Source organism: Streptomyces sp. TN58 (assembly GCF_001941845.1).
Classification (GTDB): domain Bacteria; phylum Actinomycetota; class Actinomycetes; order Streptomycetales; family Streptomycetaceae; genus Streptomyces.
On record NZ_CP018870.1, the window covers coordinates 5,945,352 to 6,406,724 of the forward strand.

The window sequence follows — 461,373 nt, forward strand, 5'->3', positions numbered from 1 at the left end:
CGCCTCGCGGTCCGTCTCGCCGCCCTGCCCGCCACCGCGTCCCGGATCGCCGCGAAGAAGGCCGCCCGCGAGCTCCACGAGGCGCGCCGCCCGCTCGCCGCCTACCGGGCGGCCGAGCTGGCGCGGATGCGGCGGACCTTCTTCGACCCGGACGCCTCCTACCACGCCCTGCGCCGCGCCTTCGTACGCAAGGAGCGCCCCGCGGCCACCCCGGCCCACCTCACCCGCGCCGCCGCGGACCGGCGCGGGGTCACTGGACCGGCCGTACCAGACGCGGCGTCCGGCCCCGGGAGCTGTTAGCAAGAAACGTGGGGCCGAGGCAGACCGCCTCCCCGTCCCTCCACACCCTGATCCCCTCCCCGAGGAGGCAGCGCATGGCCGCAGTGACGAAGGACCCGGTCGAAGACCCCGTCATCCACATCCTCTGGATCAACGCGGGTCTGAGCTGCGACGGCGACTCCGTGTCCCTGACGGCGGCGATGCAGCCGAGCATCGAGGAGATCGTCACCGGCACCCTGCCGGGTCTCCCCAAGATCGCCGTGCACTGGCCCCTGATCGACTTCGAATGCGGCCCGGTCGACGGCGCGGACACGTTCATCGAGTGGTTCTTCAAGGGCGAGCGCGGCGAGATCGACCCCTTCGTCCTGGTCATCGAGGGCTCGATCCCCAACGAGTCCATCAAGCCCGAGGGCTACTGGTGCGGGTTCGGCGACGACCCGGCCACCGGCCAGCCCATCACCACCAGCGAGTGGATCGACCGGCTGGCCCCCAAGGCGCTCGCCGTCGTCGCCATCGGCACCTGCGCCACGTACGGCGGCATCCACGCGATGGAGGGCAACCCGACGGGCGCCATGGGCGTGCCCGACTACCTGGGCTGGGACTGGAAGTCGCACGCCGGCATCCCCATCGTGTGCGTGCCCGGCTGCCCCATCCAGCCGGACAACTTCTCCGAGACGCTGACCTACCTGCTCTACCAGGCGGCCGGATCGGCCCCGATGATCCCCCTGGACGACAAGCTGCGCCCCACCTGGCTCTTCGGCGCGACCGTCCACGAGGGCTGCGACCGCGCCGGCTACTACGAGCAGGGCCAGTTCGCCAACACCTACGACTCCCCGAAATGCCTGGTCAAGCTGGGCTGCTGGGGCCCGGTCGTGAAGTGCAACGTCCCCAAGCGCGGCTGGATGAACGGCATCGGCGGCTGTCCCAACGTGGGCGGCATCTGCATCGCCTGCACCATGCCCGGCTTCCCCGACAAGTTCATGCCCTTCATGGACGAGCCGCCCGGCGCGAAGGTCTCCACCACCGCGAGCGGCGCGTACGGGGCCCTGGTCCGCAAGCTCCGGTCGGTCACCGCCCACACCGTGGACGAGGAGCCGAAGTGGCGGCGTACCGGCCGCAGCCTCACCACGGGCTACCGCCCGCCCTGGTGACGGCCCCCGCTCCTCCCGCCCCACTCCCGCAGACACGCCCCGAACGCACCGAAGAAGGGTCACGGCAGACACGATGGCACCGAACACGAAGGCGGCCGGCGACGGCAGCGGCCTGGTGGAGATGGCCTGGGATCCGATCACCAGGATCGTCGGCAGTCTCGGCATCCACACGAAGATCGACTTCAAGCAGAAGCGCGTCGCGGAGTGCTACAGCACCTCGTCGGTCTTCCGCGGCTACAGCGTCTTCATGCGCGGCAAGGACCCCCGCGACGCGCACTTCATCACCAGCCGCATCTGCGGGATCTGCGGCGACAACCACGCCACCTGCTCCGTCTACGCGCAGAACATGGCTTACGGGGTGAAGCCGCCGCATCTCGGCGAGTGGATCATCAACCTGGGCGAGTCCGCGGAGTACATGTTCGACCACAACATCTTCCAGGAGAACCTGGTCGGGGTCGACTACTGCGAGAAGATGGTCCGCGAGACCAACCCCGGCGTCCTGGAACTGGCCGAGCGCACCGAGGCCCCCCACGCCGGCGACCACGGCTACCGCACCATCGCCGACATCATGCGCTCCCTCAACCCCATCGAGGGCGAGTTCTACCGGGAGGCCCTCCAGGTCAGCCGGTACACGCGCGAGATGTTCTGCCTGATGGAGGGGCGCCACGTGCACCCCTCCACCCTCTACCCGGGCGGCGTCGGCACCGTCGCCTCCGTCCAGCTCTTCACGGACTACATGAGCCGCCTCATGCGGTACGTCGAGTTCATGAAGCGCGTCGTCCCGCTCCACGACGACCTCTTCGACTTCTTCTACGAGGCGCTGCCCGGCTACGAGGAGGTCGGCCGCCGCCGGGTCCTGCTCGGCTGCTGGGGCGCCCTCAACGACCCCGAGCACTGCGACTTCACCTACGCCAACATGACCGACTGGGGACGGAAGATGTTCGTCACCCCGGGCGTCGTCGTGGACGGCAAGCTCGTCACCAACGACCTCACGCAGATCAACCTCGGCATCCGCATCCTGCTCGGCAGCTCGTACTACGACGACTGGGAGGGCAAGGAGCAGTTCGTCACGCACGACCCGCTCGGCAACCCCGTCGACCCCCGCCACCCCTGGAACCAGCACACCATCCCGGCGCCGCAGAAGCGCGACTTCGGCGACAAGTACAGCTGGGTGATGTCCCCGCGCTGGTTCGACGGCAAGGACCACCTCGCCCTCGACACCGGCGGCGGACCCATCGCCCGCCTGTGGTCCACGGCCCTGTCCGGCCTCGTCGACGTCGGCTACGTCCAGGCCACCGGGCACAGCGTCGTCATCAACCTGCCCCGCACGATGACCAAGCCCGAGACCCGCTTCGAGTGGAAGATCCCGAAGTGGAGCAACGCGCTGGAGCGCAACCGCGCCCGCACGTACTTCCAGGCGTACGCCGCCGCCATCGCCCTGCACTGCGCCGAGAAGGGCCTCGCCGAGGTCCGCGCGGGCCGCACCCAGACCTGGGAGAAGTTCGAGGTGCCGGACGAGTCCATCGGGGTCGGCTTCACCGAGGCCGTACGGGGCGTCCTGTCGCACCACATGGTCATCCGCGACGGCAAGATCGCCAACTACCACCCCTACCCGCCGACCCCGTGGAACGCCAGCACCCGCGACACCTTCGGCACGCCCGGACCGTACGAGGACGCCGTGCAGAACACCCCCATCTTCGAGGAGAACACCCCGGAGAACTTCAAGGGCATCGACATCATGCGCGCCGTGCGCAGCTTCGACCCGTGTCTGCCCTGCGGCGTCCACATGTACGTCGGCGGCGGCAAGACCGTGAAGACGATGCACGTCCCCACCGGCCTGAGCGGACTGGGCGGATGAGCGCCGCCGTCGACGCCCGGGAGGCGGGCCGCCGCGTCGAGGAGGTCCTCGACCGGCTGGCCGCCACCGGCGACCGCCAGACGTGCGAAGCAGCCGAGGAACTGGTGCGTGTGCTCATGGAGTTCTACGGCGCCGGCCTCGCCCGGATCGCCGCGAAACTCGGCGACGGCCCCCTGGCCGCCGCCGCGGACGACGAACTCGTGGCGAGCCTGCTCTCCCTGCACGGCCTGCACCCCGAGGACGTGCACACCCGCATCGCCCGCGCCCTGGCCGACGCTCCCGACCCGGTGGAACTCCTCGGCTTCGACGAGACCACCGGCGTCCTGCGGCTGCGCCCCGCGGCCGCACCCACCGGCTGCGGCTGCGGCCCGGGCGGAGCGGAAACCGCCCGGCGCACCCTGGAGGACACCCTCACCTGCTTCGCCCCCGAGGTGACGAGCGTGCAGATGGAGCCCGCCCCGGACCCGCAGCCCGCCCTGCTGCAGATCGGCACCCGGCCGCACAGCCCGGCGCGGGTGTCGTGAGCGGGCCCGCCACCCGTACGCAGGGCCCGCGCGGGCTGCGCCGGTTCGCCGGCCCGCGCCCGCCCCGGCCCGAGACCTGCGAGCTGTGCGGGGTGGCGGTGCCGGCCGGGCACCGCCACCTCGTGGAGACCGAGAAGCGCACCCTGGTCTGCGCCTGCACCGCCTGCTCCCTGCTCTTCGACCGCCCCGGCACCCGGACCGGCCGCTACCGGGCGGTCCCCGACCGCTACCTGGCCGACCCGGAGCACCGGCTCGACGACGGGGTGTGGGAACGGCTCCAGATTCCCGTCGGCGTCGCCTTCTTCTTCCGCAACGCCGCCCTCGACCGGCTCGTCGCGCTCTACCCCAGCCCCGCCGGGGCCACCGAGAGTGAACTCGACCCGCAGACCTGGCAGCAGGTCCTCGACGGCGGGCCGCTGGCCGCCCAGCTCGAACCCGACACCGAAGCACTGCTCGTACACCGCTGGGAAGGCCGCTCCGGCTGCTACCTGGTGCCGATCGACGCCTGCTACGAACTGGTGGGCCGGATGCGGACGCTGTGGCAGGGCTTCGACGGCGGGGCCGAGGCACGGGCCGCTCTCGGCGCCTTCTTCGACGACGTCGAGCGGCGGGCCAAGCCCGTGACGCCCGCGGGGGACCGGTCATGACGGGCTTCGCCTTCACCTGCACCGGCGTACGGGCCGACCCCTACGCCGCCGGCCCCACCCTCGTCTTCCGGCTGCGCATCACCGCCGACCCGGACACCCGCGTGCACGCCATGGCCCTGCGCTGCCAGATCCGCATCGAACCGGCCCGCCGCGGCTACGGCCCCGCCGAGGCGGAGGGCCTGGCCGACCTGTTCGGCGAACGCTCCCGGTGGGGCAGCACGCTCCAGCCCGTGCAGTTCGCCCACGCGTCGGTCATGGTGCCCGGCTTCACCGGGGAGACCGAGACGGACCTGGTCGTGCCCTGCACCTACGACATGGACATCGGCGCCACCCGCTACTTCGAGGCCCTCCAGGAGGGCGAGGTACCGCTGCTGATGCTGTTCTCCGGCACCGCCTTCACCGGCGAGGCCGGCTTCCGGGTCGAGCCGGTCCCCTGGGACCGCGAAGCCCCGTACCGGATGCCCGTGACGGTCTGGCGCGAGATGGTCGAGCAGCACTTCCCCGGCTGCGGCTGGCTGCGGCTGCCCCGCGACACCATGGCCGAACTCCTCGCCTACCGCTCCCGCCACGCCCTCGCCTCCTGGGAGGCGACCGTACGCGCCCTGCTGGACGCGTCCGACCCGGCGCAGCCGCCCCCGCCCGGCGCCTTCCGGCTGCACGCGCTGCGTCCCCGCCCCACCGAGAGGACGGCCCCGTGACCACGGCCGCCACCGCGGACCCCCGCTTCGCCGCCGCCCGGCAGGTGGCCGACGCCGTCCTCCTGGAGGGGTACGTCCTCTACCCCTACCGGGCCTCCGCCGCGAAGAACCGGCTGCGCTGGCAGTTCGGGGTCCTCGTGCCACCCGCCTGGGGGCCAGCCCACGGCGAGCACGCCTTCCAGCGGACCGAGGTCCTGATGGAGCCCAAGGGCGACGCGGCGCTCGCCCTTCAGCTGCGTTTCCTGCACCCCCGGCGGCGCACCGTCCAGCAGGCCCTGGACGACGGCGGATTCGCCGCCGTCGACGAGCTGCACCTGCCCGACCGGGTCCTCGTCCCCTGGGACGAGGGAGCCGAAGAACACGTCGAACTCTCCTTCAAAGTCTGCGAGTTGACCGGAGAAGGCGTCACCGTCCCCTTCGTCCGCCCCGCCCGCGTCGACACCGAGGACGTCCTCGGCGCCGACGGGAGGACGGCGGGCCGCCTGGTCCGCCGCACCGAGCAGGTCGAGGGCGCCGTACGGCTGCGCGCAGTGGAACTCGAAGGCGCCTACCGGGTGTTCCGGCTCACGGCCGTCGTGGAGAACACCAGCCCGTGGACCCCGTCCGCCGAGGCCGGCGCCGACCGGGAGGCGGCCCTGCCCCGCTCGCTCGTCGCCGCCCACCTCCTGCTGGGCCTCGACTCCGGCTCGTTCCTGTCCATGACCGACCCGCCCGAATGGGCCCGGGAGGCCGTCGCCGCCTGCGAGAACCTCCACACCTGGCCGGTGCTCGCGGGCGAGGCGGGCCGCGCCGACGTGGTCCTGTCCTCCCCGATCATCCTGGAGGACCACCCGGCCATCGCCCCCGAGAGCGCGGGCGCCATGTACGACGCCACCGAGATCGACGAGATCCTCGCCCTGCGCACGGCAGCCCTGACCGACCACGAGAAGCGCGAGGCGCGCGGCACCGACGCCAGGGCGGCCGCCGTCGTCGACCTCGCCGACACCCTGCCCCCCGAGGTGCTGGAGCGCCTGCACGGGGCCGTACGCTCCCTGCGCGAGGCCACCGGCCCGGACGGGCCGGAGCAGATCACCGAAATCCCCGACGGGGAAGCGCTGTTCAGGCCGGACACCCCCTGGTGGGACCCCGCCGGCTCCGGGACCGCCGACCCGGCCCGCGACCGGATCACCGTCGAAGGCGCCCCCGTCGGCCCGGGCAGCCGTGTCGTGCTCCGCCCGGGACCGCGCCGTACCGACGCCCAGGACCTCTTCCTGCACGGCCGCACGGCCGTGGTCGAAGCCGTGCTCCACGACGTCGACGGGGGAGTGCACCTCGCCGTCACGGTCGAGGACGACCCCGGCGCGGACATCCGGCGCGAGCAGGGCCGCTTCCTCTACTTCCAGCCCGACGAGGTCACCCTGCCGGAGGACGCGTGAACCCCAGGGTCCTGGTCGCCGGGATCGGCAACGTCTTCCTCGGCGACGACGGCTTCGGCGTCGAGACCGTACGTGCCCTGTCCGCGCACCCGCTGCCCGACGGGGTGGAGGTGGTGGACTTCGGCGTCCGCGGCGTCCACCTCGCCTACCAGCTCCTCGACGGCTACGACACGCTCGTGCTGGTCGACGCCACCGCCCGCGGCGGTGCCCCGGGCACCCTCTACCTCATCGAGGTCGAGGCGGACGCGCCTGCGGGCGCGGGCGGTACGGCCTCGGGCGCGGCCGCCGGCCCGCAGGCCGCCGGCCCACCGACCGCCGGACCCGGGGAAGGGCCCGTCCTCGACGGCCACCACATGTCGCCCGACACCGTCCTGGCGCTCCTGGGCGCCCTGTGCGCCGGCACCGGGGCCACCCCGCCACGGCGCACGCTGGTCCTCGGCTGCGAACCGGCCTGCGTCGAGGAGGGCATCGGACTGAGCGCCCCCGTCGCCGCCGCCGTACCCGAAGCCGTCCGCATGGCGCTGGACCTGCTCGACGGTCCGGTCCCCGACGAAGCCGGCGCACCCCGCCGCGAACTGAGGAGAACCCCATGAAGAAGGCCGTCATCAGCGGGGCCGCCGTAGCCGCCCTCGCCGCCGTCGTGCTGCAGGTCTTCCCCGACATCAGGCGCTACCTGCGCATGCGCCGGATGTGACCCCCGGCGCCGCACCCCCCGCCGAACGGCGTACGGGGGGTGCGGCGCACCGGCGTGCCCGACCGCCGGACCCTCGCCCCACCGGTGTAATGAGCCCCGGCAGGACGGAGTCCGATGCACGAGATGTCGATCGCCATGGCCGTCGTCGGCCAGGTGGAAGAAGCCGCCAGGGCGGCCGGCGCGCACGCCGTCACGTCCGTACGGCTCCGCGTGGGCGAGCTTGCGGGCGTGGTCCCCGACGCGCTGGCCTTCTGCTTCGAACTGGCCTGCGCCGGCACCGTTCTCGACGGCGCGGAACTCGTCACCGAGCCCGTGGCGGCCCGCGCCCGCTGCGCGGCCTGCCCCGGCACCTGGGCCGTCGGGATGCCCCCCGAGCTGTGCTGCCCCCGCTGCGGCCGGGCCGCGGACGTGGAGCTGCTGTCGGGACGCGAACTGGAGATCCTCAGCGTCCGCTGGGAGGACGGCCCCGCCGGCGCCCGTACCCGCGCACCGATTCCCGAGGAGGCCTGAACCATGTGCCGAGTGGTCGATCTGCGGCAGGCGGTACTAGCCAAGAACGAGGGCGCCGCACAGGCCCTGCGCGACGAGCTCACCGCCCGTGGCACGACGGTGGTCAACCTGCTCTCCAGCCCCGGCAGCGGGAAGACCGCGCTGCTGGAACGCGAACTGCTCCTCGCACGGGAGCGGGGGGTGGCGGTCGCCGCGCTCACGGCCGACCTGGCCACCGAGAACGACGCACTGCGGCTGGCCCGCTCGGGCGTGCCCGTCAAGCAGGTCCTCACGGACGGGCTGTGCCACCTGGAGGCCGCCATGCTCGGCCGGCACCTGGACGGCTGGCTGCCCGAGGACACCCGGCTGCTCTTCGTGGAGAACGTCGGAAACCTGGTCTGCCCGGCGAGCTACGACCTGGGGGAGTCGCTGCGGGTGGTGCTCGCCTCGGTGACCGAGGGCGAGGACAAGCCGCTGAAGTACCCGACCGCCTTCGGGCTGGCGCAGCTGGTGGTCGTCACCAAGACCGACATCGCGCGGGCCGTGGAATTCGACGAGGCCGCCTTCCGCGCCAACGTGGAACGGGTCAATCCCGGCGTGGAGATCCTCATGACCTCGGCCCGCAGGGGTGAGGGCCTGGGCCTCCTGCTGGACCGGGCGCTGGCGGCGGGAACGGGCACCGGGACGGCGCACACGCCGGTGATGGCCCGCCAACAGCGGCAGACCGGCCACAGCCCCGACCCCGACCCCGGCCACGGCCACGGCCACGGCCACGGCCACGGCCACGGCCACGGCCACGGCCACGGCCACGGCCACGGCCACGGCGATGACCACGCGCACGACCACGGCCACGACCACGGGCACGGCCCCGACCACCGCCACCTGCACGACCACGACCACGGCCACGATCACGGCCGCGACCGCCGGCCCCCGCACTCCCAGCCCGCCGCGCAGACCCGCTGATGGAGCCGCCGCAGCGCCGCAGGGTCACCGTCCGCGGCGTGGTGCAGGGCGTCGGCTTCCGCCCCTACGTCTACACCCGCGCGACCGGACTCGGCCTCACCGGGCACGTCACCAACACCCCCGAGGGCGTCGTCGCCGAGGTCGAGGGCGCCCCGGCCGCCGTCTCGCGCTTCTGCGAGCACCTCGCGGCGGACGCGCCGCCGCTGGCCGTCGTGGACGCCGTCGACCACCACGAGGTCCCCGTCGCGGGCGGCGCCGGATTCACGATCATCGCCTCGCGGAGCGGCGGCCCCACCCGGACGCTCGTCTCCCCGGACGTGGCCACCTGCGCCGACTGCCTCGCCGAACTCGCCGACCCCGCCGACCGGCGCCACCGGCACCCCTTCATCACCTGCACCCACTGCGGGCCGCGGTTCACCATCGTCACCGGGCTGCCCTACGACCGGGCGCACACCACCATGGCCCACTTCCCCATGTGCCCCGACTGCGCCCGCGAGTACGCCGATCCCACCGACCGCCGCTTCCACGCCCAGCCGGTCGCCTGCCCCGCCTGCGGCCCCCGGCTGACCCTGCTCACCGGCCGCCCACCCCACGAAACCCCGGCCGCCGGCGCCGACCCGATCGCCGCGGCCCGCCGCCTCCTCGCGGCCGGGGCGGTCCTCGCCGTCAAGGGCCTCGGCGGCTACCACCTGGCCTGCGACGCCACCCACCCCGGCGCCGTGGCCCAGCTGCGCCGCCGCAAGGCCCGCGGCGACAAGCCCTTCGCCCTGATGGCCCGCGGTATCGCCGACGCCGAGCGGATCGCGCACATCGGCCCCGAGGAGCGCGTCCTGCTGCAAGGCGGCGTACGCCCCATCGTGCTGTTGCGCCGCCGCGGCCCCGCGGATCCCGGGGGAGCACCCGGCGCCGTACCCGCCGACGGCGTGGCCCCGCGCTGTCCCGACCTCGGCGTGATGCTCCCGTACACCCCGGTCCACCACCTGCTCCTCGGCCTGCCCGGTGACCCCCCGGGTCCCCGGCTGCTCGTCATGACCAGCGGGAACCTCGCGGGAGAGCCCATCGTCACCGACGACGACGAGGCCCTGGAACGGCTCGCCGGCCTCGCCGACGCCTGGCTCACCCACGACCGCCCCATCCACGTGCCGTGCGACGACTCCGTCGTACGGGTCTGCGACGGCGAGACGCTGACCGTACGCCGGGCCCGCGGCTACGCCCCGCTGCCGACGGACCTGCCGGTGCCGGTCCCCGCGATCCTCGCCGCGGGCGGCGACCTGAAGAACACCTTCTGCCTCGGCGAGGGCCGACGGGCCTGGCTGTCCGCCCACATCGGCGACATGGACGACCTGGCCACCCAGTACGCCCTCGAACGCGCCGAGCGCCAGCTGGAGTCCATCACCGGTGTCAGCCCCGGCCTGCTCGCGGCGGACCGGCACCCGGGCTACCGCTCCGCCCAGTGGGCGCGGCGCGCCGCCGGGACCCGGCCGCTCGTCCGCGTGCAGCACCACCACGCGCACATCGCCTCGGCCATGGCCGAACACGGCCTGGACGGCGCACAGCCGGTGATCGGTGTCGCCTTCGACGGCACCGGCTACGGCGACGACGGCGCGGTGTGGGGCGGCGAAGTCCTCCTCGCCGACTACGCCGGCTACACGCGGTTCGCCCACCTCGGCTACGTGCCGCTGCCCGGCGGTGACGCCGCCGTGCACCGCCCCTACCGGATGGCCCTGGCCCATCTGCGGGCGGCCGGCCTGGCCCGGACCCCCGACCTGCCCTGCACAGCCGCCTGCCCGGCCGACGAACTGCGCGTGTTGGAACGCCAGTTGGAGCGTGACCTGAACTGCGTCCCGACCTCCAGCATGGGGCGGCTCTTCGACGCCGTGTCCTCACTGGCGGGCGTCTGCCACCACGCCGGCTACGAGGCCCAGGCCGCGATCGAACTGGAGGCGGCGGCCCTCGGCGCGCACGGCACCGCCCCCGGCTACGCCTTCGGGCTGCGCGTCCCGCCCTGCCCCGATACCGGCGGCCCGGTCGTCGCCGACCCGGCGCCGCTGCTCACGGCCGTCGTGGCCGACGTACGCGCGGGCACCGACCCGGGACTGATCGCCGCCGGCTTCCACGCCGGCGTCGCCGCCCTCGTCGCCGACCTCTGCGCCCTCGCGCGTGAGCGGCACGGCCTGGACACCGTCGCCCTGACCGGCGGCGTCTTCGCCAACACCCTGCTGTCCTCGGCATGTGCCCGCCTCCTGCGGGCATCCGGCTTCACCGTCCTGCGGCACGGCCGGATCCCCCCGAACGACGGCGGACTGTCCCTCGGCCAGCTCCTGGTGGCGGCGGCCGCCGCCCCGGAGCACCACCCACAGCAAGGAGAAGCGCATGTGCCTGGCGGTACCCGGCAGAGTGCTTGACATCGGGGAGAAGGACGGCACCCGCATGGCTACCGTCGACTTCGGCGGCGTGCAGAAGGAGGTGTGCCTGGAGTACCTGCCGGACCTCCGGGTCGGCGAGTACGCCATCGTCCACGTCGGCTTCGCCCTCCAGCGCCTCGACGAGGAGTCGGCCCGGCAGACCCTCGCGCTCTTCGAGGAACTCGGCATGCTCCAGGAGGAGTTCGGCGACCCCTGGGAGCAGGCGGCCCTCCAGGCGGGTGCCGACTCGCCCTGGCCCTTCGCCGACGGGCCGTACGCCGGCGAGGCCGCCGCGCGCCAGGCCGCCACACCCGAGGAAGCCCAGGAAGGCCGGCAGTGAAGTACATCGAAGAGTTCCAGGACCCCGCCCTCGCACGCCGACTGCTCGACGACATCCACGCCACCGTCACCCGCCCGTGGGCCCTGATGGAGGTGTGCGGCGGCCAGACCCACAGCATCATCCGGCACGGCATCGACCAACTCCTTCCCGAACAGGTCGAGTTGATCCACGGGCCGGGCTGCCCCGTGTGCGTGACCCCGCTGGAGGTCATCGACAAGGCACTGGAGATCGCCTCCCGCCCCGACGTGGTCTTCTGCTCCTTCGGGGACATGCTCCGGGTGCCCGGCACCGGCCGGGACCTGTTCCAGGTGCGCAGCGAGGGCGGCGACGTACGCGTCGTCTACTCCCCGCTCGACGCCCTGCGCATCGCCCAGGAGAACCCGGGGCGCCAGGTGGTGTTCTTCGGCATCGGCTTCGAGACCACCGCCCCGCCCAACGCCATGACGGTCCACCAGGCGAAGAAGCTCGGCATCCGCAACTTCAGCCTGCTGGTCTCCCACGTCCGGGTCCCCCCGGCCATCGAGGCGATCATGCGGTCGCCGAGCTGCCGCGTCCAGGGCTTCCTGGCCGCCGGGCACGTGTGCAGCGTGATGGGCGTCGGCGAGTACCCCGAACTGGCCGCCCGGCACCGCGTCCCCATCGTCGTCACGGGATTCGAGCCGCTGGACATCCTGGAGGGCGTACGCCGGGCCGTGCGGCAGCTGGAACGCGGCGAGCACACCGTCGACAACGCCTACGCGCGCGCCGTCCGCCCCGAGGGCAACCCGGCGGCCCTCGCCATGCTGGAGGACGTCTTCGAGGTCACCGACCGGGCGTGGCGCGGCATCGGCGTCATCCCCGACAGCGGATGGCGGCTGTCCGCCCGCTACCGCGACTTCGACGCCGAACACCGCTTCTCGGTCAGCGGCATCAACACCCAGGAGCCCGCGGAGTGCCGTAGCGGAGAAGTGCTCCAGGGACTGCTGAAACCCCACCAGTGCGAGGCCTTCGGCACCCTGTGCACCCCGCGCAGCCCACTCGGCGCCACCATGGTCTCCAGCGAGGGGGCCTGCGCCGCGTACTACCTCTACCGGCGGCTGGAGCTGAAGACCGTGCCGGCCGCCGCGACCACCCCGCCCCAGGAGGCGAGCACCGTTGTCTGACGCCGGCACCACACTCGACATCACGGGCTGGACCTGCCCGGCGCCGCTGCGCGACCGCCCGCGCGTGGTGATGGGACACGGCGGCGGGGGCGCCCTCTCCGCCGAACTGGTCCAGCACCTGTTCGCGCCCGCCTTCGGCGGCGAGGTACTGGCCGGGCTGGGGGACTCGGCGGCCGTCACCCTCGGGGGCGTCCGGCTGGCCTTCTCCACCGACACGTACGTGGTGCGCCCGCTGTTCTTCCCGGGCGGCGGCATCGGCGACCTCGCGGTCAACGGCACCGTCAACGACCTGGCCATGAGCGGAGCGCGCGCCGCCTACCTCTCCTGCGGCTTCATCCTGGAGGAGGGCGTGGAGATGTCCGTGGTGGCGCGGGTCGCCGAGACCATGGGCGCCGCCGCGCGGGCGGCGGGTGTGGAGATCGCGACCGGCGACACCAAGGTCGTCGAGTCGGGCCACGGCGACGGCGTCTACGTCAACACCGCCGGCATCGGGATCATCCCCGACGGCGTGGACCTGCGGCCCCAGCGGGTCGTACCGGGCGACGTCGTGATCGTCAGCGGCGAGATCGGGCTCCACGGGGTGGCGATCATGAGCGTCCGCGAGGGCCTGGAGTTCGGCGTGGACGTCGAGAGCGACTGCGCGGCCCTCGGCGGTCTCGTACAGAGCATGCTCGCCGTCACCCCGGACCTGCACGTCCTGCGCGACCCCACCCGGGGCGGCCTCGCCGCCTCGCTGAACGAGATCGCGGCCGCCTCCGGTACCGGCGTCGTGCTCGACGAGCGCGCCGTGCCGGTCCCCGAGGCCGTCGCCAACGCCTGCGCGATCCTCGGCCTCGACCCGATGTACGTCGCGAACGAGGGCAAGCTGGTCGCGTTCGTGCCGCGCGAGCACGCCGACGCCGTACTGGACGCCATGCGCGCCCACCCGCTGGGCCGGGGCGCGGCGGTGATCGGCGAGGCGGTCGAGGACCACCCGGGCATGGTGGTGGCCCGTACGGCCCTCGGCGGCACCCGGGTGGTCGACCTGCCGCTGGGCGAGCAGCTGCCGCGCATCTGCTGACGGCCGGCCCGGGGCGCGGGCGGGACGGTCAGCGGTCGTCCCGCATGTCGTCCAGGTCCTGCTCGTCCAGGTCCCGCATCACGTCCCGCATGGTCGCGTCCTCCCGGCCCCGCTCGTGCGCGACCTCGTCGGGCGTGCGCGGGCGGCCGCCCGTCCTCATCCGCTCCGGGTCCGGCGACCGGCCGCGGATCCGGTCGTCGCGCTCGCGCTCCCTGCCCGGCGTACGGCCGCCGTCCCGCTCGCCGTCGCCCCTGGTCCCGTCCCCCCTGGTGCTGCCGCCGTTCATGACCGCTCACACTCCTTCCGTGCGTGCCGGTCCATGCCCTGCGGCTACCCTCCGAGCGCTCCCCAAACGCGGCCGCCGCGGCCGCGCCGGCGGAGGCGTCCGTTTTCCGCGCCGCCGTACGGGCAGACGCCGGGTGCTGCGGGGGACCCGGCGTGCCGAGGCGGTGATCAGCATGGCCAGACCGGTCTGGACCGGCGTACTGAGCTTCGGGCTGGTGAGCGTCCCCATCGGCATCTACACCGCGACCGACAGCCACACCATCCACTTCCACCAGCTGCAGCGCGGCACCTCCGACCGGATCAGGAACCGGCGGGTGAACGAGCGCACCGGCGAGGAGGTGGACCTCGACGACATCGTCAAGGGCTACGACACCGGCGAGGAGTACGTCCTCGTGGAACCGGCCGAGCTGGACGACATAGCGCCGGGCCGCTCCAAGACCCTGGAGATCAGCGGCTTCGTCGACCTGGCCGAGATCGACCCGATCTTCTTCGACCGCACCTACTACGTCGGCCCCAAGGGCAAGGAGTACTCCAAGGTGTACGCCCTCCTGGAGAAGGCCCTCGCGAAGGCGGAGCGGGCCGGCGTGGCCACCTTCGTCATGCGCGGCCGCGAGTACCTCGTCGCCCTCAAGGCCGAGGACGGCATCCTGACGCTGCACACCCTGCACTGGGCCGACGAGATCCGCGACCCCCGGGAGGAGGTCCCCGACCTGCCCGCCGCGTCCGGCAGGGGTACCGGGTCGTCGCGGGAGATGAAGATGGCCGAGCAGCTGATCACGGCCCTCGGCATGCGCTGGGACCCCGAGGAGTTCCGCGACACCTACCAGGACAAGGTGTCCGCCCTGATCAAGGCCAAGGGGGCGGGGGAGACCGTGGAGAAGGCCGAGGCCGCGGCGGAGGCGACGAACGTCGTCGACCTCACGGAAGCCCTGCGTGCGAGCGTCGAACGGGCCCGCGGCGGCGGCCGGCGGGCCGGCGGAGGCGGCCGGCGCAAGTCGGCGGCGTCCGGGAAACCCCTGGACTCGCTGACGAAGGCCGAGCTGTACGAGCGGGCCACGGCCGCGGGTATCCCCGGCCGGTCCACGATGACCCGGGCCGAGCTGGCCGAAGCGCTGACCTCCTCCGACTCCGAGGCGGCGTGAGCCCTGTCCCGGAGTCCTAAGCCCGGCCGGGGCCGTCCGGGCGGCGGTGCAGGACGTGCTCACGCCGGACCCGGCCCGCGTTGGCGCGCAGTGCCCGTTCGCCGTCGAGCGGCGGCTGCCCCGCCCCGCTGCCGGTCCGCGAGGTGGCCCCCGGCGGTCTGCCGTGGTCGTCGGCCGTACCGCCCTCGTGCTGGAGCGGCGGCCGGTGCTGCGGCGGATCCGCCGGAGCGTCCCGCGCAGGGGCCTGCGCCTCGGAAGCCCCGCCCCCGGGCATGGCGTCGCGCACCCTACGCTCGGCCTGCTCCGGATCGGGGACGGACACCGCCACCCGGCGGTAGGGCGCACCGGCGTCCAGTTCCAGGCAGAGCACGGTGCTGTCGGCCTTCACCGCGACGAAGTCCTCTCCGTCGGGCCTGCTGCGTACCCCCGAGCACCGGCCCGGGGACCAGTTGCCGTGGCCCGCCCGCCCGCGCAGCACGCGCCACCAGCTCTTCTCGACGCGTACCTCCCGCAGCGCCGACACCGGTACGCGTACCTTCCGGCGCCGCGCCGCCAGCCCCTCGCGCAGCCCCAGCCGCACGACGACCTCGGCCCCCTCCACGCTCACCTGTGCCATGGCCGTTCACCGCCTTCCTACGGTGCGGCTCCCCCGGAAATCCGCCCGCATGCCTGCCCGCCGGGAGCCCGCAGGTTTCGGAGCGGCGGCAGCGGTTAGGCGCCGGGACATGGTGCGCATCGGATACACGATGATGACCGAGCAGGCCGGCCCCCGGGACCTGGTGGACCACGTGGTCGGGGCCGAGCGGGCGGGGTTCGACTTCTCGGTCGTCTCGGACCACTACTTCCCATGGCTGGACTCCCAGGGCCATGCCCCCTACGCGTGGAGCGTTCTGGGCGCCGCCGCACAGGCCACGACCCGGATCCCGCTGATGACGTACGTGACGTGCCCGACGTTCCGCTACCACCCCGCGGTGGTCGCGCAGAAGGCCGCCACGATGCAGCTCCTGTCGCAGGGACGCTTCCGGCTCGGGCTCGGCTCCGGCGAGAACCTGAACGAGCACGTCGTCGGCCCCGGCTGGCCGGCGGCCCCCGTACGCCTGGAACGGCTCGAAGAGGCGGTGGGCATCATCCGCTCCCTCCTCGACGGCGACCGCGTCAACCACCACGGCACCCACTTCGACGTCGAGGACGCCAAGCTCTGGGACCTCCCCGACACCCCGCCGCCGATCGGCATCGCGGCCTCGGGCCCAGCCTCCTGCGCCCTGGCCGGGCGCCTCGGCGACGCCCTCGTCGCCGTCGCGCCGGAACGCGACCTGGTGACCGCGTTCGCCGAGCACGGCGGCTCCGGCAAGCCCTGCGTCGGCCAACTGCCCATCAGCTACGACCCCGACCGCGAAGCCGCCGTACGCAGGGCCCACGAGCAGTTCCGCTGGGCTCTGGGCGGCTGGCACGTCAACGCCGAACTCCCCAACACGGCCGCCTTCGCCGAGGCGACGAGGCTCGTCCACCCCGAGGACGTGGCCGAGCAGGTTCCGTGCGGTGACGACGTGGAAGCGGTCACCGAGGCGGTCCGCAGCTACGCGGACGCCGGCTTCACCGAGGTGGCCCTGATCCAGATCGGCGGCGACCAGCAGGAACCCTTCCTCACCTGGGCCCAGTCCACGCTGCTCCCCGCACTGCGCGCACTGTGAGGCGGAGGCGGTTCGACGTTCAGGCGCCCGTACCGGGAAATACAGGAGGAGGAGTACGGGTACGGAAGGTGCGGCGGTAGGTGTCCGGCGGGACGCCGACCGTACGGGCGAAGTGACGGCGCAGGGTGGTGGCGGTGCCCATGCCGGTGGCCGCCGCGATGGCGTCGACCGTGTCGCCGGTGGTCTCCAGCAGCTCCTGGGCGCGCCGGATGCGCTGGGTGAGCAACCACTGCAGCGGGGTGGTGCCGGTCACCGACCTGAAGTGGCGCCCCAGGTGACGGGAGCTCATCCCGGCCTGCCGGGCCAGGTCCTCCACCGTGAGCGGCTGGTCCAGGCGCCGCAGCGCCCACGGGAACAGGCGGGCCAGCGGATGGCTGCCGGGGGCGGGCACGGGAGTCGTCACGAACTGGGCCTGACCGCCGTCCCGGTGCGGAGGGACGACCAGGCGCCGGGCGACCGTGTTGGCGACGGCCGAGCCGTGGTCGAGCCGCACCAGGTGCAGGCACAGGTCCATGGCGGCGGCCTTGCCCGCGGAGGTGAGCACGCTGCCGTTGTCGACGTACAGCACGTCCGGATCCACCGTGATCCGAGGATGACGCCTGGTCAGCTCCTCGGTGTGCGCCCAGTGCGTGGTCGCGCGCCTGCCGTCGAGGAGGCCGGCGGCGGCGAGCACGAAGGCGCCCGTGCACAGCGAGGCCACCCGGGCCCCCGCCGCGTGGGCTGCCCGTACGGCGTCGACCAGCTCGGCGGGCGGGTCCCTGTCGACATCGGCCCAGCCGGGAACGATCACGGTGTCGGCCCGCCGGAGCCCGTCGAGCCCCTGGTCGGGGACGAGGCGGAAACGGTCCACCTGGACGGTGCCCGGACCGCAGAGCGCGAAGTCGTACCAGGGATCGACGAGATGGGTCAGATCGGAGCCGAAGACCTCGACCGCCAGGGACAGCTCGAAATGCAGCATGCCGTCGGTGATGGCCAGCGCAACAGTGGTCACGTCCGGAAGTGTACGGGTCATGTCGTTCCGGACACTCGTGCGCCGGGTCCCCCCACGACAGGATCTTCCTGACGGAACGCGGCGGACCACACGGCCCGCGGCGCACGACTCGGGGCGTGAAGGAGCGGGTTCATGGGATCGGGACAGCTGGTGGCGGTGTTCGGTGCGTACGGGCACACCGGTCGGTTCGTGGTGCGGGAGCTGCTGGCGCGCGGGTTCGTCCCCGTGCCGGCCGGCCGCGACAGCACCAGGCTGAAGGAGCTGGCGGACCAGGCCGGTCCGGAGGTCGCCGCCCGCCCTGCGACGGTGGACGACCCGGACTCGCTCGACCGCGCGCTGGCCGGCACGGCCGCCGTCGTGAACTGCGCCGGACCCTTCGCCTCGACGACCGCCCCGGTGATCGAAGCCGCCCTGCGCGCGGGGATCCCGTACCTGGACGTGGCGGCCGAACTGGAGGCCAACATCGACACCTTCGCCCACTTCGCCGACCGGGCACGGGCCGCGGATGCGGTCGTCGTCCCCGCGATGGCCTTCTTCGGCGGCCTCGGCGACCTGCTGGCCACCGCCGCCATGGGCGACTGGGACGAGGCCGACGAGGTGCACATCGCCTACGGCCTGAGCAGCTGGCACCCCACCGCGGGGACGCGGCTCTCCGGTGCGGTCTCCCGGGAGCGGCGCGGCGAGCGGCGGCTGCGCTACACCAGGGGCGCGTGGGAGTACCGCACCGACGCCCCGCCCGCCCTCGACTGGCGGTTCCCGCAGCCGACGGGCCCCCGGCCCGTGATCGGCGAATTCACGATGGCCGACGTCGTGACCGTGCCCACGCACCTCTCCGTCCTGGAGGTCACGACGTACATGACGGCCAACGCCGTCCAGGACATCGCCGCCCCCGCGACGCCCGCTCCGGCCGCCGCCGACGGCAGCGGCCGGTCCGGCCAGACCTTCGTGGTCGACGCGGTCGTCCGGCGCGCCGGCGCCGAACGCAGGGCGGTGGCACGCGGGCAGGACATCTACGCCGTCACGGCACCCCTCGTCGTCGAAGCCCTGGAACGCGTCCTCACGGGCCGCACCCGCACCATCGGCGTGGCCGCCGCAGGCGCGATGTTCGACGCCCCCGACTTCCTACGGGCGCTGACCCCGCACGTGACCGTCGACCGCCTCAGCTGACGGCGCCCCCACTCCCGGGCGATCTGCGCCACTGACTGTCACGGGCGCGCCCCATGCGGTGGCCCACACGTAGACGGAGAGCGCCGGGTCCGCCGCTCCCCTCTCGGCGGACCGCCGAGAGGGGAGTCCGGGCCTACGAAGTGTGAAGCTCGGCGAAGTCGACGTCGTGGCAGCCTTCGTCGGACAGGGCACGAGGTGTCCGTGCGGGGGATAGTTTGCCGGTATGGCTTCCAGGACGACGTATCCCATGCTCGACACCCGCGCGCTGAACCGTGCCACGCTCGCCCGGCAACTGCTGCTGAGACGGGCCGAGATGACCGCGCGGGATGCCGTCGGCCACCTCCTCGGACTGCAGGCGCAGAACGTCAGGCCGCCGTACTTCCAGCTGCACGCCCGGCTGGCCGGTTTCGAGCCCGGCGAGCTGGCCGGGCTCATGGAGTCCCGCGAGGTCGTACGCATGGTCACCATGCGGTCGACGATCCACACGCACACCGCGCACGACGCCCTCACCCTGCGGCCCCTCGTGCAGCCGGCCCGCGACCGGGAGGTGGGCTACTTTCGCAAGGGCCTCGACGGCGTGGACCTGGACCGGCTGGCGCAGCGGGCTCGCGCCTTCGTCGAGGGTGAGCCGCGCACCATGGCCGAGATCCGCGAGGACCTGCTCCGCGAGTGGCCCGACGCCGACCCGCAGTCCCTGTCCGTCGCCGCGCGCTGCCTGCTGCCGCTGGTCCAGGTCACGCCCCGCGGGGTGTGGGGGCGGTCCGGGCAGGTACGGCTCACCACCGTCGAGACGTGGCTCGGCGAGCCCGCCGGGACGGCGCAGCCCGTGGACGACGTCGTGCTGCGCTACCTCGCCGCGTTCGGGCCCGCGTCCGTCAAGGACATGCAGACCTGGGCCGGGGTGACCCGGCTGCGCGACGCCTTCGAACGGCTGCGGCCGGGGCTGGCCGTCTTCCGCGACGAGAATGGCGTGGAGCTCTTCGACCTGCCCGACGCCCCCCGCCCCGACGCCGACACCCCGGCGCCGCCCCGCTTCCTCCCCGAGTTCGACAACCTCCTGCTCTCGCACGCCGACCGCACCCGTGTGGTCCCGCCCGAGGTGAAGGGCCGCAGCTGGACGGGGAACCAGGCCCACTGCACCCTGCTCGTCGACGGATTCCTGGCCGGGCTGTGGAGACTGGAGGACGGGGTGCTCACCGTGGAGCTGTTCGACCGGGCGCCGGCGGCGGCGCGGGAGGAGATCGCCGCCGAGGGGGAGAAGCTGATCGCCGAGATGGGCGGGCTGCCCGACGGGGCCGCCACGCCCGCCGTACGGTTCGCGCCGATCCGCCGCTGAGCCTGAGGCTCCGTACTTCTCGGCCGCGCTCCGACGCCGAGTCCGGCAAGCCGTCAACTCCCGGCTGACGCAAGGCTGGTGGTCCGTACACCGAACGCGGCACGATACCTGCCATGACGACCGACAGTGACCGGAACAGCGCCACCACCCAGTTCCTCGCCGCCCGGGACTTCCTGCTGGAGCGGCGCGGCGACTACGAAGCCGCCCGCACCGGATTCACCTGGCCCCGCCCCCGCCACTTCAACTGGGCCCTCGACTGGTTCGACCACATCGCCGCCGGCAACCACGCCGACGCCCTGCGCATCGTCGAGGAGGACGGCACCAGCGAAGCCCTCTCCTTCGCGCAGCTCGCCGTACGGTCCGACGCGACCGCCTCCTGGCTGCGCGGCCAGGGCGTCGCGCCAGGCGACCGGATCCTCGTCATGCTCGGCAATCAGCGCGAGCTGTGGGAGGTGATGCTCGGCGCGATGAAACTGCGCGCCGTCGTCATCCCCGCCACCCCCCTCCTCGGCCCGGCCGATCTGCGCGACCGGGTCGAGCGCGGGCACGTGCGCCACGTCATCGCGCGGACCGAGGACACCGCCAAGTTCGACGAGGTGCCGGGCGACTACACCCGGATCGCCGCCGGGGACCAGGTCGACCCGGTCCCCGCCGGCTGGCTGCGGCTCGCCGACGCCCCCGACACCGTCGGCGGCTTCACCCCCGACGGGGAGACCCTCGCCACCGACCCCCTCATGCTCTACTTCACCTCCGGCACCACCGACCGCCCCAAGCTCGTCGAGCACACCCACGCGTCGTACCCCATCGGGCACCTCTCCACCATGTACTGGCTCGGGCTGCGCCCCGGTGACGTGCACCTCAACATCGCCTCGCCCGGCTGGGCCAAGCACGCCTGGTCCAACCTCTTCGCCCCCTGGAACGCCGGAGCGACCGTCTTCGTGCACAACTACGCCCGCTTCGACGCCGAGCGCCTCATGGCCGAGATGGACCGGCACGGCGTGACCACCTTCTGCGCCCCGCCCACCGTGTGGCGGATGCTGATCCAGTCCGACCTCACCCGGCTGGCCAAACCCCCGCGCGAGGCCGTCGCCGCCGGCGAGCCGCTCAACCCCGAGGTCATCGAGAAGGTCCGCGACGCGTGGGGCGTCACCATCCGCGACGGCTTCGGCCAGACCGAGACCACCCTCCAGGTCGGCAACTTCCCGGGCGCCCCCGTCAAGCCCGGATCCATGGGCCGGCCGGCGCCCGGCTACGAGATCGTCCTGCTGGACCCGGTCACCGGGAAGGAGTCCGCCGACGAGGGCGAGCTGTGCGTGGACCTGCGGGTGGGGCCGGCCGGGGTGATGACAGGCTACCGGGACGACCCGGAGCGCACCGCCGAGGCCATGGCGGACGGGCTCTACCGCACCGGCGACATCGCCGCCCGGGACGCCGACGGGTACCTCACGTACGTCGGGCGCTCCGACGACGTCTTCAAGGCCTCCGACTACAAGATCAGCCCGTTCGAGCTGGAGAGCGCCCTGCTGGAGCACGAGGCCGTCGCGGAGGCCGCCGTCGTCCCCGCCCCGGACGAGCTGCGGCTGGCCGTACCGAAGGCGTACGTCACCCTCGCGGCAGGGTGGGAGCCCGGCCCGGAGACCGCCCGGGTGCTGTTCGAACACTCCCGCGCCGTGCTGTCCCCGTACAAGAGGATCCGGTGCATCGAGTTCGCCGCACTGCCGAAGACGGTGTCCGGCAAGATCCGGCGGGTGGAGCTGCGGGAGCTCACGGCGGCCGGCTCCCCCGAGGAGTACCGGGAGGCCGACCTGGCCTGAGGCCGGAGGGGCCCGGCGGGGGCGGGCCGGCCGGGGCGGGCAGCCGGCGGGACGCCGCCCACCGCCCGCGACCCGTCCGCCCGCCCGTTCCGTACGCGCCTTACGCGGGCAGGTGCGCCTCGATCGCGGCGGTGACCTCGGGCGCCTCCGGCTCGGTGCGCGGACGGAAGCGCGCCACGACCTCACCGGCGGGGGAGATCAGGAACTTCTCGAAGTTCCACTGGATGTCCCCCGCCTCGCCCTCGGCGTCGGGGGTCTTCACCAGCTCCTGGTACAGGGGGTGCCGGTTCTCGCCGTTGACCTCGGTCTTCTCCAGCATCGGGAAGGTGACGCCGAAGCCCGCCGCGCAGAAGGTCTGGATGTCGTCGGCGTTGCCCGGCTCCTGCCCGCCGAACTGGTTGCAGGGCACGCCGATGACCGTGAAGCCCTTCTCCTCGTACTTGAACTGCAGGCGGGCCAGTCCCGAGTACTGCGGGGTGAGACCGCACTGCGACGCGGTGTTCACCACGAGGACGGCCTTGCCCTTGTACGCCGCCAGGCTGGTGGGCTCGTCGGACAGGGTGGTCAGCGGGATGTCGTACAGGCTCACGGGGCTCTCCTCGGCAGGCAGCGGGTGGTGCCACGAGCCTAAGGGGTCGTCCGGGGGCGCCCGCCCGGTCAGGCTCCCGTCCCGACCGGCCCGCCCGGTCAGGCTCCCGAGCCGACCAGTTCGTCCGCCGGGTCGTTGACCGGCTGCGGCATGCCGGTGAGGTCCATGACGAACAGCGGTATCCCCAGTTCGTCCGCGCGGCAGCGGGCGTCCTGCGTGTAGCCGGCGAGGGAGAAGTAGACGCTGGTCGCGGAAGCGGTGAGTCCGTTGAGCCAGACGCACTCCACCGCTCGCAGCCCGGCCGGCGCGGTGGTCGGGTCCACCTGCGCCACCAGCCCCGGGGCCCGCAGGTCCACCGCCGCCGAGGGGATCGGACGCCCGTCGGGCTGCCGTACGTCCTGGAAGCCCAGCCAGCGCAGGTACAGCGCGGCGGTGGCCACCGCGTCCCGGGCCGTACGGATGGTCACCGGCCGGAACGCGGGCCGGGGCACCGCCGCGGCCGACGGCAGCGGTGCGGGGGTGGCCTGCTGCGCGCCGTGCGGTGCTGCCGCCGGGCCGCCGCCGTCTGGGCCGTCCCCCGTACGTCCGGTACCCGGCGCGGCGCCCGCGGCCTCCGCGGCGCCGACCGGGGGACCGCCGCGAAAGTCCGCCGGGTCCGCGGGGCCCGCCGCCGCGGCTCCGGTGCCCGCCCCGGAGCCCGCCCCCGCTTCGGACGGCTGCGGCAGCGGCGGATGCACCGGCAGCCGCACCACCGTGCCGCAGGACCCGCACCCCAGCTCCGGGTGCGGCCACTCGCTCTCTCGCCCGCACGTCGTGCACCGCACCGCCACCCAGCTGTCCGACCACGTGCGGTGGGTCAGCGGCACCGGTGGCGCCGACAGGTCCAGCGGGGGATTGACCGGGTTCCCGCAGGCGCAGGGGAACACCGGCGCGGTGTAGCCGTTCTCGCGCAGGCACGCCGGGCAGCGCACCGGTACCGCTTCCGCCATGACCCCGTACCCCTTACCCCTCCGTGGACCCGCGTCGCTCTGCGTAGATCCATGCTCCCCCACAGGCGAGCGCGGCGGCGGGGGTGCGCGCCATTTCGGCCCCGTTCCCGCGGCCGGATCGGAGATTTGTACAAGCCGGCGACTGAGATGCGGCTTTTGGTGGATTCCGGGGCCCGCGAGCGCCTTGACGCCAACGGAAGACGCCGCTTAGCTTGTTCCGTATAGCAGAACAAAACTTCCGGATGACGGAAAAGCCTGACCGCCAGACCCGCAGGAGAACCTGATGCCTCGTATGACAGCCGCCGCTGCTGCAGTTGAGATCCTCAAGCTTGAGGGTGTCGAACAAGCGTTCGGTGTTCCCGGTGCTGCGATCAACCCCTTCTACCGCGAGCTCAAGAACGTGGGCGGCATCAACCACACGCTCGCGCGCCACGTCGAGGGCGCCTCGCACATGGCCGAGGGGTACACCCGCGCCAAGGCGGGCAACATCGGCGTCTGCATCGGTACCTCGGGCCCGGCCGGCACCGACATGATCACCGGCCTGTACTCCGCCATCGCGGACTCCATCCCGATCCTGTGCATCACCGGTCAGGCTCCGGTCTCCAAGCTCCACAAGGAGGACTTCCAGGCGGTCGACATCGCCGCGATCGCCAAGCCGGTCACCAAGGCCGCCACGACGGTCCTGGAGGCGGCCCAGGTCCCCGGCGTCTTCCAGCAGGCCTTCCACCTCATGCGCTCCGGCCGTCCCGGCCCGGTCCTCATCGACCTGCCCATCGACGTCCAGCTGACCGAGATCGAGTTCGACCCGGCGACCTACCAGCCGCTGCCGGTCTACAAGCCGCAGGCCAGCCGCGCCCAGGCCGAGAAGGCCCTGAGCTTCCTGCTGGAGTCCGAGCGCCCGCTGATCGTCGCCGGCGGCGGCATCATCAACGCCGACGCCTCCGACCTGCTCGTCGAGTTCGCCGAGCTGACCAACATCCCGGTCATCTCCACCCTCATGGGCTGGGGCGTCATCCCGGACGACCACGAGCTGGCGGCCGGCATGGTCGGCGTCCAGACCTCGCACCGCTACGGCAACGCGACGTTCCTGGAGTCCGACGTCGTCCTCGGCATCGGCAACCGCTGGGCCAACCGCCACACCGGCTACAACCTGGACGCGTACCTGGGCGACCGCAAGTTCGTCCACGTCGACATCGAGCCCACCCAGATCGGCAAGATCTTCGCCCCGGACTTCGGCATCGCCTCCGACGCCAAGGCCGCGCTGGAGCTCTTCATCGAGGTCGCCAAGGAGCTCAAGGCCGAGGGCAGGCTGCCGGACTTCTCCGCCTGGGCCGCCTCCGCCCAGGAGCGCAAGGCCACCCTGCAGCGCCGCACGCACTTCGACAACATCCCCATGAAGCCGCAGCGCGTCTACGAGGAGATGAACAGGGCGTTCGGCCCCGAGACCCGGTACGTCACCACCATCGGCCTCTCCCAGATCGCCGGCGCGCAGATGCTGCACGTCTACAAGCCGCGCCACTGGATCAACTGCGGCCAGGCCGGCCCGCTGGGCTGGACCATCCCGGCCGCGATCGGTGCCGCCACCGCCGACCCGGAGACCCCGATCGTCGCGCTCTCGGGCGACTACGACTTCCAGTTCATGATCGAGGAGCTGGCGGTCGCCGCCCAGCACAAGGTCCCCTACGTCCACGTCCTCGTGAACAACGCCTACCTCGGCCTGATCCGCCAGGCGCAGGGCGGTCTCGGCATCAACTTCGAGGTCAACCTCGAATTCGAGAACATCAACACCCCGGAGATCGGTGTCTACGGCGTCGACCACGTCAAGGTCGCCGAGGGCCTGGGCGTCAAGGCCATCCGCGTCACCGACCCGGACGAGCTGGGCGCCGCGTTCGAGCAGGCCAAGAAGCTGGCCCAGGAGTTCCAGGTCCCGGTCGTCGTCGAGGCCATCCTGGAGCGCGTCACCAACATCTCGATGAGCAAGACCGTCGACATGAGCGACGTCACCGAGTTCGAGGAGATCGCGACCGAGCCCGGCCACGCTCCGACCGCGATCAAGGCCCTCAAGGTCTGACCCCGCCACGCGGCAGTACCCGGCGGCCCCCGCTCCTCCTCCGGGAGGGGCGGGGGCCGCTTCACGTCGTACGGGGGCCGACCGTACGGGGCGGGGGCCATCAAGCCGCCGCCCCGCGGGGGAGGCCGTCGGGGGTCAGGTCAGGAAGCGCTCCACGGCCTCGCGGGCGCGGGCGTTCGAGGCGGCGGCACGCGCCAGGGACCGGGCGAGGGCGTCGATCCACTCGTCCAGGCCCACGGGGCGCCGCGAGAGCACGATGCCCCGAACCTCGTGGCAGATCTCCCCGGCCACCTGCCCCCGGTCCACCCGCAGCGACAGCCGCTGCTCCCCGAGGACTACGTCCAGTTCGGCGACCGGGCCCTCCCGCCCGGCCAGGCGCTGCGCGACGGATCGACGGCGTACGACCCGTACGGTGCCGGGCGGCAGGGACTGCGCCAGTTTCGCCGACAGCACCCGGGTGTAGAGGTCCAGGTCCGCGCTGTCCCGGCGCAGGGCCGCGGCCAGCAGCTCCACTTCCATGTCGGTCACCTCCCGGTTCAGGCGTCGAGGCTCAGCACCATGGCCGGCCGCTCGATGACGTGGTCGTCACGGAGCGGGCGCACCGCGGTTCCGATGGCGAAGAACTCGGTGGTGTGGCTTCCCCAGGCATGCGAGTGCTGCCGCAGCTGCACCGCGACGATCCCCTCGGCCTCCAGCGCCCGTCCCTCGGCCTGCATGCGGCTCATCGCCAGCTCACGCGCGTCGTAGAGGGCCTGGGTGAGGTGTTCGAGCTCCACGTTGCGGCCCGCGGTGCCGAGGGCCTGGGAGAGGCGCTGGTGGGCCACGTGGTAGACGCACGAACCCATGACCAGGTCCAGCGGCGCGTACCCGGCCCGGATCAGCGTCCAGAAGTCCTGACCGGACAGGTCCGAGGTGAACGGCCTGCCCTTGTTGTTGAGCCAGGTCCGGCCCGGTCCGGGGTCCGCCCCGGCCGCCTTCACGGCCGTGCCCACCGCGATGAATTCGGCGATGTCCGAGCCGAACTCCTTGAACTCGATGTCCAGCCGGACGCCCACGATCCCGTCCGCGCCCAGCGCGTCGGCCTCCGTCTCCATCCGGCTCATCGCCAGCTCTCGGGCGTGGTACATCGCCTGCGACAGCTTGGTCAGCTCCTGGTTCTTCGACCACCGGCCCAGCTGGATGCCGACGTGGTAGACGGAGGAGCCGAGGACCAGGCCGAGGGGCCGGAAGCCGACCTCCCGCACCAGGAGGAACTCGTTCACCGTCAGGTCCGAGGTGAACATCGGACCCTTCTCTTCCGGTTCGAGCTGCGCCAGGCGCCGCATCGCGTCCTCGGGGAGGCCTGCGCCGCCCGGTTCCCGCCCCATCGGCTCGGTCATGTCAGTGCTCGCGCTCCAGTCTCATGATGGTCAGTGGCTTCGGGCCCGCGGGCCGCTCGGAGCGGCCGAACCGGGCGATGGAGGTACCGATGAGGACCGCCTCGGCGCTGAGGTCGCGTGCGCCCTCGGAGGCGGGGCACTCGCTCTCGTCCACCTTCAGCTCCATCTCGTCCAGCACCACCCCGTCACCGCCGTACCGGGCCGCGTCGAGGGCGAGTTGCCGGCGGGCGTCGCGGCGGACCCGGCTGATCAGCCATGTGTAGCCGTCGACTTCCCGGTTCCCGGCGACCCGGGGGAACAGGCGCGTGCCGCGCCAGTCGTCGTGCCGGATGGCGAGGGAGATGCCGAAGGCGAGTCCGGTGGGGACCCACCCCGAGTGGATGAGCTTGGCGAAGTCCTGGCCGCCCAGGTGCGAGGTGAAGGGCCGGCGCGGCCGGACGCGCGAGCGGGCCCGCACCGCGGTGGCCCGTACGGTGAACTCCACTCCGCCCGCCGGGAACTCGCCGATGCGCAGGTCCACCCCGACGATCCCGTCACCGCCGAGTGCCGCGCATTCGGACTCCGCGCGGGCCAGCGCCCGCCTGCGGGCCGTGTGCATCGTCTGCTGCAGCTGCGACAGGGACGGCGCCCACGCGGAGGAGGACCGCCCCTCGGGGGTGCCGGTGTCCGACCAGGCGCCCGGACAGCCCCAGGCGCCGGTGTACCCGATGTTGAAGACGGCGGCGCCCAGCACCTGCCCGACCGGATCGAAGCCGACACCCCTGACCGCCGCGAACTCCTCCGGCGGCAGGGCGGAGTTCCAGGGACCGGTGCTTCCCGGCAGAGCGGCGTCGTGTCGGCGTGTCATCGTCAGGCAGCTTATGTGACTGCGAAGGGTCTGGTGTGGATCTTGGCGCAGCGTCTTCGCGGGCTCCCCACGGGCTCGGCAACGACAAAGCGCCGAGTCACGGGACCGTCCGTGACTCGGCGCTCTGGTTGTTACCGCCCGACGGTGCGAGGCTGGCGCGACAGGACGTTCGCACCGCCGGGCGGAGTGTGTGGGGAGGAGTCGCCCCTTCCCACAGGGCGCTCTGTGCGCAGCCCCTGTGAGGAGAGGAGCGGCCGGGACCGTGGCGGGCGGGCGACGAGAACTCCGGCGTCGTCTCCCTCAGGTCAAGAGACGGGCCTCGGAACCCATTACCACCGCACTGGCTCGCACGCCCGCCACGGTCCTCACGCGGCGCCGGCCATACGGCCGGCGCAGTCTGCCCTCGCCGCGTACCACCCCTCATCCGGGTCCACGGGTCGGGCTCAGCACCCGGGACCTGACCTCCCGTCAGGCCCCCGGTACATCCATGTCGGCTCAGGCGTCGCGCAGGGCGCGGACGGCCTCCTCGACGCGACGGCCGTAGTCGGCGTCGGCGGCGTGGAAGTGAGCCAGGTTCTTCTCGATGACGTCCTCAAGGGTGACCTGCGACAGGCCGCCGGCGATGTTCGCCACGAGACGCTGCTTCTCGGCCTCCGACATCAGGCGGTAGAGCTCACCGGCCTGGAAGAAGTCGTCGTCCTTGGTGTGGGCCGGGGCCTCGTGGGTGCCCGTGTAGCCGGAGACGGCCTTCGGGGCGCCCAGCGCCAGACCCGTCTCGGCGGGGCCCTGGTACGAGTTGGGCTCGTAGTTCTTGTCGTGGCGCGAGCCGTTGCGCAGCGCCATGACGCCGTCGCGGCCGTAGTTGTCGGCCTTCGTCGCCTTGGGGGCGTTCACCGGCAGCTGGGTGTGGTTCACGCCGAGGCGGTAGCGCTGGGCGTCCGCGTAGGCGAAGAGGCGGCCCTGGAGCATCTTGTCCGGCGAGGCGGTGATGCCCGGGACGAAGTTGTTCGGGGAGAAGGCGGACTGCTCGACCTCGGCGAAGACGTTGTCCGGGTTGCGGTCGAGGACCAGGCGGCCCACGCGCTGCAGCGGGTAGTCGGCGTGCGGCCACACCTTGGTGAGGTCGAACGGGTTGAAGCGGTAGTCCGCGGCCTCGGCGGCCGGCATGATCTGGACGTAGAGGGTCCAGCTCGGGTTCACGCCGCGCTCGATCGCCTGGAGCAGGTCGGTCTGGTGCGAGTTGGCGTCCTTGCCGACGAGTTCGGCGGCCTGCTCGCCGGAGAGGCAGCGGATGCCCTGGTTGGTCTTGAAGTGGTACTTGACGAAGAAGGCCTCGCCCTTCTCGTTCGTCCACTGGTAGGTGTGGGAGCCGTAGCCGTTCATGTGGCGGTACGACGCGGGGATGCCGCGGTCACCCATCAGCCAGGTGATCTGGTGCGTGGCCTCGGGGGCGTGCGCCCAGAAGTCCCAGACGTTGTCCGGCTCCTGCTTGCCCGTGAAGGGGTCGCGCTTCTGGGAGTGGATGAAGTCGGGGAACTTGATGGGGTCCTTGATGAAGAACACCGGGGTGTTGTTGCCGACGAGGTCGTAGTTGCCCTCTTCGGTGTAGAACTTCAGGGCGAAGCCGCGGGGGTCGCGCACCGCGTCCGCGCCGCCGAGGGAGTCGGCGACGGTGGAGAACCGCAGGAAGGTCTCGGTCTTCTTGCCGACCGTGTTCAGGAAGGCGGCGCTGGTGTACGCGGTGACGTCGTCGGTCACCTCGAAGTAGCCGTACGCGGCCGAGCCGCGGGCGTGCACCACGCGCTCCGGGATGCGCTCGCGGTTGAAGCGGGCCAGCTTCTCCAGGAGCTGCTGGTCCTGGATCAGGAGCGGGCCACCGACGCCGGCGGTGGCGGAGTTCTGGTTGTCGGCGACCGGGGCGCCGGACTCGGTCGTCAGCGTGCGCTTCGACATGGTGACCTTCCGTACGGGTAACTGCTGACGGAAAGCGTCTTCCGTCATGCGGAACAGCAGCCTAATTTCGGCAAGAACTAAACGTCAACAGTTTGTTGAACGAAGTTGTGGGGTGAGATGACCCGGACGGCGCCGGCGCTTGGGCGCGACAGGACAGGTGTCAGCGCCGGCGCCGTCCGGAGACTCGGTGCCCCCTCCTGCGAGGGGACGGCGCCGGGCCCGAGGGGCCCGGCGGAGGGACCTCAGACCTGGGCGCCGGAGAGGCGCTCGACGGCGCGCAGCAGGGCCGAGTGGTCCAGGCCGCCGTCACCCTGGGCGCGCAGCGAGGCGACCAGCTGGGCGACGACCGCGCCGACCGGGAGAGCCGCACCGACGTTGCGGGCGGCGTCGGTGACGATGCCCATGTCCTTGTGGTGCAGGTCGATCCGGAAGCCGGGCTTGAAGTCGCGGTTGAGGAAGTTGTCCTTCTTGCGGGTCAGGACCGTGGAGCCGGCCAGACCGCCGTTGAGGACGTCCAGTGCGGCCTGGAGGTCCACGCCGGACTTCTCCAGGAAGACGACGGCCTCGGCGCACGCCTGGATGTTCACCGCGACGATGAGCTGGTTGGCGGCCTTCACCGTCTGGCCGGAGCCGTGCGGGCCGCACAGGACGATGGTCTTGCCGAGGGCTTCGAGGATCGGCAGGGCCGCGTCGAAGTCGGCCTGCTCGCCACCCACCATGATCGACAGGACGGCCTCGATGGCGCCGGCCTCGCCGCCGGACACCGGGGCGTCGATGACGCGGATGCCCTTCTCGGCGGCGTTCTTCGCGAGGTCGATCGAGGTCTGCGGGGTGATCGACGACATGTCGATGATCAGCGCGCCGGACCTGGCGTTCTCCAGGATGCCCTCGGGGCCGTAGTTGATGGCCTCGACCTGCGGGGAGGCGGGCACCATCGTGATGATCACGTCGGCGTCCTTGACGGCCTCGGCGATCGAGCCGGCCGCGGTGCCGCCGGCGGCGGCCAGGCGGTCCAGCTTGTCCTGCTCCAGGGTGAAGCCGGTGACCGAGTAGCCGGCCTTCAGCAGGTTCTCGGCCATGGGGGAGCCCATGATGCCGAGACCGATCCAGGCGATCGACGGGAGCGCAGCGGTGTTGCTCATGATGAGGGTCCTTCTCTTGATGCTTCGTACGAAAAGTGCGTGAGGGGCCTGGCCGATCGCCCGGACTTCGTCCTCCTACCGGGCGGCGCGGGCCTCGGCCGGCAGCCAGGCGAAGGAGGCGGCGGCGTCGGCGGCCTTGTACTCCAGGCCTACGTAGCCCTCGTATCCGGCCTTCCTCAGCTGGTCGAGCAGCTCCTCCAGGGGCAGCTCGCCGGTGCCCGGGGCACCTCGTCCCGGCTTGTCCGCGATCTGGACGTGTCCGGTCTTGGCGGCGTACTTTTCGATGACCTCGAAGAGGTCCTCATCGTTCATCGCCAGGTGGTACAGGTCGAGCAGGAACTTGGCGTTCCCGAGGCCGGTGGCCTCGTTCACCTTGTCCACCACCTCGATGCCGGCCGGGGCGCTCACCAGCGGGTAGAGCGGCGACTCGGGCTTGTTGAGGGTTTCGATCAGGAGGATCGCACCCACACGGTCGGCGGCCTGGGCCGCGACGACCAGGTTCTTCAGAGCCAGCTCGTCCTGGACGGCCGGGTCCACGCCCTCGACGCGGTTGCCGTAGAGGGCGTTCAGCGCCTTGCAGCCCACCGAGGCGGCGAAGTCCGCGGCCACGTTGATGTTGGCGTTGAAGCGGTCGGACTCCTCGCCCGGTACCGAGACCGCGCCGCGGTCCGGCCCCGGCAGCCGGCCGGCGTAGAAGTTCAGGCCCACCAGCTGGGTGCCCGCGTCCTCAAGAGCCTTCTTGAGGGCGTCGAGCTCCTCCTGGGCGGGGGTGGGGGTCTCGATCCAGGGCCACCACAGCTCGACCGCCGTGAAGCCCGCCGCGGCGGCGGCCGCGGGGCGCTCCAGGAGCGGGAGTTCCGTGAAGAGGATCGACAGGTTCACATCGAAGCGCTGGTCCGTGTATCCCATGAGGGGTGTGCGCTCCTTCCGTATTGCGGAAGTTATTTTCTGTCTGATGGAAGATTGCATGGGGCTCCGCGCGGATGTCAAGTGCGGACTGCCGAAAAAACGAGACCGCGCGGTAGCTTGACGGCGTGCGATTGAGAGTGGAGTTCACGACCGAGCCCTTCGACCTCGAAGAGGCCCCCGACCATGCCGTGGCGGCCCGCGAGGTCATCCAGAAGGCCCAGCTGGAGGCGGTGGACGTCGGCCCCTTCGGCAACACCGCGGAGGGCGATTCCGACCGGGTGCTGGCCGCCGTGGCGGCGCTGCTGCGCGACTCCCTGGAGGCCGGGGCGACGCGCGTCACCCTCCAGGTCAACGTGATCGGCGGGGAGGCGTCATGACCGAGCCCCGCGACCACCCGTTCGTCGCCGCGGTCAAGCCGCTCGTGGACGCCATGGGCGGCGTGCTGATGGACCCCTCCCAGGCCACGCCCGACGACGTCGTGCTCAGCTGGGAGGGCGAGGACCTGCTCGCGGTGCGCCTGCCCCAGCTCTCGGACTCGCTGGACCACATCCTCGCCGCGCTGGAGCGCCGGCACGGCGTGCCGCTGTCGCAGCTGGACCGGAAGTCCAAGCAGGACGTGGTGCGGATACTGGAGGCGCGGGGCGCCTTCTCCGTCCGGCACGGTGTGGAAACGGTCGCGGGGGCCCTGGGGGTCAGCCGCTTCACCGTTTACAACTACTTGAACAGGGAAAACCCCGGCAAAAACAGCCAAGCGTGAACGGCCTCTGACTCACAGCGACGAGCCGCCGCCCGATTCACCCGGGCGGCGGCTTTTGTGTACGGGAAGTTTCAACAAAGTGTTGACGCGGTGTTGTGGAGGGCGTTAGCTATGCGCAGCCCGTCAAAGCAACAACAGGCCACGGAGGCCTACCGTGACTTCGAGTCCGAACCCGGGTCTCACCCGGATCAACACCTTGGACGACAGTGCGGCCGCGGCCGAGCTGCACGAGGTGTGCGCCAGCTCGGCGTGGGGGAGCAAGATGCTCGCCCAGCGCCCCTTCGCCACCGCCGACTCCCTGTTCGCCGCGAACGAGGCCGCCATGGCGGAGCTCACCGCGGAGGACCTGGCCGAAGCGATGGCAGGCCACGCGCCGATCGGCCGGCCGAAGCCGGGAGACCCGACCTCCGCCCGCGAGCAGCGCGGCATGGCCGGCGCCTCCGAGGAGCTCCGGAACGAACTCCTCGAACTGAACCTGGCCTACCAGGAGAAGTTCGGCCACGTCTTCCTCATCTGCGCCACCGGTGCGACCGGTGAGTTCATGCGGGACGCGGTCAAGGTCCGGATCGGCAACTCGCCGGAGCAGGAGCGGGAGACCGCCCGCGGCGAGCTCGTCAAGATCAACCGGATCCGCCTGACCCGCCTCGTAGAAGGAGAGTGAGACCGACCATGAGCACCGAGACCACCGCGTCGGTGTCCACGCACATCCTGGACACCAGCATCGGCAGGCCCGCCGAGGGCGTCGCCATCTCGCTGTCGGCCCGTACCGGCCTGGACGGCGAGTGGGCGTCCCTGGGCGGCTCCGCCACCGATGCGGACGGGCGCTGCAAGGACCTGCCGGCGCTGCCGGAGGGCACCACCCACGTACGTCTGGACTTCGAGACCGAGACGTACTTTTCGAAGAAGCAAGCCGAGGCGCAGCAGGACGCCCCCCGCGTAAGGGACAGCGCTACGTTCTTCCCCGAGGTCGCCATCACGTTCGCGGTGAACCCGGGCGAGCACTACCACGTACCGCTGCTGCTCAACCCGTTCGGCTACTCCGTTTACCGAGGGAGCTAGCATGGCCACGATTCTGGGCCAGAACCAGTACGGCAAGGCAGAGAACCGCGTCGTCAAGATCACGCGGGACGGCGACACCCACCACATCAAGGACCTGAACGTCTCGGTCGCCCTCTCCGGCGACATGGACGACGTCCACTACTCCGGCTCGAACGCCAACGTCCTGCCGACGGACACCACGAAGAACACGGTGTACGCCTTCGCCAAGGAGTACGGCATCGAGTCCGCCGAGCAGTTCGGCATCCACCTGGCGCGCTGGTTCGTGAACAGCCAGGAGCCGATCCAGCGTGCGCGCATCCGGATCGAGGAGTACGCCTGGGACCGGATCGCCACCTCCGACGCCAACTCCAAGTTCATCGGCGCCGACGAGGTCAAGCACTCCTTCGTCCGCCAGGGCCAGGAGACCCGCGTCACCCAGATCACCTACGACGGCCGGAACTGGGAGGTCATCTCCGGCCTCAAGGACCTGGTCGTCATGAACTCCACGAACTCCGAGTTCTGGGGTTACGTGAAGGACAAGTACACGACCCTGCAGGAGGCGTACGACCGCATCCTGGCCACCCAGGTGTCGAGCCGCTGGCGCTTCAACTGGTCGGACGACGAGCAGCGGATGCCCAACTGGGAGAAGTCCTACGCCGAGACCCGCAAGCACATGCTGCAGGCCTTCGCGGAGACCTACTCCCTGTCGCTCCAGCAGACCCTGTACCAGATGGGTTCGCGCATCATCAACCACCGTTCGGAGATCGACGAGGTCCGCTTCTCGCTCCCGAACAAGCACCACTTCCTCGTCGACCTGGAGCCCTTCGGCCTCAAGAACGACAACGAGGTGTACTTCGCCGCGGACCGTCCGTACGGTCTCATCGAGGCCACGATCCTGCGGGACGGCGCCGACGCGCGCATCCCGGTGGACATGACCAACCTCTGAGAGAGCGGCACGCGCGTCCCGGGGCTCTCCGCAGTGGCCCCGGGACCGCGCGACACGACCCAACTTCCTGAATCGGCACCCGGACGCACCCCATGGGCCGGCAGTACTGTCAGCTGCCAAGGCCCCGGCTCCGGCACTCAAATCCCCTGGGTCCTGCCGTGCCCGCACCGCCACTGAAAGCACGAGGAAGTCCCATGGCAGCATCGGCAGCCCATGACAGCGCAGTCGAGCGCATCGTCATCGAGAACTGTGCGATCGCGACCGTCGACGCCAATGACACCGAGTACGCCTCAGGCCACATCGTCGTCGCGGGCAACAGGATCGAGTCCATCGGTGCGGGCAGGGCCCCCGAGAACCTCGACAACGTGGTCCGCCGGATCGACGGCACCGGGCACCTCGTGACCCCCGGCCTGGTCAACACGCACCACCACTTCTACCAGTGGATCACGCGCGGCCTGGCCACCGACCACAACCTCTTCAACTGGCTCGTCGCGCTGTACCCGACGTGGGCGCGCATCGACGAGCAGATGACGTACACGGCCGCGCAGGGCTCCCTCGCCGCGATGGCCAGGGGCGGTGTGACCACCGCCATGGACCACCACTACGTCTTCCCCAAGGGCTCCGGCGACCTGTCCGGCTCGATCATCCGCGCCGCCTCCGAGATGGGCGTCCGCTTCACCCTCGCCCGCGGCTCCATGGACCGCAGCGAGAAGGACGGCGGCCTGCCGCCGGACCACGCCGTCGAGACCCTTGAAGGCGCCCTGGCCGACACCGAGGCGACCGTCAAGAAGTTCCACGACGCCTCCTTCGACTCGATGACCCAGGTCGCCGTCGCCCCCTGCTCCCCCTTCTCGGTCTCCACCGAGCTGCTCAAGCAGGGCGCGGAGCTGGCCCGCCGCCTCGGGGTGCGCATGCACACGCACGGCAGCGAGACGGTCGAGGAGGAGAAGTTCTGCCACGAGCTCTTCGGCATGGGCCCCACCGACTACTTCGAGTCGACCGGCTGGCTCGGCGAGGACGTGTGGATGGCGCACAGCGTCCACATGAACGACTCCGACATCGCCGCCTTCGCCCGTACGAAGACCGGTGTCGCGCACTGCCCGTCCTCCAACGCCCGTCTGGCCGCCGGCATCGCCCGCGTCCCGGACATGCTGGCCGCCGGCGTACCGGTCGGCCTCGGCGTGGACGGCACCGCCTCCAACGAGTCCGGTGAGCTCCACACCGAGCTGCGCAACGCGCTGCTGATCAACCGCCTGAACCCGGTCCACCGCGAGCGAGCGCTGGGCGCCCGCCAGGCCCTGCGCCTGGGCACCTACGGCGGCGCCCAGGTCCTGGGACGAGCCGACAGCATCGGTTCGCTGGAGGTCGGCAAGTGCGCCGACCTGGTCCTGTGGAACATCAGCACCTTCCTGCACTCCTCGATCGCCGACCCGGTGACCGCCCTGGTCTTCGGCGCGGCCGCCCCGGTGACGGCCTCGTTCGTCAACGGCAAGCAGATCGTCGAGAACAACCGGCTGCTCTTCGCCGACGAGGACGCCATCGCGGTGTCCACGCGGGAAGAGGCCCAGCGCCTCGCGCGGATCGCGCAGGCCTGATCCCCCGGAGTCCGGTCGGGGGGGACGGCCCCCGGCCGGCCGCCGCGGACCCGAGCGGGGTCCGTGGGCAGCCGTTCCCGGGTGGCGCCCGAGGCAATCCGAAGGCGTCCCCGGGAGCGGTGACTCGTGCCACCCGCGCCACGGCGCATCGCGGAAGCGGCGATTGGGCGAATCGTTTCTGCACCCCTTGGGACAAGTAGTCGCTCCACCCACAACTTCATACAGCGCTCGACTCGCACCGCTTTCGCACCACCTCCATGACACCCACGTCCCTGCCGACGTGTTACCCGACCGGAGGAAGCCGTGGCCAACCCGCCCAGGTTTCGCAAAGACGCAGTCGCAGTTCCGGAGGAGAAGCACCCGGTCGACGAGACCCTGCCTCCTCTGAAGATGTTCACCAGCGGCCTCCAGCACGTGGCCGCCATGTACGCGGGTGTCGTGGCCCCGCCCATGATCGTCGGTCCGGCGGTCGGCCTCTCCGCCACCGAGACCGCCTTCCTGATGGGCGCCTCGCTCTTCACCGCCGGCCTCGCCACCCTCCTGCAGACCCTCGGTTTCTGGAAGGTCGGCGCCAAACTCCCCTTCGTCAACGGCGTCTCCTTCGCCGGTGTGACCCCGATGATCGCGATAGCGAAGGGGCAGGGCGCGGACGCCCTCCCCGTCATCTTCGGAGCGATCATCGTCGCCGGGGCCGTCGGCTTCCTGGCCGCCCCGTACTTCGGCAAGCTCGTCCGCTTCTTCCCGCCCGTCGTCACGGGTACGGTCATCACCCTGATCGGCGTCTCGCTCCTGCCCGTCGCCTTCACCTGGTCGCAGGGCGGCAACCGGACCGCCGGCGATTACGGCTCGATGCGGAACATCGGCCTGGCCGCCGCCACGCTGGTGATCGTCCTGCTCCTGCGCAAGTTCCTGCGCGGCTTCCTCCAGCAGATCTCCATCCTGCTCGGCCTGGCCGCGGGCACCCTGATCGCCCTGCCCCTGGGGATGACCAGCTTCGACGCCGTCAGAGACGCCCCCCTCGCGGGCTTTCCGACCCCGTTCCACTTCGGCGCCCCGCAGTTCCAGGTCGCCGCGATCGTCTCCATGTGCATCGTGATGCTCGTCTGCATGACCGAGTCCACCGCCGACATCCTGGCGCTCGGCAGGATCGTCGGACGGCCCGCGGACGAGAAGGCCATCGCCGGAGGCCTGCGCGCCGACACCCTCGGCAGCGCGATCAGCCCGCTCTTCAACGGGTTCATGTGCAGCGCCTTCGCCCAGAACATCGGCCTGGTCGCCATGACCAAGGTGCGCAGCCGCTTCGTCGTCGCCGTGGGCGGCGGCATCCTGATCCTGTTGGGCCTGTGCCCGATGGCGGCCTCCGTCATCGGAGTGGTCCCGCTGCCCGTCCTCGGCGGTGCCGGCATCGTCCTGTTCGGCTCGGTGGCCGCCAGCGGCATCCAGACCCTGGCCGGCGCGGCCATGGAGAAGGGCGAGAACGCCCTGATCGTCGCCGCCTCCGTGGGCATCGGCCTGATCCCGATCGCCGCGCCCGACTTCTACCACGCCTTCCCGAAGGACCTGCTGGTCGTCCTCGACTCCGGCATCAGCACCGGCTGCGTCGTGGCCATCGTGCTGAACCTGGCCTTCAACCACCTCGGAGCCGGGAAGCGCGGGGCCTCGGCGGCCGCACCAGAACCGGTACCGGTCCACTGACCAGCCGGGGAAGAACGAAGAACGACGGCGGTGCGCTTGCCACCCACTGCGGGTGTGGCGAGCGCACCGCCGCGTCCGGTACGGGCGAACCGCCGTGCGCCCGTACGGCCGGCGACGGCGCGTCGGGTCAGGGCCGCCAGAGCATCAGGTTGCTCATCAGCTCGGCCTGCTCGATGGCGTCGTCGAGTGCGTGGTGCGTGTGGCGCCGCCGGGACAGCAGTTCACGGGGCGTCCGCCCCTTGACCGCGGCCCGCAGCGGCACCCGCGCCTTCGTCGCGTAGAGGGTCTTCATGTCCAGGCACCCGGAGTGGCCGAAGGGGCTGTCCCCGCCGAACCGCATCAGGTACCAGTACAGGAACGTCCAGTCGAAGGACGCCGGGTAGCCGCACATCACCGGCTGGGCGCCCTCGGAGACCTTCCGCACCCAGGTGCGGAACGCGGCCATCGCGGCCGCCGGATCGGTGCCCTCCCGGACCAGCCGGTCGCGGTCGAGCCCGCTGACGGCCAGCGCCTCGGGCACCCAGGTGTCGCTGATCGGCCGCAACTCCCGGTAGAACGTCCGCTGCTCCGGATCGGCGGCCGTATACGACCCCCCGTCCTGCCGGCCCGCGACCGCGGCCCCGAAGCTGATCATCGAATACGGTCCTGGAATGGGTCCGTCGGCCTCGATGTCGACGGAGATGTAGAGACTGGGACGTGCGGTGCGGACTGCCATGCGCGAGAGCATGCCAGTCCGGACCGCTGTCGATCATCCGGATTTCACCGCTACGGCGCCGGGGTCAGGAACATCCCCGTGTGGTCGCCGCCCGCGGTGTTCTTGCAGGCGGCGGCGGAGGCCGCGGGCTGCGCCACGGCCAGGGCCAGACAGCGGCCGGCGGCGAGCTGGCCGTAGTAGTTGGGGTGCATGGACTCCTGGATGAGCCCCTGCGACTCGTTGTTGTCGATCCAGCGCGCCCACTCGCTCGTCTTCGCCGAGGCGGGGACGGTGGAGCTCACCAGCTTGCTCGACTTCGCACACACCTCGCGCCCCTGGAGCATGTCCCGCAGGTCCAGGAACTGCACGCCCTTCGCGGCGGCGACGCCCTTGATGCGGTTCGCGATCTGCGGCACGAGCGAGTCGCGCGCCCAGTCCGAGTCCCGGTTCCAGAAGGGGCAGCCACCGGTGTTGAGGCGGCTCCAGTCGCTCTGGGGGTAGCGGTTCTCGGCGCCGCGCGGGATCGGCGACGGGTAGGACTGGAGGACGATCCGGTAGGAGGAGTCGGCGTACCCGGCCGCGCGCATCACGGCCCGGATCTCGTCGACCGACTTGCCGACGTCGGCCATGACGGCGTCGATCTTCTGGTCGACGCCGTATTGCTGGTCGTCGTAGCAGTACGAGTTCCAGATGACGAAGTCGAGGGCGCAGTCCGAGATGATGTCGGCGAAGCCCAGGTCGTTGCCGCCGATGGACAGGGCGATGACCTTGACGTCGTGGCTCGCGGCCACCGCGGCGAGCTGGTCGGCCTGCGGGGCCTCGCCCTTGTAGGCGACGCCGCCGTTGGAGGAGCGGAACACGTTCTTCGAGACGGCCCCGGAACAGGCGAGGTTCACGGCGACGTCGGCGATCGCCCCGGCGCTGCGCACCTCGGCGGAGTCGGACCGGTGGCAGCCGCCGGCCGTGCTCCCGTACACCTTGGCCGGGTCGTAGGTGCTGCCGGTGACCCAGCCCCGGTCGGTGCCGTTGCGGCTGCCGGTGTTGGTCAGGCTGTTGCCCTTCCAACGCCCGGCCTCGCCGGATATGTAGCTGTCGCCCATGGAGACCACGGCGGTGGGCCCGGTCCCTGGGGCGGCCACGGCGGTCCCGGGACCGCCGGCCAGCAGCGCGCCGGCGGCGAGCGGCACGGCCGCGGCGGCACAGGCCAGCCGTCGCACCCGGCTGGCGTCCCGGTCCTTGCCGGCGTTGCGGAATCCGATCACTGCGGAACTCCTGCGCTCGGCCACGGCGAAGCCGGCGACGGGCGCATCGGCGCGTCGCCGTTCGTGTGGCTGGGGAAGTGGGGGTACCGCCGGCCGGTGGCATCGCAAAAGGTGACACGGCCCCGCTTGTTACCGCTAGGTACATGCAAGTTACGAACCGGTAACGACCGATCGGTCGTTCGGTTCGGACCCCCTCTGGTGCACCCCGACTCCCCTTCTGCACAGATCGGCTGACGGACAGTCCGCAATTCGTGCACCCTGTGCAGCAAAGACCACCTTCCGGGCGAGTGCAGGCACCGGGGAGGACGAGGGGGACGGCACGCATGAAGTACAGGGTTGTGGCTGCCATCGACTTCGGGACACACGGCTCCGGGTTCGCCTGGGCGGTGCTCCCGGCCGGCGCACAAGGGCCCGACCAGCGCCAGATCGACTACCCCGACCAGTGGGACGACGCGCCGCTCACCTATCCGAAGAACCTCTCCGCACTCTTCCTGGACCCCGACGGCAACGACCGCGATTGGGGGTACGCCGCCCGGCGCGCCGGCGCCACGGGCGAGCCGGGCCGGCTGGAGCACGGCTTCAAGATGTGGCTGAGCCCCGAGGGCCCCGACGGCCGCGAGGGGGCCCAGGGCCCCGGCGCCGGGCTCGTCGGCACGCCGGAACGGGCCGTCCCGCTGATCGCGGCCTATCTGCGCCGCCTGCGCGGCGCCGCCCTCGACCGCGTCGTCGGCGGCGGATTCATGGAGTCCGACATCCGCTGGTGCCTGACCGTCCCGGCCATCTGGGAGCCCGAGCAGCGCAACCTGATGCGCGACGCCGCCCGCCTGGCCGGATTCCCCGCCGACGACCGCGACCGGCTGATCCTCGTGACCGAACCGGAGGCCGCGACCGTCTACTGCGCCCAGGACAGCGCCGCCGGAATCGGCGGCCTCGGCTCCACGGCCACGCTCGTCGTCGACTGCGGGGGCGGCACCGTGGACATCGCCGCCTACCGGTGCACGGCCGACGGATCCCTCGAACAGCTGCGCCGCCCCTCCGGCGGAAAACTCGGCTCGAACTACATCAACCGCCGCTTCCAGGTCCAGGTGCTGGCCCCCCGCCTCGGGCAGGCGGCGTTCAAGGCCCTGGAGGCGGCCCCCGCCCAGCTCCTGGAGCTGATGGACGACTTCGAACGCATGAAGACCCACTTCCGCGGGGACAGCGACAGCCCGGTCAGCATCCCCATCTCGCTCAAGGCCAGCCGGATCATCGACCCCCACGGCGGCACGGCCCGCCTCGCGGCCGAACAGCAGGGCGTCGACGACCACATCGTCATCGAACCCGACGTGATGCGAGGCCTCTTCCACGGAACCACCGAACCCCTGGTGAAGCTGGTGGACACCCAGATCCGCGAACTGCTCGCCGACCCCGCCGTCGCCGCCGACGGCCTGCGCGTGATCCTCGTCGGAGGATTCGCCCAGTCCCACTACGTGCAGACCCGGCTGGGCCTGCACCTCGACCGGGAGTTCCCGGCCGGGGTCCAGCTGATGATCCCGCCCAACCCCTCCCGCGCCGTGCTCGGCGGCGCCGTGCACTACGCCTGCCGCCCCGAGGTCGTGCACTCCCGGCGCGCCTCCAACACGTACGCGGTGGAGATCTCGGAACGGCGCAAATTCGGCGCCGTCTTCCGGGAGTCGGAAGCCGTACGCGCGCTCACCATCACCAAGGTCAAGGGTCAGGGCGCCTACCGCGACGGCGTCCTCGACCCGCTCGTCTTCATGGGGGAGCGGGTCGAGGTCGGCAGCGAACGGACCTACACCCTCGTCCCCCTCACCACCGACCAGCCGGAGGTGGAGGTCGCGCTGTACGCCGTACCCCAGGTGAAGGACCTCACGGTCAACACGCCCGGCGCGCGGCGCCTCGGCACGGTCCTGGTCGACATCTCCGAGTCGGTCGGCGAGGAGAAGGTCGACGACCGCAGCGTGGACCTGTACTTCACCTTCGGCGGAACCGAGATCGGCGTCACCGCCGTCAACCCGCGCACCGGGGAACGCCGCGAGACGGTCGTCGAGTTCGCCGGAATCCCCGAGTAGAGCAGGCAGCAGGAGCAGGAGAAGAGGTAGGCGAGATGGAGAGCTCAGGACCGGACCGAGGACTGCCCGCGTCTCCGGGACCGTGGCCCGGCGGCACACCTCCCGTGCCGCCCGCCGCGCCCGCACCCCCCGCCCCCGCCCCGGACGGCGCACGCATGCCGTGGCGGGTGTTCCAGGAGGTGAAGGACCTGCGGGCGGAGGTCAGGTCCCTGCGCGCCGAACGGGAGGAGGCCAAGGGCCGGCTCGACAAGCTGTACGAGGTGGTGCACGGCCTGCGCGCCGACCGGACCACGGAACTGGAGAGCGCCCACCACGAGACCTCGCAGGCCTTCGGCGCCCTGCGGGACCGGATCATCGGCCACTGCCGCGCCGCCGCGGAGACCGCCGCGGAGCTGCCCCACCACCGCGCCGAGACCCATGTACGGCTGTGCGCGGCCCTGTTCCGCACCGTACTCGGCGAGCATCCGGCCGCCGAGGAGGACTGGCACCGGACAGCGGCCGGCGTACTGGGCCCGCAGGTGCCCCTGGGCCCGGTGACGGACCTGCACCTGCACACCGCCGAACTGCGCGCGCGCATCGCGGAACTGGGCGGCGTGCACCGCTGGAACTTCGAGCTGCGCCTGGGCCGCGTACCCGACCCGCGCCTGCACGAGGTGTGGCCCCGGTCCGACGAGCACGAGCCCCTCAGCCTGTGCGTCGCCCCCGCCTACCAGGTGGTCGGCCGGCCCCCGCACGTCCGGCCGCTCGTCCACACCGTGATCGGCCGGGTGTGACCGTGCCCGGCGCTCCGCGGGAGGGGACACTGCTCGACGGCCGCTACCGGCTGGACCGGCTGATCGGGCGCGGCGGCATGGGCGAGGTCTGGCAGGCCACCGACACGAGACACGGCACCGGCCTCGCCGTGAAGACGATCCTCGCGCAGTCCCTGGACTCACCCGAGGCACGGGCCCGCTTCCGGCACGAGGCGCGGGCCCTCGAACGCGTCGTGAGCCCCTACACCGTGCGCCTGCTCGGGTCCGGCTCCGACGGCGACGTCGACTACCTGGCGATGGAGTACGTCTCGGGCCACGGCCTGGACCGGGAGCTCGCGGTCCGTTTCGTCGCCGACCGCACCTGGCGCTGGGCGGCGCCCGTGCTGCGCGGCATTGTCCAGGGCATCGCCGACGTGCACGGCGCCGAGACGGTGCACCGGGACATCAAGCCGTCCAACGTCATGCTCACCTCGGACGGTTCCGTCAAGGTGTGCGACTTCGGCATCGCCAAGCTCCTGGGACCCGAGCCCTTCACCCAGCTCACGGCCCCCGGCCAGGCCGTCGGCAGCGCCCCCTACATGCCTCCGGAGCAGTGGAACGGGGGACCGGTCACCTACCTGGGAGACCTCTACTCCTTCGGCTGCCTCGCGTACGAACTGCTCACCGGAGTACGCCCCTTCGGCCCCTGCATCGACCGGGAGGCCTACCGCAGGGCCCACCTGGAGCAGCGGCCCGAGCGGCTTTCCACCCTGCGCCCCGACCTGCCGTCGGCGCTGGACCTCCTGGTGTCCGCGCTGCTGGAGAAGCGCCCGGGGGACCGGCCGGCCTCCGCCGAGCTCGCGGCCGTCGTCCTCGACGTGTTCCCGCTGGAGGCCCGCGGGACGCGGTGGGCCAGGCAGCGGCTCGCCGCCCACGACGCCGAGACCGACCGGATGCTGCGGGACGCCGAGAGCAACTGGCTGTCGAACCGGCCGGAGGCGGGGCTCGCCTCCAGCCGGGAGGTCGTACGCCGCCGGGTACTGGTCAACGGCCCGAACGCCGAGGCGACCCTGAGGGCCCGCCGGGTCGAGGCGGACTGCCTGTGGGCGCTGGGGGACGTGGCCGAGGCGCTGCAGCTGAGCGAGGAGCTCGCCGAGCAGCGGGTCGCGGTGCTCGGCCCCTACAACGACGAGGCGATCATGTCGCTGCGGGCGTGGGCCAGCCGGCTGTGGCACCTGGGGCGCCTGGCCGAGGCCCTGGTGCCGCTGCGGCGGATAGCGGAGGCGCGCGCGGACACCCACGGGGACTACTCCCCGGAGTACCACCGGGCCAGTTACGACCTCGCGCTCTGCCTCTTCTCCTGCGGCAGGGGCGAGGAGGCGGCCCCGCTGCTGCGCGCCGTGGTGGCCGGACGTACGGACCTGCTCGGCGCGCAGGCCCCGGAGACGCTGGAGGCGTGCCTGCTGCTGGGAGCCGTACTGCTGGAGCACGAGGGGGCGGTGGATGCCCTCGCGCAACTGGAACCGCTCGAAGCCGCTCTCGACCGGGGCTGGATCCCCAACCAGCGGCCCCCGGACCATGCCCGCGCGCTCATCGAGAGCGCAAGGCTGCGTGTGAAGCGCAGGCGCTGAAGGCGGTGGGGTGCGGACACGGCTCCGCCCCCGCTGCCGTGGGCTGCGGGGGCGGAGCCGGCGGGGCCCGGCCGCTGTGCGTGTCGGCCGGCTCCGGGCTGTCAGCCGACGAGCTGGTCGTACGCGGGGAGCGTGAGGAAGTCCGCGTAGTCGGAGTCCAGGGAGACCTTGAGGAAGAGGTCGTGTGCCTGCTGCCACCTGCCGGCCGCGAAGGCCTCCTCGCCGACCTCCGCGCGCAGGGCGGCCAGTTCCTCGGCCGCCATCTGGCGGGTCAGCTCGGCCGTGGCGGCCTCGCCGTTCTCGAAGACGACTCCGGCGTTGATCCACTGCCAGACCTGCGAGCGGGAGATCTCGGCGGTGGCCGCGTCCTCCATGAGGCCGAAGATGCCGACGGCGCCGAGGCCGCGCAGCCAGGCCTCGATGTAGCGGATGCCGACCTGGACGGCGTTGCGCAGGCCCTCGTACGTCGGCTTCGCGTCGAGGGAGTCGATCGCGATGAGCTCGCCGGGGGCCACCGAGACGTCCTCGCGCAGCCGGTCCTTCTGGTTGGGCTTGTCGCCGAGTACGGCGTCGAAGGAGGCCATGGCGATCGGGACCAGGTCGGGGTGGGCGACCCAGGAGCCGTCGAAGCCGTCGCCCGCCTCGCGGTCCTTGTCGGCCTTGACCTTGGCGAAGGCGATCTTGTTGGCCTCGGCGTCCTTGCGGGACGGGATGAAGGCCGCCATGCCGCCGATGGCGTGGGCGCCGCGCTTGTGGCAGGTGCGGACCAGCAGTTCGGTGTACGCCCGCATGAAGGGGGCGGTCATCGTCACCGCGTTGCGGTCCGGCAGAACGAACTTCTCGCCGCCGTCGCGGAAGTTCTTGACGATGGAGAAGAGGTAGTCCCAGCGGCCCGCGTTCAGGCCCGCCGCGTGGTCGCGCAGCTCGTAGAGGATCTCGTCCATCTCGTACGCGGCGGTGATCGTCTCGATCAGGACGGTCGCGCGGACGGTGCCCTGGGGGATGCCGACGTAGTCCTGGGAGAAGACGAAGACGTCGTTCCAGAGGCGCGCCTCCAGGTGCGACTCCGTCTTCGGCAGGTAGAAGTACGGGCCCTTGCCGAGGTCGATCAGGCGCTTGGCGTTGTGAAAGAAGTACAGGCCGAAGTCGACGAGCGAGCCGGAGGCCGGGCCGCCCTCGAACTGCAGGTGGCGCTCCTCCAGGTGCCAGCCGCGCGGGCGCATGACGACGGTCGCGAGCTCCTCGGCGGGCCGCAGGGCGTACGACTTGCCGGTGCGGGGGTCGGTGAAGTCGATGCGGCGCTCGTAGGCGTCGATCAGGTTGAGCTGGCCGAGGACGACGTTCTCCCAGGTGGGGGCCGAGGCGTCCTCGAAGTCGGCGAGCCAGACCTTGGCGCCCGAGTTCAGGGCGTTGACGGTCATCTTGCGGTCCGTGGGACCGGTGATCTCCACACGCCGGTCGTTCAGCGCGGCCGGCGCCGGCGCCACCTTCCAGTCGCCCTCGCGGACCTGTGCGGTGTCCGGGAGGAAGTCGAGGGTGGAGGTGCGGGCGATCTCGGCACGGCGCTCGGCGCGGCGGGCGAGCAGCTCGGCGCGGCGGGGGGCGAACCGCCGGTGGAGCTCGGCCACGAAGGCGAGGGCCGCTTCGGTGAGGACTTCGTCCTGCCGCGGCAGGGGCTCGGCGTCGACGATGGCCAGCGGGGACGGCGCTGGTGCGGACATAACTGTCACTCCTTCAGCGGCGGTGCCTGGCGGCCGCGGGGAAGGCTCGCGCGGGACGGCACGCAGTGCCGTCGGGTGTGGAGAGCTCCGAAATACGGTCGCGGGCGCCGTCTGTGGGTTCAGGGCGCTTCTGACCAGTGGATAGTAATTTCCTCATGGTGGAAGTTCAATGGTTTGTTGATGTCGAGATTCTCTGAGTCGACAGATTCCACTTTCCGGTGGCCCTCAGTGCCACTACCGTCACACGGTGCTCAGAGCAGTCGGGCCAGGTCGGGCGGCGTGTCGATGTCATAGGCCTCCGCGACGTCCGAGCACTCCACCAGCACGAGCTCTCCGGCGTGGCGCTCCAGGTGCACCCGGGCGCCCTTGTCACCCGTCGCCGTCGCCGCGATGTCCGCCCAGCGCTCCGCCCCGAACAGCACCGGATGCCCGCGCTCCCCGCCGTACGCCGCCGCCACCAGGCTGGCGGGGGAGCGGTAGGCCTTCCGGACCCGGGCCGCCGCCGCCGGGCCGATGCCCGGCTGGTCGACGAGGGAGACCAGGGCCCCGCCGACGCCCGTACCGGCCAGGGAGGCGAGGCCGGCGCGCAGCGAGGAGCCCATCCCCTCCGCCCAGTCCGGGTTGTCCACGACCACGCAGCCGCTCAGGTCGGCACGCTCGCGGACCTCGGCCGCCGCAGCCCCCAGGACCACGTGCACCGGGCCGCAGCCCGCCTCCCGCAGCACCCGCACGGCGTTCTCCACCAGGGGCCGGCCGCGGTAGGGAAGCAGCGCCTTGGGGCGGCCGCCGAGCCGTCGGCCGCCGCCGGCGGCCAGGAGGAGCCCCGCGATCACGGGCGAATCGGAGTGGGTGTTGGCTGACATGCCACCGATTCTCGCCCCTGCCCGCGCTCCGGGGGCCGCCGCGCCAGGACCCGCCGTACGAAGGCCGTCGCGGCCCCGATCCGCAGCGGCCGCGCGATCCCGTTCTCGGCGGCGGCCAGCAGGGCACGTTCGTCACGGTCGGTCAGCATCTCGGCGTCTCCTTGCCGATCGGGGGCCAATACCGCGAGTCTGGTCCCCGATTGGCCTGGCCGTCAGAGCCAATCAGGGGAGGTTGGCATGGCAAACGGGCGAGTGGTCCGGACAGTGGACAGAACCATCGGCAGCCGCCAACTCGCGGCGCTGCTCCCCGCCGGCGTACGGGCCCGCCCCGGCTACCGGGCGCTCGCCGACGCCGTCCGCACGCTGATCCTCGACGGCCGCATCGCCCTGCACGTCCGCCTGCCCGCCGAACGCGAACTCGCCGAAGCCGTCGGCGCCAGCCGGGCCACCGTCACCGGCGCGTACGACCTGCTGCGCGAGAGCGGCTACGCCCGCAGCCGGCGCGGCTCCGGCACCTGGACCGAGCTCCCCGAAGGCCACCGCCCCGTCGGCGCCCACGCCCTCCTCGGCGCCGGCGGCCACCACGCCGGCGGCGAGCCCGGCATCGACCTGGCCATCGCCGCCATGAGCGCCCCCGACGGCGCCCTCGCCGACGCCCTCACCTGGGCCGCGCCACGGCTGCCCGAAGCCGCCCGCACGCCCGGCTACCACCCCTTCGGCCTGCCCGACCTGCGCACCGCCGTCGCCGACCGCTTCACCCGGCGCGGCCTGCCCACCCGCCCCGAGCAGATCCTCGTCACCTCCGGCGCCCAGCAGGCCTTCACCCTGGTCGTCAGCCTGCTCTGCCGCCCGGGGGACCGGGTCGTCACCGAGAACCCCACCTACGCCAGCGCCCTGGACGCCCTGCGCCACGCCGGCCTGCGCACCGGGTCGATCGCCGTCTCCGACACCGGCTGGGACATGGAGATCGCCGAGTCCACGCTGCGCCAGACCGTGCCCAGGCTGGCGTACGTCATCCCCGACTTCCACAACCCGACGGGCGCCCTCATGCCCGAGGAGGAGCGGCTGCGGCTGCTCGCCGCGACCCGCCGCACCGGCACCTGGCTGGTCGTCGACGAGACCATCGCCGACATGGCCCTGGACGTCCCCGCCGCCGCGCCCCTGGCGTCCCTGGCCCCGCGCGGCGGCGCGGACCACGTGGTGACCATCGGCTCGCTCAGCAAGACCCACTGGGGCGGCCTGCGCGTCGGCTGGGTCCGGGCCACCGCCAAGATGATCACGGAGCTGACGGCCGTACGGGTCAGCGCCGACATGACCGGCTCCGTCCTCGACCAGCTCGTCGCGCTCCCGCTGCTCGCCGCCATGGACCGCACCCTGCCCGCACGGCTCGCCGAACTCCGCGACCGCCGCGCGGCCCTGGTGGACTCCCTCCGGCGGCACACCCCTGAATGGTCCTGGCGGATGCCCCCGGGCGGCCTCTCGCTCTGGGTGGACCTCGGCGAACCGGTCAGCTCCGCCCTGGCCGAACGAGCCGCGGCCGCCGGAGTGCACCTCGGCCGCGGCGCCCGCTTCGGCGTGGACCCGGGCACCTTCGAACACCGCCTCCGCATCCCGTACACCCTCCCCGCCGACCTCCTGGAGGAGGGCGTACGCCGCCTCGCGGCCGCCCTCCACGACGGCGCCCCCCTGCCCCCGTCGGTGGACCGGCCGTACTGGGTGGCTTAGGGCCTGCATCGAGTTGCCCCGCGGCGTCGCGACGCCCGGCACGCACCGTCGGCTCGTGCGCCGAGGGCACGCACCGAACGCCGCTCCTTGCTCCACGGGGCAACTCGATACAGACCCTAGGCCGGGCAACACGCCCCGGCGGGTGTCCCCCGCGCCCCCGGACACCGCCCCCGTCAGCCGACGCCCAGGGCGACCAGGCAGGTGTCGTCGTCGTGCTCGTCCGACGCGTACGCGTCCAGGATGCGGTCGAGGGTGTCCTGCGGGCCGAGTCCGTCGCACCGCGCCAGCACCTTGCCCAGGGTCTCGACACCGTCGGCGATGTCCTCGCCCCGCCGCTCCACCATGCCGTCGGTGTAGAGCAGCAGGAGGTCACCCGGCCGCAGGGCCGTGGTCGCGGTCTCGTAGGCGTGCCCCGGCAGCAGCCCGAACAGCGGACCGCGGTGCTCCGTGCCCAGCACCGAAGCCGCGCCGTCCCGCAGCAGCAGGGGCGCCGGGTGGCCCGCGCACGCCCAGCGGAACCGGCGCCGTGCGTCGATGTGCCCGATGATCCCGGTCGCTGTCTCGGCGGACGGATCGGCGCACAACAGCTCGTTGAGCCAGGTGGTCAGCTGGCCCGCGTGAGTCCCCGGGGCGTGCGCGAGACCCGCGAGCGCGTGCCGCTGCTGCGCCATCCGGGCCACCGCGCCCAGGCCGTGGCCGCAGGCGTCGCCGATGGCCAGCAGGACCCGGCCGTCCGGCAGCAGGCGGCACTTGTACCAGTCCCCGCCCACGGCGGCGGCCTCCTCCGCCGGGACGTAGGCGGCCGCGACCGACAGACCCGCCTCGGCCAGTTCGGCGGAGACCGTCGGCAGCAGCGCCTCCCGCAGGGAGGATGCGACCCGTCGTTCAGCGGCCGCCTCCTCCCGCAGCCGGTCGGACTGCCGGCGCGTTGCGGCGAGCCGCTGGCGGCTGCGGACCTGCGACGTCAGATCACGGGCGATGACGTGCACCGACCAGGGCAGCCCGTCGGTCGCGATCACCGGATGCCCCACGAGGTGCAGGGTGCGGACCTCGCCGAGCACGCTGAAGCGGATCTCGGTCCCCGACGGCTCCTCCCCGTCCACCAGCGCCACCAGGAACTTCGCGAAGCGCGGTACATCTTCCGGCAGGACCGTGTCGCACAGCTCCGCGAGCGCCAGGGGACGCGCCGGATCCGTGCGGAAGATCGACGACAGCCCCTCCGACCAGACCACCTCCCCGGACAGCAGGTCCCACGTGCCCCAGCCCATGGACGCGATGTACTGGGCGTCGAGCGAAAGCAGCTCCCCGCGGCTGTGCGCCGCCCTCCACGTCGCCAGCACCTCGCCGCCGCAGGAGGAGGCGTCGTAGAGCAGCTTCGTGCGGTGCAGGCCGTCGCTGCGCTGCTCCGTGTAGTCGAGGGCGTACGCCTTCAGGGCGCGTCCGGTGTCCAGGACGGAATCCAGGGCCCCGACGAGCCCGCCGACCGCCGCGCCGGGCTGCACCTCGCGCAGCCGTCGGCCGACCTGGCCGTTCGGGGCCTCCAGCCACTCCGCCGCGCGCACGTGGTTGCCCGCCTTGACCGTGAAGTCGACCGTCACGCCGGCCTCGTCGCGCACCGGAGTGAACAGCGCGGCCGACAGTGGAATGGCGGGCAGGGCCGCGCAGACGCACGCCCACGGGTCGTGCTCCCCGCCCGCGTCGCGGCAGCCGTGCCCCGGTCCTGCGGAACCGCAGGAGCAGGGCTCCGCGCCCGCGTCCCGCGCGAGCACGCCGGCAGCGGGTACGGGCCCCTCGTCGAGCCGCACCCCGGCGCCGTGCCGGGCGGCTTCCCGCAGGGCCCGCACCTCGCGGGCAAGGTGCTGTTTCAGCGTCTCGGGGTCCCGGGGGACCAGCGGGCTCATGCGCCTCTCCCTCCGTCCGGCGGTGCGTGCTGCGTGGGGCGCCTGCCCACCTGCCCACCGTCCACGCCCGCCCGGGCGCCCCGGCGACCGCCGCGCCCTACGGCGTGCGGATCAGGCGGCGGGTGGCGGCCGCCGCCACCGCCGCCGTGCGGGACTCGACGCCCAGCTTCGCGTAGACGTGCACCAGATGGGACTTCACCGTCGCCTGGCTGAGGAAGAGGCGCTTGGAGATCTGCTGGTTCGACAGGCCGTCCGCCACCAGCTGCAGCACCTCCAGCTCCCGCTTCGTCAGCGCCTCCGCCGGCGTCCGCATCCGGTCCATCAGCCGCAGCGCCACCGCCGGGGCCAGCGCCGACCGGCCCGCCGCGGCCGTCCGTACGGCGGCCGCCAGCTCCTCCGGCGGGGCGTCCTTCAGCAGGTAGCCCGACGCGCCCGCCTCCACCGCGGCAAGGATGTCCGCGTCCGTGTCGTAGGTGGTCAGCACCAGCACCCGCGGGGCGCCGGAGCGGGCCGTGATCAGTGCCGTGGCCTCCGAGCCGTGCATGCCGGGCCCGAATTGCAGGTCCATCAGCACCACGTCCACCTGTTCGCGGGCGGCCAGCTCCACCGCCCGCTCGGCGGTCGCCGCCTCGGCCACCACCGTGAAGTCCGCCTCGGTGTCCAGCACCGCGCGCAGGCCCGCCCGGACCACGGGGTGGTCGTCGGCGAGCAGGAGACGGACGGTCACAGGGCCTCCACGGTGTGCGTGTGCTCCAGGCGTTCCAGCGGCAGCGGAAGGGTCACGGCCACGGCGGTGCCCTGGCCCGGGTCGGACTCCACGGTGAACAGCCCGCCCAGCGTCTCCGCGCGCGAGCGCATCGCGGGCAGCCCGAAGCCCCCGTCGGCGGACCCCCGCCCGGAACCGGCGCCCGGGTCCCGGCCGGGGCCCGGCACCGCCGACGACGGGTCGAAGCCGTCGCCGTCGTCGACGACGTCCAGCGTCACCGAGGCGTCCATGAAGGTCAGCGTGATCTCGGCGCGCCCGGCCCGGGCGTGCCGCACCACGTTGGCCAGCGCCGACTGGGCGATCCGCAGCAGCGCCACCTCGTACGGGGTGGGCAGCTCCCGCGGCCGGCCGCTCAGCGAGAACCGCACCCGCGGCCCCGGCACCCCCGCACACAGCCGCTCCAGCGCCGCCGCGAGCGAACCGTGCTCCAGGTCCGGCGGCGTGAGGGCCCGTACGAACCGGCGCGCCTCGGCGAGGTTGTCCTGCGCGGCCTGCCGGGCCCGCGCGATGTGCGGCAGCGCCGGGGCTCCCTCCGGCAGCGCCCGCTCGGCTGCCCGCAGCAGCAGCTGGATGGAGGACAGCCCCTGCGCGAGCGTGTCGTGGATCTCCCGGGCCAGACGCTCCCGCTCGGCCAGGATCCCGGCGCCGCGTTCGGCGGCGGCCAGCTCGGCCCGCGTCGTGATCAGCTCCTCGATCAGCTGTCGGCGGCGTTCGCTCTCCCGGTACAGCGCCTGGTAGCCCAGGACGGTCGCCACCGCCACGGCTCCGCCGAGCAGCGGCCCCAGGAACGCCCCCGGGGTGGCCGCGGCGCTGTGCGCGAGGAAGCCGCCGATGGCGGCGCACGCGGTCACCGCGACGGCCGCCACGCCCCAGCGCAGCCGCAGCAGGTGCAGTTCCAGGAAGTACAGCGGGAAGGCGATCCACAGCCCGTCGGGGGAGACCGCCAGCAGTCCCGCCCAGGCGGCGCCGAGCCCGGTCAGCCACACCGCGCCCGCCCGCTGGGAGCGGTGCACGGCCGGGGCCCGTACACCGGCCGCGTACACGGCGGCGAGCAGCGCGCAGGCGGCGACCACCGAGGCGGCCCGGGGCGCGGCGTCGGCGACGGCCCGGCCGGCGGCCAGTGCGAGCAGCCCGAGCAGCAGGGCGTGCAGGCACAGCCTCAGCACCCTCGACACGGGCGTCAGGGACCGGGCGGCGGCGGGCGCGGCCGGGGGCGCGCAGGCGAGGGGCGGGCCAGGGGCGGCGGGGGGAGCGGGGGGAGCGGCGGCAGTCATGTCCCGACCAGCGTAGAGCGGTCCGGGCGGGCCCCGGTCAACCGAAAGTTCGATGTCCGGGTACGCCCTTCGATCCGCAGGCCGCTACCGGAGCGCGATGCCGTGCCCCCGCCGTGCGGACCAGGGTGGGGCCATGTTCGTCGCATGGAGAGATCTACGGTCCGCCAAGGGCCGCTTCGCCCTGACGGGGTCGGTCGTGCTGCTGGTCACGCTGATGGTCGGGCTGCTGTCCGGCCTCACCGCGGGCCTGGCCCGGGAGAACATCTCGGCCCTCACCGGCCTGCCCGTCTCGCATCTGGCCTTCGCCGCGCCCGCCGGGGACCGGAAGGTGTCCTTCACCGCCTCGCAGGTGCCCGAGTCCGCCTGGCTGGCCTGGCGGGCCCGGCCCGGGGTGCGGTCGGCGGAGCCCCTGGGGATCCGCACCGTCGACGCCGTTTCGGGTGAGCGCACCGCCCCCGTCTCGGCCTTCGGTGTCGACCCGGCCGGCGGCCTGGCGCCGCGGGGCGCGGGCCTCGCGCCGGGGCGGGTGGTGCTCACGCAGAAGGCGGCCAGGGAGCTGGGCGGGCTCACCGCCGGCGCCACGCTCAGGATCGGCCCGCTGGAACTGACCGTGTCCGCCGTCGCCGGGACCGCCGCCCACAGCCACACCCCGGTGGTCTGGATGGCCCTGGACGACTGGCAGCGCGTCGGCGGCCCGGGCACGTCCGCCTCCACCGGCCCGTCCGCCTCCGCCGCCGGCGGTACCGTGGCCACGGTCGTCGCCGTGTCCGGCAGCGGCATGGACCTCGCCGCCGCCGACCGGGCCGCGTCCACCAGGGCGCTGACCGTAGACGAGTCCCTGGGCGCCGTCGGCTCCTACCAGGCCGAGAACGGCTCGCTGCAGCTCATGCGCGGCTTCCTCTTCGCCATCTCCGCCCTGGTCACAGGGGCCTTCTTCACGGTGTGGACCATCCAGCGCAGCGGCGACATCGCCGTCCTGAAGGCTCTGGGCGCCTCCACCCCGTACCTCCTGCGGGACGCCCTCGGCCAGGCCGTGGTACTGCTCGCCGCCGGCACCGGGCTGGGCACGGCACTCGCCGCCGGCTTCGGCGCGCTGATCAGCGGCGGGGACGTGCCCTTCGTCCTCGACGCCGCCACGGTGCTCGTCCCCGCCGCGATCATGATCGCGCTCGGTGTGCTGGGCGCGGCCCTGTCCATCCGGCGGATCACCGCCGTCGACCCGCTGACCGCCCTCGGGAGCGCCCGATGACCCTCCTCGTCCACGAAGCCACCCTCACCTACCCCGACGGCGACGCGCGGCTCACCGCCCTCGACGCGGTCTGTCTGGAGGCGCCCGCCGGGACCCTGACGGCGGTCGTCGGACCGTCCGGCTCCGGCAAGTCCTCCCTGCTCGCGGTCGCCGCCACCCTCGTCACCCCGGACCGCGGCCGGGTCGTCGTCGCGGGCGAGGACACCACGCGGATGGGCCCCGCCGAGAAGTCGGCCCTGCGCCGGGAGAAGATCGGCATCGTCTTCCAGCAGCCGAACCTGCCGGCCTCGCTGACCGCCGCCGAGCAGCTCCAGGTCATGGGGCACCTCGCGGGCCGGCCGGCGAGGGCCCTGCGCCGGCGGGCACTGGAGCTGCTGGACGCGGTGGGCCTGGCCGACAAGGCCGACAGGCGCCCCCACCAGCTCTCCGGCGGTCAGCGCCAACGGGTCAACATCGCGCGGGCGCTGATGAACGAGCCCGCCGTACTGCTGGTCGACGAGCCCACCAGCGCCCTCGACCACGAGCGCGGCGCGGCCGTGCTGGACCTGCTGGTGACCCTCACGCGCGAGCGCTCCACCGCCACCGTGCTCGTCACCCACGACCACGCCCACCTGGAGCGGATGGACCACACGGCCGCGATGGCCGACGGCCGGCTCACCGGGGCCGGGTCGGCCGCCCCGGCGGGTGCGGCGGTCCTCGCCCGGGGCGGCGCGGGCGGGGCTCAGGGCGCCGGCGGGGGTGCCGCGTGGGCGGAGGGTGCCAGGTAGGCGCGGTAGCCGGCCAGACCCGGGAGCGCGGGCAGGTCGTGCGGCCGCCACCCGGCGGCCCACGGTGGGGGAGGGGCGCCGCCCGCGACGAGCACCGCGGCCGGGGTCGTACGGGCGAGGCGGACGAGTCCCCCGGCGCTGACGCTGCCGTCGTGGCCGCCGACCTGGCGTGAGGCGCATCCCGTACGGAAGCCGGTCCGGACGGCCTCCTCGCCGCTGACCACGCACGGCGGCCGCAGCCCCTGGGCGCGCAGTTCGGCGGCCACGGCGGTGAAGGCGGCCGTGGTGACCCGGCTGCGGGCGGCCAGGGTCGCGGAGATCGCCGCCTGCAGCGCGAAGTGCGCGGCCAGCGCCAGGCAGAGCGCGGTCAGGGCGAGCGGGCGGCCGCGGGCCGCGCTGAACAGCCGCGCCAGGCAGCACGCCACCGGCAGGGACAGCAGGGCGTAGGCGGGCAACAGGAAGCGGGGGGCCGCGTAGCCGACGAACAGCAGGTACGGCAGCGCGAGCGACAGGGCGGCGGCTGTGGGGACGAGGAGCGTGCGCCACGGGCCGGGGCCGCCCCGGTACGCGACGGCGAGGCCGCCCGCGACGAGCACCGGCAGGGCCAGCCACCACAGGCCCGTCACCGGCTGGCTCCAGGGCACGTCGCAGGGGCGGCACAGGGTACGGCCGCCGAGGGCGCGCAGGTGGTCCCAGAGGGCCGGGTGCCAGCCCAGGCCCCCCTGGATCTCACCGGCGCGGTGCAGGCGGGCGAGGAGGCCGCCGTGGTGCAGCTCGGCCTCGACCACCCAGGACGCTCCGCCGAGGACGACGCCGCCCGCGACGGCCGCGGCGGGGGCGGGCCGCCGCCACCGGGGCACGAGGGCGGCGGCGCACAGGAGGGGCAGCGCGAGCCAGAGCGCGTCGCTGGGGCGCATGATCGCCGCCAGTGCGGTCGCGGCGCAGAGCCCGGCGAGCGCGCGCCGGTCACCGGGCGCGCCGGCGGCCCGCAGGAAGCAGCCCACGGCCATCAGCGACCCGAAGGCGACCCACAGGTTGGGCATGGCCTGCGGTCCGTACGACAGGGCCGTCCACAGTCCGGCGAACAGGGCTCCGGCGAGGGCGAGCACGGGGGTGGGGAGCAGCCGCCGCCACAGCCAGAGCGAGAGCAGCAGGGCTGCGGAGGACAGCAGGGCGAGATGGATCCGCAGGGCCGTGACGGACGACGTGAAGGCGGCGACCGGCGCGGCGAGGTAGCTGATGCCGCGGGCGCGCGGGGCGCTGAAGAAGGCGGCCGGCGCGTGGCCGGAGACCTGGCTGACGTAGACGGTCTCGTCCCAGCCCAGCCCGGTACCCGGCACGGCCAGGATCAGCTGCGCGGTGGCGTACGCGGCGGCGACCGGCCCGAGCAGCCACAGATCGCTGCGGCGGCTGCGGGCGACGGCGGGCCGCGTGCGCACGGCCGGCTCCGTCAGGGGGTCGGAAGCCATGGGCGGCCCTCCGGGGACGGGACGGGAGGCGGGCGGGGCTGCCCACGCTGCCCGGCCCGGCGGCGCCCCGCCAGCGGAGAGCCGCCACCGGCCGTACACGGCGTGAGCCCCGCCGGCGGATCCGGCGGGGCTCGGTGTCGTGTACGGCGGGTCGCGCCGGGGCTCTCCGGCCAGACCGACCCTTCCGGATCCCGGCGGGTCGGACGGGGACCGGTCTAGGACGGGGTCTGGTTGGACAGGGCCACCGACAGCTCGTCGGCGACGTTCTTGAGGATCGGGACGAAGGACTCCGTCACGGCCTCGGTGACGCGGCCTGCCGGACCGGAGATGGAGATCGCGGCGGCGGTCGGGGAGTTCGGCACCGACACGGCGAGGCAGCGGACCCCTATCTCCTGCTCGTTGTCGTCGACCGCGTAGCCCACCCGGCGGACATGCTCCAGCGCGTCCAGGAAGCCCTCCGGCGTGGTGATGGTCTTCTCGGTCGCCGCCGGCATGCCGGTGCGCGCGAGGAGGGCCCGTACCTCGTCGGCCGGGGTGTAGGCGAGGAGCGCCTTGCCCACACCGGTGGAGTGCGGCAGCACCCGGCGGCCGACCTCGGTGAACATGCGCATGGAGTGCTTGGAGGGCACCTGGGCGACGTAGACGATCTCGTCCCCGTCGAGGAGGGCCATGTTCGCCGTCTCGCCGGTCTCCTCGACGAGTCGGGCGAGGTAGGGGCGGGCCCACGTCCCCAGGAGGCGCGACGCGGACTCGCCGAGGCGGATCAGGCGCGGGCCGAGGGAGTACCGTCGGTTGGGCTGCTGGCGTACGTACCCGCACGCCACCAGCGTGCGCATCAGGCGGTGGATGGTGGGCAGGGGCAGGCCGCTGGCGGCGGACAGCTCGCTGAGGCCGACCTCGCCCCCGGCGTCCGCCATACGTTCGAGGAGATCGAAGGCGCGCTCAAGGGACTGGACGCCACCGCTGGCGGCAGGGGTCTTCGAGGAAGCGTCGGTGGTGCTGGCGCTGGACGTCGGCACGGCGCGGTCCTTTCGGTGCTGGCAGGCAAGGGAGCAGCCTACCCGGCGGTCGGCGTCGGCCCCAGTGCCGGGGTCGGGGCCGTCGCCGCCGGTCAAGGGTGGTTTGTCCTGGTGGCGGACGTCCTCGTGAAGTCAGCCGCGGGACTCCCGGTGGCGGTAGCTACATTCTGTATGGCGAAATCATAATTCCATCTTGTGGAAACCTCCAATTGCGGTTGCGGCGGGTCAGCGGTCCGTCCGGGCGCTCTTGACTGCTCCCGGATCGCCGGGAAGACTCCGTCAACAGAACGTTGAATTTCGCTCTGTGGAAGTAGATGGGGAGGTTCCGGTGGCCGACGTGGCTGTGGAACTGGTACTGCGCTCGACGCGCGTCATCACCCCCGAGGGGACGCGCGCCGCCTCGGTCGCCGTCGCCGGCGGGAAGATCACGGCCGTGCTCGCCCACGACGCCGAGGTACCGGCCGGAGCCCGGCTGGCGGACTTCGGCGACGACGTCCTGCTCCCCGGCCTGGTCGACACCCACGTCCACGTGAACGACCCGGGCCGCACCGAGTGGGAGGGCTTCTGGACCGCCACCCGCGCCGCCGCGGCCGGCGGCATCACCACCATCCTCGACATGCCGCTCAACTCCCTCCCGCCGACCACCACGGTCGACAACCTGCGCGTCAAGCAGGAGGTCGCCCGCGCCAAGGCGCACGTGGACGTCGGCTTCTGGGGCGGCGCCCTCCCGGACAACGTCAAGGACCTGGCCCCGCTGCACGACGCCGGCGTCTACGGCTTCAAGTGCTTCCTGTCGCCCTCGGGTGTGGACGAGTTCCCCGAGCTCGACCAGGAGCAGCTGGCCACCTCGCTCGCCGAGATCACCGGCTTCGGCGGCCTGCTGATCGTGCACGCCGAAGACCCCCACCACCTCGACGCCGCCCCGGTCGTCCCCGGCCCCAGGTACGCCGACTTCCTGGCTTCCCGGCCGCGCGACGCCGAGAACACCGCCATCGGCAACCTGATCGCCCAGGCCAAGCGGCTGAACGCCCGCGTCCACGTCCTGCACCTGTCCTCCTCCGACGCGCTGCCGCTGATCGCCGCCGCCAAGGCCGAGGGCGTGCGCATCACCGTGGAGTCCTGCCCGCACTACCTCACCCTCACCGCGGAGGAAGTCCCCGACGGGGCGAGTGAGTTCAAGTGCTGCCCGCCCATCCGCGAGGCCGCCAACCAGGACCTGCTGTGGGACGCGCTCGCCGACGGCACCATCGACTGCGTCGTCTCCGACCACTCGCCCTCCACCGCGGACCTGAAGACCAGCGACTTCTCCACCGCGTGGGGCGGCATCTCCTCCCTCCAGCTCGGCCTGCCCGCCATCTGGACCGAGGCGCGCCGCCGCGGCCGGACCCTGGAGGACGTCGTCCGCTGGATGTCCGCCGCCCCGGCCGCCCTCGCCGGGCTGGCCCAGAAGGGCGCCATCGAAGCCGGCCGCGACGCCGACTTCGCCGTGCTCGCCCCCGAAGAAACGTTCACCGTGGACCCGGCCGCACTCCACCACCGCAACCAGGTCACGGCGTACGCGGGCAGGACCCTGTACGGCGTCGTGAAGTCCACCTGGCTGCGCGGCACGCAGATCGCCGACCGCGGCACCCCGTCCGAGCCCACGGGCCTCCTCCTCGAAAGGCAGAACTGACCAGTGGCGACTGAATCCTTCACCGGCAACGCGAACCCGTACGGAGGCGGCGACCCGTACGCGGACTACCGCACCGCGGACTTCCCCTTCACCCAGTACGCGAACCTCGCCGCCCGTGAGCTGGGCGCCGGTGTCATCGCCGCCAACGACGAGTTCTTCGCCCAGCGCGAGAACCTGCTGATCTCCGAGGCCGCGCACTTCGACCCCGAGGACTTCGGCCACAAGGGCAAGGTCATGGACGGCTGGGAGACCCGCCGCCGCCGCGGAATCTCCGCCGACCAGCCCTGGCCCACCCCCGAGGACCACGACTGGGCACTGGTACGCCTCGGCGCCCCCGGCGTCATCCGCGGCATCGTCGTCGACACCGCCCACTTCCGCGGCAACATGCCGCAGGCCGTCTCCATCGAGGCCACCAACTGGGAAGGCGCCCTCGCGCCGACCCCGGAGGAGCTGCTGGGCGACGACGTGAAGTGGACGACCATCGTGCCCCGCACGCCGGTCGGCGGCCACGCCGCCAACGGCTTCGAGGTCGACACCGAGCAGCGCTTCACGCACCTGCGCGTCAACCAGCACCCCGACGGCGGCATCGCCCGCCTGCGCGTCCACGGCGAGGTCCTGCCCGACCCGAAGTGGCTCGCGGCGCTCGGCTCCTTCGACGTGGTGGCCCTGGAGAACGGCGGCTCCGTCCAGGACGCCTCCAACCGCTTCTACTCCCCGCCGACCAACACCATCAACCCGGGCCGCTCCCGCAAGATGGACGACGGCTGGGAGACCGCCCGCCGCCGCGACAACGGCAACGACTGGATCCGCTACCAGCTGGTCGCCGAGTCCGAGATCCGCGCCGTGGAGATCGACACCGCCTACCTCAAGGGCAACTCGGCCGGCTGGGCCTCGCTGTCGGTGAAGACGGGCGAGGAGGGCGAGTGGACGGAGTTCCTGCCCCGCACCCGCCTGCAGCCCGACACCAACCACCGCTTCGTCCTGGACACCCCGGCGGTCGGCACCCACGTGCGCATCGACATCTACCCGGACGGCGGCTTCTCCCGCCTGCGCCTCTTCGGCTCGCTGACGGAGGCCGGCGCGGCCGCGCTGACCGCCCGCCACCAGGAACTGGGCGGCTGACCCCGCACCCGCGACCGCCCCGGGGGCCGACACCCGCGCGGCCCGCAGCACACGCCCCAGGGCCGTACCGGGATTCCGGTGCGGCCCTGGGGCGCGAGTGCACGGCGGTGTCGCAGGAGCCGGCGCGGGGCGCCGGGCAGCTCACGGCACGGCGGCGCCCCGCTCAGACCGGTCAGCCGGAGACCGGGGCGACGGCCAGGGCGGCCACGACCTCGTCGTCCTCGAAGTCGCCGGTGGGCGTGAAGCCGAGCTCGGCGTAGAGGCGCGCGGCGGGGGCGTTCTCCGGGTGGTACGAGAGCCGGATCTCCCGGCAGGACGGCAGCGCCGCGAGCCGCCCGATCAGCGCGCGCACCGCGGCCCGGCCCACCCCCCGGCCCTGCTCGGCCGCGTCGACGATCATGCCGCCGATCCAGTGCGCGCCGCCCTCGTCGTCGTACGCCCACATCACATGCCCGACCACCGCGTCACCGGCCCGGATCGCGAGCGAGTTCCACACGCCGCCGCGCATGGACAGCAGCAGGTAGCGGGCGCCGAGCGCGGCGACGAACCGCCGCTGGTCGTCCGCCGGCGCCACGTCGGCCACGGCCCGCCAGTTCTCGTCGGTGATCTCGTCGAGCACCACGGCCCGACCCTGGCGATCGTCGAAGTCCACGCTTCCCCCACCTGTTTCGTATGTCGATCAAGGTGAGCCTAAGCGCTGGTCGGGGCTTTCCGTACGCGCGCCCGCGGCCGCCGGACGGGGCGTGAGGCGGGCGGGCGGCGGGTGTCAGGCGGGGGAGCCGACCGCGTCAGATGGTGACGGGGCCCTTGGCGGTGGCGAACTCGACCGAGACCAGGCCCGGTTCCTCGTCCTCGACCCAGGTGACGTCGATCTGGTCGAGGGGGTGGTCGGCCGGTTCGCCGAGGAACTCGGCGATGGAGGCGGCGTCACCGGCGATGGAGACCCCGTGAATGGTGGTGGGGGTGCGCGGGTCGGCGCTCGGGCGCTCCCCGGTGGGGACCAGCCACTGCAGGAAGTAGGGCAGTTGCGGATCCTCCATCAGCTCCAGCAGGCCGATCTGCTTCCACCTCAGGTCGAACCCGTCGGGGCGGACCCGGTGGCCCTCGGCCGACGTACGGCCGAGGCGGGCCTCGACCGGGGCGATGTCGTCGACGGAGACCACCCAGCCGAGCCAGCCGCCGCCCTCGGCGGCACGGCGCGCGACCGCCTGGCCGAAGGGCGCGCGGTCGGCGGCGGGGTGGTCGAGCGTGGTGACGACCTCGACGTAGGTGCCGCCGCTCAGCGGAAGGATGAAATTACGGGTGCCGAACCGCGGGTGCACACCCCCGTCGACGAACCCGGCTCCGAGGGCCGATCCGATCCACTGGACGGTCGAGACGAAGCTGTCGCGGGCCACCGCATAGGACACGTGATCAAGTCGCACGACGCCATCATCACCCGACAACCCAGACAAATCCCGCCGCCACGCCCACCGCCCCGGTATACGGCACCACCACGAAGAGACGGGCCCTCAGGGCTGCCCGAGCCCGCGCAAGCGCTGGCAAGGCCCGCCGCCGGCAGCGGGCCAGGCGGCCCGAGCCCCCGCCCGACGCCCGGGACCGGAACCGTCCAGGACTCGCCCGGGCGAGGCCCGCCGCCGGTAGCCGGCCGGCGGCCCTGCCCCCGCGCCCGGGCGACCGGTGACCGGGGACCGGCCTTGGCTCCCGTGCCCGGGGACCGGACCCGTCCAGGACTCGCCCGGGCGAAGCCCGCCGACGGCAGCCGGTAGCCCGGCCCCGCGCCCCGGCCCCGGGGGCTCACCCGGCAAGGGAGTCAGGGGAGCCGGGGGAACGGGGGGCGTACCCGGGCTCGTACCCCGGATCCGCCCGCACGCCCGGCGAGGGCTACGCGGCGTGGCCGCCGTCCACCGCGAACTCCGCGCCCGTCACGTATCCGGCGCCGGGCCCGGCCAGGAACGCCACCACCTCCGCGACCTCCTCCGGCATCCCGAACCGGCCGAGTGCCGTCATGGCCGCCTGCGGGCCCGCGTACGGTCCGTCGGCCGGGTTCATGTCGGTGTCCACGGGGCCCGGATGCACCAGGTTCGCGGTGATCCCGCGCCCGCCGAGCTCCCGTGCCAGGGCCTTCGTCAGCCCGACCGTCGCCGCCTTGCTCATCGCGTACAGCACCCCGCCCGGCCCCGGCACCCGCTGCGCCATGCAGCTGCCGATCGTGATGATCCGTCCGCCCTCCCGCATACGCCCCGCGGCCGCCTGGGCCGCGAGGAACGCGCCGCGCACGTTGACGCCGAGCACCCGGTCGACCTCGGTCAACCCGGCCTCCTCCAGGGGCCCGACCGCCCCCACCCCGGCGTTGTTGACCAGCACGTCGAGCCGCCCGAACCGCCGGACGGTCTCCCCGACCGCGTTCGCGACCTCCGCCGCGTCCCCCGCATCCGCCCGCAGCGCGACGGCCCGCCGGCCGAGCGCCTCCACCGCCTTGACCACTCCGGCCGCGGCCTCGGCGTCGCTGACGTACGTGATCGCGACGTCCACCCCGTCCTCGGCGAGCCGCAGCGCGACCGCCGCCCCGATCCCCCGACTTCCCCCGGTCACCAGCGCCACCGCGTTCCTGTCCATGCCGTTCCTCCCGCATCGTTTGGTTGCGGGTTCAAGCAAACAGCGCCCAACCCCCTCGCCGCTGGCAGGAATCCGACCCCGCGTTCCCCCGGCCCGCGAACGACGGAGGCCCCACCGGGAGTGATCTCCCGGCGGGGCTCCGTGTGACGCTGGACCGTGCTATCCGATGGTCAGGTACTTGTCCCAGGCGTCCTCGTCGACGCCGCTCGCGCCACCGACCGCCGTCCTCCCGCCCATGTAGAGCCACTGCTTGCCGCCGGCGTCGACGGCCCAGATGTCGGGGATGCCGTCACCGTGGACGTCAGGGGTGCCGAGGATCTTCGGAACGGCGCTCCGGCCCCAGCCCGTGGTGGCGTAGCCGTAGTCCTGCCCGCCCAGGGCGCTCGCTCCGTCCTTCAGGGAGACGAGGTCGACGCCGCCGTTCGCGCCCGGCTTGCCCTTGCGCAGGACGAGGCCGCGGTTGGGGTTGGCGTTGTCGCGGAAGAGCAGGTCGGGGACCTTGTCGCCGGAGATGTCCCGGACACCGACGATGTCGCGTGAGTCCCAGACCGTGTTGGCCACCTGCTTGTAGGAGGCGAAGCTGGCTCCCGAGTATCCCGAGAACATCCACAGCACGTCGCCGGCGATGGCGAACAGGTCGGGTGTGCCGTCGCCGTCCACGTCTTCGCTGACGACGATCTGGCGGAAGGTCGCCGGGTCAGGCGCGTTGGCGGGCAGCAGGATCTCCATGCGCCGGCCGACGTCGAACTGGCCGGTACCGATGCCCGGGTAGAGGTACATCTTGCCGTCGGGCATCCGTGCGATGACGTCGGTCAGCCCGTCGCCGGGGAGCCAGTCGGTGGAGTGACCGATGAGTGCCGACTTGCCGGAGGTCGCGTCCTTCCAGTGGCCGCTGACGGGCGTTCCGTTGTCGAGGGTGGCGAGGACGCGGGCGTCGGTGTCGCCTTGGGAGTCACCGGCGTAGGTGAGCAGGTCTCCCTTCTCGTCGACGGCCAGGAGGTCGGGGTGGCCGTCGCCGGTGACGTCGCCGGGCTTGTCCAGCCCGGGCCTGGCCTTGACGAGGAACTCGTAGGCGGTGTGGCCGGACACGTTGCCGGACTTGCTTACCGTCCGGACGTAGAGGACGTTGGGACCGGTGGTGTCGACCTGCATCTTGATGGTCGCCTTGTCACTGGCATCCGGTGCGGCCTTCTTGTCGAAGAGCGGACGGTTCAGGCTCCACTGGTACTCCTGGACGTCACCGGCCTTGGCGCCGTTACCGGAGAGGTACAACGCCTGGTCCGGGGTGCCGGCATGGTTGAGGCTCCAGTTGGTGCCGTTACCGCTGGGCGGGAAGTCCGTCGAGTCGACAGCCGGGTTGGGCGGCACGCTGTGGCTGACGGTGAAGGTGCACCAGCCCCCGCCACCCGAATCGGCCGGTCCGCTGCCGGGCGACCACCAGCCGTCCTTGTCCCTGGCGCGGGCAAGCCACCAGTACTGCTTGCCGTCCTCGAACTCGTCGAACGGCACTTCGGCGGTGACGAAGCCCTCGCTGTTGACACGCAGCCATTGGCTGTAGACCTTGGCGTTGTCGCCTCCCCACACCTCGATTCCGATTTCGTGCAGGTTCTGCTGGTCGGTCCTGTCGTCGCGGTCGGTGCCCTGGACCTGGAAGGTGACGTTCGTCTTGCCGATGGCGGTGCCGGCACCGCTGGTCAGGCATGGGCCGCCGGGGTAGGTCTTCATGTTCGCCGCGACAGGGATGTTCGGGGGAGTGTTGTAGACGATCTCGATGTAGGGAGCAGTCTCGCCGTTGGCGATGAACTTCTTCCAGTAGTACGAGTTCGACTCGTTCGGGGCGGCGAACCCCAGCGACATGGCTCCCCAGCCGTTGCTCGCTGCATGGCTCACGAGGCCCTTGACGTCGGGCGCGATCCAGTTGTCGGGGCACGAGCTGTTGTACCCGTACCCGGAGTTCTCGCTGGTGACCTTCCAGTTCCAGAAACCGGTCGTGTTGTTCCACGTACTCGACGAAGTGATGAAGGGGGTCGAGTAGATGTCCATCGGCTTCTGGTCACAGGACCACGAGTACGTCTGCAAGGCGCGCACGTTGGCCGCCAGGATGGCGGCGCCGTGCAGCTCGCTGCCGAATTCGAAGTTGAAGATGGAACGGGACGTGCCACCAGTGGTGGACTCGTACCCGACGCGTGCTTCGTTCGTGCCGCTCGCGTTGTAGTTCTGCCCGTTGTAGAAGCTCGAATTGCCTTCCGTCTTGTAGAGCAGCGTCCAGGAGTGCTTGTGCCTCTTGAACGAGGGGTCGATGAACACCGGGTAGACGGTCTGCGGGTCGGTCAGCAGCGAGCTGTCGGGCGTCAGGGAGAGCGTGCCCTCGGTGAGGTTCGCCTTGACCGGCCGCAGGCGGGCTCCTTCGGCGCCGGCCAGGCCGGGCAGCCCGAGCGTAGGGTGCTGCTTCGCCGCATCCGACGGCTTCCACGCCGCAACGGCATCGGTGGTGGCGACCTTGCCACTGGAGTCCCACGACATCGGGCTGGGGGAACCGGCGATCTCTTCACCCTTGGCGTCACGGGCACTGATCGCACCCGACTCGGCGTCCAGCTGGAACTTCATGTCGGGCGAGGTGAGGCGGTACTTCAACTCACCGAGCAGCGGGTCGGCCGCGGCCCGCTTGTCCTTGACGACCAGCAGGTGTGAGTATCCGCCGTCCTGAGCGGTCATCACCAGGTCGATGCCGGGACGGACGTTCTCATAGAGCGCCCGAGGACCGTCGATGACCGGCGCGGGCAGGGTGCCGGGCCAGCTCACGACCATGTCGTGACCGTCGGTTTTCAGGCGGACCAGTTCGGTCCACGCCTGCCCCGGTGCGTCCTGTCGCAGTGCCACTCGACTCACACTGCGTGAGGCCCGGTCCCCGCCGGCCCCCTGCTGGCCGGTACCCCCGCTGAAGAACACACGGCCGTTGACGGCCTTGGCCGCGTAGCCGCCGTCGACTCTCGCCAAGTCGGTGTCGATGGGCTTCCACTTGCCGTCCACCTCGGCACGAAAGGCCGAACCGTGGACCTCCTTGCGGAACGAGCCGTCCGGACGGGCCCAGGTCGTGGTGTTCGCACTACGCGCGGCCGTGGCCTCCACCTCCTCACCGGACTCCGCGGCAAGGCGACGCGCCTGGTGCTCGGCGATCGGCGTGTCCTGACCGGACCGGTCCCGAGCATCCCCGCCGATGACGTGCACCCCGACGGGCACCGCGATGGCGACGGCAAGAAGGGCGGCGATACCTCCCAAGGCCCGGCGACGCCGGTACCAACGAGGTGTTGCCACAGCAACGACTTCTCTTTCAGCCGCCTTCGGCGGGCTTTCGTCAACGGGCTCACTGACAGACACAGGCGTACTTCTCCCCCCTCGGGCAGCGCGGTTCCGCAGCCCTCGGTACTCACAAATGATTCCGGCCATCGGCCCGAAACGCGAAGGGCTCACTCCCCGTTCGCCGTCCGCGCACAAGATGCGCGAGCCGAGCATGAACCATCACGCCGACAACCGCACCCGTGGTGCCGAGCGTCCGGCGTGCCGTTAACTGCCGATTCGCACCCAATAGCCCAGGGTGTGCAGTAGTTAAGGTGACAAAGCCCACACCGGATATCGGAACCGTGACTTTTCCATCCCCCTACCCGCACAATCAGCTGGCTATTTGTCAGTTTCCTGTCGTCCATGTGCCCATGCCGTGGCGGCAGCTCGTGGGGGGGTCCACATGTCGCCGCTCTCGGCGAACAATTTCCGCCTGCCCGGAAACAGAAGGGCCCGCGCGAGACGCGCGCGCCTTGCCGGGCGCACCGGCATCACACTGTCCGTGGTCCTGGCCGCAACTCTTCTGCCCGCCCCTGCCTGGGCGGCACCACCGGGCGACCGCACCGGTGTCCAACTGCCTGGCCTCCAGCAGGACATCAAGGCCAAGATCGACCAGGTCGCGGCCGCGAAACTGCAGGGCTGGGACGGTGGCGCCGCGGCGCCACCCCCGGGGTACGAGCCCTCCAGGGTGACTCCCCCGGCGGCTGGTGCCGAACCCGTGGCGCTGAATCCGGAGAACGGGAATCAACTGGTCCAGGCGGGCGGTCTGCCTATCAGCATCGGCAAGGCCTCGCCGACCGAGAGCAATCCGACGCCGCCGGCCCCGGCCGGGACCTGGTTGGTAGCAGTCGAAGCACGGACCGTCACCGAGTCGGCCGGCATCGACGGCGCGATCATCAAGGTCACCCCCCCGGCCGGCAGCTCGACCCCGGTCGACGTGCAACTCGACTACAAGAAGTTCGAGGACCTCTACGGCACCGAATGGGCCACCCGCCTGGAGCTCAAGCAGCTTCCCGAGTGCTTCCTGACCACGCCTGAGCTTCCCCAGTGCTCCGCCGCCGTGGACGTTCCGAGCACCAACGACCCCCACGCCGGGACCGTCCGGGCAACCGTCGACCCGGTCGCCGTGCCCGCCCAGGGCCTGCGCACCATGACCGGTGGCGGCGGCGCGATGGTCCTGGCTGCTTCCGACGGAGGTTCGGGCGCGGGCGGCACCTACAAGGCCACCTCGCTGTCTCCTTCGGGCAGTTGGTCGGCGGGAGGAAGCGGCGGCGGGTTCTCCTGGACGTATCCGCTGACCGTGCCTCCGAACCCCGCCGGACCCGAGCCGAAGATTGCCTTCTCCTACTCCTCGCAGGCTGTGGACGGCAAGACGTCCGTGGCCAACGGGCAGGGTTCGTGGATCGGTGACGGCTGGAGCTATGAGCCCGGTTACATCGAACGCCGCTACCGGGCCTGCTCGGAGGACCGCGATGCGTCAGGGGGTGCGCCGAACAACGACAACAGCACGGACAAGAAGAAGGGTGACCTGTGCTGGGCCGGTGACAACCTCGTGATGTCGCTCGGCGGCACGACCACCGAGCTGGTCCGCGACGCCGCATCGGGGCAGCTGGTTCCGGCGGCTGATGACGGTTCGAAGATCGAGCGGATGTCGGGCAGCGCCAATGGCGCGAAGGACGGCGAGTACTGGGTCGTCACCACCCGCGACGGCACGCGGTACCACTTCGGACGCCACAACGTCGGCACCCACGGCGACGGAGCTTCGCCGCTGACCGTCACCGACTCGGTCTTCACCGTTCCTGTCTTCGGCAACCATCTCGGTGAACCCTGCCACCAGGCGGCGTACGCCAACTCGTCCTGCCGCCAGGCCTGGCGCTGGAACCTCGACTACGTCGAGGACGTCCACGGCAACGCCATGGTCATCGACTGGCAGCCGGAGCAGAACCGCTACGCCAAAAACGCGAAGTTCAAGGAGAAGAACGCAGCCGAAGTCGGCTACACCCGAGGCGGCAACCCCACCCGGATCCTCTACGGGCTGCGCGCGGACAACCTCGCTGGAAATCCGGCAGGCCGCGTCGAGTTCACGCTCGCGGAGCGGTGCATCGAGGAGGGCGGCGTCAAGTGCGGCAATGATCAGTTCGATTCGAAGAACTACGGTGACAAACAGCCGTGGTGGGACACCCCGTCCACCCTTCACTGCAAGATGGACGCAGAGAGCTGCTACGTCTCCGCGCCGACGTTCTGGTCGCGCAAGCGCCTGACCGGTGTCACCACCTACGGCCAGCGAACCGAAGGCTCCACGGCTCTCTCCAAGGTCGACCACTGGTCGCTGACCCAGTCGTTCCCGAAGCAGCGCACCGACACGCACCCCCCGCTGTGGCTCGAATCCATTACCCGTACCGGCTACGGCACCGCGAGGGACAGCAGTGACAACCTGATCGGGATCCCGTTGCCGCCGGTGTCCTTCCTGGCCAATGCCCAGGACATGCCGAACCGCGTCGCGAAGAGCGCCAGCGACGCGACCCCCGACTACGACCGCCTCCGCGTGGAGACCATCCGCAACGAGACCGGGGGCGAGACGTACGTCGACTACTCGGCTCCCTGTGCGGTGGGTGCGTCCCACCCCAAGCCGGAGGCCAACACCACCCGCTGCTTCCCCGTCCACTGGTCCCCGGACGGCGACCTGGAGAAGCCGCCGCTGGAGTGGTTCAACAAGTACGTCGTCGAGAAGGTCGTCGAGAAGGACCGCGTCGCCCGCCAGCCTGACGTCACCACCAGTTACACGTACGAAGGTGACGCGGCCTGGGGCAAGGACACCGACGAGTTCACGAAGCCGGAACTGCGCACCTACAGCCAGTGGCGGGGATACGCATCGGTCGTGGTGACCAAGGGCGTCACCGCCAACGCGGGCAAGCCCGACGCCACGGAGCAGTCCCAGACGCGCACGCGCTACTTCCGCGGCATGTCCGGAGACGGTGGTCGCGCAAAGGTCAGGGTCAAGGACTCCACCAACGCCGAGGACCTGGGAGAGGACCTTCTCCAACTGCAGGGACAAGCAGCGGAAACGATCACCTACACGAAGGCGGGCGGCAGCGTCTCCTCGCGCGTGATCAACTGGCCCTGGAGCCAGCGGACAGCCACTCGTCCGCGACGTGGCACCACGGACCTGGAGGCCTTCCGTACCGGCACGGCCCGTTCCGACGCGTTCCAGTCGATCGAGGGCGGGACCCGCATGGTCCGTACCCAGAACACGTTCGACGAGGAGGCCTACGGTCTGCCCAAGACGGCGCAGGCTGAGGTGCTGACATCGAACGGCACGGGATGGACGTCCTCGGAGCAGAACTGCACCACCACCACCTACGTGCACAATACGGCGAAGCACATCATCGGACTCGCCCAGAGGACACGCAGCACGGTCGGTGACTGCGGCAAGGCGGACACCGGGCAAGTCCTCACGGACACCCGCACCTCCTATGACGCCCTGAACGCATTCGGTACCGCCCCGGTGAAGGGGCTGCCGGTCCAGGTCGACACCCTCGACGGCGCCGGCACCGGATGGATCACCACGGCCCGCACCGAGTACGACGCCCTGGGGCGCCCGACCAAGGTCTACGACGCGGCCGGCAATCCGACGTCCACGACCGTCAGCCCGCCCACGGGCCCGGTCTTCTCCACCATGATCACCAACGCCCTTGGCCACACCGTGACGGCGAAGTCCGATCCCGGCCGTGGCAGCGTGCTGGAATCCACCGACGCCAACGGCCGCAAGGTAAGCACGGCCTACGACGCACTGGGCCGCACGACCGGAGTGTGGACTCCCTCCCGGAAGCCGGGCACGGACAAGGCAGCCTTCGTCTTCTCGTACGACATATCCGTTCACATGCCGCCGACCGTGATCAGTGGCGCCCTGCGGGACAACGGCACCTACGAGAACACGGTCACCGTCTACGACGGGCTTCTGCGCCCGCGCCAGACCCAGAAGGAAGCGCTGGGCGGCGGCCGTCTGATCACCGACACGCTCCACAACGCGAGCGGTGCCGTGCGGCAGACCAACAACGCCTACTACGCGGAAGGGGAACCGGACAAGAAGATCTTCGTCCCGGAGACCGTCTTCCACATCCCCAACGCCACCGCGACCGCCTACGACGGCCTCGGCCGCGCGGTGCGCTCCACCACTCTTCACGAGGGCACTCCGCACCACTCGGCCGTCATGACGTACGGCGGGAACTGGACCATTCAGCGCAGCGGGATGTCGGCCGACGGAACGACCCCGCTGCCGGGCAGCGAGGCGACCAGGACCTGGACCGACGCGCTGAACCGCACGACGCTGATCCAGAAGTTCGCGGCGGTCGACCTGACCACTTCAACCGACACCAAGTACGCGTACGACGTGCGGGGCAAGCTGGCCAAGGTGACCGACGCGGTCGGCAACGACTGGACGTACTCCTACGACGCCCGCGGTCGCCTGATCGGTGCGAGCGACCCCGACCTGGGAATCTCCTCCTTCGGCTACAACAACCTCGACCAGCAGGTCTGGGCCGAGAACGCGGCAGGGCAGAAGACCTTCACCAACTACGACAAGCTGAACCGCAAGACCGCCGAGGTGGAGGACGCCCCGAACGGCACTCCGGTCGCCACCTGGTCCTACGACACGCTGCCGGGGGCCAAGGGCCAGCCGGTCGCGTCGACCCGGCGCACCGGTGACGTCACGGTGACCAGCAAGGTCACCGGCTACGACTCCGAGTACCGGCCGACCGGCACCACCCTCACCATCCCGGACGGCGCAGCCACCAAGGGCCTGGCCGGCACGTACGCCTACACCACCACCTACACCCCCACCGGCAAGGTCCAGTCCACCACGGTCCCGGCCACCCCGGGCGGCCTCGCCGCCGAGAAGCTCATCACCCGCTACAACGAGGAGGGTGCGCCGATCACGATGTCGGGTCTCTCCTGGTACACCGCGGAGACGGTCTTCAGCCCGTTCGGCGAGGTACTACGCACGGCATCCGGCAAGGCGCCGCATCGGGTGTGGACCACCAACCTCCACGATTCGGCCACCGGCCGTGTCACCGACACCATCGCGGACCGCGAGACGGCCGGACCCAACCGGATCAACGCCCGCTCCTACAAGTACGACGTTGCAGGCAAGATCACGTCGGTGACGGACAGCCAGGCCGGTGGCCGCGTCGACCGCCAGTGCTACACGTACAACACGCTGGGGCAGCTCACCAAGGCGTGGACCGGCAAGACGGAGAACTGCGCCGGCCCCAGTCTGAATGACGTCACCCCCGGCCCCGACGGCGACGGCTACTGGCAGGAGTACGAGTTCGACGCCATCGGTAACCGGACCAAGCTCGTCAACCGCGACCTCACCAATGCGGCACTGGACGACACCACGACCTACTCGTACGGCGTCCAGGTGGCGGGCAACGGCACGCTGCCGCCGGTCAAGGCCCATCCGCACGCACTCACCGAGGTCAAGCAGACCACCAAGTCCCAGAACTCGACGGTCACGTCGCTCTCCATGTACGGATACGACAGCGCCGGCAACACGACCCGGCGGACCATCGACGGCGACACCCAGGTCCTCAACTGGGACCGGCGCAACAAGCTCGCCTCCGCCACCAGCCCTGGCATCGGCGCGGTCAGCGTGACCAGTCTGGCCGGCAAGTGCCTCGACGTCGACGGCGGCAACTCCGCGGACGGCACGCCCGTCCAGGTGATGTCGTGCAACGAGTCCAAGGCGCAGAAGTGGACCCTCAGCGGCGACACCGTCAAGGCTCTGGGCAAGTGCCTCACCGCCAAGGACGGCAAGGCTCGCCTCTATACCTGCGACGGCGGCAAGGAACAGAAGTTCACCTCACGCCCCGACAAGACGCTTTACAACCAGGCCACTGAACAGTGCGTCACCGTCCCCAACGACAACGCCGCCGACGGCAACGACCTCCACATCTACACGTGTGCGGCCGGGGCCGCCGCGCAGCAGTGGGTCTTCAGCGGCAGCAGCACCTCGTACATCTATGATGCCTCCGGCAACCGGATCATCCAGGAGACCGGCAGCAGTCGCACGCTGTACCTCGGTGAGGCCGAGGTCACGGTCAACCTGGCCGGCCAGGCCGTCGATGCCGTCCGCTATTACACCGGCGTCGGAGCCCATACCACGGTCCGCCAGACCAAGGGCAAGACCACGGGCCACGCCCTGACCGTCCTGTTGAACGACCGCCAGGGGACCGCCACCACCATGGTGGAACAGGCCGCGGACCAGAAGGTCACCCACCGCAAGGCCGACCCCTACGGCAATCCCCGGGGCCCCCAGGTCGGAAACTGGGCGGGCCGGCGCGACTTCCTCGGGACGGGCACGGACGACAGCGCGACCCGTCTCACCCACATCGGTGCCCGTGAGTACGAACCCGCGAACGGCCGGTTCATCAGCGTCGACCCGATCATCGACATCACCAACCCGATGCAGATGAACGGGTACGTGTACGCGAACGGCGACCCGGTCAACCAGATGGACCCCACCGGGCTCGAAAGCTGCTACCCGAACTACTGCGCCGGCACCAACGGCACCTACGGGGACTACAAGGAGGAGAACGACCCGGAGGTCGAGCGGAAGAGGAATTCGGGGGGCGGCCCCAAGGGTGGCCCCAAGGGCGGTTCGAGCGGCGGCACCAAGAGCACCGTCAAGCTGGTCCTGGCAGGAAAGACCCTTCCCACTCAGGAGCAACTGCTCGCGCAGGGCTATTGGCCCACCCGGACCTACCAGGAGAACCTGGGGCGCTGGGCGAACGGATACTGCTCATCCAGCGGTGCTGCGGAGAGGCAGGAGTTCTGCGACACGGCGAGCAGAATCGGCCTTACCAGTCCCAGTGGCGACTGGATGGAGGCGCTGGGAATTCGAAACCTCTGGGAATGCGCCAAGGACGTCGGGTGGAACAAGAACTGCGGAATGGCCGCCGTGGACGTGACGATCACGATCGGAACGGGTCTCGTCGGCAGGGCCGCGAAAGCAGCAAACGCAGGCAGGGCGGCGACCGGAGCGGCGGTCAATGACGCCGTCGACGTAGCCATCGCCTGCCTCAGCCGCAACAGCTTCACCGAAGACACGCCCGTCCTGATGGCTGACGGCACCACCAAGGAGATCGAGGACGTCGAAGTCGGAGACAAGGTCCTGGCCACGGACCCGGTGACGGGAGAGACCGTACCGAAGACGGTCACCGCCGAGATCCTGACGAGAGACGACAAGCAATACGTCGACCTGACGATCGGGGCCGGGGAAGTCGACCCCGTCATCACGACGACGGCGCACCACCCGTTCTGGTCGATGTCTGCAGGTGCCTGGGTCGATGCGGGTGACCTCAAGGCCGGCATGACCCTGCGCACGGACGACGGGCGCGCGGTCTCCATCGCTCGGACCCGTTCCTACCGTGCGGACCAGACGACGTACAACCTGACTGTTTCCGACCTCCACACGTATTATGTACTCGCCGGGAACATGCCAGTACTGGTTCATAATGACGGTGGCAGTGATCTGGTAACCGTGGGGCGCTGGATGTCGACGGAGGAGCATCAGAAGATGCTGCATACGGGAATGGTTCAGGCGGGGGCGGGGGACAGGACCTTCGTGGTATATCCGGCCAGTCCCGATGCATACATTTCTGCGCGACCTGGTTCCGTCTATGTAGAGTTCGATGTGCCGCACTCTCTTCTGTCTCCGGGTGGAAGACCAGGTGACTACAAGCTCTCCGGTCCGGCATCTCTTGACGCTCGACTTGCAGCCAAGAAGGGCCTGCCGGCGCCGCAGTTGCCGGCAGCCGAAAATATTCGACTCGGAGGTGGATCGGGATGCCCCTAGGGGTTTCTCTGCTGGCAAGTGCGCAAGAATGGATCCATGCGTGCAGTGACGAGGTGCGCCAAAGCGGTGTAGCGATGGAGATCAATAATTCTCCTGTCGATCGAGATCTGCGATCCATTCAGTGGATTCTAGAAAGCTCGGACAAATTTGGAGAGATTATTCTCTGGGAGAGCGGGGAAGCTGAGGTCAGCTTCGCCGTAATCGAGACGAGCGAGGTCCGCGCCGAGCATCGCGCTATCACGAGCCGGGCAGAGCTCGAAGATGTCTTGACGGAAGTCCTGCAATGGGTGATCGGTTCGTGTGATTGAGTACTGATCATTCGTTCCGAAAGACCCGGAAGCCCCGCCGGAGTGGAATCTCCGGCGGGGCTTCCGGGCGTCTTGCCGGCAGTAGTTGACGGCAACGTCAGCGGACGAGCGCTGCACAAAGCGGTGGCTCGTCGCCGTCGTCGGGGACGGTGGCTGCCTCGGAGGACTGTCCGAGGGTGCGTCCGAGGAGGTCGATGGCGTCGCGTTGGAGGCGGAGCCGGACGTGTGCGTGGACGGTGGCGGTGACGCCGATGTGGGCGTGGCCGAGGAGTTCCTTGATCACGACAAGGTCGAGCCCTGTTCCAGGAGCAGGGTGGCGGTCGAGTGCCGGAGGTCTTGGAAGCGGATGCGTCGGAGTGCGGCCAGGTCGAGGAAGCTGCGGGAGCGGCGGGTGAGGTTGACCGGGTCGAGAGGTTGGCCGGTAGGGGTGGCGAAGACGAGGCCGCTCTCCCGCCAGGCTGACCCCGCTGTCCCGCGCCTTGTCCTGCTGGTATTTGTGCTCCTTGAGGGAGCGCAGCCATTCGGTCGGGAGCGCGATACGGCACTCAGACGCCCGGGTTTGGTGGGCAGACGCGTGAGGCCGCCGGTGCGGGTCCGCTGGAGCGAGCGCCGGACGCTGGCCGTTCCAAATGTGAGGTCGAGGTCTTCCCAGAGGAGGCCCAGGAGTTTGCCCTTGCGGAGTCCGGTGCGCAGGGCGAGTTCGTACAGCGCGTGGAGCCCGTCCGAGCGGGCGGCGTCGAGGAACTGACGAGCCTCCGTCGCAGGGAAGCGCCTGGGCTGGTGCTTGAGCCGCTGAGCGAGGGCTGAAGGACTTTCTCGGCGGGGAACCGCCAGGCGTGTCGAGATCACCCTCACCGCCGATGGCGGGGCCGCGTCGCCGGCGACGGTACGGGGCCCGCAGTCGGGCACGCCGGCCATGGCGATGGCCCTCCGTTGGTGACTCGGCCAACCGAGCATGGAGGCATTGCCGAGTGCCTAGCTGGCCTGTCGGTCGGCGTGGACTTTGCGGCTCGCCGGAGAAACGGGTGGAGACCATGCGTGGCGGCGCGACGTGTTCTGGCGGGGGCGGGGAGTCTGGTCCCGCAGGGACGAGGACCACCGAGCGAGGAGCGCAGAGGTATGGCCGAGCTGACACTGACCACCTTCGTCACGCTGGACGGCGTGATGCAGGCGCCGGGCGGGCCCGACGAGGACCGCAGCGACGGGTTCGAGTACGGCGGGTGGGCAGCGCCGTACATCGACGAGGGGATGGGGGAGTTCGTCACCGAGGTGTTCGGCCGGGCCGGGGCGTTCCTGCTCGGGCGGAAGACGTACGAGATCTTCGCCGGCTACTGGCCGGAGCACGACGAGCCGGGCGACCCGGTGGCGGGCGGGCTGAACCGGCTGCCGAAGTACGTGGCCTCGACCACCCTCAAGGAGCCGGCCTGGGGGCCGGCGACCGTGCTCGACGGGGAGCACCTGCAGAGCGAGATCGTCCGGGTCAAGGACGCGCTGGAGGGGGACCGGGAGCTCCAGGTGCACGGCAGCGGGCAGCTCGCGCAGTGGCTGCTCGCCCGGGACCTGGTCGACGAGATCAATCTGCTGGTCTTCCCCGTGGCGGTGGGGGCCGGGCGCCGCCTCTTCCCCACAGGCGGCCTGCCGACCGCCTACGAGCTGACGGGCTCCCGTACGACGTCGGCCGGTCTGGCCATCCACACGTACCGGCCCACGGGCCGGGCCTCCTTCGGCACCGTCGGCAACTGAGAGGGCTCACCCGGTCGGATGCCACCGGAACCAGTGGTCGAGTCCGTCGGCGTGGTAGCGGCCGCCCCCGTCGAATCCCAGCTCGCCGATCAGGCGACGCGCTTCGGCGGACGGCCGTCGGTGCGGGCCGAGGAGATGCGTCAGCTCGTCGTGGCGGGCGCCGATGCCACCGAGGCCCGGATGGCTTTCGGGGTCGGCCGCACCGGCTCGTAGCGCTGGTTCCAGGTGGCGAAGACCGCCCACTGTTCGCACTCCAGCGCCGCGGCGCAGCGCCCCCGTCGTACAGGTCGAGCGCGCCGTACACGCGCCGGAAGCCCCGCGCGATCAGCTGCTGCTCGTCCCGGGCCCCGGCCACGCGGCCTACCGCCGGTCCAGGGCCAGTTGGACCACGCGGCCCTCGCGGAGGACCAGGAGGTCGGGGGCCTCGTGCTCGTAGTGGCGGATGCGGCCGACCGGGCCCGGCGGGCGGATGTGCGGGGCCAGGAGCAGCAGGAGGTCCTCCAGCTCCGGCAGCTGCTCCTCGTGGATCTCCTGGCGGGCCGTCAGGGCCCAGCCGCCGCGTTGCGCCGGGCCGAACTCGCCCACGAGCATGCCGCCGACGCGCCACGCCGGGCCGTGGTGGGAGAGCAGCCCGTCCCCCGTCAGCTGGCGGCGCACCTCCGCGAGTACGGGCTCGGGCGTGCCGTCCAGCAGGTCGAACGCCAGATCCACGGCGTAGAGATCAGCCATGGGCCCGATGCTACGGGTCGGACGTGAACGGCCCGGAAACAGGTCGCCCCGCATGATCGGCTCCGGTACGGTGTGCCCCGCAACCGTGCGAGCCGTCGACGTCTCCACCTCCCGAGTGTCGTTGGAGACCACCGTGGCCGTCGCCTCACCGCCCGTTCTGCAAGCCGCGCCCCGCCGGGCCTGGGCCGCCGATCTGCCCGTGCTGGCCGTCGCCGTCGTGTGGGGCGGCAGCTACCTCGCCGCCAAGGGCATCACCACCGCGCACACCGTGATCGCCGTACTGGTGCTGCGGTTCGCGCTCGTGCTGCCCGTGCTCGTCCTCGCCGGGTGGGCGCGGCTGCGTGCGCTGACCCCCGCCCAGCTGCGCGGCGCCGGGCTGCTGGGGCTCGTACTCGGCGGGATCTTCCTGCTGGAGACCTACGGGGTCGTCCACACCTCCGCCACCAACGCCGGGCTGATCATCAGCCTGACCATGATCTTCACCCCGCTCGCCGAGGCCGCCATCAGGAAGCAGGCACCGTCCGCCGGGTTCCTCGGGGCCGCTGGTGCGTCCGTCCTCGGCGTCGTGCTCCTCACGCAGGGCGCGGGGGCCGGCTTCAGCGCGCCCGGCCCCGGTGACCTGCTCATCCTCGGAGCCGCGCTCGCCCGCACCCTGCACGTCCTGCTGATGGCCCGGGTCGAGGACGTCCAGGGCGCCGACCCCCTCTCCCTGACCACCGTGCAGCTCGGCGGCGCCGTGCTCGTCTTCGCCCTGCTGGCCGCCCTGCCCGGGACGGGCGCCACCCCGTGGGCCGCCGCAGCCGACTTCGGGCCCGCGCAGTGGGCGGGACTGGCGTTCCTCTCCGTCTTCTGCACGCTCTTCGCCTTCTTCGTGCAGATGTGGGCCGTACGGCGTACCTCGCCCTCCCGGGTCAGCCTGCTGCTCGGCACCGAGCCCCTGTGGGCCGCCGCCGCCGGCATCGCCGTCGGCGGGGAGCACCTGGGCCCCCTCGGCTACGCCGGAGCCGCGCTGGTCCTCGTCGGCACCGCCTGGGGGCGCCGGGCGGTCACCCGGGCGCCGGTCACCCCGGCGCCCGCCGCCTGAGCGTGGCCGGAAAGGGCCGCAGCCGACCGGGGACCACCGCCATAGGGTGGCCGGATGCCCTGCTCACCGATCCGGTCACCGCTCCGCCGGCAGGTCCGGGAGCTCCTCCAGCCGGACCCGGCGCCGCTCCCGCCGCGACAGCTCGCAGGCCTCCGCGACGCGCAGCGCGGCCAGGGCCTCCCGCCCGTCGCAGGGGTTGTCCGTCTCGCCCCGCACCTGCCGTACGAAGGCGTCCAGCTCGGCCTCGTACGCCGGGCCGAAGCGCTCCAGGAAGCCGGTCCACGGCTTGCTCGCCGCCGGCGGCCCGTTCGGTTCGGTCGAGGCGATCGGCGTCCGGTCGTCCAGTCCCGCGGAGACCTGGTCGCGCTCCCCGGAGAGCTCCATCCGCACGTCGTAGCCGGCGCCGTTGCACCGGGTGCCCGTGGACGTGACCAGGGTGCCGTCGTCCAGGACGAGGACCGCCGCCGCCGTGTCGACGTCCCCCGTCTGCCGGAACTGCGGCGGACCGGCGTCCGACCCGGCCGCGTACACCTCCACCACCTCGTGCCCGGTCACCCACCGCACCATGTCGAAGTCGTGCACCATGCAGTCCCGGTACAGCCCGCCCGAGGTCGCCAGGTAGTCGGCGGCCGGCGGCGCCGGATCCGACGTCGTCGTCCGTACGGTGTGCAGCCGGCCCAGGGCGCCCGAGCGAACCAGTTCCCGGGCCGTGCGGTAGCCGGCGTCGAAGCGGCGCATGAAGCCCACCTGCAGCAGCCCGCCCAGGGCCGCCACCTCGCGCAGTACCGACAGGGTGCGGTTCAGGTCCGGGGCGACCGGCTTCTCGCAGAACACCGGGAGCCCGCCGCGTACCGCCCGTACCACCAGCTCCGCGTGCCCGTCGGTGGAGGAGGCCACGACCACCGCGTCCACGCCCCAGGTGAAGACCTGCTCCACGGAGGGCGCGGCGGTGGCCCCGAGCCGGTCGGCGAGGCGTGCCGCCCGCGCGGGATCGGAGTCGGCGAGCAGGAGCGAGCCCGCCTCCGGATGGCGGGCGAGCGTCGCCGCGTGGAACGACCCGATCCGGCCAGTTCCGATGAGCCCGATGCGCATGAACTCAACCTGGCCCCACCAGGGGAACCTGTCAATCCGCTCGCAACGGATCTGCGATCTTCGCGTGCCGATCCGCCATCCCGCCGTGTCGGTCTGCGCGTGCATGCCCCGATGGCCCTTCATGGTCCACTGTGGCGGATACTGGGCGGCTGAAACCGGAATGACCGAATGATGACGGACGGCATGACAGCCGGGACGACGACGAGACGGACGAGGGAAGGGCGCGGCGACGTGGCTAGGGTTCGGACAGGGGTACGCGTCGTGGGCGCGGTGCTCGCGGCGGTACTGGGGGCCTCGCTCGCGGGTTGCAGCAGTACCGGCGGCAAGCGCGCCGAGGAGCGGGCGAAGGCCGCCGAGGCGGGTCGGCCCGCCGTGTCCACCCCGCGCTGGACCTTCGCGATGGTGACCCACGCGGGCGACGGCGACACCTTCTGGGACATCGTCCAGAAGGGCGCCAAGGAGGCCGCGGCGAAGGACAACATCAACTTCGTCTACTCCCACGACGACCAGGCCCAGCAGCAGGCGCAGTTCGTGCAGAACGCCATCGACCAGAAGGTCGACGGGATCATCGTCAGCCTGGCCAAGCCCGAAGCCCTCAAGGACGTCGTCGCCAAGGCCGTCAAGGCGGGCATCCCGGTGATCACGGTCAACTCCGGATCCGCCCAGTCCGCCGCGTACGGGGCCCTCACCCACATCGGCCAGGACGAGACGATCGCGGGCGAGGCGGTCGGCGCCGAGCTGAACAAGCGCGGCCGCAAGAAGACCGTCTGCGTCCTGCACGAACAGGGCAACGTCGGCCACGAGCAGCGCTGCGCCGGAGCGAAGAAGACCTTCTCGGGAACGATGGAGAACCTGTACGTCGAAGGCACCAACATGCCCTCCGTACAGGCGGCCGTCCAGGCCAAGCTCCAGGCGGACCCGTCCGTCGACGCGATCCTCACCCTCGGCGCGCCCTTCGCGGCGACCGCCGTCAAGGCCAAGGAGGCCGCCGGCAGCAAGGCCGAGGTCGACACCTTCGACCTCAACGACTCCGTCGCCCGCGATCTGACGTCCGGCGCCCTCGGCTTCGCCGTGGACCAGCAGCCCTACCTGCAGGGGTACGAGGCCGTCGACCTCCTCTGGCTGTACCGCCACAACGCGAACGTGCTCGGCGGCGGCCGACCGGTCCTCACCGGACCGCAGATCGTCACGGCCGCGGAGGCCGCCGAGCTGGAGGAGTACATCAAGCGGGGCAGCCGATGAGCGCCGCCACCGCCGTCGACGAGCGGCTCGCGCCGTCCTCCCTCGTACACAGGCTGCTCGGGCGCCCCGAGCTGGGCGCGGTCGTCGGCGCCGTCGCCGTCTTCGTCTTCTTCTCCGTCGCCGCCCCCACCTTCCTCCAGGCCTCCAGCATCAGCACGATCCTGTACTCGGCCTCCACCATCGGGATCATGGCGGTACCCGTGGCGATGCTGATGATCGGCGGCGAGTTCGACCTCTCCGCCGGTGTCATGGTCACGACCTCCGCCCTGGTGAGCTCGATGTTCAGCTACCAGATGACCGCGAACGTCTGGGTCGGCGTCGCAGTGTCGCTGCTGGTCACGCTGGCCGTCGGCTTCTTCAACGGCTTCATGCTGACCCGCACCAGGCTGCCCAGCTTCATCATCACGCTCGGCACCTTCCTGATGCTGACCGGCCTGAACCTCGGCTTCACCAAACTGATCAGCGGCACGGTCTCCACCAAATCCATCGCCGACATGGAGGGCTTCCCCTCCGCCCGCGCCCTCTTCGCCTCGAAGTGGGAGATCGGCTCGGTCACCCTCCAGATCACCGTCCTGTGGTGGCTGGCCCTGGTCGCCCTGGCCACCTGGATCCTGCTGCGCACCCGCGCCGGCAACTGGATCTTCGCCGTCGGCGGCGGCGCCGACGCGGCCCGCGCGGTCGGCGTGCCCGTCGTGAAGACCCGTATCGGGCTCTACATGGGCGTCGCCCTGTGCGCCTGGATCTCCGGCCAGCACATCCTCTTCTCGTTCGACGTGGTCCAGTCCGGCGAGGGCGTCGGCAACGAGTTCCTGTACATCATCGCGGCGGTCATCGGCGGCTGTCTGATGACCGGCGGCTACGGCTCCGCCATCGGCTCGGCCGTCGGCGCCTTCATCTTCGGCATGACCAGCAACGGCATCGTGTACGCCCAGTGGAACCCGGACTGGTTCAAGTTCTTCCTCGGCGCGATGCTCCTGCTGGCAACGCTCCTCAACGCATGGGTCCGCAAGCGGGCGGAGGCGAGCAAGTGACCACCGACAGCACCGCCACCACCGGGACGCCGGCGGCGAAGACCGCGCTGGTGAAGCTGACGGGCGTGGCCAAGTACTACGGCAACATCCGCGCCCTCCAGGACGTCTCCCTGGAGGTCTCCGCCGGCGAGATCACCTGCGTCCTCGGCGACAACGGCGCCGGCAAGTCCACCCTCATCAAGATCATCGCCGGGCTGCACCGGCACGACGCCGGCACCTTCGAGATCGAGGGGGAGGAGACCGTCCTCGCCAACCCGCGCGCGGCCCTCGACCACGGCATCGCCACCGTCTACCAGGACCTCGCCGTCGTCCCCCTCATGCCCGTCTGGCGCAACTTCTTCCTCGGCTCCGAGCCCACGAAGGGCCGCGGCCCCCTGCGCCGCCTCGACGTCGACCTCATGCGCCGCACCACCCGCGCCGAACTGCTGCGCATGGGCATCGACCTGCGCGACGTCGACCAGCCCATCGGCACCCTGTCCGGCGGCGAGCGGCAGTGCGTGGCCATCGCCCGCGCCGTCCACTTCGGGGCGAAGGTCCTCGTACTCGACGAGCCGACCGCCGCCCTCGGCGTCAAGCAGTCCGGCGTCGTCCTCAAGTACGTCGCCGCGGCCCGCGACGCCGGCCTCGGTGTGGTCCTGATCACCCACAACCCGCACCACGCCCACCTGGTCGGCGACCGCTTCGTCCTGCTCAAACGCGGCACCATGGCAGGCAGTCACACCCGCGACTCCATCACCCTCGACGAGCTCACCCGCCAGATGGCGGGCGGCTCCGAGCTCGACGAGCTGAGCCACGAACTGGAGCGGGTGGCAGAATCGGGGACGGGCGTCGCGGACGCCACCGCCCGCGGAGCCGGCCTCACCGGCCCGGCGGACGCAGCCGACGACGCCTCCCGCACCACCGCACCCACGAGGGACGACACCACTCGATGAGCACGTACCGGGACTTCACGCTCACCCACCGGGGGTCGGCGCGAGGCACCGTCCTGCGCACCATCGGAACCCGTGAGCGGCGGTCGCACCTGACCGCCCCGCGCGTCCCGACCGTCGGCATCGACATCGGCGGCACCAAGGTGATGGCCGGCGTCGTCGACGCCGACGGGATCATCCTGGAGAAGATCCGCACCGAGACCCCGGACAAGTCCAAGAGCCCCAAGGTCGTCGAGGACACCATCGTCGAGCTGGTCCTGGACCTCTCCGACCGGCACGACGTGCACGCCGTCGGCATCGGCGCGGCCGGCTGGGTCGACGCCGACCGCTCCCGGGTCCTCTTCGCACCCCACCTGGCCTGGCGCGACGAGCCCCTGCGCGACGCCCTGCAGTCCCGGCTCGCCGTCCCCGTCATGGTCGACAACGACGCCAACACCGCCGCCTGGGCGGAATGGCGCTTCGGCGCCGGACGCGGCGAGGACCACCTCGTCATGATCACGCTCGGTACCGGCATCGGCGGCGCCATCCTCGAAGGCGGCCAGGTCAAGCGCGGCCGGTACGGGGTCGCCGGCGAGTTCGGCCACATGCAGGTCGTCCCCGGCGGCCACCGGTGCCCCTGCGGCAACCGCGGCTGCTGGGAGCAGTACAGCTCCGGCAACGCCCTCGTACGCGAGGCCCGCGAGCTGGCCGCCGCCGACTCCCCGGTCGCCTACAACATCATCGCCAAGGTCGGCGGGAACGTCGCCGAGATCACCGGGCCGCTCATCACCGAGCTGGCCCGCGAGGGCGACGCCATGTGCGTCGAACTGCTCCAGGACATCGGCCAGTGGCTCGGCGTCGGCATCGCCAACCTCGCCGCCGCCCTCGACCCGTCCTGCTTCGTCATCGGCGGCGGCGTCAGCGCCGCCGACGACCTGCTGATCGGCCCCGCCCGGGACGCCTTCCGCCGCCATCTCACCGGCCGCGGCTACCGCCCCGAGGCCCGCATCGCCAAGGCCCAGCTCGGCCCCGAGGCGGGCATGGTCGGCGCCGCCGACCTCGCCCGGCTCGTCGCCCGGCGCTTCCGCCGCGCCACCCGCCGGCGGGTCGAGCGCTACGAGCGCTACGCGCAGCTGGGCCAGCTCGGCCGCAGGCGCGAGACCGCCGCACCCACGGACTCCAAGGACGACCCCCAGTCGTGAACCCGCCCACCCTGCCCCACCAGGCCTCCGCCCCCGACGAGGGCGGCATGCCGCAGCCCGCCGCCGAGGACCGCAGGCACGTCGTCAGGCGCCGCTGGATCACCGCGGTCATCATCGTGCTGCTGATCGGCGTACCCGCGGGCTACCTGGCGATCTCCACCCAGCAGAGCCGCGAGAGCGGCCGCGACAAGGCCGCCAAGGTCGGCGCGTCCAAGGTGCGCCCCGGCTGGCCGTCCAAGGTGCAGCGCAGCATCTACGAGGTGCCGATCCCGCCGAAGGCGTGGAAGGTCGGCTTCCTGGAGACCAACAACTGGCGCACCAGCCGGCTCTTCACCCAGTTCGCGGTGACCCCGGCCGACCTGGACGCCTTCCTCGCCTCCGTCGGCACCAGCCGCGACGCGCTGGTCGCCGGGGACGTCACGATCTCCCCGCACGACGCCGAGGTCGCCGGCTGGAGCTGGAGCCCGCGCGCCCTCTGGTACGGAACCACCCTGGAGCAGGCCGACCCGCGCCCCAGCCGCGACATCACCGTCGACCTCACCGACCCTGAGAAGCCCAAGGTGTACGTCGTCTCCACGACGACCCCCTGATCGCCGGACGCCCCCTTAGCCTGGGATCATGAAGCTCACCAAGCGGCTGCACTCCTGCGTCCAGTTGGAGAAGGACGGGCGCACGCTCGTCATCGACCCGGGCGCCTTCAGCGAACCGGACGCGGGCCTGGGGGCGGACGCCCTCCTGGTCACGCACGAACACCCCGACCACTTCGACGAGGGCCGGCTGCGGGCCGCCCTCGACGCGAACCCGGCGGCAGCCCTGTGGACCCTGCGCAGCGTCGCCGAGCGGATCGCACCCGCCTACCCCGGCCGGGTGCACACGGTCGGCCACGGCGACACCTTCACCGCGGCCGGATTCGAGGTGCAGGCGCACGGCGAGCTGCACGCCGTGATCCACCCCGACATCCCGCGGGTCACCAACGTCGGCTACCTCGTCGACGGCTCCCTCTTCCACCCCGGCGACGCGCTGACCGTGCCCGGGGTCCCGGTGGAGACCCTGATGGTGCCGGTACACGCACCCTGGAACAAGGTCTCCGAGGTGATCGACTACCTCCGGGAGGTGAAGCCCCGCCGGGCCCTCGACATCCACGACGCCTACCTCGCCGACATCGCCCGGCCGATCTACGACTTCGCCCTGGACAAGCTCGGCGGCACCGACCACGGGCGGCTCCCCGCCGGGGACAGCGCCGAGCTGTAACGGTCACTGTCGGTGCCGGGCGGTAGGTTGGCAGGTATGCGTATCGCCACCTACAACGTCAACTCCATCACCGCCCGGCTGCCGCGCCTGCTGGCCTGGCTGGAGAGCTCCGGCACCGATGTCGTGTGCATCCAGGAGACCAAGTGCTCGGCGGAGCAGTTCCCGCACGAGCAGCTGCGCGAGCTGGGCTACGAGGCCGCGGTCAACGCCACCGGCCGCTGGAACGGCGTGGCCCTGCTCTCCAGGGTCGGCCTGGAGGACGTGGTCGTGGGACTCCCCGGCGGCCCCGACTACGAGGGCGTCCAGGAGCCCCGCGCGATCTCCGCCACCTGCGACGGGGTCCGCGTCTGGTCGGTGTACGTGCCCAACGGCCGGGAGGTCGAGCACGACCACTACGGCTACAAGCTGGACTGGTTCCGCGCCCTGGCCGCCGCCGTAGCCGAGGACGCGGCCGGCCCGCGCCCCTTCGCGGTGCTCGGCGACTTCAACGTGGCACCGACCGACGAGGACGTCTACGACCCGGCGGTCTTCGCGGGCCTCACCCACGTCACCCCGGCCGAGCGGGCCGCCCTGGAGGCGCTGCGGACGGCCGGCCTCTCGGACGTCTTCCCGCGCGCGCTGAAGTACGACCGCCCGTACACCTTCTGGGACTACCGCATGCTCGCCTTCCCCAAGAACAAGGGCATGCGCATCGACCTCGTCTACGGCAACGAGCCCTTCACCAAGGCCGTCACCGACGCGTACGTCGACCGCGAGGAGCGCAAGGGCAAGGGCGCCTCCGACCACGCACCGGTCGTCGTCGACCTGGACCTGGCCCGGTAGACCCCGACGGCCCGCCGAAACGGACCAGGCGCGCCCTGTGGCCAGCGGCGGGTCCTGGTGCGACGCTGGGCGGTATGAACATCCCTTTCCTGGACAACTGGCTGAACCGGCGTGAAACGGAACAGGGTGCGGGGCTCGCGGCCGCCCTCGTGGACGACCCCGAGGGCGTCGCGGAGTTGTTCTCGGAGTGCGAGATGCTGCGGGTCCACGCGCGGGCGGCCGGGCTCGAACTCGACGAAAGCCCGGTCTCGTTGGAGGCCCTCGACCAGCTGATGCCCCGCTGGCGGCGCGACCCCGAGGTGGTGCCCTGGCTCGGCAACGACGCGGGCTTCTACCTCGGAACCGTGATCGTCCGGACCGTCCCGGGGGCGGCCTGGAAGGTGTGGCCCAACGGCCAGCCGGTGATCCGGCTGGCCTCGGGCCGCGAGCTGAACGTGATCGAGTCGGGCGTCTCATGGGCGATGACCGGCTCCCCCGAGCTCAGCCAGGCGTACGCGGAGGCGTCCGAGGGCTGACCGGCCCGCACCCGGCGGCTACGGCGCCCCCGCAGTCGGCGACCCGGCGGCCGCGGCCGGGGAGGCAGGCGGCGTGTCGCGGCGAAGTGCCCTGCCGCAGCTGGATAGTTTGCGCTGACCGGCATCCGACACCGAGTGGGCAGGGCAGCGCATGGCCGTCGATCCCCTGATCGAGCTGCGGGACGTCAACAAGCACTTCGGACCGCTGCACGTCCTGAAGGACATCAGCCTCACCGTCGGCCGCGGGGAGGTGGTGGTGGTCATCGGCCCCTCCGGCTCGGGAAAGTCCACCCTGTGCCGGGCGGTCAACCGGCTGGAGACCGTCGAGTCGGGCACGATCCTGATCGACGGGGAGCCGCTGCCCGCCGAGGGCAGGGACCTGGCACGGCTGCGCGCCGAGGTGGGGATGGTCTTCCAGTCCTTCAACCTCTTCGCGCACAGGACCGTCCTCGCCAACGTCTCCCTCGCGCAGGTCAAGGTCCGCGGACGGGGCAAGCGCGAGGCGGACCGGCGCTCACGGGAACTACTGGAGCGGGTCGGCCTCGCCGACCAGGCCGACAAGTTCCCCGCCCAGCTCTCCGGCGGCCAGCAGCAGCGCGTGGCCATCGCCCGAGCCCTCGCGATGGACCCCAAGGCGCTGCTCTTCGACGAGCCCACCTCCGCGCTGGACCCGGAGATGATCAACGAGGTGCTGGAGGTCATGCGGCAGCTCGCCCGGGAGGGCATGACCATGGTCGTGGTCACCCACGAGATGGGCTTCGCCCGCTCCGCGGCCAACCGCGTGCTCTTCATGGCCGACGGCCGGATCGTCGAGGACCGCACCCCCGAGGAGTTCTTCACCGCGCCGGAGACCGACCGGGCCAAGGACTTCCTCTCCAAGATCCTCAAGCACTGAGGACCCGGGAAGGGCCGCCAAGGCCCGGCCGCCGCCGTGGATCACCGCGGACCGTGGATCACCGCTCGCGCAGCGGCACGGAGACATAGCTGGGGTCGCCCTGCGGCGAGGAGAAGGTCAGCTGCGCGCCGGCGGGGTTGTGCTCGATGTAGAGCGGGTCGACGGTGTCGACGACGAGGGCGAGCCGGTGGCCCGCCGGCACGTCGTAGGCGGTCGAGAAGAGCTCCAGGTCCACGCCGAAGGCCTGGCCGGGAGTTTTGCCGTGGAAGGTGTACGGGGCGTTGGTGACCAGCTTGCCGATGCCGAGAGGGCCGACGTCGTAGAGGTAGGCGACGAAGGTGCCGTCGCCCTTGGTGGGCGTGACGGTGGTGTGCAGCCGGACGGTGCCGCGGATCCGGCGGGCCTCGCCGTAGCGGCCCGACTGCCAGACGGCGGCGAAGGCCCGCGGCAGCAGCGGGATCGAGGCGATCGGCGGGGCCTTGAAGAACTGGTCGAGGACGCTGGAGAGGATGACCACGCCGCCGTCGGCGCCGGAGTCCACGTTCGCGAAAAGGTGCTCGCTGTCGGAGAGGGCCAGCCTCTCGGTGCCGCCGGAGCCTACCGACGCCCAGTCGGCGTACCCCTCGTAGCCGCTGTCGCTACGGGACTTGATCTGCACGGGGGCCTCGGTGTCGACACCGTTGCGCTCGCCCTTGAGGTGGCGGTCGAACCAGCGGTGGGCGTTGGTCCAGGTGTCGTTGGGCAGGCCGAGCAGGCCGGTGCCCTCCGCCGTGGCGTGGTCCCCGGGGCGGAACTCCAGCCGCTTGGGGCCGGTGAGCCGCTCGTAGAACTTCGCGTACTGGTTCGGCGGGAAGATCGTGTCGCCCCAGGCGTTGCCGAGCATGACGGCGGTGCCGTTGGCGTTGATCCGGTCCACCTGCTCGGCGGCCGAGCGCTTCCTGCCCCAGTCGATCATCTGCTGCTCGCGCTCCAGCCGGGAGCCGAGGAAGTCGCCCAGGATCGACTGGAGTTCGGGCCCCGGACGGCCGGTGAGGTTGCCGACGGCGCCGAGCAGGCCCGCGGCCTGGCGGTGCTGGGTGCGCCCCGAGTAGATGGACTCGATGAGGTCGGCCCAGCCGCTCATCGCGACCACGGCCTTGACGCGCGGGTCGTGCGCGGAGGCCAGCAGGCTGATGCCGGCGCCGTACGAGACCCCGCCCAGGCCGATGCGGTCCGCGTCGGCGGGGGTGTGGGCGAGAGCCCAGTCGATGACGGCGGAGACGTCGGCGATGTCCGGCGGCCCGGCCACCTCGATCTGCCCGCCGGAGAGCCAGAAGCCGCGGGGGGCGTAACTGACCACTACGTAGCCGGAGTCGGCGAGCTTCCTGGCCTGGGCGATGTATTCGATCTGCGGCGTGCCCCAGCTCGTGGGCAGCACGATCAGCGGATACTTCCGGCCGCTCTGGGCTCCGGCCGGCGTGAAGACGTTGCCCTTGAGGGTGATGCCGCCGGAGCCGGGGATGTCGTGGAACCGCAGGTCCGCCGGGGCGGTCTGTGCGGTGGCGGCAGTGTTGGCGGTGGCGGCCGGGGCGGGCGCGGTGGCCGCCTGGGCCTGGTGGGGGGCCAGGCCCAGGGCGGTCGCCGCCAGGAGTGCCGCCACGGCTGCGGCGGTGGTGGTGCGTTCCATCGGTCGCTCCTCGCGTGCACCGGAGTCCTGAAAGTGACCCGACGGTAACTGGAGCGACTTACCGGAGGTAACCCGTGGGTAAGTTACGTGGTGGTAACAATTGAATGAGAGTCAGTCGGGACAGCCCCGCAGGTCAGCCGTTCTGCGGGGCGGTGGACAGGGCGCTCTTGGCCTTCCACTGGTCCCAGGACAGGTTCCACTCGCCGTAGCCGTTGCCGATGTCGGCGTTGCCCTTGGAGCCCTCGCCGACCACCTCGAAGGGGTCGCCGATCTGCGACTGCGCGAAGAACTCCTTGGCGTTGGCGTCGCTCATGCCCACGCAGCCGGAACTGCTGTTGACCCGGCCGAAACTGGCCTCGTTCCACGGGGCGGCGTGCGCGTACATGCCCGACCAGGTCAGGCGCATCGAGTAATCGACCATCTTGTCGTAGGCGTTGTCCAGGCCCACCGTCTGGGAGTCCATCCGGATGGTGCCCTCCTTCGACATGATCACCATCTTCCCCGACCAGGACGCCTTCTTGCCGCCCGGAGTGCCCGCCGAGATCGGGATCGTCTTCTGCGCCTGGCCGTTCTCCGTCACCGACAGCTTCTTGGTGTCGAGGCTGACCTGCACCCGGCGATCCTTGCCGATCTTGAACTCGGTGGTGTAGTCACGGGCGAACATCCCGCCGCCCTTGCCGGAGTCCACGCCGTTCAGGTTCATCTGGACCTTCACGTCGGTGCCGGACTTCCAGTACTCCTTGGGCCGCCAGTCGACCCGGTCGTTGCCCGAGTGGTCCTTGATCCAGCCCCAGGAGCCCTCGGCGTTGTCCGAGGTGGTGACCTTGAGCTGCTTCTCCACCTCGGCCTTGTTCGCCACCGGGTTGTCGAACACCAGCGACACGGGCATCGCCACGCCCACCGTGCTGCCCTTGGGTATGTTGATCGAGACCTTGTTCACCTTGTCGGCGGCACTGGTCCTGAACTGCGTCGTGGCGCTCTGGCTGTCGGTGTTCTGCGCCTCCACCTTGTACTCCGCACCGGCCGGGGCGTTGCGCTCCGACGTCCAGGTCTTCCCGTCGTCGGCTATCTTCCCCGGCAGCTCCGCACCCTTGGCGTCGGTCACCTTCACCTGCGCCAGCTTGCCCTCGGCGACGGTCACCGTCACCGGCTGGCCCGCCTTGACCTGATCGCCCGTGAGGTTCACCGAGACCGCCATGGGCGCCTTCGGCTTCGACTCCTTGCCCTTGTCGTCGCTGCCGCCGCCGCTCCCGCCCGAGCAGGCGGTCAGCGCGGCGGCCAGGAGTGCGGTGCCCGCAATGGCGGTGCGGCGTGTGCGGCTCAACGAAGTGCCCCTTCGGGTGGCGGTGGTGGCGAGCGTTCGCAAAAGAGGATGAGAACAAGGCGACTTTAGGTTGCGTAAACCGCGTAAAAGATCGGCCTTTTCGCTTGTGACCTGGACCGCAGCGAAACGGTCATCGTCCGGTCACATTCGCCGCGCACCGCGGTCACGGGTGGCTGTGAGAGTCCTGTGAGACCCCTCGGCGCAACAGGAAGGCCGTCACCCGTGTGCGCACTGCTCGTCACCCCCGCCCGGCAGGACCAGGACCATGAGCTCCAGGTGCGCGCCCTGTCCGTCTCCGAATACCGGTCCTTCCTCTCCAGGACACCGGCCGCGAGCTTTTTGCAGTACCCGTCCTGGGCTCGCGTGAAGGACCTCTGGCGCTCGGAAATGGTCGGATGGCACTGCCCGGGCGGAGAGATCGAAGGCGCCGGTCTCGTTCTCTACCGGCAATTGCCCGGTACCCGCAAATACTTCGCCTACCTGCCCGAAGGCCCCGTCGCCGACTGGTCGGACCCGCGTGTCGACCGCTGGCTGGGCCCCCTCATGCGCCACCTGCGCGAGGCCGGAGCCTTCGCCGTCCGCATCGGCCCCAGCCCCGCCTACCGCCGCTGGGACGCCGCCACCGCCAAGGCCGGCGCCGGAGCGGGCCGTCAGATATCCGACGTCCTCGCCACCGAGGTCGACCCCGTCGGCGCCGCCCTCGCCGACCGGCTGCGCACCCGCGGGTGGAAGCGCTGCGGCGGCGAGGACGACGGCGACGCCCAGCCCCGCCACGTCTTCCGCGTGCCGCTCGCCGGCCGCAGCCTCGACGACCTGTGGTCCGGCCTCAACCAGGAATGGCGCCGCAACGTCCGCAAGGCGGACAAGGCCGGGGTCGAGACGGTCCTCGGCACCGCAGAGGACCTGCCCGAGTTCTACCGGCTGCTGCGGATCACCGAGGAGCGCGACGGCTTCCGGCTCGGCCGCTCCCTCGCGTACTACGAGCAGCAGTACCGCGCCCTGAACGAGGAACAGCCCGGCCGCATGCGGCTCTACCTCGCCATCCACCGCGGCGAGATCCTGGCCGCCCACACCATGATCAGCACCGGCAGCAGGGTCTGGTACCAGACCGGAGCCTCCGCCGACCACCGGCGCGAAGTACGGCCCAGCAACGCCCTGCAGTGGCGCATGATGCGCGACGCCCACGCCCTCGGAGCCGATGAGTACGACATGCGCGGGGTACCCTCCACTCTCGACCCCGACGAACGTTCTTTCGGGCTGCTGCGCTGGAAGCTCGGCACCGGCGGACACGTCGTCGAAACGCTCGGCGAATGGGAGATCCCGATGGACGGAGTCGCCAACACGGCTCTCTACAAGGCGTTCCAGGCCTACCTGGCCCGCCGGTGACGGCCACCGACACCAGACCGGCCGGCCCGGCACCCGACAGCGCGGCACCGAAGAAGACCTCGGTGCTGCGCAGCGGCGCGCTCATGGCCGCCGGCTCCGTCGTCTCCCGCGCCACCGGCTTCATACGCTCCGCCGTCGTCGTCGCCGCCCTGGGCACCGGACTCCTCGGCGACGGCTACGCCGTCGCGAACACCGTCCCGAACATCATCTACATCCTCCTCGTCGGCGGAGCGCTCAATGCCGTCTTCGTGCCCGAGCTGGTCCGGGCGGCCAAGGAACACCCCGACGGCGGCGCCGCCTACACCGACCGCCTGCTCACCGCCTGCACGGCGGCGCTCGTGGCACTCACCGCCGCCGCGGTCCTCGCCGCCCCGCTGATCGTCTCCGCGTACACCGGCTACAGCGGCGCCCAGGCGAGCACCACCGTGGCCCTCGCCCGGTACTGCCTGCCCCAGATCCTCTTCTACGGGCTCTTCACCCTGCTCGGCCAAGTGCTGAACTCCCGCGGCCGGTTCGGCGCGATGATGTGGACCCCGATCCTCAACAACTTCGTGATCATCGCCGTCTTCGGGCTGTTCCTCTACGTCTCCCACGACGGCGCGGGCGGCCTCACCGCCGCCGAGACCCGCCTCCTGGGCCTCGGCACCACCGCCGGAATCGTCGTCCAGGCCCTCGCCCTGATCCCCTCGCTGCGCGCGGCCCGCTTCCGCTGGCGCCCCCGCTTCGACTGGCGCGGCAGCGGCCTCGGCCGCCCCCTGCGCAACGCCGGCTGGACCGTCCTGCTCGTCCTCACCAACCAGATCGCCTACTGGGTCGTCACCCGGCTCTCCACCACCACCGGGCAGCACGCCGTCGACGCCGGCCTCGCGGGCGGCGCCGGCTACACCGCCTACAGCAACGCATACCAGCTGTGGATCGTCCCGCAGGGCATCATCACCGTCTCCCTCGTGACCGCGCTGATGCCCAGGATGAGCTCGGCCGCCGCCGACGGAGACCTCGCGGCCGTCCGCCGCGACGTCTCCTACGCCCTGCGCTCCAGCGCCGCCGTCGTCGTCCCCGCCGCCGCCCTCATGGCCGTCCTCGCCCCCTGGGTGATGGGCGCCGTCTTCGGCTACGGACGCACCGGCGCCGCCGACATCGAGGTGATGGCGGGCATGCTCACGGCCTTCGCCCCCGGCCTGGTCGCCTTCTCCGCGCAGTACGTGCTCGCGCGCGGCTTCTACGCCCTCTCCGACACCCGGACCCCCTTCCTCCTCAACCTCGTCATCGTCGCCCTGAACGCCGGACTGTCGGCCGCCGCCTACCTCGTACTGTCCCCCCGCTGGGCGGTCACCGGCATGGCCGCCGCCTCCTCCGTCGCCTTCCTCGCGGGCGCCGCCGCCACCGGCTACGCCCTCTCCCGCAGGCTCGGCCCGCGCACGGGCACCCGTACCGCACGGCGCACCAGCGCCGTACGCACCCACCTGAGGCTGCTGGCGGCCTGCGTCCCCGCCGCCGGCGCGGCCTACGCGGCGGCCCTCGCCGCCGGGAGCCTCGGCGACTTCGCCGCGGTCGGCGCGGGAACCGTGTCCCTCGCCCTGGTCGTCGTCCTCCTTGCCCGGCCGCTGCGCCTGGCCGAGATCACCGACCTGCTCGACTCCCTGCGCCGCAAGACCGGCCGGTAGCGGGAGGAGGAGCCGAAGACCGCCTTGGGATACTGACCGGATGCCACGCGTACTGCTGATCGAGGACGACCCTTCCATCCGCGAAGGGGTCGGCCTCGGCCTGCGCCGCCGCGGCCACGAGGTGCGGGCCGCCGAGACGGGGGAGGAAGGACTCGCCGTGATGGCGGACTTCCGCCCCGAACTCGTCCTGCTCGACCTGATGCTGCCCGGCGTCAACGGCGTGCAGGTCTGCCACCGCATCCGCCAGACCAGCGAAGTCCCCATCATCATGCTCACCGCACGCGGCGACGACTTCGACATCGTCATCGGCCTGGAGGCGGGCGCCGACGACTACATCGTCAAACCCGCCCGCACCGAGGTCATCGAAGCCCGCATCAAGGCCGTGCTGCGCCGCCTCAGCGACCCGGTCGGAGCCCGCCCCGGCATCGAGGCGCACGGCGAACTGACCATCGACCGCGCCGGGCTGACCGTCGCCAAGAACGGCGAACGCGTCGCCCTCGCACCCAGCGAGATCAAGCTCCTGCTGCACCTGTCGGCCTCGCCCGAGCAGGTCTTCTCCCGCCAGCAGCTCCTTGAGTACGTCTGGGACCACAGCTACCACGCCGACGCCCGGCTCGTGGACGCCTGCGTCCGCCGCCTGCGCCACAAGATCGAGGACCCCGCCCGCAGCCCCCGCTACATACAGACCGTGCGCGGCTTCGGCTACCGCTTCGGCCCCCTGTAGGCCGCGGTGCGACGCATAGCGCCCCTCGGGCTGCGCACCCGGCTGATAGCGGCCTTCCTCCTGGTCGCCGCGATCAGCGCCGGCACCACCGCCGCCCTGACCTACCAGCAGGCCCGCAACGCCATCCTCAAGCAGACCCAGGACACCGCCGTCAGCACCCTGCGCGACCAGATCGAGCAGCAGGAGTTCCGCCTCCCCCTGGAACAACAGGAGCTGCAGCGCATCGTCATCGAGCTCGGCAAGCGCGGCAAACCCCACCCGTGGATCATCTTCGGCGAGTACGCCGGCATGCGCGTCTCCACCAACCCCGACACGCCCACCTCCACCGTGATCACCGACAGTCTGCGCGACCAGGTCCGCGACAACCGGTACGCCGCCTTCCAACGCGTCGAGGACCAGCGCGGCAACCCCTGGCTGACCATCGGCGTCCCCGCCGTCTTCGAGCACAACGGATACACCGAGCCCACCGGGGTCGTCTTCTACGCCAGCGTCCCGCTCTCCGCCGAGAAGCAGACCGTCGAAGCCATGGTCGAGGCCGCCCAGCAGGGCGCCGTCCCAGGCCTCGCCATCGCCATCGTCCCCGCGCTGCTGGCCGCCCGCAGCGTCCTGCGGCCGGTCCGCGACATGCGCCGCGCCGCCCAGAAGCTGGGCAAGGGCCGCCTCGACACCCGCATCGAGGTCCGGGGCGCCGACGAACTCGCCGGACTCGCCCGCACCTTCAACGAGACCGCCCGCGCCCTGGAGCAGTCCGTGCGCGAACTCCAGGAAGCGGAGGTCCGCGCCCGCCGCTTCGCCTCCGACGTCTCCCACGAACTGCGCACCCCGCTCGCCGGAATGCTCGCCGTCACCGAAGTCCTCGACGAGGACGCCGCACGCCTCGACGCCGACACCGCCAAGGCACTGCGCCTGGTCAGCGCCGAGACCGGCAAACTCGCCGTCCTCGTGGAGGACCTGATGGAGATCTCCCGCTTCGACGCCCGGGCCGCCGAGCTCAACCTCGACGACGTGGACATCGCCGAAGCCGTCCGCAAGACCCTCGAACGACGCCACTGGGACGACCACCGCGTCGTCACCGAACTGCCCGACGCGGTACGCGCCCGGCTCGACCCGCGCCGCTTCGACGTGGTCCTCGCCAACCTCGTCGGCAACGCCCTGCGGCACGGCGGCGCCCCCGTACGCGTCACCGTCCGCACCGCGCCCGGCGAGGCCGGCGAACGGCTCCTCATCGACGTCGCCGACAGCGGACCCGGCATCGCCCCCGAGGTGCTGCCGCACATCTTCGACCGCTTCTTCAAGGCCGACGCGGCCCGCACCCGCTCCGCCGGCAGCGGCCTCGGACTCGCCATCACCCTGGAGAACGTACGCCTGCACGGCGGCACCCTCCGCGCCGGCAACGGGCCCGGCGGGGGAGCCCTCTTCACCCTCGACATGCCGCTGGAGGCCCGCGTATGACAGCGCAGAGGGCCGCGGCCCGCGCCGCGGCGGCCACGGCGGTACTGACCGGCTGCGCCCTGCTGCTCGCCGGCTGCGGCATCAAACGCACCGGGGTGGTCGAGAGCGGCCACGCCGCCGGCGTCAAGGTCCCCGGCGGCAAGACCGCCGCCGTCCTCTACTTCGTTTCCAAGGACGGCGACCGGCTCGTCCCGGTCCCCTTCTCGATCGGCACCGACTACACCCTCGCGCCCACCCCGCTCGTGCGGCTGCTGCTCAACGGCCCCAGCGGTCCGGCCGCGGCGGCCGGGCTCACCACGGCGCTCCCGCAGGTGCCCGACGCGAAAACCGACGCCGTGACGGTGAGCAAGTACTCACAGGAGAACGGGCTGACCGTGACCGTGCCGTTCGCGGTCGCCGGACTGTCGCAGACGGCCCGCAACCAGCTGGTGTGCACCGTCGGCGCCTCCGCAGTACCGGACACCCTCAGCCCGGTCACCATCCGGGGCACCGACACCACCCTCCCCTCCGCCGACTGCCGGACGCCGCGCTGACGCAGGCCGCGCCCTTGCGGGCCGGCCCTCGCACCCGTCACGGTGGCCCCATGGACCACGCCGTGGACGTACCCGACGTCTTCGACCCCCGCATCTACGCCGCCGGCGTCCCGCACGAGCGCTACCGGCTCCTGCGCGACCTGCACCCCGTGGCCTGGCAGCCGGAGCCCGAGATCGGCGCCTGGCCCGCCGGACCCGGGTTCTGGGCCGTCACACGGCACGCCGACGTCGTCCGCGTGCTGCGCGACCACCGGACGTACTCCTCCTGGCTGGGCGCCACCCAGATCCGCGACCCCGACCCGGCCGACCTGCCCTTCCTGCGCCGCACGATGCTCAACCAGGACCCGCCCGACCACGGCCGGCTGCGCCGGCTCGTCGCCCGCGCCTTCACCCCCGCCCGCGTCGACGCCTTCGCCGGGCGCGTACGCGAACGGGCCCGCACGCTGCTGGCCGCGGCTCGGGACCACCCGGACGACGACGGCGCCGCCGACATCGTCCGCACCGTCACCGACGAGTACGCTCTGCTGAACCTCACCGACCTGCTGGGCGTCCCGGCCGCCGACCGCGCCCTGCTGCTCGACTGGACCGTACGGGTCATCGGCTACCAGGACCCCGACGACGCCCCCGCACCGCGGCTCGGCCCCGACGGCAGGCCCCTCAACCCGCGCTCCCCGGCCCTGCTCGGCGAAATGTTCGCCTACGCCCGCGAACTCGCCGCCCACAAACGACGGCACCCCGGCGACGACGTCATGACCGCTCTCGCCACGGCCGGACTCGACCCCGCCGAACTGGAGATGTTCTTCTTCCTGCTCACCGTCGCCGGAAACGACACCGTACGCAGCGCCGCCCCCGGCGGCCTGCTCGCCCTCGCCCACGCCCCCGACGCCTACCGCCGGCTCGCCGCCGGCCGGTACCCGGTGGCGGGCGCGGTCGAGGAGCTCCTGCGCGTCCACCCCCCGGTCCTCAGCTTCCGCCGCACCGCCGCCGCCGACCACGAACTGGCCGGCCGGCCGGTCCGGGCCGGCGACAAGGTCGTCGTCTTCCACGCCTCCGCCAACCACGACGAACGCGTCTTCACCGACCCGGACCGGCTGGACCTCGGCCGCACACCCAACCCGCACGTGTCCTTCGGAGACGGCCCCCACGTCTGCCTCGGCGCGCACTTCGCCCGCCTCCAGCTGCGCACCCTCTACGAGGAGTGGTGCGCGGCCATGCCCGTACCGGAACTCGCGGGCCCGCCGCGGCGTCTGGTGTCCAACTTCATCAACGGGATCACACGGCTGCCGCTGCGGGTGTCCGGGCCGGCCGGGTGACGTCCGCGACCAGCTCGGTCACGTCCGGCCCGTAGGCGTCGGAGTTGACCACCTTCAGCACCAGGCAGAACGACTCCGCCCCGTACTTGCGCGCCAGCCGCGTGTGGTGCCGGCTCAGGTACCGGGCGGCCGCCTGGTTGCTGACCGCGGTCTGCCCCGACAGCAGGAACACCGGGCGGCCGCCCTCCCCGCCCACCAGCCGGGCCAGCACCACGTACTCCTCAAGCCCGTTGCGCCACCGGTAGCTCTCGCCGCCCACCTGGATCGCGCCGCGGTCCTCGCGCTGCTCGGCGTCGCCGATGACGGTGATGCCCGGCAGCATGGACGCCAGGTGCGCCGTGGTACGGGCGTTGGACACCGGCCCGCCGACGCAGAACTCCGCGCGGTCCCCGAAACCCTGACGGGCGGTGTCGTGCGTGACGATCTGGACGTTCGCCCCGCAGTCCTTGATCAGGGCGGAGATCTCCAGCAGGGCGAAGGCGTCGTTGCGGTGCAGCGACGAATCCTTCCCGCCCATCTGCCGGTTGACCACGAACAGACAGTCGGCGCCGGCCGGCAGTCCGAAGAACGCCTGCTTGCGGCGGAGGGCGCGCCTCCAGAGATAGGTCCGGGAGAACCAGCCGAACCCGCCGCTGACAGCGGTGGCTATCAACCCCAGCACGATGTTGCGCACGTCGTCGTTCATGCGCCGGATGCTAGCGCCGCGGCCGGAGCGGGTCACCGGGTCACGGCGCCCGGTACGGCACCTCGCCGCGTTGTCGGACCACGCACGTACGTCCGGTACGAGCCGTGGCCCTCCGCCTTGCGATGCACCGCACCGGACACCGCGCCCCGGCAGACCTTCCCGGCCACAGCACCGGCGCCGCAGCCGGAGCGGGTCACCGGCGCGGTCCGCCCCGGCCGGCGGCGCGCCCGGGCGGACGCCCTGACGGGGCGGCACCCCCGGCGCTAGGCTCGCCCCCACGCTGCCACTGGAGGTCCGGATGCACCGTCCCGCCGTCGCCCGCACGTTACCGCTGCTGACCGTCGTCGCCGCACTCGTCTCGACCGGAGCCGCGCCGCCCTCCGCCGCCGGGACCCAGACCCCGCCGGCGAAGGTACCGGTCGCCGCCGGCTACGGCGGGGCCGTCGCCAGCGTCGACGCCGACGCCTCGGCCGCCGGGATCGCCGTCCTGCGCTCCGGCGGCAACGCCGTCGACGCCGCCGTCGCCACCGCCGCCGCGCTCGGCGTGACTGAGCCCTACTCGGCGGGCATCGGCGGGGGCGGCTACTTCGTCTACTACGACGCCCGCTCACACCGGGTGCACACCATCGACGGCCGGGAGACCGCCCCGGCCTCGGCCACCGAGACCCTGTTCCAGGAGAACGGGCAGCCGATCCCCTTCGCCGAGGGCCAGACCAGCGGCCTCGGCGTGGGCGTCCCCGGCACCCCCGCCACCTGGAAGACCGCCCTCGACGCCTGGGGCAGCCGTCCGCTGGGCCACCTGCTGAAGCCCGCCGAGAGGCTGGCCCGCGACGGTTTCACGGTGGACGGCACCTTCCGCGCCCAGACCGAACTCAACCAGGACCGCTTCGAGGACTTCCCCGACACCGCCAAGCTCTTCCTGCCGGGCGGCGCCCTGCCGGTCGTCGGCTCCACCTTCAAGAACCCCGACCTGGCCGCCACCTACGCCGAACTCGCCCGCAAAGGCACCGGAGCCCTCTACCGGGGACCCCTCGCCGAGGACATCGTCCGGGCCGTCCGCACGCCCCCGGTGGACCCCGCCGCCACCCGCACCGTCCGGCCCGGCGACCTCACCACAGCGGACCTGCGCGCCTACACGACCAAACGGCAGGCACCGACCCGTGTCGGCTACCGCGGCCTGGACGTCTACAGCATGGCGCCCTCGTCCTCGGGAGGCACCACCGTCGGCGAGGCCCTGAACATCCTGGAACGGACCGACCTCTCGAAACTGTCCGAGACGCAGTACCTGCACCGCTTCATCGAGGCCTCCCGGATCTCCTTCGCCGACCGCGGCCGCTGGGTCGGCGACCCGGCCGCCGTGGACGTGCCGACGCGGGAACTGCTCTCGCAGCGGTTCGCCGACTCCCGCGCCTGCCTGATCAGGCCGGACCGGGCGCTGACCAGTCCGCTGGCCCCCGGCGACCCCCGCCACCCGGTGCCCTGCGCCACCACCGGACAGGCCGCGCCGACCACGTACGAGGGCGAGAACACCACGCACCTGACGGTCGCCGACCGCTGGGGCAACGTCGTCTCCTACACCCTGACCATCGAGTCCACCGGCGGCAGCGCCATCACCGTCCCCGGCCGCGGCTTCCTCCTCAACAACGAACTCACCGACTTCTCCTTCGCCCCGGCGGCGCCGGGAGTCCCCGACCCGAACCTGCCCGGCCCCGGCAAGCGGCCGCGCTCGTCGATGTCCCCGACGATCGTCCTGGACGACGGCCGGCCGGTGCTGGCGGTCGGTTCACCCGGGGGAGCCACCATCATCACCACCGTCATCCAGACCCTGACCGGCCACCTGGACCGGGGCCTGCCGCTGGTCGACGCGATCGCCGCGCCGAGGGCAAGCCAGCGCAACCAGACCACCACCGAGCTGGAGCCGGGCCTGTGGAACAGCCCGCTGCGCGCCGAACTGGAGGCCCTGGGCCAGGCGTTCCGGCAGAACCCGGAGATCGGTGCGGCGACCGGGGTGCAGCGGCTGCCGGACGGGCGCTGGCTGGCGGCGGCGGAGACCAGCCGCCGGGGCGGCGGCTCGGCCATGGTGGTCCACCCGCGCGGAAAGCCGTAGCCGGGCTCGCGGGGGCACGGGGGTCGCGGGGGCACGGGCGTCATGGGGTCACGGGGGTCACGGGGCGGTCAGGATCCGCGGGCCGCGGCCGGTGATGGCGACCGTGTGCTCCGAGTGGGCGGCACGGGTCCCGTCGACGGTGCGCAGTGTCCAGCCGTCGCCGTCGCACCGGTAGTCGTCCGTACCGCCCGCGATCAGCATCGGCTCGATGGCGAGGACCATGCCGGGGCGCAGCTTCATACCGCGCCCCGGCGGGCCCTCGTTGGGCACACCGGGGTCCTCGTGCATGCGGCGGCCGATGCCGTGCCCGCCGAACCCGTCGGGGACTCCGTATCCGGCGGCGCGGCAGACCGTGCCGACGGCGTGGGCGATGTCCCCGATCCGGTTGCCGGGCACGGCGGCGGCGACACCGGCCGCGAGGGCCGCCTCGGACGTCTCGATCAGCCGCCGGTCCTCGGGACGGGCGCGGCCGACGGTGAAGCTGACCGCCGCGTCCCCGACCCAGCCGGCGAGTTCGGCGCCGCAGTCGATGCTGACCAGGTCGCCGTCGCGCAGCCGGTAGCCGTCGGGGATGCCGTGGACGATCGCGTCGTTGACGGAGGCGCACACCACCGCAGGGAAGGGCACCGGCGCGAACCGCGGCCGGTAGCCGAGGAAGGGCGAGGTCGCGCCGGCTCCGCGGAGCACGTCGCGGGCCACCCCGTCCAGCTCCGCCAGGGTCACTCCGACGTGCGCGGCCCTGCGTACGGCGGCCAGCGTGCGGGCGACGATCCGCCCCGCGGCGCGCATCTTCTCGATCTCGGGTGCTGTCTTCAGTTCCACCATGCCAATAACTATACCGGTATAACTGTAACGGGATAACTTTACCGGGATAACTATTGGTGCTCCGGGTAGGATGGCCCCATGGTCCGTACCCCCCTCACCCCTGAAGAGCGCGAGCGCGGCGAGCGCCTGGGCGCCCTGCTGCGCGAGGCCCGCGGCGCCCGCAGCATGGTCGAGGTTGCGGCCGGAGCCGGGCTCTCCGCGGAAACCCTGCGCAAGATCGAGACCGGCCGGGCGCCCACCCCCGCCTTCTTCACGGTCGCCGCCCTCGCCGAGGCACTCGGCCTCTCACTGGACGATCTCCTCCGGCGCTGCGCGGCCGTACCGGCGTAGGTCCGCCGAAGGCCGCCGAAGGGCCGGCCTCCCCGTGCCGTTCGGGCGGGAGCCGGGGCCGGACGGCCCAATCGGCGGTGGGACGTGCCGCGGGCGGGGCAAGCGTGAAGGCGTGTCAGCCACGAACGCAGCCGAACGACTCGGGTTCGCAGCCGTCGGCGCCCTCCTCGCCGGAGGGCTGCTGCTGGCCGCGTGCACCCTCCCGGACGACCGGCCGGACCCGTACGCGAAGCGGACGGGCGTGCCCGGCAGGGAACGCCGGCCCCCCGCGCCCCGGCGGCCCGCCGGCCGGCCCCGCACGCCGGCGGCGTACTCGGCCGCCGCGGCGCCGGCCAGGGCCGGACGCCCCGCCTGCTCCAGGGGGTGCCGGGCCACGGGCGACAGCACTTAGGGTCCGGGTATGGATCTCCAGGAGCTCGGCAGCGCGCGTTACGTCAGCCTCACCACCTTCCGCAAGGACGGCACACCCGTGGCGACCCCCGTGTGGGCGGTCGCCGACGGCGGCGAGCTGTACGTGTGGACGCGCAGCGACTCGTGGAAGGTCAAGCGCATCCGCAACAACGGGAGGGTCACGCTCGCCGCGTGCGACGTGCGGGGGCGCGTCGAGGAGGGCGCGCCCGTCGTCGAGGGGCGGGCCCGGCTGCTCGACGAGGAGGGCCTGCGCCGGGTGCGCAAGCTGATGTCGCGCAAGTACACCTGGCAGTTCTGGGCGGTGGACGTGCCCGCCGCCCTGGTGCGCCGGGGGAAGCGGCCGCACACCGCCGTCGCCGTCAGGCTTTGAGGCTCCCGTAGCCCGTCCGTAACACGCGTGCGGTCCAATGCGGGCATGGAGACCGCGACTTCACTGGCGATCAGTCAACTCTCCCGCTATCTCACGGGACTGACGCAGCGGCTGGATCCCGGGGCAGGCTGGTACGGGGAGTTCCTGCGCCGGGATCCGCAGGGCGTGCGGGCCTGCCTGACCGGGGCGGCGATACCCCCGTGGGACGTGGTGGAATCTCTGCTGGGCGACCTGGCGGGGGTGGGCGGCGCGGAACTCGCGGCGCGGGAGGCCGTATACGCGGCGCGGCTGCGGGCGGCGGCCGTCGCCGTCCGGGACCGGCTCCCGGGAGGCGAGGACGAGCTGCGGAGCCTCCTCGCGGCGCAGGCCACCAGGCGGGCGGAGACGGAGGCCGCCCTGCGGAGCCTGACCGCCCGGCTGCGCGCGCCCGCCCACCGGGCCGAGGCCGAGGCCCTGGCCCGGGAACTGTCCTGGGTCCGGGACGACGCCGCCCGCGCCGCGGCCCGCCACAAGGACCTGGCGGCCCGCCTGGCCGCCCTGCGCAGCGACCCCTTACCGCCCCGAACCGAAGCCCCCGCCCACTCCGGGCCCCACCCCCGAACCCGGAGCGCACCACCGGATCCCGCGCCCCGGCCGTCCGACGCCCCCACGGAGCCCGCGGCCCCGCCAGAGCCCTGGCCGCCGTCACAGTCCCAGGCGGTCCCGCCCGCCGGGAGCCGGCCCCAGGCCGAGGCGCAGCACCCGGCGGCCGCCCCGGCGGAGCCCGCTGCTGAGGCCCGGGTCCTGCCGCCCGTCGGAGAGGCCGAGCGGCGGTGGTCGCGCAGGGCGCGGCGGAGCGGGGGTGCCCGGTACGCCGGGGCGGCGGCTCCCGAAGCCCCCGCCTTCACCCCGCCCCCGGGGCATGCGGACGCCGCGGCCCAGCCGGCCCCGCGCGGCGCCCGGTTCGGCCGGCGGCCGCCCGAGCCGCAACCCGAGCCCGAGCCGCAACCCGAGCCCGAGCCGCAAGCCGAGCCCGAGCAGCGAGCCGAGCCCGAGCCGGCGCCGGAACCGCAGGCCCCGCCCACGCCGGCGCAGCCGACCGGCACGCCCCGGTCCGTCAGCGCCGAACTGCTCGCCCTGCGCGCGCAGGGCCGCAGCGGGGAGGCGTACGCCCTGCTCTGCCAGGCCGCGGCCGGGCCCGCCCGGCAGCTGCCCCAGCTGGCCGCCGAGCTGACCCGCGCGGGGCTGGCGGCCGACTGGAACACCCTGCTCTGGGAGGCTTCCTCACTGCCGCCCTCACAGCTCGCGGCTGCCGCCGCCGCCCTCGGCGACGCCGGCCGGGAGGACGACTGCGACACCCTGCTCCGCCAGGGCGTCTCCCGCCCCGCCTCCCAGGTCGCGGACGCGGCTCTCGCCCTCGGCGCGGCCGGCCGGTCCCGGGAGGCCGGCGCCCTGCTCGGAGCCTTCGTACGCGTGCGCACCGCCGAGGAGGCCGCCGCCCTGGCCCGGCACGACCCAGGGTGGTTCACCCCGAAGCTGCTCCACGCGGCCGGCCTGCTGCCCGGTGCCCGCCACCGCGACCTCGTCCACGCCCTGCGCGTCGCCGGCATCGTCCCCCCTGCCTGAGGGCTGTCCGCCGCGGTCCGCGCGGGCCCCCGCACGCGCGGCCCTTGCGGACTCCCCGCCTTCATGTCCTCAAAGTCCCGTCCGCTGACCGCAAACGACCGGGGCGCGACGTAACGTGACCGACTACTCCAACTGTGCAAGGCGGTCTTGCCCCACGCTGTGACGAGGCCTACGTTCTACTCCCTACGCACACCGTCTACGTGCGTAGAACTCGGCGTTCCCGTCACAAGGAGCAGCTCATGGCCCAAGTCGTCCGCGCCGCGCTGGTCCAGGCCACCTGGACCGGAGACACCGAATCGATGATCGCCAAGCACGAGGAGTACGCCCGCCGGGCCGCCGCCGAAGGCGCGAAGATCATCGGTTTTCAGGAAGTGTTCAACGCCCCCTACTTCTGCCAGGTCCAGGAGCCCGAGCACTACCGCTGGGCCGAGGCCGTCCCCGACGGCCCGACCGTCCGCCGCATGCAGGACCTCGCCCGCGAGACCGGGATGGTCGTCGTCGTCCCCGTCTTCGAGCTGGAGAGCGAGGGGTTCTACTACAACACCGCCGCCGTCATCGACGCCGACGGCACCTACCTGGGCAAGTACCGCAAGCACCACATCCCGCAGGTCAAGGGCTTCTGGGAGAAGTACTACTTCCGCCCCGGCAACCTCGGCTGGCCGGTCTTCGACACCGCCGTCGGCCGGATCGGCGTCTACATCTGCTACGACCGCCACTTCCCCGAGGGATGGCGCCAACTGGGCCTGGCCGGCGCCCAACTGGTCTACAACCCCTCCGCCACCCACCGCGGCCTCTCCGCCTACCTCTGGCAGCTGGAACAGCCCGCCGCGGCCGTCGCCAACGAGTACTTCGTCGCCGCGATCAACCGCATCGGCCAGGAGGAGTACGGCGACAACGACTTCTACGGCACCAGCTACTTCGTCGACCCGCGCGGCCGCTTCGTCGGGGACGTCGCCAGCGACAAGGAGGAGGAACTCCTCGTCCGCGACCTCGACTTCGACCTGATCAAGGAGGTCCGCGACCAGTGGGCCTTCTACCGCGACCGCCGCCCCGACGCCTACGGAGGGCTCGTACAACCGTGACCGACCCCACTCCGCTCCACAGCCGCCACCGCACCGTCCTGCCCGACTGGCTCGCGCTCTACTACGCCGACCCCATCGAGCTCACGCACGGCGAGGGCCGCCACGTCTGGGACGCCGACGGCAACCGCTACCTCGACTTCTTCGGCGGCATCCTCACCACCATGACCGCCCACGCGCTGCCCGAGGTCACCAAGGCCGTCTCCGAGCAGGCCGGACGGATCATCCACTCCTCCACCCTGTACCTCAACCGGCCGATGGTCGAACTCGCCGAGCGGGTGGCCGCACTGTCCGGCATCCCCGACGCCCGCGTCTTCTTCACGACCTCCGGCACCGAGGCCAACGACACCGCCCTGCTGCTCGCGACGACGTACCGCCGCTCCAACCAGATCCTGGCGATGCGCAACAGCTACCACGGCCGGTCCTTCTCCACCGTCTCCATCACCGGCAACCGCGGCTGGTCCCCGACCAGCCTGTCCCCGTTGCAGACGTACTACGTCCACGGTGCCGTCCGCACCCGCGGCCCCCTCGCCCACCTCGACGACACCGCCTTCACCGCCGCGGCCGTCGCCGACCTCGAAGACGTACTCGGCCAGGCCCGCGGGGGAGTGGCCGCCCTCATCGCGGAGCCGATCCAGGGCGTCGGCGGCTTCACCTCCCCGCCCGACGGCCTGTACGGCGCCTTCCGCGAGGTCCTCGACCGCCACGGCATCCTGTGGATCAGCGACGAGGTGCAGACCGGCTGGGGCCGTACCGGCGAGCACTTCTGGGGCTGGCAGGCGCACGCCCAGAACGGCCCGCCGGACATCCTCACCTTCGCCAAGGGCATCGGCAACGGCATGTCCATCGGCGGCGTCGTCGCCCGCGCCGAGGTGATGAACTGCATCGACTCCAACTCCATCTCCACCTTCGGCGGCTCCCCCGTCACCATGGCGGCCGGCGTCGCCAACCTCGGCTACCTGCTGGAACACGACCTCCAGGGCAACGCACGACGCGTCGGCGGCCTGCTCCTGGAATGCCTGCGCCAGATCGCCGCCACCGTCCCCGCCGTCCGCGAGGTCCGCGGCCGGGGCCTGATGGCCGGCATCGAACTCACCAGGCCCGGCACCGACCAGGCCGACCCCGACGCCGCCTCCGCCGTCCTGGAGGCCGCCCGCGAAGGCGGCCTGCTCCTCGGCAAGGGCGGCGGCCACAACACCAGCGTGCTGCGCATCGCGCCGCCGCTCTCCCTCACCGTCGCCGAGGCGGAAGAGGGCGCCGAGATCCTCGAACAGGCCTTGCGCAGCATCCAGTAGGGGGGATCAGATGAGCAGCAACCGCACCCTGATCAGCGGCGGCCTGGTCGTCACCGCCGCCGACGAACTCCACGCCGACGTCCTGATCGAGGACGGCCGCGTGGCCGCGCTGGCCGCCCACGGCTCCGCGGCCGCCGAAGCCTGGACGGCCGAGCGCACGATCGACGCGACCGGGAAGTACGTCATCCCGGGCGGAGTCGACGCGCACACCCACATGGAGCTCCCCTTCGGCGGCACGTCCGCCTCGGACACCTTCGAGACCGGCACCAGAGCCGCCGCCTGGGGCGGCACCACCACCATCGTCGACTTCGCCGTGCAGAGCGTGGGCCACTCCCTGCGCGAGGGGCTCGACACCTGGTACGCCAAGGCCGACGGCAACTGCGCCGTCGACTACTCCTTCCACATGATCCTCTCCGACGTCAACGAGGGCACCCTGAAGGAGATGGACCTCCTCGTCGGCGAGGGCGTCACCTCCTTCAAGAGTTTCATTGGCTCGCGTGACCAGGAAACTTCACGGGGACTCGGCGACCTAGTCGGTTCGGGAGCCGTGCAGTGAGCGCTGCGCGGCATCGCACCGCGGTACGCCAGCACGGTGCTGGCTGCTGCGGCCGGCGGGGATACTGCATTCCGTGCGGTATCCCCGTCGGTGGCCCTCCGACTCCGGCATTCTGACGGGAAGGGATTCTTCGGATATGACCAGAACCCTCATTACCGGCGGCCTCGTGATCACCGCTGCCGAAGAGGTACACGCGGATGTTCTGATCGAGGGCGGCCGCGTTGTGGCAATGGCGACCGCGGGCAGTCAGGCCTGGACTGCCGACCGGGTGATCGATGCCTCCCAGAAATATGTGGTCCCGGGCGGGGTCGACGCGCACACGCACATGGAGCTGCCGTTCGGCGGCACTTTCGCATCGGACACGTTCGAGACCGGGACGCGAGCCGCGGCCTGGGGCGGTACGACGACGATCGTCGATTTCGCGGTCCAGTCGCAGGGGCAGTCCCTGCGGGCCGGCCTTGACGCCTGGTACGGCAAGGCCGACGGGAACTGCGCGATCGACTACGCATTTCACATGATCGTCTCGGACGTCAACGAGCACACGCTCAAGGAAATGGACGGACTCGTCGAAGAGGGCGTAAGTTCGTTCAAATTGTTTATGGCATATCCGGGAGTGTTTTACTCGGACGACGGCCAGATCCTGCGCGCGATGCAGCGGGCCTCTTCCAATGGCGGCCTGATTATGATGCACGCTGAGAACGGCATCGCGATCGACGTGCTCATCGAGCAGGCCCTGGCCCGCGGCGAGACCGATCCCCGGTATCACGGCGAGGTGCGCAAGGCCCTTCTGGAGGCCGAAGCCACACACCGCGCGATCCAACTGGCCCGGGTGGCGGGCTCCCCGCTGTACGTGGTCCACGTATCGGCGGAGGAGGCGGTGGCGGAGCTGGCGGCGGCCCGGGACATGGGGCTGCCGGTCTTCGGGGAGACCTGCCCGCAGTACCTCTTCCTGTCGACCGACAACCTGGCCGAGCCGGAGTTCGAGGGCGCCAAGTACGTCTGCTCCACGCCGCTGCGCCCCCGCGAGCACCAGGCGGCCCTGTGGCGGGGGCTGCGGACGAACGACCTCCAGGTGGTCTCCACCGACCACTGCCCGTTCTGCTTCCGCGGGCAGAAGGAGCTGGGCCGCGGGGACTTCTCGAAGATCCCGAACGGTCTCCCCGGGGTGGAGAACCGTATGGACCTGCTCCACCAGGCCGTCGTGGATGGGCACATCAGCCGCCGCCGCTGGATCGAGATCGCCTGCGCGAGCCCGGCCCGGATGTTCGGCATGTACCCGCAGAAGGGCACCATCGCGCCCGGCTCCGATGCCGACATCGTCATCTACGACCCGCACGCCGAGCAGGTCATCTCCGCCGAGACCCACCACATGAACGTGGACTACTCGGCGTACGAGGGCAAGCAGATCACCGGACGCGTCGACACGGTCCTCTCCCGCGGCGACCTCGTCATCGACCAGAACGAGTACGTAGGCCGGGCCGGCCACGGGGCCTTCATCCACCGTTCCACCTGCCAGTACCTCTAGGGGGCGGCCGGGGCCCGTATACCCCGGCGCCCGCACTCCCAGCAAGGAGCAGCCCGATCATGGACTTCGGCCTCGTCCTGCAGACCGACCCGCCCGCCTCCCAGGTCGTCAGCCTGATGAAGCGCGCCGAGAGGAACGGCTTCCGCTACGGCTGGACCTTCGACTCGGCCGTGCTCTGGCAGGAACCCTTCGTCATCTACAGCCAGATCCTGGCCAACACGCAGAAGCTGCACGTCGGCCCGATGGTCACCAACCCCGGCACCCGCACCTGGGAGGTGACCGCCTCAACCTTCGCCACCCTCAACGACATGTACGGCAACCGCACCGTCTGCGGTATCGGCCGCGGCGACTCCGCCATGCGCGTCGCCGGCCGCGCCCCCAACACCCTCGCCCGGCTCGGCGAGGCCATCGACGTCATCCGCGACCTCGCCGAGGGCCGCGAGGCCGAGGTCGACGGCAAGGCGCTGCGGATCCCGTGGATCAAGGACGGGAAACTCCCCGTCTGGATGGCGGCGTACGGCCCCAAGGCACTCGCCCTGACCGGCCAGAAGGCGGACGGGTTCATCCTCCAGCTGGCCGACCCCTTCCTCACGGAGTGGATGGTCAAGGCCGTACGGCAGGCCGCGACCGACGCCGGCCGCGACCCGGCGTCGGTGACCATCTGCGTGGCCGCCCCCGCGTACGTCACGGCCGACGACTCCCCGCAGGCCCTGGCCCACGCCCGCGACCAGTGCCGCTGGTTCGGCGGGATGGTCGGCAATCACGTCGCGGACCTCGTCTCCCGCTACGGCGAGCACTCCGCGATGGTCCCCGAGGAGCTCACCGCGTACATCAAGGACCGGCACGGCTACGACTACAGCCACCACGGCCGCGCCGGGAACCCCTCCACGGACTTCGTTCCCGACGAGATCGTCGACCGCTTCTGCCTCCTGGGCCCGGCCGAGGCCCACATCGCCAAACTCCGCCACCTGCGCGACCTGGGCGTCGACCAGTTCGCCGTCTACGACATGCACGACAACCGCGAGGCCACCATCGACGCGTACGGCACCTTCGTCATCCCCGCGTTCCGTTGACGATGTCGGTCGGTCCAGCGTTTCAGCACATTCCGGCACCGTGGACCGGGCTCGCGTGCGAGGTCAAGCCCGGTCTTAGCGGAACCTGTAGGGTCCCCGGGGTGTTGCTGCGAACCCTTCCGCCGGAACCTGAAGGGCTACCGTAGGGTCGTCAGTCACGTCAGGCGCGTGCACGCAGACGTTCCCCTCGGAAGGCAAGCCACACCGTGAGGCATACGGTAACTCCCACGCCGGCGACCACGGTCGTGGCCGCCCATGCGGGGCTCCCCGCCCGCAGCGCGTAAACCCCCAAGGCGACCATCAACATGAAGAACTCCAGCATCAGTGTGAACGCGACCGCCTCTCGCGCGGTCCATGCCTTGTCTGCGGCCGGCGTGCCCGTCACGCTTCCTCCAGTGGTACTCCCCCGAGGGCAAGTTGAGCGTCGGCCGGGGGCGAGGCCGTTTCGCCCCCTTAGGCTGCCGCTCACCCCTAGCCTGGCGCCATGGATGTCTCTCTGAGAACGCAGCCCAACTATCTGGAGGGGCTCTGGGCTGGGCTTTACGTCACGCCCACGTTTCATGACGAGACGGAGGAGGCGTGGTGCAGCCGCCCCCTCGTACCCGTTGCCGGGTCCTTCTTTCCCCCCGTCTTCCGCCTCAACCTGGCCGCGTGGGAAGGCTCTGACATCGACGCGTGCACGGTCCTGAAGGTCGAGAACGGCACCTTCGTGTCGCCTAACGGCATGCCGCTGCTTGGTGTCCAGAACGTCGCCGACCACGGGCGGGTTCTGACGGACTTGATGCCTCGTCTCACCCAGGCGCTCACCATGGTTCCGAACCTGATCACGGTCACAGCCGATGGAAGCTGGCGCTGGAAGCCGCTGGGCTGGGCACCTGGATCGGGACCCCAAGACCAGGCCGCCTATGAGGAGTGGAAGCGGAAGATCAAGGCTCAGAAACTGATCTTCCCCTGGATCAACGAGCAATTTCTGCTCGAAGAGCGGCTGCCGCAGCGGATGAGCAACCGATGGCACAGCTACTACCTGCCCCGCATCGAGGTTGTCGCCAGGTGCGTTCAAGAGGCCAAGGACGAGAACGACACAGTGACGTCGGGGATCCTGAACGCCTGCGACATCCTCCAAGCCGGCGAAAGTACTGCCCGCTGGCTTCTCGCCCAGGCTCGCGAGATCGGCCTCGCACCGTACGGCGAGGCTCAGGCGCCTGATGTCCCTTGGTGGATGTACGAAGAAAACAGCGAAGAGGTGATCAAACAAGCAGAATCGGGCGACCTCTCCTCGCGTGCCACTCCGAGCCTGAAACCCATCACGTAAAATCGGACATATGGGTGATTCCTGGAATCGTCCCAACCGTCGGCCTGCGCCGCTTCGATGACGTGCGCAACGTCGAGGGCGTGCGGGGCCGCGGCGCTGAACATGTAAAAGGTCGGAGGTGTCCTGGTCCCGTCGTCCGGAGGTCGGACGGCGGAACCGGATCTCGGTGCCGTCGATGATCCCATCCCGTTCGTCGGCGCTGAGGTGGTCGACGACCTCGGCCAGGGTCCGCAGCCGGACGCCGGGGCTGATCGTGCACCCGCGCTCGGCGAGCGGGGTGCACATCGCCGATGGCCCGGGTGATGGTGGAGCAGTCCACGCCGAACAAGCAGGCCAGCACGTCATGGGTGATCCCGTGACGGGGATGGACGAGCCTGGCCAGGAGCCGGTCGACGAACACCAGCTGGTTCTTCCAGCCTGCTCCCACACCCGCTGCCGCGGCCGGGAAGCCGGCTTGGCCTGGTGGCTCATGCCGTAACGGACCCAGGTTCGCGACGAGTTCAGATCAAGTCGGCCGACAGGCCCGTGATCCGGCGGCCGCTGACGATCGCTGCACGAGTCAGGGTCCTCACCACCCCAACATGATCGGCTGTCCGCGGCTCGGCGTCTCATCGCATACCGTGCACAAGCTCGTTAGGTTGGCGAGACCGATTGCCGAGTCGGGTGTTGCTTGGAAATAGTCTCGAGACCCCGTGTGTTGGATGTGTCCACGAAGGGGGAGGTGCCGGACCTGAAATTGTTCATCACGAAGAGCGGCGTGACCGAGGTCGCGCCGCGTTTGGCTGAGGCCGAGGCAGATGTGCAGGACCTCATCGAGGCGCACATGCAGGCCATGCTCGGGGTGACGTTCCTGGCGAGCGAGTACAGCACCGGACCGGTGCACAGCGGGCGGATCGATTCGCTGGGCATCGACGAGAACGGTGCGCCGGTGATCGTGGAGTACAAGCGCGGCACGGACGCGGGCGTGATCAACCAGGGCCTCTTCTACATGGCCTGGTTGCTCGACCACCGGGATACCTTTCGGCACCTGGTCCGCGACCGGCTCGGGGCCCACGCTGCGGCCCAGGTGCTGTGGAGCGCACCGAGGCTGATTTGCGTGGCCGGCGACTTTACCCGCTACGACATCCACGCCGTCCGCGAGCACCGGCACGCCATCGATCTGGTCCGCTACCGGTACTTCGGCAGCGAGCACGTTGGTCTTGAGACGGTGGCCTCCTTCGCCGGCCGTGCCGCGGCGCGGAAGTCTGGCAGCCGGACCCGGGGCACGGCGAAGGTGCAGCGGACCGCGATGAAGGCCGAGGCCATGGTCAAGCTGGCCGCGGCGGTCGACGAGGTGCTGCTCGGGCTCGGTGATGACCTCACGAAGGTCTCGAACCAGACCTACACCGCGTACCGGCGTATGCAGAACTACGCGTGCCTGGTCCCGCCGAAGAAGGCCAAGCTGCTGGTCTACCTGAAGGCCGACCCGGCGACGGTCGACCTCGTGCCCGGCTTCGCGCGTGACGTGACGGGGCTCGGCCACCACGGCACCGGTGACCTGGAGCTGACGCTCCAGACCGAGCGGGACCTGGAGCGCGCAGCCGACTACTTCCGGCAGAGCTACGCCCTGGCGTGATGGCCCGGTGTCCGTGGCCAGACCACAGGCATCGGAGGAGCGCGAAGCGGGCTGGTGACCTGGGTTCGTGATGGTGCCTCTCGACGGCTCGGGCATGGTGGCAGTGGATGTCCAATGATTCCGACGATTCCCCGGTTTGGCTGACCGGGGATCTGCTGCTATGTTCCGCCGCGCCCAGTGGCCGGTGCACTCGGGGAGTGTGCCTGGACACGATTCGGGCGCGCAATCTGCGGGACAGGGGCCCCGCTTCATTCCCCGTACGCGGGGCCTCTTATACGGCCGTTGATTTGCAGCGTGGTGGTGTAGCGGCAGGATGCTGCGGGCGGTCATCGTTCGTGGTGGGGGAGGTCGTCTTCGCGGATGGCGAGGTAGGTCTCGGCTGTCGCAGCTTCGAGGAGGCCGGGGTCTTCGTCGAGGTCGAGCCGCGGGTCGTTCTGGGTGTGGAGCAGTTCTCGCCAGGGGCGGTCTCTGCCGTCCTCGAAGGCCGCACGGACACGGGGCTCGATCCGGGCGCGCTCTTCCTCCTGCTGTTCCCGGAAGACCCTGCGCTGGGTGTGGCGCCGGCGCTCCTCGGCTTCCTCGCTGGCGGGCTCGTCGGCACGAACGTCTTCGGCCCGCATGCCCGGGGTCCGCTCGGCGATGAGCTGGTCCTCTCGGTGGAGTTGGGCGCAGGCGGCGAAGAGCTGCCGGGACATGCCCAGGGCAGTTCGGTGCCGGGTACACGGTAGGTCAGGAAGTCGTCGAGGCCGAGGGCCCGGGCGTACTCCCGACGGCCGGGCTGGGCGTCGTCGGCGAACTCGGCACGGACATCGCTGCGCATGGCGTAGGCGTCCGTGTCACGCTCCAGGGGTGTGGTGACGCCGCGGGCGCTTCTCCGGCGGTTCGTGCGGTCGGCGGGCAGGGCCACGGTCTTGAGCCGGGAGGGCTGGGCGCCGCTGAGCGCGAGGTACACCAGCATCTGGGCGCGTGCCGTGCCCATGAGGGCGTCGTCGCTGTCGCCGAGATGGTCCTCGGGGGACCCCGGTGGCTGGGGACCAGTGGTGCTGACGGTGGGAGGGAGCGGCGGTTTGCCGGGGTGGTGGTCGTGGTCGATGGTGAGGAACAGGTCGCCCTGGGGCTGGACGCTGGCTCCCACGAGGATCCGCCGGTGGGCGTATTCGTGGAGGACCTTGCTGCCGCCCTGGAGCTGCTTCCAGCCTTCCCAGAGGCGGGGGCCGCGGACGTTCCCGCCTTTGGCCTCGATCATCCAGTACAGGTTCTCCTGCTCGTGCAGGCCCCACAGGTCCGGCAGTTTCGCGGAGGTGCTGACGAACTTGTCGCGGAGGGCGGGAATGGGGCCGCCGTCCTCGATGTGCAGGGTCTGGCCCAGCCCCATCAGGGAGCGGGTCGCCCACTCGGCCATGGTCATGCCCAGGCGGTAGCCGAGGGCGTTCTTCGCGGAGCGTTCGGTGCCGTACTCGTAGACCGGGTTGACGGTCAGGCGGCGGCCCTTGCTGCCGGCCAGGGTGTGCTTGGTGTCGACGGCGTGGGTGCCCAGGTAGGCGTAGAGAGGGGCGACGCGGGCGACGAGTTCGCTGCTGGCCAGCTGGGGCAGTCGCAGGAGGTTCGGGGTGATGTCCCGGCCCACCTCGGTGGCGGCCTTGAGGATCTCCCGCCAGGTGGTGGTGGGCAGGTACCAGCCGTTCTTCGCGGGAAAACCGGCGGTCGCCGGCCATGGTGCCGGCTTCGCGGTCCTCCACTGCTTGAACGGTCGTGCCGCCGGACTGTCGCGGAACACCACGGGTATGTCCACGCTGTCGGTGTACAGGAGGGGCGGGACGTCGGCGAAGGGGGAAGGGATCACCGGCCCACTGTGCCACTCGCCAGGGACACTCCCGCATCCTGGGTCTTCCGGGCTCTGCCGTATCCCCAGCTCGGGCGGTCGCCTGGCAGGGAGTTCAGCGCTTGGGCGCGGCCCGGGGAGCCGATGCTGAGGGGCGGGCCACCACGGGCTTCATCGGCAGGCTGGGCGCGGTTGCGGCGGTGGGCCTGGGCTGCCGCCGCCCCCGGTCGTGCGCGAGTTCGACGGCGACGTCTTGGACGAGCGCTGCGCGAGCGTAGGCGGACTTGACGGCACACTTCCGTACGTGACCACCCTGACCGACGTGCTCGGAGCCGACGACGATCTCCTCGTCGTCTTCCCGCTGCAACGCCCGGGTGTCCCGCACCGCTCCGTTTCTGGAGCGGACAGGCGACGGAGCGTATTGGGGTCGAGGCGGCCGGCGCGGCCCGTTTCTGCGAAGTCCGGGCGCCCGCCCCGTGCAGCGTCCGGAACTGGGCGTACGTCAGCCGGGTCGCGGGGAACGAGGGCGGTGGCAGGAAGGGGGCCACCAGCGGACGTGTTGTTCGGACCCGGCTCCGCGGCCGACGGATACCCGACAGGATGGTTCTCATGCCTGATACCCCGATGGTGAATCTCGCTGACCACAGCGCATACGGCCTCGAACTGGAGATGAGCCTGCTGCTCCCCTCCGCCGCGCCGGCCCCCTGGGGGGCCGCGGTGCACGAGGCGGCCCGCATCCTTGTCGACCAGCCATGGGAACAGGGCAGCCGGGCACCCGTAGACCTGTGCACGCTGTCCCTGCTCCTGTTCGCCCGGACTCATGGCTCCGACCGCGTGCCCCCGGACGTGCCGGTCACCGAGCTGTGTGAGGCCCTCTCCGGGCCGGCGGATCGGGAGCCGCGGATCGTCGACGAGATCGGCCGAGCGCTGACGGAGACCGGGCAAGGCTACGACCCCGCTGCCCGGCAGGGCCGACCCCTGTGGAGCATCTTCAACGTGGTGCGCGACCAGTACGGCGGCCGTATCGGCGCCAGCCTCCTCGCCGACGATATCGAGCCGCCCGCCCCCGGGCCTTCCCCGATGCGGGCCGCAGCTGGACGGCTCGCCCAGTTCCTCACCGCGTACCCGGAGCAGGCCCGCGAGCAGGCCACTGCACCGGCGGTCGCGCCCGGTCCTCTCATCATCGAGTCCGATCGGATCCAGATCGTGACCGCCAACAGCGTCAGGCCCCTCCGCTGCTCGCAGGGCGACCCGGTGCGCATGGTGCGCGTCGACGGGCCCGAGGCGACCCTCGAGTGCGAGCTAGGGCATACCTCAGGGCACTGGGAGCTTGAGGCTGCGCGGGTGAGGATGGCTGCCGCCCGGGCAACGGGGGCCCATCGCCTCCTCCGTCGTGGACGAGGCCGGGTTCACCTGGGACCTGGGCGGCCACGTGGTCTTCTCCCACTTCGGTGAGTTCGACCGGCTCCTGGCCGAGCTGTTCACCCACGGGGAGCTGCTGCACCACGACCGCTCCTCCTACATCCGGCACGCCGGCGGATGGACGCCCTACCCGTTCCAGCAGCACCTCCACCACCTCCCGCCGAAGGACGCCGTGGCCTGCCTGCGCGACCTCCTCACCGCACGCCCCGACCCCCGCAAAGGCCGTGCGCCGGCGGACTTCGCGACCTGGCTGGTCACGGTGTACGGCCAGGCCTTGGTGGACCGTTTCTTCGCCCCGTACAACACCAAGGTGTGGGCGACGCCGCTGGAAGACATGGCCTCGGCGTGGGTAGCCGAGCGGGTGGCCCCGATTGATGTCGAGCAGGCCCTCGCCGCGTTCGTCGGCACCGCGGCACCCGGGCGCCGGTGGGGCCCCAATGCCACCTTCGCGTTCCCCGCGTCCGGCGGCACCGGCGAGATCTGGCGCCGTCTCGCGGCCCGCATCCCCGCCGGCCGCCTGCGCACCCAGGCCCGCGCGACCGCCGTCGACCCCGCAGCCCGTACCGTCACCCTCGCCGACGGCACGAGGATCGGCTACGGCAGCCTGGTGGCCACCGGCCCCCTCGACCAGCTCGCCGCCATGACCGCTGCCTGCCCGGCCCTGCTCCGGACGGCCGCCCAGAACCTGCGCCACACCACCGTGGCCATGGTCGGCCTCGGCTACCGGACACCGACCACCGACGCCCGGTCCTGGCTGTACTTCCCGCAGTCCGACGTGCCCTTCTACCGGGCCACGAACTTCAGCAAGTACGCGCCAGCCAACGTCCCCCGTGCCGACGTGGACGCCTACAGCGCCTGGATGACCGAAACCTCCCTCACCCCCGGTCGGGCCATCGACCCCGAGGCGCTGGTCCACTCCTGCGACCAGGCCCTCCGCCGCCACGGCCTCGTGCCGGCGCAGGCGCCGCGCGCCAGTGCCCACATCGAGGTCATCCCGTACGCGTACCCGGTGCCCACCCTCGGCCGCGACCAGGTCCTGGCACAGGTGATGCCGTGGATGGAAGAGCGCGCCATCTACCCGCGGGGCCGCTTCGGGATCTGGCGCTACGAGATCGGCAACATGGACCACGCGGTCAAGATGGGCATCGACATCGCCCGCCGACTGGTGCACGGAACGCGCGAGGAACTCCTTGCCTCCGCACCCCTGGCGCCCACAACGTCCGCGGCCCGGGTGGAGTGCCGGTGACGGCCGGCACGCGGACGGCCACAGCGCTGTTCGCCGGACACTGCTTCCGCGTCGTTACCGACACAGCCTTCGACGCCGTCCAAGCACGTTACCTCCAGGCCTTCGTCCCCGAATTTCAGCCCGCACCGCCGTGCGGGGAGGAGAGCGCTGTCCGGGTCCGCCACGACGCAGCCCTCTTCCAGGCCAGTACGGCCCGCGTTGCGGACGCCGCCTCTCTGACCGTGGCGCCGTTCCGCGGCGAGCCGTACCACCGCTGCGAGCTGGACGACACCACCTGGTGGCGGCCCGCTCCCGACACGCACTTACCCCTCGACCACCTCTATGCCCGGGACGCGGCGGGCAGTCAGACGGTGCTGCTGAAACCTGGTGCCGAGCGCGGCGAGCGGTACCTGATGCGTGTCGTCCGCGAGGTCGTCCTGCGATGCTCCGAACACCGCGGGTGGACTTCCTTCCACGCTGCGGCCGCTGCCCTTGACGACCGCGGTGTGCTCATCGCCGCACCCTCCGCGGCGGGCAAGACAACCGTGCTCACCGCACTGGCCGCCCACTGCGGGGCGGACCTGATCGCATCCGACCGGGCCCTGGTGACCGCCGACGCGGGAACGGTGGCCGGGGTGCCGATCTCGGTCCGGATCGGCGGGGGCACCCTGTCCGCACTGGCCCCGCGTGAAGGTCTGCCGAACCCGCACGCCCTGCCCGGAGACTTCGGCAGCGCCCGCAAAGCAGCACTGACCCCGCGCAGGTTTGCCGACGCCTTCCGCACCGGCGTGCGGGAGACAGCGCCCCTGCGGCTAGTCGTCGTACCCCGCCTCTGCGACGACGACCGGACCTTGACCAGCCGCATCCTCAGCAGAGCGGGGGCCCGCACCGCCCTCACAGCCGTGTGCTGCACCCCGTACGACGAGGACTGGCTCGAGCCCTGGTTCGCCGACCGGACCCGGACCCCAGCCGACCTGGCAGGCCAGGCCGCCGACCTCATCGACAGACTTGTTGCCACCGCTCCCGTCCTCCAGGTCACGGCCGGCGTGCACAGCCCCGGCTTGTTGGAGAAGATCACCGGCGCGGTGACGGGGAGGCTGCCGTGTCAGTGAGCCGCATCGCCCTGGTGGGACCGGTCGCCGCCGGGAAGTCGACGCTGTCTGCGGCGATATCCGCCCATACCGGCCTGCTCCGCATCGACCTCGACGAGCTGTTCTGGGGGCCGAACTGGACCCCCCTGGACACCCCCGTCTTCCACAAGGCCGCACGTGACCGCCTCGCAGCACCAGCATGGATCGCGGACGGCAACTACGGCGGCGAAATCGCCGAGATGCTCCTGGACCGCGCCGAGCTGGTCCTCTGGCTCGACCTGCCGCTCCACGTGTGCCTGCCCCGTCTTCTCAGCCGCTCGCTGCGCCGGGCAAGCACCGGCGAAGAGCTCTTCGCCGGGAACCGGGAGACCTACCGCCACCTGCTGGCCGCGGACTCCATCCTCCGCTGGGGCCCCATGCACCACCACCGCCACCAACGCCGCTGGTCCGCCCGACTTCACCCCGACCACACGCCCGGCATCAAGGTAGTGCGACTGGACCGCCCCGCCACCATCACCCCGCAGCTGCGCAGGCTCGGCCTGCTGCCCGCAACAGGAAGGGGACGCCCGTGATCGCCGCCGTCGTCCGCGTGCCCTGGCACACCGCCCACGGCGGCTACGACCGCCTCCTGGACCACCTGCCCGAAGTCCGCCGCATCACCCCGCCCCGCCACCGGGTAGCGATCCGGGCCTTCACGGCGGCCCACCGCGTTGTCGGCCCCCACTGCCCGCTGCCGTTCTATCCGGCCGAGCACTTCGCCACCGATCTGCGCGTCCTCGCCTCCCGCCAACCGGCGCACGTCCTCTACGGGGACGAGCAATTCTGGCTCTCCCGCCTCCGCACCGGTCCGACCGCAGTCACCTACCACCAGCCGCCCGACTACCTTGCCAAGCTGCTGCCGATCAAAGCGTGGCAGCGCCTGGCCCCGCGGGTGGACCAGATCATCGTCCTCGATCCCGAGCAGCAGGCCTTCTTCGGCGACTTGGTTCCTCCAGATCGTGTGCACCTCGTGCCGCACGGCATCGACACCACCGCCTTCACCCCCGCGGACACACCACAGCATCAGGGCCGTCCTCTGGTGCTGACCGTGGGCTGGTGGCTGCGCGACTTTGACACCCTCTACGCCGTCCATGACCTCCTGCACCGCCGCCACGGCCAGGACATCGAGCTGGCCGTCGTCACCCGGCAGGCCGCTTCACGTCCGTGGCACCCGGCCGCGCGCATCCTGGAAGGGATCAGTGAGCAGGAGCTGGTAGCCCTCTACCGGCGGGCGGCGTTCCTGCTGCTGCCCCTGACCGGGGCCAGCGCCAACAACGCACTGCTGGAAGCTCTCGCCTGCGGCACCCCGGCCGTTGTCACGGACATCGGCGGCATTCGGCACTACACCGGGGGCGGCCCGGCCGCTGTCCTGGTTCCACCTGGCGACGCGTCGGCTGCGGCCGACGCCTCCGACAGGCTGCTTGCCGAGCTGGGCACCGCCGACCGCATCGCACGGCGTGCTGCCGCCCGCGCGCGGGCCGAATCCTTCGCCTGGCCACGCATCGCCGCCGACGTACGCTCCGTCTACCGGATGCTGGAGGCAGCATGACCGCCGCCGAGATGTGGTTGGACGTGGTCGTGCCGACCCTCGTCACGGGACTGCTGGCCCGTGCCCTCTGGGCCGCCATCGCGGTCGAGGCGAGCGCGCGGTGGCTCCTGAACACCCCCGCGAACCGCCCCGGCGACGTGGACAGTCAGGCACCCTGGCTGCTGGTGCTGCTGCCGATGCTCCGTGAACAGGCCGTCGCGGCCGAGTCGATCGCCGCGTTCACCGGCCTCGACTACCCCGCAGGCCGCGCCGCCGTCGCGGCCATCACCACCGAACGGGAGCACACAGCCCGAGCCCAGCACCGCACACGCCTGCCGGAGCTCGCCGCCCTGCCCACCCTGGCGGCAGCCCAGCTGCGGGGCATGTTCCCCGCAGCGCGCTGCCAGGCCGTCGCCGAGACCGTGAGCGCCGCCTCGCGCGACGAGCGCTTAGTGGTGCTGACCAGCTGTTCGATGCCGAGCCGAGCACCGCCGACGTCGTGTCCGCCCTGACCGCCGACCGGACAGAGGGGCTGCCGCTGGTGCATCTGCACCAGCCTGACGTAGGCGGCCGAAAGCCGGGACAGCTCAACTTCGCCCTCGACCACATGCCCGACGTCCTCGGCAAGCTCGGCTGGCGCGAGGAAACCCACGCCGACAACACCTTCGTCCTGGTCTACGATGCCGACGCCGTCCCCGACCGGACCACCCTCACCGCCTTCGCCGGCGCCGCCGCCGAACACCGGGCGTCTACCGGCCGTACTCCGGCACTGATCCAGCAGCAGAGGCTCCCGCTGCTGGGCCGCCGCGCCTTCCCCCGAGGCAGTAGAGGCCTGCTGCTGACCGGGGAGTGGATCTACCAACTCCGGCGCTCCCTCGGCATCGAACTCGCCCGCGTACGCCTCCACCAGTGGCTCAGCCGTACCAGGCTCCCCGAGCCGGTCCGGACGTGGTTGAGGCCGATGGTCTACGCCGTCGGCTGCGGTATGGCAGTCCACCTCCCCGCCCTGCGTCGACTCGGCGGCTTCCCGGAACCGATGGAAGACCTCGGCACGGGACACCGCCTCTCACTTCTCGGCGCCCACCTCGCACCGTCCGACGCCGCGGTCCTCGACGAGCCCTACACCGACACCACCGGACTGACCAACCTCCACGCGCTCGCCTTCACGGCCTCTGCCCGACCCGACCACCACGCCCGAGCCGTCGCCCATTTGCCCAGCGGCCTCTCCCGCCCGGCCAAGGCCGCCCTGATGCTGCGAGAGTGGGCGGACCAAGCCGCCTGGCTCCTCGGCGCCCCGCTGCTGGCCGCAGCCGTGGCCAGCAGCCCATGGGCCGGCCCGTGGTGGGCCGGACTCGCCGCCGCCGGCGTCCTGCTGCACGGCCCCGTCACCACCGCCCAGCTGCTCGCGCTGGCACCGGCTCTGCACCGCCGCGTCACCCCACCCGCGCCCCTCGGACCGCCACCGTGCTGCACCGCGGCCCGCCCGATGATGCTCATCGCGGCCAGCCCCCTTCAGCCCTTCGTCCGGCTGGCCGGGCCCTGGCGACTGATCTGGGCGAAGACCACCGGACGCCGCCTCGGCTTCGGTAAGACTGAACGCTGAACACCCAACACCCGATCACACGTGGGAGCTCCCGTGGCTGAACCAGGTACCGCGACGGTCCGCAACGCGGCCAAGGCCGTCATCCTCTACGACGGCTGCGTCCTGCTCCAGCGCGCCCACTGGGAGGGGCAGGACTGCCTGTTCCTGCCCGGCGGGGGCCAGGAACCCGGCGAGGCCCTCGACGCCACAGTCCGCCGAGAAGTCCACGAGGAGACCGGCCTGGAGGTCGTACCCGAGCGCCTGCTGTGGCTGCGCGAGTACATCGGGGCCAACCACGGAGGCGCCCCGGAAGACCACCGGGTCGAAGCGATCTTCCTGTGCCGCCCCGAGGGCGACCCGGACCAGCTCGGCGGCCACGCCGAGGACGACCTGCAGACCGGCCTGGAATGGGTGGAGCTGGAGAAAGTGACCGGCCTCAACCTGCTGCCCCAGGGCCTGCGCCCCCTGATCGCCGACCTCGCACACGGTGAACTCCCCGCCCGCTACCTCGGCGACCTCGCCTGACCGCATGGCGATGACCGACGGCCGCGTCCCCGAAGGCGCCACCGACATCAGCACCGGCCAGGCCAACCGTGTCTGGTACATCGGCGGACGCGAGCCGTACGTCCTCAAGCACTACGGTGACCCGGCCCGCGCCGCCAACGAAGCAGCCGCCCTCGCACTCCTCACCTACCACGGCGCCCCCGGCCCCCGCCTCCTCGACGCCGACCTGGAAGCGCGGCCGGCCTGGACCGCGCAGAGCGCCGTCCAGGCCCAACCCGTACCCGCCGAAAGGTTCCAAGCCGAGCTCGCCAGCCCGCTCAAGCAGGTCCACGCCATCGGCGGGACCCACTTCGGACGCCTCGCCGGAGCCCCCCGCCACCCCACCTGGCGCCACTACCTCCACGACCGCCTCAACCTCTACACGACCACAGCACCCGATCTCGCTACCGCCGCCGCAGCCCTCCGCCGAGACCTCGACCGAGTGACCCTCGATATCGAGCCACGGCTTCTCCACCACGACCTCCAACCCGGACACCTCGTCTGCAGCCCCGACGGACACCGACTCCTGCTGGACTGGGAACTCGCCGCCCTCGGAGACCCGCTCTCCGACCACGCCCGCCTCGCCGTCCGCTTACGCCTGGCCTCGCCCCAGACCGTGCTCCCCAGGGCCGCTCCCTCCGCCCGTCAGCGCCTGGACCTGTACTGGCGCCTCCACCTCATCGCGGATGCAGCCCTGGCCACCGACCTCGCAGTCCGCGGACACGCCCTATCCCTTATCAGGGGCAGGGAGTGACGCTGATTCACGCTGGGGCTGCTCTGTTCTGTTGCTCGAGGCGTTCTCCTCGGGGCAGGAGGGGTGATCAGAACATCCAAGTCGACGCCCGCCCTCTCCCGGAGATCCCCTCGCTGAGGGAACTCGCGATGGCGCGCCTGATCAAGATCGACGTCGACGGGGCCGAGGAGTCCCTCATGGACCTGGCGCGGGCTCTTGGCGCCTGCCCCCGGTCGATGCGGTCGCGGTGGGTACGGACAACGCCAACCACCTGCGGGAGCTCGCCGGAGCCCTGGCCTACGAGGTCGACGACCAGGTGGTCCGGGAGTACCGGCAGCTCCTTCAGGCCCGCCTTCAGCCCGCCTGAAGCTCCTTCACCACTCGCTCCGCCATCTCCCGGGCGGCCCCCAGCCGGGGATCGTCCGGGTCGGCGTAGGGGCCGAGGATCTTCGCGGCAACGAACAGCGTCATCAGCTTCCCGTCCCGGCTCTCCAGATCGTCACGCCGCTCTCGGTGGACACGGCCGGCCAAAGCGGGGACGGCGAGGGAGGCGCCTCACAGATTCGCCGCGTCCAGGCCGCGTGGGGCCATGCCCCAGTCCTCCCAGTCGAACATGTTGAACACTGGCGCCGTCATATTCGCCCAGTTGAGATCCGCATGGGCCGGGCGCCATTCGGCCACGGTCGTATCGACCCCGGGGAAGATGCTGTGGATCGTCCCCGCAACCAAATCATGTGTGACGGTCTCGGTATCCGGTGTCGCGATCCGGTTGGTGTGTTGCGCAGCGAGGGTGTCCAGGGAGGTGTTCAGCGCGACCCACCATTCCTCGGCCAACCCCGGGTCCTCTGCCACCACCGCGTTACCCACCGGCGCCCCGGGCAGCAGCTCCGTCTCGTCCGCCCGCCACATCACAGGCTCCGTCTCGTCCCGCCAGGCGACGCCGGCGAACCAGGCCGGTTTCGCGATTCCGTGCAGGGCCTCGGCGGACGCGGTGCCGTCCCCGCCCTGGACCCCGATCCGGTCGAGCCCCCGCCGCTCGATGCGCACCCACGTACCGCGGTCCGTACGTGCCCCCACAGACCGGCGCTTACGTACCACAGTCCCGTGATCGAGGCGCACCGCCATCGACTGCTCCACGCGGTTCAGCACGGCTTCCGCGGGCTCTTTGCGTAGATCCACGGGGCGCAGCGTCATGCACCCGAACGTACCAAGTCCGCAACGCATTGTGTGGAGTTCGACACCGCCCCACATTCACGCGGCGGCCGGCAGCCTGATTGATGCTGCTGGCTAACGGAAGTCCGGAAGGCTGGGGATCGTTCTGTGCGGTTGCATGGTGGCCACCGTCCGACAAGAAGCGGCCAGGAAGTCGGTCGCCAGGGCGGCGGCGACCGGTGGACTACGACGACACGTGGCTGTGAGGGCGGGCTACGTGTCCTCAGACGAGACGGGGAACGCGGTTCTGCCCGCCCTCAAACCTCCTGGACCACCTTGATCAGCACGACGGTCGTATCGACGTCCACGACCAGGACCTACCCTTCAGGCCCGTCTCGCTGACGCGCACACCCAGCTGGTGGGCCGAGGAAGCTACCTCGATCATGGAGGCCTGGAGATCTGGAGGCCGCTGGCCAGCAGTCACAGCCAGTCAGGGCTGACGATCTCCTCGCCCTCGCCCTGAGGCGCCTCGAAACGGGCGAAGAAGTCGTCCAGGGCCTCCGTCGAAACGAACAAGGAGTTCGCGTCCGCATGCTGGTTGCGCTCGTCGAGTCGTCTGAGCAGCTCCGTCCGTTCGACAGGGAAGTACAGCAGGCGCCACCGCGCACCTGCCTGTTCCACCAGCTGCTTCATCTCCTCCCGGTGCTTGCGCGGCCACAGCCCGTGGTCCCACACCACGTCCAGGCCCTCCGCTACCAATCGCACAAGCTGCTCCTGAAGCTCCGCGACGACCGGGGCTTCCTTCTCGAAGTACGTGTTCTCTGGGTAGTCGACCCCGTACCGGCCATGCCGCTCGTGCACCAGCTCGTCCACCGATAGCCGCACCGCACCCGCCGGCTCCAGCCGCTCTCGGGAGTAGGTCGTCTTTCCCGAACCGGTCAGCCCGACGAGCATGAACACCACCGGCCCACCTTCGCGCCCCACCGTCACACCCTCCACCGCCAACCTCTGCTCGGCCCCAGCCTGCCACCGACCGCCCGCGCCGCGGGCCACAACCAAGGCGCGGATGCAGCCCTGGCGACCAGCCCTGCGGTCCGCGCCATGCTCCTTCGCTCGCCACTGGGACGCAGTGATGCTGACGCGGACGGTCGGGACCCAGGACGGGCGAGTACGCGAAGCCCAAAGAGAGCTGCCTCCAATCAGCCGGTTCAAAGAGTTAGTTCGCGTAGTCCTCTACGCGGGAAGACGAGGTCGCGGCGGATGAAGTGCTCGGTGCCGAGGATGGCCTCCCGCTCCCGTGCCGGGAGTCCGCTCAGCAGCGCTGGAAGCGAGCGGCTTCGCGCCGTCTCGGAACGGTGGGCTCGGATTGCGCTCCACTTCTGGTCCAGCCAGGAACGGACGTCCACCGTCGCCGTGACCGTGGCGTCCGGGACCGTGTGGAGGCGCTTGCCGACGCCGGAGACCAGGCCGGCGAGGCCGGAGCTGGCGGACTCCGGGTGCGCCGAGAGGTAGAGGGCGGTGGGCTGCCACGGGAGCCCGGCCTTGGGAAAGGTGCCGGGAATACCAGCCGTGTGCGCGGCGAGCAGCGTGACGCGGTGGGTGTGGACGTGGTCAGGGTGCCCGGAGGACCCATGGGCGTCGTGGGTGACGATCAAGGCAGGTCGGAAATCGCGCACGTGGGCGACCAGTCGCTCTACGGTCTCGTCCAACGGCGTGTCGCGGAACGGGGGCTGCCCGGGGGCGGAGTCGGGTACGCGGAAGTCGGCGTATCCGAGCATCCGTGGCGCTCCAGCGCCGAGATGCGTCAGGGCATCGGCTAGTTCGGTCGCGCGGTGGCTGTCAGGGGCCCAGCTTGCTGTGACGACGGCGGTCCGGGCGCCAGCCGCCGCATACTTGGCGAGGACGCCGCCGGCGACGAGGGATTCGTCGTCGGGGTGCGCGTAGACCGCGAGGATGCTGGGAGCAGGCACGGGGGCTCCAATCTGTGCGTACGGGTCGGTCGGCGCGGTGGTACTACGGGCCTCGGTTCCGCGCTCAGGCTATGGCACTGTGCCTGCCCGCGCCCGCGCCACGTGCCAATCTGCGACTCAGCGTGTCCCGTCCACAGAATCCGCCTCGTCACGGCCGGGCCAGCTGACCACGATGCGGCGGTCGGTCTTCTTGACGACGTCACCGGCGGGGAGCCCGGGGTCCGGCGTGCCCGCGGGCACTACCGTCAGCCGGGGAACCGCTCGGCCCCGCAGCTCCTGGTCCCAGACCCGGACCGCGGCGGCCAGCGCGTCGGCGGCGGCCTTGCCGTCCGGCCCGAAGCCCTGGACCCCGAACTCCCACCGCTTCGCCCCCTGCGCCTCGTCGTCCTCACGCCGCTCCGTCATCAGGCAGGCCAGCGAGCGCCCCCAGACGACGGCCTCGGCGCCCGACCGCTTCGGCAGCCGCACCGGGCCCGGCCGGTCTGGATCCCCCTCCATCCGGCAGAACCCGCGCAAGGACGTGGCCAGCCACAGCTGCAGGTCTTCGAGCGTCTCCCCGGCGCGCACCGTCACCCCGGTCCACAGCTCCACCCCTCCAGCGGCCAGGGCGCGGTCGAGGCCGTCGAGCGGGGCGGGCGAGGTGTCCTCCCAGCGGATGCCGTAGCCGGTGTCCCCGATCCAGGCCGGGGTCTCGTCCCACCGGCCGGCGCCCTGCATGGGCACGAACCCGCACGGACTGATCGCCGTGGACACCAGCACCGGGCCCTGCTTGCGCAGGCCCACGGCCCGCGTGAACCCGCCGATCCGCAGCGGCACCACCAGGAGCCCGTCCTCTGCGAGCTGACCCGTCCACTGCCAGGGCACGTCGTTCGAGGCGACCGTCACGATGATGGCGTCGAAGCCGTCCGCCGGGACCAGGTGCCCAGGCGCGCCGTGGGTGCCGTCGCCCAGGACTGCCTGCACCCGCTCCGCGTACCCGGTCTCGGCCAGGAAGCGGACGCTGCGCCCGTGCACGTACGGGTCGATCTCGACGCACACCACCGACCCGGACTCGCCGACAAGCTCCGCGATCAACGATGCGTTGTAGCCACCTCCGCCGATCTCCAGGACACTCGCGCCAGGCTGGAGGCCAGCCCGGCTCAGCATGACCGCCTGCATCTCGGGCTGGGACACCGAACTCATAGGCCGCCCAGTATCCTCATCGACCACTGTGGCCACCGCCTCGTTCGCGTACGCGCGGCCGAGCGGCTGCTCGGGCAGGAAGGCATGGCGCGGTACGGCGGTGAACGCCGCCCGGAGTTCCGGGGTGTCGGTCCATCCGGCAGCGGTGAGGTCGCGGACCAGCTGCTTGCGCAGCCGTACGGCCGTGGCTGGCTCGCCGAACGTCAGCGCCGCGCCTCCGGCGGGCCGGGGGGTGTGGTGTGCGGGCGGGACGTGGGGCAGGAGCCCGGGCCACACGGTGTTCAGTGCCTGGGCGGACGCCGTGAACAGCGGCTGGGGCAGGTGTCGCAGGGCGGAAGGGGTGTGCCACTCCCACCGGCTGATCAGCTCCGGCTCGCGGGCGGCCGGCTCGCCGGTGTAGTCGGCGAGGCGGGCGATCTCGGTGACCCGGGTGAATCCGTGCGTCGAGTCGCACAGCGTGCCCAGCAGCAGAACGGCCTCTAGTCGGGCGTGCAGGCCTGCCTCCTCGGCGAGTTCACGGACGGCGGTCGCCTCGAACGCCTCGCCCGGCTCCACCTTGCCAGCCGGCAGGTCCCACATGCCGCGGGAAGAGTTCCAGCCGAGTAGGACCTGCCCGCACTCGTTGGTGACCACGACCGCGACGCCGGCCATCGCGGCCGGCTTGGGCGTCCGCTTCTCGCTGTACGTGACGGGGGCGGTCCTGGGGCTGCGCAGCACGAGGATGGTGGAGCCTTCGGCCTCGAAGCGCTCGTTGTGCTGCCAGCCGTCGCAGAGCTGGTCGATCTCGGCGTCGTCCAGGCAGATCCCGCGCAGCTCTTCCGGGTGCCGACCGGCGTGCGGGGTGATCACGCACAAGACGCCGTCCTCGTCGAGGAGGGCGGCGAGTTCGGCGACGGTGCGGGTGCGGTCGGGCAGGTGGGCCAGGGCCCGGCGCATGGTGATCAGCCGATAGCCACCGGAGCCGGCCGGGGCGAGGGCGGAGAGGTCCCCGCTGGTCAGGTCGAGATGGTGGCAGCGGACCCCGGCCGAGGACGCGCTGGTCTTGTCGACGGCGGACTGGGCCCAGTCCACGGCGTCGACCTGGTACCCGGCGGCGGCGAGGAAGCGGGCGAGCTCACCGGTCCCGCAGGCCACATCCAGGGCCCGGGCCTCCTCGGCGCCTTCCGGCAGGGCCAGGTGCTCGGTGAGGATGGTCTTCTCGGTGGCGCTCAGGGGGCGGAAGTCTCGGCCAGCCTCGTAGTGGGCGTGCCAGTCCTGTGCGGTGTGCGTGGTGCTCATGTGCTGCGGCGCTCCCTGTTCGTCGGGTGGCTCAAGAGAGGTCGGAGTGCTGGGAGGTGGGCCCGTAGAGGGCTTCCGGCTTGCTGGTCATAAGGGCCCAGTAGCGGTCGCCGACGGTGCAGCCGGGCTTGGTGGGAGAGGCCGTCGGCGAGGGTGTAGCAGTGGCCCCTGCTCTCCTCCGGGCTGGCGTTCACGCGGGTGCCCATGTCGAGCTCGGTGCCGTCCGCGTCGACGAGGGTCAGGTCGACGGCCGCGCCGGCGCTGTGCGGGGCGATCTCGGGCGGTGACACGTACCGGCTCGCCTGCGCCCGCAGTTCCTCCGCCGGCCAGTCGCCGTGGGCCGCGCGCAGCTCGGCCGCGTATTCCTCGAAGTACCGCTGCTGCAGGGCCGGCGGCCGAAACCCTTCGACGATGAGCAGGCGCAGCCCTTCGGGTAGCAGCAGCTGCGCCTGCAGGAGCCGGTCGAGGACTCCGGAGCGTAGGTGCGCGAAGGCGTACGCGGGATCGGAGCGGCGGTCATCGAGGAGGAGCTCTCCGCCTGCGCGGACATCGGCCAGGGGCTCGCCGTTGTCCGCGACCGGGATGGCGGCGACCCGCGGGTCGGACATCAGGACGATGCTCATCTAGACCTCCCAGTCCCAGGTGTCGAAGTACGCCGGGATCCCGGTGCGGAGGGCGGCCATCACGGCCTCGAGCCGGGCGTAGTCGCGACCCGGCATCAGGCCCTGCCACTCAGGGACGGCCAGGGCACGGACCTCGTCGTGCTCGTCCGGGTCCAGCACGATCCCCGCAGGCTGCCCGGGGGTGAGCCGGCCGCCGTCGAAAACCCATCCCGCGGTGGCCAGCGGCCAGTCCTTGCCCGGCAGCCCGAACACCGTGGCCAGGAGCTTCGGCGGTCCCTCCACGCGGAGGCCGGTCTCCTCCCGGCACTCCCGCACGGCGGTCTCCCAGGGGCGCTCGCCCGGTTCGGCCACGCCTCCAGGCCACTGCCACGGGTGGGTACTGGAGTAGGTGGCCCGCAGCTGGACGGGCCGGTCGTCCTCGTCGGTGAAGAACACGGCCCCGAACATGCTGGCCTTCGGCAGCGTCGCCGCGAACTCCTCCGGAGGCAGCCACTTCCGCTCGCTCACGACGCGTTCCCTCCGCCGGCGGGGAAGCGCGTCATCCGCATGAGGGCCGGGTCGGCCGCGAAACCGAGCGCCTCGTACAGCGGGGCGGAACCGTCGCTGGCGTACAGCTCGTACAGGGTGACCCCGTCGTCCTCCAAGTGGTCGAGGAGCGCTGCGAGCGCGGCCTTGGCGTAGCCGCGGCGCCGGTGGTTGGGGTCGGTGGCGACGGCGTGGATCCGTACGGCCAGGCCCTTGGGGTACTTGGGGGCGGGCAGGACGGCGTGGACCAGGCCGAGGGCGCAGGTGGCGAGTCCGCCGGCGGGGGAGTCGATTACGTACGCGCGGGCGTCACCGCCGTCTTGGAGGCGTAAGGCGAGCTGGTCGGCGCACGTGGTGAGCCAGGCGTCGTCGAGGGGTTCGCTCAGGATGTGCTCTGACCGCAGGCGGGCGATCTCGGCGGCATCGGCAGGGGTGGCGAGGCGGGGTTCGGGCACGGGGGTCCTTCCTCGAACGGGTTGTAGTCGCAGACGGGTTATGGATGTTGGGCTCGGAGTCGGCGCAGGGTGCGGTGGCCGCGCTCGGTCACCTCGGGGTCGTCGCGGCTGGTGCCGTAGGCGATGCCGGAAACGGCGTCGAAGGCGGCCTCGCAGTCCAGCCGCAGCTCCTCGGCAGGGGTGAGCGATCTGCCGTACCCGTCGAGGAACGCGGCGCGCAGGTCCGGCCGGCCGGTCCAGGTGTCGCTCAGCCGCACCAAGTCCCGGGTCGCGCTGTTGTACTCGGACCATGTTGACCGGACTACTGCAGGTCAAGCCGGTGTGTCGGGAGACGCGTTGGGGCAGTGACCGGTACGAGACATACAGCCAATTGGAGGAGAGGTTGTATGTCTTTGTCTAGAGACGCCCATCGTGATCTTCGGGTGATTCGGCTTCCGCAGTGGGGCCGGGTAGTGCCGACCGGCGACGTGATCCCGTACATGGTCCTGGACCAGCAGGGCCAGCCCGTGGAGCCGATCCGTCGCTTCCTGCGAGACTTCCTGGGCCGCGGCCATTCTGCGGGAAGTGTCCGCAGCTATGCCTTTGACCTGCATCGATGGTGACGCTTCCTTCAGGCCATCGACATGCCCTGGGACAAGGTGACCTCCGACGAAGTGCGCGACTACGTGCTCTGGATGGGGCAAGCCGAGAAGCAGCGGCGCTCACCGAGGACGAAGTCCGCTGCCACAGCGGGTCAGGTCAACGCGGTGACGCGGAAGCAGTACCAGGGAGACCGGTACAGCGCGCGGACGATCAGGCACAGCAACGCGGTGCTGCGGTCCTTCTACGAGTTCGTCATCGATGAGGGCGACGGCCCGCTGGTCAACCCGGTCAGACGTGACCGGAGTCGGGGCCGGCGAGCGAATGCGCATCACAACCCGCTGGAGCCGTTTCGGGCGGAGGGGCGCCTGCGCTACAACCCGAAGCTGCCCCGGCAGCGGCCTCGGGCAATGCCGGACGAACGGTGGCTCGAGCTGTTCGCGGCGATGCGCTCGAACCGGGACCGCGCGATCCTCGCCCTCGCGGTCAGCACGGCCGCTCGGGCGAGTGAACTCCTGGGCCTGCGGGGCACAGATCTGGACTGGGGCGATCAGCTTGCCCAGGTCCGCCGGAAGGGCAGCGGAGAGTCGCAGTGGCTGCCGGCCAGCGCCGAGTCGTTCGTCTGGCTGCGGCTCTACCTTGAAGAACTCGGCCCGCTGGGTCCTAACGAGCCGGTCTGGTGGACGCTGCGGCGCCGGGAACGGTCAGGGGATGTGCTGGAGCGCCGACCGCTCACCTACGACGCGCTGCGGGCAGTGCTGCGGCGCGCGAACGACACGCTGGGCACGAACTGGACGATGCATGACCTGCGGCACACCAGCGCCCTGCGCATGGTCCGCTCCCAGCGGCTGTCCCTGCGTGACGTCCAAGTGATCCTCGGTCACGCACACTTGACCACCACCCAGATCTACCTCGTCGAAGATGACCACGAGATCCTGCGCCAGGTCCATCGGTACCTCGCCGACCAGGCAGAACCGGCAGCGGAGACAGCAACCGACCAGACTGCCGTCGGCTACGACGCGGACGACCTGGCGGTGCTGCTGGGAGGTGCTCCGCGATGACGGACACAACCGTCGTGTCGCTTCCCGCATCCCGCCCCGAGGACGCCGACACTGCCCTGGCGCCAGAGGCTCCGCGCAGGGGTCCCCTTGACGATCTTGCATCCTCGGAGCTGTTGCTGCAGCTGACCGCGCACGGCAAACGCATCGGCTACTCCGAGGGCCGGCTGCGCGACCTGAAAGTCGGAGCCCAGGGCATCCTCGATTGGCTGAGCAAGCAGCCGGGGGACGGTTGGCAGCAGCGGTGGATTGCCGCCGGAGCCGACCGCGGACTCGACTGGCTCAACATGCTGCCCGAAGGCTTTCACTCTGGTGTCGAGCGGCGGCGGGCCCTGTCCCGGATCGGAACGATCAGCCTCCTGCTGAACCGGGTCGTGCTGCCCGACTATGACTTCCTGACCTCGTTCGTTTCCCGCTCTCTGTTCCAGGAAGTGCAGCGCACTGTCCAGCCGGACCTGGCCGCCGAGATGCTCAAGCGGTCAGCTGCAGCCGGCATGCCCACGCGGCGTGTCGGAAACGGCATGAATGTGCTGGCCAAGATGGTCTTGCATACGGGAAAGAACTTCGACGAACTGTCCGGCGAGGATTTCGAGCACTTTCGAGCCTGGGGCCTGAACCGGGAGAATCGTGTCCCACCTGGCATTTTCCCGGCCTGGGATCTGCTGCGCAGTGTCGGCGTCCTGCCGGCGAACGTCAGCTTCAAGGAGTTCTGTCACCAGGGCCAGCGGTCGACCGCGGACCTCGTCGACCGCTATCGACTGCGCTGCCGAGAAGTGCGTGACGTGCTGATCCGCTACCTCGACGAGCGTCGCCCCAGCCTGGACTACCCCTCCTTCGTCTGTCTGGTCGGCCACCTCGTGGGTTCCTTCTGGTCGGACATCGAGGAACATCATCCCGACGTCAGCGGCCTGCACCTGTCCGAAGAGGTCGCGGCGGCCTGGAAGGACCGGATCAAGTACGTCACCAAGCGCCGCTCTACACCCCGGCTGCGCAAGTCCTACCTGCTCATCTTGGTCCAGGTCCGCAGCTTCTATTTGGATCTTCAGGAGTGGGCCCTGGACGACCCCTCCTGGGCTCCGCACGCAGTGCCCAGCCCGGTTCGTCGCGGCGAGACCGACGGCCTGCGCAAGCACCGCCGCAGCACGATCGCGAAGATGCACCAGCGGATCCGCGAGAGGCTGCCGCAACTACCGGTGCTGGTCGAGACAGCCGAGCGCCACCGCCGTGACCAGGAAGCCTTCCTGGCCGCGGCGAAGGCCACGGCAGTCGGAGAGACGTTCGAGCACGCCGGGGGCGCCTATCGCCGCGTGGTCTGCAAGACGCACTTGCGATCCGAACGGCGGGCCCGCACCGAAGCGGTCCTTGTCGAGGACCTTGTCACCGGCGAGACCATCGACCTGGCCCAGCGCGAGGACGAGGCATTCTGGTGCTGGGCCGTCATCGAAACCCTTCGCCACACCGGAATCCGGCGGGAAGAACTCCTCGAGATCACCCACCTCGCCCTCGTCTCCTACCGCATGGCCGACAGCGGCGAACTGGTCCCGCTCCTTCAGATCGTGCCGTCGAAGAACAACCAGGAAAGGCTGCTGCTGGTCAGCCCGGAACTGGCCAGCGTCCTGGCCACGATTATCACGCGACTACGCAACAACAACCGCGGCACGATCCCACTGACCAGCCGATACGACAATCACGAGAAGACTTTCGGCCCAATGCTGCCCCACCTCTTCCAACGACGCCCGCGCGGTCACCGCAACGAAGTGATCTCCACAGGCACAGTCCAGGACCTCCTGGACGCCGCACTCGCCCGCACCGGACTACGTGATGCCGCTGGAGAACCGCTGAAGTTCACCGCCCACGACTTCCGCAGATGTTCGCGACCGAGGCCGTCACTGGAGGCCTGCCCGTCCATATCGCCGCCCGCCTCCTGGGACACGAGGACCTCGCGACCACGCAGGCATACCTCGCCGTGTTCCAGGACGACCTCATCCGCTCCTACCGGTCCTTCCTGGCGAAGCGGCGCAGCCTTCGGCCCGAGGCCGAGTACCGGGACCCCACGGACGAGGAGTGGCGCGAGTTCCAGCAGCACTTCGCGCTTCGCAAGGTCGAGCTGGGGACCTGCGGTCGGCCCTACGGGACTCCCTGCAAGCACGAACACGCCTGCGTTCGCTGCCCGATGCTGCGAATCGACCCGAGCCAGCGGCAGCGACTGGCCGAGATCATCCAGAGCCTTACCGAGCGCATCAAAGAGGCCAAGTCGAACGGATGGCTCGGCGAGGCGGAGGGACTTCAGGGCAGTCTCCAGGCCGCGGCCAAGAAGCTGGTCACGTTGGACCAGTCACGCACCCGCAGCAAGCACACCGTCACTGAACTGGGGTTTCCTCAAATCCGGCATCCCTGACACATGCGAGGTGCGGCCCACCACCAACACGCCGCACCTCGCCTCCCGGACTGCCAGGCTGACCGCCTTCCACCACCGAAGCACTCACCGGCCCCGCCCCAGGCGGGGCCTCTCACTACCGTGGTCACCAAGCCAAGGCAGCTACTGTTCAGGTCCACCGCCCTGGGCCGGGCACTGCCAGTCAGCCGCATCGATCGCATCGCCCGCCATGTCACTGAGGTGGAAGCAGTTGCCGTTGGCCCATACCGTGACCGAATCCCGCCGATGGTCAACCTGGAATGGTTCATCCCCACGCAGCGTTCCGGACCAAGAACCGTCTTCCGCTGGCGAGTGAGTGACAACGACGAAGGTCTGCCCGGGCGGGAGCTGATAGGCATCTGCCCAGGGCTCCACTGTCAGCTCCAACGGTGCTTCACCTTCGTTCCTGACCAGCAGCCGTGCGGTTCCCCGAGCGAACATCTCAAGCACCTCTCGTTGCCCTGCAGACGATTGCCATGTGCCCCCCGAGGACGGACCAAGTCCCTGCCTCGACTGCTGCTCTGGGCCACTCATGACCGCAGAGTTTCTCCTTGCGGGTCAAAGCAGATCAGCCCGTACTCGCGCGCCAGCGAAGCGGCGTACTCGGAGACTTCTTCGGCCCTGCTGTAGGAAATGAGTAGGTACACGATCGGTCCCGAGGCTTCATCGATGACCGGAGGAGATGCCCATGGACTGTCATGGCCATCCTCCGGATAGCGCTCGATCAAGGCGTTCACATAGGCCTCGATGCGCGGAGAGGGCGGCCCAGCCGCATCCTCCGATTCGAGGTAGCGCTCGTACAACTCATCGAAGGCCGAGCCCGCCGCATCGTCATCGAGCGGGCGCTTACCGTCCCACACAGCAAGGTCGTAACTCACGACCAAATGATCGCAGGGGTGGTGACGGTCGAGTCGACACCCCGGGTGCCGGGGTGACCACCGCCCACGTGCGGCGGCTTCAAGGCCCTGGCCCACGCGCTCATCCTTGATCGTTTCTTAGTCCGGGAAAACCGCTCGAAGTCGAACAGCAGCGGTTCCCCGTCGCCGTCCAGCAGGACGTTGCGGTACTGCAGGTCCCCGTGCGTGGGCACGAGCGTAGGCTTCGGAAGGCCCGCGTAAGCGCCGACGAGGGAGAGCACCAGATCCTCGTCACCGGCGGCCAAGTACGGGCGGGCCCCGTCCAGATGGCGTTTGATCTTGTCCGCGGCCGTGGAGGCTGCGGCAGGCCGCTCGGGTGCGCTGCGATGAAGGACGCCCACGAGACGGCCCAAGGCCTGCTGGACGCGCGCCTCGTCGGCGGCACCGAGGACCAAGCCGTGCAGCGGGTGCCCGGGCAGCGCGGTGACCACGACGGCCCGCACCGCAGTGTCGGCGGCGACGAGACGGGGAGCACGCGCCCCGAGCGCCGGCACCCATGACCGGTACGCGGTGACCTCCCGGTCATGGAACCGCACCCCGCGGTGCCGCTTGAGGTACCAGGTGCCGCCCCCGGGCCCCGACAGCCGCCACACCCGGCTGCCGGTGCGCACCCACGACACCTCCGTCGCCTCTACGATCCGGCCGACGGCCTGCTCGGCGAACATCCGCAGCCCGTGCGGCACCTCCACTCCACAAGCGGGCGGTCCGCTCAGCAGGCGGGTGCTGTCGGGGCCGTCCGGCCGGTGCTCGATGGCGTCGTCCGGCTGTTGGAAGTGCACGGCGGCGGGCAGACCGGCGCGGTAGGCGTCCAGACCGGCCCGGCAGTACGCCACCATCGGGTCGGGCAGGGCGTCCAGCGGGTACCAGTCCATGCCGTCGCACCGGTCCGACTCCATGACCCGAGGCCGGCCCGACCAGCGGCGGACCTCGAAGAAGACGCCGATACGGGACCGGGATCCCACCGGTGGGCGGTGGTGGACGGTGACCGCCGCGGTCACATCCTCCGCCTGGATGCGCACGCCTGTTTCCTCCCGGGCTTCCCGGATGACGGCCTCGACCATGTCCTCGTCGGGGTCCAGGTGGCCGGACGGCAGATGCCGCAGGCCCGACGCATACACCGGTCCGGCCCGGCGGGACAGCAGCACCTCCGGTCCGCTCTCGCCGTCACGGCGCAGGATGAGGTGGACGTCGACCGGCACCGTCTGCCGGGCCCCGCCGCTCACCGCGCTGCCCCGGGGCGGCGGGCGAGCAGCACGGTGAACACGCCGTCCTCGTGCAGGACGCCGTCCCGCGCGTGCTGGAGCAGGAGCTCCTGAGCCTGGTCCTCGAATCCGGCGTGGTCGGCGAACAGGTCGGGCCGGGCGAAGCTGGTGGACCGCAGGTAACCCAGGACCCCGCCGGGCGTCCACGAGCGGGTGAAGGGGATGCGGTGCTCGGCAATCTCGCTGAACGCGGAGTCGGCGAGGTCGTCTTCGTAGCGACGACCCGGCTCGCGGTAGGTGCCGATGGTGCCAGCGCGGCGGCCTTCTCCCAGGTGGGACTGGATCAGGACTCTGAGGGCGGTCGTCCACTCGGCCTGGTGCGTCCAGAGACTCCCGTCACCCATGACCGCGAAGACGGCCTGGGGCGCGGCCATTCGGTCGGCCATGGCCAAAACCGCGGGGCGGTCCATCCAATGGAAGGCCCGGCAGCAGGTGATCAGATCGGCCCGGTACCCAGGTCGGGCGGGAACGAACTTCTCGGCCGGGCCCGTGTGCACCGTGGCGGTGCGCTCTCCCAGGTGCGGCCGGAGCTCGTCGAGCGCGGTGTGGAGCATGCCCGGGTCCAAGTCCACAAGGTCCAGGTGGGCTGTGGGAGGCAGGACGGGGAGCATGGAGAGGGCGACCTGTCCGGTGCCGGCGCCGAGGTCCAGCAGCGTGGGAGCCTTCGTCCCGTCCAGTTCCCCGGCCAGGAGCTGGACGACCTCCTCGGGCAGCCTTGGCCGGTAGCGGGCGTAGTGGTAGTCCACCGAGTCGAACAGGGACACGGGTCTCCGATCTCGTGGTGCGGGCGGGGGCTCAGTTGTGGAGGTGGTCGCGGCTGTCGGGGACCGGGGCCAGCCAGGGCACGGCGTGCTCGCGGTAGCTCTGGTTGATCGGAACCAAGTCGGGCGGGCTACCCAGAGCGGAGAGGGTGATCGCGATGCTGGTCGACCCATCGTCGAGGGCGCAGACCTGGCTGCCGCAGCTCGGGCAGAACCCTCGCCTGGAGTCCGGCCACGTGTAGTGCCAGGCGGGCTCGCCCCCGGCGCCGGTCCACCTCAGTCCAGCCAGGGGAAAGGAGACCCAGGACATCAGCGGGCCACCGGACAAGGTCTGGCAGTGCCCGCAGCTGCAGGTGTGCGGGTAGTCGGGCTCTCCGGTGACCGTGAACTGGACCTTCCTGCACAGGCAGCCGCCGGACCGGGCAGCGCAAGTGCGGGTGGGTGCGGTCATGGGGTGGACTCCTTCGGCGATACGGTGGGTTCGGGGGCTGGCGACGGAACGGTCGCTGCCGGCTGGAGGGCGGCGGGCAGCTGCCAGGACAACTCGGCCGGCCCGCTACCGGCGCTGACCCACTGGGTTCCGTCCGGTTCGAGGTGCAGTCGGTAGGAGGACGGGGATCCGGCCGCCTGCCATCGGGTGGCGGTGTCCTGGATCTCCGCCCAGACGTCGCGGGGCCCGCAGACCGTGACCGTCCACGTCCCGGAGCCGTCCGGCCGGGCAGTGACCCAGGACCCGCAGTCGGGGGCCCCGATGACGAGATGGTCGGCGGCCCAGTTCCGTACGAGTCCGGGGTGCAGGTGGTCCAGGGCCAGCCACAGACCGTGGGCATCATCCGGCGGCGGGCCTGTGTGCGTGGTGCGGGTGCTGCCCCCGTCCGCGGCCTCGATCCGGCTCCGCAGACCGGGCTTCAGGTACAGCTGGCTCCAGCCGTGGCCCGCCCGGTGCCCGAGCCGTATCGCTTCCAGACGGGCCCGGACGCGTCCGCTGCCGGTCCTGGTGAGGACCGCCAGGCCCGGCCAGGAAGGCGAGGACGTCGACAAGGTCGCCAGCGCCAGCCCGCTGGCGGCCAGCTGCTGCGGCCAGGCCTCCGGTACCCGGGTGACCGCATACGAGACGAAGATCCGGTCGTAGTCGGCGCTGGCGGGCCAGCCGTTGTGCCCGTTCCCCGTCACGGCCGTCGGCCGGTGGCCGAGCAACGCCAGCCGTTCGTGGGCGGCGGCGGTGACGTGCTCGTCCCGGTCCACGGTGACCACCCCGCCATCACCTGCGATCAGGCATGCGACGGCCGCGGTCACTCCCGCACCGGTCCCGACGTCCAGGATCCGCTGACCCGGCTGCAGGCCGAGACGCTGCAGGAGCGCGACGGTCATCCCGGCTGTGCTGGACATCGCCGTCATCGACCCGCCCGACCGCGGGGCCGGCACCCGGCCCAGGATCGGCTCGCCGTCGTGCTGGACCAGCACGCTCTCCCCGCCGTACAGCAGTCCGAGCAGTTCCTCCCGGTCCGCGGGCACGGCCCAGTCGAGCAGGTCCCAGCGCGGCGGGGTCTCGTCCGGCCCGCTGCGCCGCACGTAGGCCTGCGGCATCAGGACCTCGCGCGGCACCGCGAGGAAGGCGTCCCGGACCGGGCCCGCCTGGAGGTGGCCGGCGGCCTCCAGCCCGGCGACCATCTCCGCCCGCGCGGCTGCCACCTTCTCCTTAAGGGCGACTCCGGCATGGGCGGGCGGTACGAGAGGATCGAGCACGTACGACTCCTTCGGCAGGGGGCGGGGACTGCGGGCGGGACGCGCGGGGTGGTCAGGTCCACCCGAGCTCGGTGTAGGGACGACCGGCTCGGATGCCTTCGATCGCGGCCCGGGTGTAGGGGACGATCGGCTGCGGAAGGGCGTCGGCGGGCCACCAGCTCCAGGAGACGCAACGGTCCGGCTCCCGGACCTCGGGTGTCCCCGTCCACTGTCGGGCACGGAAGACGAACCCGATGCGGGGCTGGTCCCCGGGCTTGTCGACCATGTGCACCACGTGGGCGAGCTCGACGTCGCCTGGGTCGATGAGCAGTCCGGCCTCTTCCTGGGCCTCGCGGACCAGGCAGGCCACGGCGGACTCCTGCTCGCAGTGCCCGGCGAGGAAGTGGTGGGTGCCGCCGGCGTACGCGGAGCCGGGGTGGCGCAGGCCGAGCAGCACCTGGCCGTCGCGTTCCAGGTAGAGGTGGACGCCGACGATGTGCGGGACGCTGGTGCTGCCCGCCTTCGGCCTGTCCGGCCCGCTGCCTCCGCCCTGGGGCGCCGTCGTGCTGCGGGCGGCGTGCTGGGCGTGCCTGCGTACGAGGTCCAGGGTGGAGGGGCTCAGCCGCAGGCGCGCCATGGTGTCGGGGTGGAACCAGGCTAGCATCACGCCCTCGGTGAGTGGCAGGCCGGTGGGGTCGCCGTTCCACTGGGCGGTGAACACCTGCACGGGCACGGTCAGCCCGTCAGTGCCGGTGGCGAGTTCGACGGCGAACGGCTCCACGACCCCGGGCTCGAGTCCGGCTTCCTCCCGCAGTTCACGGCGGACGGTGTCTTCGAGCGAGGTGTCGCCCGGCTCGCGGCCTCCGCCGAGCAGGGCCCAGGCCCCGGGTTCCCAGATGCCGGGGAGGTCATCGCGCAGGTGTAGCAGGTAGCGGCCGTGCCCGTCGTGGATCAACGCCGAGGCGTTGACCGGCTCGATGCGGCCGTCGAGCCCGGAGGCGCAGAGCTTCGCCCGCAGCTGCGGGGCCGTGACCTGGTCGAAGGCGACCCACTCCGGGGCGGAGACCTCCTCCGGCTGCACCGTGACCTCGACGTCCCTGTCCACGAGCTGGAAGACGAAGCGGAAGTCCCAGTGCTGGTGCGGGCCTTCGTTCTTGGCCGGGTTGGCGTCGATGTCGAAGACGTCGATGTCGATGGGCAGGGAACCGTACGAGGCGGTGGCGCACAGGGCGCCGGGCGGGATGCCGGCTTCCTCGTGGACTTCGCGGAGCGCCGTCTCCAAGAGCGAGCGATCCGCTGTCTCGACGTGGCCTCCTGGTGCGAGCATCAGCCGGAAGAGGTTGTGGTGGATGAGAAGGACACGGCGGTCGTGGTCGACGACGACCGCGCTGCACGTGATGTGCCCCGGCATGGTCGAGCGGCTCGTGGGCTCGGCGTCTTCGCCCAACAGCCGCAACAGAGGCGCCAGCAGCGGAATTTCAGCCGGGTGCCGTTCCAGGTAGGCGGTGACGAGATCGCGGATGTGGGAGCGGGAGGGCGGCACGAGAGGCCTCACAGGTTGGTGGGACGGCGGTGGAGGAGTCGGCGGCGCTCACGGGTGAGGGCGCGCTCCTGGGGCATCAGCGGGCGGACGTGCACCTCGGGCCGGGGCGGAGTCGCCAGGGGGAGGTGCGGGGACGGGCATCGCGGTCAGGCGGCTGACCGGGGAGCGCCAGAGCACGATCACCGGCAGCACCAGCACCAGCGTCCCGACTGCCAGAGCGGTACGTGCCCCGAACGCAGTGGCCACGGCGCCGCCGGCCAGGGCCGCGAACGGCTTGCTCCCGGAGACCAGCCAGGTCGACGTCTGCTGCGCCCGCGCCTGCAGGTGGGGCGGGCAGATCTGCTGGCGCACCGACCTCTGGGTGGTCCCAGCCACCGCCGCGGCGGCGAGCTGGAGCCCGCCCGCCGCGGCGAGGGCAGCCAGCCATACGGGCCCGGGCCGGGCGAACAGCAGGGGCAGGCCCGCCACTGGGCAGGCCGCGAACCCGGCGAGCAGGGTGGGGCCGGGGCCGAACCGGGCCACGATCCGCGGCGCTGCCAGGGCGCCGGCGAGCGCGCCCGCGCCGGAGACGCCCATCACGATCCCCAGCCCGGTAGGTCCCGCCTCCAGCGCGGTCAGCAGGTAGTACGCGAACAGCGCGCCCGTCACACCGACGCCCACACCGGTCAGGGTCAGCGCGAACACGAGGTCCCGTACCAGTGGAGTCCGCGCGGTGTAGGCCAGGCCCTCCCAGATCTCCCCGGCCAACCTGCGCCTGGGCCTCCCCTCGCCCGCTGCCGGCTGGCCGGGCTCCGGAATCCGGGATGCGCAGCAGGCGGACACCAGGTACGACAGGGCGTCCAGCCAGAAGGCCTTGGCCGCGCCCACGGCAGCGACGACCGCGGTGCCGACGTAGGTCCCGGCCGTGTCCGCGGCCCCGAACGCGGCCCCCACCCGGGCGTTGGCCCGGTGCAGCAGGGCGGGTTCGACGAGCTGCGGGACGATCGCGATGGCCGCCGCCTGGTGCAGCACGGTCACCGCACCCAGGACCAGCGCGACCGCGTACAGCACGGACATCGACAACGCCCCGGCCAGCGCCGCCATCGGAACCACCGTGACGACGACGGCCCCCGCCAGATCCGTCCCCACCAACAAAACCCGCTTCGCGTACCGGTCGACGATGCCGCCGGCGGGGAGGGCCAGGAGGAAGGTGGGCAGGTGGGCCAGGGAGGCGAGCAGCGCGGCTTGCCCGGCCGTCGCGTCCAGTTCGAGCACGGCCAGGGTGGGCAAGGCCACCAGGTGCACCGACGTCCCGACCAGGCCGGCGGACTCCCCGCCGAGGTACAACCGGAACCCCGGCCCAAGTAGCGGTGCCGTCTTGCGGACGGAAGGCCGGGGGCGGGGTAGCGTCACCACGGGACGGCCTCCGTCAGCAGCCGGCCTGCGGGCAGGGCATCGGGAACGGGGACAGGCGGACGGCACTCGGTCTGCGAGCTGGTCTGCGGTCGGGCCTTGTCCCGTCCCGACGCCGGGCGGACGTTCACCCCGCTGGCCTGTTCTTGGGGCGCGGCGGCGGTCATGCGTTGTCCTGGGCGCGCAGAGTGTCGTGCTCGCCGGCGGACTGGGTGGGGATGACGGCATCGAAGGCAGCGGCTTGGACGAGGTAGGCGTCGCGGAAGTCCCCCGTGCCCGTAGCCGGGTCCATCAGTTCCTCCCAGGTGCCCGACTCGGCGACCCGGCCGTCCTTCAGGACGTGGATGAGGTCCGCATGGCGTACGGAGTGCAGGCGGTGGGTGATGAGCACGATCGTCTGGCCGGTGGTCGCGGCCAGGGCCCTGATCTGGTCGAAGACCCGCTGCTCCGCTACTGCGTCCAGGGCGCTGGTGGGCTCGTCCACGATCAGGATCTCGGCCTGCCGGTATTTGGCCCGCGCGATGCCGATGCGCTGCCACTGACCGCCGGAGATCTGGTGCCCGCCGCGGTAGCCGCGGGCCAGCAGCGTGCCGAGCCCGCGAGGCAGGTCGGCGAGGACCTCGTCGGCGCTGGAGAAGCCGGAGGCCTCCTCGACCGCGCGATCGTCGATGGCCTGACCGGGCTGGCCGATACCGACGTTCACCCGGAACGTGAAGGGCCAGTGGTAGAAGTCCTGTGACATCAGCGCGACGCGGCCGAAGACCTGGTCGCGGTCGGCGGTACGGGCATCGACGTCGTCCCACCAGATCGTGCCGCTGCCCTCGTCCGGCAGGTAGAGGCCGGCGAGGAGCCTGACCAGGGTGGACTTGCCGGAGCCGTTTTCGCCCACCAGCGCAATGATCTTCCCCGTCGGGAACGCCAGGGACACCTCGCGCAGCGTGGGCTCGGGCAGGGTCTGGCCGCTGCCGGGGTACGTGAAGGTGACCTTCTCGAACCGGACCTCCCGCAGCCGCTCTGGCAGCGGGTCCCCGCCCGTGGGGATGGCCCGGGTCTTCGCCTCTCGGCACAGCCGCTCGAAGTCGGCGACGAACAGGGACTCCTGGTGGAGTTCGGTGACCTGGAGCACCAGGCTGTCGAGGCTGGCGGCGCCGGTGCGGATGGCCAGTACCGCCGTGCCGGCGACGGCGAGTTCCATCGCTCCGGCCCAGAGGAGGGCACCCAGGGCGCCGTACGTGAGGAGGGTGGCGAGACCACCAGCGCCGTCGGCGGCGAGCCCGATCCGGGCAGCGCGGCGGGCCAGCCGGGTCTGCTCGCGTTCGCTGGTCTCGGCCATCGTGCGGAAGTGCCCGAGCAGGAACGGGCCGACGCCGTGGACGCGGACCTCGGCCGCCGCTTCCTTCTGGGTCAGCAGCTGGCCGAGCAGGTGCCCGGCGCGGGCGTGCTGGACGAAGGCGTGGAAGGAGATGTACCGCTGGCGGGAGATCATCAGCGAACTCCACGCACTCGGCAGCGTCATCAGGACCAGGAGCGGCAACAGCACCGGGTGCAGGACGGTGAGGACGCCAGCCGCTGCGATCAGCGACACCGCGGAGTTCAGGGTATTGGTGCAGTACCGGATCATCCGCCGGGCCGAGTCGGCGCCGTACCGGGCCGCGTCCAGCAGCCGGTGGAACTCGTCGTCCTCGATCGCCGACAGCTCCGTGCGGTACACCAACCCGAGGTACTGCTCGGTGGCGACTCGCTGCACCTTCGGCTCCAGCGCCCCTGTGGCAGCCGTCGAGGCCGAACGCAGGAGTGACCCGAGGAACGCCGTGACGGCCACGACCGTGAGCGCGGGCAGCGCCTGAACCAGACGCTCGTTGGTGCTGCCCGCCGCGAGGACGTGGCCGAGCACGCTGTTCACCGCGACCAGGCCGACCGCCTGCGCGACGCCCCGCCCGGCCTCGGAGACCAGGACCACCCGCAGGGCCCGCGCGTCGGCGAGGTGGGCGAGCCGCAGGCCGGTCCCCGCCAGACGGGGGAGTTGACGAGCCATCGTCCAGAGCCCGAGCTTGAGCCAGGCGCCCTCGTGCTGGTCCCACCCGATGTCGTAGGCCAGCTCGCCGCCGAAGAGGAGCCGCTCGGAGTCCGACACCCCCGCGGCGCCGGAGCCGCTTGCCGAGTCCTTGCTCACGCAGCCCTCCAGGAATTGAATCGTGATCCGCAGCAGCAGGACGATGAGGCGTCAACACGACCCCCACCCGTGGAGGACAGGCACGGGGCAGGCGCGTGATGTTCGATTAATGGGAGGGTGTCGAGGTGCTTCGGCTGGAGATTCACGGGATCCTCCGGATGGGCGCACGACTGGTACTGGTGCTCTAAGAACGGCTCCGATCCGGGTGCGTCACGGCCGGATCGGAGGCAAAACGGGAACGAATGTTCTCGTGCCGCTGAGTGGGCTTGGCGCGTCTGGGTCTGTGGCGTTGAAACTCGCTCGAACAGGGCCGTGTCACCCGGGCGGAGGATTGCCGCCCGAGTGCGTACGCCGGACCGGTCGGACACCTGGGCGACTCAGGGGACCGACAGGCTGTCCCTGATCACGCGGTCGCTTCGATGCAATGCCTTGTCCAATGCACTACGCAGGCGCGCGGGCAAGGCGCCGGAGCCCAGAGCACAGGCTGCGACGAGGTCGAGGCAGTCCTGGAGCTGTCTCGGGGCGGCGAGCCCGGTGAACAGCGAGTCGTCCAGGACCTCGCGGGCGGCGAAGCCGTCACGTGTACCGACGATGCCCCGGTGCAACTCGTTCGTGATGCGGTACGCGGCCCGGCTCGCCGGGGTGGCGATGGTGTCCAGGGCTGTGAGGCGCAGGCGGGTTGCGAAGACCGTCATGCCCTGTTCGGCGGGGACGGCGCGGAGCGCGGCTTCGAGTTTGTTCTCCTGGCTGTGGTTCAAGTCCGTGCTGGCGCGGAGGCATAGCGCGTGGAGGCAGGCGGTGACGGCGTGCTCCCACGGTTCGCCGGCGGCGGTGTCGGCGATGACTTCAGCGGCGTGCTCGGTGTCGCCGCTGGTGAGTGCCGCGACGACTGCGATCTGTCGGCCGTCGAACATCCGCTTGCCGATGCCTTGGTGTTCGCGGGTGTGCGCGAGGGCTTCGGCCCACCGGCCACTTCCGGTGAGGGTGCGGGAGCCGTCGGCGAGGAGGACCCGCCATAGCCAGGCGCGTACTTCGCGCCGGTCGTCTTCGGACTGGACCAGGTCGGCGGGGATGTGTGCGTCGTCGAATCGGTCGGCGGTGCCGTTCGTGACGGCGTCGAAGAGGCGCAGAAGACGGTTGCGACCGTCGTCGGGGTGGCCGGCGCGGATCTGCAGGCGGGCCAGGTTGACGACGGGCTCGAGGGCCCGGATCGCGGCCGTGGCGGGGAGTGGGGTGGCGTGCAGGTAGGCGGCGGCGTGCTGGTGGCACAGCTGGCGGGCGAGGTCGGGCAGTCCGACGTCGCTGGCGATCAGGGCTGCCTGGTTGTAGACGGCCGAGGCGAGCCCCTGGTCCGTGCGGGAGGCGGCGGTCTCGGAGAGCGTCGCGAGGGCCTGGACGCGGTCGGGGAGGGGAAGGCAGGCGGGCCGGAACCGTGAGACGAGGGGGAAGCGTCGGGCTAACTGGCCATGCGGGTCCATGAAGTTCTCCGGGGGGTCAGCCCGACGTGTGGTGCCCGCTGCCGGAGATGGGGGCGGCGGGCACCGCACGGTCAGGGGAGTACGGTCAGTTGAAGTCGATGACGATCCGGTTCAGGGGCGTGTCGACGGTGAACTGGCCGGGACGTTCCTCGGGAACCGGCGCCTGGAGGGACTGGAGCTCGAAGCCGGCCTCGCGGCTGCGGTACGTGTGGTCCCAGGTACGGATCGCCTCAGCGACCTTGGCGGCGAGTTCGTCGCTGCCGGGGCCGTGGCCGATGACGCCGAACTCCCAGAGCTTGCCGCCCTCGGGGGTGGTCTGGTCGGAGAGGCGTCGGGCGAGGTAGGTCAGGGCGCCCTTGTCGGTGACCGCGGTCGAGGAGGGGTAGGGGTCCTCGGTGAGGGTGGTGCCCTTCGCGGCGGCCGGGAACAGCATCCGGATCAGGCCGGAGTCGAAGGAGCAGCTGATGAAGAGCTCCATCCACTCGGGCGATTCCATGGCACGGACCGTCATCCCGGTCCACTCTTCGACCCGCGGTTCTTCGAGTACGCGGGCCAGCGCCTCGGCGTCGAGGGCTGTTCCGGCCGGCGCCTGCAGTCGTACGGTCCCGTCCGTGACGAGGGGGATGATCCGCCGGTCGTCGTCTGCGATGCCGCGGCGCAGGGGCATGAAGGTGTTCATCTCGCTGCCGAGGGAGACCCAGCGGCCGTCTCGGCGTTCGTAGACGATGGAGCGGGAGACGCTGCCCTTGATGCGCTGGGGAACGACGAGCCGCCCGCCGGGGGCGAGCTGGTCGAGCCAGGCGTGCGGGATGCCGTGGGCGCCGACGGTTGCGATGATCCGGTGGTACGGCGCCCCGTCGGCGTAGCCGACGGCTCCGTCGCGGGTCAGGGCTTCGACGTTCGTGTATCCGGCGGCGGCCAGGTGGGCGCGGGCGCGCTCGACGAGGTCGTCGTCGACGTCGATGGTGGTGACGTGACCGGTGTCGCCGACGAGGTGGGCGAGGAGGGCGGCGTTGTAGCCGGTGCCGGCGCCGAGTTCGAGGATGTGCTCGCCGGGCTGGGCGTCGAGCTGGTCGAGCATGAGGGCGACCACGGCGGGCTGGGAGGCGCAGGAGATGGACGTGCCGTCGGTGTCGTACTTCACGTGGACCGGCTGGTTGGCGTAGGCCGCCTGGAGCGAGGCGTCGGGTACGAACAGGTGCCGGGGGACGGTGCGCAGTGCGGCCTCGGCGGCCGGGTTGGTGGCGTGTCCTTCCTGGCGGATCTGGTCGACGAGGGCATTGCGGAGCTGTTCCGCGGTCGGGTCGGGGGTGGTGAGCGTGTCGGTGCTCACCGATCGGGTGCCGTCGGGGGTGGTTGCGGGGGTGTCACTCGTTCCCATGATGGCCTTTCGGGCGAGGTTGGACAGGGCGCTTTGGTCCTCCGGGGGGAGGCCGGCCCGGTTGAAGTGGAAGATCACGTGGTGGGCGAGGACGGCCCTCAGTCCCCGGCGCAGGCGGCCTTGGTGGTGGAGGACGGCGAGGGCGGTCCCGGCCCGTGCGAAGGCGCGGACCCAGTCGGCGTGGCCGTGGAGCGGGCCGTCCTCCCGGCACAGGGTGCGGGCGTCGACGGTCAGCAGGGAGTGCATGGCCGCCTCCAGCTCGGAGGCGAGGATCGGCGGGGACGGGCGTTCGGCGGCGACCTTGTCCCAGACATCGCCCTGCTCGTACCAGTCGAGTCCGGCGGCGCGCATCATCGCGCTGACGAGGAGTACGGCAGTCTCGCGGCGGCCGAGGTGCCCGGTCTGGACGGGGTAGGTCAGCAGGTGGCGGCTGTCAGCGTGGAACAGCTCGTGAGCCGCCTCCACAGCCTCGGCCCCGCCGAAGGCCAAGGTCTCCGGCTCGTAGATGGCGGGAATCCACTGCCCCACCTGGTCGTCCCGGACAAGCCCGCTGAGCGCGTCCCACAAGGTGGGGGTCTCGTCGCCGACGGTACGCACGCGCAGCTTCCACGGCTGCTTGTTCATGAACCACCAGGCGGAGATCTCTCCCCTCTCCTCGGCCGCGAACAGGGCGGGGCCGAGCGTCCGGGAGATCACCTGCTGCGCGGTAGCGCGGTCCGGAAAGGTGACGTTGATCTGGTGCCAGGTGCCCTGCATCGGTGAGGTTCCTTCAAGTGGATAGGCAGCGTTGGTGGGTCGTGTGCGCGTGCTGGTTCAGGCGACGAGCAGGCAGGTGTCCCAAGCTGTCTGTGTCGGTGCGCCGCTGGGGTTCAGGAGGGCCAGGGCGATTCCCGCCGCGCCGTCGAGGAGCCCCGGGCCGGGTTCCTGCGGGTGCAGAAGGCTGGCGGCGACGGTGGCGGGGTCGCTGCCAGGGGGGCACACGGCGGACAGGAGCGCGGGGAGGACTGCCCGGAGCTGACCGGCGGTGGCTGGCAGGGCGTCCGAGGCGGCCCGGGCGGCGATGTGCGCGAGACCGGCGAATCCGTGGCACAAGCCGTTGTCGGTGGTCTTGCGGAGCTGCACGGGGTCGGTCAGTGCGGCCAGCAGGCTCTGCTCGGCGGCCAGTTGTCGTCTCCGGTCTCCAAGGGCGATGGCGGCGAGCTGCTGGGCGCGGGCGAGGCCGGCGGTGCCGTAGCACCAGGACGGCCGCTGCGGCCCCACGGGCATGTGGCCCGCTCGCAGGGCTGGAAGGGATACCCAGTACGGCCAGGCCGGTCCCCGGTTGGTGTCGGTCTCCCAGCGGTCCAGCCAGCGAAGGATGCTGCTGATGGCTTCCCGATGGCCGCTGGCCATGGTCCCGCGGTGCGCGGCGAGCGCGAGTAGGGCAAGGACGCCTCCGATGCCGTGGGCGAGGCCGGTGTTGGCGTGCCCGTCGGGGTAGCGGTCGTCGGGCCGGCCGGAGGGTCCGGAGGCGGTCCACCATCCGGGCACGGTCTCGCCCCGGTGGGTGAGCGGCTCAGTCAGCTGGATCAGGTAGTCGAGGACGGCGCGGACGGTGTCGCTGTCGGGGCGCCGGCGAAGGAGGTAGGCGCCGTATCCGGTGAGACCGCGGATCGCGTCGAACTCAGCGAGCGCCGGGAGTTCTCCGGCCTCGATGCGCTGCTCGGCCACGGCCAGGCGGCGGCGCGCGTCACTGGTCACCTGCCGGTCCAGGGCATCCAGTGCGGAGCCGTACGCTCCCGGGAGGCGTTCGGCCGCGCAGGCGAGGGTGTGGACGAATGCCGGGGCACCGTAGAAGGCGTGGCTGTCGGCCCCGCTGGTCAGCGGCTCGGCTGCCGCGGCGGAGAGCCAGGCGTGCGCGCGGTCCCACGGTGCGAGGCCGGCGGCGGCGAGCTCGATGTGCAGCAGCGCGATACCGGGAACGCCGTGCCCGAGGGACTGCCGGCGCCAGTCAGAGGCGGCCTGCGAGCCGAGAACGGCCACCGGGTCGGCGAGCCGGTCGGCGATCTCCCGGGCGAAGCCGAGGGCAGGGTGGGGCATCAGCGGGACCTCCTGGCGGTCCAGGCGAGGGCGGCGGCCCGCGCGAGGTAGAGGCAGACGGCTTCCTCGGGGAAGTCCACGGCGACGGCGCGGACGAAGTGGACGTGGAGCAGGGAGGTCAGCACGTCGTCTGCGTCGATGCCCCGGGTGTCCGGTCCGGGGAAGTGGTCCCGGTAGCGGGCCAGGGCCTCGCCGCGGTCGCTCCAGGCATGGAGGATCGTCTCGCCGCCAGCGACGGACCGCAGGGCTGCCCAGTCGCCGTCGGGGTTGGCGAGAGCGACGGCCTCAGCGAACTCCGGGCGGACCACCCGTGCCGGAGGCGCCGCGGGGATGTGGTGGATCAGCCACGCCATCGCCTTCGCCGTACTGCCCAGGTAGGCGGCGGCGATGGCCACGCTGTGCGCGGCGACCAGTGCCCGCCGGGACGGCCGGCCTGTGCAGGTGAGCTGTGCGAGGACGGCGCGGGAGTCGGCTCGGAAGACTTCCTCGGCCCCAGACCACGCCAACCCTTCTCCCCACCGGCCCATCTCCGGATAGGAGGTGCCGTAACGCAGGTCCGACACCAGTCCAACGCGCCGGAGTTCGTCCGCCCACGTGCTCACGGTGCTCGCCGTGGCGGCGAAGGCTTCCGGGGTGGGCAGGGCGAACCGGAGCCGCAGGTGCTGGTGGGGGTCGCGGAACCGAACGAACCACCAGGGAGGCCCGCCGAGCCGGTCCAGGAGGTCCGGCAGGTGCTCCGCGAGCAGGACGTCCTGGCGGCGGATGTCCCCGTACACGCTGGCCAGGAGCACCGGCGAGACGGCGGGAGAGGAAACCAGGTCCCTCCGAATGGTGCGAGCAGACGTGGGCTGAGGCAGGCGAGGCCAGGCCGGAGGGCGGCTGGCCTTGAGCGGCACAACGACCTCGTGGGCCCGCCCGCCGCACCATCCCAGATCGGCCGGGCCCGGAGCCTCGGCGACCGTGATCGCACCGGCGCGGTCCAGTTCTTCACGTAGCAGTGCTCTGTGGGCGGGGACGGTGAGGTCGAGGGGAAGGAGGCGGTCGCCTTCGCCGACGTTCACCGTCAGGGGTAGCTTGCGGGCCTCGCGCCAGGTGCCGAACGCACCGTCCCATTCCTCCCACGGCCGGTCGGCCACAGGCAGCTCTCCGGCTTCCAGCCGCCAGCGGGCCGGCGCCAGGATGATGCGGCCGGTGCGCAGGCGGGGAAGGTAGGGAAGGCGGGCGGCGGCCCCCCAGTCGAACGTGGTGACCTGCGCGCACTGGGCGCGGCCCAGCTCGGTGAGGAACCTGGCCAGCGGCGGGGTGTGGGTGTCCAGGTTCAGGGCGTGCATCCCCACCGCCTCCACACGCTCGCCGAAGGCGGGGGCAGCGAGGTACATCCGGCGCCCGTCGCAGCCCACGGCCAAATCATCGACGGTCAGCACGTCCCCACCAGGAGGCCGGTGCTCGGCAAGGCTGATCACGGTAGGCAGCACGCGCGGTGTCCGGGTGACGTGCGCGCTTTCCGGCAGCAGCGGCGGGAACGACAGCTGCATGGCGACCGTATCCGGATCGGAAGCCGGAAGGACCGCAAGCTCCTTGACCAGGGCCTGCCGCTGCCCGGAGTCGAGAACGGAGAGGAACCGGCCCGTGCCGACCCCCACGCCCCGGGACACGGTGACCACTTCGAGGCGGAAGCGGCCTTGGTCCAGTGCTGCGGTGTCGGATGCGCGGAGCCGGAATCCGAGCTCAAGGTGGGGCGGGAGGCGTAGCGGTTCGCTGCCCATGGTCAGGGCGTCGATCGTGGCCTCGTCGAGGACGACCTCGCGGCGGCCGTCCAGGGCAGCTTGCTGTGCCAGCCGCAGCAGCACCTGGTCGCGGCCCGTCAGCTGCGGCTTGTGGTCCGCAGGTCCCGCGCCCGCGTATCCGTCGGGGTAGCCGATGCCGCTGTCCGCGACCACGTCGAGCACCGGAACCATGGAGCCGATCCCGAACCGCTCGTAGAACCGCATGTGGTACGCCTTCCAGGCTGCGGTCCCGAACGGTGCCGAGCACACGCGGGCCAGCAACAGGGCGGCACGCTCGGCCTCCTGTGCGACCGCCTCCGGCAGTACCAGGGTCCCGTCCAGGCGCAGGTCGACGGCCACCGGGTCCCGGCGCAGCCGGGGAGCCACGGAGCGCATCAGGGCACGGGCGCCCTCGTGCCCGCTGGTGTGCTGGAGTGCAGCGTAAGCGGCCTGCAGAGCGGCGAGAGTCTCCGATACCCCAACGACCTCGTCGGCACCGATGGCGTCGAGCTGGGCCAGCAGGTAGCCGAGCGCATCGGTCTCCGTGCTCGGAGCGTGCAAGGCGCTGATCAAGACGCCCACCCGCACCAGCTCCTGCACGAACCCGGTGACCGCGCTCTGCCCTGTCGACGGGAACTCGGCCAAGACCTTCGCCACGAGATCGGCGACCGGGACGGGCGCCTGTGCGGCGGCGAGGACGGCAGACACAGCGCCGGTCATCCGGACGGAGGCCTCGACCGCGCGCTGGCGGGCGGCACCGGTGCCCGTCCGGTACGGGACGACGAGACGATCGCCGCGCTCGGTGAGCGTTGTATTCACGACCACCGGAATCCGCTGCAGCAGCTCGGCGTCGGCCTCCAGCCGGGCGATCATCTCCGCCATCCATTCCGCGGACGCACAGGCCACCGGCACGTGCTCGCGCCCCCAGTCGGCACGGGCCGAGCCCCCAAAGCCGACATTAGTGACGCCGGCGAAGTACCCGAAGGGAGTGGGGCGACCGTGTGCTCGCAGCACGTACCGGGCCACCGAGACTGCAGCCCTACGCACATCACGGTGTGGGGGGCTTTCGGCTGCCAAAAGGTCGTCGACTTCCCTGCCGAGCGCCGGGCTGGCGTGCCACAACGCCCTTCCGGTGTCCGTGGCGCGGATTGCGCGCAGCCAGGGAAGCTGCCCGGTCAAGTCCCCGGGGGTCCGGTCGGCCAGGTCGGGCCAGGGCAGCAGCGGAGGAGTGGGGGACGCCACCGCGCGCACGAGCGCCGTGCGGCCGGACCGAAACGCGGGTTTTGTCACCTGAACCTCCATGAAGGATGAATGGAACGGACGGGCCCGTGCCGCCCCGCCAATTGGGCGGGGCGGCACCGGCAGGGTGGAGCGAGTGGGGTCAGTGGACGCCGGTGGTGCACGCGCCGCAGGTCGAGCCGCAGTTGTCGTCAGTCAGGGTCTTCAGCGCGCCCGCGTCGCCGACCTCCAGCAGCTCCACGTCCAGGTGGAACGGTTCCTTGACGGTGGCCTTGGGCTGGGCCTGGGTCATGCCCGCGTTGGGATTGGTGGCCATTGCAACTCCTCTTATCGATGCGGTGTGTTCGGTGTGTTGCCGGCCAGGGACACGTGCCTGATGGCGTGCTTCCTGGCCTCCCTCCTCGGAAGGTCCGGAGAGGGAAGTCGTGGGCCGCGAGGGCAGTGGCAGGTGTCAGTCCCTGTTCCTGGGAGGCGCCGAGCCGTGCGGGGTACGCCCGGAACCGGTGCGGTCTTCGCGTAGCCGGGCGCGGGAGAGCATTTGCCGGACGGCGTAGCGGAGGTACGCCTTTGCTAGCCGGTCTGCGACGGGCCCCACCAGCGGCACGGCGGTCAGCCGGTGCAGCAGCAGGAGCCTGCGGCGCTGCACCGCCCTCACCGCAGCACTCCCATGTTCGGCGGCGGTGTCGTCCCCGTTACGCCGGCACGTGCTTCGGCCCGGGCGGACGACCCACAGCCGCTGCCGTGCTCGCCCTGGCGGTGCCCGGGCGGCAGCAGTGACAGCGCGGCCTTCACGCGACCGCCTCCATGGATTCCACAGGCACGTAGTGGCCCGGACCGTAGGCGCCGTTTTCGTCGAAGCGCAGGGTCTTCTCCGCCACGAGGAACCGCAACGCACGCTGGACGTGGTGGGGGCGCAGTCTGAACTCCTCGCCCAGCAGCCCTGTCGGCAGAGCCTGGCCGGGCAGGTAGTAGCCGGCGCGTATCCGGTCCCGGACGGCGCCATGGAGCGCGCGGTCGCGGGGGTGCGGTTCGTGCGGGCGGAGGCGGACCGGAAAGCTCCCGGTGTGCAGCGAGATCTCCCCCAGGGTGTCCAGCCGCTGTAGTGCCCGGTGTACGTGCGTCTTCGGGAGTCTGAGTACCCGGGCCAGCTGCTCGGTGCTGGGAACGGATGTCCCTGGCGGGTGCGCGATGCTGATCTGCCGGCGTACGAGGAAAAGGGCGCGATCCAGGGGATTCCAGTTGCTCATGCGGAAGCCGCCCAATTCGCGGGCATGGGGGAGTGGGTGGTCGGACGCGTTGCCGCCGGCATCGAAGCAAGCGCCGATGACGCCTGCTGCAGGAGCTCGTCCACGACCTCCTGCGTCATCCAGGCCAGTCGGCGAAGGAGCCCGATGTCCAAGGTGTCAAGGCGCAGCCGCTCGCTGACCTCGCGAAGGAGGACGCGGGCCCGTAACCGTGCCGACTCGGTCGGCGCGGACTGCGCGTGGCGGGAGGCCCGGTCCGTCAGCGCCCCGAGGTTCACAGCCAAGGTAGCGGTCAGCGGACGGACGTCACACCCGCCCACGGCGTCGTCGAGGACGCGGTTCAGCGCCTCCCCCAGACCGCTGTCCTCGCCGGTGATGTCCTCGTGCCGCGAGATGACAAGGGCGCGCAGCAGACGCCAGGCACCCTCTTGCGCCTCGGGCAGCCCGCAGGGCATATCGGTCGCGCGACCTTCCTCCGGCCGTGACGGCAGTGAAGGTAAGCACGCTGGCCGCTTGGGGAGCGGAAGCGACGGGCCCACGGGAAACTCCTCGAAGCGGGGGAACGGGTATCGGACAGCGGCTTTCGGCGGGACCCGCCGGTTACCGCAGGCGGGAGACGGCGTAAGGGCGCACGACCTCGTGCCGGGCGTTGACCAGCTGCGGGGCATGGCCGCGCAGGATCACCCGCTTCCCGGAGCAGTCGAAGCCCCGGGAGAACATGTTGGTGATCTCGTACGCGTTGCCGCCGAGGACCAGCCAGTCGCCGACCCGCAGCTCGTGAGGGGAGGCCGCCCAGACATCACCAGGGGGCGGCCCGGTGCGCACCGTTCGGGCGAACAACGGATCACCTGAAGGGGCGCGCTCGTAGTCCGGGAGACCGGTCCAGAAGGCGTCCTCGTCCTCGGTCAGCTTCATCTGTGATCGGTCTCAGCCAGTGACGGGAAACCAGCTCCAGCAGGCTCCGGGGCGGAGCCCGGGGCCCGGGCACGACCTGTCCAACAACGGGTTCGGTACGCGGGCGATGACGGCGTAGGAGCCGTACAAGGGCTTCCGGCCTCCAACGCCGCGGAGTCCGCCCACGGGCTTTCGGCTGCCAACGACGCGCAGTCGGTCGAGCGGCACCGCGGTGATGCCAGGCACGTCCACGTCCCAGCTCTGGAACAAGGCGAGCAACTGCTCCAGGCTCCGAGGCCGGTAGGCGATGCCGGCGCTGCGATAGACGGCGACGAGGCCCGCCGCCGCCTGCGGGTCGCTGTCGGTGGCAGCGTGGATGACGGACAGAACGCTGCCCGTCGGCAACCAGGCCTGCAAGGCAGCCAGCAGGCGTCGCGCCTGCTCGTCATCGAGCCACGGCAGGACCTCGTGCAGGAGCACCGCGACAGGTCTGCTCCGGTCGAGGTGGGCGAGGGCGGGATGGGCCAGGAGACCTTCGGGCTGGGTGAAGTCGGCCTGGCACTCGAGTTCCTGGCTCGTCTCGAGCATCGAACGGTAGTGGGCGCACACGGAAGAATCGCGATCCACATACACGACCGTGGATTCCCCGGCTGCGGCCTTGGCGGCATCGTGGGTGTTCTGGCCATGCCGCTGCGGGAGGCCGCACCCGAGGTCCAGAAACTGGACGATCCCACTGCGGGCGAGGACGCTCACCGACTTCTGCCCGTGGTCTCGAGCGGCGGCAACTGCCTGCCTGAGCCAGGGAGCAGCCTCCAGGAGTTCCTTGCCGAGGATGCGGTCGGCATCGAAATTCCAGACGTCTCCGCCGAGCCAGTTGTGCACCCGCGGCACCGACGGCCGGGAGAATTCGTGTGACGGGAGCATGCCCCCTCCGGTTTCCTGTTGATCAGGCCGATGTGCCGGCCCGGCGCTCGAAGAAGTCGGTGGAGCAGCTGCCTCCGGCAGGCTCAGTCCGTAGGCCCCAGGCGGGTCGGTGCTGACCTGGGCGGCTCGGAAGTAGGCGCTGACGACCTTCCCCTGGCCGTCGCTTCGAGGCGAGGCGCTCCAGTAGTCGGCCACCTGGGTGACCAGGAACAGCCCGCGTCCGCCCGTGGCCAGGGCCGACTGCCGTGCTTTGACCACCGGGAGACCCGGGTTGGCGTCCGCCACCTGCACCACCAGGGCCACGCCCGGCTCGAAGGTCACCGAGACCAGGAAGTCCTGTGCCTCCGCTCCGGGGCTGCGGTGCTTAATGGCGTTGGTCGCGAGCTCGCTGGAGACCAGCGCGGTGGAGGGCTCCGCTGCCGCGCACCCCCATGCCTCAAGCTGGTGCGCCACGAAGCGACGAGCCGTGCGAACGGATTCAGCTCTGCTGGGCAATGCCAGGCACGCCGTGACGGCCTTGGGCGACTGCAGAGTCCGCAGCAGGTCTCCCCGCGTGATCCGGTGAGACATCGTCACCTCATCCCTTTCAGAGCGTGCGCGTGAAGCCGACACCAGACGCCGGAAGCCTGGAACGGATGGCTGAACTTCAGCCGGAGAACGCTTCCTTGTGGCGTTACTCTCAGCGAACCGTGCATCGCCCGGCGTGGACATCCCAGGCAAGGCGCGGCCCCGCGTAAAGCACGTAAAGATCGTTTCGTGGACGGGAGTATCCGGTGCCGCGTGAGCGCAACACCCTGCTGGAGGGCGTACTCCGCCAACTGGGCTGGTCGCAGGCCACAACTGCCCGGCAACTGCAGCTCGTAGCAGCGGAATCCGGTGCGGACGACCTGAAGGCGGTGTCCGCCTCGCACATCAACCAGTGGGTCCGCGGATCGCACCCCTCGCCGCCGGCGACCCGTATCTTGTGCGAGACGCTGTCGCGAGGACTGAACAGCCGGGGGATCCATCGGATCATCACGGCCGCCGACATCGGGCTCACAGATCCCGACGAACCGGCAGGTCCGGCTCCCCGGGACAGCGACCCCATCGCACGTATCGTCGACCTCGGGGGGACCGACTTGGACCTGGAGCGCCGCCACACCCTGAAGGGCGCCGCCTTCTCCCTTGCAGGGATGTTCCTGCCGTCCGACCGCTGGTGGCAGGACACCGCCTCCGCGGCCCATCAGCGCACGCCCGCGACCAAGCGGCACGTCGGCCCGGACGACGTGGCCGCCGTACGCGAAATGACGCAGCTGCTCTCCCGCCGCGAACAGCGCCGAGGCGGTGCGGACGGACGATCCGCCCTCGTCGCCTACCTCCGCACCGACGTCACCGCCTACCTCAGCGGCCACTTCCCCGACACCGGCACGCGGCAGGCCATGTTCACCGCCGCCGGCGAACTCGCCTACCTGGCCGGCTGGACCAGCTTTGACGCCTCCGAGCACACCCTCGCCCAGCAGTGGCTCGCCGTGGCCCTGCGCCTGTCCGCCGAAGCCGACGACGCCCCCCTGGCCGGACACATCCTCCGCGCCCAGGCCCACCAGACCCTCGACCTCGGCCACCCCGCCCAAGCTCTCCGACTCGCCGAGGCCTCCGTCAGCCACCGCCGCTACACCGACGCCAGCCCACGGGAACGCTCCCTCCTCGGAGTCGTCCACGCCCGCAGCCTCGCAGCCGCCGGCCACAAGCAGCAGGCCCTCGCCACTCTCCTCCAGGCCGAGAACGACCTGTGCAACGCAGGCGAGGGGGACGACGAGCCGGCCCGGGTCTTCTTCTTCTTCTCCGAGGCCTCCCTCGCCCACGAGACAGCCCGAACCCTGCACGCCATCGGAGACCTCCGCGGAGCCGAGCACGAATTCCAGCGCAGCGTCCGCACCCGCAAGGCACAGCCCTTCGCCCGCACCCACGCCGTCACCCTCGGCCTCCTGGGCGCCGTACAGATACAACGCGGAGCCGTCGACGTCGCCTGCACCACCTGGACCCAAGCACTCCACGCGATGCAGGGAGTTCAGTCCGGCCGCGCCCTGGACACCGTCGTCCAGATGCGCCGCGCCCTCTCCCCCTACCGCGGACGCGGAGGAACGACCCTGGCCGCCCTGGACGACCGGGCCCGCACCATGATCAGCCGGGTACTCTGACCGCGCCAGCACACCACCGGTCCAAGCCGGAGCAGCGCCCCGGCCAGTCCGGTAGTCCCAGAGGAGGAACGCGTGCACGACCCGATCACGATCGAGGCCATCGCCCACGTCGTCGGCGGCCACCAGACACCGGCCGACGACTACCAGGGCGGAGTCGAATCGATCATCCGCCTGCGCCCGGACCTCCCGCTGGACACCCTGCGCGGCCTCGACGAGTTCTCCCACCTGATCGTGACCTGGCACTTCCACCTCGGCTCCGACACCGACCTCCACCTCGGAGCCCGCAGCCCCCGCAACGACCCGACCTGGGAGCCCACCGGCACCTTCGTCCACCGAAACCACCGGCGCCCCAACCGCATGGCAACCTCCTTCCCCCGCCTGCTCAAAGTGGACGGCAGGGACATCTACGTCACCGACCTCGACGCCGTTGCCGGAACTCCTATCTACGACCTCGCCCCGTACTTCGACGAGATGGGTCCCCGCGGCCCTGTCACTGCTCCGGCCTGGCCGGCGGCGATGCTGGCGAACTACTGGGACCCCGCAGCGAACCGGCCCGAGTAGAACCTCGCGTACAGGCGGATGAGTTGCGTCCACGTTGTCAGCCGGACATCCGTAGGTACCGCTCGGAAGCGTGCGCAATCTCAGCCTCGGGATGTCGACGGTCAGGATGCCTCCGGGCAGTGCCCTGATGCCGATGGCATCACAGAGCGTCGGCACGCAGGTCCATTGCCCTCAGAGGGCGGGCGAAGTTGGAGTTTCCCGCCCCGGCGCTGCCTGAGCGAGGGCCTAACCGGAGCCAAACGCGGTCTTCTCACGCCTAACCTGTGTCAGTTCGCCTCGGGAGCACTGTTTCTGTTGGAGAGATCCACTTCTTGGGGCCGCTGCGGTCTAGCGTGGTGGCCGAACTGACGCCGAGGAGAGGAGCGGTCATGAGCCCGTTAGGACCAACGCTCTTCCAGACCCTCATCAACCAGCGGGGCTGGCAGGACTACACCGTCTTCAAGAAGCGGTACGAGCAGGCGGCCAAACAGCTGGCCGATGCCGAAGGCGACCCCTCGATTGCGACTGCCACCGTCGAGAAGCGGCAGTTCCACCGATGGCTGAGAGGGGACGTCCGAACCCCCCAAACCGTCTCCCGCCGGGTCCTGGAGTTCATGTTCCCGGGATTCCAGGCCTCGCGTCTCCTGGAAGCTGTGTCCTCCGACCTAGGTCCTGTCTGGAGTTCGGATCAGGAGTTCAGTAGATCGCCTGCGCGCGGAGGCTCGGTCTTGATAGACCGTCAGTCATGGCGCGAGGCGATCTCACCGACGAGCAGTGGGCCCTGATCGAGCCCCATCTGCCGATTGCCGCGGTTGGGCCCATCCCTGACCTGCGGAAACACTTCAACGCGGTGATGTGGCGGTTCCGGACCGGTAGCCCCTGGCGTGACCTTCCGGGCGAGTTCGGGCCCTGGCAGAGCGCGTACGACCGCTTCCAGATCTGGGCGACGCAGGGCGTCTTCCAGCACCTCATGCAGGCAGTGATCGCCGAGGCCGCCACCCGCGGCCAGGCCGACTTGGGCCTGGTCAGCGTGGACTCGGCGACCGCCCGGGCCCACCATCACGCCGCCGGAATGGCCTTGGACCCCGAGCAGTTGGCGGCCTTGGAGATGGTCGTCGAGGTCGAAAAGGGGGCGAGGCGACTGGGCAAAGGCCGCAGGACGGACAGGTCGAGGATGAGGCGCGCATCGAGCGGCGACGGGCCCGTCGGCGACACAGGGCCCGCTTGAAAGCCGCCGAGCTGGGGCGTTCCCGAGGCGGGCTGACCAGCAAGATCCATGTGGCAGCCGACCGGCGCTGCCGCCCGCTTGCGTTCGTCCTCACGCCCGGGCAGGCCGGCGACAGCCCGCAGTTCGCCCCGGTCCTGGAGCGGGTCAAGGTACGCGGCCCGATCGGGCGTCCGCGGACCCGGCCGGACGCGGTGGCCGCGGACAAGGCGTACTCGTCCCGGCGCAACCGCCGCTACCTGCGACGACGCGGTATCCGAGCGGTGATCCCGGAGAAGGTCGACCAGGCCGCGAACCGCAAGAAGCGTGGCAGCGTCGGCGGTCGGCCGGTCTCGCACGACACGGCGCTCTACAAGGAGCGCAACACCGTGGAACGGTGCATCAACCGACTGCGGAACTGGCGCGGTATCGCTACCCGGTACGACAAGACCCCGAAGAGCTACGAGGCCGGACTGCACCTGTGCGGTGCGATGCTCTGGCTCCGCAGCATCGCACCACACTCATGATCCGGACTCCAGACAGGACCTAGTCTCGTCACCCGTCCCCAGAGCAGAGCAGGGCAGGGCTGAGGATGCATTCGAGAACCACGAAGACGTCGTGACCGCCGCTGCCGGCGAGTCAGCACGGTTCGCGGCTCGTGCAGAAGGCAGCAACGTGGGACCACACACGATGGAGCAGCTGGAAGCCGACATCCGCCGGATAGTCGACACGTATCCCAACCGACCCGTTGGCCCTCTGTTTCGAGAAGTCCGCTCCCTACGCGACCAAGCGTTCGTACTTCTGGAGGGCCGGCAGCCACCGCGCTACACCCGTGACCTCTACGTCTGCGCCGGCATCCTGTGTGGAGTCCTCGCAAACGCCAGCTTCGACCTTGGACGCTACGACGCGGCCGACACCCAGGCGCGCACCGCCTTTCTCCTGGGCGAGCTGGCGGGCCACAACGGCCTGCGTGTATGGGTCCGCGGGCTCCAGGCCCTGATCTCCTACTGGGACGGGCGACCGGCGGATGCTGTCCGGCTGGCGGAGCTGGGGGCTGCGTACGCGACGGACTCCGGCACTGCGAACACTCGGCTGGAGAGCATCAAGGCGCGTGCATACGGCCAGCTGGGCCGGACCGGGGAGGCGCTGGCTGCACTGGCCGGCGCGGAGCGTCTTCGCGAAGGCCTTGCAGCCGACGGCGGCGATCTGCCTGGCGGCATGATGGCATTCCCCGTAGAAAAGCAGCTCTTCTACGCCAGCAGCACCCACCTCTGGCTGTCTGGACGTCGCAATCTGGCGGACGCGGAGGCTTGTGCCGCCCAGGCCGTGGAGATCTTCCAGGCGGCCCCGCCTGCGCGGCAGCGGCTCGGTGAGATGTCGCTTGCGCGGATGGATCTCGCCATGGCCCGTCTCGGACGGGGAGATATCGAAGGCGCTGCCCAAGAGGTGCACACCGTCCTTGAGACCAACGCCCGCCGGCGAACGGAGAGCGTGGACCGGCGGATCGGACATTTCAGCCGACAGCTCGCTGCACACCCTGGCGCCGGAGTGCCTGTTGCAATCGGCTTGCGGGAGTCGATCATGGCTCACAGGGAACGTCCCATTGCCGAACTTCCACCGGGAGGCAGCCCGTGACCACCGTGACCGTCTTGCACCCCGGTTCCATGGGCGCTGCCGTTGCCGCCCAGGTAGTGGCAGCGGGGCACGAGGTGCTTTGGGTTCCCGACGGGCGAAGCGAAGCCACACGTGAACGGGCCGTACAGGCCGGGGCAGTAGCCGTGGACAGCCTGACTACGGCGCTTCACCGCAGCTCCGTGGTCCTCTCCATCTGCCCGCCCCAGGCCGCCGAAGACGTGGCCACCCTGGTCGCCGACCACGACTTCGCCGGGGTGTACGTGGACGCCAATGCCATCAACCCGAAGCGCATGGGGCACATCGCGGGCGAGATCTGCCCCGGTACGCTCGTACTCGACGGAGCGATCTTCGGGCCACCGCCAGGCGACCAGCGGACGGCGCGCCTCTACCTCGCTGGCGACCAGCAGGCCGTAGCCATTGTTGAAGAACTCTTCAAGAGCACCCACCTCGAGCCCCGGCGGACGAGCGGGGACATCGGCTCCGCCTCCGCCCTGAAGATGGCATTCGCCAGCTACCAGAAGGCCGCTCGCACCCTCGCCGGCGTCGCCCACGCCCTTGCCGCCACACACGGCGTGGGGGCCGAGCTGACCGCCGAGGCAGAAATCATGGCCTCGAACATCCTCTCGGATCCCGACTACCTTCCGAGCGTCGCCGCGCGGGCCTGGCGCTGGGCACCGGAGATGGTGGATATCGCTGAGACTCTCCGAGCGGCTGACCTGCCGACGGAGATTGCGGACGCCACTGTCGCCGTGCTGGCCCGCTGGGAGCAGGACAAAGACCGCTACGACCTGCCGGTCGCAGTTGCCCTGGCGCACCTGCACGGTAGAGGTGCCGGTTCCCCCTGACGAATTCGTGCCTGTGGGTGACGGCGCCCCACCTCGAGTTCTTGTCGGAGCCGCCACCGCAGGACCCTGCCTTTGTGCTGGAGGCGTCTTGCCACGGTTCGCCTCGGCGGCTGCACGGCGGAACTCTCGAGAACGTCCTGCCTTCTGTCAGCTGTGTGCGAGACGATGCCGGCGTTCGGGCTCTTCCGAACGTCGGAGGCCGAAGGGGCAGGGTGGCGCAAGGACTCTTCTTTGAGACCGTCCACGATGGGAGCTACTCGTACAGGCGGTTGAATCGTCGCGGCCATTAACGATCTCCGCAGCGCCCCTGCTGCTGGCAGCGACGAAGAGGCCGAGCACGCCCTCAGCGACCTGTTGATCGACGACCTGCCTCAGGACCCTCAGCACGATGGAGAACGCCCTCAGCACCGACCTGACCCGTGTCTCCGCCCCGGGGCGCGCGGCGCTGGAACGCCGCGAGCAAGCCAGCCGCACGGAGGCCTGCGGGGACTGCGCGGCGAGCTGCGCAACCTCATCTTCGCCGCCACGCAGAAGCCGGAGATCGTCTAGCTAAGGGCTTGCCGGGAAGCAACACCTTGATTCCCGGCAAGCCCTTAGCACGGCCCGGTACTGGCCGATGGGTATGGCCGCCGGGCTCGAACATCTACATCCGAGCCCGGCGGCTCACGTACTTAAAATCAGCCCTACCTCCGCTGTCACGCTCTACTGGAGGTGACGATTGCGGGAACCTGTCCGCACCGCTCTAAAAATCGTCTTCCTCGATGACGACCCGCGCTCCGATTTCTTGTGCCTTTGCGACGACCCGGCCCTCGTCCCCTTCGGCGGTGGTCAGCGTCACCTTCAGGTCAATGAGCTGATGGTCTCGCTCGTGGAAAAAAGCCGGGTCCAGAGCCTTCGCCAATTCTCGGAAGAGTTGCCAAATCTCCTCACGCTTCTCATGCGTGGTGATACTCCGATTGGCAAGGTCGAGTTGGTATCGCTTATACACCTTGGGGCCCGTGGGTTCCGAATCACGGGGGTCAAGTTCGCCATTCCCAGAATCACTGCTATCTCGCCCTCGCCCCGAGATTTCCGGCCGTGCCGGATCCCCATTATCTCGCGGGGAATCATCCTCGGTATCTGGTGATTGGGGCTCTCTCTTCGCCCGGGGCTGGAGCGTGACAGCAATCGAGTTGATCTGAATCTGCCCCTGTGACTGAACCGACAGAGCTGCGCCACCACTGTCAATCAGCTCCCAGTCGTGGTCGATAAGATCGAAGATCACCCACCGGATCTCATCAACAGAAGTGACGAGCGGGAAAGCCGGATTCTTGTAAAAGGCTTGGACTACTTCCCGCGGGGTGAGTGCCCGATCGAATGTCTGCAGCAGGGCAGCAAGGTAATCGTGGGCGAGCCCCCCACGACGGGTCGCCCGACCATTATCAACGAGCTGGTCCCAGACCGCCTGGCCATGAAGTGCTGACTTACCGTCGTCCTCGAACCGCTTAAACTCGACGACGAGCTCCTCCCCAACGCGGAGAAGATACGCGTAATGCCTGTATGCCTTGAGAACCGCATCCTTGAGCTTTGACTCGGCTGCACTGAGTTTACTGCGTGCCTGGACGAGATCGTCGTCCGCGTCATCGCCGATCTGCTGGAGAACGTGCCGCCAGGCAAGAACTTCCCAGGCCCGCTTGCGTGCATGGTCGCGCTGCTGTGTATTCACACAGACCACGATGCAGCTAGCCGAGTTATCGACAGTGAGAGCCTGGTCCCCAAGGCCGAAGAGGGCTGAAATCTCGACTCGGCTGCTGTTGTCTTTTCCATTCAGCAATGTCCAACGTCGTGGATCCAAGACAACGAGACGGGTAGAATTTGAATCAATGTCGGCGAAGATATCACTCAATTTGACGTCTTCGCTACGCGGTCGATCGACGGTGATGACCTGTTCGAACGGGCCTTTAGAGTTTTGCGCGATCTGCTGCGCAACGTTCCAAACCAAGGCTTCTTGTTCTCCGCGTTGCACGAGAGCCTTGGCTGCTGTGAAATACATGCGGAGGTTCTGCTTGATCGACAGCGAGAAGCGGGCAGGAGCATTTGTCGGCGTATCTGTTGAGAGGGCGCCCAGCCCCTCTTCCGCTGTGAGCGCGTTGAAGACCTCCTCGGCCGCGTTAAACTCCGCGGTCCCAAAGAAGGACGGCTCGAAGATGCTCGCAAGCAGCTCGGCCTTTGTGGCGCCCCGCCGACCTTGCGCACGCCCCACGAGCGAGTAGCACATCAGCGCCGTTGCCATCCGCACCGCCGGCGCAGGCTGTCGAGACTCGACTCCTGAGTTGCGCAGCTCTTCGTCGATTGCGACTGCACGACCATGGCTCTTGTCGGAGCCCGTAATATCCGTGCCGGCCACGGCTCGCCAGCCTTGGACCGCCCGATCATTACCCATCAAGAGTCCGGACGAGAGGAGCTGCTCCAGGGCGACCGTGAGGGGGATGTCTCCCACACCAACCAGGCTGGGCGACCAGCGTCCCGCCTTGTGTTCGTCTACCCAGTGCATGGCGGTACGAGCGAAGATCGCCACCGTAGAGCGGACTTCCTGGAAGCCCTGTACGAGGGACCACTCCTCTTGCACAACCCGCATGAGTTCCGGGTGGAATGGGTAGCTCTTTTCCGCCCGGCCTGGAAATCCTGCTACACCTCGATTGGCCCCAAGCTTGTCGAAGACCTTGGTCGTAAATGGTCCGGTGGCGGCCTTTATGTAGGAGCGGGCAAGATCTGCTGCAGGGAGATCTTCGCTCCTCGCTTGAAAGAGTCGCCGCCTGATGATCGAGGAAAAGTCCTGCGGCTCATTGACGGGGATGGTTAGGCCATTACGCACCACGCGGTCAGCGATGAACTGCCGGAAGTCCTGCGCGGCCATGTTGTACCCGCGCTCGTCCCGCTCCGACCTGATCATGACCAAGACGAACGACACGCGCGGGATATCGTCGCAGGCGTCCATCAGCGCACTGAGGAACGCCTGCTCGTCGGGCATGGTCTCGACATAAGCCGGCGCCGAAAGCGGCAGCACGTAATCCATGAGCTCGTCCAACAGCACGAGTACCGGACGGCCAGCGTCCGAGAGCGCCGTGCGGACGGTGTCCTTATTTGGTCCCATCCCGACGTAGTGCTTGTACCGGTCCATGTCGCCGTCGACGATTGACCAGACGAAGCGTTCGAAGAGGGTGATCGCTGGCCCAAAGACCTCAGTAGGGCGCCCCGGCGAGAAGTTGTCCGCCGTAAGCGTCACCACCTTGGGTGACATGAGATCGAGATTTACTCCACCCTGCTCAGCCTCCTCCCAGACCGCCCGCCCAAGCTCGGTGGCGAAGAATTCCGCCGGGGAGTTCGCCATGTGGTAGAGGCCAACCAGGGCGTGGGACTTACCGCCTCCCATCCCCTGGTCGAGGTGGAATAGAGCGGTACCCATGTCATCAGTGCCGAGGCGCCGCGCCACGCGTGCGAAGAATCCCACCAGATTCGGCGTAGGTTCGGTGATCTCGCCGTAGTACTTGACTTTGCGGTAGGGGACGTCTCTCGTTTGGTACACGGCCTTGTGCAACGACATCTGAAGTTCACCTACGGAGCCGTCAGATGCGCGCACCTCCGGCCGCAGGGCCAACACATCTGCCCAATGGCGTACGGTTTGTTGCGCGGTCATCAGGAACTCTCCTCAAGTAGGTGGGCGAAGGTCAGTTGCGTGGCGTCGGGCATCGATGTCTCTGATACCCGCTGAGCGAGGCTACTAATGGCCTGCGCATTTCTTTGGATCGCGGTGAGAGCCTTGGCTACTCTGTCGTTAGCCGGAAGTTGGGACACCATGTCTCCCACCACGGCCCACAGGTGGGGGTCGTTGGCTGCAAATTCTGCAGCGATGACGCCGGCGACCGCTTCAGTCCCGCCTTCATCCCACGCGCCGGCCATTGCCCTGGCGACCTCGAACGTAGACGAATCCGCCGAGACACTTTCTGGGGGGTCGAGGCGGAGTTTGAACCCGCGATTGCCTTCCGTCAGAAGCCTTGTGCGGACTTCATCGAAGTTGAGGCTGTCCGCCTGAGCAAGAAACCTTGCCTCACCCTTCGGGACGGTAGTGAGACCGTTGAGCCGCTGCCAAAACACCGCGAATCTGGTCCGTTTGTCGAAGGTCTCTAGTGAAATTTCGTCCAGCTTCAACGCCATTGCGTCACGCACCGCGACTCGGGAGAGGGTGAGATAGCGATCGAGCTCGGCTTCCGTACCGTCCGGCTTCAGGATCTTGCTGTACCGGCCGTAGACCTCCATCCCGCGCCCGATAGAGGCCATCAATTGGTCGGTAAAGGCGAGACCGTCTTTCTCCCACTCGCGTACAGCTGACTTAACGACTTCGGTGACTTCACGGTCGACTTGGGCTGCAGTGGCTACCGGCCGGTTCTGTGGAGCGACCCTGCACCCACTGGTTACCGTGACCTTGATGCTAGCCACGCCCGTCTTGGTGCTCTCCGAGCGGGACGGCCATGAACTAGTCACCACAAATCCGGCGGCATGCAATGCGGCCAAGAGTCGCTTCCAGGCTTCGGGATCCGAGTGGCCGAAGACGACAACGAGGTGCCCGTCTGGACGCAGCACACGGCGGGCTTCACCGAAGGCGCGCGCCAGGGACAGCTCGTAGAAGTCTCGATCGTGTTTGACTCCACCGTTGTACACACGGCGGACGATAATCTCATCGTCCTTATTCTGGAGCCGCGGCGCAACTACGGTTCCGATATTTTCCGAAAAGAGATCGGGCTGAATGGTCAGCAGGGCTCGCCGGAGCCATACGTAGTAGAAGTCTGACGCGTCGGCGTACTCGATCATGTCGTAGTAAGGCGGATCGCACACGACCGCATCGACGGAACCGTCTCGATACGGAAGCGCCATTGCGTTAGCACGGCGGATTTTGGCCGGCTTGCCGGACAGGCCGCGTAGATGAGCCGCCAGCGGAGCCAGCCCTGTGTCGGTCAGCCCTGCCCACGTCCCTGGGCCATTTCCGATTCCAGCTTCGAAGTAGTCGAATTCAAATGCCAGTTTCGACTCGTTGCGGAAAATATGGTCAATCTGCACACGGTTCTGCTTAGACCCGTCGGGTTTACCATGCGCCCTTAGGATTGCTCCTCTAGTCGCATAGCGAAGCGCACGCACCATGGTTCCGGAAGCAAGGGCAGATAGGACGGTGGCGTATTCGCTAGAAACACCAGATTTCGTCATCAGTTCGAAGCATGACCGGATCTCGTGGGCTAGCGTGCCAAACAGCAACGCCTGCCTATCGTTCATTAGCTGACCGTAGCCGGTGTAGCCGTACCCACTGGCCTGAACGGTGTGCGTGTTTCCTGCTGGGATCTCTTCATCGGGAATGGCGGAGAGCCTGTTAATTGAGGGAAGGCTCCGCGCGTCGGCCTTGAGCGCAGCCTTGATCTCATCGTTCCTCAGGATCCGGAAGACCTTCTTGGTGTCCGTTCGTGTGACTCCGAGCCCTTCAAAGTCAGCGGCGACCAATGGCTCATCCTGGTATTGCCCTGCAAATCCCTTTGCCTTCACGTGTCCAAGCTGTGGATATGGCCACAGAAGAGACACCGGGCGCTCTTCTTCTGGGAGATGGGAAATGAGAGTGGAGCTGACCAGGGGGTTCTCGCTGCGTGTGAGCTCAGATCGCCATCACGCCGCCGCTGTTGTCGTGGACGATGGCCTGCCACTCCAGCACCGGGCAGGCAGCGACCAACAACGTGTCCAGCCCGTCCACCGCTCGCGGCGACGCGGCCCATGGCCTCGTCGTGGACGGGGAAGTTGCCCTGCAGCGTGTCGCAGTGACCGCAGCCGTTGGACAACTGCCGCTCGCGCATGGTCCTGCTGTAGCGGCTCTTGACGGTCGCGGCCAGAGCAGCGTGGCCGTGCTGCTGGAGCAGTCGCCGCACCAGCGCCATCGTCTTGGCGTTGTCCGTGGTGAACAAGCCGACGTAGCCGCGAGCGGGACGCTGCGGGTACAGGCCGATGAGACACACCGTGTCCTTTCCGCAGGCCCAGCACGGCCGACTCAGAGTGAGGACGCGCAGGGCCACGGTGGTTGCGCTGCCGGGCGGCGGCACCGTCGGCAGCTCGATGTTCTCCGGGGCGAAGTCGTCGGCCGCAGCGCGTTCATCCACGTACTGGCGTTCGCGGCTGTGCTCCGGCCACCCTGCTCTGTGCCGCGGGCCTCAGATCGCAACCCCCAGTTACCAAGAGGCCCTGCCGTCATACCCCGACCGCCCTCGGATCATTCGACCACGAACCCTGTTCGACTGCCCCAGCCCGTTGAAGGGATAGCGGAAGCCTTCTAGGCAGGCTTGCCCATTCTGGAGGCGAGACTGGCGGGGCGAAGGTCTGTCCAGTGCGTCTCGACGTAGTCGAGGCAGCTCTGTCGTGACCCCTCGTGCCTTACGGTCCATCCCTTCGGCACGTCAGCTGTGGCGGGCCAGAGCGAGTGCTGGTTCTCGGTGTTGGTAAGCACGACGTAGGCGGTGGCGTCGTCTTCGAAGGGGTTGGTCATGGCGTCTCCTCGGAGTCAATGGTGCGGATCGGTTGAGGGTTGGCGGGGGTCGAGACAGGCGCCGCAGCAGGGGGTAGGCCCCAGAGGTCTTCCCGGCCGACCTCCGCCACTGTGTACTTGCCGAGTGCACTGAGCAGGAGCCGCATCTCGAAGGCGCAGCAGTCGAGCAGATTGAGCAGTCCCCGCTCGGGGTCCTCGTCGGCAGCGAGGAAGGCGGCACGACCAAGGCCCACGGCCCGCGCGCCCAGGGCGAGCGCCTTGACGGCGCGGGTTCCCTCCCACATGCGTCCGGACGCGATGCAGCACGCGTCGCCAGGCGCGATGCGCATCAGGCACTCTGCCAAGGGCAGGCCGACGTGGTCCATGAAGGACAGCGGTGCCCAGCCGGTGCCGGCCTCGGCGCCGTCGATGGTGACGGCATCGGCCCCGGCTGCCCAGGCGATGCCCGCGGCCGTGGCGATGTCACGGCCGGGCGGGAGCTTGACCCAGATGCGCGCCCGGGGGAAGTTGTTGCGCATCAGGATGATCTGTCGGTGCAGGATCTCCTGGGTGAAGGTTCCGGGTGTCGCTGAGCGGAGCATCCGCGAGGTCCCGGTACCGAAGACCGGGTCCACGGTGAACTGGCCCTCCGTAGCGGCGCCGTCGGGCGCGTCCACGACTGACATCCCGCCTAGCCCCGGCTTGGCGCCCTGTCCGAGCTTGAGTTCGAAGGCGAGCCGCCCCGATTCCAGCAGGGGCAGGGTGGTGGGATCGCTGTAGACGAGGTTCCAGACCTCGGCATCTGCGTCCTCGGTGCTCTGCTGGACCGCGACGCCGCCCAGTCCGTCGGGCAGTTCGGCGCAGTACGCGCTGATCCGGGTTCGCAGCGACCGATGATCGGCATCGCCGAGGCGTCCGTAGCCTGAGGAGGGTACGACGTTCTCCCCGATGACCATGGGAACGCCGCGCCGACCCGCCTGCCGGGCGACGGCGTTGCCGATGTGACCGCCCGCCAGGTTCGTGGAACCCAGCGCGGAGATAACGAGGGGCAGCGGGGAGTTGAACCCGCCGACTCCGGTGTCCAGGGCCACGTCTGTGTACAGGGGCTCCCGGCCGAGGTCGATCAGCTTCTCCAGCCGCCGGGGCATGAGAATGGGCGGCACCAGCCGCAGCGTGTCCATCATGTCGTGTGCCGTCTCGCGGCTGAGGGTGTCCGACCCTCCGAACATGGCGAGGGCGTAGTCCTCCAGGGCCGGCAGCGCTGCTGCCGGGCCGCTCCGGGCGCGTGCGCGCACCAGGCCCTCCGGGAAGCCCGCCGCCGTCAGCTTTCCGGTCACGGTGACGGCACTCCCGGAACCTTGGGGTAGGCGCTGGCCTGCCAGACGCTGTCGAGTCCGGCGATGTATCGGGTGAGGCGCTCCAGGCCGATGCCGAATCCGGCGCTCGCGGGAATTCCTTCCCTGGCGGCCTTGAGGTACCACTCGTACTTGGCGGGGTTCTCACCCGTCTCCCGGATGCGGGTGACGATCTTCCGGTAGTCGTTCTCACGTTCGCTGCCGCTGCACAGTTCGCCGTAGCCCTCGGGGGCGATCAGGTCGAAGTTGCGCAGGAAACCGGGCAGCTGCTCGCTCTCCCGGTCATAGAAGCCGCGCGAGCCCTTTGGATAGTCCGTGATCAGGAACGGCTGCTCCGCCTCGGCCGCGAGCAGCACCTCACCCTGCCAGTCGATCTCAGCGTCCGAGCTCTGGTCGTGGCCCCGCTGGCGCAGGCGATCGACCGCTTCGCCGTGGGTGCGCCGCCCGAAGGGGGAGAGCAGCGCCTTGCCGAGCGCGGCAGTGTCCCGGCCGAGTTCGCCCAGCGCGGCGGCTTCCGCATGCAGGGTCTGCTCGATGACCCGGCTGATCAGGCTTTCGAGGAGCTCGAGGATGTCACTGCGGGACGCGCCGGCCACCTCGACGTCGATCTGATGGAACTCGGCCAGATGGCGGCCGGTGCGCGCGGTCTCGAGCGGCTCCAGCCGGATGTTGGGTGCGATGAAGAAGATCTTATCGAAGGCGAACAGGGCGGCCTGCTTGTACAGGATCGCGCTGGTCATGAGTTTGTAGCGGTGCCCGTAGTAGTCGACGTCGACCTGCTTAGCGCCGCGCGCGCCGGGATCGGTGACCGGTCCGATGATGGGCGGCAGCAGTTCGGTGAACCCGAGGCCGGTGAGATGGGCGCGGACGGTGTCGAGGATCCGGTGCTGGATGCGGAGCACCGCACGCGTCGTGCCGGAAGCCAGGTGGGTACGGGGATCTGGAGGGAGTGTCATGTTCGGTGTTCCGTCTTCGTCGGATGGTCAGCCGTGTCGGCCTGGCGGAGCCAGTCGAACTTGTCGGCCACGTAGGACAGGGCGCTCAGCAGTCCGGCCGAGGTGAGGCGGGCCGTAGTCCCGGACTGCGCCACGCCGGTGACGGGCATCGAGCCCGTCGTCGACCACTGGAGACGGCCGTCGGTGTCGATGAAGCTCCTGGTGCGGCCGGCGTTGTCCGGGTGCAGGCAATAGGGAACGTCCAGGTACCCGCGCTCGAAGGCGAGGGCGAGCGCGCATCCCACGTCCTCGTCCAGATCGAGCACGGCGTTGACGAGCTCCGTCGCCTCCGCGTGGATCTGCTGTCCCGCACCCTGGCTGGGGCTGCGACGACGTTCCTGCCGGGCGGCCCGTGCTGCGGTCTCCAGTGCGGTCACGTTCTCCTGGACCGTTGGTATGCGGTGCGCCTCGGCGGCTGTTTTCACGATCAGGCGGGCCGCACCGGCGCGCACGGCGAGCCTGGCCGCCTCGTCGAGAAGGAGCTGGGCGCCCCGGGGGGTGCGCGGATAAACGCCCATGTAGGCGTAGAGCACGATGTGCCAGTCCACGTCCGGTAGATGGGCAGCGGCGATGTCCCGTAGGGCGGTGATCGCCTCCTCGTCCTGTGCCGTGTTGGTCTGCTGGGCGTAACTCAGGGAGATGCTCCGCAGCCCGTGCTGACGGAAGAAGAGCGCCTCCAGCACGCTGATGGCGACGAGCAGGCTTGGTGGGCACAGCTGACCCAGCATGCAGCCGCCGAAGGTCTCCATGTGCGGCTGAAGTCCGGTCGTCTGCAGCTGCGCGAAGCTCCGGCTGGCTTCTGTCCAGTTGCGGATCGACTCGCGCAGCGGCATCCGGCTGTAGGGCAGGCAGTACGAGACGGGGCCGCCCTCGGTCGCGTCGATCGGCACGGCCGCCAGTGTGGTGAAGATCGAACGTGGGTCGGCGGACCCGTGGCGTACCTGTACGGGGAAGGTATCGTCCCGCACCCCGGAGAGCATCCACCGCGTGGTGTCGGCGCCGTGTGCCACGACGGGGTATCCGTTGAGTGAGCTGTCGTTGCCCAGTGCTCGGCAGGCGGCGGCGTGGTCGCCCACCCGCGTGTAACTGTCCAGCGTGACTGTGCCGACGGTGACGGCCGCGGCCCGTTTCGTTGCGAGGAGCCCCGCCCGCATGTCGGCCGGAACCGGCATGCCCATGCGTGGTTGCACGACGAGTTGGCCACGGGAGTGTGCCGTGGACACCACGTGTCCGAATCCCGGCGTCATGCAGGGACCGTGCTGGGGAGCGTACCGATCAGAGCCAGGAGGTCTTCGGGATCGTTCCGCCCTCCTTCGAACACCGCTTGGAAGCCAGCGGCACGTAGGGCGTGGTTGCGTCGGGGGTCAGGGCCGCCGATCCCGAGCTTGCCGCCGATGACCACAGGTGTGCGGGCCAGCCCAGGAGTCGTACGAAGGCGCCTGACGATGCGGAAGCCGTCGTGGTGACCGTGTCCGTTCACGCTGCTGACGACGATGAGGTCGGGTCGCCGATCGAGTGCTTCCCGTATGAGCATCTCGTCCGGGACGCAGGGCCCCAGGTTCACGACCTCGTGCCCCGCCTCTTCGAGGAGGAGCTGAAGGAATACCAGATTCCAGATGTGTGAGTCCGAGGAGGTGCTTGTGACGATGATCCGTCGACTGACTGGATGCTCCGGTCTTGATATGAGACTCAGTTCCATGCGGCGGTCCAGAACTCCATATCCAAACGTCCGGGAGTTCGCAGTCCTTCGAGGGCGAACTCGTCCTGGATCACAGGCATGTTCCGAGGTTGCCCGAATCGACTTTCACGTGGCCGACGTCCAGCACCCCGTTTCCTGATGATCCTTCATGTGGCTTTGAAGGTTGTCAAGGCGGGACAATGTGACGCACTCCACAAGCTTGCAGGTCATGGGTGAGGTAGCGTCAGAAACTGCCTTGACGGCTCGGTTGAGCTCCTGACATGGTTCGATTCCGTTGCCGCGAACTGAGGTTGGCTCAAAGTCGATGCCATGGATGCCCTTCAGCCGTACAGGCTCGTGACCGATAGCCGAGACGCGGGGGCAGTTTTCCGAATGGTTGGGGGGAACTCCCCGAAGCCAGTGGAGTTTATGGTCGCCGATGAGAACCATCGGAAGGCCGGATTGGTGAACATGCAGGCGGACGCCCTGGCGGAACTGGATTTCTACCTTCCGTCGATGACCCTCAACGACTATCTGCGCGGCGTGGTGCCGATCCACCCCCTCCTGGCGTCGGCGTTGGACTTCAGCCGCCCCGGCGCCGACAAGGCACTGCGCGTGCTGACGGCCACCACGACGGAATTCGACTCGGACGACACCGGGCGCGGGGACTCCTACCGCAAGGCGCAGCGCGACTCTTCGGTCCGCTGGACCGGCATACGGCAGCTCCTCGAGCTCGCCTCCGCGTCGGCCGTCGAACCCGGACCGCCCGCTCGGCCATGTACCGTCCTGGACGTGCTCGGCGGCGACGGGACCCTCGCCCGCGCCGTCCGGGAACAGGCGACCGACCTGTCGGACCGGGTCGTCATCCTGACCGGGGACCTCTCCGGCGAGATGATCGAGCGGGCCCTGGCGCAGGGCCTGCCTGCCGTCCGGCAAGCGGCTGACCACCTCTTCCTGGGCGACGGCGTAATGGACGCGGTGCTGCTCGCCTACGGCACGCACCACATCGCACCGCAGGGCCGGCTCGGGGCGGTCACTGAGGCCCTGCGGGTCATCCGCCCGGGAGGACGCGTGGTCCTGCACGACTTCGACACGACAAGCCCCATGGCGAGATTCTTCACGGACGTGGTCCACCCCCACACCGAGGCAGGACACGACTATCCGCATTTCTCCCGCGACGTGCTCACCGAACTCTTCGACGAGGCGGGAACGCCGGCACATGTCATCGATCTGTATGACCCATTGATCGTCCGTGCGGCGTCGGAGGAGGACGCCCGGCGGCGCATGTGCGACTACGTGGCCGATATGTATGGGGTCAGGGCGTACTTCGACTCGCTCGGCGGCACAGATTCCTGCTGGCGTCTGCTGGAGAACTGTTTCGCTCATGAGGAGTACCTGGCAACCCTGCCCCAGATGGTCGATTTCACGCCACGCCCGGTGGTATATCCAGCCAATGGCGCCTTCGTGGCCGAAATTCCCCGCTCTGCGATTGTCGCAGTTGCCCAGAAAGTGGTCTGAGTATCATGAGTTCGTTCTTTGTGCCGGACCTGCTACCCCGCCCTGAGCACGGAACGGCCGAAGTGCCGGCGATCGTCAGTGCGGACGGTGAGCTGAGCTACGCCGACATGTGGGGTCGAATTCACGCCATCGTCGGTCTGCTGCGCGATACCGGTGTTGCCCCCGGCGACCACGTGGGCCTGTTCTTCCTGCGCTCGGCCGAATACGTGACCTCGCTCGTGGCCACCTGGCTGGTGGGAGCGGTGGCCGTGCCCATCGACCCCGAGTTCCCGGTCGAGCGCACCGACGCGATCATCCATGCCGCCGATCCGCGCCTCGTCCTCCACGCGGGGACGGCCGCCCACCGCGACCAGGAGGTCATGCCGAACCGGTGGCACGACGTCAGCGACCTTGCCCAGGCTGACCTGTCCCCGGACGACCTCCCTTCGCACAAATCGCTGCAGCCGACTGGCTGGTCGCGCGAGGGAGCGGCCGGACACCCGGCTCTGATTCTCTTCACCTCCGGGTCAACCGGTACGCCCAAGGGCGTCGCCCTGCACCATGGGGGCTTGCACAACCGCCTGGAATGGGGCCACACCCAGTACGGCTTCGAGGACTCCGACCGCGTCCTACACAAGGCGTCGATCGCCTTCGACGCCTCGGTCCACGAGATCTTCTCGCCCCTCATCGCGGGTGGAACGCTCGTGATCGCCCCGCCCGGCCTGCAGTTCGACAGCCTGGGCCTGGTGCGGCTGATACAGGACGCGGGCGTCACCACGGCCCACTTCGTCCCCTCCATGCTCCGCTACGTTCTCGAAGAGCCCGAGCTGGCCTACTGCACTGATCTGCGGCGCGTCTTCTGCGGCGGCGAAGCCCTCGACATGGACCGCGTCAGGACCTTCCGGGCGGCGCTCCCTGACTGCGCCCTCTTTAACCAGTACGGACCGACTGAGACGTCAGTGAACGCGACGTTCTGGGACTGCAGCGAGCCCTACGACGGCCACATCGCTCCCATCGGGCGGCCCATCGCCGGCGTCCGCTGCCACGTGCTGGACGAAGACCTCGCGCCGGTGGGGGAAGGCCAGACCGGGGAGCTGTGGATCGGCGGCGCGGGCGTCGGCGTCGGCTACCTCGCAGACGAGCGCCAGACCGAGGAACGCTTCCGGCCCGACCCGTTCTCCGCGGCCGGCGGGCGGATGTACCGCACGGGCGACCTGGTGCGCCTCGCCGCACCCGGCTACCTGGAGTTCCGCGGTCGGCTCGACGACCAGGTCAAGGTGCGCGGCGTTCGGGTCGAACCCGAGGAAGTCGCCGCCGTTCTGCGCCGCCACCCGATGGTGCACGACGCCGCCGTGGTCGCCGTACCCGACAAGGACAGCGGTGCGAGCCTGATCGGGTACGTCGCGGCCAAGCGCCGCCACGCCCCGGTCGTCGATGGCCTGCGGCGTGTGCAACTGCCGCACGGTCTCGGCGTGGCAACGCCGTCCCCCGACGAGGCCCTCTTCCTCTACAGGCAGATCTTCGAGCAGGACGAGTACGCGCGGTACGGCGTGCGTCTCGACGACGACGCCGTGGTCGTCGACATCGGGGCGAACATCGGCCTGTTCTCCCTGTGGGCCCACCAGCAGGCCGACAACGTCAGGCTGCTCTCCGTCGAGCCGAACCCGGACACGCTGCCCTACCTCCGGGCCAACCTGGAGCTGCACGGGGTGCGGTCCGAAGTGGTGCCGGTCGCCGTGACCGACCGGGCCGGCACGGCCGAACTCACCTCGTTCCCGGAGCTCTCGTACCTCTCCGGCCTCGGGTCGCAGCGGCATCAGGAAGCGGCTGAACTGGTCCAGTCGCACTACGAGAGCACCGGGGCGGCAGACGAGAACATGACCGAGCAGGAGAAGGCCTCGCTCCTCCTCGCCGCAGAGAATCGACTTCAGGCAACGGCCCACACGGTGCCTACCGTGACCCTCTCCGGCTTGTTCGACCGGCTCGGCCTGGAGCGGGTCGACCTGTTGAAGATCAACGCTGAGGGTGCGGAGCTCAGCATCCTGCGCGGCCTGGATGCCCGCCATTGGCGTGCCGTTCAGCAGGTATGCCTTGAGGTGGAGCGCGCCAGCGTGGTCGGCGCGGAGATCAAGGAGATCCTCGACGGTGCGGGTTTCTCCGTTCACGAGGTCAACGACTGGAGCGTGGGCGCGGACGCCGATGTCACCTACGTGTACGCGACCCGGGCACCTTCCCCGGACTCCGTGCCTACGGCCCACGGCGCTGCGTCCGGCGGCTCCGACCAGGACGTCGAGACGCTGCTCACCGTTCGCGCACTGCGCGCCTACATGACGGGCCAGCTGCCCCCGGCCATGCGCCCCGACCGGTTCGTGTTCCTGGAGGAGCTGCCGAGGCTCCCCAACGGCAAGGTCTCGCGCCACGACCTCCCCGAGGCCCCGGGGCCGGCACCGGACGCCGCCGGGCCGGCGCACAGCTCGGAGCTCGGCCAGGAGGAGCTGCTCCGGGAGATCTGGCGTCAGGCCCTGCAGGTCGACGCCGTCCACGACGACGACGACTTCATCCGCCTCGGCGGCCACTCCCTGCTGGCACTTCGCGTGAGTGCCCGGGTACGCGAGGTGACTGGGGTGGAAGTCGCCCCGCACGGCTGCCTGCGGGCACAGACCTTCGCCGAGTGGCGTGCGGACGTAGCGCGACAGCGCCGCCGGTAGGAGAGGCACTTCACACATGGAACCCCGTCCGCTGTCCGACATGCAGCAGTCGATGCTGGTGCACGAGGCTCTGGCGAACCATCCGCTCTACAACATGCCGTTGGGCTTCCGGATCTCGGGGCGCTTGAAGGTGCCTGCGCTGGAGGGGGCCCTGCGCCATGTGATCCGGCGCCACCCGGTACTGCACTCCACGTACGACGTGACGGGCGCCGTCCCGCTGGCACCCGGGGTCCCCCTTCCTGGGCTGGTCCTCGGAACCTGGGAGGGGGGTGACGAACAGGCGCCCGTTGTCGCCGAGTTCTGGCAGCGGCCTTTCGACCTGCGCCGCGAGGTACCGGTACGCGCGCTGCTGATGTCCTCCTCGCCCGAGGACCACCTCCTGGTGTTGTCCGTCCACCACGTGGCCGGTGACAGCTGGACCCTGGCGCTGCTCACCCGGGAACTGGGCGATGCCTACGCCCGCATCGTGCGGGGCGCCGCCGGTCCGGAGGAGACCCCGGCGCCCGACTTCTTCGCCTACGCCGCCGAGGAATGGGCTGCCGCCGAGGACACGGCATGGTGGGCGGACTCGCTGCGGGACCACCAGCCCCAGTCCGTACCGCGAAAGGACCCTCCGGCCGAGGACGATCGCGGCCGCTTCCTGCCGATCGGTCTCCATCTCGACGCGGCACACACTCAAGGCGTCAAGCGCCTCGCCCGGGAGGCGCGCGTGTCGCCCGCCGCGGTGCTCTTCACGGCCGTGAGCACGGCCGTCGCGGCCGCGCCCGGAGCAGGATCTGACCGGCCGTGCCGGTCGGTTGTCGGGCTACCCGCCGTGCTGCGTGACACACGGGACCTCCAGGAGACCGTGGGGCCGCTGCTGAACACGCTGCCGGTCTCGACCACCTGGCGACCGTGCCGGCCGGCGCAGGAGATCGTGCAGACCCACGCAGCCGCTATGGAGTCCGCACTGGCGCACAAGCACCTCCCCTACACCCGCATCCTGAAGGCTGCCCGGATGCGCAGGACCCCGGGTGCGGCCCCCCTGCTGCACCTGGTGAACGTGGACACGGAGGTTCCCCGACTGCGTCTGTCCGGGGCCAGGGCCACCGCGCTTCCCATACCGGCCCGCTGGGCGACCTTCCCGGCCCTCTGGGAATTCAGCTGGGGAACGGTCGGGAACATGAGCGGAGTGCTCCGCACCGACGCGGACTCCTTCACCGCCGACCAGGCGAACGACATGGCCGGAGCGTTCCGGTCCAGCTTGGCGCGCCTCATCAAGTGAGAGGCGTCGCCTTTTCTTCCGTACGGCAGGGCCAGAAGGGGTTCCTCGTGTTTGCGTCTCACATGTTGTCTGCTCAGGAGCGGCACCGTCTGCTGGTTGAGTACAACGATACGGCTGCGGAGTATCCGGCGGACGCGTGTGTCCATGAGCTCTTTGAGGAGCAGGTCCGGCGGGTGCCGGACGCGGTGGCCGTGGCCTCGGACGAGGGGAGCCTGACGTACGCCGAGCTCAACGCGCGGGCCAACCGGCTGGCGCACCACTTGATCGGGCTTGGCGTCCGCCCCGGCCAGGTCCTGGCCGTCCACGTCGAGCGCAGCCCTGACCTGATCGTTGGGCTGATGGCTGCGCTCAAGGCGGGCTGCGCCTACACACTGCTCGACCCGGACTTTCCGCACGAGCGCCTGACGGCGGTCCTCGAGGACACCGGCGCGCCTGTCGTGATCACGCACGAAGCGACGGCCGGACGGCTGAGCACCCCGTACCTCACCGAGGTTCGCCTGGACGCGGCCGGCCCGTCGGCGGCCTCCGCCAATGACCTGGGCATCGAGGTCCGCCCCGATGCCATAGCCTGCGTCATGTTCACCTCCGGCTCCACCGGCCGGCCCAAGGGCGTGGCGTCACCCCACCGAGCCCTCGTCAGCACCTACACAGGGCAGGCCTACCTGGCCTTCGACGCCGACCAGGTCTTCCTCCAGTGCTCGCCCGTGTCCTGGGACGCCTTCGCGCTGGAAGTGTTCGGACCGCTGATCCACGGCGGTACGACGGTCATCCAGCCGGGGCAGCGGCCCGAGCCGGCCGATTTCGCCCGCCTGGTACGCACGTACGGGGTGACCGCGCTCCAGCTCTCCGCAGGGCTCTTCAACCTCGTCCTCGACGAGTACCCGGAAGCCTTCGAAAACGTCCGCGAGGTCATGACCGCCGGAGAGGCCGCCTCCGTCGCCCACGTGGAGCGGGCCCGGAAGATGTTCCCCCAGATGAAACTGCTCAACGGCTACGGGCCTGTCGAGAACCTGGGCTTCTCCACCACGTACGACATCCGTCCCGATGTGCCGATCGGTTCGTCGGTGCCGATCGGTGTGCCGTTGGCGAATACGCGGGTGTATGTGCTGGACGAGGGTTTGGGTTTGGTGCCTGCGGGTGTGGTGGGTGAGTTGTATATCGCGGGGTCGGGTCTGGCGCGTGGATATGTGGGGCGTGCGGGGTTGACGGCTGAGCGGTTTGTGGCTGATCCGTTTGGTGGTGCGGGTGAGCGGATGTACCGGACGGGTGATCTGGTGCGGTGGAACTCCGGTGGTGAGTTGGAGTTCGTGGGGCGTGTGGATCACCAGGTGAAGGTGCGTGGGTTCCGGGTGGAGCCTGGTGAGGTGGAGGCGGTGGTGGGCCGGGAGGAGTCGGTCCGTCAGGCGGTTGTGGTGGTGCGTGAGGACCGGCCGGGTGAGAAGCGGTTGGTGGCGTATGTGGTGGCTGCTGATGCCGGTGTGGGTGTGGATGTGGAGGTGTTGCGGCGCCGGGTGGGTGAGGTGCTGCCGGAGTACATGGTGCCGTCGTTCTTCGTGGTGCTGGATGCGTTGCCGTTGACGGTGAACGGGAAGCTGGACCGTGCTGCGTTGCCGGTTCCGGATGTGTCGTCGTTGGTGGTGGGCGGGCAGGCGCGGACGCCGCGGGAGGAGATCCTGTGCGGTCTGTTCGCTGAGGTGCTGGGTCTGGAGCGGGTGGGTGTCGAGGACAACTTCTTCGACCTCGGCGGCGACTCACTCGACGCGATGCGCCTGATAGGCCGAGTACGTGCCACCCTCGGCGCCGAGTTGAACATCCGAGTCCTGTTCGGGAGCCCGACTCCCGCCGGCATCGGTGCACTGCTGCCCGCCGAAGAGACCTCTGAGGAGCCCCGGTCCCGGGCGGTGCTGTCTGCGGGGGTGCGGCCGGAGCGCGTGCCGCTGTCTTTCGCGCAGCAGCGGCTGTGGTTCCTGGCGCAGTTGGAAGGGCCGAGCCCGACCTACAACATCCCGGTTCCGATGCGGTTGTCCGGTGTCGTCGACACGGCGGCGCTGGAGGCGGCTATCGCCGACGTGGTGGGCCGCCACGAGGCCCTGCGGACGGTGTTCCCGCAGATCGAGGGCGAGCCGTTCCAGCAGGTCCTGTCCGCCGAGGAGGCGCGCCCGCGGCTGACCGTGGTGGAGTGCTCGCCGGCCGAGCGGGAGGGGCTGGTGACGGAGGCCGCTCAGAGCGTGTTCGACGTGACATGCGAAGTGCCCCTGCGAGCCTGGCTGTTCACCTCTGCCGGCGAGGAGTCGGTGCTGCTGATCCTGGTGCACCACATCGCCGGCGACGGCTGGTCCAGGCGGCCGCTTCTGCGGGACCTGGCACAGGCCTACCGGGCGCGGTGCGCTGGCGAGGAGCCGGACTGGGCGCCGCTGCCGGTGCAGTACGCCGACTACACCCTGTGGCATCGCGAGCTCCTCGGTGACGAACAAGACCCCGACAGCACCCTCGCCACCCACACCGAATTCTGGCGCACGTACCTGAAGGGCCTGCCGGAGGAGACGGCATTGCCCGTGGACCGGCCCAGGTCCACCACAGCCAGCCACGCCGGTGCAGGCGTGGTGATCACCGTGGAGCACGAGCTCTACGAGGACCTCGTACGCCTCGCCCAGGACCGCCAGCTCACGGTCTTCATGGTGATCCAGGCCGCATTCGCCGCACTGCTGAGTCGGTCCGGAGCGGGTGGCGACATCCCCCTCGGCACCCCGGTGGCCGGGCGGTCCGACGCCTCCCTGGACGAGCTGGTCGGCTTCTTCGCAAACATGATCGTGCTGCGCACCGACACCTCCGGCGATCCGACCTTCACCGAACTGCTGGACCGCGTACGGACTTCCGACGTGGAGGCGTACGCGCACCAGGACATGCCCTTCGACCGGGTCGTGGAAGCCCTCAACCCTCAGCGATCCCCGGCCCGCCACCCCCTGTTTCAGGTCGCGCTGGCCTTTGGCGCAGGCGCCTCCAGTGCGGTCGAACTCTCGGGACTGAGCGGATCGGCGGGCATGGTGCCCACGGCCGTAGCCAAGTTCGATCTGGGCCTCTACCTGGACGAGGTGCGGACCCGCGAGGGAGTGGCGCAGAGCATCTCCGGAGTCCTGGAGTACGCGACCGACCTCTTCGACCAGTCCACGGCCGAGGCCCTCGCGACCCGCCTGGTCATCGTCCTGCGGCAGGCCGTACGGAACCCCGAGCGCCGCCTCAGCACGCTCGAACTACTCACGCCCGAGGAGCGGCACCGTCTGCTGGTTGAGTACAACGATACGGCTGCGGAGTATCCGGCGGACGCGTGTGTCCATGAGCTCTTTGAGGAGCAGGTCCGGCGGGTGCCGGACGCGGTGGCCGTGGCCTCGGACGAGGGGAGCCTGACGTACGCCGAGCTCAACGCGCGGGCCAACCGGCTGGCGCACCACTTGATCGGCCTCGGCGTCCGGCCGGGTGGCACGGTGGCGGTGGCCGTGGAGCGTTCGCCGCTGCTGATTGTCGGCCTGCTGGCCGTACTCAAAGCAGGGGCCGCCTACGTGCCCTTGGCAGCCGGCCAGCCCGCGGCGCGCATCCGCCTGATGTTGGAGGAGACCGGAGCCGTCGCCGTCCTCACCGACAAGGCGACCGCCTCCGCCGCGGACCTCCTCGTGACCACGACCGACGGGCCGTTTGCCGTCGGCGTCGAAGACGCGGACACCTTCGGGGACGCCCCCACCGACAACCCGGTGGCCGACTGCGGTGGTGCCGCGGCGCTCGCCTACGTCATGTTCACCTCCGGCTCGACGGGTCGGCCCAAGGGTGTCGCGACCACGCACCGCAACATTGTCGAACTCGCCCGGGATCGCTCGTGGGAGGGCGGCGAGCACGCCCGTGTTCTGCTGCACTCGAACTTCGCCTTCGACGCGTCGACCTTCGAGCTCTGGGTCCCCCTGCTGTCCGGCAACACCGTCGTCGTGGCCCCGCCCGGACTCGCCGACGTCGCGCAGCTGAGCCGGGTGATCACCGAACACGGGGTCACCGCGGCCTGGCTCACCTCCTCCCTGTTCGCGCTGTTTGCCGATGAGGAGCCTGAGGTCCTCGCCTCGCTCCGCGAGATCTCCTGCGGCGGCGAAGCCGTCTCGGCAGCTGCCGTCCGCCGGGTGACCGCCCTCGGCACCGGAACGGTGGTCGCGAACTCGTACGGCCCCACCGAGGCGACGACCTTCGCCCTGCGCCGGCGCATGACGCAGCCGCCGATCGGTTCGTCGGTGCCGATCGGTGTGCCGTTGGCGAATACGCGGGTGTATGTGCTGGACGAGGGTTTGGGTTTGGTGCCTGCGGGTGTGGTGGGTGAGTTGTATATCGCGGGGTCGGGTCTGGCGCGTGGTTATGTGGGGCGTGCGGGGTTGACGGCTGAGCGGTTTGTGGCTGATCCGTTTGGTGGTGCGGGTGAGCGGATGTACCGGACGGGTGATCTGGTGCGGTGGAACTCCGGTGGTGAGTTGGAGTTCGTGGGGCGTGTGGATCACCAGGTGAAGGTGCGTGGGTTCCGGGTGGAGCCTGGTGAGGTGGAGGCGGTGGTGGGCCGGGAGGAGTCGGTCCGTCAGGCGGTTGTGGTGGTGCGTGAGGACCGGCCGGGTGAGAAGCGGTTGGTGGCGTATGTGGTGGCTGCTGATGCCGGTGTGGGTGTGGATGTGGAGGTGTTGCGGCGCCGGGTGGGTGAGGTGCTGCCGGAGTACATGGTGCCGTCGTTCTTCGTGGTGCTGGATGCGTTGCCGTTGACGGTGAACGGGAAGCTGGACCGTGCTGCGTTGCCGGTTCCGGATGTGTCGTCGTTGGTGGTGGGCGGGCAGGCGCGGACGCCGCGGGAGGAGATCCTGTGCGGTCTGTTCGCTGAGGTGCTGGGTCTGGAGCGGGTGGGTGTCGAGGACAACTTCTTCGACCTCGGCGGGCACTCGATGCTCGCGATGCGGCTGATCGGCCGCGTACGTGCCGCCCTCGGCCTGGAACTCGGCATCCGCGACCTCTTCCAGACGCCCACGGTGTCCGCCGTCGCCACACTCCTCGGCCGGGAGGAACACTCCAGCGGTTCCCGGTCCCGGGCGGTGCTGTCTGCGGGGGTGCGGCCGGAGCGCGTGCCGCTGTCCTTCGCGCAGCAGCGGCTGTGGTTCCTGGCGCAGTTGGAAGGGCCGAGCCCGACCTACAACATCCCGGTTCCGATGCGGTTGTCCGGTGTCGTCGACACGGCGGCGCTGGAGGCGGCTATCGCCGACGTGGTGGGCCGCCACGAGGCCCTGCGGACGGTGTTCCCGCACATCGAGGGCGAGCCGTTCCAGCAGGTCCTGTCCGCCGAGGAGGCGCGCCCGCGGCTGACCGTGGTGGAGTGCTCGCCGGCCGAGCGGGAGGGGCTGGTGACGGAGGCCGCGCAGAGCGTGTTCGACGTGACATGCGAAGTGCCCCTGCGAGCCTGGCTGTTCACCTCTGCCGGCGAGGAGTCGGTGCTGCTGATCCTGGTGCACCACATCGCCGGCGACGGCTGGTCCATGCGGCCGCTTCTGCGGGACCTGGCACAGGCCTACCGGGCGCGGTGCGCTGGCGAGGAGCCGGACTGGGCGCCGCTGCCGGTGCAGTACGCCGACTACACCCTGTGGCATCGCGAGCTCCTCGGTGACGAACAAGACCCCGACAGCACCCTCGCCACCCACACCGAATTCTGGAGGAATGCCCTCGCCGGCCTCCCCGAGCAGCTGGAACTCCCCTTCGACCGCCCACGTCCGGGTGTCGCCAGCTACGAAGGCGCCACCGTCGAGATCACCATGGAGCCGGCGCTCCACGCCCGCGCCCAGGAACTCGCCCAGGCCCGTCAATGCACGGTCTTCATGGTGCTCCAGGCCGCCGTCGCGGTGATCCTCAGCCGGTCGGGAGCCGGCCACGACGTGCCCGTGGGCACACTCGTCGCCGGGCGGTCCGACGCCTCTCTGGACGAGCTGGTCGGCTTCTTCGTCAACACACTCGTGCTGCGCACCGACACCTCCGGCGACCCGACCTTCGCCGAACTGCTGGAACGAGTGCGCAGGGCCGACCTGGAGGCGTACGCCCACCAGGACGTGCCCTTCGACCGGGTCGTCGAGGCCCTCAATCCCGAGCGGTCCCTCGCCTGGCACCCGCTGTTCCAGGTCCTGGTCGCCCTCAACGATGGCTTCGGAGTAGACGAGGTACAACTGCCGGGGCTGCGGGCCGAGGTTCTGGCCCAGACCACGCCCACCTCGAAGTTCGACCTCTCCGTGGACTTCGAGAGTCGGCGCGACAGCGACGGCCGCCCGGCCGGTCTGCGGACCTCCTGGGAGTACGCCACCGACCTCTTCGACCGTTCCACTGTGCGGGCGATGGCCGAACGCCTCGTATGCCTGCTGGAAGCCGTGACGTCCGACCCGGACCTGCGTATCGGCGACGTAGAACTGCTGTCCGCGCAGGAGCGGCATCAGCAGCTGGTGCAGTGGCAGGGCCCCCAGGTCCCCGAGCGCCCGATGGACCTGGCGGCACACGTACGTCGGCTCGCGGCAGAGCGCCCCGACGCCCCGGCTGTCTCCGATGACCACAGCAGCTTCACCTACCGCGATCTCGCCGCGGGCGCGGACGCTGTCTCCCGTGTCCTGGCCGACGCCGGCGTGGGACCGGACTCGATCACAGCGGTGCTGTCGGAGCGCAGCCCCTGGTACGTCTCCGTCGTCTTGGGCGTCCTGGGTACCGGAGGCGGCTACATGCCGCTGGACAGCGGCATCCCCGTGGAACGGGCCGCGCGGATGCTCGACGATGCGGGCGTCGCCTACTTGGTGGCCGCCCCTGAGCTGCGGGAACGGGCATCCGCCGTGATCACCGCCACCTCGGGCTCCATACGGCTGCTGCTCACGAGCCCCCCGGAGACGACCGACGCGTGGCACGGTCCCGACATGGCTGAGCTCCAGGACTGCATCGCCTACTCCGTCTTCACCTCCGGTTCCACGGGCCACCCCAAGGGCGTGCTCGTCCCGCACCGCGGCCTGGCCAACCACCTCCGCGCCGTGGTGGACCTGTACGGCCTGGACCACAACGACACCATGGCCTTCAACGCCCCGCTGACCTTCGACGTCTCGGTGTGGCAGGCGCTGACGATGCTTCTGGCCGGCGGCCGGGTCCACATCATGGACGACGACACCAACCGGGATCCGCTGGCGACGCTTGAGTGCGTGGCCAAACATGGCGTGACTGTCCTGCAGATCGTGCCCGCGGTGCTGCGCGCGATCCTCGACACCTGGGACCTGGACGACTCCACCGTGGACCGGTTCGCTGGCCTGCGCTGGATGCTCGTGCACGGCGAGGAGCTGCCGCCGGACCTGGTAACACGCTGGTACGCGCGTTTCCCCGACATCCCCATGGCCAACGTCTACGGTCCCGCCGAGTGCTCGGACGACGTCTCGATCTCCGTGATCGACAGGGACCAGCACGCCAGTGCCGTCCGTGCACCCATCGGCGAGGTCCTGGCCAACACCCGCGTGTACGTGCTGGACGAGAACCTGCACTTGCTGCCCGCCGGCGTCATCGGCGAGCTCTACGTCGCCGGCGCGGGCCTGGCCCGCGGCTACGCCGGCAGGTTCGGCGTCACCGCTGAGCGGTTTGTGGCTGATCCGTTTGGTGGTGCGGGTGAGCGGATGTACCGGACGGGTGATCTGGTGCGGTGGAACTCCGGTGGTGAGTTGGAGTTCGTGGGGCGTGTGGATCACCAGGTGAAGGTGCGTGGGTTCCGGGTGGAGCCTGGTGAGGTGGAGGCGGTGGTGGGCCGGGAGGAGTCGGTCCGTCAGGCGGTTGTGGTGGTGCGTGAGGACCGGCCGGGTGAGAAGCGGTTGGTGGCGTATGTGGTGGCTGCTGATGCCGGTGTGGGTGTGGATGTGGAGGTGTTGCGGCGCCGGGTGGGTGAGGTGCTGCCGGAGTACATGGTGCCGTCGTTCTTCGTGGTGCTGGATGCGTTGCCGTTGACGGTGAACGGGAAGCTGGACCGTGCTGCGTTGCCGGTTCCGGATGTGTCGTCGTTGGTGGTGGGCGGGCAGGCGCGGACGCCGCGGGAGGAGATCCTGTGCGGTCTGTTCGCTGAGGTGCTGGGTCTGGAGCGGGTGGGTGTCGAGGACAACTTCTTCGACCTCGGCGGGCACTCGATGCTCGCGATGCGGCTGATCGGCCGCGTACGTGCCGCCCTCGGCCTGGAACTCGGCATCCGCGACCTGTACCGGAATCCCACTCCCGCCGGCCTGCTCGGCGCCGACCGCAACGGCGGCACGGGCAGCGACTTCGACGTGCTGCTGCCGCTGCGACCCGGCACCGGACGCGCTCCACTATTCTGCGTCCACCCCGCCTCGGGTCTCGCCTGGAGCTACCTGCCGCTCGCGCAGGAACTGCCCGCCGGAACACAGGTGTACGGACTGCAGACGCCCGGCCTCACTCCGGACTCCGCACCGCCCGTCGACTTCGAGGCACTGCTGTCACAACTCGTCGGTGAGATACGGCGGGTACAGCCGGCCGGACCGTACCGGTTCCTGGGCTGGTCGCTCGGCGGCAACATCGCCCAGGCCCTGGCCGCCCGACTGCAGTCCGAGGGGGACGAGGTCGACCTGCTCGCCCTCGTGGACTCCTACCCGGGTGCCGAGTGGCCCTGCCCGGACTACGCCACGCCGGCCCAGTGGGACGAGTTCGGCATCCTGGCCACCCTGGCCGCGGCGCCCCTCGACGCGACGGAAGGCGCGGCCGACTTCGCCGGCCATCTCGAAAAGCTGCGCTCGGACGTCCTGGCCGGCCTGTCCTTCGACGCCGACACCTTCCAGCGGATGCTCGCCGCCGGCGTAGGCTCCAGCCGGCTGGCGGCCTCCTGGGCACCCCGGAGGTTCAGCGGCCGGGTCCTCTACTTCGTCGCCACCGAAGGACGCACCGAACTGAGCCCGATGCCCGACTCCTGGCAGCCGTACGCCGACGCGCTGGATGTCCGGCCGCTCCCGTGTGCCCACGAAGAAGTCATGAACCCTGAACCCCGCGAGCAGATCGTGCAGGCGCTGACCGCAGCTCTGGACGAGCTGCCGCACGCCTGACCCGCTCCGTACCCCGCGCACCCATGGCGTGCGCTCCTACACCGGAAGGTATTGATTGCAGTGATTGACGTGGACGGACAGTCCCGCGGGCACGACTCCCACGCGGGGTTGCGCACCCAGTTCACGGGACAGCTGCTGTCTCCAGGGGACGCTGGATACGACGACGTCCGCAAGGTCTGGAACGGGATGCACGACCGGCGCCCCGCCCTCATCGCCCGCTGCCTCACCGCGGAGGACGTCAGCGCCGCCGTGCGCTACGCGGGCACCGCCGGTCTTCCCGTCACGGTCCGCGGCGGGGGCCACAACGTCGCCGGGACCGCCGTCGCCGACGGCGCCCTGATGATCGACCTGTCACTGATGCGGGCCGTCAGCGTCGACCTGGCCGCCGAGGTGGCGGAGGCCGAGGGCGGCTGCCTCCTCGCCGACGTCGATGCGGCGACCACCCCCCACGGCCTCGCCTGCCCGGCGGGCGTCGTGTCGCACACTGGTCTCGCCGGTCTCGCCCTGGGCGGCGGATACGGCTGGCTGGCCCGGAAGTGGGGCCTGACCTGTGACCACATCCTGGCCGCAGAGGTCGTCCTGGCGGACGGCTCCATCGTGCAGGCGACCCCCGACGAGCACGCCGATCTCCTGTGGGGCCTGCGCGGGGGCGGCGGCAATTTCGGCATCGTCACCCGCTTCCGGCTGCGGCTCCGGCAGGTCGGCAGCGTCCACCACCAGGTCGGTGTCTACCCCCTCGACGAGGCCGCCCGAGCCCTCGCCGAGTACCGCGTGTTCGCCGAGAACCAGCACCCGGACATGCACGCGGTCGGCTGCATGAAGATCGCGGGTCGGCAGGACTGGATCCCCCGCTCCTTGTGGGGCCAGCCCGCCCTCTTCCTGACCGCGGTCTGGCTTGGCGCACCGGAGCAGGGTCCCGAGGCCGCCACGGGCCTCTTCGGCAAGGCGGTTCCCGCCGGCTCCCTGTCCCGGCAGCTGACGTACGCGGAGCTCCAGGCGCTGGGGGACCACGGCGAGCCCCACGGCAACCGGTACTTCACCAAGTCCTGCTACCTGGGCGACATCTCGCCGGAGGCCGCGGCCGCGTTCCTCACCTCTGCGCGGGACGTCAGGTCCCCGCTCTCCTCGATCGACTTCGAGTACCTGCGTGGTGAGATCACCGGCGTTCCGGATGCGGAGTCGGCCTTCCCGCGCCGGGACGCCCCCTACATCTACACGGCGTCCGCGCAGTGGACCGACCCCGCGCAGGACGCAGAGAACATCGCTTGGACCCGGCGCAGCGTGGAACAGCTGGAGCCCTGGCATTACGGCGGTGCCTACGTCAACTACGTCCAGGACGAGCCGGCGGCGAAGGTGCGCGAGGTCTACCGGGAGGATCGCTACCGCAACCTTATGGCCCTGAAGTCGCAGTACGACCCCGCCAACGTGCTGCGCAGCAACCAGAACATCGTGCCGGCCCGAGCCGAATAGCACGTCAGGAAGGAACACCCCATGTCCCAGCCGTCTTCCCCTCGACCGACTGTCATTCCGCCCTCCGTCTTCGCCAGCAACGAGCCAGGTGCCTTCCTGGAGGCATTGCGGTCCCCCTGGTATGCGCTCGTCGGTGACCTCCACGATGTCTTCGTCACCACCACCATGGAGTACGCCCGCTCCCGTGGCCTGAAGAACCTGCACCTGCCGCTGACCACCCGTACAATCACCTGCCCCACCGCCCTGGGCAGTGACGCCGAGCCGGTTCCGGTGAAGATCCTTGGCGTCGACACCTACCTCCCCGATTCCATGCAGTTTCTGCTGGAGTACGGCTGCCGAATATCACCGGGCGGCTGCTACACCATCATGCCTTCGTTCCGTGGTGAGGAACCGGACGAGACGCACCTGAACCAGTTCACCCACAGCGAGGCCGAGATCCCCGGTGGGCTGGACGAGCTCATCGACTACGTCAACGGCTACGTGAAGGCCTTGGCCTCGGCGATCCTGGCGCAGCAGGGCGACCGGCTCGCCGCCGCCCGGGGCGACATCTCGCACCTGGAACGGATGGCCGGCCGTCCCGAGGCGTTCGAGCAGATCACCTTCGAGGAGGCCGTCCGCCTGATCGGCGACGTCGAGGGCTGCGTCCGGGACGAGGGCGAATGGCGCACGCTGACCCGCAAGGGCGAGCGGCTCCTCATGGAGCGCGTGGACGAATTCCTTTGGGTCCACCACTTCGACACCCTCGCGGTCCCCTTCTACCAGGCGTTCGGTGACGATGAGGCACGGACCGTACGGGCGGCCGACCTCTACTTCGGCCTGGGGGAGATCGTAGGGTCGGGAGAGCGACAGGCCGACGTCGGCCTGCTCCGCAAGTCCATCGCGCTGCACGGGGTCAACGAGCAGGAGTACGAGTGGTACGTCCGGATGCGCAGCGAAATGCCCATGCGCACAGCTGGCTTCGGCATGGGCGTGGAGCGGTTCCTCATGTGGGTGCTGAACCACCACGACATCCGAGACATCCCGCTGGTGTCCCGACTGAACGAGCCCAAGACGTGGCCAGAAGCGGTCCTGCGCCCGTAGCACAGCGCGTACACCGGAGTCCGATCCGGCCGGTGACAGCACGACGACCCTATGTCCGGGGCCGGGGCGAGGCGGACGCGCGCCGGCCCCGGACAGGACGGCAAAAGCGAGGGACCCAAGCCGAGCGGCCCCTCCCACAGAAGCGACAGGTGAGCGACCCTGTGACGAACCACACTTTCCCCCCACCCCGCAAGGCGTTCTGGGGCGTGCTCGCCCAGCGGGATTTCCGACTGCTCTGGATGGGCGACGCGATGGCCGGCCTGGCCAAGGGCGTCACGAGCGTGGTGCTGCCCCTGATCGCCCTGCTCAACCTCTCTGCGGGCCCCTTCGAGATCGGCCTGCTCGCGTCGGCGGTTTGGCTGCCCTGGCTGGTCATCGGTCTCCCTGCGGGAGCCTGGGTCGACAGCATGAGCCGTCGGCCGATCATGATCGCCTGCCACGCGTCCTCCGCGGTGCTGTTCGCGAGTGTTCCCCTCGCCTGGTGGCTGGACGTCCTGACGTACGGCCACCTGCTGGCGGTCGCCCTGCTCACCGGCACCGCCACGCTGTTCTTCCAGACGGCATACAACGTCTACCTGCCTACTGTCCTCGCCAAGGAGGACCTCATCGAGGGGAACGCCAAGATCCAGGGAGCCGAAGCGGCCACCCGGATTGCCGGACCTGCACTTGGCGGTGGGCTGGTGACGGCCTTCGGCGCGGCCACCGGTCTCCTCGTCGAAGTCCTGTCCTGCCTCTTCTGCCTTGTGTGCATCCTGCTCATCCGTAGCCGAGAGCCCGCCAGGACGAAGCGGGAGCGGGAAGAGCCGTTCACCCGGCAGATCGCCACCGGTCTGCGCTTCGTCGCCAGGGACCCGTACTTGCGGCCGATCATCACGTACGGCGCCGTCGTCAACCTGGGTCTTACCGGCTACACGACCATCCAGATCGTCTTCCTCGTGCAGTCGGTCGGCGTGGATGCCTCCGTCGTCGGCGGTCTCGTCGCGGTCGCCGGGCTCGGCGGCATCCTGGGGTCGCTAGTGGCCCGGCCCCTCGGACAGCGCTTCGGCACCGCCCGCAGCGTCGTGGTGTGCCAGTTGGCAACCGGCCCGTTCGTGCTGCTTTCCCCCCTTACCACTCCGGGAGCGGGGCTGGCGTTCTTCTGCGTCGGCACGTGCATGCTGATCGCCGGAGTCGTCGCCTGCAACGTCGTCCTCGGCAGCTTCAGGCAGTCCTACTGCCCGCCAAGCCTGCTGGGCAGGGTCGTCGCCACCAGCATGTTCGTGCTGCACAGCACGATCCCGGTCGGCGCGCTGTTGGCCGGTGTCCTGGGTGACACGGTGGGTCCACTCGCGACCATGTGGATCATGGCGGCGCTGATCGCCCCCTGCGGGATGATCCTTCTGCTGAGCCCCATGCGCCGCCAGCGCGACCTGCCCAGCGAGCCGCTCACCGTGCCACACCGGGTACACGCCGCCGAATAAACCCGTCCACAGGTCGACTCGTTCGAGAAGGGCGAGAGAGTGCAAGAGAACACAACAGTCCCGGTCCGGTACTACAAGGAGCTCGGCTCCTGGGTCGTGTCCGACAAGGACACGGCTCAGGCCGCGCTCGGCCAGTCCGCTTTGTCGTCACGAACCGCGGACGCCGGCAGTTACCTCCCGGAGGATATGAAGGAGCAGTGCGCCGAACTGCTGGACGTCCTTAGCCGGTGGTTCGTGCTGCTAGACGGCGAGCAGCACACTGCGGCCCGCCGGGGCGTCCAGCGGATGTTCTCGCCCGGCCGGATCCGCAAACTCCATGAGTCCATCGAGGAGATTGTCGAAGAAGCCCTCGACGAGTTCCCCCAGGAGGGTGTCGGCGACGCGATGCCGCAGCTGGCTGGGGTGATCTCGGCCCGGACGATGGCGTTGATGCTCGGCCTGGAGAAGACCGACGCCGCTCAGCTGCACGGCTGGGCCCGGGCCATCGCGGACTTCCTGGCCGCCTCCTACCGACGAGACTTCGCCGTCCGCGCACAGGACGCCTTGCGCAACATGGGGGAGTTCGTGAAGAACTCTGACCGGGCGGACAGCATCTGGAACTACACCTCGGGCGACGAACGGGACCGCCTCGCAACGTGTTCGCTGATGCTCTTCGGCGGACTGGAGACCACAGCCGCGCTCATGGGCTTCTCCCTCTGGTACGTCATCGAGAACGGCCTGACGCAGTTGGTCGCCGACGAGGCCCACGCCACTGAGACGGCCGAGATCGTCGAACGGGTCCTCGAACTCCACCCTCCGCTGGGTCATGTCGCCCGTACGGCGGAGACACGAGTGGAGATGGATGGACAAGCGATCGCCCCCGGTGACCTTGTCCTGGTGTCCCTCACCGGGCACGACCCGTTCGACCCGCCGGCATGCCCGGCACACCCGGCGCCCCACACGGGCGGCGGGCGGCGGACCGACCACCTCGCGTTCGGCCACGGCATGCACTACTGCATGGGTGCTCCACTCGCACGCATGGAGGCAGCAGCCCTGCTGACCCGGTTCGCCCGACGGTTCCCTGATGCCCGTGTGCAGGACCTGACGTGGAGCAAGAACCGGACCTACCGCGGATTCGACCACCTGAACATTCGTCTCTAGGCATACGAAGCGGAGTAAGCACACATGGGACCGGATATCGTCAAGCTCCTCCCGGAGTTCGATGCCTCCAGACTTCAAGAAGAGTTGTTCGCTCTGGGCGGTGAGCGGTTCAAGCCTCAGGCAACCTACAGTGAGGGAGAGATCACCCAGAGCCTCACGGACGGCTGGCGCGTTCTGTCGTTGAGGGGCCCTGGCGGGGATCCGGAGCGCACAGACCCCGGCGGTCCCGGTCTCGTGGACTACGCCGATACGCCACTGATGCAGATGGCGCCGTACACGGCGTCGATCCTCAAGGGCCTCAATGTGCCGCTGCGGGCCGTTCGCTACATGACGCTGGAGCCGGGCGCGTCCGTGGCCGAGCACACCGACTACCCGTACGGCCTGCCGGTGGGATGGGCCCGGCTGCACCTGCCCATCGTCACCAACGACCACGCCGTGCTGGTGATAGATGGAGTCGAGAACAGGTGGCAGCCGGGCGAGCTGTGGTACGCGAATTTCGGCAGGCCGCACCATCTTTACAACAGAGGCTCCCAGCCCCGCGTACACCTGGTGGTGGACTGCTACGTCAGCGAGACCCTGCTGGAGCTCTTCCCAGCCCGAGCGAGGCAGGAGATGGACCCGACCGGGATCATGTTCTGGCGCGAAGAGATCACAACTTCATCGGATGAGCTGCGTGCCCTGACGGGACCGGTGACCGTACCGGCGGGGTTCATCGAGGCGTATGCCGAGCCGCCCTCCCCTGAGGAGTTCGAGAGTGCAGGTGCGGACTTGCAGGGCACTCTGCGGGTTGCCGACGGCCGACTCGTCCTGCACATGGACGGGCTCTACGAGTCGGCACTGGTATGCGTGGGCGAGCGGGAGTTCCGGCCACTGTGCTGGACTGAGGAGCGCACGATGAAGTTCGAGACGGTCAACGGCGTTCCGCGGATCTCGTTCCGTTACCGGCACGGCAGCTACCACACCGAGATCGTACGAAGCAACGGCCCGGGGCAGAACGACCTGTGAAGGCAAGGAGAGTTGGCTCTATGACTTCCATCGAACGGGAACAACCCATACTGAATATGGGGGTAGACCGGTACGCTCTGCGCGCCTGCCGCAAGCATGCCCAGCAGACCGTGGCGGTCTGTGGTCCGGAACCGTGGGATTTCGGCCCTCACATCCCAGAGGACGGCGTTCGCGTGGTGCGCGCGGACGACCCCGGACATCCGGAGTCGGTCCTGGCCGCACTGCACCGGGCCGGCTTGAAGGACACCCGCTTTGCAGGCGTGCATTCCGGCGACGACTGGACGCTGATGAACGCCGGGGTGATCTCCCGGATGCTCGGGTGCAGCGGGATCGACCCCGATGTGGCCCTCTATTTCCGGGACAAGGCGCTGCAGAAGCAGAAGATCCGCGAGGCGGGTATCAGCACCGCGTCGGCGCTCGTCATCGAGGACATCCACGATGTCAGCAGCCTGAGAGACACGGACTTCAAGCGGTCAGTGCTCAAGCCCATCTCGTTCGGAGGCACTGGGTACACCTCCACCGTCACCGACTTCGAGGGCCTCAGTGCCGTCAGCCGCAGCATGCGGGCCCGGAACATTCCGAGGCGGACATTCCTGCTGGAAGAGTTCGTGGAGGGCGACGAATGGGTCGCTGACGGTGTCGTCTTCGAGGGCGAGTTGCTCTTCCTGGCCCTTGGAAAGTACGGCGAGCCGTGCCTGAACGCTCTGACTGAGCAGCGAGCGCTGTGGGTCCGCCGGTTCGACCCGACCCAGGAGTCATGGGCCTACGAGGCGGCACAACCCTTGGTCGAGGCATCGCTGTCGGCACTGGGCCTCTCGAGTGGCGTGTTCCATATGGAGCTGTTCCACAACCCCGCAACCGGACAGGTAACGTTCGGCGAGTGCGCTGCCCGACGCGGTGGCGGGCTGACCCAGGAAGAAGTCCTGTTCAAGTTCAACGTGGATCTTGCCGAGTGCGGAGTCCTCTGTTCCCTGGGGCGACGTCCGAAGCTGGACGTCAAGGTTCGTCCGGAGGCAGCGGCTCACACTCACTTGCTGGGCAGGCCAGGAACGCTCATCAGCCACCCGCCGGTGTCCGAGGTGATGGAGTTGCCCTACGTCGAATACGCTCGGTTTGAGCATCCGTTCGGTACCTCATTCCCGGAGGCGATCGAATTCATCGGACAGAGTCTGGGGCTCATGGTCGTGAAGGCTGACTCCGTTGACGATCTGGCAGCACGGGTGGATGACCTCCGACGGTGGGTAGACGAGCGTCTGGTGATCGCGCCCCCGAGTATGTCGTTCCGCGAGCACCGCGAGTGGCATGAGAGGCTGTGGCCTGAGCAGGCAAAGCTCGGCGGCTCGGTCTACGAGCCCTCACACACCTGAACCTGCGCCGTTGGGTCGCACTCGGCCCAAGACCTGGCCTGTAGGCCAGATTCGCTGACCAGGCTTATTGCCGGTCAGAAGCCTTCCCCATGCCCCTGCCGTGCAACCGTTTACGGAACTGCGGCAGGGGCATCCGGCGTCCAGCGACGTGGGAGCAGAACCTCGTGCGCGTGGTGGTGCCCGCCGACGGGAGCCACGGCGACCTCGTCGAGGTCACCGACACCGGACGCCAAGCCCTCCGGGCCCCGGAGGCGCATGCGTGACGTCGCCCGAGCTGCGGGCACTGCCCGGCCCGGTCAGCTCGATCCGCCTCACCTACACCTGCGAGCAGGGCTGGTGGGACACCGGCGAGGGCGAGCCGGAGATCTGGCACGTGGCTGCTGACCTGTATGCCGAACGCAGCGTCGAGCACGTCGGCAACTTCGAGTTCTACCGCGCCGACCCCTATGCCCTCGCGACCTGTTCGAAGGCTACGACGGCGATGCCGACGTGATCGCCGAGTCAATCCTGAACCCGGCTACCGGGCACTTCCGACGGCCTAAACGAGTACGCCCAACTGCTCGGGTCGGGCATGTTCCTGCTCAACTCCGCACAGATGGCCCGCCCATGGCGCGGGTTCGGTGTCGGAGCGTCGAGGGCGTTCCGACCGATTGGCGCCACGGCCAGTGGCGGCTTCCGCGCACCAGCACCCTCGGCTCGCTCAGCTCCAGCATCGCCCTCACCGCGTTCTCCCCGCCAGTGGATCTGGACATCACGCGACGGAAGATCGCTGCTCGTCCGGCACCGTACGCGGGCGGCCGGTAGCGTCGCTTGGCGCCGAAGGGGAGTCCTTGTATCGCCTCGGCGGACGCGGGAGGGGAGATCGGTGGTCGACGGGATCTGGCTGGATGTCCCGTACGCGGAGAAGGACCAGGCCAAGGCCGCCGGCGCGAGGTGGGATCCGGCCGTCAAGGGCTGGTACGCACCATGCAAGGGCATGACCGTCCTTGAACCGTGGGCGGCGGCCCCCGACGTGTCGGACCTGTTGCCCGGCGAGGACCGCACGCTGGGCGGGGGGCTTTTCGTCGATCTGGTGCCCTCCAGCTGCTGGTTTACCAGCGTGCGATCCTGCGTGACGCCGTGGGACTGGGAACGGCTCCGCCGGATGATCATCGCCGTGCCGGGATGCGGTGCGAGGCATGCGGAGCCAGGGAGAACCGGGACGCCAATCGGTGATTGGAGGCCCCCGAGCGGTGGGCGTACGGAGATGTGGCCCGCGTCCAGCGACTCAAAAGGCTAATTTGCCTGTGCACGGACTGTCACGCCGTCACCCACTACGGATACGCGCAGGTCCGTGGCCTGGAGTCGAAGGCGTTCGCGTCTCTGGCCAAGGTCACGGGGATGAGCCATGCCGAGGCCCGCAGCCATATCCGCTATGCGTTCAACGTGTGGGAGGCGCGCTCGGTCAGGGCCTGGACGCTGGATCTGAGCATGCTCACCGACGCCGGGGTCACCCTCCAGCGTCCGCCTCGCGCGGGCGAACGGCGAGGCGTCGCCGCAGTGACGGCGGAACTGCAAAGCTCCCCGCAGGCGGTCTGATCGGCTCCCGGCTGGCGGACACGGGATGTCCCCGCTGATGGACGCGTGATCCCTCTTGGCTGTCTAGTCCACCCGGTCTGTTCTCTTGACCGGTGTGAAGAGCAAAGAGGAGATCATGGAGATTCTGGAAGCGTACGACCTCACGGGCAGCTACCGTGCGGCGGCCGAGCTGGCCGGGGTCGACCACCACACCGTGAAGCGATATGTGGAGCTTCGCGGCAATGGAGGGGACCCGACGAAGCGGCAGCAGCGGCCGAAGATGATCGACGACTACCTGCCGAAGATCGATGAGCTCATCGAGCGGTCCGGCGGCCGGATCGGCGCTGACCGGGTGCACGAGAAGATCACGGCGATGGGGTTCACCGGCACCGACCGCACCACGCGGCGGGCGGTCGCCGCGGCGAAGGCGTCGTATCAGGCCGGCCACCGAAGAGTGTTCCGCCCATGGATTCCCGAGCCCGGGTTGTGGATCCAGTGGGACTGGGGCGACGGACCGAAAATCGCAGGTCGCAAGACCTGGCTGTGGTGCGCCTGGCTGGCCTGGTCGAGATTCCGGGTCGTGATCCCGGTGCTCGACAAGACCCTGCCCACGATCGCCGGCTGCCTGGATACGACGCTGCGGCGGATCGGCGGGGCCCCGACCTACGCGCTCACGGACAACGAGCGGACGGTCACCACGGACCATATCGCGCGAATACCCGTACGCAATCCGCAGATCATCGAGATCGGCCACCACTACGGGCTCACGGTCAGGACTTGTGTCCCGGCCGACCCGCAGTCCAAGGGCGGCTCCGAGGCGACGGTGCGGATCGCGAAACGGGACCTGGTGCCCACCGACATCAACCTCCGGCCCGCCTACCGGGACTTCGCCGACCTCGAGGACGCCTGCCGGCTGTTCACCGACGAGGTGAACAACAAGGTCCACCGGGCGATCCGGCGCAAGCCCGTCGAGGCCCTGGCCGAGGAAGCCCACCGCCTGCACCGGCTGCCGGAAAGTCCGTTCACCGCGGCACTCGGGACGACCCGGAAGGTCGGAGGCGACGCGACGATCTCGGTGGACTCGGTCCGCTACTCGGTCCCGCACCAGCTGGCCGGGCAGACGGTCTGGGCCCGCTTCCACGGCGACGAACTCGTGGTCACCGCGGTCACCGAGGACGGCGCGGTTGAGGCCGCCCGCCACCAGCGGTCCACCCCGGGCAACCCGTCTATCAAGGACGAGCACTACCCGCCCCGAGAAAACAAGGACGGCGACCGCACCCCGAAGGCCACCAGTGCCGAGGAGGCCGCGTTCCTCGCCCTCGGGCCCGGGGCCGCGTCCTGGCTGGTCGAGGCCGCGGCGGCCGGGGCCCGGCGGATGCGGCCGAAGATGGCCGAGGCCATCCAGCTGGCCAAACTCCACGGCGCCGCCGAGGTCGACCGGGCCCTGGGCACCGCGGCGATCGCCGGCCGGTTCGCCGAGAACGACCTCATCTCCATCCTCGACCACCACATCGGACGCACAGTCCCCGAACCGACGAGAGCGTCCGAGAACCACAGCCTCCAGCCGGGCACGTCCGCCTGGTCCCGATTCGGCGTCGCCCCTGAAGGAGACGAACACTGATGGCCACCCCTCTCCGCACCGTTTCGGGCTCCCACGGCGACCCGCTGGCCGAGGCGATCGAGCTGACCCGAAGGCTCAAACTCCCGCACATCCGACGAGCACTGACCGACTTGATCCCCACTGCGAAGGCTCAGCGGTGAAACCCGGCCGAAGTCGTCCGGGTCCTCCTCGCCGAGGAGAGCCGCCGGACGCGACGCAGCGAACCTGCGGACCCGCCGCAAGCGGGCCGGCTTTCCCGCAGGCAAGACGTTCGGCGACTGGGACGAGACGAAGTCCTCCATCTCCCGCCAGGTCCAGGACTCGCTCAAGACACTGGAGTGGATCACCCGCAAGGAGAACCTCTGTGTCTGCGGGCCCTCCGGCACGGGAAAGTCGCACTTCACCGAGGCCCTCGGGCAGGCCGCCGTTGAAGCCGGGCTCAGCGTCGCATGGTTCGCGATCGAGGACCTCGGCGCCCTCGTCCGCCGGCACCGCGTCGACGACTCCCTCGCCCGAGCGATGACCCGGCTGATTCGCTCGGACCTGATCATCGTCGACGACATCGGGCTCCTGCCCGTCTCCGCGGACGCCGCCGAGGGCTTCTTCCGCCTGGTCGACGCCGCCTACGAGAGGCGGGCCATGGCCGTCAGTTCCAACCTCCACCCGTCCGGGTTCGACGAGATCATGCCCAAGACCCTCGCCACCGCGACCGTCGACCGGCTCCTCCACCATGCCCACGTCGTCGTCACGCAGGGTGACTCTTTCCGGCTCACCGAGGCCACCTCCGGCAAGGGGGTGAGGCCCCTGCACTGACCCCAGCCCCAGAGGGATCACGCGGACCAGAGTGGGGAGTTTTCCTGTCCGCGGGGAGTTTTAGTGTCCGCGAGCGGGCGGGTCATCGTGTCCGCCACCGGGGACCTCGAGGGCTCTTCGACACTTTCCGTGAATCCGGTGATCCCTGGGTAGCCGTTCACGGTGGGGGATCATGCGGTTGAGCTGCTGAAAGTCTTGTTTCCGTACTTGTCTCAGGTGATGGTCGACGGCATTGTCCGAGTCGGCGCTTCGGTACGGATCGCTGCCAGATGTATCGCGGCGACAGCTCGCTGTCCTGGGTGCGGCATGGTTTCGGTCCGAGTGCACAGCCGGTATGGCCGCAGGCTCGCCGATGCCGCGGTCTCCGGACAGGAGACGGCGATCGACCTCGAAGTCCGGCGTTTCTTCTGCGACAACACCGGCTGCGCCAAGAAGACCTTCGCCGAGCAAGTCGACCAGCTCACCTTCCGCTACGGACGACGGACCGTGGCTCTTCAACGTCTGCTGCGGCAGGTCGCGTTGGCGCTGGGTGGACAGGCTGGCGAACGCCTCGCCGAACGACTGGCCACGCCCGTGAGCGGGCCCACGCTCCTGCGGCTGATCCGCTCCATGGACCTCCCGGAAGTGCCCGAGCTGACCGTACTCGGCGTCGACGAGTTCGCCTTCCGCCGTGGCCGGCGCTTCGGCGCCATCCTCATCGACATGAACAGCCACCGCCCCGTCGAGGTCCTGCCCGACCGCACGGCCGACACCTTCGCCAACTGGCTCCGCCAGCATCCACACATCGGCACCGTCTGCCGCGACCGCGGCGGCGCCTTCGCCGAGGGCGCCGAACGAGGCCAGCCCGGAATCCCGCAGGTCGCAGACCGCTGGCACCTGCTCCACAACCTCGCCACCGGCCTGGAGAAGACGGTCACCCGCCACCGCTCCTGCCTGAAGGTTCCCGAACCCGAGCCCGTGCCTGAGGCCACTCCGGGTCCGGCGGGCACTGCGAGTGAGGAATCCGCCTACGAACGCAAGATCCGCGAACGGCACCACGACGTCCAGACCTTGCTCCGGCAGGGCCTCACTATCGACGCGATCGGCGCCCGGCTCGGGCTCGACCGTAAAACCGTACGGCGGTATGCGAGGGCTACCACCGCCGAGTCGCTGATACGCGAGCGGCCCGGCCGTTCGAGTGCTCTGACCCCGCACAAGCCCTACCTCGCGCGTCGGTGGGCCGAGGGGTGCGACAACGCACAGACCCTGCTCGACGAGCTCGTCGACCGCGGCTACCTCGGAGGCCGTAGGAGCGTCAGTCGATTCCTCAACAGCCTGGCCAGGCATAACGGCCCACGAGCTGTTCCTCCGCCGCCACCCGCGGTCGCCGATGTCGTCCGGTGGATCATCGGCCGCCCGGAGAACCAGAGCGACCAGTCCCGCCAGGACCTCAAGGACGTCTGTGAGCGCTGCCCAGAGATCGCCGAGGCCTGCCGCCTGGCCCGCGGCTTCGCCACCATCCTGCGTCGCCGTGACGGGCACAAGCTGGACGTTTGGCTCGCCCGGGCAGACGAGTCCCAGGTCAAGGAGATCCGCACCTTCGCCAACGGACTCCGCAAGGACCTCTCCGCCGTCACCGCCGGACTCACACTTCCTCTGAGCTCCGGCGCCGTCGAAGGCAACGTCACGAGAATCAAGCTCCTCAAGCGCCAGCACTACGGCCGGGCGGGTTTCGATCTCCTCCGCAGGCGCATCCTCCTGGCTCATTGACCAGTCCGATTCACGGAAAGTGTCGAAGAGCCACCTCGAGAAGTCCGTTGACACCGCAGCGACGCTCGTTGCGGGACGAGGCATCCCGCGGCCTGCCGTCGCTGATGCGGGGGAGATCGTGGCGCGGATCGCCGTCGAACGCGGCATCGCCCTGCCCGCCGACACCCCTGCCGCCACCCGGTCGGCATCGTCGGCGGCAGAACCGGCCCCGCCCCGTACCCCGGCCGTGCCGGATCCACGGGAGGCGGCGGAGCCGTCACTGTTGCGGCGGATCTTCCGCCGCGGTCGCTGAACCCCACTTCACCCATCGATACTGCACGATCGTTCATGGTCATCTCTTCGGTGTGCCTGCTGGCATCACGAGGTGCCCCACAACGCTCCCCATCCACGACTGCAGGCCTTCGGTTTCGCGGTCCGTGACGCCCGGGAGAGCTGCGGGATGAGCATCGAAGCTCGCCGAAGCCGCCGACCTGTCCGCCCGCATGGTCATCGGCATCGAGCACGGCAAACGGAACCCGTCGCTGCTGACCATCCTCGCCCTGGCTCAGGGTCTGGGCGTCACTCCGGGCCGTCTGCTCGAATCCGCGACGCCCCGGCGGGAGCCTGGGGCATGAGTCCACGTCGGCTCGCGCTCGTACCCGATCCCTATCCCGGCGAGTCCCTGCTGAGCTGGGGGGACGCACTCGCGCGGCTCAACCAGGTCTCCCGGACCGAGGCGCTGCGCATGGCGGGCCTGATCAACTCAAGCACGGTGTCGGCCGTGTTCGGCTACCGCGTCAGTGACCGGTCGTGCGTGCGGTGAGCCAGAGCACCGGGGTGACGGGGCAGCAGCTGCGGAGCATGACGCTCGCCCACTACGCCGGCAGCGCGCTGGAGCCGCTGCCGCCGGACGACGCGAAGGAGTACGGGGCCTGGGCCACGTGGCGGTACCGGCAGCGGATGGTGCTGCCCAAGCACTCCAACGCCTGTCCGTCGTGCCTGCGGGAGAACGGTGGCCGCTGGCTCCTGAAGTGGCGGCTCGTCTGGTCGTTCGCGTGCGTACGGCACCAGAGGTACCTGATCTCGCAGTGCTCCGGCTGCGGTTCCGCCCTGCACCGGGTGTGGCCCGGGGATCCGCAGTCCTGGATCTGTCCCGGAGCCTCCCGGGGGCTGGGGCTGCGTACGCCGGCACAGCCGTGCGGGCGCGACATCCCCCGCATGCGGGGCAAGCCGGTCCGCGACACCTCGCTCCTGGCCTGCCAGCGGCACATCGACCGCCTGCTCGACGGCCCGCACACCACGGCGACAGAGGAGACACGGGACGTCCTCGGGGCGCTGTACCGCTCGATGCAGGACGCGTGGTCGCCGGTACGGCCCCTTCGGCTGCCCGCGACCGACGAGGCGGTCCACCGGGCCTGGGACCGCTATCTCGCGCCCGGCGGAAGCGGCGAGCGGAACCGCCCTCTGCTCGTGGCCGCCGCCGTCAAGATCGCCACCGAGGCCGGTCCCGACACCGCCGATGGCGAGACGGGCGCAAGCGGACACGCACGGCCGAACTGGGGCGCCAGGCGGTCCGGGCAGCGGGGCGAGGTCGAACTGGCCGCGAACCGGTTCGGCGGCCGCTGCCGTCACAGCGGCTGCTTGGCCTGGGTGCCGGCCGGGCACGGCGTCGTGCTGGGCGACACCGATGGCTGGGACACCTACTGCCCGCGGCACGCGCAGGCGTTCACCCGTCGGGCTCGGTCCCGCGAGCACACCGGGCCGGACGCCTTTACCGAGCCGTGCCTGAGGTTCCTCGACGCGCGCCTGCGTGAGGAGGAACAGCGTCTGGGCGAGGAGGACGACGATCTGCTCCGGCAGCGGATCGAGGCCCAGCGGCTGATTCTGGATGCCTGCACGGCCACCGTTGCCCGTACACGCGAGGGCAGGTCCCTGCGGTACGCCGTACGGTGCCTGCTGCTGCCCTACGCGGGCCATCCGGACTTCCGTGTGACGTGGCTGCCCCGCCAGGGCGAGAACCCGGCGCGCTCCCTCGTGGAGAGCGTGGCCGGGGAAGAGGGACGGGGAGGGACGGGCCGTGGCTGAGGAGGAGCCGGTCCGGCGGCTCGGGGTGGTTCCGGCCCCGTTCCCGGGGGAGGCGTTCGTCAGTTGGGTCGACACGGTCGCGGCGAGTCTGCGGGTGTCGCGGGCGGCGGCCCTGCGGACCCTGGGACTGCAGGGCAGCGCGAGTTTCAGCACCCACCAGTTCCATCTGAGCCCGGAGCAGTTGGAAGGCCTGCGGCGGCGTACGGGTCTGAGGCCGGCGCAGGTGGAGCGGATGCTGTTCGCCTTCTACGCGCCGACGGCGCTGCCGCAGCTCGTTGCGGACGACGGGCGCGTCGGTCAGGGTGCGCGCGTGAGCCAGTTGTGGCTGCGCCGCGATCACTCGGATGCGTGTCCGCTGTGCGTCGAGGCGTCGGGCGGCCGGTGGCTGCTCAGCTGGCGGCTGAGGTGGACTTTTCTGTGCGCGGACCACCTGGTGTATCTGGTGGACCGCTGTCCGCGCTGCGGCCTCAGGTTGTACTGGCGTCTGGAGGCGACCGGCGCCGGACAGCGCACGCACTGCGTGCGCCCAGCGGTGCGGAACGGCCGTGGCGGACGGCGCTTCGGTGCGACGTGCGGGTTCCCGGTGGCGGAGATGCCGGCGCTTCCGGTGGGCGACGAGGAGGCCGTTCACGTCCAGCGCCGTGTCCAGGCGCTGCTGACCCCCGCCGACGTCTCGTACAACGAGACCTCGCGTCGCCTGCTGCAGCAGCTCGTCCTGATCATCCGCGACGTCACACACCGCAAGACGCTGGCCGGTCTGCTCGACCGGATGGAGGGCCCTGTCATCGACGCCGTGCACGAGACACGGGGGCAGCCGTGGCAGCCGCCGTTGTCGTGGACGCTGGAGAACGGGACGCCTGCCGCGGTGTCCGCCCTCGTGCGCATCGCAGCCCGGTCCGTGCGGTGGGACACGCCCGGGGCGGGGCCTCCTGGCTGACGGACCGGCCTCAACCACGAGGGCCAGGTGGTCCGTTTCGCCGGGGCCACGGTTTTCGTCATCGAGCGGGGCTCAGGTGAAACGCCGGGGGATGAGGTCTGCGGCGGCCGGCGCGATGACGTGATCCGCGTGTGCGGGGCACAGGATCTGTGTCTTCACCACGTGGCCCTGGCCGGGCGGTACCCAGGCCGCGCAGGCGATCGCGCGGCACGTACCACCGAAGCGGTTGGCCGGCGGTGCGCTGGTGCACGGGGAACGGAGTCCGTCGGCGGACCACGAGGCCGTGTCGGCCTGTGTGCGGGTGTCCTGGGAGGCGGCGAGGCCGCCCGCCGTCGCGATCTTGATGAGAGCGGCCGTCAGCAGTGGATCGTTCTGGTACCACAGGGCCCCGCCATGGCCGTGCCAGCGCCGGTGGAGGACGGCGTCGGTGTCCGGAAGCGGCGGGGCGTCGTCGTAGCCGATGCGGATGTCCTCCAGTGCCACGTGCAGCGACTGGAGGATGTCCCGGCCGCCGTCACCGTGCGGGTGGTCGACGAGGTGGTCGAGGCGGCGCTGGCATTGGAGCAGATGCGGGTCGGACAGCCGGGGAGGACGCATGCGGGAGATCGCCCGGAGGCAGACGCGCCCTGGGTTGCTTCGCTCGTACTGGCCGCACACGACCGCGTCCGCCGGGCCGGGGCCGAGTCGGTGCAGAGCGTTGCCGCAGCCGCGGCAGGCGCCGAGGAGATAGACGCGGTGGCGGGCGCAGGCGAAGGACCAGACAAGACGCCACCGCAGCAGCCAGCGCCCGCCGCTCTCGCGCAGACACGCCGGGCACGCGCGCGACCGTGCGGGCAGGGCGAGACGGAGACGGGCCACCCAGACGGCGGCGGTCCGCCAGTGCGGGGGAGAGGGAAACGCGGGCAGAACACCGTCGGCGTAGTGCGCGAGCGTCATCCCCTCGGCGACCACCCCGACGAGCCGATTGTCTGCGTAGCCCCTATTTCCGATCGCGACGCGAGGGCAACTCCAGCGGAGCAAAGCTCACTTGCTGTTCGCGATGCCCCGCCCCAACCGATCACGGTTGCGGGTCGGCGGCAGGCGCGCGGCTGCGCTTGACTGGCCGGCACCTCGCCCGGGCTCGTGCGCCGCCAGCCTACGCAAGCGGCGAGGCGCCGAGGACGTATAGCCCATGAACCCCGGTTAGCCAAACCGGGGGTTCTCTGGACCCTTGAAGTGGTTCGCCTCGCCACAAGGTGGTGGCGACGTGAACTCCCTGATGGCTGTCCGCTATCCGTCTGGTCCTGCTGTGGTAGCGGGCTGCGCGCGGTAGCGCGGCGGTGCCGCAGGGATCCGCTCAAGCCAACCTGCTGGAAGGTACTCCAAGCGTCTATGTCAGAGCACTGCCCCAGTCGCGCCCCCAAACGCCGAGTAGCACCGGTTATTCGGGCTGATTGGCGGCCGCGCGACTTCAATCACCTAGAGCGCCGGCGTCTGGCCGACATCATCTTCGGTGTCGAGGTTTCGCAGGGAGAAGAATCGATCGAGAGTCAAGTTGATTGACTCGGGGGAAGATCGTTGGTCGGATTCTCGTGACCCCAAGGAGAGAGTGTGAGAACGAGACATCTGCCCCGAGCTGAGAGACGTCGCAAGCTGCGCGTCGCCATCTATCTCCGAGTGTCCACCGCAAAGCAGCTTCGGGGGTACGGGCTCAACGTCCAGTTCGACCAGCGCATAGCCTGGCTCGACTATAAGATCGGGAAGGGAGAGTACACCTACGAGGTCTACACGGACGGCGGCGTCTCCGGAAAGCTGTCCAGCCGGCCCGACCTGACCGCGCTGAACGCGGACATTGCTGACGGCCAGTACGACCTCGTCATCTTCGGCAAGTTGGACCGCATCGGCCGCACGATGAAGGACATCCACCGCTGGGTGTATGACACCACTGACCGCGGCGTGCGCGTAGCGACGGCTGACGGCCGCATCGACAGCGAAGACGAGATGTTCGGAATCCAGCTCAGCCTCCTCGCATACATGGCCGAGCTGGAACACGCAATGATCCTGGACCGCACGATGGGCGGCCGCGAGAAGAAGCTGGAGGCCGGCGGGTGGCCGGGAGGCGTCGCACCCTTCTGGCTCGAGCTACCGCCCAAGGGCGTCATCGGCCCGCCGACCCTGCGGGAGCAAGGCGTTGAGCTCCTTGATCGCGCGGCCTGTCTGCTGGTCGACGAATGCAACGCGGAGGATGCCGCGAGGGGCCTCAACGCGCTTGGTTACACCACCCCCCGCGGGGTGCCTTGGACCGGAGCGAACCTCATCCGAGTGTTCATGCAGACAGCCCTTGATGGGTACATCATCTACCGCAACACCGAGCGGGGCAGTGCTGTGCGGCTGGCTCCGGACGGGAAGCCTCTCTATGGGGACACCGTACGAATACCGGTTCCCACTCCGTTGCCGGCTGAGCGTGTCGCTGAGGTCCGCAAGGCGATTGCACGGCGCTCCTTTGTCAAGAGTGAGCAAAGGGACTACGTCCTCTCCACGCGGGTTCAGGCTCTCTGCGGGAGTCACTACGTCGGAACCCATAGGGAAGCGCGGGATCGAACCACCTACAGGTGTGGGGCATCGGCTGGAGAACCCGTGCTCCTGTCAAGAGATTCTTGCGGAACCTCTAGAGAGAGTGGTTTGGAAAGAGGTTGCCAGTACCTTGGGGGATCAGGAAAAGCTTCGAAGGCTCGCTGAAGAATGGATTGGTGAGATTCCTAATCGTTCCCGATCGTACCGTGAGCGCATTGCGGAGCTTGACGAGCAGATCGACAGGAATCAGCGAATGCGAAAAAAGAAGCTAGTCGCCCTCGCTGCTGCGATGGCAGCCGACGAAAGTGACGATGACGAGACCGAAGAGGAGATCAGGGCCACAATTGAGGAAGTAAGACAGGAACTCAAGGATAAGGAACAGAAGCTCCGAAAGATGCGTGACGATACGTTGGATTGGCTGCTCGAAGCGGAGCAACAGGAGGCGCGGGCCAATGAAATCCTGGACTTGGCCCTTCAGGCGCGGCCCAAGCTGGACGTGCTTCCGGCGGAGAAGAAGCGTGACCTGCTGGAGCTACTGGACGTGCAGGTCGTCGTGACCAGCGATGTCCCGGGCGCTCTGCGAGGCGGAAGCTGCGCCTTCGAGGAGTGGTTCCATCGGGAGGGGCGGTTGGTGCCGCCCCAACTGACGGAGGACCAGTGGGCGCAGGTCGAGGCCCTGTTCCCCCGGCCGAAGAAGCAGACGCGGGTCGTTCCCCCTCGCGTGGCGTTCGAGGCGTCGCTGTACAAGGCTCGGCACGGCTTGATGTGGAAGGACCTGCCGGACGAGATCACGCTGGGGCACCGGCCCCAGAGCCTCTACCAAAAGGCGCTTGGGTACCTCAAAACCGGAGTATGGGAGAGAGCGGTCCTGGCTCTGGGCGAGTGTGCAGGTTCGCCGGTGCCGCCCCTGTACGGGCTGCCTGACCTGCATATAACCGGAACCTTCGACCCGCGCCTTAGTGGTCCGCCCCGGGGCGGCGTGACCAGCGAAGATGCTGCGGGCCCTGAGGGCGCACCCGCACTTGCATCAAACTGTTCATGGCCTACCCGGGCGTCTTCTACAGCGACGACGGGCAGATCCTGCGCGCCATGCAGCGCGGCGCCTCCAACGGCGGACTGATCATGATGCACGCCGAGAACGGCATCGCGATCGACGTCCTCGTCGAACAGGCCCTGGCCCGCGGCGAGACCGACCCCCGCCACCACGGCGAGGTCCGCAAGGTGCTGCTGGAAGCCGAGGCCACCCACCGCGCCATCCAGCTCGCCCGGGTCGCCGGCTCCCCGCTGTACGTCGTGCACGTCTCGGCGCAGGAAGCGGTCGCCGAAATCGCCGCGGCCCGGGACAAGGGCCTGCCGGTCTTCGGGGAGACCTGCCCGCAGTACCTCTTCCTGTCCACCGACAACCTGGCGGAGCCCGACTTCCAGGGCGCCAAGTACGTCTGCTCCACCCCGCTGCGGCCGCGCGAACACCAGGCCGCACTGTGGCGGGGGCTGCGCACCGACGACCTCCAGGTCGTCTCCACCGACCACTGCCCCTTCTGCTTCCGCGGCCAGAAGGAGCTCGGCCGGGGCGACTTCTCGAAGATCCCCAACGGTCTGCCGGGCGTGGAGAACCGGATGGACCTCCTCCACCAGGCCGTGGTGGACGGGCACATCAGCCGCCGCAGGTGGATCGAGATCGCCTGCGCGACCCCGGCCCGCATGTTCGGCCTCTATCCCAGGAAGGGCACCATCGCGCCGGGCGCCGACGCCGACATCGTCCTCTACGATCCGCACGCCGAGCAGGTCATCTCCGCCGAGACGCACCACATGAACGTGGACTACTCGGCGTACGAGGGCAGGCGGATCACCGGACGCGTCGACACCGTCCTCTCGCGCGGCGAACTCGTCGTCGACCGGCGCGAGTACACCGGCCGGGCCGGCCACGGGGCCTTCGTCCACCGCTCCACCTGCCAGTACCTGTAAGAGCGTCAAGGAGCCGCCCGATGGACTTCGGCCTCGTCCTGCAAACAGACCCGCCCGCCTCCCAGGTCGTCAGCCTGATGAAGCGGGCCGAGCGCAACGGCTTCCGCTACGGCTGGACCTTCGACTCCGCCGTGCTGTGGCAGGAGCCGTTCGTCATCTACAGCCAGATCCTCGCCAACACGCAGAAGCTGCACGTCGGCCCGATGGTGACCAACCCGGGCACCCGCACCTGGGAGGTCACCGCCTCCACCTTCGCCACCCTCAACGACATGTACGGCAACCGCACCGTCTGCGGCATCGGCCGCGGCGACTCCGCGATGCGGGTCGCCGGCCGGGCCCCCAACACCCTGGCCCGGCTCGGCGAGGCCATCGAGGTCATCCGCGACCTCGCCGAGGGCCGCGAGGCGTCCGTCGACGGCAACCCCATCCGCATCCCCTGGATCAAGGACGGGAAACTGCCCGTCTGGATGGCCGCGTACGGGCCGAAGGCCCTCGCCCTCACCGGTCAGAAGGCCGACGGCTTCATCCTCCAGCTCGCCGACCTCTACCTGACCGAGTGGATGGTCAAGGCCGTACGGCAGGCCGCGACCGAGGCGGGCCGCGACCCGGCGTCCCTCACCATCTGCGTGGCGGCCCCCGCCTACGTCACGGCCGACGCCTCCGCCGAGGCCCTGGCCCACGCCCGCGACCAGTGCCGCTGGTTCGGCGGCATGGTCGGCAACCACGTCGCCGACCTCGTCTCCCGTTACGGCGAGCACTCCGGCATGGTCCCGGACGAGCTCACCGAATACGTCAAGGCCCGCCAGGGCTACGACTACAGCCACCACGGCCGCGCCGGGAACCCGTCCACCGACTTCGTCCCCGACGAGATCGTCGACCGGTTCTGCCTGCTGGGCCCGGCCGAGGCGCACATCGGGAAACTCCGCGCCCTGCGCGACCTGGGCGTCGACCAGTTCGCCGTCTACGACATGCACGACGCACGGGAGGCCACCATCGACGCGTACGGCTCCCACATCATCCCGGAGCTGCGCGACTGACCCCGCCGCCGCGGGCGGGGCTCCACCAGGCCCCGCCCACGGCTCCCGCCGCCCCCGGACACCCGCGGCCGGTCACCGGCAGACCGAACTCCCCGTACGCGATGATGTGTCCGAGCGGGACCAGACGCGAACGCGCGGCATCGCCACCAGCGGTGCCCGGGGGCCAGGGGGAGAGCCGATGAACCGGCACATCGCATTCGACCGACTGCACAACTTCCGCGACATGGGCGGATACCGCTCGGCCGACGGCCGCACGGTCGCCTGGCGGACGCTGTACCGGGCCGACTCGCTCGGCAAGCTCCGGGGCGCCGACTGGGAGCGGTTCCTGGAACTGGGCATCGGGACCGTGATCGACCTGCGCTACCCCTGGGAGATCGAGGCGAAGGGCCGGATCCCCGAAGCGCAGCGGTTCCGCTACGCGAACCTGAGCATCGAGCACCGGCCCTACGACCAGGCCGAGATCGACCCCGGAATCGACCCGTGGCGCCATCTCGCGGCCCGGTACGCGGAGGTCGCCGAGGACGGCGCCGAGGAGATCCGGCAGGTCCTGGAGGAGATCGCCGAAGCGCCCGGACCGGTGGTGTTCCACTGCGCCTCCGGCAAGGACCGCACCGGGCTGATCGGCGCCCTCGTACTGACCCTGCTCGGAGTGGGCCGCCACGACGTCCTCGCCGACTTCGCACTGACCGAACTGGCCACCGAGCGCCTGACCGCCGACTGGCACGCCGCCAACCCTGACCGGGTCATCAGATGGCCGAGCTACGGCCGAGCCCCCGCGGTGGTCATGGAGCTGGTGCTGGCCGACCTGGAGGAGCGCCACGGGTCGGTCCACGGCTACCTCGCCGACCGCGTCGGACTGTCCGACCGCACGGCGGAGCGCCTGCGGGCCCGCCTGCTGACCGGCGCGAACGCCTGACCTCCCGGCGTTCAGGGTCCGGCGGTGGGGTTTGTCGGCGGGGCGTGCTTTGCTGGAGACATGATCGATGAGTTCCTGGCCCACAGCCTGCCCGAGGTGGAAGAAGCCGTCCGCAAGGCGGCGGCGATCGAGATCATGCCGAGATTCAGGCAGCTCGCCGAGCACGAGGTCGACGAGAAGAACGGCCCGCACGACCTCGTGACCGTCGCCGACCGCAAGGCCGAGGAACACCTCACGGCCTCCCTGACGCGACTGCTGCCCGGCTCTGCCGTGGTCGGCGAGGAAGCCGTCCACGCCGACCCCACCGTCTACGAGGCGCTGCGCGCGGACGCCCCCGTGTGGATCGTCGACCCCGTCGACGGCACCCGCCAGTTCGTCGGCGGCGACCCGGCCTTCTGCACCCTGGTCGCGCTCGCCCACCACGGCGAGATCCTCGCCTCCTGGACCTTCGCCCCGGCCCTGGAGGAAATGGCGACCGCCGTGCGCGGGCAGGGCGCCCATGTCAACGGACAGCGGATCCGCAGCGGTTCACCCGAGCCGGGCGCCGACCTGCGGGTCGCCATCGCCCACCCGCTCTACACCTCCGACGAGAACAAGCGCACCCTGGCCCGGCTCGACGTACCCGGCGTCGCCGCCAGGCCCTGCGGCTCGGCCGGCCTGGAGTACCTGAAGGTGGCCCGCGGCGAGATGGACGCCCTCGCCTTCACCTGGCCCTCGGCCTGGGACCACGCCGCCGGACTGCTGCTGGTCGCCGAGGCGGGCGGCGCCCAGAGCACCGTCGACGGGGTCCCCTTCCGGGTGGACCGCGACAACGCCCTGCCGTTCGCCGTGGGCCGCGACGAGGCCACCGCCGTACGCGTCAGGGAACTGCTCCGGGGCGCGTAGGAGCTGTCCGGCGGCCCGCCCCCACGTGCCGTCGCAATAAGCTGGAGAGGCGAACGCCCCCGGAAACGAAGGAGTGCAAGTGCCGTCGATTTTCGATGTGGTCGTGGTGGGGGCGGGCCCCAACGGGCTGACGGCCGCTGTCGAACTGGCCCGGCGCGGCTTCTCCGTTGCCGTCTTCGAAGCCGCCGACACGGTCGGCGGCGGAGCCCGCACCGAGGAGCTGACCCTCCCCGGCTTCCGGCACGACCCCTGCTCGGCGGTGCACCCGCTCGGCATCGGCTCCCCGGTCTTCGCCACCATGCCGCTGAAACGGTACGGGCTGGAGTGGCTGCACCCCCCGCTGCCCATGGCACACCCCTTCGACGACGGCACCGCCGCCGTCCTCGCCCGCTCCGTCGCGCAGACGGCGGCGTCCCTGGGACCGCGCGACGCCGGCGCCTACCGGCGACTGGTCGGCCCGTTCCTCGGCCGATGGGACACCCTGGCCCGGGACTTCATGTCCCTGCCCGACACCGCGCTGCCCCGCGACCCGGTGACCCTCGCCCGTTTCGGGCTCGCCGGACTGCCGCCCTCGACCTGGCTCCTGCGCCGCTTCCAGGACGAACGGGCCCGCGCGCTGTTCGCGGGACTCGTCGCCCACGTCATCGCACCGCTCGGCGGCATCGGGACCGGCGCCGTCGGCCTCGTCTTCGCCCTCGCCGCCCACGCGGGCGGCTGGCCCCTGCCCCGCGGCGGCTCCCAGTCCATCTCCGACGCCCTCGCCGCGTACCTGCGCGACCTCGGCGGCCAGATCCACACGGACTTCGAGGTCAAGCGGCTCGACGACCTGCCGCCCGCCCGCGCCTACGTCTTCGACACCTCGCCGACCGCACTGGCCCGGATCGCCCGCCTGGGGCGCGCCTACGACGGCTACCGGTACGGCGCCTCCGTGTTCAAGATCGATTACGCGCTCGACGGCCCGGTCCCGTGGACCGCCGAGGAGCCACGCCGCGCCGGCACCGTCCAGGTCGGCCCGCGTCTGCGCGACATCGACGCCGCCCTCCAGCTCGCCTCGGGCGGCAGGGCCCCCCGCACGCCCTTCCTCATCACAGCGCAGCCCAGCCTGGTCGACCCCGGCAGGGCCCCCGCGGGCAAGCACGTCTTCTGGGCGTACGGCCACGTCCCCGCGGGCTGGGACGGCGACCTCACCGAAGCCGTCGAGCGCCAACTGGAGCGCTTCGCCCCCGGCTTCCGCGACCTGGTCCTGGCCCGCGCCACGGCCGGCCCGCCCCAGCTCGCCGCCCGCAACCCCAACTACGTCGGCGGGGACATCGCCTGCGGAGCCGCCTCGGGCCTCCAGCTCCTGCTGCGCCCGAGGCTCAGCCTCTCCCCGTACACCACCGCCCACCCGGCGGTCTTCATCTGCTCCTCGGCGACCCCGCCGGGGCCCGGCGTCCACGGCATGTCCGGCCACAACGCCGCCAAGGCGGTCTGGCGCCACCTGCGCAAGGCCGCCTGAGAAGCAGCCGTCCGACCCCGCGACCACACGCGAAAGGGGCACTCCCCATGGTCCGCATCACCCTCGTCCGCGGCGACATCACCGCCGAGCGGGCCGACGCCATCGTCAACGCCGCGAACTCCTCGCTGCTCGGCGGCGGCGGAGTCGACGGCGCCATCCACCGCAAGGGCGGTCCGGAGATCCTCGCCGCCTGCGAGGACCTGCGCCGCTCGCACTACGGCAAGGGACTGCCGACGGGCCGGGCCGTCGCCACCACCGCCGGCCGGCTGCAGGCCGCACACGTCATCCACACCGTCGGCCCCGTCTGGTCGCGCGAGGAGGACCGCTCGGAGCTGCTCGCCTCCTGCTACCGCGAGTCGCTGCGCGTCGCCGACGAGCTGGGCGCCCGTACGGTCGCCTTCCCCGCCATCTCCACCGGCGTCTACGGCTGGCCCATGGACGACGGCGCGACGATCGCGGTCCGGACGGTCCGGGCGGCCCGTACCGAGGTCCAGGAGGTGCGCTTCGTCCTCTTCGACGAAGCCGCCCGCGCCGCCTTCGAGGCGGCGGTCCAGGCGACCCGGTAGCCATCCGCGGCAGGCGGCTCGGCAGGCGGCTCGGCAGGCCTTCCGGCGGGCCTCACGCCCCCCGCGCCCGCCGGGAGGCGCCCGGCGCCGGCCTCGGATAGGTCCTGGACTGCTTGACGCTGCCGTAGGCGAAGCTCGACTCGATCGAGGCGATCCCGGGGATGGCGTGGATCCGGTGGCGCACCAGCGCCTCGTACGCCTCCAGGTCCTCGATGACGACCCGGAGCAGGTAGTCGCTGCTGCCCGCCATCAGGTAGCAGTCCTGGATGTGCTCGATGACCGCGACATGCTCCTCGAAGAGGCGCACCGCCTCCGCGGTGTGCCGCTCCAGCCGGATCCGGACGAAGACGGTCACCGGCAGCCCGAAGGCGACCTGGTCGACCATGGCCGTGTAGCCGCGGATCAGACCGGCCTCCTCCAGCCGCCGTACGCGGCGCAGACAGGGCGACGGGGACAGGCGGACGCGGTCCGCCAGTTCCTGGTTGGTGAGGCGCCCGTCCGCCTGCAGTTCCCGGATGATCTGCAGATCGACTGCGTCCACGGCCCCTCCTTGGCAGATCCTGCCCCAAACGTATGTCCGAGAGGCAGAACTGGCAATCGGCTGCCCCGGCCGAAGCCCTAGCGTTGCCTTCGAGCGGACCGGACCGGTCCGTGTTCCAGAGGCTGGAGTGGATCCCTTGGTCGCGACGCACACCACCCGGGCGACCCTGCCTCCCGACGCGGCGGGCCCGCGCGCCGGACACCCCGGCCGGCGCGGGCTCTCCCCCCAGGCCCAGGGCATGCTGGCACTGCTGGTGACCGTCTCGATCTGGGCGGCGTTCGCCCTCAGCGCCCGCGCACTGAGCGCCTCCTCGCTGCTGCCCGCCGACGCCGCACTGCTGCGCTTCGGCCTCCCCCTCGTCGTCCTCGCCCCCGCCCTGTGGCGCCGCCGCCACGCCATCGCCGCGGTGCGGCCGGGCCCCGCCCTGAAGATCGTCTGCGGTGCCGGGGTGCCCTTCTTCCTGGCCGCGATGCACGGCGGAGCCCTGACCTCCGCCGCCTTCGTCGGCTCCATCGTCCCCGGCATGGTCCCGCTCTTCGTCTCCCTGATCATGATCCGGCGCGGACACGGCGTCCCGAGGGGCACCCAGGCCGTCGGACTGGCGCTGATCGCCGCCGGCGTCGTCGCCCTCGTCTGGCGCTACGTCGTCCCCGTGGACACCGACGTCCTCGCCGGCTCCGGCATCCTCCTGGTCGCCAGCGGCCTGTGGGCCCTCTACACCGTGGGGCTGCGCGAGGTGGACCTCGATCCCGTCGGATCCATCGGACTGCTGTGCCTGCCCTCCTTCGTGATCATCGGGCTGCTGGTCCTCACCGGGGCCCTGCCCACCGGGATCGCGCACGCCGCGGGCACCGACATCGCGCTGTTCCTGGTCGTACAGGGCCTCGGCGTGGGGCTGTGCGCGGGCCTGCTGTACGCCTTCGCCATCCGCCGCCTCGGTGCCGAACGCAGCTCCGCCGTCGGCAGCCTCAGCCCCGTCGCCGTGGTCCTGCTCGCGATCCCCCTGCTCGGCGAGTCACCGACCGCCGCCGTCCTCGTCGGCGTCCCGCTCATCACCGCCGGCGTCGTCCTCGCCAACCGCCGTCCCCGACCCGAGGTCCCCGCAGATGCTTGAGCTCCTTCCCCCGCCGCCCACCGACCCGCTGTGGGAGCTGACGTACGAGTTCGGCGACGACGAGCGGCCCGAACGCCTCAACCTCGTCCTCGGCGTCTACCGGGACCAGTCCGGCACCACCCCCGTCATGGCCGCCGTCCGCGAGGCGGAGATCCGGCTCGCACAGCGCTCCGAGACCAAGGAGTACCGCGGGCTCTCCGGCAACACCGCCTTCAACCGCGCCATGCTCGACCTGGTGCTGGGCGCGCACGGGCCCGCCGAGCGGGCCGCCGCCGTCCAGACCGTCGCAGGCTCCGGCGCGCTGCGCCTCCTGGCCGACCTGGTCTTCCGTACCCGACCGGGCGCCACGGTGTGGATCAGCGACCCCGCCTACGTCAACCACCGGCCCATCCTGGAGGCCGCCGGGCTCAAGGTCCGCACCTACGGGTGGCGCGACGCCGAAGGCGGCTTCGACACGGCGGGCGTGCTGCGGCAGCTGGCGGAGGCGGGCCGCGACGATGTCGTGCTGCTCCAGGGGTGCTGCCACAACCCCACGGGCGTCGACCCCCTGCTGGACGACTGGGAGGCGCTGGCCGAGTCGGCCGAGCGCGGCGGCTGGGTGCCCTTCGTCGACCTCGCCTACCACGGGCTCGGCGACGGCCTGGAAGCCGACCTGCTGGCCACGCGGATGCTGGCGGCCCGGGTCCCCGAGATGCTGATCGCCGTGAGCTGCTCCAAGAACTTCGGCCTCTACAGCGACCGCGTCGGCTGCGCCGTCGTCCTCGGCTCCTCGGCCCGGGCCGTGCGGCACGCCGAGACGGCCCTGCAGAACGCCGCCCGCACCCTGTACTCGATGCCGCCCGAACACGGCGCCGCCGTGGTCGCCACGATCCTTCAGGACGAGGCACTGAAGGCCTCCTGGCAGGCAGAGCTGGACGTGATGCGCGGCCGGATCATGGCCAACCGGGCGGACCTGACGGCCCACCTCGGCGCGCTCGGCCGCTCGGAGCAGGCCCGCTCGCTGGCCCGGCAGAAGGGCATGTTCTCGATGCTGCCGCTGTCCCCGAACCAGATGCTGCGGCTGCGCAGGCAGCACGCCATCTACGGGACGACCTCGGGTCGGATCAACATCGCCGGCATACCGGCCCACCGGATCCCCTGCCTGGCCCAGGGGATCGCGGCGGTCCTGGACACGGCCGAGGTGCCCCGCCCGCGCGAGATGGCCTGAGACCCATGCGGCCCCCGGGCCGGCGCCCGCCGGGGCGCTGGCCCGCGCGTCATTCGCGGGTCACTCGGGGTCGGTGTCCTTGAAGCACCGGGAGTACACGGCGAAGTGGATCAGGTCCTCGCCCCCGTCGGAGCTGTCCATCCACCTGGCCTCAAGCTGGGTGCGGGTCTGCTCGTGGACGGCGAAGACCTCGATCCGCTTGCTCTCGGTCTTTGCGTTCGGGCCGTTCCTGACGACCTGCCAACCGTTCTGGGGCAGCTGCGCGGCAAGGTTCTTCATGCCCTTGTCGAGTGTGTCGTGATCCACCCCGTAGACGGACCAGACGTGCCTGACGTTGCGGAGACCCTGCTTCTTCTCCTCGCTGGTGCCGCAGGGGTAGGTGGCTGGGCCGACATCGGTCACCTTGCCCTTCACCTGGGTCATGTCGAGGGCCCTGCTCGACAGGTCACCGACCTCCTCCTCCACCTCCTGATGGGTGCGAGGCTGCGGCGTGTACGAGCGCTCGGATTCGTTGTTCACGAAACTACATCCTGTGGTGAGGGCCAGGGCGCCGAGGAGCGCCAGGACAGTGACGTTACGCCTGTTGCCGCGGTCCATCAGTGGGAAGCCTTCCTGTCCAGCTCGACTTCTTCGTAGAGGCCGGCTATCACGGCTGCCTGGTTCGAGAGACTGATGGACGGCTTGCCCTCCTGCTCGTCCCAGAAGTTCCCGTGCCCGGGGGAATCGCTGTGCATCTTGTTGGCGCCGAAGGACTCGTCCGTCGGAATGGTCCAGTTGTCGCCGAGACCGACCAGCCGGCCACCACCCGTGACGAAGTTGTCGTCGCCCCCGCCTTCCATGGCCCACACGTGTTTCGGCTGGAAGCCGAGGTCGCCGGCGCGGTCCGCCTGCATGCCCGGGCTGCCGACGGCGATCACGTCTTCCACCGGCAGCGGGTCGGCCCAGGTGTCGGCGTACTCGCTGCGGTACTTCGCCGTGTCACCGATGACGGTGGACCCGTAGCTGTGGCCGATGAGGGTCGTGTGGGCGCTGTCGCCGCGGGCCGCCTGGTGAGCCGCCTCCGCGCCGTCGAGGAACTCCCGCAGCGTCGGTGCAGCCTTCTGTGCGTACTTGTCGTGGACGGCTTCGGGGACGACGTCCCCGCTGTCACCGGGCTTCGCCGAGCGCGGGGCGTCGTAGTCGAACCAGGTGATCGTGGACACGGTCTGACCGGGAACCATTGCGTGGGCCTCGCGCCACAGGGCGTCGCTCTTCGCGGCCTCGTCCTCGATGCTGCCGAGGGTCGTCTTCGTGCCCGGTACGAAGATGGAGGTGTGGTCCGCGGTGTCCGGATTGCCGTTGGCGAGGATCACCCGTCCGTCATGGTTCGCCTCGGCGTCGAAACCGAGCAGGTACGCCTGCGGAAGCCCGCGGGCGCCGGTGTTGTCGAAGCGCGCCTGGATGGCTTCCATGCCGTTCAGCCGGTCCTTCAGATGAGCCTTCCGGTCCTCATACTTCTTGCTCCAGGCGCTCCACTCGTCGGTCTCCTCGCGCATCCAGGCGCGCCCTCGCTGGACGTAGTGGTACTTGGGCTGCGGTTCCTTGGGGATCCCGTTCAGCTCGGTCCGATAGGCGCCGTGCGTCTCCGCGAGCACCGTGCGGTTCGCGCTGTCGCGGACCTCCGCGGGCAGCCCGTTCATCGCGCCGACACTGGCCGGCTGGAGGGTGATGTAGGCCTCCCGCTCCTGCGCGGAAAGGCCGTTCCACCACTCGGCGTTCAGGGTGGGGCCGCTGCCCTTCGGCGGCGGGGGCTTGATGTGGGCGAGATAGTCCTTCGCCCCGCTCTGCACCTGGCAGGTGTCGGCCTGGACGTCGGCCCAGTCCTCCTCGGACACCACGAGGTCGTCGTCCGCCTTGAGCTTGCGCAGCCTGGGGGCCCACTGGGCGTCGGCCTCGGTGGCCTCGGCGACGGCCTGGGCGATCCGGTTGGCTATCTCCACCGCCTTCCCGAAGTTGGGATTGGGGTGGATGTTCGCGGCCTGCCGCTCCAGCGCGGCGGAAAGGTCGTTGGCGTCCTTGGTGGGATCGATGACGTTCCCGGACGGTTTGCCCTTTGCACTGCCGGACACCGTGCCGCCGTCGGGCAGCTTGCCGTCCTTCTCCTCGCCCGCGGGCGGGTAGCTGACCGAACCGTCCGCCCCCACCGAGAACTTCGCCGCCTCGGCGTCTGAGAGGGCGGCGTCCAGCTTCGACTTGGCGGTCGTCAGCGACGCGGCCAGGGCGTTCAGCGAGGTCGCCGCGAGCCCGCACTCGACCTGTGTGTAGTGGAAGTTCTGTGCCAGCAGGAGCAGTTGCTCGACCGCGGCCTCGACGGCCTTGCCCTTCAGCCCCCCTCTCAGCCGCGTGGTGATCTGACTCTCGGCGCTCGCGTACGCGTGGTCGGCCATGCTGCTGACCGACCGGTACCCGTCCGCCGCCTCCGTGAACTCCGAAGGCTTCAGCGCCTTCAGCGTCGCGTAGTCCATCCCCGCGATCACCGCCCCCGTACATGTCTGCGAATGCAATGATCGCGATCCTACCTGCGGGCGTTCGCGGGCATGACAGTCCCCGGCAGTCCGTCGGTTCCATGAGCCATCCGCCGTCGCCGATGGCTCCCGTGGTCGACAAGTGCTGCCGGGGGCCTGGCCAGAGCCTGGACAAAGTCACTCGAACCCTAGGACGTCTCCTGGGGGAGGGGCGGCTCTTTCCGGTGATCCGGTGTATAGATGAGTCTCCTCCCTATTTGTCCTGAGTCAAGGGTTTCCCGGACGTACGCTGGAAGAAATTCGCGTCGCGCGCCGCAACGAGGCCGACGGAGGTGTGGCCATGACCGCAGCGCCGGATTTCCGGGTCGCCCAGGGCCCCGGCGCCACGGCCTGGGCGCCCGAAACGGTCACCGACGACCCGTACAACGCCCAGACCCCGTCGGCCGCGCTGGCCCAGCCCCTCACCCCCGCAGGGGCCTTCTTCGTACGCGACCACTTCGGCATCCCGCCGGCCGACCCCGGCCGGTGGCGGCTCCGCTTCGACGGCGCCGTCGCCACCGCCTTCTCCGTCGGCTACGAAGAACTGCTCGCCCTGGACCACCGCGAACTCGACGTCGTCATGGAGTGCGCCGGCAACGGCCGCAGCCTCATGCGGCCCACCCCGCCCGGCCTGCCCTGGAGCCAGCAGGCGGTGGGCTGCGCCCGCTTCGCCGGCGTGCCCTTCCACCTCCTCGCCGACCGCGCCGGCCTCGACCCCGCGACCGTCGAGGTCGTCTTCACCGGCGCCGACTCCGGCCCGGTGCACGGCCGCCGCACCCCCTTCGAACGCAGCCTCCCGCTCGCCGCTGCCCGCCACCCCGACACCCTCCTGGCCACCCGCATGAACGGCGAACCCCTCACCCCCGAGCACGGGGCACCGGTCCGCCTGGTGGCCCCCGGCCGGTACGCCGTCGCGGACGTGAAGTGGCTGATCGGCGCACGCGCCGTGACCAGCCCCTTCACCGGCGTCTTCCAGACCGAGCAGTACCTCTACCTCGACCTGCGCGGCACACCCGAAGGCCCCGTCACCACCCTGCGGGTCAAGTCGCTCATCACCGAACCCGCACCCGACGAGGACCTGCGCCGCGGCCACGAGACCCTGGTCCGCGGCCACGCCTGGTCGGGCGGCGGGGTGCCCGTGCGCAGTGTCGAGGTGCTGGCCGCGCACGAGGACGACGGCCGCGACCCGGACCACGTCCGGGGCTGGCACCAGGCCGTACTCGAAGCACCGGCAGGCCCGTACGCGTGGACCGGCTGGTCCTACCGCTGGACCCCGCAGCAGCCGGGCCCCTATCGGCTGCTGGCCCGCGCGACCGACGCCCGCGGCGACACACAGCCGCCGCGGGCCCCGTGGAACGCCCGTGGCTACGGCTGCAACCCCGTGGCCTCAGTCGAGGTGGTGGTCGTATGAACACGTCCGAGGCGACGATCGAGGTCATCGCCACCCCGTCGCTCGGCGACACCAGCTATCTGCTCGCGAGCGGTGACGAGGCCGCCCTCGTCGACCCGCAGCGCGACAGCTGGGAGCTGATGGCGTCATGCGCCGCCAAGGGGGTCCGGATCCGGTACGTCCTGGAGACCCACGTCCACAACGACTACGTCTCCGGCGCGCTGGAGGTCCGGGCGGCCACCGGAGCCACGGTCGCCGGCCCGGCCCGCGCACCGTACGCGTTCGACCACCTGCCCCTGGCCGAGGACGACGAGATCCGCGTCGGCGACGTGACGGTGCGGGCCGTGGAAACCCCGGGACACACCGCCGAGCACACCTCCTACCTGGTCTTCGACGCAGACGCCCGGGCCCCGTCGGCCGTCTTCACCGGCGGCAGCCTCCTCGTCGGCAACGCCGGCCGGACCGACCTGTCCGGCGGCGGCCGTACGGAGGAACTCGCCCGGGCCCAGTACCGCACCCTGCGCCGGCTCGCCCTGCTCCCGGACGGCACCCGCGTGCTGCCGACGCACGGCGCGGGCAGCTCCTGCGCGGCCGGCCCGGTGTCGGGGGAGCGGACCAGCACGGTCGGCACGGAGCGGCGCACCAATCCGGTGCTCACCGCCCAGGACGAGGAGGAGTTCGTCCGGGGACGGATGTCGGGCCTGCCCCCGTACCCCGCCTACTACCGCCACATGGGGTCCCTCAACGGCGCCGGGCCCCGCGTGCTCGGCGGCCCGCCCGTGGCCCGGCCGCTCACCCCGACCATGGTCGAAGGGCTCCTCGGCGGCGGCGCGCAGATCGTCGACGGACGCGACCGGGCGGCGTTCGCCGCCGGCCACCTGCCCGACTCGATCTGCGACGAGCTCGACGACCGCTTCGCGAGCCTCGTCGGCGAGGTCGTGCCCTTCGGTACGCGGCTGGTCCTCCTCCTGCCCGAACCCGCCGAGGAGGCGGCCCACGAGGCGATGGTCCAGCTCCTGCGGATCGGATACGACGACATCGCCGGGTACCTGGCGGGCGGAACCGACGCCTGGGCGGCCGCGGGCCGCCCGCTGCGCACCTTCCGCACCGCGGACGCGGCCGCCCTGGCCGGGCACGTCGACGGCAGGCGGCTGCTCGACGTGCGGCCGGACCGCCCCGAAGGCGGCATCCCCGGCTCGCTCGCCGTACCCCTCGCCGAGCTGCCCCGCAGGATCGGCGAGCTGCCCCGGGACCGGGAGATCGTGGTGGTGTGCGGCAGCGGGCGCCGGGCGGCCGTCGCGGCGGGCCTGATCGACCGCGCGGGGATCCCGGTGACCGCCGTGATCAGCGGCGGAGCCCTGGAGCTGATGGCGCACGCGTGACGGCGACCAGTGCGGCGAACAGTACGGCGACCGGTACGGCGGCCGCCGGGCGGGGCGGGCCGGGGAGCGGCCCGGAGCAGGCGGGCGCCCGCGGGGGTTTCGCGACGCCCTCACGGAGGTACGGTCCTCACCCGCCCTTCCGGTGAGGCAGAGCCCGGCGCCGACGCCTCGGATAGGGTGAATCGGTAGGAATCGGGCCCCCGGGGTGAGGTCGGTGTGGACACGTACCAGTCGACGAGCGGAGTGCCGGACCCGCCGGCGGCGGCTGTCGGCTACGCGGGCGTGCTCCGCGAGCTGCTGCCGATCGCCCTGTGGCGGGAGGACGCCGACGGCCGCATCGTGGAGTGGTCGCTGGCCGCCCAGGACCTCCTCGGGCACCGCCCCGAGGACATCCTGGGCCGCCCCGGCGCCTCCGTACTGGTACCCGAGGCCAACTCGGAGCTCGCCGACCAGCTGACCCGCCGCGTCCAGGCCGGCGAGTCCGTCGTCGGCACCCTCCCCGTCCGCCACCGCGACGGGCACCTCGTCACGATGGAGATGTGGATCGTCCCCGCCGTCGACACCACCGGGCGCATGGGAGCCATGCTCATCGCCGTGGAGACCTCCGAGGTCCTCCACATGCGCGACTCCCTCGCCGCCCTCCAGAGCCTCTTCACCCAGTCGCCCATCGGCCTCGCCACGCTCGGCACCGACCTGCGCTTCCTCCGCGTCAACGACGCACTGGCCCGGATGAACGGCGTGCCCGCCGCCGAGCACCTCGGCAAACGGCTCACCGAAGTGGTCCCCGGGGTCAACGCCGTCGCCCTGGAGGCGACCATGCAGCAGGTACTCGACAGCGGCACCGCCGTCGTCGACGTCCGCCGCACCGGGCGGACACCCTCCGACCCCGGACACGACCGGACCTGGTCCTGCTCCTACGCCCCGCTCCTCGACGGCTCCGGGCGGCCCCTCGGCGTGATCGCCTCCCTCATCGACGTCACCGAGAGGCAGCAGGCCCAGGCCGAGGCCGAACTGGCCCAGCACCGCTTCGCCCTGCTCGCGGAGGCCGGCACCCGCATCGGCACCACCCTCGACCTGCACCAGACCGCCCAGGAGATCGTCGAACTCCTCGTGCCGCAGCTCGCGGACTCCGCCGACGTACAGCTCCTCGAAGCGGTCCTGGGACCCGACGAGGGCGCGGCGCCCGCGGCCTCCGCCCGCGGCGTCCTGCGCCGCCTGGCGGCCCAGTTCCCCGACCCCTCCGCCCCCACCGCGAAACTCACCCCCGGGCAGACCTTCCGGATCCCCGCCGGCACCGTCTACGAGCAGGTCATCGCCGCCGGCCGGCCCATGAACCTCTACGTCTCCGACATCCCGGCACTGATCACCTCCCCGCGCGCCGGCGCCCTGCGCGCCTACCTGGCCACCCTGGGATCGGCCCGCCTCGTCCCGCTCGTCGCCCGCGGCACCGTGCTGGGAACCGTCACCGTGACCCGCACACGCGAGCGCCAGCCCTTCGACGCGCAGGACTGCGTACTCGTCGACGAACTCGTCGCCCGCGCCGCCCTCAACATCGACAACGCCCGCATGTACACCCGCCAGCGCCAGGCGGCCCTGACCCTCCAGCGCAGCCTCACCAACAACGCCCTGCCCCAGGTCCCCGGCCTCGAACTCACCGGCCGCTACCTGCCCGCCAGCGACCACGACGTCGGCGGCGACTGGTTCGACGCCATCCCGCTGCCCGGCGGCCGGACCGGCCTCGTCATCGGGGACGTCATGGGCCACGGCGTCCACGCCGCGGCCGTCATGGGACAGCTCCGCACGGCCGTACGGACCCTCGCACGCCACGGCGTACCCCCCGCGCAGCTGCTCCGCTCCCTGGACGCCGTCGTCGCCGACCTCGGCGAGGACGAGATGGCGACCTGCGTGTACGCCGTGCACCACGCGGCGTCCGGCGCCTGCGTGATCGCCCGCGCCGGCCACCCGCCGCCGGCCGTCGTCGCCACCGACGGGAGCGTCACCTTCCTCCACGCCCCGCCCGGGACCCCGCTGGGCGCCGGGGGACGGGACTTCCGCACCGAGGAGGTCAGCCTGCCCCCGGGCAGCCTCCTCGTGCTCTACACCGACGGACTCATCGAGGCCCGGGACCGCGACCTCGACCAGGGCATGGAGCAGCTGGGACAGGCCCTGCACGGGGTGGAGCAGCCCCTGGAGGGGCTGTGCGACCAGATCCTGCGGCGGCTGCTGCCGTGCGCGCAGGAGGACGACGTGGCGATGCTGCTGGCCCGCTCCCGGGCCGTGTGACCCGCCCGGCTCACCAGGCCAGGTCCTCCAGCGCGTCCAGGTCGAGCGGCGGCGCCTGCGGCTCCCCGCCCCCGGTCAGCGGCAGCTCCGCCCAGATCACCTTCCCCCGGTCGGTGTAGCGGGTGCCCCACCGCTCGGCGTACTGCGCGACGAGGAACAGCCCGCGCCCGCCCTCGTCGGTGGTGGCCGCGTAGCGCAGGTGCGGAGAGGTGCTGCTGCCGTCGGAGACCTCGCAGATCAGGCTCCGGTCTCGGAGCAGGCGGACCCTGACGGGCGCGCTGCCGTACCGGATCGCGTTGGTGACCAGCTCGCTGAGGATCAGCTCGGCGGTGAAGGCGATGTCCTCCAGACCCCACTCGACGAGCTGCGCCGAGCCGGCGTTGCGCACGCGTGAGACGGCGGAGTAGTCGCCGGGCACCTCCCATTCGGCGATCCGGTCGGCCTCCAGCCGCCGGGTGTCCGCGACGAGCAGGGCGATGTCGTCGCTCGGCACCGGGAACAGCATCGCCTCCAGTACGTCCGAGCATGCCTCGTCGGGGCTGCGGCCGGGCCGTGACAGCGTCTCGGCGAGCAGGCGCAGACCCGAGTCGAAGTCCCGGTCGCGGTCCTCCACCAGGCCGTCCGTGAACAGTACGAGGCGGCTGTCCTCGGGCAGCTGGAACTCGACCGCCTCGAACGGCATCCCGCCCACGCCGAGCGGGATCCCGGCCGGCATCTCGGGGAACTCCACCCGGCCGCCGGGGCGGATCAGCGCCGGCCCGGGGTGCCCGGCGCTCGCCATCCGGCACCGCCCGCTGACCGGATCGTAGACCGCGTAGAGGCAGGTGGCGCCGGTGACGGCGGCCGCGCCCTCGGGTGTGCCGTCGGGTCCCGCGTCCTCGCCGCCCGCTCCACCCCGGCTCCCGTCGGCGCCGCGGACCATGTCGCCGTTCCCGTTCCCGTTGCCGGCAACCCCGGCCTCGTCCTGGTCGATCCGGTTGATCAGCTCGTCCAGGTGGCCGAGCAGCTCGTCCGGCGGCAGGTCGAGGGTGGAGAAGTTGTGCACCGCGGTCCGCAGCCGGCCCATCGTGGCCGCCGCGTGCACCCCGTGCCCGACGACGTCGCCCACGACCAGCGCCACCCGGGCGCCCGGCAGCTGGATCACGTCGAACCAGTCGCCGCCCACGCCCGCCGTCGCCGGCAGGTAGCGGTAGGCCACGTCGACGGCGCTCTGGTCGGGCAGCACCCGGGGCAGCAGGCTGCGCTGGAGCGTCACGGCCATCGCGTGCTCGCGCGTGAAGCGGCGGGCGTTGTCGACGGAGACGGCCGCCCGCGCGCCCAGCTCCTCCGCGAAGGACAGGTCCTCCGCGTCGAAGGGCTCGGGGGTGTCGGCGCGCCAGAAGTTGGCCATGCCCAGGACCACACCGCGGGCCAGGAGCGGTACGGAGATCAGCGAGTGCAGCCCGTACTCCAGGGCCACGCGGGTGCCCTGGGAGTCCTGGGCCCGCCAGCCCATGGCGGCGTTCAGATCCGCCGCGAGCACCGCGTGCCCGGCGTCCAGGGCCGCCGCCATCGGCGCCGTGGGCACCTCGAACCGGATGAGGTCGCCCACCGGCTGGAGCGGCGAATCGGTACGGATGCCGGTCATGGCGGCCCGGCGCATCTCGGTGTGGACGCCGCCGGCCGGCTCGTCACCGCGCAGCACGGGCTCCAGCAGCTCCACCGTCACGAAGTCGGCGAAGCGCGGTACCGCCACCTCCGACAGCTCCTCGGCGGTCCGCGCCACGTCCAGCGTGGTGCCGATCCGCACGCCCGCGTCGTACAGCAGCTGGAGGCGGCTGCGGGCGACCTCGGCCCGGCCCGAGACCGACGCGAGCTCGGTCGAGTCGCGCAGGGTCACCACACGGCCGGCCGGACGGCCCGCGTAGGCCATCGTGGGCCGTACGTTGACCGCGAGCAGCCGGTCTCCCGCCAGGTGCACATGGTCGGTCACGACCCGGCCCGAGGCGAGCAGCTCGGTGGTGCGGGGGTCCAGGCCCAGTTCGGCGACGTGGTGGTCCTCGGCGTCCTGCGGCAGGTCGAGCAGCCGGCGGGCCTCGTCGTTGGCGAGGATGAGCCGCTGGTCGTTGCCGATGATGAGCACACCCTCGCGGACGGCGTGCAGGACGGCCTCGTGGTGTTCGTTCATCCGGGTCATCTCGGCGGCGCCCAGGCCGCGGGTCTGGTGCAGCAGGCGCCGGCTCACCAGGGCGGCGCCCGCGGTGCCGAGCAGCAGACCGCCCGCCGCGGCGCCCACCAGCAGCGGCAGCTGCCCCTCCACGGCGTGGGCGACGTTCTCCACCTCGATGCCGGTGCCCACCAGGCCTATGACCTCGCCGTCCGCGTTCCGCACGGGCACCACCGCCCGGACGGCGTCGCTCGGCTGCCCCTTGAACACCTGGGTGAAGGATTCCCCGGCCGCGGCCCGTGAGACGTCCGAGGCCCGCCGGCCGATCAGCTCGGGCCGCGAGTCGGTGTAGCGGACCCCGCCGAGATCCATCACCGCGATGAAATCCAGGCCCGAGGCCTTGCGGGCGGCGTCCGCCAGCGGCTGCAGCACGGCCGTCGGATCCGGCGACATCAGCGCCGCCGGGAGCCCGGGGGCGTGCGCGAAGGCCTCCGCGGCGGCGAGCGAGCGGTTGCGGGCGTCGCGCTGGCTGTCGTAGCGGGCCTGGAAGACCAGGGCCAGCGCGGCGGCGGTGATCAGCAGCAGCACGATCACCGCCTGGAGGGCGAAGACCTGACCGGCGACGCTGTGCGCCCCCCGGGACAGGCGCGCGGCCATGCGCGAACCCCACCCGGTCGGCTGTCGACCAAAACGTCCGGTCATGAGCCCTTTCTAACACTGTCGCGGGGTTTGGGCGTGGGCTACGGATCCCGCACCGCCCCCGCCCCCGCCCCTGCCGGGGACGGCCGAGGCCCGGCCCCCCGGTCGGGGGCCGGGCCTCGGGGCCGGTCGGGTCAGAGGACGTCGGCGGCGATGGCGGCCGCGACCTGCTCCAGGAGGGGGCCGGCGTTCGGGATGGACTTGGCCGGGTCGGGCTCCAGGTCCGTCAGCGGGTACGCCTTGCGGATGCCGGCCGCCTCCAGTGCCTCCTGGCCCAGCAGGAGCCGCCCGCAGACCGCCACCACCGGCTTGCCCGCCGCCCGCGCCGCCGCGGCCACGCCCGCCGGAGCCTTGCCGTGCAGGGTCTGCTCGTCCAGCGAGCCCTCACCGGTGATGACGAGCGTGGCCCGCTCCAGCGCCGGCGCGAAGCCCAGCACGTCCAGCATCAGCTCGATGCCGGGCCGGAAACCCGCACCCAGCAGCAGCGCGCCGTAGCCGATGCCGCCCGCGCCGCCCGCGCCCGGGGAAGCGGCGAGTTCGGCGGCCTTCGGGCCGATCGCCTTCTCCAGGACCTGCGCGTAGTGCGCCAGCGCCGCGTCGAGTACGGCCACGTCCTCGGGCGAGGCGCCCTTCTGCGGGCCGTAGACCGCAGCACAGCCCTTCGGGCCGGTCAGCGGGTTGTCCACGTCGCTGGCCAGGACGAAGTCGACCTCCGCGAAGCGGGGGTCCACGCCCGACAGGTCGGCCGAGGCCAGATCGGCCAGCGCACCGCCGCCCGGACCGACCGGTTCGCCGTCCGCGTCCAGGAACACCGCGCCGAGCGCCGCCAGCATGCCGGCGCCGCCGTCCGTGGTGGCGCTCCCGCCGACACCGAAGACGATCGAGCGGGCGCCCGCGTCCAGGGCCGCCCTGAGGACCTCACCCGAGCCGTAGGTGGTCGCCGTCAGCGGCGCGAACGTGCCGGCCGGCAGCAGCTGGAGGCCGGAGGCCTCCGCCATCTCGACCACGGCCGTGCCGCCGCGCAGCGCGAAGGCGGCCGTGACCTGGTCGCCGAGCGGCCCGGTGACCCGTACCTCCCGGCGTTCGAAACCGGCCGCCACGGCGGCCGCGACCGTGCCGTCGCCGCCGTCCGCGACGGGGAGGGTCTCGATCTCCACGCCCGGTACGGCCCTGCGAAGGCCCGCCGTCACCCGCTCCGCGACCTGAACGGCCGTGAGCGAGCCCTTGAATTTGTCCGCGGCGATGAGCACGCGCGCGGCCTCAGTTACTGCTCCGTCCGTCACCTTGCTATCCCTTGCTATCGAACAGTGCAGTCGCGCCCCCATGAGCTTATCCGGAGGATCCTCCTATGCCCATGAGTGGCCTGGACCACACCCGGCGCGCCATCCGCCTAAAGAGGGACAAACACCTGCATAGTGTGGCCGCATGAGTGCCGAATCACCGGAACAGCCGCCTCCGGACACCCCGGGCGGCAGCCCCGGGGGTCCCGTGGACGGCGCCCCCGACCACACCGTCGTCACCATCGGTGTGATCGCCGTGCTCGCCGTCGTCGCCTGGGCGGCACTCGCCGGGGACACCTTCGACACGGCGTCGAGCACCGCGCTGGCATGGGTCCTGAACAACTTCGCCTGGCTGTTCGTGATCGCCGCGGACGTCTTCCTCGTCATGTGCGTCGTCCTCGCCATCAGCCGCTTCGGCCGTATCCGCCTCGGCGCGGACGACTCCGAACCCGAGTTCACCAACCTCTCGTGGATCGCGATGATGTTCAGCGCGGGCATGGGCATCGGCCTGATGTTCTACGGCGTGGGGGAGCCCCTCACCCACTACCTCGCGCCGCCGCCCGCCTCCGGAGCTGCACCCCGCACCGGCGGCGCCGCCCTCGCGGCCATGGAGTACTCCTTCTTCCACTGGACCCTCACCCCCTGGGCCATCTACGGCATCGCCGGACTCGCCCTCGCCTACGCGACCTTCCGCAAGGGCCGGGGCAACCGCCTCAGCTCCGCCTTCGTCCCCCTCATCGGCCGGGAGCGGGCCGACGGCGCGCCCGGCAAGGCCATCGACCTGCTCGCCGTCTTCGCCACGGTCTTCGGCACCGCCACCAGCCTCGGCCTCGGCGCGCTCCAGGTCTCCAAGGGCCTCAGCCTCACCACCGGCATCAAGGACTCCACCACCGTCGAGCTGGTCATCATCTGCTCGCTCTCGGCGGCGTTCGTGCTCTCCGCCTTCTCCGGCCTGCACAAGGGCGTGAAGTGGCTGAGCACCGGCAACATCGTGCTCGCCGCCGTCCTGATGCTCTTCGTCTTCCTCCTCGGCCCCACCGTCTACGTCCTCGACGTGATCCCCTCCAGCGTCGGCGGCTACCTGAGCGAGCTGCTGCCCATGGCCAGCCGAACCGGCGCCTTCACCGACAGCGCCTGGCTGGGAGCGTGGACGATCTTCTACTGGGCGTGGTGGCTCTCCTGGGCGCCCTTCGTCGGCACCTTCGTCGCGCGCATCTCGCGGGGCCGCACCATCCGCGAGTTCCTCGTCGGCGTGCTGCTCGTGCCCAGCGGGGCCACCGCCGTCTGGTTCTGCGTGATGGGCGGCACCGCCATCCGCCTCGACTCCACCGGCGCCGTCGAGTTCGCGGCCGAGATCAAGGAGGGCACCGAGGCCTCCCTCTTCGCGATGCTGGACGCGTTGCCGCTGTCCACCCTCACCTCGTGGGTCGCCATGGCCCTGGTCATGACCTACTTCGTGACCAGTGCCGACTCCGCCTCCCTCGTCATGGGCTCCCTCACCAGCCGGGGCTCCCTCCACCCGCCGACCTGGCTGGTCGTCACCTGGGGTGTGCTGATGGCCGCCGTGGCCGCCGTACTCCTCCTCGCGGGCGGCCTGAAATCCCTGCAGACCGCCACCATCCTGGTCGCGCTGCCGTTCGTCCTGGTCATGCTGCTGCTCTGCTGGGCCCTGGTGAAGGAGCTCCGCGAGGACCCCGGCGCGGGACCCGCCCGCCACCACCCCCTGCACGGCCTGCGGGACGCGGTCCGGGCCATGGTCGGCGAGGCTGTCACCGAGCAGGGGCCCGGCTCCCGGCACGCCCGCCTGCGCCGCGTAGCGCAGTCCGGCGGGCGGGACCCCGGGCCCCCTCCCGGCACCGGCCCGGGGACGGGCGTCTGAGGCGGCGGCACCTCGGTAGGGTGGCCGGGTGACCACCACGGATGACTACGCCACGTACATCGCGAGCCTGCCCCGGGTGCTGGCCGGCGCGGCCGCCCTCTACCGCGACGCCGAGGGCCGGGTCCTGCTCGTCGAGCCCAACTACCGCGAGGGATGGGCCCTGCCGGGCGGCACCGTCGAGTCGGACCAGGGCGAGTCGCCGCGCACCGCCGCCCGCCGGGAGAGCGCCGAGGAGATCGGCATCGACGTCCCCCTCGGCCGCCTCCTCGCCGTGGACTGGACCCTCGGCCCCGACCGGCCGCCGCTGGTCGCGTACCTCTACGACGGAGGCGTGCTCGACGAGGCCCGCCTCGCCTCGATCAGGCTCCAGGAGGAGGAGCTGATCTCGTGGCGTCTCGTCGACCCCGCCGAAGTCACCGCCTACCTGCCCGGATCACTCGGACTGCGCGTCCAGGAGGCCTACCGGGTCCTGCGGTCGGGTGAGGGCGCCGCGGAACTGGAGAACGGCCGGCGCCCGGCCACCGCGTAAACACCCGGCTTACTTCGACCAGGACAGAATCAGAAGATGATCACGATGTACGCCTGGCCCAGCACGGCCGACGGGCCGGACGCCCTGCCCATGGTCCACTTCACCACGGACGAGCAGGCAGGCGGCGAGGTCACCCCCGACGGGACGCCGGTGTGGCTCTTCGACACCGCGATACGCGAGGGCGGCTGGGCCCCGTTCGCCGACTTCGAGGGCTGGTCCACGCCCGCCGCCGAGTGGCGTGCCCTCTACCGCCGCGAGGACGACTTCCTCGCCGTCACCGGCCCCGGCGCCTGCCAGGGCTGGTACGAGGGCAGCCTCGGGGCCGACGCCGAATGGGTGGCGGCGGCCGCCGCGCAGCAGAGCGTGGTGCTGCTCGCCGCCCCCGTGCAGCACCCGTCGCTCTACGGCTACGCCGTCGAGGCCGGCGCCGGCTTCGCCCTGCTCGTCCCGCTCCTCGTGGTCTGACCGGCGGTCAGGCGAGCAGCTTGGCCTTCGCGCGGTCGAACTCCTCCTGCGTGATGTCGCCCTTGTCCTTGAGGGCGGCGAGCTTGTGCAGCTCGTCCGCCGAACCGCCGCCGGGGCCGGCCGCCTGCTGGACGTACTGCTTGAAGGCGGCCTCGTTCTCCTGCATCTGCTTCATCTCCCGCTCGGTCATGCTCTTCCCGCGGGCGATGAGGTACACGAACACGCCGAGGAACGGCAGGATCAGGACGAAGATCAGCCAGCCGGCCTTGCCCCAGCCGCTCAGCGAGTGGTCACGGAAGATGTCCGTGATGATCTTGAAGAGCAGGAAGAACCACATGATCCACAGGAACAGCCACAGCATCGTCCAGAAGAGGTTCAGAAGCGGATAGTCGTCCATGCCCGGCTCCGATCGTGATGCGGTACCTCTTTCATACAGGTCGTCCCGTATGTCCGCATGTGGAGCGGTTCCGGCCTACGCCGTACGACGGGAGGCGGACTCAAAGGCCAACAGCTGCACCTTGCGCTCCACCCCGCCGCCGTAGCCCGTCATGCTGCCCGACGCACCGATCACCCGGTGACACGGCACGATGATCCCGACCGGATTCCTCCCGTTGGCCAGGCCCACCGCCCGCGAGGCGTTCGGCTTGCCCAGCCGCGCCGCCAACTCCCCGTACGACCACGTCTCGCCGTACGGGATCCGCACGAGCTGCGCCCACACCGTGCGCTGGAAATCCGTGCCCTCCAGACGCAGCGGCAGGTCGAACTCGGTCAGCTCCCCGGCGAAGTACGCGGCCAACTGCCGCACCACTTCCGGGAACGGCCCCTCGGAGGCGGCCACCCGCTCCCCGAAGAACTCCTCGGCCGGCCTGTGCCGCTGCCCCGTCATGTACAGGCCGCTGAGGACGCCGTCCGCGGCGACCAGGGTCAGCGGACCGTACGGACTGTCGACGACGGTGTGCTGCTTGGTGTTCATGACTGCTCCTCAGACCGGCAGGTGGTTGATGGGGTGGGAGTCCGTGGCCCACAGGTACTGGACGGCGTACGCACGCCACGGCCGCCAGCCGGCGGCCCGCGCCGTCAACGCGGACGGGGTGGACGGCAGACCGAGCCCCCGCGCCGCGCGCCGCACGCCCAGATCGGACGGCGGAAACGCGTCCGGGTCACCGAGCGCCCGCATCGCGATCACCTCGGTCGTCCACGGACCGAAACCGGGCAGCGCCGACAACTGCGCGCGAGCCGCGTCCCAGTCGCTGTCGAAGCCGAGCGGCAGCGAACCGTCGGCGAGCGCCGAGACCAGGCCGGTGAGCGTGGCCCGCCGGCTGCGCGGCAGGGCCAGCGACTCGGGGTCGAGGCCGGCCAGCGCCTGCGGCGAGGGGAAGAGGTGCGTCAGCCCGCCCAGCGGGTCCTGAACTCGCTCGCCGTACGCCGCGACCAGCCGGGCGGCGTGCGTACGCGCCGCCGCCGTGGACACCTGCTGGCCCAGCACGGCCCGTACGGCGAACTCCGCCGCGTCGACCGTACGGGGAACCCGGCGTCCGGGGGCCTTGTCCACGAGCGGTGCCAGCAGCGGATCGGAGCGCAGCTGCTCGTCGACGGCCTCGGGATCGGCGTCGAGGTCGAGCATCCAGCGGCAGCGGCTGATGGCGATCGTCAGGTCACGCAGGTCGGTGAGCGCCAGGCGGCAGCCGATGTGGTCGGGCTGCGGGGTCAGGGCGACGACACCGGACCCGTGGGGGAGCCGCAGGGTGCGACGGTAGGCGCCGTCGCGCCACTCCTCGACGCCGGGCACCGCGGTCGCGGCCAGGTGCCCGAAGAGGTTGTCGGGGTTCAGGGGCGTACGGAACGGCAGGCGCAGGCTGATCGTCCCAGGGATCCGGGGCGGGGCGTTCCTGCCGCGGCCCGCCCTGACCGACCGGTCGCGCAGCTCGCTCGGGGACAGGGCGAAGACCTCGCGGACGGTGTCGTTGAAGGTGCGGATGGAGGCGAAGCCGGCCGCGAAGGCCACATCGCCCATCGGCAGCTCGGAGGTCTCGATCAGCAGCCGGGCGGTCTGCGCGCGCTGCGCCCTGGCCAGGGCGAGGGGGCCGGCTCCGAGCTCGGCGCTCAGCTGGCGCTCGACCTGGCGGGTGGAGTATCCGAGGCGGGCGGCGAGCCCGGGGACCCCTTCCCGGTCCACGACCCCGTCCTGGATCAGGCGCATCGCCCGGGCGACGGCGTCGGCGCGGGCGTTCCACTCGGGGGAGCCGGGGCTGGTGTCGGGCCGGCACCGCTTGCAGGCGCGGAACCCGGCCTGCTGGCAGGCGGCGGCACTGGGCAGGAAGGTCATGTTCTCGACCTTCGGGGGTACGGCGGGGCAGCTGGGCCGGCAGTAGATCCGGGTGGTCAGGACGGCGGTGAAGAACCAGCCGTCGAAGCGGGCGTCCTTCGACTGCACGGCCCTGATGCAGCGCTCGGTGTCGGTGTGCATGGCTCCAGCATCCGGGGCGGGATGGACGGGGGCTGGCGGTTTTCCGACATCAAGCGTAGCCCTGGCCGGGGGCTCGGCGGGGGTGGCGGGGTGGGGCGGTGCCGGGTCCGGGGACTCGGCGGGGGGGGGGCGGTGCCGGGGCCGGCGGCGGGGCGAGGGTGTCCGGGGTAGGCATGATTTATGGCCCCTGAGCCAACGCACCAGGACCCAAAGGTGAGGGCCACAAATCACGTTTGACACCCCGGACACCCCCCGCCCCACCACCGGCCCCGTCGCACCGCGGCGGCTCCGCCCCCGGGCCCGGTTTCGTTCCCGGCCCCGTCCCCACCCACCTGCGCGGCTCCGCCCCCGGGGTCCGGTTTCGTTCCGGGGGGACGTGCGGAGGGGCCGTGTTCGGCGGTGGGGCGGGGAGGGGCCGGGGTGTCAAACGTGATTTGTGGCCCATCCCGCCGAGAACTGTCGTGTCCGGCTCAGGGGCCATAAATCATGCCTACCCCGGACCCTCCCCGCCCCGCCACCGGGCACGGCCCCGGCCCCCGACCCCGCCCCCGACCCGGGATAGGCCGAAGCCCCCGGATGCGTCCGCATCCGGGGGCTTCCACCTGCCGAGCTAGCGCAGCGACGTCGCTCGGGCTTCGCGGCGGTTGTGGCGGAAGGTGTTGGCCCTCCGCGTCGTCGCGAACAGCGGAATGGTCGCCGCCATGGCGATCTGCAGGGCGCAGCCGGTCTGGAGCAGCAGCTGACCGCCCGGGGCGTCGAACGCCCAGGCCGCCAGCAGCCCCATCGCGCTGATGATCCAGCAGAGCATCGCCACCGCGAGGACACCCCGCGGCTTGGGGTACTCGACCCGGCTCACCATCAGCCACGCGACCCCGATGATCGCCAGCAGCGTCGGGATGAACGGGAGCTCCAGCAGCACGATCGAGACGACCGTCAGGGCGCCGAAGGGGCTCGGCATGCCCTGGAACATGCCGTCCTTCATCGTCACGCAGCTGAATCTCGCGAGCCGGAGCACCACGGCGAGCAGCACCACGATCGCGGCCAGCGCCGACATCTTCTGGTCCGCGTCGACGGCGACCATGCCGTAGACGAGGACGAAGTAGGCCGGGGCCAGACCGAAGCTGATCAGGTCGGACAGGTTGTCCAGCTCGGCGCCCATCGGGGAGCTGCGCAGCTTGCGGGCCACGATGCCGTCGAAGAGGTCGAAGACCGCGGCGAGCAGCATCAGTATCACCGCCGTGGCGGCGCTGTTGCGGGCCATGCCCGTCTCGCCGCTCCCGGTGAGGTGCGGGATGAGGATTCCGGTGGTGGTGAAGTACACCGCCATGAATCCGCACGTCGCGTTACCGAGCGTGAGGGTGTCCGCTATCGACAGCCGCAGCGAGAGCGGCATGTCGTCCTGGGCGGACTCCTCCTCGGCGGACTCGGGCACCCAGCCGGTGGCCGGAGTCTCGGGGTCAGTCACGGTCAATTCGTGTCACCCCCGCGGTGGTGGCCTGACCGACCTCGACCGCGACCTCGACGCCCTCCGGGAGGTAGATGTCGACGCGGGAGCCGAAGCGGATCAGACCGATGCGTTCGCCCTGCTCCACCTTGGTGCCGGCCGGCAGGTAGGGAACGATGCGACGGGCGACGGCGCCGGCGATCTGCACCATCTCGATGTCACCGAGCTCGGTGTCGAAGTGCCAGACGACGCGCTCGTTGTTCTCGCTCTCCTTGTTGAAGGCCGGGACGAATCCGCCGGGGATGTGCTCCACGGACGTCACCGTGCCCGCGAGGGGCGCGCGGTTGACGTGGACGTTGAGCGGGCTCATGAAGATCGCGACCCGGGTCCGTCCGTCCTTCCACGGCATGATGCTCTGCACCACACCGTCGGCGGGCGAGATGACACGGCCCTGGGCGATCTCACGCTCGGGGTCGCGGAAGAACCACAGCATGCCCGCGGCGAGCGCGGTTGCGGGCACGGCCGCCGCGGCCCAGCGTCCGGACTTGCGGGCCCGGGTGAGGCTGAGCGCCGCGGTGGCGACGGTCGGCAGAAGCCACGGCGATGCTCCGCGGGCGAGACGTACGCCAAGTCGGCTGTCGCGAGGTGCAGAGGTTTGGCTGTGGGGCATGGATGACCTTCGTAGCGGGTGATTGCCGCGCCGCAAACGGGGGGACGGGACGGCGGCTTACTGGAATGCTATCGGTTGCGCGCAACAACTGGGCAAGCCAGAAGCCGAGTCGATGACCGTCGGCCAGTGACTGGGAGTGACCTTGTTGCGACGGACCCTGGGAGGATCCGCCGCAAAAGGGACTTTCAGCCCTGGAGTCGGTACTCCTCAAGCAGGCGTCGCCCGATGATCATTTTCTGGATCTCGGCGGTACCTTCACCGATCAGCAGCATCGGAGCCTCGCGGTAGAGGCGCTCGATCTCGTACTCCTTCGAGAATCCGTATCCACCGTGGATGCGGAAGGCGTCCTCCACCACCTCCTTGCAGTACTCGGAGGCGAGGTACTTCGCCATCCCTGCTTCGAGGTCGTTTCGTTCCCCGGAGTCCTTTTTGCGTGCTGCGTTCACCATCATCGCATGAGCGGCTTCGACCTTGGTAGCCATCTCGGCCAGCTTGAACTGGATGGCCTGGTGTTCGGCGATCGCCTTGCCGAAAGTGTGACGTTGCTGGGCATAGGAGACACCCAGTTCGAAAGCGCGCTGCGCGACACCGCAGCCACGCGCCGCCACGTTGACGCGGCCGACCTCGACGCCGTCCATCATTTGGTAAAACCCGCGGCCCGTCTGGCCGCCGAGGACGCGATTGGCCGGAATGCGCAGTCCGTCCATGATGAGCTCGGTCGTGTCGACGCCCTTGTAGCCCATCTTGTCGATCTTGCCGGGGATGGTCAGGCCGGGGCGGACCTCACCGAAGCCGGGCTCCTTCTCGACGAGGAAGGTCGTCATCGACTTGTGCGGCGCGGTGCCCTCGGGGTGTCCTTCGTCACTTCGCACGAGGACGGCCACCAGGGTGGAGCTGCCGCCGTTCGTCAGCCACATCTTCTGGCCGTTCAGGACGTACTCGTCGCCGTCCTTCACCGCCTTGGAGCTGATGGCCGAGACGTCGGAGCCGAGCGCCGGCTCGGACATCGAGAACGCGCCGCGGACCTCGCCGAGGGCCATGCGGGGGAGGAAGTGGTCCTTCTGCTCCTGCGTGCCGTGCTGCTTGAGCATGTACGCCACGATGAAGTGCGTGTTGATGATGCCCGAGACGGACATCCAGCCGCGCGCGATCTCCTCCACGCACAGCGCGTAGGTGAGCAGCGACTCACCCAGGCCGCCGTACTCCTCCGGGATCATCAGCCCGAAGAGGCCGAGCTCCTTGAGGCCGTCGACGATCTGCTGCGGGTACTCGTCGCGGTGCTCCAGCTCGGTGGCGACCGGGATGATCTCCTTGTCGACGAACTCGCGGACGGTCTTGAGGATCTCCCGCTGGACGTCGGTCAGCCCGGCGGTCTGGGCGAGTCGGGCCATGGCTACTTCTCCTGGGTCTTCAGCTGGGGGCGGCCGGGCTGCTCGCCGCCGCGCTCCTTGATGTACGTCTCGGTCGGGACCATCACCTTGCGCCGGAAGACGCAGACGAGGGTGCCGTCCTGCTTGTAGCCCTTGGTCTCGACGTAGACGATGCCGCGGTCGTTCTTCGACTTCGACGGGGTCTTGTCCAGGACCGTGGTCTCGCCGTAGATCGTGTCGCCGTGGAAGGTCGGCGCCACGTGCCGCAGGGACTCGATCTCCAGGTTGGCGATGGCCTTCCCGGAGACGTCCGGCACGGACATGCCGAGCAGCAGCGAGTAGATGTAGTTGCCCACGACCACGTTCTTGCCGAAATCGGTGGTGTTCTCGGCGTAGTTCGCGTCCATGTGGAGCGGGTGGTGGTTCATGGTCAGGAGACAGAAGAGGTGGTCGTCGTACTCGGTGACCGTCTTCCCGGGCCAGTGCTTGTAGACCGCCCCGACCTCGAACTCCTCGTACGTGCGTCCGAACTGCATGGCCCTACGCCTCCGGGATCTCGAACTTGGTGGTGCGCTGCATGCCGGCCGCCCGGCCCTTGCCGGCGATGACCAGGGCCATCTTGCGGCTGGCCTCGTCGATCATCTCGTCGCCGAGCATCGCGGAGCCCTTCTTGCCGCCGGCCTCCGAGGTGCACCAGTCGTACGCGTCGAGGATGAGCTCGGCGTGGTCGTAGTCCTCCTGCGAGGGGGAGAAGACCTCGTTGGCCGCGTCGACCTGGCCGGGGTGCAGCACCCACTTGCCGTCGAAGCCCAGCGCCGCCGCCCGGCCGGCCACCTCGCGGTAGGCGTCCACGTCGCGGATCTGGAGGAAGGGGCCGTCGATCGCCTGGAGGTTGTGCATGCGGGCCGCCATCAGGATCCGCATGAGGATGTAGTGGTAGGCGTCCGCCGGGTAGCCGGGCGGCTGCATGCCCACGACCAGGGACTTCATGTTGATCGAGGCCATGAAGTCGGCCGGGCCGAAGATGATGGTCTCCAGCCGGGGGGAGGCTGCGGCGATCTCGTCGACGTTCACCAGGCCCTTGGCGTTCTCGATCTGCGCCTCGATGCCGATCTTGCCGACCTCGAAGCCCATCGTCTTCTCGATCTGGGTGAGCAGCAGGTCCAGGGCGACGACCTGCTGGGCGTCCTGGACCTTCGGCAGCATGATGCAGTCGAGGTTCTGGCCGGCGCCCTCGACGACCGTGACGACGTCGCGGTAGGTCCAGTGGGTGGTCCAGTCGTTGACGCGCACGACGCGGGTCTTGCCGGTCCAGTCGCCGTTGTTCAGCGCGTCCACGATCGTGTGGCGGGCGCCTTCCTTGGCGAGCGGCGCGCAGGCGTCCTCCAGGTCCAGGAAGACCTGGTCGGCCGGCAGGCCCTGGGCCTTCTCCAGGAACCGCGGGTTCGAGCCCGGCACCGCGAGGCAGGAGCGGCGGGGGCGAAGGCGGTTCACCGGGTGGACTGGCGTGGTCATGCGGGGACCTCCGTGCTTGCGATGGTTGCGGCGTTGTCGAGTGGGTCGAGCTTGTTGGCCTTGCGGATCTCGTCGACGATACGGCCGATGATCTCCGTGATGCCGAAGTCCTTCGGCGTGAAGACGGCGGCGACACCCGCGGCCTTGAGCGCGACGGCGTCGGCGTTGGGAATGATGCCTCCGACGATGACGGGTATGTCACCCGCCCCCGCCGTGCGCAGCCGTTCCAGGACGTCCGGTACGAGGGCGCTGTGCGATCCGGACAGGATGGACAGCCCCACGCAGTGCACGTCCTCGGCGAGCGCGGCGGAGGAGATCTCCTCGGGCGTCAGCCTGATGCCCTGGTAGACCACCTCGAAGCCGGCGTCGCGGGCGCGGACGGCGATCTGCTCGGCGCCGTTGGAGTGCCCGTCCAGGCCGGGCTTGCCGACCAGCAGGCGCAGCCGGCCCGTGCCGAGCTCGTCGGCCGTGCGGGCCACCTTCTCGCGGACCTCGTGCATCGGGGTGCCCGGCTCGGCGGCGACGGCGACCGGGGCCGAGGAGACCCCGGTCGGTGCGCGGAACTCGCCGAACACCTCGCGCAGCGCGCCCGCCCACTCGCCGGTGGTGACACCGGCCCGGGCGCACTCCAGGGTGGCCTCCATCAGGTTCTCGGTGCCCGCCGCGGCCTCCTTCAGGCGGTCCAGCGCCTGCTGGGTGGTGGGGAAGACGAACGGGTCGCCGTTCCCCTGGCGGTCCGAGGACTCCTGGCGCTCGGCGCGCCAGCGGCCGATCCGCTCGACGGTGACGGCCTCGACGGCCGCGTCCACCGTCATGATGGCGCCGTCGAGGTCGGCCGTCAGCGGGTTGGGCTCGGTCTGCTCGAAGCAGTTCACGCCGACGATCTTGTCCTCGCCGGCCTCGATCCGCGCCCGCCGCTCGGCGTGCGAGGAGACCAGCTGGGCCTTGAGGTAGCCGGACTCGACGGCGGCCATCGCGCCGCCCATCTCTTGGATCCGGTCGATCTCGGCCATGCAGTCGGCGACCAGGGAGTCGACTTTGGCTTCGATGACGTGGGATCCGGCGAAGATGTCGTCGTACTCCAGCAGGTCGCTCTCGTGGGCGAGGACCTGCTGGATGCGCAGCGACCACTGCTGGTCCCAGGGCCGGGGCAGGCCCAGCGCCTCGTTCCATGCGGGCAGCTGCACCGCGCGGGCGCGGGCGTCCTTGGAGAGGGTGACCGCGAGCATCTCCAGCACGATGCGCTGGACGTTGTTCTCGGGCTGCGCCTCGGTGAGTCCCAGGGAGTTGACCTGGACGCCGTAACGGAAGCGGCGCTGCTTCGCGTTCTCGATGCCGTAGCGCTCCTTGGTGACCTTGTCCCAGATGCGGCCGAAGGCGCGCATCTTGCACATCTCCTCGATGAAGCGGACGCCCGCGTTCACGAAGAACGAGATACGGGCGACCACCTCGCCGAAGCGCTCTTCGGGGACCTGCCCCGAGTCGCGCACCGAGTCGAGGACGGCGATCGCCGTGGACATCGCGTAGGAGATCTCCTGGACCGGGGTGGCTCCGGCCTCCTGCAGGTGGTAGCTGCAGATGTTGATCGGGTTCCACTTCGGGATGTGGTTGACCGTGTACGCGATCATGTCCGTCGTCAGCCGCAGGGACGGCCCCGGCGGGAAGACGTGCGTCCCGCGCGAGAGGTACTCCTTGACGATGTCGTTCTGGGTGGTGCCCTGGAGCTGGGCGATGTCCGCGCCCTGCTCCTCGGCGGCCACCTGGTAGAGCGCCAGCAGCCACATGGCGGTGGCGTTGATCGTCATCGAGGTGTTCATCTGCTCCAGGGGTATGTCCTGGAACAGCCGGCGCATGTCGCCCAGGTGGGAGACCGGGACCCCGACCCGGCCCACCTCGCCGCGGGCGAGGATGTGGTCGGGGTCGTAGCCGGTCTGCGTCGGGAGGTCGAACGCGACCGACAGGCCGGTCTGGCCCTTGGCGAGGTTGCGGCGGTACAGCTCGTTGGACGCCTCGGCCGTGGAGTGGCCGGCGTACGTCCGCATGAGCCACGGACGGTCCTTCTGGCGCTCTGTCATCTCAGGCTGTCCCTTAGGCCTTTGAACGGTCTCAGACGTTGCGGAAGCGGTTGATGGCGTCGATGTGCTCGGCGCGCATCTCGTGGTCGCGGATGCCCAGCCCCTCCTGGGGGGCGAGCGCGAGGACGCCGACCTTGCCCTGGTGGAGGTTGCGGTGGACGTCGTAGGCGGCCTGGCCGGTCTCCTCCAGGGAGTAGACCTTCGACAGCGTGGGGTGGATCTTGCCCTTGGCGATCAGGCGGTTGGCCTCCCACGCCTCGCGGTAGTTGGCGAAGTGCGACCCGACGATCCGCTTCAGCGACATCCACAGGTAGCGGTTGTCGTACTGGTGCATGTAGCCGGAGGTGGAGGCGCAGGTGGTGATCGTGCCGCCCTTGCGGGTGACGTAGACCGAGGCGCCGAAGGTCTCGCGGCCCGGGTGCTCGAAGACGATGTCGATGTCCTCGCCGCCGGTCAGCTCACGGATCTTCGCGCCGAAGCGCTTCCACTCGCGGGGGTCCTGGGTGTTCTCGTCCTTCCAGAACTTGTAGCCCTCGGCGTTGCGGTCGATGACGGCGGTGGCGCCCATGGACCGGCAGATGTCGGCCTTCTCCGGGGAGGAGACGACGCAGATCGGGTTGGCGCCGCCGGCCAGGGCGAACTGGGTGGCGTAGCTGCCGAGGCCGCCGCTGGCGCCCCAGATGAGGACGTTGTCGCCCTGCTTCATGCCGGCGCCGTTGTTGGAGACCAGCTGGCGGTAGGCGGTGGAGTTGACCAGGCCGGGGGAGGCGGCCTCCTCCCAGCTGAGGTGGCCGGGCTTGGGCATCAGCTGGTTCGACTTGACCAGGGCGATCTCCGCGAGGCCGCCGAAGTTGGTCTCGAAGCCCCAGATGCGCTGCTCGGGGTCGAGCATCGTGTCGTTGTGGCCGTCGGAGGACTCCAGCTCGACGGAGAGGCAGTGCGCGACGACCTCGTCGCCCGGGTTCCAGGCGTTGACGCCGGGGCCGGTGCGCAGGACGACACCCGCGAGGTCGGAGCCGATGACGTGGTACGGGAGGTCGTGGCGCTTGGTGAGCTCCGACAGGCGCCCGTAGCGCTCCAGGAAGTTGAAGGTGGAGACGGGCTCGAAGATCGAGGTCCACACCGAGTTGTAGTTGACCGACGAGGCCATGACGGCCACCAGGGCCTCGCCCGGGCCCAGCTCGGGGAGCGGGACGTGGTCCAGGTGCAGCGACTTGCGCGGGTCCTTCTCGCGCGTGGTGAGCCCCGCGAACATCTCCGCCTCGTCCTTGTGCACGGTGACCGCGCGGTAGGAGTCGGGCAGCGGCAGGGCCGCGAAGTCTGCGGCGGTGGCGGACTGCGACTGAATCGCGTCCAGGATGTCCTTCACGGTGAGCCTCCGGCTGGCGCTGATGAGGGTGCGCTGAGGTGAACGGGTGCGTGGAGCGGGTGCGGTGTGCCGTCGGTCCGGCTGTGCTGTGGTGCTGGGCGCCGCCCGTGGTGGGGCGTGCGGTGTGCCTGGTGACGCAGGCGTCCGGGGCGCGTTCCGTGCCGTGTGGGCGTGGGTCGCGGGGACATCCGGATGAGATTCAACGTATGGCACCCCGTGTCACCCGGCAAGGCACCGCGTGCCAAAACTTTCTCTCATTTGCCTATTGACCTGCGCAGATGAGCGATGATCGATCAGAGTTACCGGCGAGTAGGGGCAAGCCGGACATACGAAAGCGGCCGCCCCCGGTTCGGGGACGGCCGCTGTGACGAGCATCGCTTCCTGATGGCTACCTAGGGCGCAGCGCCTCTTCGATGGTCCGCATGACCTCGTCCAGGGGCGCGTCGGTACGGGCCACCGCCACCAGCACCTCGCCCTCGGTACGGACGGCCGCCGGAGCGGCCGGCGCGGGGCCCATGGTCCGGCCGGCGCCGATCCCGGTACCGAAGGTCTTGCGGACGATCGAGAAGGCGTGGTCGAGCTGCGCCTCCACGTCGCCCTGCCCGCCGGCCCGCAGCCAGCGCCGCAGCACGTGGTTGTGGGCCGTGACCACCGCCGAGGCGGCCACCTCGGCCAGCAGCGGGTCGTCGTTGCCGTCGTGGTGGTCGGTCTCGTCGAAGTGCGCCAGCAGGTAGCGCGTGAACAGCCGCTCGTAGCGGGCCACGGAGGCGATCTCCCGCTCCCGCAGCGCCGGCACCTCACGGGTCAGCCGGTAGCGCTCCACCGACACCGCGGGCGAGGCGGCGTACATCTTCATGACTTCCTTGATCCCGCGGCACACCGTGTCGAGCGGGTGCTCGTGCGCCGGGGCGACGTCGAGGACGGCCTCGGCGCGGATCAGGGTGTCGTCGTGGTCCGGGAAGATCGCCTCTTCCTTCGACCGGAAGTGCCGGAAGAACGTCCGCCGGGCGACCCCGGCCGTCGCGGCGATCTCGTCGACCGTCGTCGCCTCGTACCCCTTGGTGGCGAACAGCTCCATGGCCGCGGTGGCCAGCTCGCGGCGCATCTTGAGCCGCTGGGCGGCAGCCCGGGTGCCGGCCGCGCTCTCCGGGGCGTCGGGGGCCGAGGAGGCGCGGGGCGAGGTCTTGGCGGGCTGGGACATAGAGCGAAAGTACTTCATTCGCGCAGGGGAGCGCGCCTGAGGGGGGTGGGAGAGGGGTGGATGCGGGGGAGAGCCCGCACTGGGCTCGGGAGGGTCAGTCCGCCGTGAGGGTCCGGCGGACCCGAGCAGCCCTCCCCACGCATCCGGCTCGTGGCCCGCTCGGTTACCGCCGGGCGTACTCACGGAATCCGCGGCCGGTCTTCCGGCCCAGGCAGCCCGCCGCCACCAGGTGCTCCAGCAGCGGGGACGGGGCCAGGCCCGGGTCGCGGAACTCCTTGTGGAGGACCTTCTCGATGGCCAGCGAGACGTCGAGGCCGACCACGTCGAGCAGCTCGAACGGTCCCATCGGGTAGCCGCCGCCCAGCTTCATCGCCGCGTCGATCTGGTCGAGGCTCGCGTAGTGCTCCTCGACCATCTTGATCGCGTTGTTGAGGTACGGGAACAGCAGCGCGTTCACGATGAAGCCGGCCCGGTCCCCGCAGTCCACCGGGTGCTTGCGCACCTTCACGCAGATCTCGCGGACCGTGGCGTGCACGTCGTCGGCCGTCAGGACGGTCCGGACCACCTCGACCAGCTTCATCGCCGGAGCCGGGTTGAAGAAGTGCATGCCGATCACGTCCTGCGGGCGCGAGGTCACGCGGGCCACCGCGATCACCGGCAGCGAGGAGGTCGTGGTGGCCAGCACCGCACCCGGCTTGCAGACCTTGTCCAGAGCCGCGAACAGCTCCTGCTTGACCTCCAGGTCCTCGGCGACCGCCTCCACCGCCAGGTCCACCTCGGCGAAGGCGTCCAGTGACCCGGCCGGGGTGATCCGGCCCAGGGTCTCGTCCGCCGCCTCCTGCGTCAGCCTGCCCTTGGACACCGCACGGCCCAGGGACTTGCCGATGGCGGCCTTGGCGGCCTCCGCCTTCTCCTGGCTGCGCGCCGCCAGGACCACGTCGAACCCGGACTGGGCGAAGACCTGCGCGATGCCGCTCGCCATGGTGCCCGAGCCGGCCACGCCGACCGAGCTCACCGGGCGGCCCGCGCCCAGCAGGGACCCGTCCAGCGGGGTCTGCAGGTCACGCACGATCACCGAGCTGCCGGGCGCCTCGTAGGTGTAGAAGCCGCGCCCGGACTTCTGGCCGGCCAGGCCGGCCTCGGCCAGCTGCCCCAGGATCGGGGCCGGGGCGTGCAGCCGGTCGCCGGAGGAGGCGTACATGGCCTCCAGGACCGTGCGGGCCGTGTCCACGCCGATCAGGTCGAGCAGTGCCAGCGGGCCCATGGGCAGGCCGCAGCCCAGCCGCATCGCCGCGTCGATGTCCTCACGGGAGGCGTACTTCGCCTCGTACATGGCGGCGGCCTGGTTGAGGTAGCCGAAGAGCAGGCCGTCCGCGACGAAGCCGGGCCGGTCGCCGACGGCCACGGGCTCCTTGCCGAGCTCGCGGGCCAGCTCCGTGACCGACTCCACCGCCGTCGGGGCGGTCAGGACGCAGGAGACGACCTCGACCAGCTTCATCGCCGGGACCGGGTTGAAGAAGTGCAGGCCCAGCACGCGCTCGGGGCGCTGGGACTCGGCGGCGAGCCGGGTCACCGACAGGGCGTTGGTGCCCGTGGCCAGGATCGTGTCGGGCCGCACGACCGCGTCGAGCTCGCGGAAGACCTGCTGCTTGACCTCGTAGGACTCGGGCACGACCTCGATGACGAGGTCGGCCTCGGCCGCGGCGGCCAGGTCGGAGAAGGTGCGGAAGCGGGCCAGGACGTCCGCGCGCTCCTGCTCGGTGAGGCGCTCGCGGGCCACGGAACGCGCCGTGGCCGCGGCGAGGGAGGCCGAGGCCCGGCGGGCGGCGGCCTCGCTGATGTCGATGCCGATGACCTCGCGGCCGGCGCGGGCCAGGACCTCGGCGATGCCGGTGCCCATCGTGCCGAGGCCGACGACGGCGATGGTCTGCAGGGTGGGCTGACTGGACTGACGGTCCATCGAGGGACTCCAGTGGAAGAGGGTGACGACTGAGGGAGCGCGCGGCGCACAGCGCGCGCGGATGCCGTACGGGAATGCCGTGCGGTATGGAGTCCGGGGCAGGAGCGTCCCGGACCGGAACCCGGCGGGAGAAGCCCCGGGGGTGGAAGCGGTACGACCCTGTCCCGGGGTCACACCGTGCATGCGAAACGAACCGACCGGCACGAGGCGGCTGCGTCACCAGGCCGCCCTCGTACGTGTTGCAACGACAGTAACTCGCCGGTAACTCGCGCGCCAGGGCGCGGAGATGTGACCTGTACCGCGAAATGTACCGATCATCGATCATCGATCAACCACGCTTGATCATCTGCGTGAACCCGGCAAACCCTCCGGGCCACAGCACTAGGGTGGGCCGCGTGAACGACGTGCTGGAGCGCCTGCGGACCGAGGCGGGCGGCTCGCCCGGGTACGAACGGCTGCTCGCGGCCGCCCCCGACGCGCTGGCCGCCTCCCTGGCCTCCGCCGGACTGCCCCTGTGGGCCCGCGAGCTGGCCGCGTACCGGCTCGGCCTCGCCGGGGACCGGCGCGCCTTCGAGCCCCTGGTCCTGCTCCTCAACCACCGCGACCCGCCCCGCTGCGCGGCCGCCGCCGAGGCCCTGGCCGTCCTCGACGACCCGCGCACCGCCCGCGCCGCCGCGGCCCTCGCCACCAACGGGCTCCGCACGGCCTACGCCCTCCAGCCCGTCCGGCTGCTCACCGCCCTGCGCGCCCCCGAGTCCGTACCGGCCCTGCTCGCCACGCTGGCGCGGCTGCTGTCCCCGAACGACCCCTACTGGCGGGTGGCCCTGGCCTGCGTCGAGGGCCTGGGCGCCCTCGCCGACCCCCGTGCCCGCGAACTCCTCACCCGCGCCCAGTCCCATCCCCGCCTCGCGGTGGCGGCGACGGCCGCGCTCCGGGGCCTCGCCGACTGACCGACCGGACCCGCCCGGGCGGGGCGGGCGGACCCGGTGCCGGGCCGGCCCGGTCCGTCCGGTCGGATCAGGCCAGGGGTCCCCGGATGCTCAGCCGCGGAAGCCGAGCAGGCCGTGCAGGGCCGCTCCGCCCGCCGAGGAGGGTACGGCCCGGGTCGCCGTGGTCGGCTGCGGGGCCGCCTGCGCGGGGCAGGTCGCGTCCGCCGCCTGCCCGGTCCGCAGGTAGGCCGCGACCTTCTCGTCCAGGCACTTGTTCCCGCTCAGGGCGATGCCGTGGTTGCCGCCGCCCTCCTCGACCACCAGCGCCGAGCCCGACAGCTTCTCCCGCATGCTGACCGCCCCGGAGAAGGGCGTCGCCGCGTCGTCCGTCGCCTGCAGGAGCAGGGCCGGCGGCAGATCCGCGTTGGTGACGTCGGGGGCCTGGAGCGGCTCCGTCGGCCAGAACGCGCACGGGGCGTTGTACCAGGCGTTGTTCCAGGTCATGAACGGCGCCTTGGCGTGCGTGCGCCACATGTCCGCACGCCACTCGTTCCAGTCCCGGGGCCAGGCCGAGTCACGGCACTGGACCGCGGTGTAGACGCTGTAGCTGTTGCCCGCCGAGGGCTCCACCGCACCGAACCGCTCGTACGCCGCCACCAGCGGACGCGGGTCCTTCCTCACCGCGTACGCCGCGAAGGCGTCGGCGAGGTTGGGCCAGTAGCCGTTGTAGTAGCCGCCCGGCATGTAGGTGTCCTCCAGCTCCGACGGGCCCACCTTGCCGCCGGCCGGGGTCCGGCGCAGGTCCTGCCGCATGGCGTACCAGCGCCTTTCGACCGCCGCCGGGTCGGTGCCGAGCCGGTAGGTGGCGTCGTGCCGCGCCACCCACGCCAGGAAGGCCTTGTGGCGGGCGTCGAAGGCGAGGTCCTGGGAGAGGTTGTCCTCGTACCAGACCCCGTTCGGGTCGACGACGGAGTCGAGGACGAGCCGGTGCACCCGGCCCGGGTGGAGCTTGGCGTACACCGCCCCCAGGTAGGTGCCGTACGAGTAGCCGAAGTAGCTGATGCGCTCCGCGCCGAGGGCGGTGCGCAGCACCTCGATGTCCCGGGCGGCCGAGACGGTGCCGATGTGCGGCAGGACGTCCGCGTGCCGGGTGCCGCAGGACTCGGCGAAGGCCCGCACGCGGTCCAGGTTGGCCCGCTCGGTGGCCGCGTCCAGGGGTACGGAGTCGGGGCGGACGGGGGCGAAGTGCCCGGAACCGCAGTCGAGGGCGGGCTCGCTCTTGCCGACGCCGCGGGGGTCGAAGCCGATCACGTCGTACTGCGCGGCCACGTCCTTGGGCAGGGTTGAGGCGACGAACCCGGCCAGCGCCCGCCCGCTGCCGCCCGGCCCGCCCGGGTTGACCAGCAGCGGGCCCTGGGAGGTCTTGGCGGTATGGGGGACCCGGGTCAGCGCGAGCGTGATCGTCCGGCCGGCGGGCCGGTCGTGGTCGAGCGGCACCTTGAGCGACGCGCACTGGAGCGTGGGGTAGCGGGGGGTCGCGCAGCCGGTCCAGCGCAGTGCGGCGGCCTGCGAGGCCCGCTCCGCCGGGGCGGGGGCGGCCGGGGCGGCCGTCACCGGACTCGCGAGGGCGGCGGCGACGGTGGAGGTCGCCAGCAGGACGGCGGCGCGCTTCTTCAAGGGGTGGAGCATGGGGCCTCCCAGCCGAGTGTTCTGGGCGGAATCGTCCCGGAAACCGCGCCTGGAAGACGGGATTGGACCGGCTATTGGCCCGATGTGATGACCGTTCAGGGGGCGATGGCCGTCAGAGGAGCGTGAGCTGGGTGGCCTCGGAGGGCGCGGGCCCGACCGGGCGCTCGGGGGCGGTGATCCTGCGGGATGCGCCCCGCCGGGCCGGTCCGATGCCGAATTCGGCCGCGAGTTCGTGGACTTGGCGGGTGATCATCCGCTGGTACCAGGTGGGCGCGTACGAGCCGCCGGCGTACATCCGCTCGTACCGCTCGACGAGGTGCGGGTGGTGCTCGGCCAGCCAGGCGGTGAACCACTCGCGGGCCCCCGGCCGCAGATGGAGTACCAGGGGTGTCACGGAGGTGGCGCCGGACTCGGCGACGGCCTGCACGGTGGCCCGCAGCTGGGCGGGGGAGTCCCCGAGGAAGGGGATCACCGGGGCCATCAGCACCCCGCACTCGATCCCGGCCCCGGTCAGTGTCCGTACGGCGTTCAGCCGGGCGGCGGGGGAGGGCGTCCCGGGCTCCACGGTCCGCCACAGGGCGGTGTCGGTGAAGCCGACGGAGACGGAGATGCCGACCTCGGTGGCCTCGGCCGCCTCGCGCAGGAGCGGCAGGTCGCGCAGGATCAGCGTGCCCTTGGTGAGGATCGAGAAGGGATTGGCCCGGTCGCGCAGGGCCTCGATGATCCCGGGCATCAGGCGGTACCGGCCCTCGGCGCGCTGGTAGCAGTCCACGTTGGTGCCCATCGCGATGTGCGCACCGGTCCAGCGGGGCGCGGCGAGCTCGCGGCGCAGCAGTTCCGGGGCGTTGGTCTTGACGACGATCTGGGAGTCGAAGCCGAGTCCGGTGTCGAGGTCGAGATAGCTGTGCGTCTTGCGCGCGAAGCAGTACACGCACGCGTGGCTGCAGCCGCGGTAGGGGTTGACGGTCCATTCGAACGGCATGCGCGAGGCGCCGGGCACCCGGTTGACGATCGACCGGGCCCGGACCTCGTGGAAGGTGATTCCCCGGAACTCGGGGGTGTCGATCGTGCGGGTCACGACGGCGCCGGCCCCGAAGAGCGCGGCCGGCCCGGCGGGACCCTCGGTCAGGTTCTCCCAGCGCATGGTGCGCCTCCCTTGCTGGCTCTGCCGAGAGAATAGAACAAACGTTCCCATGATCGTGCGGGTCCGGGGGACCGCCGGCGGGTGGCCGGCCCGGATTTGGGCCACCGCGCCGGAGGTGGTTGGCTTCGCCGTGACGAGCGGACACAACTGCTGGAGGAACAGGTATGGCGCAGGTCGAGGCCACCACGGAGCGCATCATCGGGGCCGACGCGGAGACGGTCTTCGACACGCTGGCCGACTACAGCGGGACCCGGGGCAAGCTGCTGCCCGAGCACTTCAGCGAGTACGAGGTGCGGGAGGGCGGCGACGGCGAGGGCACCCTGGTGCACTGGAAGCTGCAGGCCACCAGCAGGCGCGTGCGCGACTGCCTGCTGGAGGTCACCGAGCCCACCGACGGTCAGCTCGTGGAGAAGGACCGCAACTCCTCCATGGTCACCACCTGGGTGGTCACCCCCGCCGGCGAGGGCAGGTCCAAGGCCGTCGTCACCACCGTCTGGAACGGCGCCGGCGGCATCGGCGGCTTCTTCGAGCGCACCTTCGCCCCCAAGGGCCTCGCCCGGATCTACGACACCCTGCTGGCCAACCTGGCCGCGGAAGTCGAAGGCCGGGCCTGAGCAAGGCCGTTGCCCGGGCCCGGCAGGGCCCGGGCCGCCACCCGCCCCCTCACCGGTTCGGGTGGACTTTCCGCCCCGCCCGCGCCCGGCGGGCGCGCGGCACCGGCCGCGGCGCCTCGCCGCGTTGTCGCAAGCGCGGCACCGGCCGCGGCGCCTCGCCGCGTTGTCGCAAGCGCCCGCATACGCCCGGTGTGAGGATGCTCCTCCGCCTCGCGATGCACCGCATCCGACGCCGCGCGCTGATCCGCCGGGGATGGCGGCGCAGCCCTTACGCTGGGCCCTGTGCGCGGTCGTCCGCGTCGCGCGCGACCGCGCAACCGACCGCACGGGGGCCCGATGAAGATCCTCATCTCCGCCGACATGGAAGGCGCCACCGGCGTCACCTGGCCCGCCGACGTGCTGCCCGGCACGCCCCAGTGGGAGCGCTGCCGGGGGATGTTCACCTCCGACGTCAACGCCGCCGTGCTCGGCTTCTACGACGGCGGCGCCGACCAGGTCGTCGTCAACGAGGCCCACTGGACCATGCGCAACCTGCTGCTGGAGCGCCTCGACGCCCGCGCGGAGATGCTCACGGGCCGCCACAAGTCCCTCTCCATGGTCGAGGGCGTCCAGCGCGGCGACGTCGACGGCATCGCCTTCGTCGGCTACCACACGGGCGCCGGCTCCGAAGGCGTCCTCGCCCACACCTACCTCGCCAACTCCATCACCGGGGTCTGGCTCAACGGGACCCGCGCGAGCGAGGGACTGCTCAACGCCCACGTCGTCGCCGAGTACGGAGTCCCGGTCATCCTGGTCACCGGCGATGACCTGACCTGCGTGGACGCCGCCGGCTACGCCCCCGACGCGGTGACCGTCGCGGTCAAGGACCACGTCTCGCGCTACGCCGCCGTCTGCCGGACCCCGTCCCGCACCGCCGCCGACATCAGGGCCGCGGCCAAGGAGGCCACCGCCCTCGCCGTCCGCCGCGAGCCCGTGCCCGGCGGCGGCCCGTACACCGTGGAGCTGGAGTTCGACGCCGAACACCTGGCGATGTCCGCCACGGTCGTTCCGGGGGTCCGGCGCAGCGGCGAGCGCAGGGTCGCCTACACCAGCGAGACGATGTACGAGGGGATCCGCGCCTTCAAGGCGGTCACGACGGTCGTCTCGGCGGCCGTGGAGGAGCAGTATGGCTGACATGCGCTCAATCGACACCGGCCCTTCTGCCGACGCCGGCGGCGCCGCAGGCACCGCGGACGGCGTCACCGCGGTGGACGCGGTGGCCCTCGACGAGGTCGTCGGATTCACCTCGGACCTCATCCGGATCGACACCTCCAACCGGGGCGGCGGCGACTGCCGCGAGCGGCCCGCCGCCGAATACGTCGCCGAGCGGCTCGCCGCCGCCGGCCTGGAGCCGCTTCTGCTGGAGCGCACCCCGGGCCGCACCAACGTGGTCGCCCGGATCGACGGCACCGACCCGTCCGCCGACGCGCTCCTCGTCCACGGCCACCTCGACGTGGTCCCGGCCGAAGCCGCCGACTGGAGCGTGCACCCCTTCTCCGGCGAGGTCCGCGACGGTGTCGTCTGGGGCCGCGGAGCCGTCGACATGAAGAACATGGACGCGATGGTGCTGGCCGTCGTACGGTCCTGGGCGCGCGCGGGAGTCCGCCCGCGCCGGGACATCGTGATCGCCTACACCGCCGACGAGGAGGACAGCGCCGTCGACGGCTCCGGCTTCCTCGCCGACCACCACCCGGAACTCTTCGAGGGCTGCACCGAGGGCCTGAGCGAATCCGGCGCCTTCACCGTCCACACCGGTCGCGGCCGCGCCCTCTACCCGATCGCCGCCGGTGAACGCGGCACCGCCTGGCTGAAGTTGACCGCTCGCGGCACCACCGGGCACGGCTCCAAGCCCAACAAGGCCAATGCCGTCAGCCGGCTCGCCGCCGCGGTCGCCCGGATCGGCGCGTACGAGTGGCCGGTCCGGCTCACCGACACCGTCGTCGCCTGCATCACCGAACTCGCCGCGCTGCAGGGCATGTCCGTCGACCCGCGGCGCCCCGGCTTCGACCTCGACGGGGTCCTCGGCAAGCTGGGCCCGGCCGCCGCCCTCGTCGAGGCGACCGTCCGCAACAGCGCCAACCCGACCATGCTCAGCGCCGGTTACAAGGTGAACGTGATCCCCGGGGAGGCCACCGCCTTCGTCGACGGCCGCATGCTGCCCGGCGGCGAAGCCGAGTTCACCGCCGCCCTCGACGCGCTCACCGGCCCCGACGTCACCTGGGAGTTCCACCACCGGGAGGTCGCCCTCGAAGCACCCGTGGACGGGCGGACGTACGCCGTGCTGCGCGAGTGCGTCCAGCGGTTCGACCCGGACGGGCACGTGGTGCCCTTCTGCATGGCGGGCGGCACCGACGCCAAGCAGTTCTCCCGGCTCGGCATCACCGGCTACGGATACTCCCCGCTGAAGCTGCCACCCGGCTTCGACTACTGGTCCCTCTTCCACGGCGTGGACGAACGGGTGCCCGTCGAGGCCCTCCACTTCGGCGTCCGCGTCCTCGACCGCGCACTGCGCACCCTGTGAGCGGGGACCGGTGATGTCCGCCGCACCGACCAGCCCGTACGGGAGCTGGCCCTCGCCCATCGACGCGGGCCTCGCGGCCTCGCGCGACGGGCGGCCCGAGTACCTCGGCACGGTCGGCCCCGAGGTGTGGTGGACCGAGCCCCGGCCGCGGGAGGCGGGCCGCCGCACCCTCGTACGCCGCCGTCCCGCGGGCATCGGCAGCGAGGTGAGCGAGCTGCCCGCACCATGGAACGTGCGCAGCCGCGTCACCGAGTACGGCGGCCTGCCCTGGGCGGGGGCCGAGCGCGCGGACGGCGGACCCCTGCTGGTCTTCGTCCACTTCCCCGACCAGCGGCTGTACGCGTACGAGCCGGACGCGCCCGGCGCCCCCGAGCCGCGGCCCCTCACCCCCGTGTCCCGGACCGGCGGCGGACTGCGCTGGGCGGACCCGGTGGTGCGCGGCGGGGAGGTGTGGTGCGTGCTGGAGGAGTTCACCGGGCCCGCGCCGACCGACGTACGCCGGGTCCTGGCCGCCGTACCGCTGGACGGGTCGGCGGCCGGGGACCGGACGGCGGTACGGGAGCTCACCGACGGCGGGCACCGGTTCACCACCGGCCCCCGTCTCTCGCCGGACGGGCGGCGGGCGGCCTGGCTGGTGTGGGACCACCCCCTGATGCCCTGGGACGGCACCGGGCTCCAGCTGGCCGAGGTCACCGCCGACGGGCGGCTGGCCGGGGCGCGGACCGTCCTCGGCGGCCCCGGGGAGTCCGTCGCCCAGGTCGACTGGACGGCCGGTGGAACCCTCCTCGCGGTCAGCGACCGCGGCGGCTGGTGGAACCCGTACCGGGTGGACCCGGACACGGGATCCGCCGTCAACCTGTGCCCGCGGGAGGAGGAGTTCGGGGGAGCCCTGTGGAAGCCGGGACTGCGCTGGCTCGCCCCGCTCCCCGACGGGCTCGTCGCCGTGCTGCACGGCCAGGGCTCCTCGGTCCTCGGCATCCTGGACCCGGAGAGCGGCGACCTGGTGGACGCGGCCGGGCCGTGGACGGCCTGGCAGCCGACGCTCGCAGTCCACGGCAGCCGGGTCTACGGGGTCGCCGCCAGCCCGCGCAGCGCCTACGAGGTGGTCGAGCTGGACACTGCCAGCGGGCACGCCCGGGTGGTCGGCGCCCAGGGCCCGGACCCGGTGGACCCGGCCTACTACCCCGAGCCGCAGAGCCGTACCTTCCACGGCCCGGACAACCGGCAGGTCCACGCACACGTCTACCCGCCGCACCATCCGGCCTGCCGGGCGGCCGCCGACGAACTCCCCCCGTACGTGGTGTGGGCGCACGGCGGGCCCACCGAGCACGTGCCGCCCGTACTCGACCTGCACATCGCCTACTTCACCTCGCGCGGGATCGGTGTGGTCGAGGTGAACTACGGCGGCTCCACCGGCTACGGGCGCGCCTACCGGGAGCGGCTGCGCGAGCAGTGGGGCGTGGTGGACGTGGAGGACTGCGCGGCGGTGGCCCGCGCGCTGGCCGTCGAGGGCACCGCCGACCCGGCCCGGCTCGCCATCCGGGGCGGCAGCGCGGGCGGCTGGACGGCGGCGGCCTCGCTGGCCGCGACGGACCTGTACGCCTGCGCGGCGGTCATCTACCCGGTGCTGGATCTGATCGGCTTCGCCGAGGAGACCCACGACCTGGAATCCCACTACGTCGACAGCCTGGCGGGGCCGCCGCAGACCCTCCCCGTCCTGTGCCGCGAGCGCTCACCGGTCGCCCGGGCCGACCGGATCACGGCGCCGTTCGTCCTGCTGCAGGGGCTGGACGACCCGGTGTGCCCGCCGGCGCAGGCCGAGCGGCTGCTGGCCGCGATGCGGGGCCGGCCGGTGCCGCACGCCTATCTGGCCTTCGAGGGCGAGGGGCACGGCTTCCGCCGCGCCGACACCATGGTCCGGGCTCTGGAGGCGGAACTGTCGCTGTACGCCCAGGTCTTCGGGATCGAACGCACCGACGTGCCGCGGCTCGCTTTGGAGACGTCCCCGTGAAAGCGGATCGGGGTGGAACTCAGAGCATGACGAGCAGGCGCGTCTTCGCCTTGAGCTTCCTGTTCACCGAACGGCTCTGCACGTAGACCTCCAGTTCCGGATTGTGGCCCGCCTTCACCGATACGGTCCCCTGAATTCCGCTGCCGAACAGAAGGCTGCGCGCCGCGTCGCCCGTGTACGCGCGGTCGGTTTCCTTCTCGACCACGATGACCTCCTTGTCGGCCTGGACCTGGACCCGGCTGCCCAGCTGGTAGTAGCAGGAGCCGCGTTCGTAGGACACACCGGACTGGGCGTCGACGAAGGAGCGGATGTTCATGTCCGCGTCGACCTCCAGCAGCCGGTATTTGTCGGACGCGATCGGTTCGAGATTCGCCTTCACGTCGTCGACGGAAATGTCCTGGCCGACGGCGAAGAGGTTCTTCGTACCGCGCACACCCTTCTCACGGCCGCGCAGGAAGCTGGTGGCGGCGGCGCGCACGGTGCCGATCGCCTCCTTGACGCCCTCCTGGGAATCCGCGTCCCAGATGGCGATGTTCCCCGCCGGGAAGCCGTAGTTCTGTGCGGTCCGCTTGGCGAGGGAGTTCGGGACGAGGATCGCCGAGGTCCAGTGCTCCGGGAGCGTGCCCATCCTGGCGGTGATCCGGTCGAGCCAGGGGCCGAGGATGCTCATGTCGCCGTCGTGCCGGCGGTCGCCGCCGGAGGCGTTCTCCTCGCCGTCCGTCACCACGATCTGGAGGAAGCTGTGCTCGCCGTATTCCTCCCAGATGTGCCCCAGGTCGTCGAGGGATTTCAGGGAGGCTTCGATGAGGGCGGTCGCGCCGTTCTTCACCTTGTAGAGGCCCCGCATGGACGGCAGGTGTTTCACGTCCATGTCCCAGACCAGGTTCTCCACCTGGTGGTCGAAGGAATACAGGCTGATGCGCGTCTCGTGGCCGAGGCTGTCCGACTCGGTCTTCAGCCCCGCCACGAATTCGTCGACGACACGGATCAGTTGGTTCTGGTGCTGACGCATGGAACCCGAACAGTCCACTACCAGCGCGACGTGGTTCACCTTGTGCTGGATCCTGTTTGCGGACATGATTCCGCTCCTTTTCCGAAGCTCCCCGAGTGATGTCCTCACAGTAGGTGGAGCCACTGACAACGGAGCTTGACGGGCGATCAGGCGATCAGCCCTGAAAGGCGTTCCTCACGCGGTGTGCAGCCAGACCCGCAGCGGGCCGATCGCGGTGAACCCGCTGCGGAGGGCGCTGTCCAGGTCCTCACCGTGCTCGTAGCCGACCACGGGCAGGGCGTCCGCCCGGCGGGCGGCGATCGCGGTCAGGACGCCCGCCCAGGCCGTGTCGGTGCCCACCCCGTCACGGGCGAACAGGTTGGAGACGCCGACCACGCCGGCGCAGGTGTGTGCGACGGCTCCGGCGACGATCCGGTCGCCGACGCGGCCGGCGAGGAAGGCGGTGTCACCGCCGAGCAGGGCGGGCCGGAACAGCCCGGTGGCCTCCTCGCCGTCCCACGCCGCCTCCCAGGCCGTCAGTTCCGCGGCGTCGCGGACCTCGGACCACTCCGGCGCGGACGGAGCCGCCGCCGGGGCCTGCGCACCCGCCGGACGGTGGATCCACTGGGCCTCGAACAGCACCTCGAAGCCGTCCCCGGACAGGTCCAGGGAGGCGAAGGAGTCCTTCACCGAGCAGCCGGGGGAGCCGGTGTCGACCGACCGGAGCAGGCTCCGCGCCGGGACGGACGCGTCGAGGGTCACGGCATCGGGGTACAGGGGCGGTGTCCGTACCGTGCTCAGCCAGAGGTCCCCGCCGTCGTACCGCGGCGACAGGCCGTGCGCGCGGCAGACGGCGTCGCACCAGCCGGCGTTGTTCAGCGCGGCCCGGCGGCGCAGCGCCGCACTCGTCTCGTCCATGATCACCGCCCGATGGTGTCACAGCCCTTAGATTGGGGCGATGACCTTTTCCAGCTACGTCCGGGAGGGCGACCGCGTCGGCCTGCGGCCCTACCGGCTCGCTGACGGGCCCGAGTTCACCGCGCGCGTACGTGAGAGCCGGGACCTCCACCGCCCCTGGCTGTTCCCGCCCGACACCGTGGAGGAGTACGAGCACTACGCGGCCGGGCTGACCGAGAAGGACGCCCGCGCCGGGTTCCTCGTGTGTGAGCTCGCCACCGGGGCCCTGGCCGGTTTCGTCAACGTCAACAACATCGTCCGGGGCGCCTTCCAGTGCGGAGCCCTCGGCTACGGCGCCTTCGCGCACGCCGCCCGCCGCGGGCTCCTGCGCGAAGCCCTCGGACTGGTCCTCGACCACGCCTTCGCCCCTGCCGGGGACGGCCTGGGGCTGCACCGCCTGGAGGCCAACGTCCAGCCCGCCAACACCGCCTCGATCGCACTGGTCCGGGGCGCCGGCTTCCGGCTGGAAGGCCTCTCCCCGGACTTCCTCCGGGTCGACGGCGCCTGGCGCGACCACGAACGCTGGGCCGTCACCGCCGGGATGCCGCGCCCCCGATGACACCGCCGGCCCGCGGCCGGCCGGTGATTGCCGCCGCGGCGCGGTTTCGCGCAGGATGAGGGGATGCGCACCCTCGTACTGCTCGACGCCCCGTCCAACCTGGGTCTGCGGCCGCCCGCCCCCGGAGTCGTCCCCGGCGTCTACAAACTCGCGGGCGCCCTGCGCGAACAGGGGCTGCTGGGCAGGCTCGGGGCACGCGAGGGGGGCGTCGTGGTGCCGCCCCGCTACGACCTCGGGGACTGGAAGGAGGGCGACGGCGTCTTCAACGCGGAAGCGCTCGCCGCGTACACCGTCACCCTCGCCGACCGGATCGAAGGCCACCTGCGGGTCGGGGAGTTCCCCGTCGTCCTCGGCGGTGACTGCTCCATCCAGCTCGGAGCCTCGCTCGCCATGCGCCGGACCGGCCGCTACGGCCTCGCCGCCGTCGACGGCTCCGCCGACTTCCGCCACCCCGGCAACACCGCCGTCAACGGGCCCGTCGGGGCCGCGGGCGGTGAGGAGCTGGCCCTGGCCACCGGCCGGGGGCAGCCCTCCCTCAGCGACCTCGAAGGCCTCGCACCGTACCTGCGGGACGAGGACGTACGGCTCTTCGGGCTGCGCGACGGCGACACGGACCTCCTGGAGCTGGCGGAGGCCGGGATCTTCGCCGCCACCGTCGGGGAGATCCGCCGGCGGGGTGCCGCCGCCGTCGCGCGGTCGGCCCTGGACGGGCTGCACCCGCCCGTCACCGACGGCTTCTGGGTCCACCTGGACGCCGACGTGCTCGACCCGGAGGTGATGCCCGCCGTGGACAGCCCCGACCCCGGTGGCCTGCGGCCGCAGGAGGTCGCCGAACTGCTGGCCGTCCTCGTCGGGTCGCCCCGGTGCGTCGGACTGAACGTCACCATCTACGACCCGGACCTCGACCCCGACGGCCGTGCGGGCGCGCTGCTCGCCGATCTGGTGGCGGGGGCCTTCGCGTCATCCTGACCGGTGGTGATCCGCCGAACCCCTGTGCACCGGCCGCCGAGGCGTGTTCCATTTCCCCATGGCCACCACCGTCCGACGCGCCGTACTGACCCTGCCCGCTGCCCTGTTGGGCCCCGACAACCCGCTGCCCGCCCTGCACGCGCCCGACGGCGCGCACGTGCTGGACGAGCGCTCCCGCGACGGCCTGCCCCGCGACATGGCCCGGCAGATCGGCTACGAGCCGCTGCGCTCCCTGCTGCCCGTACGCATCCGCGACGGGTACGGACGGGAGCGCGCGGAGCGGGAGTTCGACGCCGTCGTCATCGAGAACGAGCACCTGCGGGCCACCGTGCTCCCCGGCCTCGGCGGGCGCGTCCACTCACTGGTCCACCTGCCCACCGGACGCGAACTGCTGTACCGCAACCCGGTGTTCCAGCCCGCGAACTTCGCGCTGAACGGTGCCTGGTTCTCCGGCGGCATCGAGTGGAACACCGGTGCGACGGGGCACACCGCCCTGTCCTGCGTCCCGTTGCACGCGGCGCTGGTCCCGGCCCCGGACGGCGGTGTGATGGTGCGGCTGTGGGAGTGGGAGCGGCTGCGCGACCTGCCGTTCCAGGTGGACCTGTGGCTGCCGCACGACTCGGCGTTCCTGTACGCCGGCGTCCGCGTGCGCAACCCGCACGAGCGGCCCGCGCCCGTCTACTGGTGGTCCAACACCGCCGTACCCGAGGACGCGGGCAGCCGCGTCCTGGCCCCCGCCGACGAGGCCTGGCACTTCGGGTACGAGCGCTCGCTGCGCAGGATCCCCGTGCCGGAGTGGGAGGGCGCCGACCGCACGTACCCGCTGCGCAGCGCGTATCCGGCGGACTACTTCTACGAGGTCCCGGACGGGGCCCGGCCCTGGATCGCCTCCCTGGACACCGCCGGGCACGGGCTGGTGCAGACCTCCACCGGGCGGCTGCGCGGGCGCAAGCTGTTCGTGTGGGGCGCCGGCGGCGGCGGGCGGCGCTGGCAGGAATGGCTGACCGAGCCGGGCACGGGCGGCTACGCGGAGATCCAGGCCGGACTGGCCCGCACCCAGCTGGAGCACGTACGGCTGGAGGGCGGGGCGGAGTTCAGCTGGCTGGAGGCGTACGGGCCGCTGTCGGCGGATCCGTCGGCGGTGCACGGCGCGGACTGGGCGGCGGCCCGCGGCGCCGCCGAGGGCGCGCTGGACGCCGTACTGCCGCGCGCGGACGTGGACGCGGCGTACGAGGCGTGGCGCGGGCGGGCCGACACCGAACCGGGGGAGCGGCTGGCGGCCGGCTCGGGCTGGGGCGCGCTGGAGGTGCTGTGCGCGGGCCACCGGCTGCCCGGGACTCCCTTCGAGGAGTCGACGCTGGGCGAGGAGCAGGAGCCCTGGCTGGAACTGTGGCGCAAGGGTGTGCTGCCCGCCTCGCGCCGGGTGGTCCCGCCCGGCCCGAGCCTGGTCGCCGCGCACTGGCGGGACATGCTGGAGACGGCCCCCGCGGACCCGCTGACGGAGTACCACCTGGGCGTGGCCCAGTGGCATGCGGGGGACACCGCCCAGGCGGTGCGCAGTTGGGAACGGGGGCTGGCGCTCGCGCCCTCGCAGTGGCCCCTGCTGCGGTGCCTGGCGGTGGCGGACGCGCTGGCGGGCGATACGGAGCGGGCCGCCGACCGGTTCGCGGCGGCCTTCGAGGACCTGGCCGCGGAGAGCCGCGGGGGCGAGCCGTGGGCGGCGGCGGAGTCGGCGCTCGGCCGGGAGGCGATGACCGCGCTCCTGGCGGCGGGCCGTCCGGCGCAGGCCCGGTCCGTCTGGGACCGGCTCCGGCCGGCCCTGCGCGAACAGGGCCGCTTCCGGCTGCTGGCGGCCCGGCTGCTCGCCGCGGAGGGCCATGTCCGGGCGGCCCGGAGGGTCTTCGAGGACGGCTTCGAACTCCCCGACTTGAGGGAGGGCGAGGAAACCCTGTCCGAACTCTGGACGACGCTCACCGACTGCCCCCTGCCGTCCCACTACGACTTCCGCATGCGGCCGGCTACTCCCTGATGTCGTCGAGGCAGAGGATGAACTGCCTGCCGGACCGGTGCCGGTTGTTGTCGATCTCCTCGTTGAAACCCAAGTCCGACAGGCCCTGGCACCGTGAGTGGTCCTTGCTGTCGGGGAACACCCGGACCACCTTGAACTCCGCGTCCGAGGCCCCGCACCCGACCAGCCGCATGTCCGGGAAGATCAGATTCCCCTGATTCGTGAGGCAGTCGCCGACCTCGGCCCGGGTGAGGTCGGCTCGGCTGACGAACCAGTACACCGCACCGGCGCCGAGCGCGATCACGACGCCGGCGATCACGGCGATCTTCGCGATGAGCGCCTTCCGGCTTCGGGTCGACGGCGCCGGACGGACGGACGGCTGCGGCGCTTCGGTCATGCGGGTGGTCTCCCGGTGGGCGTGCGGGCGCGAGTGCGCGTTGGCGTGTGCACGCTATATCACCAGGTGGCAGCCCCGCGCGGAGACCCGGCAGGGTCAGGCGCGGCAGAGGATTTCGGCGTTCAGGACGGCGAACCAGGCGTCCGGGGAGGTGCCCCAGGTGCGCCAGGCCTCGGCGGCGGCGTCCAGGTCGGCGGGCGTCGCCTGGCCGCCGCGGACGGCGGTGTCCGCGTACGCGGAGGCCTTGGTGCGGTCGGCCCACAGGGCGGACCACCACGCCGTCTCCTCCGCGGTGGCGAAGCACCAGGCGGTGGCCGAGGAGGCCACGTCGGTGAAGCCGGCCTGCCGGGCCCAGGCCCGCAGGTGGCGGCCCGCGTCGGGTTCGCCGCCGTTGGCACGGGCCACCCGCCGGTACAGGTCCAGCCAGGCGTCCAGCCCCGGCGTCGCCGGGTACCAGGTCATCGCCGCGTAGTCGGCGTCGCGTGCGGCGACGACCCCGCCCGGCCGGCACACCCGCCGCATCTCCCGCAGCGCCCGTACCGGGTCCCCCACGTGCTGCAGCACCTGGTGCGCGTGGACCACGTCGAAGGAGTCGTCCGGGAAGTCCAGCGCGTGCACGTCCGCGACCGAGAAGGACACGGCGCCCTCCAGCCCGCGCTCCTTCGCATGAGCCCGGGCCTGCGCCAGGACGCCTTCGGCGGCGTCGACGGCGGTGACCCGGCCGCCCGGTGCGACCAGCTCCGCCAGATCCGCCGTGATGGTCCCCGGGCCGCAGCCGACGTCCAGGACGGCCAGCCCCGGGCGCAGCTCGCCGACCAGATAGGCGGCGGAGTTCTCGGCGGTGCGCCAGCGGTGCGAGCGCAGGACCGACTCGTGATGGCCGTGCGTGTAGACGGCGGTCTCCCCGGCGGCGTTCGCGGCGTCCGTGCCGTTCGTGGCGTCCATGGCGCTACCTGCCCCTCCTCGTCGAAGCGTTGGCACCACCGTAGGCGATCAGTTCGTCATGTGAGATATGCGTTTTGACATGTGGACAGACAGCTTGTGTTCCAAGGCGGTCGGCCGGGTCGGTGGCAGCGCCGGACAGGGGCGAGGAGAGTTGCCCCAGGGGGATGTCACTCCGGTGGAGAGCGGTGGTAGCCATGTCCGACACGCTGCTCGAACGGCATGCCGAAGCGCTGCGCCTCTTCGGAGAGCGGGTGCGCGCCGTCCGGCGCGACCAGTGGGGCGCGCCCACCCCCTGCGCGGAGTGGACCGTGCGGGACCTGGTCAACCACGTCACCGCGGAACAGCTCTGGGTCCCGCCGCTGGTCACCGAGGGCCGCACCGCCGACGAGCTCGGCGACGCCTTCTCCGGGGACGTCCTGGGCGACGACCCGGTCGCCGTGTGGGACCGCGCCTCGGGCGCCGCGCACGCGGCCTTCGCCGCGTCCGGCGCGCTGGACCGGACCGTGCGGCTCTCCTACGGGCCCGCGCCCGGGTCGTCGTACTGCTCGGAGCTGACCACCGACTGCGTGGTCCACACGTGGGACCTCTGCCGCGGCATCGGGGCCGACGACCGGCTGCCCGCCACCCTCGTGGAGTTCGCCGTCAAGCAGGTCATGCCGCACGTGGACGCACTCGCGGCCAGTGGCATGTTCGCCGAGCCCGTCGACATCCCGCCGGGGGCGGACGCGCAGACCAGGCTGCTCGCGATGGTGGGGCGCAAGGGCTGAGCCCCGAGGCCGCGGCGGACGGCCCCCGACAACGGGCACGGGCGCCCAAACAATCGTATAAAGGTCAGGGTCGGCGGAGTGCGGCGCGACGAACGCGGAAGGCGGACAGCGGTGGAGGGGATGCAGCGCACGACGGCGGAGGGCCGCGGCCCGGTCCGCTACGGCCCGCCCGCGCCACAGCCCGGCCTGCCCGTCCTCTCCGAACTCGTCTCCGTCCTCGGCGCGGCCGCAGGGCGCTCCTCACCCCAGCCCCCCGGCGGCGGCGCATCGCTGCGCGAGGCCGCCTGCCGGTACTGGGGGCGGCGCGGACTGGCCGCCGCCCCGGAGGACGTGGCGGCGGGCCCCGGCGCCCCGCCGCTCCTCCTGGCCCTCCTCGGGGCGTGCGGGGGCGACGTGATGCTGCCCAGGCCCTGCCCCGCCTGGTGGACCCCGCAGGTCCGACTGCTCGGCCGGCGGGCCTACCACGTACCGACTCCCGCCGAGTGCGGCGGCGTACCGGACCCCTACGCCCTGCTGGAGACCGTACGGCGGGTGCGCGCCGAGGGCGGCGACCCGCGGGTGCTGCTGTTGTCGGTCGCCGACGACCCGACCGCCACCGTGCCCCCGCCCGAACTGGTACGCGAGGCGTGCGAGGCCGCCGAGGCCGCCGGGCTGTTCGTCGTCAGCGACGAGAGCTGGCGCGACACCGTCCACCGGCCCCATGACGACCTCGTCCTCAGCCCCGCCGAGATGCTTCCCGGGCAGACGGCCGTCCTCGTCGACCTCGCCGGGGCGCTGCTGCCGGCCGGCTGGCCCGCCGCGGTGGTCCGCTTCCCCGCCACCGGGCAGGGGTCCCGGCTGCGCGCCCACACCCTCGACGTCCTCACCGCCACCGGCGCGACGGTCGCCGGACCCGTCGCAGGCGCCGCGGCGCACGCCCTCGACGAACCCGACGCCGTCGCCGCCCGCGCCCGCGCGGCCGCCCGCCTGCACGGCCGGGTGGCCGCCGCCGCGCACCGCGAGATCCGCGCCGCGGGAGCCCTGGCCCTGCCCCCGCAGGCGGGTCGGCACCTCTACGCCGACCTCACCCCGCTGCGCGCGGGGCTCGCCCGGCACGGCGTCGGGGACGCCCTGGAACTGGAGGACTGGCTCGGCGGGCGGCTCGGCGCACCCACCCCCGGCGGGCAGCGGTTCGCGGACGAACTGGGCGCACTGCGGGTGCGGTTGTCCACGGGGCCGCTGCTGGGTGCCACCCCCGAGGAGCGGCTGGCCGCCCTCACCGCCCGCGATCCGCTCGAACTGCCGTACGTACGCAGCTCCCTGGACCACCTCGGAGCGGTCCTGGCCGGGCTGGCCTGACCCCGGGCCGGCCTGACCCCGGGCTGCCGCCCCGGCCCGCCCCGAACCCCGCGACCAAGGAACGGAGAAGCCGATGAGCGACCGGACGGACGCCGCCCACGCACCCGCCCCGGCCGCCCCCTCCGCGGGGCCCGCACGCCCGGCCGCCGCGCGGGCCGCGCGCCCGTCCGCACCCCGCCCGATCGGCGAACACCGCCGCTGGCCCCGCTCGTTCGCCGACCGGCTGACCGCCCCGCTGCCCGGAGTCCGCGCGTTCGCCCGGCTCGCCCGCGAGGGCGCCTTCCGACCCGGCCCTGAAGGCCTGCGCGGCATCCCGGACCTGCCGTACGAGCCCGGCCCGCTGCCCCGGACCGTCCCCGGCGAGGTGTCCGTCACCTGGGCCGGGCATGCCAGCTGGGTCGTGCGGACGGGCGGACTGACCGTGCTGACCGATCCCGTCTGGTCCCGCCGGATCCTCGGCACCCCGGCCCGGTTGACGCCCGTAGGGGTGCGCTGGGAGGACCTGCCGCCGGTGGACGCGGTGGTGATCAGCCACAACCACTACGACCACCTCGACGCCCCCACCCTCAGGCGGCTGCCCCGCGACACCGCCCTCTTCGTCCCGGCGGGCCTCGCGGGCTGGTTCCGCCGCCGCGGCTTCACCCGGGTCACCGACCTCGACTGGTGGGAGGCGGCCGAACTGGACGGCGTACGCTTCGAGTTCGTCCCCGCCCACCACTGGTCCAAGCGGTCCCTGACCGACACCTGCCGGTCCCTGTGGGGCGGCTGGCTCCTCACCGACACCCTCAGCCCGGTGCCGAGGAAGGTCTACTTCGCGGGGGACACCGGCTACGGCCGGTGGTTCCGCGAGATCGGCCGCCGCCACCCCGGCATCGACCTCGCGCTCCTGCCCGTCGGCGCCTACGCGCCGCGCTGGTGGCTCGGCGACGTGCACGCCGACCCGGAGGAAGCCGTCCAGGCCTGCCTCGACCTCGGTGCCCGGCGCATGGCCCCCATGCACTGGGCGGCCTTCGTGCTCTCCGCCGAACCGGTCATGGAGCCCCTGCACCGCACCCGGGCCGCCTGGTCGGATGCCGGCCTTCCCCGCGAAGACCTCTGGGACCTCCCGGTCGGAGCCTCCCGCACCCTGCCCGACCCCGACGGCCCGCCGCCGGGCGCCGCCCGCCCGGAGCACTGAGGGCCATACGTGGCGGGACAGCCGTCAGGCCGCTTCCGGCGGATCGGGGCGCAGCCGGCGCCATGCCGCGGGGCCCGCGCTGACCAGCAGCGCCAGGCCGACCGCCAGGGCCACGCCCTTCCACGGCTCGGAGAAGAGCGAACCGCCCAGGATGCCGATCAGTCCGTACGTCGCCGCCCAGGCCAGGCACGCGGGGCCGTCCCCGCGGGCGAACCGGCGCAGCGGCAACTCCGCCAGCAGACAGGCCAGCATCACCGGGATCCGGCCCGCCGGGACCAGCCGGGACAGCACCAGCACCGTCACCCCGTGCTCGTCCAGCCGGGCCTGCGCCTGCTCCAGCCGCTCCGGCGCGGCCCGGCCGCGCAACGCCTCCAGCCACCGCGAACCGCCCCGTGACCGCACCCCGCGACGCCCGAGCCAGTACAGCGTCAGGTCCCCCGTGAAGGCCGCCGCCGCCGACACCGCGAACACCAGCAGCACCCCGTACGGCGGCGCCTGGTGGTGGAACGCCACCACCGCTGCCGAACTCACCAGCGCCCCGGTCGGAATCACCGGCACCAGTGCGCCCAGCGCCACCAGCAGGAACAACGCCGGGTACCCCACAGCCTGCTGGGTGCTCTCCGGCGGCACCTGGCCGGTCCCCGCGGCCGTCCCCGCGGCCGTCGCCGCTGCCGCCGCAGCGAGGTCGCGGAGCGTCACGGCAGCCGCACCCGCTCGCCGTGCGCCGGGACCCGTACGGTCACCTTCGGCGCCAGCCGCCGCGCGAGCCGTTCGAACTCCTGGCCCGGCGCGTGGAACTCGTGCGGCCGCAGCCCGTCCATCCCCACCGGCCAGTACGTCCCGTAGTGGACCGGCACCGCGGCCGCCGGGGCCAGCTGCGCCAGCGCCCGGGCCGCCCGCCCGGCGTCCAGGTGCCCGGGACCCAGGTACGGACCCCAGCCGCCCACCGGCAGCAGGGCCACGTCCACCGGCCCCACCTCCTCGGCCATCGTGTCGAACAGCCCGGTGTCCCCGGCGAAGTAGGTCCGCGCCGCGCCCTCGACGACGTACCCGAGAGCCGGAGCGGAGTGCGGCCCGAACGGCAGCCGCCGCCCGTCGTGCCGGGCGCTGACCGCGCGGACCCGTACGCCCTCCGCGACGGCGGTTTCCTCGCCCGGTGCCGTCTCCGTCACCACCAGCCCCCGCTGCCCGGCCAGCCGGGCCAGCCCAGGGACCGCCCGCCGCGCCCCGCGCGGCACCAGGAGCCGGGTCCCGGGGGCGAGGCGCCCCAGCGACGGCAGGTGCATGTGGTCCGCGTGCAGGTGCGACACCAGCACCACGTCCGCCACCGCCGCCTCGGGCGGCGGGAGCGCCCCGCGGCGCCGCCGCAGGTGCGCGAGCCGTCGCGTGAACAGCGGATCCGTCAGCAGCCGCACCCCGGAATCCTCGACGGTGCACGCCGCATGGCCCCACCAGGTGATCTCCACCGCCACCAGCCCCTCCCTCCCTCGCCGTACCGGCAGCTCGGACTGTCCTACCCATCATGCCGGGCCGCAGGCTCCCGCCACCGCTCCGGAAACCGGAAACGGGCAGCCCCTCCTCTCGGGCGGCGGATCGGAGTAGGGTCCGGCGGCATGGAAGAGTTGCGCGTGGCCGCGATCGCCAGCCTGGCCCCGCTCGAAGACCTGGACGCCGACCCCTTCGCCGTGGACACCCGCGGCCAGTACGCCGTGTGCGCGCGCTGGGCCGCCGACCGGGGTTACGTCGTGGCCAGGCAGCTGCTCGTCTACGGGCTGCGCGCCGACCACTGCGGCTTCTGGTCCGACATCGACGCCGGGCGGGTGGGACTCTTCGTCGCAGCCAACCAGAGGGTGCTGGCCCGAGCCGTCAGCTGCGTCGAGGAGTTCACCGCCGAGTGCGAGCGGCGCGGCGTACGCCTGGAGACCGCGGGGGCCGAAGAGCCCCGCTACACCTCCGAGATGAAGGCCGAGGTGCACCGGCGGCTGTCCATGCCGACCGCCGGCTACGACGGCACCTGACCGCCGCGCCCGCCGGGCCGCCCCCGTTCCCCTCTGCGCCCCCTCCCGCCGCCCGGCCGGGCCGCCGCCGCTGTGCGAGCCTGGAGGCGGACACGACCCAGGGGGTGGCACGGTGCGGCGACGAAGGTGGCGGACCACGGGCGGCACCCTGGTACGGGTGCTCCTCGTGTGGGCGGTGTCGACCCTCACCATGCTGGCCCTGGCGGGGATCCTGCCGGACTTCCGGCTCCAGTCCGACGACGGCGACAGCATCACCCGGATCGGCCTCACCGCGGCGTGGGGCGCCGGCGCCTTCGGCCTGCTGAGCGCCCTGGTCTGGCCCCTGGTCGTCCGGGCCCTGCTGCTCGTGCCGGCCCTGGTGCTCGGGCTGCTCGTCTTCTTCCTCAACGGCTCGCTCCTGCTGATCGCGCTCCGGCTGATCCCCGACGGGCGGGGCGAGGCCGCACCCGAGACCGCGGTCGTGGTGGCCGCCGTGATGTCGGCGGTGGCCTCGGCGACCTCCACCGCGCTCGCCGTGCGCGACGACGAGGCGTACCGGCGCCGGCTCTACCGGCTCGCCGACCGGCGCCGCCGGCGTCAGGCATCCGGGGACGCGCCGGGGAACCGCCCGCCCGCACCCGGGCTGGTCGTCGTCCAACTCGACGGGGTCGGCCACGAGGTGTTGCGCGAGGCCTGCGACAGCGGGCTGATGCCCACCGTCGCCGGCTGGCTGGAGCACGGACACCGTGTCATGCCCTGGCGCACGGACTGGTCCAGCCAGACCGGCGCCAGCCAGCTCGGCATCCTGCACGGCTCCACCTTCGACGTGCCCGCCTTCCGCTGGTACGAGAAGGAGACCGGCGAGGTGGTGGTCTGCAACCGGCCCACCAGCGCCGCGGAGCTCCAGCGGCGGGCCGTCGCGCGCACCGGGGACGCCGGACTGCTCACCCTCGACGGGGCCAGCCGCGGCAACCTCTTCAGCGGCGGCGCGGACCAGCTGGCACTCGTACTCTCGGTCTCGGCGCGGCGGGGCCGCGCCAACCGGTCCCGAGCCGGCTACTTCGCGTACTTCTCCGATCCGGCCAACGCCGTCCGCACCGCCCTGTCCTTCGTCTCCGACGCCGTCCGGGAGATCGTCCAGTCCCTGCGGGCCCGGATCCGCGACGACCGGCCCCGGGTGTCGCGCGGCGGGCTCTACCCGCTGATCCGGGCCTTCGCGACCGTGATCGAACGGGACGTGGTGGTGGCGGCGGTGATCGGGGACGTGCTCGCCGGCCGTGCCGTGGTCTACGCCGACCTCGTCGCCTACGACGAGGTCGCCCACCACTCGGGCCCGCGCGGCCGGGACACCGACCAGGTGCTCGAACGCCTCGACCGCAGCCTCGCGCTGATCGCCCGGGTCGCCGAGCACGCACCCCGCCCGTACCGCATCGTGCTGCTCTCCGACCACGGTCAGAGCCCGGGCGAGACCTTCCTGGGACGCTACGGTCTGACCCTGAAGGACCTCGTACGGGCGGGCTGCGGACTGCCCGTCTCCCGCAAGGCCGGCCGTACCCACAGCGGGGCCGAGGCCCGTGCGGCGGTCCTCGCGGCGCTGCACCGCCCGGTGGAGGAGGACGAGGAGGCCCACCCGGGGCCCGGCTCCGACCCGGTGGTGCTGGCCTCGGGCAACCTCGCCCTGATCTCCTTCCCCGACATCCCCGGCCGGGCCTCCCGGGCCCGCATCGACCGCACGCACCCCGCACTGCTGGCGACCCTGGCGAACCATCCGGGCGTGGGCTTCCTCCTGGTGGACGGCGTGGTGCTGGGCCCGGACGGGGCGCAGGCCCGGCTCGACGCGCCCGGCGAGGCGGAGCGGATGCTCGCCGCGTTCGGCCCCGGCGCGGTGGAGGCCGTACGCCGGACCGACGCCTTCCCGCACGTGGCCGACATCATGGTGAACTCGGCGTACGACCCGGACACGGGCGAGGTGCACGCCTTCGAGGAGCAGATCGGGTCGCACGGCGGCCTGGGCGGGGAGCAGGGCCGCCCGTTCCTGATGTGGCCCGCGGCGCTCTCGGACCCGGGGGCGGAGCTGGTCGGGGCGGAGGCGGTGCACGGCGTGCTGCGGCGCTGGCTGAGGGAGGCGGACGGCCCGCAGGTGCCCGTGGCCCCGGCGGCGGGCAGAACGTCGGCGGCGGCAGTGCCCGGGGTGGGGGAGGCCCCGGCGGGGGAGACGTCCGCGGGGGAGGGCGGTGAGCGGCCGTCGCGAGAGGCGCCGCAGATTTCCCCGCCGAACGGCCACCTCGGCGGAATCCTTCCTTCCGAGGGGTCGCCCGCACGGGACGAAACCCGCTGATTTGGTACGCCCCGCACGGTGGCCGACCATGTGTCGACCCGCCCACCATGTGAGACGACCCGAGGCGCACCACCGATGACCAGCACCGCAGCCCTGCCCGCCGAGGCCACCGCACCCCCCGAGCCGGGCCGCGACCCCCATGCCCGGCGCTTCGGCCTGCCCATCGCGACCTGCCTGGTCATGGGCAACATCATCGGCGGCGGCATCTTCCTGCTCCCGGCCTCCGTCGCCCCCTTCGGCACCATCAGCCTCGTCGCCTTCGCGGTGCTCACCCTCGGAGCCATCGCCCTCGCGCTCGTCTTCGGCCGCCTCGCGCACCGGCACCCGCAGACCGGCGGCCCGTACGTCTACGCCCGCGCCGCCTTCGGCGACTTCGCCGGCTTCCTCGCCGCCTGGAGCTACTGGATAACCAGCTGGGTGTCGAACGCGGCCCTCGCCGTCGCCTCGGTCGGCTACCTCTGCGTCCTCTTCCCCGCCATCGGCACGCACAAGTGGTCGATGTGCCTGGCGGCCCTGGCCATGCAGTGGCTGCCCGCGCTCGCCAACCTGGCCGGCACCCGCTACGTCGGTGCCGTCCAACTCGTCGCCACCGTCCTGAAGTTCGCCCCGCTGATGCTGGTCGCCGTCGGCGGCCTGTTCTTCTTCGACCCCGACAACCTCGGCCCGTTCCAGGCCACCGGCCAGAGCCCGGCCGGCGCGCTCTCCGCCTCCGCGGCGATCCTCCTCTTCAGCTACCTCGGCGTGGAGTCGGCCGCCGTCAGCGCCGGAGAGGTCCGCGACCCCGCCCGCAACGTCGGCCGGGCCACGATCCTCGGCACCGCCGGCGCGGCCGCCGTCTACCTGCTCGGCACCCTCTCCGTCTTCGGACTCGTCGCCCACGACAAGCTGGTCGCCTCCGAAGCCCCCTTCACCGACGCCGTCGACGCCATGTTCGGCGGCACCTGGGGCGGCACCCTCGTCGCCTGCGCCGCCGTCATCTCCATGGCGGGCGCCCTCAACGGCTGGACCCTGCTCAGCGCCCAGACCCCGTACGCCGCTGCCAAGGACGGGCTCTTCCCCCGCGCCTTCGAGAAGAAGCGGCGCGGCGTCCCGGTGGTCGGCGTCGTCGTCACGACCTCCCTGGCCTCCGCCCTGACCGTCTACAACTACACGGCCGGCTCCGACGGCGTCTTCGAGATCCTGGTCCTCGTCACCACCTTCACCGCGACCGTGCCCTACCTGCTCTCCACCGCCGCCCAGATCTACTTCCTGCTCTCCGGCCGGGGCGAACGCGTCCACCGGGGCCGCCTGGCCCGCGACGGCGCGCTGGCCGCCGTCGCCTTCGGCTTCTCCCTGTGGCTGGTGGCGGGCTCCGGATACGCCGCCGTCTACCAGGGCGTGCTGTTCCTCTTCGCGGGCGTCGCCGTCTACGCGGTGATGGCCGCACGCAGGCAGCGGACAGCCGCCTGACCTGCGCGATAGCGTGGAAGCCCTGAACGAGGAGAAGCCCGAGCGCCTCCTGGAGGCGTGAACGGGGCGGCGGTCGATCGGGGCTGCGGCCCCGGGAAAACCGGATGCCGGACGGTGTGTGGTGCGACCAGACTGGCCCGCACCACACACCGCCCCACCCCGAAGGACATCCCCGCCCGTGCAGGCTGCCGTCACCGTCACCCCCGCCCAGATCCCCGAACTGCTGCTCGGCCTCGCCACCGTGCGGCCCGTTTTCCTCTGGGGGGCGCCCGGCATCGGGAAGTCCTCGCTCGTGCGGAATTTCGCCGACTCCCTGGGTCTGGAGTGCGTCAGCCTCCTCGGCACGCAGCTCGCCCCCGAGGACCTGATCGGCGTACCGCAGATCCGCGACGGCCGCTCCGTCTTCTGCCCGCCCGAGGCCATCGCCCGCGACGAGCCGTACTGCCTCTTCCTCGACGAGCTCAACGCCGCGAGCCCGGACGTCCAGAAGGCCTTCTACTCGCTGATCCTCGACCGCCGGATCGGCTCCTACGAGCTGCCCGCGGGCTCCATCGTGATCGGCGCCGGCAACCGCGCCACGGACAACGCCCTGGCCCGGCCCATCGCCTCCGCCCTGGTCAACCGCCTCACCCACGTCCACCTCCAGGCGTCCGCACACGACTGGCTGGTGTGGGCCGGCGAGCACGGCATCCACCCCTGGGTCACCGACTACCTCACCGACCGCCCCGACCACCTCTGGTCGCAGCCGCCCAAGACCGAGGAGCCGTTCTCCACCCCGCGCTCCTGGCACATGCTCTCCGACGCCCTGCACTCCTTCGGCGCGGAGCTGGACGAGCAGACCCTCAAGGTGGTCGCGCACGGCACCCTGACCCCGGCGCACGCCGTCTCCTTCTGCGGCTACGCCAAGATCGTCCGCCACACCTTCGGCATCGAGGCCATCCTGAAGGGCGACGCCTCCTGGCCCGCCCGGCTCCAGGACCGCGACCTGCTCTACTACCTCGCGGAGGCCTTCCGGGGCCGCCTGCTCAAGGAGCTCCCCGCGCAGAAGGAGCACGTCTCGCCCGCCCTGCGCCAGCACACCCACCGCTTCAAGTCGCTGCTCGTCCAGCTCGCCGAGATCTCCGTCGAGGTCGCCCAGACCGTCATCGCCGACGACGCCGACGGCCTGCCCGTACTGCCCGGCTGGTTCCTGATCGAGGCGGCCCGCGACATGCCGCGGCTGGTGGAGGCCCGCCGGTGAGCCGGAGCGCCAAGGCCCGGGCGAAGGCCGCGGCCAAGCCCGACCCGGCCGCCCAGGCCTTCGCCGAGGGCCTGGCCCTGGTCATGCGGAACCCGGCCCTCGGCGCCCTCGACGGGAAGGTCTGCCGCGAGTCCGGCTGCCCGCGGGCTCCGGCCGACGGGCTGGCCGCCGTCACCTCCAACGGCGTCGTCCACGTCCACCCCACCCGCCGGGCCGAACCCCGCGAGTGGGCGTGGGCCATCGCCCATGCCCTGCTCCACCTCGGCTTCGGCCACGTTCCGGCAGCCAAGGACGAGGACCGGCCCCAGCCGGACCGCTTCGACCTCGCCGCCCGCTGCACGGTCGTCAACCGCTTCCTGCTGACCTTCCCCGTCGGCCGCGCTCCGGACGAACTGCCCGCCGCCTACCCCGGCGGCGACGAGGACGAGCTCGCCCCCCGTTGGCGCCGCGACGGCATCCCGGCCGCCTACGACCACTGTGGCACGGCCGGCCGCCACCCCGACCAGGTCCTGGTCCCCTGGCGGACCTGGGACACCACCGTGCCCGACTGGCAGACCGGCTTCGCCGCCGCCCTGACCCGCAGTGTCTCCGCCGCCATGGACGTGGCCGGCGGCCGCCGCGACCGGACCACCGGCGAGCGGGTTGAGCAGCGCCCCTGGGACCGGGCCCTGAACTGGTTCGTGTCCTCCTACCCCCTCCTCGGCGGGCTCGCCGCCGGCCTGACGGTCGTCGCCGACGCCGAACTGGCCCGCGCCCAGAACATCTCCATCGCGGCCGTCAGCGCCGCCGCCGGAGAGATCTACGTCAACCCGCTGCGCAGCTTCGACGACGAGGAGTGGCGGTTCATCCTGGCCCACGAGATGCTCCACGCGGCCCTGCGCCACGGCGGGCGCCGCGGCGCCCGTGACCCGTACCTGCACAACGTCGCCGCCGACTACGTGGTCAACGACTGGCTGGTGGAGATGCGGATCGGGAGCATGCCCGAGGGGCTGCTGCACGACCCGTCGCTGCGCGGGCTGTCCGTCGAGGAGGTCTACGACCGGATCGCCACCGACCTGCGCCGGATGCGGCGCCTGGCCACCCTGCGGGGCAGAGGCGCCGGGGACATCCTGGGCGAGCCCCTCGCGCACGGCGCGGGGCGCCCCTACGCCGACCTCGACGAGTTCTACCGGCGCGGCCTCGTCCAGGGCTTCGACCTGCACGTACACGGCGGGCGGGGGCTGCTGCCCGCCGGGCTCGTCCAGGAGATCCGGGCCCTGGCCCACCCGCCGGTGCCGTGGGACGCCCGGCTCGCCCGCTGGTTCGACGAGTACGTGCCGAGGCCGCAGGCCGTACGCTCCTACGCCCGCCCGGCGCGCCGCCAGGCCTCCACCCCGGACATCCCGCGCGCGGGCCGGTACTTCCCGCCCGAGGAGACCGCCCGCTGCACCTTCGGCGTGGTCCTGGACACCTCCGGGTCGATGAACGCCGCCCTGCTCGGCAAGGCGCTGGGCGCGATCGCCTCGTACGCCGAGGCCCGCGACGTACCGGCGGCGCGCGTGGTGTTCTGCGACGCGGCGCCGTACGACGCGGGCTATGTGCCGCCGGCGGAGATCGCGGGCCGCGTACGGGTCCGCGGCCGCGGCGGCACCGTCCTCCAGCCGGGCGTCGACCTGCTCCACCGGGCCGACGACTTCCCACCGGCGGCTCCGCTGCTGGTGATCACGGACGGCTGGTGCGACACCCTCCGCATCCCCCGCGAGCACGCCTTCCTGATCCCCGAAGCCGCCACCCTCCCCTTCACCCCCAAAGGCCCGGTCTTCCGCCTGTCCTGACCCCCGCCCGTCACGGCGGTGCGGGACGCGTGGCCCGTCACGACGAAGCCCCCGCACCGCCGGACGGCGGGGCGGGGGCTTCGTACAGGAGCAGGCTCAGTCGAGGTAGTCGCGCAGGACCTGCGAGCGCGACGGGTGGCGCAGCTTCGACATGGTCTTCGACTCGATCTGGCGGATGCGCTCACGGGTCACCCCGTACACGCGGCCGATCTCGTCGAGGGTCTTCGGCTGGCCGTCGTTGAGGCCGTAGCGCATCGAGACGACGCCCGCCTCGCGCTCCGAGAGCGTGCCCAGGATCGACTGGAGCTGCTCCTGGAGGAACGTGAAGGACACGGCGTCCGCCGGCACGACCGCCTCGGAGTCCTCGATGAGGTCACCGAACTCGCTGTCGCCCTCCTCACCCAGCGGGGTGTGCAGGGAGATCGGCTCGCGGCCGTACTTCTGGACCTCGATGACCTTCTCGGGGGTCATGTCGAGTTCCTTGCCCAGCTCCTCCGGGGTGGGCTCGCGGCCCAGGTCCTGGAGCATCTGGCGCTGCACACGGGCGAGCTTGTTGATGATCTCGACCATGTGCACGGGGATGCGGATCGTGCGCGACTGGTCGGCCATGGCACGCGTGATCGCCTGCCGGATCCACCAGGTCGCGTACGTGGAGAACTTGAAGCCCTTGGTGTAGTCGAACTTCTCCACCGCGCGGATCAGGCCGACGTTGCCCTCCTGGATCAGGTCCAGGAAGAGCATGCCGCGGCCGGTGTAGCGCTTGGCGAGGGAGACCACGAGGCGGAGGTTGGCCTCCAGCAGGTGGTTCTTCGCACGGCGGCCGTCCTCAACGAGGATCTCCAGCTCGCGCTTGAACGCGGGCTTGTGGTCCTCCTCCTCTTCGAGCTTGTACTCCGAGAAGAGGCCGGCCTCGATGCGCTTGGCGAGCTCGACCTCCTGCTCGGCGTTGAGGAGCGGCACCTTGCCGATGAGCTTGAGGTAGTCCTTGACCGGGTCGGCGGTGGCACCGGCCACCATGACCGTCTGGGCCGGGGCGTCGTCCTCGTCGTCGTCGGACAGCACGAAGCCCTGGGCGCCGGCCTTGGGGGTCTCCTCCTCGGCCTCGTCGACGAGGTCCTCGGCCGCCCAGTCCTCGCCCTCGACGACCGGGGTCTCGCCCTCGTCGGCGTCCTTGGCACCGGTCTTCTTCGCCGCGGCGGTCTTCTTCACGGCGGTCTTCTTGGCGGCGGTCTTCTTGACCGTGCGCTTCTTCGGCTCGGCGGCGGCCTCGGCCGGCGCCGCCTCCGCAGCCGCGGCGGCGGCCGACGGAGCGGATATCGCCGAAGCCGTGGAGGTGACCGTGGTGGCCGCGGCGGTGGCGGCGGTCTTGCGGGCACCGATGGGGCGGGGCGCGGCGGCGGCCTTCTTGGCCACGGTGCGGGCGGGGGCGGCGGCAGCCTTGCGGGGCTTCTTGGCGGCAGCCTTGGTGGCGGGGGCCGCGCTGACGTGAAGGGCGACACCCTCCTCGTCGAGGACCTGGTTCAGGCTGCGCAGGACCCGCTTCCACTGGTCCACCGGGATGCGGCCGGCCTCGAAGGCCTGGCGCACGTCGTCACCGTTGATGTGACCCTGCTCGCGGCCGCGCTCGACGAGCGCTACCAGGGCCTCGGATTCGGCGATCTCCGGAGGGAACGTACGGGACGGGCTGAGCGACACAAGGAGCCTCTCGTTGCGAACAGATAAGGAGGTGGGCGGGACATCATCGCGCGAACTCGGGAAACAGACCCGAGGGGGGTCTGTATTCCGGGCCGCGCGAGGACACCTGTCGGTTCATCGCATGCCCGAGTCGATTCGTTACGCGCTGAATTGAGTGACCTGCGCCACGCTGCCGCCGGGCAACCGGAAACGGCGTGGACCCGTCCGCCCCCGGCGTCAGCCCGATTTGCGGGCTTCGATGAGGAAACGTGCGGTATGTGCGACGAACGGTCCGTCGCGCTCGATCCGTTCGTGCAGCTCGCGCAGCCGGTCCCGGTACTGCCCGACCGTGAAGCCGGGCACCATCCAGATCACCTTCCGCAGGAAGTAGATCACCGCCCCGATGTCGTGGAACTCCGTCCGCAGCCGCTCGGAACGCAGGTCCAGCACTTCGAGACCCGCCTTCGTGGCGTCCGCGACCGCGTCGTCCGGGTGCCGTGCCCGCCTGACCTCCTCCGGCTGGGGTCCGAGGAAGAACTCGACGAGTTCGAAGACGCTCGCCGGGCCGACCTGCTGGGAGAGGTATGTGCCGCCCGGCGTCAGCACCCGGGCGATCTCGTCCCACCAGATGGCCACCGGGTGCCGGCTGGTCACCAGCTCGAAGGCCTCGTCGCCGAAGGGCAGGGGCGGCTCGTCGGAGTCGGCGACCACCACCGCGCCCAGCGGGTGCAGCAGTCTCGTCGCCCGCTCGACGTTGGGCGGCCACGACTCCGTGGCCACCGTCAGGCGCGGCAGGGGGCCGGACCCCGCCAGGACCTCGCCGCCGCCGGTCTGGATGTCCAGGGCGGACCGGACCCGGGCCAGGCGCTCGGCCATCAGGCGCTGGTAGCCCCAGGAAGGACGCTGCTCGGTGGCGCGGCCGTCGAGCCAGGAGAAGTCCCAGCCGTCCACGGAGACGGACTCGGCCTCGGCGACAAGATGGTCGAAAGTACGCGTCATGTACCGATCGTCGCAGGTCGGCCGCCGGGCGACCACCGGTTTGGTCGACTACAGTGGTCGGCGGGCCGTGACTGGCGTTCGGGTGGATCACCACCGGGGAGCGGCCCGGCGTACCTCAGGACCTCCCGTACGCCGACTGCCGCGCGCCTGGGCGAACCGCGATCCGCAGCGACGTTCAGGAGACCCCGTGACGACTGCCCAGCCTGCCCCCGCCGCCGGCACCGCCCAGCTGATGGACGGCACCGCCCTCGCCCGCCGCATCTCCGAGCAGACCGCCGCCCTCGCGGCGAAGATCACCGAGCGCACCGGCACGGCGCCCTGCCTCGCGACCGTGCTGGTCGGCGAGGACCCCGCCTCCGTCACCTACGTCCGGATGAAGCAGAACCGCTGCGCCAAGGCCGGGATCACCTCCCGCCATGTCGAGCTGCCGGCCTCGACCACGACCGAGGAGCTGGTCGCGGCGATCACGGCGCTCTCCGAGGACCCGGAGATCAGCGGCATCCTGCTCCAGCATCCCGTCCCGCACCACATCGACGAGCGCGCCGCCTTCGAGGCCATCGCCCCCGGCAAGGACGTGGACGGGGTCACCATGCACTCGTTCGCGGCCATGGGCTTCGGCCTGCCCGGCTTCGTCTCCTGCACGCCGGGCGGCATCATGCGCCTGCTCGCCGAGTACGACGTGGACCTGACCGGCAAGCACGCCGTCGTCGTCGGCCGCAGTGCGATCCTGGGCAAGCCGGCCGGGATGCTGCTGCTGGAGCAGAACGCCACCGTCACCTACTGCCACTCCCGCACCCGCGACCTCTCCTCCGTCGTGCGCCAGGCGGACGTGCTGGTCGCCGCCGTCGGCAAGGCCGAGTTCATCCGGGGTGAGGACATCAAGCCGGGCGCGGTGGTCCTGGACGCCGGCTACAACGAGGGCAACGTCGGCGACGTCCACTTCGAGTCGGCGGCGGCCCGGGCCTCGCTGATCACGCCCGTGCCGGGCGGGGTCGGCCCGATGACCATCGCCGTCCTGCTGGAGCAGACCGTACGGGCCGCCGCCGCGCAGGCCGGGCTGGACCTCGCTGACCTCTGAGTCGTCTGCCCGTCGGCCCGTCGGCCCGTCTGCCCGCTCACCCGCCCCGGACTCCGGTCCGGGGCGGTGCGCTTCCCGGCTCAGCCACCGGTCCGGCCCGCACCCGGGCTCACCGGGCCTGTCCGACGGGGTCGGCGGGGCCGACCGGATCGCCCGCCGCGCCGGTGGGGGCGGCTCCGGCTCCCGTGCCCCCGGCTCCCGTGCCCGTGGCAGCCGTGCCTGCGGCACCCGTGCTCCCGGTCGGGGCCTTCGCGCCGGGGGCCGGGTCCAGTCCGGCGACGGCCCGCTCCGCCGCCGTGAGCGGCGGCGCCTTCAGCGCGCCCCGGTCGGAGGCGCGCGCCACGTGCCACACCACCGACGGGCGGAGCCAGTGGGTGGGCTCGGTGCTCATGGTGAGGACGTTGAACAGGGCGGCGGTGAGCGCCTCGTCCGTGGTGGCCCCCGTCATCAGCCGGTTGACGTAGCCGTTGAGCAGGCCGGTGCCGGCCCGCGGCTTCATCCCGGTGGCGCCCGGGTACAGGATGTCCTGCGACGTGGCGAGCTCCCACGCGGTGGCGACCTGCGGGGCGATCGCGCGCTGGGCCTCCCGGCCGATCCCCGGATGGGCCAGGCCCTTCGCCCGCAGCAGGTCGCGTACGGCCAGCAGGCCCTGCGCGGCGACGGTCATGCCCTGCCCGTACAGCGGGTTGAAGGTGGCGACGGAGTCGCCGACGGCGAAGAAGCCGTCGGGCAGCTCGGCCTTCTCGAAGTAGACGCGGCGGTTGGCGGTGCCCTGGGTGACGGCGACGTCCGTCAGCGGCCTGCGGTGCTCCAGGAGCTCGCCGACGATCGGGTCGCGCACGGACTTGGCGAACGGGATGAACGCGTCGGGGTCGCCGGTCGGCTGGCCGCCGCGGGTGCCGGACAGGGTTGCCTGCCACCGGCCGTTCTCGATGGGCACGATCGTCGCGGTCTGGCCGGGCACGCGCACCCGTGGGTCGGACTGCACGTTGACGATGGGGAAGCCCATCTCGTGCGCGCCGGCCGGGGCCTCGAAGATCCGGGTGGCGTAGACGAGGCCGGAGTCCACCCCGGCCTGCCGGATGCCGCTCACTCCGAGCGCCTGGAGCCAGGTCCGGGCACGCGATCCGCGGCCGCTCGCGTCGACCACGAGATCGGCCGTCACCAGCCGGTCCCGCTCCTCGGGGGTGTCGACCCGGACGCCGGTGATCCGGGCCGCCGTGCCCTCCAGGCCCCGGACGCGGCTCTGCTGGAGCGTGGTGACCCCGTCGAGGGCGGTGACCCGGGCGCGGACCACCGAGTCGAGGAGGTCGCGGCTGCAGGAGATGTTGAACTGCTTCTCGCCGCAGCGCGGGATCCAGCCCTGGGCGGTCTTGGTGACCAGGTCGGTGGGCAGGCTGCGGCGGATGGCGCCCGCCTTCGTCCAGTCGCCCGTGATGCCGGGCAGGATCCCCTCGATGGCCCGGGCGCCGCCCGACCACAGCAGGTGGGTGTGCCGGGCCTGCGGGAGTCCGCGGCGCGGCGCCGGACCCTCGGGCAGCGGGTCGGCGTCGATGACGGTGACCGTGGCGTGCTCGGCGAGGACAGCGGCCGCCAGGAGGCCGGCCAGGCTGCCGCCTATGACGACGGCGTGGCGGGGCGGGGAGGACTGGTTCATCGTGGCGTGCTCTCTGTCAGGGCCGTGCTGAGGGCATCGGCGGGGGAATGCGGCGACTGGCTGGTGCTGGTCACGCGTGGCACGGGGCCTCCCCAGCCGAGTGAGGACTCGATGCGCTCGACCGCCCCGGGCCGGCGCAGCTCCCGGGGCGACGGCAGGCGGCGGCGCAGGACGCCGCCGGGCGGTGACGAGGTGGTGTGGAAGCCCCTCTTCCGGCCGGTGCCGCGGCATTGCGCGCGGTCGGCGCAGGCGCCCCGATCATGGTGTTTCTCCCCAGGTGCCCGAGCCCCCGGTGCCGGAGCCTTCGGCGGCGGCCCCGTGCCCCGGCGCCCCGCCCTGCGTGCCCGGGAGCCCGAGCTGCCCCTCGCGCGCGAGGAGGTCGTCCAGGTGGTCGGCCAGCGACTTCCACCCCTGGGGCGACAGCCGCCCGGCGCGCGTGACGATGCTCCGTACGTCGTGCGCGCGCAGCACGGCCAGCATCGGATTCTCCTGCTCCCGTACCACGCACTCCAGTTCGCCCTCGATCAGCGCGAGCGCCGTGGCGAGTGCCTCGGTGTCGTCGGCGAGCAGGAAACCGCCGTCGACGCCGTAGAAGCGCTGGATCCCGGCGGCCGCGGCGAGGTTCGGCATGCCCTCGCCCTGGGCCAGGCGGGTCAGCGACTGCCCCGACGCGTCGAAGGACCGGGCGATGGCCGTGAGCGAATGGGCCTGGCCGTCCTCCCGAGGCCTGGTGCGCCGCAGGTGGGCGAACCGCTGGTGCACCTGCTCCTTCAGGGGGAGCCGGGGCGGCCTGCCGTCGAGGGTCTGCCGGACGGCCTGCAGCGAGAGGCCGGTCAGGTACGAGAGGTGCTCCAGGTCCTCCCGGCCGTCGGAGACGGTGGTGGCGGACAGGGCGAGGGCGCGTTCCACCGCGCTCTTGCAGTCGGCCAGCAGGAAGCCGGCGTAGACGCCGAAGAACCGCTGCACTCCGGCCGCGTGCCCCAGCCGCGGCATCCCGGTGCCCGCGTTGAGCGGGCCGAGGGAGGCGCCGGGGGCGCCGAAGTCGTGGGCGATGGCGGCGAGCGGCCATTCCCGGCCGTGTTTGTCGAGGCGGGTCGCGCGCAGCAGTCGGAACCGCTGGTGCACCCGCCGTTCCAGCGGCACGCCGGCGGCCGTGCCCGCCACCACCGGTGGGATCCGCCGGGGTTCGACGCCGGACAGGTGGCTCAGCCGCTCCACCGCCAGCACCTCCGCCGGGTCCCGGCCGCACCGCTCCGCGAGTGCCCCGACGCGCCGCCAGATCGCGGCGAGGTCGGGTCGGGCGGCGGCTCGCACCGGCTGAATCTCCATATGTCGACAAGGCGTTCGAGTGGATCGGCTGCGTGCAGCCTAGCCCCCCGCCCCCGGCCGAACCACGGGAACCCCCAATGTTTCCTGACGTCCACCTCAAGAACCGTTGGCATGACCCCGGAGGTAATCGACCCCCGCGGGGGCGCCCGGCACAGTGGGGGCGTCGGGTTCCGGGGCCGCGCACTCGGCTCCGGGCCCGGCTCCCACCCGGCCGTTCGACCTCGACGGAGGCTGATCCCCCATGTCCGCGACCCTGCTCGCCGGCTTCGCCCGTACCACCGTCCCGCAGCTCGCCCTGCGCCGCTTCCTCGCCCTCGACGCCGTCGTCACCACCGGCAACGGCCTCGCCTACGTCGCCTTCTCCGCCCCGCTCGGCCGGCTGCTCGGGGTGGGTGCCGGGCTGCTCCTGGCCCTCGGCGTCCTGCTGGTGCTCTACGGCGCCGCCGTCGGCCTGCTGGCCTCGCGCGGCCGGCCCCCGGTGCTCGCGGTGAAGGCGGTCGTCGAGACCAACTACGCCTGGGCCGCGCTGAGCCTGGTGGCCCTCGTCGTGTGGTTCTCGCCGACCCTCGCCGGGACCGTGTGGATCCCGGCGCAGGCCCTCACCGTCGCCGGCTTCGCCGTGCTCCAGCAGCTCGCCCTGCGCTCAGTCGCCGAGTGAACGCAGGTACTTCACCGTCGCCGGATCGGCCGGGAGCATCGTCTCGATGGCCAGCTCGGCGACGGTCACGTCCATCGGCGTGTTGAAGGTCGCGATGGACGAGACGAAGGAGAGCACGTGGCCGTCGTGCTCGATGACCAGCGGGAGCGCGAGGTACGGGACCGGCTCGCGCGGTACCCCGGCGGCGCGTTCGGCCACCGGATAGGCGGACACCTCCTCGTACAGCGCCCGGAGCGGCTCGGAGCGGGCCAGCGCGATCTGGCGTTCCATCTGGGCGAGCAGGTGGCCCCGCCACTCCGCGAGGTTGCGGATCCTCGGGGCCAGGCCCTCGGGGTGCAGGGTGATCCGCATCGCGTTCAGCGGCGGCGTCAGCAGGTGCGCCGGCAGGCCGTCGAGCAGCATCACGATGCCCCGGTTGGCGGCGACGACGTCGTACGTGGCGTCCACCACCAGCGCGGGATAGGGCTCGTAGCCGGTCAGCAGCCGTTCGATGCCCTCGCGCAGGGCTTCCATCGACGGGTCGTCCAGCGCCGTCTGTGCATAACGCGGAGCGTAACCCGCCGCCAGCAGGAGGGAGTTGCGCTCGCGCATCGGGACGTCGAGGTGGTCCGCGAGCCGGAGCACCATCTCCTCGCTCGGCCGGGACCGCCCCGTCTCGATGAAGCTGATGTGCCGGGACGAGGAGTCGGCGCGTCCGGCCAGTTCCAGCTGGCTGATCCCGCGCCGCTGCCGCCAGGTGCGCAGCAGGGCGCCGACCGCGGGTGTCGAGGTGGTCATGGCTTCGACGGTAGCCGAGCCCGCCGGGCCGGGACCCCTGGGCCGTGTCTGCCTCGCCGTGATCACCCGACATCGAAGAGGTTGCGCAGGCCGAGGCGGTAGCGCCACAGGTCGTGCCGTTTGGCGGCCTCCATCTCCGGTGCCCGGTACATCGCCCGGACCGTGCACCGCGGGGCCGTCGAACCGTCGCGGTCCAGCAGGCTGTTGACGGCTGCGCGGGCCGAGGCGTTGGCGCCCTCCATCGTCGCGAGGTCGATGTCGACGGCGACGTAGTCCCCGCTGAGGAAGAAGTTCGGGACGCGTGTGCCCGCGCTCGGCCGGTTGGCGAGGGTGCCGACGGGGTGGATCAGCAGCTCGTCCTGGTTGGTGGGGTGCGGGGTGCCGAGGCCGTCCACGCCGGGGTCCAGGAACCACGAGTGCAGCTTCGCATCCGACAGCAGCACCTTGCCGGTGTCGTTGAGGGAGGCCTTCAGCTGGGCCCACACCTCGCGCGCCACCTCGTCGCGGGTGCACTGCTTGGCCGTCTTCCCGTACAGGATCCCCGGCTTGTCCCACTCGGAGATGTCCACCGACAGGCAGTCGACCGCGGCTCCGTCGCCGTAGTCGGCGGGGAAGTCCCGCGACGGCCAGTGCTCGGCCTGCTGGATGGCCGTCAACGACCAGGGCGAGTCGATGCAGTTGAGGTGGCCGTGCACCAGCGGGGCCCGTTCGGTCAGATAGAACTGGATGCCGGTCATCCAGTCCGTCTGGAGCCTGTCGCAGCGCCCCAGCATCGGGTCGGCGGCCCGCAGGCCCGCGCTCCAGGTGCGCCGGGCGTGCTCGACGGGCAGTGCGCTGACGTAGTGGTCGGCGGTCACGGTGTGCCGGGCGCCGTCGGGGCCCTCGACCGCGACCCCGCTGACCCGGCCGCCCCCGTACTGCACCTCCCGTACGGTCCAGCCGATCCTGAACTCAACGCCCAGGGAGCGCAGACGGGCCTCCCACGGGTCGATCCACGCCTCGTTGGTCGGCAGGTTGAGGATCCGGTCCGGCGGGCCGTCCGCCCCGCGGCCCAGCAGGTTGAAGACGAAGGCCTCGCCGAGGGTGCCGACCGTGCGGGTGGAGGCCTCCTCCGCCTTGGTCGCCACGATGTTGCGGGTGATGCCGACGGCCAGGATGCGCTGGTACTCGTTCGACATCCGCCCGGCCCGGGTGAACTCCCACCACGGGGTGTGCTCCCAGACCTCGGTCCGCCGCTCGTCGCAGCTGGTCAGGAAGACCAGTACGCGGTCGACGAAGTACGCCGTCTCGTGCAGCGGCAGCCGGAACAGGGTCTGCAGGATCCCGGACAGGGCGCGCCGCACCTCGTCGGGTGTCAGGGGGGCGGGGGAGTGGCCGGGCCAGGGGATCGGTCCGCGCAGGTCCTCGCGGCCGCCGGCGCGGGCGAACATCATCTCCGGCGGGGCCACCAGGTTGTCCCACACGCCGTTCGCGTTGCCGGGGAAGGGGATGCGCCGCATGGTGTCGGGCAGGTTGTGGTAAATGCCCGGGATGAAGCGGAAGCCGTGCTCCGCCGGCAGTGGTCTGCGGCCGCCGCGTGCGCTGCCCGGCACGTCCATGCTGCGGGCCTTGCCGCCGAGCGCCCGGCGTTCGTACACGGTGACGGCGTAGCCGCGCTCGGCGAGCTCGTGCGCCGCGGTCATCCCGGCCACCCCGCCGCCGAGTACGGCCACGCGCCGGCCGTTCGGCGCGGGGAGTGCGGCGGAATGGGCGGGCGCTGCGGCCGCCGCCGGAGCCGCCAGGCCGGCCAGGGCCTGGGCCGACAGGGCGGCGGCGCCCGTGCCCGCGATGAACGTACGCCTGGAACTGCCGGTGCCGGCCATGGCGGATGCCCCCTCGTTACCGCTGGTAACAGTGCGTTCGGCGCAGGAGCCTAAGGGGCGGCCGCCAGAGGCGGAAGGTGCAGAAGTACCCGAGCGCACTATGGCGCGAAAGGTTCGATCCGCCGTGCACTGTGGGAACCTTGACCACACGTCACGGGGAAAAGGAGCCGGTGCATGCCGAGTGAACCGCTGTCGCAGAAGGAGATCGAGGACCGGCTCAGGGAACTACCCGGCTGGGCCTTCGAGGACGACCGGATCATCCGTACCTACCGACTGGGCACGCATTTCGCGGCGAGCGCCCTGGTCGCCCACATCGCCTCCGTCCAGGAGGAGTTGAACCACCACTCGGACCTGACGCTCGGCTACAACACGGTGCGGCTCTCCGTGAACAGCCACGACGCCGGAGGCGTGGTCACGGAGACCGACTTCGCCCTCGCCGAGCGCGTGGAATCCCTCGCCCCCGCCCACGGTGCGACCTGATGGCCACCCGGACGGCGACCGCGAAACCCCTGCTCGACTACGACGCGGAAGCCGCCTTCTACGACGCCACCCGCGGCGGCATACCGCGCGCCGAGGCCGCCGCCGCGGCCGTCCTCAGCCTCCTCCCGCCCGAGGCTGCCACCCTTCTCGACCTCGGCTGCGGCACGGGCATCGTCACCGCCCGGCTCACGCGCCCCGGACTGCGCGTCCTGGGCGCCGACGCATCCCGCGGCATGGCCGCCGCGGCGCTGCGCCGCGGCGTCCCCGTGGCCCTCGCCGAAGCCGCCCGGCTGCCCGTGCGCTCGGGCTCGCTGGACGCGGTGAGCGCGGTGTGGCTGCTGCACCTGCTGCGGGAGCCGGGACTGGTGCCCGCGGTGATCGCCGAGGCCGCCCGGGTGCTGCGGCCCGGCGGGGTCCTCGTCACCACCGTGGACAAGGACTCCGCGCACGACGTCGGCAGCGACATCGACGCGGTGTTCGCCGCGCACCTCGCCCCGACCCCCTCGGACGCCTCCGGGGAGGTCGAGGCCCACGCCTCCCGGGCGGGCCTGCGCCCCGGCGGCGAGGCCCGCTTCACCGGCCACGGCCAGGGCCGCACCCCGCGCGGCTCCGCCGAGGCACTGCTCGCGGGGCGCTACGGCTCCCGCATCTCCCCGCGCGGCATCACCGCGCAGGAGCTGGCGGCCCGGCTGGAACTGCTGCCCGACCAGGACACCCCGCGCCCGGAACCGACGTACCGCCTGCGGAGCTTCGTACGGATCTGACGCGCGGGGCCGGGGCCCGGGCCGGGTGCTACACCGGCTCCAGCCGCCACCACTGGGACGGGGAGTCGGTGTCCTCGCCCTGCCGGACCCGGCCCTCCGCGTCGGCCTCCAACAGCAGCCCGCTGATACAGGCGATCAGGGACACCACCCCCGGGTCGTCGAGGTGCTCCTCGACGATCCACTCCTGCGCGCCGAAGGCGTTGGCCCGCCACACCTGCACCCGGGCGCCGCTGTCCGTCGACGCGTTCGCCACGTCCAGGCGCCGCTCGTTGTCCTCGCTCACCACGTGGAAGATCCCGCCGCCGCTGTGCACGGGCGCGATCAGCCAACGGCGGGCGGCCGCCGGAGCGGGCGGCCCGTCCGGGCCGACCCGCACACGGGAGGCGCCCTCCAGCTGGAGCACCAGCCCGCTGTCCGCGTTGCGGATCCGGTAGAGCCCTTCAGGAAGCTTCACCCGCCCGCCCTCACACGTCGAATTCGGCCGGGTCCGGGCCGATCCGGCGGGCCGTCGCGCCCGCGCCGAGGGCGTCCAGCGCGGCCATCTCGGCGGCGTCCAGCTCGAAGCCGAACACGTCCAGGTTCTCCCGGATGCGGGCCGGGGTCACCGACTTCGGGATCACGACGTTCCCGTGCTGGAGGTGCCAGCGCAGCACCACCTGCGCGGCGCTGCGGCCCCGCGCCTCGGCGACCGCTGTGACGGCCGGCAGGGTGAGCAGGTCCTTGCCCTGGCCCAGCGGCGACCACGCCTCGGTGGCGATCCCGCGCGCGGAGTGTTCGGCGCGCAGCGCGGCCTGCGGGTGCAGCGGGTGCAGCTCGACCTGGTTCACGGCCGGCACCAGCGCGCTCTCCGCGGCGAGCCGGTCCAGGTCCTCGGTGCGGAAGTTCGACACGCCGACCGCCTTGGCGCGGCCGCTCGCCGCGATCTCCTCGAACGTCTTCCAGATCGCGACGAAGTCGTCGCGCATCGGGCGCGGCCAGTGGATCAGGTACAGGTCGACATGGTCGAGACCCAGCTTGGAGAGGGAGTCGTCGAAGGCCCGCAGCACCGCATCGCGGCCCCACGTCTGCTTGGGGCCGTTCCACAGCTTGGTGGTGACGAACAGCTCCTCGCGCGGCAGGCCGGAGGCGGCGACGGCCTTGCCCGTCCCCCGCTCGTTGCCGTAGATCGCAGCCGTGTCGATGCTGCGGTAACCGGCCTCCAGGGCGGTTCCCACGGCGCGCTGCGCCTCCGCGTCCGGCACCTGCCAGACGCCGAAGCCGAGCTGGGGCATGAGCGTGCCGTTGTTGAGCTTGATGGCCGGGACCTGGTTCACGTCGGGTCGTTCCCTCACGTCGTCGCGTTGCCGCGCGGTGGTACAGCGTCGTACGAGGGGCGACAACCGGACCCCGTCGCGACGTATTCCCGCCGGCCCGGGCCGTCTTACGCGCTGCCCAGGTAAGCCTCCCGCACCAGCGGATCCGCCCGCACCCCGGCCGGAGTGCCCTCGGCCAGCACCGTACCGAGGTCCAGTACGACGACCCGCGTACAGAGGTCCATCACGAAGGCCACGTTGTGCTCGACCAGCAGCACCGCGCAGCCGTCCTGCTCGGCCAGCCGCCGCACCACCGCCGCGAGCCGCCCCCGCTCGGGCGCCGACAGGCCGGACGCCGGCTCGTCCAGCAGCAGCACCCGCGGCGGGTCGGCCACCGCACGCGCCAGCTCGACCATCCGCGCCTGACCGACCGGCAGCCCGCCCGCGTACGACGTCCCGAGCGCGCTGATCCCGCAGTCGGCCAGCACCCGCTCGCCGCGCACCCGGCGGGCCCGCTCCCGGGCGCGCCGGGACGGCAGGGCGAGGAGGTCGGCGGCCGGCCCGCCCCCGCCGCCCCGCCACTCCTGCGCCACCAGCACGTTGTCGGCCACGCTGAGCTGCCCGAACAGCTGCTGCCGCTGGAAGGTGCGGCGTATGCCGTGCCGGGCCCGCCAGACGGGGGAGCGGCGCGTGATGTCCGCCCCGTCCAGCAGGACGCGGCCCCGGTCCGGCCGGCGGATCCCCGACAGCACGTCGAAGAGCGTGGTCTTCCCGGCCCCGTTGGGTCCGATCAGCCCGCACACCTCGCCCGCCCGGACCCCGAGGCCCACACCGTCCAGTGCCCGGACACCTCCGAAGCGCACGCCGACACCGTCCGCGTGGAGCACGTAGCCGCTCATGTCCCCATCCCCAGATAGGCCTCGGCGAGCCGGTCGGCCTCCACCTCGTCGCGCGGTCCGCACCAGGCGACCCGGCCCTGGGAGAGGTAGGCCACGGTGTCGGCGACGCCCAGGATCCCGGCCGCCTTCTCCTCCACCAGGAGCAGCGCGGTGCCGGCGTCACGGAGTTCGGTGAGCAGCGCGTACACCTCGTCCGCGACCCGGGGCGCCAGCCCGAGCGAGGGCTCGTCGGCGATCAGCACCGCGGGCGGCCGTTGCAGCAGCGGAGCCAGGGCCAGCATCTGCTGCTCCCCGCCGGACAGCGCGCCGGCGCTCACGCCGCGGCGTTCGGCGAGGCGGGGGAAGCGGGCGTAGACGGCGGCCCGGGCCTCGGGCTCGTCGAGGTACAGGGCCAGGTTCTCCTCGATCGTCAGCGACGGGAAGATGCCCCGGCCCTCCGGTGCGAGCAGCACCCCGGCCCGCGACCGGTGCACGGGCCCGTCGCCGGTGGCGTCCCGCCCGAGGACGCGGACCTGCCCGCCGGTGACAGGCAGCAGGCCGGCGGCGACCCTGCACGCGGTGCTCTTCCCGGCCCCGTTCGGCCCGAGCACGGCGAGGATCTCCCCCCGCCGTACGGCGAGGTCGACCCCGTGCAGCACGAGCCCGCCGTCGTACCCGGCCGCGACGCCGCGCAGTTCGAGGCAGACGTCGGCCCCGCCGCCGTCCGACGCGGGCGGCTTCGCAGGCGGAGGGCCCGCCGGGTCCGGGGCGGAGTCCCGGGAAGCGGCGGCGCGCCGGCGGGCGAGCCGCACCGGGACGGCCGCGCAGTATCCGTCGGGGTCGTTGGCGAGGGCCAGCCCGGCCAGGCCGAACAGGATCACCGGCAGGTGTGCGGACTCCGTCACGTAGTCCGACAGCAGCCGCGGGGCCACGGCGTACACCAGCCCCGCCACCACCGCGTACTGCGGCCGCCGCACCCCCGCCGCCACGACGACCGCCAGCCACACCAGCCCCGTCATCGCGGTGAAGTCCGTCGCCGTGATCCGGGTGTTGTACGAGGCGTACAGCACGCCCCCGAAGCCGGCCAGCCCCGCCGACAGCGTGAACAGCAGCAGCTTCGTACGCAGTACGGACACCCCGGAGGCGGCGGCGGCCGCCGGCGCCGACCGCACCGCGAGCATCGCCCGCCCCGACGGCGATCCGCGCAGCGCCGTCAGGCCGGCGGCGACCAGCGCGACCACCACCACCAGGGCCACCCCCAGGGCCCGGTCGTCCGACAGGTCCACCGGCCCCACCACCGGCCGCGGAACCGGCCAGCCCGAGTCGCCGTTGCGCAGCCACCGCAGCTGGAACAGCACCTGGTCGGCCAGGAACGCCAGCGCCAGTGTGGCCAGCGCCAGCGACCGGCCGCCCAGCCGCAGCGCCGGCAGCGCGACCACCGCCCCCAGCAGCGCCGCCGCGCAGGTGCCCGCAGCCAGCGCCGCCGCGAACGGCCAGCCCCGGCTCATCAGCAGTCCGGCCACGAGCGCGGCCCCGGTCACGAAGGTGCCCTGGGCGAGGGACACCATCGCCCCGAGCCCGGTCACCACGGTGAAGGACATGAACACCAGCGCCACGGCCAGCCCCTGCACCAGCAGCCCGCTCCAGAAGGGTGTCGTGACGGTGTGGAACGCCACGCACAGCAGCCCGCCGCCGGCCGCCCACACCCCCCACCGCCGCACCCAGGAGGCCCCGGCCAGGTGGTCCACCGGCGGGGAGTCCACCGCCGCCACCCCCGCGGCCCGCGACCTGCGGGTCAGGACGAGCAGCCCGCCGAACAGGATCAGGAAGGGCACCGCCGTGCGGAAGCCGGTGACCGACTCGGCGAAGGACGCGTACCCGGCCACCAGGTTCTGCAGGACGCCCAGCCCCAGCCCGCCCGCGAAGGCGAGCGGCACGGAAGCGAACCGTCCGATGACGGCGGCCGTGGCGGAGACGAACAGGAACAGCGTGAAGTCGTGGGCCGACAGCCCCAGCAGCGGGGTCGCCAGTACGCCCGCCAGCCCGGCCAGCGCCGACGAGATCATCCACGCCACCGACGACAGCCGGTCGGCGCTGATCCCGCGCAGCTCGGTCAGCGAGCGGTTGTCGACGGCCGCCCGCAGCCGCAGCCCGATCCGCGTGTGCCGCATCAGCACCCACAGGGCCACCGCCACCAGCGCGGTCACCAGCCAGGTGATCAGCTGGTCGGAGTCGATGCCGACGCCCTCCGTGAGCTGCCAGGACCTCGCCGGGCTCGGCCCCACACCCGGCAGCCCGAACCGGTTCTCCGCCGGTTCCACCGCCACGCCCGCGGCCGCGAGCAGTTCGACCGCCCACAGCCCGGCGGCCGGCAGTGCGACCAGCAGCCCGATGGTCGCCACGATCTGCGCCGTCTCGCCGACCCGCGCGAGCCGCCGGAACATCAGCCGGTCCAGGCCCCAGCCGAGGCCGGGGGCGAGGACGAACACCACCAGCAGCGCGGCCGGGACGGCCGGCCAGCCCAGCCCGGAGCGCAGTTCGTAGAAGGTGAGGGCGCACAGGTAGGCGGTGGCCCCGTGCGCGAAGTTGAACAGCCCGGACGCCGAGTACGAGAGCACCAGCCCGGTGGCGAGCAGCGCGTACAGGGCGCCGGACACCAGACCACTCAGGACGAAGACGAGCAGATCCCCCATGCCGCGGGCCCTACGTGAAGGGGATGGGCTCGTGGCACCGGAACGGGACGGAGACCTCGTACGCGCCGTTCCTCAGCTGTACGAGCGCCCCGCAGCCGAAGCTGTCCTTCTGCCCCTTGGGCAGGGCGCGGTCGCCGACGAGCGTGCCGGTGTCGGAGAAGCCCTGCGCGGCGGCCTGGAAGGACTCGACGGTCAGGTCCCTGCCCGCCTTCCGCGCGATGGACAGGAACAGGTCCGCCGACATGTACCCGGTGAGCATGTGCATGCTCAGCGGTACGTCCTTGCCGCCCGCGGCCGCCCTGATGTCGGCCTTGAACCGCTCCATCTCCGGGTCGGCCGACTCGAACGGCTGGAACTGCAGCAGTACGTGGACCCCGTCGAGGGCCTGCCGGGTGGCGTCCTGGGTGAGCAGCCCGGGATCGTAGTCGGTGGGGTCGGACAGCAGCCCCTTGTACCCGGCGCGCTTGAGCGCGGTGAAGAGCCCGATGTTGTTGGGCGTCTGCATGACGGAGACCACCGCGTCCGGGGCCTTGCCGTCGTTGCTGGAGAGGATCTCCTTCACGTACGCGGACCAGTCGCTGGGGACGGCCGTGCCGGGCACGGACGCCTTGGCGTAGGACACCGTGAAGCCGGCGCCGGCGAAGCCCTGCCGGAAGGTGCGGATGCCGAACTTCCCGGCGTCGCTGTCGTTGGCGATGACCGCGACCGACCTGCCCCGGGCCCCGCCGAGGAGCTGGGAGATGCCCTCGGGCCAGGTCTGGTTCAGGGTGCCGCCGGGGGCGGGGACCAGGCAGCCGTTGAAGCCGTAGATGTGCCGGGGCCCGCAGAACGAGGGCAGGGTGCCCCAGCCGAAGGTGGGCACCTTCTCCTGCTCCAGGAAGTCGGCACCGGAGAAGGTCACCGAGCTCATGGGGGACACCGCGAAGACCTTGTCCTGCTGGACGAGCTTGCGGGCGGCCGCCAGGTTCTTCGCGGGGTTCTGGCCGTCGTCCTCCGCGCCCAGGTACTCGATCCTGCGGCCGTTGACGCCGCCCTCGGCGTTCGCCCTCATGTAGCGGGCCTTCGCGCCGAGGTCGGTGTCCTTCTTGCTGTATCCGCTCGCGGTGGTCATCGACACGATGCCGCCCACCCTGATCGAGTCGGTGGTCACGCCGCGCGTGTTCCCCGGGGTGTCGCCGGGCCCTTGCGGGGAGGCGCCCCGGGTGGAGGCGGAGTTGCAGGCGGAGACGAGCGCGACAGCCGCCGCCGCGGCGGCCAGGGTGCGGATCGGTCGCAACATGTCGGGATCCCCTCGCGTCGGAATCACCGCATTCTGAGCGCGACCTGACGGATCGTCAATACAGGTGGAGGGCTGAAGTGACGAACCGTCAGATGTGGTGTCCGGCCGCCGAGGGTGCGTGCCGGCGTCGTGACGCCCGCCGCGGGGCAACTCGATACAGGCCCTAGACCTGGTAGAGCGCCGCGACCTCCTTCGCGTAGGCCTTCTCGATCGCCCGGCGCTTGAGCTTCAGCGAGGGCGTCAGCAGCCCCCGCTCCTCCGTGAACTGCTCGCCGAGCACCCGGAACGTGCGGATCGCCTCCGCCTGCGACACCAGGGTGTTCGCCGCCACCACCGCCCTGCGGACCTCCGCCGTCAGCTCCGGGTCGCTCACCAGGTCCGCCGCCGGCATCTGCGGCCGTCCGCGCATCGACAGCCAGTGCGCTATCCCGTCCGTGTCCAGCGTGAGCAGCGCCGCGATGTACGGCCGGTCGTTGCCCACCAGCACGCACTGCGCCACCAGCGGATGCGAACGGACCCGCTCCTCCAGGGCCGCCGGGGCGACGCTCTTGCCGTTGGACGTCACCAGGATGTCCTTCTTGCGCCCGGTGATGACCAGGTAGCCGTCCTCGTCCAGCCGCCCCAGGTCCCCCGTCGCCAGCCAGCCGCCGCGCAGCACCGCCTCCGTGGACCGGGGGTCGCCCAGGTACCCGGAGAAGATGTGCCCGCCGTGCAGCCACACCTCCCCGTCGTCCGCGATGTGCACCGTGCTGCCCGGGATCGGCCTGCCCACCGTCCCGTACTTCGTCGCCTCCGGCGGGTTCGCCGTGGCCGCCGCGCAGGACTCGGTCAGCCCGTAGCCCTCGAACACCGTGATCCCGGCGCCGTCGAAGAACAGCCCGAGGCGGCGCGACATCGCCGACCCGCCCGACATGGCGTACCGCACCCGCCCGCCCATCGCCTCGCGGACCTTCCCGTACACGAGCTTCTCGAAGAGCTGGTGCTCCATCCGCAGCGCCGCCGACGGGCCCGGCCCGGTGCCGAAGGCCCTCCGCTCCCGCGCCTCGGCGAACCGCACGGCCGTCTCCACGGCCCGGTCGAAGGGCCCCGTACGCCCCTCCGACTCCGCCTTGCGGCGGGCGGCCGCGAAGACCTTCTCGAACACGTACGGGACACCGAGCACGAAGGTCGGCCGGAACGCCGCGAGGTCCGGCATCAACTCGGCCGCCGCCAGCACCGGCTGGTGCCCGAGCTTGACCCGCGCCCGCACGGCCGCCACCTCCACCATCCGCCCGAAGACGTGCGCCAGCGGCAGGAAGAGCAGGGTCGACGGCCGGTCGCCGTGCCTGCCCTGGAACACGGACTCCCAGCGGGCCACCAGGGTGTCGGTCTCGTACATGAAGTTGGCGTGCGTCAGCACACACCCCTTGGGGCGGCCGGTGGTCCCCGAGGTGTAGATGACCGTGGCCGTCGCGTCGGGCGTCACCGCCGCGCGGTGGCGGTGCACGACGTCGTCGGCGACCGAGCGGCCGTCCTCCACGAGCGCGTCCACGGCTCCGGCGTCCAGCTGCCACAGCCGTCTCAGGTGCGGGAGCCGGTCGATGACCGAACCCACCGTCATCGCCTGGTCCTCGTTCTCCACGACACAGGCCGTGCAGTCGGTGTCGTAGAGGATCCAGTGCACCTGCTCGGTGGAGGACGTCGGGTAGACGGGGACCGGCTGCGCGCCGATCGTCCACAGGGCGAAGTCGAACAGCGTCCACTCGTACCGGGTGCGCGACATGACGGCCACCCGGTCCCCGAAGCGCACCCCCTGGGCCAGCAGCCCCTTGGCGAGCGCCAGCACCTCGGCCGCCAGCTCGCCGGACGTCACGTCCCGCCACACCCCGCCGGTCTTCCGGCCCAGGACCACCCGGCCCGGCTCCTCCCGGGCATGCTCGAACACGACGTCGGCAAGCCCGCCGACGGGTGCGCCCGTGACGACCGGTGGGACGGTGATCTCGCGCAAGGCCCCGCTCCTCTCCGCGCGCCGCGGCGAACGTACCCCAGCGTCCAGGGGGCTGGACCGGCGCTCGGATACCTCCACAAGACCTCCCCAGCGATCACGTGGTTCACGCCCCTGACGCGTCCCTGACGTGCGGATCGCAGGCCAGGGCCAGGTCCGGGCCAGGCCGCGGGCCGGTCGCCGTACGCCCCCTTTCCGCCCCCGCACACCGCGCCCCGATGCCGGTCCGCCGGACAGCCGTCCGCCGGTGCGGCGCGGCGGTCAGCCGGAGCGGGTGAGCCGGTCCGCACCCGAGAGGACCGCCGCCGCCAGGGCCTCGGCGGCGGGCGACGCACGCGGCCCGCGCAGCAGCGCGAACTCCACCGGCCCCAGCTCGGGCAGCCCCCCGACCCGCGCCAGCCCCGGCGGGATCAGCCCCCGCGTGTGCGCCATCACCCCCAGCCCGGCGCGGGCCGCCGCGACCAGACCGCTCAGGCTGCCGCTCGTACACGCGATCCGCCACCTGCGGCCGTCCCGTTCGAGCACTTCCAGGGCCCGCGCCCGGGTGATGCCCGGCGGCGGGAAGACGATCAGCGGGACCGGCCGTTCGGGATCCACCCGCAGCCCCTCCGCGCCGATCCACACCATCCGGTCCCGCCAGACCAGCCGGCCCCGCTCGTCGCCCGGCCCGCGCCGCTTCGCCAGCACCAGATCGAGCCTTCCCTCGTCCAGCCGTTCGTGCAGCGTGCCCGACAGCTCCACCGACAGTTCGAGTTCCACCTCGGGGTGCTGGTGCCGGAAGCCCTCCAGGATCTCCGGGAGCCGCGAGAGCACGAAGTCCTCCGAGGCCCCGAACCGCAGCCGCCCCCGCAGCCGCGTCCCCGTGAAGAAGGCAGCGGCCCGCTCGTGCGCCTCCAGGATCGTCCGCGCGAAGCCGAGCATCGCCTCGCCGTCCTCCGTCAGCTCCACACTGTGCGTGTCCCGCAGGAACAGCGGCCGCCCCGTCGCCTCCTCCAGCCGCCGCACGTGCTGGCTGACCGTGGACTGCCGTACGCCGAGACGCCCCGCGGCCTGCGTGAAGCTCAGCGTCTGGGCCACCGTCAGGAACGTCCGCAACTGCACCGGCTCGTACATCCCCCCATCGTAGGACCACTCATCGCGATCCGTGATGACAGTGAGAGCGGTGTACGGGTTTCCCGATGGCCGCAGGGGCCCGACGATGAAGGGACACGTGAAGGGACGCGGAGCACCCCGGTCCCACCCGCCCCGACAGCAAGTGAGCACCCGCGCATGCGCCGCCCCCGCCTTCCCGCCCGGCTCCCGCTGGACCCGTACGTCCTGGCCCTGCTCGGCACCGTCGGCCTCGCCGCCCTCCTGCCCGCCCGCGGCGCCGCCGCCACGGCGGCCGGCACCGCATCCACCGCGGCCGTGGCCCTCCTCTTCTTCCTCTACGGCGCCCGGCTCTCCACCCGCGAAGCGCTCGACGGCCTGCGCCACTGGCGGCTCCACCTCACCGTGCTCACCTGCACCTTCCTGCTCTTCCCCGTTCTCGGCCTGGCCCTGCGCGCCCTCACCCCCGGCCTCCTGCCGCCGGCGCTCCAGAGCGGCCTGCTCTTCCTGTGCCTGGTCCCCTCGACCGTCCAGTCCTCCATCGCCTTCACCTCGATCGCCCGCGGCAACGTCCCCGCCGCCATCTGCGCGGGCTCCTTCTCCAGCCTGGCCGGCATCGTGCTCACCCCGCTGCTCGCGGCCGTCCTGCTCAGCGGCCACACGGGCGGCTTCTCCCCCGACTCCCTCCTCAGGATCACCCTCCAGCTCCTCCTGCCCTTCCTCCTGGGCCAGGCCCTGCGCCGCTGGGTCGACGGCCTCCTCACCCGCCACAGGAAGACCCTCGGCTACGTCGACCGCGGCTCGATCCTGCTCGTCGTCTACACGGCCTTCAGCGCGGGCATGGCCGCCGGCATCTGGCAGCAGGTGAGCCCCCTGCGCCTCGGTGCGCTGATGCTCGTCGAGGCCGTACTCCTCGCGGTCATGCTGCTCGTCACCTGGTACGGCGCGGCACGTCTCGGCTTCGGCCGAGAGGACCGCATCGCCATCCAGTTCGCCGGGTCGAAGAAGAGCCTGGCCGCCGGACTCCCCATGGCCGGCGTCCTCTTCGGGGCCCAGGCCGGCCTCGCCGTGCTCCCGCTGATGCTCTTCCACCAGATGCAGCTGATGGTCTGCGCCGTCCTCGCCCGCCGCCGCGCCGGCGACCCCCTGCCCCAACTCCCCGCCGACCGTGTGGCGGAGGTCTCCCGTACGGCCTGACCGACAAGATCCCGGGGCCCGGTAACGTGCGGTGGTGACCTGGATACGCCCGCTCGGCGCCCACGCCGAACGCCCCTGCACCCTGGTGGTCTGCCGCGGCTGCTGCTGCGGAGACCCCCGCAAGAACCCCGGCTCCGACCACGCGGGCCAGCTCGCCCGGCTCCGGGAGGCCGCCGCCGCGTCAGGGGACCGCCTGGCCGTCCGTACGAGCGACTGCCTCGGCCCGTGCGCCCAGGCCAACGTCATCGTGGTCCAGCCCACCACCGAGGCCCGCCGCCGCGGCGCCCGCGCGGTCTGGTTCGGCTGGGCCCTCGACGACACCGCCACCGACGAGATCATCGCCTGGGCCGCGTCCGGCGGCCCCGGCGCCACCCCCGTCCCGGCCACCCTGGACCTCCACCGCATCGCCCCGCCGGCCCCGAAACCCCCGCCCGACACGCCCCGCCGCGCCCGCAGGAGGCGCTGACGTGCGCGACCACAACCTGGCGGGCGCGGTGACCGTAGTCCTCAGCGTGCTGTTCGGTCTGCTGTTGCTCCTGGCCCTGGCCTTCGGCATGTTGGGCGGCAAATCCTCCGCGCTGACGGAGGCGGACGTCATCGGGATCTGGCACGGTGACCGCGGGGCCCGGCTGGAGGTGTTGGCCGACGGCCGGGCCCGACTCTCGGACGCCTCGGCGTGGAAGTGCTCACGGGGTGACAAGCCCGGCGTGTTCACCGGCGAGGGGAGCTGGACCCTCGGCCACCTCACCGACGAGAACCCGGGAATCCTGCTCACGTTCAGCCCGGACGGAACCCCCGCAGTGCAGAGTTGCAGCGACTGGTTCCTGCTGGACGGCACCGGCAAGGAGGGCACCACGGGCGACGGCAGCGACGTGACGGCAACGTTCCGCGGCTACAAGCGCGCTGCAGAGGAGCTGTACCGGCGCACCCCTACAGGGTGATCCGCTCCTCGCCCGCGTAGATGTTCATGTCCGGGCCCCGCAGGAAACCGACCAGGGTCATGCCCGACTCCACCGCCAGGTCCACCGCCAGCGAGGACGGGGCGGAGACCGCCGCCAGCACCGGGATCCCCGCCATCACGGCCTTCTGCGCGAGCTCGAAGGAGGCCCGGCCCGACACCAGCAGCACAGCGCCCGCCAGCGGGAGCCGCCCCGCCTGGAGCGCCCGGCCGACGATCTTGTCCACCGCGTTGTGCCGGCCCACGTCCTCCCGCAGGTCCAGCAGTTCGCCCTCGGCCGTGAACAGCCCCGCCGCGTGCAGGCCGCCCGTACGGTCGAAGACCTTCTGGGCCGCCCGCAACCGGTCCGGCAGACCGGTCAGGACTGCCGCGGGCACCCGTACCGGGTCGGCGGCGACCCCGGGGAAGCGGGACGCCGTACGGACCGCGTCCAGGCTGGCCTTCCCGCACAGGCCGCAGGACGAGGTGGTGTAGACGTTCCGCTCCAGCGTGATGTCCGGCACGGGCACCCCGGCCGCCAGCTGCACGTTGACGACGTTGTAGGTGTTCGAGCCGTCCTCCGTCGCCCCCTCGCAGTAGGTGACGGCCCGGACCTCCGACGCCGCGCCGAGTACCCCCTCGCTCACCAGGAAGCCCACCGCCAGGGCGAAGTCGTCACCCGGCGTACGCATGGTGATGGCCAGCGGCCGGCCGTTCAGCCGTATCTCCAGCGGCTCCTCGGCCACCAGTGTGTCCGGGCGGACACCCGCCCCGCCGTTCCGGATCCGGACGACGCGACGGCGCTCGGTGACCCGTCCCATGGTGATCAGCCCACTCCTTCTGTTCCTCGCCGATGTCCGACGTACCCATTCTCGCGGTTCCGCATCCGAGCAGGTCCCGGGCAGGGAGCTCCTCGGGAGCCTCCAAAATCCGGTGCCTGAATCCTGTCGGGTCACGCGCATATGTACCCACCGGTAGCAGGCAAAGCTGGGTGATCCTGACTTGCCTACGAGGGGGGACCCCGCCCATGACCGGTTCACGCGTGGTGGCGCTAGGGCACTACCAGCCCGCGAAAGTGCTCACCAACGAGGACCTCGCGGCCATGGTCGACACCACCGACGAGTGGATCCGCTCCCGCGTGGGCATCCGCACCCGTCACGTCGCCGGCCCGGACGAACCGGTGGACGAGCTGGCCTACCACGCGGCCGGGAAGGCACTGGCCGGTGCCGGCCTGACCCCGGACGACATCGACCTCGTCCTGGTCGCCACCTCCACCGCGATCGACCGCTCGCCCAACATGGCCGCACGCGTCGCCGCCAAGCTGGGCATGGGCGGCAGCCCCGCCGTCATGGACATCAACGTCGTCTGCTCTGGCTTCACCCACGCCCTCGCCACGGCCGACCACGCCATCCGGGCGGGCTCCGCCACACGCGCCCTGGTCGTCGGCGCCGACAAGATGACCGAGATCACCGACTGGTCCGACCGCACCACCTGCGTGCTCACCGGCGACGGCGCGGGCGCGGCCGTCGTCGAGGCCTGCGACGAGCCGGGCATCGGCCCGGTGCTGTGGGGGTCGGTCCCGGAGATGGGCAACGCGGTCCGCATCGAGGGCTCGCCGCCGGTCTTCGCCCAGGAGGGCCAGTCCGTCTACCGCTGGACCACCAGCCAGCTCCCGCCGCTCGCCCGCAAGGTGTGCGAAAAGGCCGGCGTCACCCCCGAGGACCTGGCCGCGGTCGTCCTCCACCAGGCGAACCTGCGCATCATCGAGCCGCTCGCCGCGAGGATCGGCGCGGTCAACGCCGTCGTCGCCCGCGACGTCGTCGACTCCGGCAACACCTCCGCGGCCAGCATCCCCATGGCCCTGTCGAAGCTGGTCCAGCGGGGCGAGATCCCCTCGGGCGCCCCCGTCCTCCTCTTCGGCTTCGGCGGCAACCTCTCCTACGCCGGCCAGGTCATCAGCTGCCCGTGACGCTCTCGGAGGCCGTTCCCCGCGCCGGTACGGCGGGGGAGCGGCCCCCCTCGGCGACCACCGCGCACACCAGGACGGCCGCCAGCGCCACCAGCTGGCCCGCTCCCGTCCAGGTGGTCCCCACGGGCACGGTGGCCAGCGCCAGCACCAGCGCCGTCGCCCGGTAGCGGGCCGGCCCGATGCCCAGCACCCTGCGGAAGACCAGGTTCCCGGCCAGATAGAGGGCGACCCCGCCGGCCAGCGCCACGGCCGGGCCGGTGTGCAGGTGCTCCCCGAGGTGCCCGATGGTCTTCTTCACACCGGCCGAGAAGACGGCGATGCCCAGCAGCACCGGCAGGAACGCGTAGTAGTAGGCGGCCATCGCCAGCTTGAAACGCCGGTCCGGCGGGGTCTGCGCGAAAACCTCCTCCGCACGCCCCTCGTCGCGCACGAAGTACATCCACCACATCGCCGACGCGATCGTCAGCGCCAGGAACGCGCCGCCCGCGATACCGGCCGACAGGGGCAGCGACCCCACCCCGATGCCGATCGCGATCACGGACTCGCCGAAGACGATGATCAGCAGCAGGCCGTGCCGCTCCACCAGGTGCGCCGCGTTCATCCCGCCGAGCTGGTCGCCGACCGTCTGCTCGGGCACCTCCGGCTCCGCAGCGGCCCCGCTCGCCGCGACCCGCTGCACGACCACCGGCGTCACGAACTGCAGCAGCAGCGCCAGCAGCCACAGCCCCCAGGCCGGCTGCCCGTCGAAGAACCCGGCGGCCGTCACCGCCAGCGCGCACAGCACGTTGGGCAGCGCGAACCACAGCACCCCGAGGCCGTGCGCCTGCGCGAACAGCGCGCCGTGCACCACCACGACCAGCAGGTACCCCAGGCCGAAGGCGACACCGCCCGCCCCGAACGCGGTGGGCACGGCCAGCGCGCACACCAGGAACGCGCCCATGGCCAGCATGAGCAGCACACGCCTGACGGCCCGGTCCGGCGGCACCTGGTTGGTCAGGTGGGCGTAGCCCCCGTACATCCAGAACAGCACGGTGAAGATGAGGACGACCTGTCCCGCGCCCCGCGGGGTCAGGTCGTCCGCCAGCAGCACCGTCAACTGCGTGATGGTGAAGACGAAGACGAGGTCGAAGAACAGCTCCAGCGTGCTGACGCGGTGCTCGGTTTCCATGCGCGGCTCCCCCCGGATGTGTGCGCAACCATCCGACCGCCCCGGGCCCGCCGCTGTCCACCCGGATGCCGACATCCGCAGGCCCGACGAGCACCGCCCCGCCCCGTACGCCCGGGCCCCGAGCGCGGCGAGACGGCCCGTCCCGCCGACCCTGCCGAGACATGCCCGCAGGTCAGCCCGGCGTGGCGGACCGCGGGCCGCCCCGATAAGTGGTCGGAGACCCGCCGATCCTTTGCTATTGTTGTCCATGTCGCCGCGGGAAACCGGGGCCGACCACCGGTCCGGGTGGCGGAATGGCAGACGCGCTAGCTTGAGGTGCTAGTGCCCTTTATCGGGCGTGGGGGTTCAAGTCCCCCCTCGGACACAAGTGAGAGCCCCACACATCGTGTGGGGCTCTTCGTGTTGCTCCGGCGCATGTCCCCCGCTCACATGCCCACGCATACCCCAGGGCTCACGTACCCAGGACCACCAGGCCATTGGGGCGGGTCAGGCTGCCCGGGGCGACCGAGGTGAAGGTGTGGGGGAGGGACAGGCGGGGGGCGTCGCCGTCGGGGGCCGCGTCGAAGAGGTAGGCCGCCCCGGCCGCGGTGTCGCTGACCAGGTGCGGGCCCTGCGCCGCCGCCGCGGCTTCGGCGAGCGGGGTGCGGAAGAGCTGCCGGAGGTGGCGCAGGGTCTCCGGGGTGACCGGCGCCCGCATCGGCTGCGTCTGGGCCCGGGCGTGCGGCCGCGGCTCGGGTTGCTCGGGTGCGCGGTCCGGCCCGGCGGCGGGCGCGGCCGCGGCGTCCGGGGGGATCGCCCCGGTCAGGAGCAGGGCGAGGAGGACCGGTACGGCCTTGCGGCGCAGCGTCTCGGTGGCCGATCGCAGCCGGTGGGCGTGGGCCGCGGGCAGTGACAGCGCGAGGCTCCCCGCGGCGCCGCCCATGGCGAGCGGAACGGCCGAGCAAACGACCCCGGGGGAGTATTCGAGCAGGTCGAAGACGGGCGCGCCCGGGGCCACCGCGTCCAGCGCCGTGAACAGCGCCCGGCTGTCCGTGATGGTCTGCGGGGTGAGCCGCGCGGGCCGGTGCCGGGCCACGTGGTCGGCTCGGCGGTCGTGGTCGAGCTGGGTCAGCAGGCACTTGCCCACCGCGCTGGCGTGCGCAGCGTCCCGGAAGTCGACCCACTCCCGGACCGGCGGGGTGGCCGGCCCGGCCGCCATCTGCGTGATGTGGACCTCACCCCCCGCGTACCGGCTGAGGTAGACCGCGGCGCCCGCGCTGTCGCGGGCCAGGGCCAGCGTGCGCTGAAGCTGCACGGCCAGGCCGTGGCCGTCCGGGCCGGCGAGCCGGTCCAGGGCCGGGCCGCGCCCGTACACCCCCGCCCCCTGACGGTGGGCGTACTCCTCCTCGCACAGCATCGCCAGCAGGGGCCGCAGCTCCGCCTCGGCGAGGCGCGCCTCCCGTGCGAGCTGGGCGGCGCCGACCCCCAGCGGGTGCCGCTCCAGGACACGTACGACGGCCAGGGCGCGGCGGGCCTCCGCCAGCGCCTCGCTCGAACCGGTCTGTACGACGGTTCCGCGGGCCGCGGCCGTCAGCGCGGGGTGGCGCAGCGGGCCGGTACCGGGCCGGGCCGCCGCGGCCACCGTCGTCGCTGTCGTCGGAGGCGGCGCGACGACCGCCACGGGCGGCGGCGGCAGGAACGCGGCCAGCGCACGCGACAGCCCGGGTTTCGGCAACGGCACCGGGCCCAGGTCGGGGTCCTCGCGCTGGTCGACGTAGCGCAGGACGGCGGCCTGCGCGCACAGCCGGACCTCGCGCAGGTCCCGCCGGCCGATCGGCCGGAATCCGCGCCGGCCCAGCTCGCGCGCCCAGTGCCGGGCGTCGTGGTGCTCGCCGCGCCGGGAGTGGTCGAGGAAGAGGCAGTAGGCGGCGGCCGCGGCCTTCGCGCTTCCGGACGCGGCGGCGAACTGCCACCAGAACCGGGCGCCTTCGCGCATCCCGGCGAGGTGCAGCAGGCAGCCGAAGACGACGGCGCCCGACAGGTCGGTGCGCCGGCGGGTGAAGGAGTCCAGGTGCGCCGCCGCGTCGGACTCGCACACGGAGGTCAGGCAGATCGCCTTGAGGTCGCGCCGGGCCCGCTCGGCGTCGAGCGGTCGGTCGCGGACCGGGTCGCTCCAGCCGTGGACCGCGCGGCGCCGGGCCCGGTGCGGGACGGACGGGTGCGGTGTGGCGCGCAGCAGCCGGGCCTCGGCCGCGCCGAGGTCGTAGTGGCGGTAGCGGTCGCGGACGCCCGCCCGGGCGAGGAACTCGGCCAGTGAGCGCGGTACCGGGTCGCCGTCCGGCCGCTCCAGCCGATCGCGGCGCCTCATGAGCCGGAAGGTTCGGCTGGATCGGCTGCTCCGGCAGGATCGGCTGCTCCGCCCGCGTCCGCCGGTTCCGCGGCCGTGTCGAGCAGCCGGGCGAGGCGCCGGTGGGCCTGGCCGAGGTAGGAGCGGACCGTGGCCTCGTCGACGCCCATCACGGAGGCCGCCTCACCGGGCGTGCACTGGAGCCCGTAGCGCAGGAGCACGGCGTCGCGCTGGCGTTCGGCGAGGCGGGAGACGGCGGAGTAGAAGCGGATGGTGTCGGTCAGCACCTCGTACCGGTCGGCGTGCGCCTCCTTCAGCGCGGCCTCGAAGGCGCTGATGTCCATCGGCTCGGGCTCCTGCTGCCAGGGGTGGCGCCGGTGCTGCCGGTCGACCAGGCAGTGCTTGAGCAGGGTCCACGCGTAGGCGTCCAGGCGGTCCATGTGCAGCATCCGCAGCCAGTCGCCCATGATCGAGTCGAAGGTGGCGTCCACCGCCTCCTCGGCCGCCTCGTCGGAACCGAGCTGCAGGTACGCGAAGCGCATGTACGCGGGGCGCCGGTTGGCGTGGAAGGCCCAGTACGACAGGCGTGCCGCGGGGTCCCACTGGCTCATGGGAGTCGGCCGCCGACGCCGGCTCGGCAGTCCCACGGCCCCACCGGACTCCTCCGGTCCGCCATCGCTCACCGCTCCACCTCCGCTCCACCTCGTCCCCTGGTGTGCAGAACAGGAAAGCAGCGCGGGCGCACTCGGGGGGCGCAGAGAAGAAACATGGGAAGCATTGCGTCGCCGATGATCGAACCGTGATCGGTCTCGATCACCCAGGGCTCCAGCCAGCACGTATGCATATGCCCCGCGCCGGTGCCGCCGCACCTCCGGTCCGGCGCGCGGCCGTCCCGCTGTACCATGGGCCCGATCGCGAGGGCCGTGACGCAGAGGTCACTGTCCTCGCTTTTGCGTTATGCCCACCAGGAACAAATGCGGCGCGTGGCCGATCGGCGGTTCGATACGATGAACCACACACTCACCGTCCGTGACGCCACGACGTGCCGCACAGAGGAAATGGAGCATCCGAGGATGGCTCGACACCTGATCACCAGCGCGCTTCCCTACATCAACGGGATCAAGCACCTGGGCAACATGGTCGGGTCGATGCTTCCGGCGGATGTGTACTCCCGGTACCTCCGCCAGCGCGGCCACGACGTCCTCTACATCTGCGCCACCGACGAGCACGGCACCCCCGCCGAGCTCGCCGCCAAGGAGGCCGGGATCTCGGTCGCCGAGTTCTGCGCCCAGGCCCACGACGCCCAGAAGGCGGTCTACGACGGCTTCGAGCTGTCCTTCGACTACTTCGGCCGCAGCTCCTCGGCGCAGAACGCCGAGATCACCCAGCACTTCGCGCGCCGCCTCCAGGAGAACGGCTTCATCGAGGAGCGGGCGATCCGGCAGGTCTACTCGCCCGCCGACGGCCGCTTCCTGCCGGACCGCTACGTCGAGGGCACCTGCCCGCACTGCGGCTACGACAAGGCCCGCGGCGACCAGTGCGAGAACTGCACCCGCGTCCTGGACCCCACCGACCTGATCGAGCCGCGCTCGGCCATCTCCGGCTCCACCGAGCTGGAGGTCCGCGAGACCAAGCACCTCTTCCTGCTGCAGTCCAAGCTCCAGCACGAGGTCGAGGCCTGGGTCGCCGAGCACGAGGAGGAGTGGCCGCAGCTGGCCTCCTCGATCGCCCGCAAGTGGCTGACCGAGGGCCTGCACGACCGCGCCATCACCCGCGACCTCGACTGGGGCGTCCCGGTCCCGGCCGACACCTGGCCCGACCTGGCGGCCGAGGGCAAGGTCTTCTACGTCTGGTTCGACGCCCCGATCGAGTACATCGCCTCGACCAAGGAGTGGGCCGACGCCGACCCGGCGAACCGCGACTACAAGTCCTGGTGGTACGAGGCCGAGGACGTCCGCTACACCCAGTTCATGGCCAAGGACAACGTCCCGTTCCACACGGTGATGTTCCCCGCGACCGAGCTGGGCACCCGCGAGCCGTGGAAGAAGGTCGACTACGTCAAGGCCTTCAACTGGCTGACGTACTACGGCGGCAAGTTCTCCACCTCGCAGAAGCGCGGCGTCTTCACCGACCAGGCGCTGGAGATCCTCCCGGCCGACTTCTGGCGCTACTTCCTCATCGCCAACGCCCCCGAGTCCGACGACTCGTCCTTCACGTGGGAGCACTTCGCCGCCACCGTCAACAAGGACCTCGGCGGCACCCTCGGCAACTTCGTCAACCGCGTACTGACCTTCTCCCGCAAGAAGTTCGGCGACGAGGTCCCGGCCGGCAGCCCCGCGGGCGAGGCCGAGGCGAAGCTCGGCGAGCAGATCGCCGAACTGCTGGCCGAGTACGAGGGCCACATGGACACCCTCCAGTACCGCAAGGCCGCGGCCGCGCTGCGCGCCCTGTGGTCCGCCGGCAACGCCTACCTCGACGAGAAGGCCCCCTGGCTGGAGGTCAAGACCGACCTCGAAGCGGCCGCGCTCACCCTGCGCACCGCGATGAACCTCATCCACCTCTACTCGGTCGTTTCCGAGCCGTTCATCCCGGCCTCGGCACGCGCCATGCGCTCGGCGTTCGCCCTCGCCGACGACACCGCGACGTGGGTGACCCCGGAGCAGGCCAAGGCCCTGGACGCGGTCCCGGCCGGCACCGCCTTCACCGTCCCGCCGGTGCTCTTCGCCCGGGTCACCGAGGAGGACCTGGAGTCCTACCGCGAGCGTTTCGGCGGCACCGAGGCCGGCTGACACACCCGTCCGACCGAAGGGGCGCGCCACCGGGCGCGCCCCTTCGGCGTGTCCGCGTACTGTCGCGTTCTCCGTTCTCCGTTCCCTGTTCCGCGTTCCGCGGCTCTTCGGCGTACCGCCGCCGGGCGCGCGGCGGCGGGATCTTCACCGGTCTGCCGCGTGTCGAAGCCGGGCCTTGATCGTTTCTTCAGACGTAGCCCACATGACGCTTGCGGAATCGGGAGGACGCGCGGTGGCCGCTTGGCAGTACTTCGCCGGTGCGGGGCTGGTGGCGGCACTCTGTCCGCTCCACGGCCATGTGGCGGTCGCGGGCGACGGCCACGGCCGCGGCGCGCGCGTCGACCTGTGCGTGCCGGCCGGTCAGCCGAAGCGGCCCCACGTACCGCCGGCCGGCCGGTCCCCGGTGCGGGCCGGCGTGCCCGGCGCCGCCGGGCCGACGGTACGCCACCCCGGGCGGGCCCCCGAGCCCGCCGCGGCGCGGCCCGCGGAGCCGCCGGCCGCCGTGGAACCCGCCTCGCCTTCCGCGAAGGCCGTGGCCGCGCCGGCGGAGCCGCCGCTGCCCGCGCCGGAGCCGGAGGAGGATGCCGCGCCGGCGCCGGCCGAAGCGGCCGCCCCGCCCCGGCCCAGGGCCGCCGCGCCCGTGAGCGCCTTCCACGTGCGTCCGTACCGCTCTGTGGCCCTTCAGCGGCGCGGCCCCGGCGGGATGTCCACCGTGATGCTGATGGTCGTCGTCACCACGCCGGCCGTACTCGCGGCCGCCGCGCTGCGCCCCCGGGGCAAGAGCCGTAGCTGAAGCAGAAGCTGACGCCGCTCCGTCCGCTCCGTCCGCTCCGTTTGTCCGCCTCTGTCCCCCCTCCGTTCGTCCGCCCACCGATCCACACCGGGAGAATCCACGTGTCCGAATGGCTGGTCCTGGCCATTGCCATGGTGCTCGTCTGCGCCCTCGTCCTCGCCTTCACGGCGATCCGGCACCGCCGGGCCGCCGCCGACGAGGACACCAGCGAAACCCCCGACGTCATCGAGTACATGACGATGATGGTGGGCGTGGTCTACGCGATCGTGCTGGGCCTGGCCATCGCGGGCGTCTGGGAGGCGCGCGGCGCCGCCGAGGACAGCGTGCGCCGGGAGGCCCAGGCGCTGTACGAGGTGACCCAGCGCGCCGACGTCTATCCGGCCGCGGTCCGCGACCGGATCCGTGGCGAGGTGGACGCGTACGTCGCCCACACCGTCGCCGTGGACTGGCCGCTGATGACCTCCGGCGAGAGCGCGTCGGCGGAGGGCGGTGCGCTGCTCGGCAAGCTCCGTACCTCCGTCACCCACCAGAGCCCCTCCACCGAGCTCCAGGCACAGGCGTACCAGCCGTTGCTGGACCACATCGCGGCCGCCGACGAGGCCCGCCACTCGCGGACCCAGAGCTCCGAGTCGACGCTCCCGGGCGTGGTGTGGTTCGGGCTGCTGGTCGGCGGAGTGGTCACCGTCGGGCTGATCTTCACACTGCAGATCCGGCGCTCCGGGCGGGAGCTGCTGCTGGCGGGCCTCTTCAGCGCGCTGATCGTGTTCCTGCTCTTCATGGTGTGGAGCTTCGACGCGCCGTACGGGCGGGACGGGATGGACTCGGCCGGGCCGTTCCAGGAGCTGTTCCCCGCGACGGCGGTGGCCGCGGCCCGCTGAGCCGGCGGCGGTCGGTGGTCGGCGTCGGCGTCCTCGTACGCCGGCGCCGGCCGTCGACCGCCCGGCCGCTGCCTTCCTAGACCGCCACCTGCCGCCGGACCGCGTGCACCACCGGGGAACTCCGCAGGGCGTCGGAGATCCTCAGGAGGTCGCGCGGGCCGTCGGAGGTGTCCATCAGGGTCTCCTCGTCCTCACCGATGATCTTCCCCTCCGGGTCCGCCGAGCGGGCCCGCACGGCGGCAGCGACCATGGCGGCGTCGGCGACGGCGCGGGCGGTCTCCTCGTCGGCGCCGTCGGCGCGGGCGGTGTCGTAGGCGTCGTCGCGCAGACCCCTGTCGAAGTAGGGGCCGAGGTGCAGGAACCCGTCGTGGATGTCGGACTCCCGCTGGATGACCCGCAGTTCCCCGGCCGTCCACCAGGCCATCTGCACCGAGGGGGTGCCCACGGGGGCGGAGATCTGCACCTCCTGCCACAGCGGGCCGAGCCGGCGGTACGTCGCCCAGGTCTGCCACTGGTCCGAGAGCCGCTGGCAGACCAGCGGCACCACGAAGCCCATCGCGCTGATCAGCGCGCCCAGCGAGGCGAGCGGCGGGGCGACGTAGGTGCTCAGGTCGTCGAGGTCGTGGCCGAGCCAGCGGGCGACGACGGCGGTCATCTTCGTGGCGTCGTAGCCGAGGTTGAAGAGGTAGCCGGCGACGATGATCATCAGGCCGATCCGCAGCCAGCCCCGCACCTGGAGCGACCAGCGCCAGCACAGGACCACCATCACGACGGCCGCCACGTGGTGCGCCAGCAGGTAGAGGGCGATCATGTGGCCGACGTAGGGCGTGTTCGCGTAGAAGGTGTCGAAGTCCCGCAGGCGCTCCTCGGGGGTCTCGCCGAGGGCGAACAGCACGATCAGGGCCACGATCACGATGCTGTAGCCGAGGATCCAGCGGCGCGAGACCCGCTTGGTCCGCTCGGGCGGCCCGCCCCGCCAGTTGACCATCAGGACCAGGCAGGAGGCGCTGAAGGCGGTGATCAGGCAGTACACCAGCGGGGCGGAGAAGTTGGCGATCCCGGTCCAGCGGTTGACCGCCGCGATGGTGGGCGGGGCGGCGAAGGTGAACACCGCCCCCGCCAGGGCCAGCAGGGCGACGACCGAGCGCAGGAGCGGGTCACGCCAGTTGTGCCGCAGGGCCGGCAGCTTGAAGGCGAGTGAGATCGCCATCGCCGCTGCCGGTATGTAGTAGTCCTCACCGGTCAACGGTCGTTCCTCAGTCCCCGGTAGCCCAGCGAGGCCTCGATCCGGCCGGCCAGGTCGTCGCGCTGGACGGGGGCCCGGTGGCCCGCCGACCCGGCAAGCCAGTTCCGGCAGCGGCTGCCCAGCAGTAAGCCGAAGGTCTCGGCTTCGGTCTCCTCCTGGACGTCGGCGCGCGTGCGCGCGGCGACGCGGCGGACCGTCTCGCCGATGTCGGCCTCGTCGGAGAGCAGGCGCGCCGCGACGGCGGCGCCGTCGACGTGGTGGCTGCAGTGGCCGGCCTTCATGTGCCACAGCTCGTGGCCCAGGATGACGAGCTGGTGGTCGGGGGCGGTGCGTTCCTCGATGACCACGAGATCGCGGTCCGCCATGTCGAGCCACAGACCGCTGGCCGTCCGGGGCGGGAACGAAGCCATCCGGAAGTCGACCCGGCGGCCGCGGTGTCTGCTCATGCCCTCACAGAGGGCAGCGTAGAGGTCCACGGGTTCCACGGGGGCGGTCAGCCGGATGCCGGCCACCAGCTCCCCGCACAACCGCCGCTGCTCTCTGCCTATGCTCACCGTTCTCCCCGTCGGCGCGGATCCGGATCAGGACTCAAAGGATCAGACCCAGACTTTCGCCTGGGTCAGGATTCGTTCGGTTTTACGCTTTCGAGGAGCATGTCCAGCCATTCGGTCACCTTGTCCCGGTGCTTGTCGCTGGGCAGTTGGGCGGCGCGCCAGGCGATGCCCCGTACACCGTGGTTCTGCAGGAGTCTTGCCAGCGGATCGCCCGCCGATGCGGCCGAGGCCGGTACGGTTTCCCGTGCGCGCCCGGCGTAGTCCTGGAGCAGTTGTTGCTCGGTCCGCTGGAGCGCGTCGGTGAGGGCGTCGGCGTCGTGGGCCGTGAGGAAGCCGGCATGCACCCCGAAGAAGCGCTGGATCGCGTCGCAGTGCTCCATCGTGGGGCGGCGGTCGCCGTTGATCAGGGCTCCCGCCTGCTGCCTCGACATGCCCGCGCCGTCGGCGATCTCCTGCTGCGTGTAGCGGCGGCCGTTCGGCTTGACGCGGGTGCGCCGGAGCAGGTCGAGCCGCTGCAGGAAGCGGGCCTGGAGGTCGGGTTCGCCGGCCGGCCTGCCTTCGAGCAGGGTCTTCACCACGTCCATGGGCACGCCCGAAGCCTCCGAGAGGCGTCGCAGGTCGAAGACCTGGTTCAGCTCGCGGCCCATCTTGCCCGCGAGTTCGGCGACGCGGGTGATGGTCGCGGCCAGGGGTGCGTCGGCCACCGCGACGGGAGCCGGGAAGCCGTCTGTCACCAGTGGTTCTCCTAGATCGCGCGAAGTCGGTACGGCACATGGTCGGCTTCTGGAATCTAGCCGCTCCCGCCCGGAAGGGCTAGAACGTGCCACAGCTGTGGCGGGAATGAGCTGTCAAGAGGCTGGAATTGCCACAATAGTTGACACTCGAATGAAGTCGGTAGCAGGATCGCCACACGGAAATGAAGATCCAGACCGGAGGAGGGGGAGCTCTCAGTGCCACATCTCGCAGCGGTGGGCCCGTCCGATGGACTCGCCCGAGCCGGTGAGGAACGCCTGGCGGGCGAGGAGTCCGCGCGCGGCGCCGTGCGGTCGGAGCGACGCAAGGAGATTTTGCGCCAGCGCCGCGAAGAGCTGGGCCTGAGCCAGGAGGACCTCGCCGCCCGGCTGCGCATCAGTGTGCGCGCGTACGGCAACTGGGAACGCGGCCTGGTCAAGGAATGGACGGACCGCAAGCTCCTCGCCCTGGCCGAAGCCCTGGAGATGAGCGAGCGCCAGTGCTTCTGGCTCTTCCGCGTCATGGTCGACCGCGACCCGCCGCCCACCTGGCGGGCCGCCGACGAGAACCGGCTTCCCGAGGACCCGGCGCAGCGCGACTACCTGTGCGACTACGCGGCCCTCATGGAGGCCGTGCCCTACCCGAGCTTCCTGGTGGACCACCGGTGGGACGTCGCGCTCACCAACTCCGCCTTCGACCAGCTCTTCCAGTCCGTACGGCCGCACCCGACGGCCCTGCCGGACGACAACTTCCTGCGCTTCGTGCTGTTCCACCCCGACGCCGCGGCCGTGCTGGAGGACCACGAACCGGCCTGGTGCGTACCGCTGCTCGCCCAGTTCGCGGCGGCGCTCGCCGAAGCCCCGGAGGACGAGGGGCTGTGCAGCATCCGCCAGGAGGTGGCCCGTGACCCGTTCATGGAGGCGGCCTACCGCTACGGCGTCCCCCACTGGCTGAGCAAGCGCGGGCCGGAGGCCGCCGAGCAGGACGGAGCGGTGCGCACCGTGCGCCATCCCGACCCGCGGTGGGGCCTGGTGCGCTGCCGGATGGTGGCCGAGACCAGCCGCATGCTCGACGAGATGGGGCTCACCCGGATCACCCTGATCCTCTCCGGACCGCAGGGCGTGCCGACGGGCCCCGTGCGGGGCGGCGCTGTCGTCCCCTACCCGCCGCAGGGCGCCCGACTGCGCGCCGTGCCGTCGCTGGAGGACTGACCGGCCGGGGCAGACTGGTTCCCGTGGGCGGATACCGCCGCCTGCCGGGGCTCCGCGTCGCCGATCGGAAGACGGATCGTGTCGCCGATCGTGGCACGGCGCCGGCAGGGGTGCGGACGGCGGTACGGGTGACCGGTACTGCCACCGGTGCGGGCATTCCGTGCCAGCGCCCGCACCGGCACTGGCACTGGCGTGGCATCTGCACTGGCGAAGGGCGGTAGGGCGTGCGGCTGACGATCCTCGGCGGAGGCGGCTTCCGGGTACCGCTCGTCTACGGCGCACTGCTCGGGGACCACGCCGAGGGGCGGGTGTCCCACGTGACGCTGTATGACGAGGACCCCGCGCGGCTCGCCGCCATGACCGGCGTCCTCGCCGACCAGGCCGCCGCCGCCGCGGTGCCCGACGCCCCGGCCGTCACCGCCACCCGGGACCTCGACGAGGCCCTGCGCGGGGCCGACTTCGTCTTCTCGGCCATCCGCGTCGGCGGCCTCGACGGACGCGCCGCGGACGAGCGTGTCGCCCTGGCCGAGGGCGTGCTGGGCCAGGAGACGGTGGGCGCCGGCGGGGTGGCGTACGGACTGCGGACGGTTCCGGTGGCCCGCGCGATCGCCCGCAGGATCGCCCGTGTGGCACCCGAGGCCTGGGTCATCAACTTCACCAATCCGGCCGGCCTGGTCACCGAGGCCATGGCCGAGGACCTCGGCGACCGGGTGATCGGCATCTGCGACTCGCCGGTGGGCCTCGGCCGGCGCGTCGCCCGGATCCTGGGAGCACGCCCCGAAGAAGCCTGGGTCGACTACGTGGGCCTCAACCACCTCGGCTGGGTCCGGGGCCTGCGCATCGGCGGGCGGGACGAACTGCCGCGGCTGCTGGCCGACACCGAGGCCCTGGAGTCCTTCGAGGAGGGCCGCCTCTTCGGTGCCGAGTGGCTGCGATCGCTCGGCGCGATCCCCAACGAGTACCTCCACTACTACTACTTCAACCGTGACACCGTACGGGCGTACCAGGAGGCCGGGCAGACCCGCGGGGCGTTCCTGCGCGACCAGCAGCGCGGCTTCTACGCCGAGGCCGGACGCGTCGGGCTGCCGGCCGGTGCGGCCCTGGCCGCCTGGGACCGGACCCGGGCCGAGCGCGAGGCCACGTACATGGCCGAGAACCGCGAGGCGGCCGGCGTGGGGGAGCGAGACGAGAGCGACCTGGAATCCGGCGGCTACGAGAAGGTGGCCCTCGCGCTGATGCGGGCCATCGCCCGGGACGAGCGGGCCACACTGATCCTGAACGTCCGCAACGGCTCCACGCTCCGCGTCCTCGACGCCGCCGCGGTCATCGAGGTGCCCTGCCTGGTCGACGCGAACGGCGCCCACCCCCTGGGCGTCGACCAGCTGCCGCTGCACGCGGTGGGGCTGGTGACGGCCGTCAAGGCGGTGGAGCGGGAAATCCTGGCGGCTGCTGCGAGCCGTTCGCGGGCGGACGCCGTGAAGGCCTTCGCCCTCCATCCGCTGGTCGACTCGGTCGCCGTGGCCCGGCGACTCCTCGACGGCTACGCACAGGCCCATCCGGGCCTCGCCCACCTGCGCTGATCCGCCCAGCCGGTACCGCGCCCGGGGCTGCGCGCGGTTTCCCTCCGACGGCCCAGCGCCGCATGCGGCGCGGCGGGCGGCCTGTGAGAGTGCGAGGTGTGACCACTGTCCCCGCCGCAGCCGCTGCGCCCCCCGTGCTCGACCGGCGGCGACGCAACGTCATCTTCGGCACGATCATGCTGGGTGTGCTGCTGGCCGCGCTCGACCAGACGATCGTCGGGACCGCCCTGCCCACCATCGTGGGGGACCTCGGCGGCGGCGACCACATGTCGTGGGTGGTGACGTCCTACCTGCTCGCGGAGACCGTGGCGACGGTCCTCGTCGGCAAGTTCGGCGACCTCTTCGGCCGGAAACTGATCTTCCAGATCTCCGCCGTCGTCTTCATCAGCGGCTCCTTCCTGTGCGGGCTGGCCGGCAACATGACGCTGCTGATCGTGTGGCGCGGCGTACAGGGCATCGGAGCCGGCGGCCTGATGGTGACCGCGATGGCCCTGATCGCCGACGTCGTCCCCCTGCGTGAACGCGGCAAGTACCAGGGCATGATCGGCGCCGTCTTCGGCGTCGCCACCGTCGTCGGACCGCTGCTCGGCGGCTTCTTCACCGACCAGCTGACCTGGCGCTGGTGCTTCTACGTCAACGTCCCGATCGCCATTCTGGTCGTCGTCGCGGCCGCCAGGACGATTCCCGTGGTACGCGCCTCCGGCAGACCGGTCATCGACTACCTGGGCATCGCGCTGGTGGCGGCCGGCTCCAGCGCCCTGATCCTGGCCACCAGCTGGGGCGGCAACGAGTACGCCTGGACCTCGCCCGTGATCATCGGCCTCTTCGCGGGCGGCGTGGTCGCACTGGCGCTGTTCTGCCTGGCCGAGACGCGCGCCGCCGAGCCGACCATCCCGATGCGGCTCTTCCGCAACCCGGTCTTCGCCGTGTGCTCCGTGCTGAGCTTCGTCGTCGGCTTCGCGATGCTCGGCGCGATGACGTTCCTGCCGACCTACCTCCAGTACGTCGACGGGGACTCGGCCACGATCTCGGGCATCCGCACCCTGCCCATGGTCTTCGGGCTGCTGCTCGCCTCCGTCTTCAGCGGCAACGTCGTCAGCAAGACCGGGCAGTACCGGATCTTCCCGATCGTCGGCAACGCCGTCATGGGCGTCGGCCTCTACCTCCTCGCGCAGATGCACCCGGGGACCAGCACCCTGCTGGAGTCGCTGTACATGTTCGTGCTCGGCACGGGCATCGGCCTGTCCATGCAGGTGCTGACGATCGCCGTGCAGAACACCGTCGACTACGCCGACCTCGGCACGGCCACCTCCGGCGTCACCTTCTTCCGTACGCTCGGCAGCGCCTTCGGGACGGCCGTCTTCGGCACGATCTACGCGAACCACCTGGGGCCGTCGCTGGAGGAGGCGGTCGCGGAGGCGGCGAGGGCCACCGGGCAGGACCCGGCGGGCCTCGCCGAGGCCGCGTCGACCCCGCAGGGGGTGCACCGGCTCGACCCGGCCGCCGCGGCCCCGGTCATCGAGGCGTACGCGGAAGCCCTGCACACGGTGTTCCTGTGGACCGTGCCGGTGGCGGTGTTCGGCTTCGTCGTGGCGCTCTTCCTCAAGCAGGTCACGCTGCGCGACAGCGCCCGGGCAGGATCCACCGACATGGGCGACGGCTTCGGCTCGCCGGCCACGGCCTCGGGGGACTCCGCCAAACTGCTGGAACTGGCCGTCGGCAAACTCGTACGGAACATGGGGGCGGACACGGCACGCGCGATCGTCGAATCCTCCGACACCCGGCTGGACATCGCCGGAGCGTGGACGGTGATGCAGGTGGAGCTGATGACCAGGACGATCGGCTACTGCACCATCGGCCTGGTCGCGGGCCGGCGTTCACTCCCCCCGGAGGTGCTGCTCCCGGCGTTCGACCGGATGGTGGAGGAGGGCTTCCTCACCCGGGAGGGCGCCTACTTCAGCCTCACGCCCGCCGGGCAGCGGGAGGCCGACGTCATCTCGGCGGCCTGGGCCCAGTGGCTCGGCGACCGGCTGGAGAAGGACCGCGGCCGCCCGCGCAGCGCCGAACTGCGGGTCGCGGCGGACGCGATCGCGAAGCGGCTGCTGGCCGAGGACCTGGGCGAGGGCAACTTCGCACCGAAGGTGGTCGTGCGGCACTGAGGCGTGTTGCGAAAGTCTGGTCTGGCTCGCGGCGCCTGGCACGGCACCTCGCCGCGTTGTCGGGATCGTCGGCGTACGACCGGTACGCGGGCGTCCCTCCGCCTTGCGAGGCACCGCGCCAGACACCGCGAGCCCCCGCCCTGCGGGCGGACGACGCCGCTTTCGCAACACGCCCTGGGTCGGGAGGTCAGGGGCCCTGGGGCGGGAACTCCGGGCATCCTTCGGTCGTCCTCCATGGCGTGACATACGAAGACCCGGGGGCGACGAATATGGGAAACACGATCACGCTGGCCGAGGAGATCATGCTGCTCGCACTGGACGACGAGTCCGGGGCGGTACGGCAGCGCCAGTCGGCCGCGCCGGCCGTGGCGGGGGCGCTCCTGCTCGAACTGGTCATGGCGGAGCGGGTGTCGGTCGCGGACAAGCACCTGGAGCTCGTCAGCACCGAACCCACGGGGGAGCCCCTGCTCGACGGCCGAGTCCGGCTGATCGAGGCCTGGATGCGCGGCCGCCCGCGGCGCCGGGTGTCGCAGTGGCTGTCGAAGGACTACACGAAGGCGGTCGCCCCCGTGCTGGAACGGCTCGGCGAGCGCGGGCTGGTGGTGCAGCAGGAGCACAAGGTGCTGGGGATGTTCCCCACGCGCCGCTACCCCGAGGCAGACGGCACGGTCGAGCGCGCCCTGCGGGAGCGGCTCACCGCGGTGGTCCTGGAGCACGCCGAGCCGGACGAGCGCACGGCCGGCCTCGTCGCCCTGCTTCACGCGGCGAAGCTGCACCGCCTGGCCTTCCCCCACCTCCGTGCCCGCTCGGTGAGCCCGAGGATGGCGGAGATAGCCGACGGCCAGTGGGCGGCCGAGAGCGTCCGCAGGGCCATCCGCGACATGCAGGCCGCGGTGACGGCGACGGTGACCGCCGCAGCGGCGGGCTAGTGCAGTAACCCCGTGAACCATTGCGGTCACCGCACCAGAGGCTAGTAGGAGCCGGGGAAAGCGGCGCCTGCGTAGACCTGGTTGAGGATGGTCGGCAGCATGGCGTTCGCCGTGGTGCGGCCGTCGGGCGACACGGTCAGGTTCGTCCAGACGACGAGCGTGACGTCGTTGTCCGGGTCGTGGCCGATGAAGGAGTTGAAGCCGGGCAGTTCGCCGCCGTGGAAGTACATCCCCGCCTGCGGGGTGAAGCGCTGGTGGGCGATGCCGTAGCCGTACTCCTGCCCGTCCGCGGCCTTGGGGTCCTCGGGCTGGGGGCTGTCGAGCCACTGCTTCTGGAAGGCGGGGTTCAGCACCTTGCCCGTCGTCAGGGACCGGATCCACCGGGCCAGGTCGTCGGCGGTGGATACCGCGCCGCCCGCGGCGTAGGCGTAGGACGCGTTCTGGTGCGAGTAGTCCAGCGGCTTGAGCTTGCCGGACTCGGCCGCCGCCCGCATGTCGGCGGGGTAGGGCTTGTCGGTCAGCGCGTAGGCCGTGCCGCCGTACATGTAGCCGTGCGAGAAGGGGGCGGGGAGGGAGGTGTCGCGCAGGCCGGGCAAGGACGTGCCCGACAGGCCGAGCGGGGCGAACAGCCGCTGCCGGAACTGCCGTTCCAGGGGCTGCCCGCCCGCCTTCTCCGCGACGAGGCCGAGCAGCACGTAGTTGGTGTTGCTGTACTCGTACGAGGCGCCGGGCGGGAAGTTCGGCGGACGCGAGAAGGCGATCGCAAGCATCTCCTGCGGCGTGCGGGCCCGGGCCGGGTGGGCGTCCAGGGAGGCCGACAGTTCGGGCGCGTCGGTGTAGTTGTAGAGCCCGCTGCGCATCTTGAGCAGCTGGTCGATGGTGATGCGCCCGCCGTTCGGTACGCCCGGGACGTAGTCGGACACCGGGTCGGACAGTTTGAGCCTGCCGTCCTGGGCGAGCAGGAGGATCAGCGCCGACGTCATGGTCTTGGTGTTGGAGGCGATCCGGAAGTGGGTGCCGGCGGTGGGCGGGACTGACGTTCCCGACTCGGTCGTGCCGACGCCCGCCCTGAAGGCACCCTGCGGGGTGTCGAGCAGGACCATGGCTCCGGGAACCCCGAGCGCCTTGGCCGCGCGTTCGACGGAGGCTTGCAGCGCGGCCGGGTCGATGCGCTTCAGGGCGGACCCGGCGGGGTCCGAGGGCGAGGGTTCGGCCGTGCCCGTGGCCGTGCCCGCCGTGCTTGTGGCAGCGGGCGCGCTCAGGGCGACACGGGTGTCGTACCGGGCCCCGGGGTCCGGAGGCAGTGCGAACCCCGCGACGAGCAGGGCCGCGCACGGCGTCAGCAGAAGGGTGGTGCGGGAAGCTGCTCGTGGTTTCCCCATGCCGGCGTCACAGCCCTCCTGCTCGGTGGTCCTGCGCCGCGTGGTGAGGGCGGCGGCGGGGCCGAAGAGGTCAGAACGTCCGATTTTACCAGCAGGGGGCATTTTGGAGCCGTCCCGAGTGGTCAGGCGCTCGCAGCACGGCCTGTCGTGGGGTAGTCGTACGAGGGGACGTGCGGGAGTTCCGTGAGGTCCGGGCGCCATGCGCGGAGCACCGCCGCCGAGGGGGCGTACAGCGCCGAGGGGATCTCGGCGGGCGTGAACCACTCCCAGCGGGTGATCTTGTGGGGTTCGGTGACGGTGGGGACACCCTCGGCCGCGGTGGTGACGGCGGCCGCCGTCAGCCGGGTCAGGTCGGACTCCGCCTCGATCTGGACGGACAGGACGCGCACGTCCTCGGGGGCCGCGCGCAGGCCCGTCTCCTCGGCGAGTTCCCGCGCGGCGGCCTGCTCGAAGCCCTCTTTGGGGTCGACCTTCCCGCCGGGCAGCTCCCAACGGCCGTCGTGCGCCTGGCCGAGCAGTACCCGGCCGTCGTCGCCGATGACGACGAGGCCGACGCCGACGACGGCGTTCGGCCGGGGGACGGCCCGTTCGGGACGTTCGCGTTCGGGGTGCGGGGGGCGCAGGGGGTCGGGGTGCTCGGGGTGTTCGGTGCGATCGCCCGGGGTGGTCATGAACGTCCTTCCGGAGGAGTGGCGGGACGGGCGCGGACATGGATCCGCTCGCCCTGGGGGCCGAAGAGGCTGAGGAACTCCGCAGGCTGCGGACCGGCGTTGAAGAAGGCGTGCGGCGTACGCGTGTCGAACTCGGCGGCCTCTCCCGCTTCGAGCACGAGGTCGTGCTCCCCGAGCAGCAGCCGGACACGCCCGGACAGCACGTACAGCCACTCGTACCCCTCGTGGACCTTCAACTCGGGTACGGGCGGGGACCCCTGGACCGGCGGGAGGATGTGCTTGAAGGCGTGGACCCCGCCGAAATTGCGGGTCAGCGGTATGTAGGTGTGGCCGTGCCGGACGAAGGGCCGCGGCCGGATGCGGGGGTCGCCCGTCTCCGGGGCGCCGACCAGCTCGTCCAGCGCCACCCGGTGCGCCTTGGCCAGCGGCAGCAGGAGCTCCAGCGTCGGCTTGCGCTGTCCGGACTCCAGCCGGGAGAGGGTCGAGAGCGAGATCCCGGTGGTCTCGCTGAGCTGGGCCAGGGTGGTGCCGCGCTGACGGCGCAGGGCCCGCAGCCGTGGGCCCACGGCGGTGAGCACGTCGGAGAGTTCTTCGTCCTGATGGTCGGCAGCCATGCCTCCATTTGCTGCTTCGGCAACAACATTTGTCAAATGGCGGCATCGGGCAGACCCTCGCAGACATGGACAACGCAACGGAAGAATCCTTCGACGTGGTCGTCGTCGGCGGGGGCGCGGCCGGACTCGCCGGGGCGCTCACCCTGGTCCGGGCCCGCCGTTCGGTACTGGTGATCGACTCCGGCAGCCCGCGCAACGCGCCGGCCGCCCACATGCACGGATACCTCGGCATGGACGGGGAGAGCCCGGCCGCGCTGTCGGCCAGGGGGCGGGCGGAGGTGGAGGGCTACGGCGGGCGGATCCGGCCGGGCACCGCCGTCGCCGCTGACCGGCTGTCCGACGGGGGTTTCCTGGTGCGCTGCGGGGACGGCTCGGCGGTGCGGGGCCGGCGGCTGCTGGTCGCCACCGGCCTGGTGGACGAGCTGCCGGCGGTGCCGGGGCTCCGGGCGCGCTGGGGGAAGGACGTGCTGCACTGCCCGTACTGCCACGGCTGGGAGGTCAGGGACGAGCCGGTCGCGGTGCTGGCCGACGGGCCGCCGGCCGTGCACCAGGCGCAGATGTGGCGGCACTGGAGCGCGCACACCACGCTGCTGGCGCACACCTGGCGGCTGGGAGCGGAGGACCGGGAGCTGGCTGTGGCACTCGGGATCCGGGTCGTCGAGGGCGAGGTGACCGGCCTGGTCGTCGCGGACGACCGGCTGACCGGGGTCACCCTGGCCGGCGGGGCGGCGGTGGAGTGCCGGGCCCTGGTGGTGGCCCCGCGGTTCACGGCCCGTTCGGGGGTACTGACCAGCCTCGGCCTGCCGGCCACGGACATGGTGCGGGACGGGCACGTGATCGGCCGCAGCGTCGAATCCGACCCCGCCACCGGGGCCACCGCGCTCCGCGGGGTCTGGGTGGCGGGCAACGTGACCGCGCCGCTGGAGAAGGTGTCCGGGGCGGCCGCCCAGGGCGCGCAGGCCGGTGCGGCGATCAACGCCGACCTGATCGAGGCGGAGACGCGGCGGGCACTGGAGGCCCACCGCGCGGGCGCGGCGGCGGCGGCGGGCTCGGCCGCCGGCACGGTCCACGGCTGACGGGCCGACCCGGACCGACCGCGTGGACGTGCGTGGGCGGGCGGGTGGCGGGCGGCGGTGGTGCCGATGCGGTCCGCGGTCCGCTGGTGGCACGCCGGACATGTGTGCGGGTTTCGGTTCCTCCCGGTACGTGCAGGCTCTGAGCGGTGTGATCGTCGTACGGCCCAACGGGGCCGGCGGGTGCAACGGTTCGGGGGGACGCTCCATGGCACATGTGCTGGTCATCGGCGGAGGCATCGGCGGCCTCGCCACCGCCCTCCTCGCGGCGCGGCGAGGGCACACGGCGGAGCTCTTCGAGCGCGACACGCGCGCCCCCGGCACCGCGCTGGACCGGGACTTCTTCGGCTGGCGGCGGCCGACCGTACCGCAGGCGGTCCAGCCGCACGCGCTGCTGGGAGCCGCCCGAAACCTCCTGCGCGACGAACTGCCCGACGTCTACGAGGAGATGCTCAGGCTCGGCGCCCGAGAGCGGCACGAGCTGGACTGGTTCGAGGTACGGCCCCCCGAGCTGCCCGGCGACGAGGACCTCGTCATGCTGCAGGCGCGGCGCATCCTACTGGAGAGCGCGCTGGCCACGGCGCTGCGCGCGGAGCCGGGAGTCGTCGTCCGCCACGGAGAGCCGGTCACGGGGCTCACCACCGCGCCGCAGGCCGCGGACGGCGGCGGCTCCGGCGTCGGCGTCGGCGCCGGAATCCGGGTGACCGGCGTGACCACGGACGCGGGCCGGTACGAGGGGGACCTGGTCGTGGACGCGGGCGGCCGCCGCGGGGGCATCGAGCGCAGGCTCGGCGCGGTCGGGTGCCGGCCGCCCGTGGTGGAGCGGCACCGCACGGGCCTCGCGTACTTCTGCCGCTGGTACCGGCTGCCCGCGGGCATGGACGAGGGTCCGCGGCGGCCCTGGGCCGTGACCGGCGGCGCCTTCGCGGGGTGCGCCGTCTTCCCGGCCGACAACCGGGCCTTCGCCGTGACGCTGTTCGTGCACACCGCGGACCCCACGCGCTCCGCGCTGCGCGCCCCGGCGGTCTTCGAGCGGGCGGCACGTGCCTTCCCGCCCGGTGAGGCCTGGCTGGCGCTGGGCGCCGAGCCGCTGTCGGGCGTACTGGCCACGGCCGGCCTGGACAACCGCTGGAGCGCGCTCGTGGACGAGCGGGGACCGGTGGTGACGGGGCTGGTGCCGGTCGGGGACTCGATCACGCACACCAACCCGACCCTCGGGCAGGGCACGTCGCTCGCCCTGTGGGCGGCGCGCCGGGTGGCCCGTACGGCGCACCGGGAGCCGGGGTCGGACCGGTACGCCGCGGAGCACCACGCTTGGGCGGTGCGGACCCTGAAGCCGTGGTTCGACTTCCAGGTGGTCGCCGACGCGGCCATCGGCGAGCGCTTCGCGACACGGGCGGGGCGCACGGGGACGGCCCGTGACGTGGCCGCGCTCTTCGACTGCGCGCTTGAGGACCCCGAGGTGATGCGGGCGCGGGCACGGGTCCGGCACCTGGCGGAGACCCCGGAGCGGGCGTACGCGGACCCGGAGGTCCGGGCCCGGGTCGCGCGCTGGCTGGCGGCGCGGCCGGACTACGCGCCGAACGAGGTGGGACCGGACCGGGAGGAGTGGGAGAAGCTGACGGCGGGCTGACGGGCCTGCGGCCCGGCCTCAGCCGGCCGGGGGCCGGCCCAGCACCTCGGCGAGGTCGTAGCCCACGACCTCCTCCAACTGCGCGTACGTACAGCTCTCGGGGGTCCGGTCGGGCCGCCAGCGCCGGAACTGGGCGGTGTGGCGGAACCGGTCCCCCTCCATGTGGTCGTAGGCGACCTCGATGACCCGCTCCGGGCGCAGCGGCACCCACGAGAGGTCCTTCTTGCCGGTCCAGCGGCTCTGCGCGCCGGGAAGCCGGGCGCTCTCGTGCGCGGACTCCTCGGCCCAGGCGGCCCACGGGTGCCCGGTCGGGTCCGGCATCCGCAGGGGTTGGAGCTCGTCCACCATCTCGGCGCGCCGCTTCATGGGGAAGGCGGCGCAGACGCCCACGTGCTGGAGCGTGCCGTGCGCGTCGTGAAGGCCCAAGAGGAGCGATCCGACAATCGGACCGCTCTTGTGGAAACGGAAACCGGCGACGACGACGTCCGCGGTACGTTCGTGCTTGATCTTGTACATGAGACGGGCATCGGGCCGGTAGGGAAGATCGAGCGGTTTGGCGATCACCCCGTCGAGCCCGGCGCCCTCGAACCGCTCGAACCACTCCTGCGCGAGCGCGGGGTCGGTGGTCGCGGGCGCGAGATGGACGGGGGGACGAGCGGTGGACAGGGATGCGACCAGGGCGGTACGGCGGTCGGCGAGCGGGGTCTGGAGGAGTGACTCGTCGTCCAGGGCGAGCAGGTCGAAGGCGACGAAGCTGGCGGGCGTGGTCTCCGCCAGGAGGGTGACACGCGACTGCGCGGGATGGATCCGCTCGGTCAGCCGGTCGAAGTCCAGACGCCCCTCGTGGACGATCACGATCTCGCCGTCCACGACGCACCGGCCGGGCAGGTTCGCCTTCAAGGCCTCCACCAGCTCGGGGAAATACCGGGTCAGGGACTTACCCGTGCGGCTGCCGATCTCGACCTCGTCGCCGTCGCGATGCACGACCGCCCGGAAGCCGTCCCACTTGGCCTCGTACTGCATGCCGGGCGGGATCTTCGCCACTGACTTGGCGAGCATCGGTTTCACCGGCGGCATCACTGGCAGATCCATGCCTTCGATTCTGCGGTGGTACGTCCGGGCCCGCCCGGTATGCGCCCGCGGTCCGACCCGCCTACCGTGGCGCACATGGGTGCTGCTGGCAATGCGATCGAGCTGGAGGCGGCCGGGCGGACGGTACGGCTGTCCAGTCCGGACAAGGTCTACTTCCCGGAACGGGGCCTCACCAAGCGGCACGTCGCCGAGTACTACCTGGCGGTCGCGGACGGCATCCTCCGCGCCCTCCGCGACCGGCCGACGACCCTGGAGCGCTACCCCGAAGGGGTGGAGGGCGAGTCCTTCTTCCAGAAACGGGCCCCCAAGAACCTCCCCGACTGGATCCCGACCGCCCACATCGCCTTCCCCAGCGGGCGTACGGCCGACGAGATCTGCCCGACCGAGCCGGCCGCAGTCCTGTGGGCGGCCAACCTGGGCTGCCTCACCTTCCACCCCTGGCCGGTCCGCCGCGGGGACACCGACCGGCCCGACGAGCTGCGCATCGACCTGGACCCGCAGCCGGGAACCGACTACCACCACGCGGTGGCCGCCGCCCACCAACTGCGCGCCCTGCTGGAGGAACTGGGCCTGCGAGGCTGGCCCAAGACCTCGGGCGGCCGTGGACTGCACGTCTTCGTCCCGATCGAGCCGCGCTGGACCTTCACCGAGGTCCGCCGCTGCGCCATCGCCCTCGGCCGGGAACTGGAGCACCGGATGCCGGGCAAGGTCACGACGGCCTGGTGGAAGGAGGAGCGCGGCGAGCGGATCTTCGTCGACTACAACCAGACGGCCCGCGACCGCACGATCGCCTCCGCCTACTCGGTCCGCCCCCGCCCCCACGCCCCGGTCTCCGCACCCCTGCGCTGGGACGAGGTGGACGACGCCGAGCCGCGCGACTTCGACATCGTCACGATGCCGGCCCGCTTCGCGGAACTGGGCGACGTGCACGCGGACATGGACGACCACGCCTTCACCCTGGACTCCGTACTGGAACTCGCGGACCGCCAGGAGCACGACCACGGCCTGGGCGACATGCCGTACCCGCCGGACTACCCGAAGATGCCGGGCGAACCGAAACGCGTCCAGCCCAGCCGGGCCAAGCAGGAGGACTGACCTCTGTCAGTGGGGGATGCGATGCTCGGGGAGCGGCTGCGTACGCCGTGTTGATCAGTCGTATAGCGGACGTCCATCCGCCCTGACCAGTATCTGCGGCATGTCTATCAACACCTCTGCCGCAGCCACCGACACCGCCGCCTGGTACGAACTCGCCCTGTGCGCGCAGACCGGCCCGGGCTTCTTCTTCCCGGAGCCGGGCTCCTCACTGCGCGATGCGAAGCGGCTGTGCGGGGCGTGCGAGGGGCGGGCGGCGTGCCTGGAGTACGCCCTCGCCAACGACGAGCGTTTCGGGGTGTGGGGCGGCCTCTCGGAGGCGGAGCGCCTTGCGCTGCGCCCCACCCGCCGCTGAGTCAGGTCCGCGTCGCCTTCCCGCTGGCACGGACCAGCCCCACCCGCCGCGCGAGGTCGTACCCCTCGCCCCCACACTCCTCACGCCGCGGCGTGTGGGGCACGACCCGCACGGGGTAATGCCCCCCGACGGGCGACACGACCCCACCGAAGCGCGGATCCCCCGCGAACCAGATCCGGTCCGGGTGGTCGTTCTCCAACTGCGCGAGCGCGACGGGGAAGGGGAGGATCCGCAGCGTGGCGGTGAAGTCCTCCCGAAAGGGGATCACGAGGGTCGCGGGGCTCCCGGGCGGGCGGCGCGGGTACCGGCACGGCCACTCGCACCAGGGGTATGCCCGCAGTACGGCTCTGACGCGGTGGCGCCTGATGAACGCGATGACCACCCAGGGCAGGTAGGGAGCGACGAGCACGGTGATCATTGCGAGCACTGTGCCTGCATAGGGAACCGTGTCGATACAGGCCAGGGCGATCAGTGGAGGGCCACTGAGGCTGAGCACCCACTTGAGACGTCGGACGGCCAACCGCTTGTAGCCGACTGGCGTCGGAGGGTGGTTCCAGGCCACCTTGGTCAGCGTGAGGCTCATAGGAGCACGTCCAGGATGCGTGAGGTTCCGGCTGCCGTCGCCGTAGCGGCCTCGGGGTCGGAGAAGAGGGTGGTGTGCGCGACGGCTTCGAGGATGTCCGTGTACGCGTCAGCGTGTTTGAGAGAAGCACTGACCAGATCGAGGACGAGTAAGTGCAGCCCTTCGGGATGCACAGTCGCGACTCTGGCCTGAAACAGACGGTGCTCCACGTTCGGCACGGAAATCGTCCCGGCAACCAGGGAGCAGGGGAGCCCCGACGGGAGATCGATGAACCGACGGGTCGAGCTGGTCCAGTGTGGCGAGCGTGCGATGGCCAGCGCCGCATGTGCCACCGTGAGGCGAGGGTTGGGCTGCTGGACAGGCCGAAGGGTCAGAGCGAACAAGGACGTCGCGACGCCGACCGGTTCTTCTGGGTGCAGCCCGATTGCCGTGTGCACGACATCGCGATCGGCGAGTTCTTCGAGGCCATCGATAAGTCGGGTCAGTTCCCGTTGGGCGTCGGAGCTACCCATGGCCTCGGCGAACGCGTGCAGTGCATCCCTGTCGCCGGGGTCGATGTCGTAAAAGCCGGTGGGCAGTCGGAACCAGACCGGCGGTAGGGAGCTGAAGGGTGTCACGGCCTCAGCCCCGACCAGACATGGTGGGACTTTCTGACGGCTGTGGGGGCGTCGTCGAGCACACCGCGGGCGCCGTCTACCGATGTGCAGCTGTGTTCCAGCGCTTCGTTGTCCGGCGCGTAATCGAGTACGCCGGTCAGCGCCCCCGTGCCGGCTACCGCTACCCCCACCCGGTCGCGGGTGTCCTGACTCGACGACCGCAGTGCCCATCCCGTGAGCGGGCTCTCGACCTGCCGTAGGTCGTCGGAGGTGGACCAGGCCGCCTGCCGGAAGGCGGTGGTTCCCGGGGCGAGCCCCGACAGGGCGCTGGCCTCCGGGGCGGCGGCCATGGCCGCGCGGGCGGCCGCCGTGCCCGCCTTGGCGCCGGAGGCGATCGCGGCCACGCCGGGTACGGAGCCGGCGGTGTCTCCCAGGAGGGTGACGCTGCTCTTCCAGAAGTCCGCGTCGAACTGGCCCTTCGTGAAGCCGTCCGTCAGGGACTTGCGGAACTTCGCGTCCGAGACGTGCATGGCCAGCGCGGCCAGGGACAGGCCGCTGCCCACCAGCATGATCGCGAGGCCCGCCGGCGGGAAGAACAGGGCCACGCCGGCGCCGATCGCGCCCAGGATGGCCGACGCGTTCGAGAGGGCGTCGGCCGGGTCTTCGGTGATCTTGTGCCAGATCGAGGACAGGAGGCCCGGTTCCTTGGGGGCCAGCTTGTCCGTCGCCGCGTTCAGCGTGGCGGAGACGCGGCGAGCCGCCGCCGCGTGCTCGGAGGCCAGTTCGCGGGCCAGGCGGCGGACGTCGGCCAGGGCCTCCTCCGTCTTCGCCGCCGCGGCCTGCGCCTCGTAGCGGGCGGACAGCTCGCGGTGGGTGACCAGCGTGTCGTGCCACCCCGTGAGGCGGCGCGCGGCCTCCGCCAGGGAGGTGTGGGCCGAGGCCAGGTACCGGGGGAGATCCTTGGAGAGGGAGGCGCGGAAGGCGGTCGCCGCCTCGCCCTGCCAGGACGAGCTGTGGGAGACGAGGTCCGTCACCACCCGGGAGGCCTCGCCGAGGGACTTCGCCGACGCGCCGAGCTTCCTGGTCAGCGCCAGTACCGTGGCGGGGTTGCCGGGGGCCGGGTCGAAGCCCAGCGCCGCGTGCTCAGCCATGGGCGGCCGCCGCCCGGAGGAAGGCCGCGCGGACGGCGGCCTCCAGCTCGGCGTACTGCGCGGCGCTGCGGTCCACGCCCTCCCGTACGGTCTTGACCCGGTCGGCCAGCTCCCGCGTCCCGTAGGCCCACCGCTCCTGGAAGCCGTCGCACGCCGCGTCGAGGTCGGCCGTGCCCAGCTGGTCGGCGCGTACGTGGTCCAGTGCCCGCCGGGCCTCCCGCAGGGAACTCAGCGAGGAGTCCAGGGCACGGGTCAAGCGGGTCAGCTGGTCGATGTCCACCTGCAGTGACGTCATGACGCGAAACCCTGGCAGAGCAGTGCTCCACCAGGGCAATCGGCGTCACCCGCCCGAGCGGGCCAAATCCGGTCAGGTCAGCCCTTGCGGGCCGCCAGGCGGGCCGCGCGGGCGGCCAGCTTCTCGTCGAACTTCTTGGCCTCCGAGTCCAGGCCGTTCATGAACAGCCCGAGCTCGTCCTGGGCCTTCTGCCCCTCCGGTCCGAGGCCGGCGATGTCCATGACCTTGAGGAAGCGCAGCACCGGCGCCAGTACGTCGTCGTGGTGGATCCGCAGGTTGTAGACACCGCCGATGGCCATCTGCGCGGCCATCCGCTCGAAGCCGGGCATGCCGTGTCCGGGCATCCGGAAGTTGACGACGACGTCCCGCACGGCCTGCATGGTCAGGTCCGGGGCGAGCTCGAAGGCAGCGCCCAGCAGGTTGCGGTAGAAGATCATGTGCAGGTTCTCGTCCTGCGCGATGCGCGCCAGCATGCGGTCGCAGACCGGGTCACCGGACTGGTGGCCGGTGTTGCGGTGCGAGATACGCGTGGCGAGCTCCTGGAAGGCCACGTAGGCCACCGAGTGCAGCATCGAGTGGCGGTTGTCGGACTCGAAGCCCTCCGACATGTGCTGCATCCGGAACGCTTCCAGCTTGTCCGGGTCCACGGCGCGCGAGGCCAGCAGGTAGTCGCGCATCACGATGCCGTGGCGGCCCTCCTCGGCCGTCCAGCGGTGCACCCAGGTGCCCCATGCGCCGTTGCGGCCGAAGAGCGTCGCGATCTCGTGGTGGTAGCTGGGGAGGTTGTCCTCGGTCAGCAGGTTCACGACCAGCGCGATCTTGCCGATGTCGGTGACCTTGGACTGCTGCGGGTCCCAGGCCTCGCCGTCCTCGAAGAAGCCCGGGAAGTTCCGGCCGTCGCTCCACGGGACGTACTCGTGGGGCATCCAGTCCTTGGTGACCTTCAGGTGGCGGTTGAGCTCCTTCTCGACCACCTCTTCCAGCGCGTACAGCAGCTTGGCGTCGGTCCACGCCTCCGAGCTGCCGAGGTGGGGAGAGGTGATCGTCACGGGTACTCCTGGGTGCAAAGCGAATTACCTACGGTTCCGTAGCCTACGGAGTCGTAGGTTAAGCGCGACATCAAGGCCAGCCAAGCCCCGGGTATAGGTATGTCCGGTTACATCCAGTTATCTATGCTGTTTGGGAGGGCTCAAAACGGGCAGCGAAAGGTCAAAATCACGCCGCCAGGTGGTTCCGCCGCTCTCGCCTTGACGGCGGAGCGCGGGCGAGAGCCAGCCCCGGCGGCGACGCCCGCCGGGGCGGTTCTGCGAACGCCGTCAGGCGGTCAGGCGTGCCACAGCGACTGCCGGACCTCCTCGGCCGTGGTCGGCCGGAGGTCGCCGTCCAGCAGCAGCCAGCGCGTGATCCCGATCGACTCCAGGAACGGCACGTCGTGGCTGGCCACCACCAGCGCGCCCTGGTAGGACTCCAGCGCGTCCGTCAGCTGCCGCACGCTCGACAGGTCGAGGTTGTTCGTCGGCTCGTCCAGCATGAGGAGCTGCGGGGCGGGCTCCGCCAGCAGCAGTGCCGCCAGCGCCGCCCGGAAGCGCTCGCCGCCCGACAGGGTGCCGGCGGGCCGGTCCGCCCTCCCGCCCCGGAAGAGGAAGTGCGCGAGGCGGGCCCGGATCAGGTTGTTCGTGGCCTGCGGGGCGAACCGCGCCACGTTCTCCACCACCGAGCTGTCCTCGTCCAGCACGTCCAGCCGCTGCGGCAGGAAGCGCGTGGCCACGTGGGTCACCGCCGTCCCCGCCTCGGGGGCGAGCTGCCCCGCGATCGTCCGGAGCAGGGTCGTCTTGCCCGAGCCGTTGCGGCCCACCAGCGCGATCCGCTCCGGGCCCCGCAGCTCCCACTCGCCCGGTACGGCGGCTCCGTGGGGCAGGCGCAGATCGCTGAGCGTCAGCACGCGCCGCCCGGGCGGGACCATGGTGGCGGGCAGCTGGATGCGGATCTCGGCGTCGTCGCGGACCGCCTCCACCGCCTGGTCCAGCCGCTCCTTCGCCTGGGCCAGCTTCTCGGTGTGCATGATCCGGTGCTTGCCGGCCGATTCCTGCGCCGCACGCTTGCGCGCGCCCATCACGATCTTCGGCTCGCGCTTGTTCTCGAACATCTTCTGGCCGTACCGCTTGCGCCGGGCCAGTTTGACCTGGGCGTCCGCCAGTTCGCGCTTCTGCCGCTGCACGTCGGCCTCCGCGACCCGGACCATCCGTCCGGCCGCCTCCTGCTCGGCGGCCAGCATGTCCTCGTAGTCGCTGAAGTTCCCTCCGTACCAGCGGACTTCGCCGTCGCGCAGATCGGCGATCTGGTCGACCCGTTCCAGCAGCTCCCGGTCGTGGCTGACCAGGAGCATCACCCCGGACCAGGACTCGACGGCCGCGTAGAGGCGGCCCCGGGCGCGCAGGTCGAGGTTGTTGGTGGGCTCGTCCAGCAACAGGACGTCGGGCCGGGCCAGCAGCAGCGCGGCCAGGCGCAGCAGGACGGACTCGCCGCCCGAGAGCTCGCCGACGGTCCGGTCCAGGCCGATCCGGGCGAGACCGAGTTCGTCGAGCGTGGCCAGGGCCCGCTCCTCCACGTCCCAGTCGTCGCCCACCGCGGCGAAGTTCGCCTCGGTGGCCTCACCCGCCTCGATGGCGTGGAGGGCGGCGCGGGCGGTGCGGATGCCGAGTGCCTCGTCCACGCGCAGCGCGGTGTCGAGGGTGACCGTCTGGGGGAGGTAGCCGACCGAGCCGGCGACGGACGACTGGCCCTCGGACGGCTTCAGTTCGCCGGCGATCAGCTTCAGCAGGGTGGACTTGCCACTTCCGTTGAGTCCGATCAGGCCGGTGCGGCCGGGGCCGACGGCGAGGTGGAACCCGTCAAACACGGGAGTGCCGTCGGGCCAGTCGAAGGACAGGGCGGAGCAGGTGATGAAAGCAGGGGCGTGACTCATGGAGGCCTCCAGGTTGCGTGAGTGGTGCGTGCAACGCGGGGAGACAGCCGACGCTCGTACAGGCGACCGTGACGGTGCCGCGGGATCGCGGGATCACGGCGGTGTTGACGGTCGCGGGCTCGGCGAGTGCGCGGGTTTCGCGGTGGTCGCCCGGGTCGGTGTCTCGGACCTCAGAAGAGCAACGTCCTGCTCCGTTCGACGGCAGTGGGTCGCCATCGAAGCTACGGGCGGCGCCGGCCGCCCGCAAACGATTTACGGCGGGCGGCCGGGATCAGCAGGTGTCGCGCATCAGCTCGGCGAGGCTGTGGTCCATGTCGAGGTAGAGGTGCTCCAGGCCGGGCGGGACGACGGCCGCCGCCCGCTCCAGGAAGCGGTGCAGCTCGGCCGTCAGCATCAGCACGATCGCGACCCCCTCCACCGCGTGGAACTCGATCGTGGTCCGGTCTCCGTCGTACGGCCGGACGCGCACGTCACCGCACCCGGACGGGCGGTCCAGCCCGGCCTCCAGCAGTTCGCGGGAGAACGTCCACGAGACCTCGACGCCCTCCAGGGTGGCCGGCGCCGGGAAGGCCATGCGCACGGCGAACGGATCCGCCCGGTCGTAGCAGAGAGTGACGGGAACGCTCTCGACCTTCGGCGCGGTGGCGACCAGACGGGCCTGCGCGGCCTGCTCGATGACAGTGATCAAGGCTCACTCCCTTGCGGCGGATCTGCTGCCGGACTGTGGGGTGGGCCCGGCAACCCGATAGACGCCGGAATCGGCAAATCCGTGCATGGGCGTTTGAGTGAGCTGTGTCACCGACTGGCCGGAACCCGCCTGTGTGATCGCACAGAGTGACGGGAGGGTGGAAGTGCCCGAAGGTGGGCGGGTGTTCCGGGCGGGGTGCGAGGCGTCGCAGAAGGGCCGGTTGTCGCTCACTCCACCGGCGCAACACATGGTCGGAGGCCCTCTGGACGGCGGATCCGGGGTGCGTTAGCTTCCGGCGCCATGAGGCTTCTGGATGTTGGAATTGGCATGTCCGTGGCAGCTCTGGCGCTCGGGCTGCTCGCCGGCCCCGCACAGGCCGCCCCGGGCCTTGGTGCAAACGCCGCCACGGACCCCGGCGCGCAGGCCCCTGCGGACCCCGGCGCGGAGCAAGGGCCCGGCCAGGGGCACCACTTACGGGCCGCGGGCTGGGCCCTCAAGGAGACCGGGAGGACCGCCCGCTTCCGGGGGCTGTCCGCCGTCAGCCGCAGCACCGCCTGGGTGGCCGGCTCCAAGGGCACCGTCCTGCGTACCCTCGACGGCGGCCGCAGCTGGCAGGACGTCTCCCCGCCCGGCGCGCTCGCGGAGGAGCTGGAACTGCGCGACATCGAGGCGTTCGACGCGCGACGAGCCGTGGCCCTGTCCATCGGCGAGGGCGAGGCCTCCCGGGTGCTGCGCACCGAAGACGGCGGCGCCACCTGGACCGAGACCTTCCGCAACCCCGACCCGCGTGCCTTCTACGACTGCCTCACGTTCTTCGACTCACGGCACGGCCTGGCCATGAGCGATCCGGTGGACGGGAAGTTCCGCATCCTGTCCACGGACGACGGCGGGCGCCACTGGCGGGTGCTGCCCAGCGCGGGCATGCCCGAGGCGCTGCCGGGCGAGGCGGGCTTCGCGGCGAGCGGCCAGTGCCTGGTCAGCTCCGGCCCGCGCGACGTCTGGCTGGCCACCGGCGGCGGGGCGAGCGCGCGGGTCCTGCACTCCGCCGACCGCGGCCGGACCTGGCGGGTCGCCGAGTCCACCGTCCCGGCGGGCGACCCCGCGCGAGGGGTCTTCGCCCTCGCCTTCCGGGACCGTACGAGCGGCCTCGCCGTGGGCGGCGACTACCGCACCGGGGAGGCCTCCCCGCAGGCCGCCGCGGTGTCCTCGGACGGGGGCCGCAGCTGGCGCCAGGCGGCGACACCGCCGCCGGCCTACCGGTCCGGCGCGGCCTGGTACCCGTACAGCCGGGGGACCGCGCTCGCGGTCGGGCCCACGGGCACGGACGTGACCACGGACGGGGGCCGCAACTGGCGGCCGCTGGACGCCGGTTCCTTCGACACGGTCGACTGCGCCGCCGACCGGGGATGCTGGGCGGCGGGGGAGAAGGGCCGGGTGGCACGGCTGGAACGCCGCTGACCGGCGGCCCGCACGGCGGAGAAACGCCACTGCTGGCCGCAGAGCCGCCGCGGTCACGGCACCGGCCCGTGCCGTGACCGCGAAGGCCGACCGGTTCCGGGCGCCGGCCCGCGAGCCGGGCGCGCAGGACCACGCAGCGCGAGCCCAGGGCCGGACGCGCGGGGCCGCTCGTGCCGGATGTCCGGTGCTCCCCACAGTGCGTGCGACAACCAGGTTGACCTCAACGGCACTTGAGGTGTGACGCTGATGCGCATGACCACGGAACCCGCATCCCGCGCGGCGGACATCGAAGCGATCAGCCGGCTCGTCGCCACCGTCGGGCACTCCCAGCAGAACAAGGACGCCGAGGAGTTCCTCGCCCTCTTCCACCCGGACGCGATCTGGACGACGGCCCACGGCAAGGTCCTCATCGGCCTCGACGCGATCGCGGAGTTCACCCGCGAGGTCCTCCCCTCGGCGGACTGGGACGGCAAGGTCACCTACGAGGTGGTCCATGTGCTCTTCATCCGCCCCGACGTCGCGGCGGTCAAGGTCCGTCAGCGGTACCTGGCCTCGGGCGAGGAGAGTGAGGGCGCGCCGCTGTACGTGATCTCGAAGCAGGCCGACGGGCGCTGGCTGCTGACCGCCTGCCAGAACACGGGGGTCGTCACCGCGTAACGAAGCACCACTACACGACCGGGTTCTCCCGGAACGCCGCCAGGTCCGCCGACGTCCTCCACGCGATGAACTCGGTGATGCGGTACTCGCAGACGCCCGCGACCGCGAAGGGGTCCTCGGCCGCGATCCTCTCGGCCTCGGCCCGGGACACCCCCGCCGCCAGGATGAGACCGCCGTCGCGGGGGACCTTGCGTCCCGACGCGAGGAAGACGCCTGAGGCGTAGTAGCCGTCCAGCCAGGCGATGTGGGCGTCCATCAGGTCCTCGACGGCTTCGACGGGCGCGGTGTAGGTGAGCTCCATGACGAACATGATCCGAAGGCTACTCTCGCTCACCATGACGAGTGTGAAGACCCCCGCCGACGAGGCCGAGGCCCGGGCGATACAGGACGAACTACGCCACCGTGTCGTGCTCACCGAGCACGGACCCCCGCCCGGGCAGGGGTTCGTGACGGGAGTCGACGTCGCCTACGACGACACCCGCGACCTGGTGGCCGCCGCGGCCGTGGTGCTCGACGCCGCCACCCTGGCGGTCGTCGAGGAGGCCACCGCCGTCGGCCGCGTCAGCTTCCCCTACGTCCCCGGCCTGCTCGCCTTCCGCGAGCTGCCGACCGTGCTGGCCGCCCTCGACGCCCTGACCGTCCCGCCGGGCCTGGTGGTCTGCGACGGCTACGGCCTCGCCCACCCCCGCGGCTTCGGCCTCGCCTGCCACCTCGGCGTGGTCACCGGCCTCCCCTCCATCGGCGTCGCGAAGAACCCGTTCACCTTCTCCTACGAGGAGCCGGGCACCCGGCGGGGTGACGCGACCGCGCTGCTCGCCGCCGACGGGGCCGAGGTCGGACGGGCGCTGCGGACGCAGGACCGGACCAAGCCCGTGTACGTGTCCGTCGGGCACAAGGTGTCGCTCGACAACGCCTGCGCGCACGTCCTGGCGCTGAGCCCCCGCTTCCGGATCCCGGAGACCACCCGCCACGCCGACTCCCTGTGCCGCAGGGCGCTGCGCAAGGCCTCCTGAGCGGTCGGATCCGTGCCGGGCGGATCCGTGCCGGGCTGTGCGCCGGCGGGGTCCGCCGGCGGGCGTCGGCCACGGCCATCAGCGGGCGTCGGCCACCCTGAAGGTGATCCCCGCCTTCTGCAGGCGGTAAATCAGGGCGTCGCCCATCGCCACCGCCGTCGTCACCTGCCCGGCGGACTCCGGCAGGGCGTCATGCGCCAGGCAGAGCGCCGACTCCGCCAGCATCTTCGCGGTCTCCCCGTAGCCGGGATCACCGCCCGACACCTCGGTGAGCACGCGCCGGCCGCCGCCCTCGCCCACGAACCGCACCGTGAACCAGCTGCGCGCACGCCGCTCGGCGTCCGGCCCCCGGCCCGGCTCCCAGCGGTTCATCAGCCACCGCCTGGCCGGAGGCACCTGGGCCAGGGCCGCCGTCGCGCCCACCGCCGCCGCACCGCCCAACGCGACGGGCAGATGCTTGACCGAGGCGTAGTGCCGGTAGCGGAAGTCCGGGCCGTAGCGCTCCAGCGCGGCCGCCGACCGGGTCACGATCCGCGGGTCCAGGGAGGGCAGCGGCAGCGCCCACGTGCCCGTCTCGCGGCTGAACCGCGGTGCGCCGAGCGGCCCGCGGGCCCGCCGCTTCAACAGTCGGGGCTCGTGCAGTCGGCGGGCGCGACCGGCTGCCAGGGTCTGGGGGCCGCGGCCCAGCGCGGTCAGCGCCGAGGCCAGGGTGCCGCCGGAGAAGAACGCGTTGGACCGCATGAACCCGTCGACGGCCAGCGGCACCCCCTCCGGCAGCTGCCGGACCGTGAAGTACGCGCCGAGGTCGGCCGGGATGGAGTCGAAGCCGCAGGCGTGCACCAGCCGGGCCCCGGTCTCGCGGGCCCGCGCGTCGTGCTCCACGAACATCCGGTCCACGAACTCCGGCTCGCCGGTGAGGTCGACGTAGTCGGTGCCCGCCTCGGCGCAGGCGGCGACGAGCTCGGCCCCGTACCAGACGTAGGGGCCCACGGTCGTCGCCAGCACCCGGGTGGCCGACGCCAGTTCGCGGACGGCCGCCGCGTCCTGGGCGTCCGCCCGCAGCAGCGGCAGCGTCGCGCACGCGGGGTCGATCGCGGCCAGCCGCTCGCGCAGCCGCTCCAGCTTCGCGAGGTCCCGGCCGGCGAGGGCCCAGCGGCAGCCGGCGGGCGCGTGCTCGGCGAGGTACTCGGCCGTCAGCGCGCCGACGAACCCGGTGGCGCCGAAGAGGACGACGTCGTAGGCGCGTTCCGGACGGTCCTGCGGGACCCCTGCGTTCATGCGAGCTCCTTTGGGTGGGTGTCGGCGGCCGAGGCCGGGGCGTGGTGCGAATGTAGCGTCGCCGCCACGATGACGGCGCCCCGGGAACGGCCGTGCGGCCGCGCCCGGGGCGCCGTGGTGTCCACCTGCCGGTGGATCAGCCCTCCTGGTAGAGGCCGAAGAGGTCGACGATGAGGTCGATGTCGTCCCAGCCGCGGTTCCAGAGGTCGATGATGCCGTTGTCGCCGGTGCTCGCCTGGACCAGGTTCGGGACGGTGGCGCCCTTCGTCCAGTTCAGGTTGGAGGAGTCCGGCGGCGTCGGCCAGTCGGCGACCTCGTTGATGTAGTCGTCCATCGTGTTCGGGTCCGGGGTGACCGTGAGGTGGCCGTCGCCCTCGGTGTTGGTGACCGTGGAGTTCAGTACGAAGCCCGTGATGCTCGGCATGTCGTAGGACATCGGCATGTAGATGTAGCTCTGGCCCCACAGCTTCCCGTACACCGGGTCCTTGGGGTCACGGGTGTCGACCAGGCGCTCCGGCGAGAGCGGCAGGAAGGCGCTCTTGCTGTCGGTGCTGTAGAAGCCGACGACGTCGACGACGACGTCGGTGCCCGCCCAGGCGCCGTTGAAGACGCTGATCTTGCCGTCCTGGCCGACGGGGACGATGACCGAGTTGGCGATGGTCTGGCCCGCGGTGAAGTTCAGGTTCGACGCGGTCGGGGTGGCGCTGCCGCCCGGGAAGACCGACAGGTGGCCGGCCTCCTTCGGGTTGGTGACCGTCACGTTCAGCGCGACGGCGCTGATGCCCTGGGGCACGCCGCGCAGGCCGCTGATCTGGGTGGAGAAGGTCTTGCGGCCGCCGAGCTGGCCCAGCGCCGTGCCGAGGCCCTTGCGGGTGTCGACGAAACGGGCCGGGGTGATCGGGGTGTAACCGCTGGAGGCGGTCTTGGAGAAGAAGCCGGTGACGTCGGCGATCAGGTCGACCGGCATGCCGCCGCGGTTGGCGATCTCCACGTAGCCGTTCTTGCCGACCGGCACGATGACCAGGTTCGGGACGCTCTGACCGGCCTTGTAGTTGACGTTCGACGTGGTCGGACGCTGCGTGCCCTCGGGGAAGGCCGTGATGTGGCCGTCGGAGGAGGTGTTGGTGACCGTGACGTTGAGGACCACGGCGGTGACGCCGGCCGGGATCCCGCCGTTGCCGCCGACCTTCACGCGGGTGGAGCTGTACGGCTGGACCATGCCCTGCAGCGCGCCGGTGCCGTTGCGGGTGTCCAGCAGACGGGTCGGTGCGTACGGGGTGAAGTCCGAGCCGTCGGTGACGAACACGACCTCGTTGACGGCCGAGAGGTTGTTCGCGGCGTCGGTCACGGTGACCTTGACCGTGTACGAGCCGACCTCGGCGTAGGTGTGGGCGGTGGTGCGGGCGTCGGAGCCGTAGGCGTCAAAGACGTCCTGCTTGCCGTCGCCCCACTCGATGGTGACCTTGAGCGCGGTGTACTCACTCGTGACGGTGGTGTCCACCTCGGTGCCGTGCGCCGACGTGCCGTAGGCGGTCACGCCCACCGCGAGGTCCGCGTTGGCGTTGACGGACTGCACCTGCGGGGCGGCGGCCGCGCCGGTCTTGGCCGACGGCAGGGGCTTGCGGACCGTGCGGTCCGCGGGGCTGGTGAAGGCGTGGCCCTTGGCCTTGGCGTCCTTGCCCAGCTCCAGGTCCGGCTTCGCGGTGCCGCGCGCGTCCGGCGTGGCCGGGTCGGCCTGGGCCACGCCCGGGATGAGGCCAACGCCCGCCGCGATGGCGGCAGCGGAGATTACAAGACGGCGACGACGCACCGATCCCCCATTTATCTGATTGAAAGCTTGATCAGCTCGAAAGCGTGTTCAGAGTACAGAGTCGCTGGGCGGTCCATCAGGGGGGTGGCCTGCGAATCTCGTGGCGGTTCCGAGAAGCCGGATGCGCCAAAGCCGGCCGATCCGGCGGGAGCCCGGCCAGGGGGCTTGTGCTCGGTGGAACACGTTCCTAGCATCACCGGTGTTACATCAGTTGTGTCACACAGTCGCGCACCAGGCGCACCAGGCGCACCAGGCGCACCAGGCGCATGAGGCACGCGCGGCACAGCAGGCACCACACCGATGACGCTGGGGGCTCGATGGCAGTGACAGGGAACGGGACCGGGACCCCGACCGGCAACGCCCCCGGCAGCGGCGACGGCACCGGACCGGCCGGCGCCCGAGGCCCGCTCGCCGGCCTCCGCGTCGTCGAGCTGGCCGGCATCGGCCCGGGCCCGTTCGCCGCCATGCTCCTCGCCGACCTGGGAGCGGACGTCGTACGAGTGGACCGGCCCGGCGGCGGCGGGCTCGCGGTGGACCCCGCCCACGACATCACCAACCGCGGCAAGCGCTCCGTCCTCCTCGACCTCAAGTCCGCCGACGGCCCCGTCCGCGTCCTGGACCTCGTCGAGCGCGCCGACGTCCTGATCGAGGGCTTCCGCCCCGGCGTCGCGGAACGGCTCGGCGTCGGCCCGGCCGACTGCCACGCGCGCAATCCCCGCCTCGTCTACGGCCGGATGACCGGCTGGGGCCAGGAGGGCCCGCTCGCGCACACCGCGGGCCACGACATCGCCTACATCGCCGTCACCGGCGCCCTCGGCATGATCGGGGACCCGGGCAAGCCCCCGGCGGTCCCCGCCAACCTGGTCGGGGACTACGCGGGCGGCTCGCTCTACCTGGTGATCGGCGTCCTCGCCGCCCTCCAGCACGCCCGGGCCACCGGCACCGGCCAGGTCGTCGACGCGGCCATCGTCGACGGCACGGCCCACCTCACCGCCATGATCCACGGCATGATGTCGGCGGGCGGCTGGCAGGACCGGCGCGGCGCCAACCTCCTCGACGGCGGCTGCCCGTTCTACGGCACCTACGAGACCTCCGACGGCGGGTACATGGCGGTCGGCGCGCTGGAGCAGCAGTTCTACGACACCTTCACCGAGCTCCTCGGCATCGCCGGCCGGGCTCCGGCCCGCAAGGACATCGCCCGCTGGGGCGAGCTGCGCGAGGCCGTCGCCGCCCGCTTCCGCACCCGTACGCGCGAGGAGTGGACGGCGGTCTTCGAGGGGACCGACGCCTGCGTGGCACCCGTGCTCTCCCTGCGCGAGGCCCCCGGCCACCCCCACCTCGCCGCCCGGGGCACCTTCACCGACATCGGCGGGACCGTGCAGCCCGCCCCCGCGCCGCGGTTCTCCGCGACCCCGGCCGCCGTGACCGGCGGGCCGGCCCTGCCGGGTGCGCACACCGAGTCGGTGGCCGCCGACTGGGACGTACCGGCCCTGCTCCCGAAAGAGGCCTGATGGAACTGTCGATGATGCTGGACTACGCCGGCGACCCGCGGCGGGCCGCCGACGAGGCGGCCGCGCTGGAGTCCGCCGGCCTCGACGCCGTGTGGGTGGCCGAAGCCTGGGGCTTCGACTCCCCGACGATCATGGGTTACCTCGCCGCACGCACCGAGCGCCTGCGGATCGGCTCGGCGATCATGAACGTCTACTCGCGGACCCCCGGCCTCATCGCGCAGACGGCCGCAGGGCTGGACGCCCTCTCGGGCGGCCGGGCGCTGCTCGGCCTCGGCGCCTCCGGACCGCAGGTCGTCGAGGGCTGGCACGGGAAGCCGTACGACAAGCCGCTCGGCCGGACCCGCGAGACCGTCGAGCTGTGCCGGAGCATCTGGCGCCGCGAGACGATCGACCACCACGGCATCACGGACATGCCGCTGCCCCCGGAGAAGGGCGGCCGGCACGGCAAGCCCCTGAAGATCCTCACCCGGCCGGTGCGCGACGCCATCCCCGTCTACATCGCCTCCCTCGGCCCGGCGAACGTGCGGCTGACCGCCGAGATCGCGGACGGCTGGCTGCCCACGCTCTTCCTCCCGGAGAAGGCCGCCGGCGTGTGGGGCGGCCCGCTCGCCGAGGGCGCGGCGAAACGCGCCCCGGAACTGGGCCCGCTCCAGACCGTCGCGGGCGGCCTGCTCGCCATCGGCGAGGACGCGGCCGCCGTCCGCGAACGCGCCCGCCCGCAGATCGCGCTGTACGTCGGCGGCATGGGCGCGGTCGGCAAGAACTTCTACAACGACCTCGCCGTCGCCTACGGCTACGGGGACGCGGCCCGCCGGATCCAGGAGCTCTACCTCGCCGGACGCACGCGCGACGCGGCCGCCGCCGTACCGGACGAGTTCTGCGAGCTGATGACCCTGTGCGGGCCCGAGGGGTACGTACGCGAGCGTGTCGAGGCCTTCCGCGAGGCCGGGGTCACCATGCTCAACGTCACACCCGTCGGCCCCGAGCCGGCCCGCCTGATCGAAACCGTCAAGAACTGGCTTTGAGGAGCCCTCCCGATGAAGCGCCTGATCTTCGACGCCGACCACGAGGCGTTCCGCGAGTCCGTCCGCACCTTCCTCGCCAAGGAGGTGCTGCCGCACTACGAGCAGTGGGAGAAGGACGGCATCGTCAGCCGCGAGGCGTGGCGGGCCGCCGGCCGCCAGGGTCTGCTCGGGCTCGCCGTGCCGGAGGAGTACGGGGGCGGCGGCAACACCGACTTCCGCTACGCCGCCGTGATCGCCGAGGAGTTCACCCGGGCGGGCGCCCCCGGGCTCGCCATCGGCCTGCACAACGACATCATCGGGCCGTACCTGACCTCGCTGGCCACCGAGGAGCAGAAGCGCCGATGGCTGCCCGGCTTCTGCTCCGGCGAGACCGTCACGGCCATAGCGATGACCGAGCCCGGCGCGGGCTCCGACCTCCAGGGGATCCGGACCACGGCCGAGGACCGCGGCGACCACTGGGTGCTGAACGGCTCCAAGACCTTCATCTCCAACGGCATCCTCGCCGACCTGGTGATCGTGGTGGCGAAGACGACGCCCGAGGGCGGGGCGCACGGCCTGTCGCTGCTGGTCGTCGAGCGCGGCGCGGAGGGCTTCGAGCGCGGCCGCAACCTCGACAAGATCGGCCAGAAGGCGCAGGACACCGCCGAGCTGTTCTTCCACGACGTGCGGGTCCCGAAGGAGAACCTGCTCGGCGAGCTGAACGGCGCCTTCGTCCACCTGATGACCAATCTGGCACAGGAGCGGCTGGGCATCGCGATGGCCGGAATCGCCGCCGCCGAACACCTGCTGGAGATCACCACCCGGTACGTGAAGGAGCGCGAGGCCTTCGGGCGTCCGCTGTCCAAGCTCCAGCACATCCGGTTCGAGATCGCGGAGATGGCGACCGAGGTCGCCGTAACCCGCACCTTCCTCGACCGGTGCATCACCGACCACGCCGACGGCGAGCTGGACCACGTCCACGCCTCGATGGCCAAGTGGTGGGCCACGGAACTGCAGAAGCGGGTGGCGGACCGCTGTCTGCAACTGCACGGCGGCTACGGCTACATGACCGAGTACCGGGTGGCGCGGGCCTTCACCGACGGCCGTATCCAGACGATCTACGGCGGCACGACCGAGATCATGAAGGAGATCATCGGCCGGTCCCTCCTCAGCTGACCCCCGTCCCACCCGCGGCCCCGCCGAGGACCTGCAGGAACCCCAGGGCCTTCAGGACCTCCCAGGACCTTCCAGGACTTCCCCGGACCCTCCAGCACACCGAAAGGCTTGACCAGTGAGCACCGAAGCTTACGTATACGACGCGATCCGCACCCCGCGCGGCCGCGGCAAGGCCAATGGCTCCCTGCACGGCACCAAGCCGATCGACCTCGTCGTCGGACTCATCGACGCCCTGCGCGAGCGCAACCCCGGCCTCGACCCCGCCACCATCGACGACATCGTGCTCGGCGTCGTCGGCCCGGTCGGCGACCAGGGCTCCGACATCGCCCGTATCGCCGCCATCGCGGCCGGGCTCCCGGACACGGTGGCCGGCGTACAGGAGAACCGGTTCTGCGCATCGGGTCTGGAGGCCGTCAACCTGGCCGCCGCGAAGGTCCGTTCCGGCTGGGAGGACCTGGTCCTGGCGGGTGGCGTGGAGTCCATGTCCCGCGTACCGATGGCCTCGGACGGCGGCGCCTGGTTCGCCGACCCGATGACCAACTGGGACACGGGCTTCGTCCCGCAGGGCATCGGCGCCGACCTGATCGCCACCGTCGAGGGCTTCTCCCGGCGCGACGTCGACGAGTACGCGGCCCTCTCCCAGGAGCGCGCCGCCGCCGCGATCAAGGACGGCCGCTTCGCGAAGTCCGTCGTCCCGGTCACCGACCGCAACGGCCTGGTCGTCCTGGACCACGACGAGTTCGTCCGCCCCGGCACCACCGCCGACACCCTCGCCAAGCTGAAGCCGTCCTTCGCGGACATCGGCGAGCTCGGCGGCTTCGACGCCGTCGCCCTCCAGAAGTACCACTGGATCGAGAAGATCGACCACGTCCACCACGCGGGCAACTCCTCCGGCATCGTCGACGGCGCCTCGCTCGTCGCCATCGGCTCCCGCGAGGCGGGCGAGCGCAACGGGCTGGCGCCCCGCGCCCGGATCGTCTCGGCGGCCGTCTCCGGCTCCGAGCCCACCATCATGCTCACCGGCCCCGCCCCGGCCACCCGCAAGGCCCTCGCCAAGGCCGGCCTCACCATCGACGACATCGACCTCGTCGAGATCAACGAGGCCTTCGCCGGCGTCGTCCTGCGCTTCGTCAAGGACATGGGCCTGTCCCTCGACAAGGTCAACGTCAACGGCGGCGCCATCGCGCTGGGCCACCCGCTCGGCGCCACCGGCGCGATGATCCTCGGCACGGTCGTCGACGAGCTGGAGCGCCAGGACAAGCGCTACGGCCTGGTCACCCTCTGCGTCGGCGGCGGCATGGGCGTCGCCACCATCGTCGAACGCCTCTGAACCGTCCTGTATCCCCCGACCCCTCCGACACGGAAGTAGCGAACATGAGCGAGTCCACCACGATCCGCTGGGAACAGGACGAGACCGGCGTCGTCACCCTGGTCCTCGACGACCCGGGCCAGTCCGCCAACACGATGAACCAGGCCTTCAAGGACTCCATCGCGGCGATCGCCGACCGCGCCGAGGCCGAGAAGGACTCCATCCGCGGCATCATCTACACCTCCGCGAAGAAGACCTTCTTCGCGGGCGGCGACCTCAAGGACATGATCCGGCTGCGCCCCGAGCACGCGCAGCTCGCCTTCGACACCGGCACCGAGATCAAGCGGTCCCTGCGCCGCATCGAAACCCTCGGCAAGCCCGTCGTCGCCGCCATCAACGGCGCGGCCCTGGGAGGGGGTTACGAGATCGCCCTCGCCTCCCACCACCGCGTCGCCCTCGACGCGCCCGGCTCCAAGATCGGCCTGCCCGAGGTCACCCTCGGCCTCCTCCCGGCGGGCGGCGGCGTCACCCGCACCGTACGCCTCATGGGCATCGCCGACGCACTGCTCAAGGTCCTGCTCCAGGGCACCCAGTACACCCCGCAGCGCGCCCTGGACAACGGCCTGGTGCACGAACTGGCCGCGACGCCCGAGGAGATGCTGGGCAAGGCCCGCGCCTTCATCGACGCCCACCCCGAGTCGCAGCAGCCCTGGGACGTACCCGGCTACAAGATCCCCGGCGGTACGCCGTCCAACCCGCGCTTCGCCGCGAACCTCCCGGCCTTCCCGGCCAACCTGAAGAAGCAGCTGAACGGTGCCCCGTACCCGGCCCCGCGCAACATCCTGGCCTGCGCCGTCGAGGGCTCCCAGGTCGACTTCGAGACCGCGCTGACCATCGAGGCCCGCTACTTCACCGAGCTGGTCACCGGACAGACCGCCAAGAACATGATCCAGGCGTTCTTCTTCGACCTCCAGGCCGTCAACGCCGGCCGCAGCCGCCCCCAGGGCGTCGAGCCGCGGCAGGTCCGCAAGGTCGCCGTCCTCGGCGCCGGCATGATGGGCGCCGGCATCGCCTACTCCTGCGCCCGCGCCGGCATCGAGGTGGTCCTCAAGGACGTCACCGCCGAGGCCGCCGCGAAGGGCAAGGCGTACTCCGAGAAGCTGCTCGACAAGGCGCTCTCCCGCGGCCGGACCACCGAGGCGAAGCGCGCGGAACTGCTCGCCCGGATCACCCCGACCGCCGAGGTGGCCGACCTCGCGGGCTGCGACGCGGTCATCGAGGCCGTGTTCGAGGACACCGCCCTCAAGCACAAGGTGTTCCAGGAGATCCAGGACGTCATCGCGCCCGACGCGCTCCTGTGCTCCAACACCTCGACCCTGCCCATCACCGGGCTCGCCGAAGGCGTGAAGCGGCCCGCCGACTTCATCGGACTGCACTTCTTCTCGCCCGTCGACAAGATGCCGCTCGTCGAGATCATCAAGGGCGCGCAGACCGGCGACGAGGCCATCGCCCGCGCCTTCGACCTGGTCCGCCAGATCAACAAGACCCCGATCGTGGTCAACGACTCCCGCGGCTTCTTCACCTCGCGCGTCATCGGCCAGTTCATCAACGAGGGCGTCGCGATGGTCGGCGAGGGCATCGAGCCCGCCTCCATCGAGCAGGCCGCCGCCCAGGCCGGCTACCCGGCCAAGGTGCTCTCCCTGATGGACGAGCTGACCCTGACCCTGCCGCGCAAGATCCGCAACGAGAGCCGCAAGGCCGTGGAGGCGGAGGGCGGGACGTGGACCGAGCACCCCGCCGACACCGTCATCGACCGCATGGTGGACGAGTTCGGCCGCCCCGGCCGCAGCGGCGGCGCCGGCTTCTACGAGTACGACGAGTCCGGCAAGCGCGCCGGCATCTGGCCGGGCCTGCGCGAGCACTTCGCCAAGCCGGACCGGCGACCGGGCCACGAGGTGCCCTTCGAGGACATGAAGGAGCGCATGCTCTTCTCCGAGGCCCTGGACACCGTCCGCTGCCTCGACGAGGGCGTCCTCACCTCGGTCGCCGACGCCAACATCGGCTCCATCATGGGCATCGGCTTCCCGGCCTGGACCGGCGGCGTGATCCAGTACGTCAACGGCTACGAGGGCGGCCTCACCGGCTTCGTGGCCCGCGCCCGCGAGCTCGCGGAGAAGTACGGCGAGCGGTTCACCCCGCCGGCCTCCCTGGTGGAGAAGGCCGAGCGCGGCGAGACCTACGCGGACTGATCCGGTACGGACGAACCCGGGCCCGCAGCGCGGGCCCGGGGCCGCTCCGCGTGCCGGTGTCCTGCGGGCCGGTGTCCCTGCGAGCCCGGGTACGGTCTGGCCTGGGTCAGTGCTCGCTCGGGGCCAGGTGGGCGAACGCCCCGCGCTGCCGGGTGCCGTCCGGGTCGGACCAGCCGGCCAGCACCCGTCCCGCCGCGCCGTCACCCTCGGCCGTGGGCCCCGGGCGGAGCACCCGGCACAGGGCCAGTGTCGACAGCGGGCCCTCCTGCGCCGACGGACCCACGGTGACGAGGCTCGTGTCGTCGGTGTCCGTCACCGTCCCCGCGCCGGTCGGGCCCTGCGGCACCCCGGACCCCTCGCCGCGGACCTCGACCGTCGGGTCGGGGACGTCGCTGGCGTTCTGGTCCTGGGCCGTGGTGGCGCCCGCCAGCAGCGCGAGCAACTGCTCGACCAGCACCACGTCGTGGACCCCGTCGTAGATCCAGCGCCGGCCGAGGACGCCGTGCTCCGAGGTGCCGATCAGGCCGTCCGCGGCGGACTCCAGGGGCGCCCCGCGATAGGTCAACGGGACCTGGTACGTCACGGGGGAGTCCCCGGAGGTGTCGGTGACCACCATGAACTCGATGCCGACCTCGCCCTCGGGGTCGTCGAGCCGGAAACCGCCGGCCTTGCCGAGCCGCGGTGCGTCCCCGCCCCGGTACCAGGGCCTCGACGGCAACCAGGCGGCGATCAGTTCGAGCTTTCCGGGCGACATGGTGGTGCGGTGAATGACTGCCATGCGCCGTGAAGCTACCCGACGCGGCCGGACCTCTCGACTCCGGATCACTCCTCGCCGGAGGCGAACGCCGCCCGCAGCTCCTCCCGCAGCGACCGCTGGAAGGCCGTCACCAGCGCCTGCACCACCATCGGCTGCATGTGCGCCGACAGCGCCTTCATCGACTCCACCCGCTCCGGGTCGCTCTCGCCCTCCGTGAACGGCCCCCACACCTCGTCCCGGAACAGCGCCGTCAGCTGCTGTGCCGCCGACCGGGTGTGCTCCAGCAGCACCCCGCGCGCCGCCAGGATGGTCTCGTGCGCGATCGGCACGTCGAGCAGGGCGACCCCGAGCCGCAGCAGTCCCACGTCCACCCGGAACCCGCCCCCCGAGGCGGCCAGCACGTTCATCGCCGTCAGGCGCCGCACATCGGTGTCCGACAGGCTGCGCCCCGCCCGCTTCTCCAGCTCCTCCCGCGACACCTCCCGGGCCGCGTCCGGGGACCAACTGGCCACCATCGCCCGGTGGATCGCCAGATCGTGCGCGCTCAGGTCGTCCGGCAGCGCGTCCAGATACCGCTCGATGGCGGACAGGGTCATCCCCTGGTGCTGCAGCTCCTCGATCAGGGCCATCCGCGACAGGTGCTCCGGCCCGTAGTGCCCCACCCGACGAGGACCGATCACGGGAGGGGGCAAAAGCCCGCGGGTGCTGTAGAACCGTACCGTGCGCACGGTGACGCCCGCCCGGGCCGCCAGCTCGTCGACGGTGAGCCCCGGCTCGGGTGCCTGGTCGGCCATCGTCTGCGCCTCGCTCTCTGCTCCACAGCTTGGGTTCAACAGTATTGCTGTCGCACCAACGATGTGAAACGGCCAGGAGCTGCCCATGACCACGAACCTGCGACTGCCCGGACGACCCGAGGAGATCACCTTCTCCGCCCTGCTGGCCCGCAACGCCGCCGAGTACGGGGACCTTCCCGCCCTCTCCTGGCGAGCCGGCCCGGACGCCGCCGACTGGACGACCCTGACCTGGAGCGAAGTCCGCCACCGGGTCGCCGTCCTCGCCGCCGGCTACACGGCCCTCGGCGTCCGGCGGGGCGAGCACGTCCTGCTGATGATGGGCAACCGCCCCGAGCACTGGCTCAGCGACCTCGCCCTCTTCCACCTCGGAGCCGTCCCCGTCACCGTGTACGGGACCTCCGCGCCCGAGCAGATCGCGCACATCGCCCGCCACAGCCGGGCCCGGGTCGCCGTCGTCGAGGGCGCCCGCGAACTCGCCCGGTGGGAGCCGCTGCTGGCCGCCGCCGACGTCCCCCTGGAGCGCCTCGTCGTCGCCGAGGCCGCCGACGCAGGCCGGCACGGCACGTACGCCTCCCTGTACGCGAGCGGCGCACGGATCCACCGCGCCGACGCCTTCGACAAGGCCTGGCAGGAGACCCGCCCCGAGGACCCGCTCACCGTCGTCTACACCTCGGGCACCACCGGCGACCCCAAGGGCGTACGCCTGACCCACCGCAACCTGATCCTCCAGGCGGTCCGCCTCGACCGGCGCGTGGACCTGCCCGAGCACGCGGCGCACATCTGCTACCTGCCCTTCGCGCACATCGCCGAGCGGGTCCTCGGCATCTACCTGCCCCTGCTGCGGGCCTCCCACGTCATGCTGTGCGCCGATCCCGCCGCCGTGTCGGCGGCCGTCCGCGAACTGCGCCCGGTGCAGTTCTTCGGGGTGCCCCGGGTGTGGGAGAAGCTCGCCGCCTCCGTCCGCGCGGTCCTCGCGCAGCTCCCCGAGGAGCAGCGCAACGCCATCGAGGAGGCGGGCGACCTCGCCCGCGCCCGGGCCGGCCACCACGAGCGGGGGGAGGAGGTGCCCGCCGCGCTCGAAGCCTCGTACGCGGCGGCGAAGGAACGGACGCTGGACCCGCTGCTGCGGCTCGCGGGCATGGACCGGCTGGCGTGGACGGCCAGCGCCACCGCGCCGATGCCCATCGACGTGGTCCGCTTCTGGGCCGGCTGGGGCATCACGATCATGGACGCCTGGGGGCTCACCGAGACGGCCGGGGTGTGCACGCTCAACAGCGCCGACGGCTTCCGGCTGGGCTCGGTCGGCCGGCCGATCGAGGGGGTGGAGCTGAGGATCGCCGAGGACGGGGAGGTGTTCACGCGCGGGGCGACCGTCTTCGGCGGCTACCTGCGGCCGGACGGCTCGGTGGAGAACGCCTGCGACCCAGAGGGCTGGTTCCCCACGGGGGACGTCGGCCGGATCGACGAGGACGGCTTCCTGTGGATCACCGACCGCAAGAAGGAGCTGATCATCACCTCCACCGGGAAGAACGTCTCGCCCGCGCTGGTGGAGAACACGGTCAAGGAGCACCCGCTGATCGGCCAGGCGCTGGTGCACGGCGACGGACGCTCCTACCTCGTCGCCCTGCTCGTCCTGGACGCGGAGCTGGCCCCGGTCTGGGCGGCCGCCCGGGGCATCGAGGCCGCCTCCCCGCGCGAACTCGCCGGGCACCCCGCCGTCCGGGAGGAGATCGCCCGCGCGGTCGAGGCGGCCAACGCCCGGCTCAACCGGACCGAGCAGATCAAGCGCTACCAGGTGCTGACCGAGGAGTGGAGCCCCGAGAGCGGTGAACTCACCCCCTCCCTCAAACTCCGCCGCCGCGTCGTCCGCGACAAGTACGGCGCCCTGATCGACGCCCTCTACGAGGACGCGCACGACGCGCACTGACCCCCACGCCCCGGCCGGCGGGCCCACCCGCCCCCGGCCGGGGAGCGGGTGGGTCAGCGGCCTATCAGGGGGTAGTGGTCGGAGAGGTTGGTGTAGGTGTAGGAGGTGCCCCAGCTGGAGACCGTCCAGGGGGCCGACTCCTCCTTGACCACGTTGTTCTCCCAGCCCGCCGGGCGGGCGTTGCCCCGGCGGTAGAGGACGTAGTCCAGGTCCTCGCGCGGGTCCGTCGGGTAGCGGTCCTTCGCTATCGAGTTCAGCGCGGTGTCGAAGGAGTACGGGTGGCCCGTGCGCGTGTCGGAGTCGGCCAGGTCGGCGTTGGCGAGCAGGCTCGCGTACTCGGGGGTGCGCGAGTCGACGTTGAGGTCGCCCGCCAGGATGACCTGCTCGTTCGCCGGGATGTTCTTGCCGTCCAGGAAGGCGTCGACGGCCCGGAACTGACGGGCGCGCATCTGCGCCGCCTCACCCGCGCCGCAGCCCGGGTCGGTGGACTGCGCGTGCGTGCCGACGACGTGCACCTTCGTGCCGTTCACGTTCAGCACCACGTAGGCGAAGCCCTTGTTGGACCACCAGTCGGCGCCGCAGGCGTCCTTGTAGACGAACTGCTCCTTGCGCACGATCGGCCACTTGCTGAGGACCGTCACGCCGCCGTCCTCCGGGGTGGTGGCGGAGTAGGCACCGCCCGTGGCGTCCCAGCCGGACTTGCTGCGGCCGACGACCGGGGTCTGGTAGGGGTACTGCGCTGCGGAGTTGGCCTTCAGCGCGTCCGACGAGCTGTTGTCGAAGGCCTCCTGGAGCACGACCACGTCGTGGCCCTGGTAGAAGGAGGTCCTGGGGATCTGCGCGGCCCGGTGGTCCTGGCCCCAGTTCGGATAGAGGTTCTTGCTCATCAGGAAAACGTTGTACGACAGGACGCTCAGCCGCGGGGCGGCGGCGTTCTCCGCGGCCGTGGCGCCGGGCGCGGTGGTGGCGGCCAGGGCGCCTGCGGCGACCGCGGCGACGGCCGTGGCGGCGGCACGGCGGCGCGAGCGGGTCGTGGAAAGCAGCATGGAGGTCTCCGTCATTCCTGCGGGGGAAGAGCGACGCCGACATACAAGCAGCAGCAGTTACCTCTGGGTAACACCTGTGCAGCGACTTTCTGTCCGTGAGACGGCCGTCCGGTGCTCGCATACTTGTCATATGACGAAGACGGACTCGGCTCACCCCGCCGGACCTGCGCACACGCGCCGCACCGACCCCGCTCCGCCGCCGCCGGGCGGCGTGCTGTGGACCATCGCCGGCGACGTCCGCGCGCTGCTGATGCTGCCCGCCGCCTTCACCATGCAGGTCGCGCACCCGGCCATCGCGGCGGGCGTCGACGAGTACTCCGTCTTCCGCACCGACCCGTGGGGCCGCGGTGAGCGGTCCCTGCGCTCGGTCCAGCTGTGGGTGTACGGCGGTGAGGCGGCTGCCGAGGAGGGCCGCCGGGTCCGCCGCCTGCACAAGGACATCCAGGGCACCGACACCCGCGGCCGCCGCTACCACTCCCTCGACCCCGACTGCTACGCCTGGGTACACGCCACCGGCTTCCCGGTCTACCTGTACGCCGGGCGCTACCTGCTGCGCCGCTTCACCCCCGCCCAGGAGCAGCAGCTCTACCGGGAATGGCTCCAGGTCGGCCGGATCCTCGGCCTGCGCGACCGGGACATGCCGCAGACCATCGAGGAGTACTGGACCTACTGGGGCCGGATGCTGGCCGAGGAGATCGAGCCGACCGCGGTCGCCCGCGAGCTGGTGGCCACCGACGTGCCGCTGCCCCGGCCCGAGGGCGGCCCGCTCCCCGTACGGCTGCTGCTGCGGCTGACCTGGCCGGTGCTGCGGGCGGCTTTCCTGCGGCTGCGGGCCTTCGTCACCGCCGGGTACATGCCGCCCGAGGCGCGTGCCGTGATCGGGCTGGAGTGGAGCCCGGCGCAGGAGCGCCGGCTGCGGCGCTTCAGCGCCGTCGTACGGCTCCTCGTACCGCTGCTGCCGGAGCGGCTGCGCTACCTGCCGATCGCGTACCGGGCGCGGGCCGAGTGGCACGCGGGGCGCCGCTGACGACCCCGGCCCCGGACCGCACGCGGCCCCCCGCCGAAAACGGGGGCCGGGTGCGGGGTCCGGGTCCCGCGCGGACTCAGTGCCGGTGGCCCGGACCGGAGCCGTGCCCGGTGTCGCGCCCGGTGTCGTGGACGGCGTTGGTCTCCGCGATCTTCTTCCAGGACTTCGGCTCGGCGGCGGGCTTCACCGGCGCGGACCGATCCGGCGCGGACTGCCCCGAGCGGGCCGCCGGCTTCGCGGCCGCCGGGTTCAGCGCCGAGGCCTCGGGCTTGCCCGCGGTGTAGAGCCAGGTCTCGAACAGCTGGGCCAGGGGCTTGCCGGAGACCTTCTCGGCGTACCGTACGAAGTCCCCCACCTCGGCGTTGCCGTAGGCCCGCTCGGTCGGCCAGCCCTTGAGGATCCGGAAGAACTTCTCGTCGCCGATCTCGTTGCGCAGCGCCTGCAGGGCGATGGCGCCGCGGTCGTAGACCGCCCCGTGGAACTGGTTCTCCGGGCCGGGGTCACCCGGCTTGACCTGCCAGAAGGCGTCCTCCGCCGGGCGCAGGGAGTAGGCCCAGTCGGCGAGCTCCTGTGCGGTGCCCTCGCCTTCCTTCTCCGACCACAGCCACTGGCTGTAGCGGGCGAAGCCCTCGTTGATCCAGATGTCCTTCCAGCCCTCCACGGACACGCTGTCGCCGTACCACTGGTGCGCCAGCTCGTGCACGACCACCGAGACGTTCGCGCCGTTCTGGAACTGGCGCGGACCGTAGAACGGCCGGGTCTGGGTCTCCAGGGCGAAGCCGGCGCTCACGTTCGGCACGTAGCCGCCCAGCGCGTTGAAGGGGTACGGCCCGAAGACCCCCTCCAGCCACTCGGTGACCTCGCCGGTCCGCTCCACGCTCGCGCGCGCCGCGCCCGCGTTGTCGCCGAGGTCCTTGCTGTACGCGTTGACGATCGGCAGCCCGCTTGCCGTCGTGTCGGTGGTGATGTCGAACCTGCCTACGGCGAGCGTGGCGAGGTAGGTGGCCTGCGGCTTGTTGGAGCGCCAGTTGTACCGGGTCCAGCCGAGCCGCGAGGTCTGCGACTGCAGCACGCCGTTGCTGATGGCCTGGGTGCCGTCGGGCACGTTGACCGAGACGTCGAAGGTGGCCTTGTCCAGCGGGTGGTCGTTGCTGGGGAACCACCACACGGCCGAGTCGGGCTCCTGCGCCGCCACACCGCCGTCGGGGGTGCGGTGCCAGGCCGTCCAGCCGTCGATTTTCAGCTCCGACGGCTTGCCCGCGTACGTGACGACGACGGTCAGCGGAGCGTTGCGCGCCAGCGGCTTCGCCGGGGTGACCTCCACCTCGTGCGCGCCGGACGTGGCGAACTTCGCCTTGGCGCCGTTGACCCGGATCTCGCTGACCTTCAGGCCGAAGTCGAGGTTGAAACGGGACAGGTCCTGCTTGGCGGTGGCGATCAGCGTCGCGGTGCCCTCCAGCAGGTCCGTCGCCGGCTGGTACTTCAGGCGCAGGTCGTAGTGCGACACGTCGTATCCGCCGTTGCCGCTGGCCGGGTAGTAGGGATCGCCGATACCCGGGGCGCCCGGACCTGAACTCGCCGCCGACGCCGGGATCACCAGCAGAAGGGAAGCGGCGAGCACGCTCGGGACGATGACTTTGCGGTGCACGAATGACTCCAAGTGGTAGGGGAGACAGCTCGGTTCAAGGTCGTCGCTCGACCGTATTCACCCCTGGACCCTCAGGTCATGTCCATGGCCCCCGCTGTCACACGATCGCCATTCGGCCGTCACGCGCCGGCGGCCGGCGGGGCGCCGGCCCGCCCGCCAGGCCGCCGCCCGCCCCGCCGCACCCGCCCCCGCCTGCGGTCCGCCCGCCCGCCGCCCCGGATCCGCCCCCGCCGCCGAACGCCCCACCCCGCCCGGCGGATGTCCGGATCGGACCACCGCTCCCCGCGGCGCCGTGACCGCGGCCGCCGTCCGGCCGAACCCCAAGGGCAGGGCCCGACGGGCAGGGCTCCCGCGGTCCGCCACGGCCACCTGCCACAATTGGCAGCCTTCCAGTGCAAACGAAGGCAGGCGGGACCCGATCGTGACGATGTCCATCGAAGGCAGGATCGCCGAGGAGCTCGGCGTACGGGAGCGGCAGGTCAAGGCCGCCGTCGAGCTGCTCGACGGCGGCTCCACCGTGCCGTTCATCGCGCGCTACCGCAAGGAAGCGACCGAGATGCTCGACGACGCCCAGCTGCGCACCCTGGAGGAGCGGCTGAGGTATCTGCGCGAGCTGGAGGACCGGCGCGCGGCCGTCCTGGACTCCGTACGGGAGCAGGGCAAGCTCGACGCCGAGCTGGAGGCCCGGATCAACGCGGCCGACACCAAGGCGCGCCTGGAGGACATCTACCTCCCCTTCAAGCCCAAGCGGCGCACGAAGGCGCAGATCGCCCGCGAGGCCGGCCTGGAACCCCTCGCGGACGGCCTGCTGGCCGACCCGTCGGTGGAACCGGCCGCCGCGGCCGCCGCGTTCGTCGACGCCGGCAAGGGCGTCGCCGACCCGGCCGCCGCCCTGGAGGGCGCCCGCGCCATCCTCACCGAGCGGTTCGCCGAGGACGCCGACCTGATCGGCGAGCTCCGCGAGCGCATGTGGGGCCGCGGCCGGCTCGCCGCGAAGGTCCGCGAGGGCAAGGAGGAGGCCGGCGCGAAGTTCGCCGACTACTTCGACTTCGCCGAGCCCTTCACCGCGCTGCCCTCGCACCGCGTCCTCGCCATGCTGCGCGGCGAGAAGGAGGAAGTCCTCGACCTCAGCCTGGAACCCGAGGCACCCGAGGACGCCGACACCCCCGGCCCCTCCACGTACGAGAGCATGATCGCGCGCCGCTTCGGCATCGCGACCCCCGCGCAGCACAGCCGGCCCGGCGACAAGTGGCTCGCGGACACCGTCCGCTGGTGCTGGCGCACCAAGGTCCAGGTGCACCTCGGCATCGACCTGCGGATGCGGCTGCGCCAGGCCGCCGAGGACGAGGCCGTACGCGTCTTCGCGTCGAACCTGCGCGACCTGCTGCTCGCGGCGCCCGCCGGCACCCGCGCCACCCTCGGCCTCGACCCGGGCTTCCGCACCGGTGTGAAGGTCGCCGTGGTGGACGCCACCGGCAAGGTCGTGGCCACCGACGTGATCTACCCGCACGTGCCCGCGAACAAGTGGGACGAATCCCTCGCCAAGCTGGCCCGCCTGGCCGAGCAGCACGCGGTCGAGCTGGTCGCCATCGGCAACGGCACCGCGTCCCGGGAGACCGACAAGCTGGCCGCGGACCTGATCGCCCGCCACCCCGGACTCGGCCTGACCAAGGTGATGGTCTCGGAGGCGGGCGCCTCCGTGTACTCGGCCTCCGCCTTCGCCTCGCAGGAACTGCCCGGCATGGACGTGTCGCTGCGCGGCGCCGTCTCCATCGCCCGCCGCCTCCAGGACCCGCTGGCCGAACTGGTCAAGATCGACCCGAAGTCGATCGGAGTCGGCCAGTACCAGCACGACCTGTCCGAGGTGAAGCTGTCCCGCTCCCTCGACGCGGTGGTCGAGGACTGTGTGAACGGCGTCGGCGTCGACGTCAACACCGCGTCCGCGCCCCTGCTCTCGCGGGTCTCCGGCATCAGCGGGACCCTCGCCGAGAACATCGTCGCCCACCGCGACGCCAACGGCCCCTTCAGGAACCGCAAGGGCCTCAAGGACGTGGCCCGCCTCGGCCCCAAGGCGTACGAGCAGTGCGCGGGCTTCCTGCGCATCCGCGGCGGCGACGACCCGCTGGACGCCTCCGCCGTGCACCCCGAGGCCTACCCGGTGGTGCGGGCGATGGGGAAGACGGCGGGCGGCGAGGTGGCCGCACTGATCGGCAACACCGGCGTCCTGCGCTCCCTGCGGCCCGAGCAGTTCGTCACCGAGGCCTTCGGCCTGCCCACCGTCACCGACATTCTGCGCGAGCTGGAGAAGCCGGGCCGCGACCCGCGCCCCGCCTTCAGGACGGCGACCTTCAAGGAGGGCGTCGAGAAGATCGGCGACCTGGCCCCGGGGATGATCCTGGAAGGCGTCGTCACCAACGTGGCCGCCTTCGGGGCCTTCATCGACATCGGCGTCCACCAGGACGGCCTGGCGCACGTCTCGGCGCTGTCGAAGACCTTCGTCAAGGACCCCCGGGACGTGGTCAAGCCGGGCGACATCGTCCGGGTCAAGGTCATGGGCGTGGACATCCCGCGCAAGCGGATCTCGCTGACCCTGCGGCTGGAGGACGAGGCCGGGGCGGAGCGCGGCGCGGGCGCCCCGCGACAGCGCGACGAGCGGCGCGGCGGCGGCCGTCCCCCGCAGCAGCGCGGCGGAGCGGGCGGCCGGGGCGGCGGCAGGAGCCAGGGCGAACGCGGCCAGGGCCAGGGCGGTGGCCAGGGCCGGCGGCAGGGGGGCGGCGCACCCGCACCGGCGAACAGCGCGATGGCCGACGCCCTGCGCCGGGCCGGCCTCACCGCTCCCGAGGAGCGCCGCAAGCGGTGACCCGGGCGGGGCGGGCGTGCGGGAGCGGTCCCGCACGCCCAGGGGGTGTCTTCGGCCACCCGGCGCGTGACGATCTTCGTATGTGATGGCCGAATAGCTTCCCCACCTGGGGACTTTCCTTGCCAACTCGCGTACAAGATCTGTAGGCATGGTGGAACGCCCGTTCGTCACCCGGCGGACGGGCTTCCGCGTTTCCTCCCTCAGGACTGCATTCCCCGAGGCCGCCTTGAAGGCACAGGACGTCATGCCCATGCCCACACACGCCTACCGACGCTGCCCCGGAAAGGGTCCGAAGAGGGATCACATGTCCCACCGGCAACTCAGCCTTCGCAAAAGGTGCGAGAAGATTCTCGGCCATCTGGATCTGACCCACCCGTTCTCCCTCGACGTCCTGTGCGCACGGATCGCCGAGCAGCGCGGCCGCCCCATCCGGCTCCACCCGCTCCCCAAGGAGGCGGCGGAATCGGGGGTCTGCGGCCTGTGGGTGGGCACGGCCAGCGTCGACTACGTCTTCTACGAGGCGCAGACCACGCCGCTGCACCGCGAGCACATCGTCCTCCACGAGCTCGGCCACATCCTCTTCGGACACCACTCGCTGGAGGGCGAGGACACCGACGGCAGCGCCCCCGTCGTGCTCGGCCGCACCAACTACACCACCCGCCAGGAGCAGGAGGCGGAGATGCTCGCCAGCATGATCCGCATCCGCACCGCCAACGCCGGCCCGCGCACCCCCGCCCGGGACCGGGGCACCCTGGCCCGGCTGGAGTCCGCCATGGGGTACGAGCGGGGTGCCGCCGATGGCGACTGACCTGACCGCCTTCGGCGACTGGCTCGCCGTTCCGAGCGTCGTCTGCCTGTGGGCCGCAGTCCTGCTGCGCGCCCCGGGCGCCCTGCGCTCGCCCCAGCAGCGCGGGCTGTGGCTGGCCGTCGCGACCGCCGCCGCGGCGATGACGCTGAACCTGCCGGACCTCGTCGCCTACGCGATGGACCGCGGCGCGGCCTACGCCCACACCATCGGCCTCGCCCGCAACCTCGTCGGCGTGCTGTCGGCGGGCGCCGTGCTCTACTTCGTCGCCGCCGCCACCCGCGGCCGCCGCCTCCAGATCGCCTCCTGCGCCGCCACCGCGGCCTGGACGGGCGCCCTCGTGGCCATGGACGCCGCAGCACCCGGCCACGGCACCCACACCATGCCCCCGGCCGGCGACCCGGTACCGTCCCTCGCCTACTGGCTCGTGCTGATCTCGGCCCACGTCATCGCCAACACCCTCTGCGTGGCCCTGTGCTGGCGCTACAGCCGCCGCACCGGGAGCCGCGGCCTGGCGGCCGGCCTGCGCCTCTTCGGCCTCGGCACGGCGCTCGCCGGACTGTTCTGGCTGGCCTACCTGGCCAAGGCCCTGTTCGGCAGCACCTGGGCGATGCCCGCCCTCCCGCTGCTGATGAACCTGCACGGCCTGCTGCGCGCCGCCGCGATCCTCGTGCCCACCCTGTCCACCCTGCGCCGCACCGCCGGCGACATCGCCACCGCCTGGCGGCTGTGGCCGCTGTGGCGGGACCTGGTCGAGGCGGTCCCGCACGTCGCCCTCAACAAGCCGAGGAGCTCCCGGCTGGCGGAACTGCTGTGGCCGCCGGTCCAGCGCGACCTCCTCGTCTACCGCAAGGTCATCGAGACCCGCGACGCCATCCTGATCCTGGGCGAGTACGCCCGCCCGGGCGCCCTGGAGCAGGCCCGCGGCCTGCTCGCCGGCCGGCAGATCCCCGAGCGGCGGCGCACCGCCGCCGCGCTGGCCCGCGTACTGAAGGACGCGCGGCGGGCCAAGCTCGCCGGCCTGCCCGGACGGGCCGGCGAGGCGGCCGCGCTGGAACTGCCCGCGGCCGTCCAGAGTTCGAACGAAGGCGGGGACCTGGCGGACGAGGCCCGGTTCCTGGTCGACGTCGCCGAGGCCTACACCTCGCCGGCCACCACCGAGGAAGTGAAGACGCCGTGACCACCGTACTGATCACCGGAGCCAGCGCCGGGCTGGGCGCGGCCTTCGCCCGGGGATTCGCCGCCAAGGGCTGCGACCTGGTCCTCGTGGCCCGGGACAAGGACCGGCTCGACGCCGTCGCCGGCGCGCTGGCCCGCGAGTACGGCACCTCCTCCGAGGTGCTGCCCGCCGACCTGCTGGACCCGGCGGAGCTCGCGGCGGTCGCCGAACGGCTCGCCGACCCCGCCCGGCCCGTGGACATCCTGGTCAACAACGCGGGCTTCGGGCTCCCGGCGCCCTTTCCCCACAACCCGGTCGAGGACGAGGAGCGGATGCTCGACCTCCTCGTCAGGATCCCGCTGCGGCTCACCCACGCAGCGCTGCCCGGCCTGCGCGCGCGCCGCCACGGGGCCGTCGTCAACGTCTCCTCGGTCGCCGGACTGCTGCCCACCGGCACCTACGGAGCCGCCAAGGCCTGGATCACCGCCTTCAGCGAGTCCCTCCGGGTGGACATGGAGCCCTACAACGTCCGGGTCCTCGCCGTCGTCCCCGGCTTCACCCGCACCGAGTTCCAGGAACGCGCCGGGATGGACGTCAGCGCGCTGCGCGACGCGGTCTGGCTGGAGCCGGAAGCCGTGGTCGAGCAGGCGCTGAGGGACCTGGCCCTGCGCCGCCCGGTCAGCATCACCGGCCGCCGCTACCAGGCCTACGCCCTCGCCGTCCGCCACCTCCCGCGCAGCTTCGTGGCACGCAGGATGGCCCGCAAGCGCCGGGCCCCCGCCGGCCCGGACGCCTGACCCGCCGGTCCGGGCGGCCGCCGGGCCGCGGCTACAGCTCGGTGACCCTGCCGCCGGAGACCTCCAGGCGGCGTGTCACCTGCACCGCTTCGAGCATCCGGCGGTCGTGCGTCACCAGCAGGAGGGTGCCCTCGTAGGACTCCAGGGCGGACTCCAGCTGCTCGATCGCCGGCAGGTCGAGGTGGTTCGTCGGCTCGTCCAGGACCAGCAGGTTCACCCCGCGGCCCTGGAGCAGCGCGAGGGCCGCGCGGGTGCGCTCGCCGGGGGAGAGGGTCGCCGCCGGGCGCAGGACGTGGGCCGCCTTCAGGCCGAACTTGGCCAGCAGGGTGCGCACTTCGGCGGGCTCGGTGTCGGGCACCGCCGCGCAGAACGCCTCCAGCAGCGGTTCGTCGCCGAGGAACAGTCCGCGCGCCTGGTCGACCTCGCCCACCAGCACCCCGGAGCCGAGCGTGGCGGAGCCGGAGTCCGGGGCCAGCCGGCCCAGGAGCACGGCGAGGAGGGTGGACTTGCCGGCGCCGTTGGCCCCGGTGATCGCCACCCGGTCCGCCCAGTCGATCTGCAGGCCGGCCGGACCGAAGGTGAAGTCCCCGCGCTTGACGACCGCCTCGCGCAGGGTGGCCACCACGGAGCCCGAGCGCGGGGCGGCCGCGATCTCCATGCGCAGCTCCCACTCCTTGCGCGGCTCCTCGACGACCTCCAGCCGCTCGATCGCACGCTGCGTCTGGCGGGCCTTGGCGGCCTGCTTCTCACTGGACTCGCCGCGCAGCGCCTTCCCGATCTTGTCGTTGTCGGTGGCCTTGCGGCGGGCGTTGCGCACGCCCTTGTCCATCCAGTTGCGCTGCATCTGGGCCCGCCCCTCCAGCGAAGCCCTCTTGTCCGCGTACTCCTCGTACTCCTCACGCGCGTGGCTGCGGGCCCGCGCGCGCTCCTCCAGATAGGAGTCGTAGCCGCCGCCGTATAGGTTGATCTGCTGCTGCGCCAGGTCCAGTTCCAGCACCTTGGTGACGGTCCGCGTCAGGAACTCGCGGTCGTGGCTGATCACGACGGTGCCGGCGCGCAGCCCCTTCACGAACCGCTCCAGCCGCTCCAGACCGTCCAGGTCCAGGTCGTTGGTCGGCTCGTCCAGCAGGAACACGTCGTAGCGGGAGAGCAGCAGCGAGGCCAGGCCCGCACGGGCCGCCTGGCCACCGGAGAGCGCCGTCATCGGCAGGTCCAGACCGACCGCGAGGCCCAGCTCGTCGGCCACCTCCGCGGCCCGCTCGTCCAGGTCCGCGCCACCGAGGTCCAGCCACCGGTCGAGCGCGGTCGCGTACGCGTCGTCCGCGCCCGGCGTGCCGTCCACCAGGCCCTGCGTCGCCGCGTCGAGCTCCGCCTGGGCGGCGGCGACTCCGGTACGCCGGGCCAGGAACTCCCGGACCGACTCCCCGGCCCGGCGCTCCGGCTCCTGCGGGAGGTGGCCGACGGCGGCGGTGGGCGGCGACAGCCGCAGCTCCCCGGTCTCGGGGGTGTCCAGCCCGGCGAGCAGGCGCAGCAGGGTCGACTTCCCGGCGCCGTTGACGCCGACGAGGCCGATGACGTCACCGGGCGCGACGACGAGGTCGAGATCGGCGAACAGCGTGCGCTCGCCGTGCGCGGCGGTGAGCTTCTTGGCGACGAGGGTTGCAGTCATGATGGGGCCGATCCTATCGGCGCGCCGGCGCCGCCCCGGCTGACGGTCGAGCCGGGATGACCCGGTGCGGTCGGGTGGACACGGTACGTTGCCACGGGCTCGGGTGCGGGGGGCGCGGGGACCGGGCCGCAGCCGTTCGACCGCTCCGGAGGAGCCATGCAGATCGCCGTACTGCTCTACGACCGCTTCACCGCCCTCGATGCCGTCGGCCCGTTCGAAACCCTCGGCCGGCTCACCGGCGCCGAGGTCGTCTTCGTCTCCGAGCGGCCCGGGCCCGTACGCACCGACAACGGGGCCCTCGCACTCGTCGCCGACAAGGGGCTCGACGAGGTCACCCGGCCCGACGTCGTCCTCGTGCCCGGCGGGCCGCACCCCGAACGTGAGATGGCCAACCCCGTGGTCATGGACTGGCTGCGTGCCGTGGACGCCACCAGCACCTGGACCACCTCGGTGTGCACCGGGTCCCTGCTGCTGGCCGCGGCCGGCCTCCTGGAGGGACGGCGGGCCACCAGCCACTGGCTCTACCTGGACCGGCTGCCCGAACTCGGCGCCCACCCCACCGGCGAACGCGTGGTGTTCGACGGGAAGTACGTGACCGCGGCCGGGGTGTCCTCCGGCATCGACATGGGGCTCACCCTGCTCGGCCGCATCGCCGGAGACGACTTCGCCCAGGCCGTCCAGCTGATGACCGAGTACGACCCCCAGCCGCCCTACGACGCCGGCTCGCCCGACAAGGCCCCGGCCGACCTCGTCGCGCGGTTGCGCGGGAACAACGCGCCCGGCTAGCCGGCCGTCACGGCGACCACGTGAAGCGCGGAGCGCGGCGCTCCAGGAACGCGGCGACCCCCTCGGCGGTGTCGCCGCTCCCGGCCGCCTGCGCCTCCCAGTACCCGTCCCGGTCCGTACGGCCGTCCGCGAACTCCTTGGCCGCCGCCTGCGTCAGCTGCGAGCGGGAGGCCAGGACCCGGGTGAACTCGGCGACACGCTTGTCCAGCCGCCCGGCCGGCAGGAGCTCGTTCAGGAAGCCGGCGCGCAGCGCCTGCTCCGCGTCGATCAGCTCGGCGGAGAAGAGGAGGTACTTGGCCCAGGCCGGGCCCACCAGGGAGGCGAGCCGGCGCGTGGAGGACGCCGGGTAGACGACGCCCAGTTTCGCCGGGGTCACCCCGAAGGAGGCACCCTCCTCGGCGAAGCGCAGGTCGCAGGCGGCCGCGAGCTGGCTGCCGCCGCCCACGCAGAACCCGCGGATCGCCGCCAGCGTCGGCTTGGGGAAGGCCGCCAGGGCCTCCTCCGCGGCCACGGCCAGAGCCCGGGGGTCGTCGTCCCCGGTGAGGGAGGAGATGTCCGCGCCCGCGCAGAACGTCGACCCGGCCCCGGTCAGGACGAGCGCCCGTACGGCCGGGTCGCCCGCCAGGCCGTCCAGCAGGCCGGGGAGCGCCCGCCACATCGCGGAGGTCATCGCGTTGCGCTTGGCTTGGTGCGAGACGACGACGGTGGCGACCCCGTCGGAGACCGTGTGCAGAAGGGTTGCGTCCAGGGCTGCGTCCATGCGCCGGATGCTATCCCGGGTGGTGAATCCTATGATCAGGGGAGTCCTCGGGGGTGCGAGGAGGTGGCACGTCCATGGGCGCAGACCGCGCGCCGCGCACCGCGGCAGGGAACCGGGAAGCGCAGCGGGAGAAGAAGGTCAACCGCAGCTTCGGGCTGATGGCCGTGCTCGGGGTGCTTCTCGTGCTGGCCGGCCTCGTCGGCCTCGTCCACACGGGCCTGGCCACCCTCACCTCGATGTTCCTCTTCGGCTGGCTGCTGCTCATCGGCGGCGTGGTCGGTCTCGTGCAGGCGGTGCAGTCGCGGGGGAGCAGCTACTTCTGGCTCGCCGTCATCGTCGCCGCGATCAACATCGCGGCGGGCTTCGTGATCCTGCGCCGCCCGGAGGCGAGCGCCGAGGCGCTGACCATGTTCGCGGCCCTGCTCTTCCTCACCGGCGGACTGTTCCGGCTGGTCGGCGCGCTGGTGGTACGCGGAGCGAACTTCGGGCTCGCGCTCGTTCAAGGGGCCTTCGGCGTGCTGCTCGGCTTCCTGGTCCTCTCCGAGTGGCCAGGCAACAGTCTGTACGTGATCGGAACCTTCTTCTCGCTCGCCCTGCTGTTCGACGGCCTGAGCCTCATCGCCATGGGCCTGGGGGCGCGCCGCATCCTGGGCCTGGTCAGGGAAGACGAGGCGGGGGCGGCGGAGGGGACGGAGGCCGGCGGCGGGCGGGGGAAGCGCGAGGCGGCCGAGAAGCGTCCGCCGGAAGATCAGGAACAGACCAACAACTGACGCTGTCATAAGCCGGTGGTCATAAAGCGTCCGATTGGTGCTGACTTCTGGTCAGCAGCGCGGCCCGCACCCGCCCTTTCCCCACTCTTGTCGCGTGGAGACGATCGAGCGTGAAGACGGGGGCCGGAAGATGGACGCCAGCGGGAGCGGCCCGCAAGCCGAGCAGGGGGCGCCGGGAGCTCCGGCCGGCCCCCTCGCCTACGAGGGCGTGTGGAGGTTCACCGCTCCCGCAGTTGAAGAATCCGTTCCGCAGGCCCGCCGGGCCGTCCGGGACCTGCTCGGGCGCCAGGGGGTGCCGGCCCATCAGGACCTCGTGTACTCGCTGCTCCTGATCGTCTCCGAACTCGTGACGAACTCCGTCCGGCATGCGGCCCTGCTCTCGCCCGAGGTCGCGGTCGAGGTCGCGATCGGCCGCGAGTGGGTCCGGGTGGCCGTCGAGGACAACCACCCCTACCGCCCCAAGGCGCTGGAGGCCGACTTCGGCCAGACCGGCGGCCGCGGCCTGCTGCTCGTCCGGGAGGTCACCCTGGAGCACGGCGGGGTCTGCGACGTCGAGCACACCTCGACCGGCGGCAAGGTCATCTGGGCGGCCCTCCCGCTCGCCGCCCCGCCGACCGCCCGCTGAGCGGCGGACGGAGGGGCGGCGGAGGCGGGCAGGCCAGAGGGAGACCGGAGCCGGAGTCCAGGGCCGGAGGCGGAGTACGGGCTACCAGCCCGCCGCGTCGCCGGTCAGCTCGCGGATCGCGGGCCGCGCCGCGTCCAGCACGGTCATGAACCAGGCCGAGAACGGCGCTTCGGCATGCCGCTTCGCCAGCTCCTCGGCGGTGACGAAGGCGGTGTCCCCGACCTCCTCCGGATCCGGCCGCACGGCAGCCTGCGCAAGTCCCACGAACAGGTGATTGAACTCCTGCTCCACGAGCCCCGACGCGGGGTCAGGGTGGTTGTAGCGCACCGTTCCCGCCTGCGCGAGCAGCGAGGGGGACAGCCCCAGCTCCTCGTGGGTCCGCCGGGCCGCCGCCGCGAACGGGGACTCGCCGGGGTAGGGGTGGCCGCAACAGGTGTTCGACCAGACGCCCGGCGAGTGGTACTTCCCGAGGGCCCGCTGCTGGAGCAGCAGACGCCCCTGCTCGTCGAACAGGAACACGGAGAACGCCCGGTGCAGCTGCCCGGGAGCCTGATGGGCGGAGAGCTTCTCCGCCGTGCCGATGGTGTTGCCGGACTCGTCGACCAGTTCGAGCATGATCGGTTCTTGAGTACCGGTGCCGTGGGACGCGCTGTTCGCGGCGGTGGCTGGTGTGGTCGGCATACCCATCCTTCGCTTCGGACTTCGGCCTTCAGTCTGCCGTACAAAAGAGGCTTGTCCCCACTTCGGAGAACCGCGCATGTCCGCCCCCCGTCGCGTGTTAGGGGGTGTCCTGCCGATCGGCAGGACACCCCCGGGCCCGGTCAGGACCCCGGCGACGCGGGGCGGACACGTCACACACCGCTCAGGCGCGTCAGACTCCGAACGGGGCCGGATACGCGATCGTGCCCGCCGGGACCGGGACGCTGCCGTCCAGCACCAGGGCCATCATGGCCTCGTCCGGAACCTCGAAAGGCGCCCGGATCCCGAACCTCGACGCCTCCACGAATCCGAAGCGCGGGTAGTAGGACGGATGCCCCAGGACCACCACCAGCGACTCGCCCCGCTCCCGGGCCGCCGCCAGCAGGGCCCGTACGACCGAACTGCCGGCCCCCGAGCGCTGGTACGCCGGATCGACGGCCACCGGGGCCAGTGCCAGCGCCGGGGCGCCGCCGACCTCGCACCGGGTGAGCAGGGCGTGCGCGGCGACGGACCCGTCGGCGGCCTCGGCCACGTACGACAGCCCCGGCAGCCAGGAGCCGTCCGCGCGCAGGGCGTCCACGAGATCCGCCTCCAGCGGGGTCTCGAAGGCCGCCAGGTTGACGGCCCGCACGGCGGCGATGTCCGCCGCGGTCTCCGGCCGGGCCGGCCAGGCGCCGCCGCCACCGGCCGCCACCGGCCGCAGGACATAGCCGGTGTAGCCGTACTCGTGCCCGTGACGGGCCCGTACGGCCAGCTCCTCGCGGGTGGCGGCCAGTGCCCGCGCCATGGAGGGGGACGCGGCCGGCTCGTGGGCGCGGGCCCGCTCGGCGAGCGGCACGTAGTACTCGTCCCAGTCCGAGTCGGGCAGGTGGTGCACGCCGAGCAACTGGTACCCGGCGGCCTGGGCGGCAGCGATGTTGCCGGCGGTGGAGCGCAGCGCGTAGTGCGGGTCCCAGAAGGCGCGCGCTCCGGCGGACGGCTCCGGGGCCGTCCACTCGCACTCGGTCAGCACGAGCGTGCCGCCCGGGGCGAGCAGCCGCCTCCACCGCGCGAGCGCGGTGTCGAATCCGACGATGTAGGCGGAGCCCTCCGCCCAGACGAGGTCGAAGGAGCCGTCCCCCGAATCCTCGGCGGGGAGCGCGTTCATGTCCGCCTCGACGGTGCGGACCCGGTCGGCGAGCCCGCGGGCAGCGGCGGCCGTACGGAGCTCGTCGAGGAAGGGGGCGTGCAGGTCGACGGCGGTCACCTCGGCGCCGCCGCGGCCCGCTCCGCCCGCCTCGGCGGCGAGCAGCAGCGTGCTGCGGCCGGGACCGCAGCCCAGGTCCAGGACGCGGGGCCGCTCGGGCAGGGGTCCGCACAGGGACAGCAGGCGGCGGGTGCTCGCGTCGGAGCCCGGAGCCTGCCGGGGCAGTCCGTGGTGAAGGGTGAAGAACGCCTCGGTGTCGGCGTCGGTGGTGGTGACGGTGAAATCGGTGTCGTCGGTCAACGTGAACCCTGAGAAAAGGGGCTCCGGCCGATCTGGGGCTCCCCTCGGCGCACGCCGCGGGAACGGTGGATCAGGCCCGGCCGGTCGCCCGGGGGGAAAGGGGGATGCACCGGAGTTCGCAGCGCTCGGCCGCGACCACTGCGACGGTCATCAACCCACCTCTTCCCACTCGACACCTTCAGGGGCGTGCCCACCGTAACATCCGCGCCGTTTGTGGTACGGCGTCGTGATCACCGATGATGATCACGACCAGGCCCGGAGCCCGGATATTCGGCTCATCGGGGCGCAAACGGGTGATGAAAACCTGCTTCCGTTCATCCGATAGCCTCTGCCGACGTGCCGCCGCCCGAACGGGCGCGCCCGTTCGGAACCCGTCACAAGGAGTGAGTTCGTCTGCCGACCGTCATCCTCACCGGCCTGCCGGTCCCCGGATCGCCGCTCGCGGACGAGCTCCGCTCCCTCGGCTTCGAGGTCCGCCCGGCCGCCGGTCCCCAGGACGCCGCCGCCGCACTGGCCGGCGTACCCGCCGACCAGCGGGTGGCCGTCGTGGACACCGCCTTCGTCGGGCACGTCCACGCCCTGCGGCTCGCGCTGACCGACCCGCGCTTCGACGCCTGCGCCGTCACCGGCGCGCTCTCCGTGCAGGCCGGTGCCCGGGAGGCGCTGGACAAGGCCGTCGCCACCGAGGGCGCCGCCGGAACCGGCCCGTACGCCGACCGGCTCGCGGCCGCCGTCGAGGCCGCCGGCACCACCGTCCAGCGGCCCGAGCTCGGCAGCCTGGTCGCCGCCGTCCCCGCCGGCGCGGGTGAACGCGCCGCGGCCGTAGCAGCCGTCGCCGCCGTGGACGAGGAGGCCGTACGGCTCCGCTCCGCAGTGAAGTCCCGCGACGGGTTCTTCACCACCTTCTGCATCAGCCCGTACTCGCGCTACATCGCCCGCTGGTGCGCGCGCCGCGGCCTGACCCCGAACCAGGTCACCACCGCCTCCCTGATCACCGCGCTGATCGCGGCCGGCTGCGCCGCCACGGGCGAGCGCTGGGGCTATGTCGCGGCCGGTGCCCTGCTGATCGTCTCCTTCGTCCTGGACTGCACGGACGGGCAGCTCGCCCGCTACTCCCTGCAGTACTCGACGATGGGCGCCTGGCTCGACGCCACCTTCGACCGGGCGAAGGAGTACTCCTTCTACGCGGGCCTCGCCCTCGGCGCGGCCCGGGGCGGCGACGACGTCTGGGGCCTCGCCCTCGGCGCCATGATCCTCATGACCTGCCGGCACGTCGTGGACTTCTCCTTCAACGAGGCCAACCACGACGCCACCGCCAACACCAGCCCGACGGCCGCCCTCTCCGACCGCCTCGACAGCGTCGGCTGGACGGTCTGGGTCCGACGGATGATCATCCTGCCGATCGGTGAGCGCTGGGCGATGATCGCGGTCCTGACCGCCCTCACCACCCCCCGGATCGTCTTCTACGCCCTGATCGCCGGCTGCGCCTTCGGCGCGCTCTACACCACGGCCGGCCGCGTGCTGCGGTCCCTGACCCGCAAGGCGCGGCGCACCGACCGGGCCGCCCAGGCACTCGCCGACCTCGCCGACTCCGGCCCGCTCGCCGAGCTCCAGGCCCGGCTGCTGCGCGGCCGCGCCGGATCCTTCGGATCCGTGTACGTCGCCGCCCTCGGCACCGTGCTGATGACCGGCGCCGCCCTGTACCTCCCCTTCGGCGATCCGCGGCTGATCGCCGTGGCCGTGCTCTACGTCATGACCGCCGGTCTCGCCGTCGCCGCCCCCCTCAAGGGCGCGCTCGACTGGCTGATCCCGCCGCTGTTCCGCGCGGCCGAATACGTGACGGTCCTCGCGCTCGCCGCCAAGGCGGACGTCCCCGGGGCCCTTCCCGCGGCATTCGGCCTGATCGCGGCGGTCGCCTACCATCACTACGACACGGTGTACCGCATCCGCGGCGGCACCGGCGCGCCCCCGCACTGGCTGGTGCGGACGATCGGCGGCCACGAGGGCCGGGTCCTGCTGACCGCGGTCCTGGCCGCCGTCCTCGCGGACCGCGCATCGGACTTCCCCGTCGCGCTCACGGCCTTGGCCGTGTTCGTGGCACTGGTGGTGCTCGTGGAGAGCATCCGCTTCTGGGTCTCCTCCGGGGCACCCGCCGTACATGACGAAGGAGAACCAGCATGATCGGCCTTGTCCTCGCTGCCGGTGCGGGACGCCGCCTGCGTCCCTACACCGACACCCTGCCCAAGGCCCTCGTGCCCGTCGGCCCCGAGGGCGACGAGGAGAGCCTGACGGTCCTCGACCTGACCCTCGGCAACTTCGCCGAGGTCGGCCTCACCGAGGTCGCGATCGTCGTCGGCTACCGCAAGGAGGCCGTCTACGCGCGCCAGGCCGCGCTGGAGGCCAAGTACGGACTGAAGATCACGCTGATCGACAACGACAAGGCCGAGGAGTGGAACAACGCCTACTCCCTGTGGTGCGCCCGTGAGGTCCTCAAGCGCGGTGTGATCCTCGCCAACGGCGACACCGTCCACCCGGTCTCCGTCGAGAAGACCCTCCTCGCCGCCCGCGGCGACGGCCGGAAGATCATCCTCGCTCTCGACACGGTCAAGAGCCTGGCCGACGAGGAGATGAAGGTCGTCACCGCCGACGGCAAGGGCGTTCAGAAGATCACCAAGCTGATGGACCCCGCCGACGCCACCGGCGAGTACATCGGCGTCACGCTGATCGAGGCCGAGGCCGCCGAGGCCCTCGCCGAGGCGCTGAAGACCACCTTCGAGCGCGACCCGGACCTGTACTACGAGGACGGCTACCAGCAGCTCGTCAACGACGGCTTCACCGTCGACGTGGCCCCCATCGGCGACGTCAAGTGGGTCGAGATCGACAACCACGACGACCTCGCCAAGGGCCGGACGATCGCATGCCAGTACTGACGAGGCTCATCCCCTCGCCCGTCGTCGTCGACATCACGCGCGGGGCGATGGACGACCTGGCCGGCCTCCTCGCCGACCAGCGGATCTCCGCCTCCGGCAAGCTCGCCATCGCGATCAGCGGAGGTTCCGGCGTGGCGCTGCGCGCCAGGCTGGAGCCCGTGCTGCCGCACGCCGACTGGTACGCCGTCGTCGACGGCACCATCGACTCGGCGGTCAAGCTGGCCGACGACATAAAGGGCCGCCGCTACGACGCCGTCGTCGGCCTGGGCGGCGGCAAGATCATCGACGTGGCCAAGTACGCCGCGGCGCGGGTCGGGCTGCCCATGGTGGCCGTCGCCACCAACCTCTCGCACGACGGCATCTGCTCGCCGGTGTCCATCCTGGACAACGACAACGGCCGCGGCTCCTACGGCGTCCCCACCCCGATCGCCATGGTGATCGACCTCGACGTGATCAAGGAAGCCCCGGTGCGGTTCATCCGCGCCGGCATCGGCGACGCCATCTCCAACATCTCCGCGATCGCCGACTGGGAGCTCTCGCACGAGACCACCGGCGAGCCCGTGGACGGCCTGGCCGCCGCCATGGCCCGTACCGCCGGCGAGTCCGTGCTGCGCCACCCCGGCGGCTGCGGCGACGACGAGTTCCTCACCGTGCTCTCCGAGGCGCTCGTGCTCTCCGGCATCGCCATGTCGATCAGCGGGGACTCGCGCCCCTCGTCCGGCGCCTGCCACGAGATCAGCCACGCCTTCGACCTGCTCTACCCGGGGCGCTCCGCGCTCCACGGCGAGCAGGTCGGCATCGGGGCGGCCTTCGCGATGCACCTGCGCGGCTCCGCGAACGCGGCCGGCCACTTCGTGGAGGTGCTGCGCCGCCACGGCCTGCCGGTGGCGCCGGAGGAGATCGGCTTCAGCGTCGACGAGTTCGTCGCGGCCGTCGAGTACGCCCCCCAGACCCGCCCGGGACGCTTCACCATCCTGGAGCACCTCAACCTGTCCGCCGCCGAGATCAGGGACGCTTACGCCGACTATGCCAAGACCATCCGTAGCTGAACTGAGGCCCGTCGTCCACCCCGCGGGCGTGAAGGACCGGGTCAGCGGCGAGCACTGGGGCGGGCGCCTCTACATGCGCGAGATCTCCCTGCGCATCACCCGTTTCCTGGTCACCACGAAGGTCACGCCCAACCAGCTGACCTACCTGATGACCCTCGCCGGCGTCCTCGCCCTCCCGGCCCTGCTGGTGCCGGGTGTCTGGGGCGCCGTCCTCGGCGTGGTCGCGGTCCAGATGTACCTGCTGCTCGACTGCGTCGACGGCGAGGTCGCCCGCTGGAAGAAGCAGTACTCGCTCTCCGGGGTCTACCTGGACCGGGTCGGCGCCTACCTGTGCGACGCGGCCGTCCTGGTCGGCTTCGGCCTGCGCGCCGCCGACCTGTGGGGCACCGGCGGTGCCGACTGGCTGTGGGCCTTCCTGGGCACCCTCGCGGGGCTCGGCGCCATCCTGATCAAGGCCGAGACCGACCTGGTCGGCGTCGCCCGCCACCAGGCCGGCAAGCCCGTGGTCAAGGACGCCGCCGCCGAGCCGCGCGCCAAGGGCATGGCCCTCGCGCGCCGCGCCGCCGCCGCGCTCAAGTTCCACCGGCTGATCCTCGGCATCGAGGCCTCGCTGCTCATCCTGGTGCTGGCCGTCCTCGACCAGATGCGCGGAGACCTGTACTGGTCCCGGGTCGGCGTCGCCGTCCTCGCGGGCATCGCGATGCTCCAGACCGTGCTGCACCTGGTGTCGATCCTCGCCTCCAGCAGGCTCAAGTGAGCGCCCCGCTGCGGCTGGGCGCCGTGATCATCACCATGGGCAACCGGCCCGACGAGCTCAAGGCGCTCCTGGACTCGGTGGCCCGGCAGGACGGCGACCCGGTCGAGGTCGTCGTCGTCGGACAGGGCGTCAAGGTCGCCGAAGTGGCCGACCTGCCGCCGGGCGTCCGCTCCGTCGACCTGCCCGAGAACCTCGGCATCCCGGGCGGCCGCAACGTCGGCATCGAGGCCTTCGGCCCCGGCGGCCGCGACGTGGACGTGCTGCTCTTCCTCGACGACGACGGACTGCTGGAGCGCACCGACACCGCCGAGCTGTGCCGCCGGGCCTTCGCCGAGGACCCCGCGCTGGGGATCGTCAGCTTCCGGATCGCCGATCCGGACACCGGGCGGACCCAGCGACGCCACGTGCCGCGCCTGCGGGCCTCGGACCCGATGCGGTCCTCCCGCGTGACCACCTTCCTGGGCGGCGCCAACGCCGTCCGCACCACCGTGTTCGAGCAGGTCGGCGCCCTGCCGGCGGAGTTCTTCTACGCTCACGAGGAGACCGACCTCGCCTGGCGCGCGCTCGACGCGGGGTGGCTGATCGACTACCGCGCGGACATGGTGCTGCTCCACCCGACGACCGCCCCCTCCCGGCACGCGGTGTACCACCGTATGGTGGCCCGTAACCGGGTGTGGCTCGCCCGCCGCAACCTGCCCGCACCGCTGGTACCGGTCTACCTGGGCGTCTGGCTCCTGCTGACGCTCGTACGGAAGCCCTCGGGACCCGCGCTCAAGGCCTGGTTCGGCGGGTTCCGCGAGGGATGGACCACTCCCTGCGGACCGCGCCGCCCGATGAGATGGCGTACGGTCTGGCGGTTGACCCGCCTGGGCCGACCTCCTGTCATCTGACCAGCCCGCGTCTGGGAACATGACGCGATCACGGGCTTCGAGCCACCAGCCTGATGCCCACCTGGCCGCATCTTGAAGACGAAAGTTTCAACTTGTGAGTGACACAACCCACGACGGCGCCCTCGCCACGAGCAGGCCGCCGTCCGCAGACGCGGGGCTCAGCGCCGCGGAGCTGGCCAGGAAGTACGGCCTCTCGGTCAGCGGCGCCCGGCCCGGTCTGGGCGAGTACGTGCGGCAGCTCTGGGGCCGGCGCCACTTCATCATGGCGTTCTCCCGGGCCAAGCTGGTCGCGCAGTACAGCCAGGCGAAGCTCGGCCAGGTCTGGCAGGTGGCGACCCCGCTGCTGAACGCGCTGGTCTACTGGCTGATCTTCGGCCTGATCCTCCAGGCCGGCCGGGAGATGCCCAAGGACGTCTACGTCCCGTTCCTGGTCATGGGCATCTTCGTCTTCACCTTCACGCAGAGTTCCGTGATGGCGGGCGTCCGGGCGATCTCGGGGAACCTCGGACTGGTGCGCGCGCTGCACTTCCCGCGCGCCTCCCTGCCGGTGTCCTTCTCGCTCCAGCAGCTCCAGCAGCTGCTGTACTCGATGGTCGTCGTCTTCGTGATCGCCCTCACGTTCGGCAACTACCCGCGGCTCTCCTGGCTGCTGGTGATCCCGACGCTGGCCCTGCAGTTCGTCTTCAACACCGGCCTCGCCATGATCTTCGCGCGGATGGGGTCCAAGACCCCCGACCTCGCGCAGCTGATGCCGTTCGTGATGCGTACGTGGATGTACGCCTCCGGTGTCATGTTCCCGATCGGGATCTACCTCAAGGACCAGCCGCAGTGGATCAGCGACGTCCTGCTGTGGAACCCGGTCGCGATCTACATGGACCTCATCCGGTTCGCGCTGATCGACGACTACACCGCGAGCAACCTGCCCCCGCACGTGTGGCTCTTCGCCGTGGGCTGGGCCGTCCTGATCGGCCTCGGCGGCTTCGTGTACTTCTGGAAGTCTGAGGAGCGTTACGGCCGTGGCTGACAACACCCAGGGGCGCGTCCCCACCGTGATCGCGGACGGCGTCCACATCGTCTACCGCGTCAACACCGGAAGCAGCGGCAAGGGCGCGGCCACCGCCGCGCTCAGCAAGATCGTGCGCCGGCGGAAGGGCGACGCCCCGGGCGTCCGCCGCGTCCACGCCGTGCGCGGCGTCTCCTTCACCGCCTACCGCGGCGAGGCCATCGGCCTCATCGGCTCCAACGGCTCCGGCAAGTCCACCCTGCTGCGCGCCATCGCCGGCCTGCTGCCCTGCGAGGAGGGCAAGGTCTACACCGACGGCCAGCCCTCGCTGCTGGGCGTGAACGCCGCGCTGATGAACGACCTCACGGGCGAGCGCAACATCGTCCTCGGCGGTCTCGCCATGGGGATGAGCCGCGAGCAGATCAAGCAGCGGTACCAGAGCATCGTCGACTTCTCCGGCATCAACGAGAAGGGCGATTTCGTCTCCCTGCCGATGCGCACCTACTCCTCCGGCATGGCGGCGCGTCTGCGCTTCTCCATCGCGGCGGCCAAGGACCACGACGTCCTGATGATCGACGAGGCGCTGGCCACCGGTGACCGCGCCTTCCAGGTGCGTTCGGAGAACCGCATCAAGGAACTCAGGGAGAAGGCCGGCACCGTCTTCCTCGTCAGCCACAACAACAAGTCGATCCGGGACACCTGCGACCGGGTGCTGTGGCTGGAGAAGGGCGAGCTCCTGATGGACGGCCCCACGGAGGAGGTCGTCTCGGCCTACGAGAAGGCGACCAACGGCTGACCACCGGCCAGCGCGGCGTCCCGCGAGGCGCCTGCCCGCTTCACCGAAGGCCCCCGCCGCACAGAACGGCGGGGGCCTTGGGGTGTGTTTCGAAAGTCCGGTCCGGTTCTCGTATTGCGCGACGACATTTCGGTGGCGCGGCGAATACCCGAGCGGCCTCCGCGAGGTTCCACAGCGTAAGCTGATGCGGTCCTGAATCGCGGCAAGAGGGGACGATTCCCCGCAGGTGAACGGCCCGAGACGGCCCCGGTAAAAGCCCGGCGGCGTGTCCGAAATAGGATGTATTGGGTCGGCAGTGTAGAACGGGAGATGTGACGGCGATGGCTACGGGAATTCTCCGGCCCCCAGGGACGGCGGCCGTCCCCGCCCCGGGCGGCGGGCGGTGAACCCGGGGCACGGCACCCGACCCCTCTCCGACACGGTCCACGTGAGCGCCACCCTCGACAAGGCGGCGGCGGAGAACTTCCCCGTCGCCCCCGCCTTCCTGCCCCGCGCCTGGCGCGACGGGCTGACCGCCGTCTACGGCTACGCCCGCCTCGTCGACGACATCGGCGACGGCGACCTCGCCCCCGGCGGCCGCGACGCCGTGCTCCTCGGCCTCGACCCGGCCGCGGCCGACGACCGGCTCGCCATGCTCGACGCCTTCGAGACCGACCTGCTGCGCGTGTTCGGCTCCGCGGACGGCCCCCCGCGCCACCCCCTGCTCCTCGCCCTCAGGCCCGTGGTGCGCGCCCACGGCCTGACCCCCGAGCCCTTCCTCGGACTCATCGAGGCCAACCGCCAGGACCAGCGCGTCACCCGCTACGAGACGTACGGTGACCTCCTCGCCTACTGCGAGCTGTCCGCCAACCCGGTCGGCCGCCTCGTGCTGTCCCTCACCGGTACCAGTACGCCCGAGCGCGTCCGCCTCTCCGACGCCGTCTGCACCGGTCTCCAGATCGTCGAACACGTCCAGGACGTGGCCGAGGACCTGGGCCGCGACCGGATCTACCTGCCCGCCGAGGACATGCGGCGCTTCCACGTGTCCGAGGCCGACCTGGCGGCCCCCTCCGCCGGCGCCTCCGTACGCGCACTGGTCGCGTACGAAGCCGAGCGCGCCACCACGCTGCTGGACGACGGCGTCCCGCTCGTGGGCAGCGTGCACGGCAGGCTCCGGCTGCTGCTCGCGGGCTTCGTGGGAGGGGGGCGGGCAGCCGTACGAGCCGTCACCGCCGCCGGCTTCGACGTCCTGCCCGGCCCGCCCAAACCGACCAAGAGCGGTCTGCTCCGCGAGGTTGCAGCCGTCCTGCGCACAGCGCCGAGAAAGAGGTGAGCCCGACCGTGGAGGGCCCCACACACGCGTCCGCCCCGACCGCGGTGTCCGCACCGGTCTCGGCGGCCTACAGCTACTGCGAGGCCGTCACCGGTTCACAGGCGCGCAACTTCGCGTACGGAATCCGGCTGCTGCCCACCGACAAGCGCCATGCGATGTCCGCGCTCTACGCCTTCTCCCGGCGGGTCGACGACATCGGCGACGGCACGCTGCCCGGCGAGGCGAAGTTCGCGCGCCTGGAGGAGACCCGCGCCGTCCTCGGGCGGATCCGGGCCGGCGAGGTCGACGAGGACGACACCGACCCCGTCGCCGTCGCGCTGGCGCACGCCGCCCGCCGCTTCCCGATCCCGCTCGGCGGGCTCGACGAGCTCATCGACGGCGTGCTGATGGACGTCCGCGGCGAGACCTACGAGACCTGGGACGACCTGAAGACCTACTGCCGGTGCGTCGCCGGAGCCATCGGACGGCTCTCCCTCGGCGTCTTCGGCACGGTCAACGCACCGGGTGGCCCGGGCGCACCGGGCGCACGGGGTGGCCCGGGCAGCTCCGACGCCGCGCGCGCCGCCGAGTACGCCGACACCCTCGGCCTCGCCCTCCAGCTCACCAACATCCTCCGCGACGTCCGCGAGGACGCCGCCAACGGACGCACCTACCTGCCCGCGGAGGACCTCGCCAAGTTCGGCTGCCCGGAAGGCTTCCGGGACGGCCGGCTCCCCGCCGGAGCCGACTTCGCCGGACTGGTCCACCACGAGGTCCGGCGCGCCCGCGCCCTCTTCGCCGAGGGCTACCGGCTGCTGCCGATGCTCGACCGGCGCAGCGGGGCCTGCGTCGCCGCCATGGCCGGCATCTACCGGCGCCTCCTCGACCGCATCGAGCGGGAGCCGGAGGCCGTCCTGCGTGGCCGCGTCTCGCTGCCGCCGCACGAGAAGGCCTACGTCGCCGTGCGCGGCCTGTCCGGCCTCGACGCGCGGACCGTCTCCCGCCAGGCCGTCCGGAGGCGCATGTGACGCCCCCGACCACGTCGGCCCGGCCGGGCGCCGCGGGCCGCCACACCCTGCCGACCGCCCCGGAGGCCGCCCGCCCGGCGCCATGCGCCGCCCCGCAGGCCGGGGGCGGGCCCGCCGCCGCGGCCGGCGTCCCCGGGGCGCCGGCGGGCGCACACCCGGCGTACGCCGACGACCTCCGGCGTACGACCCCGGCGCGCCGCCCCGGCCGCACGCCGACCCGGGCAACCACGCCGACGGCGGGCGCGTCTCTCCCCGCGGACCGCGGCCGGGCCGCGCGGGAGTCGGGACAGTCGCGGGAGTGGCGGGAGTCCACGAGGGTTGCGGGCCCGTCCGCCCGGAACCCGCAGACCGGCCCGGAGGGCCACCGCACCACGGGGGAGGGCGCATGACGGGTACCGACCAGCACGCCGTCGTGGTCGGCGGCGGACTCGCCGGAGTCACGGCCGCCCTCCAACTCGCCGACGCCGGACTGCGCGTCACCCTGCTCGAAGGCCGCCCCCGCCTCGGCGGGCTCGCCTTCTCCTTCAAGCGCGGCGACCTTGACGTCGACAACGGCCAGCACGTCTACCTGAGATGCTGCACCGCCTACCGGTGGTTCCTCGACCGCGTCGACGGCGCAGCCCTCGCCCCCCTCCAGGACCGGCTCGACGTACCCGTCCTCGACGTCGCCCACCCCGGCGGGCCGCGCCTGGGACGCCTGCGGCGCGGCGGCCTGCCCGTGCCCCTGCACCTCGCCGGGGCCCTCGCCCGCTACCCGCACATGTCGCTCGCCGAGCGCGCGAGCGTGGGCCGCGCCGCCCTCGCGCTGCGCCGCCTCGATCCGGCGGACCCGGCGCTGGACGGACTGGACTTCGCGACCTGGCTCGGCCGCTACGGGCAGTCCGCCCGCACCATCGAGGCCCTGTGGGACCTCGTCGGCGTCGCCACCCTCAACGCCACCGCCGCACACTCCTCGCTGGGCCTGGCCGCCATGGTCTTCAAGACCGGCCTGCTCTCCGAGAAGAGCGCCGCCGACATCGGCTGGGCCCACGTCCCGCTCGGCGTCCTGCACGACACCCTCGCCCGCAAGCAGCTCGACGCGGCCGGGGTACGGACCGAACTGCGCACCCGCGTCACCGCCCTGACCCGCACCGCCGAGGGGTCCTGGCGCGTCGACACCGAGGCGGAATCCCTCGAAGCGGGCACCGTCGTCCTCGCCGTACCGCAGCGCGAGGCCCACGGCCTGCTGCCCGCCGACGCCCTCGCCGACCCCGACAAGCTCCTCGACATCGGCACCGCACCCATCCTCAACGTCCACGTCGTCTACGACCGCAAGGTGCTCAGGCAGCCCTTCTTCGCCGCACTCGGCTCCCCGGTCCAGTGGGTCTTCGACCGCACCGACTCCTCCGGACTCCCCGACGGCGGCCAGTACCTGGCGCTGTCCCAGTCCGCCGCCCAGGACGACATCGACGAGCCCGTCTCGGTGCTGCGCGCCAAGTACCTGCCCGAGCTCGAACGGCTGCTGCCCGCCGCGCGAGGGGCCAAAGTACGGGACTTCTTCGTCACCCGGGAGCGGACGGCCACCTTCGCACCCGCACCCGGCGTCGGCCGCCTGAGGCCCGGCCCGCGGACCGACACGCCGGGGCTCTACCTCGCCGGTGCGTGGACTGCCACCGGTTGGCCCGCGACCATGGAGGGCGCCGTCCGGAGCGGACTGAGCGCGGCGCAGGCCGCACTCGCCGCACTCGGCCGCCACCGCGAACACCCTCTGCAGGAGGCGGCATGACGACCAGCACCACCGGCACGGCCGGCACCACCAGCACCACGAGCACAGCACGTACAGGAACAAGAGGAGAGCCAGTGAACCCGGGGAACCCGGCTGTCGAGAACACGGATGCCACTGTGGGCACAGCCGGAAGGGGCGTGGAGAAGGCGGACACCGTCGCCCTCCTGGAACGCGGCCGTACGCTGTCGACCCCCGCGCTCCGCGACGCCGTGGACCGGCTCGCCGCGCCCATGGACACCGTCGCCGCCTACCACTTCGGGTGGATCGACGCCCACGGCCACCCGGCCGACGGCGACGGCGGCAAGGCCGTGCGCCCCGCCCTCGCCCTCCTCTCCGCCGAGGCCGCCGGCGCCGCACCGGAGGTCGGCATCCCCGGCGCCGTCGCCGTCGAGCTCGTACACAACTTCTCGCTGCTCCACGACGACCTGATGGACGGCGACGAGCAGCGCCGCCACCGCGACACCGTCTGGAAGGTGCACGGGCCGGCCCTCGCGATCCTCGTCGGCGACGCCCTCTTCGCCCTCGCCAACGAGATCCTGCTGGAACTGGGCACCGTGGAGGCGGGCCGCGCGACCCGCCGGCTGACCACCGCCAGCCGCAAGCTCATCGACGGCCAGGCACAGGACATCTCCTACGAGCACCGCGAGCGCGTCAGCGTCGAGGAGTGCCTGGAGATGGAGGGCAACAAGACCGGCGCCCTCCTCGCCTGCGCGGTCTCCATCGGCGCGGTGCTCGGCGGCGCGGACGACCGCACGGCCGACAAGCTGGAGGAGTACGGCTACCACCTCGGCCTCGCCTTCCAGGCCGTCGACGACCTCCTCGGCATCTGGGGCGACCCGGAGTCCACCGGCAAGCAGACCTGGAGCGACCTGCGCCAGCGCAAGAAGTCCCTGCCGGTCGTCGCCGCCCTCGCCGCAGGCGGTCCGGCCTCCGAACGGCTCGCCGAACTGCTCGCCGCCGACGCCAAGAGCAGCGACTTCGAGAACTTCTCGGAGGAGGAGTTCGCGGCCCGCGCGGCCCTCATCGAGGAGGCCGGCGGCCGCCAGTGGACCGCGGACGAGGCACGCCGGCAGCACGCCGTCGCCATCCGCGCCCTGGACGACGTCGACATGCCGCAGCGGGTCCGCGAACAGCTCGTGGACCTCGCCGACTTCGTCGTCGTACGCAAGAGGTGACCGCCACCCGACAGCGGATATGAATCGCGAGTCGCCGGCCGGCGCCCCCGCCTGAGCGTGCGGGCGCCGGCCGACGGCAGACCCCAGCACAGCACAGGACACTGTTCTAAGGGGAAGCCATGACAGCGACGACCGACGGCAGCGCGGAGAGCGCCGGCGCCGGCAGCGAATCCACCCCGGGCGCCCCGCCGCCCGGCCCCGCCGGGGCGGCCGCCCCGCGGACCGAGTACGGGCTGCCGTGCCCGCCCCACCCGGCCGCCCAGGCCGGCCCCCCGCCCGGCGCCGGGCCCGCCCTGCCGGCCGCGGCCACCGGGCGGCTCGCCGCCCCGCCCGAACCGGGCCGGCGGACCGGCCCGCCGGCCGCCTACCGGCCGCCGGGGAAGCCCGGCGCGGGCCGGAAGGCGACGCAGGCGGACCTGCCCCGGCCGCCCGAAGGCAGCCCGCGCGAGGTGTACGAGGCCGCCGCGCGCGCCACCCTCCACCTCCTGGACCGCCAGGACCCCGCGGGCTGGTGGAAGGGCGACCTGGAGACCAACGTAACCATGGACGCCGAGGACCTCCTGCTCCGGCAGTTCCTCGGCATCCGGGACGAGGCCACCACCTACGCCGCCGCCCTCTTCATCCGCGGCGAGCAGCGCGAGGACGGCACCTGGGCCACCTTCCACGGCGGACCGCCCGAACTCTCCGCCACCATCGAGGCCTACGTCGCGCTGCGCCTCGCCGGGGACCCGGCCGACGCCCCGCACATGAGCCGCGCCTCGGCCTGGATCCGGGCGGGCGGCGGGATCGCCGCCGCCCGCGTCTTCACACGGATCTGGCTCGCCCTCTTCGGCTGGTGGAGCTGGGACCACCTGCCCGAACTCCCGCCCGAGCTGGTGTTCCTGCCGCCCTGGGTCCCCCTGAACATCTACGACTTCGGCTGCTGGGCCCGCCAGACGATCGTCCCGCTCACGGTGGTCTCCGCGCTGCGCCCGGTCCGCCCGGCCCCCTTCGCCCTCGACGAGCTCCACACCGACGCACGGGCCCCGTACCCCGCCACCCGTATGGCACCGCTGACCAGTTGGGACGGCGCCTTCCAGCGGATGGACAGGGCCCTGCACGTCTACCGGCGGTTCGCGCCGCGCCGGCTGCGCAAGGCGGCCATGGACACCGCCGCCCGCTGGATCGTCGAACGGCAGGAGAACGACGGCTGCTGGGGCGGGATCCAGCCACCCGCCGTGTACTCCGTCATCGCGCTGCACCTGCTCGGCTACGACCTCGGCCACCCGGTGATGCGCGCCGGCCTGGAATCCCTGGACCGCTTCGCGGTGCGCCGCGAGGACGGCGCCCGGATGATCGAGGCCTGCCAGTCCCCGGTGTGGGACACCTGCCTCGCCGCGATCGCACTGGCCGACGCCGGCGTGCGCCCCGACCATCCCGCGCTGGTCAGGGCCGCCGACTGGATGCTCGGCGAGGAGATCACCCGCACGGGCGACTGGGCGGTGCGCCGGCCCGGCCTCGCCCCGGGCGGCTGGGCGTTCGAGTTCCACAACGACACCTACCCGGACATCGACGACACCGCCGAGGTCGTCCTCGCCCTGCGCCGCATCAGGCACCCCGACCCGGTGCGGCTCGACGCGGCCATCGCCCGCGGCGTGTCCTGGACCCTCGGCATGCAGTCGAAGGACGGCGCCTGGGGCGCCTTCGACGCCGACAACACCAGCCCCCTCCCGAACAGGCTGCCCTTCTGCGACTTCGGTGAGGTCATCGACCCGCCGTCGGCCGACGTCACCGCCCACGTGGTGGAGATGCTCGCCTTCGAGGGCCGGGCGGGCGACGCCCGGACCCGGCGCGGCATCACCTGGCTGCTCGACGCACAGGAGCCGGACGGCAGCTGGTTCGGCCGCTGGGGCACCAACTACGTCTACGGCACCGGGTCGGTGGTGCCCGCCCTCACCGCGGCCGGCCTCGCCCCCGGACACCCCGCGGTCCGGCGCGCCGTGCGCTGGCTGGAATCCGTACAGAACGAGGACGGCGGCTGGGGGGAGGACCAGCGCTCCTACAAGGACCGGTCGTGGGCCGGCAGGGGCGCCTCCACCGCCTCGCAGACCGCCTGGGCGCTCATGGCCCTGCTCGCGGCCGGCGAGCGGGACGGCAGGGCCGTCGAACGCGGCATCGCCCACCTGGTCCGGACCCAGCACGAGGACGGCTCCTGGGACGAGCCGTACTTCACCGGCACCGGCTTCCCCTGGGACTTCTCCATCAACTACCACCTGTACCGGCAGGTGTTCCCGCTGACGGCCCTCGGCCGCTACCTGTACGGGGAGCCGTCGGCCCCGGCCGGTTCGGCCCCCGGGGGGCCCTGATGCCCGCCTCCGGAGCGGACCGGGCCGCGCCGGCGGGCCCGCTGCTGGTCGCCTGCGCGCTGCGCATCGAGCAGATGGCGCTGCGCAGCGCGGGGCGGGCCCAGGCACCCGGCACGCGGGCGGGGCGGGGCCCCGCCTCCGGCACGCGCGGCCCCGACCGGGCTCCGGCCGGGGCGTACACCCTGCTGCGCACCGGGATGGGCCCCCGTGCGGCCGAACGCGCCGTCCGCCGGGCCCTGGAGCGGCCCGGGACGGACCGGGCGGCGGTCCTCGCCACCGGGTTCTGCGCCGGGCTCGTCCCCGGCATGAGCCCCGGCGACCTCGTCGTCGCCCAGGAGACCCGCGACCCGCGGGGGACCGTCCCCTGCACCGGGACCGACCTGCTCGCCGAGGCGCTGGCCCTGGCCGTCCCCGGCCGGACCGTACACACCGGCCCGCTGACCGGCTCCGACCACGTCGTCCGCGGCCAGGAGCGCGCGCAGCTGCGCGCCACGGGCGCCGTCGCGGTCGACATGGAGTCCGCGGCGACCCTCTGGGCCGCCGTCCGGGGCACCGAGCGCCCTGTTGCGGCCGTCCGGGTGATCGTGGACGCTCCGGAGCATGAGCTCGTCCGGATCGGCACGGTGCGCGGGGGAATATCGGCCTTCCGTGTCCTGCGTGCCGTACTTCCCGCGTTTTACGAATGGCACCGTTCTTCGCTGCTCCCCAGGAGGTGAGCCAGATGGCCATGCCGCTGCGCCAGACCGTCAGGGTCGGGACCTATCTGCTCGAACAGAAGCTCCGCAAGCGTGAGAAGTTCCCGCTGATCGTCGAGCTGGAGCCGCTCTACGCGTGCAACCTGGCCTGTGAGGGGTGCGGGAAGATCCAGCACCCGGCAGGGGTGCTCAAGCAGCGCATGCCGGTGGCCCAGGCGGTCGGCGCCGTGCTGGAATCCGGTGCGCCCATGGTGTCCATCGCGGGCGGAGAGCCCTTGATGCACCCGCAGATCCACGAGATCGTGCGGCAGTTGGTCGCACGGCGGAAGTACGTCTTCCTCTGCACCAACGCCGTGCTGCTGCGCAAGAAGATCGAGAAGTTCACCCCCTCCCCGTACTTCGCGTTCGCGGTGCACATCGACGGCCTGCGCGAGCGCCACGACGAGTCGGTGGCGAAGGAGGGGGTCTTCGACGAGGCGGTCGAGGCCATCAAGGAGGCGAAGAGGCGCGGATTCCGCGTCACCACGAACTCCACCTTCTTCAACACCGACACCCCGCAGACGATCATCGAGGTGCTCAACTTCCTCAATGACGACCTCCGGGTCGACGAAATGATGATCTCGCCCGCCTACGCCTACGAAAAGGCACCGGACCAGGAGCACTTCCTGGGCGTCGAGCAGACCCGTGACCTCTTCAGGAAGGCCTTCGCGGGCGGCAACCGGCGGCGCTGGAGGCTCAACCACTCACCGCTCTTCCTGGACTTCCTGGAAGGAAAGGCCGATTTTCCCTGCACGGCCTGGGCCATTCCGAATTACTCCCTCTTCGGCTGGCAGCGCCCCTGCTACCTGATGAGCGACGGATACGTCCCCACCTACCGGGAACTCGTCGAGGAGACCGACTGGAACAAGTACGGCCGCGGCAAGGACCCCCGCTGCGCGAACTGCATGGCGCACTGCGGCTACGAGCCGACCGCCGTCCTCGCCACCATGGGCTCCCTGAAGGAATCCCTCCGGGCCGCCCGGGAGACCGTCGGAGGCAACCGGGACAGGTCGGCATGAGCCCGGCGGAAGAGGGGCGGGGCGCCGGTTTCGACCTCGGCGCCCTGCTGGCCGCGCGCGGGGCGGAGCGGTACGAGCTGCACGCCCGCCACCTCAACCACCAACTGCCCCGGATGCTGCGCACCATCGGCTTCGACAAGGTCTACGAGCGGGCCGAGGGAGCCCACTTCTGGGACGCCGACGGCAACGACTACCTCGACATGCTGGCCGGCTTCGGCGTGATGGGCCTGGGCCGCCACCACCCCGTCGTACGACAGGCCCTGCACGACGTCCTGGACGCCCAGCTCGCCGACCTCACCCGCTTCGACTGCCAGCCGCTGCCCGGGCTGCTCGCCGAGAAGCTGCTCTCGTACAGCCCGCACCTGGACCGGGTCTTCTTCGGCAACAGCGGCACCGAGGCGGTCGAGGCGGCGCTGAAGTTCGCCCGCCACGCCACCGGGCGGCCCAGGATCCTCTACTGCGACCACGCCTTCCACGGGCTGACCGCCGGCTCGCTGTCGGTCAACGGCGAGGCCGGGTTCCGGGACGGCTTCGCACCGCTGCTGCCGGACACCGGGATCGCGCTGGGGGATCTCGCCGCCCTGGAGCGCGAGCTGAAGCGCGGCGACGTCGCCGCCCTCGTCGTCGAGCCGATCCAGGGCAAGGGAGTCCTCGCCGCCCCGCCCGGCTTCCTGCCCGCCGCGCAGGAGCTGCTGCACCGGCACCGGGCGCTGCTGATCGCGGACGAGGTGCAGACGGGGCTCGGGCGCACCGGTGACTTCTACGCGTACCAGCACGAGCCGGGCGTGGAGCCCGACCTGGTGTGCGTGGCCAAGGCGCTGTCGGGCGGCTACGTGCCGGTCGGCGCGACCCTGGGCAAGGACTGGATCTTCAAGAAGGTCTACTCGTCCATGGACCGGGTGCTCGTGCACTCCGCGAGCTTCGGGTCCAACGCGCAGGCGATGGCCGCCGGGCTGGCGGTGCTGTCCGTCATGGAGGACGAGCGCCTCGTGGAGCGGGCCCGGACGACGGGTGACCTGCTGCGCGGGCGGCTCGCCGCCCTGGTGGGCGAGTACGAGCTGCTGCACGAGGTGCGCGGGCGCGGGCTGATGATCGGCATCGAGTTCGGCCGGCCGTCCTCGCTGGGGCTGCGCAGCCGCTGGACGATGCTCCAGGCGGCCCGCAAGGGGCTCTTCGCGCAGATGGTCGTGGTGCCGCTGCTCCAGAGGCACCGGATCCTCACCCAGGTCTCGGGGGACCACCTGGAGGTGATCAAACTGATTCCGCCGCTGGTGCTGGACGAGCGGGACGTCGACCGGTTCGTCGGCGCCTTCCGCGAGGTCATGGACGAGGCGCACGGCGGTTCCGGCCTGATGTGGGAATTCGGCAGGACGCTGGTGAAGCAGGCCGTCGCGGCGCGCTGACGGCCTGCCTCGCGGGTGTCCGGCGGTGTGCACCGCCGGGCGGATCAGACCAGCAGCCGGTCCCGGAGCCGGTCGAGGGTCCCGGGCGCCAGCCCCAGGCCCTGCGCCAGGTACCGCTCCACCCCGCCCCAGACCTCGTCGATGGTGTCGAAGGCGGCGATCAGGTACTCGGCGCGGGCGTCGAAGAGCGGCGCGAGCAGCTCCATCACCTCGGGCGAGCGGGCCTCGGCCGAGGCGGAGCCGCGGCGGATCCGGTAGCGGCGGTGTGGGGCGTTGGACTCCAGGTAGTCCGCCACGATCGCCTCGCGTTCGACGCCGACCGCGAGCAGGGTGACGGCGACGGAGAGCCCCGCCCTGTCCTTGCCGGCCGCGCAGTGCAGGAGGGCGGGAACGCTGTCCTCGGCGATGGCGTGCAGAAGGCGGCTGTGCTCGGCGGTGCGGTCGCGGACGATCCGGCGGTAGGAGTCCGACATCCGGGCCGCCGCCCTGCCGTCGCCCAGGACGGAGCGGAGCTGTTCGAGGTCGCCGTCGCGGACCAGCCGCCAGAACTCCCGGCCGTCCGCCGGGTCCGAGAGCGGGATGTTGACGTTCCGTACGCCGGGCAGGTCGACGTCCGGGCCCTCCAGCGCGTGGTCGGCGCCGTTGCGGAAGTCGAAGACGGTGTGCAGGCCGAGCGAAGCGAGGAATTCTGCATCGGTTTCGGTGGCATGCGCGAGATGTCCGCTTCGGAAGAGTCGTCCCGTCCCGACCGTTCGTCCATCAGAAGTGGGCAATCCGCCTACATCGCGGAAATTGCGCACTCCGGTCAGCTCCGGCTCCTGTGTCTGCTGGGTCAAGGGAACTCCTCCGCCTGGTGTGGGGCCTCTGTCCGAATTGAGCTACTTGGCGCCAACTTGCAATAACCGGAGGCGAGATCGGGCGCGTCCGGGGTGAGCCAGATCATACGGTGACCGTGAGTGCCTGATCGCCGAGGCCGAATGGCCCGGCGGGGGCGGCTGTTGGCTCGGCGGAATGGACAGAGGGTGACCGGAATTCCGGCGGTCCCTCATACCTGTGAATCCGTCAGGGAATTCGCGGCTTGTTCGGCATGCCCGCAAGGGATTACCTTCGCGATCGATCCGGGTGGATCGCCGAATCCTGCCGCCGCCCGGAAACCGCACCCGAACCATTTCGCGCGGCAGGAGCGGGGGAACCAGGTAAGCCGCTGTTCCGGAGATCCTTTTCCGGTACGGCTCGGGGTGAAGCCGCACATGTCCCGTACACGTGCGGCCGGACATCTCCAGTCCGAACCCGACAGCTCACCTCGCAGGCGCCGGAGAGGAATGCGCCATGCCTGCAAAGGGTAAGCACCGCCGTCCCAAGTCCCTTTCGCTTTCCCGCGGATTCGCGGTCGCAGGCACCGGCGGCGCGGCCCTCGCCCTGCCGCTGACGGTCGCCGCAGGCGCCAACGCGGCCGTCGCCCCGGCGGCGGCACCCGCCGTCGCCCCCGCGGTGGCTCCGCAGGCGCCCGCCGCCCTCCAGGCCGCACCCGCCGCTCCCGCGGCCGCCGTGCAGGCCGCGCCGAGCGTCTACACAGTCGTCCCCGGCGACTGCCTCTCCCGGATCGCCGCCGAGCGCAACCTCTCCGGCGGCTGGCAGCGGTTGTACGCCGACAACCGCGAGGCGGTCGGCGCCGACCCGGACCTGGTCCACCCCGGCCTGAAGCTGACCCTCGGAGCCCGCGGCCAGGCCGCCGCCCCGGTCCAGGCCGTCCCCGCGCCGCGCACCGCCCCCGAGGCCGCGCCGAAGGCGGCCCCGAAGGCGCCGAAGCCGGCCAAGCGCGCCGCCGCCCCCCAGACGCGGCAGGAGTCCGCCCCCGAGGCCCCCGCCCAGGCCCCCGCGCCCGCCGCGCAGCCAGCCGCCGCCGGATTCGTGGCCCCGGTCGGCGGTGGCGTCTCCACCCAGTACAAGGTCGCGGGTGCCATGTGGTCGTCGGGCTACCACACCGGCGTCGACTTCATCGCCGCCATGGGCACCAGCGTCAAGGCCGTCGGTGCCGGCACCGTCGTCTCCGCCGGCTGGAGCGGCTCGTACGGCAACGAGGTCGTCATCCGGCACGCGGACGGCAAGTACTCGCAGTACGCCCACCTCTCCCAGCTCTCCGTCTCCTCCGGCCAGAGCGTCACCGCCGGGCAGAGCATCGGCCTCTCCGGCTCCACCGGCAACTCGACCGGCCCGCACCTGCACTTCGAGATCCGCACCAGCCCGTCCTACGGCTCGGACCTGGATCCCATCGCCTACCTCCGCTCGAAGGGCGCCAGCCTCTGACGGCACCGCCGGCGGAGCACGACGCGCGTGGGGCCGGGACCCGAGGGGGGCCCCGGCCCCACGCGTACTTATTCCTTATGCCCGGCGTGGTACAGATCACGGCCCGTCAACCCCTCATTACGTTGGCGTAGGTTGCTTGCGGGAGTGAAGGATGGGTTCTCGTGGCAGCGACGACGACGAAACTCAAGACCATCGGCTCGTACGCGGCGATCGGGGACAGCTTCACAGAGGGCGTGGGGGACCCGGGGCCTGGGGATTCTTTTCTCGGCTGGGCGGACCGGCTCGCCGTGCTCCTGGCCGATCAGCGCGACGAGCACGACTTCCGGTACGCGAACCTCGCGGTGCGGGGCAAGCTCCTCGACCAGATCGTGGCCGACCAGGTGCCGAGGGCCAAGGCCCTCGCCCCCGACCTGGTCACCTTCTGCGCGGGCGGCAACGACATCATCCGGCCCGGCAGTGACCCGGACGACGTGGCAGAGCGGTTCGAGGCGGCCGTGGCCGACCTCACCGGAGCCGTCGGCCACGTCATGATCACCACCGGGTTCGACACCCGGGGCGTGCCCGTCCTCAAGCACCTCCGCGGCAAGGTCGCGACGTACAGCGCCCACGTGCGTGCCATCGCCGACCGGTACGACTGCCCGGTCCTCGACCTCTGGTCGCTGAAATCCGTACAGGACCGGCGCGCCTGGGACGCGGACCGGCTGCACCTCTCGCCCGAGGGGCACACCCGCGTCGCACTGCGCGCCGCGCAGGTGCTCGGCCTGGAGGTGCCCGCCGACCCCGACCAGCCGTGGCCGCAGCTGCGCCCGCGCGGCTCGGTGGACGTGACCCGCGACAACATCCAGTGGGCCCGCGAGTACCTGGTGCCGTGGATCGGCCGCCGGCTGCGCGGCGAGTCCTCCGGTGATCACGTCGAGGCGAAGCGGCCGGACCTGCTGCCGCTGTAGCGGCCCGGACGCGGGGGACGGGGGCGGACGGGAGCGGCGGGCGGAATCCTCAGGGGCCGGTGAGCGTTGGGATGGTCGTGGCCAGACGACCGCACCGACCCCACCGCTCCCTGGAGGCGCTTTGACCGGCTCCCGCCCCCTCCGTCCGCGCCTGCGCGCCCTGCGGCCCGAAGCCTTCGGCGCGGACCCGTCCGGCGCCCGGCTGGAGCGGATCCGCCGCTCGCCGAACTTCGCCGACGGCGTCTTCCAGAACCCGGTCGGGGCCCGGAACAGGCCCTCGGGGTCGATGACGGAGTTCGCGAAGATCTACTTCCACCGCGAGCAGCGCATCCGGCGCAGCCCGGGAGCCCCGATCCCGGTGCACCCCACGACCCTCGCCGACCTGGCCAAACCGCCGGCCGGCGGACTGCGCCTGACCTGGATGGGGCACTCCAGCGTGCTCGCGGAGATCGACGGGCACCGGGTGCTGTTCGACCCGGTGTGGGGCGAGCGCTGCTCACCCTTCCCCTTCGCCGGCCCCAAGCGGCTGCACCCCGTACCGGTACCGCTGGCCGCGCTGGGCGAGGTCGACGTCGTCGTCATCTCGCACGACCACTACGACCACCTGGACCTGCCGACGATCAAGGCGCTGGCCGGTACGGCCACGGTCTTCGCCGTACCGCTCGGAGTCGGCGCGCACCTGGAGCGCTGGGGCGTCCCGGCCGACCGGCTGCGCGAGCTCGACTGGAACGAATCGACGAGCATTGCCGGGCTGTCCCTGACGGCGACCCCCGCCCGGCACTTCTGCGGCCGCGGCCTGCGCAACCAGCAGCACACCCTGTGGGCCTCCTGGGTGGTCGCGGGCGAGGAGCACCGGATCTACCACAGCGGGGACACCGGCTACTTCCCCGGCTTCGCGGAGATCGGCGCCGCACACGGCCCCTTCGACGCGACGATGATCCAGATCGGTGCCTATTCGGAGTACTGGCCCGACATCCACATGACCCCCGAGGAGGGCATGCGCGCCCACCTCGACCTCCAGGGCGGCGCCGCGCACGGCACCATGCTGCCGATCCACTGGGGCACCTTCAACCTGGCACCGCACCCGTGGGACGAGCCCGGCGAAGGCACCCTGGCCGCCGCCCGGGGGGCCGGCGCGGCCGTGGCACTCCCGATCCCGGGCCAGCCGTTCGAGCCGGGGACCGAGGGCGCGCCCGCCGAAGCGTGGTGGCGTCCGTTCGTGGCAGGGGCGGCGCAGGCCGGACCCGTGGACGGCCCCGCGGCCGTGCCCGCACACGAGGCGGGCGGGGCGGCGGCGACTGCGGCCCGCGTGGTGTCGTCGGCCGCCGACGGCCAGGAGGAGCCGGAGTCCGTCGGCTCCTGAGCGCACCAGCGGGCCCCCTGGCCCGAGACGGGCGCCGAGAGGGGCGGCGCCGGGCGGCCCCAGCTGGCTGACCGGCGCATTCGGGCTGCTGTGCGAGCGCTCCGTCGGGAGCGGGAAGCACCCCCGCGAAGTTCGCCAACTGGCAGTCCGCGGCGGGATGACGGGGTCTAGCGTGGGTATTCGGTGATCAACACCGGGCCCCGGGAACCCTGGGGGCCGGGCCCCACGTACCGAGGACGCCGATGTCCGGACCCCGCGCCGCCCGCCACGCCCCGTCGAGACACGCCGTCACCGGTCCCGCCCGGCAGATACGCCCCCAGCTGGTACGAGCCGCCCTCCTGCCCACGCTCGCCGCCGCGCTCAGCGGCGCCGCCGCGGTGATCTTCACTCTTCAGCTCGGCGGCGGGGCCGGCGACCGCGACGCCCGGCTGTGGCCGGTGCTCACAGGCTGCGCCCTGCTCACGGCCGGCGCGCTGGCCGCCGCCCTGCTCGGCGCGCAGCGCGCGGCCAAGGCCGTACGCGACCGGTGCGAGGCGCTGCGCCGCTCCAGTGTGCGCGGCCGCCAGGAGCTGCGGACGGCCGCCGAACGGCTGGAGCGGGGCGAGACCCCGCCCCGGCCGGTCCGTGGCGGGCCGAACGCGCCGCTCACCGGCGCGGACCCGGCCAGCGTGGACGAGTTCTGGCTGCTCTCCCAGGAGCTGCGCGGTGCCCGCGAACAGGCACACACGGCCCTGGTACGGCTCGCCGGACCGGTCACCCCGTCCGACAGCGAGCGCAAGGTCGAGGTCTTCGCCAACCTCGCGCGCCGGCTCCAGTCCCTCGTCCACCGCGAGATCTCGCTGCTGGACGACCTGGAGGACACGGTCGAGGACCCGGACCTGCTCAAGGAGCTCTTCCACGTCGACCACCTCGCCACCCGCATCCGCCGCCACGCCGAGAACCTCGCGGTGCTGGGCGGTGCGGCGTCCCGCCGGCAGTGGACCAGGCCGGTCGACCTGAGCGAGGTGCTCCGCTCCTCGGTGGCGGAGGTCGAGCAGTACACCCGGGTCAAGGTCGTGCCGCCGGCGGGCGGCAGCGTCCGCGGACACGCCGTCGCGGACGTCGTGCACCTGCTGGCCGAACTCGTCGAGAACGCCACGGTGTTCTCCCCTCCCGACACCGACGTGGTGCTGCGGGCCGAGCGGGTCACCGCGGGGATCGCGGTGGAGGTGGAGGACCGGGGACTGGGCATGCCCGCCGAGGAGCAGCACCGGATGAACGCCCTGCTCGCGGAACCCGACCAGGCCGGCGTCCGCAGCCTGCTCGCGGACGGCCGGATCGGCCTGTACGTCGTCTCGGCGCTGGCCCGCCGGCACGGGATCGCCGTCGAACTCAAGTCGAACATCTACGGCGGCGTCCTCGCGGTGCTGGTGCTGCCGCAGGACCTGCTGGGCGCGGAGGCGGCCGAGGGCTCGCGGGTGACACCGCCGCTGGAACCGGCACGAGTGCCGATGCCGACGGTGCCGGTGCATGCCGTGCCCACGGCTGCTGTGCCCACGCCCGAGGTGCCGGTGCAGGCGGTGCCCGTGCCGCGCGGGGCGGAGGCCCCGCCCACCATCCCCGCCCCCCGCCCCGAGCCGCAACCGGGATGGCCCGCCTTCGCGCCGGCCCCGTCGGGCATGCCCGCCGGGGCGCCGGCGGCGTGGTCCGCACCCGGTGCGGGGACCCCGCCCGAGGCGGGGGCCGCACCGCAGGACACGTGGGCGCCCGGGCCGGAGGCCGCGCCCAGGAGCGGGTGGACGGCCGGGCAGGGGCTCGCGACGGGGGAGGAGCACGGCGGCGCCGCGGAAGAGAAGCCGGTGCTGCCGCGGCGCCGGGCCCAGTCGCACCTCGCACCCCAACTGCGTGACGCACCTCCGCCGCGGCCCTCCGCCGACCCCGACCGACCCGTACACGACCCCGGCCTCATGGCCGCCTTCCAGCGGGGCTACGGCCTCGCGCAGTCGGAGAACCAGGCATGACCAAGGAGCACACCACCATGGGCGGCGAAGTGGCGACGGAGGCCGGCAGCCGGCTCTCGGATCTCGACTGGCTGCTGAGCGGCCTGGTCCAACGCGTGCCGTACACCCGCAGCGCCGTACTCCTCACCGCCGACGGGCTCGTGAGCTGCGTACACGGCCTGGACCACGACAGCGCCGACCACCTGGCGGCCCTCGCCTGCGGCCTCTACTCCCTCGGACGCAGCGCCGGGGCCCGCTTCGGCGATGGCGCCGAAGTCCGGCAGGTCGTCGTCGAACTCGACACCGCGCTCCTCTTCGTGTCCGCCGCCGGATCCGGTACCTGCCTGGCAGTCCTGGCCGACCGGGAGGCCGACGCGGGCGTGCTCGGGTACGAGATGGCGGTGCTGGTCAAGAGCGTCCGGCCGTACCTCTCCGCGGCGCCCCGACGGCCCGCCGCGAACGTGGAGCGATGAGGGCCCGCGGCAGCGGGGCGCACGGCGGGTACGGCGCGTACGGCAAGGGGCGGGACACACCGTGGCGCGACGGCTCGGCGGGGCGGGTGACGCGTCCGTACACCGCCAGCGGCGGCCGCACCAGACCCGCCGTCGCGCTCGACCTGCTGACCCGCATGACCGCGACGGGTGTGCGCCCGCGCGTCCCGCTCGGGGCCGAGCACACCCTCGCGCTGCGGCTGTGCGCCGGCACCGCCGCGATCACCGTCGCCGAGCTGGCCGGGCAGCTGCGGCTCCCGGCCGCCGTGGTGAAGGTGCTGCTGTCCGACCTTATGGAATACGGAGCCGTCATGGCCCAGTCCCCGCGGTTCCCGGGCGGCGGCTCGTACGCCGCCGACGACCAGTCCCTCCTCCTGGCGGTGCTCGATGGCCTACGCCGACGGCTGTGACGTCCCCGCCACCCTGAAGATCCTGGTCGCGGGGGGTTTCGGGGCGGGCAAGACCACCTTCGTCGGCGCGGTGAGCGAGATCGAGCCGCTGAGCACGGAGGAACGGCTCAGCGACCTCGGCGCGGGCTACGACCGGCTGCACGGAGTCGAGGCCAAGACCACGACGACCGTCGCGCTCGACTTCGGCCGGATCACCCTGGACGACCGGCATGTGCTCTACCTCTTCGGCACGCCCGGCCAGCACCGCTTCTGGTTCCTGTGGGAGGAACTGTGCGCGGGCGCGCTCGGAGCCGTGGTGCTCGCGGACACCCGCCGCCTCGCGGACTGCTTCCCGGCCGTGGACTTCTTCGAGCGGCGCGGCATCGCCTTCGTCGTCGCCGTCAACGAGTTCGACGGCTGCCCCCGCTACCCGACCGAGGAGGTCCGGGAGGCGGTGGGACTGGGGCCCGAGGTGCCCGTCGTACGGTGCGACGCGCGCCTGACCGGCTCCGGGACGGTGACGCTGGCCGCCCTGGTCCGTCACCTGCTGTACCTGTCGTCGGCGTCAACGCCGGAGTCATCCTCAACGGAGTCGGGGGAAACGTGATGGCCGCCTACGAATCGACCGGACACCTGCTGCTCACGCCCATGGACCGGGAGGCGCCCGCCCGCGCCCTGCGGTTACGCGAGCTGGGGCTGGGGGAGCGGGCGGACACCGAACTGGACGCCTTCGCGCGACGCGTGGCGGACGTCCTCGACGCGCCCTACGCGGGCGTGAACTTCGTCGGCGAGGAACGCCAGTTCTTCGCCGGCCTGCACCGGACACCCGGCGCCCGGGAGAGCGGCTACCCGGCCCGGGCCCTGGCCCGCGACCACGGCTACTGCCCGCACGTGGTCGTACGCAGGCACGCGCTGGTCCTGGAAGACGTACGGGACTTCGCCCGGTTCGCCGGGAACGCGGTGGTGGACGGGAGCGGGGTCCGGTCCTACCTGGGAGCGCCGCTGACCGACCGGCGCGGGATCGTACTGGGCACGGTGTGCGCGGTGGACGTGGTGCCGCGGCGGTGGGGGACGGAGGGGCTCGCCACCGCCAAGGGGCTGGCGGCCGAGCTGGTGGCCCTGCTGCACGAGCGGGAGGACCGGCGTGCGTGAGGGGCCGTGCCGGCGGCGGGGGCTACGCTCGCCGGACGAGGGCCGCCGGGGACCGCAGAACCGGAACCGGAACCCGAGGCCGGAAGCCGGAGAACAGGAGGGCCGGGGATGGCCGCCACCGTGCAGGACGTCCGCCTGATCGCACTGTCCCTCCCGGACAGCAGCGAAAAACCGGCCTGGGGCATGCCGGCCTTCCGGGTGGGCGGCAAGATCTTCGCCGCGCTCGGCGACGACGACACCTCGATCGGGGTGAAGTGCCCCCGGGAGGACCGGGCCGAGCTGATCGCGGCGGAACCGGAGAAGTTCTTCCTGCGCGCCGGCCACGACGACAACTACGCGTGGATCCGGGTACGTCTGGCGGCGGTGCGCGACGAGGCGGAACTGCGCGCCATCCTGGTGGACTCCTGGCTCCAGGCGGCCCCGAAACGCCTGGTCGCCGCCCACCCGGAGCTGGCCGCAGGACCCGGCTGACCTGCCGGAGGCCCGACGGCGGAAAGGCGCGCGCGACCACCCACGGAAATGCGGTATCGTTCTCATGCGCGTTCGGCCGGGGGAAACCCCAGGTCAGCGGGCATCGGGACGTGGCGCAGCTTGGTAGCGCACTTGACTGGGGGTCAAGGGGTCGCAGGTTCAAATCCTGTCGTCCCGACTGTGCGGAAACGCAGGTCGGAGGCCGTTCTCTCGTGATCGAGAGGACGGCCTTCCGCGTGTCCGGGCCGGACGCGCCCAGGCAGACGGGGGCGGCGGTCGCCGCCCCCGTCACCTTCCCCTAGACGAGTAAGTCCGAAGTTTTCGGGCGCATGAAGCGAGGGTCTCGTTGATCCGTTTGTGACGACAGATCTCGAAACCCTCGCGACTGCACTGTACGTGAGGATTGATGACTCTCTGGCAGGAACGCGGCGATGGGGCCGTCCGCCGAGGCTGACGGATGCCGAGCTGTTGACGCTCGCGGTCATGCAGGCCGTCCTCGGCTTCGCCTCCGAGACCCGCTGGCTTCGGTTCGCCCGCCGCCACCTGAGCGCCGAGTTCCCCTACCTGCCCGAGCAGTCCGGATACAACAAGCGCCTGCGGGCCGCCAACACGCTGATCAGCCGGTTCATCCGCACTCTGGCCCGCGACACCGACCTGTGGCACGACGACGTATGGATCGTGGACTCCACCCCCGTGGAGTGCGCCCGCTCACGGCCGACGGTCAAACGCTCGCAACTGGCGGGCTGGGCCGGTTACGGCTACTGCGCCTCGCACTCACGGTTCTTCTGGGGCTTGCGTCTGCACCTGCTCTGCACACCCGGCGGCCTGCCCATTGCCTGGGCGCTGGCCAACCCGAAAACGGACGAGCGTGAAGTCCTCGCCGGCATGCTCACCCAGGACATCGACCTGCTGGCCACCCACCCCGGGCAGACCATCGTCGGTGACAAGGGCTACGTCTCCAAGCACCTGGACGCCTTCATGGCCGACCACGGCCTGACCCTGCTGCGGCCCAGCTACCGCAACCGCAAGCCACGGCCGGGCGAGCACCTGCTCAAACCGATCCGGCAGCTCATCGAGTCGGTGAACGACACCCTCAAAGGCCAACTCGACCTCGAACGTCACGGAGCCAGGACCCCATCTGGGGTCCTGGCCCGCGTCGGACAACGCATCCTGGCCCTGACCGCAGCCATCTGGCACAACCGGGCCAACGGAACATCCATCACCCGATCACTCGTCGCCTACGACCACTGACCAACACTTCGGACTTACTCGTCTAGCGGTGTCGTGCCGGCGCCAGCACCGCGTGCGGGGACCGGCCCGCCGGGCCCTGGGGCGCCGGGCCCTGGGCGGGTTCCCGCCCGCGGCGCGGCCGCGCCGCGGGGGCCGGCGGCCTCGACAGGTTGGCGCTGACCATCGCCGCCGTACGGACCACGGCCTCGCCCAGCAGGGCGATCCGCTTGCCGTCCAGGGCGGTCGCCGCCACCGCGGCCACCACCTGCCCCGTGTCGGAGTACACCGGCGCCGCCACGCACGACAGCGCGCTCACGCACTGCCCGTACTGGAACGCCATGCCCTGCTCCCGGGCCCGCGCCGCCTCCCGCGACCACGCGGACCGCGACCACCCGGCAGGCGCGACCGCCTCGGGAGCGGACGCCCTCAGGATCAGCTCGGCCGCGCTCCCGGCAGGCAGCACCGCCCCGGGATGCAGGGCGAAGACGTCGTCCACCTCACTGCGCGTGCTCCCCACCACGATGGCGTGTCCCGCTTCGGAAACCGACAGGCTGACGGTCAACCGGCCGGTCGCCGAGGCCAGTTCACGCAACGGCCGCGCAGACGCGGCCCGCAGGGCCCGCGCCGGGTGCCACGCCTGCCCCAGCCGGAACGTCCTCGGGCCCAGCCGGTAGCGGCCCGAACAGCTCTGCACCGCGCCCAGCGCGACGAGTTGCCCGAGCAGCCGGTGCGCCGTGGCCTTGGGCAGTTCGGCGTCCGCCGCCAGCCTGGTCAGGCCGACCTCGTCGCCGTGCGCGAGCACCTCCATGAGTGCGAACGCGCCCTCCAGTACACCCCGCCCCTCAGTGCCGGATCTGGCCATGAGCGGTTCCCCCTTCCGTAACGGACGTCATCGGTCGGATGGTGTCCGTAACTCCCCGTTCGTCCCGGCCCATCAGCAAGAACGGTGGTACCGCCCTCCGCTTCCGCCGGTCCGTTGGACGGACCAGATCATTGCCCGTGCATCGCGATCGCGCCAGGGTGTTGTCACCCAGGGACGTACGGACCGGCCCCTCACCGGGGTACGGGACGCCCGTCCGCCAGGAGCGACAAAAGGAGGATCCGATGAGCGCGATCAAGACCAGCGCCAAGCAGTTCAAGTACGTCATGGGTGCCATGACGGCCGTCTTCTTCGGTTCTTGCTCTGCCAGCTGACGCAGATTCGGGGGGTGGGGGCGGCATGCCGCCCCCACCCCTTTTCTTCACGTTCTAGGGAGGCACGAGTGCTGGAGACCGGTGTCCGGCAGGTCCGCGTGGCGATGGCCATGGTGTTCGGCCGGAAGCTGAACGTACGGGCCGTGGAGCGGCTGGTCGCCGACGCCCTCGCCACGCTGGAGGAGTTCGGCTCACTCGGCGACGACGTCGACGAACTGGCCGACGGGCCGTTCGCCGACCCGGACGAGCGCCGCGACCTGCAGAACCGCGCGCTCCAGCGGACCGTGGCCCGGCTCGCCGGACGATCGCACTTCTACCGGGAGCGGCTGGCCGGCATCGACATCGGCGGACTGACCACCGAGACCCTCACCCGGATCCCCGTCACCCGCAAGGCGGACCTGCTGGAACGCCCCGCCGACTTCCTGTGCAGCACCCCCTACCTCGCGACCCAGACGACCGGCACCACCGGCCGCCCCGTCCAGATGTGGCTCTCCCGCTACGAGATGGAACTCTGGCCCGCACTGATCGCGCTGTCCGTCGTGCTGCGCGGCGACATCCGCCCCGGCGACCGGATGCAGATCAACCTCAGCTCCCGGGCGACGGCCGCCGTACAGGAGGACGTGGAGGTCTGCCGGCTCGTCGGCGCCTCCTGCCACGTCGTCGGCCAGGTCCCGCCCGAGGAGTCCGTCGAGCACCTGCTCGGCGCCAACGGCACCCGCCCCACCCTGCTCACCGGCAACCCCAGCTACCTCGCCCGGATGCTCACCGCGGCCCGCCGCCGCGGCTACGGACCGGCCGACTTCGGGCTCCGCTCCATCTACGCCGGCGGGGAGATCGTGTCCCCCGCCCTCGTACGGGCCCTGCGCGAGACGTTCGGCGCGCAGACCGTCGGCGACAACTTCGGCATGACCGAACTGCTGCCCGTCGGCGGCCGCACGTGCAGCAGGCACCACCTCCACATCGACCCCAACATGGGCTACACCGAAGTCCTCGGCCTGGACACGGGCGAGCCCGTCGCCCCCGGACAACTCGGTGAACTGACCGTCACGCCGTACTACCCCTACCGGGAGTGCATGCCGGTCCTGCGGTACAACACCGGCGACGTGGTCCGCACCCTGGAGGGCGAACCGGACTGCGAACTGGCCGCCGTGCCCGCCGTCTCGCAGATCCTCGGCAAGGCGGGCACCCTGCTGCGCACCGCCGACACGGTCGTGACGCCGCGCGACGTCGTGGAGGCACTGGACGGCACACCGGGCATGCCGTGGCCGCTGCGCCACCGGGCGCAGGTCGGGCCCGACGGCCGCCTCCACGTGGAGGTCGCCTCGCGGACCGCGACCACGGCCGAGGTGGCCGAACGGCTGCGGGCCCGCGACATCGACGCGCGGGTCACCGTCCTGCCGCTGGACGACGACGAGGCCGCACGCCGCTTCCCCCTGCGCTGTGACCTGTTGGAGCACACCTTCACCCGGAGCCACGCATGACGGTCTTCTTCCAGCTCGCGGTCACCGCGGCCCTCGCGCTCGCGGTCGTCGCCGGCACCATCGCCTACTTCCGTGCCGTCCGCACGGCGAGGCCGCCGGTCGGCGTCTTCAACGGCCGTGACATCTTCCTGATGATGGGCTTCGTCCTGGCGCTGCCGTACGTCTATCTCGCGCTGCCGGGCGCCGTCCTCCCGGTCGTGCTCGCCCTGGTCTTCGCCGGCGGGCTGTCCGTCGGCTACCAGCCCCTCGTCGGCGACGGCCGGGTGCGCTGGGCGCTGATCGCCGTGCTGATCGCGAGCGTGCTCGTCACGCACCTGGCCTTCGGGGAGACCGCGCCGCCGTACTGGGTGGCGAACAGCTGTGTCGTGGGCCTGGTCGTCGTCTCCGCCACCAACCTCAACGTCCAGGGCGGTATGCGGCTGAAGAACGTGGCGTGGTTCCTGCTGGCCCTCGCCGCCTACGACGCCTTCTTCGCGTGGGTCGTCCCGCTGACCCAGGAGCTGGCCGACGCCGTGCAGGGCTATCCGTACGCACCTGCCGCGGGCCTGCGCATCGGCGATGACCTCGGCGCCGTCGTCGGCATGGGCGACCTGCTGGCCTACGCCCTCTTCACGACCACCGCCTACAAGGCGTACGGAAAACCCGGGCTGCGGACCGGTACCGTCCTGGTGGTGCTGTTCGGGGCCGTGGCGCCCGTGGCGGCCCTGCACCTGATCGCGGCGGCCACCGGCGACGCCCCCGGCATCATCCCCGCCCAGGTGTTCTTCGGCCCGGCGGCCTTCACCGCCTACCAGGTCCTGCGCCGCCGCGGCCCGGAGCGGCGGATGGCCGACATCGTCTTGCGCCGCGACCGCGCCGACGCCCCGCGGCAGACCCCGGTACGCGCCGAGGCCCGGCCGGCGGCCTGAGCGGACAGGGCCGGGAGGCCCGGCGGAACGGGGCAGCCCGCCCTACCCGCGCCAGATCTTCTCGTACGCCTCCCGGAATCCCTCGGGGTCCCAGGAGGTGGTCCCGCCGCTGTTGTCGGCCGTTACCAGGTGGACGGGGGCGACGTAGCCGCTGGCGGGCCGGCCGGCGAAGGCGCGGTTGAACTCGTTGGCGATCTGCCACCCCTGCTGCGTGAGCGGCTCCGGCACGGTGGCGGCCTGGTACTGCCTGCTGTTGATGCGCTGGAAGGCGGACGGATCGCCGTCGCCGGCACCGATGTTGGCCGGCGGGCCGACGCCCGGCCGGCCGGCGGCGCGCAGGGCCGGGGCGGCGTCGGCGAAGTAGAGGTCGTTGACGGCGACCGAGTGGGTCCACCTCTTCCCGAAGCGGGACAGGAGGGAGGAGACCTCCTGCGGGGTGCGCCGGCTCGCGTCCGGGATCGGGATGTTCTCGTACGCCAGGAGTTCCACGCCGGGGCATGCGGCGAGGCGCCGCTTGATCAGGTCGGCCTTTGTCCTCGCGAAGGGGATCGAGTCATCGGTGAACAGGACGGCGCCCGCCCCGCCGCCGGACCGTGCGATGACCCAGTCCGCGCTGATCCTCGCCACGTCCTGCACCCTCGTGGTGATGTTGGTGAAGAGCGGCGGGTCCGCGCTCGGGCCGGGGGTGTCGACCGCGTGCCAGCCGATGAGCGGGATGTCCGCGGCCCGGGCCCGCGCCACCTGCTGCGAGGTCAGACGCGGATCGAACCCGCCGATGACGATGCCCGAGGGCCTGAGCGTGACGGCCTGGCTCACCGCCGCCTGGATCCCGGCCGGGCTGCCCTCCCCGTCGATCACCCGGACCTGCCAGCCGATGGCCTGCGCGGCCTGCTGGAGGCCCCGCGCGACGCCCGCGACGCCCGGATTGGTCATCGTCTGCGCGACGTAGACGATGCTCTTGCCCGGGACGGCGGCCGGCCCGGTCGTCGGCCCGGTCCACGAGGTGTCGGTGCTCTCCGCCTTCCCGACGGAGGCCCGCGCCTCCTGGAGGACGGCCGGGCAGCCCGCCGCCGAGGGCCTGCTGCCGCCCGTGCCGCCGCCGCATCCGGCGGCGGCCGCCGCGAGCAGGGCCGCGGCCGCGAGAAGGGTCGTGCGATGGGGGTACACGGTGCTCCTGACGCTCTGTGCGCTGCGGGGTGGTCTTCAGGGGGCGTCCTGACGGCTGTGCCGGGTACGGGCGGCGCCGCCGGTCGCGGTGGCGCCGGCCCGCAGCCGGCGGCGGGCGGAGTAGCCGGCCAGCCCGACCGCGATGAGCAGGGTCGCGCCGTTGAACAGCGGGGTCGCCCAGAACTGCGCGCCGAGCTGGCCGATCCCGGCGAGTCCCACGGCGAGGACGGCGACGGCGACGAGGGTGCCCAGCGCGTTGGCGCGGCCGGGTTTGATCGCGGTGGAGCCGAGCAGGGCGCCGACGAACGCGGGCAGCAGGTAGTCCAGGCCGACGCTCGGGTTGCCGATCTGCTGCTGCGCCGCGAGGAGCACCCCGGCGAAACCGGTGACGAGGCCCGACGCGGCGAAGGCGACGACGGAGTAGCGGTGGGTGGGGATGCCGAGGACGGCGGCGGCCCGCGGGTTGGAGCCGATGACGTACAGGTACCGGCCGAGCGGCAGCCGTTCCAGCAGCACCCAGAGGGCGGCGGCGAGGGCGAGGACGTAGTAGGCGGGCAGCGGCAGGCCCAGGAACGTGGAGTCGTACACGCTGGTGAAGGCGGCAGGGAGGCCTTCCGGACCGGGGACGATCCGGCTGCCGTCGGTGATCCAGCCGGTCGCCGCGTACATCATGCTGCCGGTGCCGAGCGTGGCGATGAGGGAGTCGATGCGTGCGAACTCGACGACGATGCCGTTCACGACGCCGGCCAGCGCCCCGCCGACGACGACCGTGAGGCAGGCCAGCTGCCAGGGCCAGTGCTCGTCGACGATGAGGTGCATCACCATGACGTGCGCCAGCCCCAGGCCGTAGCCGATGGACAGGTCGAACCGGCCGGCCGCGACGGGGACGGTCACCCCGAGCGCCAGGATGGCGGGGATCGACTGGTTGGACAGGATCGAGGAGACGTTGTCCATCGTCGGGAAGGTGCCCGGCAGGACGAGGGAGAAGACAAGGAACAGCAGGACCGTCAGGGTCAGCAGGCCGTAGGTGCCGACGAAGTGGGCGTGCCGGCGGATCACCGGCCCGTGCCGTTTCCGGTGATCGCGGGCAGGGCCGAGGCGGTGCGCGTCAGCTCGGCGACGCTCAGGGATTCCCCCGCCAGGTCGGCCAGCACGGCGCCGCGGCCGAAGACCAGCGCCCGGTGGCAGAGGTCGGCGACCTCGTCGAAGTCGGTGGAGACGAGCAGGACGGCGAGGCCCGCCGCCACCGCCTCGTCGAGGATGCGATGGATCGCCGCCTTCGCTCCGACGTCCACGCCGGCGGTGGGCTCCTCCAGGATCAGCAGGCGCAGGTTCCCCCGCAGCCACCGGCCGACGACCACCTTCTGCTGGTTGCCGCCGGAGAGGGTGGCGATGGGTACCTCGCTGTCCCGGGGGTGCACCTGGAACCGCTCGATCAGGGCGCGGGCCTCGGCGCGTTCGCGGCGCGGACCGGTCCAGCGCCAGTCGGGCACCCCGGCGGCCCGCGGATTGGCGAGGAAGTTCTCCCGCACCGTCAGATCGGCGGCGCAGCCCTCCTCCTGGCGGTTGCCGGCGACGAAGCCCACGCCGCGGCGCAGGGCCTCGGCGACCGTGTGCGGCCGGTACGGGCGACCGTCCAGCAGGGCCCGACCGCCCAGGAGCGGCAGCGCGCCGGCCAGGGCACGGCCCAGATGCGTGTGGCCGGCGCCGGTCAGGCCCACCATGCCGACGATCTCGCCCTCGCGCAGTTCCAGGGCGACGGGCCCGGTACGGCCGGTGGCCACACCGTCGAGGCTCAGCACGGCGCGTCGCGGCCGCGCCGCCGGACGCGCCTACGGCGGTGGGCGCGGCGGCAGCCGGCCTGCGGCGGGCCGGTTCCTGGCTCCGGGAGCCCACGATGTCGCGCACCAGGCGGGCGGGGGAGTAGGGGGCGAGCGGCCCGTGGCTGACGAGGCGGCCGTCGCGCAGCACGGCGAAGGTGTCGGCGACCTCGTACACCTCGTCGAGGCGGTGGCTGACGTAGAGGATGCCGTGACCCCGGTCGCGCAGGGTGTGCAGGACGTCGAAGAGCCGGGCGCAGTCGGCGGCGGGGAGGGTGGCGGTCGGCTCGTCGAGGACGAAGCGCCGGGCGCTGCGCGCCAGCGCGCGGGCGATGGCGACCAGGGACCGTTCGGCGGGGGCCAGGTCGGCGATGCGGGCGTCGGCGTCCAGGTGCCCGGCGACGGTCCCAAGGGCCTCCTCGCAGCGCTGCCGGGTCCGCCGCCAGGAGATCAGGCCCCGGCGCAGCGGGTAGCCGGCGCCCAGCGCGATGTTCTCGGCGACCGTCATCCACTCGACGAGGCCGAGGTCCTGGTGGATGAAGGACATCCGGCGCAGCGCGGCCTCGGAGGGGAGCGGGTGCCCGGCCACCGTCACCTCGCCGGCGTCGGCGTGGTGGACCCCGGCGAGCACCTTGATCAGCGTGGACTTGCCGGCGCCGTTCGGACCGAGAAGGGCGAGGACGCTGCCGCCGTGGAGGTCGAGGTCCACCGAGTCCAGTGCGAGGGTGCCGCCGAACCGCTTGCGGAGACCGCGTATCCGCACGAGGGGTTCCCCGTCGGAGGGCGGGGGCGGACTCGTCGAGGTGACGGGAGTGTCATGCACGGACTTCTCCGGGGCCGCCAGGGGGAGGTGATGACGCGTTACGGAACAGTCAGGATGCTACTTGGATGTGTCACCGTATGACGGACATTGCCGGTCACTGCCGGTCATGCCGCGTCCAGGGCGCATTCCGCCCAGATGACCTTGCCCTGGGCGGTGTACCGGGCGCCCCAGGCCTGCGACAGCTGCGCGACGAGGAACAGGCCCCGGCCGCCCTCGTCCGTCGTGGCCGCCCGCCGCAGATGGGGGGCGGTGCTGCTGCCGTCGGAGACCTCGCAGATCAGGTTCCGGTCGTGGATCAGCCGGACCTGGATGGGCTCGCTGCCGTAGCGGACCGCGTTCGTGACCAGCTCGCTGAGCATCAGCTCGGCGGCGAAGGCGAGTTCGTCCAGCCCCCACTCGGCGAGCTGACGGGTGGCGGCGCCGCGGACGTCGGAGACGAGGGACGGATCCGGCGCCACGTCCCACGTGGCGATCCGGTCGGCGGGCACGGTACGGGTGCGGGCGACGAGCAGCGCGACGTCGTCGGCGGGATGCTCCGGGACCACGGCCTCGATGACGGCCCGGCAGGTCTCCTGTGGTGCCCGGTCCGGGTGGGCCAGCACCTCGCGCAGCCGGTCGAGCGCCACGTCGACGTCGCGGTGCCGGCCGTCGACGAGGCCGTCGGTGTAGAGGACCAGGGTGCTGTGCTCCGGGAGCCGGATCTCGGCCGTCTCGAAGGGCAGCCCGCCCAGGCCCAGGGGCGGTCCGGCGGGCAGGTCGGGGAAGGTGACGCCGCCGTCGGGGGCGACCAGGGCCGGCGGGGGGTGGCCGGCGCGGGCCATCGTGCACACCTGCGAGGTGGGGTCGTAGACGGCGTACAGGCAGGTCGCGCCGACGATGCCGTTGCTGCCGACGGCGCTCGCGTCCTCCTCCTCGCGGTCCAGGCGGACCAGGAGGTTGTCCAGGTGGGTGAGCAGCTCGTCGGGGGCCAGTTCCAGCTCGGCGAAGTTGCGCGCGGCGATGCGCAGTCGGCCCATCGTGGCGGCGGCGTGCAGTCCGTGCCCGACGACGTCGCCCACCAGCAGGGCGACACGGGTGCCGGAGAGGGGGATGACGTCGAACCAGTCGCCGCCCACCCCGGACTCCGCGGGCAGGTAGTGGTGGGCGACCTCCACGGCGCCCTGCTCGGGGAGGCCGCGCGGGAGCAGGCTGCGCTGCAGGGCCAGGGCGAGGGTGTGCTCGCGGGTGTAGCGGCGGGCGTTGTCGATGCATAGGGCGGCGCGGGCGGCCAGCTCCCGGGCCAGCCGGCTGTCGTCGTCCCCGAAGGGGGCCGGGTCCTGCGAGCGGTAGAAGGTGGCGATCCCGAGCAGTACGCCGCGGGCGAGCAGAGGTACGCAGATCATGGAGTGCACGTCGTGGGCCAGGATGCCCCGTGCATGCTCGATGCCCGGGATCATCCAGGCCGGTGTGGTGGTCTGGAGGTCGGTCTCCAGCACGGCCGGCTCGCCCTCCAGGCAGCGCATGTGGGGGCTGCCCGGGTCCAGCCGCACCTGGTGGCCCACGGGGTGGAACGGGCAGTCGTCGCGGATGCCGTGGACCACCGTGCGGTGCAGCTCGGCCTCCGGACGTGCGGATTCCTCGCCGCGCAGCACGGCTCCGGCCAGATCGACCGTGACGTAGTCCGCGAGCCGCGGCACGGCCGTCTCGGCCAGCTCCCAGGCGGTGCGGCTCACGTCCAGCGTGGTGCCGATCCGGGTGCTGGCCTCCGCCAGCAGCTCCAGGCGCCGGCGCGCGGCGACCGCGTACTTGCCCACCTCGGGCTCGCCCACCAGCACCAGGCCCCGGACTTCGCCGCGGGCCTCGGCCGCACCGTCCGGGCGGTGCGTGCCGTCCGTGCCGTCGTCCGGGGCGGACGGCGTGCCGCGCCGGGTGGAGGCGTCGGCCAGGTGCCAGGGCAGCGACTCGGCGCGTTCCGTCGCGGCGAGGGACAGGGCGCCGAGGGCGGAGGCGGTCGGCTTCGAGGCGGCGAGGTGGTGCGCCGGCGGGGACTCGCCCGTGAGGACCGCCTCGACGACGACGCCGTCCACCCCGGACAGGCTCGTGACCGGGCTGCTCAGGAGGGTGACCCCGCGGCCGTGCGACAGGGACACCTCGACGGCGGCCCGCTGCGGGGAGCAGATGAGCTCGGTGGCCCTCGCCTGGAGGACCATCTGGTCCTGCCGGTCCAGCCCGCCGTCGGTGAGCTCGTCCAGTCCGATCAGCTGCCCGTCTTCGGCCGCCTCCCCGCCGCCGGCGCGGAGCCTGGCGTCGAGGTACGTCCGCAGCAGGGCGCGCTCCCGCGCCGAGCTCTGCTTCATGAGCCGCCGCTCGATGGACTCCGCCGCCCTGCGCACCAGGTCCGGCAGGGCCGGGTCCTCGTAGCTGCGCGGGTATCCGAAGCACAGGACGCCGACGATGTGGCCGCTGAACTGGTCCCGGATCGGCGTCGCGGAGCAGGCGTTGGACTGCGACCGCTCGGCGAAGTGCTCGGCGCCGTAGACCTGGCACAGACGCCGCTCGGCGAGCGCGAGCCCGATGCCGTTGGTGCCCGCGTAGCGCTCGGCGAAGACGAAGCCGGGGACGCTCTGGATCGGCGGCAGCCGGCCGGCCAGGGCCGGCTCCCCGAAGCGGCGCTGCACTACGGTCCCGTTCCCGTCGGCGAGGGAGACGTTCATCTGGCTGCCCGAGAACCTGCTCTGGAGCTCGTCGAGCACCGGCACCGCCGCCCGGACGAGGCGGCTGTCAGGGTCGAAGTCGTCCGTGTACGGGAGCTCGGTCTGCTCCGGTGAGAGCCCCAGCATCCGGCTGCGCAGCCACGAGTTCAGGATGGGGGCGCGGACGCTGCCCTCGACGGACTCGCCCAGCAGGAACCGCTCACGGGAGCGTACGGGGCTGATCTGGCCTCCCGCGACCCCCATCTGCACCACTTCCCCTTGCCGTGCCGCCTGCTGCCGACTGCCGTACCGGGACCCCGCACCGAGCGGGTGTGTTCGAGTATATTCCTCCACTTTTAATTGAATATGGTCGGATAGGTCCGTTCTTGCAGTGTTGTCCCTTCCTCACAGGACCGCGACCGGATTGACCGGCGAACCCGTCCCGCCGGGCACCCGGAGCGGCGAGACGACGAGCATGAACTCGTAACGCTGCGCCTCGGCGCAGGCCGCCGAGAGGGCTTCCAGGTCCAGGTTGTCCAGCAGCGGCACCCCCATGGCGGCGACGGCCAGCGCGTGGACGGGGGAGTGCACGCCCTCGACCGGCGAAGGCCGTACGTCGCTGTCCCCGTCACCGCCGAGCAGGGCGATCGCACGCCCGGCCAGCAGCGGCACGGCGTCCACGTGAAGGCCCGCGCAGGCCGCGCCGGTGTCCCAGGGGCCGAGCTCCCGCCGCCGCCGGAAGCGGCCGGAGCGCAGCAGCACGGCGCAGCCCTCGTCGATCGCGACCCCCAGCGCCCGCTCCGCGGCGGCGACGTCCCGCGCGCGCACCGCGTGGCCCGGCTCCAGCCACCGCGTCCCGAGGACGGCCGGCAGGTCGAGGAGCACACCCTTGGTGACCAGCGGGCCCAAGGCCTCCACCGAACCGAAGCGGGCGCCCCCGGCGCCGACGGCCTCCGCGGCCGGGCGGCCGTCGTAGAGCCGGCCCCGGTAGGCGACGTGGGAGAGCGCGTCGAGGTGGCTGACGGCCTTGCCGTGGTAGTCGGCGGCGATGAAGTCCTTGTACGTGGCGGGTTCCGCGGGTTCCACGTCCCCGAGATCGGACATGTAGTGCAGGGCCGGTCTGCCGTTGTCCGGCTCCGCGCGGGTGTTCCACGGCAGGCCCAGCGGGACCGCCGTGCCGGAGCGCACCAGAGCGGCGGCCCGCAGCACGTGGCCCGGCGTGACCCGGTTCCAGGCGCCGCGGTCGGCCGGAGACCACCGGCCCCACGTGCGGACCGCCGCGAAGAGGGCGTCGAACTCCGCACGCGACACCCCCGGCGAGCGGCCGGCCGGGTCCGGGAGGGCGGCGGGGCCGTCCGACGGCCCGTCCGCGGGGCCGTCTGCTGGCCCGTCCGCGGGGGTGCCGCTCACCTGCTGCTCACCCGGCAGTTCACCAAGCTGTCCACCTGCCGGCTCCTCCACTGCGCGTGCGGCCGCGGTGCTCGCCGCGGCCGGCGCGCGTTCACCAGTGCGCGCACGCAAGCACATGCCCGCCGGTCCGCGGCCCTACGCCGGGGACGCCGCAAGGTCGGCCGTACGGGGGCGCGGACCGGCCCGGGCGGGCCCGACCCCGCGCCGCCGCCGCGTGCCGCCGGCGCCGCGGTGAGTGGCGGCCACCAGCTCCGTCGGCGCAGGCTGGATGCATGCGGGTGTCCCTCCGCTCCTCTCCCCGACCGGGAGGCGGCGGTCACCACCAGGTCCTCTTCGTCCTCGCGGAGTGTGTGCCCTTCGTGATCGCGCTCCTGGTGCTGGTCATGGAGTTCACACCCGCGCACGTCCTGTACACCGGGCCCTTCCTGGTGGCCACGCCGGCGCTGGCCGCCGTGACCATGGGCCCCAGGGGCACCGTCGCCGCGGCGGCGCTGGCCGTGGCCGTGAGCATCGCCACCGCCACGTACAACCAGGCGTGGGGCGACCAACAGGTGTACAGCAACTTCCTCGCGCTCTTCCTGGTGTCCCTGGCCAGCGTGGCGACCAGCCGCATGGCCCGCGCGCGCAGCGCGACCGAGCTGAACCAGGTGCGCCGGATCGCCTCCGCCGCGCAGAAGGTCCTGCTGCGGCCCGTTCCCGAACGGCTGGGCCCCCTGCGCGCGGCCAGCCTCTACGTCGCCGCCGAGAAGGGCGCGCAGATCGGCGGAGACCTCTACGAAGCCATGGAGACCCGCTACGGCGTCCGGATGATCGTCGGAGACGTACGGGGCAAGGGACTGCCCGCCGTACGGACCGCCGCGGCCGTGCTGGGCGCCTTCCGGGAGGCGGTGCACTACGAGGACGACCTGGTGGACGTCGTCAGGCACTGCGAGGAGGCGATGCGCCGGGACGCCGCCGTGCCGGGCGCGGTCGACGAGGAAGCGCTCGCGGAGGGCTTCGTCACCGCGGTCGTGGCCCAGGTACCGCCCGGGCACGTGGTCGAGGTGGTCAACCGCGGCCACCCGCCGCCGCTGCTGCTGCGTGACGGCAGGGTCCAGGCCCTGATGCCCGGCAGTCCGCTGCCGCCCCTCGGCCTGGGCGAGTTCATCGCCGGCCCGCCCGGCACCCGGGAGGGCTACGCCTTCCTGCCCGGCGACCGCCTGCTGCTCCACACCGACGGCGTCAACGAGGCCCGCGACCCCGGCAACACCTTCTTCGCCCTGCCGGAGGCCATGGAGGCGATGCCTGGCCTGGGGCCCCGGGAGTTCCTGGACCGGCTGTGCCGGGCGCTGGTCCGCCACACCGGGGACCGGCTGGACGACGACGTGGCGATGATCGTCGTCGACCGCGCCGACGACGACCGAGGGCAGGCCCCGTGACACGTGTGCAGTGGCTCCTGGTACGCGGCGAACGCGGCAACCCCGCGACCCGCCTGGACGACCGGCGCGCGGACGGCGCCGCCTGGTCCTGGGGCAACGAGGCGCGGCCGCTGGTCCACGGCGCCGCGTACTTCGCCGAACTGCTGACGGCCGTCGACGCGATGCGCGAAGGCGACCTGCTCCTGTTCACCGACTGGCGCGGCGACCCCGACGAGCGGCTCGACGGGCCCGGCACCGAAATCGGCACGGTCCTGTGCCGGGCCGCCGAACGCGGCGTCATGGTCAAAGGGCTGCTGTGGCGCTCCCACCTGGACGGCCTCCACTTCAGCGAGCAGGAGAACCTGCACTTCGGCCAGGAGATCGCGCGGGCCGGCGGCGAATGCCTGCTCGACATGCGCGTCCGGCCCGGCGGCTCCCACCACCAGAAGCTGGTGGTGCTGCGCCACCGCGACCACCCCGAACGGGACGTCGCGTACGTCGGCGGCATCGACCTGTGCCACAACCGCAACGACGACGCCGGGCACCGCGGCGACCGCCAGTCGCTGCCCATGGCCGCCCCCTACGGGCCACACCCGCCATGGCACGACGTCCAGCTCGCCCTGCGGGGGCCGGTCGTCGGCGACGTCGAAGCCGTCTTCCGCGAACGCTGGGACGACCCGGCGCCGCTCAGCCGCAGCCCCCTCACCCGCCTGCGGGAGCGGATGCACCGCGAGGACGTCGACGCGGACCCGCTGCCGCCCCAGACCGCGGACCCGGAGCCCTGCGGCACCCACACCGTCCAGCTGCTGCGGACCTACCCCAACCGCCTGCTGCTCGGCTACCCCTTCGCCCCCGACGGCGAGCGCAGCATCGCCCGCGGCTACCTCAAGTCGCTGCGCCGGGCGCGGGCGCTGATCTACCTGGAGGACCAGTACCTGTGGTCGCCCCGCGTGGTGGCCGGCTTCGCCGACGCGCTGCGCCGCAACCCCCGGCTGCGCATGATCGGTGTCGTCCCCGCCTACCCCGACCAGGACGGACCGCTCACCCTGCCGATGAACCTGATCGGGCGGATCAACGCGCTGGCCGAGCTGCGCCGCGCCGGCGGCGACCGGGTCGCGGTGTACGGCCTGGAGAACCACGCCGGAACCCCCGTCTACGTCCACGCCAAGGTGTGCGTGATCGACGACGTGTGGGCCTCGGTCGGCTCCGACAACATCAACCTGCGTTCGTGGACGCACGACTCCGAACTCGGCTGCGCCGTCCACGACGAGGGCTTGGACCCGCGGGATCCGCGCGACCCGGGCGGCCTGGGGGACGGCGCCCGCGTCTTCGCCCGGGAGCTGCGCCTGGAGCTCATGCGCGAGCACCTGGACCTTGCGGCCGGCGCGGTCGGGGAGGGTGACAGAGACGGCGGCGCGGACGCCGACGGTGCGGGCGGCTCGCTGTGCGATCCCGTGGCCGCCTTCGAGGCCTTCCGGGCGGCGGCCGCGGCGCTCGACGCCTGGTACGAGGGCGGCCGCCGCGGCCCCCGCCCGCCCGGGCGGCTGCGCGGCTACGGTCCGCCGGAGCTGTCCGCCGGGCGCCGGCTGCTGGCCCGCCCCCTGCACCGCGTCCTGGTCGACCCCGACGGCCGCCCGATGGGGCTCAGGCTGCGCAAGAGGTTCTGAGCGGCGCCGCATACCCGGGCGAACCCCGGCAAACCGGTGCGCGACGCCCTTGGACGGGTACCCCTTAAGCGGCCAATGAGTAGTGGGGTTAGCATATGAGCGCCGCCTAGCTCGAAAGATAAAGCCTGTGACTGTCAACGAGGACTCGTTCACCAACTGGAACCACCGCGAGGAGATCGCGGAGGCGATGATCCCGATCATCGGGAAGCTGCACCGGGAGCGGGACGTCAACATCCTGCTCCACAGCCGCTCCCTGGTGAACAAATCGGTGGTCAGCATCCTCAAGACCCACCGCTTCGCCCGGCAGATCGACGGCGAGGAGCTGTCGGTCACCGAGACCATGCCGTTCCTGCAGGCGCTCACCGCCCTCGACCTCGGTCCCTCGCAGATCGACCTCGGCATGCTCGCCGCCACGTACAAGGCCGACGACCAGGGCCTGTCGGTGGAGGAGTTCACCGCCCAGGCGGTCGCCGGCGCCACGGGCGAGAACAAGCTGGAGCGCAGCGAGGGCCGCGACGTCGTCCTGTACGGCTTCGGCCGCATCGGCCGCCTGGTCGCCCGCCTGCTCATCGAGAAGGCCGGCTCCGGCAAGGGCCTGCGCCTGCGCGCCATCGTCGTCCGCGGCGGCGGCGACCAGGACCTCGTCAAGCGCGCCTCGCTGCTGCGCCGCGACTCGATCCACGGCCAGTTCCAGGGCACGATCACGGTCGACGAGGCCAACAGCACCATCGTCGCCAACGGCAACGCGATCAAGGTGATCTACGCCAACGACCCCTCCGAGGTCGACTACACGGCGTACGGCATCAAGGACGCCATCCTCATCGACAACACGGGCAAGTGGCGCGACCGCGAGGGCCTGTCCAAGCACCTGCGCCCCGGCATCGACAAGGTCGTCCTGACCGCCCCGGGCAAGGGCGACGTCCCGAACATCGTGCACGGCGTCAACCACGACACCGTCAAGCCGGACGAGCGGATCCTGTCCTGCGCGTCCTGCACCACCAACGCGATCGTCCCGCCGCTGAAGGCCATGGACGACGAGTACGGCGTCCTGCGCGGCCACGTCGAGACCGTCCACTCGTTCACGAACGACCAGAACCTGCTGGACAACTACCACAAGGCCGACCGCCGCGGCCGCTCCGCGCCGCTGAACATGGTCATCACCGAGACCGGTGCCGCGTCCGCCGTCGCGAAGGCGCTGCCCGACCTCAAGGCCCCGATCACCGGCAGCTCGATCCGCGTCCCCGTCCCGGACGTCTCGATCGCCATCCTCAGCCTGCGCCTGGGCCGCGAGACCACCCGCGAGGAGGTCCTCGACCACCTGCGCGACGTCTCGCTGAACTCGCCGCTGAAGCGCCAGATCGACTTCACCACCGCCCCCGACGCCGTCTCCATGGACTTCGTCGGCTCGCGCCACGCGTCCATCGTCGACGCCGGCGCGACCAAGGTCGACGGCGACAACGCGATCCTCTACCTCTGGTACGACAACGAGTTCGGCTACTCGTGCCAGGTCATCCGGGTCGTCCAGCACGTCTCCGGCGTGGAGTACCCGACCTACCCGGCTCCGGCGGTCTGATCCCGCCCGACCCCTGTCGACACCGCCGCCCCGCCGCTCCGCGCCGCGGGGCGGCGGTGTCTTCTGCCCGGGCCCTTCCCCTCGGGTCCTCCCCCCCCAGGGTCCTTCAGCTCAGGCGTCCGCGGGTACCGGCCGCCGCAGCAGGTACACGGCGGCGGCCCCGACCAGGGCGGCCATGCACGCGATGAACACCAGCCCGGCGCCCTCCAGGCCGATCGGGTCCACGAGCAGTCCCACGCCGATGACCGGTACGGAGATGCCCGCGTAGGCCACCACGAACAGCGTCGAGACCACCGCCGCGCGCCGGTCCGGCGGCGAGGCCGCGGCCACCGCCGCCAGCGCCCCCCTAAACGCCAGCCCCTGCCCGGCCCCGCCGACGACCGCGCTGGCCACCACCAGCGCCAGCAGGTCCCACACCAGGGCCCCGGCGAGCAGCGCGAGCCCGGCGATCAGCCCCGCGCAGCCCAGCGGCAGCGACCGCCCCACCCCGACCCGGCCGACCGCCAGCTGCCCGGCGGTCGAGGCGAAGAAGGCCAGTGCCACGACCAGCCCGCTGACCGCCCGGTCGTGCACGTCGAGGGACTGCGCGAGGAAGGCCGGACTGACCGAGGTGAACACCCCGAACAGCGCGAAGCCCGCGAACGCGGCGATCGCCGCCGGACCGAAGACGGACCGCACCTGAGGAGGCACGCCGGGCCGCTGCGGCCGTACGGTCCTCAGCGGCCGCCGCTCCCGCACGGTCTCCTCCAACCCCAGCACGACGGCCGCCGAGACGGCCACCAGGAGCAGGTGCACGGCGAACGGCAGGTACAGCGGCCAGGGCGCGTACTGCGCGAGCACCCCCGCGAGAAGGGGCCCGCACCCCAGTCCGCCCATGTTGGCGGCCGTCGCCACGAACGTGGCCCGGGAGGCCCCGCCGGGCGGCGCCAGTTCCATCACGTAGACCGTGGCGGCTCCGGTGAACAGCCCGGCGGAGAGCCCCGACAGCAGCCGGCCGGCGTACAGCCAGCCCATCGCGGTGGCGCACAGGAAGCAGACGGCGCTGGCCGCGGAGAACCCCAGGCCCGCCAGTAGCACCGGCCGCCGGCCGACGGCGTCCGAGGCGTTGCCGGCCACCAGGAGCACACCGATGACCCCGAAGGCGTACACGGCGTACACGACCGTCACCACCAGCTCGGAGAACCCGAACTTCTCCTGGTAGAGGCCGTAGAGCGGGGTCGGCAGCGTGGTGCCGGCCATGCACACGGCGAACACCGCCCCGGCGAGCGAGCACTGGCGCCACCCTCGGCGATCACCGTCCATGCCGCCGACGGTAACCCGGCACCCGCGGGCCCGCAGGACGGCTCAGGGGCGGCCCGCGTGGAGTTCCAACGGACCGGTGCCGTCGGCCCGGGCGTCGAGGCACGCCGTGATCTGGCGCCGCAGCACACCCTTGACCAGGCCGGGAAGCTCCTCGCGCGGGACGGTGCGCCACTGGAGGAGCTCGGTGGGGTCCAGCCGGATCCGGGCCAGGGTGGGGGCGTCGAGGACGCCGCCGTCGTAGAGGAAGCGGATACGGGCCGGGCGGCCGGGCTTGTGCGACCAGTTCACGGCGAGCAGGCGGCCCGGGGCCAGGTCGAGGCCCAGCTCCTCGCGGACCTCCCGCCGGGCCGCGGCGCGCGGGATCTCGCCGAGGTCGCTGTCGATGCCGCCGCCCGGCAGGTTCCAGCGGTCGGTACGGCCGTACGCGGGCTGCACCAGCAGGATCCCCCCGTCGGCGGCGGTGAACACCACACTCGCCGCGGTCAGCGCCTTCGGCCGGCTGGCCCGGTGGCTGGCCGCGTCGAGCGCGCCCGCGTGCTCCAGGGCCGCCCGCCGGGCCGGATCCAGACCGGCCGGGGAGCCCGGCTGGGGCACACCGTCGACCAAGTGGGCGAAGGAACCGGTGTGCAGGGCCGCCAGTCCCGCGCGCAGCCGGGGCGCGATCCGGTCGGGCAGCACCGCGCAGGCCTCCTCCGGCCGCAGCCAGCGCGCCTCGGTGATCTCGCCGTCGGCGAACGCGATCGCCGCGGCCTCCCCGGGGGAGAGCGGCCCGACGAGGTGGACGTGCACGATCAGGGAACGGCCGAGCCGGCCGGGCGGCCGCGAGTCCACCGCCAGCAGCCGGCCGACCGGCACCCCGAGGTCCAGCTCCTCCCGCAGCTCGCGGGCCAGCCCCTGCTCCGGCGTCTCGGTGTCCTCCACCGTGCCGCCCGGCAGCTCCAGGTCCGCCTTGTACGAGGTGGTCAGTACGAGCACCCGCCCGCGGGTGTCCAGGACGATCCCGGTGGCGGCCACGAGCGGCGCCGGCTGCGCGGCGTAGTAGGCGCGCACCGCGTCGGGGGAGGGGCGGTCGGGCACGGCGGGCTCCTGGGCTCGGGTCTTCGGCAAGCACTATGCCGGTCCGCCGTGCGGACACGGCCGCCGACATGCGGGTGCCGGGCGCCGTCCGGCCCCGGGTCCGCGGGCCCGGCGCGGGTGCGGTCGCAACACCCCCCTAGGCGCGGGCCAGGAGGAGGCCGCCCATGGTGACCATCGTCGCGGCGACGAAGCCGTCCATGACCCGCCAGGCCGAGGGGCGGGCGAGCAGTCCGCTCAGCAGCCGGGCCCCGTAGCCCAGGCCGGCGAACCAGGTCAGGCTGGCCAGGCCGGCCCCCACGCCGAAGGCCCAGCGCAGGTCGCCCCGGTCGGCGGCGAGGGATCCGACGAGCAGCACGGTGTCGAGGTAGACGTGCGGGTTGAGCCAGGTCATGGCCAGGCAGGTCAGCACGGCCCGGCGGGCTGATCCGGCGGCGGCCCCCTCCGCGGTGAGGGCGGCCCCGGGGACGGGCCGCAGCACCCGGCGCGCGGCGAGCACCCCGTAGCAGACGAGGAAGGCGCCCCCGGCCAGCCCCACGGCGGTCAGCGCGGCCGGCCAGGCGGTCACGAAGGCCCCGACGCCGGCCACGCCGAGGGCGATGAGGAGCGCGTCGGAGACGGCGCAGATGGCGACCACGGCGAGGACCGCGTGCCGGCGCACGCCCTGGCGGAGGACGAAGGCGTTCTGCGCGCCGATGGCGACGATGAGGGAGAGCCCGGTGCCGAAGCCGGCCAGGGCGGCGGTGGTGATGCCGTGTGTCATGCCTCCGACCGTAGGCAGCCGACCCCTTTCAGTACAGCTAAAGATTTTTACGTACCATTAGCGACCGTGATGGACGAACTTCCTCTGGACCAGGTGCGCACCCTCCTCGCCGTGGTCGACGAGGGCACCTTCGACGCCGCCGCGGCCGCCCTGCACGTGACGCCCTCGGCGGTCAGCCAGCGCGTCAAGGCCCTGGAACAGCGCACCGGCCGCGTCCTGCTCATGCGGACCAAACCGGTGCGGGCGACGGAATCCGGCGAGGTGGTGGTCCGCTTCGCCCGGCAGCTGGCCAGGCTGGAGCGGGACGCGCGCGCCGAGCTGGGCATGGCCGACGAGCGGGGCCCCGTACGGCTGCCCATCGCGGTGAACGCCGACTCCCTCGCGACCTGGTTCCTGCCGGCGCTGACGAGGGTCCCGCAGGATCCGCCGATCTGCATCGAGCTGCACCGTGAGGACGAGTCGCACACGACGGCCCTGTTGCGCGAGGGGCAGGTCATGGCCGCGGTGACCTCCTCACCGGATCCGGTGGCCGGGTGCAGCGTGCGGGTGCTGGGACTGGCCCGCTACCTGCCCGCGGCCAGCCCCGCCTTCGCCGCCCGGTACCTGACGGGCACGCCGGAGAGGGACCTGCGCCGGGCTCCCACGATCGTCTTCGACCGCAAGGACGACCTCCAGGACGCCTTCGTCCGCTCCCTGACCGGGGACGGCGCGGCCGGGGCGGGGCCCGTGCGGCACCACGTGCCGACGTCGGAGGGCTTCCGCGACGCGGTCGTCGCCGGGCTGGGGTGGGGGCTGGTACCCGAACAGCAGGCGGGCCCGCTGGTGCGCGCGGGTGAGCTGGTGCTGGTGGTGCCCCGGCGGCCGTTGGACGTACCGCTGTACTGGCAGCAGTGGAAGCTGGACTCGCCGGCCCTGTCGCTGGTGGCCGACGTCGTCGCGGCGGCGGCCGCGGAGGCGCTGCGCAAGGCTTCGGCCTGACGGCGGGCGGCGTGACGGCGGGCGGCGTGACCGCGGCCGGGGGTGACCGCGGCCGGGGTGACCGCGAGGGCCGGCGCGGCCGGCGCATAGGCTTCCCGGCCATGGAGTCCTACACGATCGGCCAGGCCGCCCGGCTGCTCGGCGTCAGTGCCGACACCGCCCGGCGCTGGGCGGACGCCGAACGCTTCCCCACCCGCCGCGAGGGCGCCCGCAGGATGGTGGACGGGCCGGATTTGGCCGCGTTCTGCGTCGAGGCCGCGCAGGAGGCCGCCGACGGCGAGGAGGCCGCCCGTACCTCGGCGCGCAACGCCTTCCCGGGGATCGTCACCGGCGTGAAGCTGGGCACGGTCGACGCGCAGGTGGAGATCCAGGCCGGCCCGCACCGCATCGTGGCGCTGCTGACGCGCGAGGCGGTGGAGGAACTCGGCCTGGAGGTGGGCGCGCGGGCCACCGCGCGGGTCAAGTCGACCAGCGTCTTCGTCGACCGGGCCTGAGGCCCCCGGACCGGCCCCCGGCCGCCCACCCCCACCGGCCCCCGGCCGCCCAGCCCCACCAGCCCCCGGCCCAGCCCCACCGGCCCCCGGAACCCCGGCGCCCGGCGGGGGGTGCGGCGACGATGGCAGACTGGCCGCTGATCCGCCGAAGGGGAGTACGCCGTTGTCCATGTTCAGCAACCTGCGCCGGGCCGTGCGCCGCGGCTACCGGCGGGCCGTCGACCTCAGCCACCCCGCCCGCTCCCCGCTCGGCAGCTCGGTGGTCAACTGCCTGGTCTACCGGGACGGGGTGCGGCAGGAGGACTGCGCGGAGGCCGAGGAGGCGCTGCGCCGGGTCCGCAAGACGGGTGACGGCTTCGTCTGGATCGGCCTGCACGAGCCGGCGCAGTCCGAACTCGCCGGGCTCGCCGAACTGTTCGGCCTGCACCCCCTCGCCGTCGAGGACGCCGTGCACGCGCACCAGCGTCCCAAGGTGGAGCGCTACGGCGACACGCTGTTCTCCGTCTTCCGGACCGTGCGCTACGTCGAGCACGAGGAACTGACCGCGACCAGCGAGGTGGTGGAGACCGGGGAGCTGATGGCCTTCACCGGCCATGACTTCGTCATCACCATCCGGCACGGCGGCCGTGGCACCCTCGGTCCGGTCCGCGAGGAGCTGGAAGCCGCCCCGGAGCAGCTGGCCAAGGGCCCCGCGGCGGTCCTGCACGCCGTCGTCGACCACGTGGTCGACGACTACACGGCCGTCACGGACGCCGTCCAGAACGACATCGACGCCGTCGAGACCGCGGTGTTCAGCGAGAACGGCGGCCGCGGCGACGCCGGCCGGATCTACCAGCTCAAGCGTGAACTCCTCCAGCTGCGGCGGGCGGTGGCCCCGCTGGGCCGCCCGCTGGAGCAGCTGGCCACCCAGCCGATACCGGTCATCCCGCCGGAGATCCGCGCGTACTTCCGGGACGTGGCCGACCACGTGACCCGGGCCACCGAGCAGATCGGCGCCTACGACAACCTCCTGGACTCCATCCTCCAGGCCCACCTCGCGCAGGTGACGGTCGCTCAGAACGAGGACATGCGCAAGATCACGGCCTGGGCGGCGATCGTGGCCGTCCCCACCATGGTCTGCGGGGTCTACGGCATGAACTTCGACCACATGCCGGAACTGCACTGGACGTACGGCTACCCGCTCGTCCTCGGCGTCATGGCGCTCGCCTGCTTCGTCATCCACCGGGGCTTCCGCCGCAACGGCTGGCTCTGAACCGGCCCGCCGACAGGCCGGTTCAGAGCCGCGAGGCCGAACGCGCCCGGTGGTTCGCGAGGGGCGCGGCGGCGGTCTTGAGCCGTCTCCGGGTCTGGCAATAAGGTTTCCTAACCGATCCAGGACGCCTCAACTCCCCCAGGGAGGCCTCGTGTTCACTTTCCGTCGCAGGATGCTGGCGGCCGGAGCCCTGTTCGGCAGTGCGCTCCTCGCCGTACCCGTCGCCGCCCACGCCACCGCCGCGACCCCGCCCGCCACCGCCCGTGAGGCGGCCGCCGCGGGGCTCGACGACCCGGCGAAGAAGGAGATCGCCATGCGGCTCGTCTCCAGCGCGGAGAACTCCTCGCTGGACTGGAAGGCGCAGTACAAGTACATCGAGGACATAGGCGACGGCCGCGGGTACACCGGCGGCATCATCGGCTTCTGCTCCGGCACCGGCGACATGCTCGACCTCGTCGAGTACTACACGCAGATCAAGCCGGGCAACGTCCTCGCCAAGTACCTGCCCGCCCTACGCCAGGTCGACGGCAGCGACTCGCACGCCGGACTCGACCCGGACTTCACCGGGGACTGGGCGAAGGCCGCCCAGGACGCCGAGTTCAGGAAGGCCCAGGACCACGAGCGCGACCGGGTCTACTTCAACCCCTCCGTGAAGCAGGGCAAGTCGGACGGCGTCGGCGTCCTCGGCCAGTTCGTCTACTACGACGCCACCGTGATGCACGGCGACGGCACCGACCCCACCAGCTTCCGCAACATCCGCAAGCGCGCCCTGTCGAAGGCCAAGCCCCCGTCCCAGGGCGGCAGTGAGACCGCCTGGCTGAACGCCTTCCTCGACGCGCGGGTGTGGGCGATGAAGCAGGAGGAGGCGCACAGCGACACCAGCCGGGTCGACACCGCGCAGCGGGTCTTCCTCAGGAAGGGAAACCTGAACCTCGACACCCCGCTCGACTGGAAGGTCTACGGCGACTCGTTCCACATCGGCTGACGGGTCCGCGGGCACGCGGGGCGGGGCGCGGCGGGGTGTCGCGAGGCGGTAACGATGTGAGTAACGATCCGGGTGGCTCCCGGGGTGTCAAGTAGGCCTCGTGTGCGGACGATTCGGACGTCCGGGGACATGGCGCCGCCGCTGTGTCCCGAACGCATAACTCCGGTGCCGGAAATCGGACGGTCCGGCCGATTCGCCTTCCCCGCAAGTGGCTTGACCGCGACGTAAGGGGGGCATAAGTTCTGCCCCGGCTTGCTCCAGCAGGACGGGCCGAACCAACCGTCCTCTGGGGGGACCCATGAACTACTACCTCGATGTCCTGAAGAAGTACGCCGACTTCTCCGGCCGCGCGCGCCGCCAGGAGTACTGGATGTTCGTACTCTTCCAGATCGCCGCGATCATCGTCGTCTCGATCCTGGACGCCGTCCTCGGCACGGCCCCGTGGCTGTACGCGCTCTACGCGCTCGGCACCCTCCTCCCCAACCTGGCCGTCGCCGTGCGCCGCCTGCACGACATCGGCAAGTCCGGCTGGTGGCTGCTCATCTCCCTCGTGCCCTTCGTCGGCGGCATCTGGCTGCTCGTCCTGCTGGCCACCGCCGGCCAGCAGCAGCCGAACCAGTACGGCCAGGACCCGAAGGTCCTCGCCGCCTGATCAGGCGCACGGGCCCGATCGCGGCCTGACCGCAGGAGCGTCGCCCCGGCCGGAAACGGCCGCGGGCGGCGCTCTCGCCGTTTGCAGGGGCGCCGGAGCCGCTTCCGGGGCCCGCCGGAGCCCGCGTGACGTGCGTCTCCCCGACTGGCGGCCGGGGGCTGTGCTGACCGGCCCGATCACGAGATATCTTGATGTCGAGCAATGTTGCAGACGAGAGACGCAGACTGTGGAGCGGAGCATCCGGTGACTGACTCGACCATCATCTACACGCACACTGACGAGGCCCCGGCCCTCGCGACGTATTCCTTCCTGCCTGTGATCCAGGCGTACGCGTCGACGGCCGGTGTGAATGTCGAGACCCGTGACATCTCCCTGGCCGGTCGGATCATCGCCGTGTTCCCCGAGTACCTCCAGGAGAGCCAGCGGATCGCCGACGCCCTCGCCGAGCTCGGCGAGCTGGCGAAGACCCCGGAAGCCAACATCATCAAGCTTCCGAACATCTCGGCTTCGATCCCGCAGCTGAAGGCCGCGATCGCCGAGCTCCAGGGCCAGGGCTACGCCCTCCCGGACTACCCGGACGACCCGAAGACCGACGAGGAGCGCGACATCCGCGCCCGCTACGACAAGGTCAAGGGCAGCGCCGTCAACCCGGTCCTGCGCGAGGGCAACTCCGACCGCCGCGCCCCCGGCTCGGTCAAGAACTACGCCAAGACGCACCCGCACCGCATGGGCGCCTGGACCGCCGAGTCCAAGACGAACGTCGCCACCATGGGCGAGAACGACTTCCGCTCCACCGAGAAGTCCGCCGTCATCGCCGAGGCCGGCACCCTGCGCATCGAGCACGTCGCCGCCGACGGCGCCACCACCGTGCTGCGCGAGTCCGTACCGGTCCTCGCCGGCGAGGTCGTCGACGCGTCCGTCATGCACGTCGACGCGCTGCGCACCTTCCTCAACGACCAGATCGAGCGCGCCAAGGCCGAGGACGTCCTGTTCTCTGTGCACCTCAAGGCCACGATGATGAAGGTCTCCGACCCGATCATCTTCGGCCACGTGGTCCGCGCGTTCCTCCCGAAGACCTTCGCCCGCTACGGCGAGACCCTCGCCGCCGCCGGCCTGTCGCCCAACGACGGCCTCGGCGCCATCCTGAACGGCCTGGGCTCCCTGCCCGACGGCGACGCGATCAAGGCCTCCATCGACGCCGAGATCGCCGAGGGCCCGGCCCTCGCCATGGTCGACTCCGACAAGGGCATCACCAACCTGCACGTGCCGTCCGACGTCATCGTCGACGCCTCCATGCCGGCCATGATCCGCACCTCCGGCCACATGTGGGGCCCCGACGGCAACGAGGCCGACACCCTCGCCGTCCTCCCCGACAGCAGCTACGCCGGCGTCTACCAGGTCGTCGTCGACGACTGCCGCGCCCACGGCGCCTTCGACCCGTCCACCATGGGCTCGGTCCCGAACGTCGGTCTCATGGCCCAGAAGGCCGAGGAGTACGGCAGCCACGACAAGACCTTCGAGATCGCCGCCGCGGGCACCGTCCGCGTCGTCGACGCCGCGGGCAACACGGTCCTGGAGCAGGAGGTCGCCGCCGGCGACATCTTCCGCGCCTGCCAGACCAAGGACCTGCCGATCCAGGACTGGGTCAAGCTCGCCGTCACCCGCGCCCGCGCCACCGGCGTCCCGGCCGTCTTCTGGCTCGACGAGAACCGCGCCCACGACGCGCAGCTGATCGCCAAGGTCAAGACGTACCTCGCCGAGCACGACACCGAGGGTCTGACCATCGAGATCCTCTCCCCGGTCGAGGCCACCGCCTACTCCCTGGAGCGCATCCGCCGCGGCGAGGACACCATCTCGGTGACCGGCAACGTGCTGCGCGACTACCTGACCGACCTCTTCCCGATCCTGGAGCTGGGCACCAGCGCCAAGATGCTGTCGGTCGTCCCGCTCATGAACGGCGGCGGCCTCTTCGAGACGGGCGCCGGCGGCTCCGCCCCGAAGCACGTCCAGCAGCTCGTCAAGGAGAACTACCTGCGCTGGGACAGCCTGGGCGAGTTCTTCGCGCTGGCCGCCAGCTTCGAGCACCTCGCGACCACCACGGGCAACGCCCGCGCCCAGGTGCTGGCCGACACCCTGGACCGTGCGACCGGCACCTTCCTCAACGAGGACAAGTCGCCGAGCCGCAAGCTGGGCGGCATCGACAACCGCGGCAGCCACTTCTACCTCGCCCTGTACTGGGCGCAGGAGCTGTCGCGCCAGATCGACGACCCGAAGCTGGCCGCGGCCTTCGAACCGCTCGCCAAGACCCTCGCCGAGCGTGAGGAGACCATCGTCTCCGAGCTGATCGCGGTGCAGGGCTCCCCGGCGGAGATCGGCGGCTACTACCAGCCCGACGCCGCGAAGGCCGCGGCGGTCATGCGCCCGTCCGCGACCTTCAACGAGGCGCTCGGCCTCCTCGGCTGACACCCGTTGACGCGCTCCGCCCCGGCCCGGCCCCGTGCCCGGCCGGGGCGGACCCGTTACCGGCTCATCTCCCGGATCCCTTTGCCGGTCAGAGCCGGTGGATGCGCTCCTGGTCGAACGCCAGCGGCGACCGGCCGGCGGCCAGGATCCGCAGCCCGGGCGCCACGGACAGCAGCGTGCGCAGCCAGGCCACGGCGTCCTGGCCGAGCTGCTCGGTGCCGTCCAGGACCAGCAGCATGTCCCGCTCGGCCAGCCAGGACGCGGTGTACGCCGTCGTCCCGCACGGCAGGGCCGGCACGCCGGGTACGGAGCCCAGTTCGGCCGTCAGTTCGCGGACCCCGTAGCCGCCCTCCAGCGGGTCGAGGTCGACGACCGCGACCCCGTCGTAGAAGTTGGACGCCAGCCGCCGCGCGATCTCCCGCACCAGCAGGCTCCGCGGCTCGCGGAACCCGCCCGCCACGGTGAGCACCCGCCCCCGCCGGACAGCGGTGAGCAGCCGGGACATCTCGGCGGACGTCGCCGGGAGCCGCGCGGTCGACCCTGATTCCCTCATCGGCACGATGCCCCCCATCGCATGCGTGACCAGGCGCGGCCGCGTCTACAGGGATCTTTCGGCCGTGTGACGCTGATTATGCGCCACTTGGGCCGTATCGCTAGGGGAATGTCGCATTCCGATCGGCGGCTCAGCCGCCGCCCAGGTCAGGGCCGTCCGCGCGGCACCGTCGGGCCCCGCGTGGACGCACCGGGGCGGCGCCCGGCCGGGCGGGCGCTCTCGCGGCCCGGGTGGCGGACCCGCCGAACAGCGGCGCGCCTACGGGCCGGGCCTGTCCGGACCGTAGGCGCGGTTCCCCGCGGGGGTGGCCGTCCCTACCGCGGGGCGACGAACCGGTTCGGGCGGCAACGGCGCCCCGGTGTCCGCGCCCTGCGGCGCTCGCGCGGAGTCCGAACTCCCCTGCGAACGGCAGTCCCGCCTCCCGCACCCCGCCGACCCCCGGTAGCGCACCCGCGTACACCGCCTCGCGTACTGCGAGGCCCGTCGTCCTCCTCCCGCGAGCGAGCCGGAGGCGCCGAACCTGGCCCGGAGGCGGTGGAGCGCAGCCGCCCGCCCGGCCCCGCCCCTGGGAACGGTTGTCCGGAAGCCGGTAATGGGCTCTACTGCTGTCCAGCCCCCACCGGGGCGCAACCGCGGGAGGGACCAGAATGACAGCGGACCGGCGCACGGACCGGCGAGCACGACGAAGAACGCGCGGAGGGGACCGGGCGGCACGGCCCGTGTCGCACCGGCGGCGGCCCGCCGTGCGGGGCGGCCGGCCGCTCCTGGCCACGGCGCTCTCCGCCTTCCTCCTCGTCGGCGTCTGCGCGGCCACCGGCATCGCCTGGGACCCGCTCAGCGGCGATCCCGCACGGAACGCCACCGCCCACGGCCCCGCGCTACCGCAGGCCACCGGCCCCGACTCCGCGTCCGGCGCCGCCGACCCAACCGCCCCCGCACAGCCGGAACAGAGCCCGCCCCCCACCCAGGACCCGGCGGGCAAGGGCGACGGCGAGGACGCCGCGGACGCCGGCGCCGGGCGCCCCACCGGGGCCCTGCCCTTCGACATGCCACAGCCGGCCGCCCTCCGCTCCGGCGAAGCGGGCAAGAAGCTGGTGTTCGCCCACTACTTCACCCCGTACCCGCTCTCCCTCGACAACGCGGGCGCGGACAACGACTACTACACCCGCAACTACCTCGACCCCGACGGCGAGAGCGGCAAACACGGCCGGTACGGCGGCCTGCTGCGCGACCGTCCCCTGCCCGTGGCACCCAGGACCGGCGACTGGGAGTACGCCAACCTCCAGCAGGAGGTGCGCACCGCCAGGGCCGCCGGCATCGACGGCTTCACCCTCGACCTGCTCTCCCTCTCCGGCAAGAACTGGGACCGCGCCAACCTGCTGATGGCGGCGGCCCGGTCGGTGGACCCGGCCTTCAAGATCATGCTGATGCCGGACATGACCTCCCTGAAGACCGACGACCCGCGGGTACTCGCCGAGGCCATCGCCACGCTCGGCGACGCCTCCGCCGCGCACCGGCTCCCCGACGGCCGGCTCGTCGTCTCCCCCTTCAAGGCGGAGGCGAAGAACGTGGCCTGGTGGACCGAGGTCATCCGCGTCCTCAAGGCGGACCACGGCATCCGCACCGCCTTCGTACCGCTCTTCCTCGACTTCGGCGCCCACAGCGGCGACTTCGCCCCCATCAGCCACGGCTTCTCCGAGTGGGGCAGCCGCAGCTACGTCGGCCAGGAGAGCGCCACGCGCGACGTCCGGCGCGCCCACGACATGGGCAAGATCTGGATGCAGCCCGTCTCGGTCCAGGACGCCCGCCCCAACCAGGGCATCTACGACGAGGCCGGCAACACCGCGACCCTGCGCGCCACATGGACGCGCGCCATCGAGGACGACGCCGACTGGGTCCAGCTCACCACCTGGAACGACTACTCCGAGGGCAGCCAGTTCGCCCCGTCCCTGCACAACGGCCACGCCTACCTCGACCTGACCTCCTACTACCTGACCCGCTTCAAGACGGGCACCTGGCCGAAGATCGTCCGGGACACCCTGTACCTCAGCGCCCGCACGCAGTTCGCGAACGCCCGCCCCACCGGCGACCAGTCACTGGTGATGTCCCTGCGCAAGGGCAGCGCCCCGTCCCGGGACACGGTGGAGGTGCTCAGCTTCCTGACACAGCCCGCGTCCGTCCGCACGACCGTCGGCACGGCCGAGGGCGCACACGACGCCCCGGCCGGGATCCACTCCAAGCTGCTGCCGCTGAGGACGGGCGCCAGCTCGGCCCACGTCGTCCGGGACGGGACGGCGACGGTAAAGGTCGACCTGCCGTTCCGTGTGGACCACAAGGTGGAGGTCCAGGACCTCCAGTACCGCGCGGCGACGAGCGGCCGCGAACCGTAGAGGGCCGGCTCCGGGGAGCGCCGCCGTACGGTTCCGGGGAGCGCCGCCGTACGGTTCCGGCCGGGACGACGGCGGCGGTGTTCCCACGGCCCCGGGCGCCGGGGGATGATCCGGGCGACAGCCGCGCCGCACCCCGGAGGTCCCGTGACCGAGACGACACGCCCCACAGCCCGCCCCGCCGAGCCCCCCGCGGGGGAACGGCCCGGCGAATTCCCCGGCGGGGCTGCCCTGTTCCGCCTGGACCCGGACGTCGCCCACCTCAACCACGGTTCCTTCGGCGCCGTCCCCGTGCCCGTCCAGGAAGCCCAGGCCGCGCTGCGCGCCGAGGTGCACGCCGACCCCGACGCCTTCTTCACCGCCGTACCCGAACGCCTCGAACACGCCCGCGCCCGGATCGCCGCCCGCCTGGCCGCCGACCCCGACGGCCTCGCCTTCATCGCCAACGCCACCGAGGGCGCCAACCTCGCCCTCGACGCCGTACCGCTCGCCGACGGCGACGAGATCCTGGTGACCGACCACGGCTACGGCACCGTCACAGCCGCCGCCGCCCGCCGCGCCCCCGTCACCACCGTGGCCCTGGACCCAGCCCTGCCCGACGAGGACGCCGTACGGGAGACCGTGCTGGCCGCGCTGACGCCCCGTACCCGGGTCGCCGTACTCGACCACGTCAGCTCGCCCACCGCCCGGATCATCGCCGCGCCCCGGCTCCTCGCGGAACTGCGCGAGCGCGGCGTCACCACCGTCGTCGACGGCGCCCACGCCCCGGGCATGCTCGCCGACCCGCTCGCCGGCGGCGCCGACTTCTGGTTCGGCAACCTGCACAAGTGGGGGTACGCCCCCTCCGGTACCGCCCTGCTCGCAGTCGCTCCGCAGCACCGCCACCGGATCCGCGCGCTCGTACCCTCCTGGGAGGACGGGCACGGCTTCCCCCGCTCCGTCGAGAACCGCGCCACCGCCGACTACACCGGCTGGCTCGCCGCCCCCGAGGGACTGGACCTCATCGAAACCCTCGACGCGGCCAAGCTCCGGGCCCACAACAGCGCCCTCGCCGCCCACGGCGCCGGACTGCTCGCCGGCATCCCCGGGCTCACCCCGCTCCCGCACACCCCGGGCCTGGCCATGCGCACCCTGCGCCTGCCGCCCGGCGTCGCCGAGACCCCGGACGGCGCCCGCGCACTGCGCGAGGAGATCGCGGCCCGCGAACGCATCCGGGTGCTGATCTGGCCCTGGCCGGGCGGCGGCGGCATCCGGATCTGCGGGCAGATCTACAACCGGCCCGAGGAGTACGAACGCCTCGCCGCGGCCCTCCCGGCGTACCTCAGGCGCGCCTGAGCAGATAGGTGTCCATGATCCAGCCCTTGCGGGCGCGGGCCTCGGTCCGCAGCTCCTCGATCCGCCCCGCGACCTCCGCCAGCCTGCCCTGTACCAGGATCTCGTCCGGGGTGCCGACGTACGCCCCCCAGTAGATGTAGAGGTCCTGGTCCAGGTGGGCGGTGAAGGCGTGCCGCGCGTCCAGCATCACCACCACGTCGTCCACGTCGTCCGGCCAGCCCTCGGCCAGCCGGCGCCCGGTGGTGATCTGGACCGGCCGCCCGACCCGGTTCAGGTTCGTCCGGTGGCGCGCCAGCAGCGCGGAGACGCTGCTGATGCCGGGCACGACCTCGTGCTCGAAGGCCACCCGGCCCCGCTCCAGCACCTCGTCGAGGATCGCGAGCGTGGAGTCGTAGAGCGACGGGTCGCCCCACACCAGGAACGCCCCGGTCTCGCCCTCCGCCAGATCCTCCGCGATGAACCGCTCGAAGAGCTCGGCCCGCGCGCTGCGCCAGCCGTCCACCGTCGGGGTGTAGTCGGCGGGCGTCCGGTCCCGGTCCGGGTCCCGGCCCTCCACGAGCCGGTGGCCGGGGCGGGCGTGCGCGGCGAGCATCGCGCGCCGCAGCCCGGTCAGGTCCGCCTTCTCCTCGCCCTTCTCCAGGATGAGGAACGCGTCCGCCGCGCCGATCGCCCTGACCGCCTGGAGGGTCAGATGGTCCGGGTCGCCCGCGCCTATGCCGATCACTGAGAACTTCTTCACCGGGCTATTGTGCCCACCCCGTCTGCCGCCCTGACCGCCGCCTGCGCCGACGACGCGTGCTCCCCGCTCGGCCGCGCTCGGGCCCGGTCGGCCGCGGCGCACAATGAGGGCATGCCCTCCCACATCGCTCTGACCGCCCTCGTCGTCCACGACTACGACGAGGCGATCGACTTCTACACGCGCGCCCTCGGCTTCGACCTCGCCGAGGACACGGCCCGCCCCGACGGCTCGCGCTGGGTGGTCGTCCGCCCGCCCGGTGCCACCGAGTCCGCCCTCCTGCTGGCCCGCGCCAAGGACGACGCCCAGCGCTCCCGCGTCGGTGACCAGACCGGCGGCCGCGTCGGCTTCTTCCTCCACACCGACGACTTCGCCCGGGATCACGCCCGAATGACCGCCGAGGGCGTCCGCTTCCTGGAGACCCCGCGCCACGAGCCGTACGGCTCCGTGGCCGTCTTCGAGGACCTGTACGGCAACCGCTGGGACCTCCTGCAGCCGGCCCTTCCGTAACGCCTCCACGCCCGGCCGCTCCAGGCCCGGCCGCTCTACGCGTCGCCGCCCAGCCGCGGGGCCTCCCGCGCCGCGTCGACGGCCGGGCCGGCCCGCTCCACCCGGCCCGCCAGCTCCCGGGCCCACCGGACCAGGGCCGGTACGTCGATCCCGTACGGGGCTCCGGCCAGCCCCTCGATCCCGGCGGCCCCGCGCCGCAGCAGCCGCGCCCCGCCCACGGCGTTGCCGCGGGCGGCATGCGTCAGCCCGACCGCGAGCTGCGCGAGCCCCCGCCAGAGCGGGGCCGCGGCCTCGGACCCCGCCTTCCAGGCGTCCTCGAACACCTCGTGCGCATGGAACGGCATCCCGGCGTCCAGCAGCCGCTGCGCCTCCCGCACCGTCTCCGCGGGCGAGCGCACCACCCCCTCGGGCTGCCGCTCCACACCGGGTGCCCCGTACTCCAGGGGCCGCCCCAGCCCGTCCCTCGGCCGGGCGTTCCTCGCCCGCCCCTCGACGTCCCGATCCCGTGTGTTCACGACCCCATCCTCCCCCTCGCCGATTACCCGTGCATGCACACCCCTCGGCGTGGGGTAATGTTCTGCATGTGCCGCCGAGCACGGGGAAACCCGCAGGTCGAAGGTACATCGGGACGTGGCGCAGCTTGGTAGCGCACTTGACTGGGGGTCAAGGGGTCGCAGGTTCAAATCCTGTCGTCCCGACTGGGAGTTCGCTCCGTAGTCGCAGATGAGGGCCTTGTTTCACTTCGGTGAGACAAGGCCCTTTGTCATTCCCAGGCTCGCTGGTGCCACCCTTCGCCACAGGCGCGGTCGAGAGGAGTCGGCCCACCCGGGCTGGTGGACCCACCGCGTCCCGGGCTCCGCGGCGCCGGCGCCCCATACCTCGTAAGAGTGCATACACAACTTCCCTGATGCGGAACGGGTTTGCGCGACCACGCGGGACACTACGCTAGGTGAACAATCGACCGCATTGTGTGGCAACGAAAGGTATGACATGCCGACGGACCTGCTCGACCGCAAGCTGGAGCGCGCCTTCACGCACCTGGACGCCGACGACAGCGGTGTGATCGACGAGCACGACATCATCGCGCTCGGCTCCCGGCTGCTGTCGGCCCTCGGAGAGCCGGCGACTTCTCCGAAGGCCACCGCGGTCATGGGCGGTCTGGTCGACTTCTGGCAGGAGCTCTTCACCGAGCTGGACGCGGACCGGGACGGCAAGCTCACCCCCGAGGAGTACTCGCTGGGCATGACCCGGCTGTACCGGGACGGCGGCCCGGCCTACGACCGTTCCTTCCGGCCGATGGTCGAGGCGATCCTCACGATCGTGGACACCGACGGCGACGGGCGGATCAGCCCCGAGGAGTTCCTCAAGGCCCAGAGCGCCTTCGACACCAGGCTGGGACGGGCCGACACGGAGGCCCTGTTCGCGAGGATCGACAAGAACCACGACGGCTACCTGTCGGTGGAGGAGCTCCTCCACGCGGTCCGCGAGTACTACACGGGCAGCGACGAGGACGCCCCGGGCAACCTGCTCTTCGGCGAGCTCTGAGCCGCTGAAGGCCTGGCCCGAATCCCGGGCCAGGCCTTGACCCGGGTCCCGGCCTGGGTCTGGGGCCGGGCCCGTGAGCGGCCGCGGCCCGGGGGTCAGGATGCCGGGGTGAGCTCGCCGGTGAGGGTGTGGTGGAGGGTGGCGCTCGGGCCGTTGAGGCCCGTGATCTCGACCGTCTTGCCGCGCTGGGCGTAGCGGTGCTCGATCGCGTCGAGCGCGGCCACCGTGGAGGCGTCCCAGATGTGGGCGGCGGAGAGGTCGATCACGACCCTGTCCGGGTCGCCGGCGTAGTCGAAGCGGCCGACGAGTTCGTTGGCCGAGGCGAAGAAGAGCTGGCCGGTGACGGCGTAGACGACCTGGCCGCCGTCGGGGTCGGTGACCGCGGTTACGTCGGCCATCCGGGCCACGCGCTTGGCGAAGATGACCATCGCGGTGACGGATCCCGTGACGACGCCGACGGCCAGGTTGTGGGTGGCCACGACGCACGCCACGGTGACCGCCATGACGGTGATCTCGCCCGCGGGCATCCGCTTCAGCGTGCCCGGTGCGACGGAGTGCCAGTCGAAGGTCGCGAAGCAGACCATGACCATGACGGCGACCAGGGCGGCCATCGGGATGTCGGAGACGACCGGCCCGAAGACGATGCACAGCACCATCAGGAACGCGCCCGCGAGGAAGGTCGACAGGCGGGTCCGGGCGCCGGACACCTTCACGTTGATCATGGTCTGGCCGATCATGGCGCAGCCGCCCATGCCGCCGAAGAAGCCGGTGACCACGTTCGCGATGCCCTGGCCGACGGCCTCGCGGGTCTTCGAGGAGCGGGTGTCGGTGATCTCGTCGACCAGCTGCGCCGTCATCAGGGACTCCATCAGCCCGACGAGTGCCATGGCGAAGGCGTACGGGGCGACGGTGGCCAGGGTGTCGAGGGTGAACGGCACGTCGGGCAGCCCGGGCACGGGCAGTGAGGACGGCAGTGCGCCCTTGTCGCCGACGGTCGGCACGGCGAGGCCCGCGGCCAGCGTGATCGAGGTGAGGATCGCGATCGAGACCAGGGGGGCGGGGACCGCCTTGGTGATCCTCGGGAGGAGGACCATCAGCGCCAGGCCGCCCGCGAAGAGCGGGTACACCGGCCACGGCACGTCCCACAGCTCCGGTACCTGGGCCATGAACACCAGGATCGCCAGGGAGTTGACGAAGCCCACCATCACCGAGCGCGGGATGAACCGCATCAGCCGGCCCACGCCCAGAGCGCCCAGCGCGACCTGGAACACGCCGGCCAGGATGACGGCGGCCACGAGGTAGCCGAAGCCGTACTCCCGGTTGAGCGGGGCGATCACCAGGGCCACCGCCCCGGTCGCGGCGGAGATCATCGCCGGCCGGCCGCCGACGACGGCGATCGTGACGGCCATGGTGAAGGAGGCGAACAGGCCGATCGCCGGGTCCACCCCGGCGATGATCGAGAAGGAGATCGCCTCAGGGATCAGCGCGAGCGCGACCACCAGGCCGGCCAGCGCCTCGGTACGCAGCACCTTCGGTGACAGCCAGGAGGGACGGCGTATGGAGGAGCGCAGACGGGCGGCGGCGGAGGGAACGGAGACAGCGGCGTCGGGCAAGGCGGGCAAACCTGTCGGGCGGGCACACCGCCGGCGGACAGGCGAGCGTACGGGGACGGGACGACCCTCCAGGGTACCGGGGGCCGCACCGGGCAGCCCGCCGCCCCGGTCCGGGGCGGGAATTGCGGATTCCGCCGGGCGGCCCTCGCAGCGTGTCCTGATTCCCGGCCGCGGCGTTCATCACATTTCCGAAACCGACCAGCCGCTCCGTTAACATGTTCGAGCGAAGAATGATCAGGTTGAAAATATGAACATCGGCTGAAAAATTGATATCTGCGGTTTTGCGAGTGTTTTCGCGAAAGGGCGGCGGAGCCGAGCCCGCCGGGTGGCGTCGACCACGCGTCATGCTCTGGGTCGCGGTGAGCGCGGTGGCCCTCGGATTCCTCGTCGCGCTGGAGATCGCGGCGCGCGGCTACGGCGTGCCGGGGCCGATCACCGACCAGGCGCGCGAGGTGGTGTTCGCCCCCAAGTCGGGCACGGTGCTGTACGCCAGCATGGCCCTGATGCTGGTGGTGCTCACCTGGCGGCAGCGGTTGATCGCGGTCGGCGCCGCGGTCGGCATCGACCTCGTCTTCTGGCTCGTACGCTGGGCCGTCGGCGCCGAGATGATGTACGGCAACGGGGCCCTGCTGGTCACCCTCGCCTGCGCCGTCATCGCGCTCACCCGCCGCACCGGCCGTGAACGGACACTCCTGCTCCAGGGCGTGGGCCTGGCCCTGCTGCTGGTGACCGGCCGCAAGACCGGCTACACCTGGCTGCTGATCACCTCCAAGACCCGCCCGACGGTCCTCGACCAGTACGTGGCGACCGCCGACCAGGCACTGGGCAACCCGTCATGGGTGGCGGGCCGGATCGTCGAGGCCACCGGGGCCGTCGGCTTCCGCGTCCTCGAATTCGTCTACATCCAGCTCGCGGTGATGGCGGTCGTCGTCGCCCTGTACCAGCTGCGCCACGTGGCGGCCGAACGCCGCTTCCCGCGCCACCACCTGGTCCGCACCTTCCTCGCCATCGGCCTGCTCGGGCCGGGCATCTACATGGTCTTCCCGGTGGTCGGGCCGATCTTCGCGTACGGCGCCGACGGCGGGCAGTGGGCGCTGGCCGAGCTGTGGCCGAACACGCCGCCGCCCGTCACCCCTCCGCAGCCGATGCCCTTCGACGAGTTCACACCGCGCAACTGCATGCCCAGCCTGCACACGGCATGGGCCACCGCGATCTTCATCCATTCCCGCAACGCCCCACGGGCACTGCGGTGGGCGGGCACGTTCTGGCTGATCGCCACACTCGGCGCGACGCTGGGATTCGGCTACCACTACGGCGCGGACATCGTCGCCGGCGTGGTCTTCACCCTCACCATCGACGTCGCGCTGCGCACCCTCGACCACGGCTGGGACCGGAAGGGAATGCAGCTGACCGCCTACGGCGCCGCGGTCTTCGTCGCGCTCCTGCTGTCCTACCGCTTCCTGTCCATGGAGATGGCGGCACACCCGTGGGTCTTCGGCCCGCTGGTCGTCCTGTCGATGGTCTCGGTGATCTACGGCTACGTACGGATCACCAAGCGGTGGGAACGCCAGGCCGCGGAGGTGTCCGTGCCCCGGCCGCGCCGCGAGCAGCAGCAGCAGCCCGAGCTGGTCTGAGGACGGCGCGCTGAGGACGGCGCGCTGAGGACGGCGCCCAGAAGACGGCGCGCGCCCCGGGTACGGCGGGGCGCGCGCGGCAGGACGGACGGGCCCGGCGGAAGACCGGCCGGCCGGCGGGTCAGACGATGCCCTCGGCGATCTCGGCCTGCTCCCGGGCGTTGCCGTACGCCGACGGGGTCCCGTACGAGCGCCGGGCGGCGTACCACCAGGCGCTGGCCAGGATCAGGACCACAGCCAGGGCGATCACCGCGTAGTTCATCGAGTCGATGGTCACCGGCGACTTCTGCGGCAGGCAGAACAGCACCGTGACGACGGCCACCCACACGACGGCGATCCAGCCGATCGGCCTGCTCCACCGGCCCAGGCTCCACGGGCCGGGCTGGAACCGGTTCCCGGCACGCAGCCGCAGGTAGATCGGGATCGCGTAGGCGGGGGTGATGCCGATGACGTTGATGGCGGTCACGGCCCCGTAGGCGGTCGCGGAGTACAGCGAGGGGACCGCCAGCACGGCCGCCACGGCGACCGAGAGCCACACCGCCGGGACCGGAGTCTGCGTACGGCTGCTCACCTTGCGCCACAGGGCGGAGCCCGGGAGGGCGTTGTCGCGGCTGAAGGCGAAGACCATCCGGCTCGCGGCGGCGACCTCGGCGTTGCCGCAGAAGAGCTGCGCGACGATGACGACGAGGAGCAGCGCGGTGGCGCCGCCGGAGCCCAGTGCGTCGATGAGGATCTGGGCCGGGGGGACACCGGTGGCGGAGTTCTGCACGGCCGCGTAGTCCTGGATGGCGAAGGTGAGGCCCGCGAGCAGGGCGAAGCCGGCGATCCAGGAGACCCAGATGGCGCGGACGATGCCCCGGGCGGCGGAGACGGAGGCGTTGGAGGTCTCCTCCGAGAGGTGCGCGGAGGCGTCGTATCCGGAGAAGGTGTACTGGGCGAGCAGCAGGCCGATCGCCGCCACGTAGAACGGGTTGGCCCAGCCGGTGTCGTTGACGAACTCGGTGAAGACGAACGACGGCGACTGGTGACGGTCGGGTATGAAGGCCAGCGCGCCCACGATCAGGGCGACGCCGCCCAGGTGCCACCAGACGCTGACGGAGTTGAGCACGCTGACGAGGCGGACGCCGAAGAGGTTGAGCGTGGCGTGCAGCAGCAGGATGCACAGGAAGATCACGAACGTCAGGCCGGGAGTGGGCACGACGCCGTACTGGAGGTTGAGGAAGGCTCCGGTGAAGAGGGCCGCGCCGTAGTCGATGCCGGCGATGGCGCCCAGCAGGCCGAGCAGGTTCAGCCAGCCCGTGTACCAGCCCCAGCGGCGGCCGCCGAGCCGGTCCGCCATGTAGTAGAGCGCTCCCGAGGTGGGGTACGCGCTGGTCACCTCGGCCAGGGCGAGGCCCACGCAGAGCACGAACAGGCCGACGCCGGCCCAGCCCCACAGCATCACGGCCGGACCGCCGGTGCCCAGGCCGAAGCCGTAGAGGGTCATGCAGCCCGACAGGACGGAGATGACGGAGAAGCTGATGGCGAAGTTGCCGAAGCCGCCCATCCGGCGGGCCAGGACCGGCTGGTAGCCGAGCTCTCTGAGCCGTTCCTCCTCGTCCTTCCGGGGCTGGGCCTTGCTGTCCGGGCGGACGGTCGGCGCGGTTCGGGACATGGGGGAGTACCTCCGGGGGCGTGGACTCGTGACGAGCGGGGACGGTGAGCGGGAAGGGGGAGCGGGAAGTGTCGAGGGGGACTGGCGGGCGGGTCGTGCGGGGGCGGGGCGTGCAGGGGCGGGACGGCGGTGTCAGTCCCGGGACGCCAGGCTGCGGGTCCTGGCCCGCAGGAAGACCTCCATGGCCAGGTCCTGGTCGGCCGGGTCGCGGGTGCGGTGGGCCCAGGGCAGGGTGGTCCAGTACCGGTCGATCGCGTCGAAGACCTGGGCCGCCGCACCGAACCGGTGGGCCCCCCACAGCGCGTGCGCGAGGTGGTTCAGGTCGAGCTGGGAGGCGCGGCGCAGGTCGGTGTAGCGGAACCAGGTGCCCAGGGCGTGGTCGGCGTCCCGGACGGCGTCCTCGGCGACCCAGTGGAGGTCGAGGGCCTTCTCCTGGCCGCGCTCGCGGCGGTACCGCTCGACGCTCAGATAGAGCGGCAGCAGGTGCAGGGCCGACTCGGGCGGGGCCGAACCGGACGCCCAGTGCACGAAGTTGGCGGCCTCGGTGAGAGGCCCGGGCGTACCCGCGCACACGAACTGCAGCATGCGGTGGTAGGCCTCGCGGTTGTGCGGGTCGCGCTTGTCGACCTGGGCGAGGATGCCCCAGGGGCCGCGGGGCAGCATCAGGGCCGGGGGCTGCTGGCGGTGCTCGTCCATCGAGCGGTGCTCGTCGAGGAGGGCCAGCGCCAGCAGGCAGACCCACGGCACGGGATCGGCGGGGCTCAGCTCGGCGGTGTCGCGGCAGGCGGCCCACGCCTCCTGCCACAGCTCGCGCGTACGGGAGTGGCGTGCGCGGTGGGCGCGGACGGCGCGTTCGACGGCGACCCGGGTGTGCATGACGGACGCGGCGACACTGCGCGGCTCCTCGGAGCGCCACGCCTGGACCACGTCCGATCCGGCGGCGACCGCGGCGAGCACCTGGGTGCGCTGGGTCCACAGCCCCCAGCCGTCCGTCCGGTCCAGTAACTGCGCCATCGCCACCCACCGGCCGGTGCGCAGGTCCTGCACGGCCACACGCAGCTCGTTGTCGTGGCCGGCGGGGTGGTAGACGGGCCGGAAGTCGCTGCCCGCCATCACCTCGCCCCGGTCGAGGGGTCGCCGGGACGGGCGCGTCTTGCGGTGGTCGTCGTCATCGGTCCTCGCATCGCATGGCCTTCGCGCCTGGTGATCGGCGATCACTATAGAGTGACTGTGAGCGTTCGAGTCATGAAACTTTTTCGAATGCAAGGATCAAGCCACGTGCAGGATATGAATTCTCGTCAGACGCAACGATGGCTGTCCGGACCGATCTTGACGAGGCCGCATCCGCTGGTGGAGGCTTTCGCACGACGATCGCGCATGCCGACACCAGGGACGGAGCGGTGATGACGAGCCCGGTGCTCGCTGTGGACCAGGGCACCTCGGGAACCAAAGCCCTCGTCGTCTGCCCCGTACGAGGCGTCATCGGCTCCGCCTCCGCCCCCGTACGCCCCCGCTACCTGCCGGGCGGCCGCGTGGAGGTGGACCCCCGCGAGCTGCTGGATTCGGTCGTCGGCGCGGGACGCGCCGCCCTCGCCGAGGCCGGCGAACCGGTCGCCGCGGTGGGCCTGGCCAACCAGGGCGAGACCGTCTTGGCCTGGGACCCCGCGACCGGCGAGCCGCTGACCGACGCGATCGTCTGGCAGGACCGCCGGGCCGAGCAGCTCTGCGCCGAACTGGCTCCGCACGCCGTCTGGTTGCAGGAGCGGACCGGGCTGCCCCTCGACCCGTATTTCGCCGCGCCGAAGATGGCTTGGATACGCCGTCACCTCACCCGGCAGGGCGTCGTGACGACCAGCGACGCATGGCTGGTGCACCGGCTCACCGGCGCCTTCGCCACCGACGCGGCGACCGCCGGCCGCACCCAGCTCCTCGACCTCGACACCGCCGACTGGTCGCCCGCCGCCCTGGACGCCTTCGGCCTCACCGGGGAAGCCCTGCCGGAAGTCGTCGGCGCGGACACCCGGGTCGGCACCACCACCGCCTTCGGGCCCCCGCTGCCGCTGACCGGCCTCCTCGTCGACCAGCAGGCCGCACTGCTCGCCCAGCGCGCCACCGAACCCGGAACCGCCAAGTGCACCTACGGCACCGGCGCGTTCCTCCTCGCGCAGACCGGCCCCCGCCCCCGACGCAGCACCACCGGACTCGTCGGCTGCGTCGCCTGGCAGCTCGGCGGCGAGACCAGCTACTGCCTGGACGGCCAGGTCTACACGGCCGCGTCCGCCGTCCGCTGGCTCACCGACCTCGGTGTGATCTCCGGCGCCCGGGACCTCGACACCGTCGGCGCCGCCGCCCCCGACGCCGGCGGCGTCACCTTCGTCCCCGCGCTCGCCGGCCTCGCCGCCCCCTGGTGGCGCGGCGACCTGCGCGGCTCCGTCACCGGCCTCGGCCTCGACACGACCGCCGGCCACCTCGTGCACGCCCTGTGCGACGGCATCGCCGCACAGGTGGCCGAACTGGCCGACGCCGTCGCCACCGACCTCGGCGCACCCCTGGCCGCCCTCCGCGTCGACGGGGGACTCACCCGCTCCGCCCTCCTCATGCAGGCGCAGGCCGACCTGCTGCAGATCCCCGTCGAGGTGTCGGCGCTCCCGGACGCCACGGCGCTCGGCGTGGGCGCCGTCGCCCGACTCGGCCTCGACCCCTCCCTCGGCGTCCACGAAGCCCTCCCGCTGTGGGAGCCGTCCGCCGTGTACGAGCCGAAGGCCGACGCCGGGCAGGCCGCCGAGCGCCGCGCACGGTTCCGGAGCGCGGTGGCCGCCCTGCTCGACCGCCCCGCATGACCGTCACCCGGTCCGGTCCGCTGCCCGACAGCGGCGATCCGTACGACGTGACCGTCGTCGGCGCCGGGGTGGTCGGCTCCGCCATCGCCCGCGCACTGGCCCGCCTCCCCCTGCGCACCGCCCTGATCGACGCGTCCGACGACGTCGGCAGCGGCACCTCCAAGGCCAACACCGCCATCCTGCACACCGGTTTCGACGCCGTGCCGGGCTCCCTGGAGTCCCGGCTCGTCCGGGACGGACAGCGGCTGCTCGCCTCCTACGCCGCCCAGAGCGGCATCCCCGTCGAACCGGTCGGCGCCCTGCTCGTCGCCTGGAACGAGGAGCAGCTGGCGGCCCTGCCGGCACTCGCGGACAAGGCCGTGCGCAACGGCTACCGCTCGGCCAGGATCCTCGCGGCCGCCGACGTCCGCAGCCGCGAGCCGCAGCTCGGCCCGGGCGTGCTGGGAGCCCTCCACATCCCCGACGAATCCCTCATCTGCCCCTGGACGACCACCCTCGCCTACGCCACCCAGGCCGTCCGGGCCGGCGTCCACCTGCACCTCAACTGCCCCGTGCTATCGGTCACCCCGGGCGAGCCGCACACCCTCACCACCGGCCGGGGCCCGCTGCGCACCCGCCACCTGGTCAACGCGGCGGGCCTGTACGCCGACGACATCGACCGGTTCCTCGGCCACGCGGACTTCACCGTCACCCCCCGCCGCGGCCAGCTCATCGTCTTCGACGAACTCGCCCGCGGCCTCCTGCGCCACATCCTGCTGCCGGTGCCGGACGCCCGCGGCAAGGGCGTGCTCGTCACACCGACCGTCTACGGCAACGTCATGCTCGGTCCGACCGCCGAGGACCTGGACGACAAGACGGACACCGGCTCGACCGCCGAAGGGCTCGCCCTGCTGCGGGAGAAGGGCCGCCGCATCCTGCCGGCGCTCCTCGACGAGGAGGTCACCGCCGTCTACGCCGGGCTGCGCGCCGCCACCGGGCAGGAGGACTACGCCATCCGCGCCCACCCACGCCAGCGGTACGTCACCGTGGGAGGCATCCGGTCCACCGGCCTGACCGCCTCGATGGCCATCGCCGACCACGTCGTGGACCTGCTCGCCGAAGGCGGTCTGCCCGTCACCGGCGCCCGCGAGCCGGACCCGGTGCGGATGCCGAACCTCGGCGAGGCGTTCCCCCGCCCCTACCGCGACGCCGCGATGATCGCCGCGGACCCGGACTACGGCCGGATCGTCTGCCACTGCGAGCGGGTGACCCGCGGCGAGATCCGCGACGCGCTCGCCTCGACCGTGGCGCCCGCCTCGCCCGACGGCCTGCGGCGGCGCACCCGCGCCCGGGGCGGCCGCTGCCAGGGCTTCCACTGCGGCGCCGCCGTCCGCGCGCTGTTCGAGGAGGCCCGCCGGTGAACCCTGCCGACGCATACACCGGCGGACGCGGCACACGGGCCGATGAACCGGCCGCCGTACGGGTCGATGCACGCGTGGACGTACGCGTGGACGTACTGGTCGTCGGCGCGGGCCCCGCCGGACTGGCCCTGGCCACCCGGCTGGCCCAGGCGGGCGCCGGCCGGGTCGAGGTCCTGGAACGCGAGCAGCACGCGGGCGGCATGCCGTACCACCTCCACCACGGAGGCTTCGGCCGGCCACCGCGCCCCTGGCTGGACGGGCCCGCGTACGCCCGACGGTGGGTGCGGGACGCCGTCGACGCCGGCGCCGCCGTCCGTACCGGCGTCACGGCCACCGGCTGGGCCGGGCCGCTCTGCCTGGAGACCACCGGCCCGGCGGGCCTGGAGCGGATCACCGCCCGGGCCGTCGTCCTCGCCACCGGCGCCCGGGAGCGCCCGCGCAGCGCCCGGCTCGTCCCCGGCTCACGCCCTCAGGGTGTCATGACCACCGGCGAACTGCTCCGGTCCGTCCACCAGCACGCACTGCCCGTCGGCCGACGGGCCGTCGTGGTCGGCGCCGAGCCCGTGGCCCGCCACGCCGCCGCCGTGCTGCGCGGGTCGGGCACGGCCGTGGCGGCGATGCTCACGGAGCACCCCTACGCCGCCGCCGTACCGGGAGTCCCGCTGCTGACGCGGACGACCGTCACCGAACTGCGCGGCCGCGGCCGGCTGACCGGCCTGGCCATCCGCCACCGCGACGGCCGCACGGGCCTGCTCGGCTGCGACACCGTGGTCTTCACCGGCGACTGGATCCCCGAGCACGAACTGGCCCGCCGCGGCGGCGTCCCCCTCGACCCCGGCACCCGCGGCCCCCGCGTCGACGCCTCCTTCCGTACGGAGGCGCCCGGCGTCTTCGCCGTCGGCAACGCCCTCCACGGCATCGAACGCGCGGCCACCGCGGCCCGGGAGGGGGCCGCCGCGGCGGCCCCCGTACTCGCCCACCTCGAAGGCGCCCCCTGGCCGCAGCCCGGCCCGGCCCTGGAGGTCCGGGCCCCGCTCCTGTGGGTGACCCCGAACCGGATCACCGGCACCGCCGGACGGCCGCTGCTGCTGCGCTCCGGCGCCCCCCTCACCGCCCCCGTGGTCACGGCGACCCAAGACGGCCGGACGCTGTGGCGGCGACGCCTCGCGGGCCCGGCCTCCCCGTCCCGCTCCCTGCGCGTCCCGCCCCGGTGGACGGTCCGCGCCGACCGCACCGGCGGCCCGGTCGTGCTGACCCTCGGCTGACACCACACGGCCCGCGGCACCCGTTTTCCGTCTGTTCCTCCGAAGGTCATCCCGATTCCGGATGCGCCGCCGAGGTGCGGGCAGGCGCTCACTGCCGTCACATGCCGCGACTCGGCCCCGCGGGCCCCACGCGAAACCGGAGGTACACGGTGTCCAGTACGACCTTCGCCCCGGGCGCGCCGCCTGCGGGCCTGATCGCCCTCCCGGGTGTGTACCGGCCCCAGGCGGACACCCGGTTCCTCGCCGAAGCACTCGACCACGAGGACCTGGGCCCCGGCCGGGACGTGCTGGAGATCGGTACCGGCACCGGCGCGCTGGCCCTGCACGCCGCCGGCCGCGGCGCCCGGGTCACCGCGGTCGACGTCTCCTGGCGCGCCCTGCTCACGGCCCGCCTGAACGCCCTGCGCCGCCGGCTGCCCCTGCGCCTCCTGCACGGCGACTTCGCGGCGCGCACCGCCGACCGCCGCTTCGACCTGGTCTTCGCGAACCCGCCGTACGTCCCCGCCCCCGGTACCGGGCTACCCACGCACGGCCCGGAGCGGGCCTGGGACGCGGGCCCCGACGGCCGCGCCGTCATCGACAGGATCTGCGCGAGGGCCCCGGAGCTGCTGCGGCCCGGCGGCACCCTGCTCATGGTGCACTCCGGCATGTGCGGGGCGGAGGAGACCGTCGACCGGCTGTCGGCGGCCGGACTGACCGCCGGGGTCATCGCGCGGACGGCCGTGCCTTGGGGCCCCGTCCTGCGCGGGCGCCGGGCCTGGCTGGAACGGCGGGCGCTGGCGGCCCCGTACGAGGAGTGGGAAGAGCTGGTGATCATCCGTGCCGTGTCCGTCTGACAGCGCCCCGACCCCGTCCGGCAGCGCCGCGACCGGCAGCGCCGCGACCCCGGCCAGGCGGGTGTCCGTGGACCCGCAGGGCCCCGTGCTGGTCGAGGGCCCGGTCGAGATCGCCCTCGACGACGGCACCGTCGTGCGCTCCGACCGGTTCGTCGTCGCGGTGTGCACCTGCCGGCGCAGCCGTACGTACCCGTGGTGCGACACCAGCCACCGACCCCGCGAACGAGCCGCTTCGCCCGACGAGGACGGGAACTCCCGATGACAGCAGGCAGCCACTCGAACACCGCGACGGCGACGGCGACGAAGGCCGCGCCCGCCCCCGCCGGCCCCCGCCTGGCCGAGGCGCGGGGCGAGCTGTCGGCCGCCGTGGTCCGCGCCCTCGTCTCGGGCGCCCCGCCGGACTACGCCCCGGGATCGGTGCTGCGCGCCGACCCGTGGGGCGAGGACCTGCACCTCGCCCTCTACCTCCTCTACGAACTGCACTACGCGGGCTTCGACGGGGTCGGCGACGAACGGGAATGGGACCCCGACCTGCTGCGGCTGCGGCAGGACATCGAAGCCCGGTTCCTGCACGCCCTACGCAGCGAGCTGGCGGACGGACCCCGGACCGTCGAGGACGCCTTCGCCCCGCTGCTCGTCGAGCCCGTGGACCTCTCCGGAAGCCTCAGCCACCAGCTGCAGACCGGTGGCGAGCTGTGGCAGCTGCGCGAGTACGCCGCCCTGCGCTCCCTCTACCACCTCAAGGAAGCCGACCCGCACGCCTGGGTCATCCCCCGGCTGACCGGCCGTGCCAAGGCCGCGATGGTCGCCATCGAGTACGACGAGTTCGGCGCCGGGCGCGCCGACCGCATCCACGCACGGCTCTTCGCCGAGCTGATGGCCGACCTCGGACTGGACCCCGCCTACGGCCGGTACGTCGACCAGGCACCGGCGCCCCTGCTCGCGACCGTCAACCTGATGTCCCTCTTCGGCCTGCACCGGGCCCTGCGCGGCGCCCTCGTCGGCCACTTCGCATGCGTGGAGGTCACCTCCTCACCCGGCTCCCGGCGGCTCGCCAAAGCCATGCGGCGCTGCGGGGCGGGACCCGCCGCGGAACACTTCTACGCCGAGCACGTGGAGGCCGACGCCGTCCACGAACAGGTCGTACGCCACGAGGTGATCGGTGGCCTGCTGGCCGCCGAACCGGACCTGGAGGCCGACGTCGCCTTCGGCTGCGCGGCCACCGTCCTGGTGGAGGAGCGGCTCGCCGGCCACATCCGGCGGGCCTGGAACCAGGGCCGCAGCGCGCTGCGCACCCCACTGCCGGCCCGGGACACGGACCCGGACCTGTGAGCGACCGAGAGGCGGGCGGCACCTTGGCACTGCTGGACGTGTTCACCGACGTGATCGACTATCCGGTGTACGTCGTCACCACGGCGGCCGGGGACCGGCGGGCCGGCTGTCTGGTGGGCTTCGCCTCCCAGTGCTCCATCGACCCGCCCCGCCACATGGTGTGGCTCTCCAAGGCGAACCACACCTACACGGTCGCCCGTACGGCCTCCCACCTCGCGGTGCACGCCCTACGGCACGACCAGAAGGAAACCGCCGAACTCTTCGGCAGCCGGACCGGGGACGACACCGACAAGTTCGCCCGCCTCGCCTGGCACCGGTCGCCCCACGCGCCCGCGCCGATCCTGGACGACGCGGCCGCCTGGTTCCTCGGCCGGATCGAGACGCGCGTCGACGGCGGCGACCACGTCGGCTTCCTCCTGGAACCCGTCGACGCCGGCCGTCCGGGCCCCGAACGGCCGTCCCTGCTGCTCCTCGGCGACGTCGTGGACCTCACCCCCGGCCACCCGGCCTGACCGGCGCAAATCCCCCGCCACGCCCCACCCCGGCCGGGCCGGGCACCCCCTCGCCCTCCTTTTGCGGTCCCCACGGGCCGCGCCGAGACTGGACCCGCGTGTGATCAGCCGACCAGCGAACGGACGATGGGAGAAGACATGTCCGAGTACGGAAACGGATTCGCCTGCACAGCCGGTGCCGAGGACTTCACCGCCACGGCACACCGGCACGGCAAGGGCGGGCGCCGGGTCACGGTGAAGGGCACGTGCGCATGCCGCACGCCCGGCTACCGGCTCCAACTGGACCTGGCCTCCCCACCGATCGTGCCGGTTCCCGAGGAACTCCACCTGGAACTGGCCGAGGTCGCGCCGACCGGCACTGTCGCCCAGGTCATCACACCCACCGACGTCGAAGGCGAGTTCGAGATCGGCGACGAGGTCGAACGGGTCGTCATCCGCAACCGGAACATCACCGTACTGGTCAAGGAGGGCTGAGTCCGAGGAGGGCTGAGTCCGGCCCCTGGTGCCACCGCCACTGACATTCCGTCAGGTAGGGACCGCCGCGCCGCGCCGGGTTTCCAGTTCACCCCCACGGGTGAAAATGGGGGTCGGGGCGCGGACGTGGGGGGCGGCATGCCGGTGTTGCTCGTACGGGAGAACGGCAGGGCACGCGGCTGGCCGGCCTGCGTCGGGGCGGTCGGCCTCGGCGCGGCAGCCCTGGCCCTGGCCTCGGTATGGACCAGCGGAGGGTGGGCCACGGGCATCGGCGCCGCCGTCACCACCCTCTCCGGGCTCCTCGCCGAGCGGCTGCAGCCGCAGCGCGAGGCGGCCGCGGCAGGGGACGCCGACCGGACCGGAGCCGACGCGCTGCTGCGCACCGCCGGGGGCCGGATCCCCACACTGCGGCAGGTGGACCGCCCCGAGCCGGCCGGCGCCCACCCCGCGGACGGGCGCCCCGCCGACGGCGGCCGGGTGCCGGGCGCCGCCCCCGCCTACATCCGCCGCGACGTCGAACCCCAGCTGCGCGAGGCGCTCGGCCGAGCCGGATTCGTGCTCCTGGTGGGGGAGTCCACCGCGGGGAAGTCCCGGCTCGCGCACGAGGTGGCCCGCGCGCTCTTCCCCCGGCACGCCTTCGTGCGCCCGCTGGGCAGGGCCGCGCTCCCGCAGGCCCTGCGCGTGGCCGGCGCGCGGCGGCGGGCCGTGCTGTGGCTCGACGACCTGGAGGAGTTCCTGGGCGCGGACGGACTCACGACCGCCATGCTGGCCGCACTGCCGGCGCCGGTGCCGGGCCGCCGGATCGTGCTGGCGACCATGCGCACGCAGGAGTTCCGGCGCTTCGACGCCCGCGAGGAGAGCCGGCTGACGGGTTCCGACCGGGACGCCTGGCGCACCCAGCGGGACGTGCTCCGGCAGGCGGAGGTGGTACGGCTGGCCCGGCACTGGTCGCCCGACGAGCGCGCGCGGGCCGCCGCCCACGCGGAGGACCCGAGGATCGCGGCGGCCCTGCGGGCCGGCGAGCGCTTCGGCATCGCGGAAGTTCTCGCGGCCGGACCGGAGTTACTGGCGGCCTGGCACGACGCCTGGACCCCCGGCGCCAATCCGCGCGGTGCGGCCGTGGTCGCGGCCGCCGTGGACTGCCGGAGGGCCGGGCTGCGCGGCCCGGTGAGCCGCGACCGGCTGCGCGCACTGCACGGCCCCTACCTGGCGCAGCGCGGCGGCGGCGACCTCCAGCCGGAACCCTTCGACGAGGCGATGAACTGGGCCTGCACCGCCGTCTACGCCACCAGCGGCCTGCTCGTCGGCAACTACACCCAGGGCTACACGGCCTTCGACTACCTGCTCAACATCCCCGGCCTCGCCCCGGTCCCCGAGCACCTGTGGCAGGCGCTCCTCTCCGGCGTCACGGCCGCCGAGGCCTACGACATGGGCCTGCTGGCCCACCAGGAAGGCCGCCCCGCGCGGGCCGCCGAAGCACTCTCCCGGGCCCAGCTGGGCGGGGTCCCCGGAGCCGACTTCCTGCTCGCCATCACCGTCGGGGACGCGGGCCGGCCGCGCCGCGCCGCCGCCGACCTGGCGGCGATCACCAGGCGGCGCGAGTACGCGCTGGGCCCCTGCCACCCCGACACCCTCGCCGCCCGCCACCAGCTGGCCTTCTTCACCGGCGAGGCCGGCAACCCGCACGCCGCGGCCGGAAGGTTCGCCGCCCTCGCCGCGGACACGGCGTCCGTCCTCGGACCCGGTCACCCCGACACCCTCGCCGCCCGCAGCGAACTGGCCTACTTCACCGGCGAGTCGGGCGCCCCCGCCGAAGCGGCCCGGCAGCTGTCCCGGCTCCTCGCCGACCGGCTGCGGGTGCAGGGCCCGGAGGACCCCCAGGTGCTGGCCACCCGGCGGAGCCTGATCTGGTACCGGGGCGGCGAACCCGCCCGCACCGAGGCCGAGCTGGCCGAGCTGCTCGCCGACGCCGAACGCTGCCTCGGCCCCGACGACCCGCACACCCTCGCCGTCCGCAGCAGCCGCGCCGCCCTCGCGGGCCGGGCGGGCCGTACCGCCGAGGCGGCGGCGGCCTGGGAGTCGCTGGTGGCCGACCGTACCCGGGTCATGGGCCCCGACCACCCGCACACGATCTACGCCCGGCTGGAGTGGGGCCGCGCGCTGGCCTCCTCGGACCGTCCAGAGGACGCCCGCGCCGTGCTGACCCGCACCCTCGGCGAAGCGCGGGCCCGGCTGGAGCCCGGCCACCGCCATCTGCGCCTGGCCCGGGAGCTGCTGGCGGGCCTGCCGCCGCCGGGCGGGCACCCGGCGTAACCCGCGCGGCCCGCCCCGGGCGCCTCCGGCGTGGGGCACCGTACGATGATCCCGTGACCTCCACCCGCCCGCCGGTGAACCGACGCCCCTCGGTGTCCGGTGCCGCCCTGCGTGTGCTGGTGCTGGCGGTGCTGGCCGGAATCCTCGGCATGCACGCCCTGGGGCCGGCACCGGCGCGTGCCACCCTGCCCCCGGAGGCACACCACGCGATGGCCGCGGACCACGGCGCCCCCGCGGGCGGGCGGACGGCCGGGGACTGCTCGCACCCCGACGGCGGCTCCGGTCATTCCGGTCACGCGGACGCCACCTGCGCGGCCGCCGGCACCGCCTCCGGGTACACGCCGCCCGCGCTCGCGGAGTCGCCGGCCGGCGCGTCCGCGGTGTCCTCCTCCGCTCCCGCCGCCCCGCCGGCCGCGGCCGTCCCCCGCGCACCGCCCGATCTCGCCGAACTACAGCTCCTGCGGATCTAGAGCGTGTTGCGAAAGTCCCGTCCGGCTCGCGGTGCCTGGCACGGCACCTCGCCGCGTTGTCGGGATCGTCGGCGTACGACCGGTACGCGGGCGTCCCTCCGCCTTGCGAGGCACCGCACCAGACACCGCGAGCACCGCCCTGCGGGCGGACGACGCCACTTTCGCAACACTCCCTACCCCCGCACGACGCCACCGGCACACGCCGGCCGGCCGGTCGTGCCCCGGGCACACTCTCCATCCGTTCTTCCCGCGCGCCCGAGACCGGGCCGCGGACCAAGGAGCAGCACCATCATGACCAGCAAGCGTTCCCTCTTCCGCCGTGCCGCCGCGGTGGTCTCGGCCGGTGCCGCCGCCGTCGTCCTCGCCGCCTGCGGTGGCGGCGACGGCGCGGGCGGCCACGACGGCCACGGCAGCGCGTCCCCGTCTGCCCCCGCGTCGGCCCAGTCCCCGGGTCCCGCGGGCCAGGGGCAGCACAACGCGGCCGACGCCGCCTTCGCCAAGGGGATGATCCCGCACCACCGCCAGGCCGTGGAGATGGCCGACCTCGCGCCCTCCCGCGCCGGTTCGGCGGAGGTGAAGAAGCTCGCCGAGGACATCAGGAAGGCCCAGGACCCCGAGATCAGGACCCTGTCCGGGTGGCTGACATCGTGGGGTGAGCAGGTGCCCGCCGAGAACGCCACGGACCACTCGGGGCACGGCATGGCCGGGATGATGACCGCGGAGCAGATGGACCGGCTGAAGGCCGCTTCGGGCGCGGCGTTCGACACCGCCTTCATGGAGCTGATGGTCGAACACCACGAAGGCGCGGTGGCCATGGCGAAGACGGAGCAGGCACAGGGCGCCTTCCCCGCGGCCAAGACGATGGCCGACGCGATCATCACCTCCCAGACCGCCGAGATCGCCCAGATGAACAAGCTCCTCGGCAAGAGCTGACCCGTACCGGGCCGTAGCGGTGTCCGTACCGCGCCGGGGCGCGTGAACGCCCCGGCGCGGTACGGCCGTGCGGCCTGGCACGGAGCGCATTTCGCGGGCGGGGCGTACGGCGCGTACGGCGCGGGACCGTTCCGACAGAACCGATTCTTCTTTGGGGGTAGGGCACAGATGGACAAGGACAGGATCCTGGTGGTCGGGGGCTACGGCGCCGTGGGCGCGACGGTCGCCTCGACGCTCGACGGCTGGTTCCCCGGCCGGGTCGTCGTCGCCGGGCGCGACGGGGCCAGAGTGCGGGCGCTCGGCGGGGTACGCGCCGACGTGTCCGATCCGGACGGCTTCCGGCGGACGCTGGAGGAACTGGGCGACGTGGCGGCCGTCGTGCTGTGCGTGGAGCCGCCCGACACGCGGCTCGCACGCGTCTGCCTGGAACGCGGCGTGCACCTCGTCGACATCGGTGCCACCAGGCGGCTGCTCGACGGGACCGCGGAACTGCACGACGTGGCGGCCGGGGCCGGCGCCACCGCCGTCCTCAGCGTCGGTGTCGCCCCGGGCCTGAGCAACCTCCTCGCCCGCCGGGCGCACGAGGCCGTCGGCGGGGCGGACCGCATCGACCTCACGGTGATGCTCGGCGCCGGCGAGCGGCACGGCGCCGACGCCGTGCGCTGGACGGTCGAGGGCCTGGCCGAGCCGCCGGCCGGAGCGCCGCTGCGGACCGCGCTCCCCGGCCACGGCACGCGCACCGCGCACCCCTTCCCCTTCTCCGACCAGTACACGCTGCGTCGCACGCTCGGCGTGGCGCAGGTGACCACCCGGCTGTGCCTGGACTCCGAGCCGCTGACCGCCGCGCTGTTCGGGCTGCGGGCGGCGGCCCGCCGGCCCGCGGTGCGGCGCGCCCTGACGGCCTCCTTCAGCCGCGTCCACCTGGGCGGTGACGGCTTCGCCGTCCGCGTCGACGCCCGACGCGGTGGCCGCCACGCCGCGTACGCCGTCACCGGCCGGGCGCAGAGCCGCTTCACCGCGCTGGCCGCCTCGTACGCCACCAGGGAACTGCTCGCCGGCTCCCCGCCCCCCGGGGTCCACCACATAGAGCAACTGCCCGCACTGGCGGGCCTCCCGGAAGCCCTCGCCGCGCACGGCCTGACCGTGTGGCGCCGCGGGGAGGCGCCCCCGGCCTGATCCGTGCGGCGGCCGGAAAACCCGTGGACCGGCCCCGTGCGCCTACGGGACACTCCGACTCCTGTCCTGCCGGTCCGACTACACAGGGTTTGGGATGGGATCGCCAAAATCGCGCGACAGCATGCCGAGCAGGGGCTCGGTACTCCTCGCACTCCGCTACTACGGACGGGAACTGGCGCGCCTGCGCCGGCTCGCCGTCCCCGCCATGCTGCTCCCGGCGCTGGGCAACATCGGCATCTTCTACGTCGCGCCTCTGGTCGTCGCCAAGCTCGTCGGCCAGGTCGCCGAGGGCGGCGGCGCCGGCCTCGACACCATGCTGCCCCACGTCATCGCCTTCGCCGGCGTCCTGCTGCTGGCGGAGGCGCTGTGGCGGATCGGGCTGCACTGCCTCAACCGCCTCGACGCCCGGGGCATCGAGCACCTCTACGTCGTGGGCATGGACGAACTCTTCGCCAAGGACGCGGCGTTCTTCCACGACAACTTCGCCGGATCGCTCACCAAGCGGGTGCTCAGCTTCGCCTCCCGCTTCGAGGAGTTCGTCGACACACTGACGTTCTCGGTCATGGGCAGCTTCGTGCCGCTGCTGTTCGCGTCGGTCGTGCTGTGGCAGTACGAGCCCATGCTCGTGGTCGGCCTCCTCACGCTGATCGCCCTGACGGCGCTGTGCGTCGCCCCGCTCATCCGCCGCCGCCAGACCCTCGTCGCCCAGCGCGAGGAGGCGATCGCCCGGGTCTCGGGCCACGTCGCCGACAGCCTGACGAACATGGACACGGTCCGGGCGTTCGCCGCCGAGGACCGCGAGGCCGCCGAACACCGGTCCCGCGTCGCCGAGTCGCGCCGGCTGACGCTGCGTTCGTGGGACTACGGCAACCTGCGCATCGACACGCTGGTCGCGCCCCTGTCCGTCCTGACCAACGTGCTGGGCCTGCTGCTCGCCGTCGTCCTCGGCGCGGGGGACCACGGGGTGGAGGCGATCATCGTCACCTTCACCTACTACGCCAACGCGACCCGCATCATGTTCGAGTTCAACCAGATCTACCGCCGGCTGGAGAGCTCGATGACGGAGGCCGGGCAGTTCACCGAACTCCTGATGCAGCCGCCGACGGTGCTCGACCCGGTGGCGCCGGAGCCGCTGCGCTCCGAGGGCGCCGGCGTACGGTTCGAAGGGGTGAACTTCTCCCACGGCGGTGGGCGGCCGCTCTTCGAGGGCCTGGACCTGGACGTGCCCGGCGGTTCGAAGCTCGGCCTCGTCGGCCGGTCCGGCGGCGGCAAGACCACGCTCACCCGGCTGCTGCTGCGGATGACGGACGTCGACGGCGGCCGGATCCTGATCGGGGGCCAGGACATCAGCCGGCTGCGCCAGGCGGACCTGCGCAGCAGGCTCGCCTACGTGCCGCAGGACCCGGCGATGTTCCACCGCACCCTGCGCGAGAACATCGCCTTCGCCCGGCCCGGGGCCACCGAGGCCGAGATCCGCCGTGCGGCGGAGGCGGCGCACGTCACGGAGTTCGCCGACGCCCTCCCCGACGGGTTCGACACCATGGTGGGCGAGCGCGGCGTCAAACTCTCCGGCGGACAGCGCCAGCGGGTCGCCCTCGCCAGGGCCGTCCTGCGCGACGCGCCGATCCTGCTGCTCGACGAGGCCACCAGCGCCCTGGACTCGGAGAGCGAGGTCCTGGTCCAGGAGGCGCTGTGGCGGCTCATGGAGGGCCGGACGGCGCTGGTGGTCGCGCACCGGCTGAGCACCGTGGCCACCATGGACCGGCTCGTCGTCCTCGACCGCGGCCGGATCGTGGAGCAGGGCACCCACCAGGAACTCCTCACGACCGGGGGCGCCTACGCCAAGCTGTGGAAGCACCAGTCCGGAGGATTCCTGCACGACACCGACACCGACACCGACACCGACACCGGCACCCGCACCGACACCCGCACGGGCACCGACACCCGCGCGCGCTACGAGCTGAGCTGAACGCGGGCCGTGTCCGTGTCCTGTGGAGCGGGGCGGCCGGAGATGCATAGCTTGTCCTGATGTGAGCTCCGACATCGAAGGCGAGAAGGTCCTGGGCCGGCGCCGGCTGACCCGGGCGGTACTGACGGCCGCGGCCGCCGTGGGCGCCGGGCTGGTGGCCGGCTCCTCCCACGTGCCCATGGCCCCGCGCGTCGGCGGAGGCGCCGGCTCGCGGCCCACCACCCCGGCGTCTGCACTCCGCGAACTCGGGGCGGGCAACGGCCGCTGGCGGACCTACCACGAGCGCCACCCCGACCAGACGCGGACCGTGCGGCGCACGCTCGTCGCCGGCCAGCACCCGTTCGCCGTCGTCCTCGGCTGCGTCGACTCCCGGGTTCCGCCGGAACTGGTCTTCGACCAGGGCCTCGGCGACCTCCTGACCGTGCGCTCGGCGGGCGCGGTACTGGACGAGGCGGTCCTGGGGAGCATCGCGTACGGGGTCCTCGAACTGCGCATCCCGCTGGTCGTCGTCCTCGGACACCAGTCGTGCGGGGCCGTCTCCGCGGCCGTCCGGGCCGCGGAGGGCGGACCGCCCCTCCCGGGACACATGCAGTACCTGGTCGACCAGATCCGCCCGGCCGTCGACCGCCGTCTGCGTGGAGCCGCGCGGATCGACGCCGCGATCACCGCCAACGTACGGCTGGTGCGCGAGCGGCTGGCCGCCGAGCCGGAGATGGCAGCCAAGGCCGCCGCGGGGGCCCTGGCCGTGGTCGGAGCCCGGTACGAACTCACCAGCCAGCGGGTGCGCATGGTCCGCTGAGCCCACCCGTCCGCCCTCGAAACCCCGTTCGTCAACCACGCGGGGCCTTCCCGCACGTCCGGGTGGTAGTTCCCCGGCCGGGGCCCCTTTCGGCGTTCACGGCGTCCCGGGGCCGGGAGAGTTGGTTCATGATCAACGAGCCTTCCCCCACCCCTGCCGCCACTCCCGACCCGGCGGACGGGCACGCTCCGGACCCGGCCCGCCGGCCCTCGCGCCGCACGCTCATCGCCGGGGCCGCCGCGGTCGCGGGAGCCGGCGCCCTCAGCGTCGCCGCCGCCTCCGCCGGGACCCCGCAGGCCCCGTCCGGCTCCGCGGGCCCCGACTGGGAGACCTGCCTCACCGTCGCCCGGGCCATCCTCGTACGGGGCGACGACGACCAGCCCCTGGTACCCGGCTACGCGGACGTCCTCCTCCGCAACGGCCTGCCGCGCTCCCGGATGCCCCGCAGGAAGGTGCTCGTCGTCGGCGCCGGGCCGGCCGGCCTGACCGCCGCCCACCTGCTGCGCGAGGCCGGCCACGAGGTCACCGTCATCGAGGCCAACGGCAACCGCGTCGGCGGCCGCATCAAGACCTTCCGCACCGGCGGACACGAGAAGTCCCCCGCGGCCTTCGCCGACCCCAAGCAGTACGCCGAGGCCGGCGCCATGCGGATCCCGGACAGCCACCCCCTCGTCACCGGCCTGATCGACAGCCTCGGCCTCAAGCGCAGGCGCTTCCACCTGGTCGACGTCGACGGCTCCGGCCGCCCCGCCTACCGCACCTGGATCCTCGTCAACGGCGTCCGCGTCCGCCGCGCCGACTACGCGCGCGCCCCGCAGGCCCTCAACCGCTCCTTCGGCGTGCCGGCGGCCTACGAGGGGATCCCCGCCGCGCAGATCGTCCGCAACGCGTTCGCCCCCGTACGCAAGGAGATCGACGGCAAGAAGGACAAGGCGCTCGTCGAGGGCTGGGCCCGGGTCATCCAGCGCTACGGCCACATGTCGATGTACCGCTACCTCACCGAGGAGGCGAAGCTCGACGAGCGCACGATCGACCTGATCGGAACCGTCGAGAACCTCACCTCCCGGCTCCACCTCGCCTTCGTGCACAGCTTCATCGGGGCCTCGCTCATCAGCCCCGACACCGCCTTCTTCGAGCTGCCCGGCGGCACCGCCACCCTGGCCGACGCGCTCTACGCCCGCGTCCGGGACATCGTGCGGCTCGACCGCCGCGCCACCCGCATCACCCACGGGGACGGCAAGGTCAGCGTCGACACCGTCTCCGAGGGCCGCGACGGCCGCCCCGTACAGCGCGAGACCTTCACCGGCGACACCGCGATCATCACCGTCCCCTTCTCCGGCCTGCGCCACATCCCGGTCACCCCCGCGCTCTCCTACGGCAAGCGGCGCGCGATCACCGAGCTGCACTACGACGCGGCCACCAAGGTGCTGCTGGAGTTCAGCCGCCGCTGGTGGGAGTTCGACGAGGCCGACTGGAAGCGCGAGCTGGAAGCCGTGCAGCCCGGCCTCTACCGCAAGTACCAGCTCGGGCAGACCCCGGAGGACGGCGCGCTGCTGGGCGCCCACTCCTCCGTACCGCGCAGCGGCATCTCCGGCTCCCAGCGAGCCCACTACGCGGCCTGCCGCAGCCTCACCCGCGACCAGCCCGAGGCCGCCGGGGTCATCGGCGGCGGCTCGGCCACCGACAACCCCAACCGCTTCATGTTCCAGCCGTCCTACCCGGTCGAGGGCAGCCGCGGCGGCGTCGTGCTCGCCTCCTACAGCTGGTCGGACGACGCCCTGAAGTGGGACTCCCTGGACGACGACGAGCGCTACCCCCGCGCCCTCGCCGGCGTCCAGGAGGTGTTCGGGCAGCGGATCGAGGTCTTCTACACGGGCGTCGGACGCACCCAGTCCTGGATGCGCGACCCGTACGCCTACGGCGAGGCCTCCGTGCTCCTGCCGGGCCAGCACACCGAGCTCTTCCCGCACGTGCGCCGGGCCGAGGGGAACCTGCACTTCGCGGGCTGCCACACCTCCGTGAAGCCGGCGTGGATCGAGGGCGCCCTGGAATCCGCGGTGCGCACCGCCCTGGAGGTCCACACGTCGGCATGACCGGCGGCGGGCCTCAGTGGCTCCGGCCTCAGGTGTCGGCGAGCACGATCACCCAGTCCTGCTCGCCGAACCGGACCCGCTGCCGCTTGTCGGGGTTGAGCCGGACACCGTACGCGGGAGCCGTCGCGGCCTGCGCGCGCACGCGGTAGCCGACGGCGCACTCCCGGCGGCGGCGTGCCGACTCGACGACCGTGGCGAAGGCCACCTCCCGGTCGGTGCGGACGTAGTCCGCCACCGGCCGCAGGTAGAACTCACTGCCCTCCGCCCGGAACAACTCCTCGAAGACGTCCGCGAGATGCCCGCTCTCCGAGATCTGCGTCATCAGGAGGCTGATCAGACGGCCGCTGACGATGAAGTCGGCGCCGGCCCGGGCGGGGGCGAGCAGCCGGTTGCCGTCGTCGGACATCTCGGTGGTCAGCGGGAGTTCACAGCCCGCCGCCTCCGCGATGGCCCGCAGGTGCAGCAGCGTCACCAGCGTCCTGTCGTCCGTGCCGTCCCCGGGCTCCGCGGCGGGGCCGGGCGGATCCGCGTCGGGGGGCGCGGCGGCCGGGGCGGTGCCCTCCCGGTCGGTCTCGCCGATCACGATCACGCTGTCGTAGGAGGGCACGTCCAGCTTGGCCAGGACCTCCGGGTCGGTGATGTCCCCGCTGTGGAAGGCCACTTCGAGGCGGGTGCGCGCCGCCGCGACCTCGGCGGCGGCCCGCGGGGCCGCCCCGCCGCCGAGCGCCACGACGTCCAGGGTGGTGCCGGGGGTGACGAACTCGTCGAGCTGCTCGACGAGGAGCGGAGCGCGCCGGTTCCAGCCGAGGAGGAGGAACCGCTCGGCGTATCGGGACCGGGGGCGGGCGGTGACGATGGCGTCCTCGTCGACCCAGGGGCCCGCCGGCTCCTGCACGGCCGTGTCGTCGTCCTCGGAGATCAGGACGACCCGGTCGCCCGCGCCGATCGGTGTACCGGTGTCCGGGTTGAGGGCGACGCTGCCGTCGGCGTGCAGCAGACCGACCACCGAGGAGGTGGTGAACGCGAGCAGCGCGTCGCCGAAGGTGCCTCCGGCGATCCCCTGCGCGGGGGCGGTGTAGAACTCGTCGCCGTCGAAGTCCAGCAACTCCTGGTAGACGAGGGAGAGTCCGGGCTGGCGGGCGGTCTGGACGAGGAGCCGGGCGATGATCTCGTCGGCGCAGAGCACGTGTCCGCCCGGTCCGGCCGCCAGCTTGGCCGTGAGGTGGTTGCGGGCGTCGCGGACCGCGGCGACCACCACCGCCTCGCGCGGCCGGGGGAGCGCCGCGTCGAGCGCGAGCAGGGTCTTCACCACATGGGCGTCGCCGGAGTCCCCGTCGGGGGGCAGCACCAGGACCGCCTTCGACGTCTGCGGGCTCACCCGGGCCAGCACGGTCGGGTCGGTGGTGGGCCCGCTGCGGCAGATGATCCGGGTGGCGCCCGTCCCCGTACGGCTTCCCGGGAGTCTTCCCGCGCCGCCCCCTCCCGTACGGGCTGCCGCGCCGCCGAATCCTGTGGCGATCTCGTCCTCCATGTCCACCTTGTCCTTCGGGGCGAGGACGGCGATGGCGGACCGGCGCTGGTTGGCGTTGGCCGCGACGAGTTCGCAGACCACCGGGAAGATCTGGTCGGACCAGCCCAGGACGACGGTGTGCCCCGCCTCCAGGACCGTGGAGTGCCCGCGCCGCAGCGACATGATGCGCTGGTTGATGCCGGTGGTGATCAGGCTGACCAGCGTGGACACGAACAGCAGGGCCACCAGGGCCAGTGTCACCGAGGCGAGCACGTAGACGGGGGAGCCGACGGCGCCGCCGACCTTGAGGGTCTGCCCCACGCTGACCCAGACGGCCGTGAGCCGCCCCGACAGGGTCCTGGGGGCCGCGCGGTCGGCCCAGACGAGCACCGCGCTCGCCGGGACGACGACCGCGAGGCAGGCCGCCGCCAGCCACCCGACGAGCGGGGCGGTCCCCCCGGCCACCAGGTTGTCGAAGCGGTACCGCAGGCGCAGCCGCAGGGACGTGGTGTGCTCCTGTGCCATGCGTACTCCTCGTCTTCCGGGCTGCTAACCCGTGGGAGCCCCGGGGGTTACGGGCGGATCCGGCCGGAAGCGGTCACGGGCGCAGCGCCGCGACGACCTCGTCGGTGGTGGTCACCCTGCCGATGCGCGGGAAGATCTTGCCGAACGTGTGGGCGTGGGAGTCGGGATCGGCGTCCGCGCTGGCGTCCTCCGGGAAGACCAGGTCGTAGCTGAGCTCCCACGCCGTACGGGCGGTGGACTCGACGCCGACGCTGGTGGAGATGCCGGCCAGGACGATGCGGTGGATGCCGCGGCGGCGGAGCTGGAGGTCCAGCTCGGTGCCGGTGAAGGCTCCCCAGTGGCGTTTGGTGACGACCACGTCCGCGAGCGCGGCGAGCTCGGCGGGGATCTCGGAGAACGCCGCGGGTGGCGCCGCGGCCGGACCCGGCCGGTCCACGTTGGCGGTCGGGAGGTCACCGCCGTCGGGCGACCACGCCACCTTGACCAGGACCACGGGCAGCCGGCGGCCGCGGAACGCCGTGGCCAGCGCGACACCCCGCTCCAGGATCTCGGCGGTGGGCCTGGTGGCGGGCCGGGCGAGGATGCCGGTCTGCAGGTCGATGAGGACCAGGGCGGTGTCCTCGCCGAGGACGAGTCGGGTCTGGTCGGCGGGCATGCACTCTCCTTCGCCGGCCGGGTGCGGCGGGGCCGCCACGGCGCTCGGTCCGAGGTGAAAGCTTGAGGTGAAAGCCTGTCAGACCCGGCCGGGCCCGCCCCGGCTGATCACCGGCATGTCGCGCACGGCCGCGCGTCGGCGTAGCCCCGTAGAATACGAACATGAGTGCGTATGGGGTGGTGGGGGCGCGCCCCCGCCTGTCGGCGGAGCTGACCGGGGCGGAACTGCTGCGCTGGTACTGGACCCTGGCCGAACTGAGCTGCCTGGCGCGGCAGATGGGTGTGCCGGTGCGGGGCGGCAAGGCCGCCCTCACCGCCCGGCTCGCCGCGGCACTCGACGGCCGCCCCGAGCCCGAACCGGCCCCCGCGGCACCCCGCCGCGCGGGTCGGCAGCTCGCCGCCCCCGTCGACGGGACCACGGTGATCCCGCCGGGGCAGCGCTGCAGCCAGGTGCTGCGTGAGTACTTCGTCCGCGAGATCGGCCCGGGCTTCCACTTCGACGCCTTCATGCGGGAGTACGTCGCCGGCCACGCCGGGCACACCCTCGCCGAGGCCGTCGAACACTGGCACGCGACCCGGGCCCGGGCGGCCGAACCGCAGGAGGTCGGCGCCCAGTTCGAGTTCAACCGCTTCCTGCGCGACTGGCACGCCCGCCACCCCGGCGGTACCCGTGCCGAAGCCCTGGCCGCCTGGCGCACCCACAGGGCCCGCCCCCGAGGCTGACACCCTCAGGGACGCCCGTAGCGCAGTTCGACGACACCGTTGCCGAAGGTGCGGCTGCTCTCCAGGCGCAGCGGCACCACACCGCTGTCGGCGGGAGGGAAGAGGGGCTTGCCGCGGCCGATCCGGACCGGGTGCACCAGGATCCGGTAGCCGTCCACCAGGTCCTGGCGCAGGAAGGAGGCGGCGAGGTCCGCGCCGCCCAGCACGAGGTCGCCTCCGGGAGCCGCCTTGAGGGCGGCGACCTCCTCCGGCACCACGTCCCGTACGACGGTGGTGTTCCAGTCGGCGTGCTCCAGGGTGCGCGAGTAGACGTACTTCGGCATGGACCGCCAGATCTCGGCGAACTCCGCCTCGGGGCCGGAGCTCGCGGGGTCGGCGTCGGCCGTCGGCCAGTAGTCCGCCATCAGCTGGTGGGTGACGCGACCGGACAGGAAAGCGCCCATCCGCCGGAGTTCGTCATTGAGGTACTGGTGCAGCTCCTCGTCGACGACGTGCCAGTCGATCTGCCGTTCGGGGCCCTCGATGTAGCCGTCCAGGGACACCGTGCTCATGAGGATGATCTTCCGCATACCGCCCCACCCTACGCCGCGGACATACTGGTCGCCGTGAAGACCGAACCCGAGACCGATACCCACGGCCCCTCCGGCGACACCGTCCTGTTCCACGTCGACGGCCGGACCGGCGTGGTCACCCTCAACCGCCCGCGCGCCCTCAACGCCCTCACCCACCCCATGGTGCTGCGGATCGCCGAGGCCCTCGACGCCTGGGCGGTCGATCCCGCGGTCGGGCAGGTCCTGATCCGCGGAGCGGGGGAGCGCGGGCTGTGCGCGGGCGGCGACATCCGGGCCATCCACGACGACGCCAGGGCCGGCGGTAACGCCTCCGCCGCCTTCTGGCGTGACGAGTACCGGCTCAACGCCCGCATCGCCCGTTACCCCAAGCCGTACACCGCCCTCATGGACGGCATCGTCATGGGCGGCGGCGTCGGCCTCTCCGCGCACGGGAGCGTCCGCGTCGTCACCGAACGCTCCCGCGTCGCCATGCCGGAGACCGGTATCGGCTTCGTCCCGGACGTCGGCGGAACCTGGCTGCTCGGCCGCGCCCCCGGCCGGCTCGGCACCCATCTCGCGCTCACCGGGACCGCCGTGGGTGCCGCGGACGCGCTGCTCTGCGGGCTCGCCGACCACTTCGTACCCGCCGCGCGGCTGCCGGAGCTGACCGCCGCCCTGGCCGCGGCCCCCGCCGCCGAGGTGCTGCCGCGGTACGCCGCCACCCCCGCCCCCGGGGTGCTCGCCGACGGACGGCCCTGGATCGACCACTGCTACGCGGCCGACACGGTCGAGGAGATCGTCGAGCGGCTGCTCGGCCGGGACGAGCCGGCCGCCAAGGAGGCCGCCGAGACGCTCCTGGCGAAGTCCCCGACCGCGCTGAAGGCCACCCTCGCCGCTGTGCGCCGGGCCGCCGCCCTCGGCACGCTGGAGGCGGTGCTCACCCAGGAGTACCGGGTCTCCTGCAACGCGCTCACCACGCCCGACCTGGTGGAAGGCATCCGGGCCCAGGTCGTCGACAAGGACCGCGCACCGCGCTGGTCCCCGCCGACCCTGGCCGAGGTCACCGAAGCCGACGTGGAGCGCTTCTTCGCCCCCCTCGGCGACGACCGCGAACTGCGCCTCGCCTAGGGCCTGTATCGAGTTGCCCCGCGGCGTCGCGGGGCCCGGCGCGCCCGCCCTCACGGGCGGCCGACGCCACCTTGACGACACCCCTAGGGCTGTCCGCGCGGACGGGGGAGGGGGCGGGACCGGTGCCGGTCCCGCCCCCGTCCGTGCCGCTACGCGCCGGCGCCGACGTACTCCCGCAGGTGACGGGCGGTCAGCGTGTCCGCCCCGGCGACCAGGGCGGCCGGCGTGCCCTCGAAGACGACCTCGCCGCCGGAGTGGCCGCCGCCGGGGCCGATGTCGATCAGCCAGTCGGCGTGCGCCATCACGGCCTGGTGGTGCTCGATGACGATCACGGAGTTGCCGTCGTCGACGAGCCGGTCCAGCAGGGCCAGCAGTTTGTCGACATCCGCCATGTGCAGTCCGGTCGTCGGCTCGTCCAGGATGTACGTCGAGGACTTCTCCGCCATGCTGATCGCGAGCTTCAGCCGCTGCCGCTCCCCGCCCGACAGGGTGTTGAGGGGCTGGCCGAGCCGCACGTACGACAGGCCGACGTCGGAGAGCCGGCCGAGCACGGCCCGCGCCTGGCCGGTGGTGAAGAACTCGTGCGCCTCGGCCACCGGCATGTTCAGCACCTCGCTGATGTTCTTGCCGCGCAGCCGGTACGTCAGCACCTCGGGCGTGAAGCGCTTGCCCTCGCACTCCTCGCACACCGTGGCCACCCCGGCCATCATCGCCAGGTCCGTGTAGACGAGCCCGAGGCCGTTGCACTTCGGGCAGGCGCCCTCCGAGTTCGCGCTGAACAGCGCCGCCTTGACCCCGTTGGCCTTGGCGAAGGCGGTCCGGATCGGGCCCAGCAGACCGGTGTAGGTGGCCGGGTTCGACCGGCGTGAACCGCGGATCGGCGACTGGTCGGCCACCACGACACCCTCCCGCCCCGCCAGGTAGCCGTGGATCAGCGAGCTCTTGCCCGATCCCGCGACACCGGTCACCACGGTGAGCACCCCGAGCGGCACCTCCACGCTGACGTCCTTCAGGTTGTGCAGGTCGGCGCCCTTCACGGAGAGGTGCCCGCGCGGCGTGCGCACCGAGTCCCGCAGCCGTGCCCGGTGCCCGAGGTGGCGCCCGGTGAGGGTGCCGGAGGTGCGCAGCCCGGCCACGTCCCCGCTGTAGCAGAGCTGCCCGCCCGCCGTGCCGGCGCCCGGGCCGAGGTCGACGACGTGGTCGGCTATGGCGATGACCTCGGGCTTGTGCTCCACGACCAGCACGGTGTTGCCCTTGTCGCGCAGCCGCAGCAGCAGGTCGTTCATGCGCTGGATGTCATGCGGGTGCAGGCCGGTGGTGGGCTCGTCGAAGACGTACGTGACGTCCGTGAGGGAGGAGCCGAGGTGCCGGACCATCTTCACGCGCTGGGCCTCGCCGCCGGACAGCGTGCCCGAGGGGCGGTCCAGGCTGAGGTAGCCCAGGCCGATCTCGACGAGGGAGTCGAGCAGGCCCCGGAGGTTGGCGAGCATCGGGGCCACGCCGGGGTCGTCGATCCGGCGTACGAAGCCGGCCAGTTCGCTGATCTGCATCGACGCGCACTCCGCGATGTTCACGCCGAGGATGCGCGAGGACAGCGCGGCCGCCGAGAGCCGGGTGCCCCGGCAGTCCGGGCAGGCGGTGAAGATCACCGCGCGGTCCACGAAGGCCCGGATGTGGGGCTGCATGGACTCGCGGTCCTTGGCCAGGTAGAGCCGGGTGATCTTGGTGATCAGGCCCTCGTAGGTGAAGCCGTTGGAGCCCGCCTTCACCTTCACCGCGCTTCTGTGCAGGAAGTCGGCCCATTCCTGCTCGGTGAAGTCCTTGAGCTTGGTGTCGGGGGAGTAGAAGCCCGAGTTCGCCATGTTCTGCCAGTACCAGGAGTCCACGGCGAAGCCGGGGACGGTGATCGCGCCCTCGTTGATCGAGAGTTCGCGGTCGACCAACTGGTCCACGTCGATGTCGGAGACCTCGCCGACGCCCTCGCAGCGCGGGCACATCCCCTCCGGGTTGTTGAAGCTGAACGCGCTGGACGTGCCGATGTGGGGTGTGCCGACGCGGGAGTAGACGATCCGCAGCATGGTGTAGGCGTCGGTGGCGGTTCCCACGGTGGAGCGGGAGCCCGCGCCCATCCGCTCCTGGTCGACCACGATGGCGGCGCTCAGGTTGTGCAGTCCGTCCACGTCCGGCCGGCCCAGGCTCGGCATGAAGGACTGGACGAAGGCGGTGTAGGTCTCGTTGATCATCCGCTGCGACTCGGCGGCGATGGTGCCGAAGACGAGGGAGGACTTCCCGGAGCCGGAGACACCGGTGAAGACGGTCAGCCGGCGCTTGGGGATGTCGAGCGAGATGTCGGCGAGGTTGTTCTCGCGGGCTCCCCGGACCTGGATGACCTGGTGGTTGTCGGCGATGTGCACGGAACTCCTCTGGGTGCGGCGTTTCGGCTGACTCTCTACGCTGTACTTTATACGTTGTACTCTGTACGTTGTAGTCAATTATCGGCGAAGTTCGGAGGCCGGGACATGGCGAAGGACCGGAGCGGGGCGGGGGATCCCGTACGCACCCTGGAGCTGCTGTGGCGGGCGACCGGGCAGGCTGCGACGCAGCCCGGCCGGCGCGGCCCCCGGCAGGGCCTGAGCGTGGACGCCGTCGTCGGGGCCGCGACCGCCCTCGCCGACGGCGAGGGCCTGGACGCGCTCACCATGCGGGCGCTGGCCCAGCGGCTCGGCGTGACACCGATGACCGTCTACACGTACGTCCCCGGCAAGGCCGAGCTGCTCGACCTGATGCTCGACGACGCCTACCTGCGCATGGAACGCAGGCCGGCCGGTCCGGCGGAGCCCTGGCAGGTCCGCGTCGCCCGGGTGGCCGAGGACAACCGCGACCTCATGGTCCGCCACCCCTGGATCGCGGACCTCGCCGTCACCCGCCCCCCGCTGGGCCCCGGAGTGATCGGGAAGTACGACCACGAGCTGGCGGCCTTCGAGGGGATCGGGCTCACCGACACCGAGATGGACGCCGCCCTGACCCACCTGCTGGGCTTCGTCCACGCCAACGCCCTGGCCGCGGCCGACGACGCCGATCACAACAGCCGCCAGAGCCAGGAGGACTGGTGGGCCGTCAGCGCCCCCCTGCTGGAACGGAACTTGGACCCCGGCCGCTATCCCCTCGCCGACCGCGTCGGCACCGCGGTCGCCGGCTACCACCCCCAGACCATCTGGTCCTTCGGCCTCCAGTGCATCCTGGACGGCCTTGCCCACCGCCTCGCCACCCGTACCGCTCCGCGGACGCCGACGGACAACGCCTAGGGTCTGTATCGAGTTGCGCCGCGGGGCAACTCGATACGGACCCCAGTGCTGTGGCCGCAAGGGTTCACCGGGGCGCGGTGTCCGGTACGGCACCGCGCCCCGGTGAACCCTTTCCGGCCACAGCACTGGAGGTCGTCGACCTCCCCCGTGCGGGGGAGGGGGATCGTTCCGGCGGCCGACGCCGCCCCGCCGCGGTCGATGCGACGTTCAGAACATGACCAGTGCTGAACGGACGGTGCGGGCGCCTCGGAGCGCCCGGTGGCAGGGGTGGCCGCGCTGGGTGGCCCGGGCGACGGTGGTGTGGGGGGTGCTGTACGCGGGCTTCGGCCTGGGGTGCGCGCTGACCGGGACCACTCTGCGCTACCACGGCGGTGGCCCAGGGGCCTCGTGGCCGGGCTGGGCGGTCATGACGGTGGGTGTGTCCGCGGCGGCGGTCAGCGGGGCCGTGGCGGTGTACGGACTGCGGCCGGCGCTACGGGTGCTGCTCCTGGCGGCCTGCGTCCTGGCCGGAATCACCGCGTTCAGCCTGCTGATGGATGTGATCACGCTGATGGTGGGCCAGGGCGTGGACAGTCCGGCCTCCACCGCGAACAAGGCCCTCTCGGCGGTCGGAGCGGTCCTGCTCGCGGCCACGGCCCGGTCCGACCGGCCATCCGCAGGTACTGCCGTACGGGCGCCGTCCGCCGCACCGCGGAGCATCCAACTCGCCGCCTGGGCCGGGACGCTGGCTTTCGTCCCGTACGCGGCGATGAAGCTGGTCTGGGCGTTCGGCGGCACGTTCGCGGGGATCACCGGCGAGGAGATGCTCGCGGTCTCGGAGCGGAACGGCGCCTCGGGGCTCTTCCTCACGCTGGAGTCCTGGGGCCTGGACCCCTCCGCGCTGCTGGCCGGGCTCGGCGTGTTCCTGCTGTGGGGCCTGGTCCGCCCGTGGGGGCAGGTCTTCCCCCGCTGGACGCCGTTCCTGCGCGGCCGACGGGTGCCGCGCCGGCTCCCGCTCGTCCCGGCCCTGCTGGGGGCCGCCACGCTCGCCCCGTACGGCGTCGTGGGCATCGGATACCTGCTCCTGGCCACGTCCGGAGCAGTGACGATGCGGCCCGGCGACTTCCACTCTCCGGACGACGCGCTGCTGGTCGGCTGGATCGGCATGGTCGCCTTCGCCGTCTACGGGGTCGCCCTGACCCTCGCGGCCCGCTCGTACTGGCTCCGCACGCGCCCCCCTCACCGGCCGCCCGCCGACGCGGGGCTGCGCTGTGGTGGACCGTGGGACCGGACGGCGAACTCGCCGTGATGCTGGTCCAGGGTCGATGTCGGTGTCCGGTGAGAGGATCGCCGGATGCCTCTGCCTCAGTCTGATGATCTGACCTCGCTGGTCCTGCGTGCCGACTTCGGTGACGAGGGGGCCTGGGACGCGGTCCGAGCCGCACTCGACGCGGCCGACGAGTATTCCCATGCCACGTATGCCAGCGAGCCTCGCTTTGCCGGCGTGGGGGTTCAGGCCCTGGTGGCCGAGGAGGCTGCCGCGGACGAAGACGAGCAGATCGGCTACCTGTTCCTGGCGGACGCGGTCTCGATGAAGGAGCCGGGCCATCCGCTCCTGGCCGTGGACCTCTCGGACGAGCCCGGGCGGACGTTCAGGGTCCCCGCCCGGTGGTTCCCCGACGTCTCGGCCAACCTCAGCCTCGCCAACATGGACTTCGCGGAGTTCGCCGACGCCGCTGACGGATCAGGGACCTTCCGCGGCTTCGAACAGGGCTGACACTTTCTCCTCGCCGCCCGTCCGGGCGCTGTGCTGCCAACGACCTCGGTGGGGCGTCAGCGGTAGCCGGTGGTGTCCGCCGGGCGGCCCGGGTCCTGGACCTCGACCATGTAGCGCCAGGCGTCCGGGCGGCTGCCGTCCAGGTCCGTGAAGCCGTAGACCTGCGCCAGGCGGCCGCTGGAGAGGGACGCGCCGTTCCAGCGGGACACCTCCGGGTCCGCGGCGAGGGCCGCTACCGCCCGGCCGACGTACGCGGGGGTCTCGGAGATCGCGAAGTGCGGGACCGTGGCCAGCGCGTCCCGCCACGTCTCCTCCGTCACGCCGAAGGTGTCGAGCATCATCTCCGAGCGCAGCCAGCCCGGGGTCAGCGCGACCGCCGTCGCTCCGCGCGGGCCCAGCTCGTGCCCGAGCGCGAACGCCATGCGCAGCACCGAGGACTTGGCGACGTCGTAGAAGAAGGAGACCCGGTAGCGGGACGCGTTGTAGTCGGCGGTGCCGTCCGTCATCTCCACCACCAGCCCACCCGGCTCCCGCAGCAGCAGCGGCACCGCGAAATGACTGGTGATCGCATGCGTCTCCACCGCCAGCCGCATCAGCCGCAGCCCCTTGTCCAGATCGTGCTCCCAGACCGTGCTGTCCCACTCGAACAGCAGCTCCCCGCCCCAGATGTCGTTGACCAGGACGTCCAGACGGCCCTGCTCGGCATCGATCCGCCCGACCAGGGCCTCGACCTGCGCCGGCACCAGATGGTCGGCGACCACCGCGATTCCCCGGCCGCCCGCCGCGGTGACCAGTTCGGCGGTCTCCTCGATCGTCTCGGGACGGTCGTACTCCGAACGCCGCCCCCGGGTGCTGCGCCCCGACACGTACACCGTGGCGCCCTGCGCCCCCAACTGGACCGCGATGCCGCGGCCCGCGCCCCGCGTCGCCCCGGCCACGAGGGCCACCCTGCCTTCGAGAGTCATACGCCGACCCTACGACGCCCCGCCCGGCCGCAGCCCGCCGGACACGGAGACCAGTGCCAGCGCCAGCAGCAGCCCGCCCGCCGCCACACCCAGTGCCGGGTTCGGCCCCCACACCGTCCATGTCGCCCCGAACAGCAGCGACCCCGCGAACCGGGCGAGCGCCTGCGCCGTCTGCAGCACCGCCAGCCCCGTCGTGCGCAGTTCCGGCGGGAACAGCGGCCCGGCCGCGGCCATCAGCACCCCGTCGGTCGCCGCGTAGAACAGGCCGAGCGCGGCCGGCACACCGACGACCAGCAGCGCCCCGGACGGCAGCGGCGCCAGGAGCAGCAGACAGGCGCCGAGCAGCAGTACGTGCCCGCCGGCGAAGACCCGGCCGCGCCCCACCCGGTCGGCGAGCCTGCCCACCGGCACCGCGCCGAGCAGGAACACCGCCGCCGTACCGACCGGCAGCAGCGGGAACCACACGGCCGGCAGCTCCAGCCGGCGCTGCAGCAGCAGGTAGAGGAAGGCGTCGCCGACGGTGAACAGCCCGAGCACGGCGGCCGTGAGGCACAGCCGCCGCAGGCCGGCGATCCGCAGGAGGGCGCGTACGGGCGGTGGGGCCGGGGACGGGGAGACCGCCGGCGCGGGGGCCTGCCGTACGAACAGGGCGAGCATCACCACGCCCAGGACGGCGACGCAGCAGCTCACCGTGAACACCGCCGCGTACCCGTCCACCGCCACCCACAGCACGCCGAAGGCGGCCAGCGGCCCCAGCAGCGCGCCCGCGGTGTCGAGCGCCCGGTGCACGCCGAACGCGCGGCCCTGCATCGCGGCCGGCACCGACAGCGAGATCAGTGCGTCGCGGGGGGCGGTGCGCAGCCCCTTGCCGGTCCGGTCGGCGGCCAGCACCGCCGCCACCGACCAGGGAGTGGTGACGGCGAGCAGGGCCGCCTTGCACGCCGCGGAGAGCGCGTACCCGGTGCCGGCGACGAGTTTGTGGCGGCGGGTCCGGTCGGAGATCCGGCCGCCTGCGAGGCGCAGCAGCGCGGTGGCGCCCTGGTGGAGACCGTCCAGGGCGCCGAAGGCGAGCGGGGACATGCCGAGTCCGGCCACCAGATACAGCGGCAGGACGGCGGTGACCATCTCCGCGGAGACGTCCGTGACCAGGCTGACCAGTCCGAGCGCGAACACCGTGCCGGGGACGGCCCGCAAGGGGCCGCTGGGGGCCGGGGTGTCCGCGGGGATGCCGGCGGCCCGGCTGGTCGACAGGTACACGGATGCCTCCGGGGGCCGGGTCAGAACCAGTTGACGGTGAGCGGGAACGCGGCCGTGGCGGTCCTGCCCGCGGAGTCGGTCGCCGTCGCGGTGACCTGCACCGTGCCGACGGACCATGGCCGCCCGCCGATCCGGCCGGTGGCAGCGTCGACGCTCAGCCCCCAGGGCAGACCGGCGGCCGCGTACCGGACGGGTGGAGTGCCGCCGGTGGCGCTGAGCGGGATGGTGCAGGACTGGTTGAACTTGCAGGTCCGCGGGCCCGGGTCGGCCAGCTGCAGACCGCCCGAGGTGGGGGTGGGGGTGGGTGTGGGAGTGGGGGTCGGCGTGGGCGTGGTCGAGGTCTCGAACACCTCGGTGATCGGCTGGACGTTCGCCGCGTTGCCGGCATGCGTGGCCGTACCGAAGAGGTCCTCGAACGTCCGCAGCAGATGGTGGTGGTTGTAGGCCGTGGCGTACTTGCCCGTCCTGACCTTCGCGCCGTGGAAGACGGTCGCGATCTGGTTCGACCCCAGGTAGTTGTCCTCGTCCCAGGTGAGCACCAACAGGCTGTTGTTGGCCTTCGCCCACTGCGCGTAGGCGTCGAGGTTGCTCCTCGTCCAGGTGTCCCCGGTGCCGACGGAGCAGGAGTGCATGTCGTTGCACTGGTCGGGGATCACGAAGGACAGGTGGGGCAGCGCCGCGAAGTCGTTCTGCGGGAACTGCGCCCACGTCTTGCCCGTGTTCAGCGGAACGTTCCTGAAGGCGAACCACGGGTTGTGCTTCTGCGCGTACCGGCCGCTCGTGCAGGCTGTCGAACCCTCGCCCGGCAGGCCCTCGTTGTATGTCGCGAAGGTCTTGCCGGCCGCGATGAGCTCCTGTCCGAGGTTCGGCGTCGTCATCGACTGCGGGGTGTAGCAGCCGTCGCCCGTGATGCCCTGGGTGGATCCGGAGAAGAGGTTGAAGTAGTTCGGCTGGCTCGGGTGGGTGAGCGCCTTCATACCGGTCAGGCTCGCGCCTGCGTTCGCCAGCTGGTTGATGTACGGGGCGTTCGCACTCCCGATGATCTCCCCGTACTGCTTGTTCTCGTACACGACCACCACGACGTGGTCGTAGGAGGGCAGGGCCGCCGCTGCCGGGGCGGCCGAACCGTGCTCGGCGGCCTGGGAGCCGGCCACGGTGAAGGCACCGAGCAGGCCGAGCGTGCCGATGCCGGCGACGACCGCGGACCACCGGGGGCGGCGTCCCCGGCGCGCCGCCGGTGAGGGTGGGTGCGGGGGCATGGGGATTCTCCTGGTGGGCATGGGGACTCTCCTCGTCGTTCTCGTTCTCGTTCTCGCTGCGGCGTCTCGTCGTCGGTGTTGTCGGTGGTGGCTCGTACGGCCGGGGGAGCGAGGCGGTCATTCCTCGCGTCGGGCCGCTCCGGCCACGGCGATGTTCAGGAAGCGCGGTACCGGCCGCCCCCGGTCGCGGAAGTCCTCCGCGACCGCCGACCGCGCCGCCGCCAGCCGTTCCCCGGGCAGCAGCACCAGCACGCTCCTGCCCGGCCGCGGCCCGGGCGGCCAGGCGCTCAGCGCCCCCGCCCGGCGGGCGCAGGACACCGCCCTGGCCAGCTCCCGGGGGCGGTCCGCGGCCTCACCGCGCACGGCCATCAGCACCAGCCTCGACCCGGACGCCACCGGATCGAAGGCGACGTACCGCCGCCGACGCGGCCGAGCCCCCAGCAACAGGGCCCGGCCGGGCCGGGCGTGGAACACGGCCCGGCGCAGACCGTCGTCCCCCTGCGGCAGCGCCTCGGCCAGCAGCCGGGCGAGCAGCAGCCGGTCCGGGCGCTCCCGCGCTCCCGCGTGCACGTCGGCGACCGCCAGCGCCACCGCGCAGTCGGCCGGTTCCGCCGTCGCCAGTCCGGCCGCGTCCGTGAGCGAGCCCTGTACGTGCAGGTCCGTCCCGCCGCGGCCGTATCCGGCGCGAGCCAGTGCGCGCAGTACGGTGTACGGCCGGACCGCCCAGGCGGGAGCGTCGGGCAGCGGCCCGGACAGGGTGAGCGGCAGGTCGCAGCTGTCCGCCGGATGTCCGAGGGAACTGAGCCGTACCAGGCCGTCGTCGCGGGGGGCCGCCGCGGCGGCGGTCGGCCAGCCGGCCGCGGCGACGAGCCCGGGAGAACCGAGCCGGAAGGCGTACGGTGCGCTCCACACCGCCGCGGGGGGCCGGCCGTGCGCGGCCTCCAGCGCGTAGGCGACCAGACGGAACAGGGGATCGGCGGTGGCCCGCCGAGCCAGGTCGCCTCCGGCGGGGCCGTCCGATCCGCCTCCGGCTGGGCTCACCTGCGGGGCCGCCGGTGCCGCCGTGGCCGCCGGAACCCCCGCGACCGGGGGCGCGGCCGACCCGGTGCGGCCGGTCACCGGGCGTCCTTGCGGGCCAGCAGCCGATAGGCGTTGCCTCCGTCCGTGCGGCGGGCGACGGCCGTGCGGACGGCGTCCAGCGCCGCCGCGCCCGCCAGGCACGGCAGCGCCGCCAGCCGGACGGCACTGGCCACGGCCCGGGTCCGGCGCGTGGCCGGCGGACCCCACGGCCGGTCCGGGTCGGGGGCCAGCCGCGCCGCCGTGAGGGCCACCGCGCCGAAGAAGTCGTTGCCCTGGTGGGCCGGACCGTGTTCCTCGGCCACGACGGTGAACCCCCGGTCGGCCAGCGCCTCACGCAGGTTCGCGGCGGGGGCGAGGTGCTGGTGCTGCGGCTGGAACCACGGCAGCCACGCCGGGCCGAGGAGCCGGGCCATCCGCGACTCCGGGTCGGGCACCTCGATCGCCAGGAACCCGCCGGGGCCGAGGACGGTGGCAGCCGCGTCCAGTTCGGCGAGCGGATCCCGGGTGTGCTCCAGGTAGTGGTACATGCTCACCACCTCGTACTGGCCCGCCAGCTTCGGGGCGAACTCCGGGAACTGGCCCTGGTACCCGGTCTCCACCCAGCCGCGCCGCTCCGCCTCCCGGACCCCGCCGCCCATGTCCAGCCCGTCGAACCGGGTACGCGGCCACACGGCCCGCGCCGCGTTGCAGAAGTGCCCGTGGCCGGTGCCCACGTCGAGCCAGGACACCGGGTCCGCGTGGGGGAGGAGCATCTCGGCCCGCCCGCGGTAGGCGGCGCCCTGGCTGCCGAAGACGGTGCCGGCGCCCTCACCGCCGCGCCCGTCGTAGAAGTCGCGGTAGTAGAAGTCCAGTCCCTCCGGGGTCAGCCGCGGGTTCTGGAAGACGTGCCCGCAGTCCGCGCACTGCTCCAGGGTGAACCGGCCGGGCTTGCCCTGGAGCAGATCGGGCACCCGGACGCGGACCGAGAGCCGGGCGGAGCCGCACCACGGGCAGTCCGGACGCCGCGCCTCCAGGAAGCGGTCCGTTCCCGCGGCCAGGTCCTCCCCGTAGGCGGCCGCCCGCGCTTCGTCCGGAGCGTCGTCCCGCCCGGCCGCCCGCGCCGTACGCAGACCCGACCCGAGGGAGCGCACCGGCCTGGCGGCGGTGGCCCGGACCAGGTCGGCCGGCCGCAGCGGCGAGCCGGACCCGCCCAGCACCAGGTACGGCTGGAGCCAGTACAGCCCGGCCGCCGCCGCACCCCACCGGCCCTGGCGTACGGCGACACCCGCCAGCAGAGCCAGGCCGCCCAGCTGCGCGGCGGCCAGCACACCCGGCGGCAGCCCCTGGGCCCGCAGCTCCGCGGCCCGCGCCGGCCCGCCGGAGTCCGCGGGGCCGCCACAGCTCAGGCCGGGGGCGACGGCCAGACCCGTCGCGTCCGCCGCGTACTCCTTCAAACGGCGTGTCAGCGCCAGCAGTTCCGCCGGGCCCGGACGCGGTCCGGCCGGGTCCACACCGGCCCGCTCCAGCACCTCCTCGGTGGCCAGGACGGCGAAGCCGGCACCGCGCCCCTCGCCCAGCCGGTCCCACCGGTAGCGCGCGGGGTCGACCAGGCGCAGCAGCCCCAGCGCCCGCTCGGCGGCCAGGTCCGCGGGCAGCAGGTCCAGCACCCGCAGCCCTTCGCCCTCCGCGTACGCGCAGGCGGCGAGGAAGGTCGCCGGATCGGGATCGACCCCGTCGGCGGTCAGCAGCCGCCACCCGGCGGGCCGCGGCACCCCGGCCGACGTGGGCGGCACCACCGGCAGTACGGGCAGCGACCGCAGCCGGAGCGCGGCGCGCACGGTGCCCGCGCCGAGGGCGGCCAGCAACATCGCGGAGGTCCAGCGGACCCCGGTGCGCGGAGGGTGCGTCATGTCAGCTTCTCCAACCGGTCGGCCGCGGCGGCGGCCCCGCCCGCCGCGGCGAATGAGGCCTGAATCCGCCGGGCGGCCCGGCGCGGGCCGGGGTCGTCCAGTACGGAGGTGAGCGCGTCGCGCAGTTCCTCGGCCCGGGTCCTGCCGAACCGGACCCGGATCCCCGCCCCGGCCTCGACGACCTGGCGTGCCACGATCGGCTGGTCGTCCCGGATGGGTGCGACGACCAGCGGCAGCCCGTGCGCGAGGGTTTCACAGACGGTGTTGTGCCCGGCGTGGCAGACCACCGCGTCCAGGTGCCGCAGCAGCTCCAGCTGCGGCACGCTCTCCTGGAGCAGTACGTGGTGTGGCACCTTCCCGACCACGGTGGCCGGCGCCGCCAGCACCAACTGCACCTCGTCGGCGAGCCGTTCTGCGGCGCCCAGTACCGCGTCGTAGAACCGGGCCCCGGCCTCCTGGTTGAGGGTGCCGAGGGAGACCAGCACCCGCCGGCGCGCCGGGTCCAGGCGGTGCCAGGGGAAACCGGGCGAGGCCGGACGGGCCCCGAACGCCGGACCGACGTACGCGTGGTGGGCGGGGAACTCCCCAGCGGTTCCCACCAGTTCGGGTGTGGAGAAGACCAGGACCAGCCGCTCGGAGAACCGCGGGTCCCACTCACGCCCCTCGCGGCCCGCGACGCCGTGCTCGGCGAGCAGGCCGGAGATCTGTCCGGCCACCCACTCCCCTACCTTGGGGAAGTCCGCGAAGGGACGGGTCAGTTCGGCCGAGGTGCTGGCGGAAGTGGCCCAGGGGACGCCGAGCCGCCGGGCGACCAGCGGCCCGGCCAGAGCCTGCTGGTCGGCGACCACCACATCCGGTCCGAAGGCGCGCACGGCGCGCTCCACGCCCGGCACCATCGCCCGGGCCAGCGGCACCAGCGCCTCCTCCCACAGGAACCGCAGCGCACCCACCCCGCGCAGGTCGCGCCAGCGCTCGTGGAGTTCCCCGTACGCGCCGCCCGCCTCCTCGCCGGCGGGCAGGATCCGGGACCGCGCGGGCAGCAGCCGGCAGAGCGCGGCGGCCGGGCCGGTCCAGGCGATCTCGTGCCCGCGGGCGGCGAGTTCGCCGCCGACGGCCACGGTCGGATTGACGTGCCCGGCCAGCGGCGGCACGACGAACAGCACCCTCATGGGACCAGAGCTCCCGTCCGCGGCGGGCCCGCTGTGGCTGTCCCTGTCGCCGTCCCTGTCCCTGTCGCCGTCGCCGTCGCCGTCGAGGCGAGGTGGGCGAGCACGGCCTCCCGCAGGGACCCGCTGCTCTCCTTGAGAACGTCGTGCCCCAGGCCCGGCAGGATCCGCAGCGCGCAGCGGGGCGCGTGGCGGGCCAGCTCGCGCGCCCCGGGCACCAGCTCGGAGTGCTCCCCGCAGACGATCAGGGCCGGGCAGTCCAGCCGGGCGTAGTCCTCCGGGGTGAAGGGGCGGCTCGCGGCCACGTCGTCGATGAGCGAGGTGCGGTTGAGGAGGGCGTCGGCGACGGCCGTC

The 461,373-nt window shown here is 72.0% G+C and carries 389 protein-coding genes, 3 tRNA genes, 7 pseudogenes and 2 riboswitches (2 of these 401 running past the window's edge); of the genes and pseudogenes, 236 read left to right on the forward strand and 163 right to left on the reverse strand.

Features of this window, described 5'->3' with window-relative positions; all coding sequences use genetic code 11:
- From BSL84_RS26860 to hypE, 15 genes are all read left to right on the forward strand, one after another.
- Positions 1 to 300, forward strand: the final stretch of a protein-coding gene (locus tag BSL84_RS26860; protein WP_075971312.1) for a hydrogenase maturation protein. It extends 1,443 nt beyond the left edge of the window; the window shows 300 of its 1,743 coding nt (coding positions 1,444-1,743); the start codon falls outside the window, past its left edge; it ends in the stop codon at positions 298 to 300.
- A gap of 74 nt (positions 301 to 374) precedes the next feature.
- Complete coding sequence (locus BSL84_RS26865) at positions 375 to 1,430, forward strand: hydrogenase expression protein HypE (protein ID WP_030028599.1); 1,056 nt, start codon at positions 375 to 377, stop codon at positions 1,428 to 1,430.
- Positions 1,431 to 1,503: 73 nt separating this feature from the next.
- Positions 1,504 to 3,288, forward strand: coding sequence for a nickel-dependent hydrogenase large subunit (locus tag BSL84_RS26870; protein WP_030028601.1), 1,785 nt, complete (start codon positions 1,504 to 1,506; stop codon positions 3,286 to 3,288).
- Positions 3,285 to 3,812, forward strand: coding sequence for a hypothetical protein (locus BSL84_RS26875; protein WP_030028602.1), 528 nt, complete (start codon positions 3,285 to 3,287; stop codon positions 3,810 to 3,812). Before BSL84_RS26870 ends, BSL84_RS26875 begins: the two co-directional genes overlap by 4 nt.
- Positions 3,809 to 4,459 carry a DUF5947 family protein gene (locus BSL84_RS26880; RefSeq protein WP_075971313.1) on the forward strand — a complete coding sequence of 217 codons (651 nt, stop codon included), beginning with the start codon at positions 3,809 to 3,811 and terminating at the stop codon, positions 4,457 to 4,459. Before BSL84_RS26875 ends, BSL84_RS26880 begins: the two co-directional genes overlap by 4 nt.
- Entirely contained in the window at positions 4,456 to 5,157 is a 702-nt protein-coding gene (locus tag BSL84_RS26885; protein ID WP_045323016.1) for a DUF6084 family protein, read from the forward strand. Before BSL84_RS26880 ends, BSL84_RS26885 begins: the two co-directional genes overlap by 4 nt.
- Positions 5,154 to 6,572, forward strand: a complete 1,419-nt coding sequence (locus BSL84_RS26890) for a hypothetical protein (RefSeq protein WP_075971314.1) — start codon at positions 5,154 to 5,156, stop codon at positions 6,570 to 6,572. The genes BSL84_RS26885 and BSL84_RS26890 overlap by 4 nt, the downstream gene beginning before the upstream one ends.
- Positions 6,569 to 7,165, forward strand: coding sequence for a hydrogenase maturation protease (locus BSL84_RS26895; protein ID WP_075971315.1), 597 nt, complete (start codon positions 6,569 to 6,571; stop codon positions 7,163 to 7,165). The genes BSL84_RS26890 and BSL84_RS26895 overlap by 4 nt, the downstream gene beginning before the upstream one ends.
- Entirely contained in the window at positions 7,162 to 7,266 is a 105-nt protein-coding gene (locus tag BSL84_RS37820) for a DUF6893 family small protein (protein WP_420711204.1), read from the forward strand. Before BSL84_RS26895 ends, BSL84_RS37820 begins: the two co-directional genes overlap by 4 nt.
- 114 nt (positions 7,267 to 7,380) lie before the next feature.
- Entirely contained in the window at positions 7,381 to 7,776 is a 396-nt protein-coding gene (locus BSL84_RS26900; RefSeq protein ID WP_030032326.1) for a hydrogenase maturation nickel metallochaperone HypA, read from the forward strand.
- A gap of 3 nt (positions 7,777 to 7,779) precedes the next feature.
- Positions 7,780 to 8,718 (forward strand): hydrogenase nickel incorporation protein HypB, encoded by a 939-nt coding sequence (hypB, locus tag BSL84_RS26905; protein ID WP_075971316.1) that lies wholly within the window; start codon positions 7,780 to 7,782, stop codon positions 8,716 to 8,718.
- Positions 8,718 to 11,123 (forward strand): carbamoyltransferase HypF, encoded by a 2,406-nt coding sequence (gene hypF, locus BSL84_RS26910; protein WP_075971317.1) that lies wholly within the window; start codon positions 8,718 to 8,720, stop codon positions 11,121 to 11,123. Before hypB ends, hypF begins: the two co-directional genes overlap by 1 nt.
- Positions 11,092 to 11,463, forward strand: coding sequence for a HypC/HybG/HupF family hydrogenase formation chaperone (locus BSL84_RS26915; RefSeq protein ID WP_075971318.1), 372 nt, complete (start codon positions 11,092 to 11,094; stop codon positions 11,461 to 11,463). The genes hypF and BSL84_RS26915 overlap by 32 nt, the downstream gene beginning before the upstream one ends.
- A complete protein-coding gene (gene hypD / locus BSL84_RS26920; protein ID WP_045323022.1) occupies positions 11,460 to 12,605 on the forward strand; it encodes a hydrogenase formation protein HypD in 1,146 nt (381 codons plus the stop codon). Before BSL84_RS26915 ends, hypD begins: the two co-directional genes overlap by 4 nt.
- Positions 12,598 to 13,665, forward strand: a complete 1,068-nt coding sequence (gene hypE, locus BSL84_RS26925; protein ID WP_030029610.1) for a hydrogenase expression/formation protein HypE — start codon at positions 12,598 to 12,600, stop codon at positions 13,663 to 13,665. Before hypD ends, hypE begins: the two co-directional genes overlap by 8 nt.
- A 28-nt stretch (positions 13,666 to 13,693) precedes the next feature.
- Here hypE and BSL84_RS26930 read toward each other — a convergent pair whose 3' ends face one another.
- A complete protein-coding gene (locus BSL84_RS26930; protein WP_045323023.1) occupies positions 13,694 to 13,951 on the reverse strand; it encodes a hypothetical protein in 258 nt (85 codons plus the stop codon).
- Between the two features lie 172 nt (positions 13,952 to 14,123).
- Between BSL84_RS26930 and BSL84_RS26935 the strand changes: the two genes are divergently transcribed.
- Positions 14,124 to 15,092 carry a Ku protein gene (locus BSL84_RS26935; RefSeq protein ID WP_075972247.1) on the forward strand — a complete coding sequence of 323 codons (969 nt, stop codon included), beginning with the start codon at positions 14,124 to 14,126 and terminating at the stop codon, positions 15,090 to 15,092.
- A 16-nt stretch (positions 15,093 to 15,108) separates the two neighbouring features.
- Here the strand turns inward: BSL84_RS26935 and BSL84_RS36615 are convergent, their stop codons facing one another.
- The gene (locus BSL84_RS36615; protein WP_052680637.1) at positions 15,109 to 15,708 is read right to left on the reverse strand and encodes a hypothetical protein; all 600 of its coding nucleotides are present in this window, start codon (positions 15,706 to 15,708) and stop codon (positions 15,109 to 15,111) included.
- Positions 15,709 to 15,817: 109 nt separating this feature from the next.
- On the opposite strand from BSL84_RS36615, the gene BSL84_RS26945 reads away from it, so the two are divergent.
- Positions 15,818 to 16,783 (forward strand): LLM class F420-dependent oxidoreductase, encoded by a 966-nt coding sequence (locus BSL84_RS26945; RefSeq protein ID WP_075971319.1) that lies wholly within the window; start codon positions 15,818 to 15,820, stop codon positions 16,781 to 16,783.
- A gap of 19 nt (positions 16,784 to 16,802) precedes the next feature.
- Here the strand turns inward: BSL84_RS26945 and BSL84_RS26950 are convergent, their stop codons facing one another.
- Positions 16,803 to 17,774: a helix-turn-helix domain-containing protein gene (locus tag BSL84_RS26950; RefSeq protein ID WP_045323029.1), complete on the reverse strand. Its 972-nt coding sequence runs from the start codon at positions 17,772 to 17,774 to the stop codon at positions 16,803 to 16,805.
- A 132-nt stretch (positions 17,775 to 17,906) separates the two neighbouring features.
- On the opposite strand from BSL84_RS26950, the gene BSL84_RS26955 reads away from it, so the two are divergent.
- The 3 genes from BSL84_RS26955 (at position 17,907) to BSL84_RS26965 (ending at position 22,091) form a co-directional block, all read left to right on the forward strand.
- The gene (locus BSL84_RS26955; RefSeq protein ID WP_199838752.1) at positions 17,907 to 18,941 is read left to right on the forward strand and encodes a saccharopine dehydrogenase NADP-binding domain-containing protein; all 1,035 of its coding nucleotides are present in this window, start codon (positions 17,907 to 17,909) and stop codon (positions 18,939 to 18,941) included.
- A 223-nt stretch (positions 18,942 to 19,164) separates the two neighbouring features.
- Positions 19,165 to 20,277, forward strand: coding sequence for a winged helix DNA-binding domain-containing protein (locus BSL84_RS26960; protein ID WP_075971320.1), 1,113 nt, complete (start codon positions 19,165 to 19,167; stop codon positions 20,275 to 20,277).
- 113 nt (positions 20,278 to 20,390) lie between these two features.
- Positions 20,391 to 22,091 (forward strand): AMP-binding protein, encoded by a 1,701-nt coding sequence (locus BSL84_RS26965; protein WP_075971321.1) that lies wholly within the window; start codon positions 20,391 to 20,393, stop codon positions 22,089 to 22,091.
- 100 nt (positions 22,092 to 22,191) lie between these two features.
- Here BSL84_RS26965 and BSL84_RS26970 read toward each other — a convergent pair whose 3' ends face one another.
- Together BSL84_RS26970 and BSL84_RS26975 are read right to left on the reverse strand one after the other, a co-directional pair.
- The gene (locus tag BSL84_RS26970) at positions 22,192 to 22,680 is read right to left on the reverse strand and encodes a glutathione peroxidase (protein WP_045323026.1); all 489 of its coding nucleotides are present in this window, start codon (positions 22,678 to 22,680) and stop codon (positions 22,192 to 22,194) included.
- Between the two features lie 98 nt (positions 22,681 to 22,778).
- The gene (locus BSL84_RS26975) at positions 22,779 to 23,669 is read right to left on the reverse strand and encodes a hypothetical protein (RefSeq protein WP_045323027.1); all 891 of its coding nucleotides are present in this window, start codon (positions 23,667 to 23,669) and stop codon (positions 22,779 to 22,781) included.
- 283 nt (positions 23,670 to 23,952) lie between these two features.
- On the opposite strand from BSL84_RS26975, the gene gcl reads away from it, so the two are divergent.
- Positions 23,953 to 25,740 (forward strand): glyoxylate carboligase, encoded by a 1,788-nt coding sequence (gcl, locus tag BSL84_RS26980; RefSeq protein WP_075971322.1) that lies wholly within the window; start codon positions 23,953 to 23,955, stop codon positions 25,738 to 25,740.
- A 135-nt stretch (positions 25,741 to 25,875) separates the two neighbouring features.
- On the opposite strand, the gene BSL84_RS26985 is transcribed toward gcl, so the two are convergent.
- The 6 genes from BSL84_RS26985 to BSL84_RS27010 form a co-directional block, all read right to left on the reverse strand.
- Positions 25,876 to 26,259 carry a hypothetical protein gene (locus BSL84_RS26985; protein WP_075972249.1) on the reverse strand — a complete coding sequence of 128 codons (384 nt, stop codon included), beginning with the start codon at positions 26,257 to 26,259 and terminating at the stop codon, positions 25,876 to 25,878.
- 17 nt (positions 26,260 to 26,276) lie between these two features.
- Positions 26,277 to 27,119 carry a heavy metal-binding domain-containing protein gene (locus BSL84_RS26990; RefSeq protein ID WP_234363524.1) on the reverse strand — a complete coding sequence of 281 codons (843 nt, stop codon included), beginning with the start codon at positions 27,117 to 27,119 and terminating at the stop codon, positions 26,277 to 26,279.
- A gap of 1 nt (position 27,120) precedes the next feature.
- Positions 27,121 to 27,966 (reverse strand): heavy metal-binding domain-containing protein, encoded by an 846-nt coding sequence (locus BSL84_RS26995; RefSeq protein WP_051873062.1) that lies wholly within the window; start codon positions 27,964 to 27,966, stop codon positions 27,121 to 27,123.
- 495 nt (positions 27,967 to 28,461) lie between these two features.
- Positions 28,462 to 29,919 carry a catalase gene (locus tag BSL84_RS27000; RefSeq protein ID WP_030026680.1) on the reverse strand — a complete coding sequence of 486 codons (1,458 nt, stop codon included), beginning with the start codon at positions 29,917 to 29,919 and terminating at the stop codon, positions 28,462 to 28,464.
- A 242-nt stretch (positions 29,920 to 30,161) separates the two neighbouring features.
- Positions 30,162 to 31,061, reverse strand: a complete 900-nt coding sequence (locus BSL84_RS27005; protein WP_030026681.1) for a 2-hydroxy-3-oxopropionate reductase — start codon at positions 31,059 to 31,061, stop codon at positions 30,162 to 30,164.
- Positions 31,062 to 31,136: 75 nt separating this feature from the next.
- The gene (locus tag BSL84_RS27010; RefSeq protein WP_030026682.1) at positions 31,137 to 31,970 is read right to left on the reverse strand and encodes a TIM barrel protein; all 834 of its coding nucleotides are present in this window, start codon (positions 31,968 to 31,970) and stop codon (positions 31,137 to 31,139) included.
- A gap of 125 nt (positions 31,971 to 32,095) precedes the next feature.
- Here BSL84_RS27010 and BSL84_RS27015 point away from each other — a divergent pair, with 125 nt between their 5' ends.
- The 7 genes from BSL84_RS27015 to BSL84_RS27045 all read left to right on the forward strand — a co-directional run bounded on the left by BSL84_RS27015 (position 32,096) and on the right by BSL84_RS27045 (position 38,001).
- Entirely contained in the window at positions 32,096 to 32,347 is a 252-nt protein-coding gene (locus BSL84_RS27015) for a thiamine-binding protein (protein WP_075971323.1), read from the forward strand.
- Positions 32,344 to 32,727 (forward strand): helix-turn-helix domain-containing protein, encoded by a 384-nt coding sequence (locus BSL84_RS27020; RefSeq protein ID WP_030026686.1) that lies wholly within the window; start codon positions 32,344 to 32,346, stop codon positions 32,725 to 32,727. The genes BSL84_RS27015 and BSL84_RS27020 overlap by 4 nt, the downstream gene beginning before the upstream one ends.
- Before the next feature lie 154 nt (positions 32,728 to 32,881).
- Positions 32,882 to 33,388 (forward strand): 2-oxo-4-hydroxy-4-carboxy-5-ureidoimidazoline decarboxylase, encoded by a 507-nt coding sequence (gene uraD / locus BSL84_RS27025; RefSeq protein WP_030026688.1) that lies wholly within the window; start codon positions 32,882 to 32,884, stop codon positions 33,386 to 33,388.
- Positions 33,389 to 33,396: 8 nt separating this feature from the next.
- The gene (gene uraH, locus BSL84_RS27030; protein ID WP_030026690.1) at positions 33,397 to 33,786 is read left to right on the forward strand and encodes a hydroxyisourate hydrolase; all 390 of its coding nucleotides are present in this window, start codon (positions 33,397 to 33,399) and stop codon (positions 33,784 to 33,786) included.
- 1 nt (position 33,787) lies between these two features.
- Entirely contained in the window at positions 33,788 to 34,711 is a 924-nt protein-coding gene (pucL, locus tag BSL84_RS27035) for a factor-independent urate hydroxylase (RefSeq protein WP_030026692.1), read from the forward strand.
- A 194-nt stretch (positions 34,712 to 34,905) separates the two neighbouring features.
- Positions 34,906 to 36,306 (forward strand): 8-oxoguanine deaminase, encoded by a 1,401-nt coding sequence (locus BSL84_RS27040; RefSeq protein WP_030026694.1) that lies wholly within the window; start codon positions 34,906 to 34,908, stop codon positions 36,304 to 36,306.
- A gap of 303 nt (positions 36,307 to 36,609) precedes the next feature.
- Complete coding sequence (locus BSL84_RS27045; RefSeq protein WP_075971324.1) at positions 36,610 to 38,001, forward strand: nucleobase:cation symporter-2 family protein; 1,392 nt, start codon at positions 36,610 to 36,612, stop codon at positions 37,999 to 38,001.
- A 127-nt stretch (positions 38,002 to 38,128) separates the two neighbouring features.
- On the opposite strand, the gene BSL84_RS27050 is transcribed toward BSL84_RS27045, so the two are convergent.
- Together BSL84_RS27050 and BSL84_RS27055 are read right to left on the reverse strand one after the other, a co-directional pair.
- A complete protein-coding gene (locus BSL84_RS27050; protein WP_075972252.1) occupies positions 38,129 to 38,716 on the reverse strand; it encodes a 3'-5' exoribonuclease domain-containing protein in 588 nt (195 codons plus the stop codon).
- Positions 38,717 to 38,766: 50 nt separating this feature from the next.
- A complete protein-coding gene (locus tag BSL84_RS27055; protein WP_234363525.1) occupies positions 38,767 to 39,957 on the reverse strand; it encodes a GDSL-type esterase/lipase family protein in 1,191 nt (396 codons plus the stop codon).
- Positions 39,958 to 40,280: 323 nt separating this feature from the next.
- Here BSL84_RS27055 and BSL84_RS27060 point away from each other — a divergent pair, with 323 nt between their 5' ends.
- The 3 genes from BSL84_RS27060 (at position 40,281) to BSL84_RS27070 (ending at position 44,391) form a co-directional block, all read left to right on the forward strand.
- Positions 40,281 to 42,029: an Hsp70 family protein gene (locus BSL84_RS27060; protein ID WP_158880052.1), complete on the forward strand. Its 1,749-nt coding sequence runs from the start codon at positions 40,281 to 40,283 to the stop codon at positions 42,027 to 42,029.
- 155 nt (positions 42,030 to 42,184) lie between these two features.
- Positions 42,185 to 42,802: a hypothetical protein gene (locus BSL84_RS27065; protein ID WP_030028589.1), complete on the forward strand. Its 618-nt coding sequence runs from the start codon at positions 42,185 to 42,187 to the stop codon at positions 42,800 to 42,802.
- 2 nt (positions 42,803 to 42,804) lie between these two features.
- The gene (locus BSL84_RS27070) at positions 42,805 to 44,391 is read left to right on the forward strand and encodes a serine/threonine-protein kinase (RefSeq protein WP_158880055.1); all 1,587 of its coding nucleotides are present in this window, start codon (positions 42,805 to 42,807) and stop codon (positions 44,389 to 44,391) included.
- A gap of 101 nt (positions 44,392 to 44,492) precedes the next feature.
- Here the strand turns inward: BSL84_RS27070 and aceB are convergent, their stop codons facing one another.
- Both aceB and BSL84_RS27080 read right to left on the reverse strand, forming a co-directional pair.
- A complete protein-coding gene (gene aceB / locus BSL84_RS27075) occupies positions 44,493 to 46,112 on the reverse strand; it encodes a malate synthase A (protein WP_045323036.1) in 1,620 nt (539 codons plus the stop codon).
- 251 nt (positions 46,113 to 46,363) lie between these two features.
- Positions 46,364 to 46,975, reverse strand: coding sequence for a nucleotidyltransferase family protein (locus BSL84_RS27080; RefSeq protein ID WP_030028593.1), 612 nt, complete (start codon positions 46,973 to 46,975; stop codon positions 46,364 to 46,366).
- A 264-nt stretch (positions 46,976 to 47,239) separates the two neighbouring features.
- Here BSL84_RS27080 and BSL84_RS27085 point away from each other — a divergent pair, with 264 nt between their 5' ends.
- A complete protein-coding gene (locus BSL84_RS27085) occupies positions 47,240 to 48,700 on the forward strand; it encodes a PLP-dependent aminotransferase family protein (protein WP_324616549.1) in 1,461 nt (486 codons plus the stop codon).
- A gap of 173 nt (positions 48,701 to 48,873) precedes the next feature.
- Here BSL84_RS27085 and BSL84_RS27090 read toward each other — a convergent pair whose 3' ends face one another.
- The 3 genes from BSL84_RS27090 to BSL84_RS27100 all read right to left on the reverse strand — a co-directional run bounded on the left by BSL84_RS27090 (position 48,874) and on the right by BSL84_RS27100 (position 52,641).
- Positions 48,874 to 50,601 carry a PP2C family protein-serine/threonine phosphatase gene (locus BSL84_RS27090; protein WP_075971326.1) on the reverse strand — a complete coding sequence of 576 codons (1,728 nt, stop codon included), beginning with the start codon at positions 50,599 to 50,601 and terminating at the stop codon, positions 48,874 to 48,876.
- 97 nt (positions 50,602 to 50,698) lie between these two features.
- Complete coding sequence (locus tag BSL84_RS27095) at positions 50,699 to 51,328, reverse strand: response regulator (RefSeq protein ID WP_030031753.1); 630 nt, start codon at positions 51,326 to 51,328, stop codon at positions 50,699 to 50,701.
- Positions 51,325 to 52,641 (reverse strand): sensor histidine kinase, encoded by a 1,317-nt coding sequence (locus BSL84_RS27100; RefSeq protein ID WP_079273305.1) that lies wholly within the window; start codon positions 52,639 to 52,641, stop codon positions 51,325 to 51,327. The genes BSL84_RS27095 and BSL84_RS27100 overlap by 4 nt, the downstream gene beginning before the upstream one ends.
- A 133-nt stretch (positions 52,642 to 52,774) precedes the next feature.
- Between BSL84_RS27100 and BSL84_RS27105 the strand changes: the two genes are divergently transcribed.
- Both BSL84_RS27105 and BSL84_RS27110 read left to right on the forward strand, forming a co-directional pair.
- A complete protein-coding gene (locus BSL84_RS27105) occupies positions 52,775 to 53,890 on the forward strand; it encodes an ABC transporter permease (protein WP_075971327.1) in 1,116 nt (371 codons plus the stop codon).
- Positions 53,887 to 54,657, forward strand: a complete 771-nt coding sequence (locus BSL84_RS27110) for an ABC transporter ATP-binding protein (protein ID WP_079273306.1) — start codon at positions 53,887 to 53,889, stop codon at positions 54,655 to 54,657. Before BSL84_RS27105 ends, BSL84_RS27110 begins: the two co-directional genes overlap by 4 nt.
- Here the strand turns inward: BSL84_RS27110 and BSL84_RS27115 are convergent.
- Both BSL84_RS27115 and BSL84_RS27120 read right to left on the reverse strand, forming a co-directional pair.
- Positions 54,612 to 56,126, reverse strand: a complete 1,515-nt coding sequence (locus tag BSL84_RS27115) for a hypothetical protein (RefSeq protein ID WP_075971328.1) — start codon at positions 56,124 to 56,126, stop codon at positions 54,612 to 54,614. The genes BSL84_RS27110 and BSL84_RS27115 overlap by 46 nt on opposite strands.
- Positions 56,127 to 56,341: 215 nt before the next feature.
- Positions 56,342 to 57,145 (reverse strand): IclR family transcriptional regulator, encoded by an 804-nt coding sequence (locus BSL84_RS27120; protein ID WP_030029969.1) that lies wholly within the window; start codon positions 57,143 to 57,145, stop codon positions 56,342 to 56,344.
- Between the two features lie 337 nt (positions 57,146 to 57,482).
- On the opposite strand from BSL84_RS27120, the gene allB reads away from it, so the two are divergent.
- On the forward strand, positions 57,483 to 58,817 hold the full coding sequence (gene allB, locus BSL84_RS27125) for an allantoinase AllB (protein ID WP_420718804.1): 1,335 nt from the start codon (positions 57,483 to 57,485) through the stop codon (positions 58,815 to 58,817).
- Positions 58,818 to 58,820: 3 nt separating this feature from the next.
- On the forward strand, positions 58,821 to 59,939 hold the full coding sequence (gene alc / locus BSL84_RS27130; protein ID WP_030029973.1) for an allantoicase: 1,119 nt from the start codon (positions 58,821 to 58,823) through the stop codon (positions 59,937 to 59,939).
- A gap of 172 nt (positions 59,940 to 60,111) precedes the next feature.
- Here alc and BSL84_RS27135 read toward each other — a convergent pair whose 3' ends face one another.
- From BSL84_RS27135 to BSL84_RS27150, 4 genes are all read right to left on the reverse strand, one after another.
- Positions 60,112 to 60,591: a GNAT family N-acetyltransferase gene (locus BSL84_RS27135; protein ID WP_030029977.1), complete on the reverse strand. Its 480-nt coding sequence runs from the start codon at positions 60,589 to 60,591 to the stop codon at positions 60,112 to 60,114.
- Positions 60,592 to 60,727: 136 nt separating this feature from the next.
- On the reverse strand, positions 60,728 to 61,363 hold the full coding sequence (locus tag BSL84_RS27140) for a VOC family protein (RefSeq protein ID WP_030029979.1): 636 nt from the start codon (positions 61,361 to 61,363) through the stop codon (positions 60,728 to 60,730).
- 460 nt (positions 61,364 to 61,823) lie between these two features.
- On the reverse strand, positions 61,824 to 62,558 hold the full coding sequence (locus tag BSL84_RS27145; protein ID WP_045322548.1) for an SDR family oxidoreductase: 735 nt from the start codon (positions 62,556 to 62,558) through the stop codon (positions 61,824 to 61,826).
- A gap of 159 nt (positions 62,559 to 62,717) precedes the next feature.
- Positions 62,718 to 65,873 carry a DNRLRE domain-containing protein gene (locus BSL84_RS27150; RefSeq protein WP_159393561.1) on the reverse strand — a complete coding sequence of 1,052 codons (3,156 nt, stop codon included), beginning with the start codon at positions 65,871 to 65,873 and terminating at the stop codon, positions 62,718 to 62,720.
- Positions 65,874 to 66,399: 526 nt separating this feature from the next.
- On the opposite strand from BSL84_RS27150, the gene BSL84_RS27155 reads away from it, so the two are divergent.
- Complete coding sequence (locus BSL84_RS27155; RefSeq protein ID WP_234363526.1) at positions 66,400 to 73,752, forward strand: polymorphic toxin-type HINT domain-containing protein; 7,353 nt, start codon at positions 66,400 to 66,402, stop codon at positions 73,750 to 73,752.
- Entirely contained in the window at positions 73,743 to 74,060 is a 318-nt protein-coding gene (locus tag BSL84_RS36235) for an immunity protein TriTu family protein (RefSeq protein ID WP_420718791.1), read from the forward strand. The genes BSL84_RS27155 and BSL84_RS36235 overlap by 10 nt, the downstream gene beginning before the upstream one ends.
- A 97-nt stretch (positions 74,061 to 74,157) precedes the next feature.
- Here BSL84_RS36235 and BSL84_RS37825 read toward each other — a convergent pair whose 3' ends face one another.
- Together BSL84_RS37825 and BSL84_RS37830 are read right to left on the reverse strand one after the other, a co-directional pair.
- Entirely contained in the window at positions 74,158 to 74,343 is a 186-nt protein-coding gene (locus BSL84_RS37825; protein ID WP_075971331.1) for a hypothetical protein, read from the reverse strand.
- Entirely contained in the window at positions 74,340 to 75,017 is a 678-nt protein-coding gene (locus BSL84_RS37830; RefSeq protein ID WP_079273307.1) for a tyrosine-type recombinase/integrase, read from the reverse strand. The genes BSL84_RS37825 and BSL84_RS37830 overlap by 4 nt, the downstream gene beginning before the upstream one ends.
- Positions 75,018 to 75,179: 162 nt before the next feature.
- Here BSL84_RS37830 and BSL84_RS27170 point away from each other — a divergent pair, with 162 nt between their 5' ends.
- Positions 75,180 to 75,803, forward strand: coding sequence for a dihydrofolate reductase family protein (locus BSL84_RS27170; RefSeq protein WP_030036798.1), 624 nt, complete (start codon positions 75,180 to 75,182; stop codon positions 75,801 to 75,803).
- An 18-nt stretch (positions 75,804 to 75,821) separates the two neighbouring features.
- Positions 75,822 to 76,016, forward strand: coding sequence for a hypothetical protein (locus BSL84_RS35680; RefSeq protein WP_158879993.1), 195 nt, complete (start codon positions 75,822 to 75,824; stop codon positions 76,014 to 76,016).
- Between the two features lie 147 nt (positions 76,017 to 76,163).
- On the opposite strand, the gene BSL84_RS27180 is transcribed toward BSL84_RS35680, so the two are convergent.
- The gene (locus BSL84_RS27180) at positions 76,164 to 76,532 is read right to left on the reverse strand and encodes a hypothetical protein (protein ID WP_045322550.1); all 369 of its coding nucleotides are present in this window, start codon (positions 76,530 to 76,532) and stop codon (positions 76,164 to 76,166) included.
- 133 nt (positions 76,533 to 76,665) lie between these two features.
- Here BSL84_RS27180 and BSL84_RS27185 point away from each other — a divergent pair, with 133 nt between their 5' ends.
- Positions 76,666 to 77,616 (forward strand): DMT family transporter, encoded by a 951-nt coding sequence (locus BSL84_RS27185; protein WP_045322558.1) that lies wholly within the window; start codon positions 76,666 to 76,668, stop codon positions 77,614 to 77,616.
- Between the two features lie 75 nt (positions 77,617 to 77,691).
- On the opposite strand, the gene BSL84_RS27190 is transcribed toward BSL84_RS27185, so the two are convergent.
- Positions 77,692 to 78,708: a Gfo/Idh/MocA family oxidoreductase gene (locus tag BSL84_RS27190; RefSeq protein WP_075971333.1), complete on the reverse strand. Its 1,017-nt coding sequence runs from the start codon at positions 78,706 to 78,708 to the stop codon at positions 77,692 to 77,694.
- A 261-nt stretch (positions 78,709 to 78,969) separates the two neighbouring features.
- On the opposite strand from BSL84_RS27190, the gene BSL84_RS27195 reads away from it, so the two are divergent.
- The 9 genes from BSL84_RS27195 to BSL84_RS27235 all read left to right on the forward strand — a co-directional run bounded on the left by BSL84_RS27195 (position 78,970) and on the right by BSL84_RS27235 (position 86,574).
- Positions 78,970 to 79,950 (forward strand): sugar ABC transporter substrate-binding protein, encoded by a 981-nt coding sequence (locus BSL84_RS27195; RefSeq protein WP_030030276.1) that lies wholly within the window; start codon positions 78,970 to 78,972, stop codon positions 79,948 to 79,950.
- Positions 79,947 to 80,981 carry an ABC transporter permease gene (locus BSL84_RS27200; protein WP_075971334.1) on the forward strand — a complete coding sequence of 345 codons (1,035 nt, stop codon included), beginning with the start codon at positions 79,947 to 79,949 and terminating at the stop codon, positions 80,979 to 80,981. Before BSL84_RS27195 ends, BSL84_RS27200 begins: the two co-directional genes overlap by 4 nt.
- Positions 80,948 to 81,913 carry an ATP-binding cassette domain-containing protein gene (locus BSL84_RS27205; protein WP_234363527.1) on the forward strand — a complete coding sequence of 322 codons (966 nt, stop codon included), beginning with the start codon at positions 80,948 to 80,950 and terminating at the stop codon, positions 81,911 to 81,913. Before BSL84_RS27200 ends, BSL84_RS27205 begins: the two co-directional genes overlap by 34 nt.
- On the forward strand, positions 81,910 to 83,091 hold the full coding sequence (locus tag BSL84_RS27210) for an ROK family glucokinase (RefSeq protein WP_045322552.1): 1,182 nt from the start codon (positions 81,910 to 81,912) through the stop codon (positions 83,089 to 83,091). The genes BSL84_RS27205 and BSL84_RS27210 overlap by 4 nt, the downstream gene beginning before the upstream one ends.
- 47 nt (positions 83,092 to 83,138) lie before the next feature.
- A complete protein-coding gene (locus BSL84_RS27215) occupies positions 83,139 to 83,681 on the forward strand; it encodes a hypothetical protein (protein ID WP_075972254.1) in 543 nt (180 codons plus the stop codon).
- Positions 83,682 to 83,709: 28 nt separating this feature from the next.
- Complete coding sequence (locus BSL84_RS27220) at positions 83,710 to 84,342, forward strand: MBL fold metallo-hydrolase (RefSeq protein WP_075971336.1); 633 nt, start codon at positions 83,710 to 83,712, stop codon at positions 84,340 to 84,342.
- A gap of 36 nt (positions 84,343 to 84,378) precedes the next feature.
- Positions 84,379 to 85,164 carry an exodeoxyribonuclease III gene (locus tag BSL84_RS27225; protein WP_075971337.1) on the forward strand — a complete coding sequence of 262 codons (786 nt, stop codon included), beginning with the start codon at positions 84,379 to 84,381 and terminating at the stop codon, positions 85,162 to 85,164.
- A gap of 74 nt (positions 85,165 to 85,238) precedes the next feature.
- Positions 85,239 to 85,679, forward strand: a complete 441-nt coding sequence (locus tag BSL84_RS27230) for a DUF6278 family protein (RefSeq protein ID WP_030027881.1) — start codon at positions 85,239 to 85,241, stop codon at positions 85,677 to 85,679.
- 151 nt (positions 85,680 to 85,830) lie between these two features.
- On the forward strand, positions 85,831 to 86,574 hold the full coding sequence (locus tag BSL84_RS27235; protein WP_075971338.1) for an amino acid ABC transporter ATP-binding protein: 744 nt from the start codon (positions 85,831 to 85,833) through the stop codon (positions 86,572 to 86,574).
- A 58-nt stretch (positions 86,575 to 86,632) separates the two neighbouring features.
- Here the strand turns inward: BSL84_RS27235 and BSL84_RS27240 are convergent, their stop codons facing one another.
- Positions 86,633 to 88,240, reverse strand: coding sequence for a CocE/NonD family hydrolase (locus BSL84_RS27240; protein ID WP_030027884.1), 1,608 nt, complete (start codon positions 88,238 to 88,240; stop codon positions 86,633 to 86,635).
- A 133-nt stretch (positions 88,241 to 88,373) separates the two neighbouring features.
- On the reverse strand, positions 88,374 to 89,564 hold the full coding sequence (locus BSL84_RS27245) for a L,D-transpeptidase (protein WP_030027885.1): 1,191 nt from the start codon (positions 89,562 to 89,564) through the stop codon (positions 88,374 to 88,376).
- A gap of 222 nt (positions 89,565 to 89,786) precedes the next feature.
- Between BSL84_RS27245 and BSL84_RS27250 the strand changes: the two genes are divergently transcribed.
- The 6 genes from BSL84_RS27250 to BSL84_RS27275 are packed head-to-tail and all read left to right on the forward strand — an operon-like array spanning position 89,787 to position 96,636.
- Positions 89,787 to 90,950, forward strand: coding sequence for a lipid II:glycine glycyltransferase FemX (locus tag BSL84_RS27250; RefSeq protein WP_030027886.1), 1,164 nt, complete (start codon positions 89,787 to 89,789; stop codon positions 90,948 to 90,950).
- Positions 90,947 to 92,614 (forward strand): murein biosynthesis integral membrane protein MurJ, encoded by a 1,668-nt coding sequence (murJ, locus tag BSL84_RS27255; protein ID WP_075971339.1) that lies wholly within the window; start codon positions 90,947 to 90,949, stop codon positions 92,612 to 92,614. The genes BSL84_RS27250 and murJ overlap by 4 nt, the downstream gene beginning before the upstream one ends.
- 40 nt (positions 92,615 to 92,654) lie before the next feature.
- Positions 92,655 to 93,338 carry a response regulator transcription factor gene (locus tag BSL84_RS27260; protein ID WP_030030401.1) on the forward strand — a complete coding sequence of 228 codons (684 nt, stop codon included), beginning with the start codon at positions 92,655 to 92,657 and terminating at the stop codon, positions 93,336 to 93,338.
- A gap of 6 nt (positions 93,339 to 93,344) precedes the next feature.
- A complete protein-coding gene (locus BSL84_RS27265; protein ID WP_030030400.1) occupies positions 93,345 to 94,790 on the forward strand; it encodes a sensor histidine kinase in 1,446 nt (481 codons plus the stop codon).
- On the forward strand, positions 94,787 to 95,323 hold the full coding sequence (locus BSL84_RS27270) for a GerMN domain-containing protein (protein WP_051873282.1): 537 nt from the start codon (positions 94,787 to 94,789) through the stop codon (positions 95,321 to 95,323). The genes BSL84_RS27265 and BSL84_RS27270 overlap by 4 nt, the downstream gene beginning before the upstream one ends.
- A gap of 50 nt (positions 95,324 to 95,373) precedes the next feature.
- Positions 95,374 to 96,636, forward strand: a complete 1,263-nt coding sequence (locus BSL84_RS27275) for a cytochrome P450 (protein WP_030030398.1) — start codon at positions 95,374 to 95,376, stop codon at positions 96,634 to 96,636.
- Here BSL84_RS27275 and BSL84_RS27280 read toward each other — a convergent pair.
- Entirely contained in the window at positions 96,596 to 97,321 is a 726-nt protein-coding gene (locus BSL84_RS27280) for a hypothetical protein (protein WP_030030397.1), read from the reverse strand. The two genes, BSL84_RS27275 and BSL84_RS27280, sit on opposite strands and share 41 nt — an antisense overlap.
- 298 nt (positions 97,322 to 97,619) lie before the next feature.
- Here BSL84_RS27280 and ggt point away from each other — a divergent pair, with 298 nt between their 5' ends.
- A complete protein-coding gene (ggt, locus tag BSL84_RS27285; RefSeq protein ID WP_075971340.1) occupies positions 97,620 to 99,428 on the forward strand; it encodes a gamma-glutamyltransferase in 1,809 nt (602 codons plus the stop codon).
- Positions 99,429 to 99,485: 57 nt separating this feature from the next.
- Here ggt and map read toward each other — a convergent pair whose 3' ends face one another.
- On the reverse strand, positions 99,486 to 100,253 hold the full coding sequence (map, locus tag BSL84_RS27290) for a type I methionyl aminopeptidase (RefSeq protein WP_075971341.1): 768 nt from the start codon (positions 100,251 to 100,253) through the stop codon (positions 99,486 to 99,488).
- Between the two features lie 78 nt (positions 100,254 to 100,331).
- Between map and BSL84_RS27295 the strand changes: the two genes are divergently transcribed.
- The 10 genes and pseudogenes from BSL84_RS27295 to BSL84_RS36620 all read left to right on the forward strand — a co-directional run bounded on the left by BSL84_RS27295 (position 100,332) and on the right by BSL84_RS36620 (position 109,809).
- Complete coding sequence (locus tag BSL84_RS27295) at positions 100,332 to 100,583, forward strand: helix-turn-helix domain-containing protein (protein WP_030033453.1); 252 nt, start codon at positions 100,332 to 100,334, stop codon at positions 100,581 to 100,583.
- Between the two features lie 112 nt (positions 100,584 to 100,695).
- Positions 100,696 to 100,974 (forward strand): hypothetical protein, encoded by a 279-nt coding sequence (locus BSL84_RS27300; RefSeq protein ID WP_075971342.1) that lies wholly within the window; start codon positions 100,696 to 100,698, stop codon positions 100,972 to 100,974.
- 9 nt (positions 100,975 to 100,983) lie between these two features.
- Positions 100,984 to 101,364 (forward strand): PPOX class F420-dependent oxidoreductase, encoded by a 381-nt coding sequence (locus tag BSL84_RS27305; RefSeq protein ID WP_030034269.1) that lies wholly within the window; start codon positions 100,984 to 100,986, stop codon positions 101,362 to 101,364.
- 45 nt (positions 101,365 to 101,409) lie between these two features.
- Positions 101,410 to 102,969 (forward strand): hypothetical protein, encoded by a 1,560-nt coding sequence (locus BSL84_RS27310; protein ID WP_075971343.1) that lies wholly within the window; start codon positions 101,410 to 101,412, stop codon positions 102,967 to 102,969.
- Between the two features lie 239 nt (positions 102,970 to 103,208).
- A complete protein-coding gene (locus BSL84_RS27315; protein ID WP_030026227.1) occupies positions 103,209 to 104,051 on the forward strand; it encodes a nitrilase-related carbon-nitrogen hydrolase in 843 nt (280 codons plus the stop codon).
- The gene (locus tag BSL84_RS27320) at positions 104,048 to 105,343 is read left to right on the forward strand and encodes an aspartate aminotransferase family protein (RefSeq protein WP_075971344.1); all 1,296 of its coding nucleotides are present in this window, start codon (positions 104,048 to 104,050) and stop codon (positions 105,341 to 105,343) included. The genes BSL84_RS27315 and BSL84_RS27320 overlap by 4 nt, the downstream gene beginning before the upstream one ends.
- A 10-nt stretch (positions 105,344 to 105,353) precedes the next feature.
- Positions 105,354 to 105,831: pseudogene (locus BSL84_RS27325) on the forward strand (amidohydrolase family protein); the annotation flags it as partial.
- Positions 105,832 to 106,035: 204 nt separating this feature from the next.
- Complete coding sequence (gene hydA, locus BSL84_RS27330; RefSeq protein ID WP_075971345.1) at positions 106,036 to 107,424, forward strand: dihydropyrimidinase; 1,389 nt, start codon at positions 106,036 to 106,038, stop codon at positions 107,422 to 107,424.
- Between the two features lie 59 nt (positions 107,425 to 107,483).
- Entirely contained in the window at positions 107,484 to 108,497 is a 1,014-nt protein-coding gene (locus tag BSL84_RS27335) for a TIGR03842 family LLM class F420-dependent oxidoreductase (protein ID WP_075971346.1), read from the forward strand.
- Positions 108,498 to 108,981: 484 nt separating this feature from the next.
- Positions 108,982 to 109,809, forward strand: coding sequence for a hypothetical protein (locus BSL84_RS36620; protein WP_199838818.1), 828 nt, complete (start codon positions 108,982 to 108,984; stop codon positions 109,807 to 109,809).
- On the opposite strand, the gene BSL84_RS27340 is transcribed toward BSL84_RS36620, so the two are convergent.
- Positions 109,802 to 110,236, reverse strand: a complete 435-nt coding sequence (locus BSL84_RS27340; protein WP_324616550.1) for a transposase family protein — start codon at positions 110,234 to 110,236, stop codon at positions 109,802 to 109,804. The two genes, BSL84_RS36620 and BSL84_RS27340, sit on opposite strands and share 8 nt — an antisense overlap.
- Positions 110,237 to 110,530: 294 nt before the next feature.
- Between BSL84_RS27340 and BSL84_RS27345 the strand changes: the two genes are divergently transcribed.
- Positions 110,531 to 111,424: a DUF5655 domain-containing protein gene (locus BSL84_RS27345; RefSeq protein ID WP_075972255.1), complete on the forward strand. Its 894-nt coding sequence runs from the start codon at positions 110,531 to 110,533 to the stop codon at positions 111,422 to 111,424.
- 271 nt (positions 111,425 to 111,695) lie between these two features.
- On the opposite strand, the gene BSL84_RS27350 is transcribed toward BSL84_RS27345, so the two are convergent.
- Both BSL84_RS27350 and BSL84_RS27355 read right to left on the reverse strand, forming a co-directional pair.
- Positions 111,696 to 113,267: a gamma-glutamyltransferase gene (locus tag BSL84_RS27350; RefSeq protein ID WP_234363529.1), complete on the reverse strand. Its 1,572-nt coding sequence runs from the start codon at positions 113,265 to 113,267 to the stop codon at positions 111,696 to 111,698.
- A gap of 94 nt (positions 113,268 to 113,361) precedes the next feature.
- The gene (locus BSL84_RS27355) at positions 113,362 to 113,631 is read right to left on the reverse strand and encodes a hypothetical protein (RefSeq protein WP_075971347.1); all 270 of its coding nucleotides are present in this window, start codon (positions 113,629 to 113,631) and stop codon (positions 113,362 to 113,364) included.
- A 224-nt stretch (positions 113,632 to 113,855) separates the two neighbouring features.
- Between BSL84_RS27355 and BSL84_RS34930 the strand changes: the two genes are divergently transcribed.
- The 9 genes from BSL84_RS34930 to BSL84_RS27395 are packed head-to-tail and all read left to right on the forward strand — an operon-like array spanning position 113,856 to position 121,430.
- Positions 113,856 to 114,701 carry a hypothetical protein gene (locus BSL84_RS34930; protein WP_079273308.1) on the forward strand — a complete coding sequence of 282 codons (846 nt, stop codon included), beginning with the start codon at positions 113,856 to 113,858 and terminating at the stop codon, positions 114,699 to 114,701.
- Entirely contained in the window at positions 114,640 to 115,914 is a 1,275-nt protein-coding gene (locus BSL84_RS27360; RefSeq protein WP_079273309.1) for a protoporphyrinogen/coproporphyrinogen oxidase, read from the forward strand. Before BSL84_RS34930 ends, BSL84_RS27360 begins: the two co-directional genes overlap by 62 nt.
- Positions 115,911 to 117,005, forward strand: coding sequence for a hypothetical protein (locus BSL84_RS27365; protein WP_075971348.1), 1,095 nt, complete (start codon positions 115,911 to 115,913; stop codon positions 117,003 to 117,005). The genes BSL84_RS27360 and BSL84_RS27365 overlap by 4 nt, the downstream gene beginning before the upstream one ends.
- A complete protein-coding gene (locus BSL84_RS27370; protein WP_234363530.1) occupies positions 116,996 to 117,556 on the forward strand; it encodes a hypothetical protein in 561 nt (186 codons plus the stop codon). Before BSL84_RS27365 ends, BSL84_RS27370 begins: the two co-directional genes overlap by 10 nt.
- Entirely contained in the window at positions 117,553 to 118,572 is a 1,020-nt protein-coding gene (locus BSL84_RS27375) for a glycosyltransferase family 4 protein (RefSeq protein ID WP_075971349.1), read from the forward strand. Before BSL84_RS27370 ends, BSL84_RS27375 begins: the two co-directional genes overlap by 4 nt.
- Positions 118,569 to 119,063 carry a hypothetical protein gene (locus tag BSL84_RS27380; protein ID WP_075971350.1) on the forward strand — a complete coding sequence of 165 codons (495 nt, stop codon included), beginning with the start codon at positions 118,569 to 118,571 and terminating at the stop codon, positions 119,061 to 119,063. Before BSL84_RS27375 ends, BSL84_RS27380 begins: the two co-directional genes overlap by 4 nt.
- A complete protein-coding gene (locus BSL84_RS27385; protein WP_075971351.1) occupies positions 119,051 to 120,154 on the forward strand; it encodes a hypothetical protein in 1,104 nt (367 codons plus the stop codon). The genes BSL84_RS27380 and BSL84_RS27385 overlap by 13 nt, the downstream gene beginning before the upstream one ends.
- Positions 120,155 to 120,187: 33 nt before the next feature.
- Positions 120,188 to 120,658, forward strand: a complete 471-nt coding sequence (locus BSL84_RS27390; protein ID WP_075971352.1) for an NUDIX domain-containing protein — start codon at positions 120,188 to 120,190, stop codon at positions 120,656 to 120,658.
- Positions 120,659 to 120,662: 4 nt separating this feature from the next.
- Positions 120,663 to 121,430 (forward strand): phosphotransferase family protein, encoded by a 768-nt coding sequence (locus BSL84_RS27395; RefSeq protein WP_075971353.1) that lies wholly within the window; start codon positions 120,663 to 120,665, stop codon positions 121,428 to 121,430.
- Between the two features lie 333 nt (positions 121,431 to 121,763).
- On the opposite strand, the pseudogene BSL84_RS27400 reads toward BSL84_RS27395, so the two are convergent.
- From BSL84_RS27400 to BSL84_RS36245, 8 genes and pseudogenes are all read right to left on the reverse strand, one after another.
- Positions 121,764 to 122,603, reverse strand: a pseudogene (locus tag BSL84_RS27400) (hypothetical protein).
- Positions 122,604 to 123,041: 438 nt separating this feature from the next.
- The gene (locus tag BSL84_RS27405) at positions 123,042 to 123,521 is read right to left on the reverse strand and encodes an ATP-binding protein (protein WP_420718792.1); all 480 of its coding nucleotides are present in this window, start codon (positions 123,519 to 123,521) and stop codon (positions 123,042 to 123,044) included.
- Between the two features lie 248 nt (positions 123,522 to 123,769).
- Positions 123,770 to 124,531 carry a PIG-L family deacetylase gene (locus BSL84_RS27410; protein WP_075971354.1) on the reverse strand — a complete coding sequence of 254 codons (762 nt, stop codon included), beginning with the start codon at positions 124,529 to 124,531 and terminating at the stop codon, positions 123,770 to 123,772.
- Between the two features lie 117 nt (positions 124,532 to 124,648).
- Positions 124,649 to 126,991, reverse strand: a complete 2,343-nt coding sequence (gene fxlM / locus BSL84_RS27415) for a methyltransferase, FxLD system (RefSeq protein ID WP_075971355.1) — start codon at positions 126,989 to 126,991, stop codon at positions 124,649 to 124,651.
- 31 nt (positions 126,992 to 127,022) lie between these two features.
- Positions 127,023 to 127,614, reverse strand: a pseudogene (locus BSL84_RS27420) (dipeptidase).
- The gene (locus tag BSL84_RS27425) at positions 127,615 to 128,121 is read right to left on the reverse strand and encodes an NUDIX hydrolase (protein WP_324616551.1); all 507 of its coding nucleotides are present in this window, start codon (positions 128,119 to 128,121) and stop codon (positions 127,615 to 127,617) included.
- On the reverse strand, positions 128,118 to 128,594 hold the full coding sequence (locus tag BSL84_RS36240; RefSeq protein ID WP_075971356.1) for a GNAT family N-acetyltransferase: 477 nt from the start codon (positions 128,592 to 128,594) through the stop codon (positions 128,118 to 128,120). Before BSL84_RS36240 ends, BSL84_RS27425 begins: the two co-directional genes overlap by 4 nt.
- 38 nt (positions 128,595 to 128,632) lie before the next feature.
- Positions 128,633 to 128,851, reverse strand: coding sequence for a hypothetical protein (locus BSL84_RS36245; protein ID WP_075971357.1), 219 nt, complete (start codon positions 128,849 to 128,851; stop codon positions 128,633 to 128,635).
- Positions 128,852 to 129,217: 366 nt separating this feature from the next.
- Here BSL84_RS36245 and BSL84_RS27440 point away from each other — a divergent pair, with 366 nt between their 5' ends.
- Positions 129,218 to 130,234: a tyrosine-type recombinase/integrase gene (locus BSL84_RS27440; RefSeq protein WP_234363531.1), complete on the forward strand. Its 1,017-nt coding sequence runs from the start codon at positions 129,218 to 129,220 to the stop codon at positions 130,232 to 130,234.
- Positions 130,231 to 132,963 (forward strand): hypothetical protein, encoded by a 2,733-nt coding sequence (locus BSL84_RS36625; RefSeq protein ID WP_199838753.1) that lies wholly within the window; start codon positions 130,231 to 130,233, stop codon positions 132,961 to 132,963. The genes BSL84_RS27440 and BSL84_RS36625 overlap by 4 nt, the downstream gene beginning before the upstream one ends.
- A gap of 214 nt (positions 132,964 to 133,177) precedes the next feature.
- On the opposite strand, the gene BSL84_RS27465 is transcribed toward BSL84_RS36625, so the two are convergent.
- From BSL84_RS27465 to BSL84_RS27545, 17 genes are all read right to left on the reverse strand, one after another.
- Positions 133,178 to 133,525 (reverse strand): hypothetical protein, encoded by a 348-nt coding sequence (locus BSL84_RS27465; RefSeq protein WP_075971361.1) that lies wholly within the window; start codon positions 133,523 to 133,525, stop codon positions 133,178 to 133,180.
- Complete coding sequence (locus tag BSL84_RS27470) at positions 133,522 to 134,787, reverse strand: NUDIX domain-containing protein (protein ID WP_075971362.1); 1,266 nt, start codon at positions 134,785 to 134,787, stop codon at positions 133,522 to 133,524. The genes BSL84_RS27465 and BSL84_RS27470 overlap by 4 nt, the downstream gene beginning before the upstream one ends.
- Positions 134,784 to 135,590: a class I SAM-dependent methyltransferase gene (locus tag BSL84_RS27475; RefSeq protein ID WP_075971363.1), complete on the reverse strand. Its 807-nt coding sequence runs from the start codon at positions 135,588 to 135,590 to the stop codon at positions 134,784 to 134,786. Before BSL84_RS27475 ends, BSL84_RS27470 begins: the two co-directional genes overlap by 4 nt.
- Before the next feature lie 31 nt (positions 135,591 to 135,621).
- The gene (locus tag BSL84_RS27480) at positions 135,622 to 136,038 is read right to left on the reverse strand and encodes a GFA family protein (protein ID WP_075971364.1); all 417 of its coding nucleotides are present in this window, start codon (positions 136,036 to 136,038) and stop codon (positions 135,622 to 135,624) included.
- Complete coding sequence (locus BSL84_RS27485; RefSeq protein WP_234363532.1) at positions 136,035 to 137,333, reverse strand: protein-L-isoaspartate O-methyltransferase family protein; 1,299 nt, start codon at positions 137,331 to 137,333, stop codon at positions 136,035 to 136,037. The genes BSL84_RS27480 and BSL84_RS27485 overlap by 4 nt, the downstream gene beginning before the upstream one ends.
- A gap of 52 nt (positions 137,334 to 137,385) precedes the next feature.
- Positions 137,386 to 138,867 carry an NUDIX domain-containing protein gene (locus BSL84_RS27490; RefSeq protein WP_234363533.1) on the reverse strand — a complete coding sequence of 494 codons (1,482 nt, stop codon included), beginning with the start codon at positions 138,865 to 138,867 and terminating at the stop codon, positions 137,386 to 137,388.
- 36 nt (positions 138,868 to 138,903) lie between these two features.
- Positions 138,904 to 140,250: an MFS transporter gene (locus tag BSL84_RS27495; protein WP_234363534.1), complete on the reverse strand. Its 1,347-nt coding sequence runs from the start codon at positions 140,248 to 140,250 to the stop codon at positions 138,904 to 138,906.
- A gap of 160 nt (positions 140,251 to 140,410) precedes the next feature.
- The gene (locus BSL84_RS27500; RefSeq protein WP_420718793.1) at positions 140,411 to 142,420 is read right to left on the reverse strand and encodes an ABC transporter ATP-binding protein; all 2,010 of its coding nucleotides are present in this window, start codon (positions 142,418 to 142,420) and stop codon (positions 140,411 to 140,413) included.
- A 377-nt stretch (positions 142,421 to 142,797) separates the two neighbouring features.
- Complete coding sequence (locus BSL84_RS27505; protein WP_075971367.1) at positions 142,798 to 143,898, reverse strand: hypothetical protein; 1,101 nt, start codon at positions 143,896 to 143,898, stop codon at positions 142,798 to 142,800.
- An 85-nt stretch (positions 143,899 to 143,983) separates the two neighbouring features.
- Positions 143,984 to 146,035, reverse strand: coding sequence for a methyltransferase, FxLD system (gene fxlM, locus BSL84_RS27510; RefSeq protein WP_075971368.1), 2,052 nt, complete (start codon positions 146,033 to 146,035; stop codon positions 143,984 to 143,986).
- 57 nt (positions 146,036 to 146,092) lie between these two features.
- Positions 146,093 to 147,361 (reverse strand): lanthionine synthetase C family protein, encoded by a 1,269-nt coding sequence (locus tag BSL84_RS27515; RefSeq protein WP_107484852.1) that lies wholly within the window; start codon positions 147,359 to 147,361, stop codon positions 146,093 to 146,095.
- Complete coding sequence (locus BSL84_RS27520) at positions 147,358 to 150,426, reverse strand: lantibiotic dehydratase (protein ID WP_079273313.1); 3,069 nt, start codon at positions 150,424 to 150,426, stop codon at positions 147,358 to 147,360. Before BSL84_RS27520 ends, BSL84_RS27515 begins: the two co-directional genes overlap by 4 nt.
- Before the next feature lie 79 nt (positions 150,427 to 150,505).
- A complete protein-coding gene (locus BSL84_RS27525; protein ID WP_075971370.1) occupies positions 150,506 to 150,679 on the reverse strand; it encodes an FxLD family lanthipeptide in 174 nt (57 codons plus the stop codon).
- Between the two features lie 472 nt (positions 150,680 to 151,151).
- Entirely contained in the window at positions 151,152 to 151,610 is a 459-nt protein-coding gene (locus tag BSL84_RS27530) for a GntR family transcriptional regulator (RefSeq protein ID WP_075971371.1), read from the reverse strand.
- On the reverse strand, positions 151,607 to 152,062 hold the full coding sequence (locus tag BSL84_RS27535; RefSeq protein ID WP_075971372.1) for a hypothetical protein: 456 nt from the start codon (positions 152,060 to 152,062) through the stop codon (positions 151,607 to 151,609). Before BSL84_RS27535 ends, BSL84_RS27530 begins: the two co-directional genes overlap by 4 nt.
- A gap of 145 nt (positions 152,063 to 152,207) precedes the next feature.
- Positions 152,208 to 152,522, reverse strand: coding sequence for a hypothetical protein (locus BSL84_RS27540; protein ID WP_075971373.1), 315 nt, complete (start codon positions 152,520 to 152,522; stop codon positions 152,208 to 152,210).
- Positions 152,523 to 152,534: 12 nt separating this feature from the next.
- The gene (locus BSL84_RS27545; RefSeq protein WP_075971374.1) at positions 152,535 to 153,995 is read right to left on the reverse strand and encodes an SAM-dependent methyltransferase; all 1,461 of its coding nucleotides are present in this window, start codon (positions 153,993 to 153,995) and stop codon (positions 152,535 to 152,537) included.
- Between the two features lie 203 nt (positions 153,996 to 154,198).
- On the opposite strand from BSL84_RS27545, the gene BSL84_RS27550 reads away from it, so the two are divergent.
- From BSL84_RS27550 to BSL84_RS27580, 5 genes are all read left to right on the forward strand, one after another.
- Complete coding sequence (locus BSL84_RS27550; protein ID WP_075971375.1) at positions 154,199 to 155,602, forward strand: Tat pathway signal protein; 1,404 nt, start codon at positions 154,199 to 154,201, stop codon at positions 155,600 to 155,602.
- A gap of 72 nt (positions 155,603 to 155,674) precedes the next feature.
- Positions 155,675 to 156,163, forward strand: coding sequence for a TrmO family methyltransferase domain-containing protein (locus BSL84_RS27555; RefSeq protein WP_199838754.1), 489 nt, complete (start codon positions 155,675 to 155,677; stop codon positions 156,161 to 156,163).
- A gap of 724 nt (positions 156,164 to 156,887) precedes the next feature.
- A protein-coding gene (locus BSL84_RS34945) for an IS5 family transposase (protein ID WP_420711141.1) occupies positions 156,888 to 157,873 on the forward strand; the annotation gives its coding sequence in 2 pieces (ribosomal slippage) (positions 156,888 to 157,289 and positions 157,292 to 157,873; 984 coding nt in all).
- A gap of 163 nt (positions 157,874 to 158,036) precedes the next feature.
- On the forward strand, positions 158,037 to 158,981 hold the full coding sequence (locus BSL84_RS27575; RefSeq protein ID WP_075971377.1) for a hypothetical protein: 945 nt from the start codon (positions 158,037 to 158,039) through the stop codon (positions 158,979 to 158,981).
- On the forward strand, positions 158,978 to 159,826 hold the full coding sequence (locus BSL84_RS27580; protein WP_075971378.1) for an NAD(P)-dependent oxidoreductase: 849 nt from the start codon (positions 158,978 to 158,980) through the stop codon (positions 159,824 to 159,826). The genes BSL84_RS27575 and BSL84_RS27580 overlap by 4 nt, the downstream gene beginning before the upstream one ends.
- A gap of 742 nt (positions 159,827 to 160,568) precedes the next feature.
- Here the strand turns inward: BSL84_RS27580 and BSL84_RS27585 are convergent.
- The 8 genes from BSL84_RS27585 to BSL84_RS27620 form a co-directional block, all read right to left on the reverse strand.
- On the reverse strand, positions 160,569 to 163,502 hold the full coding sequence (locus BSL84_RS27585) for a DUF499 domain-containing protein (RefSeq protein WP_075971379.1): 2,934 nt from the start codon (positions 163,500 to 163,502) through the stop codon (positions 160,569 to 160,571).
- Positions 163,502 to 165,394, reverse strand: a complete 1,893-nt coding sequence (locus tag BSL84_RS36250) for a hypothetical protein (RefSeq protein ID WP_159393563.1) — start codon at positions 165,392 to 165,394, stop codon at positions 163,502 to 163,504. Before BSL84_RS36250 ends, BSL84_RS27585 begins: the two co-directional genes overlap by 1 nt.
- Positions 165,391 to 165,996, reverse strand: a complete 606-nt coding sequence (locus BSL84_RS36255) for a hypothetical protein (RefSeq protein ID WP_159393564.1) — start codon at positions 165,994 to 165,996, stop codon at positions 165,391 to 165,393. Before BSL84_RS36255 ends, BSL84_RS36250 begins: the two co-directional genes overlap by 4 nt.
- A gap of 170 nt (positions 165,997 to 166,166) precedes the next feature.
- Positions 166,167 to 166,379 carry an MbtH family protein gene (locus BSL84_RS27600; RefSeq protein WP_075971382.1) on the reverse strand — a complete coding sequence of 71 codons (213 nt, stop codon included), beginning with the start codon at positions 166,377 to 166,379 and terminating at the stop codon, positions 166,167 to 166,169.
- A complete protein-coding gene (locus tag BSL84_RS27605; protein ID WP_079273315.1) occupies positions 166,376 to 167,695 on the reverse strand; it encodes a glutamate synthase-related protein in 1,320 nt (439 codons plus the stop codon). Before BSL84_RS27605 ends, BSL84_RS27600 begins: the two co-directional genes overlap by 4 nt.
- The gene (locus BSL84_RS27610) at positions 167,692 to 168,669 is read right to left on the reverse strand and encodes an asparagine synthetase A (RefSeq protein ID WP_075971383.1); all 978 of its coding nucleotides are present in this window, start codon (positions 168,667 to 168,669) and stop codon (positions 167,692 to 167,694) included. Before BSL84_RS27610 ends, BSL84_RS27605 begins: the two co-directional genes overlap by 4 nt.
- On the reverse strand, positions 168,666 to 169,955 hold the full coding sequence (locus BSL84_RS27615; RefSeq protein ID WP_075971384.1) for a methylaspartate mutase: 1,290 nt from the start codon (positions 169,953 to 169,955) through the stop codon (positions 168,666 to 168,668). Before BSL84_RS27615 ends, BSL84_RS27610 begins: the two co-directional genes overlap by 4 nt.
- A complete protein-coding gene (locus BSL84_RS27620) occupies positions 169,952 to 170,407 on the reverse strand; it encodes a cobalamin B12-binding domain-containing protein (protein WP_075971385.1) in 456 nt (151 codons plus the stop codon). Before BSL84_RS27620 ends, BSL84_RS27615 begins: the two co-directional genes overlap by 4 nt.
- 408 nt (positions 170,408 to 170,815) lie before the next feature.
- Between BSL84_RS27620 and BSL84_RS27625 the strand changes: the two genes are divergently transcribed.
- The 20 genes and pseudogenes from BSL84_RS27625 to BSL84_RS27715 all read left to right on the forward strand — a co-directional run bounded on the left by BSL84_RS27625 (position 170,816) and on the right by BSL84_RS27715 (position 201,210).
- On the forward strand, positions 170,816 to 171,904 hold the full coding sequence (locus BSL84_RS27625) for a class I SAM-dependent methyltransferase (RefSeq protein ID WP_199838755.1): 1,089 nt from the start codon (positions 170,816 to 170,818) through the stop codon (positions 171,902 to 171,904).
- A gap of 5 nt (positions 171,905 to 171,909) precedes the next feature.
- Positions 171,910 to 174,591, forward strand: a complete 2,682-nt coding sequence (locus BSL84_RS27630) for an amino acid adenylation domain-containing protein (RefSeq protein ID WP_075971386.1) — start codon at positions 171,910 to 171,912, stop codon at positions 174,589 to 174,591.
- 16 nt (positions 174,592 to 174,607) lie between these two features.
- On the forward strand, positions 174,608 to 175,855 hold the full coding sequence (locus BSL84_RS27635) for a condensation domain-containing protein (protein WP_075971387.1): 1,248 nt from the start codon (positions 174,608 to 174,610) through the stop codon (positions 175,853 to 175,855).
- 62 nt (positions 175,856 to 175,917) lie between these two features.
- Complete coding sequence (locus tag BSL84_RS27640; RefSeq protein ID WP_267894051.1) at positions 175,918 to 184,968, forward strand: non-ribosomal peptide synthetase; 9,051 nt, start codon at positions 175,918 to 175,920, stop codon at positions 184,966 to 184,968.
- Positions 184,969 to 185,028: 60 nt separating this feature from the next.
- Entirely contained in the window at positions 185,029 to 186,438 is a 1,410-nt protein-coding gene (locus BSL84_RS27645) for an FAD-binding oxidoreductase (protein ID WP_199838756.1), read from the forward strand.
- A 21-nt stretch (positions 186,439 to 186,459) separates the two neighbouring features.
- Positions 186,460 to 187,518 carry an amino acid--tRNA ligase-related protein gene (locus BSL84_RS27650; protein WP_075971389.1) on the forward strand — a complete coding sequence of 353 codons (1,059 nt, stop codon included), beginning with the start codon at positions 186,460 to 186,462 and terminating at the stop codon, positions 187,516 to 187,518.
- 161 nt (positions 187,519 to 187,679) lie between these two features.
- Positions 187,680 to 188,978, forward strand: a complete 1,299-nt coding sequence (locus BSL84_RS27655) for an MFS transporter (RefSeq protein WP_234363536.1) — start codon at positions 187,680 to 187,682, stop codon at positions 188,976 to 188,978.
- Between the two features lie 39 nt (positions 188,979 to 189,017).
- Positions 189,018 to 190,118, forward strand: a complete 1,101-nt coding sequence (locus BSL84_RS27660) for a cytochrome P450 (protein ID WP_159393566.1) — start codon at positions 189,018 to 189,020, stop codon at positions 190,116 to 190,118.
- 24 nt (positions 190,119 to 190,142) lie between these two features.
- Positions 190,143 to 191,123, forward strand: a complete 981-nt coding sequence (locus BSL84_RS27665; RefSeq protein ID WP_075971391.1) for an aspartyl/asparaginyl beta-hydroxylase domain-containing protein — start codon at positions 190,143 to 190,145, stop codon at positions 191,121 to 191,123.
- Positions 191,124 to 191,143: 20 nt separating this feature from the next.
- Positions 191,144 to 192,490: an ATP-grasp domain-containing protein gene (locus BSL84_RS27670; protein ID WP_075971392.1), complete on the forward strand. Its 1,347-nt coding sequence runs from the start codon at positions 191,144 to 191,146 to the stop codon at positions 192,488 to 192,490.
- Between the two features lie 259 nt (positions 192,491 to 192,749).
- Positions 192,750 to 192,983 (forward strand): hypothetical protein, encoded by a 234-nt coding sequence (locus tag BSL84_RS27675; protein ID WP_075971393.1) that lies wholly within the window; start codon positions 192,750 to 192,752, stop codon positions 192,981 to 192,983.
- Between the two features lie 102 nt (positions 192,984 to 193,085).
- Positions 193,086 to 193,769, forward strand: a complete 684-nt coding sequence (locus BSL84_RS37100; RefSeq protein WP_234363643.1) for a DUF5710 domain-containing protein — start codon at positions 193,086 to 193,088, stop codon at positions 193,767 to 193,769.
- A gap of 101 nt (positions 193,770 to 193,870) precedes the next feature.
- Entirely contained in the window at positions 193,871 to 194,068 is a 198-nt protein-coding gene (locus BSL84_RS37105; RefSeq protein ID WP_234363537.1) for a hypothetical protein, read from the forward strand.
- Positions 194,069 to 194,162: 94 nt separating this feature from the next.
- Complete coding sequence (istA, locus tag BSL84_RS27685; RefSeq protein WP_075971394.1) at positions 194,163 to 195,668, forward strand: IS21 family transposase; 1,506 nt, start codon at positions 194,163 to 194,165, stop codon at positions 195,666 to 195,668.
- Positions 195,668 to 196,460: pseudogene (gene istB, locus BSL84_RS27690) on the forward strand (IS21-like element helper ATPase IstB). The gene istA and the pseudogene istB overlap by 1 nt, the downstream one beginning before the upstream one ends.
- A gap of 219 nt (positions 196,461 to 196,679) precedes the next feature.
- Positions 196,680 to 198,209 carry an ISL3 family transposase gene (locus BSL84_RS27695; RefSeq protein WP_075971395.1) on the forward strand — a complete coding sequence of 510 codons (1,530 nt, stop codon included), beginning with the start codon at positions 196,680 to 196,682 and terminating at the stop codon, positions 198,207 to 198,209.
- 482 nt (positions 198,210 to 198,691) lie between these two features.
- Positions 198,692 to 198,823, forward strand: a complete 132-nt coding sequence (locus tag BSL84_RS37110) for a helix-turn-helix domain-containing protein (protein WP_234363539.1) — start codon at positions 198,692 to 198,694, stop codon at positions 198,821 to 198,823.
- Positions 198,820 to 199,011, forward strand: a complete 192-nt coding sequence (locus BSL84_RS27705; protein ID WP_075971396.1) for a hypothetical protein — start codon at positions 198,820 to 198,822, stop codon at positions 199,009 to 199,011. Before BSL84_RS37110 ends, BSL84_RS27705 begins: the two co-directional genes overlap by 4 nt.
- Positions 199,008 to 200,273, forward strand: coding sequence for a DUF6221 family protein (locus BSL84_RS27710; protein WP_159393568.1), 1,266 nt, complete (start codon positions 199,008 to 199,010; stop codon positions 200,271 to 200,273). The genes BSL84_RS27705 and BSL84_RS27710 overlap by 4 nt, the downstream gene beginning before the upstream one ends.
- Complete coding sequence (locus BSL84_RS27715; protein WP_075971398.1) at positions 200,266 to 201,210, forward strand: TniQ family protein; 945 nt, start codon at positions 200,266 to 200,268, stop codon at positions 201,208 to 201,210. Before BSL84_RS27710 ends, BSL84_RS27715 begins: the two co-directional genes overlap by 8 nt.
- Positions 201,211 to 201,282: 72 nt before the next feature.
- On the opposite strand, the gene BSL84_RS37115 is transcribed toward BSL84_RS27715, so the two are convergent.
- Positions 201,283 to 202,146 carry a TniQ family protein gene (locus tag BSL84_RS37115; RefSeq protein ID WP_079273491.1) on the reverse strand — a complete coding sequence of 288 codons (864 nt, stop codon included), beginning with the start codon at positions 202,144 to 202,146 and terminating at the stop codon, positions 201,283 to 201,285.
- Positions 202,147 to 202,800: 654 nt separating this feature from the next.
- Between BSL84_RS37115 and BSL84_RS27725 the strand changes: the two genes are divergently transcribed.
- The 8 genes and pseudogenes from BSL84_RS27725 (at position 202,801) to BSL84_RS27760 (ending at position 210,630) form a co-directional block, all read left to right on the forward strand.
- Positions 202,801 to 203,928: a recombinase family protein gene (locus BSL84_RS27725; RefSeq protein WP_075971400.1), complete on the forward strand. Its 1,128-nt coding sequence runs from the start codon at positions 202,801 to 202,803 to the stop codon at positions 203,926 to 203,928.
- 229 nt (positions 203,929 to 204,157) lie between these two features.
- Complete coding sequence (locus tag BSL84_RS34955; RefSeq protein ID WP_234363644.1) at positions 204,158 to 204,883, forward strand: transposase; 726 nt, start codon at positions 204,158 to 204,160, stop codon at positions 204,881 to 204,883.
- Positions 204,784 to 205,728: pseudogene (locus BSL84_RS27735) on the forward strand (amidohydrolase family protein); the annotation flags it as partial. The gene BSL84_RS34955 and the pseudogene BSL84_RS27735, both read left to right, overlap by 100 nt.
- A gap of 20 nt (positions 205,729 to 205,748) precedes the next feature.
- Positions 205,749 to 206,765, forward strand: coding sequence for a TIGR03842 family LLM class F420-dependent oxidoreductase (locus tag BSL84_RS27740; RefSeq protein WP_030026223.1), 1,017 nt, complete (start codon positions 205,749 to 205,751; stop codon positions 206,763 to 206,765).
- Positions 206,766 to 206,943: 178 nt separating this feature from the next.
- A complete protein-coding gene (locus BSL84_RS27745) occupies positions 206,944 to 207,681 on the forward strand; it encodes a tyrosine-protein phosphatase (protein WP_030026221.1) in 738 nt (245 codons plus the stop codon).
- A gap of 60 nt (positions 207,682 to 207,741) precedes the next feature.
- Positions 207,742 to 208,566, forward strand: coding sequence for an inositol monophosphatase family protein (locus BSL84_RS27750; RefSeq protein ID WP_030026219.1), 825 nt, complete (start codon positions 207,742 to 207,744; stop codon positions 208,564 to 208,566).
- 79 nt (positions 208,567 to 208,645) lie between these two features.
- Complete coding sequence (locus BSL84_RS27755; protein ID WP_045322563.1) at positions 208,646 to 210,064, forward strand: phytoene desaturase family protein; 1,419 nt, start codon at positions 208,646 to 208,648, stop codon at positions 210,062 to 210,064.
- A gap of 47 nt (positions 210,065 to 210,111) precedes the next feature.
- The gene (locus tag BSL84_RS27760; RefSeq protein ID WP_045322564.1) at positions 210,112 to 210,630 is read left to right on the forward strand and encodes an O-acetyl-ADP-ribose deacetylase; all 519 of its coding nucleotides are present in this window, start codon (positions 210,112 to 210,114) and stop codon (positions 210,628 to 210,630) included.
- Positions 210,631 to 210,682: 52 nt separating this feature from the next.
- On the opposite strand, the gene BSL84_RS27765 is transcribed toward BSL84_RS27760, so the two are convergent.
- Positions 210,683 to 211,171 (reverse strand): Lrp/AsnC family transcriptional regulator, encoded by a 489-nt coding sequence (locus BSL84_RS27765; RefSeq protein WP_030026214.1) that lies wholly within the window; start codon positions 211,169 to 211,171, stop codon positions 210,683 to 210,685.
- A 136-nt stretch (positions 211,172 to 211,307) separates the two neighbouring features.
- Here BSL84_RS27765 and BSL84_RS27770 point away from each other — a divergent pair, with 136 nt between their 5' ends.
- Together BSL84_RS27770 and BSL84_RS27775 are read left to right on the forward strand one after the other, a co-directional pair.
- Positions 211,308 to 212,285: a DMT family transporter gene (locus BSL84_RS27770; protein ID WP_234308451.1), complete on the forward strand. Its 978-nt coding sequence runs from the start codon at positions 211,308 to 211,310 to the stop codon at positions 212,283 to 212,285.
- Entirely contained in the window at positions 212,278 to 213,492 is a 1,215-nt protein-coding gene (locus BSL84_RS27775) for an aromatic amino acid transaminase (RefSeq protein WP_045322565.1), read from the forward strand. The genes BSL84_RS27770 and BSL84_RS27775 overlap by 8 nt, the downstream gene beginning before the upstream one ends.
- Positions 213,493 to 213,552: 60 nt before the next feature.
- On the opposite strand, the gene BSL84_RS27780 is transcribed toward BSL84_RS27775, so the two are convergent.
- A complete protein-coding gene (locus BSL84_RS27780) occupies positions 213,553 to 214,089 on the reverse strand; it encodes a hypothetical protein (RefSeq protein ID WP_075971402.1) in 537 nt (178 codons plus the stop codon).
- A complete protein-coding gene (locus BSL84_RS27785) occupies positions 214,089 to 216,035 on the reverse strand; it encodes an alpha/beta hydrolase (RefSeq protein WP_324616554.1) in 1,947 nt (648 codons plus the stop codon). Before BSL84_RS27785 ends, BSL84_RS27780 begins: the two co-directional genes overlap by 1 nt.
- A gap of 301 nt (positions 216,036 to 216,336) precedes the next feature.
- On the opposite strand from BSL84_RS27785, the gene BSL84_RS27790 reads away from it, so the two are divergent.
- From BSL84_RS27790 to BSL84_RS27800, 3 genes are all read left to right on the forward strand, one after another.
- Positions 216,337 to 217,446 carry a sulfite oxidase gene (locus BSL84_RS27790; protein WP_075971404.1) on the forward strand — a complete coding sequence of 370 codons (1,110 nt, stop codon included), beginning with the start codon at positions 216,337 to 216,339 and terminating at the stop codon, positions 217,444 to 217,446.
- Positions 217,443 to 218,807, forward strand: coding sequence for an MBL fold metallo-hydrolase (locus BSL84_RS27795; protein ID WP_075971405.1), 1,365 nt, complete (start codon positions 217,443 to 217,445; stop codon positions 218,805 to 218,807). Before BSL84_RS27790 ends, BSL84_RS27795 begins: the two co-directional genes overlap by 4 nt.
- Positions 218,808 to 219,023: 216 nt before the next feature.
- Positions 219,024 to 221,090, forward strand: coding sequence for a SpoIIE family protein phosphatase (locus tag BSL84_RS27800; RefSeq protein WP_045322568.1), 2,067 nt, complete (start codon positions 219,024 to 219,026; stop codon positions 221,088 to 221,090).
- 10 nt (positions 221,091 to 221,100) lie between these two features.
- Here the strand turns inward: BSL84_RS27800 and BSL84_RS27805 are convergent, their stop codons facing one another.
- Entirely contained in the window at positions 221,101 to 223,893 is a 2,793-nt protein-coding gene (locus BSL84_RS27805; RefSeq protein ID WP_051873032.1) for a SpoIIE family protein phosphatase, read from the reverse strand.
- A gap of 176 nt (positions 223,894 to 224,069) precedes the next feature.
- Positions 224,070 to 225,218, reverse strand: a complete 1,149-nt coding sequence (locus tag BSL84_RS27810) for a glycerate kinase (protein ID WP_075971406.1) — start codon at positions 225,216 to 225,218, stop codon at positions 224,070 to 224,072.
- Positions 225,219 to 225,360: 142 nt separating this feature from the next.
- Here BSL84_RS27810 and BSL84_RS27815 point away from each other — a divergent pair, with 142 nt between their 5' ends.
- Genes BSL84_RS27815 through BSL84_RS27825 form a run of 3 tightly spaced genes read left to right on the forward strand, consistent with a single transcriptional unit; the run spans position 225,361 to position 228,088 of the window.
- Positions 225,361 to 227,094 (forward strand): BCCT family transporter, encoded by a 1,734-nt coding sequence (locus BSL84_RS27815; protein ID WP_075971407.1) that lies wholly within the window; start codon positions 225,361 to 225,363, stop codon positions 227,092 to 227,094.
- 28 nt (positions 227,095 to 227,122) lie between these two features.
- On the forward strand, positions 227,123 to 227,623 hold the full coding sequence (locus BSL84_RS27820; RefSeq protein ID WP_030031123.1) for an NUDIX domain-containing protein: 501 nt from the start codon (positions 227,123 to 227,125) through the stop codon (positions 227,621 to 227,623).
- 36 nt (positions 227,624 to 227,659) lie between these two features.
- Positions 227,660 to 228,088 (forward strand): hypothetical protein, encoded by a 429-nt coding sequence (locus BSL84_RS27825; RefSeq protein WP_030031124.1) that lies wholly within the window; start codon positions 227,660 to 227,662, stop codon positions 228,086 to 228,088.
- A 7-nt stretch (positions 228,089 to 228,095) separates the two neighbouring features.
- On the opposite strand, the gene BSL84_RS27830 is transcribed toward BSL84_RS27825, so the two are convergent.
- The 12 genes from BSL84_RS27830 to BSL84_RS27885 all read right to left on the reverse strand — a co-directional run bounded on the left by BSL84_RS27830 (position 228,096) and on the right by BSL84_RS27885 (position 242,159).
- The gene (locus tag BSL84_RS27830; RefSeq protein WP_030031125.1) at positions 228,096 to 228,485 is read right to left on the reverse strand and encodes an SHOCT domain-containing protein; all 390 of its coding nucleotides are present in this window, start codon (positions 228,483 to 228,485) and stop codon (positions 228,096 to 228,098) included.
- Positions 228,486 to 228,560: 75 nt separating this feature from the next.
- Positions 228,561 to 229,061 carry a methylated-DNA--[protein]-cysteine S-methyltransferase gene (locus BSL84_RS27835; RefSeq protein WP_030031126.1) on the reverse strand — a complete coding sequence of 167 codons (501 nt, stop codon included), beginning with the start codon at positions 229,059 to 229,061 and terminating at the stop codon, positions 228,561 to 228,563.
- A gap of 9 nt (positions 229,062 to 229,070) precedes the next feature.
- Entirely contained in the window at positions 229,071 to 230,555 is a 1,485-nt protein-coding gene (locus BSL84_RS27840) for a DNA-3-methyladenine glycosylase 2 family protein (RefSeq protein ID WP_075971408.1), read from the reverse strand.
- Between the two features lie 610 nt (positions 230,556 to 231,165).
- Entirely contained in the window at positions 231,166 to 231,948 is a 783-nt protein-coding gene (gene pssA, locus BSL84_RS27845) for a CDP-diacylglycerol--serine O-phosphatidyltransferase (protein WP_220818446.1), read from the reverse strand.
- 64 nt (positions 231,949 to 232,012) lie between these two features.
- Positions 232,013 to 232,669, reverse strand: a complete 657-nt coding sequence (locus BSL84_RS27850; RefSeq protein WP_030027411.1) for a phosphatidylserine decarboxylase — start codon at positions 232,667 to 232,669, stop codon at positions 232,013 to 232,015.
- Between the two features lie 185 nt (positions 232,670 to 232,854).
- Positions 232,855 to 234,060, reverse strand: a complete 1,206-nt coding sequence (locus BSL84_RS27855; protein WP_030027413.1) for an acyl-CoA dehydrogenase family protein — start codon at positions 234,058 to 234,060, stop codon at positions 232,855 to 232,857.
- A gap of 2 nt (positions 234,061 to 234,062) precedes the next feature.
- Positions 234,063 to 234,575 carry a MaoC family dehydratase gene (locus BSL84_RS27860; RefSeq protein ID WP_030027414.1) on the reverse strand — a complete coding sequence of 171 codons (513 nt, stop codon included), beginning with the start codon at positions 234,573 to 234,575 and terminating at the stop codon, positions 234,063 to 234,065.
- A gap of 4 nt (positions 234,576 to 234,579) precedes the next feature.
- Positions 234,580 to 235,554: an HpcH/HpaI aldolase/citrate lyase family protein gene (locus BSL84_RS27865; RefSeq protein WP_030027416.1), complete on the reverse strand. Its 975-nt coding sequence runs from the start codon at positions 235,552 to 235,554 to the stop codon at positions 234,580 to 234,582.
- The gene (locus BSL84_RS27870; protein WP_030027418.1) at positions 235,551 to 237,629 is read right to left on the reverse strand and encodes a protein meaA; all 2,079 of its coding nucleotides are present in this window, start codon (positions 237,627 to 237,629) and stop codon (positions 235,551 to 235,553) included. Before BSL84_RS27870 ends, BSL84_RS27865 begins: the two co-directional genes overlap by 4 nt.
- 31 nt (positions 237,630 to 237,660) lie before the next feature.
- Positions 237,661 to 238,998 carry a crotonyl-CoA carboxylase/reductase gene (gene ccrA, locus BSL84_RS27875; RefSeq protein ID WP_030027420.1) on the reverse strand — a complete coding sequence of 446 codons (1,338 nt, stop codon included), beginning with the start codon at positions 238,996 to 238,998 and terminating at the stop codon, positions 237,661 to 237,663.
- Positions 238,999 to 239,386: 388 nt separating this feature from the next.
- Positions 239,387 to 240,199 (reverse strand): TetR family transcriptional regulator, encoded by an 813-nt coding sequence (locus BSL84_RS27880; RefSeq protein WP_199816171.1) that lies wholly within the window; start codon positions 240,197 to 240,199, stop codon positions 239,387 to 239,389.
- A gap of 163 nt (positions 240,200 to 240,362) precedes the next feature.
- Positions 240,363 to 242,159 (reverse strand): 3-hydroxyacyl-CoA dehydrogenase family protein, encoded by a 1,797-nt coding sequence (locus BSL84_RS27885; protein ID WP_030027423.1) that lies wholly within the window; start codon positions 242,157 to 242,159, stop codon positions 240,363 to 240,365.
- A gap of 395 nt (positions 242,160 to 242,554) precedes the next feature.
- On the opposite strand from BSL84_RS27885, the gene BSL84_RS27890 reads away from it, so the two are divergent.
- A complete protein-coding gene (locus tag BSL84_RS27890; protein ID WP_045322429.1) occupies positions 242,555 to 243,109 on the forward strand; it encodes an adenylosuccinate lyase in 555 nt (184 codons plus the stop codon).
- 90 nt (positions 243,110 to 243,199) lie between these two features.
- On the opposite strand, the gene BSL84_RS27895 is transcribed toward BSL84_RS27890, so the two are convergent.
- Both BSL84_RS27895 and BSL84_RS27900 read right to left on the reverse strand, forming a co-directional pair.
- Positions 243,200 to 244,777: an alpha/beta hydrolase gene (locus BSL84_RS27895; protein WP_107484854.1), complete on the reverse strand. Its 1,578-nt coding sequence runs from the start codon at positions 244,775 to 244,777 to the stop codon at positions 243,200 to 243,202.
- Positions 244,778 to 244,889: 112 nt separating this feature from the next.
- Complete coding sequence (locus BSL84_RS27900) at positions 244,890 to 245,921, reverse strand: Rv2578c family radical SAM protein (RefSeq protein ID WP_030029526.1); 1,032 nt, start codon at positions 245,919 to 245,921, stop codon at positions 244,890 to 244,892.
- A 164-nt stretch (positions 245,922 to 246,085) separates the two neighbouring features.
- On the opposite strand from BSL84_RS27900, the gene BSL84_RS27905 reads away from it, so the two are divergent.
- The 4 genes from BSL84_RS27905 (at position 246,086) to BSL84_RS27920 (ending at position 251,106) form a co-directional block, all read left to right on the forward strand.
- On the forward strand, positions 246,086 to 246,535 hold the full coding sequence (locus tag BSL84_RS27905; protein WP_075971411.1) for an SRPBCC family protein: 450 nt from the start codon (positions 246,086 to 246,088) through the stop codon (positions 246,533 to 246,535).
- Between the two features lie 336 nt (positions 246,536 to 246,871).
- On the forward strand, positions 246,872 to 247,708 hold the full coding sequence (locus BSL84_RS27910) for a M55 family metallopeptidase (protein ID WP_030029529.1): 837 nt from the start codon (positions 246,872 to 246,874) through the stop codon (positions 247,706 to 247,708).
- On the forward strand, positions 247,701 to 249,095 hold the full coding sequence (locus BSL84_RS27915) for a M20/M25/M40 family metallo-hydrolase (protein WP_078849023.1): 1,395 nt from the start codon (positions 247,701 to 247,703) through the stop codon (positions 249,093 to 249,095). The genes BSL84_RS27910 and BSL84_RS27915 overlap by 8 nt, the downstream gene beginning before the upstream one ends.
- A gap of 13 nt (positions 249,096 to 249,108) precedes the next feature.
- Entirely contained in the window at positions 249,109 to 251,106 is a 1,998-nt protein-coding gene (locus BSL84_RS27920) for a prolyl oligopeptidase family serine peptidase (protein ID WP_075971412.1), read from the forward strand.
- A 19-nt stretch (positions 251,107 to 251,125) separates the two neighbouring features.
- Here BSL84_RS27920 and BSL84_RS27925 read toward each other — a convergent pair whose 3' ends face one another.
- Both BSL84_RS27925 and BSL84_RS27930 read right to left on the reverse strand, forming a co-directional pair.
- Positions 251,126 to 252,184, reverse strand: coding sequence for a vWA domain-containing protein (locus BSL84_RS27925; RefSeq protein ID WP_030030250.1), 1,059 nt, complete (start codon positions 252,182 to 252,184; stop codon positions 251,126 to 251,128).
- A gap of 108 nt (positions 252,185 to 252,292) precedes the next feature.
- Positions 252,293 to 253,015: a hypothetical protein gene (locus BSL84_RS27930; protein WP_075971413.1), complete on the reverse strand. Its 723-nt coding sequence runs from the start codon at positions 253,013 to 253,015 to the stop codon at positions 252,293 to 252,295.
- Between the two features lie 40 nt (positions 253,016 to 253,055).
- Here BSL84_RS27930 and BSL84_RS27935 point away from each other — a divergent pair, with 40 nt between their 5' ends.
- The 3 genes from BSL84_RS27935 (at position 253,056) to BSL84_RS27945 (ending at position 256,611) form a co-directional block, all read left to right on the forward strand.
- A complete protein-coding gene (locus BSL84_RS27935) occupies positions 253,056 to 253,613 on the forward strand; it encodes a GNAT family N-acetyltransferase (protein ID WP_045322419.1) in 558 nt (185 codons plus the stop codon).
- Positions 253,614 to 253,676: 63 nt separating this feature from the next.
- Positions 253,677 to 254,582: an arginase family protein gene (locus tag BSL84_RS27940; protein ID WP_075971414.1), complete on the forward strand. Its 906-nt coding sequence runs from the start codon at positions 253,677 to 253,679 to the stop codon at positions 254,580 to 254,582.
- 58 nt (positions 254,583 to 254,640) lie between these two features.
- Positions 254,641 to 256,611, forward strand: a complete 1,971-nt coding sequence (locus BSL84_RS27945; protein ID WP_075971415.1) for a DUF5107 domain-containing protein — start codon at positions 254,641 to 254,643, stop codon at positions 256,609 to 256,611.
- Here BSL84_RS27945 and BSL84_RS27950 read toward each other — a convergent pair.
- Complete coding sequence (locus BSL84_RS27950; RefSeq protein ID WP_075971416.1) at positions 256,601 to 256,987, reverse strand: LppU/SCO3897 family protein; 387 nt, start codon at positions 256,985 to 256,987, stop codon at positions 256,601 to 256,603. The two genes, BSL84_RS27945 and BSL84_RS27950, sit on opposite strands and share 11 nt — an antisense overlap.
- A 96-nt stretch (positions 256,988 to 257,083) precedes the next feature.
- Positions 257,084 to 257,932 (reverse strand): methyltransferase domain-containing protein, encoded by an 849-nt coding sequence (locus tag BSL84_RS27955; RefSeq protein ID WP_075971417.1) that lies wholly within the window; start codon positions 257,930 to 257,932, stop codon positions 257,084 to 257,086.
- A 194-nt stretch (positions 257,933 to 258,126) separates the two neighbouring features.
- On the opposite strand from BSL84_RS27955, the gene BSL84_RS27960 reads away from it, so the two are divergent.
- From BSL84_RS27960 to BSL84_RS27970, 3 genes are all read left to right on the forward strand, one after another.
- Positions 258,127 to 258,699 carry a TIGR03086 family metal-binding protein gene (locus tag BSL84_RS27960; protein ID WP_030031767.1) on the forward strand — a complete coding sequence of 191 codons (573 nt, stop codon included), beginning with the start codon at positions 258,127 to 258,129 and terminating at the stop codon, positions 258,697 to 258,699.
- A gap of 120 nt (positions 258,700 to 258,819) precedes the next feature.
- Positions 258,820 to 260,037, forward strand: coding sequence for an aminotransferase class I/II-fold pyridoxal phosphate-dependent enzyme (locus tag BSL84_RS27965; RefSeq protein WP_045322416.1), 1,218 nt, complete (start codon positions 258,820 to 258,822; stop codon positions 260,035 to 260,037).
- A gap of 73 nt (positions 260,038 to 260,110) precedes the next feature.
- A complete protein-coding gene (locus BSL84_RS27970; protein WP_045322415.1) occupies positions 260,111 to 261,214 on the forward strand; it encodes an MBL fold metallo-hydrolase in 1,104 nt (367 codons plus the stop codon).
- A 24-nt stretch (positions 261,215 to 261,238) separates the two neighbouring features.
- On the opposite strand, the gene BSL84_RS27975 is transcribed toward BSL84_RS27970, so the two are convergent.
- Positions 261,239 to 261,844, reverse strand: a complete 606-nt coding sequence (locus tag BSL84_RS27975; RefSeq protein ID WP_030033004.1) for a DedA family protein — start codon at positions 261,842 to 261,844, stop codon at positions 261,239 to 261,241.
- 65 nt (positions 261,845 to 261,909) lie between these two features.
- Positions 261,910 to 262,686: an MBL fold metallo-hydrolase gene (locus tag BSL84_RS27980; protein WP_045322414.1), complete on the reverse strand. Its 777-nt coding sequence runs from the start codon at positions 262,684 to 262,686 to the stop codon at positions 261,910 to 261,912.
- Between the two features lie 141 nt (positions 262,687 to 262,827).
- On the opposite strand from BSL84_RS27980, the gene BSL84_RS27985 reads away from it, so the two are divergent.
- From BSL84_RS27985 to BSL84_RS28005, 5 genes are all read left to right on the forward strand, one after another.
- Positions 262,828 to 263,232: a hypothetical protein gene (locus BSL84_RS27985; protein WP_030036953.1), complete on the forward strand. Its 405-nt coding sequence runs from the start codon at positions 262,828 to 262,830 to the stop codon at positions 263,230 to 263,232.
- Positions 263,233 to 263,344: 112 nt separating this feature from the next.
- Positions 263,345 to 265,549 (forward strand): phage holin family protein, encoded by a 2,205-nt coding sequence (locus BSL84_RS27990; RefSeq protein WP_079273319.1) that lies wholly within the window; start codon positions 263,345 to 263,347, stop codon positions 265,547 to 265,549.
- A gap of 75 nt (positions 265,550 to 265,624) precedes the next feature.
- Positions 265,625 to 266,998, forward strand: a complete 1,374-nt coding sequence (locus BSL84_RS27995) for an amino acid permease (protein ID WP_075971418.1) — start codon at positions 265,625 to 265,627, stop codon at positions 266,996 to 266,998.
- Positions 266,999 to 267,176: 178 nt separating this feature from the next.
- On the forward strand, positions 267,177 to 268,238 hold the full coding sequence (locus tag BSL84_RS28000; RefSeq protein WP_030036949.1) for an ATP-binding protein: 1,062 nt from the start codon (positions 267,177 to 267,179) through the stop codon (positions 268,236 to 268,238).
- Positions 268,235 to 270,052, forward strand: a complete 1,818-nt coding sequence (locus tag BSL84_RS28005; protein WP_075971419.1) for a DUF2201 family putative metallopeptidase — start codon at positions 268,235 to 268,237, stop codon at positions 270,050 to 270,052. Before BSL84_RS28000 ends, BSL84_RS28005 begins: the two co-directional genes overlap by 4 nt.
- A gap of 96 nt (positions 270,053 to 270,148) precedes the next feature.
- Here the strand turns inward: BSL84_RS28005 and BSL84_RS28010 are convergent, their stop codons facing one another.
- On the reverse strand, positions 270,149 to 271,747 hold the full coding sequence (locus tag BSL84_RS28010) for an RNA polymerase sigma factor (protein WP_075971420.1): 1,599 nt from the start codon (positions 271,745 to 271,747) through the stop codon (positions 270,149 to 270,151).
- A gap of 216 nt (positions 271,748 to 271,963) precedes the next feature.
- The gene (locus BSL84_RS28015) at positions 271,964 to 272,725 is read right to left on the reverse strand and encodes a methyltransferase domain-containing protein (protein ID WP_030031452.1); all 762 of its coding nucleotides are present in this window, start codon (positions 272,723 to 272,725) and stop codon (positions 271,964 to 271,966) included.
- Between the two features lie 57 nt (positions 272,726 to 272,782).
- A riboswitch (ZMP/ZTP riboswitch) is annotated at positions 272,783 to 272,885 on the forward strand.
- Between the two features lie 72 nt (positions 272,886 to 272,957).
- On the opposite strand from BSL84_RS28015, the gene BSL84_RS28020 reads away from it, so the two are divergent.
- The gene (locus BSL84_RS28020) at positions 272,958 to 273,803 is read left to right on the forward strand and encodes a bifunctional 5,10-methylenetetrahydrofolate dehydrogenase/5,10-methenyltetrahydrofolate cyclohydrolase (protein WP_030031453.1); all 846 of its coding nucleotides are present in this window, start codon (positions 272,958 to 272,960) and stop codon (positions 273,801 to 273,803) included.
- 109 nt (positions 273,804 to 273,912) lie between these two features.
- On the opposite strand, the gene BSL84_RS28025 is transcribed toward BSL84_RS28020, so the two are convergent.
- Both BSL84_RS28025 and BSL84_RS28030 read right to left on the reverse strand, forming a co-directional pair.
- The gene (locus BSL84_RS28025) at positions 273,913 to 275,460 is read right to left on the reverse strand and encodes an NAD(P)/FAD-dependent oxidoreductase (RefSeq protein WP_107069694.1); all 1,548 of its coding nucleotides are present in this window, start codon (positions 275,458 to 275,460) and stop codon (positions 273,913 to 273,915) included.
- Positions 275,461 to 275,718: 258 nt separating this feature from the next.
- Positions 275,719 to 276,789, reverse strand: a complete 1,071-nt coding sequence (locus tag BSL84_RS28030) for a hypothetical protein (protein WP_158880118.1) — start codon at positions 276,787 to 276,789, stop codon at positions 275,719 to 275,721.
- A 241-nt stretch (positions 276,790 to 277,030) separates the two neighbouring features.
- Between BSL84_RS28030 and BSL84_RS28035 the strand changes: the two genes are divergently transcribed.
- Positions 277,031 to 277,447 carry a hypothetical protein gene (locus BSL84_RS28035; protein WP_030029626.1) on the forward strand — a complete coding sequence of 139 codons (417 nt, stop codon included), beginning with the start codon at positions 277,031 to 277,033 and terminating at the stop codon, positions 277,445 to 277,447.
- Here the strand turns inward: BSL84_RS28035 and BSL84_RS28040 are convergent.
- On the reverse strand, positions 277,433 to 278,224 hold the full coding sequence (locus BSL84_RS28040) for a helix-turn-helix domain-containing protein (protein ID WP_075971421.1): 792 nt from the start codon (positions 278,222 to 278,224) through the stop codon (positions 277,433 to 277,435). The two genes, BSL84_RS28035 and BSL84_RS28040, sit on opposite strands and share 15 nt — an antisense overlap.
- A 62-nt stretch (positions 278,225 to 278,286) precedes the next feature.
- On the reverse strand, positions 278,287 to 280,086 hold the full coding sequence (locus tag BSL84_RS28045; RefSeq protein WP_075971422.1) for a hydroxysqualene dehydroxylase: 1,800 nt from the start codon (positions 280,084 to 280,086) through the stop codon (positions 278,287 to 278,289).
- 174 nt (positions 280,087 to 280,260) lie between these two features.
- On the opposite strand from BSL84_RS28045, the gene BSL84_RS28050 reads away from it, so the two are divergent.
- Positions 280,261 to 280,566 carry a 4a-hydroxytetrahydrobiopterin dehydratase gene (locus tag BSL84_RS28050; protein ID WP_030034530.1) on the forward strand — a complete coding sequence of 102 codons (306 nt, stop codon included), beginning with the start codon at positions 280,261 to 280,263 and terminating at the stop codon, positions 280,564 to 280,566.
- A 29-nt stretch (positions 280,567 to 280,595) separates the two neighbouring features.
- A complete protein-coding gene (locus tag BSL84_RS28055; protein ID WP_075972270.1) occupies positions 280,596 to 281,330 on the forward strand; it encodes a class I SAM-dependent methyltransferase in 735 nt (244 codons plus the stop codon).
- A gap of 28 nt (positions 281,331 to 281,358) precedes the next feature.
- Here BSL84_RS28055 and BSL84_RS28060 read toward each other — a convergent pair whose 3' ends face one another.
- The 7 genes from BSL84_RS28060 to BSL84_RS28090 form a co-directional block, all read right to left on the reverse strand.
- Positions 281,359 to 281,784, reverse strand: coding sequence for an RICIN domain-containing protein (locus tag BSL84_RS28060; RefSeq protein WP_030031224.1), 426 nt, complete (start codon positions 281,782 to 281,784; stop codon positions 281,359 to 281,361).
- A gap of 10 nt (positions 281,785 to 281,794) precedes the next feature.
- On the reverse strand, positions 281,795 to 282,643 hold the full coding sequence (locus BSL84_RS28065) for an aldo/keto reductase (RefSeq protein WP_030031225.1): 849 nt from the start codon (positions 282,641 to 282,643) through the stop codon (positions 281,795 to 281,797).
- 107 nt (positions 282,644 to 282,750) lie between these two features.
- Positions 282,751 to 283,521 (reverse strand): ABC transporter ATP-binding protein, encoded by a 771-nt coding sequence (locus BSL84_RS28070; RefSeq protein WP_045323388.1) that lies wholly within the window; start codon positions 283,519 to 283,521, stop codon positions 282,751 to 282,753.
- Positions 283,518 to 286,193: an ABC transporter permease subunit gene (locus BSL84_RS28075; protein ID WP_075971423.1), complete on the reverse strand. Its 2,676-nt coding sequence runs from the start codon at positions 286,191 to 286,193 to the stop codon at positions 283,518 to 283,520. Before BSL84_RS28075 ends, BSL84_RS28070 begins: the two co-directional genes overlap by 4 nt.
- A 10-nt stretch (positions 286,194 to 286,203) precedes the next feature.
- Positions 286,204 to 287,472 (reverse strand): ABC transporter substrate-binding protein, encoded by a 1,269-nt coding sequence (locus tag BSL84_RS28080; RefSeq protein WP_075971424.1) that lies wholly within the window; start codon positions 287,470 to 287,472, stop codon positions 286,204 to 286,206.
- 163 nt (positions 287,473 to 287,635) lie between these two features.
- A complete protein-coding gene (locus BSL84_RS28085; protein ID WP_030029870.1) occupies positions 287,636 to 289,459 on the reverse strand; it encodes an AMP-dependent synthetase/ligase in 1,824 nt (607 codons plus the stop codon).
- A gap of 258 nt (positions 289,460 to 289,717) precedes the next feature.
- Positions 289,718 to 290,569: a LysR substrate-binding domain-containing protein gene (locus BSL84_RS28090; protein WP_045323391.1), complete on the reverse strand. Its 852-nt coding sequence runs from the start codon at positions 290,567 to 290,569 to the stop codon at positions 289,718 to 289,720.
- Positions 290,570 to 290,725: 156 nt separating this feature from the next.
- Here BSL84_RS28090 and BSL84_RS28095 point away from each other — a divergent pair, with 156 nt between their 5' ends.
- Genes BSL84_RS28095 through BSL84_RS28105 form a run of 3 tightly spaced genes read left to right on the forward strand, consistent with a single transcriptional unit; the run spans position 290,726 to position 292,683 of the window.
- Positions 290,726 to 291,742: a bile acid:sodium symporter family protein gene (locus tag BSL84_RS28095; RefSeq protein WP_045323392.1), complete on the forward strand. Its 1,017-nt coding sequence runs from the start codon at positions 290,726 to 290,728 to the stop codon at positions 291,740 to 291,742.
- A 34-nt stretch (positions 291,743 to 291,776) separates the two neighbouring features.
- Positions 291,777 to 292,208 carry a (2Fe-2S) ferredoxin domain-containing protein gene (locus BSL84_RS28100; protein ID WP_199838757.1) on the forward strand — a complete coding sequence of 144 codons (432 nt, stop codon included), beginning with the start codon at positions 291,777 to 291,779 and terminating at the stop codon, positions 292,206 to 292,208.
- Between the two features lies 1 nt (position 292,209).
- The gene (locus tag BSL84_RS28105) at positions 292,210 to 292,683 is read left to right on the forward strand and encodes a hypothetical protein (RefSeq protein ID WP_075971425.1); all 474 of its coding nucleotides are present in this window, start codon (positions 292,210 to 292,212) and stop codon (positions 292,681 to 292,683) included.
- On the opposite strand, the gene fdhD is transcribed toward BSL84_RS28105, so the two are convergent.
- Entirely contained in the window at positions 292,673 to 293,500 is an 828-nt protein-coding gene (gene fdhD / locus BSL84_RS28110; RefSeq protein WP_045323393.1) for a formate dehydrogenase accessory sulfurtransferase FdhD, read from the reverse strand. The two genes, BSL84_RS28105 and fdhD, sit on opposite strands and share 11 nt — an antisense overlap.
- Before the next feature lie 206 nt (positions 293,501 to 293,706).
- On the opposite strand from fdhD, the gene BSL84_RS28115 reads away from it, so the two are divergent.
- Positions 293,707 to 294,648, forward strand: a complete 942-nt coding sequence (locus tag BSL84_RS28115; RefSeq protein ID WP_030029164.1) for a beta-ketoacyl-ACP synthase III — start codon at positions 293,707 to 293,709, stop codon at positions 294,646 to 294,648.
- Here BSL84_RS28115 and BSL84_RS28120 read toward each other — a convergent pair.
- The gene (locus BSL84_RS28120) at positions 294,635 to 295,816 is read right to left on the reverse strand and encodes a low temperature requirement protein A (protein WP_075971426.1); all 1,182 of its coding nucleotides are present in this window, start codon (positions 295,814 to 295,816) and stop codon (positions 294,635 to 294,637) included. The two genes, BSL84_RS28115 and BSL84_RS28120, sit on opposite strands and share 14 nt — an antisense overlap.
- Positions 295,817 to 296,095: 279 nt before the next feature.
- Between BSL84_RS28120 and BSL84_RS28125 the strand changes: the two genes are divergently transcribed.
- A tRNA-Leu gene (locus BSL84_RS28125) sits at positions 296,096 to 296,180 on the forward strand.
- Between the two features lie 438 nt (positions 296,181 to 296,618).
- Here BSL84_RS28125 and BSL84_RS37120 read toward each other — a convergent pair.
- Positions 296,619 to 297,338: pseudogene (locus BSL84_RS37120) on the reverse strand (IclR family transcriptional regulator domain-containing protein); the annotation flags it as partial.
- Positions 297,339 to 298,159: 821 nt separating this feature from the next.
- Positions 298,160 to 298,825, reverse strand: a complete 666-nt coding sequence (locus BSL84_RS28135) for an RNA polymerase sigma factor (RefSeq protein WP_234308514.1) — start codon at positions 298,823 to 298,825, stop codon at positions 298,160 to 298,162.
- Positions 298,826 to 299,215: 390 nt separating this feature from the next.
- Here BSL84_RS28135 and metG point away from each other — a divergent pair, with 390 nt between their 5' ends.
- From metG to BSL84_RS28150, 3 genes are all read left to right on the forward strand, one after another.
- Positions 299,216 to 300,931 carry a methionine--tRNA ligase gene (metG, locus tag BSL84_RS28140; RefSeq protein WP_030031316.1) on the forward strand — a complete coding sequence of 572 codons (1,716 nt, stop codon included), beginning with the start codon at positions 299,216 to 299,218 and terminating at the stop codon, positions 300,929 to 300,931.
- A gap of 232 nt (positions 300,932 to 301,163) precedes the next feature.
- Positions 301,164 to 301,724: a hypothetical protein gene (locus tag BSL84_RS37125; RefSeq protein ID WP_075971428.1), complete on the forward strand. Its 561-nt coding sequence runs from the start codon at positions 301,164 to 301,166 to the stop codon at positions 301,722 to 301,724.
- A gap of 101 nt (positions 301,725 to 301,825) precedes the next feature.
- Complete coding sequence (locus BSL84_RS28150) at positions 301,826 to 302,602, forward strand: DUF4239 domain-containing protein (RefSeq protein ID WP_030033928.1); 777 nt, start codon at positions 301,826 to 301,828, stop codon at positions 302,600 to 302,602.
- A 76-nt stretch (positions 302,603 to 302,678) separates the two neighbouring features.
- Here BSL84_RS28150 and BSL84_RS28155 read toward each other — a convergent pair whose 3' ends face one another.
- The 3 genes from BSL84_RS28155 to BSL84_RS28165 form a co-directional block, all read right to left on the reverse strand.
- Entirely contained in the window at positions 302,679 to 303,848 is a 1,170-nt protein-coding gene (locus BSL84_RS28155) for an MAB_1171c family putative transporter (RefSeq protein ID WP_075971429.1), read from the reverse strand.
- Positions 303,845 to 304,402, reverse strand: a complete 558-nt coding sequence (locus tag BSL84_RS28160; protein ID WP_030030910.1) for a hypothetical protein — start codon at positions 304,400 to 304,402, stop codon at positions 303,845 to 303,847. Before BSL84_RS28160 ends, BSL84_RS28155 begins: the two co-directional genes overlap by 4 nt.
- Positions 304,403 to 304,467: 65 nt before the next feature.
- A complete protein-coding gene (locus tag BSL84_RS28165; protein ID WP_030030909.1) occupies positions 304,468 to 305,136 on the reverse strand; it encodes a helix-turn-helix domain-containing protein in 669 nt (222 codons plus the stop codon).
- Positions 305,137 to 305,352: 216 nt separating this feature from the next.
- Between BSL84_RS28165 and BSL84_RS28170 the strand changes: the two genes are divergently transcribed.
- The 4 genes from BSL84_RS28170 (at position 305,353) to BSL84_RS28185 (ending at position 311,013) form a co-directional block, all read left to right on the forward strand.
- Positions 305,353 to 306,345: a helix-turn-helix domain-containing protein gene (locus tag BSL84_RS28170; protein ID WP_324610038.1), complete on the forward strand. Its 993-nt coding sequence runs from the start codon at positions 305,353 to 305,355 to the stop codon at positions 306,343 to 306,345.
- 224 nt (positions 306,346 to 306,569) lie between these two features.
- Positions 306,570 to 307,925 carry a 6-phospho-beta-glucosidase gene (locus tag BSL84_RS28175; protein ID WP_075971430.1) on the forward strand — a complete coding sequence of 452 codons (1,356 nt, stop codon included), beginning with the start codon at positions 306,570 to 306,572 and terminating at the stop codon, positions 307,923 to 307,925.
- Positions 307,926 to 307,987: 62 nt separating this feature from the next.
- Complete coding sequence (locus BSL84_RS28180) at positions 307,988 to 310,084, forward strand: MDR family MFS transporter (RefSeq protein ID WP_075971431.1); 2,097 nt, start codon at positions 307,988 to 307,990, stop codon at positions 310,082 to 310,084.
- Positions 310,085 to 310,353: 269 nt separating this feature from the next.
- A complete protein-coding gene (locus BSL84_RS28185; RefSeq protein WP_030030665.1) occupies positions 310,354 to 311,013 on the forward strand; it encodes a GOLPH3/VPS74 family protein in 660 nt (219 codons plus the stop codon).
- Positions 311,014 to 311,054: 41 nt separating this feature from the next.
- Here the strand turns inward: BSL84_RS28185 and BSL84_RS28190 are convergent, their stop codons facing one another.
- From BSL84_RS28190 to BSL84_RS28200, 3 genes are all read right to left on the reverse strand, one after another.
- The gene (locus BSL84_RS28190; protein WP_079273322.1) at positions 311,055 to 312,395 is read right to left on the reverse strand and encodes a serine hydrolase domain-containing protein; all 1,341 of its coding nucleotides are present in this window, start codon (positions 312,393 to 312,395) and stop codon (positions 311,055 to 311,057) included.
- Positions 312,396 to 312,517: 122 nt separating this feature from the next.
- Complete coding sequence (locus BSL84_RS28195; RefSeq protein WP_078849060.1) at positions 312,518 to 313,066, reverse strand: nucleotide triphosphate diphosphatase NUDT15; 549 nt, start codon at positions 313,064 to 313,066, stop codon at positions 312,518 to 312,520.
- Positions 313,063 to 313,680, reverse strand: coding sequence for a helix-turn-helix domain-containing protein (locus BSL84_RS28200; RefSeq protein ID WP_030030662.1), 618 nt, complete (start codon positions 313,678 to 313,680; stop codon positions 313,063 to 313,065). The genes BSL84_RS28195 and BSL84_RS28200 overlap by 4 nt, the downstream gene beginning before the upstream one ends.
- Before the next feature lie 65 nt (positions 313,681 to 313,745).
- Between BSL84_RS28200 and BSL84_RS28205 the strand changes: the two genes are divergently transcribed.
- Together BSL84_RS28205 and BSL84_RS28210 are read left to right on the forward strand one after the other, a co-directional pair.
- A complete protein-coding gene (locus tag BSL84_RS28205; protein WP_075971432.1) occupies positions 313,746 to 314,756 on the forward strand; it encodes an NAD(P)/FAD-dependent oxidoreductase in 1,011 nt (336 codons plus the stop codon).
- A 205-nt stretch (positions 314,757 to 314,961) separates the two neighbouring features.
- Positions 314,962 to 316,386: an NAD(P)/FAD-dependent oxidoreductase gene (locus BSL84_RS28210; protein WP_075971433.1), complete on the forward strand. Its 1,425-nt coding sequence runs from the start codon at positions 314,962 to 314,964 to the stop codon at positions 316,384 to 316,386.
- An 18-nt stretch (positions 316,387 to 316,404) separates the two neighbouring features.
- On the opposite strand, the gene BSL84_RS28215 is transcribed toward BSL84_RS28210, so the two are convergent.
- Complete coding sequence (locus tag BSL84_RS28215) at positions 316,405 to 317,478, reverse strand: ATP-dependent DNA ligase (RefSeq protein WP_030027762.1); 1,074 nt, start codon at positions 317,476 to 317,478, stop codon at positions 316,405 to 316,407.
- A 75-nt stretch (positions 317,479 to 317,553) separates the two neighbouring features.
- Between BSL84_RS28215 and ligD the strand changes: the two genes are divergently transcribed.
- Both ligD and BSL84_RS28225 read left to right on the forward strand, forming a co-directional pair.
- A complete protein-coding gene (ligD, locus tag BSL84_RS28220) occupies positions 317,554 to 318,573 on the forward strand; it encodes a non-homologous end-joining DNA ligase (protein ID WP_030027761.1) in 1,020 nt (339 codons plus the stop codon).
- Between the two features lie 100 nt (positions 318,574 to 318,673).
- Positions 318,674 to 318,925 (forward strand): WhiB family transcriptional regulator, encoded by a 252-nt coding sequence (locus BSL84_RS28225; RefSeq protein ID WP_030027759.1) that lies wholly within the window; start codon positions 318,674 to 318,676, stop codon positions 318,923 to 318,925.
- 1 nt (position 318,926) lies between these two features.
- On the opposite strand, the gene BSL84_RS28230 is transcribed toward BSL84_RS28225, so the two are convergent.
- From BSL84_RS28230 to BSL84_RS28260, 7 genes are all read right to left on the reverse strand, one after another.
- Positions 318,927 to 319,343, reverse strand: coding sequence for a hypothetical protein (locus BSL84_RS28230; RefSeq protein ID WP_159393572.1), 417 nt, complete (start codon positions 319,341 to 319,343; stop codon positions 318,927 to 318,929).
- A gap of 161 nt (positions 319,344 to 319,504) precedes the next feature.
- Positions 319,505 to 320,125, reverse strand: coding sequence for a hypothetical protein (locus tag BSL84_RS28235; RefSeq protein ID WP_075971435.1), 621 nt, complete (start codon positions 320,123 to 320,125; stop codon positions 319,505 to 319,507).
- Complete coding sequence (locus BSL84_RS28240) at positions 320,122 to 321,255, reverse strand: hypothetical protein (RefSeq protein ID WP_075971436.1); 1,134 nt, start codon at positions 321,253 to 321,255, stop codon at positions 320,122 to 320,124. Before BSL84_RS28240 ends, BSL84_RS28235 begins: the two co-directional genes overlap by 4 nt.
- Positions 321,248 to 321,550, reverse strand: a complete 303-nt coding sequence (locus tag BSL84_RS28245; RefSeq protein WP_037661439.1) for a hypothetical protein — start codon at positions 321,548 to 321,550, stop codon at positions 321,248 to 321,250. The genes BSL84_RS28240 and BSL84_RS28245 overlap by 8 nt, the downstream gene beginning before the upstream one ends.
- A gap of 77 nt (positions 321,551 to 321,627) precedes the next feature.
- Positions 321,628 to 322,599: an acyl-ACP desaturase gene (locus BSL84_RS28250; protein WP_030027752.1), complete on the reverse strand. Its 972-nt coding sequence runs from the start codon at positions 322,597 to 322,599 to the stop codon at positions 321,628 to 321,630.
- Positions 322,600 to 322,874: 275 nt separating this feature from the next.
- Positions 322,875 to 324,515, reverse strand: coding sequence for an ABC-F family ATP-binding cassette domain-containing protein (locus BSL84_RS28255; protein ID WP_030027750.1), 1,641 nt, complete (start codon positions 324,513 to 324,515; stop codon positions 322,875 to 322,877).
- 271 nt (positions 324,516 to 324,786) lie between these two features.
- Positions 324,787 to 325,203 (reverse strand): SsgA family sporulation/cell division regulator, encoded by a 417-nt coding sequence (locus BSL84_RS28260; RefSeq protein ID WP_030027748.1) that lies wholly within the window; start codon positions 325,201 to 325,203, stop codon positions 324,787 to 324,789.
- A 327-nt stretch (positions 325,204 to 325,530) separates the two neighbouring features.
- Between BSL84_RS28260 and BSL84_RS28265 the strand changes: the two genes are divergently transcribed.
- Together BSL84_RS28265 and BSL84_RS28270 are read left to right on the forward strand one after the other, a co-directional pair.
- On the forward strand, positions 325,531 to 326,661 hold the full coding sequence (locus tag BSL84_RS28265) for an oxidoreductase (protein ID WP_324616555.1): 1,131 nt from the start codon (positions 325,531 to 325,533) through the stop codon (positions 326,659 to 326,661).
- A gap of 252 nt (positions 326,662 to 326,913) precedes the next feature.
- A complete protein-coding gene (locus tag BSL84_RS28270) occupies positions 326,914 to 327,318 on the forward strand; it encodes an SgcJ/EcaC family oxidoreductase (RefSeq protein WP_075972275.1) in 405 nt (134 codons plus the stop codon).
- 10 nt (positions 327,319 to 327,328) lie between these two features.
- On the opposite strand, the gene BSL84_RS28275 is transcribed toward BSL84_RS28270, so the two are convergent.
- Positions 327,329 to 327,628 carry a YciI family protein gene (locus BSL84_RS28275; RefSeq protein WP_075971437.1) on the reverse strand — a complete coding sequence of 100 codons (300 nt, stop codon included), beginning with the start codon at positions 327,626 to 327,628 and terminating at the stop codon, positions 327,329 to 327,331.
- 25 nt (positions 327,629 to 327,653) lie between these two features.
- On the opposite strand from BSL84_RS28275, the gene BSL84_RS28280 reads away from it, so the two are divergent.
- The gene (locus tag BSL84_RS28280; RefSeq protein ID WP_075971438.1) at positions 327,654 to 328,331 is read left to right on the forward strand and encodes an endonuclease V; all 678 of its coding nucleotides are present in this window, start codon (positions 327,654 to 327,656) and stop codon (positions 328,329 to 328,331) included.
- A gap of 78 nt (positions 328,332 to 328,409) precedes the next feature.
- Here BSL84_RS28280 and BSL84_RS28285 read toward each other — a convergent pair whose 3' ends face one another.
- Together BSL84_RS28285 and BSL84_RS28290 are read right to left on the reverse strand one after the other, a co-directional pair.
- Positions 328,410 to 329,609 carry a saccharopine dehydrogenase family protein gene (locus tag BSL84_RS28285; protein ID WP_075971439.1) on the reverse strand — a complete coding sequence of 400 codons (1,200 nt, stop codon included), beginning with the start codon at positions 329,607 to 329,609 and terminating at the stop codon, positions 328,410 to 328,412.
- 136 nt (positions 329,610 to 329,745) lie between these two features.
- Positions 329,746 to 331,353, reverse strand: a complete 1,608-nt coding sequence (locus BSL84_RS28290) for a PKD domain-containing protein (protein ID WP_075971440.1) — start codon at positions 331,351 to 331,353, stop codon at positions 329,746 to 329,748.
- Between the two features lie 383 nt (positions 331,354 to 331,736).
- Between BSL84_RS28290 and BSL84_RS28295 the strand changes: the two genes are divergently transcribed.
- The 5 genes from BSL84_RS28295 to BSL84_RS28315 all read left to right on the forward strand — a co-directional run bounded on the left by BSL84_RS28295 (position 331,737) and on the right by BSL84_RS28315 (position 338,668).
- Complete coding sequence (locus BSL84_RS28295; RefSeq protein WP_079273323.1) at positions 331,737 to 332,930, forward strand: CaiB/BaiF CoA transferase family protein; 1,194 nt, start codon at positions 331,737 to 331,739, stop codon at positions 332,928 to 332,930.
- Positions 332,930 to 333,955, forward strand: a complete 1,026-nt coding sequence (locus BSL84_RS28300) for an LLM class F420-dependent oxidoreductase (protein WP_030029567.1) — start codon at positions 332,930 to 332,932, stop codon at positions 333,953 to 333,955. The genes BSL84_RS28295 and BSL84_RS28300 overlap by 1 nt, the downstream gene beginning before the upstream one ends.
- A 12-nt stretch (positions 333,956 to 333,967) precedes the next feature.
- The gene (locus BSL84_RS28305) at positions 333,968 to 335,110 is read left to right on the forward strand and encodes an acyl-CoA dehydrogenase family protein (protein WP_075971441.1); all 1,143 of its coding nucleotides are present in this window, start codon (positions 333,968 to 333,970) and stop codon (positions 335,108 to 335,110) included.
- Positions 335,111 to 335,225: 115 nt separating this feature from the next.
- Positions 335,226 to 336,440, forward strand: a complete 1,215-nt coding sequence (locus BSL84_RS28310) for an acetyl-CoA C-acetyltransferase (RefSeq protein WP_030029564.1) — start codon at positions 335,226 to 335,228, stop codon at positions 336,438 to 336,440.
- Between the two features lie 44 nt (positions 336,441 to 336,484).
- Positions 336,485 to 338,668, forward strand: coding sequence for a 3-hydroxyacyl-CoA dehydrogenase NAD-binding domain-containing protein (locus BSL84_RS28315; protein ID WP_075971442.1), 2,184 nt, complete (start codon positions 336,485 to 336,487; stop codon positions 338,666 to 338,668).
- Between the two features lie 106 nt (positions 338,669 to 338,774).
- Here the strand turns inward: BSL84_RS28315 and BSL84_RS28320 are convergent, their stop codons facing one another.
- Both BSL84_RS28320 and BSL84_RS28325 read right to left on the reverse strand, forming a co-directional pair.
- Positions 338,775 to 339,446, reverse strand: coding sequence for a maltokinase N-terminal cap-like domain-containing protein (locus tag BSL84_RS28320; protein WP_075971443.1), 672 nt, complete (start codon positions 339,444 to 339,446; stop codon positions 338,775 to 338,777).
- Between the two features lie 44 nt (positions 339,447 to 339,490).
- Positions 339,491 to 340,219: a MerR family transcriptional regulator gene (locus tag BSL84_RS28325; RefSeq protein WP_075971444.1), complete on the reverse strand. Its 729-nt coding sequence runs from the start codon at positions 340,217 to 340,219 to the stop codon at positions 339,491 to 339,493.
- 85 nt (positions 340,220 to 340,304) lie between these two features.
- Here BSL84_RS28325 and BSL84_RS28330 point away from each other — a divergent pair, with 85 nt between their 5' ends.
- The gene (locus BSL84_RS28330) at positions 340,305 to 342,146 is read left to right on the forward strand and encodes an AMP-dependent synthetase/ligase (protein ID WP_075971445.1); all 1,842 of its coding nucleotides are present in this window, start codon (positions 340,305 to 340,307) and stop codon (positions 342,144 to 342,146) included.
- A 53-nt stretch (positions 342,147 to 342,199) separates the two neighbouring features.
- On the opposite strand, the gene sph is transcribed toward BSL84_RS28330, so the two are convergent.
- Entirely contained in the window at positions 342,200 to 343,192 is a 993-nt protein-coding gene (gene sph / locus BSL84_RS28335; RefSeq protein WP_045322644.1) for a sphingomyelin phosphodiesterase, read from the reverse strand.
- A 130-nt stretch (positions 343,193 to 343,322) separates the two neighbouring features.
- Between sph and BSL84_RS28340 the strand changes: the two genes are divergently transcribed.
- The gene (locus BSL84_RS28340) at positions 343,323 to 344,219 is read left to right on the forward strand and encodes an oxygenase MpaB family protein (protein ID WP_075971446.1); all 897 of its coding nucleotides are present in this window, start codon (positions 343,323 to 343,325) and stop codon (positions 344,217 to 344,219) included.
- Positions 344,220 to 344,295: 76 nt separating this feature from the next.
- Here BSL84_RS28340 and BSL84_RS28345 read toward each other — a convergent pair whose 3' ends face one another.
- A complete protein-coding gene (locus BSL84_RS28345) occupies positions 344,296 to 345,867 on the reverse strand; it encodes a M1 family metallopeptidase (protein ID WP_075971447.1) in 1,572 nt (523 codons plus the stop codon).
- Positions 345,868 to 346,288: 421 nt separating this feature from the next.
- On the opposite strand from BSL84_RS28345, the gene BSL84_RS28350 reads away from it, so the two are divergent.
- From BSL84_RS28350 to BSL84_RS28365, 4 genes are all read left to right on the forward strand, one after another.
- On the forward strand, positions 346,289 to 348,727 hold the full coding sequence (locus BSL84_RS28350) for a Tex family protein (protein WP_075971448.1): 2,439 nt from the start codon (positions 346,289 to 346,291) through the stop codon (positions 348,725 to 348,727).
- 304 nt (positions 348,728 to 349,031) lie between these two features.
- A complete protein-coding gene (locus BSL84_RS28355) occupies positions 349,032 to 349,535 on the forward strand; it encodes an ImmA/IrrE family metallo-endopeptidase (RefSeq protein ID WP_030031625.1) in 504 nt (167 codons plus the stop codon).
- Positions 349,525 to 350,712 (forward strand): MAB_1171c family putative transporter, encoded by a 1,188-nt coding sequence (locus tag BSL84_RS28360; protein ID WP_159393573.1) that lies wholly within the window; start codon positions 349,525 to 349,527, stop codon positions 350,710 to 350,712. The genes BSL84_RS28355 and BSL84_RS28360 overlap by 11 nt, the downstream gene beginning before the upstream one ends.
- Positions 350,709 to 351,488, forward strand: a complete 780-nt coding sequence (locus tag BSL84_RS28365) for an SDR family NAD(P)-dependent oxidoreductase (protein ID WP_075971450.1) — start codon at positions 350,709 to 350,711, stop codon at positions 351,486 to 351,488. The genes BSL84_RS28360 and BSL84_RS28365 overlap by 4 nt, the downstream gene beginning before the upstream one ends.
- A gap of 31 nt (positions 351,489 to 351,519) precedes the next feature.
- On the opposite strand, the gene BSL84_RS28370 is transcribed toward BSL84_RS28365, so the two are convergent.
- Positions 351,520 to 353,157, reverse strand: coding sequence for an ABC-F family ATP-binding cassette domain-containing protein (locus BSL84_RS28370; protein WP_030030611.1), 1,638 nt, complete (start codon positions 353,155 to 353,157; stop codon positions 351,520 to 351,522).
- A gap of 156 nt (positions 353,158 to 353,313) precedes the next feature.
- Between BSL84_RS28370 and BSL84_RS28375 the strand changes: the two genes are divergently transcribed.
- A complete protein-coding gene (locus BSL84_RS28375) occupies positions 353,314 to 353,943 on the forward strand; it encodes a DJ-1/PfpI family protein (protein ID WP_075971451.1) in 630 nt (209 codons plus the stop codon).
- A 7-nt stretch (positions 353,944 to 353,950) separates the two neighbouring features.
- Here the strand turns inward: BSL84_RS28375 and BSL84_RS28380 are convergent, their stop codons facing one another.
- Positions 353,951 to 354,691, reverse strand: a complete 741-nt coding sequence (locus BSL84_RS28380) for an enoyl-CoA hydratase/isomerase family protein (RefSeq protein WP_075972277.1) — start codon at positions 354,689 to 354,691, stop codon at positions 353,951 to 353,953.
- 86 nt (positions 354,692 to 354,777) lie between these two features.
- Between BSL84_RS28380 and BSL84_RS28385 the strand changes: the two genes are divergently transcribed.
- Both BSL84_RS28385 and BSL84_RS28390 read left to right on the forward strand, forming a co-directional pair.
- Positions 354,778 to 355,473 carry an HdeD family acid-resistance protein gene (locus BSL84_RS28385; protein ID WP_051873304.1) on the forward strand — a complete coding sequence of 232 codons (696 nt, stop codon included), beginning with the start codon at positions 354,778 to 354,780 and terminating at the stop codon, positions 355,471 to 355,473.
- A 94-nt stretch (positions 355,474 to 355,567) separates the two neighbouring features.
- The gene (locus tag BSL84_RS28390; RefSeq protein ID WP_030030615.1) at positions 355,568 to 356,098 is read left to right on the forward strand and encodes an ATP-binding protein; all 531 of its coding nucleotides are present in this window, start codon (positions 355,568 to 355,570) and stop codon (positions 356,096 to 356,098) included.
- Between the two features lie 81 nt (positions 356,099 to 356,179).
- Here the strand turns inward: BSL84_RS28390 and idi are convergent, their stop codons facing one another.
- The gene (gene idi, locus BSL84_RS28395) at positions 356,180 to 356,779 is read right to left on the reverse strand and encodes an isopentenyl-diphosphate Delta-isomerase (protein ID WP_030033814.1); all 600 of its coding nucleotides are present in this window, start codon (positions 356,777 to 356,779) and stop codon (positions 356,180 to 356,182) included.
- 190 nt (positions 356,780 to 356,969) lie between these two features.
- Entirely contained in the window at positions 356,970 to 358,283 is a 1,314-nt protein-coding gene (locus tag BSL84_RS28400) for a bifunctional class I SAM-dependent methyltransferase/N-acetyltransferase (RefSeq protein ID WP_075971452.1), read from the reverse strand.
- 393 nt (positions 358,284 to 358,676) lie between these two features.
- Between BSL84_RS28400 and BSL84_RS28405 the strand changes: the two genes are divergently transcribed.
- The 15 genes from BSL84_RS28405 to BSL84_RS28480 all read left to right on the forward strand — a co-directional run bounded on the left by BSL84_RS28405 (position 358,677) and on the right by BSL84_RS28480 (position 376,468).
- Positions 358,677 to 360,464 carry a DUF5941 domain-containing protein gene (locus BSL84_RS28405; RefSeq protein ID WP_075971453.1) on the forward strand — a complete coding sequence of 596 codons (1,788 nt, stop codon included), beginning with the start codon at positions 358,677 to 358,679 and terminating at the stop codon, positions 360,462 to 360,464.
- Positions 360,461 to 361,213 carry a sugar phosphate nucleotidyltransferase gene (locus BSL84_RS28410; protein ID WP_030028068.1) on the forward strand — a complete coding sequence of 251 codons (753 nt, stop codon included), beginning with the start codon at positions 360,461 to 360,463 and terminating at the stop codon, positions 361,211 to 361,213. The genes BSL84_RS28405 and BSL84_RS28410 overlap by 4 nt, the downstream gene beginning before the upstream one ends.
- On the forward strand, positions 361,201 to 362,262 hold the full coding sequence (locus tag BSL84_RS28415; RefSeq protein ID WP_030028067.1) for an iron-containing alcohol dehydrogenase family protein: 1,062 nt from the start codon (positions 361,201 to 361,203) through the stop codon (positions 362,260 to 362,262). The genes BSL84_RS28410 and BSL84_RS28415 overlap by 13 nt, the downstream gene beginning before the upstream one ends.
- Complete coding sequence (locus tag BSL84_RS28420; RefSeq protein WP_075971454.1) at positions 362,240 to 363,019, forward strand: CDP-alcohol phosphatidyltransferase family protein; 780 nt, start codon at positions 362,240 to 362,242, stop codon at positions 363,017 to 363,019. Before BSL84_RS28415 ends, BSL84_RS28420 begins: the two co-directional genes overlap by 23 nt.
- Before the next feature lie 35 nt (positions 363,020 to 363,054).
- The gene (locus BSL84_RS28425; protein ID WP_420711130.1) at positions 363,055 to 363,909 is read left to right on the forward strand and encodes a glycosyltransferase family 2 protein; all 855 of its coding nucleotides are present in this window, start codon (positions 363,055 to 363,057) and stop codon (positions 363,907 to 363,909) included.
- Positions 363,910 to 364,003: 94 nt separating this feature from the next.
- Entirely contained in the window at positions 364,004 to 364,933 is a 930-nt protein-coding gene (locus tag BSL84_RS28430; protein ID WP_030028063.1) for an ABC transporter permease, read from the forward strand.
- Positions 364,926 to 365,708: an ABC transporter ATP-binding protein gene (locus BSL84_RS28435; protein WP_030028061.1), complete on the forward strand. Its 783-nt coding sequence runs from the start codon at positions 364,926 to 364,928 to the stop codon at positions 365,706 to 365,708. Before BSL84_RS28430 ends, BSL84_RS28435 begins: the two co-directional genes overlap by 8 nt.
- Before the next feature lie 427 nt (positions 365,709 to 366,135).
- The gene (hpnC, locus tag BSL84_RS28440) at positions 366,136 to 367,020 is read left to right on the forward strand and encodes a squalene synthase HpnC (RefSeq protein ID WP_075972279.1); all 885 of its coding nucleotides are present in this window, start codon (positions 366,136 to 366,138) and stop codon (positions 367,018 to 367,020) included.
- Positions 367,017 to 368,027 (forward strand): presqualene diphosphate synthase HpnD, encoded by a 1,011-nt coding sequence (gene hpnD, locus BSL84_RS28445; RefSeq protein WP_030028057.1) that lies wholly within the window; start codon positions 367,017 to 367,019, stop codon positions 368,025 to 368,027. The genes hpnC and hpnD overlap by 4 nt, the downstream gene beginning before the upstream one ends.
- Before the next feature lie 385 nt (positions 368,028 to 368,412).
- Positions 368,413 to 369,792: a hydroxysqualene dehydroxylase HpnE gene (gene hpnE, locus BSL84_RS28455; RefSeq protein WP_045321287.1), complete on the forward strand. Its 1,380-nt coding sequence runs from the start codon at positions 368,413 to 368,415 to the stop codon at positions 369,790 to 369,792.
- Between the two features lie 74 nt (positions 369,793 to 369,866).
- The gene (locus BSL84_RS28460; protein WP_376507220.1) at positions 369,867 to 370,967 is read left to right on the forward strand and encodes a polyprenyl synthetase family protein; all 1,101 of its coding nucleotides are present in this window, start codon (positions 369,867 to 369,869) and stop codon (positions 370,965 to 370,967) included.
- 119 nt (positions 370,968 to 371,086) lie between these two features.
- A complete protein-coding gene (shc, locus tag BSL84_RS28465) occupies positions 371,087 to 373,312 on the forward strand; it encodes a squalene--hopene cyclase (protein WP_234308331.1) in 2,226 nt (741 codons plus the stop codon).
- Positions 373,312 to 374,028: a 1-hydroxy-2-methyl-2-butenyl 4-diphosphate reductase gene (locus BSL84_RS28470; RefSeq protein ID WP_075971456.1), complete on the forward strand. Its 717-nt coding sequence runs from the start codon at positions 373,312 to 373,314 to the stop codon at positions 374,026 to 374,028. Before shc ends, BSL84_RS28470 begins: the two co-directional genes overlap by 1 nt.
- 5 nt (positions 374,029 to 374,033) lie before the next feature.
- Complete coding sequence (gene hpnH, locus BSL84_RS28475) at positions 374,034 to 375,065, forward strand: adenosyl-hopene transferase HpnH (protein ID WP_030030695.1); 1,032 nt, start codon at positions 374,034 to 374,036, stop codon at positions 375,063 to 375,065.
- Positions 375,062 to 376,468, forward strand: coding sequence for an aspartate aminotransferase family protein (locus BSL84_RS28480; RefSeq protein ID WP_075971457.1), 1,407 nt, complete (start codon positions 375,062 to 375,064; stop codon positions 376,466 to 376,468). The genes hpnH and BSL84_RS28480 overlap by 4 nt, the downstream gene beginning before the upstream one ends.
- A gap of 44 nt (positions 376,469 to 376,512) precedes the next feature.
- On the opposite strand, the gene BSL84_RS28485 is transcribed toward BSL84_RS28480, so the two are convergent.
- Positions 376,513 to 377,304 carry a tyrosine-protein phosphatase gene (locus BSL84_RS28485; RefSeq protein WP_030030697.1) on the reverse strand — a complete coding sequence of 264 codons (792 nt, stop codon included), beginning with the start codon at positions 377,302 to 377,304 and terminating at the stop codon, positions 376,513 to 376,515.
- A gap of 282 nt (positions 377,305 to 377,586) precedes the next feature.
- Positions 377,587 to 377,793: riboswitch (cyclic di-AMP (ydaO/yuaA leader) on the forward strand.
- 4 nt (positions 377,794 to 377,797) lie between these two features.
- Here BSL84_RS28485 and BSL84_RS28490 point away from each other — a divergent pair.
- The 11 genes from BSL84_RS28490 to BSL84_RS28540 all read left to right on the forward strand — a co-directional run bounded on the left by BSL84_RS28490 (position 377,798) and on the right by BSL84_RS28540 (position 386,818).
- Positions 377,798 to 378,775 carry a M23 family metallopeptidase gene (locus tag BSL84_RS28490; RefSeq protein ID WP_075971458.1) on the forward strand — a complete coding sequence of 326 codons (978 nt, stop codon included), beginning with the start codon at positions 377,798 to 377,800 and terminating at the stop codon, positions 378,773 to 378,775.
- A 161-nt stretch (positions 378,776 to 378,936) separates the two neighbouring features.
- Positions 378,937 to 379,722 carry an SGNH/GDSL hydrolase family protein gene (locus BSL84_RS28495; protein WP_030031971.1) on the forward strand — a complete coding sequence of 262 codons (786 nt, stop codon included), beginning with the start codon at positions 378,937 to 378,939 and terminating at the stop codon, positions 379,720 to 379,722.
- Between the two features lie 121 nt (positions 379,723 to 379,843).
- The gene (locus BSL84_RS28500; protein WP_079273325.1) at positions 379,844 to 381,085 is read left to right on the forward strand and encodes an MBL fold metallo-hydrolase; all 1,242 of its coding nucleotides are present in this window, start codon (positions 379,844 to 379,846) and stop codon (positions 381,083 to 381,085) included.
- A 242-nt stretch (positions 381,086 to 381,327) separates the two neighbouring features.
- A complete protein-coding gene (locus tag BSL84_RS28505; protein ID WP_075971459.1) occupies positions 381,328 to 383,085 on the forward strand; it encodes a sensor histidine kinase in 1,758 nt (585 codons plus the stop codon).
- Positions 383,086 to 383,102: 17 nt separating this feature from the next.
- Positions 383,103 to 383,537, forward strand: a complete 435-nt coding sequence (locus BSL84_RS28510) for a roadblock/LC7 domain-containing protein (RefSeq protein ID WP_030034372.1) — start codon at positions 383,103 to 383,105, stop codon at positions 383,535 to 383,537.
- The gene (locus BSL84_RS28515) at positions 383,534 to 383,965 is read left to right on the forward strand and encodes a DUF742 domain-containing protein (RefSeq protein WP_045321282.1); all 432 of its coding nucleotides are present in this window, start codon (positions 383,534 to 383,536) and stop codon (positions 383,963 to 383,965) included. Before BSL84_RS28510 ends, BSL84_RS28515 begins: the two co-directional genes overlap by 4 nt.
- Positions 383,943 to 384,551, forward strand: coding sequence for a GTP-binding protein (locus BSL84_RS28520; protein WP_075971460.1), 609 nt, complete (start codon positions 383,943 to 383,945; stop codon positions 384,549 to 384,551). The genes BSL84_RS28515 and BSL84_RS28520 overlap by 23 nt, the downstream gene beginning before the upstream one ends.
- The gene (locus tag BSL84_RS28525; protein WP_030037467.1) at positions 384,551 to 385,096 is read left to right on the forward strand and encodes a GAF domain-containing protein; all 546 of its coding nucleotides are present in this window, start codon (positions 384,551 to 384,553) and stop codon (positions 385,094 to 385,096) included. Before BSL84_RS28520 ends, BSL84_RS28525 begins: the two co-directional genes overlap by 1 nt.
- 108 nt (positions 385,097 to 385,204) lie before the next feature.
- A complete protein-coding gene (locus BSL84_RS28530) occupies positions 385,205 to 385,567 on the forward strand; it encodes an MmcQ/YjbR family DNA-binding protein (RefSeq protein WP_030037468.1) in 363 nt (120 codons plus the stop codon).
- Between the two features lie 104 nt (positions 385,568 to 385,671).
- Positions 385,672 to 385,745, forward strand: a tRNA-Pro gene (locus BSL84_RS28535).
- 179 nt (positions 385,746 to 385,924) lie between these two features.
- Positions 385,925 to 386,818: an IS982 family transposase gene (locus BSL84_RS28540; RefSeq protein ID WP_030036058.1), complete on the forward strand. Its 894-nt coding sequence runs from the start codon at positions 385,925 to 385,927 to the stop codon at positions 386,816 to 386,818.
- Positions 386,819 to 386,840: 22 nt separating this feature from the next.
- Here the strand turns inward: BSL84_RS28540 and BSL84_RS28545 are convergent, their stop codons facing one another.
- On the reverse strand, positions 386,841 to 387,659 hold the full coding sequence (locus BSL84_RS28545) for an IclR family transcriptional regulator (RefSeq protein WP_045321279.1): 819 nt from the start codon (positions 387,657 to 387,659) through the stop codon (positions 386,841 to 386,843).
- Between the two features lie 400 nt (positions 387,660 to 388,059).
- Between BSL84_RS28545 and BSL84_RS28550 the strand changes: the two genes are divergently transcribed.
- Together BSL84_RS28550 and BSL84_RS28555 are read left to right on the forward strand one after the other, a co-directional pair.
- Positions 388,060 to 389,472, forward strand: coding sequence for a phenylacetate--CoA ligase family protein (locus tag BSL84_RS28550; protein ID WP_075971461.1), 1,413 nt, complete (start codon positions 388,060 to 388,062; stop codon positions 389,470 to 389,472).
- The gene (locus BSL84_RS28555; RefSeq protein ID WP_030031057.1) at positions 389,469 to 390,380 is read left to right on the forward strand and encodes a hypothetical protein; all 912 of its coding nucleotides are present in this window, start codon (positions 389,469 to 389,471) and stop codon (positions 390,378 to 390,380) included. Before BSL84_RS28550 ends, BSL84_RS28555 begins: the two co-directional genes overlap by 4 nt.
- A 42-nt stretch (positions 390,381 to 390,422) precedes the next feature.
- On the opposite strand, the gene BSL84_RS28560 is transcribed toward BSL84_RS28555, so the two are convergent.
- The 5 genes and pseudogenes from BSL84_RS28560 to BSL84_RS28580 form a co-directional block, all read right to left on the reverse strand.
- Complete coding sequence (locus BSL84_RS28560; RefSeq protein ID WP_079273494.1) at positions 390,423 to 391,508, reverse strand: substrate-binding domain-containing protein; 1,086 nt, start codon at positions 391,506 to 391,508, stop codon at positions 390,423 to 390,425.
- A gap of 75 nt (positions 391,509 to 391,583) precedes the next feature.
- On the reverse strand, positions 391,584 to 392,606 hold the full coding sequence (locus tag BSL84_RS28565) for an ABC transporter permease (RefSeq protein ID WP_075971463.1): 1,023 nt from the start codon (positions 392,604 to 392,606) through the stop codon (positions 391,584 to 391,586).
- Positions 392,603 to 394,190, reverse strand: a pseudogene (locus BSL84_RS37835) (sugar ABC transporter ATP-binding protein). The gene BSL84_RS28565 and the pseudogene BSL84_RS37835 overlap by 4 nt, the downstream one beginning before the upstream one ends.
- Positions 394,191 to 394,294: 104 nt before the next feature.
- Entirely contained in the window at positions 394,295 to 397,126 is a 2,832-nt protein-coding gene (locus BSL84_RS28575) for a SpoIIE family protein phosphatase (protein ID WP_075971464.1), read from the reverse strand.
- A 141-nt stretch (positions 397,127 to 397,267) separates the two neighbouring features.
- Positions 397,268 to 398,173 carry a cyclase family protein gene (locus BSL84_RS28580; protein ID WP_234308334.1) on the reverse strand — a complete coding sequence of 302 codons (906 nt, stop codon included), beginning with the start codon at positions 398,171 to 398,173 and terminating at the stop codon, positions 397,268 to 397,270.
- Between the two features lie 371 nt (positions 398,174 to 398,544).
- On the opposite strand from BSL84_RS28580, the gene BSL84_RS28585 reads away from it, so the two are divergent.
- The 3 genes from BSL84_RS28585 (at position 398,545) to BSL84_RS28595 (ending at position 402,909) form a co-directional block, all read left to right on the forward strand.
- Positions 398,545 to 399,690 carry a PP2C family protein-serine/threonine phosphatase gene (locus tag BSL84_RS28585; RefSeq protein WP_030031883.1) on the forward strand — a complete coding sequence of 382 codons (1,146 nt, stop codon included), beginning with the start codon at positions 398,545 to 398,547 and terminating at the stop codon, positions 399,688 to 399,690.
- Positions 399,687 to 401,336, forward strand: coding sequence for a phospholipase D family protein (locus BSL84_RS28590; protein ID WP_075971465.1), 1,650 nt, complete (start codon positions 399,687 to 399,689; stop codon positions 401,334 to 401,336). The genes BSL84_RS28585 and BSL84_RS28590 overlap by 4 nt, the downstream gene beginning before the upstream one ends.
- A 127-nt stretch (positions 401,337 to 401,463) precedes the next feature.
- On the forward strand, positions 401,464 to 402,909 hold the full coding sequence (locus BSL84_RS28595) for a glyceraldehyde-3-phosphate dehydrogenase (RefSeq protein WP_030031161.1): 1,446 nt from the start codon (positions 401,464 to 401,466) through the stop codon (positions 402,907 to 402,909).
- A 111-nt stretch (positions 402,910 to 403,020) separates the two neighbouring features.
- Here the strand turns inward: BSL84_RS28595 and BSL84_RS28600 are convergent, their stop codons facing one another.
- From BSL84_RS28600 to BSL84_RS28610, 3 genes are all read right to left on the reverse strand, one after another.
- Positions 403,021 to 404,211 carry an MFS transporter gene (locus BSL84_RS28600; protein ID WP_030031163.1) on the reverse strand — a complete coding sequence of 397 codons (1,191 nt, stop codon included), beginning with the start codon at positions 404,209 to 404,211 and terminating at the stop codon, positions 403,021 to 403,023.
- A gap of 42 nt (positions 404,212 to 404,253) precedes the next feature.
- Positions 404,254 to 405,288 (reverse strand): NUDIX domain-containing protein, encoded by a 1,035-nt coding sequence (locus BSL84_RS28605; RefSeq protein WP_159393574.1) that lies wholly within the window; start codon positions 405,286 to 405,288, stop codon positions 404,254 to 404,256.
- 136 nt (positions 405,289 to 405,424) lie between these two features.
- The gene (locus tag BSL84_RS28610; protein ID WP_030033009.1) at positions 405,425 to 406,048 is read right to left on the reverse strand and encodes a LysE/ArgO family amino acid transporter; all 624 of its coding nucleotides are present in this window, start codon (positions 406,046 to 406,048) and stop codon (positions 405,425 to 405,427) included.
- A 69-nt stretch (positions 406,049 to 406,117) separates the two neighbouring features.
- Here BSL84_RS28610 and BSL84_RS28615 point away from each other — a divergent pair, with 69 nt between their 5' ends.
- The 6 genes from BSL84_RS28615 (at position 406,118) to BSL84_RS28640 (ending at position 412,872) form a co-directional block, all read left to right on the forward strand.
- Positions 406,118 to 407,026 carry a LysR family transcriptional regulator ArgP gene (locus BSL84_RS28615; protein ID WP_030033011.1) on the forward strand — a complete coding sequence of 303 codons (909 nt, stop codon included), beginning with the start codon at positions 406,118 to 406,120 and terminating at the stop codon, positions 407,024 to 407,026.
- A 101-nt stretch (positions 407,027 to 407,127) separates the two neighbouring features.
- A complete protein-coding gene (locus BSL84_RS28620) occupies positions 407,128 to 407,520 on the forward strand; it encodes a TOBE domain-containing protein (protein WP_030035146.1) in 393 nt (130 codons plus the stop codon).
- A gap of 169 nt (positions 407,521 to 407,689) precedes the next feature.
- Positions 407,690 to 408,772 carry a magnesium/cobalt transporter CorA gene (gene corA / locus BSL84_RS28625; protein ID WP_030029502.1) on the forward strand — a complete coding sequence of 361 codons (1,083 nt, stop codon included), beginning with the start codon at positions 407,690 to 407,692 and terminating at the stop codon, positions 408,770 to 408,772.
- Between the two features lie 172 nt (positions 408,773 to 408,944).
- On the forward strand, positions 408,945 to 409,757 hold the full coding sequence (locus tag BSL84_RS28630; protein WP_079273327.1) for a chitosanase: 813 nt from the start codon (positions 408,945 to 408,947) through the stop codon (positions 409,755 to 409,757).
- A 298-nt stretch (positions 409,758 to 410,055) separates the two neighbouring features.
- Complete coding sequence (locus BSL84_RS28635; RefSeq protein WP_030029500.1) at positions 410,056 to 410,409, forward strand: DUF805 domain-containing protein; 354 nt, start codon at positions 410,056 to 410,058, stop codon at positions 410,407 to 410,409.
- Positions 410,410 to 410,652: 243 nt separating this feature from the next.
- Positions 410,653 to 412,872 (forward strand): NADP-dependent isocitrate dehydrogenase, encoded by a 2,220-nt coding sequence (locus tag BSL84_RS28640; protein ID WP_045321268.1) that lies wholly within the window; start codon positions 410,653 to 410,655, stop codon positions 412,870 to 412,872.
- An 88-nt stretch (positions 412,873 to 412,960) separates the two neighbouring features.
- Here the strand turns inward: BSL84_RS28640 and BSL84_RS28645 are convergent, their stop codons facing one another.
- Entirely contained in the window at positions 412,961 to 413,425 is a 465-nt protein-coding gene (locus tag BSL84_RS28645; protein ID WP_158879824.1) for a hypothetical protein, read from the reverse strand.
- A 719-nt stretch (positions 413,426 to 414,144) separates the two neighbouring features.
- On the opposite strand from BSL84_RS28645, the gene BSL84_RS28650 reads away from it, so the two are divergent.
- Both BSL84_RS28650 and BSL84_RS28655 read left to right on the forward strand, forming a co-directional pair.
- Positions 414,145 to 415,815, forward strand: a complete 1,671-nt coding sequence (locus BSL84_RS28650; RefSeq protein WP_075971469.1) for a glycoside hydrolase family 71 protein — start codon at positions 414,145 to 414,147, stop codon at positions 415,813 to 415,815.
- A 144-nt stretch (positions 415,816 to 415,959) separates the two neighbouring features.
- A complete protein-coding gene (locus tag BSL84_RS28655; protein ID WP_234363540.1) occupies positions 415,960 to 417,147 on the forward strand; it encodes an aminotransferase class V-fold PLP-dependent enzyme in 1,188 nt (395 codons plus the stop codon).
- On the opposite strand, the gene cobF is transcribed toward BSL84_RS28655, so the two are convergent.
- On the reverse strand, positions 417,134 to 417,886 hold the full coding sequence (gene cobF, locus BSL84_RS28660) for a precorrin-6A synthase (deacetylating) (RefSeq protein ID WP_030030814.1): 753 nt from the start codon (positions 417,884 to 417,886) through the stop codon (positions 417,134 to 417,136). The genes BSL84_RS28655 and cobF overlap by 14 nt on opposite strands.
- 111 nt (positions 417,887 to 417,997) lie before the next feature.
- On the opposite strand from cobF, the gene BSL84_RS28665 reads away from it, so the two are divergent.
- Positions 417,998 to 418,393, forward strand: coding sequence for a VOC family protein (locus BSL84_RS28665; protein WP_045321266.1), 396 nt, complete (start codon positions 417,998 to 418,000; stop codon positions 418,391 to 418,393).
- Between the two features lie 35 nt (positions 418,394 to 418,428).
- Here BSL84_RS28665 and BSL84_RS28670 read toward each other — a convergent pair whose 3' ends face one another.
- The gene (locus tag BSL84_RS28670; RefSeq protein ID WP_159393575.1) at positions 418,429 to 418,908 is read right to left on the reverse strand and encodes a DUF309 domain-containing protein; all 480 of its coding nucleotides are present in this window, start codon (positions 418,906 to 418,908) and stop codon (positions 418,429 to 418,431) included.
- Positions 418,909 to 419,017: 109 nt separating this feature from the next.
- Here BSL84_RS28670 and BSL84_RS28675 point away from each other — a divergent pair.
- Positions 419,018 to 419,091, forward strand: a tRNA-Pro gene (locus BSL84_RS28675).
- Positions 419,092 to 419,383: 292 nt separating this feature from the next.
- Positions 419,384 to 419,938: an EF-hand domain-containing protein gene (locus BSL84_RS28680; RefSeq protein WP_030027691.1), complete on the forward strand. Its 555-nt coding sequence runs from the start codon at positions 419,384 to 419,386 to the stop codon at positions 419,936 to 419,938.
- A 95-nt stretch (positions 419,939 to 420,033) separates the two neighbouring features.
- Here BSL84_RS28680 and BSL84_RS28685 read toward each other — a convergent pair whose 3' ends face one another.
- Entirely contained in the window at positions 420,034 to 421,551 is a 1,518-nt protein-coding gene (locus BSL84_RS28685) for a SulP family inorganic anion transporter (protein ID WP_030027692.1), read from the reverse strand.
- A gap of 344 nt (positions 421,552 to 421,895) precedes the next feature.
- Here BSL84_RS28685 and BSL84_RS28690 point away from each other — a divergent pair, with 344 nt between their 5' ends.
- Entirely contained in the window at positions 421,896 to 423,185 is a 1,290-nt protein-coding gene (locus tag BSL84_RS28690) for a phosphatase PAP2 family protein (protein WP_075971471.1), read from the forward strand.
- A 121-nt stretch (positions 423,186 to 423,306) separates the two neighbouring features.
- Here the strand turns inward: BSL84_RS28690 and BSL84_RS28695 are convergent, their stop codons facing one another.
- Together BSL84_RS28695 and BSL84_RS28700 are read right to left on the reverse strand one after the other, a co-directional pair.
- A complete protein-coding gene (locus tag BSL84_RS28695; protein ID WP_075971472.1) occupies positions 423,307 to 424,839 on the reverse strand; it encodes an amino acid permease in 1,533 nt (510 codons plus the stop codon).
- Positions 424,840 to 424,971: 132 nt separating this feature from the next.
- Positions 424,972 to 425,952, reverse strand: a complete 981-nt coding sequence (locus BSL84_RS28700; RefSeq protein WP_075971473.1) for a hypothetical protein — start codon at positions 425,950 to 425,952, stop codon at positions 424,972 to 424,974.
- Between the two features lie 290 nt (positions 425,953 to 426,242).
- On the opposite strand from BSL84_RS28700, the gene BSL84_RS28705 reads away from it, so the two are divergent.
- From BSL84_RS28705 to BSL84_RS28775, 15 genes are all read left to right on the forward strand, one after another.
- On the forward strand, positions 426,243 to 427,679 hold the full coding sequence (locus tag BSL84_RS28705; protein ID WP_075971474.1) for an FGGY family carbohydrate kinase: 1,437 nt from the start codon (positions 426,243 to 426,245) through the stop codon (positions 427,677 to 427,679).
- Positions 427,676 to 429,079 carry an FAD-dependent oxidoreductase gene (locus BSL84_RS28710; protein WP_075971475.1) on the forward strand — a complete coding sequence of 468 codons (1,404 nt, stop codon included), beginning with the start codon at positions 427,676 to 427,678 and terminating at the stop codon, positions 429,077 to 429,079. The genes BSL84_RS28705 and BSL84_RS28710 overlap by 4 nt, the downstream gene beginning before the upstream one ends.
- A 74-nt stretch (positions 429,080 to 429,153) precedes the next feature.
- Positions 429,154 to 430,344: an NAD(P)/FAD-dependent oxidoreductase gene (locus BSL84_RS28715; protein WP_075972282.1), complete on the forward strand. Its 1,191-nt coding sequence runs from the start codon at positions 429,154 to 429,156 to the stop codon at positions 430,342 to 430,344.
- Between the two features lie 101 nt (positions 430,345 to 430,445).
- Complete coding sequence (locus BSL84_RS28720; RefSeq protein WP_051873326.1) at positions 430,446 to 431,180, forward strand: HemK2/MTQ2 family protein methyltransferase; 735 nt, start codon at positions 430,446 to 430,448, stop codon at positions 431,178 to 431,180.
- Entirely contained in the window at positions 431,164 to 431,442 is a 279-nt protein-coding gene (locus tag BSL84_RS28725; RefSeq protein WP_030030834.1) for a CDGSH iron-sulfur domain-containing protein, read from the forward strand. Before BSL84_RS28720 ends, BSL84_RS28725 begins: the two co-directional genes overlap by 17 nt.
- Complete coding sequence (locus BSL84_RS28730; protein WP_079273330.1) at positions 431,439 to 432,512, forward strand: iron-containing redox enzyme family protein; 1,074 nt, start codon at positions 431,439 to 431,441, stop codon at positions 432,510 to 432,512. Before BSL84_RS28725 ends, BSL84_RS28730 begins: the two co-directional genes overlap by 4 nt.
- The gene (locus BSL84_RS28735; RefSeq protein ID WP_037663582.1) at positions 432,509 to 433,024 is read left to right on the forward strand and encodes a flavin reductase family protein; all 516 of its coding nucleotides are present in this window, start codon (positions 432,509 to 432,511) and stop codon (positions 433,022 to 433,024) included. Before BSL84_RS28730 ends, BSL84_RS28735 begins: the two co-directional genes overlap by 4 nt.
- Positions 433,025 to 433,162: 138 nt before the next feature.
- Positions 433,163 to 433,498 carry a hypothetical protein gene (locus BSL84_RS28740; RefSeq protein WP_030030831.1) on the forward strand — a complete coding sequence of 112 codons (336 nt, stop codon included), beginning with the start codon at positions 433,163 to 433,165 and terminating at the stop codon, positions 433,496 to 433,498.
- Between the two features lie 138 nt (positions 433,499 to 433,636).
- A complete protein-coding gene (locus BSL84_RS28745; protein ID WP_075971476.1) occupies positions 433,637 to 435,811 on the forward strand; it encodes a tetratricopeptide repeat protein in 2,175 nt (724 codons plus the stop codon).
- Positions 435,812 to 435,864: 53 nt separating this feature from the next.
- A complete protein-coding gene (locus tag BSL84_RS28750; protein WP_045321255.1) occupies positions 435,865 to 436,281 on the forward strand; it encodes a DUF6153 family protein in 417 nt (138 codons plus the stop codon).
- 291 nt (positions 436,282 to 436,572) lie between these two features.
- On the forward strand, positions 436,573 to 437,214 hold the full coding sequence (locus BSL84_RS28755) for a DUF305 domain-containing protein (RefSeq protein ID WP_045321251.1): 642 nt from the start codon (positions 436,573 to 436,575) through the stop codon (positions 437,212 to 437,214).
- Between the two features lie 168 nt (positions 437,215 to 437,382).
- Positions 437,383 to 438,390: a saccharopine dehydrogenase NADP-binding domain-containing protein gene (locus BSL84_RS28760; RefSeq protein ID WP_234363541.1), complete on the forward strand. Its 1,008-nt coding sequence runs from the start codon at positions 437,383 to 437,385 to the stop codon at positions 438,388 to 438,390.
- 121 nt (positions 438,391 to 438,511) lie between these two features.
- A complete protein-coding gene (locus BSL84_RS28765) occupies positions 438,512 to 440,359 on the forward strand; it encodes an ABC transporter ATP-binding protein (RefSeq protein ID WP_420718794.1) in 1,848 nt (615 codons plus the stop codon).
- A 61-nt stretch (positions 440,360 to 440,420) separates the two neighbouring features.
- Positions 440,421 to 441,158, forward strand: a complete 738-nt coding sequence (locus BSL84_RS28770) for a carbonic anhydrase (protein ID WP_051873363.1) — start codon at positions 440,421 to 440,423, stop codon at positions 441,156 to 441,158.
- A 128-nt stretch (positions 441,159 to 441,286) separates the two neighbouring features.
- Positions 441,287 to 443,251 carry a flavin monoamine oxidase family protein gene (locus BSL84_RS28775; protein ID WP_079273332.1) on the forward strand — a complete coding sequence of 655 codons (1,965 nt, stop codon included), beginning with the start codon at positions 441,287 to 441,289 and terminating at the stop codon, positions 443,249 to 443,251.
- Between the two features lie 28 nt (positions 443,252 to 443,279).
- Here the strand turns inward: BSL84_RS28775 and BSL84_RS28780 are convergent, their stop codons facing one another.
- Together BSL84_RS28780 and BSL84_RS28785 are read right to left on the reverse strand one after the other, a co-directional pair.
- Positions 443,280 to 445,286 (reverse strand): CASTOR/POLLUX-related putative ion channel, encoded by a 2,007-nt coding sequence (locus BSL84_RS28780; RefSeq protein ID WP_030030481.1) that lies wholly within the window; start codon positions 445,284 to 445,286, stop codon positions 443,280 to 443,282.
- 73 nt (positions 445,287 to 445,359) lie between these two features.
- Entirely contained in the window at positions 445,360 to 445,941 is a 582-nt protein-coding gene (locus BSL84_RS28785) for a hydrolase (RefSeq protein ID WP_030030480.1), read from the reverse strand.
- A 161-nt stretch (positions 445,942 to 446,102) separates the two neighbouring features.
- On the opposite strand from BSL84_RS28785, the gene BSL84_RS28790 reads away from it, so the two are divergent.
- The gene (locus BSL84_RS28790) at positions 446,103 to 446,663 is read left to right on the forward strand and encodes a DUF6434 domain-containing protein (RefSeq protein ID WP_075971477.1); all 561 of its coding nucleotides are present in this window, start codon (positions 446,103 to 446,105) and stop codon (positions 446,661 to 446,663) included.
- 5 nt (positions 446,664 to 446,668) lie between these two features.
- On the opposite strand, the gene BSL84_RS28795 is transcribed toward BSL84_RS28790, so the two are convergent.
- Positions 446,669 to 447,232 (reverse strand): dihydrofolate reductase family protein, encoded by a 564-nt coding sequence (locus BSL84_RS28795; RefSeq protein ID WP_045321247.1) that lies wholly within the window; start codon positions 447,230 to 447,232, stop codon positions 446,669 to 446,671.
- 87 nt (positions 447,233 to 447,319) lie between these two features.
- Here BSL84_RS28795 and BSL84_RS28800 point away from each other — a divergent pair, with 87 nt between their 5' ends.
- The gene (locus BSL84_RS28800) at positions 447,320 to 448,342 is read left to right on the forward strand and encodes an enoyl-CoA hydratase/isomerase family protein (protein ID WP_234363646.1); all 1,023 of its coding nucleotides are present in this window, start codon (positions 447,320 to 447,322) and stop codon (positions 448,340 to 448,342) included.
- A 149-nt stretch (positions 448,343 to 448,491) separates the two neighbouring features.
- Here BSL84_RS28800 and BSL84_RS28805 read toward each other — a convergent pair whose 3' ends face one another.
- Positions 448,492 to 450,756, reverse strand: coding sequence for an ATP-binding cassette domain-containing protein (locus tag BSL84_RS28805; protein ID WP_030037237.1), 2,265 nt, complete (start codon positions 450,754 to 450,756; stop codon positions 448,492 to 448,494).
- A 105-nt stretch (positions 450,757 to 450,861) separates the two neighbouring features.
- On the opposite strand from BSL84_RS28805, the gene BSL84_RS28810 reads away from it, so the two are divergent.
- From BSL84_RS28810 to BSL84_RS28820, 3 genes are all read left to right on the forward strand, one after another.
- Positions 450,862 to 451,647, forward strand: coding sequence for a TetR/AcrR family transcriptional regulator (locus BSL84_RS28810; protein ID WP_030037238.1), 786 nt, complete (start codon positions 450,862 to 450,864; stop codon positions 451,645 to 451,647).
- A gap of 214 nt (positions 451,648 to 451,861) precedes the next feature.
- Positions 451,862 to 452,935, forward strand: coding sequence for a hypothetical protein (locus BSL84_RS35710; protein WP_234363542.1), 1,074 nt, complete (start codon positions 451,862 to 451,864; stop codon positions 452,933 to 452,935).
- Positions 452,936 to 452,980: 45 nt separating this feature from the next.
- Entirely contained in the window at positions 452,981 to 453,403 is a 423-nt protein-coding gene (locus tag BSL84_RS28820) for a DUF6924 domain-containing protein (RefSeq protein ID WP_075971479.1), read from the forward strand.
- A gap of 56 nt (positions 453,404 to 453,459) precedes the next feature.
- Here the strand turns inward: BSL84_RS28820 and BSL84_RS28825 are convergent, their stop codons facing one another.
- From BSL84_RS28825 to BSL84_RS28855, 7 genes are all read right to left on the reverse strand, one after another.
- Entirely contained in the window at positions 453,460 to 454,368 is a 909-nt protein-coding gene (locus BSL84_RS28825; protein ID WP_030037241.1) for an SDR family oxidoreductase, read from the reverse strand.
- Positions 454,369 to 454,377: 9 nt separating this feature from the next.
- On the reverse strand, positions 454,378 to 455,625 hold the full coding sequence (locus BSL84_RS28830) for an MFS transporter (protein ID WP_075971480.1): 1,248 nt from the start codon (positions 455,623 to 455,625) through the stop codon (positions 454,378 to 454,380).
- Positions 455,626 to 455,645: 20 nt separating this feature from the next.
- On the reverse strand, positions 455,646 to 456,905 hold the full coding sequence (locus BSL84_RS28835) for an alkaline phosphatase family protein (RefSeq protein ID WP_234363543.1): 1,260 nt from the start codon (positions 456,903 to 456,905) through the stop codon (positions 455,646 to 455,648).
- A 96-nt stretch (positions 456,906 to 457,001) separates the two neighbouring features.
- The gene (locus tag BSL84_RS28840) at positions 457,002 to 458,003 is read right to left on the reverse strand and encodes a galactokinase (protein ID WP_234363544.1); all 1,002 of its coding nucleotides are present in this window, start codon (positions 458,001 to 458,003) and stop codon (positions 457,002 to 457,004) included.
- Positions 458,000 to 459,853: a class I SAM-dependent methyltransferase gene (locus BSL84_RS28845; protein ID WP_234363545.1), complete on the reverse strand. Its 1,854-nt coding sequence runs from the start codon at positions 459,851 to 459,853 to the stop codon at positions 458,000 to 458,002. The genes BSL84_RS28840 and BSL84_RS28845 overlap by 4 nt, the downstream gene beginning before the upstream one ends.
- Positions 459,850 to 461,022 carry a glycosyltransferase gene (locus BSL84_RS28850; protein ID WP_075971482.1) on the reverse strand — a complete coding sequence of 391 codons (1,173 nt, stop codon included), beginning with the start codon at positions 461,020 to 461,022 and terminating at the stop codon, positions 459,850 to 459,852. Before BSL84_RS28850 ends, BSL84_RS28845 begins: the two co-directional genes overlap by 4 nt.
- Positions 461,019 to 461,373 carry the 3' end of an alpha/beta fold hydrolase gene (locus BSL84_RS28855; RefSeq protein WP_075971483.1) on the reverse strand. 515 nt of this gene lie beyond the right edge of the window, so only the last 355 of its 870 coding nucleotides appear in the window; its start codon lies beyond the right edge, outside the window — the gene reads right to left on this strand; its stop codon occupies positions 461,019 to 461,021. Before BSL84_RS28855 ends, BSL84_RS28850 begins: the two co-directional genes overlap by 4 nt.

Excerpts from the sequence above, each read along its gene's own strand:
- BSL84_RS26885 (WP_045323016.1), top strand. The coding sequence starts at position 4,456 with ATGACGGGCTTCGCCTTCACCTGCACCGGCGTACGGGCCGACCCCTAC.
- BSL84_RS27610 (WP_075971383.1), bottom strand. The coding sequence starts at position 168,669 with ATGACACTCCCTCCAGATCCCCGTACCCACCTGGCTTCCGGCACGACG.
- BSL84_RS28095 (WP_045323392.1), top strand. The coding sequence starts at position 290,726 with ATGCGCCGCCCCCGCCTTCCCGCCCGGCTCCCGCTGGACCCGTACGTC.
- BSL84_RS27840 (WP_075971408.1), bottom strand. The coding sequence starts at position 230,555 with ATGCACACCGACACCGAGCGCTGCATCAGGGCCGTGCAGTCGAAGGAC.
- BSL84_RS28705 (WP_075971474.1), top strand. The coding sequence starts at position 426,243 with ATGACGAGCCCGGTGCTCGCTGTGGACCAGGGCACCTCGGGAACCAAA.
- BSL84_RS28845 (WP_234363545.1), bottom strand. The coding sequence starts at position 459,853 with ATGACGCACCCTCCGCGCACCGGGGTCCGCTGGACCTCCGCGATGTTG.
- BSL84_RS27885 (WP_030027423.1), bottom strand. The coding sequence starts at position 242,159 with ATGGACCGTCAGTCCAGTCAGCCCACCCTGCAGACCATCGCCGTCGTC.
- BSL84_RS27630 (WP_075971386.1), top strand. The coding sequence starts at position 171,910 with ATGAGTTCGTTCTTTGTGCCGGACCTGCTACCCCGCCCTGAGCACGGA.
- BSL84_RS27145 (WP_045322548.1), bottom strand. The coding sequence starts at position 62,558 with ATGGACAGGAACGCGGTGGCGCTGGTGACCGGGGGAAGTCGGGGGATC.
- BSL84_RS28695 (WP_075971472.1), bottom strand. The coding sequence starts at position 424,839 with ATGTCCCGAACCGCGCCGACCGTCCGCCCGGACAGCAAGGCCCAGCCC.
- BSL84_RS27650 (WP_075971389.1), top strand. The coding sequence starts at position 186,460 with ATGTCCCAGCCGTCTTCCCCTCGACCGACTGTCATTCCGCCCTCCGTC.
- BSL84_RS28325 (WP_075971444.1), bottom strand. The coding sequence starts at position 340,219 with ATGGCCGACCAGGCACCCGAGCCGGGGCTCACCGTCGACGAGCTGGCG.
- BSL84_RS27985 (WP_030036953.1), top strand. The coding sequence starts at position 262,828 with ATGGAAGAGTTGCGCGTGGCCGCGATCGCCAGCCTGGCCCCGCTCGAA.
- BSL84_RS27270 (WP_051873282.1), top strand. The coding sequence starts at position 94,787 with ATGACAGCGCAGAGGGCCGCGGCCCGCGCCGCGGCGGCCACGGCGGTA.
- BSL84_RS28070 (WP_045323388.1), bottom strand. The coding sequence starts at position 283,521 with ATGAGCGGCTACGTGCTCCACGCGGACGGTGTCGGCGTGCGCTTCGGA.
- BSL84_RS28255 (WP_030027750.1), bottom strand. The coding sequence starts at position 324,515 with ATGAGTCACGCCCCTGCTTTCATCACCTGCTCCGCCCTGTCCTTCGAC.
- BSL84_RS28040 (WP_075971421.1), bottom strand. The coding sequence starts at position 278,224 with ATGACCACCTCGACACCCGCGGTCGGCGCCCTGCTGCGCACCTGGCGG.
- fdhD (WP_045323393.1), bottom strand. The coding sequence starts at position 293,500 with ATGGGACGGGTCACCGAGCGCCGTCGCGTCGTCCGGATCCGGAACGGC.
- BSL84_RS27940 (WP_075971414.1), top strand. The coding sequence starts at position 253,677 with ATGCGCACCCTCGTACTGCTCGACGCCCCGTCCAACCTGGGTCTGCGG.
- BSL84_RS27615 (WP_075971384.1), bottom strand. The coding sequence starts at position 169,955 with ATGACGCCGGGATTCGGACACGTGGTGTCCACGGCACACTCCCGTGGC.
- BSL84_RS28300 (WP_030029567.1), top strand. The coding sequence starts at position 332,930 with ATGGAACTGTCGATGATGCTGGACTACGCCGGCGACCCGCGGCGGGCC.
- BSL84_RS28360 (WP_159393573.1), top strand. The coding sequence starts at position 349,525 with ATGGCGACTGACCTGACCGCCTTCGGCGACTGGCTCGCCGTTCCGAGC.
- BSL84_RS28275 (WP_075971437.1), bottom strand. The coding sequence starts at position 327,628 with ATGTTCGTCATGGAGCTCACCTACACCGCGCCCGTCGAAGCCGTCGAG.
- BSL84_RS28385 (WP_051873304.1), top strand. The coding sequence starts at position 354,778 with ATGGGCGCAGACCGCGCGCCGCGCACCGCGGCAGGGAACCGGGAAGCG.
- BSL84_RS28020 (WP_030031453.1), top strand. The coding sequence starts at position 272,958 with ATGGACGGCACCGCCCTCGCCCGCCGCATCTCCGAGCAGACCGCCGCC.
- BSL84_RS27080 (WP_030028593.1), bottom strand. The coding sequence starts at position 46,975 with ATGTCAGCCAACACCCACTCCGATTCGCCCGTGATCGCGGGGCTCCTC.
- BSL84_RS28575 (WP_075971464.1), bottom strand. The coding sequence starts at position 397,126 with ATGGGGGTCGCGGGAGGCCAGATCAGCCCCGTACGCTCCCGTGAGCGG.
- BSL84_RS27970 (WP_045322415.1), top strand. The coding sequence starts at position 260,111 with ATGAGCGACCGGACGGACGCCGCCCACGCACCCGCCCCGGCCGCCCCC.
- ligD (WP_030027761.1), top strand. The coding sequence starts at position 317,554 with ATGGGTGCTGCTGGCAATGCGATCGAGCTGGAGGCGGCCGGGCGGACG.
- BSL84_RS27205 (WP_234363527.1), top strand. The coding sequence starts at position 80,948 with ATGGGTCCGCAAGCGGGCGGAGGCGAGCAAGTGACCACCGACAGCACC.
- BSL84_RS28765 (WP_420718794.1), top strand. The coding sequence starts at position 438,512 with ATGCCGAGCAGGGGCTCGGTACTCCTCGCACTCCGCTACTACGGACGG.
- ggt (WP_075971340.1), top strand. The coding sequence starts at position 97,620 with ATGCACCGTCCCGCCGTCGCCCGCACGTTACCGCTGCTGACCGTCGTC.
- BSL84_RS27050 (WP_075972252.1), bottom strand. The coding sequence starts at position 38,716 with ATGGCAGTCCGCACCGCACGTCCCAGTCTCTACATCTCCGTCGACATC.
- BSL84_RS27910 (WP_030029529.1), top strand. The coding sequence starts at position 246,872 with ATGAAGATCCTCATCTCCGCCGACATGGAAGGCGCCACCGGCGTCACC.
- BSL84_RS28720 (WP_051873326.1), top strand. The coding sequence starts at position 430,446 with ATGCCGCGACTCGGCCCCGCGGGCCCCACGCGAAACCGGAGGTACACG.
- BSL84_RS27900 (WP_030029526.1), bottom strand. The coding sequence starts at position 245,921 with ATGCGCTGGGAGAACCTGACCGAGGGTCCCGCCGGGCCGGCCGCGCTC.
- BSL84_RS27480 (WP_075971364.1), bottom strand. The coding sequence starts at position 136,038 with ATGACCGCACCCACCCGCACTTGCGCTGCCCGGTCCGGCGGCTGCCTG.
- BSL84_RS37115 (WP_079273491.1), bottom strand. The coding sequence starts at position 202,146 with ATGACGCTCGCGCACTACGCCGACGGTGTTCTGCCCGCGTTTCCCTCT.
- BSL84_RS26955 (WP_199838752.1), top strand. The coding sequence starts at position 17,907 with ATGGGATCGGGACAGCTGGTGGCGGTGTTCGGTGCGTACGGGCACACC.
- BSL84_RS27020 (WP_030026686.1), top strand. The coding sequence starts at position 32,344 with ATGACCGAGCCCCGCGACCACCCGTTCGTCGCCGCGGTCAAGCCGCTC.
- BSL84_RS27170 (WP_030036798.1), top strand. The coding sequence starts at position 75,180 with ATGGCCGAGCTGACACTGACCACCTTCGTCACGCTGGACGGCGTGATG.
- BSL84_RS26985 (WP_075972249.1), bottom strand. The coding sequence starts at position 26,259 with ATGGAAGTGGAGCTGCTGGCCGCGGCCCTGCGCCGGGACAGCGCGGAC.
- BSL84_RS28710 (WP_075971475.1), top strand. The coding sequence starts at position 427,676 with ATGACCGTCACCCGGTCCGGTCCGCTGCCCGACAGCGGCGATCCGTAC.
- BSL84_RS28795 (WP_045321247.1), bottom strand. The coding sequence starts at position 447,232 with ATGCGGAAGATCATCCTCATGAGCACGGTGTCCCTGGACGGCTACATC.
- BSL84_RS28280 (WP_075971438.1), top strand. The coding sequence starts at position 327,654 with ATGACGAGTGTGAAGACCCCCGCCGACGAGGCCGAGGCCCGGGCGATA.
- BSL84_RS28415 (WP_030028067.1), top strand. The coding sequence starts at position 361,201 with ATGCCAGTACTGACGAGGCTCATCCCCTCGCCCGTCGTCGTCGACATC.
- BSL84_RS27210 (WP_045322552.1), top strand. The coding sequence starts at position 81,910 with ATGAGCACGTACCGGGACTTCACGCTCACCCACCGGGGGTCGGCGCGA.
- BSL84_RS27805 (WP_051873032.1), bottom strand. The coding sequence starts at position 223,893 with ATGGCCGCGCGCCTGTCCCGGGGGGCGCACAGCGTCGCCGGTCAGGTC.
- BSL84_RS27105 (WP_075971327.1), top strand. The coding sequence starts at position 52,775 with ATGTTCGTCGCATGGAGAGATCTACGGTCCGCCAAGGGCCGCTTCGCC.
- BSL84_RS27960 (WP_030031767.1), top strand. The coding sequence starts at position 258,127 with ATGTCCGACACGCTGCTCGAACGGCATGCCGAAGCGCTGCGCCTCTTC.
- BSL84_RS28205 (WP_075971432.1), top strand. The coding sequence starts at position 313,746 with ATGGACAACGCAACGGAAGAATCCTTCGACGTGGTCGTCGTCGGCGGG.
- BSL84_RS26975 (WP_045323027.1), bottom strand. The coding sequence starts at position 23,669 with ATGGCGGAAGCGGTACCGGTGCGCTGCCCGGCGTGCCTGCGCGAGAAC.
- BSL84_RS28515 (WP_045321282.1), top strand. The coding sequence starts at position 383,534 with ATGAGGGCCCGCGGCAGCGGGGCGCACGGCGGGTACGGCGCGTACGGC.
- BSL84_RS27235 (WP_075971338.1), top strand. The coding sequence starts at position 85,831 with ATGGCCGTCGATCCCCTGATCGAGCTGCGGGACGTCAACAAGCACTTC.
- BSL84_RS27995 (WP_075971418.1), top strand. The coding sequence starts at position 265,625 with ATGACCAGCACCGCAGCCCTGCCCGCCGAGGCCACCGCACCCCCCGAG.
- BSL84_RS26945 (WP_075971319.1), top strand. The coding sequence starts at position 15,818 with ATGGTGCGCATCGGATACACGATGATGACCGAGCAGGCCGGCCCCCGG.
- BSL84_RS28245 (WP_037661439.1), bottom strand. The coding sequence starts at position 321,550 with ATGACGTCACTGCAGGTGGACATCGACCAGCTGACCCGCTTGACCCGT.
- pssA (WP_220818446.1), bottom strand. The coding sequence starts at position 231,948 with ATGCCGCTCTCGCTGCGGCTGTCGATAGCGGACACCCTCACGCTCGGT.
- BSL84_RS27525 (WP_075971370.1), bottom strand. The coding sequence starts at position 150,679 with ATGGCCACCAATCCCAACGCGGGCATGACCCAGGCCCAGCCCAAGGCC.
- BSL84_RS27695 (WP_075971395.1), top strand. The coding sequence starts at position 196,680 with ATGGTCGACGGCATTGTCCGAGTCGGCGCTTCGGTACGGATCGCTGCC.
- BSL84_RS28700 (WP_075971473.1), bottom strand. The coding sequence starts at position 425,952 with ATGGCGGGCAGCGACTTCCGGCCCGTCTACCACCCCGCCGGCCACGAC.
- BSL84_RS27895 (WP_107484854.1), bottom strand. The coding sequence starts at position 244,777 with ATGCTCCACCCCTTGAAGAAGCGCGCCGCCGTCCTGCTGGCGACCTCC.
- BSL84_RS27100 (WP_079273305.1), bottom strand. The coding sequence starts at position 52,641 with ATGACTGCCGCCGCTCCCCCCGCTCCCCCCGCCGCCCCTGGCCCGCCC.
- BSL84_RS36615 (WP_052680637.1), bottom strand. The coding sequence starts at position 15,708 with ATGGCACAGGTGAGCGTGGAGGGGGCCGAGGTCGTCGTGCGGCTGGGG.
- BSL84_RS27640 (WP_267894051.1), top strand. The coding sequence starts at position 175,918 with ATGTTGTCTGCTCAGGAGCGGCACCGTCTGCTGGTTGAGTACAACGAT.
- BSL84_RS27305 (WP_030034269.1), top strand. The coding sequence starts at position 100,984 with ATGGATCTCCAGGAGCTCGGCAGCGCGCGTTACGTCAGCCTCACCACC.
- BSL84_RS28630 (WP_079273327.1), top strand. The coding sequence starts at position 408,945 with ATGCTGGCGGCCGGAGCCCTGTTCGGCAGTGCGCTCCTCGCCGTACCC.
- BSL84_RS27440 (WP_234363531.1), top strand. The coding sequence starts at position 129,218 with ATGCCCTGGGACAAGGTGACCTCCGACGAAGTGCGCGACTACGTGCTC.
- hpnE (WP_045321287.1), top strand. The coding sequence starts at position 368,413 with ATGACGGGTACCGACCAGCACGCCGTCGTGGTCGGCGGCGGACTCGCC.
- BSL84_RS28740 (WP_030030831.1), top strand. The coding sequence starts at position 433,163 with ATGTCCGAGTACGGAAACGGATTCGCCTGCACAGCCGGTGCCGAGGAC.
- BSL84_RS26935 (WP_075972247.1), top strand. The coding sequence starts at position 14,124 with ATGGCCAGACCGGTCTGGACCGGCGTACTGAGCTTCGGGCTGGTGAGC.
- BSL84_RS27005 (WP_030026681.1), bottom strand. The coding sequence starts at position 31,061 with ATGAGCAACACCGCTGCGCTCCCGTCGATCGCCTGGATCGGTCTCGGC.
- BSL84_RS27740 (WP_030026223.1), top strand. The coding sequence starts at position 205,749 with ATGGACTTCGGCCTCGTCCTGCAAACAGACCCGCCCGCCTCCCAGGTC.
- BSL84_RS28690 (WP_075971471.1), top strand. The coding sequence starts at position 421,896 with ATGCTCTGGGTCGCGGTGAGCGCGGTGGCCCTCGGATTCCTCGTCGCG.
- BSL84_RS27920 (WP_075971412.1), top strand. The coding sequence starts at position 249,109 with ATGTCCGCCGCACCGACCAGCCCGTACGGGAGCTGGCCCTCGCCCATC.
- BSL84_RS27780 (WP_075971402.1), bottom strand. The coding sequence starts at position 214,089 with ATGGACCGCGGCAACAGGCGTAACGTCACTGTCCTGGCGCTCCTCGGC.
- BSL84_RS27260 (WP_030030401.1), top strand. The coding sequence starts at position 92,655 with ATGCCACGCGTACTGCTGATCGAGGACGACCCTTCCATCCGCGAAGGG.
- pucL (WP_030026692.1), top strand. The coding sequence starts at position 33,788 with ATGGCCACGATTCTGGGCCAGAACCAGTACGGCAAGGCAGAGAACCGC.
- BSL84_RS28835 (WP_234363543.1), bottom strand. The coding sequence starts at position 456,905 with ATGCCCACCAGGAGAATCCCCATGCCCCCGCACCCACCCTCACCGGCG.
- BSL84_RS28315 (WP_075971442.1), top strand. The coding sequence starts at position 336,485 with ATGAGCGAGTCCACCACGATCCGCTGGGAACAGGACGAGACCGGCGTC.
- BSL84_RS27335 (WP_075971346.1), top strand. The coding sequence starts at position 107,484 with ATGGACTTCGGCCTCGTCCTGCAGACCGACCCGCCCGCCTCCCAGGTC.
- BSL84_RS27745 (WP_030026221.1), top strand. The coding sequence starts at position 206,944 with ATGAACCGGCACATCGCATTCGACCGACTGCACAACTTCCGCGACATG.
- BSL84_RS27230 (WP_030027881.1), top strand. The coding sequence starts at position 85,239 with ATGAACATCCCTTTCCTGGACAACTGGCTGAACCGGCGTGAAACGGAA.
- BSL84_RS26865 (WP_030028599.1), top strand. The coding sequence starts at position 375 with ATGGCCGCAGTGACGAAGGACCCGGTCGAAGACCCCGTCATCCACATC.
- BSL84_RS27835 (WP_030031126.1), bottom strand. The coding sequence starts at position 229,061 with ATGAACACCAAGCAGCACACCGTCGTCGACAGTCCGTACGGTCCGCTG.
- BSL84_RS27930 (WP_075971413.1), bottom strand. The coding sequence starts at position 253,015 with ATGGACGAGACGAGTGCGGCGCTGCGCCGCCGGGCCGCGCTGAACAAC.
- aceB (WP_045323036.1), bottom strand. The coding sequence starts at position 46,112 with ATGTCCGCACCAGCGCCGTCCCCGCTGGCCATCGTCGACGCCGAGCCC.
- BSL84_RS28480 (WP_075971457.1), top strand. The coding sequence starts at position 375,062 with ATGAGCCCGGCGGAAGAGGGGCGGGGCGCCGGTTTCGACCTCGGCGCC.
- BSL84_RS28600 (WP_030031163.1), bottom strand. The coding sequence starts at position 404,211 with ATGGACGGTGATCGCCGAGGGTGGCGCCAGTGCTCGCTCGCCGGGGCG.
- BSL84_RS28520 (WP_075971460.1), top strand. The coding sequence starts at position 383,943 with ATGGCCTACGCCGACGGCTGTGACGTCCCCGCCACCCTGAAGATCCTG.
- BSL84_RS28645 (WP_158879824.1), bottom strand. The coding sequence starts at position 413,425 with ATGAGGGAATCAGGGTCGACCGCGCGGCTCCCGGCGACGTCCGCCGAG.
- hpnH (WP_030030695.1), top strand. The coding sequence starts at position 374,034 with ATGGCCATGCCGCTGCGCCAGACCGTCAGGGTCGGGACCTATCTGCTC.
- shc (WP_234308331.1), top strand. The coding sequence starts at position 371,087 with ATGACAGCGACGACCGACGGCAGCGCGGAGAGCGCCGGCGCCGGCAGC.
- BSL84_RS37105 (WP_234363537.1), top strand. The coding sequence starts at position 193,871 with ATGAGCCATGCCGAGGCCCGCAGCCATATCCGCTATGCGTTCAACGTG.
- BSL84_RS28080 (WP_075971424.1), bottom strand. The coding sequence starts at position 287,472 with ATGTTGCGACCGATCCGCACCCTGGCCGCCGCGGCGGCGGCTGTCGCG.
- BSL84_RS27060 (WP_158880052.1), top strand. The coding sequence starts at position 40,281 with ATGAAGTACAGGGTTGTGGCTGCCATCGACTTCGGGACACACGGCTCC.
- BSL84_RS28470 (WP_075971456.1), top strand. The coding sequence starts at position 373,312 with ATGCCCGCCTCCGGAGCGGACCGGGCCGCGCCGGCGGGCCCGCTGCTG.
- BSL84_RS28185 (WP_030030665.1), top strand. The coding sequence starts at position 310,354 with ATGGGAAACACGATCACGCTGGCCGAGGAGATCATGCTGCTCGCACTG.
- BSL84_RS27395 (WP_075971353.1), top strand. The coding sequence starts at position 120,663 with ATGGCGATGACCGACGGCCGCGTCCCCGAAGGCGCCACCGACATCAGC.
- BSL84_RS26875 (WP_030028602.1), top strand. The coding sequence starts at position 3,285 with ATGAGCGCCGCCGTCGACGCCCGGGAGGCGGGCCGCCGCGTCGAGGAG.
- BSL84_RS28755 (WP_045321251.1), top strand. The coding sequence starts at position 436,573 with ATGACCAGCAAGCGTTCCCTCTTCCGCCGTGCCGCCGCGGTGGTCTCG.
- BSL84_RS28320 (WP_075971443.1), bottom strand. The coding sequence starts at position 339,446 with ATGGCAGTCATTCACCGCACCACCATGTCGCCCGGAAAGCTCGAACTG.
- BSL84_RS27115 (WP_075971328.1), bottom strand. The coding sequence starts at position 56,126 with ATGGCTTCCGACCCCCTGACGGAGCCGGCCGTGCGCACGCGGCCCGCC.
- BSL84_RS28265 (WP_324616555.1), top strand. The coding sequence starts at position 325,531 with ATGTCCGTGGCAGCTCTGGCGCTCGGGCTGCTCGCCGGCCCCGCACAG.
- BSL84_RS28230 (WP_159393572.1), bottom strand. The coding sequence starts at position 319,343 with ATGATCACCGTGCTCGTCGCTCCCTACCTGCCCTGGGTGGTCATCGCG.
- BSL84_RS27040 (WP_030026694.1), top strand. The coding sequence starts at position 34,906 with ATGGCAGCATCGGCAGCCCATGACAGCGCAGTCGAGCGCATCGTCATC.
- BSL84_RS35680 (WP_158879993.1), top strand. The coding sequence starts at position 75,822 with ATGCCACCGGAACCAGTGGTCGAGTCCGTCGGCGTGGTAGCGGCCGCC.
- BSL84_RS28240 (WP_075971436.1), bottom strand. The coding sequence starts at position 321,255 with ATGGCTGAGCACGCGGCGCTGGGCTTCGACCCGGCCCCCGGCAACCCC.
- BSL84_RS28285 (WP_075971439.1), bottom strand. The coding sequence starts at position 329,609 with ATGAACGCAGGGGTCCCGCAGGACCGTCCGGAACGCGCCTACGACGTC.
- BSL84_RS27190 (WP_075971333.1), bottom strand. The coding sequence starts at position 78,708 with ATGCGCATCGGGCTCATCGGAACTGGCCGGATCGGGTCGTTCCACGCG.
- BSL84_RS34930 (WP_079273308.1), top strand. The coding sequence starts at position 113,856 with ATGCCTGATACCCCGATGGTGAATCTCGCTGACCACAGCGCATACGGC.
- BSL84_RS36235 (WP_420718791.1), top strand. The coding sequence starts at position 73,743 with ATGCCCCTAGGGGTTTCTCTGCTGGCAAGTGCGCAAGAATGGATCCAT.
- BSL84_RS27825 (WP_030031124.1), top strand. The coding sequence starts at position 227,660 with ATGATCACGATGTACGCCTGGCCCAGCACGGCCGACGGGCCGGACGCC.
- BSL84_RS28330 (WP_075971445.1), top strand. The coding sequence starts at position 340,305 with ATGACCACGAACCTGCGACTGCCCGGACGACCCGAGGAGATCACCTTC.
- BSL84_RS27915 (WP_078849023.1), top strand. The coding sequence starts at position 247,701 with ATGGCTGACATGCGCTCAATCGACACCGGCCCTTCTGCCGACGCCGGC.
- BSL84_RS27625 (WP_199838755.1), top strand. The coding sequence starts at position 170,816 with ATGGTCGCCGATGAGAACCATCGGAAGGCCGGATTGGTGAACATGCAG.
- BSL84_RS28035 (WP_030029626.1), top strand. The coding sequence starts at position 277,031 with ATGTCCGCGACCCTGCTCGCCGGCTTCGCCCGTACCACCGTCCCGCAG.
- BSL84_RS28730 (WP_079273330.1), top strand. The coding sequence starts at position 431,439 with ATGACAGCAGGCAGCCACTCGAACACCGCGACGGCGACGGCGACGAAG.
- BSL84_RS27665 (WP_075971391.1), top strand. The coding sequence starts at position 190,143 with ATGGGACCGGATATCGTCAAGCTCCTCCCGGAGTTCGATGCCTCCAGA.
- BSL84_RS28090 (WP_045323391.1), bottom strand. The coding sequence starts at position 290,569 with ATGTACGAGCCGGTGCAGTTGCGGACGTTCCTGACGGTGGCCCAGACG.
- BSL84_RS28305 (WP_075971441.1), top strand. The coding sequence starts at position 333,968 with ATGAAGCGCCTGATCTTCGACGCCGACCACGAGGCGTTCCGCGAGTCC.
- sph (WP_045322644.1), bottom strand. The coding sequence starts at position 343,192 with ATGCTGCTTTCCACGACCCGCTCGCGCCGCCGTGCCGCCGCCACGGCC.
- BSL84_RS26930 (WP_045323023.1), bottom strand. The coding sequence starts at position 13,951 with ATGAACGGCGGCAGCACCAGGGGGGACGGGACCAGGGGCGACGGCGAG.
- BSL84_RS37820 (WP_420711204.1), top strand. The coding sequence starts at position 7,162 with ATGAAGAAGGCCGTCATCAGCGGGGCCGCCGTAGCCGCCCTCGCCGCC.
- BSL84_RS28555 (WP_030031057.1), top strand. The coding sequence starts at position 389,469 with ATGACGGTCTTCTTCCAGCTCGCGGTCACCGCGGCCCTCGCGCTCGCG.
- idi (WP_030033814.1), bottom strand. The coding sequence starts at position 356,779 with ATGCCGACCACACCAGCCACCGCCGCGAACAGCGCGTCCCACGGCACC.
- BSL84_RS27220 (WP_075971336.1), top strand. The coding sequence starts at position 83,710 with ATGAAGCTCACCAAGCGGCTGCACTCCTGCGTCCAGTTGGAGAAGGAC.
- BSL84_RS27090 (WP_075971326.1), bottom strand. The coding sequence starts at position 50,601 with ATGAGCCCGCTGGTCCCCCGGGACCCCGAGACGCTGAAACAGCACCTT.
- BSL84_RS28375 (WP_075971451.1), top strand. The coding sequence starts at position 353,314 with ATGCAGATCGCCGTACTGCTCTACGACCGCTTCACCGCCCTCGATGCC.
- BSL84_RS28530 (WP_030037468.1), top strand. The coding sequence starts at position 385,205 with ATGGCCGCCACCGTGCAGGACGTCCGCCTGATCGCACTGTCCCTCCCG.
- BSL84_RS27280 (WP_030030397.1), bottom strand. The coding sequence starts at position 97,321 with ATGAACGACGACGTGCGCAACATCGTGCTGGGGTTGATAGCCACCGCT.
- BSL84_RS28665 (WP_045321266.1), top strand. The coding sequence starts at position 417,998 with ATGCCCTCCCACATCGCTCTGACCGCCCTCGTCGTCCACGACTACGAC.
- BSL84_RS28635 (WP_030029500.1), top strand. The coding sequence starts at position 410,056 with ATGAACTACTACCTCGATGTCCTGAAGAAGTACGCCGACTTCTCCGGC.
- BSL84_RS26990 (WP_234363524.1), bottom strand. The coding sequence starts at position 27,119 with ATGACCGAGCCGATGGGGCGGGAACCGGGCGGCGCAGGCCTCCCCGAG.
- BSL84_RS27200 (WP_075971334.1), top strand. The coding sequence starts at position 79,947 with ATGAGCGCCGCCACCGCCGTCGACGAGCGGCTCGCGCCGTCCTCCCTC.
- BSL84_RS27855 (WP_030027413.1), bottom strand. The coding sequence starts at position 234,060 with ATGGCCCGACTCGCCCAGACCGCCGGGCTGACCGACGTCCAGCGGGAG.
- BSL84_RS27545 (WP_075971374.1), bottom strand. The coding sequence starts at position 153,995 with ATGTCTCACCGGATCACGCGGGGAGACCTGCTGCGGACTCTGCAGTCG.
- BSL84_RS28210 (WP_075971433.1), top strand. The coding sequence starts at position 314,962 with ATGGCACATGTGCTGGTCATCGGCGGAGGCATCGGCGGCCTCGCCACC.
- BSL84_RS27535 (WP_075971372.1), bottom strand. The coding sequence starts at position 152,062 with ATGCCCTGCGGGCTGCCCGAGGCGCAAGAGGGTGCCTGGCGTCTGCTG.
- BSL84_RS27600 (WP_075971382.1), bottom strand. The coding sequence starts at position 166,379 with ATGACCAACCCCTTCGAAGACGACGCCACCGCCTACGTCGTGCTTACC.
- BSL84_RS27575 (WP_075971377.1), top strand. The coding sequence starts at position 158,037 with ATGGAGCAGCTGGAAGCCGACATCCGCCGGATAGTCGACACGTATCCC.
- BSL84_RS27585 (WP_075971379.1), bottom strand. The coding sequence starts at position 163,502 with ATGACCGCGCAACAAACCGTACGCCATTGGGCAGATGTGTTGGCCCTG.
- BSL84_RS27790 (WP_075971404.1), top strand. The coding sequence starts at position 216,337 with ATGACCGCAGCGCCGGATTTCCGGGTCGCCCAGGGCCCCGGCGCCACG.
- BSL84_RS28180 (WP_075971431.1), top strand. The coding sequence starts at position 307,988 with ATGCGGCGCGGCGGGCGGCCTGTGAGAGTGCGAGGTGTGACCACTGTC.
- BSL84_RS27965 (WP_045322416.1), top strand. The coding sequence starts at position 258,820 with ATGCAGCGCACGACGGCGGAGGGCCGCGGCCCGGTCCGCTACGGCCCG.
- BSL84_RS28785 (WP_030030480.1), bottom strand. The coding sequence starts at position 445,941 with ATGCCCGCCGACCAGACCCGACTCGTCCTCGGCGAGGACACCGCCCTG.
- BSL84_RS27815 (WP_075971407.1), top strand. The coding sequence starts at position 225,361 with ATGAGTGCCGAATCACCGGAACAGCCGCCTCCGGACACCCCGGGCGGC.
- BSL84_RS27760 (WP_045322564.1), top strand. The coding sequence starts at position 210,112 with ATGGTCCGCATCACCCTCGTCCGCGGCGACATCACCGCCGAGCGGGCC.
- corA (WP_030029502.1), top strand. The coding sequence starts at position 407,690 with ATGTTCAGCAACCTGCGCCGGGCCGTGCGCCGCGGCTACCGGCGGGCC.
- BSL84_RS27505 (WP_075971367.1), bottom strand. The coding sequence starts at position 143,898 with ATGGACCCGCATGGCCAGTTAGCCCGACGCTTCCCCCTCGTCTCACGG.
- uraH (WP_030026690.1), top strand. The coding sequence starts at position 33,397 with ATGAGCACCGAGACCACCGCGTCGGTGTCCACGCACATCCTGGACACC.
- BSL84_RS28745 (WP_075971476.1), top strand. The coding sequence starts at position 433,637 with ATGCCGGTGTTGCTCGTACGGGAGAACGGCAGGGCACGCGGCTGGCCG.
- BSL84_RS27750 (WP_030026219.1), top strand. The coding sequence starts at position 207,742 with ATGATCGATGAGTTCCTGGCCCACAGCCTGCCCGAGGTGGAAGAAGCC.
- BSL84_RS27935 (WP_045322419.1), top strand. The coding sequence starts at position 253,056 with ATGACCTTTTCCAGCTACGTCCGGGAGGGCGACCGCGTCGGCCTGCGG.
- gcl (WP_075971322.1), top strand. The coding sequence starts at position 23,953 with ATGCCTCGTATGACAGCCGCCGCTGCTGCAGTTGAGATCCTCAAGCTT.
- BSL84_RS27860 (WP_030027414.1), bottom strand. The coding sequence starts at position 234,575 with ATGCAGTTCGGACGCACGTACGAGGAGTTCGAGGTCGGGGCGGTCTAC.
- BSL84_RS28340 (WP_075971446.1), top strand. The coding sequence starts at position 343,323 with ATGACGAAGACGGACTCGGCTCACCCCGCCGGACCTGCGCACACGCGC.
- BSL84_RS27670 (WP_075971392.1), top strand. The coding sequence starts at position 191,144 with ATGACTTCCATCGAACGGGAACAACCCATACTGAATATGGGGGTAGAC.
- BSL84_RS27620 (WP_075971385.1), bottom strand. The coding sequence starts at position 170,407 with ATGGAACTGAGTCTCATATCAAGACCGGAGCATCCAGTCAGTCGACGG.
- BSL84_RS28195 (WP_078849060.1), bottom strand. The coding sequence starts at position 313,066 with ATGACCACCCCGGGCGATCGCACCGAACACCCCGAGCACCCCGACCCC.
- BSL84_RS37110 (WP_234363539.1), top strand. The coding sequence starts at position 198,692 with ATGGTCATCGGCATCGAGCACGGCAAACGGAACCCGTCGCTGCTGACC.
- BSL84_RS26870 (WP_030028601.1), top strand. The coding sequence starts at position 1,504 with ATGGCACCGAACACGAAGGCGGCCGGCGACGGCAGCGGCCTGGTGGAG.
- BSL84_RS28760 (WP_234363541.1), top strand. The coding sequence starts at position 437,383 with ATGGACAAGGACAGGATCCTGGTGGTCGGGGGCTACGGCGCCGTGGGC.
- BSL84_RS28505 (WP_075971459.1), top strand. The coding sequence starts at position 381,328 with ATGTCCGGACCCCGCGCCGCCCGCCACGCCCCGTCGAGACACGCCGTC.
- BSL84_RS28225 (WP_030027759.1), top strand. The coding sequence starts at position 318,674 with ATGTCTATCAACACCTCTGCCGCAGCCACCGACACCGCCGCCTGGTAC.
- BSL84_RS28050 (WP_030034530.1), top strand. The coding sequence starts at position 280,261 with ATGCCGAGTGAACCGCTGTCGCAGAAGGAGATCGAGGACCGGCTCAGG.
- BSL84_RS28200 (WP_030030662.1), bottom strand. The coding sequence starts at position 313,680 with ATGGCTGCCGACCATCAGGACGAAGAACTCTCCGACGTGCTCACCGCC.
- BSL84_RS28825 (WP_030037241.1), bottom strand. The coding sequence starts at position 454,368 with ATGACTCTCGAAGGCAGGGTGGCCCTCGTGGCCGGGGCGACGCGGGGC.
- BSL84_RS26915 (WP_075971318.1), top strand. The coding sequence starts at position 11,092 with ATGTGCCTGGCGGTACCCGGCAGAGTGCTTGACATCGGGGAGAAGGAC.
- BSL84_RS28585 (WP_030031883.1), top strand. The coding sequence starts at position 398,545 with ATGCGGGTGTCCCTCCGCTCCTCTCCCCGACCGGGAGGCGGCGGTCAC.
- BSL84_RS37830 (WP_079273307.1), bottom strand. The coding sequence starts at position 75,017 with ATGCTCGGTTGGCCGAGTCACCAACGGAGGGCCATCGCCATGGCCGGC.
- BSL84_RS27945 (WP_075971415.1), top strand. The coding sequence starts at position 254,641 with ATGGCCACCACCGTCCGACGCGCCGTACTGACCCTGCCCGCTGCCCTG.
- BSL84_RS27240 (WP_030027884.1), bottom strand. The coding sequence starts at position 88,240 with ATGGAACGCACCACCACCGCCGCAGCCGTGGCGGCACTCCTGGCGGCG.
- BSL84_RS28215 (WP_030027762.1), bottom strand. The coding sequence starts at position 317,478 with ATGGATCTGCCAGTGATGCCGCCGGTGAAACCGATGCTCGCCAAGTCA.
- BSL84_RS27295 (WP_030033453.1), top strand. The coding sequence starts at position 100,332 with ATGGTCCGTACCCCCCTCACCCCTGAAGAGCGCGAGCGCGGCGAGCGC.
- BSL84_RS28045 (WP_075971422.1), bottom strand. The coding sequence starts at position 280,086 with ATGGCCGGCACCGGCAGTTCCAGGCGTACGTTCATCGCGGGCACGGGC.
- BSL84_RS27775 (WP_045322565.1), top strand. The coding sequence starts at position 212,278 with ATGCTTGAGCTCCTTCCCCCGCCGCCCACCGACCCGCTGTGGGAGCTG.
- BSL84_RS28370 (WP_030030611.1), bottom strand. The coding sequence starts at position 353,157 with ATGACTGCAACCCTCGTCGCCAAGAAGCTCACCGCCGCGCACGGCGAG.
- BSL84_RS28190 (WP_079273322.1), bottom strand. The coding sequence starts at position 312,395 with ATGGGGAAACCACGAGCAGCTTCCCGCACCACCCTTCTGCTGACGCCG.
- BSL84_RS27830 (WP_030031125.1), bottom strand. The coding sequence starts at position 228,485 with ATGGACGACTATCCGCTTCTGAACCTCTTCTGGACGATGCTGTGGCTG.
- BSL84_RS28525 (WP_030037467.1), top strand. The coding sequence starts at position 384,551 with ATGGCCGCCTACGAATCGACCGGACACCTGCTGCTCACGCCCATGGAC.
- BSL84_RS28810 (WP_030037238.1), top strand. The coding sequence starts at position 450,862 with ATGGCGAAGGACCGGAGCGGGGCGGGGGATCCCGTACGCACCCTGGAG.
- BSL84_RS27950 (WP_075971416.1), bottom strand. The coding sequence starts at position 256,987 with ATGACCGAAGCGCCGCAGCCGTCCGTCCGTCCGGCGCCGTCGACCCGA.
- BSL84_RS27225 (WP_075971337.1), top strand. The coding sequence starts at position 84,379 with ATGCGTATCGCCACCTACAACGTCAACTCCATCACCGCCCGGCTGCCG.
- BSL84_RS27275 (WP_030030398.1), top strand. The coding sequence starts at position 95,374 with ATGGACCACGCCGTGGACGTACCCGACGTCTTCGACCCCCGCATCTAC.
- BSL84_RS28615 (WP_030033011.1), top strand. The coding sequence starts at position 406,118 with ATGGACGAACTTCCTCTGGACCAGGTGCGCACCCTCCTCGCCGTGGTC.
- BSL84_RS28420 (WP_075971454.1), top strand. The coding sequence starts at position 362,240 with ATGCCAAGACCATCCGTAGCTGAACTGAGGCCCGTCGTCCACCCCGCG.
- BSL84_RS27520 (WP_079273313.1), bottom strand. The coding sequence starts at position 150,426 with ATGGAGGTTCAGGTGACAAAACCCGCGTTTCGGTCCGGCCGCACGGCG.
- BSL84_RS27010 (WP_030026682.1), bottom strand. The coding sequence starts at position 31,970 with ATGGGATACACGGACCAGCGCTTCGATGTGAACCTGTCGATCCTCTTC.
- BSL84_RS28425 (WP_420711130.1), top strand. The coding sequence starts at position 363,055 with ATGGGCAACCGGCCCGACGAGCTCAAGGCGCTCCTGGACTCGGTGGCC.
- BSL84_RS27705 (WP_075971396.1), top strand. The coding sequence starts at position 198,820 with ATGAGTCCACGTCGGCTCGCGCTCGTACCCGATCCCTATCCCGGCGAG.
- BSL84_RS27065 (WP_030028589.1), top strand. The coding sequence starts at position 42,185 with ATGCCGTGGCGGGTGTTCCAGGAGGTGAAGGACCTGCGGGCGGAGGTC.
- BSL84_RS27380 (WP_075971350.1), top strand. The coding sequence starts at position 118,569 with ATGACCGCCGCCGAGATGTGGTTGGACGTGGTCGTGCCGACCCTCGTC.
- BSL84_RS26965 (WP_075971321.1), top strand. The coding sequence starts at position 20,391 with ATGACGACCGACAGTGACCGGAACAGCGCCACCACCCAGTTCCTCGCC.
- BSL84_RS28820 (WP_075971479.1), top strand. The coding sequence starts at position 452,981 with ATGCCTCTGCCTCAGTCTGATGATCTGACCTCGCTGGTCCTGCGTGCC.
- BSL84_RS28015 (WP_030031452.1), bottom strand. The coding sequence starts at position 272,725 with ATGACGCGTACTTTCGACCATCTTGTCGCCGAGGCCGAGTCCGTCTCC.
- BSL84_RS28510 (WP_030034372.1), top strand. The coding sequence starts at position 383,103 with ATGGGCGGCGAAGTGGCGACGGAGGCCGGCAGCCGGCTCTCGGATCTC.
- map (WP_075971341.1), bottom strand. The coding sequence starts at position 100,253 with ATGGTGGAACTGAAGACAGCACCCGAGATCGAGAAGATGCGCGCCGCG.
- BSL84_RS28270 (WP_075972275.1), top strand. The coding sequence starts at position 326,914 with ATGACCACGGAACCCGCATCCCGCGCGGCGGACATCGAAGCGATCAGC.
- BSL84_RS28780 (WP_030030481.1), bottom strand. The coding sequence starts at position 445,286 with ATGGCACAGGAGCACACCACGTCCCTGCGGCTGCGCCTGCGGTACCGC.
- BSL84_RS28610 (WP_030033009.1), bottom strand. The coding sequence starts at position 406,048 with ATGACACACGGCATCACCACCGCCGCCCTGGCCGGCTTCGGCACCGGG.
- BSL84_RS28790 (WP_075971477.1), top strand. The coding sequence starts at position 446,103 with ATGAGTGCGTATGGGGTGGTGGGGGCGCGCCCCCGCCTGTCGGCGGAG.
- BSL84_RS27000 (WP_030026680.1), bottom strand. The coding sequence starts at position 29,919 with ATGTCGAAGCGCACGCTGACGACCGAGTCCGGCGCCCCGGTCGCCGAC.
- BSL84_RS27310 (WP_075971343.1), top strand. The coding sequence starts at position 101,410 with ATGGAGACCGCGACTTCACTGGCGATCAGTCAACTCTCCCGCTATCTC.
- BSL84_RS27540 (WP_075971373.1), bottom strand. The coding sequence starts at position 152,522 with ATGAAGCTGACCGAGGACGAGGACGCCTTCTGGACCGGTCTCCCGGAC.
- BSL84_RS27110 (WP_079273306.1), top strand. The coding sequence starts at position 53,887 with ATGACCCTCCTCGTCCACGAAGCCACCCTCACCTACCCCGACGGCGAC.
- BSL84_RS28115 (WP_030029164.1), top strand. The coding sequence starts at position 293,707 with ATGACCGGTTCACGCGTGGTGGCGCTAGGGCACTACCAGCCCGCGAAA.
- metG (WP_030031316.1), top strand. The coding sequence starts at position 299,216 with ATGGCTCGACACCTGATCACCAGCGCGCTTCCCTACATCAACGGGATC.
- BSL84_RS28850 (WP_075971482.1), bottom strand. The coding sequence starts at position 461,022 with ATGAGGGTGCTGTTCGTCGTGCCGCCGCTGGCCGGGCACGTCAATCCG.
- BSL84_RS27315 (WP_030026227.1), top strand. The coding sequence starts at position 103,209 with ATGGCCCAAGTCGTCCGCGCCGCGCTGGTCCAGGCCACCTGGACCGGA.
- BSL84_RS27955 (WP_075971417.1), bottom strand. The coding sequence starts at position 257,932 with ATGGACGCCACGAACGGCACGGACGCCGCGAACGCCGCCGGGGAGACC.
- BSL84_RS28025 (WP_107069694.1), bottom strand. The coding sequence starts at position 275,460 with ATGAACCAGTCCTCCCCGCCCCGCCACGCCGTCGTCATAGGCGGCAGC.
- BSL84_RS28620 (WP_030035146.1), top strand. The coding sequence starts at position 407,128 with ATGGAGTCCTACACGATCGGCCAGGCCGCCCGGCTGCTCGGCGTCAGT.
- BSL84_RS27925 (WP_030030250.1), bottom strand. The coding sequence starts at position 252,184 with ATGTCCGCAAACAGGATCCAGCACAAGGTGAACCACGTCGCGCTGGTA.
- BSL84_RS28490 (WP_075971458.1), top strand. The coding sequence starts at position 377,798 with ATGCCTGCAAAGGGTAAGCACCGCCGTCCCAAGTCCCTTTCGCTTTCC.
- BSL84_RS28775 (WP_079273332.1), top strand. The coding sequence starts at position 441,287 with ATGATCAACGAGCCTTCCCCCACCCCTGCCGCCACTCCCGACCCGGCG.
- hypB (WP_075971316.1), top strand. The coding sequence starts at position 7,780 with ATGTGCCGAGTGGTCGATCTGCGGCAGGCGGTACTAGCCAAGAACGAG.
- BSL84_RS28295 (WP_079273323.1), top strand. The coding sequence starts at position 331,737 with ATGGCAGTGACAGGGAACGGGACCGGGACCCCGACCGGCAACGCCCCC.
- BSL84_RS26995 (WP_051873062.1), bottom strand. The coding sequence starts at position 27,966 with ATGACACGCCGACACGACGCCGCTCTGCCGGGAAGCACCGGTCCCTGG.
- BSL84_RS27905 (WP_075971411.1), top strand. The coding sequence starts at position 246,086 with ATGGCGCAGGTCGAGGCCACCACGGAGCGCATCATCGGGGCCGACGCG.
- BSL84_RS27795 (WP_075971405.1), top strand. The coding sequence starts at position 217,443 with ATGAACACGTCCGAGGCGACGATCGAGGTCATCGCCACCCCGTCGCTC.
- BSL84_RS36625 (WP_199838753.1), top strand. The coding sequence starts at position 130,231 with ATGACGGACACAACCGTCGTGTCGCTTCCCGCATCCCGCCCCGAGGAC.
- BSL84_RS28545 (WP_045321279.1), bottom strand. The coding sequence starts at position 387,659 with ATGGCCAGATCCGGCACTGAGGGGCGGGGTGTACTGGAGGGCGCGTTC.
- BSL84_RS35710 (WP_234363542.1), top strand. The coding sequence starts at position 451,862 with ATGACCAGTGCTGAACGGACGGTGCGGGCGCCTCGGAGCGCCCGGTGG.
- BSL84_RS27880 (WP_199816171.1), bottom strand. The coding sequence starts at position 240,199 with ATGTCCCAGCCCGCCAAGACCTCGCCCCGCGCCTCCTCGGCCCCCGAC.
- BSL84_RS27870 (WP_030027418.1), bottom strand. The coding sequence starts at position 237,629 with ATGACAGAGCGCCAGAAGGACCGTCCGTGGCTCATGCGGACGTACGCC.
- BSL84_RS37100 (WP_234363643.1), top strand. The coding sequence starts at position 193,086 with ATGGCCCGCCCATGGCGCGGGTTCGGTGTCGGAGCGTCGAGGGCGTTC.
- BSL84_RS28410 (WP_030028068.1), top strand. The coding sequence starts at position 360,461 with ATGATCGGCCTTGTCCTCGCTGCCGGTGCGGGACGCCGCCTGCGTCCC.
- BSL84_RS27850 (WP_030027411.1), bottom strand. The coding sequence starts at position 232,669 with ATGCCCCACAGCCAAACCTCTGCACCTCGCGACAGCCGACTTGGCGTA.
- fxlM (WP_075971355.1), bottom strand. The coding sequence starts at position 126,991 with ATGAGCACCACGCACACCGCACAGGACTGGCACGCCCACTACGAGGCT.
- BSL84_RS28030 (WP_158880118.1), bottom strand. The coding sequence starts at position 276,789 with ATGGAGATTCAGCCGGTGCGAGCCGCCGCCCGACCCGACCTCGCCGCG.
- BSL84_RS27215 (WP_075972254.1), top strand. The coding sequence starts at position 83,139 with ATGCCGCAGCCCGCCGCCGAGGACCGCAGGCACGTCGTCAGGCGCCGC.
- BSL84_RS28075 (WP_075971423.1), bottom strand. The coding sequence starts at position 286,193 with ATGGGGGATCTGCTCGTCTTCGTCCTGAGTGGTCTGGTGTCCGGCGCC.
- fxlM (WP_075971368.1), bottom strand. The coding sequence starts at position 146,035 with ATGCAGGGCACCTGGCACCAGATCAACGTCACCTTTCCGGACCGCGCT.
- BSL84_RS27180 (WP_045322550.1), bottom strand. The coding sequence starts at position 76,532 with ATGGCTGATCTCTACGCCGTGGATCTGGCGTTCGACCTGCTGGACGGC.
- BSL84_RS28120 (WP_075971426.1), bottom strand. The coding sequence starts at position 295,816 with ATGGAAACCGAGCACCGCGTCAGCACGCTGGAGCTGTTCTTCGACCTC.
- hydA (WP_075971345.1), top strand. The coding sequence starts at position 106,036 with ATGACCAGAACCCTCATTACCGGCGGCCTCGTGATCACCGCTGCCGAA.
- BSL84_RS28680 (WP_030027691.1), top strand. The coding sequence starts at position 419,384 with ATGCCGACGGACCTGCTCGACCGCAAGCTGGAGCGCGCCTTCACGCAC.
- BSL84_RS34955 (WP_234363644.1), top strand. The coding sequence starts at position 204,158 with ATGCGTGACGATACGTTGGATTGGCTGCTCGAAGCGGAGCAACAGGAG.
- hypF (WP_075971317.1), top strand. The coding sequence starts at position 8,718 with ATGGAGCCGCCGCAGCGCCGCAGGGTCACCGTCCGCGGCGTGGTGCAG.
- BSL84_RS28355 (WP_030031625.1), top strand. The coding sequence starts at position 349,032 with ATGTCCCACCGGCAACTCAGCCTTCGCAAAAGGTGCGAGAAGATTCTC.
- BSL84_RS36620 (WP_199838818.1), top strand. The coding sequence starts at position 108,982 with ATGGATGTCTCTCTGAGAACGCAGCCCAACTATCTGGAGGGGCTCTGG.
- BSL84_RS26900 (WP_030032326.1), top strand. The coding sequence starts at position 7,381 with ATGCACGAGATGTCGATCGCCATGGCCGTCGTCGGCCAGGTGGAAGAA.
- BSL84_RS27635 (WP_075971387.1), top strand. The coding sequence starts at position 174,608 with ATGGAACCCCGTCCGCTGTCCGACATGCAGCAGTCGATGCTGGTGCAC.
- BSL84_RS27530 (WP_075971371.1), bottom strand. The coding sequence starts at position 151,610 with ATGAGCAACTGGAATCCCCTGGATCGCGCCCTTTTCCTCGTACGCCGG.
- BSL84_RS27865 (WP_030027416.1), bottom strand. The coding sequence starts at position 235,554 with ATGACCACGCCAGTCCACCCGGTGAACCGCCTTCGCCCCCGCCGCTCC.
- BSL84_RS26960 (WP_075971320.1), top strand. The coding sequence starts at position 19,165 with ATGGCTTCCAGGACGACGTATCCCATGCTCGACACCCGCGCGCTGAAC.